The following is a 455,250-nucleotide window of genomic DNA, read 5'->3' on the forward strand; positions in this document are numbered from 1 at the left end:
CCACTACCCGCTGACGCCATCAGCGCATTGCCGTGATGCGTGCCGTCCAGCTCGCCCGCTTCGAAACAACAGGCTGTGCCGCGCGCCAGCAATGCCGCCAGGGGCACGCCACCGCCCAGGCCTTTGCCGAGGGTAATGATGTCGGCGCGTACGCCGTATTGCTGTTCGGCGAGCAGGCTGGCGCAGCGGCCGATGCCAGTTTGCACTTCGTCAAGAATCAGCAGGATCCCCAGCTCGCGGCACAGGCGTTCGACGCCTTTGAGGTAGTGTTCGGTGGCGGGAATGACACCCGCGGCGCTCTGGATTGGCTCCAGCATGATGGCGACGGTGTGCGCATCGACGGCGGCATGCAGCGCCGGCAGATCGTTGAACGGCACATGACTGAAGCCCGGCAATAGCGGTTCGAAACGGTTTTCGCGGGCAACGGCCGAAGCCGACATCGCTGCGAAACCATGGCCATGGCAGCCGTTACCCGCCGTGATGATGTGATAAGCGCCGCCGCGATGCAGTTGGCCCCACTTGCGCGCGAGTCTGATCGCGGCTTCACAAGCCTCCCCACCGCTATTGAGCAGATAGGCCTGATCGCTGCCGGTGTGATGACACAGGCGCTCAACCAGGTCGAGCTGCGCCCGGTTATGCAAGCCCATGCCAGGGTTGATCACGGTTTGCATCTGTTCAGCAATGGCGTCGCGCACCGCTTGTGGACTATGGCCTAGGCTGTTGGCACCGCCGCCCTGGCTGAAATCCAGGTAGGCACGGTCGTCGCTGTCCGACAGCCAGGCGCCGTGACCCTGGACGAACACCTCGCAGGGGCGCGCGACAGTAGGCATCAGGCAATGGCTGGAAAAATCACGATGCGGATCATGAAGCACCAGGTCGTCAAGGCTCGGCGCGGCGCGCCGGAACAGGTTCACAGTTCACCCCTGACAGCAAGCGGACCTTGGTCGGTACCGGGCGCAAGCCCGGTGCTGAGGTGTTTTGTCTTGCCTATGTAAACGCCATTACCAAAAACGTTATTCATTGCCCGATCCGGCCCTGTAAGCCCTGCGAATAGGCGCTAGACTAGGCGTCTCAAGGGCCCACGGCCATTTCGATTTTCCAGCTTTTTCGATAAGCAAATCTTATGGATTTCAAGCAACTGCGTTATTTCGTCGCGGTGTATGAAGAAGGCCATGTAGGCCGTGCCGCCGAGCGTCTGTCGATTTCCCAGCCGGCCTTGTCGCAGCAGGTTCGCCAACTGGAGCAGAACCTGGATGTGAGCCTGTTCGAGCGCAGCAGCAAACGCCTGCTCCCTACGCTGGCGGCACACACGTTGTACAACCATGCCTTGCCCCTGATCGACGGCATGCAGCAAGCGGTGGAGGCGTTGCGCAACTTTAAAGGCCAGGCGATGCGCACCTTGGCCATCGGCGTGCTGCAAACCGTGCACACCAGCCTGGTGCCGCAGATGCTCGAGCGGGTGCGCAAGGCCCAACCCCACCTGGTGGTGCAGATCTACGAATTGACCGGGCTGGAAATCGAACGCCGGCTGCTCAACGGCTCGCTGGACATCGGTATCAGCTACCTGCCACCGCGCCAGCCGGGCCTGCATGGCGTGTTGTTGTATGAAGATGAATTGAAGGTGGTCATCCCTGAGCACCATCCCTTGCGGGAATTCAAGAAGGTTTCACTGAAACAGGCAGCCGAGTTGCCGATGTTGCTACTGGGCGAGGAATTTCAGGTGCGCCAGATCTGGCAGGCCCAGTTGGCCAACCTGGGCCGGCGCCCGCAGGTGCAGGCGGAGCTCAATACCATGGTGGGGATTCTCGACAGCCTGCCCCACACCCAGTTGGCCACTGTGCTGCCGGGGCGTTCACAAGACGAACACAACAGCCAGTCGCTGCTGTGGAAACCCTTGAGCGAACCCAGGGTGCCGTTGAAAGTCGGATTGGTGTGCCGTGACGTGCAGCGCCAGCAAGCGACGCTGGCGTTGCTGCGCACGTTGCTGGAAGACGTGATGAATGCCCCGCAGGCAGGCGCCTGACTTTTTCGCAGGCAAAAGAAAACCCCGCCGAAGCGGGGCTTTGCAGACTGTTTCCCTGACATCCATTTCACTCCGCCATCCTGGCAGAATCCTACGTGTCCGTGTTGTTGCTTTGCGCTTCCTGCGCGACGTCCATGTGAAGTAGATTATCCGTGGATCCAATATGGCGATAGAGGACGATTAGCAGCACGTCATGTAAGAGAATGCTTACATGCGCGCTTCGCCCCCTAGAACAGCGCTTCATCCATCAGGAACAGCGATTCGCTACCGGCTTTTACCGACGCACTCAACGAGTGAATGCGTGGCAACAGGCGCGCAAAGTAAAAGCGCGCAGTGCCCAGCTTGCTGGCATAGAAATCCTCTTCGGCCTCTTTGCCCAGCGCGGCCTTGGCCATGCGCGCCCACATATAGGCATACGCCATGTAACCGAACGCATGCAGGTATTCCACCGAGGCTGCGCCGATTTCATTCGGGTTGGTCTTGGCACGGTCCAGCACCCAGGCGGTCAGTTCATCCAGTTTATCCACTGCCGCGCCGAGCGGACGGGTGAACTCGCCCAATGCCTCGCCCGCAGTGGCGATGAACTGGCGGATCTCATCGGCGAACAAGGTGTAGAACGCGCCACCGCTGCCGACAATCTTGCGCCCCATCAAATCCAGCGCCTGGATACCATTGGTGCCTTCGTAGATCTGGGTGATGCGCACATCACGCACCAACTGCTCCTGGCCCCACTCGCGAATGTAGCCGTGGCCACCAAACACTTGCTGGCCGAGCACGGTGGTTTCCAGGCCCAGGTCCGTGAGGAATGCCTTGGCGACCGGCGTCAGCAGCGCCACCAGGTTGTCGGCGCGCTCGCGGGCGGCGGCGTCTTCGCTGAACTTGGCGATGTCCAGTTGCGTCGCGACGTAGGTGGAGAATGCACGGCCGCCTTCGTTCGCCGCCTTCATGGTCAGCAGCATGCGGCGCACGTCCGGGTGCACGATGATCGGGTCGGCGGGTTTTTCCGGGGCCTTGGCGCCCAATGGAGAGCGGCTCTGCAGCCGGTCGCGGGCATATTCAATCGCGTTCTGGTAGGAGCGCTCGCCGGAAGCCAGACCCTGGATGCCCACCCCCAGGCGCTCGTAGTTCATCATGGTGAACATCGCCGCCAAGCCACGGTTAGGCTCACCGACCAGGTAACCCACCGCTTCGTCGAAGTTCATCACGCACGTCGCGGAGGCCTGGATGCCCATCTTGTGTTCGATCGAACCGCAGTTCACCGGGTTGCGTGCGCCGAGGCTGCCGTCGGCGTTCACCATGAACTTCGGCACCAGGAACAGCGAGATGCCTTTGGGGCCCGCCGGTGCATCCGGCAGTTTTGCCAGCACCAGGTGGATGATGTTTTCGGTCAGGTCGTGTTCGCCGCCGGTAATGAAAATCTTGGTGCCGCTGACTTTGTAGGAACCGTCCGCTTGCGGCTCGGCCTTGGTGCGAATCATGCCCAGGTCGGTGCCGGCATGGGCTTCGGTCAGGCACATGGAACCGGCCCACTCGCCGGAATACATCTTCGGCAGATAGGTGGCCTTGAGTTCCTCGCTGGCGTGGGTATTGATCGACACGCAAGCGCCCGAGGTCAACATCGGGTACAGGCCGAAAGCCAGGCTGGACGAGTTGATCATCTCTTCGACCTGTGCCGACACCGCCTTGGGCATGCCCATGCCGCCGTATACCGGGTCGCCACCCACACCGACCCAGCCGCCTTCGGCGTAAGTCGCGTAGGCCTGGGGGAAACCGTCCGGCGTGGTGACCGCACCGTCCGTCCAGTGGCAGCCTTGCTCATCGCCGCCACGGCTTAACGGCGCGATGGATTTGGCGGTGACCTTGCCGGCTTCTTCGAGGATCGCTTCAACGGTTTCGGCGTCAACCGTGTCGGCCAGGGCAGGCAATTGGGCCCACGTCGTGGCGACTTCAAAAACTTCGTTGAGGACGAAGCGCATATCACGCAACGGCGCTTTGTAATCAGCCATGGCAAACCTCGTGAGAAGGTGAAAAGTGATTCGATAGGATCGGTTTTACAGACTCCGAGTGTACCCGAACAACTTTTCAGACACATAGGGTCCGTTCGTGACTATTAAGTATTTATAAGTCACGCCGACCCCGTTCGGCCTATAGGGAAAACGCCTGCGCCGGTAAGCTCATCAGGCAGTCGCTGCCCGCCTCCACGGCGGCCCGGTGCATGGATGTGCGCGGCAACAGGCGCTTGAAATAAAAGTCGCAGGTCGCAGTTTTGCCCTGGGCAAACCCGGGGTCGTCATGCGCCTGCGCCGCGATCGCCATGCGCAACCACAGGTAGGCGAGGATGATGTAACCGCTGTACATCAGGTAATCCATGGCCGCCGCGCCTACTTCGTCAGGATTTCTCATCGCTGCCGTGCCGACCTTCAGGGTCAGCTCACCCCATTGCTGGTTCAACTGGTTGAGCTGTTCTACAGCGGCCTTGAGTTGCGCATGCTCGGCATTGGCGACGCAGAACTTATGCACAATTCTGGTAAAGCCGCGCAGCAACTTGCCCTGGCTGCCCAGCACCTTGCGCCCCAGCAGGTCGAGGGCCTGGATACCATTGGTGCCTTCATAGATCGGCGCAATCCGGGCATCCCGGGCCAATTGCTCCATGCCCCACTCGCGAATGTAGCCATGGCCGCCGAATACCTGCATACCGTGGTTGGTCACCTCCAGCCCGGTTTCGGTCATGAAGGCTTTGCAGATCGGCGTGAGGAAGGCCAACAGGTCCTCGGCCTCCTGGCGCTGGCCGGCGTCGTCACTCAGGTGCGCCGTGTCGAGCAGCTGGGCGGTGAAGTAGGTCAGCGCGCGATTACCTTCGTTGAAGGCTTTCATGGTCAACAGCATGCGGCGGACGTCGGCATGCACGATGATCGGGTCGGCGGCTTTCTCCGGGGCCTTGGCGCCGGTCAACGAGCGCATTTGCAGGCGGTCGTTGGCGTATTTGATCGCGCCCTGGAAGCTCGCCTCGCCATTGCACAAGCCCTGCATGCCGGTGCCCAGGCGCGCGTGGTTCATCATGGTGAACATGCAGTTGAGGCCTTTGTTCGCCTCACCAATCAGGAAGCCTTTGGCGCCGTCGAAGTTCAGCACGCAGGTGGCCGAGGCCTTGATGCCCATTTTGTGCTCGATGGAGCCGCAGTGCACCGCGTTGCGTTCGCCGGAATCGGCATGGAACTTGGGCACGATAAACAACGAGATGCCTTTGGTGCCCGCCGGTGCATCCGGCAGTTTGGCCAGCACCAGGTGGATGATGTTGGCGCTCATGTCGTGCTCGCCGGCCGAGATGAAGATCTTGCTGCCCGTGACCGCGTAACTGCCGTCGGCCGCAGGTACGGCGCGGGTCTTGATCAAGCCCAGGTCGGTGCCGCAGTGGGCTTCGGTCAGGCACATGGTGCCGGTCCATTCGCCGGCGGTGAGCTTGGTCAGGTAAGTGGCTTTCTGTTCGTCGGTGCCGTGGGCGTGGATCGCTGACATTGCGCCGTGGGTCAGGCCTGGGTACATGCCCCAGGACGTGTTGCTGGAGCCGATCATCTCGCTCAGCACCAGCCCCAGGGACTGCGGCAAGCCTTGGCCGCCGTAGGCCGGGTCGGCCGCCAAGCCGTGCCAGCCGCCTTCCGCGTACAGGGCGAAGGCTTCCTTGAAGCCCTTGGGCGTGGTCACCACACCCCGATCGAAATGGCAGCCCTCTTCATCGCCGCTGCGATTGAGCGGCGCGAGTACGTTCTCGCAGAACTTCGCGCCCTCTTCGAGAATGGCGTTGACCATGTCGGGGCTGGCGTCCGTCGCGCCCAGGGCCGCGTAGTGGCCGTGGAAGTCGAACACGTTGTCGATCAGAAAGCGCATGTCGCGCAGGGGAGCTTTGTACTCAGGCATGGCAATGTCTCCGGCGGCAGATAGCTCAACCTACTGCCGCCCAACGCCTCGGACAATCACTGTAGCGCTGCTGAATACAGCACCATTACTCAACCGGCAGCACGCTCCATACGCACCGCACCGCGACGGTTCTGCCCGGCCGCAATCACGCAGTTGCGCCCGGCGCCCTTGGCGGCATACAGCGCCTGGTCGGCGCACTTGAGCACTTCTTCAGGGCTGCGCTGCTCGGCCTGGCGCTCGGCCACGCCGATGCTGACGGTTACCGACACACTCAAGGCGCCGCTGCCGGCCCGACGCTGGCGGCCTTGATGGTCGTCAGGGGGGCGGTCCGGGTTGCGCAATTTGATCGCATAGTTGGCGATGATCTCGCGGATTTCCTCCAGGTGCGGCAGGCATTCATCCAGGGTCTTGCCGGCGAACACCACGGCAAACTCTTCCCCACCGTAACGATAGGCGCGCCCGCCACCGTTGACCTTGGACAGCTTGCTCGCCACCAGGCGCAACACCTGGTCACCCACGTCATGGCCATGGGTGTCGTTGAACCGCTTGAAGTGGTCGACGTCGCCCATCGCCAGCACGTAGTTGCGGCCCAGCCGCTGCATGCGCTCGTTAAGGGCGCGGCGCCCCGGCAAGCCGGTCAGCTCATCGCGAAACGCCATTTGATACGCCTCGTGCGCCACACCGGCAGCGATCATCAGCATGACCTGGCTGCACATGATGTTGAGGGTAAACGGCAGGATGAAGGTTTGCGGCAGCATCCAGAACATCCCCAGCAACCCCACCAGCTGCGCGGCGTGCAGCGGGCGCGGCTGATACCAGTACTGGGCGGCCAGGGTGAGAAAGCCGATCAGAAACATCGGGTATGACAGCTGGATCAGGCTCATCCAGGCGCCATGCAGCGCCGGCCAGCGAATCTCGGCCAACCAGTCCAGCACGCCCTGGGGATAACTTTGCTCCAGTGCCAGCGCCACGCTGCCGACGGCCAGCAACACCGCGCAGCGTGCGACGAAGTCGCGGAACAAGTGGGTCCTTTCCTGCCACAGCGCATACACGCTGAACAGCACAGGCAACAGCAGGCAGCACAGATGAAACACCACGGCGGCGTCTTCGCGCACGCGGCCATTGTCGCGGTAGAAGTCGGTCTGGGTGTCGAGCAGGAAATACGCGACGTACACCGTGATCATCAGGAACAGTTCACGCTGGCGCCGATACACCGCGCAGTACGCACCGCCGAGCAACAGCACCAAGGTTGGCAGCACGTTGAACAGCGAGGTGAAGAAGACGTTGAGGTCTTTGAGATACGCAGCCGAGAGCCCGGCCAGCAACAGCAGCAACGAGGGCAGGAAATGGCTGAGCCGTAGGGCAGACACGCGTGACAAGGGTAAAACTCCGACCCGCAAAAAGTGATGGCATAGTGCCTCTGCGGGACCAGTTAAACACAACTAGTCCGGCATGTATCACATTGCCATCACTGTGACGGCACGGTCCGGTAATCCCTTAATGCCAGGGTGCAATTTTTATAGTCGACAGTGAATGTGGGAGGGGGCTTGCCCCCGATAGCGGTGGGTCAGCTACAGAGAGGCTGACTGATACACCGCTATCGGGAGCAAGCCCCCTCCCACATTTAGAAAAAAACCGCCACCCCTTAGGGCGGCGGTTTTAGAAGATCCCGGTGCGGCTTAGTAAGCCAGGCCGAAGTCTTCTTCTTTCATGTCCATCAGGTTGCTCGCGCCCGACAGCATGGTTGCCACGTGGGTGCGGGTACGCGGCAGAATGCGCTGGAAGTAGAAGCGCGCGGTCTGCAGCTTGGCGGTGTAGAACGCCTCTTCGGTGGTGCCGGCAGCCAGTTTTTCAGCGGCCAGGCGGGCCATATCGGCCCAGAAGTAAGCCAGGCACGCGTAACCGGAGTACATCAGGTAGTCCACCGAGGCGGCACCGACTTCTTCACGGTCTTTCATCGCGGCCATGCCGACCTTCATGGTCAACTCGCCCCATTCTTTGTTCAGCGCCGCCAGCGGAGTCACGAACTCCTGGACCGCGTCGTTGCCTTCGTTGGCCTGGCAGAACTTGTGGACGATCTTGGTGAAGCCCTTCAGCGCTTCGCCTTGGGTCATCAGCACTTTACGACCGAGCAGGTCCAGCGCCTGAATGCCGGTGGTGCCTTCGTACAGCATCGAAATACGGCTGTCGCGAACGTTCTGCTCCATGCCCCACTCAGCGATGAACCCGTGGCCGCCGTAGATCTGTACGCCGTGGTTGGCGGACTCGAAACCGACTTCGGTCATGAACGCCTTGGCGATCGGGGTCATGAAGGCCAGCAGGCCATCGGCCTGTTTCTTGGCTTCGTCATCGGTGCCGTACTTGACGATGTCCACTTGCTTGGCGGTGAAGTACACCATCGCACGGTTGCCTTCGGCGAAGGCTTTCATGGTCAGCAGCATGCGGCGTACGTCGGGGTGCACGATGATCGGGTCGGCGGCTTTGTCCGGCGCTTTCGGACCGGTCAGGGAGCGCATCTGCAAGCGATCACGCGCATATTTGAGGCCGCCCTGAAAGCCGATTTCGGCGTGGGCCAGGCCTTGCAGCGCAGTCCCCAGACGCGCGGTGTTCATAAAGGTGAACATGCAGTTCAGGCCTTTGTTCGCCGGGCCGATCAGGTAACCGGTAGCCGCGTCGAAGTTCATCACGCAGGTGGCGTTGCCGTGGATACCCATCTTGTGCTCCAGAGAGCCACAGGTCACCGCGTTGCGCTCGCCCACCGAACCATCGGCGTTGGGCAGAAACTTGGGCACGATGAACAACGAGATACCTTTGGTGCCAGCCGGTGCATCCGGCAGGCGCGCCAATACGATGTGGACGATGTTGTCGGCCATGTCGTGTTCACCGGCCGAGATGAAGATCTTGGTGCCGGAGACTTTGTAGGAACCGTCAGCCTGGGGTTCGGCCTTGGTGCGCAGCATGCCCAGGTCGGTGCCGCAGTGCGGCTCGGTCAGGCACATGGTGCCGGTCCACTCGCCCGAAACCAGTTTGGTCAGGTATGCGTCTTGCTGCTCGGGCGTGCCATGCTCGGAAATGGTGTTCATCGCGCCATGGGACAGGCCTGGGTACATGCCCCACGACCAGTTGGCTTCGCCGACCATTTCACTCACCGCCAGGCCCAGGGACTCCGGCAGGCCTTGGCCGCCGTGTGCCACGTCGTGAGCCAGGCTCGGCCAGCCGCCTTCGACGAACTGTTTGTAGGCTTCTTTGAAACCTGCTGGGGTTTTAACGCCTGACTCGCTCCAGGTACACCCTTCGATGTCACCCACGCGGTTCAACGGTGCCAGCACTTGCTCACAGAACTTGGCGCCTTCTTCCAGAATGGCGTCGACCATGTCCGGGGTAGCGTCCTGGCAAGCCGGCAGGCTCTGATAGTGCGCTTCATAGCCGAGCAGTTCGTCACGCACGAAGCGAATATCACGCAAGGGGGCCTTGTAGTCAGGCATAGCGATAAACCTCTGCTGATGTATCTGGGATGAACAACCGCGTGCATGTGTGATGGCGGTCAAACAGGTGTTTGAAACATACGTTTACGACCTGGGGTTGTCAAGCGTCGGCCCGATGCCGTTTGTCTTGATGCGGGTCAATGGCAGGCACGGCGAAGCCTGTGGCGTGATGCCACAGATCAAGAAGTGTAGGAGTTTGTCGGGAGGGCACGGAATGTGGGAGGGGGCTTGCTCCCGATAGCAGTAGGTCAGCTATGAATAAGCTGACTGATAGACCGCTATCGGGAGCAAGCCCCCTCCCACATTGTGACGTGCATTCAGAGTGAATCAGGCGTAGGTATCGATCAACGTACCGAGCATTTCGTCCGAAGCCTTGGCAACTTTTGCCCCCAGCTCCACTTGAAACTTGCCCTGGGCCATTTCGACCATATTGCTCGCCGAATTGGATGCCTGGGCACGATCATTGGCCTGCAGACGGTCGCTTTGCGCGGCCGATGGCTGGGTGGTCGCGGCGCTGGCAATGTTGCCGGCGGCCTGATCGACACGGCTCTGCCCGGCCTGAATGGTGCTCAGGCCCGAATAAAACGCGCTGCTTCCAGAGATTTCCATGGCGCAAGCCTGCCTTTAGAGAATCGTGATAGCCAATTGAACCAGACATCCTGGCAAAAGGCCCGCTAAAAACACTAATGGCATATTGCCTTAGCGATAGCCAAAATCAGTCAAGCAGGTCCATTTCCAGGTAGGCGGCCACCGCGGCTGCCCCGGCGTGCTTGAGTTTGGGCACTCGCCCCAGGCAAGGCGCCGGCAAACGCTCGGCCAAGGTGGCGAGGTTCTCTTCCAGACGAGAGGTCTTCGGATCGATGATATTGGCCACCCAACCGGCCAGCGGCAGACCATCTCGTGCGATCGCTTCGGCCGTGAGCAACGCGTGGCTGATACACCCCAGCCGCACCCCCACCACCAGAATCACCGGCAGCTTGAGCGCAATGGCCAGATCCGACAGATTGGCCTGGTCGGCCAGGGGCACGCGCCAACCGCCCGCGCCTTCGATCAAGGTGAAGTCCGCCTGGTGCGCCAGGATCCGCTGCATCGGCTTGAGCAGCAACTGCACCGTGAGCGCGACACCTGCCTCACGGGCAGCCAGATGTGGTGCAATCGCCGGTTCGAACGCCACCGGGTTTACCTCGGCATACGTCAACGGCAACGAACATTCGGCGAGCAGCGCCACGGCATCGGCATTGCGCAACCCCTTGGGCGTTACCTGGCAGCCCGAGGCCACGGGCTTTCCCGCCGCCGTGCTGTTGCCGGCTTGGCGCGCGGCATGCAGCAGGCCGGCAGCGATGGTGGTCTTGCCCACATCGGTGTCGGTACCGGTGATGAAATAAGCGGCGCTCATAGCGGTTTCTCCAGTACGGCATACACCACCTGATAGGTGGCGGGCAGGCCCCGGCCCTGGCGGAACTGCTCGTAAGCCTGGATCAATGCCGCGATTCGCGCACGGCCGGTCAACCCTCCCGGGCGCCCTGGGTTGAGGTTATGCGCGCCCAAGGCTTTCAATTCGTGGGTCAGGCTGCGTACGTCCGGGTAATGCAGTACATGGGCCCGTTGCTCCAGGCTCGCCACCCGAAAACCACTGGTGGCGCACAGCTGGTGATACGCCTCGAAAGTGCGGAAGCGGTTGACGTGAACCAGGCCATCCGCCGCGCGCCAGCTTTCGCGCAGCTCATCCAGCGTGCCCACGCACAGGCTGGCGAAGGCCATCACGCCGCCCGGTTGCAGCACGCGAAACGCTTCACTGAGGACCGCATCGAAATTCGCACACCACTGCACCGCCAGGCTGGAGAAGATCAGCTCGAAGCTGTCCGCCTTCAGCGGCAGGCGTTCCGCATCCCCCGCGACGAAGTGCTGCGCGCCGCCCAAAGGCCGCGCATGGTTGAGCATGCCCTCGGCAATATCCAGCGCCGTGCCTTGGCTGGCCGGCAGGCGCTCAGCCAGTGCACGGCTGAAATAGCCCGTGCCGCAGCCCAGGTCGAGCCAGCGCTGGGGCGCAAGGCCCGTCGGCAGCCGAGCGAGCAGTGCGTGCCCGACCGCCCGCTGTAACTCGGCCACGCTGTCGTAACTGGCGGCGGCTCGGGAGAACGACGCGGCCACCTGGCGCTTGTCCGGCAAGGCGCCCGGCAGAGGAGGATGGGATAGATCAGTCATCAGCATACTCATGCAAAAAAGCCTGGATGGCCCCCGCCACACCGTGGGGGTCTTCCAGAAGAAAAGCGTGACCGGCGTGTTCAATCAGGCCGATTTCCACATCGGGCAGCAGCGCCAGCAGTTCACTGGCCGCTTCGGCCGGCACCAGCCCGTCCTGACCGGCAAACAAATGCAGCTGTGGCCCGCGAAAGGCCTGCAAAGCGGCGCGGGTGTCCAGTTGGGCGAGCAACTCCAGGCCGGGCATCAACACGCTGGGCGCAGTGTTCGGTGCCCCGCTGACCAGCAGCCTCGACAGCCCGCGTGGGTCGGCGGCGCCTTTGGCGCACAACAGGCCAAAGCGCTTGAGGGTGACCTGGGAATCCGCGTGGCAGCCGGCGAGGAACGCGTCGAATGTTTCAGCGGGCATGGCATGCGGCCAATCAGCGTGGGCGACAAAACACGGATTGCTCGCCAGGGTGAGCAAACCGCAGCAACGCTCGCCGCGTCGCGCCGCCAGCTCTGCAGCGAGCATGCCGCCGAGGGACCAGCCGCCGAGCCAGACATTGTCCGGCAGCGTGGCATCCAGTTCGTCGAGCCATTCGGCCAGTTCGCTGCCGTCCAGTGCCGGCAAGGGCTCGACCTGCACCTGCAGGTGTTCATTCAAGCCCTGCAACGCCGCAGCCAGCGGCTCCAGCGGCGACACCCCCAGGCCCCAGCCGGGCAGCAGTACCAGTCGGTCACGCATGTTCGGGCTCCGTGGCGTTCAACAATCGGAAACATGCCTCCAACGCGTTTAACAATAGCTGCACCTGCGCCGCGCTGTGGGCCGCCGTCAATGTCACGCGCAAACGAGCACTGCCGGCGGGCACAGTGGGCGGGCGGATCGCGGTCACCATCAGCCCGCGCTCGCGCAGCATCTGCGACAGGCGCAGGGCCCGCGCGCTGTCGCCAATCAGGATCGGTTGGATCGGGGTAAAACTGTCCATCAGCGCCAGGCCGATCTGTTCGGCGCCCTGGCGGAACTGGCGAATCAACGCGTTGAGGTGCTCGCGTCGCCAATGCTCGCTGCGCAGCAGCTCGAGGCTTTTAAGGGTGGCGCAGGCCAATGCCGGTGGCTGGCTGGTGGTGTAGATGTACGGGCGGGCGAATTGGATCAGGCTTTCGATCAGTTCTTCACTGCCCGCCACAAAGGCCCCGGCGGTGCCGAACGCTTTGCCGAGGGTACCGACCAGTACCGGCACGTCGTCCTGGCTCAGGCCGAAATGTTCGACGATGCCCGCGCCATTGGCCCCCAGCGGGCCAAAGCCGTGGGCGTCATCCACCATCAACCAGGCACCTTTGGCCTTGGCTTCACGGGCCAGCGCCGGCAGATCGGCCAGGTCGCCATCCATGCTGAATACGCCATCGGTCACTACCAGCGTGTTACCGCAGGCTTTCTCCAGGCGCTTGGCCAAGCTGGCGGCGTCGTTATGCAGGTAGCGGTTGAAACGGGCCCCCGACAACAAGCCGGCATCCAGCAATGAGGCATGGTTGAGACGGTCTTCCAGCACCGTATCGCCCTGCCCCACCAACGCCGTGACCGCGCCGAGGTTGGCCATGTAGCCGGTGGTAAACAGCAACGCACGCGGGCGCCCGGTCAGGTCGGCCAGTGCTTCTTCCAGCGCATGGTGCGGCGTGGCGTGGCCCACCACCAAGTGCGACGCACCACCGCCCACGCCCCAACGGGACGCACCGGCGCGCCAGGCCTCGATCACCTGCGGATGGTTGGCCAGGCCCAGGTAGTCGTTATTGCAGAAGGCGAGCAGCGGCTGGCCGTCCACCACCACTTCCGGGCCCTGAGGGCTCTGCAGCAAGGGGCGTTGACGGTAAAGGTGTTCGGCACGGCGGGCAGCGAGGCGCGCGGCGAGATCGAAAGACATGCAGGCCTCGATTCAGCAGGGTGTTCGCGGTTCAAAAGGTGGGAGGGGGCTTGCCCCCGATAGCGGTGGTTCAGTCATACATATACTGGCTGAACTGCCCTCATCGGGGGCAAGCCCCCTCCCACATTTGGGATGCATTTCAATCAGACAGCGGCGGCGTTGTAGAACTGTTCGCTGCTTTTCTGCTCCACCAAGGCCTGTTCGATCGCCGCCTGATGCACTTCATCGGCGTGCTCCTCGCGGGCTTCCGGCAAGATGCCCAGGCGCGAGAACAGTTGCATGTCCTTGTCCGCCTGCGGGTTGGCGGTGGTCAGCAGCTTGTCGCCATAGAAAATCGAGTTGGCGCCGGCAAAGAACGCCAGCGCCTGCATCTGCTCGTTCATCGCCTCACGCCCAGCCGACAGGCGCACATGGGATTGCGGCATCAGGATGCGCGCCACCGCCAGCATGCGGATGAAGTCGAACGGGTCGATGTCGTCGGCATTTTCCAGCGGCGTACCGGCCACCTTGACCAGCATGTTGATCGGCACCGACTCCGGATGCTCCGGCAGGTTGGCCAGTTGGATCAGCAGGTTGGCACGGTCGTCCAGGGATTCGCCCATGCCGAGGATGCCGCCCGAGCAGATCTTCATCCCCGACTCACGCACGTAGGCCAGGGTTTGCAGACGCTCACCGTAGGTGCGCGTGGTGATGATCGACCCGTAGAATTCCGGCGAGGTATCCAGGTTGTGGTTGTAGTAATCAAGGCCAGCCTGAGCCAGCGCGGCGGTCTGGTTCTGGTCGAGACGGCCGAGGGTCATGCAGGTTTCCAGGCCCATGGCCTTTACGCCTTTGACCATCTCCAGCACGTAGGGCATGTCTTTGGCCGATGGATGTTTCCATGCGGCGCCCATGCAGAAACGCGTCGAGCCGATGGCCTTGGCGCGGGCGGCCTCTTCGAGAACCTTTTGCACCTCCATCAGTTTTTCTTTTTCCAGGCCGGTGTTGTAGTGACCCGACTGCGGACAATATTTGCAATCTTCCGGGCACGCGCCGGTTTTGATCGACAGCAGGGTGGATACCTGCACGCGGTTGGCGTCGAAATGCGCGCGGTGCACGGTCTGCGCCTGGAACAACAGGTCATTGAACGGCTGCACGAACAGTGCTTTGACTTCGGCCAAAGACCAATCGTGACGCAGGGTGGCAGAGGTGCTGGCGCTCATGGGTGATTCCTTGATTATGCTTAGGCTAACGCTGCGGGCAGGCAATACCCACAGGTACGACACGGATGCTCGGCATATTTAAGGAAGATTCATGCACTGTCAACCAACCAACAAACACCAAGTTTACATCTGGTTAAAAAGCGTACAGACCTGTTTAATCTGCGATGACCGGGCTGATAGCGTCGATTGTGTGTGCAACGCCTGTGAAACCGAGCTGCCATGGCTGATGGAGCAGTGCGACGTGTGCGCCCTGCCCTTGCCGATGGACGGGTTGATTTGCGGCCAATGCCAGAAGCACCCACCCGCATATAAACAGGTGATCGCGCCCTGGACCTACAGTTTCCCGGTGGACAGCCTGATCAGCCGGTTCAAGCACCAGGCACGCTGGCCCTTGGGGCACTTGCTGGGGCGCCTGTTCGGAAGATTCCTGCACCACCGGTTCGAGAATGCCGAACTCAGCCGCCCCGATTGCCTGCTGCCGGTGCCGATGCCACCCAAACGTCTGCGCCAGCGCGGTTATAACCAGGCCGCGATGCTGGCGCGCTGGCTCAGCAGCGACCTGGACATCCCCTACGATGAACACCTGCTGTTACGTCCCCATGAAACCGTTGCGCAACAAGACCTCGACGCCAAGACGCGCAAGCGCAACCTGCGCAATGCCTTCGCCCTGGCACCCGGCGCCTGGGTGCAGGGACGTCACCTGGCGCTGGTTGACGATGTACTGACCACCGGCGCCACCGCCCATAGCCTGGCGCGGTTATTGATGCAGGCCGGTGCGCGCCAGGTCGATGTGTATTGCCTGGCCCGCACGCCAAAACCCGGCACGTGACTTGACTCCCGTGCCGCTGGGCGGCAACGTCCGCTCATTCCAGCCAAGCGTGTCCACATGCCTCTGACCTCCCCGCTCAGCCAGCACATCATCCGCCGCCCCCAGCGCATTGCACTGCTGGGGCATATCGCCGAGCAGGGCTCCATCACCCGCGCCGCCAAAAGTGCCGGGTTGAGCTACAAGGCCGCCTGGGACGCCATCGATGAGCTGAACAACCTGGCGCAAAAGCCCCTGGTGGAGCGCAGCGTCGGCGGCAAAGGCGGTGGCGGCGCCAGGCTGACCGCCGAAGGTGAACGCGTGCTGCGCCTCTATCAGCGCCTGCAAGTGCTGCAAGCCGAAGTGCTCGCTACGGACGAAGCAGCCCGCGACTTCAACCTGCTGGGGCGCCTGATGCTGCGCACCAGTGCGCGCAATCAACTGCACGGCCAGGTCAGCGCCATTGAGCGCCATGGGCGTAATGACCGGGTCCGCCTGCAATTGGCTGGCGGCCTGCACCTGGATGCACACATCACCCACGACAGCACGCAACGGCTGGAGCTTGAGGCCGGCGTCGAAGTGGTTGCCCTGATCAAGGCCGGGTGGTTGGAATTGCTGGCTATCGGGCATGCCGCAACACCTGGACACAATTGCATGAGCGGCGTGATCGAGGCGGTTCTCGACGCTGAAGACGGCCCCAGCGAAGTGCGCATCGGCCTGCCCAACGGTCAGGTGCTGTGTGCCCTGGCGCAGCCCGCCGCACTTACCGCACTCAATGCCGCGCAAGGCCAGCCGATCCAAGTGCAGTTCGCCCCCGGCAATGTATTGCTCGGCACCCCGGTGTAGCGGCACGCGCCATCAAACTGCAACAATTTCGTCACGCGCGCTCCTTAAGGTATCTGCAAAAACCGTAGGGAGCCTGACATGAACTTATTAGAAGAAAACCAAGCCACCGACCTCGAACAGATGGTCGGCCTCACCCGTCGCCGCTTCATCGGCGCCGGCGCCCTGTGCGGCGCTGCGATGTTCCTGGGCGGCAACCTGCTCAGCCGCAGTGCGCTGGCCGTGAACGCCGCCTCCGCCAGCCCGTTGCTGGGATTTGCCAGCATCGGCGCCGCTACCCGCGATACCCTCACCCTGCCGCCCGGCTACAGCGCCTCGGTGCTGATCAGTTGGGGCCAGCCCTTGAGCAAGCGCGCCCCAGCCTTCGACCCCAGCGGCAACGGCACCGCCGAGGCCCAGGAACAACAGTTCGGCGACAACAACGACGGCATGAGCCTGTTTCCCTTCCCCGGTGACGACCGCCGCGCACTGATGGCGATCAACAACGAATACACCAACTACCGCTACCTCTACGCCCATGGCGACGCGCCGCAATCGGCCGAAGACGTGCGCAAGGCGTTGGCCAGCGAAGGCGTTTCGGTGATCGAAATACAGCGCAAGGGCGATACCTGGCAGTTCGTCCAGGATTCACGCTACAACCGGCGCATCCACGGCAACACGCCGATCCGCCTGAGCGGGCCTGCCGCCGGCCACGACTGGTTGAAAACCCGCGCCGACAAAACCGGCAAGAAAGCCCTCGGCACCTTCCAGAACTGCGCCAACGGCAAGACGCCGTGGGGCACTTACCTGACCTGCGAAGAGAACTTCACCGACTGCTTCGGCAGCAGCGACCCACAGCAAACCTTCGACGCCGGGCAAAAACGCTATGGCGTGGTCGCCGCCAGCAAAGACATCCACTGGCACACCCACGACCCGCGCTTCGACATGGCCAAGAACCCCAACGAACTCAACCGCCATGGCTGGGTAGTGGAAATCGACCCGTTCGACCCGCAATCCACACCGGTCAAGCGCACCGCCCTGGGCCGCTTCAAGCACGAAAACGCCGCGCTGGCAGAAACCCGCGATGGTCGCGCCGTGGTGTACATGGGCGACGACGAGCGCGGCGAGTTCATCTACAAGTTCGTCAGCCGCGATCGGATCGACCATAACAACCCGAAAGCCAACAAGGATCTGCTCGATCACGGCACCTTGTACGTGGCGATCTTCGACGCGGGCGATGGCGATGCCGATCACCCCAAGGGCAAAGGCCAATGGGTCGAACTCACCCACGGCAAAAATGGCATCGATGCCAGCAGCGGCTTTGCCAGCCAGGCCGAAGTGCTGATTCATGCCCGCTTGGCTGCCAGCGTGGTGAAAGCCACGCGCATGGACCGCCCGGAATGGATCGTGGTCAGCCCCACCGACGGCCAGGTCTATTGCACACTCACCAACAACGCCAAGCGCGGCGAAGACGGCCAGCCGGTGGGCGGGCCCAACCCGCGAGAAAAGAACGTGTATGGCCAGATCCTGCGCTGGAAAGCCGACGCCGATAACCACGGTGCCACGGACTTCACCTGGGACCTGTTCGTGGTCGCCGGCAACCCCGGCGTGCACGCGGGCTCGCCGAAGGGCGGCTCGTCCAACATCAACCCGCAAAATATGTTCAACAGCCCGGACGGCCTGGGTTTCGACAAGGCCGGCCGCCTGTGGATCCTCACCGACGGCGACTACAGCAACGCAGGCGACTTCGCCGGCATGGGCAATAACCAGATGCTCTGTGCAGATCCTGCTACTGGAGAAATCCGCCGGTTCATGGTCGGGCCGGTGGCGTGTGAAGTGACCGGGATCAGCTTTTCGCCGGATCAGAAAACCCTGTTCGTGGGCATTCAGCATCCGGGTGAAACCGGGGGGTCGACCTGGCCGGAGCACCTGGCAAATGGCAAGCCGCGTTCGTCGGTGGTGGCGATTCGGCGTGATGATGGCGGGGTTGTCGGCGCCTGACAAACCGCTATCGGGGGCAAGCCCCCTCCCACATTTTGAACTGCGGATACATTCAAGTGTGGGAGGGGGCTTGCCCCCGATGGCGATAGCACAGCCCCCACCTATCTCAAGCCCGGTGCGTTACCATACCCGGCCGGACGCGGCGCCCTGCTGCGCGCAGGAGTTCGCATGGCCCACCCGTTTGAAACACTCACTCCCGACCTGGTGCTCGACGCCGTCGAAAGCATCGGCTTTCTCAGCGACGCCCGTGTATTGGCGCTCAACAGCTACGAAAACCGCGTGTATCAGGTGGGCATCGAAGACTCCGAACCCCTGATCGCCAAGTTCTACCGGCCCCAGCGCTGGACCAACGAAGCGATCCTGGAAGAGCACCGTTTCACCTTCGAACTGGCCGACTGCGAAGTACCGGTGGTCGCCCCGCTGATCCACAACGGCGAAAGCCTGTTCGAACACGCAGGTTTCCGCTTCACTCTGTTTCCACGCCGTGGCGGCCGGGCGCCGGAGCCGGGTAACCTCGATCAGCTCTATCGCCTCGGGCAATTGCTCGGGCGTTTGCATGCCGTGGGTTCCACCCGCCCGTTCGAACACCGCGAAGCGCTCGGCGTGAAGAACTTCGGTCACGATTCCCTGACCACGTTGCTCGAAGGCAACTTCATTCCCAAGAGCCTGTTACCGGCCTACGAGTCCGTGGCCCGCGACCTGCTCAAGCGTGTGGAAGAGGTCTACAAGGCCACCCCGCACAAGAACATCCGCATGCACGGTGACTGCCACCCCGGCAACATGATGTGCCGCGACGAAATGTTCCACATCGTCGACCTGGATGACTGCCGCATGGGCCCGGCGGTGCAGGACCTGTGGATGATGCTCGCGGGTGATCGCCAGGAATGCCTGGGCCAACTGTCGGAATTGATGGACGGTTACCAGGAGTTCCACGACTTCGACCCACGGGAACTGGCCCTGATCGAACCCTTGCGCGCCCTGCGCCTGATGCACTACAGCGCCTGGCTGGCGCGACGTTGGGAAGACCCGGCATTTCCCCACAGCTTCCCGTGGTTTGGCAGCGAGCGCTACTGGGGCGATCAGGTGCTGGCGTTGCGTGAGCAACTGTCGGCGCTCAATGAAGAACCCCTCAAACTTTTCTGACCGCTTTCGCTTTATGTGGGAGGGGGCTTGCCCCCGATGATGGTATACCTGTCAGCCTATCTTTAGCTGACACACTGCTATCGGGGGCAAGCCCCCTCCCACATAGAGCAAAGCAGATCCCATTGCCCGGCAAATATCCTTACAATCGCGCTTTGTTAGCTGCCTAAGCAAGGATTCTGCAATGCACGCCGCCAACCCTCGCAAGGGGTACATCCTGGGCCTGAGTGCCTATGTCATCTGGGGTCTGTTCCCGCTCTATTTCAAAGCCATTGCCAGTGTGCCCGCCGCCGAGATCATCGTGCATCGCGTGCTGTGGTCGGCGCTGTTCGGCGGTTTGCTGTTGATGGTATGGAAACACCCAGGCTGGTTTCGCGAGCTGCGCGACAACCCCAAACGCCTGGCGATCCTCGCCCTCAGTGGCTCGCTGATCGCCGCCAACTGGCTGACCTACGTGTGGTCGGTCAACACCGGGCGCATGCTTGAAGCAAGCCTGGGCTACTACATCAACCCGCTGGTGAATGTGCTGCTCGGCATGCTCCTGCTCGGCGAACGCCTGCGTCGCCTGCAATGGGTGGCGGTGGGTTTGGCGGCGGTCGGTGTGGCGCAACAGGTGTGGCAGGTCGGCAGCTTGCCATGGGTGTCATTGGTGTTGGCGCTGACGTTTGGCTTCTATGGCCTGATTCGCAAGCAGGCGCCGGTCAAAGCGCTGCCGGGGCTGGTGGTGGAAACCTGGATGCTGGTGCCGATTGCCATCGCGTGGTTGCTGTTCAACCCGACGGCGCACAGTGCACAACTGCCGTTCTGGAGCACCTCCGAGGCCTGGTGGCTGGTGGCGGCCGGGCCCGTCACGCTGGTCCCGCTGGTGTGTTTCAACGCCGCCGCACGGCATTTGCCCTACACCGCACTGGGCTTTCTACAGTACGTCGCGCCCACGCTGGTGCTGCTGGAAGCCGTGCTGCTGTTCGGCGAACATCTGGCGCCCAGTACGTTGATCGCCTTCGCCTTCATCTGGGCCGGCCTGGTTATCTACAGCCTGGATGCCTGGCTGACCATGCGCAAACGCTGATCAAATAACGTACAACCTCCTGCAAGCCACATTTTTCGTGGCTTGCAGCGATTCACCCCAAGGTTATCCACAACCTGATCCCCGCCATTTGTGCACAAGCCATTGAAACTGTTCGTTTTTTGCTCAGGTGGCGAAGAGCCCCGGGCGGCGTGGCCTGGCGTCGGGTCTCTACAGGTTATCCACAGGCCCATGCAAGATTTCCATGCATAACCTTGTGCGTGGTTATTCGTCGGCGCGCAGTTCCACCATCAGATCGTCCGCCAGGGTTTCCAGGGAGGCCTGCAATGTCTCCAGGGATAATGTCGAGGGCACCTGCAGCAAGGCCTCGGCGTTGAACAGCGGATCGCCACTCATCGGCGCCGGGCGCACATCGGTGCTCAAACGCTCCAGGTTGACACCCTGCTGGCTCAACAGCGCAGTGATCTCACGCACGATGCCCGAGCGGTCATTGCCCACCAGGGTCATCACAATCGGTTTTGAAGCCGACGCCTGCCCGGAACTGCCCTCACCCACCAGCACGCGAATGCCGTGTGTGGATAAATCCTCCAGCGCCCCCACCAATGCCTGACGGCTCTCTGCGGGAACGCTGACGCGCAGGATCCCGGCAAACTGCCCGGCCATGTGGGCCATGCGGCTTTCCAGCCAGTTGCCACCGTGGGCGGCAATGTTCTGCGCGATGCGCTCAACCAGGCCGGGTTTGTCGGCGGCGATAATTGTGAGTACAAGATGGTCCATGGCGAAGCCCTCTGGAAATCAATCTACAAGGTGGACCCGGGAGCCCTCGAAAACAAATCGTGTACCATTTTTATATTTATCTGGAACAATCCAATAGTTTTTTGAGAACATCCGGTTCTCCGCTGTGACCGTACGACCAAAGTGGGTCGCTAAACGACGTATTTAGTCTAATTTTCACAACCGCAAGTCATCATGTAGTATGCCCAACCGTGCACTACATAATGAAAATCTGAAAAAGCGCATAAGCTCCGCAGAGTGAGGCAAGCAATGACTGAACACGTTCAAGTCGGTGGCCTGCAGGTCGCCAAAGTCCTGTTCGACTTCGTGAACAACGAAGCCATTCCCGGTACCGGCATCACTGCCGACCAGTTCTGGGCCGGCGCCGACAAGGTCATCCACGACCTGGCCCCGAAGAACAAAGCCCTACTCGCCAAACGCGACGATTTCCAGGCGCGGATCGATACCTGGCACCAGACCCATGCCGGCCAGGCCCACGACCCGGTGGCCTACAAAGCCTTCCTGCAAGACATCGGATACCTGCTGCCAGAAGCCGCAGACTTCCAGGCCTCGACCCAAAACGTCGACGATGAAATCGCGCGCATGGCCGGCCCTCAGCTGGTGGTGCCGGTGATGAACGCCCGCTTCGCCCTCAACGCCTCGAATGCGCGCTGGGGTTCGCTGTATGACGCGCTGTATGGCACCGACGCTATCAGCGAAGCCAACGGCGCAGAAAAGGGCAAGGGCTATAACAAAGTGCGCGGCGACAAGGTCATTGCCTTCGCCCGTGCGTTCCTCGACGAAGCCGCGCCGCTCAGCGCGGGCAGCCACGCCGAGTCCACCGGCTACAAGATCGTCGACGGCAAGCTGATCGTCAGCCTCAAGGGCGGCAGCAACAGCGGCCTGCGAGACGACGCGCAGTTGATCGGTTTCCAGGGCCCTGCGGCCGAGCCGATTGCGATTCTGCTCAAGCACAACGGCCTGCACTTCGAGATCCAGATCGACGCCAGCACCCCGGTCGGCCAGACCGACGCCGCCGGCGTCAAAGACGTGCTCATGGAAGCCGCGCTGACCACCATCATGGACTGCGAAGATTCCGTCGCCGCCGTGGATGCCGACGACAAAGTGGTGATCTACCGCAACTGGCTCGGCCTGATGAAGGGCGACCTGGCCGAAGAAGTGGCCAAGGGCGGCAAGACCTTCACCCGCACCATGAACCCTGACCGCGTCTACACCGGCGTGGATGGCAGCGACGTGACCCTGCATGGCCGTTCGCTGCTGTTCGTGCGCAACGTTGGCCACTTGATGACCATCGACGCGATCCTCGATAAAGACGGCAACGAAGTGCCGGAAGGCATCCTCGACGGCCTGCTCACCAGCCTGGCGGCGATCCACAGCCTCAACGGCAACAGTACGCGCAAGAACAGCCGCACCGGTTCGGTGTACATCGTCAAACCGAAGATGCACGGCCCCGAAGAAGCGGCGTTCACCAATGAGTTGTTCGGCCGTATCGAAGACGTGCTGAACCTGCCGCGCAATACGCTCAAAGTCGGGATCATGGACGAGGAGCGGCGTACCACCGTCAACCTCAAGGCCTGCATCAAGGCGGCCAGCGAGCGCGTGGTATTTATCAACACCGGCTTCCTCGACCGCACCGGCGATGAAATCCACACCTCCATGGAAGCCGGCGCGATGGTGCGCAAGGCCGCCATGAAAGCGGAAAAATGGATTGGCGCCTACGAGAACTGGAACGTCGATATCGGTTTGAGCACCGGCCTGCAAGGGCGTGCGCAAATCGGCAAAGGCATGTGGGCGATGCCCGACCTGATGGCCGCGATGCTCGAACAGAAAATCGCACACCCACTGGCCGGCGCCAACACCGCGTGGGTGCCGTCGCCCACCGCGGCTGCGCTGCATGCGTTGCACTATCACAAAGTTGACGTGTTCGCGCGCCAGGCCGAACTGGCCAAGCGCGAGCGCGCATCAGTGGACGATATCCTGACCATTCCCCTGGCCAGCAACACCGATTGGTCTGACGAAGAAATCCGCAACGAACTGGACAACAATGCCCAGGGCATCCTCGGCTACGTGGTGCGCTGGATCGACCAGGGCGTCGGCTGCTCGAAAGTGCCGGACATCAACGATGTCGGCCTGATGGAAGACCGCGCCACCCTGCGTATCTCCAGCCAGCACATCGCCAACTGGTTGCGCCACGGCATCGTCAACGAAGCCCAGGTGATGGAAAGCCTCAAGCGCATGGCGCCGGTGGTGGACCGTCAGAATGCCGGGGATGCGTTGTACCGCCCGCTGGCGCCGGATTTCGACAGCAACATCGCGTTCCAGGCAGCGGTTGAGTTGGTGATTGAAGGGACTAAACAGCCAAACGGGTATACCGAGCCGGTGTTGCACCGCAGGCGTCGGGAGTTCAAGGCTAAAAACGGCCTGTAAATGAAAAAGCCCTGATCGCGAGATCGGGGCTTTTTATTTGCGGTTGCGGTGGCTGGACTGGCGCTATCGGGGGCAAGCCCCCTCCCACATTTGACTGTGTTCACAAATCAAAGTGTGGGAGGGGCGGTGCGACGATTCGACTTGCTCCCGATGAGGCCCGCACAGTCAATCAAGAATCAGGAAACCATCCCCAACTCCTGCTTCACCAACTTCGCCAACTTCGCGCTATCAATCGGCTTGAGCAAAAAATCCACCACGCTCAAGTGCATGGCGTCGATCACATCCGGCGCTTCGGCGTCGCCCGACATGATGATGATCGGCAACGCCGCGCGGGTCGACTCGCGCACTTTTCGGATCAATTCCAAACCGTTGCTCGGTGCCATGCGCAGGTCGGTGATCAGCAAACCGATGGAGCTGGTGGAATTCAACAATTCCCATGCTTCCTCACCACCGTCAGCCGTCATGCAGCGAATGCCGTTCAGCCCGAGGATTTCCGCCAGCAATTCACGCGCATCCTTGTCGTCGTCCACGATCAATACACGTTGGGGCGGTAAATCGGGCTCCAGCATCACGGCGCTCAGCGCCTCGCGCTCGGCATCACTCAAAATATCGTGGTCGGACATACAGTTCTCAGCAATTTTCATCAATCTCGCAGCACACTCGTCAGACATCTGCGGGAGGGCGAACAATGTGCACTTCGTCGGAAAGTTTGCCTAGTGGGTGTTCTACGGGTTTTGGACGATAGTCATGTAAGGTTTTTCCTTAGTTTTGCGTGGGTTTCACCAACCTAGACTTACGTCCAATGGGCACCCGCCGTGCGGCAGTCGACCATGCAGCACGATAACGACAAAAAAACTGCGGTCACTGTTATGAGTAAAGCTGATGCTTTCACGCAGGCGGGTAAAACCGCCGTGTTGCAGAACATCCATGGCACTTTGCAATTCCTGCAACGCTTCCCTCCATTCAATCAGATGGAGCAGGCGCACCTGGCGTTTCTGGTGGAACAGTGCCAACTGCGCTTCTATGGTCCCGGCGACAGCATCCTCAAACCGTCGGGCGGGCCGGTCGAGCATTTTTATATCGTCAAGCAGGGCCGCGTGGTCGGCGAGCGCCCGGACTCGGCGGACACGACATTCGAAATCACCACCGGCGAGTGCTTCCCCCTCGCCGCCTTGCTCGGCGAACGCGCCACCCGCACCGAGCACAAAGCCGCCGAAGACACCTTCTGCCTGCAACTGAACAAGATGGCGTTCATCAAGCTGTTCGCCCTGTCCAGCCCGTTTCGGGATTTCGCCTTGCGCGGTGTCAGCAGCCTGCTTGATCAGGTCAACCAGCAGGTGCAGCAGAAAGCCGTGGAAACCCTCGGCACCCAATACTCCTTGAACACTCGCCTGGGTGAACTGGCCATGCGCCACCCGGTCACCTGCAGCCCGGACACCGCGCTGCGCGAAGCGGTGAGGCTGATGCACGAGCAGCAGGTCGGCAGCATTGTGATTGTCGATGAGCACAAGGCGCCGCTGGGCATCTTTACCTTGCGTGACCTGCGCCAGGTAGTGGCCGACGGCACCGGTGATTTCAGTCAAGGTATCGCCGGCCATATGACCCAGGCGCCGTTTTTCCTGTCCCCGGACCACAGCGCGTTCGACGCGGCGATCGCCATGACCGAGCGGCATATCGCCCATGTATGCCTGGTGCAGGACCGGCGCCTGTGTGGCGTGGTATCGGAACGCGATCTGTTTTCCCTGCAGCGCGTCGACCTGGTGCACCTGGCGCGAACCATCCGCAACGCGTCCCGGGTGGAACAGCTGGTGGCGATCCGCGGCGAAATCGGCCAACTGGTCGAGCGCATGTTGGCCCACGGCGCTTCGTCGACCCAGATCACTCACATCATTACCTTGCTCAACGATCACACCGTGTGCCGCGTCATCGAGCTGACCCTGGCGGAAAAAGGCGACCCCGGCGTGCCCTTCAGTTGGTTGTGCTTTGGCAGCGAAGGCCGCCGCGAACAGACGCTGTACACCGACCAGGACAATGGCATCCTGTTCGAGGCCAAAGACGCCGTGGAGGCCGCCGACATTCGCGAGCGCCTGCTGCCCCTGGCGCAACAGATCAACCAGAGCCTGGCGCTGTGCGGCTTCAGCCTGTGCAAGGGCAATATCATGGCCGGCAACCCGGAGCTGTGCCTGTCGCGGGCCGAGTGGGCGCGGCGGTTTGGCGCCTTCATCCGCGAAGCGACGCCGGAGAATCTGCTGGGGTCGAGCATCTATTTCGACTTGCGGGTGGTGTGGGGCGACGAGCAGGGCTGCGAGCAACTGCGCCAGGGCATTCTGGATCAGGTGGCGGACAACCGACTGTTCCAGCGCATGCTGGCCGAGAATGCCTTACGCCAACGCCCACCCGTGGGGCGCTTTCGCGAGTTCGTGCTGACGCGCAAAAGCGGTGAAAAGGCCACCCTTGATCTCAAGGTGCAGGGCCTCACGCCGTTTGTGGACGGTGCGCGCCTGCTGGCCCTGGCCAACGGCGTGCGTGCCAACAACACCCTGGAGCGGCTGCGCCAGTTGGTTGCCAAAGGCGTGATCGAGCCGCTGGACGGCGCCGCGTATGAAGAGGCCTATCACTTCATCCAACAAACCCGCATGCAGCAGCACCAGGTGCAGACGCGGGAAAACCAGCCGTATTCCAACCGCGTCGATCCGGACAGCCTCAACCATCTGGACCGGCGCATCCTGCGCGAATCCCTGCGTCAGGCCCAGCGCCTGCAAAGCAGCCTGACCTTGCGCTATCAACTGTGAGCCTGTTCAGTTGGCTGCGCGCGAAAAAACCCAGGCTCGACGCGGCGCAGCAGCAGCGCCTGGCCGAGTTGCGCGGGCCCTCGGCGCTGGGGCATGGCACATTGCGCAGCCAGCGCTGGGTGGTGGTCGACCTGGAAACCAGCGGCCTGAACCTCAACCGTGACCAGGTGCTGTCCATCGGCGCCGTGGTGATCGAGGACGGTGCGGTGGACTTCTCGCAGATGTTCGAACGCACCCTGCAACGCACCGCCACCAAACTCAGCCCCAGCGTGTTGATCCACGGCCTCGGCCCCAGCGCCATCGCGGCCGGCAGCGACCCGGTGGACGCGCTGCTGGATTTCATGGCGTTCGTTGGCAACAGCCCGCTGCTGGCCTTCCATGCGCCGTTCGATCAACACATGCTGGGCCGGGCGCTGATGGACAGCTTGGGTTATCGCCTGACACACACGTTTCTCGATGTGGCCGATATCGCCCCGCTGTTATGCCCTGAAGCGAACATCCGTGAGGCGGGGCTGGATGACTGGATCAGCCATTTCAAATTGCACGTGGGCGAGCGCCATCACGCCAGCGCCGATGCACTGGCTACGGCGGAGCTGATGCTGATTCTGTTCAGCCGTGCGCGCCAGCAACACATCGACACGCCCCAGACGCTGCAAGAGCGTTTATCCCAGTGGAAGCGGCGTAAACAAGCTCCGTCTTTCTAGGGGACGCGGAGCGTCCAGGGCGGCATTCCCACGCCGTCGCTCTAGGGGACGCGGAGCGTCCGGAGCGGCATTCCCACGCAGAGCGTGGGAACGATCTCCCGACAGACGCCAATTGCGCCCATCCTACGCCTCTGACACAATCGCGAATAATTCTCGTTAGTTTAAACTTTATTCGGTGATGCCTTGTCGTCGGTCCAGCCCCCACACAGTGAGCTTGTTGGCGCGTTGTATCGCGACCATCGTGGCTGGCTGCTGGCCTGGCTGCGGCGCAACGTAGCCTGCCCGAGCCGCGCCGAAGATCTCAGCCAGGACACCTTCATGCGCCTGCTGGGCCGAGACGGGCTGCGCGCACCCCGCGAGCCACGCGCCTTTCTGGTAGCGATTGCCAAGGGCTTGCTGTTCGATTATTTCCGCCGCGCCGCCCTGGAACAGGCCTACCTCACCGAATTGATGCTGATCCCGGAAAGCGAACACCCTTCGCCCGAAGAACAGCACCTGATCCTTGAAGACCTCAAAGCCATTGACCGCCTGCTCGGCACACTGTCGAGCAAAGCCCGCGCCGCGTTCCTCTATAACCGCCTCGACGGCATGGCCCATGCAGAAATCGCCCAGCGCCTGGGTGTCTCGGTGCCGCGTGTGCGCCAGTACCTGGCCCAGGGCATTCGCCAGTGCTACATCGCGCTGTATGGCGAGCCGACGTGACGCTGATCAGCTCCAAGCCGGTGTCGGCCCGCGTGCTGGACGCCGCGATTGCCTGGCAACTGTCCCTCGGCGCAGGCGATGGCAGCGAGGTGGAACAGGAAGAATTCGCCAAATGGCTGGCCAGCGATGAAGAACACGCCCGCGCCTGGCGCCAGCTGGGCATGCTCGACCAGCGTTTCAGCGTAGCCCGCGGCCCTGCGCGGGCCGCATTGTTGCAGTCGCGCGAAAGCGTTCGCCAGCGTATGCGCAAGCTGGGCCGTGGCCTGGCGAGCATTGCGCTGGTAGTTGGGCTGGCGTTGTTTGCCGGTGAGCGGTACGTGCCGATCCACTATTGGCTGGCCGATCAACGCACCGCTACCGGCGAGCAGCGCACACTCACGCTGGCTGACGGCACCCGGATCACGCTCAATACCCACAGCGCAATTGACGTGCGTTTCGACGATAAGCACCGTTTGATTGTGTTGCAGGAAGGCGAAATTTTCGTCGCAACCGGCCACAACGATGCGCGCCCGTTCTCTGTCCAGACCCGCGACGGCAACCTGCGGGCGTTGGGGACGCGGTTTATCGTCAGGCGCGAAGATCACGCCACGCGCCTGAGCGTGCTGCAATCGGCCGTGGCCGCCCAGCCCCAGGCGCTGCATCAGGAGCAGGTGTTCAAGCAAGGCCAGCAAGTGCTGATGCGCAGCGATGGCCTTGGCCCCCTGCTTGCCGTCCCCCCGGCCACCGACGCCTGGACCCGCGGCATGCTGGTCGTCGACAACGCCCGCCTGGGCGATGTGGTGGCGGAACTCGGCCGGTATCGCACCGGCCATCTGGGCGTGGATGACAACGTGGCCGACCTGCGCATCACCGGCAGCTTCCCACTGCACGACACTACCCTGGCGCTCAATGCGCTGTTGCCCACACTGCCGGTGCAGATCGAGCAGCACACGCCGTGGTGGGTGACTATCAAGGGTAAGCCTTAGGGTTTGCAGCGCCTGGGCGAACGCTATCGGGAGCAAGCCCCCTCCCACACTTTGATTTGTGAATACATTCAAAATGTGGGAGGGGGCTTGCCCCCGATGAGGCCCTCAGGAACACCACCCAAAAAATATTTTCACCCCGCCCTATCACTTTCCGATTCTCGTCCGGCACCTAGGCAATTGAGAAATATTTCCATTCAGGAGCCGCCCATGTCCCGCACGCTAGACACTTTGTTGCGCCCCAGCCTGTTAGCCGTGGCGATTGCCCTCGGCGTCCCGCTGGTCAGCGCCCCGCTGATCGCCGCCGAACAGGCCACCAGCGTGCGCGCCTACAACCTGGCGCCCGCCCCACTGGCCTCCACCCTGAACCAGATCGCCAGCCAGGCCGGCCTCGCTCTCACCCTCAACCCGGCGCTCGCCGCCGGCAAGACCTCGGCCCCGGTCAAGGGCCAGTTCGATGCGCAGGGTGCGTTGCGTGAAGCGTTGCGGGGCACGGGGTTGCAGTTGCAGCAGAGCAGCGCCGGGACGTTTACGTTGGTGGCAATTGCAGATGGTGTCGTGGCGTTGCCGGAGACGAGCATTATTGGTCAGGGCAGTTATGAGAGCGCGTGGGGGCCGGTCGAAGGTTACCTGGCGAAACGCACCGCCGCCGGCACCAAGACCGACACAGCCCTGGTCGAGGCGCCGCGTTCCATCTCCGTGGCCACCCGCGAGCAAATGCAGGATCGCAACGTGCAGAACCTCGACGACGCCGTCAAATACATGCCCGGAATCGTCTCCGCCAGCTACGGCAGCGACACCCGTTATGACTGGATGCGCGTACGCGGTTTCGAACCCACCCAGTTCCTTGACGGCCTGCCGCTGCCCCGTGGCGTGTACGCCAACCCGAAAGCCGAAACCTGGAACCTGGATCGCCTCGCCCTGCTGCGCGGCCCGGCTTCGTCGGTCTATGGCCAGACCCCGCCGGGCGGCCTGTTGGACATGGTCAGCCGCCGTCCCAGCGCAGAATCGAGCCACGCTATCCAGGTGCAATACGGCAGTGACAACTACCGTCAGATCAATTTCGAAAGCACTGGCAAGATCGATGATGAAGGCCAGTTTCTCTACAGCCTTGGCGGCGTGGTGCGCGATGCCGGCACCCAGGTCGATCACATCGACAACAAGCGCTACAACATCGCGCCAAGCCTGACCTGGAATATCGACACCGATACCAAGCTGACTTTCCTGTCGCAGTTCACCCGTGACGATACGGGCACCACCAGCCAGTTCCTGCCGATCCAAGGCACCAAGATCAAATCGCCATTGGGCGACGTTTCCCACCACAAGAACCTCGGTGACCCCGATTACGATTTCTACGACCGCACCTACTACGCACTCGGCTACGCGTTCGAGCACCGCTTCAATGACACCTGGCAGTTCAAGCAAAACCTGCGCTACACCAAATCCGAGCTGGCGTTTCAGCAACTGACGGTGGGGTCGTACGCCTTCTCACCGGCCGACGCCAATGGCAACATCAGCCGCTCGTCGACCAACGTAGACGAAGACATCAGCCAGTTCGCCGTCGATAACAACTTCCAGGCTGACTTCTCAACCGGCGCTGTGAACCATACCGTTCTGCTCGGTCTGGACCATCAACGTACCGATACCTCGTACCTGGCAATTTTTGGCGACGGCGGTACCACGAACATCTTCAACCCGGTCTACGGCCAGCCGATCGTGCGCCCGGCGCGCTCCACTGCGTTCTACGATTACAACCAGAAAACCGTGCAGACCGGCCTTTACGTGCAGGACCAGATGGCCCTGGACAACTGGCGCCTGACCCTCGGCGGACGCGAAGACTGGGTACACCAGGGCACCACCTACTTCAACAAAAGCGACGCAACCAATACCGACCGCAGCAAAAACTTCAGTGGCAATGCAGCACTGAGCTATGTGTTTGACTCGGGTTTCGTGCCCTACCTCTCGTACGCCGAGTCATTCCAGCCCGCAAGCAACGCCAGCGTGGACCCCCTTCAGTCGTTTAAACCGACGGAAGGCAAACAGTGGGAGCTCGGGATCAAATACCAGCCACCGGGCTCCAACACCTTGCTCAGCGCTGCGGTCTACGACCTGACCCAGAAAAACGTGCAGGTCACCAGCTTCCAGTCCGGCGGCGCCTCGGTAACCGACCAGACCGGCGAGGTAAAGGTCAAGGGCCTGGAATTGGAAGCCATCTCTGACGTGACCGAAAACCTCAAGGTTATCGCGGCCTATACCCTGGCCAAGTCCGAAATACAGAAAGGCCAATACAAAGGCAACCGCCTGCAACTGATGCCAAACCAGCAAGCCTCCCTGTGGACCGACTACACCTGGCATACCGGGGCACTGGATGGCTTCGGTATTGGCTTTGGCGCCCGCTACACCGGCAATACCTATGGCGACCAGGCCAATACCTGGTCCGGCAAAGCCAACGCCTACACCGTATTCGACGGCGCCGTGCACTACGACCTCGGCCGCCTGGACAACAGCCTCAAGGGCGCGTCGGTAAAAGTGAACGCGACCAACCTGTTCAACAAGGATTACATTTCCACCTGTGACGGTTCCTACTGCTACTTCGGCGACCAACGCAGCGTCGTCGCCAGTGCCACCTACCAGTGGTAATCGGCTGAGTTAACAACCGGGCCGTCCCACAGGGGCGGCTTCGGTGTGTCTGAAGGCTAGAACATGAAAAGCAAAACCATCCGCCGCTGGTCCTTCATCCACACCTGGACCAGCCTGATCTGCACCGTATTCCTGCTGCTGCTCGCCCTAACCGGCTTGCCGCTGGTGTTTCACCACGAGATCGACCATCTGCTGGGCAACGAGCCGCAGCTCAAGCAGATGCCCGCCGAGACGCCGCAACTCAACCTGGAGCAGTTGGTGGCCAAGGCCCAGGCCCATCGACCCGGCGAGGCCATGCAGTACCTGGCGTGGGACGAGGACGACCAGAACGGTGTGATCGCGATCATGGCCGCCACGGCCGGCACCGAGCCGAATTTGTCCCACACCTTCATGCTGGATGCGCGTACCGGCGAAGCGGTGGAAATGCCCTCCGCCAATGGTGGGCTCACCCTGTTCCTGCTGCGCCTGCATGTGGACATGTTCGCCGGGCTGCCAGGCAAGCTGTTGCTGGCGTTCATGGGGGTTCTGTTCGTGCTGGCGATCGTGTCGGGCACGGTGCTGTACCTGCCGTTCATGCGCCGCTTGAAGTTCGCCACCGTGCGCCAAAACAAGTCCACTCGCCTGCGCTGGCTCGACCTGCACAACCTGATCGGCGTGGTCACCCTGACCTGGGCACTGGTGGTGGGCGTGACCGGTGTGATCAGCGCCTGCGCCGACCTGATCATCGCCGCCTGGCGCGAGGACGCCCTCAGCGCCATGATCGAACCCTATAAAAACGCCCCGCCGCTGACCCAGCGCGCACCGGCCAGCGAATTGCTGAGCATCGCCGCCAATGCCGCGCCCGGCATGCAAGCGGACTTCATCGCCTTCCCCGGCACGCGCTTTTCCAGCGAACATCACTACGCCGTGTTCATGAAGGGCAGCACCCACCTCACTTCCCATCTGCTCACCCCGGTATTGATCGACGCCCGCACCCTGGCCGTGACCGCCATCGCCGCTCGGCCCTGGTACATGGACGCCATGGGCATGTCCCAGCCGCTGCACTTCGGTGACTACGGCGGCATGCCGATGAAAATCCTCTGGGCGGTGCTGGATGTGCTGACAATCATCGTGCTGGTCAGCGGGATTTACTTATGGATCGTGCGGCGCAAGGCGGGTAAGGCATGAAGCCCCGGCAGTCGAGTTTCTGGAAAGTGTTTGGCATTCCGCTGGGGATTGGCCTGCTCAGCGCCGCCGGGTTGTTTGCGGCTTTGCTGGGGGACGGGGGGTGGGATGCGTTGAGTTGGGTCGGGTTGGGCGTTCCCGCTGGCATTGGTGCATGGGCGTTGTTCAAGCGGCGCGGCTGAGGGCGCTATCGGGGGCAAGCCCCTCCCACACTTGAATTGTGAACACTGTTAAATGTGGGAGGGGGCTTGCCCCCGATGAGGCCTTCAAAACACCAAAAATCCCCCTCGCCAGCCACGGCGCAAGCCTCTAGGCTAGCCACATCCCATTTCGAGGAATGCCCATGTCCGTCCCCAGCATGACCTTGTTCCACAACCCCGCGTCGCCGTTCGTGCGCAAAGTCCGCGTGTTGCTGATCGAGACCGGCCAGCAGGACCGTGTGGCCCTGCATGCCTGCATGCCCACCCCCGTCAACCCGGACGCGCACGTGGTGCAAGGCAACCCGGTCGGCAAGATCCCGGCCCTGCGCCTGGCCGACGGTTCGGTTCTGCATGACAGCCGGGTGATCCTCGATTACTTCGACCACCAGCACGTCGGCAACCCGCTGATCCCCCGCGACGGCTCGGCCCGCTGGCGCCGCCTGACCCTGGCCTCGATGGCCGACGGGATCATGGATGCCGCCGTGCTGGTGCGCTACGAGACTGCGATGCGCCCGGTGGAGAAACATTGGGACCAGTGGCTGGACGAGCAGCGCAACAAGATGCGACGCGTACTGGCCGAGCTGGAAGCCGAGGCGATTGCCGAACTGGCCAGCCATTTCGACATCGCCGCGATCAGCGTGGCCTGCGCCTTGGGCTACCTCGACTTCCGTCATCCCGACCTGCAATGGCGCGTGGATAATCCAAGGCTTGCCGCCTGGTACGCCGAGGTCAGCCAGCGGCCTTCGATGCAGCAGACCCAACCGCCCGCGTGATGTTCACACAGACCCAATGTGGGAGGGGGCTTGCCCCCGATTGCGGTGTGTCATTGCGCTCATTTTTCTCTGAACCACCGCTATCGGGGGCAAGCCCCCTCCCACATTGAGCGGCGGTGTGATTGAGGAAGTCGATCATCCTGGCCTTCATTTGCTGATCCTCGCGCAGCCCGATCATTGCACAGCCTCCAGATCGAACTGTAACGGCTCTGCCACCTTGCGCTTGCCCACACCATACCAATCCAGCCTGCGCGTCAGTACCATCACCGTGCCCAGCAGGCCGAACAGCAACAACGAGCCCATCAGCAACGCGTAATCCTCGGCACTTAGCAGCCCGTACAACAACCCATACAACGCCGCCAAGCCCACCGAAAAGCCCAGGCCGTGGATCACGCTGCGCAGCACATGGCACACGTAGAAGCCGATCAACAACACGCAGGCGCTGGCCGATATCAAGTACGCCAGGGTAAACCCCAGATGCTCGGACAGCGACAACAGCAGCAGGTAGAAGAACGCCAATGCAAAGCCCACCAAGGCGTACTGGATGGGGTGCACCGCCAGGTTCTTGAGCACTTCGAACAGGAAGAAGCCGGCAAAGGTCAGGGCGATGAACAGCAGCGCGTATTTGATCGCGCGCTCGCTCTTGAGGTACTGGTCCACCGGGTCGATGAAGTTCACGCCGAAGCTGCGGTTATTGAAGTCATCACAGCCCTGGCGGTCCAGGCAGGTTTGCAGGGCCTGCTCGAGGTTGGTTGCGAAGAACGAGGTTTGCCAGTGGGCGGTAAAGCCCTTGTCGGTGACTTCCCGCTGCGCCGGCAGGAAGTTGCCGATAAAGCTTGGGTGCGGCCAGTTGGAGGCAAGTGATACCTGGCTGGTCTTGCCCACCGGCACCACCTGCAGTTGTTCGGTGCCCTGCAGGCGCAGGTCAAAGGCGAAGTCCACGGCGGCGGGTTTCCTGCTGTCCTGGTCGGGCAGCAGCACATGCACGCCCTCTCCCAGCCAGTCCACCAGGGAGCCCGGCGCAAATTCCAGGCGCTGATCGCCCAGCTCCAGCGTCAGCGCATTTTCGATGCCGCGAATATCGCTAATGCCCATCGCCAGAAACGCCGGTTCAAAACGGTAGTCGGCGAAGTTTTCCGTGATGCCCAGTTGTGCAGGCAGTTGGAAACGCCCACTGATGCGGTTAGCGGCATGAAACAACCGCGCCTGGTAGATGCCCCGTGCGCGCAGCTCGGTCTGCACCTGGCCGTCGAGTTCAAAGCGCTCCGGCAGGAAATACAGACGGCCGCGCTCCTCGCGAGTTTCCTCGTAGCGTTTGTTGAGTTTTTCATTGAGCTTCCATTCGCGCACCGTCTTGCGATAAGGCACCACCATCACCGGGCCGGTGAGGCGCTGCGCGAAGCTGGAACTGCGGGCGATGTCCATCAATACGCCGTCGCGCAGTTGCTGGCGGTCGCTGATGATGCCGTTGATCATCAGCAACGGAATCAGCAACAGCAGGATCAGCAGCGCAATCGCGCCAAGTTTGAAAAGCAGGCTGCGGTTCATGGGGCTCTCCCTGTTTTGATGAGGGGAGTCTGGGCAGCCTGTGTGGGGGATTTATGTGGGCAGTGTGGAGATTGTGTGGAGATGCAGCACCACCTCCACGCCACCCGGTACGTTGCCGATCTGCAGCGCGCCGCCGTGCAGCTTCATCACTTCTTCGACAAAGTTGAGGCCCAGGCCGGTGCTTTTGCGCCCGCTGGCCGGACGCGGCAGGGAATAGAAACGCTCGCTCAGGCGCGGCAAGGCGTAATCCGGAATCGGCGCGGCCTGGTTGAACAGGCTTATCCGAACGTCGTTGTGCCGCACCTGCGCACTGAACCGCAATTCGCCGCCGGGCGGGGTGAAATCCAGGGCGTTATCCAGCAGATTGCCCAGGGCCTGGCGCAGCAGGAAGGGTTCGCCAAACACCCGCACATCGGCGCCGATACTTTGCTCGACCTGCAGGCCGGCGCTTTCGATCCGCGCACATTGCGCCTTGAGTACATCATCGACCAGGCCCGCCAGCGGGATACTCGATTGTTCTTCCAGCCCCTGGCGTTGCTCCACCTGTGCCAGGTTCAACAACCGCTCGATCAGCTGCTGCAGGCGCGCGCTTTCGCTGTCGATATTGCCGACAAAACGCTGCTGCTGTTCGCGGGTCATGTCGCCCTGCAGCAACTCCGCCGCGCCGCGAATGGCCGCCAGCGGGCTTTTCAGTTCGTGGGTCAGGGTGTGCACGTAATGTTCGACATAGGCTTTGCCCTCCAACTGCGTGCGCATGTGTTCGACAGCGGTGGACAACTGCTTGAGCTCGCCGCCACGGTAATGGGGCAACTCGGCGCGACGCCCTTCGCTGACGGCCTCGGCATAGGCGGTCAAGCGTTTCAGGGCAACGCTCAGCCACCAAGACAACAGTGCGCCCAGCAGCAGGCCCAGAATCACCAGCCCGGCGCCATACCACAGCAGGCGCCGCTCGGTGCGGTCGACGTAGGGCTGTAACGAGCTATTGGGCTTGGCCACGGTCACCACGCCGATAATCCGGCCGTCGTCACGAATCGGCGCGCCCACGTGCATCACCGACGAGGTTGGGTCATCCGCTTCGCTGCGGGTTGAGCGCGCGCCGTACTCACCGCGCAGGGTCAGGTACACGTCGTTCCACCTGGAATAGTCCTGGCCCACCGCCTCGCCCGTGGAGTCGAGTAATACCGTGCCCTTGGCGTCGGTGACATAGATGCGGTGGTTGACCTGGTTCTTCGGCAGGCCCCAGATGACCGCACCCGGCTGACGATTGCCGTAAGCCTTGAGCACCTGCGGCCAGTGGCTCTGGCCGAGGGTGCCGTTCTTCACATCGGTGCGCAGGATTTCGGCGAGCAGGTTAGCGGTGTCCACCAGGGTTTCTTCGGTGGACTGGCGTACGCCGGGGCGGATTTCCTTCATCACCGTGTTGAGCACAAAGTAACCGGTCAGGCCGATAAACAGCGCGTACACCAGGAAAATCCGCAGCCCCAGGCGCATCAGCTGTGGCTCGGGCTGTAGCTGTAACCCAGGCCGCGATGCGTCTGGATCGGTTCGGCATCGGCGGCCACGCTGCGCAGTTTGCTGCGCAGGCTTTTGATATGGCTGTCGATATTGCGCTCATAGCCGGCGTCGGCGGGTACGCCTACAGCGTCCAGCAGTTGCTCGCGGCTGAACACACGTTCGGGTTGTTCCAGCAGGCTTTGCAGCAGGCGGAATTCGTGACGCGTCAGGCTCAGCGGCTGGCTGCGATAGTGGATCTGCATGCGCTCCAGGTCGACCTGGAACACCGCAGGCGCCACAGTCGGGCCGACCCGCTTGAGAATCGCCCGCACCCTGGCCGCTACTTCACGCGGGCTGAAGGGTTTGACCACGTAATCGTCGGCGCCGATTTCCAGCCCCACCACCCGGTCGATCTCGCCATCGCGCGCGCTGAGGAACATCACCGGCACTTCGCTGAACCGGCGCAGTTGCTTGCAGGTTTCAAAACCGCTGATGTCGGGCAGGCCGATGTCGAGGATGATCAAGTCGGCCGGGGTTTGGCGCTGATGCTCCAGCGCCGCCTGGCCCAGGCTCAGCCAGGTGGTGCTAAAGCCCTCGCCTTGCAGGGCGAAAATCAGCGTGTCGGCAATCGCCGCTTCGTCTTCGACAATCAGGATATGCGGCATGTGGGTCCGTCAGCAGTCCGGTTTGTCGGCAGTGTAACGACGGGCCGGGTTTACTGCTGCACCGAATTCACGCAAGGCCTTGGCGCCGATCAGCAGCGGGTAATTGAAGCTGCTGCGATCGGTAAGGTTGACCTCGACGGTACGCTTGACGTCACCCAGGCACATCTCCAGGTCGATCACCGGGCGCTTGGCCACACTGGCTTCGTCCTTGTCGTCATCTTCGTCGGCGCGGCTCTTGATCTTGCTGATGCGCGAGACCTTGTGCTCGTAGACTTTGTTGTCGGCGTCCTTGCCGCCGAGGCGGAAGCGCACCCAATCGTCGCCATCACGGGTGAAGGTTTCGATATCGCGGGCCGACAGCGAGGCGGTCAACGCGCCGGTGTCCATCTTGGCCTTGAAGGTCTGGCCGATTTCCGGCAATTGAATGTATTCGTAGCGACCGTAGAGGGTCGGTTCGGCGGCCATCACAGGCATGGCGGTGATAACGGGAAAAACTAGGGCGAACGCGCCAAGGAGCAATTTCACGGCATGATTTCCTCGAAAGAAGTGGACGGATTCTAGACCGCACGCACGGCACTTAGTTGGATCACCGAGCATAACCGGCACGTTGTGAAACATTCGTACAGCCATTTGCGATTTGGCCTCTAGACTCACCTTGCTTATCATTGCCCGCCCACAGAATTTCAAGAGTTGCTTATGCGCCGCCTGCTCACCGGCTGTTTGGTCACACTGCTGCTGTTACTCAACACGCTGATTTTGATCGGCCCCTTGCTGGTGTTTGCCCTGCTCAAGCTGGTGGCACCGGGCCGCTCGCGTGACTACGCGTCATCGGCGGTAATGTGGATCGCCGAGACCTGGGCCGAGATCGACAAGCTGATCTTCGCGGTGTGCATTCCCACCCAGTGGGATATTCGCGGCGGTGAAGACCTGCGGGGCGACACCTCTTACCTGGTCATCAGCAACCACCAGTCCTGGGTGGATATTCCAGCCCTGATCCAGGCGCTGAACCGGCGTACGCCGTTCTTCAAATTCTTCCTGAAAAAAGAGCTGATCTGGGTGCCCTTCCTTGGCCTGGCTTGGTGGGCGTTGGATTATCCGTTCATGAAGCGCTACACCAAAGCGTACCTGGCCAAGCACCCGGAGCTGGCCGGGCAGGACCTGAAGATCACCAAAGAGGCCTGCGAGCTGTTCAAGCGCCAGCCGGTGACGGTGGTCAACTACCTGGAAGGCACGCGGTTCAGCGAGGCTAAACGCAAGCAGCAGGACTCGCCGTTTAACCGACTGCTCAAACCGAAGGCGGGCGGCGTGGCCTTCGTGTTGGCGGCGCTGGGCGAGCAGTTGGATGCCGTCCTCGACGTGACCGTGGTGTATCCACAGCCGAAGATTCCAGGGTTCTGGGATTTGATCAGCGGCGCGGTGCCGAAGGTGATCGTGGATATCCGCACCCGTGAATTGGACGCGGCGTTGTGGCAGGGGGACTACGAGAACGATCCGGCGTTTCGCCTGACCGTCCAGAACTGGGTCAACCAGCTCTGGCGGGAGAAGGATACGCGCATCGAGCAGCTGCGCGCGCAGCAGTCTTAGCTGCCGGTGCCCCAAGCCTGGGCCAGCTTGCCCAGCACCGAGCTATCGGCGCCCTGCCCGCCCAGGTATTGCAGGATCACCGGGGCAAACTGACCGATCATGCCGCTGTCCATGCCCAGGGCGCTGAACGCGGTGTTCAAGTCATTGGTGTTTTTCACGTTGCCCAGCAGGCCGTCCAGGCCGCTGGTCTTGCTGCCGCCGGCCTGGCCGAGCATCCCGCTCAAGGCACCCAGGCTGCCCAGGGCGTTGTTACCCGACAGTTTATCGAGGCCCGGCACGCTGTCGCCCAGCTGCGAAAAGTCATTGCTGCTCAGCTTGTTCTTCGCCAGGCCCAGCATCGCGCCCGTGCCGCCGACGGCTTGCTCCGGGGTGATATTGAGTTGAGAGGTCAGGGCTGTCAGCAGGTCGGCCGTCTCCGATGTTGGAGCAGCGGCAGCGGCCTTGTTGTTGCCACCTTGCATGCCGGAGATGGCGTTGGCCGCATCGCCGAGGCTGAAGCCTGCGGCAAACACCGGGCTGGCGGCCACGGTCAACAGGCAGGAAAGGGCAAAACCGCGTGAAATCTTCATCAAGACAACCTCAGGAAATAGGTGCAAAAGCAGGCGTTGGACTGGGTATCCCGTCGGTTGTTCCGGAACCCATCGGGGATAAGCGGGTCTAGGAACTGACTACAAAATTTGTCAGGAAGAGACTTATGACTGCGATCCAACCCCAAGTGATTGAGCACAAGCCTGCCTTCTGGAGCCGCCCGCGTCTGTTCATCGGCGCCTGCGCCGTAGTGGCTGCTGGCATCGGCGGCGCGCTCTACACCCAGGACAGCGTCAAATCCGCGGCGACGTTGGTGACGACGACCCAGCAGCCGGCCGCGCAAATCATGGCGCACAAGGATTATCTGGAAGTACAGCCGATTGCCGCCACGGCGCCTGCGCCCGACCAGAGCCTGGAGCTGTGGGCCATCCCCAAAGACGGCACGCCTGTGTCCCTGGGACTTTTGCCGGAAGATGGCAAAGGCATCATTGGCCTGAACCCGCGTCAGCAGGAAAGCATCAGCAAGCCGGTGGAGCTGATGGTGAGTTCCGAGACCAAGGGTGGCTCGCTGAGCAAGCAGCCAACCGGCCCGACCGTCTACCAGGGTGCGCTGGCCGCACGCTAAACACCCTAAATCCCTTGTGGGAAGGGGCTTGCTGGATGTGATCAGCTGGCGGCTTCAGCTGCAGATGCAAAAAGGGCGGCCCCGCAGGTCGCCCTTTTCTATTTTATCAATCGTCACTTTGGGGCTGGTGTACGGATCGGCCCCCTCGAAATAAGGCATGGCCTTGCCATTGCAAACAGTTATAGCGAACTGTCAATTCTGACAGTAGCGACGTCTGCCCGCCCGTTCCAAAATCAAGTCCCTTGTCTATGCAAAGGATTCCGACATGATGCTTAAATCCCTAGTAACGAGCGCAGCGCTTTTTTCGATATTCTGCGGCAGCGCCGTGGCACAAAACATGAAATGCCCCTCGGCGGAGGTTATCCGCCAACAGCCGGCACAGGCACCGGAGAGTGGTTACATCTATGAAGCGAATGGTCCCGACGGAAGCGTTTGGAAAGGCCATAACCCAGAGGGCCAGGAAGGCGACTTGAAAACATTCGTGTTTTCGGCAGCAGCCTATCGGGCTAAAAGCTCCGAGGGGAATACAGACGTCGTCTCTTGTGATTATGACGGTACCCCTCAAAACGCATTCGCTCGAATGACCCTGTATTCATTCAGAGACTGGAAGGGTGCCCAAGGAGCAAAATGGAAAGTCGATCAGCCCGCTCCCGACAGGGTTGAATCCTGCAGTTCAAATAAGCAAGCAGATTGCGAGTTTGAATACAGCACGCTGGACAGGTAGCGAATACCGGGTTTTAAACGAAAAAAAGGCGACCCGCAGGTCGCCTTTTTTGCGGTCACGCCGCGCTGAACATTTTATGCGGATCAATCACAAACTTCTTCGGCACACCCGCATCGAACTCGCCATAGCCACGTGGCGCGTCATCCAGGCTGATGACCTGCACGCCGACGATTTCAGCGATGTTGATACGGTCCCACATGATCGCCTGCATCAGCTGGCGGTTGTACTTCATCACCGGCGTTTGCCCGGTGTGGAAGCTGTGGGATTTGGCCCAACCCAGACCAAAGCGAATGCTCAGGCTGCCCATTTTTGCGGCGGCATCGACAGCGCCTGGGTCTTCGGTGACGTAAAGGCCAGGGATACCGATCTTGCCCGCCACGCGCACCACGCCCATCAGTGAGTTGAGCACCGTGGCCGGGGCTTCGGCCTTGACGCCGTCGTGGCCGTGGCCGCGTGCTTCAAAGCCTACGGCATCGACGGCGCAGTCCACTTCCGGCTCGCCGAGCAGCGCGGCAATCTGTTCGTGCAACGGCGTGTCGGTGGACAGGTCGGCGATTTCAAAGCCCTGGGCCTTGGCGTGGGCCAGGCGGATCGGGTTGACGTCGCCGATGATCACAACCGCAGCGCCCAGCAGACGTGCTGACGCGGCAGCGGCGAGGCCCACGGGGCCGGCACCGGCGATGTACACCGTGCTGCCAGGGCCAACGCCTGCCGTGACCGCGCCGTGATAGCCGGTCGGCAGGATGTCGGAGAGGCACGTCAGGTCGCGGATTTTCTCCATCGCCTTGTCGCGGTCCGGCAGTTTCAACAGGTTGAAGTCGGCGTAAGGCACCAGCGCGTATTCAGCCTGGCCACCGGTCCAGTCGCCCATGTCGACATAGCCGTAAGCACCGCCCGGGCGCGCCGGGTTGACACTCAAGCACACGCCGGTGTGCATTTCCTTGCAGGAGCGGCAACGACCGCACGCTACGTTGAAGGGCACCGACACCAGGTCACCGATCTTCAGGTTCTCGACGTCGCTGCCCTTCTCGATCACTTCGCCGGTGATTTCATGCCCCAGCACCAGGCCGGTCTGGGCGGTGGTGCGGCCGCGCACCATGTGTTGGTCGGAGCCGCAGATGTTGGTGGAGACCACGCGCAGGATGACGCCGTGCTCGATCTTCCTGCCACGGGGGTCCTGCATTTTGGGATAGTCGATTTTCTGTACTTCGACCTTGCCGTTGCCGAGATACACGACACCACGATTGCCAGACATGCTTTCACCTCGCTGTTGTTTTTATGGAACTGCGTTGCCCTGTCAGGTGGGCAGCGCGTTTAAGTGCTCGGGTTACAGATGCTGTTTTTGCGTTGTTTTTGAGGGCCTCATCGGGGGCAAGCCCCCTCCCACATTTGCTGGTATTCACAATTTAAAAATGTGGGAGGGGGCTTGCTCCCGATAGCGTCAGTCAGAGCACCACCGTCCGATTGGCGTTCAAAAACACCCGCCGCTCGATGTGATACCCCACCGCCCGCGCCAATGTCAGCCCTTCAATATCCCGCCCCTTGGCAATCAGGTCCTCGGGATAGTGGCTGTGATCCACCACCTCCACGCCCTGGGCGATGATCGGGCCTTCATCCAGATCGTTGTTGATGTAATGCGCCGTGGCGCCGACCAGTTTCACGCCCTTGTTGTACGCCTGGTGATAGGGCTTGGCGCCCTTGAAGCCCGGCAGCAACGAGTGGTGGATGTTGATCGCCTTGCCGTCCAGCTTGCGGCACAGTTCCGGCGACAGCACCTGCATGTAGCGCGCAAGAATCACCAACTCGGCGCCGGTGTCTTCCACCACTTGCCATACCTGGCGCTCCTGGGACGGCTTGTCGTTGGGGTCCAGCGGAAAATGGAAGTAGGGAATCTGGTGCCAGTCGGCCAAGGGTTTCAGATCGGGGTGGTTGGACACCACCGCGACCACGTCCATCGACAATTGGCCGATGCGCTGGCGATACAGTAGGTCATTCAGGCAGTGGTCCGCCTTGGAGACCATGATCACCACTTTGGGCCGGTAGTTGGGCGCCGTCAGCTCGAAGATCATGCCGAAGGCTTCGCCGCGCGTGGCCAGGCCGTCGCGAAAGGCTTGCTCGTCAAAACCGTCCGGCTGGCGAAATTCCACGCGGATGAAAAACCGGCCCGAGAGGCGGTCATCGAACGAGTGGTGCTCGGTGACGTAGCAGCCCTGCTCGAACAGGTAGCGGGTGACCGCGTCCACCGTGCCGAGCACGCTGGGGCAGTCGGCGGTTAAAATCCATGTATCGGGTGCGCGGCTCATTGTGCGTGACTCCTTGATCGTTCCCACGCTCTGCGTGGGCATGCCGCCATGGACGCTCTGCGTCCGCTCTTGGGACGCCGAGCGTCCCGGGATGCGTTCCCACGCGGAGCGTGGGAACGATCAGGCTTGAACGCTCAGGCCAAACTCGGCGGAGGCGTCCTGCAACCACAACCACCAGTAGTCCGAGAAGCTGCGACGGATCAGCAGTTCCCAGGTGTCTTCTGCGGTATGACGGATCACCAGTTGCGACTTGGCGAACACCGTGCCCACCGCCTTGCCCACCGGGAAGTTGTTGGGGTGCACGTCGTAGCTGGTGGACTTCATCAGCACATCGCGCACGTTCGGACCGCTGAGTTCAAGAATTTGCTGGCCGCCGCTGACGTTGACGATCTGGATATGCAGGTCGCCCAACGCCGCGCGCAGGTTTTGTTCGGCGGCGAACTCTTCGCCGCCTGGCACGATCAACAGCCACTCGTCCGGGCCGAGCCATTGCAGGCTGGTTTCACCGTTGACGATGACCTGCAGAGCGCCAGGCAGTTCGATGCCCAGGGCCTTGTGCACGCCGCTGGCGAACGCGGCGTCATGGCCGTCGCCGCGGATGGTCAGGTGGCCCAGAAGTTTCTTTTCACGCACGGTCACGCCGGCATTCTTGCGGCCCTTGCCGACCAGGCTGGCGAGGTCGGCATGATGCAGCGACGACTCGGCCTTGGCACCGGTGGTGGGGCGTTGTTGGTATACGTTGGCTGCTGTCATAAAGCACCTGTCTGAATTCTGTTGTGAGGCTGATGGCCTCATCGGGGGCAAGCCCCCTCCCACAATTTGGAATGCATTCCCTGTGGGAGGGGGGCTTGCCCCCGATGCAGGCGACTCGGTCTATCAGATGTTCTGCCGCTCACCTTTCGGATCAAAGAACACCGAAGACACAATCTCCGCCTCGATCACGCTGCCATCGGCCTGGGGCGAAAACACCCGTTCGCCGATGCGCTTCAAGCCGCCCTTCACCACGCCCATGGCAAACGAATAGCCCAGGGAGTTGTGCGCATAGCTTGAGGTGACGTGACCGACCATCTTCATCGGGATCGTCTGCTTCGGATCGAACACCAACTGTGCGCCTTCCGGCAGCCACACGCTCGGGTCGATCGGCTTGAGGCCTACCAATTGCTTGCGCTCTTCACGCACGCAGTCTTCGCGGTTCATGCCGCGCCAGCCGATCCACGAGAACGGTTTGGTACGGCCTACGCACCAGCCCATGTTCAGGTCGTCCGGGGTCATCGAGCCGTCGGTGTCTTGGCCGACGATGATGAAGCCCTTCTCGGCGCGCAGGACGTGCATGGTTTCGGTGCCGTACGGCGTCAGGTTGTACTTTTTGCCGGCCTCGACGATCTGTTCCAGCACGCCCATGGCGTAGTCGGCCTGCACGTTGACTTCGTACGACAGCTCGCCGGTAAACGAGATACGGAACACCCGCGCCGGTACGCCGCCCACCAGGCCTTCTTTCCAGGTCATGAACGGGAAGCCGTCCTTGTCCAGGTCGATGTCGGTGACTTCACTCAGCAGTTTGCGGCTATTAGGGCCAGACAGCGTCATGGTCGCCCAATGGTCGGTGACCGAGGTGAAGTACACCTTGAGGTCCGGCCATTCGGTCTGCTGGTAGATTTCCAGCCACTGCAGAACGCGCGCTGCGCCGCCAGTAGTGGTGGTCATCAGGAAGTGGTTGTCGGCCAGACAGGCGGTGACGCCGTCGTCGAAGACCATGCCATCTTCCTTGCACATCAGGCCGTAGCGCGCCTTGCCCACGTCGAGCTTGGTCCAGGCGTTGCTGTAGATACGGTTGAGGAACTCACGGGCATCCGGGCCCTGGATATCGATCTTGCCGAGGGTGGACGCATCCAGCAGGCCGACGCTGTCGCGCACGGCCAGGCATTCGCGTTTGACCGCAGCGTGCAGGTCTTCGCCGTTGCGCGGGAAATACCACGGGCGTTTCCACTGGCCGACGTCTTCAAATTCGGCGCCGTTCTTCACGTGCCAGGCTTGCAGCGCGGTGTAGCGCACCGGTTCGAAGATGTGCCCACAGTGACGACCCGCTATCGCACCGAATGTCACGGGTGTGTAGTTGGGACGGAACATGGTGGTGCCCATCTGCGGGATGGTCACGTTCAGCGAGCGCGCGGCAATGGCCAGGCCGTTGACGTTACCCAGCTTGCCCTGGTCGGTACCAAAGCCCAGTGCGGTGTAGCGTTTGACGTGCTCGACCGACTCGAAACCTTCGCGGGTAGCCAGTTCGATGGCGGCGGCGGTCACGTCGTTCTGCAGGTCGACAAATTGCTTCGGCGCCCGTGCGGTAACTTTTTCGTGCGGTACCTGGAACAGCGCCAGGGTCGGCTCTTCCAGACGGCTCAAGGCTTTCGGCAACACGCCTTCAACCGGGGCGAACCCGGCTTCGCTGGCCGCACGTACGCCGCCTTCGAATCCATCGGCCAGGGAATCGCCCAGGCCGTAGACGCCGTTGATACCGCCGACGCACACGCGTTTCTGCGGCGCTTCGCCCGGCACGAAACCGAGGATGTCTTCACGCCAGGTCGGCTTGCCGCCCAGGTGCGAGGCCAAGTGGACCACCGGGCTGTAGCCGCCGGAGCTGGCCACCAGGTCGCAGTCCAGCCACTCGCCGGGGCTGGTGACTTTATGTGCTTTCACATCGATTGCGGCCACTCGGGCAGCGCTCACGCGCTTGGTGCCACGCGCTTCGACTACGGCGCTGCCGGTGAGGATACGAATGCCTTTGGCGCGGGCTTCTTCAACCAGCGCGCCGCGTGGGTTGTGGCGTACATCGGCCACCGCGACCACTTGCAGGCCCGCATCGAGCCAGTCCAGTGCAACGCGGTAGGCGTGGTCGTTGTTGGTCGACAGCACCAGCTTTTTGCCCGGCGCCACGCCGTAGCGGCGCACGTAAGTAGAGACGGCCCCGGCCAGCATGTTACCCGGCACATCGTTGTTGCCATAAACCAGCGGACGCTCGCACGCACCGGTGGCCAGCACCACACGCTTGGCACGTACACGGTGGATACGCTGGCGCACCACGCCGATCGGCGCGCGGTCGCCAAGGTGGTCGGTAAGGCGCTCGTGAATGGTCAGGAAGTTATGGTCGTGGTAGCCGTTGACGGTGGCACGGGGCAGCAGCAGCACGTCCGGCAGGGCTTTGAGCTCAGCGATCACGCTGGCAACCCATTCGGTCGCCGGCTTGCCGTCGAGGCTTTCGCGCGAATCCAGCAGCGAACCACCGAACTCTTCCTGTTCATCGGCAAGGATCACCCGCGCACCGCTGCGCGCAGCCGCCAGTGCAGCGGCGAGGCCAGCCGGGCCCGCCCCGACCACCAGCACATCGCAGTGACGGTTGAAGTTGTCGTAGGTGTCCGGATCGTTCTCGGTCGGCGAACGGCCAAGACCGGCCGCCTTGCGGATGTACTTCTCGTAGGTCATCCAGAACGATTGCGGGTACATGAAGGTTTTGTAGTAGAAACCCGGCGGCATCAGCTTGCCGCCGACCTTGCCAAGGATGCCCATCATGTCGTTGTTGACGCTCGGCCAGCCGTTGGTGCTGGTGGCAACCAGGCCTTGGTACAGCGCTTGTTGCGTGGCGCGCACGTTGGGAATCTGGGTGGCTTCGGTGGCGCCGATCTGCAGCACCGCGTTCGGCTCTTCGGCGCCGGCGGCGAAGATGCCGCGAGGGCGCGAGTACTTGAAGCTGCGGCCGATGATGTCGACGCCGTTGGCCAGCAGTGCAGCGGCCAGGGTGTCGCCTTCAAAGCCCTTGTAGCTCTGCCCGTTGAAGGTAAAGGTCAGGACTTTGTTACGGTCGATCCGGCCACCGTTGGACAGGCGATTGATCTGGCTCATACCTTCTCTCCAGCGGCCTTGGCGGTGAATTGCGGCTTCTCGCCGATCTTGTAGGTTTCAAGAATTTCGTAAGTCAGGGTGTCGCGCGTTGCGTTGAAGTACTGGCGGCAACCGGCGGCGTGAATCCACAGTTCGTGGTGCAGGCCACGGGGGTTGTCGCGAAAGAACATGTAGTCGCCCCACTGCGCATCGGTGCAGGCATTCGGGTCCAGCGGGCGCGGGATGTGCGCTTGGCCGGACGCGTGGAATTCCTCTTCGGAGCGCAGTTCGCCACAGTGAGGACAGAAGATATGCAACATAGGAAATTTCTCCTGTTAGTGGGCGACGGCCGCAGCGCCGTGTTCGTCGATCAGCGCACCGTTGTGGAAACGGTCGATGGAGAATGGCGCGGCCAACGGGTGCATTTCACCCTTGGCCAGGCTCGCGGCAAACACGTTGCCTGAGCCCGGCGTGGCCTTGAAGCCACCGGTACCCCACCCGCAGTTGAAGAACATGTTCGGCACCGGGGTCTTGGAGATGATCGGGCAGGCGTCCGGCGTGGTGTCGACGATGCCGCCCCACTGGCGGTTCATGCGCACCCGGGACAATACCGGGAACATCTCGACGATGGCCTGGATGGTGTGTTCGATCACCGGGTACGAGCCACGCTGGCCGTAGCCGTTGTAGCCGTCGATACCGGCGCCGATCACCAGGTCGCCCTTGTCGGACTGGCTGATGTAGCCGTGCACGGCGTTGGACATGATCACGCTGTCGATAATCGGCTTGATCGGCTCCGACACCAACGCTTGCAGCGGGTGGGATTCGATCGGCAAACGGAACCCGGCGAGTGACGCCATGTGCCCGGAGTTACCGGCCGTGACCACACCGACGCGCTTGGCGCCGATAAAACCCTTGTTGGTTTCCACGCCGATGCACACGCCGTTTTCCTTGCGAAAGCCGATCACTTCGGTCTGCTGGATCAAGTCCACGCCCAACGCGTCAGCGGCACGGGCAAAGCCCCAGGCCACGGCATCGTGACGGGCCACGCCGCCGCGACGTTGCACGGTGGCGCCGAGGACCGGGTAGCGGGTGTTCTTGGAGCAGTCGAGGTAAGGAATCTCGTCGGCAACCTGCTTGGCGTCGAGCAGCTCGCCATCCACGCCGTTGAGGCGGTTGGCGCTGACGCGACGCTCGGAATCGCGGATGTCCTGCAGGGTGTGGCACAGGTTGTACACCCCGCGCTGGGAGAACATCACGTTGTAGTTCAGGTCCTGGGACAAACCCTCCCAGAGTTTCATCGCGTGTTCATACAGGTGCGCCGACTCATCCCACAGGTAGTTGGAACGCACGATGGTAGTGTTGCGCGCCGTGTTGCCGCCGCCCAGCCAGCCTTTCTCGACCACGGCCACGTTGGTGATGCCGTGCTCTTTGGCCAGGTAGTAAGCGGTCGCCAGACCATGCCCGCCGCCGCCGACGATGACCACGTCGTAGACCTTCTTGGGGGTCGGCGTGCGCCACATCTTCTGCCAGTTTTCGTGATGGCTGAGGGAGTGCTTGAAGAGGCCGAAGCCTGAGTAGCGTTGCATAGTCATTACTCCAAAACCGCGCTCAGCGATAAACCGGGAAATCAGCGCACAGGGCAGACACGTGCTTGGCCACGTTGGCCTCGACATCGGCGTCGCCGAGGTTGTCGAGGATGTCGCAGATCCAGCCGGCCAGTTCGATGCACTGCGGCACTTTGAAGCCACGGGTGGTCACCGCCGGGGTGCCGATGCGCAGGCCCGAGGTCACGAACGGCGACTGCGGGTCATTCGGCACAGCGTTCTTGTTGACGGTGATGTGGGCGCGGCCGAGGGCCGCGTCCGCGTCTTTGCCGGTGAGGCCCTGACGGATCAGGCTGACCAGGAACAAGTGATTGTCGGTGCCACCGGAGACCACATCGTAGCCGCGCTTGATGAACACTTCGGCCATGGCCTGGGCATTGTCGATCACCTGTTGCTGATACGCCTTGAAGCCGGGCTCTGCCGCTTCCTTGAAGCACACCGCCTTGCCGGCGATCACATGCATCAGCGGGCCGCCCTGGGCGCCAGGGAAGACGGCCGCGTTGAGTTTCTTTTCGATGGCTTCGTTGGCCTTGGCCAGGATCAGGCCACCGCGTGGACCGCGCAGGGTCTTGTGGGTGGTGGTGGTGACCACGTCCGCGTAGGGCAGCGGGTTCGGGTACAGACCGGCGGCCACCAGCCCGGCGACGTGGGCCATGTCGACGAACAGCAGCGCACCTACCTTGTCGGCGATCGCACGGAAGCGGGGGAAATCCAGGGTCTTGGAGTAGGCAGAGAAACCGGCCACGACCATTTTCGGCTGGTGCTCCACGGCCAGGCGCTCGACTTCGTCGTAGTCGATCAGGCCGGTATCGGTGTTGATGCCGTACTGCACCGCGTTGTACAGCTTGCCCGAGGACGACACTTTGGCGCCGTGGGTCAGGTGGCCGCCGTGGGCCAGGCTCATGCCGAGGATAGTGTCGCCGGCATTGATCAGCGCTAGGTACACCGCACTGTTGGCGGACGAGCCGGAGTGCGGCTGCACGTTAGCGTAATCGGCGCCGAACAGCTGCTTGGCGCGCTCGATGGCCAGGGCCTCGACCTTGTCCACATGCTCGCAGCCACCGTAGTAGCGCTTGCCCGGATAGCCTTCGGCGTATTTGTTGGTGAGGCCGCTGCCTTGAGCTTCCATCACGCGCTTGCTGGTGTAGTTCTCCGACGCGATCAGCTCGATATGATCTTCCTGACGCTGCTCCTCGGCATTCATCGCCGCCAGCAGTGCGTCGTCATATCCCTGGATCTGGTCTTGTTTGCTGAACATCGCGTCTCTCCCAGCCTTTCGTATTGTTGAGGCCCGTGCAGGGCCCTTTGATGCGATGGTAGGGCTGGCGCGTGCAGGTCAAATGCCTGCGCACGCCACGCAAAGGTGCGTTTACGACATTGCTCAAACAACACAGAAATAAATGTGGGAGGGGGCTTGCTCCCGATAGCGGTGGGTCAGCTTGCATAGGCTGTGGCTGACACTCCGCCATCGGGAGCAAGCCCCCTCCCACATGGGTTAGGCGTTGACCGTGCGAAGGAGTAGCAGCAGCAGGAAATGCAGGGGATAGAGCGCGTACGCCCAGCGACGCATGGCTGGCGGGGAGGCGCTTTTGGCATGTCGCAACAAGACCAATCCGGCCAATGGCGCGATCAGGCACGCGGCCAACCCGGTCAGCGCAACGATCGAGCCGCTGTTGAGCAAAATCTGCCATTGGTTGGCGGCCACGCAGACCAAACCCGGCAACACGCTGAAATACCATGGCCGACTGAATACCAGCAGCATCGCCAGTGGCAGCAATACACCAAAAAAACCGAACATCAGTTGCGTGGAAAATACAGCGCCTATTGCGAGCGCCAGCAGCGCCAAGCCTCGATCAACAAGGGCTTTGTGCTGCCATCCCCTGGCAACCAGCACGCCCAGCGCCAGGGTCGGCAGCACATTCAACGTATCGGCATCCTCGATAAACAGCCGATAAGGCACTTCGCTGATCACACTGAACACCAGCAACCAGCCCAGGTAGCGCCACTGGCCGTTCATCGGCGCATTGCGCGCGCGATGCAGGTTCGCCGCGATCGCCAGGCAAAACCACGGGAACGCCAGGCGCCCCGGCACGTACAGCCCATCCAGGCTCAACCCCACATAGCGCAGGTGGTCCAGCACCATGCTCAGCAGCGCGAGCCACTTGAGCAGATCCAAAGCGCCATCGCGGATACGTCCGACAGGAATCGTTTCAGTACCGTGCATAATTCCCCAACGACTTTGCATTTACAGTGCGTGCGCCCCCCTCCCAATCTTGGTTAAAGTGCGCACCAACATCGACCACAGGAATGGGCCATGACCGACAAGAGCCAACAATTCGCCAGCGACAACTATTCCGGCATCTGCCCGGAAGCCTGGGCCGCCATGGAACAAGCCAACCAGGGCCATCAACGCGCCTACGGTGATGATGAGTGGACCCACCGCGCCGCCGACGGTTTCCGCAATCTGTTCGAAACCGACTGCGAAGTGTTCTTCGCCTTCAACGGTACCGCCGCCAACTCCCTGGCGCTGTCTTCGCTGTGCCAGAGCTACCATAGCGTGATTTGCTCGGAAACCGCCCACGTCGAGACCGACGAATGCGGCGCGCCGGAGTTTTTCTCTAACGGTTCCAAGCTGCTCACCGCCCGCACCGAAAACGGCAAGCTGACCCCGGAATCGATCCGCGAAATCGCCCTCAAGCGCCAGGACATCCACTACCCGAAACCGCGCGTCGTCACGCTGACCCAGGCCACCGAGGTCGGCAGCGTCTACACCCCGGAAGAAATCCGCGCCATCAGCGCTACCGGCAAGGAACTGGGCCTGAACCTGCACATGGACGGCGCACGCTTCTCCAACGCCTGCGCCTTCCTCGGCTGCTCGCCGGCCGACCTGACCTGGAAGGCCGGTGTGGACGTGCTGTGCTTTGGCGGCACCAAGAACGGCATGGCGGTGGGTGAAGCCATCCTGTTCTTCAACCACAAGCTGGCCGAAGACTTCGACTACCGCTGCAAACAGGCCGGCCAACTGGCGTCGAAGATGCGCTTTTTGTCGGCACCGTGGGTGGGCCTGCTGGAAAACCACGCCTGGCTCAAGCATGCGCGCCACGCCAACCACTGCGCGCAACTGCTCAGCAGCCTGGTGGCGGATATTCCTGGCGTTGAGCTGATGTTCCCGGTGCAAGCCAACGGCGTGTTCCTGCAACTCTCGGAACCGGCCATCGCAGCGCTGACCGCCAAGGGCTGGCGTTTCTACACCTTTATCGGCAAAGGCGGCGCACGCTTCATGTGCGCGTGGGATACCGAGGAAGAGCGTGTAAGAGAATTGGCGGCGGATATCAGGGAAGTGATGAACGCTTGAAGTAGAAATCAGCCCAGCCCGTGCTGGCCGATTGCCGAGTCTGTTTTTTGATATTTCTGACAGCAGCGCAATATGATTTCGTTGTCTAGCCTCTTGGAACCCGGAAGGAAAACGCAGCGATACCTGCCACCTTTCGGGTCTATTACCTGCCGAATGATCGGCCGGAAATACCTATCCAATGGAGAGCTTAATCATGGAATATCAAAACAACATCAATACCCTGCAAAGCAACGGCACCGACAGCACCACTGTCATCGACTGGGACGAGTTCAGGAAGCACGCCAAAGTCGGCGATACCATCCGCGAGCCATCCAGAACGCTCAGGATTTATGACAAAGTCTACGAAATGACAGCCTCAGGCCAACACTTCGTCATCCACATCTACGCCCAGTAACCCTCCCCACTGATCGTTCCCACGCTCTGCGTGGGAATGCCTCCTCCCCTGGACGCTCCGCGTCCCACCCCAACTCAAGGATGAGCACGTGGGTAGAAGCCACTACGTCATCACCGAGCCCGAAAAGCCGCACTTTCTAACCTGTACGGTCATGGAGTGGCTGCCACTCTTCACCTGCAGTTACTTGGTGGACCATCTTTTAGATTGCTGGCGATATCAACAAAGTAACCATGCGTTAAACCTGTTTGGCTACGTTGTGCTGGAAAACCACCTGCACTTCGTTGCCCAAGCGCCCGACTTGGGAAAATGCGTCAGCCAATTCAAATCCTTCACTGCCCGCACCATCATCGACGACCTGCAGAGCAAAGGTGCGGAACGCGTGTTACAGCGCCTGCGTTTCAGCAAACGTGCGCACAAGGCAGATCGTGTTTATCAACTCTGGCAGGAAGGCTCCCATGCAGAACTGGTCTACAGCGAGGCCGTCATGCGTCAGAAGCTTGATTACATCCATCACAACCCCGTGAAACGAGGCTATGTGGACCGCGCAGAACACTGGCGGTACTCCAGCGCTCGCAACTATGCAGGGATGGAAGGGCTGATCAGCATCCAGCCTTGGTTCTAAAGAGAGGCGGGACGCGGAGCGTCCCAGGAGGCGTTACCACGCGGAGCGTGGGAACGATCAGCGACATAAGATCGTTCCTACGCTCCGCGTGGGAATGCAGCCCGTGACGCTCCGCGTCACCAGCGTTCGGGTCAGAACTCGATGCGCACATCGCCCTTCGGCACACTGCAGCATGACAGGATGTAACCCTCGGCTTCGTCCTCTTCGGTAATCCCGCCGTTGTGCTCCATCTCCACCTCGCCGCCCAGCTTCATCACCTTGCATGTGCCGCAGATGCCCATGCCGCATGCTTTCGGGATCAACAGGCCAAGCTTGGCCGCCGCCGCATGCACGGTTTCGCCCGGCGCCACGCGGATGCTCTTGCCGGACGCTATGAATTCCACCTGGTGCAGGTCCGCCAGGTCGACTTCAGGGGCATCAGCGGCTTGTTCGGCCTGCTCCACCGCGTCGGCCCGCGCTTCCGGCGGCGTCGCGCCGAAGGATTCTTCGTGATAGCGCATCATGTCGAAACCGGCGGCTTCCAGCAGGCGTTTTACCGCGCTCATGTACGGCGTGGGGCCGCAGCAGAACACTTCGCGTTCGAGGAAGTCCGGCACCATCAGTTCCAGCATCTTGTGGTTCAGATAGCCGCGGTACCCGGCCCAGGGTTCTCCAAGTCCATGCTTTTCGCAGATCAGGTGCAGGCTGAAGTTGTCGATCCGCGACGCCATGTGCTCCAGCTCGCGGTGGTAGATGATGTCTTTGGGTGAACGGGCGCTGTGCACGAAGACCATGTCGACATTGGCGTTGGTGTCGTAAAACCAGCGTGCCATGGACATCACCGGGGTGATACCGACGCCGCCGCTCAGGTACAACACTTTCGGATTGGTGTAGTCGATAGCGTTGAACAGCCCCACCGGCCCGTGCACCGCCAGCTCCTGACCTTCATGCAGCGTGTCGTGCAGCCAGTTGGAAACCTTGCCGCCCGGTACGCGCTTGATGGTCACCGAAAAGCTGTAGGGCACCGAGGGCGAACTGGAAATGGTGTAGGAGCGCATGATCGGCTGGCCTTCGATTTCCAGCTCCAGGGTGACGAACTGCCCGGGCTTGAAAAAGAACAGGATCGGTTGATCGGCCATAAAGCAGAAGGTACGCACGTCCCAGGTTTCCTGGATGACTTTGACGCAACGGACGATGTGCCGACCATTGGCCCAGGTCTGGGTGGTTACCGGATTCAGGAAGCTGTTGGACATACTGTTCTCCACCGCCGAGGCTCGGCCTTATGGTGGCGATTCTGCGTAACGCGAGAATCCGCCATTTACCTATCTGCGACATTCACATACTTACCGCGACCAGCCCCCAACGACAGGGGGTTGCGCGTCGGGATCAGATTGGGCCATGTCGCCCATGGATAAGGTTCGACGCAACGCCGGGCCCACACTCGCTCCCAACGAAAGACACTTTCTTTACGCCTTGCACAGCACCAACCGTAGCCACTATTCGCCGGCCACACAGAATGGCCATGAGGACATACACGATGGACGTCACCGCAACCTTAAGCTTGGGCGATCCGCTGGAACCCGCACGCAAGGCCACCGCGCAGATGCTGCAAGAGCGCGAGCGCACCTTTTCGCTGCCACAGCCGTTTTACTCTGATGAGCGACTGTTCGATATCGACATGCAGGAGATCTTCCAGAAAGAGTGGTTGATTGCCGGCATGACCTGCGAAATCCCCACCAAGGGCAACTACCTGACCCTGCAAGTGGGCAAGAACCCGATCATCGTGATCCGTGGCGCCGACGGTGTGGTGCACGCCTTCCACAACGTATGCCGCCACCGTGGCTCGCGCTTGTGCACCAGCGAAAAGGGCAAGGTCGCCAAGCTCGTTTGCCATTACCACCAGTGGACCTACGAGCTGGACGGTCGTCTGTTGTTCGCCGGCACGGAGATGGGCGCTGACTTCGACATGAAGCAGTACGGCCTCAAACCGGTGAACGTGAAGACCGCCGGCGGCTACATTTTCATCAGCCTGGCGGAAAACCCACCGGCCATCGATGACTTCCTGTCGACCCTGAACCATTACATGGAACCGTACGACATGGAGAACACCAAGGTGGCGATCCAGACCACCTTGTTTGAAAAAGCCAACTGGAAGCTGGTGCTGGAAAACAACCGCGAGTGCTACCACTGCAACGCGTCGCACCCGGAACTGCTGAAAACCTTGCTGGAATGGGACGACGTCACCGACCCGCGCGCCGATCAGGCGTTCAAGGACCACGTGGCTGCTTCCGCCGCCGCCTGGGATGCCGAGAAGATTCCTTATGCCCACGCCAGTTTTGGCCTGCGCAACCGTATCGTGCGCATGCCACTGCTCAAGGGCACCGTGTCGATGACCCTGGACGGCAAACAGGGCTGCGCAAAACTGATGGGCCGAATCAAGAACCCCGACCTGGGCTCGATGCGCATCCTGCACCTGCCCCACTCGTGGAATCACTGCATGGGCGATCACATCATCGTGTTCACCGTGTGGCCGATCAGTGCCCAGGAAACCATGGTCACCACCAAGTGGATCGTGCACAAGGACGCGGTGGAAGGCGTGGACTACGACGTGGAGCGCATGCGCCAAGTGTGGGACGCCACCAACGACCAGGACCGTCGCCTGGCCGAAGAGAACCAGCGCGGGATCAACTCCACCGCTTACCAGCCAGGCCCGTACTCCAAGACCTATGAGTTCGGCGTGGTGAACTTTGTCGATTGGTACAGCGAACGCATGCTGAACAACCTTGGTGCCGCGCCCGCGCCCTACCTCAAAGGCGTGGCCGCCCACGAATAACTGATACGCCGTGGATCAAAATGTGGGAGGGGGCTTGCTCCCGATAGCGGAGTATCAGCCAATGCATGTGCAAGCTGATCCATCCCTATCGGGAGCAAGCCCCCTCCCACACCTGTACCAGGCGCTGAACAATATTTGATCAACTCTCGCGCGGACCGCTAAAAGCCTGCCCTACAGCCTTCGCCCAACAACTTATCCACAAAGACACCCACAGCAATTGTGGGCAACTGTCTTTTTCTCTGGAAATAAATCAAGAAAATCCGTGACTTATTCAAAGCACAGGATTTTATCCTGTATTGATCATTTTTTGATCTAAAGCCTGTAAGCCACGGTACTCAAGGGCTACAGAGGAACGCGAACACCTTATCCACAGAAGCACCAACAGACTTTGGGGGCAACTTTGCTCACGCTGTGGAAAACCGCGTCAAACCTGCATATATCGAGGTGTTCAGCACTTTCAGGACTGTAAAAACAACCTTTGATCAGATTTTGAGCAGATTGAGGACAGCCTTTGTTTATAAGGCCTGTAACCGACAGCGAACATCTTATCCACAGGCGGATCAACAGCCATTGTGGGTAAACCGCAGGTCCAAATGTGGGAGGGGGCTTGCTCCCGATAGCGGTGGGTCAGTTACAGCTATATCAACTGATACTCCGCCATCGGGAGCAAGCCCCCTCCCACAAGGGTTCAGCGCACGACGCCTTCTTCTATCAACAGCTTGAGAATGGCTTCAGCGCCCGCCTCCGGGCTGAGGCCCTTGAGCACTTGCCCACCGCCCCCGCTGGCCTTGGCCGTCGCTGCCTTCATCCGGTCGGCGCCACTCTTGGCCTTGATCACCTTGAGGCGCTTGGGTCGCGGCTTGGCCGGCTGCAGCAGCGCGTCTGTGAATAACTGATCCTGTTCGATCTCGACTTCGTGGGCGGCAAGCTCGCCACGTTGCGCCGGTCCATAGGCGCTTTGCCGAGGCTTGGGCGCGGCGTTATCCACAGTGGCGAGAAAAGGCAGGCGTACCTTCAAGCGCCGCCGCTGGCCACGGGGCAAGGCTTGCAGCACGTGGGCCACGCCGCTTTCGATGGACTCCACTTGGGCCAGGCCGACTATCAGCGGCCAACCCAGTTGTTCGGCCAACAGAAACGGCAGCATGCCCGAACCCTCGCCGGTTTCCGCCTGGCTGCCGGTAAGCACCACCTGGGCGCCAGCGTCGCGTAGATAGTCACTCAACACCGGCAACGCATCGGCGCCCGCCGGCTGTTCCAGCACATGCAGTTGCGGCAGGCCCATGCCCAGGTAGCTGCGCAAGGTCGGCTCGCTGATATCGCCGGCGTGCAGTACCTGCAACTTATCCCCAGCCATCTGCAGCCCCAGCTCGACCGCACGCGCATCTTGTTCGGCACGGCGCGGGCGCCCGGAAGTGGGGTGGGCGCCGACGGATACCAGGCTGATTACATTGGTTGTCATGGTCATATCCCTAGGCTGCATCGCGCTTGGCGCCGTTGCGGTGGGCCTCGACCGCAGCGATCAAGGCTTGCAGAATCGCGGCGCTTTCGCCGATCACCGACAGGTCGGCACGCTTGATCATGTCGCAACCCGGGTCGAGGTTGATCGCCACCACCTTGTCGCAGGCACCGATGCCTTGCAGGTGCTGGATCGCCCCGGAAATGCCCACGGCCACGTACACCCGCGCCGTGACCCAGGTGCCGCTGGCGCCGACCTGGCGATCACGCGCCATATAGCCATCGTCCACCGCCACCCGCGACGCGCCCTCGGTGGCGCCCAGGGCGGCGGCGGTCTGGTGGAACAGCGCCCAGTCCTTCACGCCGTTGCCGCCAGAAAAAATGAATTCCGCTTCGGCCATGGGAATCGCCGCCGGGTCCACCGCCACTGCGCCGAGGTCTTCGATACGTGGCAGGCTGCGCGCCAGGGTTGTGGATAACTCCACGGGCAAGACTTCATGGCGCGTGTCGCTGACCGGATCGGCACATTCGGCGGCCGCGAGGATCAGGCGCGGCAATGGCCGGGCCAGATCTTCCTGGCCCGCACCGGCGCGGCCGATGCACGCCTCACCTTTGATCTGCCACACCCGCGTGGCCGGGCGCTCCTTGAGGCTGGCGGCAAAACGCCGACCCAGCTCGCCGCCGCCGCTGCGGCTGTCCGGCAGCAACCAGTGACGCGGGTTGAACTGGTTATCCACAGCCCGCAGGCCCTGGACGCGCTGCTCCGGTGAATAACCGTCGAACTCGTGACCGTCCAGCACCAGCAGGCGGTCCACGCCCGCTGTAGCAAACGCGCTCTCCTTGTGTTCACCAAACACCACCGCCAGTACCGCGCCGTCACTGCCGGCCAGTTGCCGGGCCAGGCCGAGCAAATCGCGGTCGTGGCTGCTCAGGCGGCCACCGACCATATCCGGCACCACGTTGATGTAGAACGTCGGCATTGGCACCTGGTGCAGCGGCAACAGCACCTCGACCGCCGCCGTACGCCTGGCCGCACCGCCCTGCTGGGCGCCGCTGCGGTCGATACGCTTGATCCCGTTGGGGCCGATAAAACCAACACCATGCACGTTCTTGCGGATCACACCGTTGGGCCCCATCCAGCTCTGTTGCACGGGCTGCATCGCCGCGTGCAAAGGATGAAGACGGTTACGGGCGATCCATTCGGCACGGGGATCGCGGCGGATAATGTCGCTCATCAATGCACCTCCGCAGGTTCACGCTTGTTGGGCGCCTTGGCCGGTGCCGCATCTTCAAGCAAGGCGTCGGCCACCAATTCGGCAATGTCTTTGATCAACGGGCGCGGTTCGACCACGCCTTCAAGCATCGCCGTGCACTGCGGGCAACCCACAGCTACCAGTTCGGCGCCGGTCTCGCGGATGTCGTCCATGCGCATATCGGGGATGCGTTGCTTGCCGGGGATGTCGGTGATCGGCGCGCCGCCACCGCCGCCGCAGCAGCGTGAACGAAAGCCCGAGCGTTGCATCTCCTTGACCTCGATACCCAGGGCCCGCAGCACTTGGCGCGGCGCCTCGTATTCGCCGTTGTAGCGGCCCAGATAGCAAGGGTCGTGATAGGTCACGCTGGTGCCTTTGTGCTGGCCCAGGTTCAACGCGCCCTCGCCGATCAGCTCGGCCATGAAGGTGCTGTGGTGCTGCACGAGGTAGTTGCCGTTGAAGGCGCCGTATTCGTTTTTCAGCACATGAAAACTGTGCGGATCGCAGGTGACGATGCGCTTGAAGCTGTACTTGGCCAGGGTCTGGATATTGCGCGAAGCCAGCAACTGAAAGGTCGCTTCATCGCCCAGGCGCCGCGCCACGTCGCCGCTGTCGCGCTCTTCCAGGCCAAGCACGGCGAAGTCGACCCTGGCCGCCTTGAGCACTTTGACGAACGCGCGCAGGGTGCGCTGGTTGCGCATGTCGAAGGCGCCGTCGCCGACCCAGAACAGCACCTCGCAGCTGCCTTTCTCGCTGAGCAGCGGCAGGTTCAAATCCGCCGCCCAGTTCAGCCGGCCGCCGGGTGCGAAGCCGCCGGGGTTGTCGGTGGCGATCAGGTTTTCCAGGACTTCGGCGCCTTTGTTCGGCGTTGCGCCCTTTTCCAGGGTGAGGTAGCGGCGCATGTCGACGATGGCGTCCACGTGCTCGATCATCATCGGGCACTCTTCCACGCAGGCGCGACAGGTGGTGCATGACCACAGTGTCTCGGCGTCCACCAGGCCGTTGACGATCGGCTGGTGCGGGTTGCCGCCGTGCTCGCCGATTGGTTTGCCCCCGCCGTTAATTGATGGATAGGGGCTGCCGGCGAACTTGGCATCGGTGCCACCGGCCAGGCCGACCACCATGTCCTGGATCAGCTTTTTCGGGTTCAGCGGCTGGCCGGCGGCGAACGCCGGGCAGGCGGCTTCGCACTTGCCGCACTGCACGCAGGCGTCGAAACCGAGCAGTTGGTTCCAGGTGAAGTCCTTGGGTTTTTCCACGCCCAACGGCGCGGTTTTGTCGCTGAGGTCCAGCGGTTTCAAACCGGTGGAACGCCCACCCCCAAAGCGCTCGGCGCGGCGGTGCCAGGCCAGGTGCAAGGCACCGGCGAAGGCGTGCTTCATCGGGCCGCCCCAGGTCATGCCGAAGAACATTTCAGACACGCCCCACAACACGCCCACGCTCAACAACGCGGCCAGCAGCCAGCCGCCGAAGTCGGCGGGCAAGATGCCGGCCACCGGCAGGGTCACGAGGAAAAAGCTGACCGAGAACGCCATCAGGCTTTTCGGCAAGCGCATCCACGGGCCCTTCGACAGGCGCGCGGGCGGATTGCGGCGGCGCAGGTACATGAAGATGGCGCCGACAAACATCAAGGTCGAGGCCAAAAGCAGCGCATAGCCGAGGATACGGTTATGCAGGCCGAAACCGTGCACTAGCACCGCCAGCAGCGCCGACAGCACAAAGCCCAGCGCGGTGGCGACGTGGGTATTGGCGATGTATTTGTCGCGGGCGACCACGTGGTGCAGGTCGACCATGTAGCGCTTGGGCATGGCCAGCAGGCCGCCGAGCAGGTCGACCTTGGAGGCGCGGCCACGGCGCCACATGTTCACCCGGCGCAGGGCGCCGAGGACGGCGAGCCCCAAAGCGGCAAACAGAAGAATTGGCAGCAAGGTGTTCAACATGGTGAAGCTCCCACAGACCACACAGGTCTACTGTGAAACTGGCCTTGAAATGTGGGAGGGGGCTTGCTCCCGATGGCGGAGTGTCAGTTGATATAGCTGTAGCTGACCCACCGCTATCGGGAGCAAGCCCCCTCCCACATTTGGACCGAGTCCACTTTGGCTCGGTGTCGGCTTAGAAATCCTTGCACAAGCGCAGGGCGTCATAGATCGCGGCATGGGTATTGCGCTGGGCCACACAGTCACCGATGCGGAACAACAAGTACCCTTCACCCGGTTCGCTCAGGCACGGCTGCGGCTTGATCGCGAACAGGGCTTCGACGTCTATCTGGCCCTTGTTGCGTGAACCTTCCTTGAGCCCGTAATAAATTGCCTCGTCCGGGCGCACGCCGTTCTCCACCACCACCTGGTCGACCACCCGCTCCTCCTTGGCCCCGGTGTATTCGTTCTCCAGCACCGCCACCAGCTTGTCGCCTTCGCGGTAGACCTTTTCCAGCATCATGTCGCCGGTCATGATCACTTCCTTGGGGTACATGCTGCGGTAGTAAGTCGGGAACGACGTACCGCCGATGGCCACGCCCGGCTTGATATCGTCGGTGACGATCTCGACCTGGCAGCCTTTGTCCGCAAGGAAATCCGCCACCGACATGCCGGTGAATTCGCAGATGGTGTCGTACACCAGCACGTTCTTGCCCGGTGCGACTTTGCCGTCGAGCACGTCCCAACTGCTCACCACCAGGCCTTCGGCCGCGCCCCAGTGTTCGTTCTGCTCGATAAACGGATGCCCGCCGACCGCCAGCACCACCACGTCCGGGCGCAGGTCGAGGATAGTTTCGGCATCCGCCGCCACGCCCAGGCGCAGATCGACTTTCAAACGTGCCAACTCCAACTGGAACCAGCGGGTGATACCGGCAATCTGGTCGCGCTGCGGCGCTTTCGATGCGGTGGTGATCTGCCCGCCGATAAATTCTTTCTTTTCGAACAGGGTCACCTCGTGGCCGCGTTCGGCGGCGACGCGTGCAGCCTCCATACCGGCCGGCCCCGCACCCACCACGACCACTTTGCGTTTGGGCCCGGTGGACTTCTCGATAATGTGCGGCACGCCCATGTATTCACGGGAGGTCGCGGCGTTCTGGATGCACAGCACATCCAGGCCCTGGTACTGGCGGTCGATGCAATAGTTGGCGCCGACGCACTGTTTGATCTGGTCGATCTGGCCCATCTTGATCTTGGCGATCAGGTGCGGGTCGGCAATATGCGCGCGGGTCATGCCGACCATGTCCACATAGCCGCCTTCCAGAATGCGCGTGGCCTGGTTCGGGTCCTTGATGTTCTGCGCGTGCAGCACAGGGACTTTCACCACTTCCTTGATACCGGCCGCCAGGTGCAGGAACGGCTCCGGCGGGTAACTCATGTTCGGGATCACGTTGGCCAGGGTGTTGTGCGTATCGCACCCTGAGCCCACCACGCCGATGAAGTCGAGCATGCCGGTGTCGTCGTAATACTTGGCGATCTGCTTCATGTCCTCGTGGGACAGGCCGTCCGGGTGGAACTCGTCACCGCACAGGCGCATGCCTACACAGAAATCGTCACCGACTTCGGCGCGCACGGCCTTTAACACTTCCAGGCCGAACTTCATGCGGCCTTCGAAGGTGCCACCCCATTCGTCGGTGCGCTTGTTGACCCGCGGGCTCCAGAACTGATCGATCATGTGCTGGTGCACGGCGGACAATTCCACCCCGTCCAGGCCACCGGCCTTGGCACGCTTGGCGGCGCTGGCATAGTTGCCGATCACGCGCCAGATCTCTTCCGGCTCGATGGTCTTGCAGGTGGCACGGTGCACCGGCTCACGCACACCGGACGGCGACATCAGGGTCGGCCAGTTGAAGCCGTCCCAACGCGAGCGACGGCCCATGTGGGTAATCTGGATCATGATCTTGGCGCCATGCTTGTGCATGGCGTCGGCCAGGTTCTGGAAGTGCGGGATGATGCGGTCGGTGGACAGGTTCACCGAACTCCACCATTCCTGGGGGCTGTCGATGGCCACCACCGAGGAGCCGCCGCAGATCGCCAGGCCGATACCGCCCTTGGCCTTCTCTTCGTAGTACTTCACGTAACGGTCGGTGGTCATGCCGCCGTCGGTGGCATACACCTCGGCGTGGGCGGTACTGAGCACGCGGTTGCGGATGGTCAGTTTGCCGATCTGGATCGGTTGGAACATTGCTTCGAAAGCCATGGCACGGTCCTCGGCTTACAACGGCTTGACGGTGAACAAACCATCATCGTGGCCCTCTTCGGAGCCTCCGTAGACTTGTTCGGCCACAGTGCGCAGGGTGCTGCCACGCGCTTGAAGGATCTGGTCCATCGCGCCGGCAAACCAGCCGGTGAACATGTAGTCGACTTTGCGCCCGACCTTGCCGTACACGTAGACGAAGGCCGAATGTTCCAACTTGACGCTGGCGGTGCCTTTATCCAGGTCGATGTCCTGAATCTTGAACAGGCCCCAGCCGCGTTGCGACAGGCGCTTCATGTAGTGCTCGAACACCGCGACGCCTTCCAGGCCGTGGCACTCGGCTTCTTTTTCACACCAGTGCCAGGCGGACTTGTAGCCGGCCTTGTAGAGGATCTCGGCGTAGGCGTCGGCACCCAGCACTTCTTCGATGCCCATGTGGTTGTTGACAAAGAAATGGCGCGGCACGTACAGCATCGGCAGGGCGTCGGAGGTCCAGACACCGGTTTCGCTGTCGACTTCGATTGGCAATTGCGGGGCGATCTTGGCCATGGAAACTTAACTCCAGAAAAATTCGTAGTGGTGTTGCCGGTGGGTGTCTGGCTTATTCGCCCCAGACGTCTTTCAAGACATTGACCCAGTTCTCGCCCATGATCTTGCGCACCACGCGTTCAGGATGGCCGCGCTTGAGCAGGGTCTCGGTGAGGTTGGGAAACTCGCCCACGGTGCGGATGCCCAGCGGGTTGATGATCTTGCCGAAGCTGGTCAGGCGGCGGGCGTAGCCTTTGTCATGGGTCAGCATTTCAAAGAAATCCTGGCCATGGCCCTGGGTGAAGTCGGTGCCGATGCCGATGGCGTCTTCGCCGACGATGTTCATGGTGTATTCGATGGCTTCGGCGTAATCGTCGATGGTCGAATCGATGCCCTTGACCAGGAACGGCGCGAACATGGTCACGCCGACAAACCCGCCGTGGTCGGCGATGAACTTGAGTTCTTCATCGGATTTGTTGCGCGGGTGCTCCTTGAGGCCTGAGGGCAGGCAGTGGGAATAGCACACCGGCTTTTTCGATTCGAGTATGACTTCTTCGCTGGTCTTGGAACCGACGTGGGACAGGTCGCACATGATGCCGACACGGTTCATCTCGGCGACGATCTCGCGGCCGAACCCCGACAGGCCGCCGTCACGCTCGTAGCAGCCGGTGCCCACCAGATTCTGGGTGTTGTAGCACATCTGCACCACACCGACGCCGAGCTGCTTGAAGATCTCGACATAGCCGAGCTGGTCTTCAAACGCGTGGGCATTCTGAAAGCCGAAGATGATGCCGGTCTTGCCCTGCTCCTTGGCGCGACGGATATCGGCGGTGGTTTTCACCGGGATCACCAGGTCGCTGTTTTCGCGGATCAGGGTCTGGCTGGCGACGATGTTATTGATCGTGGCCTGGAAGCCTTCCCACACCGACACCGTGCAGTTGGCGGCCGTCAGGCCACCTTTGCGCATGTCTTCGAACAGGTCGCGGTTCCACTTGGCAATAATCAGACCGTCGATAACGATGCTGTCGGCGTGCAACTCGGCTGGGCTCATCAGGCGTCCCCTTATTGGCGATTCATGCGCCGAATCGTCTGCCGGCGCTTTGGGGCCAGCATATGCCCAGGGGCCGACGGAGCCGGGTGCAAAAACGACAGGGGAATTGCCGAAAGCGTCAATCCGCGACAAAGCCTGTGTAGACATGCCTGACTGGCGGCTGTTCTTTGTCTTACGCTTGAGCCAGAATTCCGCATCACCTGATATGAGACGGCGCAATGAAATCGATTTTCCTGGCTTTGGCACTCATCGCAACCGGCGTCCACGCCGCCGAAGACACCGACAGCACGCCGTGCGACGGCATCGAGAACGACCAGCAAACCCTGGAATGCGCCACCTACAACAAAACCACCGCCGAGCAATTGTTGAAAGACAACTATCAGGGCCTGCTGGAGCGCATGGGTTCCACCTACGGCAGCGACAAGACCAAGCTCGCCGACATTACCGCTCGTCTGAAGGATGCCCAGCAGAAGTGGGAAAAACTACGTGATGCCGATTGCGCGGTGGACACCTTCCCGGCGGCGACCGGGACCAAGGCGTATGCGATTGCGCTGAATGATTGCCTGGCGCGGATGAGTGACGAGCGGTCGGAGTTTTTGGAGTCGATTGGGCAGGAATAAGCGACAATCCTGCGACTTTCCTTCTGAACCAGGGCTTTTCATGACTCTCTGCGGTATCGAAATCAAAGGCAGCGAAGCCATCATCGCCGTCGCTTCCCTGGACAACCAGGCGCTGACCCACGTCGCCCTGGCCACCAAGAAAATCGCCCTTGAAGATGACGACGAAGCCGCCAACGTTAAAGCCTTCGCCGCCCAGGTGAAGGCGTTCGTGCAGGCAAACGCCATCACCCGGATCGCGATCAAGAAGCGCAGCAAGAAAGGCGAATTCGCCGGTGGCCCGACCACGTTCAAGATTGAAGGGGTGTTTCAGTTGCTGGAGGGGGTTGAAGTGACGCTGCTGTCGCCGCAGACCATCAATGCGCAGAACAAGAAGCACACCTTTGAACTGCCGGCGACGCTGAACAAGTATCAGCATGAGGCTTACAAGGCGGCGTGTTCGGCCCTGCTGAAGAAATAAGTCACACCAAAAATCTACTGTGGGAGGGGGCTTGCTCCCGATGAGGGTGTGTCAGTTAGTACTTCTGTGACTGATACACCGCTATCGGGAGCAAGCCCCCTCCCACATTTGATCCGCAGTGCCGGCCGCTTTTATACCTAATTATAGAAACGACTATAAATTATAGTCGCGCCTATAATTGACTAAAAAACGATCAAACCACCTCCCGTCGCCGATCCTCCCTCGGACACTTGGCAAACCTCGCCCGATAACTGCGGGTGAAATACGAAGGCGACTCGAACCCGCACGCAATGCTCACTTCCAGCACGCTCATATCGCTCTGGCGCAGCAGTTGTCGGGCTTTTTCCAGGCGCAGGCGCAGGTAGAAGTTACTCGGTGTGTCGTTCAGATGCAGGCGAAACAGCCGTTCCAGTTGGCGCCGGGTAACCTTGATCGCGTCGGCCAGGGCCAGGGTACTAAGGGGCGGCTCGGTGTGTTGCTCCATTTCGCCGATCACCTGCACCAGTTTTTTGTTGTTGATGCCGTAGCGGGTGGCGATCTGCATGCGCTGGTGGTCTTTGCGCGGGCGGATGCGGCCCAGCACGAACTGTTCGGACACCTGAATCGCCAGGTCCGGGCCGTGGGCCTGGGCGATGAGGTCGAGCATCAGGTCGATGGACGCGGTGCCGCCGGCACAGGTGATGCGACGGCGGTCGATCTCGAACAGTTCCTGGGTGACGCTCAGGTGCGGATACGATTCCTTGAACGCATCGATGGCTTCCCAGTGCAAGGTCAGGCGGTGGCCGTCGAGCAGGCCGGCTTCGGCCAGCACGCAGGCGCCGGTGTCGATGGCGCCGAGGGTCACGCCGTCGTGGTCGAGACGGCGCAGCCAGTGTTCCAGCGCCGGCGTGGCGAACTGCAGCGGTTCGAAGCCGGCCACCACCAACAGCGTCGCACCCTTTTTCAGCGGTTCCAACGCAGCGTCGGCATTGACCGACATGCCATTGCTCGCCAATACCGCACCGCCATCGGCGCTCAAGACATGCCAGCGGTACAGCTCGCCACGGAAGCGATTCGCCACCCGCAACGGTTCCAGCGCGGAAATAAACCCAATCGCCGAGAACCCCGGCATCAGCAAAAAATAAAAATCCTGGGACATGATGGCGCTCTCGTAGGACGACCAGCGTGGCACTGTGATACTCCCGTTCAAGGGCGGATTCAAGCGCGCAGGTCGCTGCAGTGCAAGAGCCGGTCGCCGCTGTGCGTTTCGGCGCTGCTCAAGGTACGTAACTTGGCTGCACGGCGCACAAAGACGCCGGACCCCACAATAACGACCTGCCGAGGGCTCCACCATGAACCGACTGATCAGCCGCAGCGTGCTTGCACTCAGCGTCAGCGCTATTTTGAGCACCCCCGTCATGGCAGCGGATGCCGCTTCCTGCCAGAACGTGCGCCTGGGCGTGGTGAACTGGACCGACGTGATCGCCACCAGCGCCATGACCCAAGTGCTGCTCGACGGCCTCGGCTACAAGACCAAACAAACCAGCGCGTCCCAGCAGATCATCTTTGCCGGCATTCGCGACCAGCGCCTGGATCTGTTCCTGGGCTACTGGAACCCGTTGATGACCCAGACCATCACGCCGTTCGTCGACGCCAAGCAAGTCAAAGTGCTCGACAAACCGAGCCTGGAAGACGCCCGCGCCACCCTCGCCGTGCCGACTTACCTGGCGGACAAGGGCTTGAAAACCTTCGCCGACATCGCCCGCTTCGAAAAAGAGTTGGGCGGCAAGATCTACGGCATCGAGCCGGGTTCGGGCGCCAATACCCAGATCAAGGCCATGATCGCCAAGAACCAGTTCGGCCTGGGCAAGTTCCAACTGGTTGAATCCAGCGAAGCGGCCATGCTCTCTGCAGTCGACCGTGCGGTACGGCGCAAGGAGCCCGTAGTGTTCTTCGGCTGGGCGCCGCACCCGATGAACGTCAACGTGGCGATGACTTACCTCACCGGCAGCGATGACGCCCTGGGCCCGAATGAAGGCAGGGCAACCGTGTGGACCGTCACCTCACCGACCTATGCAGAGCAGTGCCCCAACGTACACAAGCTGTTGACCAACCTGACCTTCACCGCCGCCGATGAGAGCCGGATGATGCAGCCCTTGCTGGATCACAAGGACCCCATCGAGTCGGCCAAGCAGTGGCTCAAGGATCACCCGCAAGACCAGGCGCGCTGGCTGGAAGGTGTGACCACCTTCGATGGCAAGCCGGCTGCGGCCAACCTCCAACTGACCGTTAAATAACCTTTTCCAGACACCGCTTCGCAGCCCCGACCGGCTGCGAACGGCACCCCCACGCCTGTAAGGAACCGCCTCATGAACCACGACGTCATCATCACCTGCGCACTCACCGGTGCTGGCGACACGACCGCCAGAAGCCCGCACGTGCCGGTCACCCCCAAACAAATCGCGGCCGCCGCCGTGGAAGCCGCCAAGGCCGGCGCGACCGTGGTGCACTGCCATGTGCGTGACCCGCACACCGGCAAGTTCAGCCGCGACGTGGCGCTGTATCGCGAAGTGATGGAGCGCATCCGCGAGGCCGACATCGACATCATCGTCAACCTCACTGCCGGCATGGGTGGCGACCTGGAGATCGGCAGTGACGAGCACCCCATGGAGTTTGGTCCCAACACCGACCTGGTCGGCCCACTGACGCGCCTGGCCCATGTCGAGCAATTGCTGCCGGAAATCTGCACCCTCGATTGCGGCACCCTGAACTTCGGCGATGGCGACACCATTTACGTGTCCACTCCGGCGCAATTGCGCGCCGGCGCCAAGCGCATCCAGGCGCTGGGCGTTAAAGCCGAGCTGGAGATTTTCGACACCGGCCACCTGTGGTTCGCCAAGCAGATGATCAAGGAAGGCCTGCTCGACAACCCGCTGTTTCAACTGTGCCTGGGCATCCCGTGGGGCGCGCCGGCCGACACCACCACCATGAAAGCCATGGTCGACAACTTGCCCGCCGACGCCGTGTGGGCCGGCTTCGGCATCGGCCGCATGCAGATGCCGATGGCGGCGCAGGCGGTGCTGCTGGGCGGCAATGTGCGGGTCGGCCTGGAAGACAACCTGTGGCTGGACAAAGGCGTGCTTGCCACCAATGGGCAGTTGGTGGAGCGCGCCGGTGAAATCCTCAGCCGCCTGGGCGCGCGAGTCATGACCCCGGCGGAAGGCCGCATCAAGATGGGCCTGGCCAAACGCGGCTAGTCCTGCGAAACCAAATCGAAAATGTGGGAGGGGGCTTGCTCCCGATAGCGGTGGATCAGCCTAAAGATGCATGACTGAAACACCGTCATCGGGAGCAAGCCCCCTCCCACAAGGGATCACCGAACGCTTTAGGAATGTGCCAATGAGCTTTATCACCGAAATCAAAACCTTCGCCGCCCTCGGCAGCGGTGTTATCGGCAGCGGCTGGGTGTCCCGCGCCCTCGCCCACGGCCTGGACGTCGTAGCCTGGGACCCGGCGCCCGGCGCCGAAGCGGCCCTGCGCAAACGTGTCGCCAACGCCTGGGGCGCCCTGGAGCAACAAGGCCTGGCGCCGGGAGCATCCCAGGCGCGCCTGCGCTTTGTCGCCACCATTGAGGAATGCGTAAGGGACGCCGACTTCATCCAGGAAAGCGCCCCGGAACGCCTGGAGCTGAAACTGGATTTGCACAGCAAGATCAGCGCCGCAGCCAAGCCGAATGCGTTGATCGGCTCGAGCACGTCCGGGCTATTGCCAAGTGAATTTTATGAGGGTTCGACCCACCCGGAGCGTTGCGTGGTTGGCCACCCGTTCAACCCGGTTTACCTGCTGCCGTTGGTGGAAGTGGTCGGCGGCAAGCACACCGCGCCGGAGGCGATCCAGGCCGCGATCAAGGTCTATGAATCCCTCGGCATGCGCCCACTGCATGTGCGCAAGGAAGTGCCGGGGTTTATTGCTGACCGCCTGCTGGAAGCGCTGTGGCGCGAGGCGCTGCATCTGGTCAACGATGGCGTGGCGACCACCGGCGAAATCGACGACGCGATTCGCTTTGGCGCCGGGCTGCGCTGGTCGTTCATGGGCACCTTCCTCACCTACACCCTGGCCGGTGGCGATGCGGGCATGCGCCACTTCATGGCGCAGTTCGGCCCGGCGTTGCAGTTGCCGTGGACCTATTTGCCGGCGCCGGAACTCACCGACAAGTTGATCGACGATGTGGTCGATGGCACCCGCGACCAGTTAGGCAAACACAGCATTGCGGCGCTGGAGCGCTATCGTGATGATTGCCTGCTGGCGGTATTGGAGGCAGTCAAAGTGACTAAAGCCAAACACGGCATGAGCTTCGCCGAATAACCCACATTCTTGACCGAGTCTGGATCCATGCCCGCATTGAAAACCTACACCACTCAAATCCTGCCTGAATGGGTCGACTACAACGGCCACCTGCGCGATGCGTTCTACCTGCTGATCTTCAGCTACGCCACCGACGCACTGATGGACATGCTGGGCCTGGACAGTGACCACCGCGAAGCCAGCGGCCACTCGCTGTTCACTCTGGAGTTGCATCTGAACTACCTGCACGAAGTGAAGCTGGGTGCCAAGGTGGAGGTGCGCACCCAACTGATCGCTCACGACGCCAAGCGCCTGCATCTCTATCACAGCCTGCACCCGGTGGGGGATGACAAGGAACTGGCCGGCAACGAACAGATGCTGCTGCATGTCGACCTGGCAGGGCCGCATGCCACGCCGTTCACCGAGGCCACGCTGGAACGTCTGGCTGCCATCGGCGCCGCACAGGCCGAGCTACCAACGCCCGCCCTGCTTGGCCGTGTCATTGGCTTGCCGGCAAAAAAAGCCCCGAGCCAGCCGTGACTGGATCGGGGCAGAGTGCCTTGTGTGAGCCGTGCATCCAGAGGGTGACCAAACCATCAAGCTGCGTGCCTGGGACCAGTGTGCCGGTAAGTGCACCTGGCGCATGGCCCGAAAACGACACCCTCATAGCCATCTGAGGCATTCACGCATTCTGCCCTTGCCGACCGCCTGGGCGGCTACCAGAATCGAGGTCGAACCCCGCTCCCCTCACCAGGATAAACGTCATGATGCATGCGGATTTGATTGACCAGGATGACCTGCTGGGCCAACTGCGCTCGTTGGGTTTCGAAGTGTCCAGCGGTGCCACTGCCGAGCAGGCTTGCGAGTGCGCGGTACGCGGTTTGAGCGAGGCACGGGCCAAGGCGCTCAAGGGCATGGTTGAGCAGATGTACAGCGGCAGCGCAACGATTCTGCCGGCGGTGCGTCAGGCGATCGATAAGCAGTTGTTGCCAGCCTTGATGCAGTTCAAGCAGAACCGCGGCGCCTGACAGAGTGCTATCGGGGGCAAGCCCCCTCCCACATTTTGATTTGTGAACACAGTCAAAGGTGGGAGGGGGCTTGCCCCCGATGCAGTCAACCCGGTCTAGAGCCTTACACTGGCGAAAGTCGACTCATTCCTGGCCTGGCTCAACGCCGACATCGGCCCCGACAACGGTGACAATACCAGCGCCTGCGGAATCGGCAGCATCGCCACCTGCTGGGTGGTGTTGGAGCCTACACGCTCATCGCGCGGCGGAATGCCGAAGTATTCGCGGTAGCACTTGGAGAAGTGCGGGGTGGACACAAACCCGCACACCGACGCCACTTCGATGATCGACATCGGCGTTTGCTTGAGCAACTGCCGCGCACGGATCAGGCGCAACTTGAGGTAGTAGCGCGACGGCGAACAGTGCAGGTATTTCTGGAACAACCGCTCCAGCTGGCGACGCGACACGGCGACGTAGACCGCCAGTTCATCCAGGTCGATGGGCTCTTCCAGGTTGGCTTCCATCAGCGCCACGATTTCCTGCAGCTTCGGCTGGTTGGTGCCGAGCATGTGCTTGAGCGGCACACGCTGGTGATCCTGTTCGTTGCGGATGCGTTCGTACACGAACATCTCGGAGATGGCGGCCGATAGCTCACGGCCGTGGTCGCGGCTGATCAGGTGCAGCATCATGTCCAACGGCGCGGTGCCGCCGGAGCTGGTGAAGCGGTTGCGATCGAGGGTGAACAGGCGTGTGCTCATGGCGACGCGGGGAAACGCTTCCTGCATCGACGCCAGGCATTCCCAGTGCACGCTGCAATCGAAACCGTCGAGCAGGCCCGCGCAGGCCAGGGCCCAGCTGCCGGTGCAGACCGCACCGAGACGACGGGATTGACGCGCCTGGCTTTGCAGCCACGACACGTGTTCGCGGGTGACGGTGCGCTGGATGCCCACGCCACCGCACACGATCACCGTGTCCAGGGCCGGGGCCTTGTGCATGGCGGCATCGGGGGTGATCTGCAGGCCGTCGCTGGCCCATACTTGGTTGCCGTCGACACTCAGGGTGGTCCAGCGATACAACTCGCGGCCGGACAGCTGGTTGGCCATGCGCAGCGGTTCCACGGCCGACGCCAGGGAAATCAGCGTGAAATTGTCCAGCAGCAAAAAGCCGATGGATTGGGGCGCACGGTTCTGGGGTTGGGCCCCTGAGTTGAACGACGTCATCGCAGTATCTCCTCACACAAAGCGGGTGATGGCCTCAGGCGAGGCTCTTGTTATTGCGCTCATCTCCTGAGAGGGAGAGAGGCTTTGAATTGATAGAGCAAATGCCATGCCTGAAATTGAATGGCCATTCAACAAATCCTGAAAACGACCTGTTGATGCGTCTATATAAGCCCGCCGATTAAACGCGGGATATGACGCACGAGGCCGAAGGCCAGAGGGCCGTGAGCAGATCGGTAGCACTTGTGGGAAGGCGCTTTGCGGGCGTAGGAGAAGTCTGTCACCCAACGCACGGGAGACGGGTGGTCGAGGGAGAAATCGTTCGCGAGCTACTTATCTATTTGCGACGCGCTAAAAGGTGGCGCTTTAGGCTCGGGTGTTCACTTTATGAGCAGTGCTGGTTGTACTGGCGCTATCGGGGCATAGGTATCTACACAACTTTGTAGCAGCCAACAGTAACCACGATGCGAAGCGAGCCGCTCTTGATCTTGCTCTTGATCTTAAGCGCCCCGTTAAACCACGCTGGCCGGAATTCGACAGTGATTTGGGGGGTAAACCGGCAGGGATGCCGGTTTAGCCGCCCCGCGCCATGGATGGCGCGTGGCGGCGGCCCCCCAAATCGCTGTCGGATTACGGGCACACCGAGCCTAAGCGAGGTGCCGAGTGGTGGGGCAAGAGCGTTTTGCTTACTTTTGCGCTTTTCAAAAGTGAGACGCCGTAAGGGCGGAACCCATAGCAGCCGTTACCGCAGCAACGGATATGTACTCGCCCTGATCCAGCATCCTGGTCGGCTGTCAGGCCGCCATCGGGAGCAAGCCCCCTCCCACATTTGGATCGCGCGGCATCAGTCAGATAGCTATAGGCCGCCAGGTCGCCACGGGAGCAAGCTCCCTCGCCAAAGGTTCAGGGCTACGCCAAAGTTGTGTAGATATCTATGGCTATCGGGGGCAAGCCCCTCCCAACATTGAAATGTATTCACAGGTCAAAATGTGGGAGGGAGCAACCCCTTCCCACATTGGTCTTGCCTGTTACTCGTGATATTGCGCCGACAGCTCGTGCACCGCGCGCAGGAACGCGCCGGCATGTTCCGGGTTCACTTCCGGGGTGATGCCATGACCCAGGTTGAACACATGCCCGGTGCCTTTGCCGTAGCTGGCGAGGATGCGCCCGACTTCGGTGCGGATCGCTTCCGGCTTGGCGTACAGCACGGTCGGGTCCATGTTGCCCTGCAGCGCAACCTGGTTACCAACGCGGCGGCGGGCTTCGCCAATATCGCAGGTCCAGTCCAGGCCGAGGGCATCGGCACCGGCGTCGGCGATGCTTTCCAGCCACAGGCCACCGCCCTTGGTGAACAGGATCACCGGCACTTTGCGGCCTTCGTGTTCGCGGATCAGGCCGCTGACGATCTTGCGCATGTAGGCCAGGGAGAATTCCTGGTACGCCGCCGCCGACAGGTTGCCGCCCCAGGTATCGAAAATCTGCACCGCTTGCGCGCCGGCCATGATCTGGCCATTGAGGTACGAGGTGACCGACTGCGCCAGCTTGTCCAGCAACAGGTGCATGGCGTGCGGGTTGTCGTAGAGCATGGCCTTGGTCTTGCGGAAGTCTTTGGACGAGCCGCCTTCGACCATATAAGTGGCCAGGGTCCATGGGCTGCCGGAGAAACCGATCAGTGGCACGCGGCCGTTGAGCTCGCGGCGGATGGTGCTGACGGCATCCATCACGTAGCCGAGGTCTTTGTGCGGATCAGGGATCGGCAAGGCTTCGATATCAGCCAGGGTACTGACGACTTTCCTGAAACGCGGGCCTTCGCCGGTCTCGAAGTACAGGCCTTGGCCCATGGCGTCCGGGATAGTGAGGATATCGGAGAAGAGGATGGCCGCATCCAGCTGCGGGTAGCGGTCCAGCGGCTGCATCGTGACTTCGCAGGCGAACGTAGGGTTCATGCACAGGCTCATGAAGTCGCCGGCATTGGCGCGACTGGCGCGGTATTCCGGCAGGTAGCGACCGGCTTGACGCATCATCCACACGGGCGTGACGTCTACGGGTTGCTTGAGCAGGGCACGAAGGAAACGGTCGTTCTTGAGGGCAGTCATGTCGGCATCCGCAAAAAAAGTGCGGGCATTTTCTCAGAGCGCGACGCAAAAGGCACGGAATGCGCCGTGCCTTTTGTCTATCGGGTCAATTTGTCGCGGTAGCTTGAACACAGCACAAAACAAATGTGGGAGGGGGCTTGCTCCCGATAGCGGTGTGTCAGCCAGTGAATCTGGTGACTGATACTCCGCAATCGGGAGCAAGCCCCCTCCCACATTTTGATCCCATTTCAAGCGGGGATCGGGGTCAGACTTGCAGGTAGTCCAGGATCCCTTCCGCGGCATTGCGCCCTTCGAAGATCGCGGTTACCACCAGGTCCGAGCCGCGCACCATGTCGCCACCGGCGAAGATTTTCGGGTTACTGGTCTGGTGCTTGTACTGGCCTTGCTCCGGGGCCACAACACGGCCCTGGCTGTCGGTCTGAATTTCGAACTGCTCGAACCACGGCGCCGGGCTTGGGCGGAAACCGAAGGCAATGACCACGGCGTCGGCCGGGATGATTTCTTCGGAACCCGGGATCGGCTCGGGGCTGCGACGGCCTCGGGCGTCCGGTTCGCCGAGACGGGTCTCGACCACCTTCACGCCTTCGACGCGGTCTTCACCGACAATCGCGATCGGCTGGCGGTTGTAGAGGAATTTCACCCCTTCTTCCTTGGCGTTCTTCACCTCTTTGCGCGAACCGGGCATGTTGGCTTCGTCACGGCGATACGCACAGGTCACCGACTTGGCGCCCTGGCGGATCGAGGTGCGGTTGCAGTCCATCGCGGTGTCACCACCGCCGAGTACCACGACCTTCTTGCCTTTCATGTCGACGAAATCTTCCGGCGACTTTTCAAAGCCCAGGTTGCGGTTGACGTTGGCGATCAGGAAGTCGAGCGCGTCATACACGCCCGGCAGGTCCTCACCGGCAAAGCCGCCCTTCATGTAGGTGTAGGTGCCCATGCCCATGAATACCGCATCGTATTCGGCGAGCAGTTGCTCCATGGTGATGTCTTTGCCGATCTCGGTGTTCAGGCGGAACTCGATGCCCATACCAGTGAAGACTTCGCGACGATTGCTCAGCACGGTCTTTTCCAGCTTGAACTCGGGGATGCCGAAGGTCAGCAGGCCGCCGATTTCCGGGTTCTTGTCGAACACCACCGGAGTCACGCCACCACGCACCAGCACGTCGGCACAGCCCAGGCCGGCAGGGCCGGCGCCGATAATCGCGACGCGCTTGCCGGTCGGCTTGACCTTGGACATGTCCGGGCGCCAGCCCATGGCGAACGCGGTGTCGGTGATGTATTTCTCTACCGAACCGATGGTCACCGCGCCGAAGCCGTCGTTGAGGGTGCAGGCACCCTCGCACAGACGGTCCTGCGGGCACACCCGGCCGCAGACTTCCGGCAGGGTGTTGGTCTGGTGCGACAGCTCGGCGGCGGCGAGGATGTTGCCCTCGGCCACCAGCTTGAGCCAGTTGGGAATGAAGTTGTGCACCGGGCACTTCCATTCGCAATACGGGTTACCGCACCCCAGGCAGCGGTGGGCCTGGTCGGCCGAGTGCTGGGGTTTGAAGGGTTCGTAGATTTCCACGAACTCTTTCTTGCGTTGACGCAACAGTTTCTTCTTCGGATCTTTGCGCCCGACATCGATGAACTGGAAGTCGTTATTCAGACGTTCAGCCATGTTAAAACCTCATCAAACTGTTCAGGCGCATATCACTGCGGGTTGGCACGGATGCTGGAAAGCAACGATTTCAGGTTGGCAGCCTTGGGCTTGACCAGCCAGAAACGACGCAGGTAATCATCGAGGTTCTCGGCGAGGTTACGCCCCCATTCGCTGCCGGTTTCCTCGACGTACTCGTCCAGCACGTGCTGCAGGTGGTTGCGGTAGGACTCCATGGCTTCGCCGCTGATCCGCTGGATCTCGACCAACTCGTGGTTGACCTTGTCGACGAAGGTGTTGTCCTGGTCGAGCACGTAGGCGAAACCGCCGGTCATGCCCGAACCGAAGTTGTAACCGGTCTTGCCCAATACCGCGACAAAGCCCCCGGTCATGTACTCGCAGCAGTGATCGCCGGTGCCTTCCACCACGGTGTGGGCACCGGAGTTACGCACGGCGAAACGCTCACCGGCGGTACCGGCGGCGAACAGCTTGCCACCGGTGGCGCCGTACAAGCAGGTGTTGCCGATGATGGCGCTGTCCTGCGACTTGTAGACGCTGCCGAGCGGCGGAACGATCACCAGCTTGCCGCCGGTCATGCCCTTGCCCACGTAGTCGTTGGCGTCGCCTTCCAGGTACATATGTAGGCCGCCTGCGTTCCACACGCCGAAGCTCTGACCCGCAGTGCCCTTGAAACGGAAGGTGATCGGCGCTTTCGCCATGCCCTGGTTGCCGTGCTTGCGCGCGATTTCGCCGGAAACACGAGCGCCGATGGAACGGTCGCAGTTGCAGATATCCAGGGCGAACTCGCCACCGCTGGCATCGTTGATCGACGAACCGGCCAGGTCGACCATCTTCTCGGCCAGCAGGCCCTTATCGAACGGTGGGTTGCGGTCCACCTGACAGAATTGTGGCTTGTCTGCCGGGATGTGATCGCTGCCCAGCAGCGGCGTCAGGTCCAGGTGCTGTTGCTTGGCGGTCTGGCCTTCGAGGATATCCAGCAGATCGGTACGACCGATCAGCTCTTCCAGCGAGCGCACGCCCAGCTTGGCCAGCCACTCACGGGTCTCTTCGGCGACGTAGGTGAAGAAATTCACCACCATGTCGACGGTGCCGATGTAGTGATCCTTGCGCAGCTTCTCGTTCTGCGTCGCAACGCCGGTGGCGCAGTTGTTCAGGTGGCAGATGCGCAGGTATTTGCAGCCCAGGGCGATCATTGGCGCGGTGCCGAAGCCGAAGCTCTCGGCGCCGAGGATCGCGGCCTTGATCACGTCGAGGCCGGTTTTCAGGCCACCGTCGGTCTGTACCCGGACTTTGCCGCGCAGGTCGTTGCCGCGCAGGGTCTGGTGGGTTTCGGCCAGGCCCAGTTCCCATGGCGCACCGGCGTATTTGATCGAGGTCAGCGGCGAAGCACCGGTGCCGCCGTCGTAGCCGGAGATGGTGATCAGGTCGGCATAGGCCTTGGCCACGCCGGCGGCGATGGTGCCCACGCCCGCTTCTGCTACCAGTTTCACCGAGACCAGCGCCTGCGGATTGACTTGCTTGAGGTCAAAAATCAGCTGCGACAAATCTTCAATCGAATAGATGTCGTGGTGCGGCGGCGGCGAAATCAGGGTCACGCCGGGTACCGCATAGCGCAACTTGGCGATCAGGCCGTTGACCTTGCCACCGGGCAGTTGGCCGCCTTCACCGGGCTTGGCGCCCTGCGCGACTTTGATCTGCAGCACTTCGGCGTTGACCAGGTATTCCGGGGTCACCCCGAAACGGCCAGTAGCGACTTGCTTGATCTTCGAACTCTTGATGGTGCCGTAACGCGCCGGGTCTTCACCGCCTTCGCCGGAGTTGGAACGCGCACCCAGGCGGTTCATGGCTTCGGCCAGGGCTTCGTGAGCCTCGGGCGACAAGGCGCCCAGGGAAATACCGGCGGAGTCGAAGCGCTTGAGGATCGATTCCAGCGGTTCGATTTCGCTGATGGCCAGCGGCGTGTCCAGGGTCTTGACCTTGAACAGGTCGCGGATCATCGACACCGGGCGGTTATCCACCAGGCTCGTGTACAGCTTGAACTTGGCGTAGTCGCCCTGCTGCACTGCGGCTTGCAGGGTGCTGACCACGTCCGGGTTATAAGCATGGTATTCGCCACCGTGCACGAACTTGAGCAGGCCGCCCTGCTGGATCGGCTTGCGTGCGCTCCAGGCTTCGGCCGCCAGGGCTTTCTGCTCGGCTTCGATGTCGACGAAACGCGCACCCTTGATGCGGCTCGGCACGCCACGGAAGCTCAGCTCGCAGACTTCTTCGGACAGGCCGATGGCTTCGAACAGTTGCGCGCCACGGTAGGAGGTGACGGTGGAGATGCCCATCTTCGACAGGATCTTCAGCAGGCCTTTGGTGATGCCCTTGCGGTAGTTCTTGAATACTTCGTAGAGGTCGCCCAGCACCTCACCGGTACGAATCAGATCGCCGAGCACTTCGTACGCAAGGAACGGATACACAGCCGAGGCGCCGAAACCGATCAACACGGCGAAGTGATGCGGGTCACGGGCAGTGGCGGTTTCCACAAGGATGTTGGAGTCGCAGCGCAGGCCCTTTTCAGTCAGGCGGTGGTGCACCGCGCCCGTTGCCAGGGCGGCATGGATCGGCAGCTTGCCTGGAGCGATATGACGGTCGGTCAGCACGATCTGGGTACGACCGGCGCGCACGGCTTCTTCGGCCTGGTCGGCGACGTTGCGCACAGCGGCTTCAAGGCCGAGGCTCTCGTCGTAGTTCAGGTCAATGATCTGGCGGTCGAAGCCCGGACGCTCCAGGGTCATCAAGGAGCGCCACTTGGCCGGGGAAACGACCGGCGAGCTGAGGATCACGCGGGACGCGTGCTCCGGCGATTCCTGAAAAATGTTGCGCTCGGCACCCAGACACACTTCCAGGGACATCACGATCGCTTCGCGCAGCGGATCGATCGGTGGGTTGGTCACCTGGGCGAATTGCTGGCGGAAGTAGTCGTACGGCGTGCGCACACGCTGGGACAGCACGGCCATCGGCGTGTCGTCGCCCATGGAGCCGACCGCCTCGTAGCCTTGCTCGCCGAGCGGGCGCAGCACCTGGTCGCGCTCTTCGAACGTGACCTGGTACATCTTCATGTATTGCTTGAGCTGGTCGACGTCGTAGAAAGCCGAACCGTGGTCGTTGTCTTCCATGGTCGCCTGGATGCGCAGGGCGTTCTTGCGCAGCCATTGCTTGTACGGGTGACGGGACTTCAAACGGTTGTCGATGGCGTCGGTATCGAGGATCTGCCCGGTTTCGGTGTCCACGGCGAGGATCTGGCCAGGGCCTACGCGACCTTTGGCGATCACATCTTCAGGCTTGTAGTCCCACACGCCGATTTCCGACGCCAGGGTGATAAAGCCGTTGGTGGTGGTGACCCAACGCGCCGGGCGCAGGCCGTTGCGGTCGAGCAGGCACACCGCGTAGCGACCATCGGTCATGACCACGCCGGCCGGGCCGTCCCACGGTTCCATGTGCATCGAGTTGTACTCATAGAACGCCCGCAGGTCGGGGTCCATGGTCTCGACGTTCTGCCACGCTGGCGGAATGATCATGCGCACGCCCCGGAACAGGTCGATGCCGCCGGTGACCATCAGTTCGAGCATGTTGTCCATGCTGGAGGAGTCGGAACCCACGCGGTTGACCAGCGGGCCGAGCTCTTCCAGGTCCATCAAATCGTTGGCGAACTTGGTGCGACGGGCTACGGCCCAGTTGCGGTTGCCGGTGATGGTATTGATCTCGCCGTTGTGGGCGAGGAAGCGGAATGGCTGGGCCAGCGGCCATTTCGGCAGGGTGTTGGTGGAGAAGCGCTGGTGGAACACGCAGATTGCGGTTTGCAGGCGCTCATCGCTCAGGTCCGGATAGAAGGCGGTGAGGTCCGCCGGCATCATCAGGCCTTTATAAATGATGGTCTTGTGGGAAAAGCTGCAGATGTAGTGGTCGGTATCGGCGGCGTTGGCCACCGACGAACGACGGCGGGACGTGAACAGCTTGATCGCCATGTCCTGGTCGCTCAGGCCGTCGCCTGCGATGAACACTTGTTCGATCTGCGGCAGGCGCTCCAGGGCCAGGCGGCCGAGTACGCTGGTGTCGATCGGCACTTTGCGCCAGCCGACGAGTTGCAGGCCGGCAGCAACGATCTCGCGGTTCATGTTCTCGCGAGCGGCTTCGGCTTTAACCGGGTCCTGGTTGAAGAACACCATGCCCACGGCGTACTGCTTGGGCAATTCAACGGCGAAGTGCTCTTTGGCGACCGCGCGCAGGAACTGGTCGGGCTTTTGAATCAGCAAGCCGCAACCGTCACCGGTCTTGCCGTCGGCGTTGATCCCACCGCGGTGGGTCATGCAGGTCAGGGCCTCGATGGCCGTTTGCAAAAGGGTATGACTGGGCTCGCCCTGCATGTGGGCTATCAGGCCGAAACCGCAGTTATCCTTGAATTCATCGGGTTGGTACAGACCTGCTTTCATAGACACTTTCTCACCAGGCTGCCTCTTATATCGAGGCAAATTTCTTTTCAATTCAACCGGTTACCTTCCACGCCGAACGTACGCCGGCTTAGCGGGGGCAAAAGGGAGGTCATTGTACACACCGTCACAGACGCTCACAAATTTAGCGACGAAATGTCGCAAATCTATGTCGCATTTATGAAAGGTTTAAAGCGATATGCTGTGCTAGTCAAAACTTTTTTAATTCTGACCGCTACGACTCAAAAGCTACCGTGACGCAGACACCACAAAGCGCGCGGCCTTCAGGGCTGCACGCTGTTGTAGTTTTTTGAGGTGCCGGGAGGGCGGCCTGGGTAAGGCCGCCGGATCTTCAGCGAGTTGTTGCCAGTTCTTGTTGAACGCTGGCAACAGTGCGAGGCCAAGGTTTACCAGCCTGAACCTTCGCTGGCAAGGCCTTGATGGCGGAATCGGCTGCGGCGCGGCTTGGGAAGCTGCCGTAGGTGATCACATAGAGCGGCTTGCCGTTGAGCACTTTCTTGAAATAACGGTACTGGCCGCCCTGCTCTTTAACGAACGCCTGGGCGTTGGCCTCGGAGCTGGTGCCGAGTATCTGCACCACGAAGTTGCCGGTGGGCTGGCTGCTGTACCAGCTGCTGCCGGCAGCGCCGGCCTTGGCAACGGTGGCCGCCGGTTTTTCCGCAGGCTTGGCCGCTGGAGCAGGCGTTGGCACGGACTTGGTCACCGGCGCAGGCGCAGGCTTGGCTGTGGCAACCGTCGGCGCCGGGGTCGGCTTGGCAGCTGGCGCAACCGGTGCAACGGGAGTCGCTGGCGTACCGGCAGGCACGCCCGCAGGTGGCGCGGTGGTGGTCACGGTCGGCGGCGTGGCGCTGGAGCCTTCCACCGGCACGCCGTCGTCGCCTTCGGAGATGCCCCCGGCTTCTTCGGCCAGCGGACCGCGCATCACAGGTTGGCCGACCATCGGCAGGTTGGTCGGCTGGCCGGAATTGGCGAATTCGACGTTCGGCGTGGGCTTGCCCAGTGGCAACTGCGCCTGTTCGGTTGGCGCGCCAGCGGTTGCCGGTGCCTTGCTGCGGCCTGGAATCAACCAGGCGGCGGCAACAGCGACCACGACAACGGCAGAAATAGCCAATACGTGCTTCTTAGGCATAGTGAACCCCATCTTTGGACGCTTGACCGCAGAGCGGCTGGCAATCATGGCTTCGATCATTGCATCGCGGGCAACCTGATTGATGTTGCCAGGCCAGCCATCGGAGCTTTCGTGAATATCAGAGATCTGCGCAGCGGAGAAAAGTTCGATACCCGCCCCCGCGCCCTCGAGGCGCTGAGCCAGGTATTCGCGGGTCTCTTCTTCTTCGTACGGCTGCAATTCGATGACATGGAACAGCTCTTGTTCACCGCTGATCTGCTCCAGATCGGCGATCAGCGACGACTCGCCAAACAGGAACACATGGGGACGCCCTTCCGGGGTACCCGCCGCCAGCGCCAACAAGGCTTCCAGGGCAGATTCGTCGAGCTGCTCGGCGTCATCCACCAGCAGATAGACTTCCTGGCCGGTCAGGCCCAGTTGCACCACCTGTTTGAGAATCGCGTTCGGCTCAGGGTTGGCCACGTCCAACGCCTGCGCCACCTGGCGCAACACGCCGGCCGCATCACCGGCACCACGGGCCGAGACGACGACGCTCTGCACCGATTGCTTGTTGGTACTGGCAACCAGCGCCTGGCGCAGCAAGGTCTTGCCGCTGCCCAACGGCCCCGTCACCACCAGCAGCAACTGGCTGTAGCGCGCGAGATGGTGCAATTGCCCCAGTACCGGCTTGCGCTGGGCAGGGAAGAATTTGAAACCAGGCACCCGAGGCGCGAAAGGGTCGTGGCTAAGGTGGTAGTGGCCGAGGAACGCCTCGTCGGCATGCAAACTAGTCATCGGGATCTTATTAACCTTTAAGCTGGGCCAGGGCGCGGTAATCCGCTCCCAGCGTGGCCTGTAAAATCTCTTTCGGATAATCGTCGGTCACCACCGCTTCGCCCATGTGGCGCAACAGCACCAGTCGCAGTCGACCGTCGATCACTTTCTTGTCTATCGCCATGTGTTCCAGAAAATCCGCCTCGGTCATTTCAGACGGCGGAATCACCGGTAAACCGGCGCGTTGGAACAGACGGATACCGCGATCACGCTCCTGGACGCTGATCCAGCCCAGGCGCTGCGACATCTCCAATGCCATCACGGTGCCAGCCGCTACGGCTTCCCCATGCAGCCACACACCATAGCCCATGTGGGTTTCGATCGCATGGCCGAAGGTGTGGCCCAGGTTCAGGGTAGCCCGCACACCGGACTCCCGTTCGTCGGCATTCACCACCAACGCCTTGGCAGCACAGGAGCGGGAAATCGCTTCGGTGAGTGCCACCTGGTCGAGGGCGCGCAAGGCGTCCATGTGTTCTTCCAGCCAGGTCAGGAAGGGCTCGTCGCAGATCAGCCCGTACTTGATGACTTCCGCCAGGCCCGCCGACAGCTCGCGGGGTGGCAGGGTGTTGAGGGTTGCGGTGTCAATCAGCACGGCCTGCGGCTGATAGAACGCGCCGACCATGTTCTTGCCCAGCGGGTGGTTGATACCGGTCTTGCCGCCCACCGACGAATCGACCTGGGACAGCAGTGTGGTCGGCACCTGGATGAAGTCCACGCCACGCTGGTAGCAGGCGGCCGCGAAGCCGGCCATGTCACCGATCACACCGCCGCCCAGGGCGACCACGGTGGTACGGCGGTCATGCCGTGCGCTCAGCAGGCCATCGAAAATCAGTTGCAGGGTTTCCCAGTTTTTGTGGGCTTCGCCGTCGGGCAGGATCACCGAGATCACCGAGTACGCCGCCAGGCTGCGGCTCAGACGCTCAAGATACAGCGGCGCCACCGTTTCGTTGGAGATGATCGCCACTTGCCGACCGGCAATATGCGGTGCGAGCAGCTCGGGCTGGTCCAGCAGGCCTTCGCCAATATGGATCGGGTAGCTGCGCTCGCCTAGATCGACCTTAAGTGTCTGCATGTGTCCCCGCGTTGAAGATATTTTGACGACCGGTAACGCCTGGATCAGACGCTGCCTGATGGCTCTACGCCACACCCCGCGAGGTCATGGCGCGCCGCCGAGAATAGCGCATTTGCGGCCAGGCTTTAACGGGGTGGTAGCCGTTGCAGGCGCTCAAGAATGTCGACCACCACCATTCGCGGCGGCCGTTCATCGGTTTCCACCACCAGATCGGCGATTTCCCGATACAGCGGATCGCGCAGCGCCAGCAGGTCTCGCAAGGTTTTTTCCGGGTTGGCCGTGCGCAGCAACGGGCGATTGCGATCACGGGCGGTGCGGCCCACCTGCTGCTCCACCGAGGCATGCAGGTACACCACGCGACCACCGGCGTGCAGGGCGCGGCGATTTTCATCGCGCATCACCGCGCCACCGCCGGTGGCCAATACCACGCCATCGCAGCCGCACAGTTCGGCAATCATTGCCTGCTCGCGGTCGCGAAAGCCCAGCTCGCCTTCCTTATCGAAGATCCATGGGATATTGGCACCCGTGCGCAATTCAATTTCCTTATCGGAATCTTTGAATGGCAGGCGCAGCTCTTTGGCCAGCAAACGGCCGATGGTGCTTTTTCCAGCCCCCATCGGCCCTACAAGAATCAAATTTCGCACAGAATCAACGACTCACAGCAATCGCCTGGTTATTCATGATACGCGGAGTCAGGAATACCAGCAGCTCGGATTTTTTCTCCGCCCGCACATCGCGCCGGAAAAGGCGGCCAAGATACGGCACATCGCCTAAAAATGGCACTTTATCTACCACTTTGCTTTGGGTATTGGAGAAAACCCCGCCGATGACAATGGTCTCGCCATCCTTGACCAGGACCTTGGCATTGACCTCGTTTTTCTTGATCGGCGGAACGTCGTTGAGTTTGTTCAGATAGTCGGGCTCGTCCTTGGTGACCTTGACCACCATGATCACATGATCGTCGGGGGTGATTTGCGGCGTGACCTCCAACGACAGCGAGGCTTCCTTGAACGACACCGAGGTTGCGCCCTGGGACGTGGACTCCTGGTAGGGGATCTCGGTGCCCTTGAGGATGCGCGCGGTTTCCTTGTCCGAGGTAACCACCTTGGGCTGTGAGACGATTTCGCCGTTGCCGGACTTTTCCATGGCGGTCAGCTCAAGGTCCAGCAGCAGGTTGTCGGTGATAAAGGCCAGTCCCAGGCCCGAGGTGCCGGTCAGCGAACCCAGGTCGACGAAGGGTGAGCTGGGCGGGTTCTCTGGTGGCTGCGCGCCGTCCGCCTGGGGCTTGGGGATACCGCCGGCGCTCCAATTGCCGCGATTGAGCCGCCCACCCCAGCGTGCGCCCAGGCCTTTGTCGTAATCGACATTGGCCTCGACGATGCGCGCCTCGATCATCACCTGGCGCACCGGCACGTCCAACTGCGCCACGATCCGCCGCAGTTCTTCCAGCCGCTCTCCAGTCTGGTAGGCGATGATATTGTTGGTGCGGTCGTCGACCGCCACCGAGCCGCGCTCGTCGGTGGCGCCTTCAAAGCCGGTCACTGACTGGAACAGCTTGGCCAGGTCCGCTGCCTTGGCATAATTGACCTGCAGCAACTCCCGGCGTAACGGTGCCAGCTCAGCCATCTGCTTGCGCGCCTCCAACGTCAGCAGTTCGCGAGCGGCCAATTCGTCGGCAGGCGCCACCAGCAATACGCCGGCCTTCACCCGTTTGTCCAACCCCTTGGCTTGCAGCACCAGATCCAGCGCCTGGTCCCAAGGCACCTCCTTGAGCCGCAGGGTGATCGAACCTTGCACCTCGTCACCGGCCACCAGGTTAAGGCCTGCGACATCGGCGATTTGCTGCAGCGCTGCGCGCAAATCGATGTTCTGGAAATTAAGGTTCAGCTTGTCGCCGGTGTAGCCGACCGAAGATGCGCTTTCGGGCGGCGGCAATTGGATCAGGTCGAGGCGATTGGGTACAGCAGCAGCCTTCGGCGCTGTGAACGCTATCCATAGCGCCACACCGAAGCACGAGAAAATCCTTTTCATGGTTTGATTCCGTTATGAGTTGACGTTCAGTACCAGGGTTCGCGGGCGCTCCAGCCAGAGGCCCTGTTCATCGGGAAAGCGCTCGACCAGTTCGACATGGCTGTCCTGGATGGACATGACCTGGCCATGATCGGGCCCGAGGTAGTCACCGACCGCCAGCCGATGCACTGTCGGTCCGGCACGCAATAGCGCGTAGGTCTGTCCACCGCCCGACAGCGTACCGACCATGGCGAACTGCTCGATTGCGATGCCCTCCAGCGGCCCGCGAGGCCGAGTGAGGTCTGGAGCAAGGGCCACTCGCCCAGGCGTGTGCTCCGCTTGCAAGGCAGGCCGTTGGAACGGGTCGCGCAGGGATGATGAGTCATAAACAAAGCGCGGAGCCGGGACGACCGCCTGGGCGCTGCCGCCTGGGGACGCACTTCGATAGGCCTTGGCCAGCAGGTCAAGCCGTAACAATGCCCCTTCAGGCCGCACCGCCACGTCATGCACCGTGACGATGCGCTGCAACCCGCCCAGGGCGCTGACGAACGCGGCCAAGTCGTGATAGGCCCCCGTAGCGGCAATCTTCAAGGGCTGCTCGACATGGAACGGCAGCGACGCCTCATCCAGCACCGCGGCGCCCTCGATCCAGACGCCTTTGGCAACCGCCAGCCGGGCGATGTCTTCCAGCAAGCCCGGCACTGCGGACTCACCGGACAACTGCCCTTGAAGGCCCGCGACAGTCTCTTCCATCGCCCTGACTTGTTCGGTGTACGCCTCAAGCTCGGCGGCCAAGCCGGTTTTTTCTTCAAGCTGCGCTTGCAGCGCCTGCTCCCGCGCCTCGAGGCCGTGCAGCCGCTCCCGCGAAGCCCCCAGGTAAACCCCCTCTCCAAGCAACAGCACCAGGCCGGCCAGCGCACAGCCAAGCAGGGCCTTTCCAGGCCAGGGCCATTTTGCAGCGTTGTAGGAGAGTGCGGAAAAGTCGAGCCTGGGCAGGCTCATGGTTGCGCCTCGATGGTTTCCCCCTGACGCACCATCAGCTGAAACTCGTGATCGCCGCGCTCGCCCTCTGCCCGCACCCGTTCGAGCCGGGCGGAGTGGCCACCCTGTGACGCCTCCAACCGACGCATCAACTGGGCGATATCCTGATTGCTGTCGGCACTGCCACGGATGCTGATCGTATCGCCACTCGCGACCACTTCATGCAGATGAACGCCATCGGGCATCGCGCGAGCCAACTGATCGAACAGCCGAGCACCGGAAGAGCGCGCATCGTGCAGGTCCTGCACGACCTTCATGCGCTGTGCCAATTGCTGGCTTCGCTCCTGCAGGTCGTCGATGGTCTTGATGCGTGAGTCCTGTACGGCGACATCCCCGCTCAGGCGCACATTGCGGGTAACCTGCCGGTCGATCGCCTGGTCGATCACCTGGTCAGCCAGCCACACCGCCGCGAGCGCCAGGCAGGCAAATACCAGCAACAGTGCCAGGAAATATTTGCGGCGCCGCTCCGCCAGTGCTCGGCGCCAGGGCAAAAGATTGATTCGTGTCATCCAGCGAAACTCCTCAGGGCTAACCCGCAAGCCACTCCCATCCCCTGGGCATCGACGGCCCATTGTGCGCCATCGACTCGATGACCCGGCGTGAAGCTGGCAAAATCCTGACGGCAAGCGCGCTCCAATGCAAACGCTTCGACATCCACTACCTGTGTCACCAGCCCGGCCAGGGCCAGCGCCGCCTCGCGGGCCTCGACCTGCTCACGCAGGCACGCCACCAGCAACACCTCGACCCGCCCCGCTTCCTGGGGCGACGGCCCGCGCACCTGAAAATCGATGGCGACCTCGTCCAGAGGATAAGGAATGTATTGGTCGGCCTCCATCTGTATCTGCCAGGCCATCTCTTCGTCGCCCAGGCCCGTATCCATTTCGATCACTCGGGTAATGACCGAAGGGCCCGCCACCGCGACGGCCGCGTGCCTGGTGCCACTGTGCAAGCGAGGTAATGCCTGGTGCAGCGCCCGCCCTACGCCATCGAGGTCAAGCAATGTGCCATCGACCACCGCATGTGCCGGCAATACCTGCGTGACATATCCCTGAATGCTGAAACCCTGCGCCGAACGGCCCAGCTCGACCAGCTTGATACCCTGGTCATTGATGTCAACGCCGAGGACGACGTCGGGTTTTCGCCTGAAAAATCCCTTTCCCATAAAACTCCCTAAAGCTTTGCCTGTCTTACCGCCTGATTGCCGCCGGGCAGCGTGCATTCGGTCGACTTGTTTGAGCCGCGCGAATGACGCCCGAAGGCGAAAATGCTTTAATGCCCAGCGTTTTTTCCCGCTTTTTATCTGCTGCCCGGGTCGATACATCGTTTGCCATGCATGCCCCGACGCATAACTCTTTCATTTCTCTGGAAATCCAAAAGCCTTGATTCGTCTGCTGAAGTTTTTCGGGTACTCCATTGTCGCGATCGTCTGCGGGCTGCTGCTCGTACTCAGCGGGGCCTACCTCTACCTTAGTCCGGGTTTGCCGTCCGTAGAGGCTCTCAGAAGTATCCAGTTGCAGATTCCTTTGCGGGTCTACAGCAGCGATGAAAAACTGATCGCGGAGTTCGGCGAAATGCGCCGCACCCCGATCCGTTTCGCCGACATTCCACCCAATTTCATCAGCGCGTTGCTGTCGGCTGAAGACGATAATTTCGCCAACCACTACGGCGTCGATCCCAGCAGCCTGGTACGCGCAGCCACGCAGTTGGTAAAAAGCGGACACATTCAATCCGGCGGCAGCACCATCACCATGCAGGTGGCGAAGAACTTCTTCCTCACCAGCGAGCGCAGTTTTTCGCGCAAGGCCACCGAGATCCTGCTGGCGCTGCAGATTGAACGTCAGCTGACCAAGGATGAAATTCTCGAGCTGTACGTCAACAAGATTTACCTGGGCAACCGCGCCTACGGCATCGAGGCGGCTTCCCAGGTGTACTACGGCAAGTCGATTCGTGATGCCAGCCTGGCGCAGATGGCGATGATTGCCGGCCTGCCCAAGGCGCCGTCGCGCTTCAACCCCTTGGCCAACCCGGCGCGCAGCAAGGAGCGGCGCGATTGGATCCTGGGGCGCATGTACAAGCTGGGCAAGATCGACCAGGCGGCTTACGAAAGCGCCGTGGCCGAACCGTTGAACGCCAGCTATCACGTGCCGACGCCGGAAGTGAATGCGCCGTATATCGCCGAAATGGCGCGTGCCGAGATGGTCGGCAGGTATGGCAGCGAGGCCTACACCGAAGGTTTCCGTGTTACTACCACCGTTCCAAGCAACTTGCAGGAAATTGCCAACCATTCGCTGCACGAAGGCCTGATCACCTATGACCAGCGCCACGGCTATCGCGGCCCTGAATCGCGCCTGCCGGGCAAGACCCTGAGCGCCTGGACCACCGAGCTGGGCAAACAGCGCTCGATCAGTGGCCTGGAGCCGGCCATCGTCACCCAGGTGAAGAAAGACGGCGTACAAGTGCTGACCCGCACCGGCGAAGCGCATGTAGCGTGGGACAGCATGAAATGGGCGCGCCCATTCCTGAATACCAACAGCATGGGCCCGATGCCCAAGCAGCCGTCCGATGTGGCGCAGGTGGGCGATTTGATCCGCGTGCAGCGCCAGGCGGATGACAGCCTGAAATTCAGCCAAGTCCCGGTCGCCCAGGGCGCCCTGGTGTCCCTCGACCCGCAAAACGGTGCGATCCGCGCCCTGGTCGGTGGCTTCGCCTTCGAGCAGAGCAACTACAACCGCGCCACCCAGGCCAAGCGCCAGCCGGGCTCGAGCTTCAAGCCATTCGTCTATAGTGCCGCGCTGGATAACGGCTATACCGCCGCCAGCCTGGTCAACGACGCGCCGATCGTGTTTGTCGATGAGTACCTGGACAAAGTCTGGCGCCCGAAGAACGACACCAACACCTTCCTCGGCCCGATCCGCATTCGCGAGGCGTTGTACAAGTCGCGCAACCTGGTGTCGATCCGCCTGCTGCAGGCAATGGGCGTGGGCAAGACCATCGACTACATGACTCGCTTTGGCTTTGCCAAGTCTGACCTGCCGCCAAACCTGTCCCTGGCCCTGGGTACCGCCACTCTCACGCCGATGGAAATCGCCACCGGCTGGAGCACCTTTGCCAACGGCGGTTACAAAATCTCGCCGTACCTGATCGACAAGATCGAAAGCCGCAATGGCGACATCCTGTTCACTGCCAACCCGCCACGGGTGCCCGGCGATGTAGTCAATGGCGTGGCGGCGACCGATGGTCTTGCCGCACCTAGCAACGGCGGCATCACCATCGAGCCGACCCCAGGCACGACGCCTGCCGCAAACACCCCCGCGCCGGCCGAGCCGCAAGCACCGGCAGTGGCTGAGCGCATCGTGGACGGCCGCACCACCTATATCCTCAACAGCATCCTGCAAGACGTGATCAAGAAGGGTACCGGCCGGCGCGCATTGGCCCTCGGCCGCGCGGACATCGCCGGCAAGACCGGTACCACCAACGAATCCAAGGATGCCTGGTTCTCCGGCTACAACGGCGACTATGTGACCACCGTGTGGACCGGTTACGACCAGCCGGAAAGCCTGGGCCGTCGCGAATTCGGCGGTACCGTCGCGCTGCCGATCTGGATGAGTTACATGGGCGCGGCACTGAAGGACAAGCCACTGCACACCCAGCCGGAACCGGAAGGCATCCTCAGCCTGCGCATCGACCCGGTAAGCGGCCGCGCAGCCTCGCCGAGCACGCCGAACGCCTACTTCGAACTGTTCAAGAGCGAAGACACGCCGCCGTCGGTCAACGAGCTGGGCAACGGGGTTGCACCGGGCAGCCCGCTGCCAGCGGATGAAGGTGCGCCGATCGATCTGTTCTGACCCAGTCGGTAGCCTTACAGAGAACCAATGTGGGAGGGGGCTTGCCCCCGATAGCGGTATATCAGTCACCAGATTCATTGGCTGACAGTATGCAATCGGGGGCAAGCCCCCTCCCACATTTGGGCCTTCGCCAACCTTGAGATAATTGCCACCCAACAAAAAGCCCCGACTCGCGAGAGCCGGGGCTTTTTGTGGGTGCGCTACAACGGCTTAGCCGTTGAACACATCATCCACGCTTTTGAGCGGGTAGTTCTTCGGATACGGCAGGGTTGCCACACCGGTCTCGATGGCAGCCTTGGCCACGGCATCGGAGATCAGGGTGATCAGGCGCTTATCCATTGGTTTGGGAATGATGTACTCACGCCCGAATTCCAGCTTGGCGCCACCGTAAGCGTCGCATACATCCTGCGGCACCGGCAGCTTGGCCAGTTCACGCAGGGCGTTGGCGGCCGCTACTTTCATCTCTTCGTTGATGCGCTTGGCGCGAACGTCCAGGGCACCACGGAAGATGAACGGGAAGCCCAGCACGTTGTTGACCTGGTTCGGGTAGTCCGAACGGCCGGTGGCCATGATCACGTCGCTGCGGGTCGCGTGCGCCAGTTCCGGGGAGATTTCCGGATCCGGGTTGGAGCAGGCGAACACGATCGGGTTCGGCGCCATCGACTTCAGGCCTTCGGCGCTCAGCAGGTTCGGGCCGGACAGGCCGACGAACACGTCGGCACCGTCGAGGGCATCCGCCAGGGTGCGCTTGGAGGATGGGTGGGCGAACATCGCCTTGTACTGGTTCAGGTCGGTACGCTCGGACTGGATCACGCCCTTGCTGTCGACCATGTAGATGTTTTCCAGCTTGGCGCCCATGCTGATGATCAGCTTCATGCAGGAAATGGCCGCAGCACCGGCGCCCAGGCAGACGATTTTCGCCTCGCTCAGGGTTTTGCCGGCGATTTCCAGGGCGTTGATCATGCCGGCCGCAGTAACGATCGCGGTGCCGTGCTGGTCATCGTGGAATACCGGGATGTCGCACTGTTCGATCAGGGCCTTTTCGATCTCGAAGCACTCAGGTGCCTTGATGTCTTCCAGGTTGATGCCACCGAAGGTGATGGAAATGCGCTTGACGGTGTCGATGAAGGCCTGCGGGCTTTCGGAGTCGACTTCGATGTCGAAAACGTCGATGCCGGCAAAGCGCTTGAACAGCACGCCCTTACCTTCCATGACCGGCTTGGAAGCCAGTGGGCCGAGGTTACCCAGACCCAGGATCGCGGTGCCATCAGAAATCACTGCAACCAGGTTGCCCTTGCCGGTGTACTTGTACGCCAGCTCGGGGTCGCGGGCGATTTCACGTACGGGCTCGGCAACGCCAGGGCTGTAGGCCAGCGACAGGTCGCGGGCGGTGGCAGTGGCTTTGGTGAGCTCTACACTCAGCTTTCCTGGACGAGGATTGGCATGATATTCGAGAGCGGCAGTTTTCAAATCAGACATATCGGCATTCCGCTTTTACTGTTGGTCGACGGACCGCCGAGGATACGCGTGTCGTAAAGCCCCCACAAGACTGGTCGGTCACAGGTGTCAAGGCCCTGCAACGGCGTACTTTAGTCTAAAGCCACGGGATACAAGGGCTTGACTGTTCACAATCGAATTAAAAAATGTCTACAATTTTTTATCATTGCGCCAATTTGAGCATGCCGGGATCGGTGATCGGCAGCAGCCAGCGCGCCTGGCCGTTTTTGCGCCCACCCCGCCGGGAGCGATCCTGCACCCAGCCACGCGCCTCGATTGTCTTGCCTGGCAGACCATCGAGCATGGCAGTGTCGAATTGATGGGCCAGATCGGGCGCAACGCGTAATACCAGTGAACCCTGCAATTCGATCCAGATTCCGCCGCGATTGCGTTCGATCTTGCTGACACGGCCACTGACCAGAGCGAAGCCGGACTGCTTGAGCCGGGCCACCCCTTGCACCGGCGATTGCCGCCACAGGCCCAGCCCTGCCTGGCGCGCCGTGTGCTCAGCGGCCTGCTGACAGGCAACGAGGTCGACGTTGGGCGCGACACCCACCTGAAAACCCAGGCCCTCGGCCAGTAATTGGGCTTCCAGGTTTTTGCCGTCGGCGCCGTAAAGGTGCGCCAGGGTTCGCCCATAGCGATCCTTGGCCTCGCGACCCGACACCAGCCCGACGCGCCCTCCACTGGCGCTCACCAAGGCTTGCAAGCGCTGGCGGGCGGCGATGGCAAAGGGCTCGTCAGCGCGGCCCTTCTTGCCGGTTTCCGGGGCGTTGAGGCCGATCAGGCGCACGCTGCGGCCATCCTTCAGGCGCACGGTATCGCCATCCACCACGCGCTGTACTTCTACACGCGCCACGGAGGCCGGCGCCGGGCAAAACACCTGGGCCTGGGCCGCACCGAACCAAATTCCAGGCACAAAAAAGGCGCCCACAAGGGACGCCTTTTTCAACAGCTGGCAAAAGCCCATAAGGCTTTTGAGCCTTACTCTGCTGGAGTAGCAGCAGCAGGCTTCTTGCCGAAAGCACCAAAGCGATCTGCGAAGCGCTGTACACGGCCGCCGGTGTCCAGAGTTTTCTGCTTACCGGTGTAGAACGGGTGGCACTCGTTGCATACGTCAGTACCCAGTGGCTTGCACAGGTTCGAACGAGTCTCGAACTTGTTGCCGCAGCTGCAGGTGACTTCGATGGTTTCGTACGCTGGATGGATATCGGCTTTCATGGCACTTCCTCGGGCTAGCGTGCCGCCACTCGACACTATTGTCGAATACCGCACGTAATTAGGCCGCGAATTCTAACAGACCTTTTCAATCGCGCAAGCGGCGGTGACGGCCGAGCACGCCCTTTCATCAGAAAATCCCGGCGCCTGCGCAAGTCTATCCTTCCTGCAGCAGAGACGGGACACCTCCACCGTCGGTCTGCTAGGCTCCCGCCCCTGCGCCACCGCCTGCCTTTATAGATGAGACTTCTCGCGTGCCCGACGCCATTTTGCGCCTAGCCCTGCCCTCGCCCCTGCGCCGCCTGTTCGATTACCAGGCCCCGGCCGGTGTGCCGCGTGCGCAGCTGGAGCCAGGCATGCGCGTGCGCGTGCCGTTCGGGCGCCGGGAAATGATCGGCATCCTGGTGGAAGTCACCGACCACAGCGAAGTGCCCGCCGAAAAACTCAAGCCGGCCATCGCCATCCTCGACACCACACCGCCGCTGCCGCCCGCGCTGTTCAAGTTGTGCCTGTGGACCGCGCAGTATTACCAGCACAGCCTGGGCGATACCTTGAGCTGGGCGCTGCCGGTGCTGCTGCGCCAGGGCGAATTGGCCGAAGCGCGCCAGGAGCGGTTCTGGTCGATGACGCCCGGCGCCCGCCTGGATGACCCGCGTATCGCCCGCGCCCCGCGCCAGCGTGAAGCCCTGGCCACCCTGGCCCAGCACCCGCATGGCGTCGCCCATCAGCTCTTGAGCAAGCTGATGCTGAGCAAAGACAGCCTCGACCTGTTGCTCGCCAAAGGCCTGGTGCAGGTGGAAATCCGCAAGCATGCCCCCGACCCGCGCCACGAACATTGGCTGGCGCAACCGGAACTGCCGCTGAACCCCGAACAGCGCGCCGCCTATGAAGCGATCCGCGCCGGGTTCGACAGCTTCCACGCGTTCCTGCTGGCCGGCGTTACCGGCAGCGGCAAGACCGAAGTCTATTTGCAGTTGATCCGCGAAACCCTGCAAGCCGGCAAACAGGCGCTGGTGCTGATCCCCGAGATCAACCTCGGCCCGCAAACCCTGGCGCGTTTCGAACAGCGTTTCAACGCCCGCATCGCGCTGGTGCACTCGGCGGTCAACGACCGTGAGCGCCTGGAGTCGTGGCTGGCGGCGCGGGACGGCGAAGCCGACATCATCATCGGCACCCGCTCGGCGCTGTTTACCCCGATGAAAAATCCGGGGCTGATCATCATCGACGAAGAACACGACGGCTCCTATAAACAGCAGGAAGGCCTGCGTTACCACGCCCGCGACCTGGCGCTGGTACGCGCACGCCAGGAAGACATCCCGATTGTGCTCGGCTCGGCCACGCCTTCCCTGGAAAGCCTGCATAACGCCTACACCGGCCGGTATGGCCTGCTACGCCTGAATGAGCGCGCAGGTGGCGCCAAACAGCCGCGTTTCCTGCGCCTGGATGTAAAAAGCCGTCCGCTGGACAGCGGTATTTCCGGCCCGATGCAGCAAGCCATCGGCCAGACCCTCGCCGCCGGCCAGCAAGTGTTGGTGTTCCTCAATCGCCGTGGCTTTGCGCCGACGCTGTTGTGCCATGACTGTGGCTGGATGTCCGAATGCGAACGCTGCGATGCGCGCATGACCGTGCACCAGCGCTACGGCGAACTGCGCTGCCATCACTGCGGCCATGTCGAGCCCGTGCCGCGCCACTGCCCGCAATGCGGCAAGGTCGACCTGCGCCCGGTCGGCGCGGGCACCGAACGCGCCGAAGAGCGCCTGGGCATTCTGTTCCCGGATTACCCGGTGCTGCGGGTGGACCGCGACAGCACCTCGCGCAAAGACGCGATGAACCAATTGTTCGCCACCATCCAGAAAGGCCAGCCGTGCATTCTGGTTGGCACGCAAATGCTCGCCAAAGGGCATCACTTCCCACGGGTGACCCTGGTGTCGATCCTGGATGCCGACGGTGGTTTATTCTCCGGCGACTTCCGCGCCAGCGAGCGCATGGCGCAGTTGATCGTGCAGGTCGCCGGCCGCGCCGGGCGCGCCGAAGAGCCGGGCCGGGTGATTATCCAGACACACCTGGCCGACCACCCGCTGCTGATCCAACTGACCGAGCAAGGTTACTTTGCCTTCGCCGAGCAGGCATTGAGCGAACGCCGCGCCGCCGGGCTGCCGCCGTTTTCGCACCTGGCATTGCTGCGCGCCGAGGCGCATAAACCGGGCCAGGCCGAAGCCTTTCTCGACGAAGCCTGCAGCGCCGCCGAACGTTTGCTCGCCGAACTGGGTCTGAGCGGCATCGAACTGCTCGGCCCGGTGCCCGCGCCCATGGAACGCCGCGCCGGCCGCTACCGGGCCCAGCTACTCTTGCAGGCAACGTCCCGCGCACCGCTGCATCGGCTATTAAGCAGCTGGTTGCTTGCCCTGGAGCAAATGCCCAGTGGCCGGCAAGTGCGATGGTCGCTGGATGTAGACCCGGTTGACCTGTACTGACCGGCCCCTGTAGGAGCGAGCTTGCTCGCGAAAAACGTTAACGATAACGCGGTATCCTGATTTCACGCGGCGCCCTCGGGTTTTTCGCGAGCAAGCTCGCTCCTACAGGGGGCACAACGCCCTTAAACAGCTCCACAGGTCTGGAACGGTTGGCAAGCCCGCCCTCGCCACGGATAATGCCCAGTTTTTCCACCTGCGCATCGCGCGCCGCCGCTTGCGGTCGAAAGAGAACACCATGAAAGACACCATTCGCCAGCTGATCCAGCAAGCCCTCACCCAACTCGTCAACGAAGGTGTGTTGCCTGAAGGCCTGTCGCCGGCGATCCAAGTGGAGAACACTCGCGACAAGACCCACGGCGACTTCGCCAGCAACATCGCGATGATGCTGTCCAAGCCCGCAGGCATGAAACCCCGCGACCTGGCGGAAAAAATCATCGCGGCGCTGCCGTCCGACGCCAGTGTCACCAAGGCCGAAATCGCCGGCCCAGGCTTTATCAACTTCTTCCAGAACACCCAGGCCCTGGCGTCGCGCCTGGATGCCGCCCTGGCCGATGCCCACATCGGCGCACGCAAAGCCGGCGACAGCCAGCGCGTGGTCATCGACCTGTCGGCACCGAACCTGGCCAAGGAAATGCACGTTGGCCACCTGCGCTCGACCATCATTGGCGACGGCGTGGCGCGGGTACTGGAGTTTCTCGGCGACACCGTGATCCGCCAGAATCACGTGGGCGACTGGGGCACCCAGTTCGGCATGCTGATGGCGTACCTGCAGGAAAACCCGATCACCAGCAACGAACTGGCCGACCTGGAAAACTTCTACCGCGCCGCCAAGAAGCGCTTCGACGAATCCGCCGAGTTCGCCGACCGCGCGCGCAGCCTGGTGGTCAAGCTGCAAGCGGGCGACAAGGAATGCCTGGAACTGTGGGGTCGCTTCCGCGATATCTCGCTGTCCCACTGCCAGCAAATCTACGAACTGCTCAACGTCAAGCTGACCATGGCCGATGTGATGGGCGAAAGCGCTTATAACGATGACCTGATCAACGTAGTCAACGACCTCAAGGCCGCAGGCCTGCTGGTCGAGAGCAACGGCGCGCAGTGCGTGTTCCTTGAAGAATTCAAGACCGCCGACGGCGAACCGCTGCCGGTGATCATCGTCAAGGCCGATGGCGGCTATCTCTACGCCACCACCGACCTGGCCGCCGTGCGCTACCGCAGCGGCGTGCTCAAGGCCGACCGCGCGCTGTATTTCGTCGACCAGCGCCAGGCCCTGCATTTCCAGCAGGTGTTCGAAGTGGCGCGCCGCGCCGGCTTCGTCACCCACCCGATGCACATGGAACACATGGGCTTCGGCACTATGAACGGTGCCGATGGCCGCCCGTTCAAGACCCGTGACGGCGGCACCGTGAAGCTGATCGACCTGCTGACCGAAGCCCAGGAACGCGCCTACAGCCTGGTGAAGGAAAAGAACCCTGAGCTGGCCGAGGCCGACCTGCGCAACATCGCCCGCGTGGTAGGCATTGGCGCGGTGAAATACGCCGACCTGTCCAAGCATCGCACCAGCGACTACAGCTTCAACTTCGACCTGATGCTCAACTTCGAAGGCAATACCGCACCGTACCTGCTGTACGCCTACACCCGCGTGGCCGGTGTGTTCCGCAAACTGGGCAAGGACTTCAGCGAAGTCGAAGGCCAGATCGTGCTGGACGCGCCCCAGGAGCAGGAACTGGCCGCCAAGCTCGCGCAGTTCGGCGAAGTGCTCAACAGCGTCGGCGAGAAAGGCACCCCGCATATCCTCTGCACCTACCTGTACGAAGTGGCCGGCCTGTTCTCCAGCTTCTACGAGAACTGCCCGATCCTCAGCGCCGACGATGAAGCCCAGAAGCACAGTCGCCTGCGCCTCGCCGCACTGGCTGGACGGACCCTCAAGCAAGGCCTGGAGCTGTTGGGCCTGGAAACTCTGGAGCGCATGTAAGTTGGCCGCCAAGAAAAAACCTGCACCCAAGCGCGGCGCCAGCCGCTACCAGGCCCCGGCCAAACAGCCGATTCCGGGCTGGCTGTGGATGGCCATCGGCCTCACGGTCGGCGCATTCGTGGTATTTCTGATGAAGCTGGAGCCCGGCCAGGGCGATGACGTCAAGCGCGTCAAACAGGAGCAGCAGAAAGCCACGAAGATCGCCGAGGCCAACAAGACCGCACCGAGCCCGACGGCGCCGGTGAAGCCCAAGTACGACTTCTACACACTGCTGCCGGAATCGGAAGTGATCGTGCCGCCCGACGCCGTGCCGGAGAAAACCCTGCCGACACCGCAAGTGCCGACCACGCCGGTGACGCCTGCGGAAGCGGCGAAAATCGACACCGCGCGCGCCCAGGCGGCATTGGCAGGTATTACCCCGCCGCCGGCACCTCCAGTGGCAGAGACCAAGGCGGCGCCGGTGACCAAGTTCTTCCTGCAGGCGGGCTCGTTCCCGAAACAGGCGGATGCCGATCGTGTGCGGGCGCAGATCATTCTGTTGGGTCAGGCAGTGACGGTGGAATCCGGCACGGTGAAGGACGCGACCTGGTATCGCGTGCTGGTAGGCCCGTTCAGCAACCGCGAGCAGTTGACCGTGGCGCAGAAACAATTGGCCGGCGCAGGGTTTAGCAACCTGTTGTTACAACAGCGCCAGAGCCGCTGACTCTAGCTCAACACGGGTCAAAATGTGGGAGGGGGCTTGCTCCCGATGGCGGTGTATCAGTCACCAGATTCATTAGCTGAAATACCGCTATCGGGAGCAAGCCCCCTCCCACATTAGATTTTCATCGTTCCCAAGAGCATGCCTGTCCTGTAACTGCCACTCGTCCGCGCTGCCGTCCTACGGTTGAAATCCCCTCCACCACCCCCATATCAGTTTCCATCAGGGCATTTTCGCCCCGCTGCGTGGAGACTCTCCCCTTGACCACCATCGTTTCAGTACGTCGCCACGGCAAAGTCGTCATGGGCGGCGACGGCCAGGTTTCCCTGGGTAATACCGTGATGAAAGGCAACGCCAAGAAAGTGCGTCGCCTGTACCACGGCCAGGTGCTCGCCGGGTTCGCAGGCGCGACCGCCGACGCCTTCACCCTGTTCGAGCGTTTCGAAGGCCAGCTTGAAAAGCATCAGGGCCACCTGGTGCGCGCCGCCGTCGAACTCGCAAAAGAATGGCGCACCGATCGCTCCCTCAGCCGTCTCGAAGCCATGCTGGCGGTCGCCAACAAAGACGCGTCCTTGATCATCACCGGCAACGGCGATGTGGTTGAACCTGAACACGGCCTGATCGCCATGGGTTCGGGCGGCGGCTATGCACAAGCCGCGGCCAGCGCGCTGTTGAAGAAAACCGATCTGTCGGCGCGTGAAATCGTCGAGACCGCGCTGGGTATCGCCGGCGATATCTGCGTGTTCACCAACCACAACCAGACCATTGAGGAGCAGGACCTCGCCGAGTAAGCCGTAGGCTTATTCCCGCTTGAGGCCGCCAAACACTATGTCCATGACTCCCCGCGAAATCGTCCATGAACTCAATCGCCATATCATCGGCCAGGACGATGCCAAGCGCGCCGTTGCCATTGCGCTGCGTAATCGCTGGCGCCGGATGCAACTGCCCGAAGAATTGCGCGTTGAAGTAACGCCAAAGAACATCCTGATGATCGGCCCGACCGGTGTTGGTAAAACCGAGATCGCCCGGCGTCTGGCCAAGTTGGCCAATGCACCGTTCATCAAGGTCGAAGCCACCAAGTTCACCGAAGTCGGTTATGTGGGCCGCGACGTCGAATCGATCATTCGCGACCTGGCCGACGCCGCCTTGAAAATGCTGCGCGAGCAGGAAGTGACCAAGGTCAGCCACCGCGCCGAGGACGCCGCCGAAGAACGCATCCTTGATGCCTTGCTGCCACCGGCGCGCATGGGCTTCAACGAAGACGCCGCGCCGTCGTCGGACTCCAACACCCGTCAGCTGTTTCGCAAGCGCCTGCGTGAAGGCCAGCTGGACGACAAGGAAATTGAGATTGAAGTGGCCGAGGTGTCCGGCGTCGATATTTCCGCGCCACCTGGCATGGAAGAAATGACCAGCCAGTTGCAGAACCTGTTCGCCAATATGGGCAAGGGCAAGAAGAAAAGCCGCAAGCTCAAGGTGAAGGAAGCGCTGAAACTGGTGCGCGACGAAGAAGCCGGGCGCCTGGTGAATGAGGAAGAACTCAAGGCCAAGGCCCTGGAAGCGGTCGAGCAACACGGCATTGTGTTTATCGATGAGATCGACAAAGTCGCCAAGCGCGGCAACTCCGGTGGTGTCGATGTGTCTCGCGAAGGCGTACAGCGCGACCTGTTGCCGCTGATCGAAGGCTGCACGGTGAACACCAAGCTGGGCATGGTCAAGACCGACCACATCCTGTTTATCGCTTCCGGTGCGTTCCACCTGAGCAAGCCAAGCGACCTGGTGCCGGAGCTGCAAGGTCGCTTGCCGATCCGCGTAGAACTCAAGGCGCTCACTCCGGGCGACTTCGAGCGCATCCTCAGCGAGCCGCATGCGTCGTTGACCGAGCAGTATCGTGAGCTGCTGAAAACCGAGGGCCTGGGGATCGAATTCCAGGCAGACGGTATCAAGCGCCTGGCGGAGATCGCCTGGCAGGTCAACGAGAAGACCGAGAATATCGGTGCGCGGCGTCTGCACACGCTGCTTGAGCGCCTGCTTGAAGAAGTGTCGTTCAGCGCTGGCGACATGGCTGGTTTGCAGAATGGCGTGGCGATCAAGATCGACGCGGATTACGTCAACAGCCACCTGGGCGAATTGGCGCAGAACGAAGACTTGTCGCGGTATATCCTGTAAGCCTCACACAGAACTGCTTTGCTTCAAATGTGGGAGGGGGCTTGCCCCCGATGGCGGTGTATCAGTATCAGATAAGCTGACTGACAGACTGCTATCGGGGGCAAGCCCCCTCCCACATTTTGAGCCGGTTCCTTCAGGGTTATCTCCAATGTCGAAATTTCCTACTGCTGTAAACCTGCACAAAACCTCCAACACCCTCGGCCTCACCTACGGCCCCGACGAGGTTTACCAACTGCCCGCCGAATTCCTGCGCGTGCACTCACCCTCCGCCGAGGTCCAGGGCCACGGCAAACCCATCCTGCAATTCGGCAAGCTCAACGTTAAGTTGATCAAGCTGGAACCGGCCGGCCAGTACGCACTGAAATTGACCTTCGACGACGGCCATGACAGCGGGCTGTTCACCTGGGACTACCTGTATCAACTGGCCGTGCGTCAGGACGCGCTGTGGGCGGATTACCTGGCCGAACTGAAAGCTGCCGGAAAAACCCGCGACCCGAGTCAGTCGGTCGTGCGCCTGATGCTCTAGCCCAGGCTTCTTGCTCTTTAGAGGGCATTTTCTAATTTCATCTGCTTGAATGCCCTGTCTGGTGGCCAACGATTGGCCCGCTTGCGAAAAAAATTAAACTCGGGTAACCAATGGAACTGGCAAGTTCCCTGCATTTGACGATGCGGTATCAACGGTCACCCGAGTCGCAGTACCAGGCTGGTGTCGTGTATCGAAATGGGTGCGCAGCAATCGCCGGTACTCGTCTTTCGGACAATGGAGCGTCGTAGATGAGTAACAAGAATAACGATGACTTGAAACGCCAGGCCTCGGAGAACACCCTGGGGTTGAACCCGATCATCGCGTTACGCAAAAAGGATCTATTGGCCTCGGCGAAGATGGTGCTGACCCAAGCCATCAAGCAACCGTTACACAGCGTCAAACACGTCGCCCATTTTGGGGTGGAGCTCAAGAACGTGATGTTCGGCAAATCGGCGCTGGTGCCGGAAAGCGACGACCGCCGCTTCCACGACCCGGCCTGGAGCCAGAACCCGCTCTACAAGCGCTACCTGCAGACTTACCTGGCGTGGCGCAAGGAACTGCACGAATGGATCGGCGACAGCAATCTGTCGGAACAGGACATCAGCCGTGGCCACTTCGTGATCAACCTGATGACCGAAGCCATGGCCCCCACCAACAGCGCAGCCAACCCGGCGGCGGTCAAACGCTTCTTTGAAACCGGTGGCAAAAGCCTGCTCGACGGCCTGTCCCACCTGGCAAAGGACATGGTGCACAACGGCGGCATGCCGAGCCAGGTCAACATGGGCGCCTTCGAAGTGGGCAAGACCCTCGGCATCACCGACGGCGCCGTGGTGTTTCGCAATGATGTGCTGGAACTGATCCAGTACAAGCCGATCACCGAGCAGGTGCACGAGCGCCCGCTGCTGGTGGTGCCGCCGCAGATCAACAAATTCTATGTATTCGACCTGAGCCCGGAAAAGAGCCTGGCGCGTTTCTGCCTGCGCAATGGGCAGCAGACCTTTATCGTCAGTTGGCGCAACCCGACCAAGGCCCAGCGCGAGTGGGGCCTGTCGACCTATATCGAGGCGCTCAAGGAAGCGGTGGATGTGATCAGGGCGATTACCGGCAGCAAGGACGTGAACATGCTGGGCGCCTGCTCCGGCGGCATCACCTGCACCGCGCTGCTGGGCCACTACGCGGCGCTGGGCGAGAAGAAGGTCAACGCCCTGACCCTGCTGGTGAGTGTGCTGGACACCACGCTGGACACCCAGGTGGCGCTGTTCGTCGATGAACAGACGCTGGAAGCGGCGAAGCGCCATTCCTATCAGGCCGGCGTGCTTGAAGGCCGCGACATGGCCAAGGTATTCGCGTGGATGCGGCCCAACGACTTGATCTGGAACTACTGGGTCAACAATTACCTGCTCGGCAACGAGCCGCCGGTGTTCGACATTCTGTTCTGGAACAATGACACCACGCGCCTGCCGGCCGCCTTCCATGGCGACCTGATCGAGCTGTTCAAGAACAACCCGCTGGTGCGCGCCAACGCCCTGGAAGTGTGCGGTACGCCCATCGACCTCAAGCAAGTCACAGCCGATATCTATTCCTTGGCCGGCACCAATGACCACATCACGCCCTGGCAGTCCTGCTACAAGTCGGCGCAATTGTTTGGCGGCAAAGTGGAGTTCGTGCTGTCCAGCAGCGGGCATATCCAGAGCATCCTCAACCCGCCGGGCAACCCCAAGTCGCGCTACCAGACCAGCGAGGGGTTGGCGGGCACTGCGCTGGAGTGGCAGGAAAACGCGACCAAGCATACGGATTCGTGGTGGCTGCACTGGCAGGTGTGGCAGGCGGAACGGGCGGGTAAGTTGAAAAAAGCTCCTACAAGCCTGGGTAACAAGACGTACGCAGCGGCGGAAGCTGCACCAGGCACTTATGTGCACGAACGCTAAATTGAAATGCGGTCAATGTGGGAGGGGGCTTGCCCCCGATTGCGGTGTAACAGACACACCGCGCCGCCTGCATCGGGGGCAAGCCCCCTCCCACACTGACTGCATTCGGGCTGTAGAACTTCACAGGGCTTGAGCATGCCGCAACCGTTCATCTTCCGCACTATCGACCTGGATGGCCAAGCCATCCGCACGGCGGTACGACCGGGCAAGCCGCACTTGACGCCGCTGCTGATCTTCAACGGCATCGGCGCCAATCTGGAGTTGGTGTTTCCGTTCGTGCAGGCCCTGGACCCGGACCTGGAGGTGATCGCCTTCGACGTGCCGGGCGTGGGCGGTTCCTCCACGCCCAACCGGCCCTATCGCTTCCCCGGCCTGGCCAAGCTGACGGCGCGCATGCTCGATTACCTGGACTATGGCCAGGTGAACGCGGTGGGCGTGTCGTGGGGCGGGGCGCTGGCGCAGCAGTTCGCCTATGACTACCCGGAACGGTGCAAAAAACTGATCCTGGCGGCCACGGCGGCGGGCGCGGTGATGGTGCCGGGCAAGCCGAAAGTGTTGTGGCTGATGGCCAGCCCCAGGCGTTATATCCAGCCGTCCCATGTGGTGCGTATTGCGCCGATGATTTATGGCGGCTCGTTTCGCCGCGACGCCAAGCTGGCCGCCGAACATGCCAGCAAAGTGCGCTCGGCCGGCAAGCTGGGCTACTACTGGCAACTGTTCGCGGGGCTGGGCTGGACCAGCATTCACTGGCTGCACAAGATCCGCCAGCCCACCCTGGTACTGGCCGGGGACGACGACCCGCTGATCCCGCTGATCAACATGCGCCTGCTCGCCTGGCGCATCCCCAATGCGCAGTTGCACATCATCGATGACGGCCATTTATTCCTGATCACCCGGGCGGAAGCCGTGGCGCCGATCATCATGAAGTTTCTCGAGGAGGAGCGCCTGCGCGCCGTGATACATCCGCGCCCGGCGGTGTGAAGGATCGCACCACCGCGCAACTTGCCAGGAACCGACTATGGTTCTGAATTGGCGTGCCTCTTGATGGCTTGACGAAGGAGTGTTGGCTCATGCGAGAAAGACCCGTGACGAACCCGGCGCCTACCCCCGCTGCGTTCATCAACGCGCAAAATGCGATCACCGGTTTGCGCGGCCAGGATCTGCTGTCGACCCTGCGCACCGTCGCGGCACATGGCCTGCGCAACCCGCTGCACACCGCACGCCACGCCCTGGCCCTGGGCGGCCAACTGGGCAGGGTGTTGCTCGGTGAAACGGTGCATGAACCCAACCCCAACGACAACCGCTTCAGCGACCCCACCTGGAAGCTCAATCCCCTGTACCGGCGCAGCCTGCAGGCCTACTTGAGCTGGCAAAAACAGACGCGCAACTGGATCGATGACAGCGCCCTCAGCGCGGATGACCGCGTTCGCGCACAGTTCGCCTTCACCCTGCTCAACGATGCCGTCTCCCCGTCCAACACCCTGCTCAACCCGCTGGCGATCAAGGAGCTGCTCAATTCCGGCGGCAACAGTGTGGTGCGCGGCGTGAGCCACTTGTTCGAAGACCTGCTGCACAACAACGGCCTGCCGCGCCAGGTCAGCAAGCACGCCTTCGAAGTGGGCAAGACCGTTGCCACCACCCCGGGCTCAGTGGTGTTTCGCAACGAACTGCTGGAGCTGATCCAGTACAAGCCCATGAGCGAAAAACAATATGCCAAGCCCTTGCTGGTGGTGCCGCCGCAAATCAACAAGTACTACATCTTCGACCTCAGCCCGGCCAACAGCTTCGTGCAATACGCCCTGAAAAACGGCCTGCAGACCTTCATGGTCAGTTGGCGCAACCCGGATGTGCGCCATCGCGAGTGGGGCCTGTCCACTTACGTTGCCGCGCTGGAGGAAGCGCTCAACGTCTGCCGCGCGATCACCGGCGCGCGCGAGGTCAACCTGATGGGTGCCTGCGCGGGTGGCCTGACCATTGCGGCGCTGCAAGGCCACCTGCAAGCCAAGCGCCAGCTGCGGCGCGTCGCCAGCGCCAGTTACCTGGTGAGTTTGCTGGACAGTCAGATCGACAGCCCGGCCGTGTTGTTCGCCGATGAGCAAACCCTTGAAGCCGCCAAGCGTCGCTCCTACCAGAAAGGCGTGCTGGACGGCCGCGACATGGCCAAGGTGTTCGCCTGGATGCGCCCCAATGACCTGATCTGGAACTATTGGGTCAACAACTACCTGCTGGGCAAGGAACCGCCGGCCTTCGACATCCTGTACTGGAACAACGACAACACGCGCCTGCCCGCCGCGTTGCATGGCGACCTGCTGGATTTCTTCAAGCACAACCCGCTGAGCCATCCCGGGGGCCTGGAGGTGTGCGGTACCCCCGTCGACCTGCGCAAGGTCACGGTAGACAGCTTCAGCGTGGCCGGCATCAACGATCACATCACGCCATGGGACGCCGTGTATCGCTCCACTCAACTGCTGGGCGGTGAGCGGCGTTTCGTGCTGTCCAACAGCGGGCATATCCAGAGCATCCTCAACCCGCCCGGCAACCCCAAGGCCAATTACGTCGAGAACCCCAAGCTGAGCAGCGACCCGCGCGCCTGGTACTACGACGCCCATCACGTCGAAGGCAGCTGGTGGCCGCAGTGGCTGGCGTGGGTCCAGCAACGTTCGGGCGTGCAACGCGAAACCCTCACTGCCCTGGGCAACCAGAATTACCCACCGATGGAAGCGGCGCCAGGCACCTACGTGCGCGTGCGCTGAGCTCAACGATCCCACTTAAGAAGGCTGGATGAAGACCCGCGACCGTATACTTGAGTGTGCCCTGCTGCTGTTCAATCGCAAGGGCGAGCCGAACGTGTCGACCATGGAAGTGGCCAACGAAATGGGGATCAGCCCCGGCAATCTCTATTACCACTTCCACGGCAAAGAGCCTCTGGTGCTCGGGCTGTTCGAGCGCTTTCAGGCTGAGCTGGCGCCCTTGCTCGATCCGCCCGCCGACGCGCAACTGGAGGCTGAGGATTACTGGCTGTTCCTGCACCTGATCGTGGAGCGCATGGCCCACTACCGGTTCCTGTTCCAGGACCTGTCGAACCTGGCCGGGCGCTTGCCGAAGCTGGCGAAAGGCATTCGTAGCCTGCTCACGGCGCTCAAGCGCACCCTGGCCTCTTTGCTGGCACGGTTGAAGGCGGCGGGGCAACTGGTCAGCGATACACAGGCGCTCGGCCAATTGGTGGAACAGATCACCATGACGCTGCTGTTTTCCCTGGACTACCAACGGATTCTCGACCGCAAGGGTGAAGTGCAGGTGGTGATTTACCAGGTGATGATGCTGGTAGCGCCGCACTTGCTCGCGCCGGCACGGCAGGCGGCCGAGAGATTTGCGCTGAAATACCTGGATGACCCTGATTGAAAATACGCAGCCATAAAAAATACCCGACCTCTGCAGGCCGGGCATTTTTTGTGTCCTGGAAAACTCAGGACTGACTGGATGGCGTCGGCGTCGACGTAGCAGTCGGGGCCACAGCAGCAGGGGTCGGTGCGGACACTGAGTTGGCTGTGGAAGCGGTTGCCGCAGCAGGCTTGGCGGCCGCTGGTTTTTTCGCTACCGCTGGCTTCTTAGCAACGGGTTTTGCCGCAGGCTTGGCAGCGGCAGATTTGGCTGCGGGTTTTGCAGTTGCAGGCTTAGCGGCGGGTTTCGCGACGGCCTTGGCTGCGGGTTTAGCGGCAGCTTTGGCGGCTACGGGTTTTGCGGCTGGCTTGGCGGCCGGCTTGGCAGCGGCAGTTTTCGCCGCAGGCTTGGCGGCAGGTTTTGCAGCCGCTTTGGCTGGAGCCTTCACCGCAGGTTTGGCGGCAGCTTTAACCAAGGGCTTGGCAGCGGCTTTCGCAGCGGGTTTGGCCGCAGCGGTCTTAGCGGCAGGCTTGGTCACAGGGTTTGCAGCAGCCGCCTTCACGGGAGCCGCTTTCGCGCCGGTGAGTTTTTCGATTTGCTTGGTCAGGGTGTCGACCTTGCTGTGCAGCGTTTTCAGTTCAGCTTTGCTCGGCACGCCCAGTCGCGAAATAGCACTGTTGAGACGCTTGTCGAAGGTTTCTTCCAACTTGCTCCAGGTGTCGGAAATGCTCGACTTGGCAGAGCCTGCGCTGGCCTTGGCCGCATCAACTTTTTTGCCAACGGTGCTCTTGGTCAACTTCTCGGCTTTTTCACCGTCCTTGACCAGCGTCTCGAAGTATTTGCCACCATCACTGCTAACCTTCGAGTACACGCCTAAACCAGCAAGCCAGATCTTTCGGGAATATTTTTCAACTTCCCCGACCCACGAGCTGCTTTCTTTCTGAGTAGTTTTTTTAACAGCCATCCCGATGTCTCCTTAGTGTTTACGCGCGACACGTTCGAGCAATGCCGTCAGCTCTTCGAGCTTAGCAGAGAGTGTCTCCACGTCATGTTTAGACGCAATGCCGATTCGATTCAAGGCACTTGCAACACGTGTGTCAAAAGCTTTTTCAACTTTATCCAGTTGCACTTCAACCCGGCGGCTGATGCTGGAGACGTTACTCGTTACTTGGTCAATCTGACTGTTGGCGGCATCAAGTTGTTCAACCACAACTTTTTTGCTTTTACTTTCAACATGTTGACCGCTCTTAACGAGCTCTTTGAAGTATTCGCCACCCTCGCTGCCGACCTTGGCGTAGGCACCAAGACCCGCCAGCCAGATCTTGCGGGCATAGCCTTTGACCTGACTCAGGGCAGTGGTCTGACTGTCGATTTTTTTCTTCAAAATAACTTTGGCCATGGTGCACCTCACGCAAAATTGGGTGGAGGAACCGCCCGCAGGAGTTGAGGGCTTGGGCACAAAGTAAGGTGAAAAATTAGAATCGGCACCCTAAGCGTCATCACATCAGGCCAATGCCTTATCCACGGCTTTTTCGATTTCGGATTTGAGGGTACCGCTCATGGCCGACATCAACAGGCCCAGTTCCACCTCGATACGCAATGAATCATCGGCGACCAGAACGGTGCCTTTAACGCCTGACCGCTTGAGGTTCAAGGTATCGCCAGACCATGACGACTCCAGGCCATATTTATCCTTGAGTTTCTGCGCCAGCAGGTCGGCCTTGGCCCGGGCGCCTTCTTTACCCAGGGAATGCTCACGCTCAATGGTTATACGGGCCATTGCAATGACTCCTCTCTATAAGTGCCTGGAAACCTTCGATGCGGCAAAAGGTCTCGATAAGCACCTATCTTACCTTCAGCCTTGCCAAGACAAAGCAGGCCCCGGGGATTATCATGTCCCGCATTCTCTTTTGGTGACAGCGATATGACTGATCAGCGCAAAGGCAGCGATGCCGAACCCACCACTCACTTCGGCTTCAAGAACGTCCCGGAAAGCCAGAAAGCGGAAAAAGTCGCTGAGGTGTTCCACTCCGTAGCCGCCAAGTACGACTTGATGAACGACGTGCTCTCCGGCGGCATGCACCGCCTGTGGAAGCGTTTCACCATCGAACTGTCGGGCGTACGCACCGGCAATCGCGTGCTGGACATCGCCGGCGGTACGGGTGACCTGGCGGCCAAGTTTTCCAAGCTTGTGGGGCCGACCGGCCAGGTGGTATTGGCCGATATCAACGGCTCGATGCTCAAGGTTGGGCGTGACCGCCTGCTCGACAAGGGCGTGGCCGGCAATATCGAGTTCGTCCAGGCCGACGCCGAAAAGCTGCCGTTTCCCGACAACCACTTCGACTGCGTGACCATCGCCTTCGGCCTGCGCAACGTCACCCACAAGGAAGACGCGATCCGCTCGATGCTGCGCGTGCTCAAGCCGGGTGGCCGCCTGTTGGTGCTGGAGTTCTCCAAGCCGACCAACGCGCTGATGTCCAAGGTGTACGACACCTACTCGTTCGCCTTCATGCCGTTGATGGGCAAGCTGATCACCAATGACGCCGAGAGCTACCGCTACCTGGCCGAATCGATCCGCATGCACCCCGACCAGGAAACCCTGAAGTCGATGATGGTGGAGGCCGGTTTCGACCGCGTGACCTACCACAACATGACCTCGGGCATCGTCGCCCTGCACCGCGGCATCAAGCCCTGATGTTGCTCGCAGGCCTTCTGGCAAGCGTCGAACACGGCCTCAACCGTGTCTTGCGCCTGGACAGCACCGCCCTGGCGCGGCTTGCGCACCTGACCGGCAAAGTTATCGCCGTCGATTGCCGCAGCCCCGCCGTGCAGCTGTTTATCCTGCCCAGCGATGAAGGCCTGCTGCTCGCAACGCAATGGGCGGCCGAGGCCGACTGCACTCTGCGTGCGCCAGCCTCCAGCCTGTTGCACCTGGCGCTGAGCCGCAACAAGACCGCTATCCTGCACAGCCCCGAAGTGGCGCTGGAAGGTGACAGCGCGGTGCTGATGGACCTGGCCGCCGTGCTGCAAGACCTGGAGCTGGACTGGGAATACGAACTGTCACGCTGGATCGGCCCCGTCGCCACCCAGTTGATCAGCGGTCACCTGCGCAGCCGTTCGCGCTGGTACCAGCAAGGCTTCGCCAGCCTCAACCAGAACCTCGCCGAATACCTGAGCGAAGAATCGCGCACCCTGGTCGGGCAACGGGAAGCGCAAGCGCGCTTTCGTGAGCTCGACAAGGCCAAAATCGACCTGGAACGCCTCGAGGCCCGCTTCGAGCGCCTGAGCCGTTCCCTTGATCCAAGCGATAACGCATGAAGCTGCTCGCCGTCCGCCGTTTGTTTCGTATCCAGCGCGTCGTAATCCGCTACCGCCTCGATGACCTGCTGTTCGCCCTGCCCCTGCCATGGTTCCTGCTGGCGGTGCGCTATGTGCTGCCGTGGCGCTGGTTGCCGCGTAAAAAGCTGGAGCTGAGCCGAGGCGCATGCCTGCGCCTGGCATTGCAGGACCTGGGGCCGATCTTCATCAAGTTCGGGCAGATCCTATCGACGCGCCGCGACCTGTTGCCCGAAGACATCGCCGATGAACTGATGCTGCTGCAAGACCGCGTGCCGCCGTTCGATTCGCAGGTGTCGATGAAGCTGATCGAAGAGCAGCTGGGCAAGAAGATCACCGAGGTGTTCAGCCGCTTCGATGTCGAGCCGTTGGCATCAGCCTCGGTCGCGCAGGTGCATGCCGCGCAGCTCAAGAGCGGCGAAGAAGTGGTGGTGAAGGTGATCCGCCCGGGCCTCAAGCCGATCATCGGCCAGGACCTGGCGTGGCTGTTCATTCTCGCCCGCGCCGCCGAGCGTTTTTCTGCCGATGCGCGCCTGCTGCATCCGGTGGACGTGGTGGCCGACTACGAAAAAACCATCTACGACGAACTCGACCTGCTGCGCGAAGCCGCCAACGCCAGCCAGCTGCGCCGCAATTTCGAAGGTTCGCAACTGCTGTACGTGCCGCAAGTGTATTGGGACTGGTGCCGCCCCAAAGTGCTGGTGATGGAGCGCATCTACGGCGTGCAGGTCACCGACCTCGCAACCCTGGCCGACCAGCGTACCGACATGAAGATGCTGGCCGAACGCGGCGTGGAGATTTTCTTCACCCAGGTGTTCCGCGACAGTTTCTTCCACGCCGACATGCACCCCGGCAATATCTTCGTCAGCACCGTCAACCCGTGGAGCCCGCAATACATTGCGATCGACTGCGGCATCGTCGGCAGTCTCACGCCGGAAGACCAGGACTACCTGGCGCGCAACCTGTTCGCCTTTTTCAAGCGTGACTACCGCCGCGTGGCGCAGTTGCACATCGACTCGGGCTGGGTGCCGGCGGAAACCAAGCTCAACGAATTCGAAGCGGCGATCCGTACCGTGTGCGAGCCGATCTTTGAAAAACCGTTAAAAGATATTTCCTTCGGTCAGGTGCTGATGCGTCTGTTCCAGACCGCGCGGCGCTTCAATATGGAAGTGCAGCCGCAGTTGGTGCTGCTGCAGAAAACCTTGCTCAACATCGAAGGGCTGGGCCGCCAGCTGTACCCGGACCTCGACCTGTGGAACACCGCGCAGCCGTTCCTGGAACGCTGGATGCGTGAGCGGATGAGCCCGAAAACCATGCTGGGCAACCTGCACAGCCAGATGGAACAGCTGCCGCACCTGGCCAACATGACCCGCGATTTGCTGGAGCGCATGTCCCAGCCGCACGCCAAGGATCCCGAGCCGCCGTGGCGCAAGCGCAAGGACGACTGGTTCCTGCGCCTGCTCGGTGCCGCGCATCTGGTGGGTGGGGTCATGCTGGCGATTGGCGGCCCGTTGAATCAACTGGGCCAGTGGCCGGCCGGCATCATGGTGGCCGTGGGCGTTTATCTGATCGTGCGTCGATAACCCATCCGGTTATACACTGTCGCAAATTGCCGGAGCCGAACATGAAAGACTGGCTGGACGAGATCAAGTGGGACAGTGACGGCCTGGTGCCGGCCATTGCCCAGGACTACAAGACCGGGCGCGTGCTGATGATGGCCTGGATGAACCGCGAGGCCCTGAGCCTCACCGCCGCTGAGCAGCGCGCCATCTACTGGTCACGTTCGCGTGGCAAACTGTGGCGCAAGGGCGAAGAGTCCGGGCATGTGCAAACACTGCATGAGTTGCGCCTGGACTGCGATGCCGACGTGGTGATCCTCAAGGTCGAACAGGTCGGCGGCATCGCCTGCCACACCGGCCGTCACAGTTGCTTCTATCGCGTGTTCGAGAACGGCGAATGGAAGGTGGTGGAACCGGTACTCAAAGACCCGCACGCTATCTATTCGGCAGGACATTGAACATGAGCGATACCCTGAACCGTGTGGCCCAGGTGCTGGAAGAGCGCAAAGGCGCGGATGCCGACAGCTCCTACGTCGCCAGCCTGTATCACAAGGGTCTGAACAAGATCCTGGAAAAGCTCGGCGAAGAATCCGTCGAGACGATTATTGCCGCCAAGGATGCGCAGATCAGCGGCGATTGCAGCGATGTCATCTATGAGACCGCCGACTTGTGGTTCCATAGCCTGGTCATGCTCGCCCAGCTGGGGCAGCATCCACAGGCCGTGCTGGATGAACTGGACCGTCGCTTCGGCCTGTCCGGGCACGCCGAGAAGGCCTCGCGCCCGTCCGCCTGAATAACTTTTATCGAGGATTTGCAGCATGGGTATTTTCGACTGGAAACACTGGATCGTCATTCTGGTGGTAGTGGTCTTGGTGTTCGGCACCAAGAAGCTGAAAAACCTCGGCACCGACGTGGGTGAGTCGATCAAGGGCTTTCGCAAGGCCATGAACGATGACGAAAAACCTGCCGACCCGGTGGTGAACCCGGTTCCGCCGGCCCAGCCTGTACACCCTCAGGCCGCCCAGCCGATCACCGAGCGTCGTACCTTCGACGTGCAGGCTGAAAAAGTCGAAGAGCCGACCCGCAAAGACTCGTGAGCACTGACTAATGTTTGGTATCAGCTTCTCTGAACTGCTGCTCGTCGGCCTCGTCGCCCTGCTGGTATTGGGGCCGGAGCGCCTGCCCGGTGCGGCACGCACGGCCGGCCTGTGGATCGGGCGCCTGAAACGCAGTTTCAACGCGATCAAACAGGAAGTTGAACGGGAAATCGGTGCCGACGAGATCCGCCGGCAGCTGCACAACGAACATATCCTGTCGTTGGAGCAGGAAACGCGCAAGATTCTGTCGCCGGTGCAGGAACCCGCCAAACCCGCGGAACCTGTGGTTGAAAACAGCATCGCGCCAGCAGCCGTTGCCGCCCCCACCCCAACCGCCCCGACAGAGCCTGCGCCGACGCCCGTTGCGTCGCCCGCGCCCCATGACCCTACATTGCCGCCGCGAGCCCCATGAGCGCTGATAAACCGGAAAACGACCAGCACATGCCGCTGGTCTCGCACCTCACCGAGCTGCGTACCCGCCTGCTGCGTTGCGTAGCGGCCATCTTCATCATCTTTGCCGGGCTGTTCGCCTTTACCCAGCAGATCTATACCTTCGTCTCCACGCCACTGCGCCAGTATTTGCCGGCGGGCGCGACGATGATCGCCACCGACGTATCGTCGCCGTTCCTGACGCCGTTGAAGCTGACCATGATGGTCTCGCTGTTCCTGGCGATCCCAGTGATCCTGCATCAGATCTGGGGCTTCATCGCGCCGGGGCTGTACAAGCATGAGAAACGCATCGCCGTGCCGTTGCTGGTGTCGAGCATCCTGCTGTTCTACACCGGCATGGCGTTCGCCTACTTCCTGGTGTTTCCGCTGATCTTCAAATTCTTCGCCGCCGCCACCCCGGCCGGCGTGGAGATGATGACCGACATCACCAGCTACCTCGACTTCGTGATGACGCTGTTCTTCGCCTTTGGCGTGGCCTTCGAAATCCCGGTGGCGGTGGTGTTGCTGGTGTGGATCGGCGTGGTCAACGTGGCGTACCTGAAGAAGATCCGCCCGTACGTGATCATCGGCTGCTTCGTGGTCGGCATGATCCTCACCCCGCCGGACATCTTCTCCCAGACCTTGCTGGCCGTACCGATGTGGATGCTGTTCGAAGTTGGCATCCTATTCAGCGGCTTGATCAGCAAGCGTGGCGAACACCCGGATGATCAGGCTGCCGACGACGACCAGCCGCCAGCGACCCAGCCGTGAACCTGCTGCTACTCGAAGAGGCCGATTTTATTGCGGCCGACCGGGTGATCCTGCGTGATCGGCGCTTGGTGCATATGCAGCAAGTGCATCGCGCCGAAGTGGGTGACAACCTGCGAGTGGGGCGTATTGGCGGGGCGATGGGCAATGCGCAGTTGCTGCGCCTGCAAGACAGCGAGGCCGAGCTGCAGGTCAGCTTCGACCAGCCGCCGCCGAGCAAACTGCCGCTGACCCTGCTGCTGGCGCTGCCACGCCCGAAGATGCTGCGCCGGGTGCTGCAAACCGTTGCGGCCATGGGCGTGCCGAAGGTGGTGCTGGTCAACAGTTATCGGGTGGAAAAAAGCTTTTGGCAAACGCCGTTCCTCGAACCGCAGGCGGTCCGCGAGCAACTGATCCTGGGCCTGGAACAGGCGCGGGACACGGTACTGCCCGAGATCATTATCGAGAAACGCTTCAAGCCGTTCGTTGAAGACCGCCTGCCGGCCATGGCCGAGGGCACGCTTGGCCTGATCGGCCACCCCGGCGACTACCCGCCCTGCCCCCGAGGCCTGGAGGAACCGGTGACCTTGGCGATTGGGCCGGAAGGTGGCTGGATACCCTATGAAGTCGAGCTGCTGACCAAGGCCGGCCTGCAACCGGTGCAGCTTGGCGCACGTATCCTGCGGGTGGAAACCGCCGTGACTGCCCTGCTTGCCCGGTTGTTCTAACCCAATAACCTATGCACAGCGCAGTCAAGCCAGCGCCCACAAGGTATGTGCGCTAACCGTCAGATCGAGACAAAGAAGAAACTCGCGATCAATGCCATCCCCACGGCCCACACCAGCGAACGCAACAGCGCCCAGTCCGCCAGGTAGCAAATGATGTACAGCAGGCGGCTGGTGATGAACAGCACCGCCAGCACGTTGATGGTCACCAGCTCGGCCGTGCCGGCCAGGTGAGCGATGATCACCGCCGCCGCAAAGGCCGGGGTGACTTCAAAGCTGTTGAGTTGCGCATTGTGGGCACGCTTGGCAACGCCTTCGACCGTGTCCAGGAACGCACGCGGGTCGTGGTTATGCCGCGGCCCGAACTTGCCGCCGCTGAACTTGGCCACACCGGTACACAGGTACGGCAGAAAGATTGCAATCAACACACACCAGAAAGCCACTGTCATCAGTCATTCCCTTTTTTGGTTTTATCAAGGCAGTCAGAGCGTCATCACTCACAGGCCGATCGGCGCCGACGTTCAAGCTATGAGCCATGATCGGCCGAAAGGTTCTTTCCTGTAAGGGCACCTGTTTATACTAAACAACGTCCCGACGCACGCTGTGCACCTACATTTCCCCGTCCCAAGGACCCCGGATGCTTGAACTTGTCGCCGCCTTCATTTGCCTCACCACCCTGCTCACCTATGTGAACTTTCGTTTTATCGGCCTGCCGCCCACCATCGGCGTAATGGTCACTGCGCTGCTGTTTTCGCTGATCCTGCAAGGCCTCAGTTTCATCGGCTACCCCGGCCTGGAAGAGCGCATCCAGCAATTGATCGGCCAGATCGACTTCGGCGACTTGCTGATGAACTGGATGCTCTCGTTCCTGCTGTTCGCCGGCGCGTTGCACGTCAACTTGAGCGACCTGCGCAGCTACCGCTGGCCCATCGGCCTGTTGGCGACCTTTGGCGTATTGATCGCTACCCTGGTGATCGGCAGCCTGGCGTACTACATCTTCGCCCTGTTCGGCTGGCACGTGAGTTTCCTGTATTGCCTGCTGTTCGGCGCGCTGATCTCGCCGACCGACCCGATTGCGGTACTGGGCGTGCTGCGTACCGCCAACGCCTCGAAACCGCTGAAAACCACGATCGTCGGCGAATCGCTGTTCAACGACGGCACCGCAGTGGTGGTGTTCACCGTCCTGCTGGGCATCGCGCAGCTCGGTGAAACACCGACCGTAGGCGCCACGGCCATGCTGTTCGCCCATGAGGCGATTGGCGGTGTGGTGTTCGGTGGGCTGATCGGTTACCTCGTGTACCTGATGATCAAGAGCATCGAGCAGCACCAGATTGAAGTCATGCTGACCCTGGCGCTGGTGATCGGCGGCTCGGCGATGGCCACTGAACTGCACGTCTCGGCACCGATTGCGATGGTGGTGGCCGGGCTGATCATCGGCAACCTGGGCCGCAAGCTGGCGATGAACGACATGACTCGGCGCTATCTGGATGGTTTCTGGGAGTTGCTCGACGACATGCTAAACGCCCTGCTGTTTGCACTGATCGGCATGGAACTGCTGCTGTTGCCGTTCAACTGGCTGCACGTATTGGCGGCCAGTTTGCTCGCTGTGGCGATTCTGCTGTCACGCCTGCTGACCGTGGCCCCGGCGATCCTCCTGCTGCGGCGCTGGCGCACGGTACCGCGCGGCACCATCCGCATCCTGACCTGGGGCGGTTTGCGCGGCGGCGTCTCGGTAGCACTGGCCCTGGCATTGCCGCTGGGCCCGGAACGCGACTTGTTGCTGAGCATCACCTATATCGTGGTGCTGTCGTCCATCCTGCTCCAGGGCTTGAGCATCGGCAAACTGGTCAAGCACGTGACCCAGGGCGAAGCCGAGGCCACGTCCACGCATCACTGATTTTTTTCGACCTGCTGCGGATGCCTCGGGTCCGCAGCCTTCTTGCCCGGCAAGCTGCCCTCACTGCGGATCTGCGCATGGCTGATCAGCGCAAAGATGAAGCTGCCACCGATGATATTGCCGGCCAGGGTCGGGCCGGCAAATATCAGCCAGAAGTCATGCCAGGACAGTTCGCCGGCAAACACCAGGTAGGACACTTCCGCCGAACCCACTACGATGTGGGTAAAGTCCCCCAGCGCCATGAGGTAGGTGATCACAATAATGATGAACATCTTGGCGCTTTCCATCGACGGGATCATCCACACCATGGTGGCGATCATCCAGCCGGAGACGATGCCCTTGGCGAACATCTGGCCGCTGTCATTCTCCATGACCTTGCGCCCGATTTCGAGGAAGGCCAGGTCGGTCTTTGCATCGAAGATCGGCAGGTGCAACATCACATAAGCCACCAGCAAGGTCCCGCACAGGTTGCCCACCAGCACCACCGTCCAGAGCCGCAACAGGCGCCCGGCATTGGACAGGGTCGGTTTGCTCATCACCGGCAACACGGCCGTGAGGGTGTTTTCGGTAAACAGTTGCTGGCGCGCGAGGATCACCGCCAGGAACCCCGCGCAATAACCAAAGCTGGCGATGACCTTGAACGCTTCGCCGTCCGGCAAGCGCGAGTTGAGCAAGCCCATAGCCATCAGCGACAGCCCCATGGTCAACCCGGCAGCCAAGGCAGACCACCACAACGCCGCGACGTTGCGCTCCAGCTCCTGGTCGCCCTGAGTACGGATGATTTCATGCAGCACCGCCGCGCGGGGCGGCTGGTTCTTGTCTACGTCCTGCTGCTCTTCGTGGGACAGGTTGGGGGTTTTGCCTGCTTCGTCGGTGGCCATGATGATCCGGAGTCCAAGGGGGGCGTGTAGCTACGACACGCCGCCACCGTGGCTGTTCAGTGGCCAGGCAACTAAAGCGCAATCCTCCAGGCCTTGACCCAACTCCATCGGATTCTTGAAGACAGTATTTACACCGCCACGCTGTTACTCGGAAAGACCGTCGTCCTTGAACTGATCCTTCACGTATTTGATTTCGGTGCGGCCGTGAGGCGCTGGCAGGCCGTCTTCGCCGAGGTTGACGAAGACCATTTTCTCGACGGTCAGGATGCTTTTTCGCGTGATTTTGTTACGCACTTCACAGGTCAGGGTGATGGAGGTGCGGCCGAACTCGGTTGCGGTGATGCCCAGTTCGATGATGTCGCCCTGGCGGGAGGCGCTGACGAAGTTGATTTCGGAGATGTACTTGGTCACCACGCGCTGGTTACCCAATTGCACGATCGCATAGATCGCCGCTTCTTCGTCGATCCAGCGCAGCAAGCTGCCGCCGAACAGGGTGCCGTTGGGGTTGAGGTCTTCGGGTTTTACCCATTTGCGGGTGTGGAAGTTCATGGTCACTCCAAAGCGTGTTGCCCAATGATGGCCAATATCATGGCAGAGCCCGGGTCCAAGCTCTATGAGCCATTGCCTATCAACCCCATGAGCGATCTTCATGCCGCCGACAGAAAGGCTTGGGAAGTGCCGCATACACAGCTATAATCGCCCCCGTTTCAAAACGGTCATCTTCCGTAGGTACCGTTCTCCCGCCACCTGTCCGAGGGGCGCTGCAGCAGGCTTGGCCTGTCAGGCTCGGATGGGGCGTTGTCTGGCCTGGTTCACCTGGCTTGATACTAAACGCACAACGGCGCCCATTCGCACACTACGAATGGAGGCTCTTCATGAGCGCTGTAATTACGCCTGCAGAATTCAACGACTACAAAGTCGCCGACATGTCCCTCGCCGCCTGGGGCCGTCGCGAAACTTTTATCGCCGAATCCGAAATGCCAGCCTTGATGGGCCTGCGTCGCAAGTACGCCGCTGAGCAGCCGCTCAAGGGTGCGAAGATCCTCGGCTGCATCCACATGACCATCCAGACTGCCGTGCTGATTGAAACCCTGGTTGCCCTGGGTGCCGAAGTGCGTTGGTCGTCCTGCAATATTTTCTCGACTCAAGACCAGGCCGCTGCCGCTATCGCCGCCGCCGGTATTCCGGTGTTCGCCTGGAAAGGCGAAACCGAAGCCGAGTACGAGTGGTGCCTGGAGCAAACCATCCTCAAGGATGGCGCGCCGTGGGATGCCAACATGATCCTCGACGACGGCGGTGACCTGACCGAGCTGCTGCACAAGAAATACCCGCAGATCCTCGACCGCGTCCACGGCGTGACCGAAGAAACCACCACCGGCGTACACCGCCTGCTGGACATGCTGGCCAAGGGCGAGCTGAAAATCCCGGCCATCAACGTCAACGACTCGGTGACCAAGAGCAAGAACGACAACAAGTACGGCTGCCGTCATAGCCTGAACGACGCCATCAAGCGCGGCACTGACCACCTGCTGTCGGGCAAGCAAGCCCTGGTGATCGGTTACGGCGACGTGGGCAAGGGTTCGTCCCAGTCCCTGCGTCAGGAAGGCATGATCGTCAAGGTCTCCGAAGTCGACCCGATCTGCGCCATGCAAGCCTGCATGGACGGTTTCGAAGTGGTTTCGCCGTTCATCGACGGCATCAACGACGGCACCGAAGCGAGCATCGACAAGGCGCTGCTGGGCAAGATCGACCTGATCGTGACCACCACTGGTAACGTGAATGTCTGCGACGCGAACATGCTCAAGGCGCTGAAGAAACGCGCAGTGGTCTGCAACATCGGCCACTTCGATAACGAGATCGACACCGCTTTCATGCGCAAGAACTGGGCATGGGAAGAAGTGAAGCCACAGGTGCACAAGGTTCACCGTACCGGCTCGGGCGATTTCGACCCGCAGAACGACGATTACCTGATCCTGCTGGCCGAAGGCCGTCTGGTGAACCTGGGTAACGCGACCGGCCACCCAAGCCGCATCATGGACGGCTCGTTCGCCAACCAGGTACTGGCGCAGATCTTCCTGTTCCAACAGAAGTACGCCGACCTGTCGCCTGCCCAGAAAGCCGAGCGCCTGACCGTGGAAGTACTGCCGAAGAAACTCGACGAAGAAGTGGCCCTGGAAATGGTCCGCGGCTTCGGCGGCGTAGTGACCCAACTGACCAAGACCCAGGCCGACTACATCGGCGTGACCGTTGAAGGTCCGTTCAAGCCGCACGCTTACCGCTACTGATATGCCTGCTGCCCACTCTCCCTGTGGGGGAGCGGGCTTTAATGCGGGAGGGGGCTTGCTCCCGATGGCGGTGGGTCAGTCGATATATTTACTCACTGACACTCCGCTATCGGGGGCAAGCCCCCTCCCACATTGACGGTGTACATCTCCGGTTTTATGAGTTTCCAAGGGTATGACCATGTCCCAAGAGCGTCGCTACAGCTTCGAGTTCTTCCCGACCAAGACCGATGCTGGGCATGAAAAACTGATGGCCACTGCCAAACAGTTGGCCAGCTACCAGCCCGACTTCTTTTCCTGCACCTACGGCGCCGGCGGTTCGACCCGTGACCGCACGATCAACACCGTGCTGCAGCTCGAAAGTGAAGTCAAAGTTCCTGCCGCTCCGCATTTGTCGTGCGTGGGCGATAGCAAAGCCGACCTGCGCGGCCTGCTGACCCAATACAAAGCCGCCGGCATCAAGCGCATCGTCGCCCTGCGTGGCGACCTGCCCTCCGGCATGGGCATGGCCAGCGGTGAGCTGCGCTACGCCAATGACCTGGTGAGTTTCATCCGCGAAGAAAGCGGCGATCACTTCCACATCGAAGTGGCCGCCTATCCGGAGATGCACCCCCAGGCGCGCAATTTCGAAGACGATCTTAAGAACTTCGTACGCAAGGCCAACGCCGGCGCCAATAGCGCGATCACCCAGTACTTCTTCAACGCCGACAGCTACTTCTACTTCGTCGAGCGTGTACGCGCCATGGGTGTGAACATCCCGATCGTGCCGGGCATCATGCCGATCACCAACTACAGCAAGCTGGCGCGCTTCTCCGACGCCTGCGGTGCCGAAATCCCACGCTGGGTGCGCAAGCAGCTGGAAGCCTATGGCGACGACGTCAAAAGCATCCAGGCGTTCGGCGAGCAGGTCATCACCGAGATGTGTGAGCAGTTGTTGCAAGGTGGTGCGCCAGGGTTGCACTTCTATACCCTGAACCAGGCTGAACCCAGCCTTGCCATCTGGAACAACCTCAAGCTGCCACGCTAAGGCTTGCCCGGTTGTGCCAAGGCCCTCGTTCACGAGGGCCTTTGTCGCTTCACATTTGTCGTTTTAAGTGCTCAGGAACCCCGCAGTCCATGAATACAGTGTCTTCCTCTTCCCGTCCGCAGCTGGTCTACCTCGTCTTCGGCGCCGAAACCTACCACCAGGAAGCGGTATTCAGCATCGCCAGCGCATTGGCTTTCCTGCAGGACACCCCTGACGCGGCCGTGGATATCCAGGTCTTCAGCGACAACCCCGAACCCTATCGCCTGCTGCCGGTGCGTGTACGCCCGCTGGACGAGGCGACTCGCAAGCGCTGGAGTGAACCCCACGGTTATCACTTTCGCACCAAGCACGTTGTGCTGCGCCAGGTGTTGCAAGAGTCGCCGGTAGCGCTGCTGATCGACACCGACACGTTTTTCCACCGTTCCCCCCTGACGCTGTTCGAGCGTGTGCAGCCGGGCACCTTGCTGTGCAACGCCTTCTACACCAAGTACGGCGACAACCACGAAAGCATCCTCTACACTGCCCTGCGCCAGCGCCTGTTGGAGATGGGCGTGGCCGACGATGACATGATGACCCTCAACTCCGGCGTGATGGGCCTGACCCAGCAGGACGCGCACATCCTCGACCGTTCGATCGAGTTGATGGACGAACTGTTTCCCCATGCCCAGGGTGCCTACACACTGGAAGAGTTCTGCCTGTCCATCGCCGCCTACCGCACCGTCAACGTGCGCGAGTGCCCGGACCTGATCCACCATTACTGGAGCCGCAAGCAGCTGTTCCGGGCCAAGGTCAAGGCCTGGATCGCCAAGCACGCCGCCGCGCCCACCAGTGCGCTGGCCCTGGCCGACACGCGCCAGGTGTCCGCCCACTTGCCGCGCCCGCCGCGTTTGCAGCGCACGCTGTACAAACTGATTACCCTGTTGCTGCCCAAGCACCAGCAGCAGTTCATCCGTGAAATCCTCTACGGTTGCTATGAACACGAAAACGAATTCGACCAGGCCTGCGGCCCCGTTTGGTGGGACAAGGCCCGCCAGAACCAGGAAGAACGCCAGCAACGCCCGATTGACGCGCACCAGCTCGAACGCTGGTTCGCCAACCCGGTGGTGCGCCTGATCCTCGGCGAGCGGCGTGCCGCGATCCACGCTCACCTGATGGACGCGCCAGTAAACTGAGACCCGGCGCCAACGCGCGTGCCAGAGCTTCTCTTTATCTCGGTAGCGTCGTAACCTCAGGGAATGCCCGTCATTTTCAAGTTGTTGATCGCTACGCTTTTCACTTGCCTGAGCCTGGCCGCTTATGGCGAGAAACTGCGCATTGTCACCGAACCATGGGCGCCCTACGTCTACGACGACAACGGCAGCATGCGGGGCCTGGACTACGAAACCACGGTGATCGTGTTCCAGCGCCTCGGCGTGGATGTGCAATGGCAGTTCCTGCCATGGAAACGTTGCCTGGCGATGCTTGACCAAGGCCACGCCGACGGCGCGCTGGATATTTTCCACAGCCACGAGCGCGACGCCTTGCTGCTCTACCCCAGCGAACCCTTGTCGACGGTCGAATTCGTGCTGTTCTACGCCAATGAGCGTCCGCACCCCGCCGAAACCCTCGACGATCTGCGCGGCCTGAGCGTGGGGATCTCTCCCGGTTACCTGTATGGCGAAGCCTTCGGCGCGTCCGCCACCTTTGCCCGTGAACCCGCCCCCAGCCATGAGGCCAACTTCGGCAAGCTGATGCTGGGGCGCATCGATATGGTGGTCACTGACCGGCGCGTGGGGCAGCACGTGATCAAGCAATTGGGCCTGGAAGACAAAGTCAGCCAGGCGCCGCTGGTGGTCAGCCGCCAGCAGCAGTTTCTTGCCGTGCGCCGTGGCGCGGGCATGGATTTGCTGGTCCAGCGCTTTGCCGCGGAGCTCAGGCGCTTTAAGCAAGAGCCGGCCTACGCCGCCTTGAGCGCCAAATATGGCGGTATCCAGGCGCAAACGGCGCCCATCAGCGCGTCCGAATACACCGTTGAGCAGCAGGAAAGCAGCGCGCAGTGATTGCTCTGTTATACTCCGGCCTTTCCGCCAGGCTTACGCCCGGCCGCTGAGGTCTTGAAAAAGGCACCCAACCCCGCTACAGCGCAGCTTTGCAGCCCGCGCGAGCCGGTGGAGTGCCCGCCAGACGCAGCAGGACCGGACGGGATTACGCTCCCCTAAGCGCCATTCACGCCCGGCAAGATTATCCCTCTGGGCCAAGCCCTAACTAAAACAGGATTACTCATGTCCTTTGCTTCCCTCGGTCTCTCCGAGGCTTTAGTCCGCGCCATCGAGGCAGCGGGCTATACCGAGCCTACTCCGGTGCAACAGCGGGCCATTCCCGCCGTGTTGCAAGGTCGCGACCTGATGGTTGCGGCGCAGACAGGTACCGGTAAAACCGGTGGTTTCGCCCTCCCGATTCTGGAGCGGTTGTTCCCCAACGGTCACCCGGACAAATCCCAGCGTCACGGCCCGCGCCAACCGCGCGTACTGGTCCTGACCCCTACCCGCGAACTCGCCGCCCAGGTGCACGACAGCTTCAAGCTGTATGCCCGCGACCTGAAGTTCGTCAGCGCCTGCATCTTCGGCGGCGTCGGCATGAACCCCCAGGTTCAGGCCATGTCCCGTGGTGTTGACGTGCTGGTGGCCTGCCCGGGTCGCTTGCTCGACCTGTGCGGCCAAGGCAGCGTCGACTTGTCCCACGTGGAAATCCTCGTGCTGGACGAAGCCGACCGCATGCTCGACATGGGCTTTGTCCATGACGTGAAGAAGGTCCTCGCCCGCCTGCCGGCCAAACGTCAGAACCTGCTGTTCTCGGCAACGTTCTCCCAGGACATCACCGCCCTGGCCGGCAAGCTGTTGCACAACCCGGAACGCATCGAAGTCACGCCGCCCAACACCACGGTCGAGCGTATCGAGCAACGCGTGTTCCGCCTGGCCGCCAGCCACAAGCGTTCGCTGCTCGCGCACCTGATTACCCACGGTGCCTGGGAACAGGTGCTGGTATTTACCCGCACCAAGCACGGCGCCAACCGCCTGGCCGAGTACCTGGACAAACACGGCCTCACCGCCGTCGCCATCCACGGTAACAAGAGCCAGAATGCGCGCACCAAAGCCCTGGCCGACTTCAAGGCCGGCAGTGTGCGCATCCTGGTCGCCACCGATATCGCCGCGCGCGGCCTGGATATCGACCAGTTGCCCCATGTGGTCAACTTCGAGCTGCCGAACGTCGACGAAGACTACGTGCACCGTATCGGCCGTACCGGCCGTGCCGGTCGTTCGGGCGAGGCCATTTCCCTGGTCGCACCGGACGAAGAAAAACTGCTGAAAAGCATCGAGCGCATGACCAAGCAGAAAATCGCCGACGGCGACCTGATGGGCTTCGATTCCAGCGCCGTGGAGGCCGAAAAGCCTGAAGCGCGCGAGCGTCCGGACGTGCGCAACCCACGCAACCCACGCGGTCCGAAGGGCGATGGCCCGAACGGCGGCGGTGGTGGCGGTGGCCGTCGCGACAAGGGCAAGGACAAGGGCAAGGAAAAAACTGCGACCAGCAGCCGTGGCGAACGCCCGGCCCGCGAGCAGAAGCCCCGTGAAGGCACCCCGGCCCGCGAACAGCGCCAGCCGAGCCAGCCGCCACGCGCCGCATCCGACCGTGCCCCGGACGAATTCCTCGACGACGATGTGGATAACTTCGGTAACCGCGTTGACTACGTGCCACAAGCCAAGCCGGCCCAAGGCCGCGGCCGTCGCCCAGGTGCCCCGGCACAAGGCGCAGGCGCAGCCGCTCCACGTGGCGGCCAGCCACAGGGCGCGCGCCAGAACGGCCCGCGCAACAGCAGCGGCGGCACCACCGGCACCCCGCCGGCCAAACGCAGCGGCCCGCGCAACGGCGCACCGCGTGATGGCCAGGCGCGCCGCGAGGATTCGCGCAGCAACAACCGCCGCCCGGCCCGTGACGACCAGCCGCTGTCCGAGCCAGCCGTGCAAAACCCGCGCGGTGGCCCGGCGCCGAAGATTATCCACAAGGAGTCGAAAGCGGATCGCTTCCCGACACCCGAGCAGTTGGATCAACTGCCTGGCCGTCCTCGTGGGGAAAAACCAGCGCTGCTGACCCGCAACCGCTGAGTTCCAAGGCGCCATAAAAAATGCCCCGCATCTTGGATGCGGGGCATTTTTTTGACTCGACCAGATCAAATGTGGGAGGGGGCTTGCTCCCGATAGCAATGGATCAGCCAGCACTGCTGGGGCTGACCCACCGCTATCGGGAGCAAGCCCCCTCCCACAAAGGCCCGCATTGTCAGGCGGACATTACTTCTGCTTCACACCTTCCAGCGAAATATCCAGGTCGACGGTCTGCGAAGTCGGGCCTGGGCCTTTCACGCCGAAGTCGTTCAGGTCGATCGTGGTCTTGGCGTTGAAGCCAGCACGCTCGCCGCCCCATGGATCCTTGCCCTCACCGTTGAAGGTGGCCTTGAAGGTCACAGGCTTGGTCACACCGTGGAACGTCAGGTCGCCGGTCACGTCAGCGGTTTTGTCGCCGGTGGATTTAACCGCGGTGGACACGAACTTGGCGTCGGCAAACTTGGCCACGTCGAGGAAGTCTTTGCTGGCGATGTGCTTGTCACGTTCAGCGTGGTTGGACCACAGGCTGGCGGTTTTCACGTCGACTGCGATTTTGCTGGCTTCCGGCTTGGCGGCATCCCAGCTGAAAGTACCATCCCAGTCCTTGAAGGTACCGTGGATGTAGCTGTAGCCCAGGTGGCTGATTTTCCAGTCGATGAAGGCGTGCTGGCCTTCCTTGTCGATCTTGTAGTCAGCAGCCATCACCTGACCTGCGGACAGCAGGGCGGTACCGATAGCCAGAGCGGCGAGAGTCTTTTTCAACATGTTTTCTATTCCTTGTGAGTCGAGGTTGAACATCAGGCTTTGCGCCCCAGCATTCGCTTAAGGGTCACATCACGATCGATAAAGTGGTGTTTCAGCGCAGCCACGCCATGCAAGCCGGCGAAGACCACCAACACCCAGGCGAGATACAGATGCACCACGCCAGCGGTGTCTGCCTGGTCCGGTAGCCCGGAAACCACGGCAGGAATCTCAAACAGGCCAAACACCGGAATACCGACACCGTCTGCGGTGGAAATCAGGTAACCGGCAGTCATCACGGCAAACAGCCCCACATACAGGAACGCGTGACCAAACGCGGCGCCGATGCGGGTCAGCCGGCTGTAGCTGGCCAGCGGCGCGGGCGGCGGGCTGACCAGGCGCCAGACGATACGTACCAGCATGATGGCGAACAGCGTGATGCCAATGCTCTTGTGCAGGTCCGGCGCGTCTTTGCGCCAGGCACTGTAGTAGTCGAGACCGACCATCCACAGGCCCAGGGCGAACAATCCAAATACCACCAAGGCCACGCCCCAGTGCAAAACCATGCTGACCCAGCCATAGCGGGCCGATGAATTGCGTAACTGCATGAACTTAATCCCGTAAGAACTGTGCCCAAGACTAGCGCTTTACCTATCGAATTAAAGCGAAAAATTTCGCTTTGAAATATCGAGAAATGCGATCTGAAGGCTATGCATCATAAATTAACAAGGGATTAAGACTATTCCCAAGAAACGTGACAGACCGTCCTGCATTTACCGCGAATTTCCCCACAATGGCTTGTGACCCACGCCACCATTGCATAGGCTTGCGCGATTGTTTCGCCCGCGCAGGTTGCGGGACCGCTTCGAGGAGATCACCGATGGGCTTGAACAACCAGTGGATGCAACGCGACCTCGCGGTGCTGTGGCATCCCTGCACCCAGATGAAAGACCACCAGCAACTGCCACTGGTCCCGATCAAGCGCGGTGAAGGCGTATGGCTGGAAGACTTCGAAGGCAAGCGCTACCTCGATGCCGTCAGCTCTTGGTGGGTCAACGTGTTCGGCCACGCCAACCCGCGCATCAACCAGCGCATCAAGGATCAGGTCGACCAGTTGGAACACGTGATCCTCGCCGGCTTCAGCCATCAGCCGGTGATCGAGCTGTCCGAGCGCCTGGTGGCGATGACCCCCGAAGGCCTGACGCGCTGCTTCTACGCCGATAACGGCTCATCGTGTATCGAAGTCGCGTTGAAGATGAGCTTTCATTATTGGCTCAACCGTGGCCTGCCGAACAAGAAGCGCTTCGTCACCCTGACCAACAGCTACCACGGTGAAACCATCGCGGCGATGTCGGTGGGCGACGTGCCGCTGTTTACCGAAACCTACAAGGCATTGTTGCTCGACACCCTCAAAGTGCCGAGCCCGGACTGCTACCTGCGCCCCGAGGGCGTGAGCTGGGAAGAGCATTCGCGCACGATGTTCCAGGCCATGGAACAGACCCTGGCCGAGCACCACGACAGCGTCGCCGCCGTGATCGTCGAACCGCTGATCCAGGGCGCCGGTGGCATGCGCATGTATCACCCGGTGTACCTCAAGCTGCTGCGCGAAGCCTGTGACCGTTATGGAGTGCACCTGATCCACGACGAAATCGCCGTGGGCTTTGGCCGCACCGGCAGCATGTTCGCCTGTGAACAGGCCGGCATCCGCCCGGACTTCCTGTGCCTGTCCAAGGCCCTGACCGGCGGTTACCTGCCGCTGGCCGCCGTGGTCACCACCGATGATGTATACGACGCCTTTTACGACGACTACCCGACCCTGCGCGCCTTCCTGCATTCCCACAGCTACACCGGCAACCCGCTGGCCTGCGCGGCGGCCCTGGCCACCCTGGATATTTTCGAAGAAGACAACGTCATCGAAAACAACAAGGCCTTGGCCCAGCGCATGGCCACGGCCACGGCGCATCTGGTCGACCATCCGCATGTGTCTGAAGTGCGCCAGACCGGCATGGTCCTGGCCATCGAGATGGTGCAGGACAAAGCTACCAAGACCGCCTACCCCTGGCAGGAACGCCGTGGCCTGAAGGTGTTCGAGCACGCCCTGGAACGCGGCGCGCTGTTGCGACCGTTGGGCAGCGTGGTGTACTTCCTGCCGCCGTATGTGATTACCCCGGAGCAGATCGATTTCCTTGCCGAGGTTGCGAGTGAAGGCATCGATATCGCCACCAACAGCAAGGTCAGCGTTGCCGTGCCGAAGGACTTCCATCCGGGCTTTCGCGACCCAGGTTAACCATGATCGTTCCCACGCTCCGCGTGGGAATGCAGCCCTGGACGCTCCGCGTCCGCTCTGCACACCCTTTTCCAGAGAACACATATGAGACTCTCCCGCTTTTTCACCGACACCCCGCTGAGCCTCGGCGATCACGAGTTGCCCGAGGCGCAGGCGCATTACATCAGCCGCGTGCTGCGCATGAGCGAGGGCGACGCCGTGCAACTGTTCGACGGCTCCGGCCAGGAGTTTCTCGGCAGCTTGCTGGAAGTCGGTAAAAAACGCGTCAGCGTGCAACTGACGGAAAGCTTCAAAGGTCAGGCCGAATCGCCGCTGCATATCCACCTCGGCCAAGGTCTGTCCAGGGGCGAACGCATGGACTGGGCGATCCAGAAAGCCACCGAACTGGGCGTCAACGCCATCACCCCGATTTTCAGCGAGCGCTGCGAAGTGCGCCTGAAAGACGAACGCGCCGACAAGCGCCTGCTGCACTGGCGCCAGGTGGCGATCAGCGCGTGCGAGCAATGCGGGCGCTCGACGGTGCCGGTGATTCACCCGCCGCTGTTACTGGCGGACTGGCTCAAGCAAGCCGAGGCAGACCTGAAGCTGGTACTGCACCCGGTGGCCGAGCCGATGGTCAGCCACGCCAAGCCTGCGAGCCTGGCCTTCCTGATCGGGCCTGAAGGCGGACTGACCGACAACGAAGTCGACACCGCCCAAGCCGCCGGCTTCCACGCCGCCCGCCTCGGCCCTCGGGTGTTGCGCACCGAGACTGCACCGGTGGTCGCCTTGGCCGTCGCCCAACAACTCTGGGGCGACTTCTAACCCCCTTTGCAAACCCAATCAAAACTGTGGGAGGGGGCTTGCTCCCGATAGCGGCCGATCAGCCAGCACCTGTATCGACTGACACACCGCTATCGGGGGCAAGCCCTAATTCCAGTCAGTTAAGCGTACACCACCGTCTGTAGGAGCGAGCTTGCTCGCGAAAAACGTCAACGATAACGCGTGCTGCCTGAATAAACGCGGTGCCTGTGAGTTTTTCGCGAGCAAGCTCGCTCCTACAAAAAGCCTTAACTGACTGGCATTAGGGCAAGCCCCCTCCCACATTTGGATGGGTTGCTACCGCCTACTCCACTGGGTCGCTGGTAGGGTTGGCAATGATCGCCTTCAACTCACGGGTCATCGGAAACTCCAGATTCAACCCCTTGGGCGGAATCGGTTGTTCAAACCAGCGCTGGTAAATCCCGTTGATCTCCCCCGAGCGGTACAGATCGCCCAGCGTCTCATTGACCACCGCAAGAAACTGCGGATCATCCTTGCGCACCATGCAGCTGTAGATTTCCCGTGACTGCTCCTCGCCGACCACCACCCAGTTGTGCGGGTCCCTGGCCTTGGCGCGTTCACCGTAGAGCAACGCATCATCCATGTAGAACGCTGCCGCACGGCCGGTCTCGAGCATCTTGAACGCCTCGCCGTGGTCCTTGGCGCTGATGACAAACATATTGGCCTTGTGTTCGGCGTTGTAGCTTTTGAGGAATCGTTCGTTGGTGGTACCGGCGGTGGTGACCACGTTCTTGCCGTCAAGGTCGGCAAAGCCCTTGATGCCGCTGTCCTTCGCCGTCAGCAATTGCCCCTTCACGTAAATAAACCCGTAGGAAAATGCCACCTGCTTCTGCCGGTCGGCCGTCACCCCGGTAGAGCCGCATTCCAGGTCGACGGTACCGTTCTGCACCAGCGCAATCCGGGTCTGTGAGGTCACCAGGGTGTACTTGACGTTGAGGTTGGCCACCCCGGTTTTCTGCTGGATACGCTCGACGACCTTGCTTGCCAGGTCCACTGAATAGCCCATGGGTTTGCCACTGCTATCCCCTACATAGGAAAACGGCACCGACGCATCGCGGTATCCCAGGGTGATGGACCTGGCATTGGCGATCTTGCCCAGGGTGCCCTCCAGCGGCGCTTGGGCCCCATGGGCCTGTGCGCCGAACAGAAGGCCCAGGGTACAGCCGGTCAACAGGATCTTTTTCATTGTTATTCTCCGTTGGTTTGCGGGTGGTCGAGATTCAAGCGGCGCGGGGCGTCAGGCCCTGCATATCGATGGAAGGGCTGCGCTGACCGATCAACTCGGCCAGCAGTTGGCCGCTGCCGCACGCCAGCGTGAAGCCAAGGGCGCCGTGGCCCAGGTTCAGCCACAGGTTGCGGTAGCGGCTTGCGCCAATCAGCGGCACCCCGGTGGGCGTGGCCGGGCGCATACCGGCCCATTCAACCGCGTGGGCGTAGTCGCCGGCATTGGGAAATGTCTCCAGGGCCTGGCGTTTCATCAAAGCCAGGCGCTTGGGGTCAAGACCCGCGTCGAAGCCGACAATGTCCACCATGGCCGCGACCCGCAGTTGCTCACCGATGCGCGCGTAGACGATCTTGCGATCGTAGTCGGTGATGCTCACATTCGGCGCCCGGTGCTGCGCGCCAATCGGCACGCTCAGGCTATAGCCCTTGAGCGGATACAGCGGCAGCGACAACCCCGGCAAGCCCAGTTCAGCGCTGCGATGCCCTGCCGCCAGCACCAGTTGCTCGACCGGCATCACCTCATCACCCAATTGGAGGGCGTGCACCACTGCGTCGGTATGACGAATCCGGGTAACCCTGCGCCCCAACAAAAATGTGCAACGCCCCGATGCTTCCAGCCGCGCCGCCAATTGCTGGCAAAAGGCATGACAATCCGCTACTTCCTCGTTGGGCGTGTAGATCCCGCCGACAAAACCATCACCGGCCAACGCCGGCTCCAGGCGCGTGCAATCGCTAGCGGACAACACCTGCTGTTGCAGGACATTGGTCACTTTACTGCGGGCATGTTCAAAGGTATTGGCGTTGCGAAACGTCACCAGCTTGCCATTGCGTCGCCAATCGAAGTCGTCCAGGCGGTCTTCCTCGCGCCATTGCTGCAAGGTGTCCTGGCTCAGGGATGCCAGGCGCAGCAAGTGAGCGGCATTGCGCTTGTTCACCGAACCACGACAGGCGCCGATAAAGGCAGCCATCCAGCGCCATTGCTGGGGATCGAGACGCGGGCGCAGCTTCAACGGCGAGTCACCGCGCAGTAACCAGCCAATCGCTTGCAGCGGCACCCCGGCGTCGGCCAGCGGCGCAACATAGCGATAGGACAACTGCCCGCCATTGGCGTAACTGGTTTCGCTGCCCAGGCTGTCACGCGCTTCGATCAGCGTCACTCTATGGCCGGCACGCACCAACGCAAAAGCGCTCGCCAGGCCGATAACCCCACCACCGATGATGCAAACCTGCCTGGCCATTCCAGCCCCCTGCCGTTGATTAAGAGCGCCCAGCGTAGAGCCAGGTGACAGGCCACCGACAATGAATAAAGATGGCTCACCTATAAACAAAGGTTATGGGACTCGCCATGCGCTTGCGTCATATCGAAATCTTCCAGGCCATCCGCCAGACCGGCTCCATCAGTGCCGCCGCGCAGCTGCTGCACGTCTCGCAACCGGCGGTGACCAAAGTGTTGCAGCACGCCGAACTGCAGCTGGGCTTTGCGTTGTTCCTGCGCGTACGCGGCAAATTGCAGCCCACACCCGAAGCCCTGGCACTGGAGAGCGAAGTCGAAAAAGTCAGCGCAAGCCTGCAAGGCGTGCGGCGTCTGGCCAAGAGCTTGCGTCGCGAACCGGGGCAAAGCATCCGCATCGGTGCTATCCCGGCGTTGGCGCTGTCGCTGCTGCCGCCGTCGATCCTGGAATGGAAACGTGATTACCCGGACATCGCCTGTGAGCTGTCCAGCGACCATAGCCGCGAGCTGGTGCAGAAGCTGTTGATGCGCGAGATCGACCTGGCGTTGACGCTCACGTTCTCCGGCCATCCGGGGCTCACCACCCAGGTGCTGGCCAACGGCGTGCTGGTGGCGCTGGCGTCAAAAGGCTACTGGTCGGACGCTGAACGGCACAAGCCCTTGCCGTTGGCCGAACTGGCCGGCGCGCCCCTGATCGGCTTGTCCAGCGCTGACCCGCTGGCGGCGAAGCTGGGCAGCTACCTGGAAAATGTCGACCCGCCGCCACGGGTGACGATCTCGGTGCAAACCTATTCCCTGGCCCGCGCGATGGTCGAATCCGGCGCCGGTCTGACCGTGATCGATCCGTTCACCGCGCTGGGTGCTTCAACGGCCACCACCCACATCCGCACGCTCACCCCACCGCTGCCGATTACCCTCTATGCATTGACCCGCGCCAACGAGCCCCCGCCGCATATGCTGGCCAGGCTGCTGGAGATTGTCGGCAGTCGCGCCTGTGAGCTGCTGGAACGTCTCTAGTAACGCCGAGATCAATGTGGGAGGGGGCTTGCTCCCGATGACGGCGGGTCAGTCCATACAAGTGCTGACTGATCTACCGCTATCGGGAGCAAGCCCCCTCCCACATTCAAAGCACGTAGCGCATGATCGCCACAAAATGCAGCAGGCTGCCGCCGATCACGAACAAATGCCAGATGCCATGGGAATGGCGCAGGCGATCCTCCAAAGCAAAAAAGATAATGCCGACGGTGTACAACACCCCACCCGCCGCCAGCCAGGTAAACCCTGCCGTACCCAGTGCGGCGAGCAACGGCTTGACCGCCACCAGCACGATCCAGCCCATCACCGCATAGATCACGATCGACAGGATGCGCTTCTCCGAGCGTGGCTTGATCTCCTGCAGGATGCCGATCACCGCCAGCCCCCACACAATCCCGAACAGCGTCCAGCCCCACGGCCCGCGCAGCGTCACCAGGCAAAACGGGGTGTAGCTGCCGGCGATCAACAGGTAGATCGAAAAGTGATCGACCTTCTGCATGATCTCTTTTCGCCGCCCGCGCACGCTGTGGTACACGGTGGAGGCGCTGTACAGCACCATCAGCGTAAAGCCATAAATCGCCACACTGACGATTTTCCAGGGGCTGCCGTCCAGGCTCGCCACCACCAACATCCACACAACGCCAATACACGCCGCGACCGCACCGAGCAAATGGCTCCAGGCGTTGAATCGTTCCCCGTGGTACATCTGCAACCGACCTCCCGTGACCAATAAGGGTTTGCTGGCAAGCCTCCAGCCTTCGCCATAAGAGTGCAAGCGCCTTATGACGTTCCGAGGACGCCGAGCGCATTTGCGGGCACAATCGGGAGCATTCGAACAAGAGACACGGCCATGTTGATCGACGAAGAATTCACCCTCAAAAAGCTGGAAATCTTCCTGGCATTCATGCGCACCGGGAACCTGGCCCGCGCCGCCGCCGAGCTGCAAACCAGCAACGTCAGCGTGCACCGCGCCATTCATTCGCTGGAAAACGCCCTGCGCTGCCCGTTGTTCAAGCACGAAGGGCGCAATCTCACGCCGCTGGAAAGCGCCTACGTACTTGAAGAACGCGCCCAGAAACTGGTGGCCGATGTGGTCGACAGCGTGCGCCTGACCCGCGAGGCCGCCGGCTTCTCCGCCGAACGCTTCAAGTTGGGCTCGCTGTATTCATTGACGGTCAAGACCGTGCCGCAACTGATCATGGGCCTGAAAATCAGGCGCAGCGAACTGAATATCGACCTGATCCTGGGCTCCAATTTCGACCTGCTCTACAAGCTCAAGAACATGGAAGTGGACGCGATCCTCATCGCTCTCGACGACCATGCGAACGACCCGGACTGCGCGCAGATTGCGCTGTTCAGCGACGACATCTTCCTCGCCACTCCGGCCGACTCGCCCTTCGACCGCGAACAGCAGATCGACCTGGCCGACGTGCGCGACGCAACCTTCATCACCCTCACCCAAGGCTTTGCCACGCACCAGGACGGCAACCGCGTGTTCAAGCAGGCCGGGTTCGAGCCGAAGGTGGCGATGCAGGTCAACGACATCTTCACGCTGCTGAGCATGGTCAGCTCGGGCGTGGGTTATGCGCTGCTGCCGGGCCGGATTGCAGCGGTGTATGAGAACCGCGTGAAGCTGATACCGCTGCAGCCCAGGTATCGGCTGCAGCAGCATATCGGCGTGGTGTTCTTGAAGGCCAAGGAGCGCGACCCGAACTTGCTGGCGCTGTTGGCGGAGTGTCGGATGTATGCCAATCGCCAGGTTTGAGACTGCTATCGGGGGCAAGCCCCCTCCCACATTTTGACCGCATTCCCAGGTTGGAACTCGGTCAAGTGTGGGAGGGGGCTTGCTCCCGATGAGGCCAGGCCAGACACCCAAAATCCCCTAGGTCAGCCCACCAACCCCCTCATCGCCAGAAACAACAACGACGGCCCCAGCAAACAGCCGAGCGCCGTATAGAACGCGGCCGTCAAACAACCATACGGCACCAGCTTCGGATCGGTCGCTGCCAAACCACCTGCCACACCGCTGGACGTGCCCATCAAGCCCCCGAAGATCACCGCACTGCGCGGGTTGTTCAGCCCGATCAACGGCGCCACGAATGGCGTCATGACCATCACCAGAATGGCCTTGATCAACCCCGCGGCAATCGACAGCGCCATCACTTCGGAACTGGCACCAATCGCTGCACCGGTCACGGGGCCGACGATATAGGTCACGGCTCCCGCACCGATGGTGGTAAGGCTGATTGCATCGGTATACCCGAACGCCATAGCCACCCCCACGCCGGCAATGAACGACGAACCCACACCGACAAACAGCGCCAGCACGCCAACATAACCGGCGCGCTTGAGCTCATCGACACTCACCCCAAAGGCCGTGGCGACAATGGCGAAGTCGCGCAGCATGGCGCCGCCCAACAGGCCGATGCCTGACAACAATGGAATATCCACCACCCCCTTGGAGCCACCGGTGAAGGCGCCCCCAACATACGACAGCAACAAGCCCAGCAGGATGGCGATGGCCGAGCCGTGCAGGCGGCCTTTTGTGAAGGTATTGGACATCCAATAGGACACCCACATGGTCAGGCCGATCAGCGCAAAACCGCTGATCAGGCCGTAGCCGGTGATCACTTTCATCAGGGATTCGTACATGGCGGTCACCCGGCTTCTTTGGTGGGAACAACCGCGCTCGACTCAGGGTTGCCGATACGCGTGAGCACCGGCACCAGAGCAAATCCGAGCACCACGGCAACGGTCCCGGCCAATATCGCCATGGGCCCGCCACTGATAGCGCCATACACGTTCTGCTGGGCCGCCATCGCCACCACAATCGGGATATAGATCGCGGCCCAGAAGCTCACGCCCTGCTCCGACTTGCCGGTAAACAAACCGCGCTTGCCGAGGTAACTGCCCAGGCCGATCAGCAGCAACATGGCGATACCCACCCCGCCGACGTTGGCGGGAATACCCATCCATTTGCCCAGCAGTTCACCGACAAACAGGCCGGCCAACGTGCACAGCGCCAGAAACGCCACACCGTAGATAATCATCATTGTTGTCCTCAAAGTGCTCGATCGAAATTGTTGTTGTTGTGCTTCGAAAGCCTTGGGTAATGCTTTATCGGTGGCGGCGCTCCTCCTCTTCCAGCAGGGCCTGCAAGGTGTCCAGGCGCGCGCCTTCGCAGGCGATCACCGTGCCTTGTTCGAACACGCGGCGTGACAGGCCGGTGAGCACGGCGCCGGGGGGCAATTCGATTTGCAGGCGCACACCGCGCTCATAGGCGCTTTGTACGGTGCCGCGCCAATCGACGACGCGGCACATGTTGAAGGCCAGGTCGTCGCAAAGCTGTTCAGGGTTGTGGATCGGCCGCGCGCGGGTGCTGCTCAGGTAGGTGATGCGCGGCGTCTTGAGCGCAACGAAGGCCTGGGCAAGGACCTTGGCGGGCGCGTCCAGCAACGCACAGTGGGACGGTACGCTGACGGCCAGCCGCCGGGCGATGCCGTTGCCTTTGATGCGCGCCGCCACCTGCTTCATCGCCTCGTCGCTGCCGGCGATGACCGTCTGGTTATCGGCGTTGATATTGGCCAGGTACACCGGGGTCTCGGGACTGTGGATCTCGGCAAGGATTTTTTCGACGGTGGATAACTCGGAGCCTATTAGCGCGGTCATGCCGTAGCCCTGTGGATAAGCCTGCTGCATCAACTCACCGCGCAGGCTGACCAGCCTGACGGCGTCGGCGAAATCCAGCGCGCCGGCGATGACAGCTGCGGGATAGGCGCCGATGGACAGACCCGCGACGTAATCCGGGGTGCGCTCCAACAGACGGGCGTGGGCAGTGCCGGCGATCAACAGGCACAATTGCACGGCGCGGGTACTGGCCAGGGCTTGCGCCGAATCGAGCAGGCGCACGTTTTCGCCCAGCACATCGCTGGCTTCTTCCAGCACCGCTTCGGGCAGCGACTGGAGCATGCCCGGCCGTTGGGCACCCTGCCCCGGAAACACCAGCAGACTGCTCATGCCACGGCCTGCCAGGGGTCGAGCACCAGGTGTGCACCGCCGGCGGTTTTCAGCAGCACGCGGGGTGAACCGCTGGCCCATTCGCGCAAGGCGACGGCGCCGAACGGGGTTTGCAGTTGCAGGTCGACGGCGCACTCCGCCCTATCCAGCATCGCCAGGAGGTCTTCAGCCTCACCTCGGGCCAAAGGCTCGGGCGTGCGCAGAAGCAAATCCAGGTCACTCTGGGCATGCAGCGCTTCAATCCCGCTGGCCAACTCGAAACCCGCGCTGCCTGTGACGCCCCATGTCTCCTGCGCCAGCACCGGCCGCAGTTGGTCGAGCGCACGCAACGCCGGTAAATCCCTCGGCGAAATCACCCCGCGCAATGCTTCCGGGATCACCCGCCGCTGCACCGCCGCCAGCGGCATCCTCCCGGCAAAACGGTGCTCGCGCAAACGCCCGCGCACGCCGACCGCCACATAACCCGGTTCGGCGATGGCACGGCGCACCACCACCGGGTGGCCGGCACCGAGCGTCTCCCGCACCCAGGCCGGTGCATCGGCGGGCACATGTGCCGGGGTCATGCCCCAGAGCAAGTCGTGGGCGTTCACCATTGTTCCCGCAACAGTTGGCGAACGTGGCTGGAGGCTGCGCGATTAGTCGCGCCGAGGCGTCCGCTCAAATCGGTGCTGCCGACATCCTTGATCGCATTCATCAGGCAATCGCTGACTCGCGCCACATCATCCGCCGTCGGCTGTTCAATCTGGCTGACGGCCAAGGTCTCCCAGAGCAGGCCGAGGCTGGCATAGCTGTCGATGTCGTAGGCCATGGGCGGCACGCTGGCGGCCAGGGCTTCCAGCTCTTCGACGCTGCGCAGAGTTACCCGCGCCGCCGAAGCCTTGCCCATGGCGTGCACCATCACACCGGGGTCGCGCAGGGCGATCAGGCGATTGGCCTGGTAGCCATGGGCCAGAAACGCACCGGACATGGCCTTGCCCACCAGCAGCGCAATCACCGGGTGCCCGGCCAGCCGGGCGCGGGCATAGCTGTCAGCAGCAGCGGCCAGGGCCTGATGGATGCCGAGCGCTTCTTCGCGACGGCCGTAGGCTTGGCTGGGCACATCGACGATGGCGATGATCGGACGTTTGTCGCCCCGGGCGACGGCCTCATCGACGGCCTTGGCCAGGCCCCAGCCTTCGAGCAGGCCGACTTCGCCATTGCGCGCCCGAGGGAAGCGGTTTTGCGCGTCAGTGACCACGGCGACAAAGCGCACTTTTTGCCCACCGAGGACCGCGTCGGCAACCCTCAGCGAGGCTGGCAAATCCGCTACAGGCGCAGCGCCGGCGCTCAATGCGTTGAACCACTGCAAGCCTCTCATGAGCGTTCTCCTTGATACAGCTCGCGCACCGTCGCCGGGTCGATTTGCGGTGCGGCGTCCAATTCGGCCAAGCGTGTGAGGTAATAATCAGCCTGGCGACTGCGTTGTAGCGCGGGCAAGCCTTGCTGCAACAACGCACTGACCGTCTGCTGGATCTGCGCCACATCGTCGGCCACGTAACGGTCGGCCAGGCCGCTGTTGAAACGCTGTTCGCCGCCGGTGAGGCTCCAGATAAAGGGCCGGTCGCGCGAGTCGTATTCTTCCAGCCCGGCTTCCTGCTCGATCACCTGCGGGCCATTGAGGCCCAAGCGCGCTTCACGGGTGACGACGAGGTAGCTGCACAGCCCGGCCGCGATGGACATGCCACCGAAACACCCCACGCTGCCCGCCACCACGCCGATCACCGGCTGGTACTGGCGCAGGTCGACAATCGCCGCGTGTATGTCGGCAATCGCGGCCAGCCCCAGATTCGCTTCCTGCAGCCGCACACCACCGGTTTCCAGCAGCAGCACGGCGCGGGTCGGGATGCCGTTGCGGTTGTCTTCAGCCGCCAGTTCCAGGGCGCCGGCGATTTTCGCGCCGCCGACTTCACCGAGGCTGCCACCCTGGAAGTTGCCTTCAATCGCTGCAATCACCACAGGAAAACCGCCGATGCTGCCCTTGGCGATCACCACGCCGTCATCGGCCTGGGGCACCACACCTTGGCGGCTGAGCCAGGGCGACATGACCCGCTGGAAGGGGTCGATCAGTTCGCGAAAGGTGCCGGCATCCAACAAGGCCTTGGCCCGCTGCCGCGCCCCCAATTCGACAAAGCTGTGTTTGGCGAGCAAGTCAGTCATGGCCGATCTCCTCGAAGCCTTGCTCCAGGCGCAAGCGCACCACGCCGGGGGTGGCGCCGAAATCGTGGATATCAATGTTCAGGGCCGGTGGTGTCTGCTCCTGGAAGATGCGTTCGAACAGGTGCTGCCAGCGTTGTTCGGCGCCATTCACCGAGGTCTGTACCTGGATGGTCAACGTGCCGGCGGTGCCCGGTTCCAGCAGCACTTCAAGGTCGCCGGAGCCGACGCACCCCACCAGCGCGCGACCTTTTGCTGGCTGCCCGGCGGGGAATTCAAAGGATAAGGTTTCCATCACAACGCTCCGTCGAGGCGGTCGATAAACAGGCAGGCGGCCAACAGGTCGGCAGCGCCGCCGGGAGAGGCATTCAGGGCCAGCAGTTGTTGGTCCAGCGCGTGCAGTTGGCGACGACCGGCGAGGCTGGCGCTGCCGCCGGCGTCGAGCACGGCCTGGGCGCCGCGCTGCATGGCCTGCAGGCCTTCCAGGCCGGCGCGGTAGAGCACGCAGGTGTCGGCCAGGTCGGTCATGATCGCGAGCAAGGCATCGAGGCGCGCGTTCTGTTCGCCGGTACCTTGCTGACGGCTTTTGTGCAGTTGCGGCAGGCCACGTTGTACCACCGACGGGAAGCCAAGCTGCGCTTCTTCACGGGCACCGCGCGCACCATAACGTTGGGCAACCTGTGCGCCGTGGCTCAAGGATTGCGGGGCGTAGCGGTCGTTGAGCAGGGCCAATCTGGCGGCGTTCAGCGGGATGGCGCGGGGCTCCAGCGCTGCCGCCGCAGTCAGCAGGCCGAGGGCCCAGATCGCGCCGCGATGGGTGTTCACGCCATGGGTGGTCGCGAGCATCGCCTGCTCACCGTCACGACCGATTCGCCCGAGGGCTTCACGCAGGGGCAAACCGACTTCACCGAACTCAAGCGCAGCCTCGGCCATTGCCTTGAACGTCGGCCACAGCGACAGCGCCGACGCGTGCATCAGCCCCAGGTGCAAATCACGGTGGGCGCCGTTGCCGCGACGGTCCACCAGGGCCGGTTTGGGCGACAGGTCGGCTTCATCGATCAGCGCATCGACAGCCATATCCGCCAGGCGATCGGCCAGGCTCACTTCATGCAGTTTGAGCGCGCGCATTTACCAGCTCCTGAATTTGGAGGGCGGGTTGTACAAGCCACCGGACCAGTCCACCAGGTCGGCCACGCTCTTGGCGGCCAACAGCTCACGGGTGGCGTCGGTGCGGCGGATACCCAAATCTTCGGGCAAGGCAATCAGGCCTTCGCGGCGCATGCGCGCGGTGTCCTTGGGGTTATGGCGCAGGCCGATGGCGGTCACCCCGGCGACGGCGGCGATCATCGCCTGGCGTTCTTCCAGAGACCGGGCCTTGTAGAGGTAGGCGATGCCTTCTTCGGTGAGCAGATGGGTAACGTCGTCGCCGTAGATCATGATCGGCGCCAGGGGCATGCCGCTTTTGCGTGCCACTTCCACCGCGTCGAGAGTCTCGACGAAGGTGGGCTTGCCGCCTTCCTGGAAGGTCTCGACCATTTGCACCACGAGCTTTTTGCCGCGCTCGAGCAGTGCGACCGGCGCATCGTCGTGGCGCATATCCAGCCAGGCCGGCGTGCCATGGCGGCGGCCGCGTGGGTCGTGGCCCATGTTCGGCGCGCCGCCAAAGCCAGCGAGGCGGCCACGGGTCACGGTGCTGGAATGGCCATCGCCGTCGACTTGCAGGGTGGCGCCGATAAACAGGTCCACCGCGTATTGGCCGGCCAATTGGCAGAACATGCGGTTGGAGCGCATCGAACCGTCGCGGCCGGTGAAGAACACATCCGGGCGCGCGGCAATGTAGTTTTCCATGCCCAGTTCGGTGCCGAAGCAATGCACGCTTTGCACCCAGCCGCTTTCAATCGCGGGGATCAGCGTAGGGTGCGGGTTGAGGGTCCAGTTGCGGCAGATCTTGCCTTTGAGGCCGAGGGATTCGCCGTAGGTGGGCAGGATCAATTCAATGGCGGCGGTATTGAAACCGATGCCATGGTTGAGCGACTGCACATTGTGTTTTTCGTAGATGCCACGGATCGCCATCATCGCCATCAGCACATGCACCGGCTTGATGTGACGCGGGTCGCGGGTGAACAGCGGCTCGATATAGAACGGCTTGTCGGCCACCACCACAAAATCGACCCAGCTTGCCGGGATGTCGACGCGGGGCAAGTCAGTGACGTCGTCCACCAACTGGTTGACCTGCACGATAACGATGCCATCGCTGAACGCGGCCGGCTCGATCAACGCCGGCGTGTCTTCGGTGCTGGCGCCGGTGTAGATGTTGCCGGCACGGTCGGCCATGAAACCGGCGGAGAGCACCACGTTGGGGATCAGGTCCACCACCAGCCGTGCGTAGAGTTCGATGTAGGTATGGATCGCGCCGATTTCCAGCAGGCCGTCTTCGAGCAACTGGCTGATGCGCAGGGATTGGGTGCCGGCGAAGGAAAAGTCGAGCTTGCGCGCGATGCCCTTTTCAAACAGATCCAAGTGCTCGGAGCGCCCGACGCTGGGCATGATCATGTGCAAATCGTGGAGCTTGGCCGGGTCAGCCTTGGCGAGGGAGCGCGAGAGGAAATCCGCCTGTTTCTGGTTGTTGCCCTCCAGCACCACGCGATCGCCGGGCAGGATCAACGCCTCAAGCGCCTCGACGATCCGGTCACTGGGCAACACTGCCCCGTCTGCGTAGTGCTTGACCCGCCCGAGCCGCCGCTGCTTCTCGTCGCGCCGCCGCGTCCAGCGCGAGTCGGGGTTTATTGTGGTTGTCATGGTCGCTCCACGGGGTTTGCTGTCGTGGGGCTGTACCTTAGGAGTGATTCAGGGGGGCATCAATCAAGCTCAGCAGCAGACCGTTACGCCTGGAGTAACGAAGACCAGAATGTGGGAGGGGGCAAGCCCTAATGCCAGTCAGTTAAGCGAAAGTGGTTCCACTGTAGGAGCGAGCTTGCTCGCGAAAAACGCCCAGGCAACGCGTTCATTCTGAATAAACGCGGAGGCCCTGAGTTCTTCGCGAGCAAGCTCGCTCCTACAAAAAGCCTTAACTGACTGGCATTAGGGCAAGCCCCCTCCCACATTTGTGCAGTGGTGCCTGAACGAACCCTGTTATATCCACTCATGGCCGGCCAACAAACCTTCCACTTTATTCAGCAGTGACGTCGCGCTATCAATCAATTGGCCTAGCAGGGCATCATCCTCATCCATATACCCTTCATATTCCGCCAGGTTTCGACGCTCATGACACAGAGCCATCAACCTTACCGCCACCTTGTTCACGTCAGTGGTGTGAACCAGACACTGAAAGACCAGATAGCGTTTGTCAGAGCGATAACCTTGCAGGCGCAAGGCCGTGAGTGCGAGAGCATGGGCGGCGTTATAAGCCAGGTCGAAACGACTGGCGAACGACAACTGGGCATTACCAGCGTCCTTTAGCCGATCCCTGGCCGAACGCATCAACCCATCACACTCCTTGCGATCCGGTGGCTCAGCCTTCAAGCCACCGCTACGTTGCAGATTCTCCAGGTTTGCCTTGCTGTCCATCCGTGGATTCCAGGGGGTTGGCCCCAATCAGATTGATCTTGTCCTGCTGCACGACCCGCTGCACAAAACTGTTCCCGCCATTCCATTTGCCGATCCAGTCTTCAGGGGTGTAAAGCGTCGGGTTGATGGTGCGGCCCAGGTGCTCTTCCAGCGGTATGAGCTGCTCCATGACTTCACTGTAGTTGAGGCTTTCGCCAATCAGCATCAGATCTATGTCACTAGATGAGTGCGCCTCGCCCTTGGCGATGGAGCCGTAGATAAAGGCCCAGGTTATGTGCTCGGCGAACGGTGCCAGTGCATTGCGCAATGGCTCATCCAGGCTCAGCGTCTTGCGCACAATGGCAAGCAGCTCCGCGTAAATAGGGCATTGAGGGTTGGCTTGATAGTGGGTCTGATTGCCTTGGCGCGTCATGCTCAAGATGCCCGCCAGCTGCAAACGCTCCAGCTCGCGAGTAAGACTGCCTTTGCCCACTTGTGCCCAGCGCGCGATTTCATTGGTGAAGAAACTTTGGTCGGGCTTACCGAAAAGCAGGCCCAGCACTTTTTGCTGGGTGACAGTGAAGAGCGCGGTGCTGAGCGGTAAGGTGTGCATAGCGGCCATCAATAAGTCCCAAAAAGGGAACGATAGGTCCCTTTTTGGGAACGATCAAGTTCTAAGCCGATGGGAAGGGAGAAATCTGTTCCAGTGCCTGGTCCACTAACAACTGCCCCAGCTCGGCCATTTGCTGGATCCCGAGCATGATGGCGCGCTGGGAAGTGTCCAGGTCGAAGGCCAGGTTGCAGGTGAGTGCGTTGAGGGAGGACAGGGTTTCGCTGGCGTTGACCAGCAGGGTTTCGGTGTCTTGGTGAGGGGTTACGGTGAAGAGGGGTGGATTGGGGGTAGGTTTGACCATGATTTACAACTCCGATATGGGGTGAAAACTGCCCTCTTTCGCTTGCACGCGAATAAGGTGGCAGCTGTGCGCAGGTGTGCAAGACCGGGCATATCGGACCCCGGCAGACCCCGAAGGATCTCCCGCGCACAGCCGCCATAACAAGTACAGCAGGCATGAAAAACGCCCGCTGAATGGCTATGGGCGTTGGTGCGCCGACATGTAACCGGACTTGCACGTCCGTGTCACCGTTTTTTGCGATGACGGGACGAAGACTAGGCGCGCGGGCCTCTCATCACAAGTTCATGCACGGCCCAAAATCTTGCAGGAAAAATCCTAAGACCACACCCACTGTCATCCTTCCGATAGGCAGCAAAGAATGCTCCGACAGGCTTTTCAGGTTGTTGCTCGGAACTCGCCTCTCTAGCCTTTTCCATCCGAATCGTGCCACGGGCAGAGCTCATGAATCCGACCGTTAAACCCGATGCAAGGCCGTTGCAAAGTGTGATGTATCACATCACAATCGCGCCATGATCATCAGCTGGAAACATAAAGGCCTTAGGGCCTTCTATGAAACCGGTTCAACCCGAGGCATCAATGCAAATCATGCAAAGCGCTTGCGCCGTGTTCTGCTCATTCTGGACAAAGCCGAGCACCCAGATGCACTGGACCTACCCGGCTGGCGCTTCCATCGTTTGAAAGGTGATCTGATCGACTACTGGTCCGTCAGCATAAGTGGTAACTGGCGCATCATTTTCCGGATGTTCGACGACCAGGTCGAACTGGTGGATTATCTTGACTACCACTGAGTAGAGGTATCGATATGGGTATGCACAACCCACCTCACCCAGGTGAAATATTGCTTGAAGATGTGATCCCGGCCCTGGGCATTACCATCACCGAAATGGCACGGCGGCTTGGCTTCGCCCGCGAAACCTTTTCAAGGATCCTGCATGGTCATGCGCCTGTCAGCCCCGACCTTGCCGTGAGGTTGGAGCGCGCTGGGGTAAGCAGCGCTCGGCTATGGCTGTCGATGCAAAGCGCCTACGACTTGTGGCAGGCCGAGCATCGTGAGCAGCCAGTGATCGAGCGGTTTGCGCGGATTGATTGAAGTCTGGAGACGAGCACGATCAGTGTGGGAGGGGGCTTGCTCCCGATAGCGGTGGTTCAGTAACGGTTGCTGAGACTGGCATACCGCCATCGGGGGCAAGCCCCCTCTCACATTGGATCTGCATAGGGCTCAGGCCAGTCCGGACTCGGCCAGCAACGCTTCAAGCCCCATCAAGTCCGGCACCTTCGCCACATGTTCGCCCACCTGCACCGCCGCCAGTTCCAGCGGGCACAGCGGGACGTCCACGTAACTCAGTTCACTGTCGAGCTTGTACGAGCGCGGGATTCCCTGGATCACCAGCGCAATGAACTTCAAGGTCGGCCGCCCACCCAGTGCATTCAACACGACGATGCGAGAACGCTCGCCGGTCATGCTGGCTTCGCCGCACACGGCTTCGAAGCTGATCAAGGGGATTTGCCGATCGCGCCAGGTCACCTGTCGCAGGTACCACGGCGGTGCATCGCTGGCCGGTTCGCCGCGCTGGAAGTCGATCAGTTCGGCTACCGCAACGTTGGGCACTATCAGGTGACGGTCAGCCAGCGGCAGCAACAGCCCGGTGAGTTGGCTTGCGCGGTGGTCAAGCATGGGACTTGCTCCAATACGCGATGCTTTCCAGCAGCACCGACTCCTGGTACGGCTTGCCGAGGTAGTCGTTGACGCCGATGGCCATGGCGCGGTCGCGGTGTTTCTGGCCGGTGCGCGAGGTGATCATGATGATCGGCAGGCGCATCAGGCGTGGATCGTTGCGCACCTGGATCGCCACTTCAAAGCCGTCCATGCGCGGCATTTCGATGTCGAGCAGCATCAGGTCCGGGGTGTGTTCCTCAAGCACGGCGAGGGCGTCAACGCCGTCCTTGGCGGTCAGCACATTCATGCCGTTGCGCTCCAGCAGGCGGCTGGTGACTTTGCGCACGGTGACCGAGTCGTCCACCACCAGCACCAACAGCGGGCGCTTTTTCAGCGGGTCGTTAAGGATCAGCGGCGCATCCACAGACTGCGCCGGCAACGCCGGTTGCCGCGCGCGGATATGCGCCAGCAGGTCGATGATCAACACCACGCGGCCATCGCCCAGGATCGTCGCCCCGGACAAGCCCTGAACGCCCGCAAACTGCGGCCCCAGGCCCTTGACCACAATCTCGCGGGTCCCTGCCATGGCATCCACATGCACCGCCACGTGTCGCTCATTGCACTGCATCAGCAACACCGGCACCGGCTGGTACTGGCCGAGCAGTTTGGGGCGGCTGACGGTGTGCAGCAGGTCGCCAAGGTAAAACAGTTCGTAGACTTGGCCGGCATAGGCATAGCGCGGCGGATCTTGCTGGTAGTGCCCGGCCAGTTCATGGGGCGGCACGCGCACCAGGCCGTCGATGGTATTGAGCGGAATCGCATACTGATCGTCAGCGCACTGCACCATCAGCGCACGGTTGACCGACACGGTAAACGGCAGGCGAATCCTGAAGTGCACACCCACGCCCGGGATCGAGTCGATCACCATCGAACCGCCAAGCTGGCGCACTTCTTCGTGCACCACGTCCATGCCCACACCGCGTCCGGAAATCTGGGTGATTTTTTCCGCCGTGGAAAACCCCGGTTGCAGGATGAACTGCAGCACGTCGCGGTCGCTGATCTCTTGATTGGGGTCGAGCAGGCCGCGTTTGATCGCCTTGCGGCGCACGGCTTCGAGGGGCACACCGGCGCCGTCGTCGCGCATGTCGAAGACGATGTCGCCGCCTTCGTGGGTCAGGTCCAGGGTGATGCGCCCCTTCTCCGGCTTGCCGGCCTGCAGGCGCACCTCACGGGACTCCAGGCCATGGTCGACGGCGTTGCGCAGCATGTGTTCCAGCGGCGCCGCCATGCGCTCCAGCACGTTACGGTCCATTTCGCCCTCGGCATTGCCGACCACGAACTCGACGTCCTTGCCCAGCTCGCCGGCGACCTGGCGCACGATGCGCTTGAGGCGCGGCAGCATGCGCTCGAACGGCACCATGCGCGTGCGCATCAGGCCTTCCTGCAACTGGGTGTTGATCCGCGCCTGTTGCTGCAGCAGGTCATGGGCGTCCTGGTTGCGGCGCTCGAGGGTTTCCTTGAGGTCGAGCAAATCCGAGGCCGATTCGGACAACGCGCGGGACAATTGCTGCAATTGCGAATGGCGATCCATTTCCAGCGGGTCGAATTCTTCGTAGCCCAACCGTTCGGCCTCGGCCTGCTGGCGACTGAAAAGCCGGCTCTGGGTTTCGGTGTCGAGGCGGCGCAGTTGGTCGCGCATGCGCTCGATGGTGGTTTCCACTTCCGTGAGCGCAGTGCGCGCATCGTTGACCTGCTGCTCGATACGGCCGCGGAAGATCGATGTTTCGCCGGCCAGGTTGACCAAGTCGTCGAGCAGTTCGGCGGAGATCTTCACCATGTCGGCGGCCGGATCGACCGCCGCTTCCGTCTTACCCACCGGCAATGCCACCGGCGCTACCGGCTCATCGCTGGGGTGCACCAGGCTTTTGATGCGCTCGATCAGCTTGTCCACCGAGCCCACAGGCAAGCCGTCCGCCACCGCATCGATCATCTGCGCCAGCCGGTCGTGGCAACCTTGCAGCAGCGCGAACAGCTCGGGCGACGGCGCGAGCAGCCCTGCGGACAGCCCCTCGTAGAGAAACTCCAGCTCGTGGGCCAGGTCGCCAATCGGGCCGATCTCGACCATGCGTGCGCCACCCTTGAGGGTGTGCAGGTCACGCAGCAGGGTTTCCACTTCCTGGCGGTTGCCGGGTTCGGCTTGCCAGCGCAGCAACGCGCTGCCGGAGCTGTCGAGAATATCGGCAGCTTCCTCGAGGAAAATATCCAACAGTTCGGGGTCGGTACCCGAGGTTTCCGGTGAGGCAACCGGGGCCGCCGGAAGGCTGCTGTGGCGCAATTCGCGCAACCGGGCGACCAGCTCGGTGCCGTCGCTCAGGGGCTGGTGCTGGTGCAGTTCATCCAACTGCAAGGCCAGGCGTTCGTGGCTGGCCATCAGCAGCTGGGACAGCTCGGTGGAATAGCTGTAGCGGCGGTCGACCAGACCCTCGTAGACACATTCCAGCTCCTGGGCCAGGTCGCCCACTGGGTCGATTTCGGCCATGCGCGCGCCACCCTTGAGGGTGTGCAGGTCCCGCTGCAACGAGGACAACGGCGCCAGGCCGTCGGGCTCCAGCAACCAGCGTTTGAGCGATTGCCCGGCGCTGTCGAGGATGTCCACGGCCTCTTCAAGGAAGATGTCGACGATCTCATCGTCCATCGCCGTGTGCCGGTTCAGCGCTTCGGTCGCGGCACCCAGCTCGGCGACACTCAGGCCACGGCTGCCGTCACGTTTGATCAGGCCGGTGGCGGAGGGATCAAGGGCGTCATCCAGCAACGCGCGCAGGGCCTGTACCCGTGCCGGCGCCGGGCTGATTTCCTGCCCCGCCGCCAGTTGGTCGAGCATATTGATCAGCGCTTCATGGGCCTGCTCGGCCTCCTGGAAGAACCGCTCGCTGACCGCCAGGCTGCTTTCTTCCACCGCGCCATACAGGTCGAGCAAGGCTTCGCACAATTGATCGATAGGGTGCAGGTCGGCGATGTGCGCGCCCTCGCCCAGGGTGGTCAGTTCGTCCAGCAGCGCAGTCAGCTCCTGACGCTCGCCGGGGTGTTGCTGCCAGCGGCGCAGCAGGCTTTCGGCGTCGAGCAGGATGTCCATGCCCTGGGCCAGGAAGTTGCTGATCAGTTGCGGGTCGCACTTGACGCGCAGGCCGGTGCCGGGGGTGCTGAGCAGCTTTTCAAGCTGTTGGTCCAACAGGCCTTGGGTGCGCGTGATCAAGTCTGCGGCGCCCTTGATCGGCGCCAGGGGATCGCCGTTCAGATCACGCAATCCCTTTTGCAACAGGCCCTCGGCTTCCAGCAACAACTCGATTTCGTCCAGGTCCAGCGGCACACGGTGCGCCTTGTATTCGCGGGTCAGGTGGTCGAGCGGACGTACCAGTTCGGCAATCGGCAACACACCGGCCATGTAGGCGCTGCCCTTGAGGGTATGCAGGGCGCGTTGCAATTCATCACTGACCTGCAGCGGCAGGTGTTCGGCGGCCTGTTGCAGGAACTGGTCGAGGCTGTCCAGATGGCTCTGGGCTTCGTTGCGGAAGATCTCCAGCAACATCGGATCGTGGGGCTCGGCAACCGGTACCTGGGCGCCGCTGGCCAACCCGTGGGCGCGGGCAGCGAGGGCGTCGACCTCATCGCGCTGGCGCTGGTCGTCGGTGGCGAAGTCGGCAATCAACTCCGGCAGCAGCGCCACCGCGTCATCCAGCACCTGCTGCACTTCAGGGCCCATGGCGACGTTGCGCTCAAGCACGCGGTTGAGCAGGTTTTCCACGGCCCAGGCCAGTTCCGCCATCACCAGCGCGCGGACCATACGGCCGCTGCCTTTCAGGGTGTGGAAGGCACGGCGCATTTCGCCCTGGGCGGTTTTTTCCGTGCTGTCGGGCAGGTAACGGTGCAGCACGCCGAGGACTTCATCGGCTTCCTCGAGGAAGACTTCGCGCAACTCATCGTCAATCGGCGCTTCATCGGCTGGGGGCGGCTGCAAGCTCCCCGGGCGCTGCAGGGCCGGAGGGTTGAGGCGCGAGGTGGGACTGGCCAGCGCATCGAATTGGGATTGGCTTGGCGCGCTGTCGCCGGACAGGGCGCCGTCGGGCGCAGCCAGTGCCTGGCGCCAGGGTTTTTCCACCGGCAGGTAGCCCAGCGCGCTCAGGCCATGGGTAGCCAGTTCCAGCACTTTTTCCCCAGCGGCGTCGGGGTCCTGGAGCATGCGTTCCAGGTAGTACTCCAGGCTGCTGATCACCTCGGCGAAATGCGCCAACGGCGCTTGGCCGGGCGCGGTATCGTTGACCATCAACTGCTCATCGACGTAATCGGTACAGCCGCGCATCAAGCTTGCCGCGCGAGGCAGTGGAATCATCGCCAGGGCGCCGCGCACCTGGCTCAGCAGCTCCGGCAGGGATTCCAGACGTTGGCGGTCCCAATCGGCCTCGATGCAGTCGATCACCAATTCCTTGGCCTGGCGCAGGCACTGGCAGGATTCGCGGATCACCAATTGGTGGATCTGGGTCAGGTCGGTGGTCGGCAGGCGGCTCTCTTCGCGGCTCTCCGGCTCCACCGTGCCGACCATTCCGGCCAACGTGGCTTCGACATAGAGCAACGCCCCGGCAACATCCATCAGTACGGCGTCACTGGGTTCGCGCTGGCCCTGCACCAGGCTCAAGACCACGGCGAGTTGGTCGATGATCACTTTGCGCGGCTGGCCGAAACCGAGGACCGCCAAGGTGTCAGCGATCTGCCGCAGCGGCGCCAGCAGCGGGTCAAGGTCCTGGGTGTGCTGGCGGTCGCTGCGCACGAACAGATCGAGGCGTTCCTTGACCCGCACCAGCTCTTCGCACAATGCGCCGAGCACCGAGCCCATGGCGTTGTGGTCCGGCCCGGCCAGGCGCGCCCGCTCGGCATCGACCACGGCACTGTCGGGCAGGGCCTCGTCCAGGCCGTAGCGCTCCTTCAGGCTTTGCATGCGCGGCGTCGGCCGGGTGACTTTGGCGACGTAGAACAGCAGGCTCTTGAGCAACTCATCCGGCGCCGGCTGGTTGATCCCGACAATGCCCTGGGCCAGCAGGCGCTTGAGTTGCTTGCCGCTGGCCTTGAGCAGGCTGCGCAGTGCCGGGCTATTGGCGATCACCCCGGTGAGCATGCCTTCGACCAACGCCGAGGTGACCTGCCACAACGGCAACAGCGGCGCGCCCTGGCACAGCGCTTCCAGACGGGCGAACACCCGCGCCATGTCTTCCAGGTTGCTCGGGCCGTGGTCCTCGCGCAGCAACCCGGCCAGGGCTTGTTGCAGCAGTGCGTGCCATTGGCGCAGCTGTGCGTGAATGTCCGGCGGTGTGCGTTGAGCCAGCGCCTCGTCGGGCAGCAGCGCGATCGTCAGCAGCTGCGGGCTGAACAGGCTGGTCTCCGACAGCAGGCCTTCACCGCGGGCGCTGCGCAAATCGTTGAGCAGCGGCAACACCACCAGCGGCAGGTCGCGACGGGCGCTGTGCACGCGGTCCAGGTACAGCGGCAATTGGCCGAGGGCCTGTTGCAGCAGGCGGATGCTTTCGTCGCGCTGACTGACCTGCCCGGCCTGCAGCGCGAGTGCCAGGGCTTCGATCTCTTCAGCCAGCAGGGCCGCGCCGTAGAACTCGACCATTTGCAGCGCGCCGTGCACCTGGTGGATACCGGCCAGGCACGCATCAATCCCGTCGCCGGTTTCAACATAAGCGTCCAGCGCCGAACGGGCCTGTTTCAGGGTTTCGGCAATGTCGCCCTTGACCCATTCGAGGGCCACGTAGTCGTGCCGATCAACCATAACTGCTCCGCTTAGAATTCATGAGTTGCTGGTGTTCTTGAAACCAATGGAGATCAACTGTGGGAGGGGGCTTGCTCCCGATAGCGGTGGTTCAGCTGATGGATCAAGTGACTGATGCACCGCCATCGGGAGCAAGCCCCCTCCCACATTTGGATCGCATTTCAGTCATCTGCCTGCTTGGCTGCCGGCAAGGTAAAACCTGACACCGACCTGCGCAACTGACTGGCCATCTTCGCCAGGTTACCAATACTTTCGGCGGTCGCCGTGGAACCGGACGACGTCTGCGTGGTGATCTGCTGGATCACATTCATGGTCAGGGAAATCTGCCCCGCCGACGAGGTCTGCTGCTGCGCCGCGTTCGAGATGCTCTGGATCAGCGCCGCCAGGGTTTTCGAGACGCCTTCGATCTCTTCCAGCGCCACCCCGGCGTCCTGGGCCAGCCGCGCGCCGCGCACCACTTCGGTGGTGGTCTGCTCCATGGAAATCACGGCTTCATTGGTGTCGGCCTGGATCGCCCGCACCAGGGTTTCGATCTGCCGGGTGGCGGCCGATGAGCGCTCGGCCAGCCGTTGCACTTCATCGGCCACCACCGCAAAACCGCGCCCGGCATCCCCGGCCATGCTCGCCTGGATCGCGGCGTTCAGGGCGAGGATGTTGGTCTGGTCGGCGATGTCGTCGATCAGGCTGACGATGTCGCCGATCTCCTGGGACGATTCCCCCAGGCGCTTGATGCGCTTGGCGGTGTCCTGGATCTGTTCGCGGATGTTGTCCATGCCGTGGATGGTGTTGTGCACCACCTCGTTGCCCTTGTTGGCGATCTCTACCGAACGCTCCGCCACCGCTGAGGACTCGGCGGCGTTGGCCGACACCTGGTCGATGGACTGGGCCATCTGGTTGATCGCGGTGGAGGCTTCGGCGATCTGTTGGGCCTGATGCTCCGAGGCCTGGGCCAGGTGCATAGCGGTGGCCTGGGTCTCCTGCACCGCGCCGGCGACTTGCCCGGCGGTGAGGTTGATGGTCGCCACCAGGTCGCGCAGCTGATCCACCGAATAGTTGATCGAATCGGCAATGGTGCCGGTGAAGTCTTCGGTGACCGAGGCCGTGACGGTCAGGTCGCCGTCGGCCAGGTCTTCGATTTCGTCCAGCAGACGCATGATCGCGTTCTGATTGCGCTCATTTTTCTCGGCGGTTTCATGCAGTTGGCGGTTGGTCTCGCGCACCATCACCAGGCCGATCAGGATGATCGACGCCAGCGCCAGCAGCCCCAGCGCATAGCCGCCGAGGGTATCCAGACTGCGCCCGCCGGCCAGGTTTTCAAAACCGGTGGCCAGGTGCGAGGCTTCATCGAGCAGGGTTTGCGACAGGTTGAAAATATTGCCCGCCGAAGCGCGTACCTGAAACAGCTGCGGCGAGGTTTCGAGAATTTCATCGACGGAACCCGAGACGAATTCGAACAGTTCGGCAATTTCCCCCAACCGGGCGCGGGCATCAGGGTCTTCGACCTGGGTGATGCGCAGGCCGGGGTTGCCGTTGAGCATGCCATTGAGCACCACGCCAAAACGGTTGGCGTCGCGACCGAAGGCATCGGCGGCCTGCACCGCGGTTTCGTCGCCGGCGAGCACGGTGTTGACCGCGCCCAGGATGCGCTCCGCCAGCAATGACTGGCGCTGGGCCAATGCCACCTGGCTCGCAGGGGCGCCGCGCTGGAGCAATATGTCGACGACTTTTTCCGACTCTATCTGCAACTGCGGCACGGTCTCGGCGAGGGTGGCGGCCACCTGGTGCAATGACAGCACGGTCTGTTCGCTGGCGAGAATGGCGTCGGTATTTTTCAGCAGGGCTTCCCAGTCGGTCTGCACCGCACGCATTTCAGCGCGTACGGCGCTGGGTGCGGCCGGCAGGCCGGTTTGCGGGTCGCCTTTTTTCAAGTAGCCCCAGCGCTGGGCAAAGTCGTTGCGCGCCTCGCCCAGCAGTTTGAACGCGGCCGCCTTGCCGGCGGCGGCTTCGGTGGCGTTCTTGGCGATGCGCTGGGACAGCACCCGCAGCTCACCCGCGTGGCCGATGTACTGTTTGTCGTAGGTGGACTGGGTGTTGAGGTACGCGAAGTTGGCGAACAACAGCATGATGAACACGATCAGGGCGATAAACAGCACGATGATCTGCGAGCGGCTGCGCGAGGCGGCCTGGGGTTTGGGCGGGATGACGGTGCTCATGCGGCAACATCCATGAAGCCTGGAGCCTGGACCAGGGCGAAGGGGCTGAAGACCTGCCACTGCGGGTCGCCATCGAATTGGCCCTGGATAAACGGCGCGCTGGCGGCGGTACTTGCCTGCCAGGCGTCCAGTGCGAAATGCTGCATGCCCACCACCTCGTCCACCAGCAACCCGACAAACAGATCGTTGAATTCCACCACCAGCACCCGTCGTTGCTTGCGCGCCTTGGACAGTGCCTGGCCGAGGAACCCGCCCAGGTCCATCACCGGCAGCAAGCGCCCGCGCAGGTTGGCCACGCCCTTGACCCAGGGCTTGACGCCAGGCATCAGGGTGCAGCGCGGCTCATGCAGTACCTCGGCGACTTCGCCCATGGGCGCCACAAACCATTGCTGCCCCAGGCGAAAGCCAATCCCGCTCCAGCGTTGCAGGCGGGTTTCCTGGGACGGCAGGTCGGCGGCCAGCAGGCGGCAGCGGCGGTCGATGTCCAGCAGCAGCTCAAAGGCGGTTTGCGACTCGGTCATGATGGCGTGCCGTCAGCCGGCCAGCACCTTGTTCAGCGTGGCGATCAGGGTTTCTTCATCGACCGGCTTGGTCAGGTAGTCCTTGGCGCCCTGGCGAGTGCCCCACACCTTGTCGGTTTCCTGGTCTTTAGTGGTGATAATGATCACCGGGATGTGCTCGGTTTCTTTGTCTTTGGTCAGTTGGCGCGTGGCCTGGAACCCATTGAGGCCCGGCATCACGATGTCCATCAATACCGCGTCAGGTTTTTCCTGGCGGGCAAGCGCCACACCATCGCCGCCATTGGCGGCCTTGAGAACCTCGTGACCATGCTTTTCCAGCATGCCGGTCAGTTTGTACATTTCGGTCGGCGAATCGTCGACGATCAGAACACGTGCCATGGTTTTCCCCACTACATTGGTCGCGCCGGCCCCTTTGAGGCGGCGTCAGTGTGCTTGTTCTACTGCGGCGAAGGCAGGCACATAGGCCTTGATCGCACCCAGCAGTTCTTCCTTGCTGAAAGGCTTGGTCAAAAACTGATCGACACCCACGATACGCCCCTTCGCCTTGTCGAACAGGCCGTCCTTGGAGGACAACATGATCACCGGGATCGACTTGAACGCCGGGTTGTTTTTCACCAGCGCGCAGGTCTGGTAGCCATCCAGGCGCGGCATCATGATGTCGACAAAGATAATGTGCGGGTGATGGTCCACGATTCGGGCCAGGGCATCGAAACCGTCGATGGCCGTGATGACCTCGCACCCCATGTTCTTCAACAGCGTCTCGGCGGTGCGGCGGATCGTTTTCGAATCGTCGATCACCATCACTCTCAAGGCGTTGGAATGCTGTTCCATAGTTGCTCTACCATCGCCACAGCGAATCGGTTTTCGGTGTGTACTGCCTGATCTCTCACAGAATGAGCGCCACAAGCCTTAGAATTCAAGGGCTGCTGCGCCGTGGCAGTCTTTTTAGCACAGTCTCCGGGCGCAATCTATCGAGGCGCCCGCCTGGTGGTTTTTCCTTGACCCACAACAGCCGCAGCGCCACTCTGACGCCACTTTTATGCGCCCTAATTTGCTAGAGGAAATCCCCCATGAGCGTTCGCGTCGGCATTGTCATGGACCCTATCGCCAGCATTTCCTATAAAAAGGACAGCTCGCTGGCCATGCTCCTGGCCGCCCAGGCCCGCGGCTGGAGCCTGTTCTATATGGAACAGCGCGACCTTTACCAGGGCGACGGCGAGGCCCGTGCGCGGATGCGCCCGTTGCAGGTATTCGCCAACCCCGAGAAGTGGTTCGAACTGCAGGATGAAGTCGACAGCCCCCTGAGCGACCTGGACGTGATCCTGATGCGCAAGGACCCGCCGTTCGACATGGAATTTGTTTATTCCACCTACCTGCTGGAGCAGGCCGAACGCGCCGGCGTGTTGATCGTCAACAAGCCGCAAAGCCTGCGCGACTGCAATGAAAAACTGTTCGCCACGCTGTTTCCGCAGTGCACGCCGCCTACCGTGGTCAGCCGCCGCGCCGACGTGCTGCGTGAGTTCGCCGCCAAGCACGGTGATGTGATCCTCAAGCCGCTGGACGGCATGGGCGGCACATCGATCTTCCGTCACCGCGCGGGCGACCCGAATCTCTCGGTGATCCTGGAAACCCTGACGGCGCTGGGCACCCAGCAGATCATGGGCCAGGCCTACCTGCCAGCGATCAAGGACGGCGACAAACGCATCCTGATGATCGACGGCGAGCCGGTGGATTATTGCCTGGCGCGTATCCCTGCGGCCGGCGAGACCCGTGGTAACCTGGCGGCCGGTGGCCGAGGTGAAGCGCGGCCGCTGTCGGACAAGGATCGCTGGATCGCCGCTCAAGTCGGCCCGACCCTTCGCGAAAAAGGTCTGCTGTTCGTAGGACTTGACGTAATTGGCGAAAACCTCACCGAGATCAACGTCACCAGCCCGACCTGTATTCGCGAGATTGATAACGCATTTGGCACGAACATCGGCGAAATGCTGATGGCGGCCATTGAGCGCAAGCTACAAGCCAAGTGACATAGAACAGCCGGACATAAACCAACATTGCGTTATCATGCGCCACCTGTGAAACGCGCGATGTTGGTTTTCTTGTCATGACGCTCCCGTCCGAACTGCCCCCCGAACTCTCCCACAGCGGCGTGCGCCCGGCTGATCGGCTCGGATTTACCCTGTTCCTGGCAGCGCTGATTCACCTCGCACTGATCCTCGGCCTGGGCTTCACCATGGTCGAGCCCAAGCAAATCACCAAAACCCTGGAAATCACGCTGGCCACCTTCAAGAGCGATAAAAAGCCCGAAAAGGCCGATTTTCTCGCCCAGGAGAACCAGCAAGGCAGCGGCACGCTCGACAAGAAAGCCGTGCCCAAGACCACCGAAGTGGCGCCGTTCCAGGACAACAAGGTCAACAAAGTCACCCCGCCGCCGGCTCCCAAGCCTGAAGTCAAACAGGCCACTCCCAAGGCTGCCGTGACCACGGTCGCGCCCAAACCGCAAAAAGCCCCGACCCAGCGCGAAAAGACCAAGACCGAGCCCAAACCCGAGCCCGTCAAGCCTGCGCCAACGTTCGACAGTTCGACGCTGTCCGACGAGATTTCCAGCCTGGAAGCCGAACTGGCTCACGAACAGCAGCTCTACGCCAAGCGCCCGCGCATCTACCGCCTGAACGCCGCCTCGACCATGCGCGACAAAGGCGCCTGGTATAAGGACGAATGGCGCAAGAAAGTCGAGCGCATCGGCAACCTCAACTATCCGGAGGAGGCGCGCCGCCAGCAGATCTACGGCAATTTGCGCTTGCTGGTGTCGATCAACCGCGATGGTTCGCTGTATGAAGTGCAGGTACTGGAGTCGTCCGGCCAGCCCTTGCTGGACCAGGCCGCCCAGCGCATCGTGCGCCTGGCCGCGCCCTTCGCGCCTTTTACAGGCGACTTGAACGATGTGGACCGCCTGGAAATCATCCGCACCTGGAAATTCGCCAAGGGTGACCGCCTTTCCAGCAACTGATCGCCTCGCCTCCCACACTTGTCAGTTCGCCCCTCCAACGCCACACTAGTGGACATGAAAAATGTCAGCCCGACCTACCTCAAGCACCACTTCCTGATCGCCATGCCCCATATGGCCGACCCGAACTTTGCGCAGACCTTGACCTACATCGTCGAGCACACGGCCAATGGTGCCATGGGGCTGGTGGTGAACCGCCCGCAGGAGCTGAACCTGGCCGATATCCTCGAGCAGCTGCGCCCGGAAATCGATCCGCCAGCCAGCTGCCAGAACGTGCCGATCTACATCGGCGGGCCGGTGCAGACCGATCGCGGCTTCGTGTTGCACCCCAGCGGGCCGACGTTCCAGGCCACGGTGGACCTTGAGGGCGTCTCGCTGTCCACGTCCCAGGATGTGTTGTTCGCGATTGCCGACGGCGTCGGCCCCGAGCAAAGTGTGATCACCCTGGGATACGCCGGCTGGGAAGCCGGGCAATTGGAGGCCGAACTGGCCAGCAATGCCTGGCTGACTTGCCCGTTCGACGCCGACATCCTCTTCAACACCGCCAGCGAACTGCGCCTGGAAGCCGCCGCCGCCAAGCTGCGGGTCAACCTCAGCCTGTTGACCAGCCAGGCGGGGCACGCCTGATGGCTTTGCGTCTGATCCTGGGGTTTGACTACGGCACCAAACAGATCGGCGTGGCAGTGGGCCAGGTGATTACCGGCCAGGCCCGCGAGCTGTGCACATTGAAGGCCCAGAACGGCGTGCCGGACTGGAACCAGGTTGAAGCGCTGATCAAGGAATGGAAGCCCGATGCCGTCGTGGTCGGCCTGCCCCTGAACATGGACGGCACGCCCAGCGAGATGTGCCTGCGCGCCGAAAAGTTCGCGCGCCGCCTCAATGGCCGCTACAACCTGCCCTTCTATACCCACGACGAGCGCCTGACTACCTTTGAAGCCAAGGGTGAGCGCCGTGACCGTGGCGGGCAGAAGGGCAGTTACCGCGACAACCCGGTGGACGCCATCGCCGCCGCCCTGCTGCTGCAGGGTTGGCTGGATGAAAACACCGCTTTATTTGAATCCTGACTGACGCGGCTTGCTGCTATGCCGCTTTTGTAGGAGCGAGGGGGACGCCTAGTCCTTGCTCGCGAAGAACTCACAGGCACCGCGTACATCCAGGCTTCACGCGTTATCGTTGACGTTTCTCGCGAGCAAGGACTAGGCGTCCCCCTCGCTCCTACACACTTAATGAGGAGCCACCATGAGCCTGCCCAATCCCGCCGAACTGATCAGCCAGATGGCGATACGCCTCAAGGCGCACCTTGAACACCGCGCCATCAGCGAACCGCGCTTTATCGGCATCCGCACCGGTGGTGTGTGGGTGGCCCAGGCATTGCTGGAAGAGTTGGGCAGCGATTCGCCCCTGGGCACGCTGGATGTGTCTTTCTACCGTGACGATTTCAGCCAGAACGGCCTGCATCCGCAAGTGCGCCCCTCGCAGCTGCCGTTCGAGATCGAAGGCCAGCACCTGGTGCTGATCGACGACGTATTGATGAGCGGCCGTACCATACGCGCGGCCATGAATGAGCTGTTCGACTACGGCCGCCCGGCCAGTATCACTCTGGTGTGCCTGCTGGACCTGGAGGCTGGGGAATTGCCGATCAGCCCGGATGTGGTCGGTGCGACGCTGTCTTTGCAAGCCCACCAGCGGGTAAAATTGTCCGGTCCAACGCCGCTCGAACTCGAACTGCAAGACCTTGCCCTTTAACCCGCCTTGTAAAAGAGTCCCCGCGATGACGCCTCTAGATGCCAAGCGCCCGCTGCAGCTCAATGCTCAGGGCCAGTTGCAACATTTCTTGTCCCTCGATGGTTTGCCCCGCGAACTGCTCACCGAAATCCTCGACACCGCTGACTCGTTCCTCGAAGTCGGTGGCCGGGCGGTGAAGAAAGTCCCGCTGCTGCGCGGCAAGACCATCTGCAACGTGTTCTTCGAGAACTCCACACGCACCCGCACCACCTTTGAGCTGGCCGCCCAGCGGCTGTCGGCCGACGTGATCACGCTGAACGTATCCACCTCGTCGGCCAGCAAAGGCGAAACCCTGCTCGACACCTTGCGCAACCTGGAGGCCATGGCCGCCGACATGTTCGTGGTACGCCACGGCGACTCCGGCGCGGCGCATTTCATCGCTGAACATGTCTGCCCGAATGTGGCGATCATCAATGGCGGCGATGGCCGCCACGCCCACCCGACCCAGGGTATGCTCGACATGCTCACCATCCGTCGGCACAAAGGCAGCTTTGAAAACCTCTCGGTGGCCATCGTCGGCGACATCCTGCACTCGCGGGTCGCGCGCTCGAACATGCTGGCCCTGAAGACCCTGGGCTGCCCGGACATTCGTGTGATCGCCCCGAAAACCTTGCTGCCTGTTGGGGTCGAACAGTACGGCGTGAAGGTCTACACCGACATGGCCGAAGGCCTCAAGGATGTCGACGTGGTGATCATGCTGCGCCTGCAACGCGAACGCATGGCCGGTGGCCTGCTGCCGAGCGAGGGCGAGTTCTACCGCCTGTTCGGCCTGACCACCGCACGCCTGGCCGGTGCCAAGCCGGATGCCATCGTGATGCACCCCGGCCCGATCAACCGAGGGGTGGAAATCGAGTCGGCGGTGGCCGATGGCCCGCAGTCGGTGATTCTCAACCAGGTGACCTACGGCATCGCCATCCGCATGGCCGTGCTGTCCATGGCCATGAGCGGGCAAACCGCGCAACGTCAATTCGAGCAGGAGAGCGCCCAGTGAAGCTCAGCATCCTCGGCGCCCGCGTCATCGATCCGGCCAGTGGTCTGGATCGCGTTACCGACCTTCATCTGGACGCCGGCAAGATCGTCGCCATTGGCGCAGCTCCCGCAGGCTTCCTTGCCGTCGAGAGCATCGACGCCAAAGGCCTGGTGGCCGCGCCAGGGCTGGTGGACCTTAACGTCGCCCTGCGCGAGCCGGGCTACAGCCGCAAAGGCAACATCACCAGCGAAACCCGCGCGGCCGCCGCCGGTGGCGTGACCAGCCTGTGCTGCCCGCCGAACACCAAGCCGATCCTGGACACCTCGGCGGTCACCGAGTTGATCCTCGACCGTGCTCGTGAAGCGGGTAATTGCAAAGTGTTCCCTGTCGGCGCCTTGAGCAAAGGCCTGGAAGGCGAACAACTGGCTGAGCTGATCGCCTTGCGCGACGCCGGTTGCGTGGCGTTCAGCAACGGCCTGGAAAGCTTTCGCAGCAGCCGCACCTTGTGCCGCGCCCTGGAATACGCGGCCACCTTCGACCTGACGGTGATCTTTCATTCCCAGGACCGCGACCTGGCCGAAGGCGGCCTGGCCCATGAAGGCGCGGTGGCCAGCTTCCTCGGCTTGCCGGGCATCCCGGAAACCGCAGAAACCGTGGCCCTGGCCCGTGATTTGTTGCTGGTGGAACAAAGCGGCGTACGCGCGCACTTCAGCCAACTGACCAGCGCCCGCGGCGTCGCCCTGATCGCCCAGGCCCAGGCGCGCGGTTTGCCGGTGACGGCGGACGTGGCGCTGTATCAGCTGATCCTGACCGACGAAGCGCTGATCGACTTCTCCAGCCTCTATCACGTGCAGCCGCCGCTGCGCACCCTGGCCGACCGTGAAGGTTTGCGCGCGGCAGTAAAGTCGGGCGTGGTTTCGGCGATTTCCAGCCACCACCAGCCTCACGAGCGCGATGCCAAGCTGGCGCCGTTTGGCGCCACCGAGCCGGGTATCAGCAGCGTCGAACTGCTGCTGCCGCTGGCGATGACCTTGGTGGAGGATGGCTTGCTGGACCTGCCTACGTTGCTGGCACGTCTGAGCACCGGCCCGGCCCAGGCCTTGCGCCTGCCGGCGGGCCAGCTGGCGGTGGGTGCGGCGGCGGACCTGGTGCTGTTTGACCCGGCCAGCTCCACGGTTGCCGGGGAGCACTGGCTGTCCAAGGGTGAAAATTGCCCGTTCATTGGTCACAGCCTGCCGGCAACGGTGCGGTACACCTTGATGGATGGGCGGATCAGCTACCAGGCCTGAAACAGGCACGGTAAAAAATGTGGGAGGGGGCTTGCTCCCGATTGCAGTGGGTCAGCTACAGATAAGCTGACTGATCCACCGCGATCGGGAGCAAGCCCCCTCCCACATTTTGATCTTCACCAGACTTGAAGATCAGCGCCCAGCATTACGCTCGGCATTGCGGATCGAAATCTGACTGTTCAACGTCCAGAAGTCATACAGCACCCCCACCAGGAACAAACCACCGGTCAGCAGGTAGATCAGGCCGGTGATCCATTTGCCCTGGTACATCCGGTGCAGACCGAACACGCCCAGGAATGCCAACAGAATCCAGGCCACGTTGTACTCGATGGGCCCGGCGGTAAAACGCAGGTCGGCTTCACGGTCCATGGCCGGGATCAGGAACAGGTCGATCAGCCAGCCGATGCCCAGCAGGCCTAAGGTGAAAAACCAGATCGTGCCGGTGACCGGTTTGCCGTAATAGAAGCGGTGGGCTCCGGTAAAACCGAAAATCCATAGCAGGTAACCGATCACCTTGCTGTGGGTGTCTTGCTGCGAAGTAACCTGTTGATAGGTGTTCATGAACTACCTCTTTTCACTCAATAGATAAATTTGTTCATTTTTTTTGTGACTTTTTTACGAGCGCCCGACGTACGGCAAATGGTATCTTCCTGCCCTCAAAGCCTTATACCGCCTGACTTGTGTCGGACAATTGCGACGAATCGTCGCGTTTTTGCTGAATTTGACCCCAAGGTTCAGTCGACAAACGGCCTGAGAACGACACCAAAACCTGTTATAAAGTTGCGCGCAAACCCATAAGAGCCACGCCTAATGCGACCATTTTTCAAGACATGGCTAACCATTTGCCTATTAATGCCACTGGCCGCCCACGCCACCAATCGTGAGCAACGTCTTCCAAACGTTAACGGTTTTACCCCTAAAGTTCATAGCACGCCCAGCACCGCCAAATCGGTAAAGCCGACTGTCAGCCGCCCGACTCAACTGAGCAAGGCCCACGGTAAAACGCTTTCCACCCAGCTGGCCGTGAATACCAAGCAAAGCAGCGATGTTCTCAGCCGTGCCGTCAACGTGCTCGGTACTCCTTATCGTTGGGGCGGCAGCAGCCCAAGTAAAGGGTTCGACTGCAGCGGCCTGGTGAAATATGCGTTCAACGATGTCAAGGCCGTGGATTTGCCGCGTACGTCCAACGCCATGGCCGCCGGCCACGGGTTGAAAGTCGATCGCAAAGACCTGAAGCCGGGCGACTTGCTGTTCTTCAAGCTCAAGAGCCGCCAGGTTAACCACGTTGCTATCTATCTGGGCAACGACCGCTTCATCCACGCGCCGCGTCGTGGCAAGTCGGTGAGCATCGACACGCTGAAAAAGCCGTTCTGGGACAAGAACTATGTGATCGCCAAGCGGGTGCTGCCCAAAGAGCAGAACAACACCCTGCGGATCGTGCAGCGCTGATTCCAGGCTGAAATGCAGTCAATGTGGGAGGGGGCTTGCTCCCGATAGCAGAGTGTCATTCAACAGATTTGTTGGCTGATCAACCGCTATCGGGGGCAAGCCCCCTCCCACATTTGGTTTCATTGTTTGCTGAATCTCATATGTCTGCCGGCACCCTTGCCTGTTCCCGTGCGTCGTCCCGACTGATCACGCCCTGCGCGACCAACGCCTTCAAACTCATATCCAGCGTCTTCATCCCCACTGCCCCACCGGTCTGAATCGCCGACACCATCTGCGCCACCTTGTCTTCGCGGATCAGATTACGAATGGCCGGCGTGCTCAGCATGATCTCGTGAGCCGCTGCCCGTCCGCCGCCGACCTTCTTCACCAGCACCTGGGAGACCACCGCCTGCAGCGACTCCGACAACATCGAGCGGACCATGGCCTTTTCCACGGCCGGGAACACGTCCACCAGCCGGTCTACCGTCTTTGCCGCCGAAGTGGTGTGCAAGGTGCCAAATACCAGATGGCCGGTCTCAGCGGCCGTCAGCGCCAGGCGGATGGTTTCCAGGTCACGTAGCTCGCCCACCAGGATCACATCCGGGTCTTCGCGTAGCGCCGAGCGCAGGGCCACCGAAAAGCTGTGGGTATCGCGATGCACCTGGCGCTGGTTGATCAACGCCATTTTTGGCCTGTGGATAAATTCAATGGGGTCTTCCAGCGTGAGGATGTGCTGGCGCCGATGCCGATTCAGGTAATCAATCATCGCCGCCAACGTGGTGGACTTGCCCGACCCGGTGGGCCCGGTCACCAGCACCAGGCCACGGGGTAACAGCGCGATACGCTGGAACACCTCGCCCAAGCCAAGGCTTTCCAGGCTCTGGATGTCGGTGGGGATCGTGCGAAACACGGCGCCAACGCCACGCGCCTGCTGGAACACATTCGCGCGAAAGCGCGCCACGCCGGGCAGCTCGAACGCAAAATCCGTTTCAAGAGATGTTTCGAAATCCTTTTGTTGGTATTGGTTGAGCAAAGGGCTCAGTAAATCCGCAACCTGCGGCCCGGCCAGTATCGGGCTGTCCAGCGGCCAGACCTCGCCATCGATGCGCAACATTGGCGCCAGGCCGGCCGACAAATGCAGGTCGGAGGCGCCTCGGCGCACGCTGGCCGTCAGTAATTCAGTGATATCCATAGGGCTTTCCATTTCCAGTAGAATGCCGCGGACTCCATATCCACGGGCGCAACTTGAATGTCGACGATAGCAGACAACATCGGCCTGGTTAGCCAGCGCATCCGCGCCGCCGCCGACGCCGTGCAGCGTGACGCAAGCAGCATCCACCTGCTGGCCGTGAGCAAGACCAAACCGGCGCAAGCCGTGCGCGAAGCCTTTGCCGCCGGGATGCATGACTTTGGTGAAAACTATCTGCAGGAAGCCCTGGGCAAACAGGCCGAATTAACCGACTTGCCCTTGAGTTGGCACTTCATCGGCCCCATTCAATCGAACAAGACTCGCGCGATCGCCGAGAACTTCGCTTGGGTGCATTCCGTGGACCGCCTGAAAATCGCACAACGTCTGTCCGAACAACGCCCTGCCGACCTGCCTGCGCTGAATATCTGCATCCAGGTCAACGTCAGTGGCGAAGCCAGCAAGTCCGGCTGTACGCCCGCCGACCTGCCGGCCCTGGCCAACGCCATCAGCGCCCTGCCGCGCCTGAAGCTGCGGGGCCTGATGGCGATCCCCGAGCCGACTGACGATCGCGCGGCGCAGGATGAGGCGTTCGCCACGGTGCGCGAGCTGCAAGCCAGCCTGAACCTGCCACTCGACTCACTTTCCATGGGCATGAGCCACGACCTCGAGTCGGCCATCGCTCAAGGCGCCACCTGGGTGCGGATCGGTACCGCGCTGTTTGGCGCCCGCGACTACGGCCAGCCGTGAAATGGCTGACGTTCATCTAGCTAAGGACCTGTCATGAAAGACATGCGTATTGCCTTTATCGGCGCCGGTAACATGGCAGCCAGCCTGATCGGCGGCCTGCGGGCCAAGGGTCTGGACGCTGCGCAGATTCGCGCCAGCGATCCAGGCGCCGAAACCCGCGCCCGCGTCAGCGCCGAACACGGCATTGAAACCTTTGCCGACAACGCCGAGGCCATCCAGGGCGTCGACGTCATTGTGCTGGCGGTCAAGCCCCAGGCCATGAAGGCCGTGTGCGAAAGCCTGCGCCCGAGCCTGCAGGCGCATCAGCTGGTGGTGTCCATCGCTGCCGGCATCACCTGCGCCAGCATGAACACCTGGCTTGGCGCCCAGCCGATCGTACGGTGCATGCCGAATACGCCGTCCTTGTTGCGCCAGGGCGTGAGCGGTTTGTACGCCACCGCCGACGTCAGCGCCGCACAGCGTGACCAGGCCGAGCAACTGTTATCCGCCGTGGGCATCGCCCTGTGGCTGGAGCAGGAGCAGCAACTGGACGCGGTCACCGCCGTTTCCGGCAGCGGCCCGGCGTACTTCTTCCTGTTGATCGAAGCCATGACCGCCGCCGGCGTCAAACTGGGCCTGCCTGCCGACGTTGCCGAGCAACTGGCCGAGCAAACCGCCCTGGGCGCTGCGAAGATGGCGGTGACCAGCGATGTGGATGCGGCCGAGCTGCGCCGTCGCGTCACGTCCCCGGGCGGCACCACCCATGCCGCCATCGAATCATTCCAGGCCGGCGGCTTTGAAGCCCTGGTGGAAAAAGCACTGGGTGCTGCGGCACACCGCTCCGCCGAAATGGCTGAGCAACTGGGCAAATAGTCGTCACTTACCAAGGTAAACAAACATGCTCGGAATCAATGACGCTGCCATCTTCATCATCCAGACCCTAGGCAGCCTGTACCTGCTGATCGTGCTGATGCGCTTTATCCTGCAACTGGTGCGGGCGAACTTCTACAACCCGTTGTGCCAGTTCGTGGTCAAGGCCACCCAACCGCTGCTCAAGCCGCTGCGCCGAGTGATCCCGAGCCTGTTCGGGCTGGACATGTCGTCGCTGGTACTGGCACTGCTGCTGCAGATCCTGCTGTTCGTGGTGATCCTGATGCTCAATGGCTACCAGGCCTTTACGGTGCTGCTGTTGCCATGGGCGCTGATCGGCATTTTCTCGCTGTTTTTGAAGATCATCTTCTGGTCGATGATCATCAGCGTGATCCTCTCGTGGGTCGCCCCCGGCAGCCGCAGCCCAGGCGCCGAGCTGGTCTACCAGATCACCGAACCGGTGCTGGCGCCGTTCCGTCGCCTGATCCCCAACCTGGGCGGTCTGGATATTTCGCCGATCTTCGCGTTTATCGCGATCCAGCTGATTCAAAGCTGGGTGATTCCACGCCTGGCGTTCTATGCGTTCATGCCTAAAGAACTGTTCGGCCTGATCTGACAATTCGCTGGAAAATGTGGGAGGGGGCTTGCCCCCTCCCACATTTTGTATCTGTGTACCGGCGCAGGCCTTTGCTTGCCGCTGGGTCCAGTGGTCTTTAGACTTACGCCTCATTTAAACGAGAGCAGGGTCGATGCCAACTGCCTTCCCCCCCGATTCCGTTGGACTGGTCGTGCCCCAAGTGGCGCACTTCAGCGAACCGTTGGCCCTGGCCTGCGGCCGTTCGCTGCCCGCCTACGACTTGATCTACGAAACCTACGGCCAACTCAACGCCACGGCGAACAACGCCGTGCTGATATGCCACGCCCTGTCCGGCCACCATCATGCTGCGGGCTTCCACAGCGTCGACGAGCGCAAGCCCGGCTGGTGGGACAGCTGCATCGGCCCCGGCAAGCCCATCGATACCAACAAGTTCTTCGTGGTCAGCCTGAACAACCTCGGCGGCTGCAACGGTTCCACCGGCCCCAGCAGCCTCAACCCGGAGACTGGCAAGCCCTTCGGCGCCGACTTCCCGGTACTCACCGTGGAAGACTGGGTGCACAGCCAGGCGCGCCTCGCCGACCGGCTGGGCATCGACCAATGGGCGGCCGTGATCGGTGGCAGCCTGGGCGGCATGCAAGCCCTGCAATGGACCATCACCTACCCGGACCGCGTGCGCCACTGCCTCGCGATCGCCTCGGCGCCCAAGTTGTCGGCGCAGAACATTGCCTTCAACGAAGTGGCGCGCCAGGCCATCCTCACCGACCCGGAGTTCCACGGTGGTTCGTTCCAGGAAGCGGGGGTGATCCCCAAGCGTGGCCTGATGCTGGCGCGGATGGTCGGGCACATCACCTACCTGTCCGATGATTCCATGGGCGAGAAATTCGGCCGTGGCCTCAAGAGCGAGAAGCTCAACTACGACTTCCACAGCGTCGAGTTCCAGGTGGAAAGCTACCTGCGTTATCAGGGCGAGGAGTTCTCCGGGCGTTTCGACGCCAACACCTACCTGCTGATGACCAAGGCCCTGGACTACTTCGACCCGGCCGCGAACTTCAATGACGACCTGGCGAAGACCTTCGAACAGGCCACGGCCAAGTTCTGCGTAATGTCGTTCACCACCGACTGGCGCTTCTCGCCGGCGCGCTCCCGCGAGCTGGTGGACGCCCTGATGGCTGCACGCAAAGACGTCTGCTACCTGGAGATCGATGCACCGCAAGGCCACGACGCCTTCCTGATTCCGATTCCCCGTTATCTGCAGGCGTTCAGTAACTACATGAACCGTATTGCACTGTGAGAACGCCATGAGAGCCGACCTGGAAATCATCCAAGACTGGATCCCCGCCGGCAGCCGCGTGCTCGACCTGGGCTGCGGTGATGGCGAGCTGCTGAGCTGGCTGCGCGACAACAAGCAAGTCACCGGCTATGGCCTGGAAAACGACCCGGACAATATCGCCCAGTGCGTGGCCAAGGGCATCAACGTGATCGAGCAGGACCTGGACAAGGGCCTGGGCAACTTTGCCAGCGACAGCTTCGACATCGTGGTGATGACCCAGGCCCTGCAAGCGGTGCACTACCCGGACCGTATCCTCGACGAAATGCTGCGCGTCGGCCGCCAGTGCATCATCACCTTCCCCAACTTCGGGCACTGGCGCTGCCGCTGGTACCTGGCCACCAAGGGCCGCATGCCGGTGTCGGACTTCCTGCCGTACACCTGGTACAACACGCCGAACATCCACTTCTGCACCTTCGAAGACTTCGAAGCCCTGTGTGGCGAGCGTGAGGCCAAGGTGATCAACCGCCTTGCCGTCGATCAACAACATCGCCACGGCTGGGCGAGTAAGCTATGGCCCAACCTGTTGGGCGAAATCGGTATCTACCGGGTCAGCAGCCCTGGCCTGACCGACCACAAGATTGCCGTCTAATCATTATCAAGAGGGACGCTCATGAGTCGTTTGGCTGTTTTTCTCCTGACCGCCTGCCTGGGCGCCAGCGCCATGGCTGCGGACGCTATCGACGCTAACCGCAAGAAAGACTTCGGCGATATCACCGTTCATTACAACACCTTCACTTCAAGCTTTCTGTCGCCGGAGACCGCCCAGAAGGTAGGCGTGGTGCGCAGCAAGGACAAGGGCTTGATCAATGTGACCGTGATCAAGGGCGTAACCCCCGTCGCGGCCCAAGTGACCGGCACCATCAAGGATTTGGGCGGCAAGAGCGAAATCCTGACGTTCAAGCAGATCGAAGAGAAAGGCGGCGTCAGCTACCTCGCGCCCTACTCCGTGACCCAGCGCGAATACAAGACGTTTACCATCAATGTCGAAACCGGCGGCAAGGCCCATGGTTTCCAATTCAACCAAGAACTGTTTCCGGCCGAATGATGAACCTTACTCAACTCGTACTGGCCAGCCATAACGCCGGCAAACTCAAAGAATTGCAGGCCATGCTCGGTGACGCGGTGAAGCTGCGCTCGATCGGTGAGTTCAGCCAGGTCGAGCCGGAAGAAACCGGGCTGTCGTTCGTCGAGAACGCGATCCTCAAGGCACGCAACGCCGCACGCCTCTCGGGCCTGCCGGCCTTGGCGGACGATTCGGGCCTGGCGGTGGACTACCTCGGTGGCGCACCGGGCATCTATTCGGCGCGTTATGCCGACGGCAAAGGCGATGCGGCCAACAACGCCAAGCTGCTGGACGCGCTCAAGGATGTGCCGGACGCGGAGCGCGGTGCGCAGTTCGTCTGTGTGCTGGCATTGGTGCGCCACGCCGATGACCCCTTGCCGATCCTCTGCGAAGGCTTGTGGCACGGGCGCATCCTGCATGCAGCCAGCGGTGAGCATGGCTTTGGCTACGATCCGCTGTTCTGGGTGCCGGAGCGCAATGTCTCCAGCGCCGAACTGAGCCCGGCCGACAAGAACCAGATCAGCCACCGCGCCCGCGCAATGGATTTGCTGCGCCAACGCCTGAGCCTGAAATGACCCACCACACCCAGGCGCTGCCACTGATCCACGGCGGCGCGCAAACACCCCGGTCGGCGTTGCCTGTGCTGCCGCCCCTGGCGCTGTACATCCACATCCCGTGGTGCGTGCGCAAGTGCCCCTATTGCGACTTCAACTCCCATACCGCAAGCACCGTGCTGCCGGAAGAGGCGTATGTGGACGCCTTGCTGGCGGATCTGGACCAGGACCTGCACGCCGTCCATGGCCGGGAACTGAGCTCGATCTTCTTTGGCGGCGGCACCCCGAGCCTGTTCAGCGCCGCAGCGTTGGGGCGCCTGCTCGAAGGAGTGCAAGCGCGCATCGCATTTACCGACGACATCGAAATCACCCTGGAAGCCAATCCCGGCACCTTCGAACAAGAGAAGTTCGTGGCGTACCGCAAGCTGGGGATCAATCGTCTGTCCATCGGCATCCAGAGCTTCCAGCAGGCCAAGCTCGAAGCCCTGGGCCGCATCCACAACGGCGATGAAGCCATTCGCGCCGCAGGTATGGCGCGCCAGGCCGGGTTCGATAACTTCAACCTGGACCTGATGCACGGTTTGCCTGATCAGTCCCTGGACGACGCCCTGGCCGATCTGCGCCAAGCCATCGCACTGAAGCCGACGCATTTGTCCTGGTACCAGCTGACCCTGGAACCCAACACCGTGTTCTGGAACCAGCCCCCTGCGCTGCCGGAAGACGACACCCTGTGGGACATCCAGGAAGCCGGCCAGGCGCTGCTCGCCGAGCACGGTTACACACAATATGAAGTCTCGGCCTATGCCCAACCCGGTCGACCGGCGCGGCATAACCTCAATTACTGGAGCTTTGGCGACTTCATCGGCATCGGCGCGGGCGCCCACGGCAAGCTTAGCCATCCGGACGGGCGCATCGTGCGCACCTGGAAAACCCGCGCACCGAAGGACTACCTCAACCCGGCCAAAAGCTTCCAGGCGGGGGCGAAAGAACTGACCAATGAAGAGCTGCCGTTCGAGTTCCTGATGAACGCCCTGCGCCTCACCGAAGGCGTAGACGCCAGGCTTTACACCGAGCGCACCGGCCTTGACCTGGCGAGCCTCGCTGAAGGCCGCCGCGAGGCAGAACAAAGTGGCTTAATGCAGGTCGAACCGTCACGCCTGGCGGCGACCGACCGCGGGCAACTCTTTCTCAATGACCTGTTGCAGACGTTTTTGAGCTGATCGCTCTTAAGGAAATCGAATGGATTTGGTACTCGACCTGCTAGCCACCGTATCCCGCTGGAGCCGTAGCAACCTGTCGGAAATCTCCCTGGCGCTGGTCGGCTGTTTACTGGTGCTGTTCGGCGCAGACATAAAGGGCTGGGTCGAAGCCCGCCTGGGCAGCATCGCCGGCGCATTGCGCGTCCCCCTGATGGCGTTGGTGTGCATGATCGGCAGCGGCGCGGCGCTGATCTACGCCACGCCGTGGATCGTGCGCGGGCTGAGCCAGTTCAATAACTACAGCCTCGCGCCGGTGCTGGTGGTGGTACTGGTGTTGATTGGGGTGGTGGCAGACCGCCGCTGACTTCAAGCCAAACACAAAACAAATGTGGGAGGGGGCTTGCTCCCGATGGCAGGGTGCCAGACAACACATGTTTGGCTGACCCACCGCTATCGGGAGCAAGCCCCCTCCCACATTTTTACTGCATTTCAACGTTGCAGGCGGGTTACGCCAGCTTCTCGAACTTCAAATCCCACACCCCATGCCCCAACTTCTCGCCACGGCGTTCGAACTTGGTGACCGGGCGCTCTGCCGGGCGCGGTACGCATTTGCCGTCTTCGGCCAGGTTGCGGTAGCCGGGGGCGACGTTCATCACGTCCAGCATGTATTCGGCATAGGGCTCCCAGTCGGTGGCCATGTGCAGGATGCCCCCCACTTTCAGCTTGCTGCGCACCAGTTCCGCGAAGGAAGCCTGGACGATGCGACGCTTGTGGTGACGGGCCTTGTGCCATGGGTCGGGGAAGAACAGCATCAGCCGGTCGAGGCTGTTGTCGGCAATGCAGCGGTTGAGCACTTCAATCGCGTCGCAGTCGTAGACCCGCAGATTGGTCAGGCCCTGGGTCAGCACGCCGTTCAACAGCGCACCGACACCTGGGCGGTGCACTTCTACACCGATGAAATCCTGGTCCGGCGCGGCCGCCGCCATTTCCAGCAGGGAATGGCCCATGCCGAAGCCGATTTCCAGGGAACGCGGCGCCGAGCGACCGAACACCTGGTCGAAGTCCACCGGCGCATCGGCCAGGGGCAACACGAACAGCGACGTGCCTTGCTGCAGGCCTTTTTGCTGGCCTTCGGTCATGCGCCCGGCGCGCATCACGAAGCTCTTGATGCGGCGGTGCTTGGACTCGTCGCCTGCTTCCACGGGGTTCGGCGTTTCGTTTGATTCAGTCATCAATAGCTCTTACTTGATCAGGCCATCCAGCGGCGAAGAGGCGCTGGCATAGAGTTTTTTCGGCATGCGCCCGGCGAGGTAGGCCAGGCGGCCCGCGACGATTGCGTGTTGCATGGCTTCGGCCATCATGATCGGTTGCTGGGCATGGGCAATGGCCGAGTTCATCAGCACCGCGTCGCAGCCCAGCTCCATGGCGATGGTAGCGTCGGAGGCAGTGCCCACGCCCGCATCCACCAGCACCGGGATCCTGGCTTCTTCAAGGATGATCTGCAGGTTGTAAGGGTTGCAGATCCCCAGGCCGGAGCCGATCAGGCCAGCCAGTGGCATCACCGCGATGCAGCCGATTTCCGCCAGCTGGCGGGCGATGATCGGGTCATCGCTGGTGTAGACCATCACGTCAAAGCCTTCCTTGACCAGGGTTTCGGCGGCCTTGAGGGTTTCGATCACGTTGGGGAACAGGGTTTTCTGGTCGGCCAGCACTTCCAGCTTCACCAGGTTGTGGCCGTCGAGCAGCTCACGGGCCAGGCGGCAGGTGCGCACGGCTTCGATGGCGTCATAGCAGCCGGCGGTGTTCGGCAGGAAGGTGTAGCGGTCCGGCGACAGCACTTCGAGCAGGTTCGGCTCGCCCTCGATCTGGCCGAGGTTGGTGCGACGTACGGCGAAGGTAACGATTTCGGCGCCCGAGGCTTCGATGGCCAGACGGGTTTCTTCCATGTCGCGGTACTTGCCGGTGCCGACCAGCAGACGGGACTGGTAGGTACGACCGGCCAGGACGAAGGGCTTGTCGCTACGAACGATGCTCATGGGAAATCCTCGTAATGGGGTGAGGTTCTGCAGAATGCGTTACGGCCGGGGCGACTAGCCGCCGCCGATGGCGTGCACCACTTCGACACGGTCACCTTCGCTGAGCGTGGTGCCTTCGTGCTGGCTGCGCGGGACGATATCCAGGTTGAGTTCCACTGCGACACGGCGCCCGGTGAGGTCCAGGCGGGTCAGCAGGGCCGCGACGGTTTCACCGTCGGGCAGTTCAAGGGGTTCGCCGTTCAACTGAATGCGCATGCCACGGGCCGCCATCGTTTTTAGGGGCCGGCATTCTAACGCGATTGGGCGCTGAAGGTCAGCTTCAAGCGTCAAGCGGTCAGTTGCAGGCGCCAGGCGAGCAAGCCGAGGAAAAACCAGCCGAGCAGGAATGCCAGCCCGCCGAACGGCGTGATGATCCCGAGTTTGCTGATGCCGGTCAGGGTCAACAGATACAGGCTGCCGGAGAACAGCAAGATGCCGACCACAAATGAGATGCCCGCCCAGGTGACCAGCCGGCCAGGAATATGCGCGGCCAGCAGCGCCACGCCAAACAACGCCAGGGTGTGCACCAGTTGATACGTCACGCCGGTGTGGAAGATCGCCAGGTAGTCGGCGCTCAGGCGGTTTTTCAGGCCATGGGCGGCGAACGCGCCGAGGGCGACGCCGGTAAAGCCAAAAAAGGCGGCCAGCATCAGAAAGCTACGCAGCATGAGGAACTCCAGTCAGACTCATCGGGCAGGGTCTGTATAATGGCCCGCTCAACGGGTTCGGCCAAGCCATCTCTATGCTGCGTGTCCTCTTCAATCGCTTTCTCAACGTCGTGAAATGGTTCGCCATCGGCAGTGTGCTGCTGGTGCTGCTGTTTCGCGTCATACCACCGCCGTTCACTGCGCTGATGGTGGAGCGCAAGGTCGAATCCTGGATCGACGGCGAACCTATCGACCTGCAGCGCAGCTGGGTGGCGTGGGACGAGATTTCCGACGACCTCAAAGTGGCGGTGATGGCCGGTGAAGACCAGCGTTTCCCACAGCACTGGGGCTTCGACTTTGGCGCGATCCAGGCGGCAATCGTGCATAACGAGCGCGGCGGCACGATTCGCGGCGCCAGCACCTTGAGCCAGCAGGTGTCGAAAAACCTGTTCCTGTGGGCTGGCCGCAGTTATCTGCGCAAGGGCCTGGAAGCCTGGTTTACCGGGTTGATCGAGGTGCTGTGGCCCAAGCAGCGCATCCTTGAGGTGTACCTCAACAGCGTGGAGTGGGACGAGGGTGTGTTCGGTGCAGAAGCAGCAGCGCGGCATCATTTCGGAGTGAGCGCCAAAGGGCTGTCGCGTCAGCAGGCCAGCTACCTGGCGGCGGTGTTGCCGAACCCACGGGTGTGGAGTGCCAGCCATCCGACCGCCTATGTGGCGCGGCGCGCGGCGTGGATTCGCCAGCAGATGAGTCAGTTGGGTGGCGAGGGCTATTTGGTCGAACTCAATAACTCCCGAAAAGCCCCCTGGTCCGACTGACACACCCAAAACAACTGTGGGAGGGGGCTTTCTCCCGATAGCGGTGGATCAGTCACTCATATGTCGACTGACACTCTGCTATCGGGAGCAAGCCCCCTCCCACATTTTGCCCCAGCATTGCCAGCTGGATCAGGCGGCGATCGACAGTTTCAGCTTGTTCATCGCGCTTTTCTCAAGCTGCCGAATCCGCTCGGCCGACACGTTGTACTTCTGCGCCAGGTCGTGCAGCGTGGCTTTTTCTTCCGCCAGCCAGCGCTGGTAAAGAATGTCACGGCTGCGGTCGTCCAGCACTTCCAGCGCTTCGTGCAGGTTGTGATTGGAGTTGTCGCTCCAGTCTGCATCTTCCAGTTGACGCGCCGGGTCGTACCGGTGGTCTTCCAGGTAGTTGGCCGGCGATTGGAAGGCGCTGTCATCGTCTGCTTCGGCAGCCGGGTCGAAGGCCATATCATGGCCGGTCAGGCGACTTTCCATCTCGCGCACTTCACGGGGCTCCACGCCGAGGCTTTCGGCCACGCGGTGGACTTCCTCGTTGTTCAGCCACGCCAGGCGTTTCTTCTGGCTGCGCAGGTTGAAGAACAGCTTGCGCTGGGCCTTGGTGGTCGCGACTTTCACGATGCGCCAGTTGCGCAGGATGAACTCGTGGATTTCCGCCTTGATCCAGTGCACGGCGAACGACACCAGGCGCACACCCATTTCCGGGTTGAAACGCTTCACCGCCTTCATCAGGCCGACGTTGCCTTCCTGGATCAGGTCAGCCTGGGCCAGGCCGTAGCCGCTATAGCTACGGGCGATATGTACGACAAAACGCAGGTGGGCGAGCACCATCTGCCGAGCCGCCCCCAAATCCTGCTCATAGTAGAGACTCTCGGCCAGTTCACGCTCCTGCTCGGGCGTCAGCAAGGGAATGCTGTTTACCGTGTGCACATAGGCTTCCAGGTTCGCACCCGGGACCAAGGCATAAGCAGGTTGCAAAGAAGTGGTCATACGAAAAAACCTCCGACTCACATAACTCGTGCAGTTCAGCACTGCGAAAATTGACCGGGGAACCGTAGGACAAGTTCCCTAAACTGCTGACAAGGTCAATACAAACGAAACTACATTACCCTGACATTAACTACTTCGGTGCCAGCTCACGTAAGTGCCGTGCCACCGCAATCCACGCACCGATATACCCCAACAATACCGCGCCAAGCAAGAGACTCAGACCATCGGCTACCGGCACCCCTGCCAGGGCAAAATCGCTGCCGTACAAGCCGGCAAGCCCGATAACTGCATCGTTCAGCCAGTCCAGACCAAAAGCCAGCACGCCCCAGGACAAAATCCCGGCACCAAAGCCATAAAGCGCGCCCATGTACAGAAAAGGACGACGCACATAGCTGTCCGTGCCGCCGACCAGTTTAATCACTTCTATCTCGGTGCGGCGGTTTTCAATATGAAGACGAATGGTATTACCTATCACCAAAAGTAATGCAGACACCAACAGCACCGTCAAACCGAACACGAAGCGGTCGCCCAGCTTGAGGATCGCGGCCAGGCGCTCTACCCAGACTAGATCAAGTTGCGCCTGTTGCACCTTGGGCATCTCTGCGAGTTTTTGTCGCAGGGCTTCCAGGGCCGGCTTGTCCACTTCATTGGGCGTCACCAGCACCACGCCTGGCAGTGGGTTCTGCGGCAGCTCTTTAAGCGCCTCGCCCAGGCCGGATTGTTGCTGGAACTCTTCCAGCGCCTGATCGCGGCTGATGTATTCGGCATCCGCCACGCCTGGCAGGTTCTTGATCTCGTCGCGCAGGCCCTCGCCGTCCTTGGTGCTGGCGTCGAGGTTCAGGTACAGGGAAATCTGCGCCGCGCGCTGCCAGGAACCGCCCAGGCGCTCCACATTATTGAGCAGCAACGACAAGCCCATCGGCAGGCTCAGGGCCACGGCCATCACCAGGCAGGTGAAAAAGCTGCCGATCGGCTGCTTGCCCAGGCGACGCAGGCTGTCGAGCAGGCTGGCGCGGTGGCTTTCAATCCAGGCACGCAACAAGGTGCCAAAGTCCGGGCCGTCGTCTTCGTCGTGTTTTTTCTTTTTCGGTTGCAGGTCGGCCGGTTTCGGCGCCACGCGTTCGGATACTTTAGGGCTGCGTGTTGCACTCATACGCCAGCCTCCCCGTCGCCGATCAGACGGCCACGTTGCAGGGTCAGCATGCGATGACGCATGCGCGCAATCAGCGCCAGGTCGTGGCTGGCGATCAACACACTGGTGCCCAGCCGGTTGATGTCTTCGAACACCCCCATGATCTCGGCCGCCAGGCGCGGGTCGAGGTTACCGGTGGGTTCATCCGCCAGCAGCAAGGCCGGGCGATGAACGATGGCGCGCGCGATACCGACGCGCTGCTGCTGGCCGGTGGACAGGTCGCCGGGGTAGAGGTCGGTCTTGTCCGACAAGGCCACGCGCTCCAGGGCTGAATCGACCCGCTTGACGATCTCGGCCTTGGACAGCCCGAGAATCTGCAGGGGCAAGGCAATGTTGTTGAACACGGTGCGATCAAACAGCAACTGGTGGTTCTGGAACACCACGCCGATCTGACGGCGCAGGAACGGGATCTGCGCATTGCTGATGGTGGCCAGGTCCTGTCCCGCCAGCAGCAGCTTGCCGGTGGTCGGGCGCTCCATGGCCAGCAGCAGGCGCAACAAGGTGCTCTTACCGGCGCCGGAATGCCCGGTCACGAACAAAAACTCGCCCCGCCGTACTCGAAAGCTCAGCTCATGCAAGCCCACATGCCCGTTGGCGTAGCGTTTACCGACCTGTTCGAATCGAATCATGAGCGCTCCCGCTCGGCAAACAGTGCCTGTACAAAGGGTTCGGCTTCAAAAGTGCGCAGGTCGTCGATGCCTTCACCGACGCCGATATAACGAATCGGCAACCCGAACTGCTTGGCCAGGGCGAAAATCACACCACCCTTGGCCGTGCCGTCGAGCTTAGTCAATGCCAGGCCGGTCAGTTGCACCGTCTGGTTGAATTGCTTGGCCTGACTGATGGCGTTCTGCCCGGTACCGGCGTCCAGCACCAGCAGCACCTCATGCGGGGCGTCGGCGTCGAGCTTGCCGATCACGCGGCGGACTTTCTTCAGCTCTTCCATCAAATTGTCTTTGGTGTGCAGGCGGCCGGCGGTGTCGGCGATCAACACATCGATGTTCCGGGCCTTGGCTGCCTGCACGGCATCGAAAATCACCGACGCGGAGTCGGCACCGGTGTGCTGGGCGATCACCGGGATCTTGTTGCGCTCGCCCCACACCTGCAGTTGCTCAACGGCAGCGGCACGGAAGGTGTCGCCGGCGGCGAGCATGACTTTCTTGCCTTCGGACTGCAGTTTTTTCGCCAGCTTGCCAATGGTGGTGGTCTTGCCGGCGCCGTTGACGCCTACCACCAGGATCACGAACGGCTTCTTCGGGGTGATCACCAGCGGCGCTTCAACGGGTTTAAGCATGGCGGCCAGCTCGGCCTGCAAGGATTTGTACAACGCGTCGGCGTCGGTCAGCTGCTTGCGGGCGACCTTCTGGGTCAGGCTCTGGATGATCACGGCGGTGGCTTCGACGCCTACGTCTGCAGTGAGCAGGCGGGTCTCGATGTCTTCCAGCAGCTCGTCATCGATGGTCTTCTTGCCAAGGAACAGGCTGGCCATGCCCTCGCCGATACTGGCGCTGGTTTTGCTCAGACCTTGCTTGAGACGGGTAAAAAAGCCGGTTTTGCTGGTTTCGGCGGCCGGCTCTTCGATGACGGCAGGCGCGGGGGCCTCGACGGCGGGTGGCGTCTGCACGACTGTCGCTACGGGTTCAACCACCGTAGGAATAGGCGGCGTTACGTGCTCAACCTGCACATCTTCAACCAGCGCCACCGGCTCTTCAGCCACCGGCAGTGGCGGCCACGGCTTGTGCTCTGGCTCTGGCTCTGGCTCTGGCTCTGGCTCTGGCTCTGGCTCTGGCTCGACCGCAGGCTGCAGCACCGGCTCGGCCATCGGCAACACCGTCGGCGCCGGTGTTTCGGCTACCGGTTCGGCTTCTACTATAGGCTCAGGGATAGGTTCAGGTTGAACCTGTGGCTGTTCGACGACGGTTTCCTGCGGCTTTTTGCGCAGCCATCCGAACAGGCCTTTCTTCTCGCCAGCCGCAGCTGGGGTCTTCTTGTCGTCGTTGGAACCAAACATGGAGACGGCTATCTCAAGGTAGCGACGCGCCAGCAGGCGCTTCGGTAAATAAAATTCGATGCGTAACAGACTGTTTTTTAGCCAGCTCGTTCATGCGCAACATTTTGAAGGCCAAAATAGAGCCTCAACAAGACAGCCGCAGTGGCCGCCCCTAAGTCGGATCGGTATCCTAGCACCTCCTCGCCCGCCGACGCTAAGACCAAGCGGGCAGTCCAACAGGTTAAAAAACGAATGAATGCTCTAGCCCGCCGCGCCGCAGGCCTGCTGCTCAGCACAGTTTGTCTGCCCCTTTCAGCTTTGGCTGCCGACCCACAACCCACCCACGAATTCACCCTCGACAACGGCCTCAAGGTGGTCGTGCGCGAAGATCATCGCGCGCCGGTGGTGGTTTCCCAGGTCTGGTACAAGGTCGGCTCGAGCTACGAAACCCCGGGCCAGACCGGTTTGTCCCATGCCTTGGAACATATGATGTTCAAAGGCAGCGCCAAGGTCGGCCCCGGCGAAGCCTCGCTGATCCTGCGCGACCTGGGCGCTGAAGAAAACGCCTTCACCAGTGACGACTACACCGCTTATTACCAGGTGCTGGCCCGCGACCGCCTGGGCGTGGCCTTCGAACTGGAAGCCGACCGCATGGCCAGCCTGCGCCTGCCGGCCGATGAGTTCAGCCGCGAAATCGAGGTGATCAAGGAAGAACGCCGCCTGCGCACCGACGACAACCCGATGTCCAAGGCCTATGAACGCTTCAAGGCCATGGCCTTCCCGGCCAGCGGCTATCACACGCCCACCATCGGCTGGATGGCTGACCTTGAGCGCATGAAGGTCGAGGAACTGCGCCACTGGTACCAGGCCTGGTACGTGCCGAACAACGCGACTCTGGTAGTGGTCGGCGACGTCACGCCGGACGAGGTGAAAAACCTGGCCCAGCGCTACTTCGGCCCGATCCCCAAGCGTGACGTCCCGCCAGCCAAGGTCCCGATGGAGCTGGCCGAGCCCGGCGAGCGCCTGCTGACCCTGCATGTGCAAACCCAGCTGCCCAGCGTATTCCTCGGTTTCAACGTGCCGAGCCTGGCCACTGCCGAGGACAAGCGCTCGGTACACGCCCTGCGCCTGATCTCGGCCCTGCTCGACGGCGGTTACAGCGCGCGTATCTCCGAGCAGTTGGAGCGGGGTGAAGAACTGGTCTCCGCCGCGTCCACCGATTATGACGCCTTCACCCGCGGCGACACGCTGTTCATGCTGACCGCCACGCCCAACCAGCAGAAGAAAAAGACCGTTGCCCAAGCCGAAGCCGGCCTGTGGCGCCTGCTGGAAGAACTCAAAGCCAAGCCGCCAACCGTCGAAGAGCTGGAGCGCATCCGCGCCCAGGTGATTGCGGGCGTGGTCTACCAGCGCGACTCTATCACCGCCCAGGCCACGGCGATCGGCTCGCTGGAGACCGTCGGCCTGTCCTGGAAGCTGATGGACACTGAGCTTGCCGACCTGCAAAGCGTCACCCCGGAAGATATCCAAAAAGCTGCACGCACCTATTTCACCCGCGAACGTCTGAGCGTCGCCCATGTTTTGCCTGAGGAGACCGCTCATGAGTGACCGCAAGAGCAACCGCCTGATTCTGCCCGGCCTGATCGCCGTCACCTTGATCGCGGCCGGTGCCGTGTACCTGTTGCGCCCGAGCGAGTCGGTCGCCAGCCAGGCCCTGGACAAGGCCCAAACGGCCAACACACTGCAATCGCTGGCTGAACTGGACGGCAAGGCGCCGACCAACCGCAAGCTCGACGTGCAAACCTGGAACACCGCCGAAGGCGCCAAGGTGCTGTTCGTCGAAGCCCATGAACTGCCGATGTTCGACGTGCGTATCCTGTTCGCCGCCGGCAGCAGCCAGGACGGCGATGTGCCGGGCCTGGCCGTGATGACCAACGCCATGCTCAACGAAGGCGTGCCAGGCAAGGACGTCAGCCAGATCGCCAGCGGCTTTGAAGGCCTGGGGGCCGACTTTGGCAATGGCGCCTATCGCGATATGGCCCTGGTGTCCCTGCGCAGCTTGAGCGACAGCGACAAACGCGATGCCGCACTCGCGCTGTTCGATGACGTGATCGGCAAGCCGACCTTCCCGGCCGACTCACTGGCACGCATCAAGAATCAGATCCTGGCCGGCTTCGAATACCAGAAACAGAATCCCGCCAAGCTGGCCAGCATCGAGCTGTTCAAGCGCCTGTACGGCGACCATCCGTATGCCCACCCAAGCGAAGGCACGCCTGAAAGCGTGCCGGCGATTACCGTGCAACAGCTGCAGGCATTCCACGCCAAGGCTTATGCGGCAGGCAATGCAGTGATCGCGGTGGTGGGCGACCTGACCCGCGCCGAAGCCGAAGCCATGACCGCCAAGGTCTCTGCCGCGTTGCCCAAGGGCCCGGCCCTGGCGAAGATTGCCCAGCCCACCGAGCCAAAGGCCGGCCTGAGCCGCATCGAGTTTCCCTCCAAGCAGACCCACCTGCTGTTTGCCCAGTTGGGCATCGATCGCGCCGACCCGGACTACGCTGCACTGTCCCTGGGCAACCAGATTCTGGGCGGCGGTGGTTTCGGCACGCGGTTGATGAGCGAAGTGCGTGAAAAACGCGGCCTCACCTACGGCGTGTACTCCGGCTTCTCGCCGATGCAAGTGCGCGGCCCGTTCATGATCAACCTGCAGACCCGCGCCGAAATGAGCGGCGGCACGTTGCGCCTGGTCGAAGACGTCGTGGCCGACTACCTCAAGACCGGCCCCACCCAGAAGGAGCTGGATGATGCCAAGCGCGAACTGGCCGGCAGCTTCCCGCTGTCTACCGCGAGCAACGCCGATATCGTCGGGCAGCTCGGCGCCATGGGTTTCTATAACCTGCCGCTGAGCTATCTGGAAGATTTCATGAAACAATCCCAGGCCCTGACCGTGGAGCAGGTCAAGGCTGCAATGAACAAACACTTGAGCGCCGACAAGATGGTCATCGTGACCGCCGGCCCGACGATTGCGCAAAAGCCACTACCGCCCCCCACTGATAAACCTGCCGAGCAGCCGCTCGGGGTTCCGGAGCATTAATGGCCAGTTCATCTCGCCCGAAAAAACCTGTCCACAACGTACATAACGGTGTGGGCCAACTGCGCATCATTGGCGGTGAATGGGGCAGCCGCAAGCTGAGCTTCCCCGATGTCGTGGGCCTGCGCCCGACGCCGGATCGCGTGCGCGAAACCTTGTTCAACTGGCTTGCGCCCTACATCGGCGGCGCCAAGGTGCTCGACCCGTTTGCGGGCAGTGGCGCGCTGTTCCTGGAGGCGCTGTCCCGTGGCGCCTCCCAGGCCCAGGCGCTGGATGCGAGCAATGTGGCGGTGTCCAGCCTCAAGGAACACTTGGGCACGTTGCGCTGCACCAACGGCCAGGTTCAGACCGCCGATGCCTTGCGCTACCTGGAAACCCAGGCGGCCAGCGAATACGACGTGGTGTTCCTCGATCCACCGTTCAACCAGAACCTGCTGCCGACCGTGTGTGCATTGCTGGAAGAACGCCAATGGTTGGCGCCGGATGCGTGGGTCTACACTGAAAGCGAGACAGCGCCGTCAACGCTCGGCCTGCCGGGGAGCTGGCGCTTGCACCGTGAGCAGAAGTCCGGGCGGGTTTATTACGCGTTGTGGCACCGCACCCTGTAGGAGCGAGCTTGTCAGGCAGCGAGTATTTCATGACGGCATCTGTGGACCGCTTCACCCCCGCCTTCGGCCTCGGCAACCCCCATCTGCAAACGCTGTGGGGGCCGCTATGGCGTCCCACCACGCATATCGAGCGTCAGCGTGAACGCCTGTGGCTGGAAGACGGCGACTTTCTGGACCTCGACTGGCACGGCCCCCATGACGCGCACGCGCCTCTGGTACTGGTGCTGCACGGGCTGACCGGCTCGTCCAATTCGCCCTACGTGGCCGGCCTGCAAAAGGCGCTCGCCGCCCAAGGCTGGGCCAGCGCAGCCTTGAACTGGCGCGGTTGCTCAGGCGAGCCGAATTTGTTGGCCCGCAGCTACCATTCCGGTGCCAGCGAAGATCTGGCGGCAGCGATCGCCCATCTGCGTGCCAAGCGGCCGTTGGCGCCGTTATATGCGGTGGGTTATTCCTTGGGCGGCAACGTATTGCTCAAGCACCTGGGGGAAACCGCCGACGCCTCCGGGCTGCAAGGCGCGGCGGCGGTCTCGGTGCCGTTTCGCCTGGATCAATGCGCGGACCGCATAGGGATTGGCCTCTCGCGGGTGTATCAGAAGCACTTTATGCGCGAGATGCTGGCTTATGTCCGCGTCAAGCAACGCCAGTTTTTGCAGGACGGCCGACAAGACGGGCTCAACGCCCTGGAGGCGTTGGGTCCGTTGGAGAAAATGCGCACGTTCTGGGATTTCGATGGCCGGGTCACCGCGCCGCTGCACGGTTTCCTCAGCGCCGAGGATTACTACCGCCGCGCCTCGAGTCGATATTACCTGGGCGCTATCCGTACGCCGACGTTGATTATCCAGGCGGCGGATGACCCGTTTGTGTTTGCCCACAGTTTGCCCGAAGCTAGTGAGCTATCAGACTGTACCGAGTTCGAGCTCACGGCCAAGGGCGGGCATGTGGGGTTTGTAGAGGGTTCGCTGAAACGCCCCGGCTACTACTTGGAACGCCGCATCCCCCAGTGGCTACTGACACAACACGGATAAAAATGTGGGAGGGGGCTTGCTCCCGATTGCGGATAATCAGTCGATACATTATTGACTGAGCCACCGCAATCGGGAGCAAGCCCCCTCCCACATTTGGATTGGATTTGCACACCAGATTACTTAGTCGCCTGTGGCCACTTCCCGCTCGGGATCTGTAATCCACTCACTCCACGACCCCGCATATAACTTGCCCAACGGATACCCCGCCAAGCTCAACGCAAACAGGTTATGGCACGCCGTCACACCCGAACCGCAATACGCCACCAGCTCATCCGGCGACCGGCCCTGCAACTGCGCAGCAAAACGCTGTTTGAGCTGCTCAGCCGGCAAAAAGCGCCCATCACTACCCAGGTTTTCATTGAAGGCCGCGCATTGCGCGCCTGGAATATGCCCGGCGATGGGGTCGATGGGCTCCATATCGCCACGAAAACGCGCCTGGGCGCGAGCGTCGATCAACGTCATGCCCGGTTCGCCCAAGCGTTTCCGTAACTGCTCGGCATCGAGCACCAATCGATTATCCGGCGTACCGGCAAACGTGCCTGGTTCGACCACCGGCGCATCCAGGCTCAATGGGAAGCCCGCCGCGTGCCACGCCTTCAGGCCGCCATCCAGGATAAACACACCCTCGCGCTTGCCGAGCCAGGCCAGCAACCACCATGCCCGAGCCGCAAAGGCCCCTGGGCCGTCGTCATACAGCACCACGTCGGTATCAGCGCTGATGCCCCATGCCTGCAATTGCTGAATGAAGGCGTGCGCCGCGGGCAGCGGGTGACGGCCGGTCACGCCCTTGATCACCGGGCCGCTGAGATGGCGCTCCAGGTCGGCATATTGCGCCCCTTCGATATGCCCTTCGGCATAGCTGCACAGGCCGTAATCCGGGTCTTCCAGGGCAAAACGGCAATCGAGGATCACCAGCCCGGCCGACGTTTGGCGCTCGGCTAATGCCTGGGGGCTGATCAGTTGGGCAAGCGGCATGACTGACTCCTGTGCATACAAAGGGGAAAGGTCTTACTTCACTTCTTCCAATGCCTGGTTCAATGGCACGTAAAACTCTTTGAACAACGCATCCACCGCCGTTTTTGCCTGAGGCGTGACAAACCCCGCCTCCAGCACCAGCACCTGATAGACCCCACGTTTTATCGCTTCGGCGCTCAAATGGGTGGAATTTTCATTGGTGGTGCACAGGAAACGCACCCACGAGGTGAGGATGATCCAGGCATTGAGGGTCAGGGCCTCGGTTTGCACCGGGTCCATCGTGAGGATGCCGGCGTCGACAAAGCCCTGGTAGATCGCCCCGCCCTGGATCAGGCAGCGCTGGGAGAACCGTCGATAGCCAGTGGCCAGCTCGGGGTCGCTTTCCAATAAATGTTCGAGGTCGCGGTGCAGGAAGCGGTAGCGCCACATGCCGGCCAGTACCGCCTGCAGGTAAAAGCGCTTGTCTTCCACCACCATCGCCCGCCCCTGAGGCGGGCGTAGGAAACTGTCCACCAACGCTTCGTATTCACGGAACAGCACGGCGATAATCGCCTGCTTATTGGGGAAGTGGTAGTACAGGTTGCCCGGGGAAATTTCCATATGGGCAGCGATATGGTTGGTGCTGACACTGCGCTCGCCCTGCTGGTTAAAAAGCTCCAGGCTGGTTTGCACAATTCGCTCGCTGGTCTTTACTCGTGGTGCCATAGGGCTCAGCTTCCAAACACAGGATGAGGCATCTTACGGCCTATCCGGGTCAGGATAAATCTGGTTGTTACTGCAATGTTATTTGACAATTTAGAGTAATGACTCTAAAAATCCAGGCAGACCTATAACAACCGGGACCGCGCCATGTCTGCCAACGTTGCCTACCTGCAGCAATCCCAGGCGCTGGATCAACTCCAGATCCTGTTCGACGCCCAACGTCGCGCTTATGCCGCCAACCCGATGCCGCCGGCCGCGCAACGCCAGCAATGGCTCAAGGCCCTGCGCGATGTGCTCAGCGATGTGCTCAGCGATGAACGCCAGGCGCTGATCAATGCGATCAGCCAGGACTTCAGCCATCGCAGCGCGGACGAAACCCTGTTCGCCGAGCTGATGCCCAGCCTGCACGGCATTCACTACGCGAGTAAACACCTCAAAGGCTGGATGAAACCTTCCCGACGTGCTGTAGGCATTGCCTTTCAGCCCGCGTCGGCCAAAGTCATTTACCAACCGCTGGGTGTGGTGGGCGTCATCGTGCCGTGGAACTACCCGCTGTACCTGGCTATCGGTCCGCTGGTCGGAGCCTTGGCCGCCGGCAACCGGGTAATGCTCAAGCTCAGCGAATCCACGCCGGCCACCGGCGAACTGCTCAAGGCATTGCTGGCAAAAATCTTCCCCGAGGACCTGGTGTGCGTGGTGCTCGGCGAAGCTGACGTCGGCGTGGCGTTTTCCAGGTTGCGTTTCGATCATTTGCTGTTCACCGGCGCCACCAGCATCGGCCGGCATGTGATGCGGGCCGCCGCCGAACACCTCACCCCTGTCACCCTGGAGTTGGGCGGCAAATCGCCGGCCATTGTGTCCGCCGACGTACCGCTCAAGGACGCCGCCGAACGTATCGCCTTCGGCAAGGCCTTGAACGCCGGGCAAACCTGCGTGGCGCCCGACTATGTGCTGGTGCCGGAGGAACGTGTGGACGGTTTTGTCGAGGCCTACTCCAACGCGATTCGCGGGTTTTATCCGACCCTGGCCGACAACCCGGACTACACCGCCATCATCAACGAGCGGCAACTGGCCAGGCTCAATGCCTACGCCAAGGATGCCACCGACAAGGGCGCCACCCTGATTCCGCTTTACGACCAGGGCCAGGCACGCCGTATGGCCCATAGCCTGTTGCTGAATGTGAACGACGACATGACGGTCATGCAGGACGAGATCTTTGGTCCGCTATTACCGATCGTGCCCTATCGCGGCATCGACCAGGCCTTTGCCTACATCAACCAACGCCCTCGCCCGCTGGCCCTGTATTACTTCGGCTACAACAAACGCGAACAGGACCGTGTGCTCCACGAGACCCACTCCGGCGGCGTGTGCCTGAACGACACCCTGCTGCACGTGGCCCAGGACGACATGCCATTCGGCGGCATCGGCCCCTCTGGCATGGGCCACTACCACGGACACGAAGGTTTCCTGACGTTCAGCAAGGCCAAGGGCGTGCTGGTCAAACAGCGTTTGAACGCGGCGAAGCTGATCTACCCGCCCTACGGGAAGACCATCCAGAAGTTGATCCAGAAGCTGTTTATCCGCTGATAACCGCCACCCCCCGGGACAATAAAAACAATGAACCCCAGCCTGACTGAAACACCTGCGCTGTCGCGGCGCGGCGTCTTGAAAATCGGCCTGTGCGCCAGCGCGTTCCTGGCCACCGCCGGGCTGGGGGCGAGCCTCAGCGGCTGCTCGAGCAGCACGCCGGCCAGCGGCTTTGCGCTGTTACGGACCAGTGACCTGCCATTTTTGCGCGCGGTCATCCCGGTACTGCTGGAAGGCGCAGCCAGCGCCCAGGCCGTCAGCGCCGGGATTGAAGACACCCTGAAAAAGCTCGACTACAGCCTGCAGCACCTGTCACCCGAGATGTTCAAGCTCACCCAGCAGCTGTTCGATGTGCTCGGCATGGGCATTACCCGAGGCCCGCTGACGGGTATCTGGGGTAGCTGGGAAAATGCCAGCGCGGAGCAGATCCGCAACTTCCTGCACCGTTGGGAAAACAGCTACCTGAACCTGCTGCGCATGGGCCAGGGCTCGCTGCTCAAGCTGGTGACCATGGCCTGGTACTTCCGGCCTGAGTCCTGGGCCCATTGCGGCTATCCCGGCCCGCCGAAAATCTGATTTGCATCCCCAACAATAAAAACCAGAGACGAACCTGATGCCCGTACCCGATCTATTCCGCGACGGCATGGCCCGCGGCTGGAAAACCCACAACGGCGCCGCCCTCGACAGCGACCTGACCCTGGAAGCCGACGTAGCCATCATCGGCAGCGGCGCCGGTGGCGGCACCACCGCCGAAATCCTCAGCGCCGCTGGCTACAAGGTGCTGTTGATCGAAGAAGGCCCACTCAAGACCAGCAGCGATTTCAAGCTGCTGGAAGACGAAGCCTATGCCAGCCTGTACCAGGAAGGGATCGGCCGCATGAGCAAGGACGGTGCGATTACCATCCTGCAGGGCCGGGCGGTGGGCGGCACGACGCTGATCAACTGGACCTCCAGCTTCCGCACACCGGATGCCACCCTCGCCCATTGGGCCAGCGACTACGCGGTGAAGGGCCATGGCAGCGCCGAGATGGCGCCATGGTTCGAGACCATGGAGCAGCGCCTGGGCATCGCGCCATGGGCCTTGCCGCCCAATGCCAACAACGACGTGATCCGCAAAGGCTGCGAAAAGCTCGGCTACAGCTGGCACGTGATCCCGCGCAATGTGCGCGGTTGCTTCAACCTGGGTTATTGCGGCATGGGCTGCCCGGTCAATGCCAAGCAATCGATGCTGGTGACCACCATCCCCGCCACGCTGGAGAAAGGCGGCGAGCTGCTCTACCTGGCTCGCGCCGAGCGCCTCAAATACAGCGGCGACATGATCAGCAGCCTGGAATGCGTGGCCATGGATGAGCGCTGCGTGGCGCCCACCGGGCGCAAGATCACCGTAAAGGCCAAACACTACGTACTCGCGGGCGGCGGCATCAACAGCCCGGCATTGCTGATGCGCTCGGGCGCGCCCGACCCGCATTCACGCCTGGGCAAACGCACCTTCCTGCACCTGGTGAATTTCTCCGCCGGGTTGTTCGACGAGGTGATCAACCCCTTCTACGGTGCGCCGCAGTCGATCTATTCCGACCACTTCCAGTGGCAGGACGGCACCACCGGTAAAATGTCCTACAAACTAGAAGCTCCGCCCCTGCATCCAGGGCTGGCCACCACCCTGTTCGGCGGCTACGGCGCGCAGAACGCCCTGGACATGAGCCAATTGCCCCACACCCACGCCATGCTCGCGCTATTGCGCGACGGTTTTCACCCCGACAGCCCTGGCGGCGCAGTGGAATTACGCGGTGACGGTAAGCCGGTGCTCGACTACCAAGTCTCGCCCTATGCCTGGGACGGCCTGCGCCGGGCCTTCCACAGCATGGCCGAGATTCAGTTCGCGGCGGGCGCCAAATCGGTCAAGCCCCTGCATCACGACGCCCGGTACGTGAATAACCTGGCAGACGCACGTAGTTTGATCGACGGTTTGAGCCTCGAGCTGCATCGCACCACCCTGGGCAGCGCCCATGTGATGGGCGGTTGCGCCATGGGCGAAGACCCGACAAACGCAGTCGCCGATAGCCTCGGTCGCCATCACCAACTGCGCAACCTGTCGATTCACGACGGCTCTCTGTTCCCCACCAGCATTGGGGCAAATCCCCAATTGTCGGTGTATGGATTGACTGCCCAACTGGCGTCGGCTTTGTCCGAACGTCTGAAAACAGCGTGAAAAATCGCAGGATCCACCGCATCTATCTACATAAGTCGACTTGGCCGACCGGGATGGCTGCGATACCATCCGGTTCCCCAACGGACTCCGCCAGGACGACGCGATGAACCGAGTGTTGTACCCAGGTACCTTCGACCCGATTACCAAAGGCCATGGCGATCTGGTCGAACGCGCCTCTCGCCTGTTCGACCATGTGATCATCGCGGTTGCCGCCAGCCCCAAGAAAAACCCGCTGTTCCCGCTGGAACAACGCGTGGAGCTGGCCCGTGAGGTCACCAAGCACCTGCCTAACGTAGAAGTGGTGGGTTTTGCGACGCTGCTGGCGCATTTTGCCAAGGAGCAGAACGCCAATGTATTCCTGCGTGGCCTGCGCGCGGTGTCGGATTTCGAATATGAATTCCAGCTGGCCAACATGAACCGCCAACTGGCGCCGGACGTGGAAAGCCTGTTTCTGACGCCGTCGGAACGTTACTCGTTCATTTCCTCGACGTTGGTGCGCGAAATCGCTGCTTTGGGCGGAGATATCACCAAGTTCGTGCATCCGGCCGTTGCGGACGCGCTGACGCTGCGCTTCAAGAAGTAACACCGCTCAATCGGCGCCCGCTCGCGCTGCGGGCGCCAATGCGGCACAATTGCGCGCATTAGTTTTCAGATGCCTTGGCTGACGGCCCTGGCAGGAGTTTTCATGTCCCTGATCATCACCGACGATTGCATCAATTGCGACGTCTGCGAACCCGAGTGCCCGAACGCTGCAATTTCCCAGGGCGAAGAGATCTACGTGATCGACCCCAACCTGTGCACCCAGTGCGTCGGCCACTACGACGAGCCCCAGTGCCAGCAGGTGTGCCCGGTGGATTGCATTCCATTGGATGAAGCCCATCCGGAGACGGAAGAGCAGTTGATGGAGAAGTACCGGAAGATTACCGGTAAGGCCTGAGGCTATTCAGCGCCTGTAAGGGCCTCATCGGGAGCAAGCCCCCTCCCACATTTGAAATGCGTTCACATGTGGGAGGGGGCTTGCCCCCGATGGCGATATCAGCCATCACACACCCATCAGCTCTGGCACTTGGGACAAAACACACTCGCCCGCTGCCCCAGCACCACATTGCGCAACTCGGTCCCACAGACCTTGCACGCCGCGCCGCCCCGGCCATACACGAACAACTCCTGCTGGAAATACCCCGGCTGCCCATCGCCGCCGATAAAGTCGCGCAACGTGGTACCGCCACGTTCGATGGCAGCCGCCAGCACGCGCTTGATCTCGATCGCCAGCTTCAGATAACGCCCCCGCGATATACCGCCCGCCGCGCGACGCGGATCGATTCCCGCCGCAAACAGCGCTTCCGTCGCATAGATATTGCCCACGCCCACCACCACCGCGTTATCCATGATGAACGGCTTCACCGCCATCGACCGCCCACGGGACAGCTGGAACAAGCGCTCGCCATCAAACAGCGCGGTCAACGGCTCCGGCCCCAGGCGGATCAGCAGCTCGTGGTTGTGCGGGTCCTGGCTCCAGAGCATCGCGCCAAAGCGCCGGGGGTCGGTGTAGCGCAGGGCCAGGCCGGATTCCAATTCGATATCCACATGCTCATGCTTGGCCGCAGGCATGCCGACTTCAACCAGGCGCAGGTTGCCCGACATGCCCAGGTGACTGATCAAGGTGCCCACTTCGGCATTGATCAACAGGTACTTGGCGCGCCGCTCCACCAGCACGATGCGCTGCCCGGACAGGCGCACATCGAGGTCTTCCGGAATCGGCCAGCGCAGGCGGCGCTCACGCACCACCACCCGGCTGACGCGCTGGCCCTCCAGGTGAGGGGCAATCCCACGCCGGGTGGTTTCGACTTCTGGTAACTCAGGCATGTGTACCTCGGGAAGAAAGGCTCAGTGCGCGCCCAGCTCGCGGATCGACAACTTCAGGCTTTCGAAGTCGTAGTCCGACAGGCCCACGTAATCCAGCACCAGGTGGCCGATCGCCTCCCATTCACGATCGACGGTCTGGTTGCCCAGCACGCGATAGGACGAACAAATGTGCTCGGCCATTTTCAGGATCGCCAGCAGATTTTTAAGGGCAGGGTTGCGCGACGACTCATCGCTGAAAATCGCCAGGGCGTTGTGGTGATTGGCGATGGCGTCGGTCACATGCTCCGGCAGGCGCCAGGATTTGGCGGTGTAGTAGCCCACCACGGCATGGTTGGTATTGAACGCGTTGTTCTCGGTGTCGACCACGCGGCAATCCGGGCCGGCATTGGCGTAGCCCTGCTCCAATACCGTCATGTAGTTGGGGAACCGCTTGAGCATCAGCGGTACGCCGCAATCGTGGAACAGGCCCAGGGCATAGGCTTCGTCAACCGCTTGAGCGCCGGTGCGCTTGGCCAGGGTCAGGCAGGTCATGGCCACGTCCTGAGCCGTGTCCCAGAAGCGGTTGAGCGTGACGATGGTGTCATCGCTCATCTCGCCTTTGATCGACAACGCATTGATCAGGTTGATCACCGAGCGGCTGCCCAGCAGGTTCACCGCGCGCTGGTTCGAGGCGATCTTGTTGCTCAGGCCGTAATACGGCGAGTTGACGATTTTCAGCAACGCGCCGGACAGGCCCGGGTCCTGGGCGATCAACCGGGCGATCACTTCCAGGTCCGGGTCGGGCATGTACTGTTCCATCTGCAAATCCACCATGATTTGCGGCTGGGGCGGCACGCTGATGCCTTGCAGCACCTGCTGAATCTGTTCGGCGGAAAGCTCTTGGGACATAAGTACACACTCTGGGCTAGGCAGGGATTCTAACCCTTATGCAGACGTGGCCGACACCCAAATGCCCGATTGAAACCGGACTAAATGTGGGAGGGGGCTTGCTCCCGATAGCAGTGGATCAGTCAGCTCATCTGTTTCTGACATACCGCTATCGGGAGCAAGCCCCCTCCCACATGTCCGGCGGCGCGGCCAATAACTACACAACACGGTATACTCCCGCTCTTTTTTCCGGAGCGACGTCATGTCCCTGCCAAGCCTGCGTCTCAAAGCCAACGCCGATCGTCGTTTGCGCAACGGCCACCTGTGGGTCTACAGCAACGAAATCGACGTGGCCGCCACCCCACTCCACGGCTTCCAGGCAGGTGACCAGGCTATCCTGGAAGCGGCCGGCGGCAAGACCCTGGGCATCGTGGCCATGAGCCCGAACAACCTGATCTGCGCCCGCCTGCTGTCGCGCGACATCAAGTTGCCGCTGGACAAGTCGCTGCTGGTGCACCGCATCAACGTCGCCCTGTCGCTGCGTGATCGCCTGTTCGACAAGCCGTTCTATCGCCTGGTCTACGGTGATTCCGACCTGCTGCCAGGTTTGGTGGTCGACCGTTTTGGCGACATCCTCGTCGTGCAGATCGCCTCGGCGACCATGGAAGCCCATAAAGAAGACGTGATCGCCGCGCTGACCCAAGTGCTCAAGCCGAGCGGCATCCTGTTCAAGAACGACTCCGCCGCGCGCGACGCCGAAGGCCTCAACCGCTACGTCGAAACCGTGTTCGGCCTGGTGCCGGAGTGGGTGGCGCTGGAAGAAAACGGCGTGAAATTCGAAGCCCCGGTGATTCAGGGCCAGAAAACCGGCTGGTTCTACGACCACCGCATGAACCGCGCACGCCTGGCGCCGTATGCCAAGGGCAAGCGCGTACTCGACCTGTACAGCTACATCGGCGGCTGGGGCGTGCAAGCCGCGGCTTTCGGCGCCAGTGAAGTGTTCTGCGTCGACGCCTCCGCTTTCGCCCTCGATGGCGTCGAGCGCAATGCCGCGCTGAACGGCGTCGCCGAGAAAATGACCTGCATCGAAGGCGACGTGTTCGAAGCGCTCAAGGAACTCAAAGCTAGCGAAGAACGCTTCGACGTGATCGTCGCCGACCCGCCGGCCTTCATCAAACGCAAGAAAGACATGAAAAACGGCGAAGGCGCCTACCGCCGCCTGAACGAGCAAGCCATGCGCCTGCTCAGCAAGGACGGCATCCTGGTCAGCGCCTCGTGCTCCATGCACCTGCCCGAAGACGACCTGCAAAACATCCTGCTGACCAGCGCCCGCCACCTGGACCGCAATATCCAGATGCTCGAACGCGGCGGCCAGGGCCCGGACCACCCGGTGCACCCGGCGATCGTCGAGACGCGCTATATCAAGAGCATTACCTGCCGGTTGTTGCCGAACAGCTAACACCGGAACCTCCCCTGTAGGAGCGAGGGCTAGCCGCCCGCTCCTACAGGAAAGGCGTACACCACTATGGGACGCCGCCCACAGTAGTTTTGATTGAATTCCACTTTCCGCAGACTAGTATCGTTTTCTGGTTTTACTCCGGAAAATAAAAACAATGTCTGGACCCACCCTCTCCCGCTCTATCCTCATCACCTGCATTTCCCTGATCAGCTTCTTCCCGATCAATATCTTGCTGCCCTCTTTCCCCGCACTGGCAACCCGGTTCGACACGCCCAGCGCAGACATCGCGCTGTCGATCAGTCTGTTCACGCTGGTGTTTTCGATCTCGCAACTGGTCGCCGGCCCGCTGTCGGATAAATGGGGGCGTAAGGAAGTACTGCTCAGCTGCATCACGCTGTCGATCTTCGGGGCAATAGGCTGCGCAATGGCCTCGGATTACCTGACGTTCCTGCTGTTTCGCACGGTGCAGGCCATGGGCTGCGGCTTCTTCGTACTGGGTCACGCGCTGGTGGAGGACCTGTTCGACGAACAGGACCGCGCCCGGGTACGCCTCTATTACATGACCCTGAGCGGCTCGTTTGTTGCCCTGTCGCCACTGATCGGCTCCTGGCTGCAAACCACCTTCGACTGGCAAGGGAGCTTTTATGGGTTTGCACTCATGGCCTTGGGCATGTTGATCCATGCGTTTTGCGTCCTGCCTTCCAAGGCTGCCGGCCAGCATCGCGCGACCGTCTCGATCCTAGGCACGCTCAAAGCCGTCGCCACCAATCGCGACTTCCTGCGCTATTGGTGGATCGCCGCCCTGGTGTTTGCCTGCTACTTCGCCTTGATCAGCGTGACACCGCTGATTTTCATGGACGCGCTAAAGCTGTCCGAATATCAATATGCGTTGGTGCTGATGGTGTACGGCGTGGCCTACCTGCTCGGCGGCGTTGCTGCCTCGTACCTGCAAAAACGTATGGCGCTGTCCCGGCAAATCAACATCGGCCTCGGATTGCTGCTCGTCGCGGGTATTCTGCTGACGCTGATCGTCATCTTTGAAGCCATTACCACGACAACCCTGCTCATCCCGATGCTGATCAGCGCACTGGCAGTCACCCTGGTTCGCCCCGCTGCCATTTCGGCGGCGATGTTGTTGTTTTCCAGCAGCGCGGGGACCGCGGCGTCGGCGGGCAATAGCATTATGTTCCTCACCGCCGCCATCAGCAGCGCAGCACTTGCGCAAACCGGCAGTCATTTGCTGATCACGATTGCCCTGAGCTTTATCATTTTCAGTCTGTGGGGTTGGCTGACCAATGCGCGGATCAGGCACTGACGCTTTCCCCTGTAGGAGCGAGCTTGCTCGCGAAAAACTCATACACGACGCGGGCTACCTGATAGCGCTGCGGTATCGTTGACGTTCTTCGCGAGCAAGCTCGCTCCTACAAGTGAAGGTGCGTCATATCCAGATGGCATCCCATAGCGGGTATTGACCAATGTGCTCGACCAAACCAGCACGCAAAGGATTCGCGACGATATAGCGGGCCATTGCTTTCAAGTCCTCCTCGCGACGCAGTGCCCGATCGAAATAGCCTTTTTGCCAAAGCGTCCCGTAAGAACCCCTCGCACTGTTGATCGCGCGGGCACTTCGCGACTTGGTGATTCGCATCAGTCTGGGCAAGTCGCCATTGTGCAATTCCACCAGCCAGTGAAAGTGGTCAGGCATGACCACCCAGGCCAGCGAAGTCGCCTCACCGTCTTCCTGAGCCTTCCTGAATTCGCTGACGAGCAGACGACCAATGCGCCAGTCCCGAAAAATTGATTGTCGTTGGTAGGTAACAGCCGTGATCAGGTACACGCGGCCCGATTCTGAATAGCGTCCGGTGCGTAGCCGATGGGCATTTTGTTGCGTGGACATTCCGTCGTCCTCTTCTGTGATTGGAAGAGAAACGGTAGAGGGCGCAGTGTTTACTGGCCTTTAAACAGTAGTTCTGAATATTTCTCGCGCCTGTAGGAGCGAGGCGGGCGGCTAGCCCTTGCTCGCGAAAAACCAACAGGCGACACGGACTACCTGATAGCGCTGCGTTATCGTTTACGTTTTTCGCGAGCAAGCTCGCGCCTACAGGAAGACGGTGTAGAATCGGCCCTATTCATCGCCAGTCATCCCCCGGCGGGTTTATGAGCTCGAGGCCTCAGCTAGCGGCGATCCCGCGACGCGAGTGGCAACTTCCGGACACACGGCCATTTTCTGAGTGTTCCAGACGTCTATAGAAGCTCACTCCCTTTAGTACCTGATTAGCCGCCCGGAGTGCTCCATGCCAGATTACCGCTCGAAAACATCCACCCACGGCCGCAACATGGCCGGCGCGCGCGCACTGTGGCGTGCCACGGGGATGAAAGATGACGACTTCAAGAAGCCGATCATCGCGATTGCCAACTCGTTCACCCAGTTCGTCCCCGGCCACGTCCACCTCAAGGACCTGGGCCAATTGGTCGCCCGCGAGATCGAACGCGCCGGCGGCGTGGCAAAGGAATTCAATACCATCGCCGTGGACGACGGCATCGCCATGGGCCATGACGGCATGCTGTACTCGCTGCCGAGCCGCGAGATCATCGCCGACTCCGTGGAGTACATGGTCAACGCCCACTGCGCCGACGCCATCGTGTGCATTTCCAACTGCGACAAGATCACCCCCGGTATGCTGATGGCCGCCCTGCGCCTGAACATCCCGGTGATCTTCGTCTCCGGCGGCCCGATGGAAGCCGGCAAGACCAAGCTTGCCTCCCACGGCCTCGACCTGGTCGACGCCATGGTCATCGCCGCCGATTCCAGCGCGTCTGACGAGAAGGTCGCGGAATACGAGCGCAGCGCCTGCCCGACCTGCGGTTCATGCTCCGGCATGTTCACCGCCAACTCGATGAACTGCCTGGTGGAAGCCCTGGGCCTGGCCTTGCCGGGCAACGGCTCGACGCTGGCCACCCACAGCGACCGCGAGCAACTGTTCCTGCAGGCCGGCCGCACCATCGTCGAGCTGTGCAAGCGCTACTACACCGAGAACGATGAGTCGGTACTGCCGCGCAATATCGCCAACTTCAAGGCGTTCGAAAACGCCATGACCCTGGACATCGCCATGGGCGGTTCCACCAACACCATCCTGCACTTGCTGGCTGCCGCCCAGGAAGCCGAGATCGATTTCGACCTGCGCGACATCGACCGCCTGTCCCGCCATGTGCCGCAACTGTGCAAGGTCGCGCCGAACATCCAGAAATACCATATGGAAGACGTGCACCGCGCCGGCGGGATCTTCTCGATCCTGGGCTCCCTGGCCCGCGGTGGCCTGCTGCACACCGACCTGCCGACTGTGCACAGCACGTCCCTCGCCGAAGGCATCGCCAAGTGGGACATCACCCAGACTGACGACGAAGCCGTGCACACCTTCTTCAAGGCAGGCCCTGCAGGCATTCCGACCCAGACCGCGTTCAGCCAGTCGACCCGTTGGGACACCCTGGACGACGATCGCGAAAACGGCTGCATCCGCAGTGTCGAGCACGCCTACTCCCAGGAAGGCGGCCTGGCCGTGCTGTACGGCAACATCGCCCTCGACGGTTGCGTGGTGAAAACCGCCGGTGTGGACGAGTCCATTCATGTCTTCGAAGGCCGCGCCAAGATCTACGAAAGCCAGGACAGTTCGGTGCGCGGCATCCTGGCGGACGAAGTCAAAGAAGGCGACATCGTGATCATCCGCTACGAAGGCCCCAAAGGCGGCCCGGGTATGCAGGAAATGCTTTACCCAACGTCGTACCTCAAGTCCAAAGGCCTGGGCAAAGCCTGCGCCCTGCTCACCGACGGCCGCTTCTCCGGCGGCACGTCGGGCCTGTCCATCGGCCACGCTTCGCCGGAAGCCGCTGCCGGTGGCGCGATCGGCCTGGTGCAGGATGGTGACAAAGTGCTGATCGATATTCCGAACCGCTCGATCAACCTGTTGATCAGCGATGAAGAACTGGCGGCACGCCGGGTTGAGCAGGACAAGAAAGGCTGGAAGCCGGTGGAGAAGCGTCCGCGAAAAGTCACGACCGCGTTGAAAGCTTATGCCCTGTTGGCGACCAGTGCCGATAAAGGCGCGGTACGTAACAAGGCGATGCTAGAAGGCCTGTAACCGTCTCCCATGAAAATGCCCCGCACTTGGCGGGGCATTTTTTTGCCTGGAGATAAACCCCAAGACCGATGAAGATCAAATGTGGGAGGGGGCTTGCTCCCGATAGCAGAGTGTCAGGCAATATATGAGCTGCCTGACCCACCGCTATCGGGAGCAAGCCCCCTCCCACATTTTTTTGACCGCGTTCAGCCTGTTACTGGATGTCCTCCGGCTTGACGATCACCCAATTCTTGTCCGCCGTCACCGGCAACCCTTCCTTGGCCTGCGCCGCCGCGTGCTTGGCCATCATGCCGTTGAGCTGAGTCATGTATTTGTCTTTGCGGTTGATCCACAAATGGATGCCACCCTTGGCCACGTCCACATCGTGGAACAGCATGTAACCGTCGCTGGTCGGGGTGTCGCCGCCGACGATCACCGGTTTTTTCCACTCGTCGATGTACGTGAGGATCGCCGCGTGTTTGCCGGCCATCCAGGTCGCCGGGGTCCACAGGTACGGCGTGAGTTCCAGGCCAAGGTTGGCCTTCTCGTCGTATTTGCCGGCGGCGATCTGTTTGCGCGCGGTGGTCAGTTCGCCCGTGCTGCGGTCTTTGAGCAGGGTGGTCACGCCGATGACGTTTTCGGGTTTGACGTTGTAGCCGTACTTCGGATCGGCGGCGACCATGCGCACCAGTTCCTCCGAGGCGGCAGTCATCACATACACGTCGATGCCGTTTTCCATCAGCTTGTTGTACAGTTCGGCCTGGCCGGTGAAGACTTTCGGTGGCTGCACTTCGGATTTCTTCACCGCGTCGCCTTCAAAATAGGTGACGGGCACAGGCTTGCCGGAGGCCATCAACTCGTCGACCTGGACCTTGAGTTCCTTGAGGGTGAAGCCGGAAAACACCTGGGCCACCCACGGGTAGCACACCATGTCGTCCACTTCGCAGAGGCGATAGTAGTAGCTGAACAGGCTTTCCTTGTGGTCGGCGGTGTCTTTGAACGGCATCAGCTTGAGCGAAGGGTCGAGGCTGTCGCGGGTGATCAGGCCCTTGTTCTCCATGTACGGCAGCAAGGATTCTTCAAGGTCGTAGCGGTAGCTGGTGTTGTCCATGTCGAACACCGCGAAATTGCCCTTGTTGGCGTTGGCGGCAATCATCTCGTTCAATTGTTTGGCGGCAGGCGCCGGCCAGTGTTTCAACTCGGTGGCGGCCAGCGCCTGGCTGGCGAGCCCAAGGCAGAGAGCGGCGGCAAGCAATTTCGGCGCGAGCTTCATAAGCGTTCCTTCCTGAGTGAAAGACATCGACGCTAACAAATCTGTGTGACAGTCCTCGCGTTGAGCACGACGGCCTGCGTCCTGATTCCGCCAAGGGCATACGCGGCAGCGTCAAACGCTTATTCCAAAAACGACAGTTACCATTCCATATCGGTATTAAATCAATATATTTCAAGCTGTTAGGCTCTCCGGTTCGCAATCGCAGGCTCACGCGATTGGCTGCCTTCTCAACGGAGCTTCAATGAATCTTCCCCTGATTCTCAACTTACTGGTGTTCGTGGCCCTGTTGCTGGGCCTGGCACAAACCGGCCGTACTCAATGGAGCCTTGCCAAGAAGGTGCTGTTCGCCCTGGTGCTTGGCGTGGTATTCGGTGTGGTGTTGCACGCCATCTATGGCGCCGGCCACCCGGTGCTCAAGGCTTCCATCGGCTGGTTCGACCTGGTCGGCAACGGCTATGTGCAACTGCTGCAAATGATCGTGATTCCGCTGGTGTTCGCGTCGATCCTCAGTGCCGTGGCGCGTCTGCACAACGCCTCGTCCCTGGGCAAGATCAGCTTCCTGACCATCGGCACCCTGCTGTTCACCACCGCGATTGCCGCGCTGATCGGTATCGGCCTGACCAACCTGTTCGGCCTTACCGCCGAAGGCCTGGTCGCCGGCACCCAGGAAATGGCGCGCCTGCAAGTGATCCAGAACGATTACGCGGGTAAGGTCGCCGACCTGAATATCCCGCAATTGCTGCTGTCGTTCGTGCCGGCCAACCCGTTCGCCGACCTGGCCCGGGCCAAGCCGACGTCGATCATCAGCGTGGTGATTTTCGCCGCATTCCTGGGGGTTGCCGCGCTGCAACTGATCAAGGATGACGTGGAAAAAGGCCAGAAAGTGCTCAACGCCATCGACACCCTGCAAGCCTGGGTGATGCGCCTGGTGCGCCTGGTCATGAAGCTGACTCCGTACGGCGTACTGGCGCTGATGACCAAGGTGGTCGCCAGCTCCAACCTGCAGGACATCATCAAGCTCGGCAGTTTCGTCGTGGTGTCGTACCTGGCCCTGGGCCTGATGTTCGTGGTGCACGGCCTGTTGCTGTCGCTGGCCGGCGTCAACCCACTGCGCTTCTTCCGCAAGGTGTGGCCTGTGCTGACGTTTGCCTTCACCAGCCGCTCCAGCGCGGCCTCGATCCCCTTGAGCATCGAAGCGCAGACCCGTCGCCTGGGCATCCCACAGTCAATCGCCGGTTTCGCCGCTTCGTTTGGCGCGACCATCGGCCAGAACGGCTGTGCCGGGCTCTATCCTGCGATGTTGGCGGTGATGGTGGCGCCAACGGTCGGCATCAACCCGCTGGATCCACTGTGGATCGCGACCCTGGTAGCCATCGTCACCCTGAGTTCGGCCGGTGTGGCGGGCGTGGGCGGCGGTGCGACCTTCGCGGCACTGATCGTGCTGCCGGCCATGGGCTTGCCGGTGTCACTGGTGGCGCTGCTGATTTCCGTGGAGCCGCTGATCGATATGGGCCGCACGGCGCTGAACGTAAATGGCTCGATGACGGCGGGGGCGATTACCAGCCAGCTCATGGGGCAGACGGATAAAGCGTTGCTGGATGCCGATGAGCATGCGGAGTTGGCGCAGGTCTGATAGGACGCTATCGGGGGCAAGCCCCCTCCCACAGTTGACCGAGTTCCAACAGAAGAATGCGGTCCAATGTGGGAGGGGGCTTGCCCCCGATGCTTTTAGGCTTTTTCCCAAACTTCGAAGTTGTAAGCCGGTTTATCACCCTCGGCTGGGTTCTCCAGATTCGACACCAACTTCCACTGGCTCTGATCAAACTCCGGAAACCACGCATCCCCTTGCGGGCTCAACGCCACCCGCGTCAAGTACAGGCGATCGGCATGTTCCAGCCCCTGCGCATACAGCTGCGCACCGCCGATCAGCATCAGCTCATCCACGCCCTGCTCCAGTGCCCACGCCTCGGCGCGTTCAACCGCAGCTTCCAGTGACGCAAATACTTGCGCACCTTCAAGCACCAGATCGGTCTGACGGCTGACCACAATGTTCAGCCGCCCCGGCAACGGTCGGCCCAGGGAATCCCAGGTCTTGCGCCCCATGATGATCGGCTTGCCCAGGGTGGTGGCCTTGAAATATTTGAAATCCCCCGGCAAATGCCAGGGCATGCTGTTGTCGACGCCGATCACGCGGTTTTCACCGAGGGCCGCGATCAGGCTTAGAGGGAAAGTTTTTTTCATGGCGACGAGAATACCAGAGCTGCGAGTCAGCGGTTATGCTCCAACCTCACGAACACAACAGGATGGCGCGTGACTGCACTGAACCCGCTGCACACACTCTGGCTGACCGAAACCGTGCGCCTGCGCGAAGAACACGCCGGCCCCCTGGAAGACCTCGAAGCCAACCGCCTGGCCCGCGCGGCCGGTGGCGACCTGCCAACGCGTATCGCGCAGCGTGCGCTGCACCTGGCCGAACGCGATGGCCTGACCGGCGCGCTCAGTCGCTGGCTGCAAGGCGCGCGCCTGGCCGGGGTACTGCTGGCGATCGTCGCAGTTATCAGCGGCGCCGGCCTGGCGTATGCCGCGCTGGGCAACGGCATGGCCCCGGTGAACGTGTTCTGGGCCCTGGGCAGCCTGCTCGGCCTGAACCTGATCCTGCTGCTCAGTTGGGCCCTGGGCCTGGTGTTTGCCGGCGAACACAGCGCCAGCCTCGGTCGCCTGTGGCTGTGGCTCAGCGAAAAACTTGCGCGCGACGCCAAGGCCGCGCAGCTGGCCCCGGCACTGCTGCTGTTGCTGCAGCGCCAGAAACTCAACCGCTGGGCGGTCGGTGTGCTGGTCAACAGCCTGTGGTTGCTGGCGCTGCTCAGCGCCCTGCTGGTTTTGCTGATGCTGCTCGCCACCCGGCGTTACGGCTTTGTGTGGGAAACCACCATCCTGGGGGCGGATACCTTCATCGCCGTCACCCAGGCCCTCGGCACCCTGCCCGCCCTGCTCGGCTTCAACGTACCGACGGTCGAGATGATCCGCGCCAGCGGCGACTCCGCGCTGAATATCGAAAGCGCCCGCCAGGCCTGGGCCGCCTGGTTGGTGGGGGTGTTGCTGGTCTACGGCCTGCTGCCCCGGCTGGTCCTCGCACTGCTGTGCCTGTGGCGCTGGAAACGTGGGCGCGCGGCCTTGGGCCTGGACCTCACCCAGCCCGGCTACGCCCAACTGCGCGAGCGCCTGATGCCGAGCAGCGAGCGGCTGGGGGTCAACGATGCGGCGCCGGAACACCTGCACCAGGTGGCCGGCGGCGTCAGTGAACTGCACAGCGACGGCGCGCTGCTGGTCGCCATCGAACTCGACGACCAGCGCCCCTGGCCGCCCAAACTGCCCGGCACGGTCAAGAACGCCGGCATCCTCGACAGCCGTGAATCGCGCAACAGACTGCTGGAGCAGCTCACACGTTTCCCGCCCGCGCGCCTGGCCATCGCCTGCGATCCGCGTCGCTCGCCCGACCGTGGCAGCCTGGCGCTGATCGCCGAACTGGCGCGCAGTGCCGCGGCCACACGGGTGTGGCTGCTGCAAGCGCCGCCCGGCCAGGCGCTGGATGCCGAGCGCCTGGGCGACTGGCACAGCGCGCTGCAACAGCTTGAGCTGCCCTTCGCCGACTGCGCACCGTTGAACTGGCTGGAGAGCGGTCATGACTAAACCCCTGAAGCTCGCCGTAGTCGGCCATACCAATGTGGGCAAGACCTCACTGCTGCGCACCCTGACCCGCGATGTCGGCTTTGGCGAAGTCTCCCATCGCCCCAGCACCACGCGACATGTCGAAGGTGCGCGCTTGTCGGTGGACGGCGAAGCCTTGCTGGAGCTGTACGACACACCCGGCCTGGAAGATGCCATCGCCTTGCTCGATTACCTGGAACGCCTCGACCGCCCCGGCGAACGCCTCGATGGCCCGGCCCGCCTGACGCGGTTTCTGGAAGGCAGCGAGGCGCGCCAACGCTTCGAACAGGAAGCCAAAGTGCTGCGCCAACTGCTGGCCTCGGATGGCGGCCTGTACGTGATCGACGCCCGCGAGCCGGTACTGGCCAAGTACCGCGACGAGCTGCAGGTGCTGGCCAGCTGCGGCAAACCCTTGCTGCCGGTGCTCAATTTCGTCAGCAGCAGCGAGCACCGCGAACCGCAGTGGCGCGAAGCCCTGGCTCGCCTGGGCCTGCATGCGCTGGTGCGCTTCGACAGCGTGGCGCCGCCGGAAGACGGCGAACGGCGGTTGTATGAAAGCCTGGCCCTGCTGCTGGAAAACGCACGGCCGCAGTTGGAGCGGTTGATCCTCGACCAGCAAGCCCAACGCCAGGCCCGCCAGCAAAGCGCCGCACGCTTGATCGCCGAGTTGTTGATCGACTGTGCAGCGTGCCGGCGTAGCGTAGTGACCGCAGATGAACCACAGGCGATCAGCGAACTGCGCAAGGCCGTGCGCCAGCGCGAACAAAAGTGCGTGGACGCCCTGCTCAAGCTGTTCGGCTTCCGCCCGCAGGACGCCGCCGCCAGCGACTTGCCGCTGCTGGACGGGCGCTGGGGCGACGATCTGTTTAACCCCGAAACCCTCAAGCAACTCGGCGTGCGCGTGGGCGGCGGGATCGCTGCAGGCGCGGCAGCCGGCGCGGGCGTGGACCTGTTGGTCGGCGGCTTGACCCTCGGCGCCGCCGCCATCGCCGGTGCGATTGCCGGTGGCGCGCTGCAGACCGCGCGCAGTTATGGCGGCCGCCTGCTCGGCAAAATCAAAGGCCAGCGCGAGCTGACCGTCGACGACAGCGTGCTGCGCCTGCTCGCCCTGCGCCAACGCCAGTTGCTCAAGGCCTTGAACCTGCGCGGTCATGCGGCGATGCACGGCATCAAGGTCGATACCCCCCAGGATAAAACCTGGCGCGAAGGCAAGCTGCCGGACGCCTTGAACAAAGCGCGCGCCTATCCGCAATGGTCATCGCTCAACCCCCACTCCAGGTTGAGCCAGGCCGAGCGTCAGGAGCAAATCGAGGCGCTGGCTCAGCGGTTGGACGAAGCCTGATCCGCCATTAGCACGCCGGCCCCCACAGTGCCGTGATATTTCTCTCGGCCATCGCCGGCCCCACACTCATGCCCACACCGGTATGCATCAGCGCAATGCTGATGCCGGCAGCCGCCTGCACAAACGAAAACGGCGCGGGCCCACGCGAGCCATATACACCCTGCCAACGCTCCAGCACCTGGAGTGTGCAGCCCAGGGTCTGCTCGGCCAGCTCGATCAGCCAGTCATCGACCTGCTCGGCGTTGAACGGCGATGCATCGCTGCCGTAATCATGGGAATCGCCGATGATCAGGTCGCCATGGGGCGTAGGGCTGATCAGCAGGTGAATGCCGTGCTCGTGCAGGTGCGGTGCTTCGCGCAGGATCTGCGCCTGCACCGGCGCAGCTTGCGGCAAGTCGGCGAACGCGCCGTAATGCACGCAACTGGGGCCGGTCAACACGGCGTGTTGCAGGTTCAGCTCAAGCGCCGGCCGTGCACGTAGCATTTGCAGGCGGCACACCTGTGGATTGAGCGGGGCAATCGATTCGGCCAGCAGGGTCTGGTAGTCGTGCCCGGAACACACAATGATCTGCTCGCCGCGAAAACACCCCGCCGTGCTGTGCAACTGGCCCGGCTCGACGTCGCGCACCAGGGTCGAAAAGTGAAACTCCACGTTCAGTTCCTGGGCCAGGTAATTGATCAGCGCCGGGATCGCTTCGCGCGAATATAGTTGCTGATCGTCCTTGCCATGCAGCGCGGCGCGGTGATGGCGGAACTGGCCGCCGTACAGGTCGTTCAACGCCGCGCCTTGCAGCAACGCCACGTTGTAGCCGTGCTCGCGGGCACGCCCGGCGCAGAAGGCTTCGAGCAGGTGCTCTTCGGCTTCGGTCCGGGCGAACAGGTAGGAGCCATTGCGCTTGAGCTGAAAGCCGGCGACCTGCGCCCAGTGTGCCCAGATATCGCGGCTTTGCCGCGCCAGGTCGAGCATCGGCCCCGGCGGTTGGCCGGTGACCAGCGCCTGGCCGAAGTTGCGCACCGAGGCGCCCAGCGGGGTGGCGCTGCGTTCGAAAACCTTGACCTTAAGCCCGCGCCTGGCAGCGGCGTAGGCGTGAGAGAGGCCGAGGATGCCGGCGCCGACGATCAGCAGATCGCTGTGGTGTGTCATTTAGTGATGTCCTGTCTTTGAGACCGCTATCGGGAGCAAGCCCCCTCCCACAGGTTGATCGGTGAACACAGTCAAATGTGGGAGGGGGCTTGCTCCCGATGAGGCCATCAGCCCAAACGAAAAGCCTACTGCCCCGCCACCTTCTCCGACTTGCCGTCATAACGCTTGCGCCACTCAGCCAGGATGCTGTCGCGGTTCTTCGAGGCCCAGGCAAAGTCGTTCTTGATCAACCGCTGCTCGTAATCGGCGGGCAATTCGGTCTGTGGCTTGGCAATCCCTGGCTGGGCCAGCACCGCGAAGTTGTCCTTGTACAGCTCCATCGCCGCCGGGCTGGCGGAGAAGTCCGCGAGTTTCCTGGCCGCATCGGCGTGGGCCGTGCCCTTGATCACCGCCGTCGCCTCGATTTCCCAGCCCAGGCCTTCCTTCGGCAGGATGATGTCCAGCGGCGCCCCCTGGCGCTTGAGTTGCACAGCCGGGTATTCGAACGAAATACCAATCGGAAACTCCCCGGACGCCGCCAGCTTGCACGGCTTGGAGCCGGAGTGAACGTACTGGCCGATGTTCTGGTGCAGCTCGTCCATGTACTGCCAGCCCTGCTGCTCACCAAAGGTTTGCAACCAGGCGCTCACGTCCAGAAAGCCGGTACCGGAGGACGCCGGGTTGGGCATCACGATCTTGCCCTTGTACTCAGGCTTGGTCAGGTCCTGCCAACTCACCGGTTTGCTCAGGCCCTGTTTCTCGGCTTCGACGGTATTGAAGCAAATGGTCGCCGCCCACACATCCATACCGACCCAGGCCGGTGGGTTGGCGGCGTCGCGGTAGTTTTTGCCGATCTTGTCCAGGTCCTTCGGCGCGTAACGATCAAGCATGCCTTGTTGATCGAGGATCGCCAGGCTGGAGGCGGCCAGGCCCCACACCACGTCGGCCTGCGGGCGGTCCTTTTCAGCCAACAGCTTGGCGGTGATGATGCCGGTGGAGTCGCGCACCCACTTGATCTGGATATCCGGGTTGGCCTGCTCGAAGGCCTTTTTGTAGGTCTTCAACTGCTCGGCTTCAAGGGCCGTGTACACGGTCAACTCGGTGTTGGCGAAGGCATTCAGGCTGAATGCGGTGAGTACGGCAGCGACCAGCGCCAGTGGCTTGAACATCGAATACCTCCTTTGAAGGATCATTGCCCGGGCGCGGTCTGGCGCCAGGCTTGGGAGCGGCGCAAGGCGCCACGTGAGGCCCACGCCAGCAGCAGCGAGACGCTGCCTGAGGTGAACAGGATCAGGGTCGACATGGCCGCCGCGCCGCCCACATTGCCGGCGTCGTCCATGTTCAAGACGGCGACGGCGGCGAGGATGGTGTCGGGGCTGTAGAGAAAGATCGCAGCGGAGACGGTGGTCATCGCCGACACGAACAGGTAACGCAGAATATCCAGCAGCGCCGGCAGGCAGATCGGCACCGTCACTTTCAAGTAATGGCGGTAGAGCGGCGCCTTGAGGGACAACGCGGCGGCTTCGAATTCCACGTCCAGCTGGCGCAGCGCGGTGGTGGCGGTCATCTGCGCAGTGGTCAGATAGTGAGCAATGGTGCACACCACCAGCAGCACCATGCTGCCGTAGAACACATGCAACGGGTTGCCGCTGAGGTTGAAAAAGAACACGTAGCCCAGGCCCAGCACCAGGCCCGGTACGGCCATCGGCACAAAGCTGAGCAGGCGCAGGGCCAGGTTCAGGCCCTGTTGGCCCTTGGTTTTTTCCATCAGGTAGGCGCCAGTGAAGATCAGCGCACTGCCGATCAACGCCGTGCACAGCGCCATGGTCAGGCTGTTGCGATAGGCCAGCCAGCCGCCGCCGGCAGTGTCTTCGAACTGGTAGTGGTTCAAGGACAGCGACAGGTTGTAGGGCCAGAACTTGACCAGCGAGGAATACACCGCCATGCCGAACACCAGCAGCAGCGCCGCGCAGATCAGCAGCACGATAGCCAGGTAGCAGCCGTCCCTGGAACGCGACGGCAGTGGTTGAAATACCTGGGCACGCCCGCTCATGGCGTCGCCGTGACGGCGCCGCAACCACGCATCCACACCAAAGCTGAACAGCGCCGGCAACAGCAGCACCATGCCGATCAACGCACCGCGGCCGAACTGCTGCTGGCCGACCACCGCCTTGTAGGCTTCCAGCGCCAGCACCTGGTAGTCCCCGCCCACCACCACGGGCACGCCGAAGTCGGTGATGGTCAGGGTGAACACCAGGCAGAACGCCGCGAATACGGCCTGGCGCGTGGCCGGCCAGGTAATGCTGCGAAACGCTCGGGCCGGGCTCGCGCCCATGCTTGAGGCCGCGTCGAACAAGCGCGCATCCGCCAGCGACAAGGCCGACAGCAGAATCATCAGGGCGTGTGGGAAGGTGTAAATCACCTCACCCAGCACAATGCCCCAGAAGCCGTAGATGTTGTCCGAGAGCAACCCGCGCAGCAGCCCCTGGTTGCCGAACAGATACACCAGTGCAATGCCCGGCAACATCGATGGCGCCATCAAGGGCAGCAGCGACACGCCGCGCCAGATCACCTTGCCGGGGATCAAGGTGCGCTGCAGCGCGTAGGCAAACAGATAGGCCAGCGGTACGACGATGGCCGCGACGCTCAGGGAAACTTTCAGGCTATTGCCCAGCAACCAGTGGAAGTTGGCGCTGGTCAGCAGCTCGCGTGCAGCGATCAACCCGCCGCCCTGCCCGGCTTCGCTGCTGAAGCCACGCCAGAAAATCGCCAGCAGCGGCAGCAACACCGCCACGACCAACAGGCCCAGCCACACTAATTTGCCGCCGACCACAAACAGGCGGTCGCCCGCTTCAGCTCGAGAAATTTCGCGCGGCAGTGTCATCGCCGTCTCCATGGCCATCTCAGGCAAACACCTGCAAGCTGCGCGGCGGCAGGGCCACCAGAATGTCCTGGGCCCCCAGGCGCGGCATGGCTTCCGGCGCCAGCTCGGCCAGCAGCGGGTGGCCCGGCAACTGCTCCAGCTCAAAACTCATACGGCAACGATTGCCCAGGAACGTAATTTCGCGGACTTTGGCCCGGAAAAGGTTTTCCTCATGCACCGGCGGGTTCACGCTGATCGCTTCCGGGCGGCAGAACAGCCGGCCGGACTTGGCGATGCCGGCGTCATCGGCCAGTCGCACATTCATCCCACCGACCTGGGCATGGCTGGCGCTGTTGCGGCTGAACGGCAGCCAGTTGCCCTGGCCGACGAACTCCGCCACGAACGGCGTGGCCGGGCGGTCATAGATTTCCTGCGGCGTGGCGTACTGCTCGACCTTGCCGTTGTGCATGACCGCGATGCGGTCGGCCATCAACATGGCTTCGTCCTGGTTGTGGGTGACCATCAGCGTGGTGATGCCCAGGCGGCGCTGGAGTTGGCGCAGCTCGGTACACAGATGCTCGCGCACCCGCGCGTCGAGGGCCGACATGGGTTCATCCAACAGCAATAACGACGGCGCCGGCGCCAGGGCCCGCGCCAGCGCGACACGTTGCTGCTGGCCCCCGGACAACTGGCCGGGAAATTTCTTTTCGCTGCCGAGCAGGCCGACCAATTCGAGCATTTGCCCGACACGCTTGCGCACCTCATCACGGCAGCAGCCGGCGAGGCCGTAGCCGATGTTCGCTTCAACGGTCAGGTTGGGAAACAGCGCGTAGGACTGGAACAAAATGCCGTAGTCCCGCGCCTGGGGCGGCAGCCGGGAAACATCGCGGTCACCCAGGTGAAGCTCGCCGCTGTCCTGGCGCTCAAGCCCGGCGATGCAGCGCAGCAACGTGGTTTTGCCGCAGCCGGACGGGCCCAGCAGGCACACCAGCTCGCCAGCGGCGACGTCCAGGGACACGTTGTCCAACGCGGTAAAGGCGCCGAAGCGTTTCTGGATACCACGCACCTTCATCGGCGCGCCGGGTTGGGTCAGGGCTGTGTTCATGGTGGCACCTCATCGAACGGATGAGGGCCATGCTAGGGAGGGAATGCGTCGTTGGTGTGGCAGGGAGGCTAAAGGGGGTGATAGTGGTATTGGTGGATTTGTGTAGGATTCTTAGAAATGTGGTGCCGGGTCTACCGCCATCGGGGGCAAGCCCCCTCCCACATTTTGACTGTATTCACAAATCCCCTGTGGGAGGGGGCTTGCCCCCGATTGGCCCCCAAGGCCGCCACTAACCTCTAGATTGGCGACATCTCCTGCGCCAACCCGAGAAACGCCGCCGGCAGGCGTGCGGCTTTTCTTTCCTTGAGGCAATACAAATACTCGGCAATCTGCGGCGCATTCTCAAGGGTCAGCACACGCAGTTGCGGATCATGCGGCACTTCCTGGCGCGCAATGATGCTGATGCCGATATTGCGCAGCACTGCCTCGCGGATTGATTCACGGCTGCCGATCTGCAACAGCGGCCCATAACTCACGCCGGCGCCCTGCAGCATGTCTTCCGTCAGCCGGCGGGTGGTGGAGCCCACTTCACGCATCAACAGCGTATGCCCGGCCAACGCGGTCAATGGCACATGGTCCAGCTTGGCCAGCGGATGGTTGCGATGCACCGCCACCACCAGCGGATCGGTGCCCAGCACGCGGCGCACCAGACGCGGGTCTTCCACCAACTGCGACGAGGCGGCGACGTCGACGCGGTAGTCGTCCAGCGCTTCGAGCACCTGCTGGGAATTGCCGATTTCCACCGACACCTCCACCTGCGGCAGGCGTTCGCGAAAGGCTTTGACCAGGTCCAGGATGTAGTACGGCGCGGTGGCGGCAATCCGTAAGGCGCCCTGGACCTGGCCGTTATTGCGCAGGAAAAACTCGATGTCCGCTTCCTGCTGCAACAGCACCTTGACCATCGGTAACAGCCGCGCGCCTTCATCGCTGACGGTCAGGCGGCGGCCGCCACGGTAGAACAGTTCAACGCCGTAGTGGCTTTCCAGGTTGCGGATCTGGGTAGTGACCGTAGGTTGGCTCAGGCCGAGCTTTTTCGCCGCCTGGGTAATGCTGCCCAGGCGGGCGACCATGAAAAACGCCTTCAGCTCAGCACTCAGCACACCACCCTCTCATCGTCTATTTGCGCAACAGGCGCAGGCCATTGAACACCACCAGCAGGCTGACGCCCATGTCGGCGAACACCGCCATCCACATCGTCGCCATGCCCAGGAAGGTGACCGCCAGGAAGATGGCCTTGATCACCAGCGCCAGGGCGATGTTCTGCTTGAGGATACTCGACGTTTGCCGGGAGAGCCGAATGAATGCAGGGATCTTGCGCAGATCATCGTCCATCAGCGCGACATCGGCGGTCTCGATGGCGGTGTCGGTGCCCGCGGCGGCCATGGCAAAGCCGATTTCAGCGCGTGCCAGGGCCGGGGCGTCGTTGATGCCGTCGCCGACCATGCCGACGCGGTGGCCCTGGCCGTAGAGCGCTTCAATGGCGTGCAGCTTATCGGTGGGCAGCAGGTCGCCCTGGGCCTGGTCGATACCGACCTGGGCGGCAATCGCCTGGGCGGTGTGGGTGTTATCGCCGGTGAGCATCAGGGTCTTGACGCCCAGTTCGTGCAGTTGCCGGATGGCTTCGCGGCTGCTGTCCTTGACCGTGTCGGCTACGGCGAACAGGGCCAGCGGACCCGACTTGTCGAGCAGCAGCACCACGGACTTGCCTTGTTTTTCCAGGGCGAAGAGTTTCTCTTCCAGGGCCGGCGAGCACAGCCCGAGGTCTTCCACCAGACGGTGGTTGCCCAGGTGGTAGGTTTCGCCGTTTATGTCTCCGCGCACGCCACGACCGGGCAATGCCGCGAAGTTATCCACAACGTAAGACACCAGGTTTTTATCCACCGCCGCGTTGGCGATCGCCAGGGACACCGGGTGGTCGGAACGGCCGGCCAAACTCGCGGCCAGCGCCGGCGCGCTGTCCTGCACCGTGGCGAACAGCGGCAAGTAGTCGGTTTGCACCGGCTTGCCGTGGGTGATGGTGCCGGTCTTGTCCAGGGCGAGGTAGTTGAGCTTGTAACCGCCCTCCAGGTACACGCCGCCCTTAATCAGAATGCCTTTGCGCGCCGCCGCCGCAAGGCCGCTGACAATGGTCACCGGGGTGGAAATCACCAAGGCGCACGGGCACGCGACCACCAGCAACACCAGGGCGCGGTAGATCCAGTCGAACCAGACGCCCGCCATAAACAGCGGCGGTATGACCGCCACGCCCAGGGCAAACAGGAACACGGCGGGTGTATAGACCTTGGAGAAGCGGTCGACAAAACGCTGGGTCGGCGCCCGGGCGCCCTGGGCCTGTTCCACCGCGTGGATGATCCGCGCCAATGTGGAATTGTTGGCCGCTGCGGTCACCTTGTATTCCAGGGAACCGGCCTGGTTGATCGTACCGGCGAAGACTTTATCGCCCACGGTTTTTTCGATTGGCAGGCTTTCACCGGTGATCGGCGCCTGGTCGATAGTGGACTGACCGGCAGTCACCTCACCGTCCAGGCCGATGCGTTCGCCGGGCTTTACCCGCACGATGGCGCCAGGATCGATACTTTTAACCTCCTGTTCCAGCCATGAACCATCAGTCTGACGCACCGTGGCCTGCTCCGGGGTCATTTGCATCAGACCGCTGATGGCGTTGCGCGCACGGTCCAGGGACTTGGCCTCGATCAACTCGGCCACGGTGAACAGGAACATCACCATCGCCGCTTCCGGCCATTGGCCAATCAGCACGGCGCCGGTCACGGCGATACTCATCAGCGCGTTGATGTTCAGGTTCAGGTTTTTCAGGGCAATCCAGCCCTTTTTGTAGGTGGTGAGGCCACCGCTGAGGATCGACACCAGCGCCACCAGGGCGACCACCCAGGTCGGCGCCACACCAGTGAAATGCAGGACTTCCGCGCCCAATGCCCCCACGCCCGAGACTGCCAGCGGCCACCAGTGCTTCTTGGCGGGCGGCGCGGCGGCGGGGGTGCCTTCTTCGATCGGGTCGGCCTGCATGCCGATGGATTTGATGGCGTCGATGATCGGCGCAGTGCTCGGCAAGTCATGGGTGACGCCGAGGATGCGGTTGATCAGGTTGAATTCCAGCTGCTGCACACCGGCGAGCTTGCCCAGTTTGTTCTGGATCAGCGTTTGTTCGGTGGGGCAGTCCATCGCTTCGATGCGAAAGGTGCTCAGGCGCGAGCCGGCGGTGGGGGCGTCGCTCAGCTGTACTTTTGCAGGCGCCGGGGTGCCGGAGCAGCACCCGCCGCCGTGGTCATGCACCGGCTTGAGCGTTTGCTCGCCGTGATCATGATCGTGATCGTGCTTATGCGGGGTGTGGAGGGAATCGCTCATGCTGTCGCGTCCGTAGAAGTGCCTGTTGCCAAGTAAAGACCCTGTAGCCACTATAGGGTCAAGCACCCATTTGGAGATTGCTGCGATGAAGATCGGCGAACTGGCCAAACTGACCGACTGCCCGGTGGAGACCATCCGTTATTACGAGAAGGAAAGCCTGCTGCCACCGCCGGCGCGCACGGAGGGCAACTACCGGGTGTACACCCAGGCGCACACCGAGCGGCTGATCTTTATCCGCAACTGCCGCAGCCTCGACATGACCCTGGAAGAAATCCGCAGCCTGCTCAGCCTGCGTGACAGCCCACAGGATCAATGCGAAAGCGTGAATGCGTTGATCGACGAACATATCCACCATGTGAAAGCGCGGATCGATGGGCTGCTGGCGTTGCAGGAGCAATTGCTGGACCTGCGCCAGCGCTGTGGCGGCGGGGCGCAGTGCGGGATCTTGCAGCGCTTGGAGGTCAGCGGGAGCGTGCAGGCCAGCGAGGCCGAGCCGTCACATGTGGGCAGAAGCCACGGGCATTAGACTTAAGTGAACGCGGACCAAATGTGGGAGGGGGCTTGCCCCCGATTACGGTGTGTCAGCCATAGAAATGCTGGCTGATCCACCGCTATCGGGGGCAAGCCCCCTCCCACATTTAGATCAGGGCAGACTTTAGATCGCCACGTCAGCCTTGATGCTCGGGTCGGCGTCGTAGCCGACGATTTCAAAGTCTTCGAACTTGTAGTCGTAGATCGACGCCGGTTTACGCTTGATCACCAGTTCCGGCAGCTTTTTCGGCGTGCGCGCGAGCTGGGTCTGGATCTGCTCCATGTGGTTGCTGTACGCATGGGTGTCGCCGGTGGTGACGATGATCTCGTGGGGGATCAGGTCGCACTGCTGGGCCAGCATGTGGGTCAACAACGCCAGGGCGGCCGTGTTATAGGGCAGGCCGAGAAATACATCGGAGCTGCGGATGTATAACTGCATCGACAGATGGCCGTCATGCACAAAGGCCTGGTACAGCAGGTGGCACGGTGGCAAGGCCTGCTTGCCGTTGCGCGCGTTTTCCTGGGGGCTTTTGGTTTCGTCCGGCAGGTATTCGACGTTCCAGCCGTGGAACAGGATGCGACGGCTGTTGGGGTTGGTCTTCAACGTCTCGACCATGTAGTCGATCTGGTTGATCTTGCCGCCGTCCTTGGTCGGCCAGGCAGTCCACTGCTCGCCGTAGACCGGGCCCAGGTCGCCGTCTTCGGTGGCCCATTCATCCCAGATACGCACGCCGTTTTCGTTGAGCCACTTGATGTTGGTGTTGCCGCTCAACATCCAGATCAGTTCGTTGGCGATGCTTTTGAAATGCAGCTTCTTGGTGGTCAGCAGCGGGAAGCCGTCGGCCAGGTTATGCCGATACTGACGGGCGAACACGGCCTTGGTGCCGGTGCCGGTACGATCGCCCTTGGTCAGGCCGTTGGTCACGACGTCGTGCAGGAGTTCGAGGTATTGCTTCATGTGGGTACCCGTAGCGTTGAAGCCGAGGCGCGCACGCCTCGGCGTTCGAATTTAAAGCGCGGTGCTCTTGATGCCTTGTGGGCGGTTGTAAGCCCACCACAGCAGGCCCAGGCCGACCAGGATCATCGGGATGCTGAGCACCTGCCCCATGGTCAGCCAGCCCCACGCCAGGTAGCCCAATTGCGCATCCGGTACGCGCACGAACTCGACGATGAAGCGGAAGATCCCGTAGAACAGCGCGAACATCCCCGACACGGCCATGGTTGGGCGTGGCTTGCGCGAGAAGATGTACAGGATGAGGAACAATGCCACACCTTCCAGAGCGAACTGGTACAGCTGCGACGGATGGCGCGGCAGTTGCGCCGGGTCGCTGAACGGCGGGAACACCATGGCCCACGGCACATCGGTCGGCTTGCCCCACAGCTCGGCGTTGATGAAGTTACCGATACGCCCAGCGCCCAGGCCAATCGGCACCAGCGGCGCGACGAAGTCCATCAGCTGGAAAAACGACTTGCCGTTGCGCCGGCCAAACCACCAGGCGGCGATCATCACGCCGATAAACCCGCCGTGGAACGCCATGCCGCCCTTCCACACCTCAAAGATCAGCGTCGGGTTGGCGATGTAGGCCGACAGATCGTAGAACAGCACATACCCGAGTCGCCCACCGACAATGACCCCCATCGACAACCAGAACACCATGTCGGAGAGTTTCTCCTTGGTCCAGGTCGGGTCGAAACGGTTCAGGCGCCGGGACGCCAGCAGCCAGGCACCGCCGATGCCGATCAGGTACATCAACCCATACCAATGGATTTTCAGCGGACCGATGGCCAGGGCCACCGGGTCGATCTGCGGGTAAGGCAGCATTGCGACTCCTCGTTAAAACATTTAGTCATGACGCACCGGACCATGCCGATGCGCGATTAAGCCTGCGTTACAGCTGCGAGATCAAATTAAGAAGTTCACATACACACCAAACAGCCCGGCATGTTAACGGATGGAAGGTGCGCGGCCCAACTTCGTTACGATGGAACGCCTGCGGTTCTGTGGGTAGAGTGAGGAAAAAACACACAAGGGATCGCCCGATGTGCCTGATTGTTTTTGCCTGGCGGCCGGGCCATGCCCAACCGCTGATCGTCGCGGCCAACCGTGATGAATTCTACGCCCGGCCCAGCCTGCCGCTGGCTCAATGGCCGGATGCACCACAGGTCTACGCCGGCCGCGATCAGGAAGCGGGCGGCACTTGGCTGGGGGTGAACGCCGACGGGCGTTTTGCTGCGCTCACCAATATCCGCGACCCGCACCAGCCGCCGTCACGCAAGTCCCGTGGTGAGCTGGTGGCGCGCTTTCTCAGTGGTTCGCTGCCGATTGACGATTATTTGGCGGAAGTTAACGGTCGTTCGATTGAATATGCCGGGTTTAATCTATTAGTGGGCACGCGGGATGAGCTTTGGCACTACAACGCCAACGAGACCGAGCCGACGCGGTTGGAGGCGGGCGTGTACGGTTTATCCAATGCCGGTTTGGATACGCCCTGGCCGAAGCTGCTCAAGGCCAAGGCGGCACTCGTTGAAATCCTCGACGATCCGCAGCCGGACGCGTTGCTGGGAATTTTGAGCGACCCGCAGACCGCACCGTTTGCTGAACTGCCGGATACCGGCGTCGGCTTGGCGACGGAGAGTTTGCTGTCGAGTGTGTTTATTGCCAGCCCCAGCTACGGGACACGGGCGAGCACGGCGTTGATCGTGAATGCCGACGGCACGCGGCGGATGGTGGAGCGCAGTTTCGGGCCGCAGGGTGGGCGACTCGGCGAGGTCGAGCTCAATCTTTAAATGTGGGAGGGGGCTTGCCCCCGATTGCAGTATGTCAGTCAGAATATCTGGTACTGATACACCGCTATCGGGAGCAAGCCCCCTCCCACATTTTGATTGGCGCCAGGCGTCAGAGGGTTTTTGCAGAAGCCGGGTTGATCATCCGCGTCAACCCCAGGTTCTTCAGCGCCAATTGCAGCGAGCTGTGGATAACTTGCGGGTTGTCGATGGTCATCAGCTCGGCCAGCAAATCCTTGGCCATGCTCAATTCAACCTGGCGCAGCATCCACTTCACTTTGGGCAAGTTGGTGGCGTTCATCGACAGGCTGTCAAAGCCCATCGCCATCAACAGCACCGCCGCTGCCGGGTCGCCGGCCATTTCACCGCAGATACTCACCGGTTTGCCTTCGGCATGGGCGTCGCGCACTACGTGCTGCAGCGCTTGCAGCACGGCCGGGTGCAGGTAGTCGTACAGGTCGGCTACCCGTGGGTTGTTGCGGTCCACGGCGAGCAGGTATTGGGTCAGGTCGTTGGAGCCTACCGACAGGAAGTCCACCTGCCGCGCCAGTTCCTTGGCCTGGTACACCGCTGCCGGGATTTCGATCATCACGCCAATCGGCGGCATCGGCACGTCGGCGCCTTCGTCGCGCACTTCGCCCCAGGCCCGGTGGATCAGGTGCAGGGCTTCTTCCAGCTCGTGGGTGCCGGAGATCATCGGCAGCAGGATGCGCAAGTTATTCAGGCCTTCGCTGGCCTTGAGCATGGCGCGGGTCTGCACCAGGAAAATTTCAGGGTGGTCGAGGGTGACGCGAATCCCGCGCCAGCCGAGGAAGGGGTTGTCTTCCTTGATCGGGAAATACGACAGTGACTTGTCGCCGCCGATATCCAGGCTGCGCATGGTCACCGGCAACGGGTGGAAGGCCTGCAGTTGCTCGCGATAAATCGCCAGCTGCTCCTTCTCACTTGGGAAACGCTGGTTGATCATGAACGGCACTTCGGTGCGGTACAGCCCCACCCCTTCAGCGCCGCGCTGTTGCGCCCGCGCCACATCGGCCAGCAGGCCGGTGTTCACCAGCAGCGGCACGCGATGGCCGTCGAGGGTCACGCACGGCAATTCGCGCAACGAGTCGAGGCCCAGCGCCAGTTGTTTCTCTTCCTCGACCACTTCGGCGTATTGCTTGCGCAGCAATTCGCTGGGGTTGGTAAAGACTTCGCCGCGATGGCCATCGACGATCATGTCGATGCCATCCACCTTGGAATACGGCAGGTCCACCAGGCCCATCACCGTCGGAATGCCCATGGCGCGAGCCAGGATCGCAACGTGGGAGTTACCCGAGCCCAATACCGAAACCAGGCCGACCAATTTGCCCTCAGGCACTTCGCCGAGCATGGTGGCGGTCAGCTCTTCGCTGATCAGGATGGTGTTGTCGGGGTAGACCAGATTGGTGGTGCGGTCTTCCTGCAGGTAGGCCAGCAGACGGCGACCGAGGTCGCGCACATCCGAGGCACGCTCGCGCAGGTAGGCGTCGTCCATCAATTCGAAACGGTTGACGTGATCGGTGACCACCTGGCGCAGCGCGCCCTGGGCCCACTGGCCGGTCTTGATCACGGTCTTGACTTCATTACCCAAGGACGCGTCGTCGAGCATCATCTGGTACACGTCGAACAGCGCACGCTCTTCCGGGCGCAACTGGGTGGCCAGCTTGGTCGACAGGTTGCGCATGTCGGCGCGCACGCCTTCCAGGGCGGTCTTGAACAGTTTGATTTCAGCGTCGATGTCGTGAACGGTCTTGTCCGGCACCACATCGAGGTCGGCCGGTGGCAGCATGACCACCGCCGTACCGACGGCGGCCCCCGGCGAACCCGGCACGCCGACGAACTTGGCCTCCTGGATGCCCTTGCCCTGGCGACCCAGGCCGCGAATCGAGCCCGTAGCTTCGGCGTGGGCGATAACCCCGGCCAGCTGCGCGCTCATGGTCACCAGGAAGGCTTCTTCACCTTCGTCGAACTGGCGGCGTTCTTTCTGTTGGATGACCAGCACGCCGACGACGCGGCGGTGGTGAATGATCGGCGCGCCGAGAAACGAGGCGTAGCGCTCTTCGCCGGTTTCGGCAAAGTAGCGATAACGCGGGTGATCGGCCGCGTTTTCAAGGTTCAGGGGTTCTTCACGCGTCCCCACCAGGCCCACCAGACCTTCATTGGGCGCCATGCTGACTTTGCCGATGGAGCGCTTGTTCAAGCCCTCGGTGGCCATCAGCACAAAACGATTGGTCTCGGGGTCCAGCAGGTAAACCGAGCAGACCTGGCTGCCCATGGCTTCCTTGACGCGCAACACAATAATCCCCAACGCCGCCTTGAGATCCTTGGCGGAGTTAACTTCCTGGACGATCTTGCGCAGCGTATTGAGCATGGCTCGGGGTCGAACTCCGTCGTCAGTCGCGCGCTAAAAGGCGCGGGGCAAGCTCTTTGAGAGCGCGACGATAAACCTCGCGCTTGAATGTCACCACCTGGCCCAGCGGATACCAATAACTGACCCAGCGCCAGCCATCGAACTCCGGTTTACCGGTCAAATCCATCCGCACCCGCTGCTCATTGGAGATCAGGCGCAGGAGAAACCATTTCTGCTTCTGGCCGATACACAGCGGTTGGCTGTGGGTACGCACCAGGCGTTGCGGCAAACGATAGCGCAACCAGCCCCGGGTGCAGGCCAGAATCTGCACATCTTCGCGCTCAAGGCCGACTTCTTCGTTCAACTCACGGTACAAGGCGTCTTCAGGGGTTTCGTCGGGGTTGATCCCACCTTGAGGAAACTGCCAGGCATCTTGGTTGATTCGGCGAGCCCATAGCACCTGTCCGGCATCATTCGTAAGAATAATCCCGACATTAGGACGGAAACCATCGGGGTCGATCACGGCAACAACCTCGCAAACGCATGTCGCCGCATTGTTCCACAAAGGTTCATCCAGCGGCAACGAGGCTTCTTACCTTATGTGCACTCTTGTGAAAAGACCGTATTCTGGACGCCTTTTTACAGACTTTTCAGCGAGTAACCGCAATGCGCCTGGCTTTATTCGACTTGGACAACACGCTCCTGGGCGGTGACAGCGATCACGCCTGGGGTGATTACCTGTGTGAACGCAGGATTCTCGACCCGGTAGCTTACAAGGCGCGTAACGACGCGTTCTATCAGGACTACCTGGCCGGCAAGCTGGACAACGCCGCTTACCTGAACTTCTGCCTGGAAATCCTCGGCCGCACCGAGATGGCTCAGTTGGACGAATGGCACAACGACTACATGCGCGACTGCATCGAGCCGATCATGCTGCCCAAGGCCGTGGAACTGCTGGCCAAGCACCGCGCCGCCGGCGACATGCTGGTGATCATCACCGCCACCAACCGTTTCGTCACCGCGCCGATTGCCGCACGGCTGGGGGTTGAAACCCTGATTGCCACCGAATGCGAGATGGAAAATGGCCGCTACACCGGGCGCAGCACCGATGTGCCATGCTTTCGTGAAGGCAAGGTGACGCGCTTGAACCGTTGGCTGGAAGAGACCGGGTATACCCTGGAAGACAGCTACTTCTATAGCGACTCGATGAATGATTTGCCGCTGCTGGAGCAGGTGACTCATCCGGTGGCGGTGGATCCAGACCCCAATCTTCGTGCTGAGGCTGAACGGCGCGGCTGGCCGGTGATTACGCTGCGCAGCTGACCCCCCACCCCTGTAGGAGCGAGCTTGCTCGCGAAAAACCTGAGAGCGCCGCGTGCATCCAGGATACCCGCGTCATCGTTGACGTTCTTCGCGAGCAAGCTCGCTCCTACACGGGTTTGGCCCCCATCAGCCCGGCAATCGCCACAAACCCCACCAAACTGACCGCCGCCAGCACCAAGGTGAAATTCAGGCTACCGCCCTCGCCTTTACGCAGCCGATTGAGCCGCGCCACCAGCCAGAACCAGGCCAGCGCTGCCACGGTATACAGAATGCTGGAACCCAGGATCCAGGTTTGCCCCAGCGGCCAGCCGACCAGGTGCACCATCCACCAGCCGGTGAACGGCATGCTCACCAAACAAATGCCCATCAGCAGCCAGACGAACGCCCACGGGCGTTGCACGATCATCGCCGGCCCGGCGCTGCGCTTGCGCCAGGCCAGTACTGCCAGACCCAGGCCGCTGAGCAGCAGCAACACGGTGGCGGCGATGTGAATAACCTTGAGGGTGGTCAGCGTTTCCATAGTCTCGATTCCTTGAAGGCCGCTCAGTCAGCGTAGTCGCTCAACCGAGGAACAACTGGTAGGCCGGGTTTTCGCTTTCATCCCAATACGGGTAGCCGATCTCGGCGAGGGCGGCCGGGACCAGGTGGCGCTCGTCCGCCGGTACTTGCAGGCCGGCGACCACCCGGCCGTCAGCCGCACCGTGGTTGCGGTAGTGGAACATCGAGATATTCCAGCGCCCGCCCAGTTTGTTAAGAAAGTTGAACAACGCCCCCGGCCGTTCCGGAAATTCAAAACGAAACACCAGCTCGTCACTGACCTTGGCCGCATGCCCGCCGACCATATGGCGGATGTGCAATTTGGCCAATTCGTTTTCGGTCAGGTCCAGCACCGGGAAACCCTGGTCGGTGAGGCTGGCGATCAATGCGCTGCGCGGGTCGTTTTCCGGGTGGGTCTGCACGCCGACGAAGATGTGCGCCTCGCTGCCGGTGTGATAGCGGTAGTTGAATTCGGTGATCTGGCGCTTGCCCACTGCCTCGCAGAATGCCTTGAAGCTGCCCGGTTTCTCGGGAATGGTCACGGCGATGATGGCTTCGCGGCCTTCACCCAGTTCGGCGCGTTCGGCCACATGGCGCAAGCGGTCAAAGTTGACGTTGGCGCCGGAGTCGATGGCAACAAAGGTCTGGCCGCTGACGCCACGGGTCTCGACATACTTCTTGATCCCGGCCACGCCCAATGCGCCTGCCGGCTCGGTGATCGAGCGCGTGTCGTCGTAGATATCCTTGATTGCCGCACAGATTTCATCGGTGCTGACGGTGATCACTTCATCCACATAGTCTTTGCAGATGTCGAAGGTGTGCTGGCCGATCTGCGCCACCGCCACGCCATCGGCGAAGATACCCACGGTCGGCAGCACCACGCGCTCACCCGCCGCCATCGCCGCTTGCAGGCAGTTGGAGTCGTCCGGCTCGACGCCGATGATCTTGATGTCCGGGCGCAGGTATTTCACATACGCCGCAATCCCGGCGATCAGCCCGCCGCCGCCCACCGGCACGAAGATCGCGTCCAACGGCCCTGGATGCTGGCGCAGGATCTCCATCGCCACGGTGCCCTGCCCGGCAATGGTGTGCGGATCATCATAAGGGTGAATGTAGACGTAGCCTTTTTCATCGACCAGCTTCAGCGAATAGGCCAGGGCTTCCGGGAAAGAATCACCGTGCAGCACCACCTTGCCGCCGCGCGAGCGCACGCCTTCGACCTTGATTTCCGGGGTGGTCTTGGGCATCACGATCGTTGCCTTGACCCCCAGCACCTTGGCCGCCAGGGCCAGGCCCTGGGCATGGTTGCCCGCCGAGGCGGTGACTACGCCGCGTGCGCGCTCCTCTGCGCTGAGCTGGCACAGCTTGTTGTAGGCGCCGCGAATCTTGAACGAGAACACCGGCTGCAAGTCTTCGCGCTTGAGCCAAATCTGGTTGCCCAGCCGCTCGGAAAGCTGGCGGGCAGTCTGCAGGGGTGTTTCTACGGCAACGTCGTAAACGCGCGAGGTGAGGATCTTTTTGACGTAGTGTTCAAGCATCGGCAGGCATCTACTTCAGGGGTTGGGCAGGGCCAGGGAGTCTAACCCGGCTTTTGGCCGGGAGACCACACGAATCCCAAGGTTTGTTGGGGTATACTCGCCGCCCTCGATCACTCCCCCGCCCGTTCCGGAGCCCGCATGACCCAGGATCAACTCAAACAGGCAGTGGCCCAGGCCGCTGTCGATTTAATCCTTCCCAAACTCGACGACAAGAGCATCGTCGGCGTCGGCACCGGCTCCACTGCCAACTGCTTTATCGATGCGCTGGCCCATCATAAAGGTGCGTTCGATGGCGCAGTGGCCAGCTCCGAAGCGACCGCCGCGCGCCTTAAAGGCCATGGCATTCCGGTGTACGAGCTCAACACCGTGAGCGACCTGGAGTTCTACATCGACGGCGCGGACGAAAGCGACGAGCACCTGAACCTGATCAAAGGCGGCGGCGCAGCCCTGACCCGCGAGAAGATCGTCGCGGCCGTGGCCAAGACCTTCATCTGCATTGCCGACGCCAGCAAGCTGGTGCCGGTGCTCGGTGCATTCCCGCTGCCGGTGGAAGTCATCCCGATGGCCCGCAGCCACGTGGCCCGTGAGCTGGTGAAACTGGGCGGCGACCCGGTGTACCGTGAAGGCGTGTTGACTGATAACGGCAACATCATCCTCGATGTGTTCAACATGCAGATCACTAATCCGGTGGAGTTGGAGACGCAGATCAACGCCATCGTTGGCGTGGTCACCAACGGCCTGTTCGCCGCACGCCCGGCGGATGTGCTGCTGTTGGGTACCCCGGAAGGCGTGAAAACCCTCAAAGCTTAATAACACCGCAGTGCCAATGTGGGAGGGGGCTTGCCCCCGATGACAGTGTGTCAGTCAGAATATCTGGTACTGATACACCGCTATCGGGAGCAAGCCCCCTCCCACATTTGATAGCGATCCGCTCTGGTTTTCTGTAACACAAACGCTACTTTTCGCAGCACTCCTCTCCAAAACCGTGCGCTCTGTCACGGCCCGTCTGGTATCCAATCCGTTACAAATTACAACCAAGCGACCCACGCGTTTAACAATGCGCCAATTCGCCGCCGCCCATGGAATGAGGCGCGCATTGTGCAAAGCGTCTGCGCTTGAACCTCTCATCACCTCAAGGAAGACCCTGTGATAAAGCCCCTAGCCTTCGCTCTCAGCGTCGCCGGCACCCTGCTGTCGACGCACCTTCAGGCCTATGATTATGGCCAGCACGCCACCACCACCCTGGAAAAACTGATCAACGACTACCCCGGGCGTTATCGCGACACGGCCAATTTCGCCGGGGCGGCCGATTGGATGCAGAGCCAGATGGGCACGGCCTACAGCATCAGTCGCCAGGACTTCACCTGGAACAACGGCAGTCGCGCCTCGCAAAACGTGGTGGCCTACGCCGCCGGCACTAAACCGCAGTACGTGGTGATCGGCGCGCACTTCGATACCTACTTCGGTCGCCCTGCCCTGCAAGGCCTGGACGACAACGGCTCCGGCGCCAGCGTGCTCACCGAGGTGGCGAAGAACCTGGGCGGGCTGCAACTGGAAAATGGCTTGCAGGTGGTCGGCTTCGGCGCGGAAGAAGAAGGCTTGCGCGGGTCCAAGGCCTTCGTTGAGTCCCTGAGCGCAAGCCAACGCGCCAACATGCTCGCGATGATCAACCTCGACAGCCTGATCACCGGCGACATGATGTATGCCCACGCCGGCCAGAACAGCGCGGCCAACCCCAGCCTGGCGGCGTTGCGCGAACACACCTTCCAGATCGCCAGGGAACTGAATATCCCCCTGTTCACCAACCCCGGCCTGGACCCGCAATACCCCAAGGGCACCGGCTGCTGCAGCGATGGCGAACCGTTCGAACCGCTGAATATCCCGATCCTGTATGTCGAGGCGACCAATTGGGAACTGGGCGACCTGGATGGCTACACCCAGACCGACAATCCGAAAATCCCCGGCGGCTCGACCTGGCACGACCCGAACGAAGACAATAAGGCCGTGCTCACCGATGCCTTCGGCCAAGCGCGCATCGACCAGCGCCTGCGCGATTATTCGCGCCTGCTCAGCCGCCTGGTGCTGGAACTGACCAATGCCGACTTGATGGCCTCAACCGCCTCGGGCGGCGCTGTCGCACGCAATATGCAGGACAACCTGCAGCGTCAACATCAGGCCGCCGTGCGCTTGCACGACCGCCGCTGGCTGACCTTGCAGTCGGCCAGTCGTGAAGTGGGCAGCTTCGATGGCGAGATCGGCGTGGACGGCGAATACAACCCGGACAGCGGTTTCGACCGCGCACCCAACCCAGAGGCCCGGCAGTTGGGCGTGCATGCGCTGGGCGACTACCAACTGAGCTCAGCCCTGAACATCGGCGCCAGCCTGAGCTACCGCAACGGCCGCGACACGCTGGAGCACCGCGGCAAACTCGATAGCGACACCTGGCAGGCCGCCGTCTACGCCCTGCTCAACGACGGCGGGCCGAGCTGGCTGGCCGGTGACCTGAGCGCCGGCCATACGCGCTTCGATTCCAAACGCAACCTGCTGATCCAGGCCAGCGGCGGGCCGGTGCTGCTCAACCAGCACCTGACCGGCAAGACCGACGCGCTGTCCCTCGGCGCACGGGTGCTGGGCGGCTACGACTTCGATTTCGGCGCCCTCCAGAGCGGGCCCTTTGCCGGGCTCGATTACAGCCACTACCGCATCGATCAGTTCCACGAGAAGCAGGACCTGCGCACCGCGCTGGACTACGAAGAACAGTCGTTCGACTCCCTGGAAGCCAGCCTGGGCTGGCGCGTGCGCGGTGCTGTCGCTCTGCCTTACGGCTTGAGCCTGATGCCTTACGGCGACATCGCGTGGGTCAAGGAATTGGCCGATGGGCGTCTCGACGACCTGCAACTGACCGCCCACGCCGATGGCCAGGCCCGCACCGCCAAACTGGGGTCAGTCGATAAACGTTTTGGCCGTGCGCAACTCGGCAGCCAATTGGCAATCACCCCGCAATTGGGGGTGTACGCCGAAGTGAACAGTCGGCTCGGCCATGCCGAGGGCAGCCAGACCGGCTACTCGCTGGGTGTGCAGTGGATGTTCTGATCAGGGCTTCTTGAACACGTAAAACAGGTTCGGCTCACTGACGAGGTACAGCGTGCCCTCGTCATCCATGGCGATCCCTTCGGCCTGCGGCACACGTTTTTTCAGGCCATGGCGCCCGTTGAGCAATGACAGACTGCTTAACGGGCGACCATCGATATCCAGTTCCAGCACCAGGAACGACTCATCGGAAAGCGCCAGTAAATGGCCGCTGCGCTCGTCGTATTGCAGGCTCGACAGGTCGCGCACAAACAGCCCGGCATCACGCTTGGGGTTGTTGATCACATGCACCGAGTAGGTTTTTTCCGCTTTGAAATGGGGAAAGCCGTGGACCTCATAGATCACCATCGGGTCGCGTTCCTTGGCGACAAACAGGCGCTTGCCCACCGAGTCATAGGCCAGGCCTTCGAAACCCTTGTTGCTGCCGATGTGCACGCCAAGGGTCATCTGCTCCGCATCGGCGGCATCGAGAAATTGCGTGTCATCGTCCACATGCACTTTGATCAGGCGCTGTTGGCGCTCGTCACTGATCACGTAAATATTGTCGCTGATGAACTCCACCGCCTCGGCATCGCCAAACCCCACCAGGGGAATACGCCGCAGGATCTTGCCTTGCAGGGACAGCTCGACCAATTCGGCGTTTTTATTGGTGACGGTAAACAGGCTTTTGCGCACCGGGTCGTAGGTGAGGGCCGACACATCGTCGTCGAGCCCTTCGATCACCTGGCCTTCCAGGGAGACGCGGTAATCGGCCAGACCGATGCCACGCTCATCCGCAGGCTGGTGCCACACCTGCCAGTTGAACCAGGCACGCTCGAACAGACGGAATTGCTGCGCAACGATCGCGGCGGCGACCAGCGCAATCAACAGCAGGATTAAAAGAGCAGGTTTGGGGCGGGCGAATCGACGCATCGTGGCGGGCTCAGAGAAAAACTGGCGAATAGATATCAAGATCGCCTGAATTTAAACTTAAACGCAACGGGCTGTCTGGTGAATGCCGCTTTTTAGGACGTGTCCGACGTAAGACGTAGGTTATTTCTGTTTTTCAAACCGATAGAACAAGTTTGGCTCGCTGACGATATACAGCGTACCGCTCTCGTCCATGGTTACGCCTTCGGCACGCGGGATGGTGTCCTTGAGGCCGTTGAAGCCGCCCAGCAGGGTCATGAAGCTGACTTGCTCGCCGGTTTCATCCAGCTCCAGCAGCAGGTGGGAGTCGGCGGACAGCACCAGCAGGTGCCCGGTACGCGGGTCGACGGCCAGGGCGGACAGGTTGCGCACATCCAGTTCGGTACTCGCCCGTTTCTGCTTGTCGCCTGTCAGGCTCTGGCTGCCGTCGCTCTTCCAGGTAAACAGTGCCGGTGGGCGCTCTTCGCCCAGCACCAACTGCTGGTTGCGCGGGTCCCAGGTGATTGCTTCAAAGGCTTTATTCTGGTCCTTGGACGGGCCCAGGTCATAACTGGGGAAATCGGCCTTGTTCAACGCCGTGGTGCCGGCGTCAACCTTGACGATGGTCAGGCTGTGCTCGCGCTCATCGACCACGGCCATCAAGCCATTCTCCATCACCGTCAGGCCTTCCGGATTGTTCCAGCCGTTGAGGGGCATCTTGCGCAGCACGTCGCCTTGCAGGCTCAGCTCCACCAGGAACGGGTTCTTCCCCATCACGGAGAACAGGGTTTTGGTGCTTGGGTTGTAGGACAGGTCCGAGGCCTCGTCCTTCTCCATGCCGGGCAGCAACTTGGCGTCGATGACCGCGTGATAGTCCGGCAGCCACACGCTTTCCCGGCGTTCGGCCGGGCTTTCAAAACCCTCCAGCACCCACAACACACCGCGATCATCCCAGTGCATGGCCCAGGCGATGCCATACAGGATCGCACCGGCCAGAAACACCCAGGAATACCAGCGCATGGTCGAGCGAGAGCGAAGCGTAGGTTTCGAGGTGGGCAGAGGCACGGCCATTGAGGGCTTTTTCCGGAAGTCAGCTGTAGGGAATAGAGCAAGAAGCTGGAATTATGCGGATGGCGTGTGAAAAAAATGCAAAACCCATGTGGGAGGGGGCTTGCTCCCGATAGCGGAGTGTCAGGTACAGGTTAACTGGCTGACACACTGCAATCGGGAGCAAGCCCCCTCCCACATTTTTTTTCAGCGCACGACGCTCTCGAAGCGGTTGACGCCCGACAGCTCCAGCACCAACTTGTCACCCACATTCAGCGGCCCTACGCCAGCCGGGGTGCCGGTCAGGATTACATCGCCCGCCTGCAGGGAGAAGCAGCCGGCCATGTGCTGGATCATCGGCACGATCGGGTTGAGCATCTGCGCGCTGTTGCCGTTCTGGCGGACTTCGCCGTTGATGGTCAGGCGAATGCCGATATCGGTAACGTCCGCGAACGTGCTGCCGACCACAAAAGGCGCAATCACCGCCGCGCCGTCGAACGACTTGGCGATCTCCCACGGCAGGCCCTTGGCCTTCAACTCAGCCTGTTTGTCGCGCAGGGTCAGGTCCAGGGCCGGGGCGAAGCCGGAGATGGCGTCCAGCACTTCTTCGCGGCTTGGGTTGTTCGACAACGGCTTGCCGATCAACACGGCGATTTCCGCTTCGTAATGCACCGAACCGCGCTCGGTAGGAATAGTGAAACCGCCTTCCAGCGGCACCACGCAACTGCCCGGCTTGATGAACAGCAACGGCTCGGTCGGCACCGGGTTGTCCAGTTCCTTGGCGTGTTCGGCGTAGTTACGTCCGATACACACCACTTTGCCTACCGGAAAGTGGATGCTGGTGCCGTCGATATACTTGTGCTGATAGCTCATGGAGCGACTCCTTAAAAAGCATCCTTAAACAGCGAAGATCTTGCCTGGGTTCATGATCCCGTTCGGGTCGAACACCGCTTTCACGGCCTTCATGTATTCGATTTCAACCGGTGAGCGGCTGTAAGTCAGGTAATCGCGCTTGGTCATGCCCACGCCGTGTTCGGCGGAGATCGAGCCGTTGTATTTGGCGACGGTCTCGAACACCCATTTGTTCACGGTGGCGCACTTGGCAAAGAACTCGTCCTTGCTCAGGGTTTCCGGCTTGAGGATGTTCAGGTGCAGGTTACCGTCGCCAATGTGGCCGAACCAGACGATTTCGAAATCCGGGTAGTGCTCGCCGACGATAGCGTCAATTTCTTTCAGGAAAGCCGGCACTTTGGAAACGGTGACCGAAATATCGTTTTTGTACGGCGTCCAGTGGGAAATCGTCTCGGAGATATATTCGCGCAGCTTCCACAGATTATGCAGCTGGGTCTCGCTCTGGCTCATCACGCCGTCCAGCACCCAGCCTTGCTCGACGCAATGTTCAAAGGTCTCCAGGGCGTGATTGGCGACTTCCTCGGTGGTGGCTTCGAATTCCAACAGCGCGTAGAACGGGCAATCGGTTTCGAACGGCGCAGGCACGTCGCCACGCCCGAGGACTTTGGCCAGGGCCTTGTCGGAGAAAAATTCGAAAGCGGTCAGGTCCAGCTTGCTCTGGAAGGCGTGCAGCACCGGCATGATCGAGTCGAAGTCGGTAGTGCCGAGCACCATGGCGGTCAGGTTTTTCGGCGCACGGTCCAGGCGCATGGTGGCTTCCACCACAAAACCCAGGGTCCCTTCGGCGCCGATGAACAGCTGGCGCATGTCGTAGCCGGTGGCGTTCTTGATCAAGTCACGGTTCAGTTCCAGCACATCGCCTTTGCCGGTGACGACTTTCATCCCGGCCACCCAGTTACGGGTCATGCCGTAGCGAATCACCTTGATCCCACCGGCATTGGTGCCGATATTGCCGCCAATCTGGCTGGAACCGGACGATGCGAAATCCACCGGGTAGTACAAGCCATTTTCTTCGGCGACGTTCTGCAATTGCTTGGTGACCACACCCGGCTGGCACACCGCGGTGCGGTCGGTAAGGTTCACGTCGAGAATCTGGTTCATATAGTCGAATGACACCACCACTTCGCCATTGGCCGCCACCGCCGCCGCCGACAGGCCAGTGCGCCCACCGGATGGCACCAACGCCACCTTGTGAGTATTGGCCCAACGGACGATGGCCTGCACCTGCTCGGTGGTCTTGGGAAAGACGATGGCGCACGGCGCGGGCGCGAAGTGTTTGGTCCAATCCTTGCCGTAAGCCTCCAGGGAGTCGGCGTCGGTCAGCACTTTGCCGGGCTCAACCAGGGTCTTCAGCTCATCAATCAGGGCAGGATGGGTCATCGACAGAACTCTCGAACAATTCATGGTCATCCTGAGAACGCTTCACGTCGCAGGAATAGGTGTTTAGCGGGGCGCGTATGCTAGCATACCGCCCCCGCAGGACAGAGCCCAAGGGCGTTTCTGCGGTGACGGCTTTCCTGCCGTCCGGGTCAGCTTGCGCTGCTCGATTCCCTGCCATTTTTCTCCGGGATACAGGTTTACGCAGATGAGCAAGACTTCTCTCGATAAGAGCAAGATCAAGTTCCTTCTTCTGGAAGGCGTCCACCCATCGGCTGTCGACGTTCTGAAAGCCGCCGGGTACACCAGCATTGAGTACATCACCAGTTCTCTGCCGGAAGCCCAGCTCAAGGAAAAGATCGCCGACGCGCACTTTATCGGCATTCGCTCCCGTACTCAGTTGACCGAAGAGATCTTCGACCACGCCAAGAAACTCGTGGCGGTCGGCTGCTTCTGCATCGGCACCAACCAGGTCGACCTCAACGCAGCGCGCGAACGCGGCATCGCGGTGTTCAACGCACCCTACTCCAACACCCGTTCCGTGGCGGAGCTGGTGCTGGCCGAGGCCATCCTGCTGCTGCGCGGTATCCCCGAGAAGAACGCTTCCTGCCACCGTGGCGGCTGGATCAAGAGCGCCGCCAATTCCTTCGAAATCCGCGGCAAGAAGCTGGGTATCGTCGGTTACGGTTCGATCGGCACTCAACTGTCGGTATTGGCAGAAGGCTTGGGGATGCAGGTGTTCTTCTATGACACCCTGACCAAGCTGCCCTTGGGCAACGCCACCCAGGTGTCGAGCCTGACCGAGCTGCTGGGCATGTCCGACATCGTCACCCTGCACGTTCCGGAAACTGCCGAAACCCAGTGGATGATCGGCGAGAAGGAAATCCGCGCTATCAAGAAAGGCGGGATCCTGATCAACGCCGCGCGCGGTACAGTGGTCGAGCTGGACGCCCTGGCCGAGGCGATCAAGGACAAGCACCTGATCGGCGCCGCCATCGACGTGTTCCCGGTAGAGCCACGCTCCAACGACGACATTTTCGAAAGCCCGTTGCGCGGCCTGGACAACGTGATCCTGACCCCGCACATCGGCGGCTCTACCGCTGAAGCCCAAGCCAACATCGGCCTGGAAGTCTCGGAAAAACTGGTCAAGTACAGCGACAACGGTACCTCGGTATCGTCCGTGAACTTCCCGGAAGTGGCCCTGCCGGCTCACCCTGGCAAGCACCGCCTGCTGCACATCCACCAGAACATTCCGGGTGTGATGATGGAGATCAACAAGGTCTTTGCGGAAAACGGCATCAACATCTCAGGTCAGTTCCTGCAGACCAACGAGAAGGTCGGCTACGTGGTGATCGACGTCGACGCCGAGTACTCGGACCTGGCGCAAGAGAAGCTGCAGCACATCAACGGCACTATTCGTAGCCGTGTGTTGTTCTAACGCTTTAAACGCCGCAAAAAAATGGGAGGCCCACAGGGGCCTCCCATTTTTTTTTGCCTGAACAGCGCTTACTTGACGTTAACCGTGATGACTTTCGAGGCGACCGTCGGGTTGAACTGCATGTGCAGTTTGTCGCCGGCCACCAGTTGCAAGGTGTGCTTGCCGGGCGTCAGGGTCAGTTCGGTTTCAGTCTGGGCCTTGCCGTAATGGATCACGGTGTCGGTGGCCGGAATCGGCAGTTTCGCATCGGGCAATTCTTTCTGGTCGATCAGCAGGTGGTGGTGACCGGTGCCGGCCGCCTGGTCGGTGGCCGGCGCCAGTTGCAGGCCTTCCATGCCGAATTTCACGGTGAAAGTCTTATCGACGGTGGCGCCGTCTTTGGGCGAGACGATGAATACTTTCGCGCCTTCAGGCGGCGCGCTGCGCGGGATGCCGTCGGCGGCAGTGGCCAACATCGAAGCACCCAGCATCAAAGAGGCCAGGGTTGCACGGGACAAAAGGGCTTTCATTCGCTTCTCCAGTTTTTCGTGAAATCTGTAGGGTTATGACAACTTCGCGACAAATTGCTGTCCAAGGCACTCGACACCATAGCAAAGCGATGCTGAACGGCGTCTCGCCCGTACGAATTCTTTAGGAGTGACCATGCGCTTTTCGCCTGGCCTGTTACTGCTGCTTCCCCTTCTAAGCGCCCCGGCTCACGCCGAGCTGATCGATGATGTCAACGATCGCGGTGAGCTGCGCATCGCCCTTGAAGCCAACACCCCGCCTTACAATTTCAAGGAGGGCGAGAAGCTCACCGGCTTTGAGGTCGAGCTGGGTGAACTGCTGGCAAAGGAGATGGATGTGCGTTCCTCGTTTATCACCACCGATGATGCCGACCTGCTGCCTGGCGTGGCGACCGGCAAATATGACGTGGCGCTTAACCATATCGCTATGACTGCCGAGCTTGAGGATCAGTTCGATTTCAGCGCGGCGTATCACCAGAAGCCTGAGCTGGTGATCCCGTTCCAGAAGGGCAACCCGGCGTTCAAGACCAGCCTGGACAGTGCGTTGAAGCGGGTGAAGGATGATGGCCGACTGAAGGCGTTGGAGCAGAAGTGGTTTGAGGGCAATGCACCGCAGTGACCCAATGTGGGAGGGGGCTTGCCCCCTCCCACATTTGCTCCCGGCATGGCTTTAAAGATGAGCTAGCAGCCAGCCAGATTCTTCCGCCAGATTAAAACGGCTCGTTACCGCGCCGACGGAACCAGCCGGTCAGGGACAGGCGTTCACGCGTGGCAGGCAGGACCTCGTGGGGCACTTCGCCGGAGAGGAACACCACCAGGCTGCCGCCGGTGGGCACCACGTCGTGTTCGATGCCGCCCTTGAGGTACATGCGCAACTGCCCGCCGTGTTCGGGCAGCCAGGCGTCGTTCAAATAGATCACGGCCGAGACCATGCGCCGGTCATCGTCGCGAAAACGATCCACATGCTTGAGGTAGAACGCCCCGGGCGGGTACATCGCGAAGTGGCTTTCGAAGTCTTCCAGGCCAAGGAACAGGCCACGGTTCATGGCCAGGCGCAGGCTGTCCATTATCGCCATGTAGGTATCGCAAACGGCGGCATCGCCCTCTTCCAGCCATTGGATGTGGTCGCCGCGAATCCCCTCGCGAATTTCCTGGGCGGGCCCGCGCCCCACCGCCGCCGGCGCCAGCTCACCTTCAGCCGCACGTTTACGGCACTCAGCCGCCAGCTCCAGGGTCAGAGCCTGGGGCAGGAAGGCATTCTGCTGCGACCAGCCTTGTTCGGCCAGGTCGTCGACAATGCGTTGCAGCAGGGGGTGATCAAGGGGCATTTGCATGGCGCGCATAGTATCCATACGCCTGTGAATCCGACAGCGCCGTCGAGCGCTCGAATACACTTTAGTCAGGTGACTGATAGGACTTCTCGACAAATCCTACGCCCGACACGGACAATAGTGGCCGACTGACAGGAGTCCTTATGCGTCGTTTGTTTCTTTCCTTGCTGATGTTCTGCGTTTTGCCCGCCTGGGCAGACGGCCATGACCAGTTGTACAAGGTTGCCGGCTGGGCCGAACAACGTGCGCATTTCAATGACGCCCTTAACGCCGCCCAACAGCGCTACCGCAACAGCCTGCCGCCGGCGGTGTACCAGGCGCTGGTGGACAACAGCAACAAACGCTTCGCGGCTCAGGCCATGGATCAGCGTGCCGAGGCCCAGTTGCGCAAGCACCTGGCGGACCCGAAACCGGCCCTGGCTTTTTTCCAGTCGCCCCTGGGCCGCAAGATTGTCGCCGCCGAATTGCTGGCCACGCGTCGCGACCAATTGGCGAAAAACGCCCAGGGCCTGCCGAAAATCCAAGCCGACGCCACCCGCAGCCTGATCATCGGCCACCTGGCCCAGGCCCTGCCCGCGCGTGAAGCGGGCGCCGAAGTCAGCCTGGCGATTGCCGGCGTGGCGGCGGACAGCTTGAGCCAGATGATCCCCGGCCTGTTGGGCGGTGGTCAGGCTCAGGGCATGTTGAACGGGCAGCGTGAGCGGCTGATGCAGCAGATCGATAAGGATCTGAATAACACGCTGCTGTACGTCTATCGGGATTTGTCTGACCCGGAATTGGAAGAATTCGCTACGTTTGCCGAATCGCCGGAAGGCAAGGCGTATTACCAGGCAGCGCTGGCCGCCATCCGCGCAGGCCTTGCGGTCGGCCAAAGCACCTCCAGCCTTACGCAGTAGAAAAAAATGTGGGAGGGGGCTTGCTCCCGATTGCGGGGGGTCAGCTACACATAAGTTGACTGGCACACCGCAATCGGGAGCAAGCCCCCTCCCACATTTGGATTGTGTTACTTCAGTTGGTCTGTCAAATACCGGAAGTACTCTTCGCGAATTTCTGGAATTTCATTGGCCAGGTGATGCCTGCCGCGCTTGAGCATCAGCACTTGCGGCTGGTCGAACTTGCTGCGCAGTACCTGCAAATTGTGCTGCCAATCCACCGTCATATCCTCTTCACCCTGCACGATCACCGGCCGCCGTGGGCTGCGCGGTGCGGCTTCGATGCGTTTGATCCAGCGCGCCAGGGCGCCTACCCAGGCGGTCGGCAGTTGGCGCGGCTGCAACGGGTCGGCTTCGAGAAAGGGCTTGAAGGCCGGGTCGTTGGAGTTATCGCTGAACCGTCGCGCGATGCCTTTGACGAACGGGCGCAGCAGGTAATAGCTGGCTTGCGACCAGCCCCATGCACGCGGACGTACCAGCGGCGACAGCAGAAAGGTCTTGCCCTGGGCCGGGCTTTCGGCGCCGTGGTTGAGCAGGTGATCCACCACGATGGCGCCGCCGGTGCTTTGCCCGAACAGGTGCCAGGGTTGCGGCAATTGCAGCGCCTGGGCCTCGGCGAACAACGCCTGCACTACGTCCTGGTACACCGCAAACTCATCGATACTGGCACGCACGCCGCTGGACAAACCATGGCCCGGCAGGTCGCAGGCGATCACCACGAAGCCCTGGTCCAGCGCCCATTCCACTACGTGGCGGTACAGCCCCATATGGTCGTAAAAGCCGTGGAACATAAACATTGTCGCCACCGGCGCAGGCGGCCACCATACCTGCGCCACCACCTCGAACCCGCCCACCTCCAAGCGCCCCAGACGGCTCACGGCCGGCACCTTGCGTGCGCCCAAGTCGAGTCCATAGAAACGTTGATAGACCCGCGCCTCGGCTGACAAAGGCTGCGCATCCACCAAGGGCCGCAAGCTTTCGCGCAGATGATCAGGGTCAAAGTTAACGGGCATAAAGGCTTCCAGACTGACGGTGAAGATGAATATCGAGCTGCGATATTCATCTGTCAGGACAAGCATGGCAAGCTACGCGACCCGCGAGGATACCTCTGAATGCGACAGCCCTACCGCACTGCCTTGTTCGCCAGCCTGGTGCTGATTATCTGCGCCGCCGTGCTGTGGGCCGCGTATGACTGGTTCCAGGGCCGTTACCTGCGCGCCTTCAGCGAACACACGGCGGTGTTCTCCGGCGATGCGCTGCAACTGCCCGCCGCACTGCGCGGGCCTGGGCCGATTCGCCTGGTGCACTTCTGGGACCCGGCCTGCCCGTGCAATGTCGGTAACCAGCAACACCTGAGTGAGCTGATCGAGCAATACGCGCCGCAAGGTGTCGAGTTCTATGCCCTGCAAAAGGCCGGCAGCCACGGCGCCCTGCCGGACAGCCTGCGCCTGATGAAAACCCTCGACGCCCTGCCCGGCGCCGATCAGGTGCCGGCCAGCCCGGCCGTGGGCATCTGGGACCGTACAGGCAAGCTGGCGTATTTCGGGCCGTACAGCGAAGGGCTGACGTGCAATTCCGGCAACAGTTTTATCGAGCCGATCCTCAAGGCCCTCGAAGCCGGGCGCGAAGTGAATGCCACGCACACCCTGGCGGTGGGCTGCTATTGTTCGTGGCCTAAGGAACCGTAGTCGGTCCATTCAGGGTTAAGGAAAGTCGATGAAGCGTGTCTTGCAGGCTCTCGTGGTGCTGGTTGTGCTGGTCGCCCTCGGCGCCGGCTGGTACGTCTACAGCAAGCAACCCACCCGCCAGGGCACGGTCACGCTGGCGCACTTGCAAGGCTCGGTCACGGTGCGCTACGACGACCGTGGCGTGCCGCATATCCGCGCCGGCAACGAGGCCGACCTGTACCGCGCCCTGGGCTATGTGCATGCCCAGGACCGGCTGTTCCAGATGGAAATCATGCGCCGCCTGGCCCGTGGCGAGCTGGCCGAGGTGCTCGGGCCCAATCTGCTGGAGACCGATAAGCTGTTTCGCAGCCTGCGGATTCGCGAGCGCGCCTCAAGCTACGTCGAGCACATGAACACCGACTCGGCCGCCTGGAAGGCCCTGCAAGCCTACTTGGACGGGATCAACCAATATCAGGCCAGCCACGCCAGCCCGATGGAGTTCGACGTGCTGGGCATCCCCAAGCGCCCGTTCACCGCCGAGGACTCCATCAGTGTCGCCGGGTATATGGCCTACAGCTTTGCTGCGGCCTTTCGTACCGAACCGGTGCTGACTTACGTACGCGACCAACTGGGCAGCGACTACCTCAAGGTCTTCGACCTCGATTGGCAAGCCAAAGGCGCCCTTAACCTGGCGGCCGGCGACTGGAAGACCCTCGGCGCCCTCGCCAGCCTGAGCGAGCAGGCCCTGGCTGACAACGGTTTGCCGCAATTTGAAGGCAGCAACGCCTGGGCCATCAGCGGCAGTCGCACCCAGAGTGGCAAACCATTGCTGGCGGGCGACCCCCATATCCGCTTCTCGGTGCCGTCGGTGTGGTACGAGGCGCAGCTGTCGGCGCCCGGCTTTGAGTTGTATGGCTACCACAACGCGCTGGTGCCGGTGGCCTTCCTCGGGCACAACCTGGACTTCGGCTGGAGCCTGACCATGTTCCAGAACGACGACCTCGACCTGATCGCCGAAAAGGTCAACCCGGCCAACCCTAACCAGGTCTGGTATCACGGCCAGTGGGTCGACATGAGCAGCAGCGAACAGCAGATCCAGGTCAAGGGCCAGGCCCCGGTCACGCTGACCCTGCGTCGCTCGCCCCACGGCCCGATCGTCAATGACGTGCTCGGTGAAAACGCCGGCACCACACCGATCGCCATGTGGTGGGCGTTCCTCGACAGCGAAAACCCGATCCTCGAGGGTTTCTACCAGCTCAACCGTGCCGACTCCCTGGCCAAGGCACGGGCGGCGGCGGCCAACGTCTCGGCGCCTGGGCTGAATATCGTGTGGGCCAATGCCAAGGGCGATATCGGCTGGTGGGCGGCGGCGCAGTTGCCGATACGCCCAGCCGGCGTCAACCCGGCGTTCATCCTCGACGGCAGTACCGCCCAGGCCGACAAGCTGGGCTTCTACCCTTTCAGCGCCAACCCCCAGGAAGAAAACCCGGCGCGCGGCGATGTGGTCTCCGCCAATGCCCAGCCGGCGTCGCCCACCGGCATGGAGATTCCCGGTTATTACAACCTGGCCGACCGTGGTCAGCAGCTGAATGCGCAGTTGAGCGACAACAGCGTGAAGTGGGACGTCAACAACAGCCAGGCCCTGCAACTGGGCACCACCACTACCTTTGGTCCGCGCCTGCTGGCGCCGCTGTTGCCGGTGCTGCGTGAGGTGGTCACAGACCCGGCGCAGGTAAAGCTGGTGGAGCAACTGGCAAGCTGGAAAGGCGACTACCCGCTGGATTCCACCAGCGCCACCCTGTTCAACCAATTGCTGTTCAACCTCGTTGACGCCACCTTCCACCCGAAACTGGGCGACGCTATGTTCAGGACCCTGCTCGGCACCCGCGTGATCGACGCCGCCCTGCCACGCCTGGCCGCCACGCCGGATTCGCCCTGGTGGAACGGCACGCGAGCCGGCACCGTCAAGCTGGCCTGGGACAACAGCCTGGCGCACCTGAAAGCCACCTTCGGCGATGACCCGTCTCAGTGGCAGTGGGGCAAGGCGCACACCCTGACCCACGGCCACCCGCTGGGCATGCAGAAGCCGCTGGACAGGCTATTCAACGTGGGCCCCTTCGCGGCGCCGGGCAGTCACGAAGTGCCGAACAACCAGACCGCCATGATCGGTCCGGCGCCCTGGCCGGTGACTTACGGCCCCTCGACCCGCCGCCTGATCGACTTCGCCGACGCGGCCCACGCCTTGACCATCAACCCAGTGGGGCAAAGCGGTGTGCCCTTTGATGCTCACTACAGCGACCAGGCGCAAACCTATATCGAAGGCGGCTACGAGCAGACGCATTTCAATGAAGAGGAAATCACGGCCAATACCCGTGGCACCTTGAAATTGTTGCCTGCCAGATAGCTATGTTCCACTCGATTAAAATGTGGGAGGGGGCTTGCCCCCGATTGCGGTGGGTCAGCGACACATGAGTTGACTGACACACTGCTATCGGGGGCAAGCCCCCTCCCACATTAGTTATCGCTACACGGGCGCCGCGAAATTGAGCCTGAACTGCTGCGGCGTCACGCCCAGCCGACGGTTGAACACACTGCGCATGTGCTGCGCATCGCGAAAACCGCATTGGTAGGCCACCGTCTTGAGCGGCGCGTGCGTGCTTTCGAGCATGACCCGCGCCGCATCCACCCGCGCCCTCTCGACAAATTCCGCCGGCGTAACCCGCGCTTCACGGGCGAACACCCGGGAGAAATTGCGCGCACTCATATTCGCCGCCCTGGCCAGGTCGGCTATGCCCAGGTCCCCGGTCAGGTTCGCCAGCACGTACAACTGCACCAACGCCACCGCCGAGGTGGTTTCGGCATGGGGCGTGAGGAACGGGCTGAACTGTGACTGGCCGCCCGAGCGCTGGGTGAACACCACCAGGCGCTTGGCCACGCTCAATGCGACTTCCGGGCCATGGTCCTGGGCCAGCAGGTACAGCGACAGATCGATCCCCGCCGTGACCCCGGCCGAGGTGTAGAGGTTGCCGTCCTGCACATACAGGCGGTCGGCTTCGACCTGGGCCGAGGGGCACAACCGGGCCAGGTCGGCAGCGTCTCCCCAATGGGTGGTGACGGTTTTACCGTCCAGCAGACCGGCGCGGGCCAGCATGAAGGCGCCATTGCAGATCGAACCAAAGCGTCGCGCCCGCGCGGCGGCAGCGCGCAGCCAGTCATCGAACGTCGGGCCAAAATCCTCGAACGGCAACTGCGGGCCACCGGCGACCAGCAACAGGTCATAAGCCTGCAGGGCCTCGCTGTAATGCCGGTGGGCCTGCAATGACAACCCGTTGGAACAGGCCATGCTGCCGCGTGCAAAGCCGATCACGTCCAACTGATAGTGGTCTTCAGCCGCGAGGAAGCGGTTGGCCTCGCAGAACACGTCCATAGGCCCGGTCACGTCCAGTGACTGGACGCCTGGGAAGATCAGGATGGCGACGGTTTTGCCCATGCTCACAGACACCTTTTCTTAGCTGAATAAAACACAGAACCCTGTGGGAGGGGGCTTGCTCCCGATGAGGCCGTGTCAGTCAGTACATGTCTGACTGACCCACCGCCATCGGGAGCAAGCCCCCTCCCACAGTTTGATTGTCGCAGGCCTTACCCTAGCCGATTTTGCCTTGGCACGATGTGTCGGCACATTGGCCGGGATCGCTCCCTCGCCGCCATAGCGCTCGCACGCAAGCACGACCAGACTGGATGCTTCCCAGAGGAGAGCCCCCATGAGCACCACCATCGCCGGTATCAAGATCCCCGACAGCGCCCTGGCCAGGGCCACCACTGAATACATCCGCGACATCGAGTCCGACCTGCTCTACCACCACTCCCGCCGGGTATTCCTGTTCGGCGCATTGAGCGGTGAGCGCATGCAGTTGGCGTACAACCCGGAGTTGCTGTACGTCGGCGCAATGTTCCACGACCTCGGCCTGGTGGAAGGCCATCGCAGCGCCGATGAACGCTTCGAAGTGGACGGCGCCAACGCGGCGGCCGCTTTCCTCAAGCCTTATGGGCTCAGTGATGACGATATCGAACAGGTATGGCTGTCCATTGCCCTGCACACCACGCCGGGTGTGCCGCAGCATCTGCGCCCGACCGTGGCGCTGGTGACGGCAGGGGTGGAGATGGACGTGCTGGGCCTGGACTACGCCGCGTTCAGCAACGTGCAGCGCGAAGCGGTGGTGCATGCGCATCCACGCGGTGAGGGATTCAAGGAATGCATCATCTGCGCGTTCGCCGATGGCTTGCGTCATCGCCCGCAGACCACGTTTGGCAACGTGAAGACCGACGTGCTGGTGGATCAGGAGCCGGGGTTCAAGCCGATGAATTTTGTTGAGGTGATTCGCACCTCACCCTGGACTTGATCGTTCCCACGCTCTGCGTGGGAATGCAGGCCAGGACGCTCCGCGTCAGCTTCTAAAAGCGTGACGCAGAGCGTCACAGGAGGCGCTCCCACGCGGAGCGTGGGAACGATCATGGCGGTGTATCAGTATCAGGTGTGCTGACTGACACTCAGCAATCGGGGGCAAGCCCCCTCCCACATTTGGACCTCACCAGGCTTCAGACCGGTGCGGGCGCCCGGCGCGCGTCCGGCTGTTTCCAGCCATCCGCCGCCGCTTCTTCAATCGCTTGCTGGATAGCTTTCTTGCGATGTTCCTCGGCCCGACGGCTGAAGAACCACACCAGAAAGGTCACCAGCGACACCGCCAGCAGAATCAGGCTGGCCACCGCGTTGATCTCAGGTTTGACCCCAAGGCGCACGGCCGAGAACACTTCCATCGGCAAGGTGGTCGAACCCGGGCCCGAGACGAAGCTGGCCAATACCAGGTCATCCAGCGACAGCGCGAACGACATCATGCCGCCCGCCGCCAGCGATGGCGCGATCATCGGGATGGTGATCAGGAAGAACACCTTCCACGGCCGTGCGCCCAGGTCCATCGCCGCTTCTTCGATCGACAGGTCCAGTTCACGCAAGCGTGCCGACACCACCACCGCCACATATGCCGCGCAGAAGGTGGTGTGGGCGATCCAGATGGTGACAATGCCACGCTCCTGGGGCCAGCCGATCATCTGCGCCATGGCCACGAACAGCAGCAACAGCGACAGGCCGGTGATCACTTCCGGCATCACCAGCGGCGCCGTGACCAGGCCGCCGAACAGCGTGCGTCCCTTGAACTGGCTGATGCGCGTCAGCACGAACGCCGCCAGCGTACCCAGCGCCACCGCCGCCACCGCCGTGTAGCAGGCGATTTCCAGGGAACGCGCCACCGAGCCCATCAACTGGGTGTTGTCCAGCAGGCCCACGTACCACTTGATCGACCAACCGCCCCACACCGTCACCAGCTTGGATTCGTTGAACGAGTAGATCACCAGGATCAGCATCGGCAGGTAGATGAACAGCAACCCCACGATCAGCATGAAGCTGGAGAAACGAAAGCGCTTCATATCTTGCCCTCCAGCTCTTTGGCCTGGCTGCGGTTGAACAGGATGATCGGCACGATCAGGATCGCCAGCATCACCACGGCCAATGCAGAGGCCACCGGCCAGTCACGGTTGTTGAAGAATTCTTGCCACAGCACTTTACCGATCATCAGGGTTTCCGGGCCGCCGAGCAGTTCAGGAATCACGAACTCACCCACCACCGGGATAAACACCAGCATGCAGCCGGCGATGATGCCGTTCTTGGACAGCGGCACGGTGATTTTCCAGAAGCTGTTGAAGGTGCTCGAACCCAGGTCCGATGCCGCTTCCAGCAGGCTCTGGTCGTGTTTGACCAGATTGGCGTACAGCGGCAGGATCATGAACGGCAGGTACGAATAGACCACGCCGATATACACCGCGATATTGGTGTTGAGGATCTGCAGCGGTTCGTTGATCAGCCCCATGGACATCAGGAAGCCGTTGAGCAAGCCGTTGTTGCTGAGAATGCCCATCCACGCATAGACGCGGATCAGGATCGCGGTCCAGGTCGGCATCATGATCAACAGCACCAGCACCGTTTGCATTTCCTTGCGCGCGGTGGCGATGGCGTAGGCCATCGGGTAGCCGATCAGCAGGCACAGCAGCGTGCTGAAAAAGGCCATCTTCAGCGAGCCCAGGTACGCGGCGATGTAGAGCTCATCGCCCGCCAGCAAGCTGTAGTTGGCCAGGTTCAGCACCACTTGCAGCTTTTGCTCAACGTAGGTGTAGATCTCGGTGTAGGGCGGAATCGCCACATCGGCTTCGGCAAAGCTGATTTTCAGCACAATGAAAAACGGCAGTGCGAAAAACAGGAACAGCCAGAGGAAGGGAATCCCGATGACCACCTGCTTGCCACTGGGCACGATGCGATCCAAGCGCCGCTTGAATTTCTTCATGTTCATGAGCGAAGTACCACGCCGCTGTCGTCTTCCCACCAGACGTACACCTGGTCGCCCCAGGTTGGGCGCTGGCCACGGCGTTCGGCGTTGGCGACGAAGGACTGCACCAGCTTGCCGCTCGGCAGCTCCACATAGAACACCGAGTGGCCGCCCAGGTAGGCAATGTCGTGGACTTTGCCGCTGGACCAGTTGTGCTCGCAGGTCGGCATCTGGGTTGTGACCAGCAGTTTTTCCGGGCGGATGGCGTACGTCACCGACTTGTCTTCCACTGCGGTGGCGATGCCGTAGCCCACGTAGATATCGCGGTCCAGGTCCGGGCACTTGAGTACGGCGTGGCCTTCGGCATCGTCCACCACTTGGGTGTCGAAGATATTGACGTTGCCGATGAACTCGCACACCAGGCGGCTGGTGGGCGTTTCGTAGATGTCGATCGGGCTGCCGATCTGGGCGATCCAGCCCAGGTGCATGATCGCGATGCGCTCGGCCATGGTCATGGCCTCTTCCTGATCGTGGGTCACCATCACACAGGTCACGCCGACGCGTTCGATGATCTCGACCAGCTCCAGTTGCATCTGCGAGCGCAGCTTCTTGTCGAGGGCGCCCATCGGCTCATCGAGCAGCAGCAGTTTCGGGCGCTTGGCCAGGGAACGGGCCAGGGCCACACGCTGGCGTTGGCCGCCGGACAACTGGTGCGGCTTGCGCTTGGCGTACTGGCTCATCTGCACCAGCTTGAGCATCTCGGCCACGCGAGCGTCGACTTCAGCCTTGGGGATCTTGTCCTGTTGCAGGCCGAAGGCGATGTTCTGTGCCACGGTCATGTGCGGAAACAAGGCGTAGGACTGGAACATCATGTTGATCGGCCGCTCGTAGGGCGGCATGTCGGTGATGTCCACACCGTCGAGGTAGATGCGGCCTTCGGTCGGGCGCTCGAAGCCTGCGAGCATGCGCAGCAAGGTGGACTTGCCCGAACCCGAACCGCCGAGCAAGGCGAAGATCTCGCCTTTCTTGATTTCCAGGGACACATCGTCCACCGCAATCGTCTCGTCGAACTTCTTCGTGACCCGGTCGATTTTGACCAACACCTTTTTCGGTGTCTGGTCGCCCTCGAGGGCTTTCTTATAGGCGCCGGAGGCAACTGCCATTTACGAAACTCCCAAAAAAAGAGTACAGCTCGCCCGGTGCAGGCGAACCTTGAATAGTTTGAGCCTTACTTGCCCGTCTTGACCTTGGTCCAGCTACGGGTCATTAAACGCTGCACGTTCGGGGGTAGCTCGAAGTTGACGAATGTCCGGTCGAGAACCGCCTGCGGTGGGTAAACCGCTGCGTCGGTGCGTATCGATTGCTCCATCAGTTTGTCCGCCCCGGGGTTAGGGTTGGCATAACCGACGTAATCACTGACCTGAGCGATCACTTCAGGTTGCAGCAAATAGTTGATGAAGGCGTGAGCCTCTTTGACATTGGCAGCGTCCTTGGGGATCGCCAGCACGTCAAACCACAGGTTGCCGCCTTCTTTGGGAATCGCGTAGGCGATGTTCACGCCTTTGCCTGCCTCGCTTGCGCGGGCCTTGGCCTGGAACACATCACCGGAGAAACCGGCCGCCACGCAGATATTGCCGTTGGCCAGGTCCGAGATGTATTTGGAGGAATGGAAGTAGGTTACGTAGGGCCGTACTTTCAGCAGTTTTTCCTCGGCCTTCTTGTAGTCCGCCGGGTTGGTACTGTTAGGGTCCAGGCCCATGTAGTTGAGCACGGCCGGCAGCATTTCATCGGCCGAGTCCATGAACGAAACGCCGCAGGTGGCGAGTTTCTTCATGTTTTCCGGTTCGAACAGCATGGCCCAGGAGTCGATCTTGTCGACGCCCAGCACCTGCTTCACTTTGTCGACGTTGTAACCGATGCCGTTGGTGCCCCACAGGTACGGCACGGCGTAGGCATTGCCCGGATCATTTTTCTCAAGACGCTTGAGCAATGCCGGGTCGAGGTTGGCGTAGTTCGTCAGCAACGACTTGTCGAGCTTCTGGAACGCCCCGGCCTTGATCTGCTTGCCCAAAAAGTGGTTGGACGGCACCACCACGTCGTAACCGGTACGCCCGGCGAGCAGCTTGCCTTCCAGGGTTTCGTTGGAATCGAACACGTCATAGACGGGCTTGATGCCGGTGGCCTTTTCGAAGTTGGCCAATGTGTCGGGGCCGATGTAGTCCGACCAGTTATAAACATGCACGGTCGGTGCGGCCTGCACGCTGACAGCCAGCGTGATACCTGCACCCACCAGCAAGGCTTTGCGAAATAAAGAAATTGGCAAGTGGAGGTCCTCTTAAATAGTTGGCCCTAGAGTTGTTGCCCGGCAACAAAACCGGCGCGCAACTTACCCTCGATAAACCGATCCGGCAAAACTTTCTTTCATTTAACTGTAGGAGCGAGCTTGCTCGCGAAGGTCGCCAACGATCATGCGGGGCATCAGGCACCCCGCAGCGCTCTTGAAATTTTCGCGAGCAAGCTCGCTCCTACAGGTTTTATGCCTTTATTTACCGGATTTGATCTTGGTCCAGCTGCGCGTCATTTCACGCTGGGTCGCAGCCGGCAAGTCCGCAATCGCGTAGAGCTTGGCCTGCACTTCTGCCGACGGGTAGATGCCCGGGTCGCTGGTGATGTCTTTGTCGACCAGCGCCGTGGCCTTCTCGTTGCCGTTCGGGAAGCGCACGCTGTTGGTGATCGACGCCATGACTTCCGGCTTGAGCAGGTAGTTCATGAATGCGTAGGCGGCCTCGACGTTTTCAGCATCTTTCGGGATGGCGACCATGTCGAAGAAACTGCCGGCGCCTTCTTTCGGAATGTCGTAGGCCACTTTGACTTTGCCACCGGCTTCAGCCGCACGGGACTTGGCCTGCTGGATGTCACCCGAGTAACCCACGGCCACGCAGATGTTGCCGTTGGCCAGGTCCGAGATGTACTTGGACGAGTGGAAGTAGCCAATCGACGGGCGGATTTTCAGGAACAGGTCTTCGGCTTGCTTGAGGTCGGCCTTCTTCTGGGTGTCGGTCGGCAGGCCCAGGTAATGCAGCGCGATCGGCAGCATTTCGGTCGGCGAGTCGAGGAAGCTCACGCCGCAGCTTTTCAGCTTGGCGATGTTTTCCGGCTTCATCAGCACATCCCACGACTCGATCTTGTCCACGCCCAGCGCGGCCTTGACCTTCTCCGGGTTGTAGCCGATACCAATCGAGCCCCACATGTACGGGAAGGCGTGCTTGTTGTCCGGGTCGCTGACCGACACGGCCTTAAGCAGGGATTTGTTCAGGTTGCTGTAGTTGGGCAGCTTGGACGTGTCCAGCTCCTGGTAGACACCGGCCTTGATCTGCTTGGCGAGGAAGTTGTTCGACGGTACGACGATGTCGTACCCGGACTTGCCTGCGAGCAACTTGGCTTCCAGGGTCTCGTTGCTGTCGAACACGTCGTACACCACCTTGATGCCGGACTCTTTTTCAAAGTTGGCGACGGTGTCCGGTGCAATGTAGTCGGACCAGTTGTAGACGTGCAGCACTTTATTGTCCGCCTGGGCCGCGCTCGCCATTGCGCCCATCAGGGACAAGGCGAGGAGGGTCTTGCCAGCGTTCTTCAAACCTAATGCCTTCATTGGGTGATGCTCCGATTTTTTCTTTTTGGGGCCGCAAGTTGTAGGTGTTTCGGGCCCAGCCAAAGGGCAACAAAACAGGACGACAGTCTGGCAAGTTCGGGGGCCCGCTTTCAACAGGCCCCCACATTTATCTACACAGTCGCAGCACCCGAAAGCCGCTGCGCACTGAGCCTAGCACTTAGCCCTGCAATGCCGCCAAAGTCAGGTCCAGGCACTGGCGGGCCTTGGTCACCAGTTCGTCGATTTCGGCCTGGCTGATCACCAGCGGCGGCGAAATGATCATGGTGTCGCCCACGGCGCGCATGATCAGGCCATTTTCGAAGCAGAACGTGCGGCAGATCATGCCCGCGCCCTTCCCTTCGTAACGCTTGCGCGTGGCCTTGTCCTGCACCAGCTCGATCGCTCCGAGCATGCCCACGCCGCGCACTTCACCCACCAGTGGATGGTCCGCCAGCTCCCTCAGACGTTTCTGCAAATACGGTGCCGTTTCGTCATGTACACGGTTAACGATTTTTTCATCGCGCAGGATGCGGATGTTTTCCAGGGCCACCGCCGCCGCCACCGGGTGCCCGGAGTAGGTGAAACCGTGGTTGAAATCGCCGCCTTCGTTGAGCACGGCCACCACATCGTCGTGCACGATCAGGCCGCCCATGGGCACGTAGCCCGAGGTCAGGCCTTTGGCGATGGTCATCATGTGGGGCTTGAGGTCGTAGAAATCGCTGCCGAACCACTCGCCGGTACGGCCGAAACCGCAGATCACTTCGTCGGCGACAAACAGGATGTCGTACTTGGCGAGGATTTCCTTGATGCGCGGCCAGTAGCTGTCGGGCGGCACGATCACGCCACCAGCGCCCTGGATCGGCTCGGCAATAAAGGCACCGACCGTGTCCACGCCCAGCTCCAGGATCTTCTCTTCCAACTGGTTGGCGGCCCAGATCCCGAATTCGTCAGGGCTCATGTCGCCGCCTTCGCCAAACCAGTACGGTTGGGCGATGTGGGTGATGCCTGGGATCGGCAAGTCGCCCTGTTCATGCATGTAAGTCATGCCGCCCAGGCTGGCGCCGGCCACCGTGGAGCCGTGGTAGCCATTCTTGCGGCTGATGATGGTTTTCTTGTTGGGCTGGCCTTTAATCGCCCAGTAGTGGCGGACCATGCGCAACATGGTGTCGTTGCCTTCGGAGCCGGAACCGGTGAAGAACACGTGGTTCATGCCCGCGGGTGCGACGTCGGAAATGACTTTGGCCAGCTCAAGTACCGGCGGGTGAGCGGTCTGGAAGAACAGGTTGTAGTACGGCAGTTCTTTCATCTGCCGGGCGGCGGCGTCTGCCAGTTCATCACGACCGTAGCCGATCGCCACGCACCACAGGCCGGCCATGCCGTCGAGGATCTTGTTGCCTTCGCTGTCCCACAGGTAAACGCCGTGGGCTTTGGTGATGATCCTTGGGCCTTTCTCTTTCAATTGCTTGAAGTCGCTGAACGGCGCCAGGTGGTGATCATTGCTCAAGGCTTGCCATTCACGGGTTTGCGGGTTGTTGCTGGACATACCGATCTCCTAGACATTTCAGGTGGGGGCGCGCTGTTCCAGCAGCGCGCCCGGCGCATCAGACGGCAAAGAGCAGGAATTCCCGCTCCCACGAACTGATCACGCGCTTGAAGTTTTCATGCTCGGCCCGCTTGACCGCGACGTAGCCGGTGATGAACTTCTGACCCAGGTATTTCTCGATGGTCTTGCTGTTTTCCATGCGTTCCAGCGCGTCTTCGATGGTCAACGGCAGGCGCAGGTTGCGTCGCTCGTAGCCACGCCCCACCACGGGTGCGCTCGGGTTATGGCCTTCGACCATGCCGATGTAGCCACACAGCAAGCTGGCGGCAATCGCCAGGTACGGGTTGGCATCGGCGCCCGGCAAACGGTTTTCCACGCGGCGGTTCTGCGGGCCGGCATCCGGTACGCGCAGGCCCACGGTGCGGTTTTCTTCGCCCCACTCCACGTTCACCGGCGCCGAGGTGTCGGGCAGGAAGCGGCGGAACGAGTTCACGTTGGGGGCGAATAAAGGCAGCAATTCGGGGATGAATTTCTGCAGGCCGCCAATGTGATTGAGGAACAGTTGGCTCATGGTCCCGTCTTCATTGGAGAAGACGTTCTTGCCGGTGGCGATCTCGATAATGCTCTGGTGCAAGTGCATCGCGCTGCCGGGCTCGCCGGTCATCGGCTTGGCCATGAAGGTGGCGGCCACGTTGTGCTTGAGCGCCGCTTCACGCATGGTGCGCTTGAACACCAGGATCTGGTCGGCCAGGGACAGCGCATCGCCGTGACGGAAGTTGATTTCCATCTGCGCGGTGCCGTCTTCGTGGATCAGCGTGTCGAGGTCCAGTTCCTGCAGCTCGCACCAGTCGTAGACGTCTTCGAACAATGGGTCGAATTCGTTGGCGGCTTCTATAGAGAAGGACTGGCGGCCCGTCTCCGGGCGACCGGAGCGGCCGATTGGCGGTTGCAGCGGGAAGTCCGGGTCTTCGCAGCGCTTGGTCAGGTAGAACTCCATCTCCGGCGCCACGATGGGCTGCCAGCCGCGGTCGGCGTAGAGCTTGAGGACCTTCTTGAGCACGTTGCGCGGCGACAGCTCGATCGGGTTGCCTTGCTTGTCGTAGGTGTCGTGGATCACCTGGGCGGTCGGCTCGATGGCCCACGGCACCAGGAACACCGCGTTCTGGTCGGGGCGGCAGATCATGTCGATGTCGGCCGGGTCGAGCAATTCGTAATAGATGTCGTCTTCGACATAGTCGCCGGTCACGGTCTGCAGCAGAACGCTCTCGGGCAGGCGCATGCCTTTTTCGGCGATGAACTTGTTGGTCGGCGAGATCTTGCCCCGGGTGATACCGGTGAGGTCGCCAATCATGCATTCGACTTCTGTGATCTTGTGGTCTTTCAACCAATCGGTGAGCTGGTCGAGGTTGTTACTCATAAATGCCTCTGGGCTGGGTTTCCTGGCATCCATTAAAAGGCCAGGCGTTGGTTGACGCAGCATCCGCGTCGTTTTGTTCACTCAGGGTAGGAGCTTACCTGCCATTTGCTGCAGCGTTGCATTCCTCACGCCAAACTTGTGCAGAATCATGAGCAGCACTCTGCATTGGCGCTGCCTAGGGGCACCGTCGAGACAAACGAAGGGAAAAAGAGAGGGTTGGCCCAAGCGTCAAGAATATTGGCCGGTGCGCAGGGATACACGCTGCAGGAATAAACGGAACACACAGCCTGGCTGAAGCAGGCCAAGACGCCAGTTGGCGGCAGGCGAGACATGAAGCACCCCGGTATTATTGCTGTTATGGGTTTGAATCGAGCTTAGCCTTGTTCATTTTTTTACACAACACCCCCGTAAAAAATACAACACGGCCCGCTCAAGCCTGCAGGTCCCAAGACCCTCAAACCCAAAAAACCGCCCCAAAAAGCCCCAAAAAAGGCGCCCTGGCGCTTTTTCAGGGCAAAAAAGGCCTCGCTTGACTTCGGCATGCCGTTCGGGTTGACTGAAACCAGAAAAGATCAATGATTGATATTTTTAACAACAAAGGTGTTGCATCATGTCGGTACCCCCGCGTGCCGTTCAGCTTAACGAAGCGAACGCGTTCCTTAAGGATCATCCTGAGGTTCTGTACGTAGACCTTCTAATTGCGGATATGAATGGTGTGGTGCGCGGTAAGCGCATCGAACGCACCAGCCTCCACAAGGTTTACGAGAAGGGCATTAACCTGCCTGCCTCTTTATTTGCCCTGGATATCAACGGCTCTACGGTGGAAAGCACCGGCCTGGGCCTGGACATCGGTGATGCTGACCGAATCTGTTATCCAATCCCCGACACCCTGTGCAATGAGCCCTGGCAAAAGCGCCCGACCGCGCAACTGCTGATGACCATGCACGAACTGGAAGGTGAACCCTTCTTCGCCGATCCGCGCGAAGTGCTGCGCCAAGTCGTGAGCAAGTTCGACGACATGGGCCTGACCATCTGCGCCGCCTTCGAGCTTGAGTTCTACCTGATCGACCAGGAGAACGTGAACGGCCGGCCACAACCGCCTCGCTCGCCGATTTCCGGCAAACGCCCGCACTCGACACAGGTCTACCTGATCGACGACCTCGACGAATACGTCGACTGCCTCCAGGACATTCTGGAAGGTGCCAAAGAGCAAGGCATCCCGGCCGACGCCATCGTCAAGGAAAGCGCCCCGGCGCAGTTCGAAGTGAACCTGCACCACGTCGCCGACCCGATCAAGGCATGCGACTACGCGGTACTGCTCAAGCGCCTGATCAAGAACATCGCCTACGACCATGAGATGGACACCACCTTCATGGCCAAGCCTTACCCAGGCCAGGCAGGCAACGGTTTGCACGTACACATCTCCATTCTGGACAAGGACGGCAAGAACATCTTTGCCAGCGAGGATCCCGAGCAGAACGCCGCATTGCGTCACGCGATCGGCGGTGTGCTCGAGACCCTGCCCGCCCAAATGGCGTTCCTGTGCCCCAACGTCAACTCCTACCGTCGTTTCGGCGCACAGTTCTACGTGCCGAACTCGCCGTGCTGGGGCCTGGACAACCGCACCGTGGCGATTCGCGTACCGACCGGCACTGCCGATTCCGTGCGTATCGAACACCGCGTGGCGGGCGCCGACGCCAACCCTTACCTGCTGATGGCTTCGGTCCTGGCGGGTGTGCACCACGGTCTGACCAACAAGATCGAACCGGGCGCCCCCGTGGAAGGCAACAGCTACGAGCAGAACGAACAAAGCCTGCCGAACAACCTGCGCGATGCCCTGCGCGAGTTGGATGACAGCGAGGTGATGGCCAAGTACATCGATCCTAAATACATCGATATCTTCGTCGCCTGTAAGGAAAGTGAGCTGGAAGAGTTCGAACACTCCATCTCCGACCTTGAGTACAACTGGTATCTGCATACCGTTTAAGCGGTTGCTGGATAAAAAAACGCCGCAGGCCTTATGGCCTGCGGCTTTTTTATGGGGTTCTTCCGGTAGACCGAGTTGGCCGCATCGGGAGCAAGCCCCCTCCCACAGTTGATCTGTGAATACATTCAAAATGTGGGAGGGGGCTTGCTCCCGATGGCGCTCTGGCAGACAACACACCTTCCTGCTCATACAATGCGCTTTGCCTTGTAGGAGACTTCCATGCCCCCCGCCCCGCCGCCCTTCGCAAACCCCGCGCCCGCAGCCAGGCCCGGATCGACGCGATCCTGGACGCCGCCCGCGCCTTGCTGGCGGCCGAAGGCGTGGCCGGCTTGTCGATCTACAGCGTGGCCGAACGGGCGCAGATCCCGCCCTCGTCGGTGTACCACTTTTTCGCCGGCGTGCCGGCGTTGCTGGAGGCATTGACGGCGGATGTGCACGCAGCCTTCCGCGCGGCCATCCAGGCGCCCATCGAACATGACTCGCTCCAGACCTGGCGCGACCTGTCCTGCATCGTCGAACAGCGCATGCTCACCGTCTACAGCAACGATGCCGCCGCCCGCCAGTTGATCCTGGCCCAGCATGGCTTGACCGAAGTCACCCAGGCGGATCGTCAGCATGACCTGGAATTGGGCGATCTGATGCTCGACGTGTTCAATCGCCATTTCGAAGTGCCGACGCTACCCGACGATGTGGATGTGTTCGCCCTGGCATTGGAGCTCAGTGACCGCGTGTATGCGCGTTCGGTGCATCAGCATGGGCAGATTACGCCGCGCATGGCGGAGGAAGGGATGCGGGTGTTTGATGCGTACGTGGGGCTTTATTTGCCGGTGTATTTGCCTAAGCGGTGAGTCTTGTGTTGGCAGGGCCGGCCTCATGATGATCGTTCCCACGCTCTGCGTGGGAATGCATCCCGTGACGCTCTGCGTCACTTTTATGCAGCGGGGACGCGGAGCGTCCCAGGCGGCATTCCCACGCAGAGCGTGGGAACGATCAAACAGTCACAGTTTGGCGATCGACACCTCGGTCGATTTTACGAAGGCAATCACTTCACTGCCAATCACCAACTCCAGCTCCTTGACCGAGCGAGTGGTGATCACCGAGGTGACGATGCCGGACGCCGTCTGCACATCGATTTCCGACAACACGTCGCCCACCACGATTTCCTTGATGGTGCCTTTGAACTGGTTACGCACGTTGATGGCTTTGATAGTCATGACTTTTTCCTCTGCGAGTTATTGAGCCCAACGCAATTGCGTCGGCAGCGGTGAAACAGGTTCGGGTTCCGGCGGTGAGCCGGGCAGCGACAGCACGCGGTTGAGCACTTCGGCTTCCAGCGCAGCCAGGCGATGTGAACCTCGGGCGCGGGGACGGGGCAGGTCCACCATCAGGTCCAGGCCGATTTCGCCGTCTTCGATCAGAATGACCCGGTCGGCAATCGCCACGGCTTCACTCACGTCATGGGTGACCAGCAGCACGGTAAAGCCGTGTTTGCGCCACAGGTTTTCGATCAGTTGCTGCATCTCGATACGTGTCAGGGCATCCAGCGCGCCCAGCGGTTCGTCAAGCAGCAACAGACGCGGCTGGTGAATCAGGGCCCGCGCCAATGCGACGCGCTGCTTCTGGCCACCGGACAAGGCCGCCGGCCACTCCTCGGCGCGCTCGGCCAGGCCTACCGCCTCCAGCGCTTGCAACGCCTTGGGGCGCCAGTTGCCCGTAAGGCCCAGGCCGACGTTGTCGATGATCTTTTTCCACGGCAGCAAGCGCGCTTCCTGGAACATCAGCCGCGTGTCTTCGATTGCCTCATGCAGCGGCGCAGAACCCGCCAGCAGCTCGCCGCCACTGGCCTTGTCCAGCCCCGCCAGCAGGCGCAACAAGGTACTTTTGCCGCAGCCGCTGCGGCCGACCACCGCCACGAATTGGCCGGCCGGGATATGCAGGTCGATGTCCTTGAGCACTTCACGCGCGCCAAAGGATTTGCGCAATTTGCGCACCGCCAGGGGGATGCCCTTGAGCAGGCGCGGGGGTTGTTGAGCCGTCATGCCGCACCTCCCTTATTCACTTGATAGGCCGGATGCCAGCGCAGCCACACCCGTTCCAGGCCTCGCGCTGCCAGGTCGGCCAGCTTGCCGAGGATCGCGTACATCACGATGGCCAGCACCACTACGTCGGTCTGCAGGAACTCGCGGGCGTTCATCGCCAGGTAACCGATGCCGGAACTGGCCGAGATGGTTTCCGCCACGATCAGCGTCAACCACATAAAGCCCAGGGCAAAGCGCACGCCCACCAGGATCGACGGCAACGCGCCCGGCAGGATCACTTGCCAGAACAGGCTGAAGCCGGACAAGCCGTAGCTGCGCGACATTTCCACCAGCGCCGGATCGACGTTGCGGATGCCGTGGTAAGTGTTCAGGTAGATCGGGAACAACGTGCCCAGGGCCACCAGGAAAATCTTCGCGGTCTCGTCAATCCCGAACCACAGGATCACCAAGGGAATCAGCGCCAGGTGCGGCACGTTGCGGATCATCTGCACCGAGCTGTCCAGCAGGCGCTCGCCCCACTTCGACAGGCCGGTGATAAAGCCCAGGGCCAGGCCGATGCTGCCACCGATCACAAAGCCCAGGCCCGCGCGCCAGCCGCTGATCGCCAGGTGCGTCCAGATTTCGCCGCTGCGGACCAGGTTGATGCCAGCCTCGATGACCGCACTGGGCGCCGGCAGAATGCGCGTCGACAGCCAACCCGCCGTCACCGACAACTGCCACACCGCCAGCAATAGAATCGGCAGCACCCAGGGCGCTACGCGGTGGCTGATTTTTTCCAGGTTCATGGCGCCCCCTCAGCTCTGCGATGCAGCTTTGGGAAGGATGTCGTTGGCCACCATCTCGCCGAACGGGCTGACGTAGCCGGCACTTTTCGGTAGTTCGGGACGTTCGATATCCAAGTGCGGGAACAGCAGTTCCGCGACCCGATACGACTCTTCCAGGTGGGGATAACCGGAGAAGATAAAGGTGTCGATGCCCAGGTCTGCGTATTCCTTGACCCGTGCCGCAACCGTTGGGCCATCGCCCACCAGCGCAGTGCCCGCACCGCCGCGCACCAGGCCGACCCCGGCCCACAGGTTGGGGCTGACCTCCAGGTTGTCGCGACTGCCGCCATGCAAGGCCGCCATGCGCTGCTGGCCCACCGAATCGAAGCGCGCCAGGGACGCCTGGGCGCGGGCGATGGTTTCGTCGTCCAAGTGGGAGATCAGTTTATCGGCGGCTTTCCAGGCCTCCTCGTTGGTTTCACGCACGATCACATGCAAGCGAATACCGAAGCGCAGGGTGCGCCCAAGCTTGGCGGCCTTGGCCCGTACCTGTTCGATCTTTTCCGCTACCGCAGCCGGGGGTTCGCCCCAAGTCAGCACCATTTCCACCTGTTCGGCGGCCAGGTCCTGGGCCGCTTCGGACGAACCGCCGAAATAGAGCGGCGGGCGTGGCTGCTGGATCGGCGGGTAGAGCAACTTGGCGCCTTTGACGCTGATGTGCTCGCCGTCGTAATCCACGGTCTCGCCTTCCAGCACGCGACGCCAGATGCGCGTGAATTCCACCGACGCCTGGTAGCGCTCCTCGTGACTGAGGAACAAGCCGTCGCCGGCCAGTTCTTCCGGGTCACCGCCGGTCACCAGGTTGAACAGCGCACGGCCACCGGACAGGCGGTCCAGGGTCGCCGCCTGGCGCGCGGCCACCGTCGGGGAAATGATCCCGGGGCGCAGCGCAACCAGAAACTTCAAACGCTGGGTCACCGGAATCAGCGAGGCAGCCACCAGCCACGAGTCTTCGCAGGAGCGCCCGGTGGGGATCAACACCCCACCGAAGCCCAGGCGGTCAGCGGCCTGGGCGACTTGTTGCAGGTAACCGTGATCGACGGCGCGAGCGCCTTCGGCGGTGCCAAGGTAATGACCGTCGCCGTGGGTAGGCAGGAACCAGAAAATATTGAGGCTCATGGAGTTGTCTCCTGAAGAAGTCGGATTACGGCGCTTTGGCAACCGAGGCGGGTGGGGTCCAGATCACGTCCTTGATGCTCAAGGGCTTGGGAATCAATTTGAGCTGGTAGAAGCTGTCGGCGATTTTCTGCTGGGCCGCGACCACTTCGGGCGTCAGGAACAGCGCGCCGTAGCCCTGGCGTTTCACGGAGGTCAGGGTGATATCAGCGGGCAGGCCGAGCAGCGGCGCGACCTGGTCCGTCACTTCCTGCGGGTTGGCCTTGGACCATTCGCCCACGGCGCGCACTTCTTCCACCAGCGCCTTGATCACTTCTGGGTGCTGTTCGGCGTAGGGCTTGGTCGCCAGGTAAAACTGGTGGTTGTCGGCGATGCCGGTGCCGTCGCGCAGGGTGCGCGCTTGCAGTTGTTTCTCGGCGGCGGCCTGGTACGGGTCCCAGATCACCCAGGCGTCCACACTGCCGCGTTCGAAGGCGGCGCGGGCATCGGCGGGCGGCAGGAACACGGTTTTCACGTCGGTGTAGGCAAGGCCGGCGTCTTCCAGCGCACGAACCAGCAGGTAGTGCACGTTGGAGCCTTTGTTCAGCACGATCTTCTTGCCCTTGAGCTCGGCCACCGTTTTGATCGTCGAATCCTTGGGTACCAGGATCGCTTCACTGGTCGGCGCGGGCGGCTCGTAGGCCACGTAAAGCAGATCCGCACCGGCGGCCTGGGCGAACACGGGTGGGGTTTCGCCGGTAACGCCAAAGTCGATGGAGCCGACGTTCAGGCCCTCGAGTAATTGCGGGCCACCGGGGAATTCGGTCCATTGCACCTGTACGCCCTGGGCAGCCAGGCGTTTTTCCAGGGTGCCCTTGGCCTTGAGCAGCACCAGCGTGCCGTATTTCTGGTAACCGATGCGCAGGGTTTCTGCGGCGTGGGCTTGAACGATGGCGCCGAAGGACACAGCCGCAGCAAACAGTGCGACCAGACCGCGACGCAAAATGACAGTGCGCATGGCGCTCTCCAAATGTGCGATTAGGGTATTGGCGGCACCTGCTTGGCCGTTGGCGGCTGAGTAAGGTGAGTGTTTCCAGATGTCGGGTAAGGCTTAAATGCTCCAGCGAGCACTCAACAAGCGTTCATTCAGTACATGCGGGTCGAGCGGTTTCGGGCGGCGGGCCATGGCGCTGTAAAACTGCTCCAGGGCTTCGTGCAAGCGCTGTTCAAGCACGGGCACCAATTGCGCCTGGGCACTGCCCTCGCCGTAGGCGATCTGGCTGTCTTCGGCAAAGATCCCATGGAGCAATTCCTGCGCTTTGAGCGCCGACAGCACGGGCTTGAGGGCGTAATCCACCGCCAGCATGTGCGCGATGCTGCCGCCGGTGGCCATCGGCAAGACCACCTTGTGGGCCAGGGCGCGCTCGGGCAGCAGGTCGAATACGGTCTTCAAGGCACCGGAGAACGAGGCCTTGTACACCGGCGTGGCGATCACCAGACCATCGGCATTCGCCACTTGCTGCAAAAGGTCGATGACCTTGGGGCTGTCGAACCGTGCATGCAGCAGGTCTTCGGCCGGAAAGTCGCGGATCTGGTAACTCACCACCTCCACGCCCTGGTCCTGCAGCCATTGACGGGTTTTCTCCAGCAAGACCCCGGAGCGGGAACGCTGACTGGGACTGCCTCCAAGTGTTACGACCAGCATGCAAGTATTCCTTGAGCAAGTGTCAGCGGTTCGCTGTGTGGCGATGGCGCCAAGATGGAACAGACCTTAGCAGTAGATTTATATATCTTTAAATCTTATTTATTCATTTGTTTATTCCATAAAAACATATGAGATAAACAGATCGCCAGGCAAAAAAAAAGGCCGTCGAAACGGCCTGAAAAACCCCTGCTTGTGTGAGCTGTAAAATGTGGGAGGGGGCTTGCTCCCGATAGCGGTCTTTCAGTAACAAGTGCATTGACTGACCCACCGCTATCGGGAGCAAGCCCCCTCCCACATGGGTCCTGTTCTCCAGGGTTGAGCTGTGTTAACGATTGGGTTGCGGGGTAAGCCGCAGGTACGGCTTCACTGCCCTATAGCCCTTGGGAAAGCGTTTCTTGATCTCTTCCTCGTCCTTGAGCGACGGCACGATCACCACCTCATCACCGTCCTGCCAGTTGGCCGGAGTGGCGACCTTATGGTTGTCGGTCAGCTGCAGTGAGTCGATCACCCGCAGGATTTCGTGGAAGTTACGGCCGGTGCTGGCCGGGTAGGTAATGGTCAGGCGGATTTTCTTGTTCGGGTCGATCACGAACAGGGAGCGCACGGTGAGGGTGTCACTGGCGTTGGGGTGGATCAGGTCGTAGAGGTCCGAGACTTTGCGGTCGGCATCGGCCAAGATCGGGAAATTGACGACGGTGTTCTGGGTTTCGTTGATGTCTTCGATCCACTTGTGGTGCGAGTCCACCGGGTCAACCGACAAGGCGATGGCCTTGACGCCGCGCTGGGCGAATTCATCCTTGAGTTTGGCGGTGAAGCCCAGTTCGGTGGTGCACACCGGGGTAAAGTCCGCCGGGTGGGAGAACAGCACACCCCAGCTATCGCCCAGCCATTCGTGGAAACGAATCTTGCCGGCGCTGGAATCCTGTTCGAAGTCGGGGGCGATATCGCCCAGTCTTAGGCTCATGGTGGGGCTCCTGATGAGTGCTTATGGAGCCCACTGTGCAGGGTTTGGGAAGATTTTAAAAAGAATAAATATCGATTTATCTAGACGATAAAAGAATATAAAAATCTGTTCATTGGACTTGGGAGCGGACGAGGATCAACATCGTTTTCAAGGTTCGAGAAGGCCTTGAGACGCTGTACCAAGAGGGATTTCAGGAAGGGCTTGCGGGGGTTGAGCCCGGCTTGAAAGCAACACACCTTGCCCGGCATTGCGCCGGGCAAGGCTTTAAGCAGTTACTTGAACGCGTAGGTGTAGCTGACGATTACACGGTTTTCGTCCTGATCGCGCGCGGCAGCAACATCGTTGCGCCACATAGCGTTTTTCCAGGCAACGCCGACGTTCTTGAACACGCCTTCTGGAACAACGTACGCAACCGTAATGTCACGTTCCCACTCGGACTGGCCGGTGAACTCGGCACGGCTACCGTTGACGGTATCGATGTCGGTGCCTTTGAGGTACACGACACCGGCGGTCAGGCCAGGCACGCCAACCTTGGCGAAGTCGTAGGAGTAGCGAGCTTGCCAGGTACGTTCGCCAGCACGGGCGAACTTGGCGATCTGCATGTCAGTGGTCAGGTAAGCCGACGAGCCGTCACCCTGGTTCAACCAAGGGAAGTCGCTGCTGCCGTTGCTGACCTGGTAACCACCACCGAAGGTATGACCGGCAACGGTGTACAGGAACAGGCCGCTGTACAGGTTGTTATCGACCTTGCCACGACCGGAGTTCACGCCGCTGTAGTTGCCCGAGGAGAAGTAAGCCGACTCGTGGCCGTTCTTGCCGTCATCCGAGCTGTTGAAATAACGCAGGTCAGACTTCAGTACGCCAGGACCGATGGCCCAGTTATGGGTCAGGCCCAGGAAGTGCTGCTTGTAGAAGTCTTCCAGATTGCCGTAGTAGTACTGGGCAGTCAGGTCCTTGGTGATCTTGTAGTCACCACCGGCGTAGTAGAATTTGTTGCTGTCGCGCCAGCTTGCACCACGGGAGTTGGCACCGGCGATCGACAGGTTGTCGACGTTGCTGGAGTTACGGCCCTTGGCTTTTTCGATCTGGCCGGCAACCAGCGTCAGGTCTTTGTAGACATCGTTACTGGTGATCTGGCCACCCTGGAAGGTCTGCGGCAGCAGACGACCGTCGTTGGTCACGATGACCGGCAGTTTTGGCTGCAGCGTACCGAGCTTCAGTTCAGTCTGGGAGATCTTGGCTTTGGCGGTCAGGCCCAGGCTCGAGTAGTTATCAACGGCTTCGCCATTGGACTTGCTCGGGAACACGGTGCCACCGTAGGAGCTCGCCGTGGCGCCGTTGGTGCCGCCGCCGGAGTCCAGGCGAACACCCAGCAGGCCGATAGCGTCGAGACCGAAGCCTACGGTGCCTTGGGTGTAACCGGAGATGAAGCGCAGGTCGAAGCCCTGGCCCCATTCTTCCTGCTTGTTTTGCACACCGGCACGCTTGTTGGCTGCAGTGCCAGCGGCCGAGTCGCGGTTGTCGGTGTTGATGTAGAAGTTACGCAGACCCAGCGTTACTTTACTGTCTTCGATGAAACCGGCAGCGCCTGCTTGCTGGGCGATGGCGCCCAACGCTACAGCCACAGCCAAGGTGGACTTCTTCATGTACCGCTCCTCTCATTTCTAATTTTTGTATTTCTTTGGTCTCGGGTCTGACGCCCTCGATCCACAGATGCGCGATTAGCGCCAGATAGTGACTGCCAAGTCAATCGTAACCTTGTATGTCTACTACCTTCGTCTAATCGCAGTTGATTTGGTCCCTGCAGGGTAATGAGTTTTTCATACACCCAAAAAGAATTGTTTCATTCTTTTTCATACCATTCAGGAATAAGCGCATTCACCCACCGGGCTGGTCAGGCTAGACCGACCATCCCATAAGCTAATTCCTAAAGGGTATTTATCAGCGCTTTTTTAGATCGCTTAGTGTTGACGTTCTGCTGCATACGTCACCCACGATCAAAAAGGCGACGCCATCATGGCCAAAGGCACATCCTCCCGTCAATTTGTTACAGTTTTTGTATCGGGATTAGTTTCTTTTGATGTCAATGCGGCTGTCGGCTAGCGACGACCTTTTTATCGTATCGGCACAGATGAAGGCTTCTGAAGCCTTGGCAAAGTTTTTGAAGGCGCAGGGCTCAAATGTGGGTGTTTTGGTGGATTGGGTTTACAAAGGCTTCTCGAAAATTTTCGAGTTGCGTTGATAGTTGTACAGCGACGCCCGCGCCGACGGCAGGCGGTCCACGCTGCTTGGTACAAAGCCGCGTTCACGGAACCAGTGGGCGGTGCGGGTGGTAAGGACAAACAAGGTCTTCAGGCCCTGGGCACGGGCACGGGTCTCGATGCGCTCGAGCAATACATCGCCGCGTGCGCCATGGCGGTATTCCGGGTTCACCGCCAGGCATGCCAGCTCACCCGCATCCGAATCGGCGATCTGATACAACGCCGCGCAGGCGATGATCATGCCTTCACGCTCGACCACGCTGAACTGCTCGATCTCACGCTCGAGCACTTCCCGGGAACGACGCACCAGAATGCCCTGCTCTTCCAGCGGGCTGATCAGGTCGAGCAAACCGCCGACGTCTTCAATCGCCGCTTCGCGCACCAGTTCGAATTGCTCCTGGGCAACCAGCGTACCGCCGCCGTCGCGGGTGAACAGTTCGGTAAGCAAGGCGCCGTCTTCGACATAGCTGACAATATGGCTACGCCCTACCCCGCCACGGCAGGCTTCGGCGGCGGCATCGAGCAGCTCGGCCTGATAGTTGCTGCCCAGGCGCTGCAGATGCGCCGGCACTTGCTGCGGACGCAACTCGCGCACCAGTCGGCCGTTTTCATCGATCAGGCCCAGGTCGGCACCAAACAGCAGCAACTTGTCGGCGCCCAGGTCGATGGCGGCACGGGTGGCCACGTCTTCGCAGGCCAGGTTGAAAATCTCACCGGTGGGCGAATAACCCAACGGCGACAGCAGCACGATGGAGCGCTCGTCCAGCAGCCGGTTGATGCCCTTGCGGTCGACCCGGCGCACTTCGCCGGTGTGGTGATAGTCCACGCCTTCGAGCACACCGATTGGCCGCGCGGTCACCAGGTTGCCGCTGGCCACCCGCAGGCGCGAGCCCTGCATGGGCGATGACGCCATGTCCATGGACAAGCGCGCTTCGATGGCAATACGCAACTGCCCCACCGCGTCGATCACACACTCGAGCGTCGCCGCATCGGTAATGCGCAAACCTTCGTGATAAGCCGGGGTAAGACCGCGCGCTTCAAGGCGGGCTTCAATTTGCGGACGCGAGCCGTGCACCAGCACCAGTCGCACACCCAGGCTGTGCAGCAGCACCAGGTCGTGGACGATATTGCCGAAGTTCGGATGTTCCACCCCATCGCCAGGCAGCATGACCACAAAGGTGCAGTCGCGGTGGGCATTGATGTAGGGCGAAGCGTGACGAAGCCAATTAACGTAGTCGGGCATAACACCTGGGCCTGTAATAAAAAGCAGCCAAAAAAGGATCAATCGTGAAAGCGCACAGCGGGCTGATGGTTATCGTCGGAACAGGCTTGGCGACACGCTCACTCTCCTTTCTATGTACGAACAGGCAGGGGTTAATTTATGCAGGTTTCAGGCAGTAGTGTTCGATCAGTTCCCGCAATAGACGCACTGTAGGCGTCAAGCGTGACATTTCGAGGTATTCACCCGGCTGGTGCGCACAGGCGATATCGCCAGGGCCGAGCACCAGGGTTTCGCAACCAAGGCGCTGAAGATAAGGCGCTTCGGTGCCGAACGCCACTGCTTCGGCACGGTGGCCGGTCAAACGTTCCGCCACCCTCACCAACTCGGCGTCTTCCGGCTGCTCGAAGGGCGGTACTTCCGGGAACAGCGGCGCGTAATCGATCTTGACCTTATGCCGCTCGGCCAGGGGCTCGAGTTTTTGCCGGATGGCGGCGCGCAGCACCGCAGGGTCCATGCCCGGCAGGGGACGCAGGTCGAACTCCAGGGAGCATTGGCCACAGATGCGGTTGGGGTTGTCGCCGCCATGGATGCAGCCGAAGTTCAGGGTCGGCTGTGGCACGCTGAACTGCGGGTTGCGGTATTCGCGCTGCCAGGCAAGGCGCAGGCCGCGCAGTTCGCCGATGGCGTCGTGCATGGCTTCAAGGGCGCTGTGACCAAGGCTTGGGTCCGATGAATGGCCGCTGCGGCCAAGAATGTCGATGCGCTCCATCATCACGCCTTTGTGCAGGCGGATCGGCTTGAGACCGGTCGGTTCGCCGATCACCGCCGCCCGGCCCAACGGCCGCCCCGCCTCGGCCAGTGCGCGGGCACCGGACATGGAGCTTTCTTCATCGCAGGTGGCGAGGATCAGCAGCGGTTGCTTGAACGGTTGGTCCAGCAGCGGCAGCACCGCTTCAATCGCCAGCGCAAAAAAACCCTTCATGTCGCAACTGCCCAGTCCTACCCAGCGGCCGTCGACTTCCGTCAGCTTGAGCGGGTCGGTTTCCCACAGTGCCGCGTCGTAGGGCACCGTGTCGCTATGGCCAGCCAGCACCAGGCCACCGGGGCCACTGCCGAAACTTGCCAACAGGTTGAACTTGCCAGGGCTGACCTGCTGGATGTCGATGGAGAAGCCCAGGTCGCCCAGCCAGGTGGCGAGCAGGTCGATCACCGGGCGATTGCTCTGGTCGAGGGACGCCTGCGTGCAACTGACCGACGGCGCGGCAATCAACGCGGCGAACTGCTCTTTCATGGACGGTAACGGCATGCGCGGTCTCCAACTTCCCGGATGAACCCCACTATAGAGCCATCTGCACGACACAATAAACCGTTGCGGCACGTTGCCGGGCTCAGTCCTGTACACTGCACGACCTTGGCAGCCACACTTTTCCCCGGCTGCGCTCCCGATCCTGGATTTTCCGGCCATGCAGAAAGAAACCGAAATCAAGCTCCGTGTCAGCCGCGAAACACTCGCCGCGCTGCGTGAGCACCCGCTACTGAAAAAACGCAACAAAAGTGGCTGGGAACGCCGTGAGTTGATGAATCAGTACTTCGACACCCCCGAGCGCGACCTGGCCCAGGCCAAGGTGGCCCTGCGCTTGCGCAAGGACGGTGACGACATCATCCAGACCCTCAAGACCCGTGGCCAGAGCGTCGCCGGCTTGTCGGAACGTAACGAATACAACTGGGACCTGCCCAAAGCCAAGCTCGATGTGAAGAAGCTCGACGGCGAATGCTGGCCCGAGCAACTGGCCGAGCTGGACAAAAAGACCCTCAAGCCGATCTTCACCACCGACTTCGTGCGCGAGCGCGCTGAAATCGCCTGGGGTCGCGGCAAGGCCAAGGTGGTGATCGAAGCCGCCCTGGACCTGGGCCACGTGGTGGTCGGCAAGCAGAAGGAGGAAATCTGCGAGCTGGAACTGGAACTGCGCGAAGGCGAACCGGCCGCCCTGCTGGAACTGGCCGCCGAACTGGCCGCTACCCTGGCGCTGATGCCCTGTGACATCAGCAAGGCCGAGCGTGGCTATCGCCTGTACGACGCCAGCAGCTATTCCTTGAGCCTGCCGGCACCGCAGATCCACGCCGAAATGCCGTTGGACGATGCCTTCGCCGCAATCATGTGGCACTTGCTGGGCAGCAGCCAGCGCCTGGCCGAGCAATATCGCTTCAATGGCCACTGGCGCTTGCTGCAGGACTGGGTCGAGACCCTCGGTGAATTGCGCGCGCTGATCGGCAGCCTCGGCCAGGCCGCGCCGCGTCAATCCACCAGCGAATTGCGCAGTGTCCTAGATGCGTTGCTGGAAGACTGGCGCCCGCTGGTCCAGGCCGGTGACGACGATGAAGACATCCGCAAAGCCGCGCCGGAGCAGTTCGTTGAAGAGCTGCAGGACGTGCGCTGGGGCCTGTTCTCCCTGAACACCTCGCGCTGGCTGCTGGCCCGCACCTGGACCGCCGAGCGTAACGTGCGCGGCAACCGCCAGGGCGCTGCGCAAATCACCAACTGGCTACCGCGCCTGCTGGCCGACGACGCCGTTGCCCTGCAACTGCCGCGCTACCAGCAACAGCCGGAAGACCTGGCCGAGCAACTGCCGCGTATCGAGCGCATCCAGGCCTGGCTGCACCATGCCCGTCAGGTGGTGGATATTCCGGAACTGGACCGTTTGTACGGCGAGCTGAACAAGCTGGCGCACCTGGCTAACCAGCCGATCACTGATGAGTCGCTCGACGCGCGGATGCACCAGGCGATTGCGGTTTATCAGAATCGTGCCTGGAAGATGCTTCTGCGCCTGTGATATCGCCATCGGGGGCAAGTCGAATCGTCGCACCGCCCCTCCCACCATTGACCGAGTTCCTACTTTGGAATGCAGTCACATGTGGGAGGGGGCTTGCCCCCGATAGGGCCGGACCTGCTAGCGCAATACTGGCAGGCTGGTTGTGGATTTTATTTCCGACAACGCCACAATCGAATTAACCTCCTGAATCCCCGGCACCATCGACAACTTGTCGAAGAAAAACCGCTCGTACGCCTCGATGTCCGACGCAACAATGCGCAACAGAAAATCCACCGCGCCCATCAGCACATAACACTCCAGCACTTCCGGAAAGCCACGAATCGCCTCGGTAAACTCGGTGAAGTTGGACCGACCGTGGGCGTTGAGTTTGACCTCGGCGAAAATCTGCGTGTTGAGGCCGATTTTCTTGCGGTCCAGCAAGGTGACCTGGCCACGGATCACGCCATCCTCCTTGAGCCGCTGAATACGCCGCCAGCATGGTGACTGCGAGAGGCCGACCTGCTCGGCGATCTGTGCGCTGGAGAGCGAAGCGTCCTCTTGGAGCAGGGCCAGGATACGACGGTCATAAGCGTCCAGTTCGCTTTGCATAGAAATACCTTATAAGTTGATTAGGTTGAATTGATTGATTCGATTATCTGCCAATCTGTTCGATTTTAGATAAGAAATCTCAGCCGCTGCGTGTAAAAATTTCTTCAGCCGAATTTGGAGAATCAGCATGCACGCCGTCGAAGCCGCTCACTCTGTTACCCGCGCCGATGCATGGGCCGTCGATAGCCTTCACTGCGAGGCGCATTATCGAATCGTCGCGGAGGCGGAGCCGGACGTGCTGTGTCGAGTGCTGAATTACTTCGCGCTGCAATTTCTCACGCCCAATCAGGTGAGCGTGAACAGGCAAGACGACCTGCTGCGCATCGATATCGTGATAGGCGGCCTGAGCTGGCACCGCGCCCAGGTGATCGGTGAAAAGATTCGAAACCTGATCAGCGTGTGTTCCCTGGAGCTGCGCCCGGCTGACTGCGCGCGGCTTCAAGCCGTGGCCGCAACGTCGCGGTAAAAACCTGCAATACACGCACAAGGAGGATTTTCAGAAGCTGGCTAGCCTGGGATTACACCCGACGCCCACCAGGAAACCCTCATGTCCACCGCCCTGCCAGATCGCCCCCTGGAACTGCATCCGTTGCTGCCTGCATTGCTCGAGCAGGAGCTGATCACGGCAGAGACGGCGCAACGGTTGTTGTCCGCGCCCACCAGCGCCCAGCATCCCCTGGAGCGTATCGCCGCAGAAGGGCCGTGCCTGGAAACGTTAACCCAATGGCTGGCCCGGCAGGTCGAGCAACCTTATCTGCGCATCGACCCGCTGAAGATCGACGTCGCGACGGTGGTGCCGCTGATGTCCCACGCCTTCGCCCAACGTCATGCCATCCTCGCAGTCGCCGTAGATGCGCGCAGCGTTACCGTCGCCAGCGCTCAACCCCATGTCAGTGGCTGGGAGGCCGGGCTTTCCCAAGTACTCAAACGCACGATCAAGCGCGTGGTAGCCAACCCCCAGGCGATCCAGCGCTGCATCAACGAGTTCTATCGGTTGGCCAAATCGGTCAGTGGGGCCGATCAAAAAATGGCAGCGCCCGGCAATGCCGACCTGCTCAACCTCGGCGCCAGCGATAAGGAGCCGCACGCCGATGACGCGCATATCGTCAATATCGTCGACTGGCTGCTGCAGTACGCCTTTGGTCAGCGGGCGAGCGATATTCATATAGAGCCCTGCCGCGAACAGGGTCGTGTGCGCTTTCGCATCGATGGCCTGTTGCATGACGTCTACCAATTTCCGCCGCAGGTCACCACCGCTGTCGTCAGCCGCCTGAAAAGCCTTGGCCGTATGAACGTGGCAGAGAAGCGCAAACCCCAGGATGGGCGCATCAAGATGAAAACCCCGGCGGGGGCTGAAGTGGAACTGCGCCTTTCAACCTTGCCCACCGCTTTTGGCGAGAAGCTGGTCATGCGCATTTTTGATCCCCAGGTGCTGCTCAAGGATTTCGACCAGTTGGGCTTGTCTGCCGAAGATCAACAGCGCTGGCAGGCCATGACCCGACAGGCCCACGGCATCATCCTGGTCACCGGCCCGACCGGCTCGGGCAAGACCAGCACGCTTTACGCCACCCTCAAGCAACTGGCGAGCCGGGAGGTCAACCTGTGCACGGTGGAGGACCCCATCGAAATGGTCGAACCGGCGTTCAATCAGATGCAGGTCCAGCACAACATCGACCTGACCTTCGCCAGCGGTATCCGCGCGCTACTGCGCCAGGACCCGGACATCATCATGATCGGCGAGATTCGCGACCGGGAAACCGCCGAAATGGCGATCCAGGCCGCGCTGACCGGGCACCTGGTGCTGTCGACCCTGCATACCAACGATGCGCCGAGCGCGATCAGCCGCTTGCAGGAACTGGGGATCGCTCATTATTTGATCAAGGCAACGCTGATAGGCGTCATGGCGCAACGCTTGGTGCGTGTGCTGTGCTCCCATTGCAAACGCGCCGTGGCCGACGCCTACGAAGCCGCCGGCTGCGTGGAATGCCGCGACAGTGGTTATCGGGGCAGAGCCGGGCTCTATGAAATCATGACGGTGGACGAAACCCTCAAGGCGCTGATCACCCCTGGCGCGGACGTGCAGGCCTTGCGCCGTGCGGCTCTCGGGCAAGGCATGCACAGCCTGCGCATGGCCGGCCTGCAAAAGGTGAAGGCCGGGCTGACGACGATGGCGGAAGTCCTGAGGGTGACCCCTGGGGATTCAGAAACAAATCCTTTGTTTGTTGGGCATTGAAACCGTCCTTATCCGTGACGAGACCGTTACACTCGACCGAACGTCATGTTACCGACATCATCAGATAGGGAATCGCTATGCAGATCGGCACCGTACTGCTTCTTTTCGTGGGGTTGGCCATTGCCATCCTGTTCATGGGTTTCAAAGTGGTGCCCCAGGGCTACCAGTGGACAGTCGAACGTTTCGGCCGCTATACCAACACCCTCAAGCCTGGCCTCAACATCATCATCCCGGTCATGGACCGCATCGGCCGCAAGATCAACGTGATGGAAAGCGTGCTGGATATTCCCCCCCAGGAAGTGATTACCGCCGACAACGCCACCGTGCAGATCGACGCCGTGTGCTTCTTCCAAGTGGTGAACACGGCCCAGGCCGCGTATGAGGTGAACAACCTCGAGCATGCCATCCGCAATTTGCTGCAAACCAATATCCGTACGGTGCTTGGCTCCATGGAGCTGGATGCGATGCTGAGCCAGCGCGACGGTATCAATGAAAAACTGCTGCGCACCGTCGACGAAGCCACGGCGCCGTGGGGCATCAAGATCACCCGTATCGAAATCAAGGACATCAGCCCGCCAGCCGACCTGATGGCGGCCATGTCCGGCCAGATGAAAGCCGAGCGGATCAAGCGTGCGCAGATCCTCGAAGCCGAAGGCCTGCGAGCCTCGGCGATCCTCACCGCCGAGGGCAAGAAACAGGCGCAGATCCTCGAGGCCGAGGGTAGCCGCCAGGCCGCCTTCCTTGAATCCGAAGCGCGTGAGCGTCAGGCCGAGGCTGAAGCCCGGGCGACCCAGGTGGTATCGGAAGCGATCGCATCCGGTAACGTACAGGCGGTGAACTACTTCGTCGCGCAGAAATATATCGATGCCCTGGGCAAGCTGGCGTCGGCCAACAACAGCAAGGTAATCCTGATGCCGCTGGAAGCCAGCCAGGTGATCGGTGCCGTGGGCGGTATCGGCGAGATTGTCAGAGCGACTTTCGACAACAAGAAAGGCTGAGGTCGCCATCATGTGGGAATTCCTGCTGCACCTTTCGTTCTGGGACTGGCTGGCGCTGGGCACCGTGTTGTTGATTCTCGAGGTGTTCGGCGCGGGAGGCTACCTATTGTGGATGGGTATCGCCGCAGCCGCCGTGGGAGTGATCAAGTTTATCGTCCCGCCCCTGGGACTTGAGTGGCAACTGCTGCTGTTCGCCCTGTTGTCGATATTGACGGCCGTGTACTGGTGGAAACGCCAACGCAGCGGCGCCAAGGCCAGCGATCAACCCGGCTTGAATGAGCGCGGTTCAGAGTTGGTCGGGCGCACCTTCGTGGTGCATCAGGCGATCGTGGATGGCAGGGGCAAGGTTAAAGTCGGCGATGGCGTATGGATGGTCACCGGTGCCGATGCGCCCGTAGGCGCTCAAGTGCGCGTGGTTGGCCAGGACGGGGTGGTTTTAAAGGTTGAAACTGTTTAGTCAGTGATGGAACTGGATCAGGTTAACTACAATCAAAATGTACAGATAACCCACCGGAGTCACCCATCATGCGTCTTAAATATGCTGTCGCAACCCTCGCTGTGCTCTCCCTCCCTGTCGGCTCAGCCATGGCCGATAGCTTCTGGCGTAATGTCATCTCGTCGGGCGCGACCACCGGCTCGACCTACCTGACCTTCAAGGACCACAAGCTGGTAGTCGCCGCCCAGGACGACGCCGGCAGCTTCGTCGCCAGCAACGGCGGCATTCGCGGCCCGTACCTGGAAGCGGCCATGCAGAAGGTCCGTGCTGATAACCCTGGCCTGCAAGCCACGGATATGGAACTGGCCAACGCCATCCTCGCGAAGAACGCTGTAACCGAGTAATACCTGCACGTTAAAAAATGCCGCTTTTTCAAGCGGCATTTTTTTGCCTGGAGCGTGACGAATCATTCACGGGCGACAGGCTATATTCAGTCGAGCCGTGCAACCATGCAGGGCTGACACGTCCATTACTCATCGCCTACCTGAAACGGATGCCCTCTTCGTCATGAGCCAACAGCCCTTCCTGCCGTTTTCCAAACCTACCATTGATGAAGCCACGATCTCGGCGGTCGGCGATGTGCTGCGCTCGGGCTGGATCACCAGCGGGCCGAAGGTGCAGGCGTTCGAAGCGCAGCTGTCGGAGTATTTCGGCGGCCGGCCGGTACGCACTTTCAACTCCGGCACCTGCACCATGGAGATTGCCCTGCGCATCGCCGGTATCGGGCCTGGGGATGAAGTCATTACCACACCGATTTCCTGGGTTGCCACGGCCAACGTTATTCTGGAGGTGGGCGCCACTCCGGTATTCGCCGATATCGACCCGGTGACCCGCAACATCGACCTGGCCCAGGTTGAAGCCGCGATAACCCCGCGCACCAAGGCGATCATCCCGGTCTATCTGGCCGGCTTGCCCCTGGACACGCCGATGCTTTATGCGCTGGCCAACAAGTACAACCTGCGCATCATCGAGGACGCCGCCCAGGCCCTGGGTTCCAGTTGGGACGGGCAACGCATCGGCGCTACCGGCGACTTTGTGTCGTTCAGTTTCCAGGCAAACAAGAACATCACCTCATCCGAAGGCGGCTGCCTGGTGCTCAACAACGCCGAAGAGGCCCGTCTGGCCGAGAAATACCGCCTGCAAGGCGTGACCCGCAGCGGTTTCGATGGCCTGGATGTGGACGTGTTGGGTGGCAAATTCAACATGACCGATATCGCCGCCGCCATTGGCCTGGGGCAGTTTGCGCATATCGAGAAGATCACCGCCCACCGCCAGAACCTGGCTCGGCACTACTTCGAATGCTTCGGCAGTGATTTTGAACAAGTGTACGGCGCGCAACTGCCGCCGGCCGACTTCGAAAACAGCAACTGGCACCTGTTTCAGCTGGTATTGCCGGAGCGTCAGGACGGTTTGCCTGCCCGCGCCACTTTTATGGAGCGGATGCAGGCCCACGGCGTCGGCATCGGTTATCACTACCCGCCGATCCACCTGCTGAGCCTGTATCGGGCACAAGGATTCAAGGAAGGTATGTTCCCGGTGGCGGAGCGTGTTGGGCGTTTGATCGTGTCGTTGCCGATGTTTACAGCGATGACAGAGGCGGATGTGGAGCGGGCTGTGGCGGCGGTCAAAGCGGTATTGAAAGCAGACTGATCACATAATGTGGGAGGGGGCAAACCCCCTCCCACATTGGTTTTGCGTTTACTCGCCGATGGCGGCTTTGTAGCCGGCGGCGTCGAGCAATTTATCCAGGTCAGCTGGGTTGCTTGGCTTGAGCTTGAAGATCCAGGCGCCGTACGGGTCAGAGTTCAGCAGCTCAGGACTACCGCTCAACTCTTCGTTGACCGCAATCACCTCGCCAGCAACCGGCGAGTAGATATCCGAAGCAGCCTTCACCGACTCAACCACACCCGCCTGGCCTTGCGCTTCAAAAGTGGCACCAACCTCAGCCAGTTCAACAAACACCACATCACCCAAGGCTTCCTGAGCATGGTCGGAGATCCCGACGGTCACGGTGCCGTCGGCTTCCAGACGGGCCCACTCATGACTTTCGGCAAAACGCAGGTCGGCAGGGATATCGCTCATAGTCTGTGTCCTCAAGAAGAAATGTCAGCGGCCATAGGCCTGCCGGAAAATAGTTAGATCAGGGTTTTGCCATGGCGTACAAAGGTCGGCTTGACCACTCGCACCGGGTACCACTTGCCGCGGATTTCCACTTCGGCCCGGTCGGCAGTCGCCGTCGGTACGCGCGCCAGGGCAATGGATTTGCTCAGCGTAGGTGAGAAACTACCACTGGTGATCTCCCCTTCGCCAACATTGGCGATACGAACCACCTGATGAGCGCGCAGAACCCCACGTTCTTCCAGGACCAGTCCCACTAATTTGAATTGCACCCCGGCAGCCTTTTCCGCCTCCAGCGCGGCGCGGCCGATGAAATTTCGCCCAGCGGGCTCCCAGGCGATGCTCCAAGCCATGTTGGCGGCCAGGGGTGATACCTGCTGGTGGATATCCTGGCCATACAGGTTCATGCCGGCTTCCAGGCGCAGGGTATCGCGGGCACCGAGGCCGATGGGGGAAATACCGGCGCCCACCAGATCGTTGAAAAAACCCGGCGCCTGGTCGGCAGGCAGGACAATTTCCAGGCCGTCTTCGCCGGTGTAACCGGTGCGGGCAATAAACCAGTCGCCGTCGGCCTGGCCTTCGAACGGCTTGAGCTGATGGATCAGGGTGCCACGGGACTGGGTCACCAATTCGGCGATCTTGTGCCGCGCATGGGGACCTTGAATGGCGAGCATGGCCAGCTCGGAGCGCTCCTGGAGTTGCACTTGATAGCTGCCCAGTTGCGCCTGCATCCAGGCCATGTCCTGGTCACGGGTGGCGGCGTTGACCACCAGCCGGTAACCGGTTTCGGTACGGTAGACGATCATGTCGTCCACTACCCCGCCCTGCTCGTTGAGCATGGCGCTGTACAACGCGCGGCCGCAGCCGTGCAATCGATCGACATCATTGGCCAGCAAGTGCTGGAGCCATTCCTTGGCCTGAAGGCCGCTGACATCGATCACGGTCATATGAGATACATCGAACACCCCGCAGTCGCGCCGCACCTGATGGTGCTCCTCAACCTGCGAGCCGTAATGCAAAGGCATATCCCAACCGCCAAAATCGACCATTTTCGCGCCGAGGGCGAGATGCAGGTCATACAGAGGCGTACGCTGTCCCATGGGTGTCTCCTTCCGGGCTTGGCGAAGGTGCGCAGAGTTGCCGCCAGTGCCGAGCGCCTTGGATTACAAGGCCTGCAGACACATGCGCCAACCCGCCTCGAAAGACGCGGCACACCGAATGCCGCGCATTGTAGCCGCAAGCTGTAGGACTGGCACCTAACCGATTTGTCGTGCGGAGCGTCGGATCAGCCCGACGACCGGCAACAACCCAACCAGTACCAGGGTCAGCGCCGGCAACGAGGCCCGCGCCCATTCCCCTTCACTGGTCATTTCAAAGATCCGCACCGCCAGGGTGTCCCAGCCAAACGGGCGCATCAGCAAGGTGGCGGGCATTTCCTTGAGCACATCGACGAACACCAGCAGCGCCGCGCTCAGGGTGCCGGGCAGCAACAGTGGCAGATACACCTTGCAAAACAGTTGTGGTCCGCTTACCCCCAGACTTCGTGCGGCCTCGGGCAACGACGGACGGATACGCGCCAGGCTGTTTTCCAGCGGCCCGTAGGCCACCGCCAGGAACCGCACCAGATACGCGAGCACCAGCGCCGAGAGGCTGCCCAGCAGCAACGGTTTGCCCGCACCGCCCAGCCAGCCCGACAGCGGCACCACCAGTTCGCGGTCCAGGTAGCTGAAGGCGAGCATGATCGACACCGCCAGCACCGAGCCGGGCAAGGCATAACCGACATTGGCCAGGCTGATGCCGGAGCGAATCGCCCGAGTCGGCGCAAGGCGGTTGGCGAACGCCAGTATCAGCGCCACGCCGACGGTGATCAGCGCCGCAATCGCGCCCAGATACAGGGTATGCAGGATCAGGCCGGTGTAGCGCTCATCCAGGTCGAACCGGCCACGCTGCCAGAACCACACCACCAGTTGCAGCACCGGGATCACAAACGCGCAGGCGAACACCAAGCCACACCAGCCACTGGCCGCTGCCGCCTTGAACCCACGCAGGTGATACAACGCCTTGCCTCGCGGGCGCTCGTTGCTGGGTCGGCTTGCTCCACGGGCGCGCCGTTCGCCATACAGCACCAGCATCACCACCAGCAGCAACAGACTGGCCAGTTGGGCAGCGCTGGACAGGCTGAAAAAGCCATACCAGGTTTTATAGATGGCGGTGGTGAACGTGTCGAAATTGAACACCGAGACCGCACCGAAATCCGCCAGGGTTTCCATCAAGGCCAGGGCGACCCCCGCCCCAATCGCCGGACGCGCCATGGGCAGCGCCACGCGCCAGAACGCCTGCCAGGGCGACTGGCCCAGCACCCGCGCCGCTTCCATCAAGCCCTTGCCCTGAGCCAGGAATGCAGAGCGCGCCAGCAGGTAGACATAGGGGTAGAACACCAGCACCAATACGATGATCACGCCGCTGGTGGAGCGCACACGCGGCAGGCGCAGCCCGGCGCCGAACACGTCGCGCAGCAGGGTTTGCACGGGGCCCGCAAAATCCAGCAGTCCCACGAACACGAAGGCCAACACGTAGGCCGGAATTGCAAAGGGCAGCATCAGTGCCCAGTCCAACCAGCGGCGGCCGGGGAATTCGCAGAGGCTGGTCAGCCAGGCCAGGCTTACGCCCAGTAACGTCACGCCAAGGCCGACGCCGAGCACCAGGGTCAAGGTGTTACCCAGTAAACGTGGCATCTGGGTGTCCCAGAGGTGGGACCAGATCTGGTAGTCGACGCTTTGCCAGGACAGCAACAGCACGCTCAGCGGCAGCAGCACCAGGGCGGCGACGCTGAAGACCGGCAGGTACCAGCGGCGTTGGGCGGGATGGGCCAAGAGCAAATTCCCTGGGAATGGACTATCTGAAAGCAGACATAAAACAGTGTGGGAGGGGGCTTGCCCCCGATGGCGGTGAATCAGCCACTGATGATTAGACTGACACTCCGCAATCGGGGGCAAGCCCCCTCCCACATTTTGATCTGCGGCGATTTACAAGATCAGTTCCAGCCGGCGCGATCCATCAAGCGGATAGCCTCGGCCTGGCGCTTGCCCGCCACTTCCACCGGCAAGGTGTCGGCCACGAATTTGCCCCAGCTCGCCACCTCCGCCGACGGCGCTACCGCTGGGTTGGCGGGGAACTCCTGGTTCACATCGGCGAAAATCTGCTGCGCCTCGGGCGTGGTCATCCACTCCACCAAAGCCTTGGCCGCCTCTGGGTGTGGCGCGTGCTTGGTCAGGCCGATGCCCGACAGGTTCACATGCACGCCACGGTCGCCCTGGTTCGGCCAGAATAGCTTCACCGCCAGGTCCGGCTTCTGCTTGTGCAGGCGACCGTAGTAGTACGTGTTGACGATACCCACATCGCATTGCCCGGCATTGATCGCCTCCAGCACCGCAATATCGTCGGAGAACACGTCGGTGGACAGGTTATTCACCCAGCCTTTGACGATTTCTTCAGTCTTGCTCGCGCCATGGGTTTCGATCAGCGTGGCGGTCAGTGACTGGTTGTAGACCTTTTTCGCCGTGCGCAGGCACAGCCGGCCTTCCCACTGTTTGTCGGCCAGGGCTTCGTAGGTGGTCAGGTCGCCCGGTTTTACCCGGTCGGTGGAGTAGGCGATGGTCCGCGCGCGCAGGCTCAAGCCGGTCCAGGCGTGGGCCGAAGAACGGTATTGCAACGGAATGTTCTTGTCGATCACCTCGGAGGTGAACGGCTGCAGGATGCCCATCTGCTCGGCCTGCCAGAGGTTGCCGGCGTCGACGGTGAGCAGCAGGTCGGCGGTGGCGTTTTCGCCTTCGGCCTTGATGCGCTGCATCAGCGGCGCTTCCTTATCGGTGATGAATTTGACCTGTACACCGGTCTTGCGGGTGTAGGCGTCGAACACCGGCTTGATCAGTTCGTCGATGCGCGAGGAGTACACCACCACTTCGTCGGCGGCCTGCACGGCGGTGCTGCCGATCAGGGTGAGTGCCAGGGCAGTCAGGAGGCGCTTGGGTGCCAACATGGGTGCGGTCGCTCATTTGCAAAAAGAGCGCAAATGATAAGGACTCACATTTGGTACCGCTTGCTGGAGGCGTTACCAGATGTTGCACAGTCGAAAAGCGAAAGGAGTTCCCTGTAGGAGCGAGCTTGCTCGCGAAAAACCTCCAGGCAACGTGTTCATTCTGAATAAACGCGGGGCCCCTGAGTTTTTCGCGAGCAAGCTCGCTCCTACAAAAAGCCTTAACTGGCTGGCATTAGGGCTTGCCCCCTCCCACAGTCACAGTTTGGCGAGTTCCGGCAAATCCCCGCTCAAACCCAGCGCCTGGCGTACAAACAATGCCTTGGCTTCGGGCAACTGGTCGACCATTTTCAACCCGGCATTGCGCATCCAGCGCAACGGCAGTTGATCGGCCTGGAACAAGCGCTCGAAGCCCTCCATTGCCGCCATCAGCGCCAGGTTATGCGGCATGCGCCGCCGCTCGTAGCGGCTCAGCACCTTCACATCCGCCAGACGCTCGCCACGTTCGTTGGCCGCCAGCAGCACTTCGGCCAGCACCGCGGCATCGAGAAACCCCAGGTTCACGCCCTGCCCCGCCAACGGGTGGATGACGTGAGCCGCATCGCCAATCAATGCCAGGCCTTCGGCCACATAGCGTTTGGCGTGGCGCTGACGCAACGGCACGCAGACGCGCGGGTCGGCGCTGATCACGTTGCCCAGGCGCCCTTCAAAGGCGCGCTCCAATTCATCACAAAAGCGTTCATCATCCAGGGCCATCAGGCGCTCGGACTCCGCCGGCGTGGTCGACCACACAATCGAGCACCAATCCTCTTGCCCATCGCGCACCAGCGGCAAAAACGCCAGCGGGCCGGTATCGGTGAAGCGTTGCCACGCCGTGCGCCGGTGCGGCTGGCTGCTGCGCACGCTGGTCACGATGGCGTTATGCAGGTAATCCCATTCACGGGTGGGAGTGCCGGTCAGGCGGCGCACCGCCGAGTTGGCGCCATCGGCGGCGACCACCAGCGGCGCGCGCAGCTTGCGCCCATCGGCCAGGGTCAGCAGCCAGTCATCGCCGGAACGGCGCATCTGCTCCAGGCGCGCCGTGGCCAGCAGCCCCAGGTCGCAATCATGCAAGCGGTCCAGCAAGGCATCCTGGACCACACGGTTCTCGACGATATGCCCCAGCACCTCGGCATGTACGCTGGCTGCCGAAAAGTGGATCTGCCCGGTGCCGCTGCCGTCCCACACGTGCATCTCGCCATACGGGCTGGCGCGACGCTGGACGATGCCGTCCCACACGCCAAGGCGCTCCAGAATGCGCTGGCTGGCGGCGGATAACGCACTCACTCGCGGTTCAAACGCCGCCGCCGGCTCGAACGGCTTGACGCTCAGGGGGCTGCCGTCAAGCAGCAACACCTGCAGGCCACTGCCCTGCAACGCCAGCGCCAGGGCGCTTCCGACCATTCCGGCCCCGACAATCAGCACATCTGCGTGCATGTCCATGCTTTAAGCCTTGTCTCGTGTGCGGCACAGGCCGCCAATAAAGTGATGGGCCGGCTCAAACATCGGAGCGCACCCCCAGCCCCATGGCCTGGCGGGCGAACCAGCGTTTGGCCGGCGGCAACAGGTCCAGGCCAAGCAGGCCCATGTTGCGCCCCAGCGCTACCAACGGTTGCCCGCTGCCGAACAGGCGCGTGACTTGGTCGGAGAAACCCACGGTCAGTTGCTGGTCCAGGCGCTGGCGCTCGCGATAGCGTTGCAGTGTCGCCAGGTCACCCGGCACTGCCGGCCCGGCCAGCAAGGCTTCGGCCAGGGCGTTGGCATCGCGCAGGGACAGGTTGAAACCCTGCCCGGCGATCGGGTGCAGGCTGTGCGCGGCATTGCCGAGCACCACCAGGTGCGAGCGCACTTGTTCTTCCGCTTCCACCAGGCTCAGCGGATAAAGATGCCGCGCGCCCACTTGTTTCAGGGTGCCCAGGCGATAGCCGAACACGCCCTGCAATTCGCTCAGGAAACTGCGCTCATCCAGGTTAGCCAGGCGCTGGGCGTCCATGCCGATGCGGGTCCACACCAGCGCACAGCGGTTGTCCGGCAGCGGCAGCAAGGCCATTGGCCCCTCATCGGTGAAACGCTCGAACGCTTCGCCATTGTGGGCTTCGCTCGGGGTGATATTGGCGATTAGCGCGCTCTGGTTGTAGGGCCGGGTTTTCACGCCGATGCCAAGCTGCTCGCGCAGACCGGAGCGACCGCCATCGGCCAATACCGCAAGCTCGCATTCCAGTACGGTTTCGTCATTGAGGGTCAGGCGATAGCCATCGGGCAGCGGCTCCATCCGCGTCACTTCCGCCGGGCAGCGCCAGCTCACCACGTCCTTGTCCAGGCCTTGCCACAGGCATTGGCCGAGCCAGGCGTTTTCCACCACGTAACCGAGGGCCGGCACCCCCTCTTCCAGGGCTGACAGACGCGCGGTGGAGAAGCGTCCACGGTCGGACACATGAATCTGCTTGATCGGCTCGGCGCGACGGAAAATGTCCTGCCACACGCCCAGGCGCTGATAGATCTGCCGGGCACCAAAGGACAACGCCGAAGAACGCGCATCGTAGCTTGGCTGATAGCTGTCACCCGGCGCGAAGGGTTCGATCAGTGCGATTTTCCAGCCGCGCGCCTTGGCCCCGGCCTGCAACGCCAGGGCCAGGCTCGCGCCCACCAGGCCGCCGCCGATGATCGCCAGGTTGACCCGGCTCATCGGGCAGCCGCCATCAGTGCTTCGATCTCGGCCACCGTCTTGGGCACCGCGCCGGTCAGGATTTCACAGCCTTGCTTGGTCACTATCACGTCGTCCTCGATGCGTACGCCAATGCCACGCCACTTCTTCGCTACGTTCTGGTTGTCCGGTGAAATATAGATCCCCGGCTCCACGGTCAAGGCCATGCCGACTTCCAGCACGCGCCATTCACCGCCCACTTTGTACTCGCCCACGTCATGCACATCCATGCCCAGCCAGTGGCCGGCGCGGTGCATGTAAAAGGCGCGGTAGGCTTCGCTGGCGATCAACTCGTCAACGTCGCCTTGCAGCAACCCCAGCTTGACCAACCCGGCAGTGATGACCTGCACGGTCGCCTCATGCGCCTGGTTCCAATGCTTGTTCGGCGCGATCTGCTTGAAGGCGGCTTCCTGGGAAGCCAGCACAATTTCGTAGATCGCCTTCTGCTCGGGCGAAAACCTGCCATTGACCGGCCAGGTGCGGGTGATGTCACTGGCGTAGCAGTCGATCTCGCAACCGGCGTCGATCAGCACCAGGTCACCGTCCCTGAGCAGCGCGTCATTCTGCTGGTAATGCAGGATGCAGCTGTTGCGCCCGGACGCGACGATGGAGCCATAGGCCGGCATTTTCGCGCCGCCCTTGCGGAACTCGTAATCCAGCTCGGCTTCCAGGCTGAACTCATGCAGGCCGGCACGGCTGGCCTGCATCGCCCGCACATGGGCCGCGCAGGAAATCCGCGCCGCCTCGCGCATCACCTTCACTTCCGCCGCCGATTTATACAGGCGCATGTCGTGCAGCAGATGATCCAGGGCAACGAATTCGTTTGGCGGCTGGGCGCCCAGGTGCGCTTTGGAGCGGATCACGTTGATCCACTCCATTACATGCCGGTCGAATTCGGCATTGCTGCCCATGGCTGAATACACCCGGTCACGGCCTTCGATCAGGCCGGGCAGGATGTCGTCGATGTCGGTGATGGGAAACGCGTCGTCAGCCCCGTAATCACGGATCGCGCCTTCGGTGCCGGCGCGCAGGCCATCCCACAATTCGCGTTCGGCATTGCGCTCGCGGCAGAACAGCACGTACTCGCCATGCTGACGACCGGGCATCAGCACGATCACCGCTTGCGGTTCGGGAAAACCGCTCAGGTACTGGAAGTCGCTGTCCTGGCGGTAGACATGCTCCACATCACGATTGCGGATCGCCACGGCGGCGGCCGGCAGGATAGCGATGCTGTTGGGTTCCATCTGCGCCATGAGCGCCTTGCGGCGACGGGTGTATTCCGCTTTGGGGATATGGATCATGGGCAGATGGGCTTCCTTTTTAGTGCAGCGACGGCTTGGGCGAAGCAGGCTCAGCGGACTTCTTGGTCTCGGTGAACAGCAGCAACGGCGCGACGCGCAGGTATTCCATGACTTCCATGTAGTCGCCCTCGCCGTCCTCGGACTCTTCCAGGGCGTCTTGCACCTGGGAGATGGCGGCCAGGTCCTGCAGCACCTCCTTGGCGTCGGTGCTCAGCTCCAGGCCACCGGCGTTCACGCCGAAACCGTGGAGGAAACCCTGGCACCATTGGCCCAGCGCGGCGGCGCGTTCGGCCAGCGGCGCATCGTCGGTGGGCAGCAGCAGGACCACGGTGACGTCATCACCGGTCAGCTCGCCCTTGACCATCTCTTGCAGGCCGATCAGCGCATTGCGCACGTTTTCTTCGGGTTCTTTCTCCAGCAGCTCGGCCACATCGGCCAGCCAGTTGTCGGCATCGAAGCCGACACCGGTGCAGCTGCGGCCCAACAGCACACCGTGCAGTTCGGCAGGCGAGCAAGGATGGCCGCTGGTGCTCAGCAGTTTGGAAAAAGCGTCGTACGGGGAGTTCTGAATGGGCATGGTGAGCTAGGCGCCAGACGGCGCAATGTCTAGAATGGAGCGCTGTATCCTAGCACCGGCAGACGTACCAAGACTATCGAGGGCGTCAGATCGTTTATCCTGCAGTTGCCATTCATCAGACAAATCCAGTGGAACCCAATGGAAGACACCGACCTGCAAGCGCTGATGGCCAGACTCGAACTGCTAATTGATCGGGTCGAGCAACTTAAGAGTCAAAACGGACTCCTACTAGCTCAGGAAAAAACCTGGCGCGAGGAACGCGCTCACCTCATTGAAAAAAACGAAATCGCCCGGCGTAAGGTCGAATCGATGATTTCGCGCCTGAAGGCCCTGGAGCAAGACTCATGAGTTCAAGCAATAGCGTTACCGTGCAGATCCTCGACAAAGAATATTCGATCATCTGCCCCCAGGAAGAGCGCAGCAACCTGGTGAGCGCTGCCCGCTACCTGGACGGCAAGATGCGTGAAATCCGCAGCAGCGGCAAAGTGATCGGCGCCGACCGCATCGCCGTGATGGCCGCGCTGAACATTACCCACGACCTGCTGCATAAGCAGGAACGCCCTGACGTGCAGGCCAGCGGCTCGACCCGCGAGCAAGTGCGTGACCTGCTCGAACGCGTTGATCTGGTGCTTTCCACCGATTCAGACGCACCCAAGGGCTGATTGCCGAGTCTGTTTAAGGTATACTCGCCCCACTCCCTGGCGTGCTTGCCAGTCGGCGATGTCCCGGAGCCGATTCGCACTACCCTGGAAGTTGCACGTTGGGCTGGTGTGCATGTCCGCTAGACGGAAAGCCTTAAAGCCTACTGCTTCTTCCACCTTGAACTTTCGGGTTCAAGGGCTTAGTCGACAGCGGTTCTGTCGGGGAGCCTGAATTCCCAAACTCAATGCCAGTCCCAGGACTGGCATTGTTTTATGAGCCGAAAAGCCATGACCGAACCTGCGCCGCTTTCCCGTCCGCAACTTCGACGCATGTTGCGCAAAGCCCGCCGCGCCCTCACGCCCCGCGAGCAGCGCCAGGCCGCCTGCGGCCTGTATCGGCAACTGGCACAGCACCCGCTGTTTCGCCGGGCCAAACATATTTCCTTATATCTACCGACGGACGGCGAAATCGATCCGCGTTTGCTGCTGCGCGCTGCCCAACGCCAGGGCAAGGCCACCTACCTGCCTGTACTGAGTGCGTGGCCACGTACCAAGATGGTGTTCCAACGTGTGCGGCCTGGGGATAAGTTATTGCCCAACCGCTTTCGCATTCTGGAGCCACGGGCCAATGCCCGGCGCCAGCGCAAGGTATGGGCACTGGACCTGGTGCTGCTGCCGTTGGTGGGGTTCGATAACGAGGGTGGGCGATTGGGCATGGGGGGCGGATTCTATGACCGCAGCCTGGCCTACCTTGCCAGGCGAAAAACCTGGCGCAAGCCGACGCTGCTGGGGCTGGCCCATGAATGTCAGCAAGTCGATCGCCTGGCGCAGGCGAGCTGGGACGTGCCGCTGGCGGGCACGGTCACCGATAAGCAATGGTATGTCGCAGAAACGTCGCTGGAACCGCGACGCGGATAAAACCGTGTTAACGCTTGAATTGCTGTTGCACAGGCGAGAGCTCAACCGGCGCATCGGTCTTGTTCGACCACAGGCTCTGGGCATACCCGGTGGTCACGACGCCCAGACCAAACAAAATTACCAAAATCCATAGTAAATCCGGTTTACGTTGCATCGATTGCCCCCCTTCAGGCACCTCGTACACGATGACAACAACGTTCCAAAGTAGTCCGTTGCAGCTGCACCAAGCTTAAAAGCCGGCATTCTGCGGTAACGTGAACCAACACGCAAACCTTGACGCCAACCGACTGTCGGTTTGTCATGGCATTGCCCGACAACTTGCCCAATGCCTTTCTCAGGAGCCCCGAAATGGCCTACTGGCTGATGAAATCCGAGCCCGACGAGCTCTCCATCAACGACCTGGAAAAGCTCGGCGAAACGCGCTGGGACGGGGTTCGCAACTACCAGGCGCGCAATTTCCTGCGCGCCATGGCGGTGTGCGATGAGTTTTTCTTCTATCACTCCAGTTGCCCGGAGCCCGGCATTGCCGGTATCGGCAAAATTATCCAGGCCGCCTACCCCGACCCCACCGCGCTGGAACCGGACAGCCACTATTTCGACGCCAAGGCCAGCGCGGAGAAAAACCCGTGGAGCGCAATTGACGTCGCACATGTCCAGACGTTTTCGAACGTGCTGGCCCTGGGCTATCTGAAACAGCAGACCGCCCTTGCCGAACTGCCTCTGGTGCAAAAAGGTAGCCGGCTCTCGGTGATGCCGGTGACTGCCGAGCAATGGGCGGCGGTCATGGGTTTGCGCTGAGGCGTTACTGGATGATCAAGTTGTTGAACAACAGGTCTTCGACCACCGGCTTGCCGGTCTCATCGTTCATCACTTGCTGCGTTTGCTTCAACGCTTCCTGACGCAGCTTTTCCTTACCTTCAACGCTGCTCATGGCTTCGTTGGTCTGCTGGGTAAACAGCGCCACCAACTGGTTGCGAATCAACGCATCGTTGGCTTTGACCGCGGCGGCGGCTTCGGGCCCGGTCACGCGCAGGGCGATGTCAGCCTTGAACACCTTGAGTTTCGCCGTGCCATCCAGGCCGTAGTTACCCACGAACGGCGGGCTCAGGCTGATATAGCTGACCTTCGGCGCCTCGCCCTCTTTGGCTTCTTCGGCCTGAGCCGCCATCGGCAAGGTCAGGGCCAGCATCAACAGGATCCACGCTTTCACAGTTCATTCCTCGAATTCGGTTGCCGGGTAGCATAACGCTAGCAAGGCTGAGCACAAGCTTATGGGGGCTTATCAGGCGCGGGCATGCTCGTTGACCCACGGGCGTACCCTCCTACACTTATCGGCCACGACGCCAAAAGGAATAGTCCGATGAAAGCTGTGCTGTGCAAAGCCTTCGGCCCCGCCGAAAACCTGGTGCTGGAAGAGATCGCCAGCCCTGCGATCAAGCAGAACGAAATCCTGCTGGACGTGCACGCGGCCGGAGTGAATTTCCCGGACACCCTGATCATCGAAGGCAAGTATCAGTTCAAGCCGCCCTTCCCGTTTTCGCCGGGTGGCGAAGCGGCGGGCGTGGTGAGTGAGGTCGGGGAGAAGGTCAGCCACTTGAAAGTCGGTGATCGTGTGATGGCCCTGACCGGCTGGGGCAGCTTTGCCGAGCAGGTCGCGGTGCCGGGCTATAACGTGCTGCCGATCCCGCCGAGCATGGACTTCAACACCGCCGCCGCCTTCAGCATGACCTACGGCACCTCGATGCACGCGCTGAAACAGCGGGCAAACCTGCAACCCGGCGAAACCCTGTTGGTGCTCGGCGCTTCCGGTGGTGTGGGCCTGGCCGCCGTGGAAATCGGCAAGGCCATGGGCGCTCGGGTGATCGCCGCCGCCAGCAGCGCCGACAAGCTGGCGGTGGCCAAGGCGGCCGGCGCCGATGAGCTGATCAACTACAGCGAAGCCAGCCTTAAGGACGAGGTCAAGCGCCTGACCGGTGGCAACGGCGCCGATGTGATCTACGATCCCGTGGGTGGCGACCTGTTTGACCAGGCCATCCGCTCGATCGCCTGGAACGGCCGCTTGTTGGTGGTGGGCTTTGCCAGTGGGCGCATCCCGGAACTGCCGGTGAACCTGGCACTGCTCAAGGGCGCGGCGGTGGTGGGGGTGTTCTGGGGTTCGTTTGCCCAGCGTCAGCCCCAGGACAATGCGGCGAATTTTCAGCAGTTGTTCACCTGGTATGGCGAGGGCAAGTTGAAGCCGTTGGTGTCGCAGGTGTATCAGTTGGAACAGGCTGCCCAGGCTATTAACGACCTGGGGCAGCGCAAGGCGGTGGGCAAGGTGGTCGTCCAGACCCGCTGATAGCCAGTTGAAATGCGATCAATGTGGGAGGGGGCTTGCCCCCGATTGCAGTGGATCAGTTGACACATATGTTGACTGAACCACCGCTATCGGGGGCAAGCCCCCTCCCACATTTGGATCTCCAGCGCCTGCAGAATCCACTTACGACCACACCTTATCTATTCGCGACATGTTCATAAGAGAACATGCAATTGCTCCCATTTCCTGTGTTTGCAGATAAGAGGCGATGCTATTTTCGGTAACGAAACTGTAACATTCGCATCCGCAGTCAAAACAAGAAATCTGGAGCTCTTGAATGTTTGCTTTCTTTCGCCCTGCCGCACATCAGGCGCCCCTGCCTGAAGAAAAAATAGACACGACCTACCGACGGCTGCGCTGGCAGATCTTCGCCGGTATTTTCATCGGTTACGCCGGCTACTACCTGCTGCGCAAAAACTTCTCCCTGGCCATGCCCTACCTGATCGACGAGGGTTACACCCGTGGGGAACTGGGCCTGGCGATGTCGGCCATCGCGATTGCCTACGGCTTGTCCAAGTTCCTCATGGGCCTGGTGTCCGACCGCTCCAACCCGCGCTACTTCCTGCCCTTCGGCCTGCTGGTTTCAGCGGGGGTGATGTTCATTTTCGGTTTCGCGCCTTGGGCAACGTCCAGCGTGACCATGATGTTCATTTTGTTGTTCATCAACGGTTGGGCCCAGGGCATGGGCTGGCCGCCGAGTGGGCGGACCATGGTGCACTGGTGGTCGCAGAAGGAACGCGGCGGCGTGGTGTCGGTGTGGAACGTGGCGCACAACGTCGGCGGCGGCCTGATCGGCCCGCTGTTCCTCTTAGGCATGGCCTGGTTCAACGACTGGCATGCGGCATTCTACGTGCCGGCCACGGTGGCGCTGGCGGTGGCGGTGTTTGCCTTCATCACCATGCGTGACACCCCGCAATCGGTCGGCCTGCCGCCTATCGAAAAGTACAAGAACGACTACCCGGAAGGCTACGACGCCAGCCACGAAGACGAATTCAGCGCCAAGGAAATCTTCGTCAAGTACGTGCTGCGCAACAAAATGCTGTGGTACATCGCGTTCGCCAACGTGTTCGTCTACCTGCTGCGCTACGGCGTACTGGACTGGGCGCCGACCTACTTGAAAGAAGCCAAGCATTTCACGGTCGACAAGTCGTCGTGGGCGTATTTCTTCTACGAGTGGGCCGGTATCCCGGGCACGCTGCTGTGCGGCTGGATGTCGGACAAGATCTTCCGTGGCAATCGTGGCCTGACCGGCATCGTGTTCATGGCGCTGGTGACCGTGGCTACCCTGGTTTACTGGCTTAACCCGCCGGGCAATCCAACGGTCGACATGATCGCGCTGGTTTCCATCGGCTTCCTGATCTACGGCCCGGTGATGCTGATCGGCCTGCAGGCGCTGGAACTGGCACCGAAGAAAGCCGCCGGTACGGCTGCGGGTTTCACCGGCCTGTTCGGCTACCTGGGCGGTTCGGTGGCCGCGAGTGCGGCGATGGGCTACACCGTGGACCACTTCGGTTGGGACGGCGGTTTCGTGCTGTTGATCGGCGCGTGCGTCCTGGCGATTGCCTTCCTGATCCCAACGCTGTGGCACACCAACAGCGTCAGCTCGGCGCGTTAACCGCCTGAGCAATCCTTTGCACAACGCTTGAGCCGCGCCTCCAGGTTTTTATCTGGCATGGCGTGGCTACGCAGGGCGTTCACGGTCTGTTCGACATAATCGCGAGTGGTGCCGTAACGCCCGCAAGCGCTTTGCAGCACATGATTGAGCACGATATCGGGCAAGTTGCCGGCATAGCTGGGCAAGTGCCGCTCCAGCACAAACCCCAACGCCTGTACCTGGCTGCCATCTTCCAGCCGGCAACTGAGCCAGTGCGGTCGATAGGACGGGTAAGGCATTTCGCGTTGCCACAACGCATAGAGCGAAGCCTCCAGCTGATCTTCCGGCAAGCGGTAAGCAAACCCGCTGCACGAGCCGCCCCGATCCAGCCCGAACACCAGGCCCGGCAGCTCCGGCGTGCCCCGGTGTTCATGGGACCACAGGTACAAGCCCCGATGATAACCATGGACCCGCGCTCGCACCCGCTCGGTAGATGAACATTCCGGGCGCCAGATCAGCGAACCATATGCAAACAGCCAGACCGGCCCACCCTTGTGCCGAGCCATGGTGGCCTGCATCGAGCTCATCAATTGTTCGTGAGTGAGTTGCGGCCCCAAGTCGAGCCGCGGAGGGTAAGCCAACTGCAAAAGATCGGTTTCAATGGCGGTCATGGCGAAAAGCGATGCGCCTCCTATGTATTACCAGTTGTAAGCGACTTTACCGTAATAAAACGCGCCGCTGTAACCGTACGGCGAAAAAGTGCTGTACGCGTACGCTGGCAAGCGCTATGGCATGAGCGAGTACCTGGCGTACCTGAAGGTCACGGCCCGCTGGCGGCGGAATGGGTGCTGCTGGGCTTCAATGCGGCAATGGTGACGACGGGATTACGTTTCTGAGCGGGCAATTTCCAGTGTGGGCTTGCTCTGCTCAGGGCCGAGGGGCATAGGCAAACACGTCAGCGCGCATCTGGTGCGCATCCATACCGGCGTCGACCAACGCATCCAGCGTGCCGTAGATCATCGCCGGGGATCCACTGGCGTATACATGCACGGCCTTAAGGTCGGCAATGTCTTCGCACACGGCTTCATGCAGCAACCCGCAACGTCCTTCCCAGCCGCACAGGTCACTGACGACTTTGTGCAGGAACAGGTTGGGCAGTTGCCGCCACTGATCCCAGTGCTCGATCTCGTAGAAATCTTCCGGGCGACGCACGCCCCAGTACAGGTGCACCGGGTGATTGAAGCCCGAAGCCCGGCAATGCTCGATCAGGCTGTGCATCTGAGCCATGCCGGTACCGGCGGCGATCAGCACCAGCGGCCCGTCCGGCAGCTCCGCCAGGTGAGTGTCACCGAACGGCAGTTCGACGCGGGCCATCTGATTGCGCTGGAGCTGGTCCAACAGGTTGCGTGCGCTGTCTTCGCGGGCCAGTACGTGCAGTTCCAGCTCGCGTGCACAGTGAGGCGCCGACGCCAGGGAAAACGCCGACTTCTCACCGTTCTCACGTTCGATCATCAGGTATTGCCCGGCGTGGTAACGCACGGCCTTGCCCGCCGGGGCGCGCAGGCGCACGCGCCACACATCGCCGCCGACTTCCACGCATTCGCTCAATTGGCACGCCAACTTGCGCAACGGCAGTTCTCCCGGCGCCAGCACGCCATCCCACAAGACAATGCAATCTTCCAACGGCTCGGCGATGCAGGTGTAGAACTCACCATGGTCACGCACCTCACCCGCCTGCTGCACCCGGCCCTCCACCAGCAGCGCCGCGCAGACGTGGCAGACGCCGTTGCGACAGGCCTGCGGGCATTCGTAGCCCAGGCGGCGCGCGCCATCGAGAATTCGTTCGCCAGGGTCCAGTTCCAGGACCGCGCCGGAAGGTTGCAAGGTTACACGCATCAATCTATTCCCAATTCTTTCCAGATTGCATCGACGCGAGCAGTCACTGCGTCATCCTTGACGATCACCCGGCCCCACTCGCGGGTTGTTTCGCCCGGCCATTTGTGAGTGGCGTCCAGGCCCATTTTCGACCCAAGGCCTGAAACCGGCGAGGCAAAATCGAGGTAATCGATGGGCGTGTTGTCGATCATTACCGTGTCGCGCTTGGGGTCCATGCGCGTAGTAATGGCCCAGATCACGTCATTCCAGTCGCGAGCATTGATGTCGTCGTCAGTGACGATAACGAACTTGGTGTACATGAATTGTCGTAAAAACGACCACACGCCCAGCATTACCCGCTTGGCATGGCCCGGATACGACTTCTTCATGGTGACGATGGCCATGCGGTACGAGCAACCTTCCGGCGGCAGGTAGAAGTCGGTGATTTCCGGAAACTGCTTTTGCAGGATCGGCACGAACACTTCGTTCAGCGCCACGCCGAGAATGGCCGGCTCGTCTGGAGGCCGGCCGGTGTAGGTGCTGTGGTAGATCGGTTTGATCCGATGGGTGATGCGCTCGACGGTGAACACCGGAAAGCTGTCGACTTCGTTGTAATAACCCGTGTGGTCACCGTAAGGCCCTTCATCGGCCATCTCACCGGGGTGAATCACACCCTCGAGGATGATTTCGGCGGTGGCCGGCACTTGCAGGTCATTACCACGGCACTTCACCAATTCGGTGCGGTTGCCACGCAGCAGGCCGGCAAAGGCGTATTCGGACAGGCTGTCCGGCACTGGCGTCACGGCGCCCAGAATGGTGGCCGGGTCGGCGCCGAGGGCCACGGACACCGGGAACGGCTGGCCCGGATGCTTTTCACACCACTCGCGAAAGTCCAGGGCGCCGCCACGGTGGCTCAGCCAACGCATGATCACCTTATTGCGGCCGATCACTTGCTGGCGGTAGATGCCGAGGTTCTGGCGGTCCTTGTTCGGGCCCTTGGTGACGGTCAGGCCCCAGGTGATCAGCGGGCCGACATCGCCGGGCCAGCAGGTCTGCACCGGGAGCATGGCCAGGTCGACGTCATCGCCTTCGATGACCACTTCCTGGCACACCGCGTCCTTGACCACCTTGGGCGCCATGGCAATGATCTTGCGAAAGATCGGCAGCTTCGACCAGGCGTCCTTCAAGCCTTTGGGCGGCTCGGGCTCTTTGAGGAAGGCCAGCAGCTTGCCGATCTCGCGCAGCTCGCTGACCGCCTCGGCGCCCATGCCAAAGGCAACGCGTTCGGGGGTGCCGAACAGGTTGCCGAGCACCGGGATGTCAAAGCCGGTCGGGTTCTCGAACAGCAGCGCCGGGCCCTTGTTGCGCAAGGTGCGGTCGCAAATCTCAGTCATTTCCAGTACCGGTGAAATCGGCATCTGGATACGTTTCAACTCTCCGCGCTGCTCAAGTTGCTGCACGAAATCCCGAAGATCCTTGAATTTCATTAACCATGCCACCCGTAAAATAGGCGTACATCCTACCTGCTCTAGAGGCGGCTGGCAGCTTAATTGGCCGTCAACCCCCGTGATTGCAGCGATCTGAACAACGGCTCCAGGAAGGCCTCGATGTGCCGCGCGCCTACGTCGGAAAGGTGGTTATCGTCGGTGTACAGCGCGCGGCCATTGAGTTCCACCCGGCACAAGCCGTCGGTGCCGCACAGCAAGGGCGCGGGGTCCAGCACCCTGACACCGCTGTCGGCCGCCGCCAGCTCGTCAAACAGCTGGGTAATAAAGGCCTGGCGCTTCACATGCTCGGCCACGGCAAGCCCTTCACCGTCCACCGGTCGGTTCATCATTGCCAGGCGACTGAGGCGGTAAGGCACGATGATTTCCTGCAGCGGCACCTCCTTGACCAGCCAGACCTTATGCCCGGCAGCGCGCAGCGCCTGGATGCGCTCGCGCAGGCCCTGGGCAAAGCGCTGCTCGGCGACCGCACGCACATACTCACCAGTGCTGGGGTCCTTGAGCGCATGCTCTTTGTCGCCCGACATTTGCCCATAGACATACAGGCTCCAGCGCGCCGCCAGCACCACATCGCTGAATTTTTTCTCGGCCATCGCCTTCTCGACGCGACGGTTGAAATGCGCGCACCGGGCAATATTCTCCAGGCCATCCAACGGAATACAGCCCGCGAAGCTGGCTTCAACCAGGCTGATATCGTGGCGATCAGCGCCCTCTTTGAGTGCCGGAATCAGCGCGGTGGCATGACTGTCACCCCATACCAGCGCCGAGACGGACTGGGTTGGCGGACCGAAATGGCAGAACAACCGCTCGTCGGGCGTGTCTTTGTCAGCCATGCACGCCAGCAGGTCCGGGCTCCACTTTTTCGCCTGGGCGAAACGCAACGCCTGTTCGGACAACCGTGAAGGCACACCGTCGAATTCGCGTATCGCAAGGCCCGTAAAGCCCAGCCCCAGGATGCCGACCACGGCTGCCGCCAGAATTGCCTTGCGGGCGGCCAACAAGCGTTTTTCACGAAACGGCGTTTCCACGAAGCGCCAGGACAAGTAGCCCAGCAGCAACGAGAGCAGCATCAACCCGGCCAACTCCAGGGTGCTCAAGCCATCCACCGCAGCATAGTTGGCGTACACGAACACCGGCCAATGCCACAGGTACCAGGAATAGGAAATCAGCCCGATACCGACCATCAGCCGCGTACTCAACAGGCGCCCGACCCAGGTGTGTTGCTGCCCGTTGGCCCAGATCAGCCCGACGACACCCAGCACCGGCAATAGCGCGGTCGCGCCGGGGAAAGGGGTTTTCGCGTCGTAACCCAATACGGCGATCAGAATCATTGCCATGGAGGCCAGGCTGATCCCCTGCGCCAGGGCAGGCGAGGCGCGCCACTCATATTTGGGCAGCACCGCCAGCATCGCGCCGGCCAACAACTCCCAGGCCCGCAGGTGCAGCAGGAAAAACGCTTTTTGCGGCTCATGCTCAACCGCCCAGACGCTCATGCCAAAAGAGCCCAGCAACACCGCGAACAGCGCCAGGCGCCAGTGCTTCAGGCGGCTTGAAAGCAACGTGAGCAGCAGCGGGAAAACAATATAGAACTGCTCTTCTACCGCCAGCGACCAAGTATGCAGCAGAGGCTTGATGTCAGAGGACACATCGAAGTAGCCATGCTGGCGCGCGAACAGCAAATTTGAGGTAAAGGTCACCTGATAGTGCGCCGACCGCCCCAACTCCTCATAGTCCTTGGGCGCCAACAGGAACCAGCCCACCGCCAGTGTCGCTGCAATCATTACAAACAGCGCCGGCAGGATGCGCCGTGCGCGGCGGGCCCAGAAATCAATGAAACTGAAGCGTCCGGCCTGGCGCTCGCGCCAGATAATGGACGTGATCAGAAAACCGGAAATAACGAAGAAGACGTCAACGCCAACGAAACCGCCGGTAAGGCCAGGAACGCCGAAGTGAAACAACACGACGGCGAGGACAGCGATGGCACGCAGCCCATCGATGTCTCTGCGGTAAGCAAGAGTGGTCATAAGGATTGTGGTCAGTCTGTGACGAAAGGAGTGAGCGTAGTCGCGCGTACAATTTTTGTTACTTAACGGACACTTATGCCATAAAACCCGATGAATCTCGACGCAAAAAAATGGCGCCCCCATTGGGGCGCCATTTTTCGGACCTGAAACGCGGTTTTACTTGCGCTTCATCGACAGGAAGAACTCGTCGTTGGTCTTGGTGGTTTTCAGCTTGTCGATCAGGAACTCGATGGCGGCCACTTCGTCCATCGGGTGCAGCAGCTTGCGCAGGATCCACATGCGCTGCAGTTCGTCGTCGGCGGTCAGCAACTCTTCGCGGCGCGTGCCGGAGCGGTTGATGTTGATAGCCGGGAACACACGCTTTTCAGCGATACGACGGTCCAGGGGCAGTTCCATGTTGCCGGTACCCTTGAACTCTTCGTAGATCACTTCGTCCATCTTCGAGCCGGTTTCAACCAGCGCGGTGGCGATAATGGTCAGCGAGCCGCCTTCTTCGATGTTGCGCGCGGCGCCGAAGAAACGCTTTGGCTTCTCCAGGGCGTGGGCATCGACACCACCGGTCAGCACCTTGCCGGAGCTCGGGATCACGGTGTTGTAGGCACGGGCCAGACGGGTGATGGAGTCGAGCAGGATCACCACGTCTTTCTTGTGCTCGACCAGGCGCTTGGCCTTCTCGATCACCATTTCAGCCACCTGCACGTGGCGGGTCGGCGGCTCATCGAACGTCGAGGCAACCACTTCGCCACGCACGGTGCGCTGCATTTCGGTCACTTCTTCCGGACGCTCATCGATCAACAGTACGATCAGGTGAACTTCAGGATTGTTACGCGCAATGTTCGCTGCAATGTTTTGCAGCATGATCGTTTTACCGGCTTTCGGCGGCGCAACGATCAGGCCACGCTGGCCCTTGCCGATGGGGGCGCACAGGTCGATCACACGACCGGTCAAGTCTTCGGTGGAACCGTTGCCGGCTTCCATCTTCATGCGCACGGTCGGGAACAGCGGGGTCAGGTTCTCGAAGAGAATCTTGTTTTTCGCGTTCTCTGGACGATCGAAGTTGATCGTGTCGACCTTGAGCAGAGCGAAGTAACGCTCGCCTTCCTTCGGAGGGCGGATCTTGCCCACGATGGTGTCGCCGGTGCGCAAGTTGAAGCGACGGATCTGGCTCGGCGAGACGTAGATATCGTCTGGGCCGGCAAGATAGGAAGCGTCTGCGGAGCGGAGGAAGCCGAAGCCGTCCTGGAGAATCTCCAGCACGCCATCACCGGAGATTTCCTCGCCGCTTTTCGCGTGCTTCTTGAGCAGGGAGAAAATCACGTCCTGCTTGCGCGAACGGGCCATATTTTCTATGCCCATTTCTTCGGCCAGTTGGAGCAGGTCGGTAATCGGCTTTTGCTTGAGTTCAGTCAGATTCATATAGGAATGACGTAATCATTTATGGAGGGGGGAAATTAAGCTTTTGGCTTAATGAGGCCGCGCCGCAGAGAAGGCGACAGGATCGCGTACTAATCGAAAAGGAATGCGTCGGCGACGGCTTGCAGGGGGCAGTGGAGAAACCAGTGCGGGGCCGAATGTACCACCTGAATTTCGGAGCGTCTAGCCCTGTTTTACGAAAAAGCCCCGAGATTTTCGGGGCTTTTTTGGCGACGCTTAGATGTTGGCGTCGAGGAAGGCTTGCAGTTGGGACTTCGACAGCGCGCCTACTTTAGTGGCTTCGACGTTGCCGTTCTTGAACAGCATCAACGTCGGAATACCACGCACGCCGTGCTTGGCCGGGGTTTCCTGGTTCTCGTCGATGTTCAGCTTGGCAATGGTCAACTTGCCTTCATAAGTGGTTGCAATGTCGTCCAGGACCGGAGCGATCATTTTGCAAGGGCCGCACCATTCGGCCCAGTAGTCAACCAGCACCGGGCCGGCAGCCTTGAGTACTTCGGCCTCAAAGGTCGCGTCGGTGACGTGCTTGATAAGATCGTTGCTCATGGATGTCTCCGGAATGTAAGCAAAAAAAACGTTGCCCATCATAGCCGCCCTTCCCCCGTTCAGGAAGCCGCCTCTGATTGAGTCTTGCTATGGCGACGCATGACTTTGCATATCGCCGGTTCACGGTGCGACGGGTGTGACGAAGGCTATACCCGTGCGCAATGCGGCATTACGTACATGTTCCTGCATGGTTTTCTGCGCCGCCGCACTGGTGCGCCGGGCCAGGGCACGCAAAATCCTGCGATGCTCCTGCCAGGTTTCCATGGCGCGCTCTGGTCGGATGAACGGTAGTTTCTGGCTTTCCAGGAATACATCGGCGCTGGCGCTGAGAATGCTCACCATCGCCTGGTTGCCGCTGGCCAGCAGGATGCGCTGGTGAAACTTGAAGTCCAGCCGGGCGGCAGCTTCAAAGTCACCCGCTTTGAGCACCTTGCGCATCGCCTCGACATTGTCTTCCAGGCTGTCGAGCTCGTCAGTGGTCAATGTGACCGCCGCCAACCCTGCCGCGAACCCTTCCAGGGCGTAACGCAGCTGGAAGATCTCCAGCGGCGTGGCCTGCGCCGCAAACGGCCAGGCGAGTTCGGACGGTGGGTCCGGCGCCTGCACAAACACACCCTTGCCCGGCTGCACACTGACCACACCCAAGGCGCTCAAGGACGATAACGCCTCACGCAACGAGGCCCGGCTGACGCCCAACCGCACCGCCAGATCGCGTTGCGAGGGCAATGCATCGCCCGGCCCGAAGCCCTGCTCCTTGATCAGTTTGCGGATGGCCTGCAGAGCCGCTTCCGGTACGGCTTGGGCGATGGAATTCATAAAAACTCAAGGTTCCAGTCAACTGAGCGGCTAGTTGTAAAGCTATTCACGCCTGCCGGCAAGCCACGCCCCAAAGGGGCTCGCGGGGTTTTTACGGCGCTCGAAAAGGGTGCGAAAAGTTTAAGGACTGTTCAGACCAGTAAGACCATCCCACCTCAACGGATCCGTGCCTTACAGACAATTCCATGAGCGCTGGCATGGGCTGTGCACTGGGCAAACTCAGAAAATTCCTTCGCCCTTCTCGGAGAGTTGCCATGACCAAGCGCTACAGCGCCCTGCTCACTGCCCTGTTTGCCAGCCTGATGCTGAGCCAGGCACCCGCCCAGGCCAACGGTTTGGACGACATTGTTGCCCGAGGCACCCTCAAGGTCGCCGTGCCGCAGGACTTCCCGCCGTTCGGCTCGGTGGGCCCCGACATGAAACCCCGCGGCCTGGATATCGACACCGCCAAGCTGCTGGCCGACCAGCTCAAGGTCAAGCTGGAGCTGACTCCGGTCAATAGCACCAACCGCATCCCCTTCCTCACCACCGGCAAGGTCGACCTGGTGATCTCCAGCCTGGGCAAGAACCCCGAACGCGAAAAAGTCATCGATTTCTCCAAGGCCTACGCGCCTTTCTACCTCGCCGTGTTCGGCCCGCCTGACGCGGCGATCAGCACCACCGACGACCTCAAGGGCAAGACCATCAGCGTGACCCGTGGCGCCATCGAGGACATCGAGCTGACGGCTGTCGCGCCCAAAGAGGCGACCATCAAGCGCTTTGAAGACAATAATTCGACTATCGCCGCCTACCTGGCCGGCCAGGTCGACCTGATCGCCAGCGGCAACGTGGTGATGGTGGCGATCAGCGAGCGCAACCCGAAACGCGTACCGGCGCTGAAGGTGAAGCTCAAGGACTCCCCGGTGTACGTGGGTGTGAACAAGAACGAGCCGGCGTTGCTGGAGAAGGTCAACCAGATACTGGTCGCGGCGAAGGCTGATGGCAGCCTGGAAAAGAACGCTATGCAGTGGCTCAAAGAGCCGCTGCCGGCTGACCTGTGACGCGACGGAGCTGACTGATGGCGTATCAATTCGACTTTGTACCGGTGCTGGCCAACACCGACCTGTTGTTACGCGGCGCCCTGTTTACTCTTGAGCTGACGGCTATCGGCGCACTCCTGGGAGTGGCCCTGGGCACCGTCGGTGCAGTTGTGCGGGCGTGGAAGATTCAGCCGTTCGCCTGGTGCTTCGGCGTGTATGTCGAGTTGATCCGCAACACGCCCTTTCTGGTGCAGCTGTTTTTCATCTTCTTCGGCCTGCCGTCCCTGGGCTTGAAAATCACCGAGTGGCAAGCCGCCGTACTGGCGATGGTGATCAACCTGGGGGCCTATTCCACGGAGATCATCCGTGCCGGTATCCAGGCCATACCGCGCGGGCAACTGGAGGCTGCGGCGGCATTGGCCATGACGCGTTTCGAAGCGTTTCGCCATGTGGTGCTGCTGCCGGCACTGGGCAAGGTGTGGCCGGCCCTGAGCAGCCAGATCATCATCGTGATGCTTGGCTCGGCCGTCTGTTCGCAGATCGCTACCGAAGAGCTGAGCTTTGCCGCCAACTTCATTCAGTCACGCAATTTCCGCGCCTTTGAAACCTATGCCCTGACCACCCTGGTGTACCTGTGCATGGCGTTGATGATTCGCCAGTTGCTCAACTGGATCGGCCGCCGCTATGTGATGAGGAACAGCCGATGAGTGATTTTTCCTTCTGGGACATCGTGCGCAACCTGCTCACCGGCCTGCAATGGACGCTGTTGCTGTCGCTGGTGGCGTTCATAGGCGGCGGTATGATCGGCCTGCTGGTGATGGCGATGCGCATCAGTCACAAGGCATTCCCGCGCAATGTCGCCCGCACCTATATCGAACTGTTCCAAGGTACGCCGCTGCTGATGCAACTGTTCCTGGTGTTTTTCGGTGTGGCGTTGCTCGGGGTGGATATTTCGCCCTGGCTGGCGGCGGCCATCGCCCTGACCCTGTTTACCAGCGCCTACCTCGCCGAAATCTGGCGCGGCTGCGTTGACTCCATTGCCCACGGGCAATGGGAGGCATCGGCCAGCCTGGCGCTCAACCCCCTTGAACAACTGCGCTACGTGATCCTGCCCCAGGCCCTGCGCATTGCCGTGGCGCCGACCGTGGGGTTTTCGGTGCAGGTGGTCAAAGGCACCGCCGTGACTTCGATCATCGGCTTTACCGAGCTGACCAAGACCGGCGGCATGCTCGCCAATGCCACCTTCGAACCCTTCATGGTCTACGGCCTGGTGGCCCTCGGTTACTTCCTGCTCTGCTACCCCTTGTCCCTCAGTGCGCGCTACCTGGAAAGGAGACTGCATGCCTCTGCTTAGAATTTCCGCCCTGCATAAGTATTACGGCGATCATCACGTACTCAAGGGCATCGACCTCACCGTTGAAGAAGGCCAGGTGGTGGCGATCATCGGCCGCAGTGGCTCGGGCAAATCCACCTTGCTGCGGACCCTCAATGGCCTGGAGTCGATCAACGACGGCGTGATCGAAGTCGATGGCGAATACCTCGACGCCGCCCGCGCCGACCTGCGCAGCTTGCGGCAGAAGGTCGGGATGGTGTTCCAGCAGTTCAACCTGTTTCCACATTTGACCGTTGGCGAAAACGTCATGCTTGCGCCGCAAGTGGTGCAGAAGGTGTCCAAGGCCAAGGCCGCGCAGCTGGCCAAACAGATGCTGGAACGCGTTGGCCTGGGAGAGAAGTTCGATGCCTTCCCCGACCGGCTGTCTGGCGGCCAGCAACAACGCGTGGCGATTGCGCGCGCCCTGGCCATGTCACCCAAGGTGCTGCTGTGCGACGAAATCACCTCGGCACTCGACCCGGAACTGGTCAACGAAGTGCTGAGCGTGGTGCGCCAACTGGCTAGGGACGGCATGACGCTGATCATGGTGACCCACGAAATGCGCTTCGCCCGGGAAGTCGGTGACAAGCTGGTGTTCATGCACCAGGGCAAGGTGCATGAAGTGGGCGATCCCAAGGTCCTGTTTGCCAACCCGCAGACGCCTGAGCTCGCCAACTTCATCGGTTCTGTGGAGCAGCCGGGCTGACCAGTTCGAAACGACCCTGCCCCTCCAGCGACGTCTGGCTTCGCACTTGCAGCGCCTCGACGGGCAGGTCGGTGTCGATGTCGACCTGGGCGGTCAAGCGCTGACCTGTTACCGGCCTCCCTGCGACGCGTGCCGTCAGGACCTGGCCCGGTAATAACTGCCCAGCCGCACCGCCGCCGGGCGGCTCCCAGTCGACGGCACGCCCATCCACCTGTGCATGCTTGAGGCTAAGCCGCAACCGCCCCTGCCGGCCAAAACGGAACGCTTGCCCATCGGCGGCACCGATAAACCGCAACGCCATCACCGACGGCTCGACGCACAATACGTTGAGCTGCAGCGTGCGCGTGGCGAGCGTCACGGTGGTGCTTTCGACCAGCGCCTCCCGGCGAATGACCCCGTAGTCGATACGCGGTTGGCTCACGGACAATCGGCAGTTTTCGGCGTGCGCCCCCTGAGCCAGCAACACCGTACAAAACAGCGCACAGCCGAGGCATTTAAGCTTACCGACCATGGCACACCGCCGCTGTTGTATCGAAGAACTTGTCATGATCAGGCTGGCTCCCAGGGGAAATGTTCAGCAGGCAACTGGCCGAGTCCGGCAATGAAACCCTCAGGTCTTGCACCTCGTTCACGTCGTTCAGAAAGATCATGCCTTCGCCCACTACGCTGGTCAGAAAACGATCGCCCTTGCCGAACACCGCAGCTCCCTGAGGCAGTGGCCGGCCTTGATCATCGCTGGCGTTGACCAGCATGCGGCGCACCTTCACCACGTCGAATGCCACGGTGTTGACGGAGCCGCGGCCTGCGGCGAGCACACGGGTGCCGTTCTTTAGATCAACGCGTTTTGGCAAGGACTGGGTTTGCACCTCGATATGGCTGTTGGTGTAGGCAGGCAAGCCTGGAAGCACGGCCTGACCGGTGAAGTCGGTCCACACCGGGCCTTGCGGGGTGTCGATTTTTGCAGAGCCAATGTCGCCCACCGACGCAATACCAAACGTGTCCTGCACCGTGTAGGGCGAGAAGGTAATCCCACCTTCATGAGCGACCACGCCACCTTGCAACTGCCCGGTGTAACTGGTGCCCAACGGGTCGCGACTGGCACCCAGACCGACTCGGGTGTAACGCGGCGTGAGGTCTACCTGGCCGCGCATCGATTGCTCCTGCGCACTGAGGTCGCGCTCGACACCCACTTCATAGTTCACATACTCATTGACCCGTTCAGTGAGCGCCGTGCCGGTACGGGACTGCCCTCCACGGCGACTGACATAGCTGTTCACACGACGATCACCGCCCAGGGGCACGCTGACCTGCAGCCGCAAGGACAAATCATCATCGAGGACGGTGTCGCGCCGGTTTCGATCCCGAGTGGCGTCGCGGCGTGCCTGAGTGCTGCCCACCTGGGAGTCGGCAATCAACGCAACATCGGCATAGCGAAACGATTTGTTCCATGAGGCGAACAGGTGTTCGCTCGATTGCCCGTCGAATTGAGCGCTACGGGTATAGCCCAGGGAGAAGGCACCCAGGGTGGGGTCGACCCATGTCACGCCCGCCGTGTATTGATTCTTGAAGCGTGACGCCAGCACGTCGGCCGTGGTCGGGCGGCCGGCCTCGATCACCTCGCGATAGCCGCGGGTCTGGCTGGTTGCGCTGAGGTTGAGCTCGACATTGGCGAATACTGGGCTGCTCACGGACACGCTACTGCGTGAACCGGACACGGCATTACGGCTGTCGCGGGACAGGTTATGACGTGCGCCCACCGACACTCGCTGGAAAAACACGCTGCTCAGCGTGCCACCTGCCGACCAGTACTCGTCGGTACTCAACAAGCCGAAACCACCCGTTGAGTCGCGCCCCAGGCCCCACGTCCCGCTGCCCATGGCGACGACGGGCGACGGCCCCTCACCCTGCGTCTCTTCACGTAGTTTGCCGAGGGACAAGTAATAACCGGGTGCCGCCGGCGCGGCGCCGGCGAACGAAGCCGCCGGCACCACGAAGCTACGTCGGCCCCCGCGTACATCAATCACACTGACCTCAAGGTCGCTTGTGCCATTGAGCAGCGGCAAACCGGTCAGCCGGAAAGGCCCTTCGGGCACCAGCGTACTGTGGATCAACACGCCGGACTGACGCACCTCGATCCGCGACTGGCTCTGTGCCAGGCCTTCCACCACCGCGTTATTGCTGCCCGCCGGCACGCGCGACTGGCCGTCGGGGGAAAACTGCACACCCGACAGCTGGATGCCGCCAAACAGCGGGTTGTTGCTGGACAGCTGGCCCGCCTGGAAAGTCGAGCGCAACGCGGCGATATCCCGCTGCGCATAGGCATACAGGTGCTCGCTGTGCGTCACGCCGTTATCGGAGACGTAGATTTGACGACTGCGAAGAATCCAATCACCCAGGTTGAAACCCGCTTCGGTGTAAGCCGACACGAACCGGTTGTTCCCACTGCGCGAATGGCTGTCGAAACCCTGCACATCATAGTTGAACAAGCCCGCCGCACCGCCCCGGGCGAACTCCCCGGCCTCCCACTGCGGTTCGCGCAGTGATGAGGTGGGCACCACCAACGCCACTTCATCGTTGCCAGGGCGCAGCCGCACCATGGTCGTGGGAAACTCCCCCAGAAAGTCATGGCATGCCTGGTCGGCAGTGGCGCCTTTGCGGACGATGGCAGTGGGTTTGACCAAGCCGGCTTTGTCCAGCAATGCCGGGGTAAAGCACAATAGCCCATCGGCATCGAACTGGGCGTCCACCAAGCCGAGCGGGTTGCCGTTGACTTTCAACCCCACCACCTGGGTGCCCTCGCGAAAGCGCGCCGCCGTGCGGAAGTAGTCCGAGACTTTCGGGTCAATGCCGTATGTGGTCAGTGCCGCCAAGTCAAAGCCCTCGCCCAGTTCCAAGGCAGGGGTAACGCCAGGCAAGCTCCACAGTGTTGCCATCCCCATGAGCAACGTGGGTCGGCGGGTCCATAAAAAAGCTCCGGTTCGGTGACTCGACAGGTTTGTCATGGGTCGATCAACCCCCGTCGGTATTGATCGGGGCCCGGTAGTTTTCTACCGAAAAGCCGTAGATCGTGGCCGGTTGAATCTCTATATCAGTCAGTTCCTCCAAGGAGCCCTCAACCTTCACCGCCAGCGCTTCGCCCGGCAAAATGTAGGTGCGCGGCAGCGTAGCCAGGGCTCCCTGTGGCAATAACCGAACCTGCGGAGCCATGCGCACCACATAAGCGCTATCGTTGTGGACCGTCAAACGTTGCCCTGTACGTCGCCACTTCAGCAGCTCCCAGGGCGTGTGATGAACCGGCAGGCCTTGGGGATGCAGGATCAGCGGCAAATTCTGCCGCAAGGTGATACCAATGGTCGCACCGCCCGCAGCACGCGCCTGGGGAATGCCCTCGAAAGACACGCGTTTGAGCCGCTGAGTCTTCAACGGGGCCTTCAACGTGCTGATGAAACGCACCAGTTGCGTTTCGCCCCCTTCCACCCGCGCAATAGGCGGCGTCACGATCAAGAGCGGTTCCACATCTTCCGGTATGTTTTCTATTACCGAATGCAGCAGCGCTGGAGCCGCGTCGGTATTCTTGATGTTTATCGTCGCTTCACCCTGCTCTTCGTTCAATACAATGACCGTGGTTTCCGGCAACATACCATCAGCCACCGCAACACCGATAAAGCACAAGAGCAACAGTGCATATAATAAACGCGTACTCTTTCTTACGGGACGACTAAGCACTCTGTGTTCCCCACAACCTTGAAGTTGACTATTGAGCGACGGACGCGCTTATAAAACAGTCGACCAGAAACACATGTTTCTTGATCGACTGTTGTTATGTCGCTTAGATGTAACTCAATTCAAGTGTTGCGCGCCCATCAAGGGTAACGTCACGACTCAGGTCCAGGTCCTGGCCTTTATTGATCACCGCGCGCACAGCAATCGTCCCGGTCAACTGGTTGATAGAGGCAGGTGTGGCGGCCGTGCTGCTGCGCCAGGAATATTGGCTAGGCGCTTGTGCGACTTTGCCATCACTGTTCTGCCAGGCGCCGGCGCTGATTCGCATGATCGGAAACAGTGTTGCGGTCGGCGAGCGCAGGTCCCTGAGGGTAACGGCAAAGCCACCCGTTCTCCGGCCGGCCACAGTCCCCAACCCAAAGTTGTTCGCCTCGGTGTAACCACCCCGAGCGCAGTGAGGATGCCCGTTACCTTGCTGCCGGCCTGCAGGTCGACAAATTTGAGCCCGAACTTGGCAGGCGTATTGCCACAGCTGACGGTGATAGGCGTGGTTTTCTCGGTGAGCGCGTTAAACGCCGTCTGGGACAGTTGGCCCGAAGGAATATCGCCGTAGTTGATAATGCCACCGCCGCTCATACTGAGGTTACAGGCGGCGGGCTTGATGACCCCCCTGACGATCAGTTCTGCGCTGGTGGCAGCATGTGCGCCAATGTTTGCCGCCAGGCAAACGAGACCCAGGGTCAATCCAACAATTTTTTTCATATTCGACCTGTCACTTGAAAGTTAACAGGTGCTCTCTACGTTCGTCTTGGCGGTTCCATCGCCAAACGGTTTATCTTCCTGGATGTCTACAACGACACATAAATAACACCAAGGCAAAATTGCCGGGTAACAGTGTGTCGCCTTGGTGCTTCATTAAAGAATCAGATAACGCCTGGGTTAGTGTGAGAACTGTAAAACCTGCTGGTCATTTAAACCCAATTTAAAAGTAGGCTAAAACAAAATACCCGATGACATAATCAAACGCGTCCTGTAGGGAAAATCAAAACGCGGCTTTACTACGAGGCGAAGTTAAAACTCCTACAAAATTAATTCACTACTCCCCCGCTTGTCATTCGATGACATCCCACATATCTCACAAATTACCCCCACAGACAGCCGCAGAAAAATTACCGAAGCACAACGCGTTGGCTCCAGCGGTCGATCGTGGCACGATGGCAAGGTTATCGACCGAGACCCCAAACCATGCCGCAATCCCAAGCCAAGAACCTGTCCCTGATCGCTGCCATCGACCTGGGCTCCAACAGCTTTCACATGGTCGTGGCCAAGGCCCAGAACGGTGAAATCCGCATCCTTGAGCGGCTCGGCGAGAAAGTGCAACTGGCTGCCGGGATCAACGACGAACGCCAGCTAAATGAAGAGTCCATGCAGCGCGGCCTCGACTGCCTCAAGCGCTTTGCGCAACTGATCAACGGCATGCCGCCTGGCGCTGTACGAATAGTGGGCACCAACGCCTTGCGTGAAGCCCGTAACCGCAACGAATTCATCCATCGCGCCGAGGAAATCCTCGGGCATCCGGTAGAGGTTATTTCCGGTCGCGAGGAAGCACGCCTGATTTACCTCGGGGTCTCCCATACGCTTGCCGACACCCCGGGCAAACGCCTGGTGGCGGACATTGGCGGTGGCAGCACCGAATTCATCATCGGCCAGCGTTTCGAACCCCTGCTGCGCGAAAGCCTGCAGATGGGCTGCGTCAGCTACACGCAGCGTTATTTCAAGGACGGCAAGATCACCCCGGCGCGCTATGCCCAGGCTTACACGGCAGCGCGGCTGGAAATCATGAGCATCGAACACGCCCTGCACCGCCTGAGCTGGGATGAAGCCATCGGCTCTTCCGGCACCATCCGTGCCATCGGCCTGGCGCTCAAGGCCGGCGGCCATGGCACCGGCGAGGTGAATGCCGAAGGCCTGGCGTGGCTCAAGCGCAAGCTGTTCAAGCTGGGGGATGCCGAGAAGATCGACTTCGACGGCATCAAGCCTGACCGCCGCGCCATCTTCCCCGCCGGCCTGGCGATTCTTGAAGCCATTTTCGACGCCCTCGAACTGCAACGCATGGACCACTGTGACGGCGCCCTGCGCGAAGGTGTGCTCTATGACCTGCTCGGTCGCCATCACCATGAAGATGTGCGTGAGCGCACCCTCAGCTCGTTGATGGAGCGTTACCACGTAGACGTGGAGCAAGCGGCGCGCGTAGAGCGCAAAGCCCTGCACGCCTTCGACCAGGTGGCCGATGACTGGGACCTGAAAAACGGCGTATGGCGTGAACTGCTGGGCTGGGCCGCCAAAGTGCACGAGGTGGGCCTGGACATCGCCCATTACCATTACCACAAGCACGGCGCCTACCTGATCGAACACTCGGACCTGGCCGGGTTCTCACGGGAAGACCAACAGATGCTCGCGCTGTTGGTGCGCGGCCACCGCCGCAATATTCCCAGGGACAAATTTGCCGAGTTCGGCAAAGACGGCATCAAGCTGATTCGCCTGTGCGCGCTGTTGCGCTTTGCCATCCTGTTCCACCACATCCGTGGCACCCAGGAAATGCCCCAGGTGAAGCTGCGCGCCGACGGCGACAGCCTGGAAGTGATGTTCCCCAAAGGCTGGCTGGATGAAAACCAGCTGACCCAGGCGGACTTCGCCCAGGAAGCGGAGTGGCTGACGCGAGTGGGGTTCAGCCTGAACCTGCATTGAAGAACACCGCAAAACAAATGTGGGAGAGGCTTGCTCCCGATGCGGTGTGTCAGTCACTTGATACTTTGACTGAGACACCGCCATCGGGGGCAAGCCCCCTCCCACATTGGATCGCAGCGAACCTTGCTTAATTCACCGTCAGGATCGGGCTGCCCAGCTTCTCCAGCAACGTGGCCTGCGCACTGCGCGGGTTCTGGTTGCCTGTCGGTGTGTTGCGCACATACCGCCCATCCGACTGCAGGCTCCAGCTGTGGGTGTTGTCGGTCAGGTAGCTTTCCAGCTCCTTCTTGACCCGCATGACCAGCTTCTTGCCCTCCACCGGGAAGCAGGTCTCCACGCGCTTGTCGAGGTTGCGCTCCATCCAGTCGGCGCTGGAGAGGAACATCTGCTCTTCGCCACCGTTGAGGAAATAGAACACCCGCGTGTGCTCCAGGAAGCGGCCGATGATCGAGCGCACATGGATGTTATGCGAGACGCCGACAATGCCCGGGCGCAGGCAGCACATGCCACGGACCACCAGGTCGATGCGCACGCCCGACTGGCTGGCCTTGTACAGCGCGCGGATGATCTTCGGATCGGTCAGCGAGTTGAATTTGGCGATGATGTGCGCCGGCTTGCCTTCGAGGGCGAACTGGGTCTCGCGGGCAATCATGTCGAGCATGCCCTTCTTCAGGGTGAACGGCGCGTGCAGCAGCTTCTTCATGCGCAAGGTCTTGCCCATGCCGATGAGCTGGCTGAACAACTTGCCGACGTCTTCGCACAGGGCGTCGTCGGACGTCAGCAGGCTGTAGTCGGTATAGAGCTTCGCGTTGCCGGCGTGGTAGTTGCCGGTGCCCAAATGGGCGTAACGCACGATTTCACCGGCTTCGCGGCGCAGGATCAACATCATCTTGGCGTGGGTCTTGAAGCCGACCACGCCATAGATCACTACCGCACCGGCTGCCTGCAGGCGGCTGGCCAGTTGCAGATTGGATTCCTCATCGAAGCGCGCTCGCAGCTCAATGACCGCCGTGACTTCCTTGCCGTTACGCGCAGCGTCGACCAGGGCATCGACGATTTCCGAGTTGGCGCCGGAGCGATACAGCGTCTGGCGCACAGCCAGGACGTGCGGGTCCTTGGCGGCCTGGCGCAACAGGTCGACCACCGGGGTGAACGACTCGAAGGGGTGCAACAGCAGAATGTCCTGCTTGCTCACCACACTGAAGATGTTCTCGCTGTTTTGCAGCAGTTTCGGGATTTGCGGTGTAAACGGCTTGTATTGCAGCTCCGGGTGGCTGTCCAGGCCGGTGATGCTGAACAGGCGCGTCAGGTTTACCGGGCCATTGACCTGGTACAACTCGGATTCGGCCAGGTTGAACTGCTTGAGCAGGTAATCCGACAAGTGTTTCGGGCAGGTATCCGCCACTTCCAGGCGCACCGCATCGCCGTAGCGCCGCGAAAACAGCTCACCGCGCAGGGCACGGGCCAAGTCTTCGACGTCTTCGGAGTCCAGCGCCAGGTCGGCGTTACGGGTCAGGCGGAACTGGTAGCAGCCCTTGACCTTCATGCCCTGGAACAGGTCATCGGCGTGCGCATGGATCATCGACGACAGGAATACATAATTATCGCCAGCGCCCCCTACTTCTTCGGGTACCTTGATGATTCGTGGCAACAGGCGCGGCGCCGGGATGATCGCAAGGCCCGAGTCGCGGCCGAAGGCGTCGATGCCTTCGAGCTCGACGATGAAGTTCAGGCTCTTGTTCACCAGCAACGGGAACGGGTGCGTGGGGTCGAGGCCGATCGGGGTGATGATCGGTGAAATCTCGTCACGAAAGTAACGGCGCACCCAGGTCTTGATCTTGGTGGTCCAGTGACGGCGACGGATGAAGCGGACCTGATGTTTTTCCAGTTCCGGCAGCAGGATGTCGTTGAGGATCGCATATTGGCGGTCCACATGGCCGTGCACCAGCTCACTGATGCGCGCCAGGGCCTGGTGCGGTTGCAGGCCGTCGGCACCGGCTTGCTCACGGGCGAAGGTGATCTGCTTCTTGAGGCCGGCGACGCGGATCTCGAAGAACTCGTCCAAGTTGCTCGAGAAGATCAACAGGAACTTGAGCCGCTCCAGCAACGGATAGGACTCATCCAGCGCCTGTTCCAGCACGCGAATGTTGAATTGCAGTTGGGACAGCTCGCGGTGGATGTACAGGCTGCTGTCATCCAGGTTGGTAACCACGGCCACTGGCGCCGGCGCCGGCGCTTCGGCGGCCACCACAGGCGGGGCAGGCTCAAGCTCCGGCGGGGTCTCGGTGACTTGTTCAACCACCGGATGAGCGTCTTTTACGGCAACTTCTGTAAGTCCTTCGGTATTCATCGAGTGTTCCTGTGAGGGCTATGGTTGCTCTCTAAGCAATTGGGCAGCGCCGGGATTCCCAGCTCCACCCAATGAGCGGCTTCTTCGAGCAGCAGGTCAATGCTCAAGCGCTCCACCCCCGGCATCGAGGCCACCGCTTCCCGGCGATTTTCACCGTCCAGCACGAATACCGGCAGGATCAGATCATTCGTCGTCAGTACATTTTCACGTACCAGACGGCGAGAAAAATCATCACGGCGGTTGCGACGCAGACGTGTAGCGGGAAATAGCCGGTTGGCGGGGATAAAGCTCACGACAGACTCCTGAGCCCGCGTTTACGGGCGGGCGGTGCAGTTATAAGCGGCCATTATGACGAATGAATGACAGTTGTGCTTATCGATGCGACCTGAAGTCGCATTCGGCATTTGCGTAGGAATTGTTCACTTCGTGACACATCTCGATACTTTCATGAATCTTCGTGAAGGCGTAGGCTGCGCGTTCATTTCGCCAGCACCCTAGACCATGCTTCAACAATTTCTGCATGACTTCGGCTACTTTGCCCTCTTCCTCGGCACGTTCTTCGAAGGCGAGACCATCCTCGTGCTCGCAGGCTTCCTGGCGTTCCGTGGATACATGGATATCAACCTGGTGGTGGTCGTTGCCTTTTTCGGCAGCTACGCCGGCGACCAGCTGTGGTACTACATGGGGCGCAAGCACGGCCGCAAATTGCTCGCGCGCAAACCGCGCTGGCAATTGATGGGCGACAAGGCGCTGGAACATATCCGCAAGCATCCGGATATCTGGGTGCTGAGCTTTCGCTTCGTCTACGGTTTGCGCACGGTGATGCCAGTGGCGATTGGCCTGTCCGGCTACCCACCTCTGCGGTATTTGATCCTCAACGGTATCGGTGCGGCGATATGGGCGGCTGCGCTAGGGGCTGCGGCCTATCATTTCGGCGCGGTACTCGAAGGCATGCTCGGCAGTGTCAAGAAATACGAGCTGTGGGTGCTGGGCGCCTTGCTGGTGCTGGGCTTGGGCCTGTGGCTGCGACGCCGCGTCAAGAATGCCCGCATCGCCCGCGAAGCGTGTGCCGAAGCCAAGGCCCGGCTCGCTGCCGAACCTGCCCCGGTCGAACCCCCTAAGACGCCAGGCGAGTAACCCGGCTTCTGCAGCAGTAGAGGCCGATCACGCTGAGCAGGCTGTAGCTCAGCAGCGCCAGCCAGCCCAGAGTGCTGGCCGGCCACAGCCCGACCCACGGGGCCAGCCATACCAACGGCAGATTCAGCCCCAGGCGCACCCCTTCTGCCTTCAGCGCCCACGGGCGATTTTCCAGTGCGACCCCCAGCGTGAACAGCCCCAGGGCCATGGCGCCCCAGCCCAGCACCAGCACCGCCGTGGGCAGGCCTTCTGCGAAATTCATCAAATAACTGCCAAACCCCACATAGACCGCAAACTGCAGGGCAACGTAGATCTGCTGGCGCGTATCCAGCGGCACCTCGAATTTGCGGAACTGGGCCAGGTCCGGCTTGGTCATCGGGTACCTGGCTTTCACGTCTGCGGGGCGCCAGCCGGTGCGCATGAACCAGATGCGCAGCTTGTCCCAGCGGTTCTCAGTACGACGGGCATCGCTCCACAACTGCGCATAAAACTGCAGGTTCGCCCACAGCGGATTCCAACTGGCCAGGGGCGTGGTAACGCCGAAAATCACCGGTTCGTTGTCGTCTTCTTCCTGGAACGTGCCGAACAAGCGGTCCCAAAAAATGAACACCCCGCCATAGTTGCGATCCATGTAGAGGGCGTTCTGCGCGTGGTGGGCACGATGATTGGACGGTGTAACGAAGAACACCTCGAACCAGCCGAGCTTGGGCACGTGACGTGTATGCACCCAGAATTGATACAGCAGGTTGAGCGAAGCCACACTGACGAACACCACCAACGGCACACCGAGCACGGCCAGGGGCAGGTAGAAGATCCAGCTCAACAAAAAGCCGGTACTGGTCTGACGCAACGCGGTGGTGAGGTTGTAGTCCTCGCTCTGGTGGTGCACTGAGTGCGCAGCCCACAGGATATTGCGCTCATGGCCCAGGCGATGCAGCCAGTAGTAGCAGAAGTCGTAGAACACAAAGGCGGCCACCCAGGTCCACACGCTCTGGGCCGACCATTCGATCAGCGCCAGGTGCTTGAGGGCGAATGCATAGGTGAGCAAACCCACGCCCTTGGTCAGTAACCCAGTGGTGGTAGACAGCACGCCGGTGCTGAGGCTGTTGATAGCGTCGGCTACTCGATAGTTGCGCGCACCGCACCAGCGGTCAGCCAGCAGCTCCACCACGATCAAGGCAATGAAAAACGGTACCGCGTAAGGCACGAAGTCCATGGGCTAGTCCGGTCTATTTTTGTTACATCAGATTAGTGCAGTCCCATGAGATCCCATTGGCAACAGGTTACAAATTAGTAGACATTTAACGCCATGAATCAGGAGAAATGCCCATGAGCAAAAAGATTGCAGTGATCCTTTCCGGCTGTGGCGTGTACGACGGTGCAGAAATCCATGAAAGCGTGATCACCCTGCTGCGCCTGGACCAGCGCGGCGCTCAGGTTGAGTGCTTTGCGCCAGATATTGCGCAACTGCATGTGATCAACCACCTTACCGGCGAAGAAATGCCCGAATCGCGCAATGTGTTGGTGGAGTCAGCGCGCATCGCCCGAGGCGCGGTGAAAGATATCCGTGAGGCCAACGTGGCTGACTTCGATGCGCTGATCGTGCCGGGCGGGTTTGGCGCAGCGAAGAACCTGTCGAATTTCGCAGTGGAAGGCGCCGGCTGCAGCGTCAATCCTCAGGTGCTGGAGCTGGCGGAAGCCTTTGCCGAAGCGGGCAAGCCGGTGGGGCTGATCTGCATTTCCCCGGCCCTGGCCGCAAAAATCTACGGCCCGGGCGTGATCTGCACCATCGGCAACGATACCGACACCGCAGCGGCCTTGGACAAAATGGGCGCCACCCACCAGGAATGCACGGTGGAAGATATTGTCGAGGACAAGGCGCGCAAGTTGGTGAGTACACCGGCGTATATGCTGGGCAAAAATATCAGCGAGGTGGCGTCGGGCATCAACAAGCTCGTGGACCGGGTGCTTGAACTGACCCACGAAGACGACTAACGCCCTCTTTCTGTAGGAGCGAGCTTGCTCGCGAAGAACCTGAGAGCGCCGCGTTCATCCAGAGTGCCCGCGTTATCGTTGCCGTTCTTCGCGAGCAAGCTCGCTCCTACACAGGCTTCATCAAGCGGGTGAGCAGGCGGTCCAGCGCGTTGGCGAACGCCTGTTTGTCCTTCTCGCTGTGCGGCGGTGGCCCGCCGCCCATCTGGCCTTGCTCGCGCAAGTCGGTGAACAGGTTACGCACTGCCAGGCGCTCACTCATGTTCGCCGGGCTGAACTCTTTGCCGCGCGGGTCGAGGGCCGTGACACCCTTCTTGACCAGGCGGTCCGCCAAGGGCACATCGCTGCAGATCACCAGTTCGCCCGGCATGGCGTGCTCCACCAGGTAGTCATCGGCCGCGTCAGGGCCGCTCGGCACCACGATCAGCTTCACACAGGCAAAGCTGGGTTTGATCTGGCTCTGGCCGGCCACCAGCACCACGTCAAACTGGCGCTTGAGGGCGAACTTCACCACCTGATCCTTGGCCGCCCGCGGGCAGGCGTCCGCATCGATCCACACCCGCATGACTATGCCGCCACCCGCTTCTCGGCCAGGCGACTGCGGCCATACAGCACCACAATCGCCAGGATCGCCACGGCCTGCGCACTCAACGAATACGCATCGGCGTGGATGCCCAGCCAGTCGAAGTCAAAGAACGCCACCGGCCGCGTGCCGAAGACGCCCGCTTCCTGCAATGCTTTGACGCCATGCCCGGCGAACACCACCGAAAGTGCGCACAGCAGCGCGGCGTTGATACCGAAGAACAGCGCCAACGGCAGCTTCGCCGAACCGCGCAGGATCATCCAGGCCAGGCCCACCAGCAGCACCAATGCGGTGGCGCCACCCGCCAGCACCGCGTTGTGCCCGGCCGGGCCGGCTTGCAGCCACAGGGTTTCGTAGAACAGGATCACTTCGAACAGCTCGCGGTACACCGAGAAGAAGGCCAGCAGCGCAAAGCCGAAACGCCCACCACCGCCCACCAGGCTGCTCTTGATGTAGTCCTGCCACGCCGCCGCGTGGCGCCGGTCGTGCATCCATACGCCCAGCCACAGCACCATCACGCTGGCGAACAGCGCCGTGCAGCCTTCCAGTAATTCACGCTGGGCGCCGCTGACATCAATCACATACGCCGCCAGCGCCCAGGTCGCCAAGCCGGCCAACAGCGCCAGGCCCCAGCCGACGTTGACGCTGCGCACCGCCGATTGCTGGCCGGTGTTACGCAGGAAGGCCAGGATCGCGGCCAGCACCAGGATCGCTTCCAGGCCTTCGCGCAGCAGGATCAGCAAACCGGAGATGTAGCTCAACGACCAGCTCAAGCCATCGCCGCCGAGCAAGCCGGCGGACTCGCTGAGCTTGCCCTTGGCTGCATCCAGGCGCTGTTGCACCTGTTCGATCGGCAGCCCGTCCTGCAAGGACTGGCGGTAGGCCATCAGCGCCTTCTCGGTGTCTTTGCGCACGTTGGCGTCGACGTTATCCAGCGAGCTTTCCACCAGCTCGAAGCCTTCCAGGTAAGCGGCTACCGACAAGTCATAGGCTTGTTCGTGGTCGCCGTTACGGAACGCGGCCAGGCTTTTGTCCAGGGTGGCGGCGGTGTAGTCGAGCAACTGTGCCGGGCCACGCTTGACCTGCGGCGGCTGTGCGCGTTGGGCGCGGAAGGTCGCTGCCACTGCCGGGCCGTCGGCGGCCAGTACTTCGTTGGGCGTCTGGCGTGCCAGGTCGGCCAGGTTGAAGGTGTGTTCGCTGTTGACCGCAGCCGGGACAGCCGTGAAACCTGCGATGTAGGTGGCGAGGTCCCAGCGCTGGCGGTCATCCAACTGGTCGGCAAAGGACGGCATGTCAGTGCCTTCGACACCCAGGCCCAGGGTGTTGTAGATCGCGTAGAGGCTCAGGCGATCCAGGCGCGTGGCATCGCGCAGGTTAGCGGGCGACGGGGTCATGCCCATGCCTGCCGGGCCATCGCCAGCGCCGGCCGTGCCGTGACACACCGAACAATGCTGGGCATACAGCGGCGCACCGCGCGTAGGGTCGGGAGTGATCGCCGGCGCCTGGCTGACTTCATACGCCACCGCCAGCCTGGCGCCTAACTGACGGGCCTGGTGGGCGACAGTTGCGCCGTCTGCATGGGCGCTAACTGCCGCGAGCAACTCATCGACGCCCTTGATCAACTCGACGCGTTCGGGTTTTTCCGGCAGTTGCGCAACCAGGCCCTGCAACACGCCCAAGAACTCCACCTGTTCGCGAAATTCCGATTCGTCCACCACCTTGCCCGCCTCCACCGTGGGCGGATAGTCAGCGCCAATGTAGTCAAGCAGATGCAGCGCCTGGGGTGCGCCTTCGGCCGTCGCGGCCAACAGATTGAAGCTGCACGACATCAACGCCGGCAGCACCAGCCAGGCGAGAAAACGGAAGGGGGCAGTCATGAATGAATCTCAAGTGGAAATACGAAGTAACACTATTGTTCAGCTTTAACGGATTTGACTCAAGGTGTTATTTGGCATTGCCACAAAACCAATGTGGGAGGGGGCTTGTTCCCGATAGCGGTGGTTCAGCTAGCGATGAGCTGACTGATACCCCGCCATCGGGAGCAAGCCCCCACATTTTGATCCGGTTTCGTCAATTACGCCGTGGCGCGATGCAGGCTGGCGAGGAAACCGGCGGCGCCGACGAACAACCCGGCGAATGTGCGGTTCACGCGCTTCTGCTGCTTGGGCGAGCGCAACAGGCGCAGGACTTTCGAGGCTAACCCCGTATAACCGGCCATCACGATCATATCGACGCTGATCATCGTCGCACCAATGATCAGGTACTGGACCGCCAACGGCACCTGTGGATTCACGAACTGCGGCAATACCGCGAGCATGAACACCAACGCCTTGGGGTTGCTGGCGTTGACCAGAAAGCCACGGAACATCATCGCCATCGGCTTGCCGATCGGGCGCACCGCGGCGTCATCGGTCATGTCCATGGGCAAGGCGCGCCATTGCTTGATGGCCAGGTACACCAGATACGCCACGCCAAACCATTTGATCGCATAGAACGCGGTCGAGGACGTCGCCAGGATCGCACCCAAGCCGCCCGCCACCACGGCAATCTGCATCGCCAGGCCCAACTGCAGGCCAATGGCGTTCCAGTAACCGCGTACGAAACCGTATTGCAGGCCGCTGGACATCGAGGCGATGGCGCCCGCGCCGGGGGAAAGGGAGATGATCCAACTGGCCAGGAAAAAGGCCAGCCACGTGTCGAGTGCCATTGCACACCTCAGGAAGGAGTTTGCGGTTGTGCCTTAAGCTAACGCTGCCGGCCAAAGGCTGGCTATCAATTTTTGCAGGAGGTGATGCTAGCGGTCGCCAGGAAACACATGGGTACCGGGCCAACGCCGCACCGAGCGCTGGAAGAACAGGCTGTTGGGCACTTGTACCATCGCGCTGTCCGTACCGGCCTCTGCCACCTCGACCAGCGTGGTATAGAGCAGATTGATCGCCACGACGCGCCCTTTCACACCGGGTTTGTCGACGGTGTCCACCAACTCGACGATGTCGCCGAGGCGAAACGGCCCCACGGTGAAGATCAAGATCGCGCACAGCAAGTTGGACAGCACCGACCACATGGCGAAGAACGCCACCGCCGCCACCGCCACAAACCCTGACAGTGCCGTCCACAGCACCGTGGCGGATACGCCCAGGCGGCCCAACACGAAGATCAGCGCGCTGCCCATGATCAGCCAGCGCAGGCCACCGCGCAGCGGCATCAACAACTGTGGCGGGAACGGATAGCGTTCACCCAGGCGGGTCAGGCCTTTGGCGACAAAACGCTGGGCAAGATAACCCGCCAGCAGGATCAGCAGGATTTGCACGCCGATCCACACAGGCTCGATCCATTGCGCCGGCAAAGGTAGTTGCAACGCCTCCATCAGGACAGCGCCTCCAGCTCCGCTTGCAGGGTTTCAAGCACTTCGAGGGCTTCCATCCAGGATTCCTCCAGCTGCCCTTCACGCACCTTGAGCCGGGCCTGTTCGGCCAGCAGGTCGCGCAGTTCATCCTTGCGCGCAGCCTCGTACACAGCGCTGTCGCCCAGGCTGGTTTCGATCTTGGCCAGGCGCTCGTGCACCTTGCCCAACTCGACCTCCAGCTTGTCGGCTTCGCGCTTGTGTGGCGCCAACTGCTGACGCAGTGCGGCGGCGGCCTGGCGCTGGGCTTTCTTGTCGGTCTTGTCCGGGTTGACCGGTGTGTTGCTGGCCGGCGCATTGCGCAGACGGTAGTCGGTCAGCCAGCGCGCATAGTCGTCCAGGTCGCCGTCGAACTCTTCGACCTTGCCGTCAGCCACCAGCAGGAAATTATCGGTGGTGCTCTTGAGCAGGTGGCGATCGTGAGACACCACCAGTACCGCGCCACTGAATTCCTGCAGGGCCATGGTCAGCGCCAGGCGCATTTCCAGGTCCAGGTGGTTGGTCGGCTCATCGAGCAGCAGCAGGTTCGGGCGGTCCCAGGCGATCAGGGCCAGGGCCAGGCGTGCCTTTTCGCCACCGGAAAAATTCAGCACCGGCTCATCGATACGCGCGCCACGGAAGTCGAAACCCCCGAGGAAATCACGCAGGGTCTGTTCGCGCTCGGTGGGCGCCAGGCGCTGCAGGTGCAACAGCGGGCTCGCCTTGGAATCCAGCGAGTCCAGTTGATGCTGGGCGAAGTAGCCCACCACGGTGTTCTCGCCACGGGTCAGGCGGCCGGCCAAGGGCTCCAGTTCGCCCGACAGGTTCTTGATCAGCGTCGACTTGCCCGCACCGTTAGGCCCCAGCAAACCGATACGCGCGCCAGGCGTGAGCTGCAGCTTGACCTTCTCGAGGATGGTCTTGTCGCCATAACCCAGGCGCGCATCCGACAGATCGAGCAAGGGGCTGGAGATTTTCACCGACTCACGGAACACGAAGTCGAACGGCGAATCGACATGGGCCGCCGACAGCTCTTCCATGCGCTCCAGCGCCTTGATCCGGCTCTGGGCCTGCCGCGCCTTGGTGGCCTGGGCCTTGAACCGGGCGATATAGCTTTCCATGTGCGCGCGCTGCGCCTGCTGCTTCTCGAAAGCCTGCTGCTGCTGGGCCAGGCGTTCGGCACGGGCGCGCTCGAAGGCGGTGTAGCCGCCCCGATAGAGCGTGATTTTCTTCTGTTCGACATGGGCGATATTGTCGACCACGGCGTCGAGGAAATCCCGGTCGTGGGAAATCAGCAACAGGGTGCCCTGATAGTTCTTGAGGAAGTCTTCCAGCCACAGGATCGCATCAAGGTCCAAGTGGTTGGTCGGCTCGTCGAGCAGCAACAGGTCCGAAGGACACATCAGCGCCTGGGCCAGGTTCAGGCGCATGCGCCAGCCGCCGGAGAAGTCGGCGACCGGGCGATCCATCTGTTCGTTGGTAAACCCAAGGCCTGCGAGCATCTTGCGGGCGCGGGCATCGGCGGTGTAGCCGTCGGCGCTGTCCAGCTCAGAATGCAGGCGGGCTTGGGCGGCGCCGTCCTGGGCTTGTTCTGCGGCGGCGAGGTCGTGTTGCACCTGGCGCAGGCGCAGGTCGCCATCGAGCACGTAGTCGATCGCGATGCGGTCCAGGGTGTCGATCTCCTGGCGCATATGTGCGATGCGCCAGTCGGCCGGCAGCAGGCAGTCCCCGGAATCCGGGGTCAGCTCACCCAGCAACAGGGCGAACAACGTGGATTTGCCGGCGCCATTGGCACCGATCAGGCCGGCTTTGTGACCGGCGTGCAGGGTCAGCTCGGCATCTTCAAGAAGACGCTGCGGGCCACGCTGTAATGTTAGGCTTTGAAGTCGGATCATAATGGCGGCGGAGTCTACCAGCTTCGTTGGCCGCTGGCTTGGGTGTGAATATGTGCGCTGACCTGTGGAGCTTTGCCCTCTCGACTTACGCCCGCCCCGGCGTTGAGGCTGCTTGCCTGCGGTTGCAGGCGCAAGGCGCGGATGTGTGCCTGTTGCTGTGTGGTGCGTGGCTGGAGCAACGGGGTGTGGCGCGGTTGCCCGAACGCGTGGTGGCGCTGCAGCAGCTTGCGCGGCCATGGCGCACGCGTGTCGTCGAACCATTGCGCGAAGTCCGCGTGCAATGGCGGGCGCTGGCACAGCAGGATGCGCAGTTGGCTGAATTACGGCGTCAGGTCAAAGCATTGGAACTGGAGGCCGAGCGAGCATTACTGACACGCCTGGAAGCGCTGGCGAAGACATGGCCGACCAACGAGGGGAAAGGGCAATACGAATGGCTTGAAGACCTGGCAAGCGAAGCCGCCGACCTTGACCACAACGCGCTGCAGCAGCTGCGCGTTGGGGTCACCCGCACTTAGGAAGCGCTGGTTGGGGTGGTGCTTGGCGCTACCGGTGCAGAGCTGCTGCTGGCCGATGCGGTTGGAGCGGAGGACGTTGCCGGGGTAGCGGCAGGTGCTGCAGGAGTTGCTGGCTTTGCAGGGGCTGGCTTTGCCGCAGCTGGCTTGGCAGCGGTGGTTTTAGCAGCTGGCTTGGCGGCTGGTTTTGTAGCAGCGGTTTTAGCAGCTGGCTTGGCGGCTGGTTTCGCAGCAGCGGTTTTGGCAGCTGGCTTGGCGGCTGGTTTGGCAGCAGCAGTTTTGGCAGCTGGCTTGGCGGCTGGTTTCGCAGCAGCAGTTTTGGCAGCTGGCTTGGCGGCTGGTTTCGCAGCAACGGTTTTAGCGGCTGGCTTGGCGGCTGGTTTCGCAACAGCAGTTTTAACAGCGGGCTTGGCGGCTGGTTTCGCAGCAGCGGTTTTGGCAGCTGGCTTGGCGGCTGGTTTCGCAGCAGCAGTTTTGGCAGCTGGCTTGACGGCTGGTTTGGCAGCAGCAGTTTTGGCAACTGGCTTAGCGGCTGGTTTGGCAGCAGCAGTTTTAGCAGCTGGCTTGGCGGCTGGTTTGGCAGCAGCAGTTTTGGCAACTGGCTTGGCGGCTGGTTTGGCAGCAGTGGTTTTAGTCGCTGGCTTGGCGGCAATTTTAGCCGGCGCCTTCGCTGCAACAGCTTTGCTCGCTGGCTTTTTGGCTGCGCTGGCGGTGACGGCTTTTGCCGGCGTACGCGCGCCAAGGGCCTTGGTGACGGCTTCTTTCACACGACCAATGCCTCGGGCCAGTTTCAGGCTTTCCTGAGCGTCTTTTTTGAGCTGGGAAATGTAGGTGCGGGTTTCGGTTTGACGGTCCTTGAGGGCGTCCAGCAGGTCCTCAAGTTCGTTAACAGCGTCTTTGGCCTTGGCTTGTGCCTTGGCTTTGCCGGCAGTGGCGGCGTCTTGCAATTTGGTGCGGGATTTGTGCAGCTTTTCTTGCGCTTTGCCGCGTTGTTTTTCCAGTTTGGCGAGCAGTTTTTCTGCATCGGCCAAGGCCTGGGAACAAGCGCTTTCCAGATGTTCGAGCAAGCTGCCCGACAATTGTTGGAGTAAGTGCAACGGGGTATTTACAGGCTTCTGTTTGGCCGACATGGTTTACCTCCTGGCTGACGTGGGTGCGGCTCATACTAGCCCTCTGCTCTTACCGCCGCTAGGCCATGTTGACAGTATCGTTTGCGTTGCGTTGCAACGTACGAAAATTCTTATCGATATAACAGAAAACCACCCCACTGCTCAGCCACTCACGCTGGCATAATCCGTCGCACTTTCGGCGGAGAACACCCATGTCGCGTTACCTTTTCCTAGTACTTGGCCTGGCGATTTTCAGCGCCGATGCGAGCGAGCAATCGCCGCCAAAAACCGCTACTCAAGACCAGCACGACCTCGCCTACAGCCTGGGCGCCAGCCTCGGTGAGCGTCTGCGCCAGGAGGTGCCCGACTTGCAGATCCAAGCCCTCGTCGACGGTCTTAAACAAGCCTATCAAGGCAAACCATTGGCACTGGATGACACCCGCATCGAACAAATTCTTGCTCAGCATGAGGCACAGAACGCCACTGACGCCCAAGTGCCGCAGAGCGAAAAAGCACTCGCTGCCGAACAGCAGTTTTTATCGAAGGAAAAAGCTGCAAAGGGCGTGCGCGAATTGGCGGACGACATCCTGGTCACCGAGTTGACGCCGGGTACCGGCAACAAGCCGTTGGCAACTGATGAAGTGCAGGTGAAATACGTGGGTCGACTGCCCGATGGAAGCGTGTTCGATCAGAGCGCACTACCCCAATGGTTTCGCCTGGACAGCGTGATCAGTGGCTGGAGCAGTGCATTGCAACAGATGCCGGTAGGCGCGAAATGGCGCCTGGTTATTCCCTCGGCCCAAGCCTATGGCGCGGACGGCGCAGGCGAATTGATCCCACCCTACACCCCCCTGGTCTTCGAAATCGAATTGCTCGGGACTCGCCACTAGCCCATAAAAAACGGTGCGACATGCGCACCGTTTTTAATTGCATCTCAACGCTTCATGCCGGTGTAGCCGGCTCTTCTTTGTGAGCGTTGTGCAGCACTTCAATCAGGCAATCTTCCAGTTCGAAGCGCTCATGCAACAGGGCGCCCAACTCTTTGAATTTTTCAGCAACACACTTCCCCGCATCGCACAGGTCAGTGAACGCCAGCAGCTTTTCAGTGATGACATCGATGCGCGGGTAAAGGGTCTCTGCCAACTCCAGGCCACGCTGGTCGTCGAACGCTTCCGCCTCTTTGGTGAGTTGCTCGTAGACGCCGAAATGACCTGCAGACACATAGTCCACCAGCACTGCGCAGAAATCTTGCAGCGGCTCGCGATTCTCGGCCAGCGCCTCGGGCTTGGCACCTAGCGCATCAAAGGCCCGAACCAGTTCGTGGCGTGCCTTCAACCAGCTGTCGATCAGCTTGTGCACCCCACCCCAGCGTTCCTGAGCATTCTGACAACTTTCCAGCATGATGATCTCTCTTCCCTATGGGGACGCTGCTGCCGTGTGCCCGTGCAACACTTCAAGGTTAAAGCGGCAGCCGGACAAGGCCACGTCTGACAAGCGGTTTCGATAACGCGTGCGGGCCAGATTATGCCCGCATCACTATGGCTTCAAGGTACGCAGGAGAGAAAGTTCATACAAGCGTTTAATCCCGTCCTACGACATGAACCGTATTTTCCTCGCTTTACGCTAGATAACGCCGACTGAGCAACAAGCGAGAAAGCGGCGTGGCACCCAGAATCAGCATCGCCACGAAAAACAACAGACTCCACTCCGGCAGGCTGAGGTCAAATAGCGTCCAATTGATTTCGACGCAATCGACAGTGCCCTTGAAGACTGACCGAGCAGCCTGCCAAAACGACAGGTTTTCAATCATGTAATCAAGGGTTGGCCAGCACTTCGGCATTTGGTCCGACGCAGTGTTCTGCAGCAGCACCTGGCGCCCGGCGGTGACGGCGCCAAACAACGCACACCCCATGCTCGCCAGCCCATACACATACACGCCGGAGCGGCCAGGGTTATGAAGGGCCGCGATCAGGTTGATCAGTACAAAGGCAGCGAGCAACAACCGTTGCACCTGGCACAAAAAGCATGGCTGCAACAGTGCGCCATATTCCAGATAGAAAGACACGCCCAACGTCAGCGCACCGGCCATGAACGCCAGGAAAAACAAGGAGCGTAAGGGGGCCAAAGACATTGTTTATCCGCACCGCAAGAGATAGGTCGCTACGGTAGAGGAAAGGCCCGACCCCTTTCAATACGCCTTGGAGCAGACAATTCCGCTAAAACACAGGGAGATCCCGCCAGCACACTGAGGAAATCGCCCTTCAAGACGTAAGAATTGGTTACGAGCCCACTTAAGCCGAATGTTTACATAGGGTTATGGGATTGGCTTCTGGATCCGTCTGAGCCAACCCATTGCTCCTTTCCTACTTCAAGCTCGGGCGGGGGCTGGCAACGGAGAGGCCAGCAGACGATTGTCGAGTAACCCCAAGCCTTCCTGGAACAGCTGGTTGCTGCGTTCGGTATCACCCAATTGGGCCAGCAGGCGGGCCAATTCGGCACAGGCTTCGGGATTGCGCTGAACCTGCAGGCTGCTTTCCAGATAATCACGTGCCTTACCCCACAGGCTGTTCTGCAGGCACAGACGGCCCAGCGTCAGCAATAGACTGGCATCGCCCGGATGATCCTTCAGCCAGCCTTCGGCAAACTTCAACTGACGGGCCGGATCGCTGCCGCGCAGCAGGCCGTAGAGCCGAATAAGATGGCTGTCGTAACTGCGCTTGAGCGCACCGCGCAGTGCTTCCTCGGCCTTGGCGTCCGCGCCCAGTCGACGCAGTTGGTCAGCATACGCCAACACCAGTTGCGGCTCCTGGCGCTGGGCTGAAGTCAGTTGCTCCCAAGCGCGGTCAAGGGAGCGCAAGCCGGCCTCGCCCGGCTCCTCACGGTGCGCGGCCAGGCTGAGATTTTCTCCCCAGGCCCGGCGCTCCAGTTCGGCCAGTTCAGTGGCCGGCAGCACCTTGTCCTTACGCAGTTCAGGCAACAGGCGAATCACCGCCGACCAATCACCGCGCTGCTGGTGCAGCCGCTGCAGCTGTCGCAGGACCTGGGCATTGTGAGGATGGCGCTCATGCATCGCCTGCAGGGTGACCAGGGCACCGTCAGTATCACCACGGTCCATCTGCAATTGCGCATGGCTCAAGGCAACGGCCAGTTCCGCCTGGGGCTGGCGAGCCAGCGCACGCTCCAGCAAACCATCCGACTCTGCATAACGTCCCAGCTCATTGGCCGCACGCGCCGCACCAAGGTAGTACAGCAGCGGTTGGCGCTCCGCTTCCGCAGCGCGGTGCAGGTGGCGTTCGGCACTGGCCCAGCGGCCTTCGGCCAGGTCCATCTGGCCTTGCTCGATTGCAATCTGCACACGGCGGCTGCGATTGCGCCGCGACCAGGGGTTGACCACGCCACCCGAGGCAGTAACCAGGCTCAGCAGGACGCGAATCAGATAGATCGCCAGGCCTATGGCAAACACCGCCACCAAGGTGGCCCACAGGCTCGATTCGTAATGCAGCACATGAGGATAGGTAATCAGCACGTAGCCGGTGTGTTTCGAAATACCCACGGCCAACGCCAGGGCGATCGCAATTGCCAACACCAGGATCACATAGAAACGCTTCATCGGTTCTACTCCTGGGTCGCAGGCTTGGCAGCCGAAGCCTTGGCTTCGTCGGCAGACAGATGACGACGCTCAAGGTACGCCTGCACAGCCGCGAGGCTCGCGGCCAGGTCAGGCGTCACCACCGACACGGCCTTGGGCTCGAGCTCGGCGATACGCGCCAGCATCGCCTTGCTCTGCGGGTTGTCCTGGTTGAAGTTATCCTGCAGTACGCTGCGCGCTTCACCCAGCGAGCGGCTATACACCGCCGATTCGCCGTTGAGTGCTGCCCACTGCGCTTGCTCCAGCGCCAGGCTCAGGGCCAGGCGCACCTGATTCAACCCTTGGCCCGCCAGCAGCGGACGAATGTTGTCATCGGGATTGAAGTCGATACGGAAATAACGGGATACCTGCTCCCACCATTGGCTCAACTGATTGCCCGTATCGCTGGTCGGGCGACCCTGGGAAGCGGGCTCCGTGAGTTGATATTCCGGGGCGATCGCCGCCAGTTGCACCACCTGGTCGCGCAACGCGGCCAACTGCAGGTACAACCCGGTGCGGTCCGGCTGTTCGGTGCTGCGCAGCGCCGCCAGGCTCTTGGCCAGTTGCTCGCGCGCGGCGAACGCGCCGGTGTCGCTCTGCTCACGCAGAATCTCGTCGGCACCCTGGACCAGCGACTGAGCGCTGTTGATGTCCTGCAAGGCCGACAGACGCAAGCTGGCCAGACGAATCAGATGCTCGGCCTCGGCCAGGCGCCAATCCTTGCGGCTGGCACCCAGTACGGTTTCCAGGCGCTGGTTCAGGCGTTGCTGGTCACCCTGCAACTGGGCGACCAGGCGTCGGCGCTCTTCCAGCTCATCGGCGCCGGGCAATTGCGCCAGGCGGGCGGCCAACTGTTGCTGGCTCTGCTTGAGGCTCTGGGATTGGTCATCCAGGGTCTGTACCTGACTCAGTTGCTGCTGGCTGCTGGCTTGCAGGGCACGGACCTGCCAGATTCCCCAGCCGCCGGCGGCAACGCCCGCAGCGCCAAGCAGCAAAGCGACGACTGCCAGGCCATTGCCACGGCGTGGCGCGGCGACCGGCGTTCCGACCGGCGCATCGAGCGCGGGCTGAGCTTCATCTTTAGGCAAGGCTGTTTCGCTCACGTATCCGTCCTTTGCGTATCAGAGAGTGGGAACGGGATGACTCCCTAACGCCACTAACAAAGCCGCAGCACTCGCGCCGCGACAATCCACAACTTTTTCTGCGCCAGCGGCCCGCGCCATCTCGTAGACGCGCGGGCTGGGCACGAACAACGGCAGCTGCGCCACCTCAGGCCAATCGGAGCCGGCCAAGGCCTGCAAGTGTAAAAAACCTTGCCCACTGCTGACCACCACGCCGTTCAAGCGTTCCAACTGGATGCGCTGCGTCAGTGCGCCTGGGTCGTAGGCCGGAAGCAAACGGCGATACAATTCCAGATAGTCGACACTAACACCTCGCTCGCGTAAACGCTCCGCGAGCAGCTCCCGACCGCCCTCGCCGCGCAGGATCAACACCCTGGCACCAGGGAGTGCGATAGCCTCGCGCAACGCCGGCAATTGAAGCAAGGCCTCGCTGTCGTCACCCGTTGGCGGATAGTGCACGTCCAGACCCTGCTCGGCCAGTATCTGTGCAGTTGCGGCACCGACACTGAACCACGGCAGTCGCGGCCAGGGCGCGCTCAATTGTTGCAGGGCAAGACGCGCCGCCGGCTTGCTCACCACGATCACTGCGCAGTAACGCTGCAGCGTCCCGAAGACTGCCCGTTGTTCAGGCGTGACCGGCAAGGCTTCGATCTCCAGCAAGGGTAACTTGCTGCTGAAAACACCCGCATCGGCCAATGTCGCCGCCAAGGCTGCCGATTCCTCGGCAGGCCGTGTGAGCAGCAATCGCCACTGGGTCACTGCGGGCCGGCCTCGCCGTAGACTTTTTGCAGAATGGCGCCAGCGCCCTTGCTCAGCAATTCCTCGGCGACCTGGATGCCCAGGGCCGTGGCATCACGTTGTGGGCCGCGCACTTGCGCAGTCAGCAGCGTGCCGCCATCCGGGTCTCCGACCAGGCCACGCAACCACAGGTTCTCACCTTCGAGCACGGCATAGCAGGCGATCGGTACCTGGCAGCCACCGTTGAGGTGCTTGTTCAAGGCACGCTCGGCTGTGACGCGAACCTCGGTGTCCGCATGATCCAGCGGTTTGAGCAGGGCATGAATTTCGCTGTCGGCGGTGCGACATTCAACGCCGACTGCACCCTGCCCTCCAGCGGGCAAGCTGTCCTCGACGCTGATTGCGTTGGTGATACGGTCTTCGAAGCCCAGGCGGATCAGCCCGGCAGCGGCAAGGATGATCGCGTCATACTCACCTGCATCCAACTTGGCCAGGCGCGTGTTGACGTTGCCGCGCAGAAAGCGGATCTGCAGGTCGGGGCGACGGGTCAGCAACTGGGCCTGGCGACGCAGGCTGGAGGTGCCCACGATGCTGCCCAGGGGCAAGTCATCCAGGGAGGCATAGGTGTTGGAAACAAAGGCGTCGCGGGGGTCTTCGCGCTCACAGATGCAAAAAAGGCCCAGGCCTTCAGGGAAGTCCATGGGCACGTCTTTCATCGAATGCACGGCGATGTCGGCTTCGTTCTCCAGCAGCGCGGTTTCCAGCTCCTTGACGAACAAGCCCTTGCCGCCAATTTTCGACAGTGGCGAGTCCAGCAATTTATCGCCGCGACTGACCATGGGTACCAGGGTCACCCTGAGGCCAGGGTGGGCCTGCTCAAGGCGTGCTTTGACGTATTCGGCCTGCCATAAGGCCAGGGCACTTTTACGGGTGGCGATGCGGATTTCGCGAGAAGACATGGATCAATCCGTACTGAATAGATACGGCAGATAATAACAGCTCAGGCAAATACGCTTTGATTTGAATCAGCAAGTGCGGGGCCTCCCTGGCCGCGTCGCACCGGGATAAGGACTGCGCAGCTCGCCAGGGCCTCTGGGTTAAAGCTGCTGCATCATCTTGCGCACGCCGGCGACATGGCGCCGACTGACGATCAAGGCATCGCCATTGAGCCCCTTGAGGAACAGCTGAAAGTGCCCCAGGGGCGTGCGTTGCAAGCGTTCGATACGCTCACGGGCCACCAGCGCATTGCGATGGATACGCACGAAGCGGTCGCCGAATTCATCTTCCAGGGCTTTGAGCGGCTCATCGAGCAACACTTCGCCGGCTTCGTGGCGCAAGGTCACGTATTTATGGTCGGCGATAAAATAAATCACCTGACCGAGGGGAATCAGCTCGATGCCCTTGCGGGTGCGTGCACTGATATGGCTGCGGGGGCCGTTACCACTCTGGGCGGCAGGCTGAGTCAGGGCTGCGAGCTGAACACGGCTGGGGCGCTCGGCTTTCTTCAGGGCCTTGAGCAATGCTTCGCCAGTCACCGGCTTGACGAGAAAACTGACACCGCTGTCTTCCAGCGTCTGTGCAGAAAACTCTTCCTCGGCCGCGCATAACACCACGGCAGGGGGCGACTCGCGTTCGCTCAGGCGGGCGGCAACTTGCAGACCATCGAGGCCCGGCATACGGATATCGAGCAACACCACATCCGGCTTGAGGCTGTCGATCAACGTCAACGCCTCCTCGCCGCTGGTGGCGCTCGGCTCAAGGACTGTATAACCCTCGAGTTCACTGACCAGACGGCTCAGTCGCTCGCGGGCTTGGGGTTCGTCATCAACGATCAGGACATTCATATAGCGCTGGATTCCTGCGTGAGTCTCGCACAAGGATAGCGTAGACAGGTGCGGTGACTTGCGTCACAGCGATCCACGCTAAGACTAGCGCGAGCGGCAAAAAGTGCCCTGGGAGCGGCACCCAAATTTACCCGGACCTGTTCAATAGCGCCCAAGACCCGCTGCATTCGCGCAGCGTCGTAGGGTTTGCTGATACACAATCCGAATACCCCCCTTTTTTAATGGATAGTCTGGGCTCTGACCGCATGACCCGACTTTGGTGCATTCACACACTCTCAGTCCAACTGTAGACGCTCGCTGAGACGATATTGCTCAATCGTCAAATATCGTTTCAATAAGAACCTGCTCCCAGTCTCGTCCCGGACGCGGTCGGCGGCAAGGCACTTAGCCATCCTTTGCACAAATAAAATTGCCGTCCGCCCACAGCACCGCGTCTGCGGACAACCCTGTTATTATCGGCGGCACACCTCCACGCCTCTTTTAAGCAGATCACGAGCGAATCCATGAGCACCGACAAGACCAACCAGTCCTGGGGCGGCCGCTTCAGTGAACCCGTCGACGCCTTCGTCGCGCGCTTCACCGCCTCCGTCACCTTCGACCAGCGCCTGTACCGCCACGACATCATGGGCTCCATCGCCCATGCCACGATGCTGGCCAAGGTCGGCGTACTGACCGATGCCGAACGCGACAGCATCATCGATGGCCTGACCACCATCCGTGGCGAGATCGAAGCCGGTACGTTCGACTGGCGCGTCGACCTGGAAGACGTGCACATGAACATCGAGGCTCGCCTCACCGATCGCATCGGTGTGACCGGCAAAAAGCTGCACACCGGTCGCAGCCGTAACGACCAGGTGGCCACCGATATCCGCCTGTGGCTGCGCGATGAAATCGATTTGATCCTGGCTGAAATCACCCGCTTGCAGAAAGGTTTGCTGGAACAGGCCGAGCGTGAATCGGACACCATCATGCCCGGCTTCACTCACCTTCAGACCGCTCAGCCCGTGACCTTCGGCCACCACCTGCTGGCCTGGTTCGAAATGCTCAGCCGCGATTACGAGCGCCTGGTGGATTGCCGCAAGCGCACCAACCGCATGCCGTTGGGCAGCGCCGCGCTGGCGGGCACCACCTACCCGATCGACCGTGAATACACTGCGCAGCTGCTGGGTTTCGACGCCGTCGGCGGCAACTCCCTGGACGGTGTGTCGGACCGTGATTTCGCCATCGAATTCTGCGCCGCCGCGAGCATTGCGATGATGCACCTGTCGCGCTTCTCCGAAGAGCTGGTGCTGTGGACCAGCGCGCAATTCCAGTTCATCGACCTGCCGGACCGTTTCTGCACCGGCAGTTCGATCATGCCGCAAAAGAAAAACCCCGACGTGCCCGAGCTGGTGCGTGGCAAGAGCGGCCGCGTATTCGGCGCACTGATGGGCCTGCTGACCCTGATGAAAGGCCAGCCGCTGGCTTACAACAAGGACAACCAGGAAGACAAGGAGCCGCTGTTCGACGCCGCCGACACCCTGCGCGACTCACTGCGTGCGTTTGCCGACATGATCCCGGCGATCAAGCCCAAGCACGCCATCATGCGCGAAGCAGCCTTGCGGGGTTTCTCCACCGCGACCGACCTGGCCGACTACCTGGTGCGGCGTGGCCTGCCGTTCCGTGACTGCCATGAAATCGTGGGCCATGCCGTGAAATACGGCGTGGACACCGGCAAGGACCTGGCTGAAATGAGCCTGGAAGAATTGCGCCAGTTCAGCGACCAGATCGAGCAGGACGTGTTCGCCGTGCTGACCCTGGAAGGCTCGGTGAATGCCCGTAATCACGTAGGCGGCACCGCGCCGGCGCAGGTGAAGGCAGCAGTGGTACGCGGCCAGGCCCTGCTCGCCAGCCGCTGAATAAAATGTGGGAGGGGGCTTGTCCCCTCCCACACTTGATCACTTTTTAGCCGCAATCATCGCCATAAACCCAGGCATCGCTGCCTGCCGGTCCGCCTCGACCTTTTGCGCATTGGGCATCGCATTCAAACGCTCCAGCAGCGCCTTCGCCTTCGGCATTTCAGCCAGCAAGTCCAGCCCAAACAGTTTCTCGCCCACACCAACGGCCAGATTCAAGCTGTACATGAAATACAGATCGGCAATGGTGAAGCGCTCCCCCGCAACATAAGGCGCGAACTTGCCGTGCCGGCCTAAACTTCCTACTCCAAGCAACAATTCAGCTCGGGCTTTCTCCTTGATCGCCTCCGGCACCTGCATGCCAAAGAACGCCTCGGCGAAGCACGCCCGTGCGGGCAATTCAATGTACAACTCGATCTCCCTGCACAACGCCAGCACCTGGGCGCGCTGGAACGGCTCGGCCGGCAGCAGCGCGGGCCCTTCCTGAGTCTGCTCGATGTACTCGAGGATCACGCTGGTTTCATTGATGAAGCCTTGCTTGACGCCGAGCACCGGCACTTTGCCTCGTGGGCTTACCGCCAGGGCTTCAGGCGTTTGTCCTGCATAAAAAGGCACCTCTTCGAAAGGCAAGCCTTTCTCCATCAGCGCCAGCTTGACCATGTTGTAGTAGTTGCTGACCGAAAAACCGTAGAGCTTGAGCATTGCGAACGCCTCCAGGCCGGGTGTGGGGTTGGCTGCAAGCGTTATAGACGCTGAGGCGCGGCCTGACCAGCAGCATCACCCGCCTGAATGGAGTTAGACTGGCGCCCTTTCCTTGAGGAGCCTGCCATGAGCGAGCCGACCGATATCGACAATGACGAAGAAGAATTTACCGAAAACACGCTGATCGAAGCGATTGAAAACCAGATCGAAAGCGACAACCCGCCTGCGGCCAAGGCCACGTTCAACAAACTGACGCTGGTCGGTTATGAGCGCGAAGATATTCTGAATCTCATGGCCCATGTGCTGGCCTTCGAGATCGATGCGATGCTGGACGAAGACCGCGCTTTTGATACCCAGTGGTATGAAACAGCGCTGCGAGCATTGCCTGAGTTGCCGCCGGAAAAACAATAAGCCTCGGCCGCGCAGCAACACGCTGGACAGTTCGGCAAAGTGCGTTCACCTTATGGCCTGCTAGCCTCTAATAAATTTTAGAAAGTCTGGAGTCCTTATGTCGTATACCCCTGAGTTGGTTGCCGAACTGGAAATCCTTGTACTCTTCCCCCTGGACAGCACCAAGGAAGGTCTGAAAGTCCATCAGACCGCCGCCCCCACTGCCATCGCCGCTGCCAAGCGTCTCCATGCGAAAGGGCTTATCGACCAACCGGATGGAGGCTACCTGACCAGCCTTGGCCGGGACGCCGCCGAGCAAGCGCAGACCTTGCTGACTATCTTGACCACCGCCTCCACCAAAGAAGCCGCCTGACACCTGATCCCGCCCATGGAGTCCGCCCCTCTGCGGATTCCACGGGCGTTGCTGTGCAAGGTGCAAAATTCTGGCGCCAACCGCCATTTCCCTCTAAACCTCCTACGCTACTGCCTGTAAACTCCTACACGGCCGCCCACGTCGGGCCCTGCGAGCCACCGAATTCGACATGACCCGCACCCATGAAATCCGCCCCGACCTGGACGAAGGCATCGACCGTAAGGTGCTGGCCCAATTGCGCGCGCGTTTCATGGTTCTCAATGAAGGCCGCATGGCCCGGGCCGTCGAAGGGTTGACCCCGCGCCAACAAAGCGTGCTGACGTTGTTGCCGCTGTTTTTCCACGTTAATCACCCTTTGCTGCCGGGCTATGTCTCCAGCGGCACGCCGGCCGGGCTGTCGAATTTCGAACCCGATGCCCAGGCCCTGGCCGAAGCCCAGCGCCTGACCCGTTCGTTCTCCTACAAGCCGCGCCATGGCAACCCGCCCCGCCCGATCCACGGCCTGTTCCTGATGGGCAGCCTGGGCACGTTGGCCCAGGCGGATCAGAGCGATATGGACGTGTGGGTGTGCCACGCTCCGGACCTGAATGAAAACGAGTTGGCCGAGCTGCGCAAGAAGTGCCAACTGCTGGAAGCCTGGGCCCAGACCATGGGCGCCGAGGCGCATTTCTTTCTGATCGAACCGACGCGCTTTGTGCTCGGTGAACGGGACACCCAACTGAGTTCCGACGATTGCGGCACCACCCAACACTATTTGCTGCTGGACGAGTTCTACCGCACCGCCATCTGGCTGGCCGGGCGCACGCCGATCTGGTGGCTGGTCCCGGTGTATGAAGAAAGCCGCTACGCCGAATTCACCCACACGCTGATCTCCAAACGCTTCATTCGCGCCGACGAAACCCTCGATCTCGGCCATCTGGCGCGCATTCCTCCGGGGGAATTCATCGGCGCCGGGCTGTGGCAACTGTTCAAGGGCATCGAGTCGCCCTATAAATCGGTGCTCAAGCTGCTGCTGACCGAGGTCTACGCCAGCGAACACCCCAAGGTGCACTGCCTGAGCCTGCGCTTCAAGCGCGCGGTGTTTGCCAATCAGCTGGACCTGGACGAGCTGGACCCGTACATCGTGGTCTACCGCCGCATCGAGGAATACCTCAAGGCCCGCAATGAACCCGAGCGCCTGGAACTGGTGCGGCGCAGCCTGTACCTGAAGGTCAACCGCAAGCTCAGCGCCGGCCAGCGCACCGCCAGTTGGCAACGACTGCTGCTCGAACGCCTGGCCGATGAGTGGGGTTGGGACCAGCGCCAACTGGCCCTGCTGGACAGCCGCAGCCAATGGAAGGTGCGTCAGGTCGCTTCCGAGCGCCGTGCCCTGGTCAACGAGCTGAACTACAGCTACCGCTTCCTCACCCAGTTCGCCCGTACGGAACAGACCGTCAGCCTGATCAACAAGCGCGACCTCAATGTGCTGGGCCGGCGCTTGTACGCAGCCTTTGAACGCAAGGCCGGCAAGGTCGAGTTCATTAACCCCGGGATTGCCCCGGACCTGGCCGAAGACACCCTGACCCTGGTGCACTCCCCCAACCGCAAGGAGCCGGGCCAGCACCATTGGGGCCTGTATAACGGCAACCTCACGGCCCTGGAATGGGAGCACTTCGCGCCGATCAAACGCAGCCGCGACCTGCTGGAAATGCTCACCTGGTGCCATCGCAACGGTGTGATCGACAGCAGCACGCGCCTGGCGCTGCACCCCGGCGCCAGCGACATGACCGAGTTCGAACTGTTCAACCTGCTGGGCAGCCTGCAACAGACCATCGCCCTGCCCCTGGCCAGCGTCGATGAAGCGCGCCTGTTGCGTTCGGCGGTACCGGAAGAAGTGCTGTTGCTGGTCAACGTCGGCGTCGACCCACTCAAGCATCACCGCGACCTGAACATTCTGATGACCACCGAGCGCACCGACTCCCTGAGTTATGCCGGCGTGCGTGAAAATCTGGTACTGACCCTGGACCAGGTCACGCTCAATAGCTGGAACGAGGTGATGGTCAGCCGCTACGACGGGCCCCATGCGCTGCTCGACTGCCTGCGCGACTACCTCAACCAACTGCCGCCGGCTCATTTGCCGCGGTTGCGGGTGCGCTGTTTCTGTCACAACCGAGCGCAGTTCATTGCCCAGCGCGTCGAAGAAATATTCGACACCGCACAGCATCTGCTGCTCGGCCAAAGCAACCACCGCTACCTGCTCCAGGTGCAGCAGCACTATCACGTCATGGAACTGATTCCCGGCCAGGCCACCCACGTGTCACTGCCGACCCAGGACGCCTTGGTCGCCTACCTCAGCGAAGAGCTGGCCAGCTACAGCCCATTGCACCTGGACGCCATGGCACTGGAAGACCACGACCTGGCGCTGCTGCTGCCCATGGGCCAGGCCGATTGCATACAAGTGTTCTACCGGGTCAATGAAGGCTTCGCCGAACTGTATGTGCTCGACGAATTCAACGCGCTCTGGCAGCAGCGCTTGCCGTTTCATGATGAACAGAGCCTGTTGGCACCGCTGCAGCGGTTTCTGCTGTCGATCATCTATCGCCGCGAAGCGCTTTCACCGCTGGACACCCAACAGCCGCTGGGCGAAGTACAAACGCTGTATTACCAACTTTTGCCATCGGGCAGCGCCCGCGCACGCGTTGTCGAACCAAGGCCGGCGCCGCAACACCCTGCCAACAAGCCGTTTTATGACGTGCAGGCGATTATCGGCAAGGCGGCGCCCGGCCAGGTGGGTGTCACGCTGTACTGCAATCAGCGGGAATTTTCCGAAATGGAGTTTGGCGACCAGCTGTTTGCGGTGGTCGCCCGGGAGATCATCGGGCAACGCCGCGAACCCGAGCGTTACCGTTGCTACATCACCGACCTGGACCTGTCGGGCCTGCTCGGCGACGTGCAAAGCCCGAGCAATCTGTACCTGCGCTACAAGGCCGAGCTGGAGCTCGCGCTCAATGAAGCGCTGAGCCAGATTTAAAGCGGGAAGGCGCCGCCGTCTTTGGGCTGGCCTTCGACACTCAGCAATTCAAGCTTGAGGGTCTTGCCGCCCGGTGCAGGCCAGTCGATATGCTGGCCCACTTGCAGGCCGAGCAAAGCACTGCCGACCGGCGCCAGGATCGAGATCTTGCCTTCATCGGCATTTGCGTCCTTGGGATAAACAAGGGTCAGGTGATAGTCCTTGCCACTGCCTTGTTCACGGCAATGCACGCTGGAGTTCATGGTCACGACAGTTGCAGGCACTTCATCGTGACCAACCACGTCTTCGGCGCGGTCGAGTTCGGCCTGCAACGCTTCGACGCCGGGAAACTCGTCGCCCAAGCGGTCGATCAGTTGCTCCAGACGCTGCACGTCAAGACGGGTGAGAATGATGGACGGTGCGGTGGTCATGATTCAGGCAGACTCCTTTTTTCTGCACAAAAAAGCAAAACCCCGCCAGGAAAAGGCGGGGTTCTCACGGGCCTCGATGAGTTGAGGCGTACCCGGACACTACCACAGCGTCACAAATAAACAAGATAGCGTCAGGCGTGGGCCCGGCGTTGCTCGGCCTGCGCGCAGATCACTCGACGCCGGGCATCGTCGGCGGAGCGCCATTCACGGATGTCTTCGACATGCCGGAAGCAGCCGAGGCAGACTTTTTGCTCATCCAGGCGACACAAACTGATACAAGGCGACGGCACCGCCGGGCTGACGTTGCTGAACAGCGGCTTGGGCGGGCGTACGGGAGCAGGCTGGGTCACTGTCAGATCTCGTCGAAGTCCAGCTCGGCGCCGGTATATTCCTCGACCAGCCGCGTGAGCATCTCGCCCAACAACTCTTCACTTTTGTCGCACTGCCATTTGCCGCTGTCTTCGTCGTAGTCGAAGTGAACGCCACCGGAGCGCGCCGCCAGCCACAACTGACGCAGCGGTTCCTGGCGACTGAAAATCAGTTGCTGGCCGCTCTCGAATTTGACGGTCAGCACACCGGCCGAGTTTTCCAGATCCACATCCAGGTCGCTGTCGTCGAAAATATCTTCCAGCTTCTCCTGGGTGGCATCCACCAGGTCGTGAAAACGGGCTTCGGTCAAACTCATTGTGGCAACCTCAAAAGTGTCTGGTTCTGCTCAAGCGCCGCACGATACGGACGCGCCCCGCCGATTGCAAAGGATACCGATTTCAACGCGATTGACGGCGTGAAATATCCTCAAACAGCGTAGTCCGCTTCCCGACCCTCTCAGCAAACCCCCGCCGGACGGGTATTCCGGCGCATAGGCAAGCTGGCGGGTGGTCGGTATACTCGGGCGCAATTAATGCATATTCAAGGATTTCGCCATGAAGCGCCTGATCTCTTCCCTTGCTGCGCTCGTCGCGGTCGCTTGCCTCGTTAGTGCCTGTGGTCAAAAAGGCCCGCTGTACCTGCCCGACGACAGCAAAGACCCGAACGAACAGGCGCAGTCGTCGCAAAAGCCATCGAAAGCGCACAAGCACGACACTTACTAAGGGACCCTCATGGACGCTTTTAACTACCGGGACGGCGAGCTGTTCGCGGAAGGCGTGGCGCTGTCTGCGATTGCCGAGCGCTTTGGCACCCCGACGTATGTGTATTCCCGTGCACATATCGAAGCGCAATACCGCTCGTTCACCGACCCGCTGGAAGGCGCGCCGCACCTGGTGTGCTACGCGGTGAAAGCCAACTCCAACCTGGGTGTACTCAATGTCCTGGCGCGTCTGGGCGCTGGTTTTGACATTGTCTCCCGTGGCGAACTCGAACGTGTATTGGCCGCCGGTGGCCAGGCCGACAAGATCGTGTTTTCCGGCGTCGGCAAGAGCCGCGAAGACATGCGCCGCGCCCTGGAAGTAGGTGTGCACTGCTTCAACATCGAGTCCACCGACGAGCTGGAGCGCCTGCAGGTCGTGGCCGCCGAAATGGGCGTTCGCGCGCCGATCTCCCTGCGCGTCAACCCGGACGTCGATGCGGGCACCCACCCGTACATTTCTACCGGCCTCAAGGAGAACAAGTTCGGCATCGCCATTGCCGACGCCGAAGACGTGTACATCCGCGCCGCCCAATTGCCGAACCTGGACGTGTTGGGTGTCGACTGCCATATCGGCTCGCAACTGACCACCCTGCCGCCGTTCCTGGATGCGCTCGACCGCCTGCTGGCACTGATCGACCGCCTCGGCGACTGCGGCATCTACCTGCACCACATCGATCTGGGTGGCGGTGTGGGCGTGCGTTATCGCGATGAAGAGCCGCCGTTGATCGCCGACTACATCAAGGCCGTGCGCGAGCGTATCGAAGGCCGCGACCTGACGCTGATGTTCGAGCCGGGCCGCTACATCGTCGCCAATGCCGGTTTGCTGCTGACCCAGGTCGAGTACCTCAAGCACACTGAGCACAAGGACTTCGCCATCGTCGACGCGGCGATGAACGACCTGATCCGCCCGGCGCTGTACCAGGCCTGGATGAATGTCACCGCCGTTGCCCCTCGCGACAGCGAAACGCGCGCGTACGACATCGTCGGCCCGATCTGTGAGACCGGCGACTTCCTGGCCAAGGATCGTCAGCTGGCCCTGGAGGAAGGCGACCTGCTGGCCGTGCATTCGGCCGGTGCCTATGGGTTTGTCATGAGTTCCAACTACAACACGCGCGGGCGAGCCGCCGAGGTGCTGGTGGACGGTGATCAAGCGTTCGAAGTGCGTCGCCGCGAGACGGTAGCCGAGTTGTATGCTGGCGAAAGCCTGCTGCCGGAGTAAGCCATGCTGCTGCGTTTTACCAAGATGCACGGGCTGGGCAATGACTTCATGGTTCTCGACCTGGTCAGCCAGCACGCACACATCCTGCCCAAGCACGCCAAACAATGGGGCGACCGGCACACCGGTGTCGGCTTCGACCAATTATTGCTGGTGGAAGCGCCGACCAACCCGGAGGTGGATTTCCGTTATCGGATCTTCAACTCCGATGGCTCTGAAGTGGAACAGTGCGGCAACGGTGCGCGCTGCTTTGCGCGCTTCGTGCTGGACAAGCGCCTGACCGCCAAGCGCCAGATCCGCGTCGAGACCAAAGGCGGCGTGATCGAACTGGATATCCGCAGTGACGGCCAGATCAGCGTCAACATGGGCGCGCCACGCCTGGTGCCGGCGGACATTCCGTTCCAGGCGCCCGAGCAGGCCCTCAGTTATGCGCTGGAGGTGGACGGCAACAGCGTGGATATCGCCGCCGTGTCCATGGGCAATCCCCATGCGGTGCTGCGGGTCAATGACATCAACAATGCGCCCGTGCATGAACTGGGGCCGAAGATCGAACATCACCCGCGCTTTCCGGCGCGGGTCAATGTGGGCTTCCTGCAGGTGATCGACCGTTCTCGCGCGCAATTGCGTGTGTGGGAGCGCGGCGCCGGCGAAACCCAGGCCTGCGGCACCGGTGCCTGCGCCGCTGCCGTGGCCGCGATCAGCCAGGGGTGGATGGATTCACCGCTGCTGATCGACCTGCCGGGTGGGCGCTTGTCCATCGAATGGGCAGGCCCTGGCCACCCGGTGATGATGACCGGGCCGGCCTCGCGTGTATACGAAGGACAGGTCCGTCTATGAGTGAGTCAAGCCAATGACCGATAAGCCTCAAGTACCCGCACACATAACCCCAAGTGAAAGCCTGGAGGCCGCTGCAGTCGCGGCGTACCTTGAGGCTCATCCGGACTTTTTCGTCGAGCACGAGCAATTGCTTCCGGCCTTGCGCATCCCCCACCAACGCGGCGATACCGTGTCGTTGGTGGAGCGGCAAATGCAGATCCTGCGCGAGCGCAATATCGAAATGCGCCACCGGCTTTCGCATCTGATGGATGTGGCCCGCGACAACGATCGCCTGTTCGACAAGACTCGTCGCCTGATCCTGACCCTGATGGACGCCGCCAGCCTGGAAGAAACGGTGATGGCCGTGGAAGACAGCCTGCGCCAGGACTTCCAGGTGCCGTTTGTCAGCCTGATCCTGTTCAGCGACAACCCGATGCCGGTGGGTCGCTGGGTCAGCGGTGGCGAAGCGCAAACCGCCATCGGCGGCCTGCTTTCCGAAGGCAAGACCATCAGCGGCACCCTGCGCGAGCATGAATTGGACTTCCTCTTTGGTGCCGAACAGCGCCAACAGATCGGCTCCACCGCCGTGGTTGCCCTCAGCCACCAAGGCCTGCATGGCGTACTGGCCATCGCCAGCCGCGATCCCGCGCATTACAAAAGCTCGGTGGGCACCCTGTTTTTGACCTACATCGCCGAAGTGCTGGGCCGCGTCTTGCCGCGCTTCACCACTGCCCTGCGCGCGGTGCGCTAGCCATGGAACGGCAACTGGACGCTTACTGCGCTCACCTGCGCAACGAGCGCCAGGTGTCGCCTCATACCCTGGAAGCCTACCGGCGGGACTTGAACAAGGTCCTGGCCTATTGCGAAAAGCAGCAGATTGCCAGCTGGAAAGCCCTGGATATCCAGAGCCTGCGCAGCCTGGTCGCACGGCTGCACCAGCAAGGCCAGTCCTCGCGTAGCCTGTCGCGCCTGCTGTCGGCGGTGCGCGGCCTCTATCACTACCTGAACCGCGAAGGCCTGTGTGACCACGACCCGGCCAATGGCCTGTCGCCGCCCAAAGGCGAGCGCCGCCTGCCCAAGACCCTGGACACCGACCGCGCTCTGCAACTGCTCGATGGCGCGGTCGAGGATGACTTCCTGGCGCACCGCGACCAGGCGATCCTCGAGTTGTTCTACTCCTCGGGCCTGCGCCTGTCCGAGCTGACCGGCCTGAACCTCGATCAACTGGACCTGGCGGATGGGTTGGTGCAGGTGCTGGGTAAAGGCAGCAAGACGCGTGTGCTGCCCGTCGGCAGGAAAGCCCGTGAAGCCCTGCAACTGTGGTTGCCGTTGCGCGCGCTGGCCAATCCGCAGGACGACGCGGTATTTATCAGCCAACAAGGCCGACGCCTGGGGCCACGGGCCATTCAGTTGCGCGTAAAAGCCGCCGGCGAGCGCGAACTGGGGCAGAACCTGCACCCGCATATGCTCAGGCACTCCTTTGCCAGCCATATGCTGGAGTCGTCCCAGGACCTGCGCGCAGTACAGGAGCTGCTCGGCCACTCCGACATCAAGACCACGCAGATCTACACCCACCTCGACTTCCAGCACCTGGCAACGGTGTACGACAGCGCCCATCCACGGGCCAAACGCATCAAGGGCGGCGACTCATGAGCATCAAGCTGATCACCTTCGACCTGGACGACACGCTCTGGGACAACGTACCCGTCATCATCAGCGCCGAAGCGTCAATGCGCGAATGGTTGGCGCTCAACGCATCCAAGGTCGGCGACTTGCCCCTGGAGCATTTCGCCAGCCTGCGCCAACAGGTGCTGCAACGTCACCCTGAACTCAAACACCGCATCAGTATCCTGCGCCATCGGGTGTTGATGCATGCGTTTGAGGAGGCTGGTTATCCACAGCCTGAAGCCACGGAAATGGCCGACGTGTGTTTTGAAGCGTTCATTCATGCGCGGCATCAACTCACCGTCTTCCCCGAAGCCGAGCCGATGCTCAAAGCCCTGCGCCAGCACTTCCTGCTAGGCGTGATCACCAATGGCAATGCCGACGTACAACGCGTAGGCCTGGCGGACTACTTTCACTTTGCCTTGCGTGCCGAGGATATCGGCATCGCCAAGCCGGATGCGCGGTTGTTTCAGGAGGCATTACAGCGCGGCGGCGTGAAGGCCGAAGCGGCGGTGCATGTTGGCGATCATCCGGGCGATGACATTGCCGGGGCGCAGCAGGCGGGCCTGCGAGCAGTGTGGTTCAACCCGGCGGGCAAGGCGTGGGAAGGGGATAAACTCCCGGATGCGCAAATTCGCAGCCTGACGCAATTGCCGGAGTTACTTCGCCGCTGGCAGTAACACCGATGGCCAAATGTGGGAGGGGGCTTGCCCCCGATTACGGTAGATCAGCCAGCCTATTTGGTGATTGATACACCGCTATCGGGGGCAAGCCCCCTCCCACATCTGGATCACCACAACGCTCGAATAAATCAGCAGGCATGAAAAAACCCGCAGCGACGGCGGGTTCTTTCTTACAAGCAGGTAGCTGACCTCAGATAGGACGGCTGCCGTATTTGTTATCCGGCTTCTTCGGTGGATCAGCCACCACGTTGGGCTCGACCTCGACCACTTTGCCGCCTTTGGCGAGGAATTCTTCCATCGCACGGGCCAGGGCATCGCGCTCTTTGTTCTTGGCTTCAACACTGGGCAGTTCATCTACCGAAACAGCAGCCTTGGCCTTGCCTTTGGCTTTGGGCGCGACATCATCGCCAGCACTGTCATCAAGGTCTTCAGCAACGTCATCAGCCGCCGCTTCAAGACTTTCCTCAGTGTCGTCTTCGTCACCTACTTCGAGGTCGTCGTTTTCCAGATCATCGTCGCTCATGTTCTACCTCATGACTTGCGAAAAGCAGATTAGTTATAGCCCAGCTTCACCCTCTGTCGAGGTCGCCGGAAAAAAATCAACATCCACTGGATCACCAGTGGCTTATGCCCCTTCACCGTGCAAGGTGGCGAGGACTTTACGAGCACCGCCATGATCACGGTGCTCGCCCAGATAAACACCTTGCCAAGTCCCCATCGCCAAGCGGCCAGCCTTCACCGGCAAACTCAGCTGGCAGCCCAGGAGACTGGCCTTGAAGTGCGCCGGCAGATCATCCGGACCTTCGTCGTTGTGTTCGAACCCTGCATGGCCTTGCGGCACCAGCAAGTTGAAGAAACGCTCGAAGTCACGGCGAACCGCCGGATCGGCATTCTCGTTGACCGTCAACGAGGCCGAGGTGTGCTGCAGCCACAGATGCAACAGGCCCACGCGACACGCCTTCAATTCAGGCAAGCCGGCAAGCAACTCGTCGGTCACCAGGTGAAAGCCCCGGGGCTTGGCCCTAAGGGTAATCAGGGTCTGTTGCCACATACAGTTCTCCGCCCATCGGCGCGCATTCTAGCGCGCTCTGGAAAAAAACAAAGTGCCGAATACGCCTACATGCCTGTAAGACATTCGCACCCTTAAAAGTGCCGTGTGGATCCCATCACAAAGTTGACGAAAAACCCATGCCACTTATAGGCAGAGACAAACGCCAGACAAAAAAATGCCCGGCAAGCCGGGCAACTTTTTTTCGCGTACTTACAGGTTGTAGCCACGCTCGTTATGTTGCGCCAGGTCGAGACCGACCGCCTCTTCCTCTTCGGTGACGCGCAGGCCCATGACCATGTCCAGCACCTTGAGGATGACGTAGGTGACGATCGCCGTGTAGATCACGGTGAAGCCGACGCCTTTGCACTGGATCCACACCTGGGCGGCGATGTCAGTGGTAGCGGCGTTGAAGCCACCCATCGACGGAGCCGCGAACACGCCGGTCAGGATCGCGCCGAGGATACCGCCGATACCGTGCACGCCGAAGGCGTCCAGGGAGTCGTCGTAGCCCAGCTTGCGCTTGAGGGTAGTGGCGCAGAAGAAACACACCACGCCCGCCGCCAGGCCAATGACCAGGGCGCCCATCGGGCCCACGGTGCCAGCCGCCGGAGTGATCGCAACCAGGCCGGCCACCACGCCCGAGGCGATGCCCAGTGCGCTCGGCTTGCCGTGGGTGATCCACTCGGCGAACATCCAGCCCAGCGCCGCAGCAGCGGTAGCAATCTGGGTAACCAGCATCGCCATGCCGGCCGTGCCGTTGGCTGCGGCAGCGGAACCGGCGTTAAAGCCGAACCAGCCGATCCACAGCATGGCCGCGCCGATCAGGGTGTAACCCAGGTTGTGCGGGGCCATCGGGGTGGTCGGGAAGCCTTTACGTTTACCGAGCACCAGGCACGCCACCAGGCCAGCCACACCGGCGTTGATGTGCACCACGGTGCCACCGGCGAAGTCCAGCACGCCCCAGTCCCACATCAGGCCGCCGTTGCCGCTCCAGACCATGTGCGCAATCGGCGCATAGACCAGCGTGAACCAGATGCCCATGAAAATCAGCATCGCGGAGAACTTCATGCGCTCGGCGAAGGCACCGACGATCAGCGCCGGAGTGATGATGGCGAACGTCATCTGGAAGGTGATGAACACCGCTTCCGGGAACAGCGCCGCAGGCCCGGTGATGCTGGCTGGAGTGACCCCCGCCAGGAACGCCTTGCTCATGCCGCCGAAGAAGGAGTTGAAGTTGACGACGCCCTGCTCCATGCCGGTGGTATCGAACGCAATGCTGTAACCGTAGACGACCCACAGGATGCTGATCAGGCCGGTGATGGCAAAACATTGCATCATCACCGACAGAATATTCTTGGAGCGGACCATGCCGCCGTAGAACAGCGCCAGGCCAGGAATGGTCATGAACAGCACCAGTGCGGTGGCGGTCAGCATCCAGGCAGTGTCGCCGGAGTTGAGGACTGGAGCCGCCACTTCGTCTGCCGCCATTGCAAGGCTTGGCATTACGATGGACAACAGGGCTCCGAGCCCTGCGAATGTACGCAGAGTCATAGTGTTTTTCTCCTGGGGCGTTGGGGTTTGGCGGCTTAGATTGCGTCGGTATCGGTTTCGCCGGTACGGATGCGGATAGCCTGTTCCAGATTGACCACGAAGATCTTGCCGTCACCGATCTTGCCGGTGTTGGCGGCCTTGGTTATCGCCTCGATAACCCGGTCAAGATCCTTGTCGTCAATGGCGACATCAATCTTCACCTTCGGCAGGAAATCGACCACATATTCCGCGCCGCGATACAGCTCGGTATGACCCTTCTGCCGACCGAAGCCCTTGACCTCAGTAACGGTAATGCCCTGCACGCCGATCTCGGACAGTGACTCGCGTACGTCGTCCAACTTGAACGGCTTGATGATGGCAGTGACTAGCTTCATGAAAACTCTCTCCCGAATTGGTGGACTTGCCCCAGGAAAACAAACCCGTCTCAAGTCTAAGCGCAGTGCCTGGCTTTGTAACGCATCGTCGCCTCGGCATTTACCGTAGCGACGCCAGCGAACCACTGGTGACGAAACCTGTACCCCTGATCCGTCGGCGCACTGCATTCGTCACAGCGACTGCATCAGTGCATGGGTCATGATCGTCTAAGCAGAAACCTTGCCAGCTCCGTAAAACTCACTGAAATCAGTCCATTGCCCACTCATGCCCACCTGCGGGGCGTTCCGGCGGTGGCGATGCGCATCAAAACAGTGCGCAGGCGCCCATCCCGGTGCGCGAAAAGCGTGCGCGTCAGGGCTGTGAAAAGACTATAGACGCTGCGTGATACACTGCCGGCCAACAGTTTTCCGGAATATTTCCCATGCTCGCGCCCAAAGACTTCCTCGACGCCCTGAGCGGCCACGCCTCTCGCCTGTTCAGCGGCGACACTCCGCTGCCCCGCAATGAAATCGAAAGCCAGTTCAAGGCATTGCTGCAAAGTGGCTTCAGCAAGCTCGATCTGGTGAGCCGTGAAGAGTTCGACAGCCAGATGGTGGTGCTCGCCCGCACGCGTGCGCGCCTGGAAAGCCTGGAGGCAAAAGTAGCGGAACTGGAAGCGCGGCTGACGCCACCCTCCGCCGAGTGAACGCAATCAGTGTGGGAAGGGCTTGCCCCCTCCCACATTAGCCCCGCGCTGTCGCCTGGATACGTTCTGTAAAACCTCCCCTGCTTTGCTTTCCCCACCCTCGTCTACCCTTGAATAACCCGCAGGAAGCGGCCCCATTCAAGGATCGAGCATGTCCCTCGCCATCGTCCACAGTCGCGCCCAGATCGGCGTTGAAGCCCCCGTCGTCACGGTTGAAGTGCATATGGCTAATGGCTTGCCATCACTGACGCTGGTGGGCTTGCCGGAGACGGCGGTAAAGGAAAGCAAGGACCGTGTACGCAGCGCCATTCTCAATTCGGCCCTGCAATATCCGCCGCGTCGCATCACCCTCAACCTCGCGCCCGCCGACCTGCCCAAGGACGGCGGGCGTTTTGATTTGGCGATTGCCCTGGGGATCCTGGCAGCCAGTATGCAGGTGCCGGCGTTGATGCTCGATGACGTTGAGTGCCTGGGCGAGTTGGCGCTGTCCGGCGAGGTACGCGCGGTGAAAGGCGTGTTGCCGGCCGCATTGGCGGCGCGCAAGGCCGGGCGCACCTTGATAGTGCCCAGGGCGAACGCTGAGGAAGCGTGCCTGGCATCGGGATTGAAGGTGATTGCGGTGGACCACTTGCTGCAAGTGGTGGCGCACCTGAACGGGCATGTACCGATCGAGCCCTACCAGTCCGACGGTTTGCTGTATTTGAACAAACCTTACCCGGACCTCAGTGAGGTACAGGGCCAGTTGGCTGCCAAGCGTGCCTTGCTGATCGCGGCTGCGGGGGCGCACAACCTGTTATTCAGCGGGCCGCCCGGCACTGGCAAGACCTTGCTCGCCAGCCGCCTGCCGGGGTTGCTGCCACCACTGAGTGAGCACGAAGCGCTGGAAGTCGCGGCGATTCAATCGGTGGTCAGCCTGGCGCCGTTGAGCCATTGGCCGCAACGGCCGTTTCGCCAGCCGCACCACTCGGCGTCGGGCCCCGCGCTGGTCGGCGGCGGATCGAAGCCGCAACCGGGGGAAATCACCCTGGCCCACCACGGCGTATTGTTCCTCGACGAGTTGCCGGAGTTCGATCGCAAAGTCCTGGAGGTGCTGCGAGAGCCACTAGAGTCGGGGCATATCGTGATTTCCCGTGCCCGCGACCGGGTAAGCTTCCCGGCACGCTTCCAACTGGTTGCGGCGATGAACCCCTGTCCTTGCGGCTATCTGGGCGAACCCAGCGGCCGCTGTCGCTGTACGCCGGAGCAGATTCAGCGGTATCGCAACAAGCTATCGGGACCATTGCTGGATCGGATTGATCTGCACGTTACCGTAGCCCGGGAAACCACCACCCTTAACCCTTGCGAACAAGCGGGTGAGGATACGGCCAACGCCTCCGTCCGGGTTGCCCAGGCCCGAGAGTGTCAGCACCAGCGTCAGGGCTGCGCTAATGCCTTTCTCGACCTTGCGGGATTGCGCCAGCATTGTGCGCTATCGAAAATCGATGAGGCCTGGCTGGAAACCGCCTGCGAACGGCTAACCTTATCCCTGCGTGCGGCCCATCGGCTGCTGAAAGTCGCGCGTACGCTGGCGGACCTGGAACAGGCCGGCGCGATCCGCCGCGAGCATCTGGCCGAGGCACTGCAATATCGCGCAGCGAGCCCCTCTATATAGAACGTCACGTCTTTATGTAGACTCAGCTACCGCACCAGACGTTTGTCAGATTGACGGCGACATCAAATTGACATTAAGGTCGCCATCTAAATCAGGGAGCGGTTACAGGCATCACGCCTGTCATTGTGCGCGAATGAGCATATGGAGTCTGGATGCGCGGGGCATTGTTACGTAGCGGTAAAAGTGGGTCGTTCACTTCCCTTGGCGAAACCGGTCAACCGGTGTATCGCGCGGCGCTGCAGTTGCGCGAAGCCATTCGTCGTAAAGACCCGGAACTGGTCAAGCATCTGGCCGTCCCGCAGAGCGACGAACTCGGCAATCAGATCGACTGGTACAGCGATATCGACGGCGACGTCATTCCCTGGAGCAGCGCGACTGAAGAAGAGCGTGCGCCCGCACGCGAACAGCTCGAAAGGCTGAAAACCTCTCTCCAGGGACTCAGCCAGCGTTTTATCGGCCCGGAAGGCGACGCCCACACCGGCGATAAAGCGGTATTTGGCAAATTGCTCAAGCGCGTTATCCACTTCCCTGACGAAAATTTCGTGTATCTGGTACAAGGCAAGCCCGTGCTGACCTTTTGGGGGTTCGAGCATGCAAATGCCGACGCCAATCGCGACCCACTGATGTGCCTTTACCCTACGCCCGCGGCGCCGCTGGTTTTCCAACTGCCACCTGACGAGCCGGTAGACGCAGCACCGTTGGCGCCAGTCATCGCACGTCCGTGGTGGCGCCGCTGGTGGTGGCTCCTGCTGTTGCCTTTGTTGCTGCTCCTGTTATTGCTGCTGCTCAGCCTGCGCGGATGCCTCCCCGGCGTGACGCTGCCCGTCGCGGGCATCACCTCGACTGAGCCTGAAACAACAGAAATCAGGGGCCAGGTGCCCGTTGTCACTGACGTCAACAGTACCGGTGCCGCAACGGTGGGCAGCGGCAGCGGTGTGCCCGTCGAAGGTGGCGCCATAGAGGGGCCGTCAGCCGCTGACGAGCAGGCCACCCAGCAGCCACAGGCCGAAGCACCAACGCCCCCCGCCCAAGCCCCGGAAGCTGCAGCCGTCGAGCCTCAGACGCCTCCCACAACGCCTGGATCGCCTGCCACTTCCCAGCCTTCTACTGCCGGACTTAGCATTCCGCCGGCAGCACCCGACGGCACGGCCGACTTCCTCAATGGCCAGTATCGCGCCGGTGCCGGCATCCAGGACCGCAAGACCGGCAAGCCACTGCGCCTGGAATACAAGTTCAACAACGGCAAAGGCGAAGTCACCGTGCACCGCGCCAACGGCGTCAACTGCACCGGCCCGGTCTCGGCGGCGATGAAAGGCGGCAGCCTGTCGATCGACAGCCAGGGCCAGGCAGTCTGCGGCGACGGTAGTAACTACGACATGCCAAAGGTTGATTGTCGGCCGGGCGCGACCAGTATCGCGGACTGCACCGGCGGTTATGGAACTGAAAAATTCCCAATGTCCATGCGCCAGATGGGCGAATAAGACTGGAAGATCTACCAATGCTGCCTGAAGTCACGCAATTCGAAGACACCGTCACGCTCGTCAGTGACACCGGCATCCAGTTCATGGATTTCGCTCTGCGCCTGGATCCCCGCAAGGAGCCGGCCGGCGAGTTCGCCCCTATGAACCTTGGCATCTGCCGTCTGCTGTACAACGAAGAGAAAGATTTCTACTTCTACGAACCGGCGCCCGGAAAGATCGAAAAAGCCAAGCCGGTGTTCAGCCTTGACATGAAAAGCAGCCTTGAGCTGCTGGATGGCATCTGGCTGCCAATCCCGTTCCTGCGATTCATGCCGCCCTATCGCTTCGATAATGGCCCGGTCAACTGGTCACGCATGCGTCTGGTCAAGCTGCCCACCCCGGACATTGACGGCAACACGCACCGCCTGACCCTAGCGTTCGACAGTCGCATCATGCACAAGCGCAGCGGCACCGCCTACCTGGCGCCGAACGAAGAAGACGTCAGCTCCGGCGTGGCCTTCAAACTGGCGGTCAACCCGGCCGAGGTGCAGGAGTTCCTCGCCTTGCCATGGGTCAACGAATGGCTGCAGGAGCTGTTCAACGAAGGCAACCCTCAACGCACCCGTGACGAATTGGAAGCCGATGTACGTGCCCACCATCACCTGGCCCACTACCTCAACGTACTGAGCCTGCTGGCGAAACCTTCCGCATCGCAGCAAAGCGCCCTCAAGGCCAAGGTCGAGATCCCGGAAATCAAAGTGATCGCTAATGACCCCAATGACCTGGTAAAGCCGATCCTGGTGGACTTGGTGCTGGACGTCGGCAACTCGCGCACCTGCGGCATCCTGATCGAAAACCATGGCCAGGCCGGTTCCGGGCTTAAGCAAAACTATGTACTCGAACTGCGCGACCTAATCACCCCGGAACACACCTACAACGAGCCCTTCGAGAGCCGTGTCGAATTTGCCCAGGCGTATTTCGGCAAAGACCACTGTTCGGTCAAGAGTGGCCGTCACGATGCGTTCCAATGGGCGACTATCGCCAGGGTCGGCAGTGAAGCCGGGCGCCTTGCCAGCCGTCGTCGCGGCACCGAAGGGTCGACCGGGCTGTCGAGCCCCAAGCGGTACCTGTGGGATGAAAACCCGTATGGTCACGGCTGGCGCTTCAACGCGGCTTACGTCAAGACCGACAACGAGCCTTATGCCACCGCTGCGCCGTTTTCCCACCTGATCAACGAAACCGGCGAAGCGCTCTACAGCCTCGACGAAGATGATCGTTTGCCGGTGTTCATGCCGCGCTACTCGCGCAGCTCGTTGATGACGTTCATGCTCGCAGAAGTCATCGCGCAAGCCCTTTCGCAGATCAACAGCCCCGCCCAACGCTCGCGTCAGGGCCACACTCGCAAACCGCGCCAGCTCAACAGCATCACCTTGACCGTGCCGCCAGGCATGCCCCAGGCCGAGCGCAGCATTCTCAATGAGCGACTGTTGCAAGCCATTGGCCTTGTGTGGAAGAGCCTGGGTTGGCACGACAGCGAAGAAAGCCCCCACGAAGACGGTGGGACCCAACCCACCACGCCGATCCCGAGCATCCGCGTGGAATGGGATGAAGCGTCCTGCGGCCAGCTGGTTTACCTGTACACCGAGGTCAACGAAAATTTTGCCGGGCATCCGGAAGAGTTCTTCGCCACCCTCGCACGCCCGGACAAGCAAGACCGTGAGCGCATCACCCTGGCGACCATCGACATCGGTGGCGGTACCACCGACCTTGTGATCACTGATTACCGCCTGGATCGAGCGGGAAACACCAGTACCGGCAGCAACGTGCATATCGTGCCGGAGCAGCGTTTCCGTGACGGTTTCAAGGTGGCCGGCGACGATATCGTGCTGGACGTGATCCAGGACTTCATCCTGCCCAGCTTTGAAAAGGCCTTGCAGAGTGCCGGGGTCAAATCCGCCGACTCGCTGATGTCGAGGCTGTGCGGTGCCGAAAATATCGACGCCAAGGACGTGATCCTGCGCCAACAGCTGAACCTGCAGGTCTTCACCCCATTGGCGCTCGCGCTGCTCAAGGAATACGAGCACTACGATCCGCAGACCCAGGTTGAGCTCAACACCCGCACCTACCGCGAGCTGCTGGGTGGCAATGCCATCAGCCACACCGTGCTCGAATACGTCCACAGCGCCGTGCGCCGTGATATCGGCACCCAGAACGGGTTTGACCTGTACGCGACGCCTATCAGCTTCGACCTGCAAAAGCTCCATGCGGCGTTTCTCAACGATCAGATCAACATCACCAAGATCCTTGGGGCGCTGTGTGAAGTGGTCGCGCACTACCCCTGTGACGTGTTGTTGCTGACCGGGCGGCCATCGCGCCTGCCGGGTATCCAGGCATTCATTCGCAAGGTACTGCCGCTGCCACCGGGACGCATCCTGGCGCTGCAGGATTACCGCACGGGCGGTTGGTATCCGTTCCACAAGAACGGCCGTATCGACGACCCGAAAAGCACCGCGTCGGTTGGGGCGATGCTCTGCCTGCTGTGCGCCAATCACAGCGTGCCGAACTTCTACTTCCGCGCCTCCGCGCTCAAGCCGTATTCGACGGTCAAGCACATCGGCGTCATCGACAAGAACAATGTGATTAAAGATGCCGACGTGCTGTATCGCAACATCGAAACCGAACCCGAAAACTACAAGATCAAGCTGCCCGTGATCGGCGTCGGTGACGATGCCGACACGCCGCAACTGGAAATGCGCGGCGACCTGCGCCTGGGCTTTCGCCAACTGACGGCAGACCGTTGGGCCGCCTCGCCGCTGTACACCCTAAGCTTTACCAATGCCGGGCGGGAAAAGTTCTCCCGCGCGGTCGGCGAAGACGGCGCGGCGCCGCTGCTCAAGGTGCGGTTCGAGGTCAAGGCGGGCGACAAGCACACGCGCAAGCAGGGGCTGGTCAGTGACAGACTGGTGGTGCAAGGCATCGAATCCAATAGCAGCAATGTCAGCTTCAACCCGCGCAGCGACCTTGAGCTGGAGCTCAATACCATGCTCGATGTGGGCCTTAGCGAGACCAAATACTGGCTCGACAGTGGAAGTGTGAAACGCAAATGAATGACCTGACCCCCGAGCAAACTCAGCTTTCTGCCAGTTGGGCCGCTGTTTATGAAGGTGCCGGTCAGGCACTGGAATGGATCAGCCAGACCCGCGTCAACGCGCCGCGCCTGGACAGCGAGGCGGATAATCTCAACGTGCGCCTGCACCGTGCGCGCAACCTGGCCCACAGCCTGGGCCGGGTTGCGACCACACCGATGACCATCGGTTTTTTCGGCCTGTCGCAGGCTGGCAAATCGTACCTGATCTCGGCACTCGCGGCCGGCCAGAATGGCAAGCTGGAAACGCAGTTGGGCGAGCGTCGCCTGGACTTTATCAAGCACATCAACCCGGTCGGCGGAGGTAAGGAAGCCACCGGCCTGGTAACGCGCTTCAGCCGCAGGGCCAAGCCGGGCGAAGACCCGCAGTTTCCGATCGAGCTCAAACTGTTTCGTGAGATCGAGCTGGCGAAAATACTCGCCAACTCCTGGTTCAAGGACTTCGATCTTGAACGGATCAACTATCAGATCGATGAGGAGCGCATTCAACGTGCTCTCCAACCGTTCGAAGGGCGTGAGAACACACTGGTGCAGAAAGGCGTCAGCGCCGATGACATCGTCTCGCTCTGGGATTACATGCGCGAGACCGCACCCAACTCGGTGAAAAAGCTTGAGCACGCGTACTGGCCCAAAGTGCTGCAACTGGCGCCACGCCTGAATTTTCAGGAGCGCGCCGAGCTGCTGTCGATCCTCTGGGGCGAACAGCGCGAGCTGACCCGGGCTTACCAGCAACTGGCCGGCGCACTGCATAAGATTGGCTTGGCGCAAACCGTATTCGCGCCACTCGACGCACTGATCAGTTTCAACGGTGAGGCGTATCACCAACGCGACAACATCATGAACGTCGATATCCTCGAACGTTTCGGCACGCCCCAGGATTTGCCGATCACTGTGCGGCCGCAGTTCGACGGGCGCCTGCAAGGTAGCCAGAGCATTCCCGTCGCGCAACTGGCGGCACTCACCGCCGAAATGACCTTTGTGCTGGTCGAAGCGCCGGTGGACGAACTGGTCAACCAGGTCGACCTGCTGGACTTCCCCGGCTATCGCGGGCGCAAAAACCTGCTGGACATAGCCGACTCCAGCGACCCGCAATCGAGCACCAAGGATAACTCCGTGGCGCAGTTGATTTTGCGAGGCAAGGTCGCCTACCTGTTCGAGCGCTACACCGATACCCAGGAAATGAATGCCTTGGTGGTGTGCACCAGTTCCACCAAGCAAAGTGACGTAAACGATGTGGGCCCGGTGCTCACCCGCTGGATCGACAAGACCCAGGGCCCTACGCCGGCCGCGCGGGGCAAGCGAGAAGCCGGGCTGATTTGGGCCCTGACCATGCTCGACCTGCGCGTGGCCAACGGCCTCAATCAGGAGCGAGACCAAGACGACGAAGGTTGGAACGGTATGGTCAAGCTGACCATGCTCGAACGCTTCGGCAGCCTGCCGTGGATGACCGACTGGGCAGGCACGCCCTTCCAGAACACATTCCTTGTGCGCAAGCCGCGAATGAATGCCGGCTTCGTCCAGCAGGACAAAAACGGCCCCGAAATCGGCATCAACCCCGACAGCCAGGCGCGCATCGCCAGCCTGGGCGAAAGCTTCGCCAATAATGCGCTGGTGAAGCGGCACATCAAGAACCCGGGCAAAGCCTGGGCTGAAATGCTGCGCCTGGACGACGGCGGCATCGGCTATTTCGCCAGCAGTTTCAACGGCGTAGCCAATATCGAGTTCAAGCTTGCGCGCATTCGCGAGCAACTTGAAGAATGCATCGAGAGCCTGACCATTCACGGCTTGAGCACGTGGTACCACGCCGACGGCGACGGTGCCGCAGCGGCCAAGAAAATCCAGGCGCAAACTCTGCTGACCGGACTGGGCAGGCGTGCCACGGTGCTGGGCGAGCTTATCCACCAGCTCGATATGCCCGGCGAGCACATTCGCGACCTGTACCTCAGCGGAGTGTACGAGGAGGCCGACGCTGCGAAAGCGGATGAAAGCCAGCCAGCCAGCGTGGCGCCTGCCACCAGCCTGTACAGCGACAGTGCCGGGTTCGACTTCGACTTCAGCGACAGCTTCAATGACGACGCGCCAACCGCCAGCGGCGCGCCAAGCGCTTCGCCGGTGCAGGAGCAGCAAAGCAACGAGCACCGTTTCGCCAAGGCGGCCTTCAAGGCCTGGATCGCACATTTGCGCGAGCTGACCACACGCCAGAACCTGATGAGCTTGCTCGGTCTTGAACGTTCGCTGATCGAAGCGATGGTTGACGAGCTGATTACCGCCGGGTATCGCCACGATCTACCAGGCCAGCTCAGCCGCGCCGTACTCAAGCGGGCGCAAAGTGGTGCGCGTCGCGACCAACTGGTGGAGCGCCAAGTGCTTGAGGTGCAACTGGTGCTGCGCGACTTCGTGTCGTGGTTCGGCTACCTACAAAAGCTGACCAGCGAACGCCCGAACAGCCGCGCAGGGGCCAAGGCGCCGTTATTTTCGTTCTACGCCGATGTCGCACCGGGCCAACTGCCGCAACTGCCGCCGCAACCGGCGAATCAGGCGCAGCGGTTTCTCGGCGACTGGCTCTCGGGCCTGGCTTACATCACCGTGGAAAACGCCGGCCATGGCGCCGGGCGCGAAATCACCATTGAACAGAATGAACGGCTGGGCCACGTGCTCACTGCCTTCACAGCGAGATAAGCAATGCCCATTCGTGTAGATCTGCTTGCGTTAGAACCCAATGTGCCGGGTCAGGCGCGGTTGGCGGTAAAAAAGTGGAACGGTGCCCAGGAGCAGCTGGAGTTTTCCATCCAGCGCAACCAGGACCATTTCTATCTGCAGGACCGTCAGCAGTGGAGCAACAATCCCTTCTGGTTCAAGGTCAGTCAATTCAACGCCGTGGATGATGCGCTGGAAACCCTGGTGGGCGCGGATGTGGTGAACCCGCTCCTGGAAGGAGGCGGCAACTCCAACTTCCAGATCGAGCTGCGCGAACAGGGCCTGGGCCACAGTGACCGAGGCATCGTGCGCCCTGGCCTGGGTCTGCTTTCGTCGACTGCCGGTGGTCAAACCCGCTCCACTTACGATGCGACCATGCTGAACGTTCCCGAGGTCGAACCCGAAATTTCCGCGTTGCCGGAGCTGGTGCTGCAATTGCCGCCAGACGAACCCGTGCCCGCCCCCCTGGTGGCCGAACGCGGACCTGAGCCTGTGCCTGTTACGCCGCCCAAGCGCAGCAACAAAGTTTTGATCGGCGTAATCATCGCGGTGCTGATTGTGCTGCTGGCGGCCGTGGCTGCCTGGCTGTGGCTGCGTGACTCAACGCCTGTACCCGCCCCTGCGGTGCAAGCCCCGGCACCGGTCGCCCAGGCTCTGCCCTGCGATGCCGCCAGCATGGACAGCCAGCCGGAATTGGCGTTCGTGCAAGCCTGCGTCAAGGCCGCTCCGGCCAGCGCACAGCTGCTCGAGATCATTGAAGCCGCCAAGTCCAACAAGCACTGCGGCGTTGCCCAACGTTTGTATGCCAACCGCGCCCAGGGTGGCGACATGTTGATCGCCAAGGCATACGCCCGCGAATATGACCCCAAGTACCTCAAGGCCAGCGAATGCTTCCCTAAACCGGACAATGCCACCGCCGCGTACTGGTACGAAACCATCCTGAGTCACGAGGCGGATAACACCGAAGCCAAGCAGCGCTTGGAGGAGTTGCAACCGTGAGCCATCCTATTTCGCTCAAGCGCTGGACACTGGGTACCGTGGCCTTGCTGGCACTGAGCATGGGTTCGCTGGCCAGTGCCGACGACAAGCCGTTGATCCAGGAGGGTAAAAAGACCCTCTTCCAACGTGTGCTGACCACCCCCGGCTGTAAGCTCAGCCCTGCGGCCGGCGACGCGCCGGGTGCGACACAACCGACCTTCAGCCGCTTCTACGTGTATGAGCGCGCGCAGGCCGCCAATGCCGAATGGTTGAAAGTCGGCCCTGACAGCTATGGCAAAACCATCGGCTGGTTGCCGGCGGCGTGCACCACCGACTGGAAAATGCAGCTGACGCTGGCGTTCACCAACCCGGCGAACCGTGACCGCCTGCTGTTTTTCAAAGAGCGCGCCACGGTCGAAGGCATCCTGGATGCGCCAGACCCGGTCAGCAAAGTCGCACCGCTGCGTGCGGCACTCAAACAAGGCAAACCAGCATCTGGCGTGCTGGCTGAAGAACCGGCCTACTTTGTCGATTTGCAGAAGCAGTTCTATTTGCTGCCGGTGCTCAGTGGCGAAGAGGTTATGACTGAAGGCGGTTTTCGCACGCGCCTGCTGAACGTCGCCTCGGTCAGCAAGGCCGATGAGGCCAGCACCGGGAATACCGCCGGTACAGGCAGTACCGACCCGGCGGCCGAAGCAGCCAACGCCAGCAGCCAGTTGAAGGAATTCAGCGCGGCGGTGGTGTTTGTCATCGACTCGACTATTTCCATGGACCCGTACATCGACCGCACACGTGAGGCGATTCGCAAGGTCTATCAACAGATCGAAGCGCAAAACCTCGGCAAGCAGGTGAAGTTCGGGTTGGTCGCGTTCCGCTCCAGCACCAAGGCAGTGCCTGGTCTGGACTATGTCAGCAAAATGTACGCTGACCCGAATCAAGTCAAAGACAGTGCCGACTTCCTGACCAAAGTAGCGGACCTGAAGCAGGCCAAGGTCTCCAGCAGCAGCTTCGATGAAGACGCGTTTGCCGGAGTGATGCACAGCATCGACAAGATCGACTGGACCCAGTTCGGCGCCCGCTATGTGGTGCTGATCACTGACGCTGGGGCCATCGAAGGTGACAGCAAGCTTTCACAGACCGGACTCAGCGCATCGCAGGTGCGTCTGGAAGCGGCCAACCCCGGTGTAGCGATTTACACGTTGCATCTGAAAACCCCGGCGGGCATCAAGGACCACAGCAAGGCCGAGGCGCAGTACCAGAATCTGTCGATCTATCCTGGCACCAACACCTCGCTGTACTACCCGGTCAACGCCGGTGACCTGCAAGAGTTCGGGCGCAAGGTCGATTCCCTGGCTGCCGCCATCACCTCGCAGGTCAAGGCCGCCTACATGGGCGATGACGCCATCGGCAGTGCGCTTAACGCCAAGGCAGAACCGGGCGAGAAGAAAATGCTCGAAGACGCCGCACTTATCGGTCATGCGATGCAATTGGCGTACCTGGGCGAGAAGACCAACAGCAAGGCACCACCGGTGTTCCATGCCTGGATCACTGACCGCGACTTGATCAAGCAAAACATTCCGACCACCGATGTACGGGTATTGCTGACCAAGTCCCAGCTCAGCGACTTGAGCGCAGTTATGAAGCAGATTCTGGACGCTGCCAACGAAGGCCTGATTTCGCCTACCGAGATGTTTGACCGCTTGCGCTCGGTGGCCGCGACCATGGGCGCCGACCCTAACCAGCTCAAGCAGAACAGTAACGCCAAGCTGGCGGACATGGGCGTACTGGGTGAGTACCTCGAAGGCCTGCCCTACCAGAGTGAAGTGTTGAGCCTTGATGAAGAAACCTGGAAGAGCTGGGACGGCCTGGCACAGGAAAAATTCATACGAACGCTGAACACCAAGCTGCGCCATTACCAACGCTACAACGCGGATGTCGACCGCTGGGTCGGCCTCGCTGAAAACAGCGACGACCGGGACTACGTGTACCCGGTGCCATTGGAAATGATGCCCTGAGTCCATGCCCATTCTTGATATCGAAAACCTGCTGGTGCGCCGCGGCCATGGTGCGCATGCGCACCAGGTCCGCCTGCCGAGTTTGCAGGTAGGCGCAGGGGAAATCCTCGCCATCACCGGCGAGAGCGGCTGCGGCAAGAGCACCTTGCTTGAAGCGCTCGGCCTGTTGCTGGCGCCGGTGGAACTCGAGCGTTTTGTGCTGAGCCCGAGGGCTGCGGGCGAACAGATGCTGGATATCGGCCGACTGCTTGCGGACAACGATCAACCGGCGCTGGCCGCTGTGCGATCGCGCCACTTGGGGTTTATCTTGCAGAGCGGCGGCTTGCTGCCATTTCTCAGCGTGCGCGACAACATCCACCTGCCGCGCCGGATGCTCGGCATGCCCGCGCACAGCGCGCACATCGACCACGCGGTCGAGGTGTTGCGCCTGGGTGCGTTGCTCGACAAACGTCCCCAGGCATTGTCGATCGGCGAGCGGCAACGGGTCGCCTGCGTACGCGCCATCGCCCATGAGCCTCAACTGTTGCTCGCCGACGAGCCCACTGCTGCGCTCGACCCGCACAGTGCACGGCGTTTGTTTGAATTACTGCTGAGCCTGGTGGCAAACCTGGGCTTGAGCGCGCTGGTGGTATCCCATGATTGGGCACTGCTGAAGGATTTTGGCTTGCCACGCCTCGGCGCGGTGAGCCGTCAGGGAGAGACACGGTTTGAACCGATGGATTGACCGCCTGCAACTGCTCGGCAAGCTCGCGCTGGAAGACCTCTGGCACGACCGTAAGGTGTCGCTGTGCATTGCCGCCTCACTGGTGGCGGTGATTGCGCCGTTGCTGCTGTTGTTCGGCCTCAAGCATGGCGTGGTCAGCCAGTTGCAGGACGAACTCCTGCGGGACCCGCGCAACCTCGAAATCAAAATGCTCAGCAGCGGTAACTACGACAACGCCTGGCTTAGTGCCTTGCGCCAGCGTCCGCAAACCGGCTTTGCGATTGGCCAGACCCGCACTCTGAACACCCAGGCCGACCTGTTTGTTGGCATGCAGCGGTTTGTGGAGGGCGCCGAGATCCTGTCCACCGAAGCTGGCGACCCACAACTGGGCCTGGGCACGCTGACACCTGCCGGCCAGCAAGTCATTCTCACCGAGCGCGCCGCCCAGCGCCTCCAAGTAAAAGTCGGCGATACCGTGCGCCTGCGTGCCGAGCGCCGCCTTGACGGGCGCAACGAGCGCGGAGAACTGAACCTGACGGTGCTGGCGATTCTTGATGGCGCACGCTTCGGGCGGGCCGCAGGTTTTGTGGCGCCACCGCTACTGCTGAGCCTGGAACATTTTCGCGACGGTTATCAAGTCAGCGCGTTCGGCCTGGACACGGGCAAACCCCTGGGCGATCTGCAACCCCTGTACGCACGTGCCCGCGTGTATGCCCGCGACATCGACCAAGTCGCACCGCTTGAGCGTTGGTTGAACGAACAACGGATCGAAACGTCGAGCCGGCTGGCCGATATCGACAACGTCAAGGCGATCAACCATGTACTGGGACTGATTTTCAGCGTCATCGCCCTGGCGGCGTTGATTGGCTGCGTGGCCTCGATGGTTGGCGCGTTCCTGGCCAACATCGATCGCAAGCGCAAAAGCCTCGCGGTGTTGCGTCTGCTGGGGTTCAACCGGCCGGCGGTGGCGGGCTTCGTCGTCCTGCAAGCCTTGTTGCTCAGTGTGGCCGGCTATCTTGGCGGGTTGTTGTTCTATCTGGTCGGCAGCCAGCTGTTCGACCACTTGCTGGGCAGCAGCCAGGCGACCGGCACGTTTGTCTGCCACATCACTATTGGGCATGGCCTCGCGGCCTTGCTGTTGACCTTTTTGGTCGCAAGCCTGGTGGCCGTTATCGGCGCCGTGCGCGCGATCAGTATTGAACCTGCGGAGAGTCTACGTGAGCTATAAACGTTTTGCCTGGCTATTGCCCCTGAGCGTGAGCCTGGGCTGCGCGCTCGAAGTGTCAGCTGCGGGCTGGGACGAGAAATATTACAACCCGATGCCCACAGACAACGATGTGGTGCTGCCGATGCCGTGCGACGGCTCGATGGTATTTCGCAAAGTGTTCATTCCCCTGGCGGGGCCGCTGGACGACTACCCGATCAGCATCGGTCAGGACGGCGCGGAGTACGGCTACGTCGAGCAGACACGCCCGGCGTTCATTGCCGGCAGTTTCACCGCGACCAAGGGCGACAAATCGCGCTACTACCTGCTGGCCAAGTACGAAATGAGCGAGCTGCAATACGCCGCGCTCACTGAGGCGACCTGCCCTACCGCGTCGACCAGAATGCGCATGCCGCAGGTCTCGGTCAGTTGGGTGCAGGCCGTCGAGGCGGCCGATAAATACAACCTGTGGCTGCGCAAAAACGCTGCCGACTCGTTGCCCAAGGAAGACGGTGCGCTGGGCTTTCTGCGCCTGCCCACCGAGACCGAATGGGAGTTCGCGGCGCGCGGTGGGCTGGAAGTCGGCACCGCCGAATTTCGCGACAGTCACTACCCGATGCCCGAGGGGCTGAACGCTTATGAGTGGTTTGCCGGGGCACAGTCGTCCAACGGCAAGCTGCAGCTCAGTGGCCTGCAAAAGCCAAATCCGCTGGGCCTGCACGACATGCTGGGCAACGCCGATGAGATGATGTTCGAACCGTTTCGCCTGAACAAACTTGACCGCCAACACGGCCAGGCCGGCGGCTACGTGGTGCGCGGCGGTAACTACCTGACAGCACAGGCCGACCTGCGCACCGCCCAGCGCAAGGAAGTACCGTATTACAACGCCGAGGGCCAAGTGAAAAACAAAACCACCGGGCTGCGCCTGGCACTGGTGTCTCCAACCCTGACCTCCCGCGAACGCGTTGCCAGCATCGAAAGCAGTTGGAAGAAACTCGGCTCCGGCAGCACAGCAAACGCTTCAGCGGCGCCGGGCACTGCACAGGCGCTGGGCACGCTAGCTTCGGGCGTCGAAGACAAAGCCCTCAAGGAAAAACTCCAGGCCTTGGAAAACCAGCTGCGCGCCAGCAACCAGCAGCAGGAAGAAACTCGCGACCAAGCGATTCGCGCCAGCCTCAACCTTGGCGCCTTCCTGTGTACCAAGATGCTCGATGACGGGCAGTACGTAGACTTTCTGCAAAAAAATTACGCGCTCAATTGTGAAGCCGCCGACAAGGATTCCAGCTGCGACATGCGCAAAGGCAAGCTCGACGAGCAAAAAGACCGCCTGCATAAACTCAGCCGCTACTACGCCAGTAGCCTGGTCGAGTCAGGCACCTTGTACGGCCTGCCGCTGCTTGAGGCGCAAGTGCCGGTGATGGAAGAAATCATCTCGCGCAACAAGCAACTGCAAGACCTGAAACCTTACTTACGTACTCACTGGGCCAATCAGAAAACCTTCCTGCAAAAACAGAAGATCGATACCGAAGCCTGGCTGAAAAGCTGCAAATCCGTCACTCAATAACAAATGGCCAACCCCGCCATCAGGAGCAACACCATGTCACGCAGCCTCTGGACTCGTTTCAACCTGCAGATCGCCGTCATCCTCACGGGCAGCCTGTTGCTGGGCGGTTGTGCGAGCACCGGCAGTTCGATGCTCGATAGCGGCAAGACCGACCCACGCCTCACCCAGGGCAATGACGCGCAGTTCTTCAGCAAGTCCGGTTATCAGGCCTGTGCCGTTGGCGCAGGCGTCGGCATCCTCACCTGCGCACTGTCCAACAGCAGCAACAAGGCGGTGTGCGCAGTAGCAGCCGGTATCACCGCGTGCGGTGTGGCCATGGGCGCCAACTATTACCTGGATCAGCGCCGCAGCGAATATGCCGACACCGGCCAGCGTCTGGCCAAGATGAACAGCGAAGTGCAGCAGGACACCCAGAACGTCGTCGCCCGCACAGCGACCGCCCAGCAAGTGATCAACGATGACCGGGTGCGCATCGCCCAGATCAAACAGGCCATGGCGAGCAAGAAGCTCAACACCGAAAAGGCCAAGACCGACCTGGCCGAGATCGACAATAACATCGCGATCATGCGCAAAGACCTGACCAATATGCGCAACAAAGCCACCGAGTACGCCAAGGTTGCCCAGCAGGAGCGCAAGGACGGTGCCGGCGTTGAGATCAAGCAAGTCGACGCAAGCATTGCGAAAATGAACCAGAAAGTCGCCACGCTGCAAAAAGAAGTCGACGGTTTGTACAACCAGCGCTCCGCAATCACCCTGGGCTGAGAACTTCATCATGAGCACTTTCAAACACCTACTCGGGCTGGCGGCCATTCTGGCACTGGCAGGCTGCGCCACGCCGCCCGGTAGCTGCGATGCAGGCAACCGCGACAGCAGCATGCTGACCAAGATGAACTGCGATTACTCGGGCGGCTACAGCGATCAGGTCAAGCAAAGAGAAGCCGCCCTGACCGCCTCGCGTGAAGAAAATGCGATGTTCCACAAGGTCTACGAAAATATCGCGGCGCAGCAGGCGAACAGCCGCCGCGACCGCGCGACCCAAGAGCAGGCCCAGGCGCAGTTGAACCAGTCGCTGGCGCAACTGCTCGGCACCCTGAAAAAGCGCCGCGCCAACCAGGGCGACGTGCAGAAGCAGGTGGCCAGCCTCGAGCAGCAATTGAAGGCCAACCAAGCGCAGGCCTCCGGCGGTTCAGCCACGCCCCAGCAACTGGCGGCCAAGCAGGAACAGTTGAAAACCTTGCAGAAAAAGGTCAATCAACTGCAGTTCAGCCTCGGTTACGAAGAGTAGCGTCAGGCCTTCGCCACTTCGCGGGTATCTCACGGGATGCCCGCTTCATTTTTTCGGGAGTTGCCTTTGCAACGGGTCATCAGAGACGCACAAGCCGTCCAGGACGGAACAAGCGCACTGCAAAGTAAAGTTGCGCTGATCCAAAAGCATCTTCCGCCAGTGGCTGCGAGTCTGTTTGCAATCCCGCGCACGGGCGCCGACGGCGTACTGGAGTGGTGGACGGAACTCGGCGGCCAACCGACGTCTTATGCCGATCTGGACAAGGACCGCCAGCGACGGTTGCTGCAAACCTACCAGCAGCGTCAGGACGTGATCAGCCAGCTCGCCGACGAGTTGAAAAAGCGCGATCAGCAAGGCGCTGCTCAGCAGCTGGAATCGCTGATCGGCGAACCTGCGCTGACTGACCTCTACAGCCTCAACGGCGAGCCTTTGGTGATTCGCTGGGACACGCCACGCCCGCTGAAACCGCTACCGCCGCCGCTGGTTGCCCCGGCTGCGGTCGCCCCGATCGCCGCAGCCGTCGCCACCAACAGAGGCTGGCGCCTGGCTGCGCTGCTGCTCGGCTTACTGTTGTTATTGCTGCTATTGCTGTGGGCCTGGTGGTACTGGCGCGCGGTGCCGGTGCCCGAGCCTGTAGCCCAGGCGCCCGTCGTCAACTCTGCGCCAGTGTCCACGCCTGAGCCCGAGCCTGAACCCGTCGCGCGCCCTGAGCCGGAGCCTGTCCCCGAGCCCGTCGTGGTCCCGGAGCCAGAACCTGCGCCAACGCCCGCGCCCGCGCCCGTGGCCGTGGCCGTGGCCGTGGCCGTGGCCGAGCCTGCGCCACCGCCCTCGCTGGACAACTACGCCTGCCGCAAAGACGCGACAAAAGTGGAGACGCCACAGTTCGTGGTGGTACTCGACACCTCCGGCTCCATGATGCTCAACATCAATGCGGCGAAGGCCGATGAAGACTGGTTCTTCGGCGACCCCGCCAATCGTTACCGCAACCCAAACCGTACCGAGCAGATCTTCCAACCGCCCAACCGCATGGACGTGGCCGCCGACTCGCTCAATGCCACGATCAAGGCGCTCGACCCCAAAATCGATATCCGCCTGATTACCTTCGCCGGTTGTAACAGCACGCCGGACCATGGCGTGTTTCGTTTTGATCAGCGTCCGCGTCTGATGACCGGTATTCGCGGGTTGGTCGGCAACGATGGCACGCCCCTGGCCGCCAGCCTGGAAAAAGCTGCCGGCACCGTGGACGGACGCAACCGTGATGCGATGATCGTGATGTTCATCGATGGTGAAGACGGCTGCGACCAGGACGCCTGCGCGGTTTCACGCCGAATCGCCCAGCAGCAACCGCGACTGCGGGTCAACGTGGTGAACATCGGCGCTGGCGGCGCCTCGCGTTGCATCGCCGAAAACACCGGGGGGCGCACGTACGCCAGCAACAATGCGACCGAGTTGGCCAAGGCCATGAAACTGGCGACCAGGGAAGTGTCCAACAGCGCCAACTGCAAGTAACTGCTTGCAGTCAGCTCAGCGGAAGCGATCCACTTCATGCCGCAGGCCCGCCGCCAGGGTCTCCAGTTCCTTGGCGGTGATCGCCAGGTTCGACACCACTTCACGCTGCTCGCTGTTAGCCAGGGCAATGCTCTGCAGGTTGCTGCTGAGCAAGGTCGCGGTGCTGCTCTGCTCCTGGGTGGCGGTAGTGATGGCGGCGAACTGCTGGCCGGCCGAGCGGCTCTGCTCGTCGATGCGCGCCAGGGCCGAAGCCACGTCGGCGTTGCGCGACAGGCCTTCCTGCATCAGTACATTGCCGTGTTCCATGGTGCTGATGGCATTCCCGGTTTCCTGCTGGATGCTCTGGATCATGCCGGAAATTTCATCAGTGGCCTGGCGGGTACGCGAGGCCAGGTTGCGCACTTCGTCGGCGACCACGGCAAAGCCACGGCCTTGCTCGCCCGCGCGGGCAGCTTCGATAGCAGCATTCAGCGCCAGCAAATTGGTCTGTTCCGCGATCGAGGTAATCACGCCAACGATGCCGCCGATTTCCTGGGAACGCTGGCCCAAGGTGTTGATCACCGTCGCGGTGCTGTTCAGGGCGGTGGCGATATGTTCCAGGGACGACGACGCCTCTTGCATCGAGGCACGCCCGATGCGGGTCTGCTGGGCATTTTCCTGGGCCAGGCGCTCGGTGCTGCCCATGTTGTCGGCGATATTCAGCGAGGTGGCGCTGAACTCTTCCACCGCGCCCGCCATACTGGTGATCTCGCCGGACTGCTGTTCCATGCCTTCATAGGCACCGCCAGACAAACCGGACAACGCCTGGGCACGGCTGTTGACCTCTTCAGCCGCCTTACGGATGTGCGAAACCATGGTCGACAGCGCTTCGCCCATCTGGTTGAAGCTGCGCGCCAGCTGGCCGATTTCATCATGGCTGGAGACGTTCAGACGCGCGCTCAGGTCGCCCGCACCGAGCGCTTCGGCTTGGCGCACCAGGTCACTCAGGGGCGCGAGCTTGCTGCGCAACAGCCACACGGTGGCCCCCACCGCCAACAGCATGGCCAGCACGCTGCCGATCACCAGGCGCAGGCCGACGTCCCAGGTCACTGCACGAATCTCAGCCTTGGGCATGCTCGCCACCACCGCCCAGGGGCCGCCCTCGAACGGCACCGAAACGCTGTAGAAATCTTCGTTCTTGTCGCTCCAGAAGCGCCCTTCACCCGGCTTCTTCGCCAGGTCGAGCATCACCGGAATGGCTTGATCCAAGGCTTGTACACCGGCCGGCGGCACCAGCCAGTGCTTCTGTTCATCCAGCAGCGAGAGGGAGCCGGTCTGGCCGATACGGAAGCGCTTGAGGTTGTCGAACTGGGCTTTCTGCTCGTCGGTGTAGTCGAAACCGATGAACAGCACCGCAATGACTTTTCCGCTGGCGTCACGCACCGGGCTGTACTGGGTCATGTACGAGCGATCGAACAACACGGCCCGACCGATGTAGGTCTGCCCGCTGAACACACGCTGGTAGGCCGGCCCCTGGCGGTCCAGCACGGTGCCGATGGCGCGGTTGCCATCCTGCTTGGTCAGGGACGTGCTGATGCGGACAAAGTCATCGCCGCTGCGCACGAATACCGTGGCCACGCCGCCGGACATGTCCTTGAATTCATCCACTTCGCTGAAGTTGTTGTTCAGCAACTGGCTGCCCAGGTAGAGGCTTGGGGTTTGCACACCGGCCACGGCGACTGGCTCGTCTGCACGCACGCTCAAGCCGGCGCCGAAGCGCTTTTCAAACAGCCCGCTCAAACGCTGGGTGCTCTCGCGCAAGGTGCTGTGGAAGGTATTGAGTTGGTCGGCGAGCAGGCGCGCCTCGCTGGCCAGGTGTTCCTCGCGGGTGGCGAGGTTGGCGGTGTCGAGGGAGCGTAGAGCGAAAACGGTACTGCCGCTGATAACGACAGCAAGAATCACGGCCAATGCGAGGCCTAACTGGGAGGCGATCCGAGCGCGAGGTTGAGACATGACAGCTCCTGAGCCGAGGCCAGGATCATCCTGATCTCTTAGCGCTGCTCGGCGAATTATCTGGTGGGAAACGTAAGTGCACGATAGTTCCAACACCCCCTACTTCGGCGGAGTTTTACAATACTTGAGCGATTCACAGGGGTATCGCGCAAACGATTGCCGTACACATGCCAAACCCTTCATTCAAAGCGGGCCACTTCGGGCAAAACCATCGCATGCACCTCGCCTTGGAGAAACTCCGCCAAACGCCGCAGGCGCTCACCACCGGGACGGGTTTTGGGCCACACCAGGTAATAGCTTTCCCCGCTGGCGACGGCCGTTGGCCAAGGCAGGCTCAGGCGTTTCTGGGCGACGTCCTCGGCCACCATCAGCAAGTCCCCCATGGACACCCCATAACCCCGCGCGGCGGCGATCATGCCCAACTCCAGCGTATCGAACACCTGCCCACCCTTGAGCGAAACCCGGGACGCCAACCCCATGCGTTCCAACCAGTAGCGCCAGTCGCGGCGGTCCGGTGTCGGATGCAGCAGTTCAGCCGTTGCCAGCCGCGTCACGTCCCAGGGGCCGTCATCCAACAGATTGGGCGCGCCCACCGGAATCAGCATTTCGGCAAACAGGTAACTGGCTTCCCAGTCTGCGGGAAAGTGCCCGTTACTGAGCAATACCGCGCAATCGAACGGCTCCTGGTTGAAGTCCACTTCATCGATGCTCATCCACGCACTGGTGAGCTGCACCTCATTGCCCGGCTGCAAGGCCCGAAAGCGACTCAACCGCGCCAGCAGCCAGCGCATGGTCAAGGTGGACGGCGCTTTCATACGCAAGATGTCATCTTCGGCATTCAGGGTATGGCAGGCGCGCTCCAGGGCGGCGAAACCTTCGCGCACGCCGGGCAGCAACAAGCGCGCCGCCTCCGTGAGCTGCAGGGTGCGGCCGCTGCGCAGGAAAAGCCGGCAGGCGAAATGCTCTTCGAGCGTACGAATATGCCGGCTGACCGCACTTTGGGTAATCGACAGCTCCTCTGCCGCGCGGGTAAAGGAGTGGTGACGGGACGCGGCCTCGAAAGCCCGCAGGGCGTAAAGCGGAGGAAGACGACGGGACATTCTGAAAGCTCCGACAGCGCAATCCGCAAACCCTACCAGAATAGGTCAGGTATGAGTTTTAATCATGCAAACGATCGCTTTTATCCTTTTGTGCAATGCGCCCAAAGCGCCGAGAATCAGCCCTCTCCACCTCCCTGACCTGTCGAGCGTGATGATCATGCAGCATCCGGTACGTACCGAACTCTGGGCCATTCTGCGGCTGTCGGGGCCGTTGATTGCCTCACAGTTGGCGCACATGCTGATGGTGCTGACCGATACCCTGATGATGGCCCGCTTGAGCCCCGAAGCCCTGGCCGGCGGTGGCCTGGGCGCGGCGAGCTATTCGTTCGTGGCGATTTTCTGCATCGGTGTGATTGCCGCGGTGGGCACCCTGGTGGCGATCCGTCACGGCGCGGGCGACATCGACGGCGCCACCCGGCTGACCCAGTCCGGGCTGTGGCTGGCGTGGTTGATGGCCCTGGCGGCGGCGCTGCTGCTGTGGAACCTGAAGCCAGTGCTGCTGCTGTTCGGCCAGACCGAAACCAATGTGCAGGCCGCCGGGCAGTTCCTGACCCTCCTGCCATTCGCCCTGCCCGGCTATCTGAGCTTCATGGCGTTGCGCGGTTTCACCAGCGCTATCGGCAAAGCCACGCCAGTGGTGGTGATCAGCCTGTGCGGCACGGTGGTCAATTACCTGCTCAACCATGCGCTGATCGAAGGCATGTTCGGCCTGCCGAAGCTCGGGCTGATGGGCATTGGCCTGGTAACGGCCATCGTCGCCAATGGCATGGCGTTGGCGCTGATGTGGTACATCCGCAGCAACCGAACCTACGCCGCCTACCCCCTGACTACCGGCCTGCTGCGCCTCAATACCCACTATCTGCGCGAGCTGTGGCGCCTGGGCCTGCCGATCGGCGGTACCTATGCAGTGGAAGTCGGGCTGTTCGCGTTTGCGGCGCTGTGCATGGGCACCATGGGCAGTACGCAGTTGGCGGCGCACCAGATTGCCCTGCAGATTGTCTCGGTGGCGTTCATGGTCCCGGCGGGGATGTCCTACGCGGTGACCATGCGTATCGGCCAGCACTATGGCGCCGGGCGGTTGTTGAGCGCGCGCCTGGCCGGACGGGTCGGCATAGGGTTCGGCGCCATGGTGATGCTGGGGTTTGCCGTGGTGTTCTGGCTGTTTTCCGACCCGCTGATCGGGCTGTTCCTCGACCATGACGACCCGGCCTTTCACGAGGTGATCGTGCTCGCCGTCAGCCTGCTGGCCGTCGCGGCCTGGTTCGAGCTGTTCGACGGTGTGCAGACCATTGCCATGGGCTGCATCCGTGGCCTCAAGGATGCCAAGACCACGTTCCTGGTGGGGCTCGGTTGCTACTGGCTGATCGGCGCGCCATCGGCCTGGTTGATGGCGTTCACCCTGGGCTGGGGGCCGACCGGCGTGTGGTGGGGCCTGGCGCTGGGCCTTGCCTGCGCGGCGGTGAGCCTGACGTGGGCGTTTGAGGCGAAGATGAAACGGATGATTCGACAGGAGCCGGAAATACAAACTGGTTTCCAGGCCGCACAGACGCACTAAGGGCCTACTCGATTAGAAATGTGGGAGGGGGGCTTGCCCCCGATAGCAGTGGGTCAGCCAACACATTTGTTGACTGATACACCGCTATCGGGAGCAAGCCCCCTCCCACATTTTTAGATTGTGGTTTATTCAACCCAACAACGCCTGCTGGCCCTTGCCAAACGTCAGGTACTCCACCAGCTCGGCCAATGGCAACGGTTTACTGATCAAGTAGCCCTGGGCTTGATCGCAACCAAACAGCCTCAAAAGCGCAAGCTGCTCAGCGGTCTCCACGCCTTCGGCCACCACTTCCAGATTGAGGTTGTGGGCCAGGTTGATCATGGCGTGCACCAGTTTGCGATTCTCTTCGCGCTCTTCCATGCCGCCGACGAAGCTCTTGTCGATCTTCAACAAGGCAATCGGCAGGCTGTTGAGGTGCACGAACGATGAGAAACCGGTGCCGAAGTCATCCAGGGAAAACCGCACGCCAAGGCGGCCGAGGGCGTCCATGGTCTGTTTGACCAGGTCGCTGCGACGCATCACGGCGGTTTCGGTCAACTCGAACTCCAGCCATTGCGCTTCCACGCCACGCTCGGCAATCAGCCGACTGAGTGTCGAGAGCAGTTGGCTGTCCTGAAACTGGCGAAACGACAGGTTGACCGCCATGTGCAACGCCGGCAGGCCGCGTTCGCGCAGGTCCTGCATGTCGCGCAGGGCGCGGGAAATCACCCAATACCCCAACGGCACAATCAGGCCGCTCTGCTCGGCCAGGGGCACGAACTCGCTCGGTGGCAACAGGCCACGCTCGCCGTGGCGCCAACGCACCAAGGCTTCCAGGCCCACAATATGCCCATCGTCCAGGTCCAGGCGCGGCTGGTAGTGCAGCTCCAGCTCATCGCGGCGCAGCGCACGGCGCAATTCGCTTTCCAGGTCGGCCAGGCTGCGCGCGTTGCGGTTGATGCGTTCGTTGAAAATATGAAAGGTACAGCCCTGGGTGCTTTTGGCCTGCTGCATGGCGATATGGGCGTGCCACATCAACGGGTCGGCCCCGGCGCGGGCGCGGGCATGCGCCACACCCAGGCTGCAGCCGATCAGCAGGCTTTCACCGTCCACCCAGTAAGGCTCGGCCATGACTTCGGTGATGCGCTCGGCCATCCACTCGGCGCGCTGGGGCGCACGGCGGGTGTCGATCAGCAGCGCGAACTCATCGCTGCCCAGGCGCGCCAATTGGTCACCGGCTTCAAGCTGGCTCTTGAGCCGCGATACCACCTGCAGGATCAAGCGGTCGCCGGCCTGATGACCGAGGGCATCGTTGGCGTGACGGAAATTGTCCAAGTCCAGGTGACCGAGGGCCAGGCCGCGACCTTCGTTATCCGCCAACCGCGCCGCCAGCAAGGTCTGGAAACCCTGGCGGTTGGCGATACCGGTGAGCGGGTCCTGTTCGGCCAGGCGCTGCAACGTGTTCTCCAGTACGCCACGCTCGCGCACATGGCGCAGGCAGCGGCGCAAGGTATCGGCGTCAAGCGCGCAATGGACCAGCCAATCGCTGACACCGAGCGGCGCAACCAATGGTTCCTGTTCCAGCAACAATACACACGGCAAGCTGCACCGGCCCGGGCCGGGTTGCAGAGGGGGCGTGGTCAAGAGCACCGCACCGTGGTCGTCGTCGAACAGACGACTCACCGAGTCCCAGTTGGGCGCGCTGATCAGCACAGCCCCGTCGCCCATCGGCGCCAGGCACTCGCGCAACAACGCTGCCCACTCAGGCTCATCGGCCAGCAGCAGCAAACGCAAGGGTTCGACAGGCGTAGACAAGCTAGCTCCCTAGACTCTGCAAGAATTCGTTGGCGGTGGCATTATGACGTGCGGTCTGACAATGACCAATGCCTGACAAATGATAGGTGCTATCAAACACGCAGACTGTGAAAAATAGTCGCAATACCCCGCACATCCTGCGGCAAAGTAGCAAAACCGGCAAATTTAGATCGAGTGGTACGTCACACCGTCGATCCAGGGCAGCAGAAACTTGCCAGCCTGTTAAAATGCCCGCCCTTTTGAACGACGACTCCCCGAACTCTGTATGTCCCGACTCAATCCCCGGCAGCAAGAAGCCGTGAACTACGTCGGCGGCCCTCTATTGGTGCTCGCCGGTGCTGGCTCCGGCAAGACCAGCGTGATCACCCGCAAGATCGCGCACCTGATCCAGAACTGCGGCATCCGCGCCCAGTACATCGTCGCCATGACCTTTACCAACAAGGCGGCGCGGGAAATGAAAGAGCGCGTCGGCACCCTGCTCAAGGGTGGCGAAGGCCGTGGCCTCACCGTGTGTACCTTCCACAACCTCGGGCTGAACATCATCCGCAAGGAACATGCGCGACTGGGCTACAAGCCGGGCTTTTCGATCTTCGACGAGGCCGACGTCAAAGCCCTGATGACCGACATCATGCAGAAGGAATACGCGGGCGACGACGGCGTCGACGAGATCAAGAACATGATCGGCGCCTGGAAAAACGACCTGGTCCTGCCCGCCGAAGCCCTGGAAGCCGCACGCAACCCCAAGGAACAGACCGCCGCCATCGTCTACACCCACTATCAGCGCACGCTCAAGGCGTTCAATGCGGTGGACTTCGACGACCTGATCCTGCTGCCGGTCAAACTGTTCCAGGAACACAAGGACATCCTGGAAAAGTGGCAGAACAAGGTGCGCTACCTGCTGGTGGACGAATACCAGGACACCAACGCCAGCCAATACCTGCTGGTGAAACTGCTGATCGGTACACGCAACCAGTTCACCGTGGTGGGCGACGACGACCAGTCGATCTACGCCTGGCGCGGTGCGCGCCCGGAAAACCTGATGCTGCTCAAGGACGACTACCCGTCCCTGAAAGTGGTGATGCTGGAGCAGAACTACCGCTCCACCAGCCGTATCCTGCGCTGCGCCAACGTGCTGATCTCGAACAACCCCCACGAGTTTGAAAAACAACTGTGGAGCGAGATGGGCCATGGCGACGAGATTCGCGTGATCCGCTGCCGCAACGAAGACGCCGAAGCCGAGCGCGTGGCCGTGGAAATCCTCAGCCTGCACCTGCGCACCGACCGGCCTTACAGCGACTTTGCGATCCTGTATCGCGGTAACTACCAGGCCAAGCTGATCGAGCTGAAACTGCAGCACCACCAGGTGCCGTATCGCCTGTCGGGCGGCAACAGCTTTTTCGGGCGCCAGGAAGTGAAAGACCTGATGGCCTACTTCCGCCTGATCGTGAACCCGGACGACGACAATGCCTTCCTGCGCGTGATCAACGTGCCGCGGCGGGAAATCGGTTCGACGACCCTGGAAAAGCTTGGCAACTACGCCACTGAACGTAAGATCTCGATGTACGCCGCCACCGACGAAATCGGCCTGGGCGAACACTTGGACACGCGCTTCACCGACCGCCTGTCGCGCTTCAAGCGCTTCATGGACAAGGTACGCGAGCAGTGCGCCGGTGAAGACCCGATCAGCGCCCTGCGCAGCATGGTCATGGACATCGACTACGAAAACTGGCTGCGCACCAACAGTTCCAGCGACAAGGCCGCGGACTACCGCATGGGCAACGTCTGGTTCCTGATCGAAGCCCTGAAGAACACCCTGGAAAAAGACGAAGACGGTGAAATGACCGTTGAGGACGCCATCGGCAAGCTGGTGCTGCGCGACATGCTCGAGCGTCAGCAGGAAGAGGAAGACGGCGCCGAAGGTGTGCAGATGATGACGTTGCACGCGTCCAAGGGACTGGAGTTTCCCTACGTGTTCATCATGGGCATGGAAGAGGAAATCCTCCCGCATCGCTCCAGCATCGAAGCCGACACCATCGAGGAAGAACGGCGCCTGGCCTACGTGGGCATTACCCGTGCGCGTCAGACGCTGGCCTTCACCTTCGCTGCCAAGCGTAAGCAATACGGTGAAATCATCGATTGTGCCCCCAGCCGCTTCCTTGACGAGCTGCCGCCGGATGACCTGGCCTGGGAAGGCAACGACGACACCCCGACCGAGGTGAAGGCCGTTCGCGGCAACAGCGCCTTGGCTGATATACGCGCGATGTTAAAGCGCTAGAATCGACTACTTTTTAATCTACTTTCGGCGCCTGTTGCGCTAACAGAGGAAGCTTTCCGTGGAAGCACTGCACAAGAAAATTCGCGAAGAAGGCATCGTGCTTTCCGACCAGGTACTCAAGGTTGATGCCTTTCTGAACCACCAGATCGATCCGGCGCTGATGAAACTGATCGGCGACGAATTCGCCGCGCTGTTCAAGGACTCGGGCATCACCAAGATCGTCACCATCGAAGCCTCAGGCATCGCTCCGGCGATCATGACCGGCCTGAACCTCGGCGTGCCGGTGATCTTCGCACGCAAGCAGCAGTCCCTGACACTGACCGAAAACCTGCTGTCAGCGACGGTGTATTCCTTCACCAAGAAAACCGAAAGCACCGTGGCAATTTCCCCACGCCACCTGACCAGCAGCGACCGCGTGCTGGTCATCGATGACTTCCTGGCCAATGGCAAGGCCTCCCAGGCGCTGATTTCGATCATCAAGCAAGCGGGCGCGACCGTCGCCGGCCTGGGCATCGTGATCGAGAAGTCTTTTCAGGGTGGCCGTGCGGAGCTCGATGCCCAGGGTTATCGGGTTGAATCGCTGGCGCGAGTGAAGTCGCTGGCGGGTGGGGTTGTGACCTTCATCGAGTAATTTGCTACACAGCAAACGCCAGGGTGGACACCGATCAAAATGTGGGAGGGGGCTTGCCCCCGATAGCGGTGTATCAGTCACCAAATGTGTTGGCGGAACCACTGTCATCGGGGGCAAGCCCCCTCCCACATTGCTCTCTATTGCCTGTCAGTGCGCGGTGGCCTGTAGGCCGGCGAGTAACAGGCGCTGGTACAGATCCTCTTTCAACCCCTGCGGCTGATCCAGACCCATCCGCTTCAAATGTTCGGGAAACGCTTCCGGCTCCGGTGCATCCAGCGCCGCCTTGCCCAGTTCCAGCATCTCCGTGAGCTTGAATTTGCTCTTGAGCCAATTCAGAGCACGCAACAGGTCCCGCTCCTCATCCGTGAAATCACTGCCCAACGGGTATTCCGGGAACAGCCGTCGATGCTTGGCCTGAATCGCCTGGAGCCGCTGCGGTGTGTTGTCGGCAAAACGCGGGGCCAGCTTGAAATCCTTGGGTAATTTACCGGCCTTTTGCGCCTGCTCAATCAGGTCGTCCTGGAAGCGCGAGTCAGTGATATTGAGCAACGCCTCAATTACCTGGGCATCCGTCTGACCGCGCAAATCGGCAATCCCGTACTCGGTGATGACGATATCCCGCAGGTGCCGGGGAATGGTGCAATGGCCGTACTCCCAGACGATATTCGAACTGACCTCCCCCGCCGACTCGCGCCAGCTGCGCAGGATCAGGACCGAGCGCGCGCCTTCCAGCGCATGGCCCTGGGCAACGAAGTTGTACTGCCCGCCCACGCCGCTGAGCACGCGGCCATCTTCCAATTGGTCGGCCACGCCGGCGCCGAGCAGGGTGACCATGATCGCGCTGTTGATAAACCGTGCGTCCTGGCGCTGTAAACGCTTGAGCTCTTCCTGGCCGTACAGCTCGTTGATATAGCTGATGCGGGTCATGTTGAATGCCAGCCGCCTGGCGTGGCTCATCTCCTGCAAGCGCTGGTAGAAACTGCGCGGGCCGAGGAAGAAACCGCCATGGATCGAGATGCCATCGGGCTGCGCCGCATCGTCGAGCAGCCCAGCGTTGGCCTGCTCCTGGGTTGCCACATCCGGGTACACCTTGCGCCGGATGATTCCGGCATCGGCCAGCACCAGCAAGCCGTTGACGAACATTTCGCTGCAACCATAAAGGCCACGAGCGAATGGCTCAACGCCGCCCTCACGGCTGATCAAGGGCGCCCATTGATACACATCCAGATCGGTCAGCAGCAATCGATAGGCTTCATTATCGGCCTGGCGCGCCAGCAATGCGGCGGTCAGCGCGTCGCCCATGGAGCCGATACCGATCTGCAAGGTGCCGCCATCACGCACCAGCGTGCTGGCATGCAGGCCGATAAAGTGGTCCTGGAAGCCCACCGGCATGTTTGGCGTGGAGAACAGCGTAGTGCTGTCTTTCTCATCGAGCAGGTAGTCGAAGGCGTCCATGCCCAACTCGGCATCGCCGGGCATGTAGGGCAAGTCGCTATGGACCTGGCCGACGATCAGGATGGTCTCACCCGCCGCGCGCCGCTTGGCGATCATCGGCAGCAGGTCGAGGGTGATATCCGGGTTGCAGCTCAGGCTCAGGCGGTCGGGGTGCTCGGCGCTGCTGGCAACCAGTTGCGCCACCAGGTTCAGGCCAGCGGCGTTGATGTCCCGCGCAGCATGGCTGTAGTTGCTGCTGACGTAGTCCTGCTGCGCCGCAGCGCTGTGGAGCAGGCTGCCGGGCTGCATGAAGAACTGCTGCACACGAATATTCTTCGGCAGGCTGTCTGCGTGCAGGTCAGCGAGGAAATCCAGCTCGGGGTAATCGCCGAATACTCGCTCGATAAAAGGTTCGAGAAAGCGCTTCTGCAACCCGTCCCCCAGGGCGGGACGACCCAGGCTCAGCGCGGTGTAGATCGTCAGCGCGCGCTCGGGCAGCTTGGCGATACGCCGGTAGAGCGCATTGGCGAAGAGGTTGGGTTTGCCTAAACCCAGGGGCATGCCCATGTGGATATGCGTCGGCAAGCGCGCCAGTACGTCGTCAACTGCTTGCTCGATTGAACACAACTGCACCATCCGACTGCTCCCGAACATTCCATGAATTGGGGTTGGACCGAGCTTGCCGGGTCTTTGCTGCAATGAACAGCCACGAAACGCAAATCGCGGGCACAAAAAAGCCGCCCGTGAGCGTAATGCTGTTCACTTAAGCGGAGCAGCCTTACGGTCCACTGGGTACCGGGTTTTGGAAATCTTCACCGTCCTTGGCCTTCCCGGCCTTGGGCGGTGATCCAGAAACATTCCTCCTACTCCTCCCCTCAGCTCGCTTAGCCTCCTTCCTGTTGCCGATACCGGATTAGCGGCTGCCATCACTATCAACTGCACCGCTATGTACTGGCAGGCAGGCTTGAACCGTATATCCGAAGGTGCGCGGCCGAACGCTACAGCGGCTTGGCTGGCCTCTCGACGAATAATGTTATAAGCCAGCAAAAGCCCCCAGACCTCCTGATAAATCAGCTCGACTTTCTTACTGCGCAGCGTTACCGCGTTCTGTTGCATCGAGCTTTTGATATCCCTGAAGCCCAGCTCAATCTCCCATCGCTCCAGGTACAGCTCAGCCACAGCTGCGGTGTCGTAGTCCTCGACAGGCAAAGAGGTAAGCAGCGATCGGACTTTCCCATGGCTTTCATAGCTAACTTCACGCACTTCCCAACTCAGGGGCAACTCAGGATTTCGTTTACGTGCCTGAGGAGAAACCTTCATCCGGACGAGACGGTCGTGCTCGCCGTAGCGCTCTACTTCCTCCATGACCAAATTCTTGCGAGCAGGTGTCAGCCAGTGTCGGTTCGCGCCGCCGCCCACCACGCTTAGCAGTAGATCCGCGCCCCAGAAGCCTTTGTCGAACAAGGTGATCGAATTGTCCGGAATTTGCCCCAGAAACGTTTCGGCCAACCGCATTTCACTGCCCCGATAAGGGCTGAGCTGCGCATCGAGGATGACATGCGAACGGACATTCATCAGCGCAACGAGCCGCAGCATCGGAAACGGGGTCTGACGGTCGGTGCCGGTGTTACCGGAGCCAAAATGTTCTCTGAGCTCAGGTGAGTCAGCAGTTCGCAGTAGTGCACCGTCCACCGCGAAGACCTGTAGACCGCTCCAGTCATCTCCCTCGTAGCGCTCGTTGCCCCAATGTTTACCGGTCTGACGGAACAGCGATTCAACGGGGTCAGCGCCCAGCCTTTTGCGAGCTTCAGTTACCCCGCTTCGGGCCAGCAACTGATCAGAAGCCAAGCCTTGCGCGCAGATATTCAAACGCCTGGCGACCTCATGAACAGGCTCATCGCGGAACAGAGCCATGCCCAAAACTAGCCAAAGAACTTGATCGCTCGGCAAACGGCGCCGTCGTATCGTAGCTTGCGCCGAGAGGTTCAGCGCACTCGCTACCCACTCGATAGGGATGTTCTGAGTGAAGGTGCTCAGGTCAGAAAAATTGAAGAGATCGCCGAGGTCGAGCAACTGCTGCTGAATGGGCATAAAAAAATCCGATGCCAGGGGTCTGACATCGGATTCTCTAGAAAGCCCGGCTTGGACTCAAATGCTTAAGTGAACAGCATTACGCCCGTGAGCGGCCTTTTTGGCGAAGATAGGCGGGTTAGAGCCCGGACATCTTCTTGATCGCACCCTTCAGATCGTCATCCGAGCAGTCAGCGCAGGTGCCTTTGGGCGGCATGGCATTGATGCCGGTGATCGCCTTGGCGAGGATGCCGTCAAGGCCGCCCTGGTGATCGGCGCGCTCTTTCCAGGCGGCGGTGTCGCCAACTTTCGGCGCTCCCAACAAGCCGGTGCCGTGGCAAGCGTTGCAGTGCTTGGCGATGATCTCGTCCGGGGTTCTCGCCCCACCGCCGCCCGCCGCGACCGCGACTTCCATGCCCTTGCATTCCTGGCCCTGGACACACACTTGGCCCACAGGCTCCAGGCGCTTGGCGATGTCATCGTTGGTCGCAGCTTGAGCGCTGACAGCCCATAGGGCCAGTACGGTTGCTGGTGCAGCCAGCATTTTCATAATTAGGTTCACGCGTTCACCCTCAATGGTGGCTATTCACGCCTGCGGCCACGGTTTCACAGGCGGCGAAAGTATAGCGGTTAGCCCGCCCGGCCGAAACAACCCTATTAAATAAAGGGAGATTCGACCTCACGGTGTACAGCTGCGGGAACCTCTGCAACGCTGGCAGGGCGCCTCTATTTTAAAAGTTCGCGGGTGTGGCTGCGCTGATTAGCCGCGCCGGCACGTCGAACGGATTACGAAAACGATGGGGCTTGGTGCTTTCAAAGTAGTAGCTATCGCCTGCTTCGAGCACAAAAGTTTCAAGGCCGACCACCAGTTCCAAGCGCCCTTCCACCAGAATCCCGGTTTCTTCGCCTTCGTGGGTGAGCATTTCTTCGCCCGTGTCGGCGCCTGGCGGGTAGATTTCGTTGAGAAACGCGATGGCCCGGCTCGGGTGCGCTCGGCCTACCAGCTTCATGGTGACGGCACCGTCAGAGATGTCGATCAGCTCATTGGCTTTATAGACGATCTGCGTCGGTATTTCCTGGAGGATCTCTTCGGAAAAGAACTCGACCATGGACATGGGAATGCCGCCAAGGACCTTGCGCAGGGAACTGATCGAGGGGCTGACGCTGTTTTTCTCGATCATCGAAATGGTGCTGTTGGTGACGCCCGCACGCTTGGCAAGCTCGCGCTGGGAAAGACCTTTGAGTTTACGGATGGATTGCAGTCGTTCGCCGACGTCCAATGCAGGAGCCTCCTAGGATTCAGGCTTTGTTGTAATTGAGCGTTATCATGGCGACAGCGTTCAGTATTTACAACACTTGGGCCTAAATCCCGGACAGCTGTATTCGTGCCGGGCGATCAAGCGCCGCAATAGAGCCTTGGCACCCGGCGCAGGTTGCAGAATATCTGGTAAGGGATGGTATCGGCAGCGGTCGCGACTTCGCTGGCGAGGATGTGCTTGCCCCACAATTCCACCGTGGAACCCAGGCCCGCCTGGGGCACATCCGTCAGGTCGACGCAGAGCATGTCCATGGACACCCGACCCAGCAACTGGCTGCGCTGGCCGGCGACCAGCACCGGCGTGCCCGTAGGCGCGTGGCGCGGGTAGCCATCGGCATAGCCCATGGCAACCACGCCGATACGCATCGGCTTGGGCGTGACGAACCTGGCGCCGTAGCCTACCGGCTCACCGGCGGGCAGTTCGCGCACGCAAATGATCTTGGACTCCAGGGTCATCACCGGTTGCAAACGGGCAGCGATGGCCTGGTCGTCACCAAAGGGCGTGGCGCCGTAGAGCATGATGCCTGGGCGCACCCAGTCGCTGGGCACACTCGGCCACCCCAGGACGGACGGTGAATTGCGCAGGCTCACCTCCGCCGCCAGCCCTTGGCGGGCCGCGTCGAATACCGCCACTTGTTCGTTGCTGCTCACGCAATCGAGCTCATCGGCGCGGGCGAAGTGGCTCATCAACACGATCTTCGCGACGTTGCCGCTGGCGAGCAGACGCTTATACGCCTCCTGGAAATCCTTGGGATGCAGGCCGACACGGTGCATGCCCGAGTCCAGCTTGAGCCAGAGGGTCAACGGTTGGCTCAGCGAAGCCTGCTCGATAGCCTCGAGTTGCCATAGCGAATGCACCACGCACCACAGGTTTTGCTCGACGATCAGCGGCAGCTCGTCGGCTTCGAAAAAACCTTCCAGCAGCAGCACCGGCGCACGTATGCCGGCGGCGCGTAGTTCCAGGGCTTCTTCGATGCACGCCACCGCGAACCCGTCAGCCTCGGCCTCCAGCGCCTGGGCCACGGGCACCGCGCCATGCCCGTAGGCATCCGCCTTGATCACGGCGAGGGCTTTGGCCCCGCTGACTTCGCGGGCCAGTTGGTAGTTGTGGCGCAGGGCTTGAAGGTCGATCAGGGCACGGGCAGGACGCATGGCGGCAGGCTTCTAGGCGGCAGAGTAAAAAAACCGGTGCCGACCAACAACGTCGGCGCCGGGAGAGGGATTCAGGTTAAGGCAGCGCAGCCACGACGGACAGCTCTACCAGAATGTTCGGCTCACACAGTTTGGCTTCAACCGTAGCGCGAGCGGGCGCGGCGCCTTTGGGCAGCCACGTGTCCCACACCGCGTTCATACCGGCGAAGTCGGCATCGATGTCCTTCAAATAGATAGTCACCGACAGCAACCGGGTCTTGTCGGTGCCGGCCAGGTCCAGCAGACGCTCGATGTTGGCCAGGGTTTCACGGGTCTGCTGCTCGATGCCGGCATTCATGTCGTCGCCGACCTGGCCTGCCAGGTACACGGTGCCGCTGTGAACAACGATCTGGCTCATGCGCTCATTGGTGAGCTGGCGCTGGATTGACATGTCGTGCGGACTCCTGGTGGTTGCCGTAACGGGAAATAGCGAGGCCTTCGGCGCTGATCTGCGGGGTTTTCTTCGCCATCAGGTCAGCCAGCAAACGACCGGAGCCGCATGCCATGGTCCAGCCGAGGGTGCCGTGGCCGGTATTCAGGAACAGGTTCTTGAATGGGGTGCCGCCAACAATCGGTGTGCCATCGGGTGTGGTCGGGCGCAGGCCGGTCCAGAAACTGGCTTGGGCCAAATCGCCGCCCTGAGGATAAAGGTCGTTGACGATCATCTCCAGGGTTTCACGCCGGCGCGGGTTGAGCGACAGGTCAAAACCGGCTATCTCAGCCATGCCGCCGACGCGAATGCGGTTGTCGAAACGGGTGATCGCGACTTTGTAGGTTTCGTCGAGGATCGTCGAGGTAGGCGCCATTGCCGGGTTGGTGATCGGCACGGTCAGCGAATAGCCCTTGAGAGGATACACGGGCGCCTTGATCCCCAGCGGCTTGAGCAGCTTGGGCGAATAACTGCCGAGGGCCAGCACGTATCGGTCGGCGGTTTCCAACTTGCCGTCGATCCACACGCCATTGATGCGGTCGCCTGCATGATCGAGGCGCTGGATGTCCTGTTCGAAACGAAACTCAACGCCCAACTGCTCGCACATCTGCGCCAGGCGCGTGGTGAACATCTGGCAGTCGCCGGTCTGGTCGTTGGGCAGGCGCAGGGCGCCGGCGAGAATATCGGTGACGCTGGCCAAGGCTGGCTCGACCCGGGCGATGCCGGCACGGTCAAGCAACTCGAAGGGCACGCCGGACTCCTGCAACACGGCGATGTCCTTGGCCGCACCATCGAGCTGGGCCTGGGTGCGGAATACTTGGGTCGTCCCCAGGCTGCGCCCTTCGTAGGCAATCCCGGTTTCAGCGCGCAATTCGTCAAGGCAATCGCGGCTGTACTCAGAGAGGCGGACCATGCGCTCCTTGTTCACCGCATACCGGCTGGCGGTGCAGTTGCGCAGCATCTGTGCCATCCACAGGTATTGGTCGATATCGGCGGTGGCCTTGATTGCCAGCGGCGCATGGCGCTGCAGCAGCCACTTGATCGCCTTGAGCGGCACGCCCGGCGCGGCCCATGGCGACGCGTAGCCTGGGGATACCTGGCCGGCGTTGGCGAAACTGGTTTCCATGGCGGCAGCGGGTTGGCGGTCGACCACGACGACTTCAAAGCCGGCCCGCGCCAAATAATAGGCACTGGTCACCCCAATGACGCCGCTACCCAAGACCAGAACGCGCATTTTTATTTCCTCACCACGGGCTGAGCCGCTGACGTGTGTTATTCGAGCAATGATGGACGCAGTGTAAAAAACAATCGCCAGTGCATTTCACTATATAAATGCCTATATTTGGCGACAATTCTCGGCACAAACCGTTTTAACAGAGGCGTATCCCCTATGCGTACCAACACCCAGACCAAACGGGAGCTGGACAAGATCGACCGCAATATCCTGCGCATCCTGCAAACCGATGGGCGCATTTCGTTCACGGAACTGGGCGAGAAGGTTGGGCTGTCGACGACGCCGTGCACCGAGCGGGTACGCCGGCTGGAGCGCGAGGGGATCATCATGGGCTACAACGCGCGGCTCAATCCGCAGCATTTGAAGGGGAGTTTGCTGGTATTTGTCGAAATCAGCCTGGATTACAAGTCTGGCGATACGTTCGAAGAGTTCCGACGCGCCGTGCTCAAACTGCCCCATGTGCTGGAGTGTCACCTGGTGTCCGGGGACTTCGACTACCTGGTGAAAGCGCGGATTTCCGAAATGGCTTCGTACCGCAAATTACTCGGCGATATCCTGCTCAAGTTGCCCCATGTGCGCGAATCCAAGAGCTATATCGTGATGGAAGAAGTGAAAGAAAGCCTGAACCTGCCGATTCCGGATTAACCTGACATAACTCAATCAATGTGGGAGGGGGCTTGCTCCCGATAGCGGTGGTTCAGCCAGCCTGTGTGTGCCTGGTGTACCGCAATCGGGGGCAAGCCCCCTCCCACATGGTTAGACCAGTACTTGCCGGGTGCTCGCCATGTACTCATGGATCTGCTTTTCCACCCGTGGATGAATCAGCTCCACCGGTCGCCGACCGTTGGGGCATGGCAGGGTCTTGGTGGTGCCAAACAGCCTGCAGATCAACGGGCGCTCGTCGTAAACCGTGCAGCCGTTCGGCCCCAGGTGCACGCAGTTCAGCTCATCCATTGCAGCGTCCTGCTCGGCGGCTGTCTTGCGTGGCAGGCGCGACATTTCCTCGGGCGACGTGGTGACCGGCCCACAGCAGTCGTGGCAGCCAGGGACACACTCGAACGAAGGAATCTGTCGGCGCAAGGCGCTGACTTTCTGACTGTTGCAACTCATCGACACCCACACCCCACCGCGAACAGGCCTGGATTCTGCCGTAAAACCGCCCGCGCAGACAGCTCTGTCGGACCGTTGTATCCTGCGTCAAATTTTCCAAACAGGGAGGCCCCCATGACCGCCAGCGCCCGGCACACCGCGTCCTACTACGCCGCCAGCAGCGTGCCGCACCCCGATTACCCGGCGTTGACGGGCGAGGTGCGCGCCGATGTCTGCGTGATTGGCGGGGGGTATTCCGGGCTCAATACCGCCCTGGAACTGGCCGAGCGCGGCTTCAGCGTGGTGCTGCTGGAAGCGCGCAAGATCGGCTGGGGCGCCAGCGGGCGCAACGGCGGGCAACTGATTCGCGGCGTCGGCCATGGCCTTGACCAGTTCGCCAATGTGATCGGCACCGACGGCGTGCGCCAGATGAAACTGATGGGCCTGGAAGCGGTGGAGATCGTGCGCGAGCGTGTCGAACGCTTCCAGATCCCCTGCGACCTGACCTGGGGCTACTGCGACCTGGCCAACAAACCCCGCGACCTGCTGGGCCTCGCCGAAGACGCCGAAGAGCTGCGCAGCCTGGGTTATCGCCATCCAGTGCGCCTGCTGCAAGCCAGCGAAATGGCCAGCGTGATCGGCTCCGACCGCTATGTGGGCGGAATGATCGACATGGGCTCTGGGCATTTGCATCCACTGAACCTCGCCTTGGGTGAAGCCGGCGCGGCGCAGCAGCTGGGCGTGCAGTTATTCGAGCAGTCGCAAGTGACGCGCATCGACTACGGCTCGCAGGTCAAGGTGCACACCGCCCAGGGCCAGGTACAGGCCAACACTCTGGTGCTGGCCTGTAACGCCTACCTCAACGACCTCAACCCACACTTGAGCGGCAAAATATTGCCCGCAGGCAGCTACATCATCGCCACCGAGCCCTTGAGTGAAGCGCAAGCCGCCCGCCTGTTGCCGCAGAACATGGCGGTGTGTGACCAGCGGGTAACGGTGGATTATTTCCGCCTGTCCGCCGACCGCCGCCTGTTGTTCGGCGGCGCCTGCCACTATTCCGGGCGCGACCCGAAAGACATAGGCGCCTACATGCGGCCAAAGATGCTGCAGGTATTCCCGGAATTGGCCGATGTGAAGATCGACTACCAATGGGGCGGCATGATCGGCATCGGCGCCAACCGGTTGCCGCAGATCGGACGCCTGGCGGATCAACCCAATGTGTATTACGCCCAGGCCTATGCCGGCCATGGCCTCAACGCTACGCACCTGGCGGGCAGGTTGCTGGCCGAAGCCATCAGCGGCCAGCAGCAAGGGCGCTTCGACCTGTTCGCCCAGGTGCCGCACATGACTTTCCCTGGCGGCAAATACTTGCGCTCGCCGCTGCTGGCCCTGGGGATGCTCTGGCACCGCCTCAAGGAACTGGCCTGATCAATCGCGCCAGAACGGTTTCAAGCCTTCATGGCGCGCCTGTTCTGCCGTCAGGCCCACGTCGCGCAACTGCTCGCGGGTCAGCGTCAGCAACGCCTGGCGGGTATGACGGCGGCGCCAGAACAGGCTCCAGCGATTGTCGGCAGGCATAGACAACGTCCGCTCCTGCGCTGCTTCCAGTTCCTGGCCATGTAATGCCAGCCGTACATCGCTCATGCCGTTCATGTTCCCGTCCCTCGTTAGCTTGCTGCCTTGAGTGACTAGAATGAGCGCACGGGCAAAACCAATACAGATTCAACCTACCTTTATTAAATCCATACAGATGCTGCTATGAACGGCTGAATCCTGTATTTTCCGTCTATCTGTATTGGTCTGCTGGGAGTGGCCGCCGTGACCCTGTACGTCAACCTCGCTGAATTGCTGGGCACCCGCATCGAACAAGGCTTCTACCGCCCCGGCGACCGACTGCCCTCCGTGCGGGCCTTGAGCGTGGAGCATGGGGTCAGCCTGAGCACCGTGCAGCAAGCCTATCGATTGCTGGAGGACAATGGCCTGGCGATGCCCAAGCCCAAGTCCGGCTATTTTGTACCGGTGGGCCGTGAACTGCCGGCGCTGCCCGAGGTGGGTCGCCCTGCCCAGCGGCCGGTGGAAATTTCCCAGTGGGACCAAGTGCTGGAGCTAATCCGTGCCGTGCCGCGCAAGGACGTCATACAGTTGGGCCGTGGCATGCCGGATGTATTGTCGCCGACCATCAAGCCATTGCTTCGCAGCCTGGCCCGCGTCAGTCGTCGCCAGGATCTGCCGGGGCTGTATTACGACAACATCCTGGGCTGTATGGAATTGCGCGAGCAGATTGCGCGACTGTCATTGGATTCCGGTTGCCAACTGACTGCCGAAGACATCGTCATCACCACGGGCTGCCACGAGGCCCTTTCCACCAGCATCCGCGCCATTTGTGCGCCCGGCGATATCGTTGCGGTGGATTCACCGAGTTTTCACGGCGCCATGCAGACCCTCAAGGGCCTGGGCATGAAAGCCTTGGAAATCCCCACCGACCCGATCACCGGCATCAGCCTTGAAGCCCTGGAACTGGCGCTGGAACAGTGGCCGATCAAAATCATCCAGCTCACCCCCAACTGCAACAACCCCTTGGGCTACATCATGCCGGAGGCGCGCAAGCGCGCACTGCTGACCCTGGCCCAGCGCTTTGACGTGGCGATCATCGAAGACGATGTGTATGGCGAACTGGCCTACAGCTACCCGCGCCCGCGCACGATCAAATCCTTCGACGAGGACGGCCGGGTGCTGCTGTGCAGCTCGTTTTCCAAAACCCTGGCGCCTGGGCTGCGCATTGGCTGGGTCGCGCCGGGGCGTTACCTGGAACGGGTGCTGCACATGAAATACATCAGCACGGGCTCTACCGCCACGCAGCCGCAGATTGCGATAGCCGAATTTCTCAAAGGCGGGCATTTTGAGCCTCATCTGCGCAGGATGCGCACGCAGTACCAGCGCAATCGCGACCTGATGCTCGACTGGGTCAGCCGCTACTTCCCCGTCGGCACGCGCGCCAGCCGGCCTCAGGGTAGTTTCATGCTGTGGATAGAATTGCCGGAGGGCTTCGATACCCTGAAGCTCAACCGCGTGCTGATGGAACAGGGCGTACAGGTGGCGGTAGGCAGCATTTTTTCGGCATCCGGCAAGTACCGTAATTGCCTGCGCATGAACTACGCTGCCAAACCGACCCCACAGATTGAAGAGGCCGTGCGCAAGGTCGGCGCCGCTGCGCGCACCCTGCTGGCCGAATCGGCGGACTGACCTTTTCCGAGCAATTGCCGTCATATGCCGACAACCGCCCTGACCTGGATGGCGCTTCCTTGATGACTCAACGGCTTTTATCGCTTTTCCTGTTGGGAGCGCTGGCACTGGGTGGCTGCGCGACGGCCCCCACACCGCGGGTGCCCAGTGATGCCCTGCCCGCGGCACAGTCTTCCTTCGGCCGCTCGATCCAGGCCCAGGCGGCGCCGTATCAGGGCCGTTCGGGCTTTCGTTTGCTGCCCAACAGCAGCGAAGCCTTCATGGCCCGCGCCGAGTTGATCCGCAACGCCCAGACCAGCCTCGACCTGCAGTACTACATCGTGCACGACGGCATCAGCACGCGCATGCTGGTGGATGAACTGCTCAAGGCTGCCGACCGCGGCGTGCGTGTGCGCATCCTGCTGGACGACACCACCAGCGATGGGCTCGACCAGATCATCGCGACCCTTGCCGCCCATCCCAGGATCGAAATTCGCCTGTTTAACCCGCTGCATCTGGGCCGCAGCACGGGCGTGACGCGCGCCATGGGGCGCCTGTTCAACCTGTCGCTGCAACACCGGCGCATGCATAACAAACTCTGGCTGGCAGACAACAGCGTCGCGATCGTGGGCGGGCGCAACCTGGGGGATGAATATTTCGACGCCGAACCCAACCTGAATTTCACCGATATCGACATGCTCAGCGTCGGGCCGGTGGCTGAGCAACTGGGCCACAGTTTCGATCAGTACTGGAACAGCGCGCTGAGCAAACCTATCGATGAGTTTGTCGCAACCATGCCGTCCAAGGTCGACCTGGCTGTTGCGCGCGGACGCCTGGAGGCGTCACTGGCCCAATCGCGCCAACAGAACCACGCCTTGTATAACCGCCTGCGCACCTACCAGACCCAGCCGCGCATGGACATCTGGCGTCGCGAGTTGATCTGGGCCTGGAACCAGGCGCTGTGGGATGCGCCGAGCAAGGTGCTGGCCAAGGCCGACCCGGACCCGCAATTGCTGCTCACCACGCAACTGGCGCCGCAGTTGGCAGGCGTCAGCCGTGAGCTGATCATGATTTCGGCGTACTTCGTTCCGGGCCCGCCTGGGCTGGTGTACCTGACCGGCCGCGCCGACGCCGGCGTGTCGGTGAGCCTGCTGACCAATTCCCTCGAAGCCACTGATGTACCGGCCGTGCACGGCGGCTACGCACCCTATCGCAAGGCGCTGCTGGAGCATGGCGTGAAACTCTATGAGCTGCGTCGACAACCGGGCGACCCCAGCGCAAGCAGCGGTCCGCACCTGTTTCGACGAGGCAGCTTGCGCGGTTCCGACTCAAGCCTGCACAGCAAGGCGATGATTTTCGATCGGGAAAAGTCGTTTATCGGCTCGTTCAATTTCGACCCACGCTCAGTGCTATGGAACACCGAAGTCGGCGTGCTGGTGGACAGCCCGGAGCTGGCGGAGCATGTGCGTAACCTGGCGCTGCAAGGTATGGCGCCGGCGTTGAGCTACGAGGCGAAGCTGCGGGACGGGCAGATCGTGTGGGTGACCGAAGATAACGGCCAGCTGCACACCCTGACCCACGAGCCGGGCAGTTGGTGGCGCCGGTTCAATGCCTGGTTCGCCACCAGCGTCGGCCTGGAGCGCATGCTCTAAAACGTGTGGGAGGGGGCTTGCTCCCGATTGCGGTGTGTCAGTCACCAGATGCAGCGACTGACACTAAGCTATCGGGAGCAAGCCCCCTCCCACATTTGTTAGAGCTTGATCCAAGTCGCCTTCAGCTCGGTGTATTTGTCGAACGCATGCAGCGATTTATCGCGACCGTTACCCGACTGCTTGAAGCCACCGAACGGTGCGGTCATGTCGCCGCCATCGTATTGGTTGACCCACACGCTGCCCGCACGCAGGGCCTTGGCGGTCAGGTGGGCCTTGGAGATATCCGCCGTCCACACCGCTGCGGCCAGGCCATATTGGGTGTCGTTGGCGATGGCGATGGCTTCTTCGGCGCTGTCGAACGTGATCACCGACAGGACCGGGCCGAAGATCTCTTCCTGGGCAATCTTCATGGCGTTGGTCACGCCGTCGAAAATGGTCGGCTCGACGTAAGTGCCACCGGTTTCTTCCAGGGTGCGCTTGCCACCGGCGACCAGCTTGGCGCCATCGGCATGCCCCGATTCGATGTACGACAGCACGTTGTTCATCTGCTGGGTGTCCACCAGCGCGCCCACGTTGGTGGCAGGGTCCAGTGGGTTACCTGGCTTCCAGCCCTTGAGCGCCTCGATCACCAGCGGCAGGAAAGTGTCCTTGATCGAACGTTCCACCAGCAGGCGCGAACCGGCGGTGCAGACTTCGCCCTGGTTGAAGGCGATGGCACTGGCGGCGGACTCGGCGGCGGTTTGCAGGTTCGGCGCATCGGCAAACACAATGTTGGGGCTCTTGCCGCCGGCTTCCAGCCACACGCGCTTCATGTTCGATTCGCCGGAACGGATCAACAGCTGCTTGGCGATTTTGGTGGAACCGGTAAACACCAGGGTATCCACGTCCATATGCACCGCCAGCGCGTTACCCACGGTGTGGCCGTAACCTGGCAGCACGTTGAACACGCCTTTTGGAATGCCGGCTTCAACGGCCAGGGCAGCGATGCGGATGGCGGTCAGCGGAGACTTTTCGGACGGCTTGAGGATGACCGAGTTACCGGTCGACAGCGCCGGGCCGAGTTTCCAGCAGGCCATCATCAGCGGGAAGTTCCACGGCACGATCGCACCGACCACGCCCACGGGCTCTCGGGTCACCAGACCCAGTTGGTCATGGGGAGTGGCCGCCACTTCATCGTAGATCTTGTCGATGGCCTCGCCGCTCCAGCTCAGCGCCTGCGCCGCACCGGGTACGTCAATGTTCAGGGAGTCGCTGATCGGCTTGCCCATGTCCAGGGTTTCAAGCAGGGCCAGCTCTTCGGCATTGGCCTTGAGCAGCGCGGCGAAACGGATCATGACGGACTTGCGCTTGGCCGGGGCCAGGCGCGACCAGACACCGGAATTGAAGGTGGCGCGGGCATTTTCCACGGCGCGCTGGGCGTCGGCGGCGTCACAGCTGGCTACGGTGGCGAGCAGACGGCCATCGACCGGGCTGATGCACTCGAAGGTATCACCGGACGCGGCGGCGGTGTATTCGCCATTGATGTAGGCGCGGCCTTCGATCTTCAGGTCCTTGGCGCGTTGTTCCCAGTCGGCACGGGTCAGGGTGGTCATGCAAGTGTCCTCCTCTTATTTGGATACAAGGGCCTGGGAGATTTGATCCCGGCGCCTCCACGAAATCTTGCCTGGCCAGCCTGCTGTTCGGCTCAAGGCACTTGCCACCCTAAACCAGCGACTGGGGATGTTTCAATATATTTGACATAACGGCGGCAAACGCCCTTGCGATGTTCATTTTAATAAACATAGACTTTGAGCTTTCCAACCGCAGGCCTGACGGGATAAGCCCATGAGCATCCAGGATATCGTTGATTTCAGCCAAGCCAACACCGCCCCCGAACGCTATCGCCCTGCCCCCGAAAAAATCCTCAAGGGCGATCCCGAACAGACGATCTACAACCACTACAACAGCCCATGTGGACAAATGAACGCGGGTGTCTGGGAGGGGGAAATCGGGCAGTGGAAGGTCAATTACACCGAACATGAATACTGCGAGATCGTGCAGGGGGTGTCTGTGCTGCGCGATGCCGAGGGAAATGCCAAAACCTTGCGCGCCGGCGACCGCTTCGTGATCCCGGCCGGCTTCAGCGGCACCTGGGAAGTACTGCAAGCGTGCCGCAAGATCTATGTGGTGTTCGAACAGAAAGCCTGATCAGTGAACAGCGGGACGCGGAGCGCCCGGGGCGGCGTTACCACGCTGAGCGTGGGAACGATCATCACAGGCAAAAAAAAGCCCGTATCGTGAGATACGGGCTTTTTTTCACAAGGAAGGAAATCAATTACTTGATTTTGCCTTCTTTGTAGATCACGTGCTTGCGAACGCGCGGGTCGAACATTTTCTTTTCGAGCTTGTCCGGGGTAGTACGCTTGTTCTTGTCGGTAGTGTAGAAGTGACCAGTACCGGCGCTAGAGATCATTCGAATCAATTCACGCATGATAGAGCTCCTTAGATCTTGCCGGCGGCGCGGATTTCGGCCAGCACGACAGTGATGCCACGCTTGTCGATGATACGCATGCCTTTGGCAGATACACGCAGGCGAACAAAACGTTTCTCTTCTTCAACCCAGAAGCGGTGATGCTGCAGGTTCGGCAGGAAACGACGACGGGTTTTGTTATTTGCGTGGGAAATGTTATTCCCAGTCACCGGACCCTTACCGGTAACTTGACAGACTCTCGACATGCCTCAGCCCTCTAAAACCACATGCCCAACCCGGCATGGGTTGGCCGCTTAATCTCTCAGTCATTTGGCGCCAGGCGCCGCGTTTCTTTAGGGTCTTACCGGCTACACCTACAAGCGAAGGAACCGGGCCCCTAGAAAAGAGCGCTGCTTTATACCAGAAAGACCCAGATGCAACAACAGCGAGTGTGTTTTTACCTGGGTAAATCTCGGCTATTGGCGCCTGAACCGTTGCCAGGAGGGGCCGCTACAACAGCCGACCGCTCGTCGCACAGAATGATTTTCAGCGCCCGCAAGTACTCGGACCTGCAAGGTGAAACGCGCTGAGGCGCCATCAAAACAGCATTTGAGCCAAAAGCACAGGCAAAAATAGGCTAGTCATTTAACCAACAGGCCACTACGGTAGGCCTTTTCCAGACTGCACTTGCAGATGGGCCTTCGATTTGCACAGGAAACCCAATATGCGCCTCGCTGCCCTACCGCTATTGCTAGCCCCCCTCTTGATCGCGCCGACGATGGCCGTTGCCGCCACCAATCTGAGCGTTTGCACCGAGGCCAGCCCCGAAGGATTCGATGTGGTGCAGTACAACTCATTGACCACCACCAACGCCTCGGCGGACGTGCTGATGAACCGTCTGGTGGACTACGACGCAACCGGCGCAAAACTGGTGCCGAGCCTGGCGGACAGTTGGGACGTCTCGCCAGACGGCCTGACGTACACCTTCAAGCTGCACCCGAACGTGAAATTCCATCGCACCGAGTATTTCACCCCGAGCCGTACCCTGACCGCCGAAGATGTGCGCTTCAGCTTCGAACGCATGCTCGACCCAGCCAACCCGTGGCACAAGATCGCCCAGAGCGGCTTTCCTCACGCGCAATCCCTGCAATTGCCCACGCTGATCAAGAAGATCGACGCCCTCGACCCGCTGACCGTGCGCTTCACCCTCGATCACGCCGATTCCACGTTTCTTGCCGCATTGAGCATGGGCTTTGCCTCGATCTACCCGGCCGAATATGCCGACAAACTGCTCAAGGCCGGCACCCCGGAAAAACTCAACAGCCAGCCCATTGGCACCGGGCCCTTCGTTTTTGTGCGATTCCAGAAGGATGCGGTGGTGCGCTACAAGGCCAACCCGGACTACTTCGCCGGCAAACCGACGGTGGACAACCTGATCTTCGCGATCACGCCGGATGCCAATGTGCGCCTGCAGAAACTGCGTCGCGATGAATGCCAGATCGCCCTGTCGCCCAAACCCCTGGATGTGGGCGAGGCCGAAAAAGACCCAGCCCTGAAGGTGGAAAAAACCGCAGCCTTCATGACCGCGTTCGTCGCCATCAACAGCCAGCATCCGCCGCTGGACAAGCCCGAAGTACGCCAGGCGATCAACCTGGCCTTCGACAAAGGCAGCTACCTCAAGGCCGTATTCGAAGGCACCGCCGAAGCGGCCAACGGTGTTTACCCACCCAATACCTGGAGCTACGCCAAAGAGCTGTCGGGTTATCCACAGGACCTGGCCAAAGCCAAGGCACTGCTCAACCGCGCCGGCCTCAAGGATGGCTTCAAGACCACTATCTGGACCCGCCCGACCGGCAGCCTGTTGAACCCCAACCCAAATCTTGGCGCTCAACTGTTGCAGGCCGACCTGGCCAAGGTCGGCATCCAGGCCGACATCCGTGTGATCGAATGGGGCGAGTTGATTCGCCGCGCCAAAGCCGGCGAGCATGACCTGCTCTTCATGGGCTGGGCCGGTGACAATGGCGACCCGGATAACTTCCTCACCCCGCAATTTTCCTGCGCGGCAGTCAAGTCCGGCACCAACTTCGCCCGCTACTGCGACCCTGCGCTGGACAAGCTGATCAGCGCCGGCAAGACCACCAGCGAACAAGGCGTGCGCAGCAAGCTCTACCAGCAGGCCCAGGCACAGATCCAGCAGCAGGCGCTGTGGTTGCCCTTGGCGCACCCCATGGCGTTTGCCCTGACACGCAAAAATGTCGACGGCTACCAGGTGAGCCCGTTTGGTCGCCAGGATTATTCCAAAGTCAGCGTCAAGCCTTAAGCTGCAAGCTGCAAGCCCACTTGTGGCTTGCAGCTTCAAACTTGCAGCTGCGCATCTACATCCATCCATATTCCGCCATCGACAATGGATCACCATCACCCACGATGATGTGATCCAGCACCCGCACGTCCACCATTTCCAAGGCTTTCTGGAGAACTTTGGTCAACTTTCGATCAGCGGCGCTTGGATCCGCGCTTCCCGAAGGATGGTTGTGGCACAGGATCAATGCCGCCGCGTTGTACGCCAGCGCGCGCTTGACCACTTGCCGGGGATAGACCACAGCGGTATCGATAGTGCCGTGGGACAGCGCTTCGAAACCCAGCACCCGATGCTTGGAGTCGAGAAACAGGCAGCCAAACACCTCGTGAGTCTCATGGCGCAGCAGCGCCTTGAGGTATTCGCGCACGGCCAGCGGGCTCTCCAGCACCGAATCGTTGCGCAGGCGCTCGGCCATATGGCGCCGGGACATTTCCAGCACCGCCTGCAACTGGGCAAACTTCGCCGGCCCCAGGCCCAACTGCTGACTGAACAGCGCCTGGCTGGCTTCCAGCAGCGGGCGCAGGCCGCCGAATTGCGCCAATAAATGGCGCGCCAGGTCCACCGCACTCCTGCCGGACACTCCGGTGCGCAGGAAGATCGCCAGCAATTCGGCATCGGACAGACTGGCCGCGCCCCACTCCAAAAGCTTCTCTCGCGGCCGCTCGGCAGCAGGCCAATCGCGAATACTCATCCCACCTCATCTCCATGATGTACGCCGCATGCGCCGCTGTTGCCAGACGGACGCTGTGTTATCGTAGGCCCTCTTTTTTGCATGCGATTTCACCTGGGGAGGGGTCATCGCAGGCGTCACTGAACTGGCTTCACTGAACTGGAAAGGCAAACCAATGCAGCGTCTGTATCGGAAACGCATCGTTCTCGGCGTCGGCGGCGGCATTGCCGCCTACAAGAGCGCAGAGCTGGTTCGCAGGCTCCTGGACCAAGGCGCCGAAGTGCGCGTGGTCATGACCCGTGGTGGCAGTGAGTTCATCACCCCGCTGACCATGCAGGCCTTGTCCGGCCACCCGGTTCACCTGGACCTGCTGGACCCGGCGGCCGAAGCCGCCATGGGCCATATCGAACTGGCCAAATGGGCCGACCTGGTCCTGATCGCCCCGGCCACCGCCGACCTGATCGCGCGCCTGGCCCAGGGCATTGCCGATGACCTGCTGACCACCCTGGTACTGGCCACCGACGCCACCGTCGCCATCGCCCCGGCGATGAACCAGGCCATGTGGCGCGACCCGGCCACCCAGGCCAACACCCAGCTTTTGCAAAGCCGTGGCCTCAAGGTCTTCGGCCCGGCGTCCGGCAGCCAGGCCTGCGGCGACGTCGGCATGGGCCGCATGCTCGAAGCCACCGACCTGGCGCTGTGCGCTGCCGAGTGCTTCCAGCACCTGGCCCTGACCGGCAAACACGTACTGATCACCGCTGGCCCGACCCAGGAAAACATCGACCCGGTGCGCTACATCACCAACCATAGCTCAGGAAAAATGGGCTTTGCCCTGGCTGAAGCCGCGGTTGAGGCAGGCGCACGTGTCACCCTGATCACCGGCCCGGTACATTTGCCGACGCCTGATCGGGTGACGCGAATCGACGTAGTCAGCGCCCGGGACATGCTGGCGGCCTGTGAGGCTGCCATTCCGTGCGACCTGTTCATCGCCTCGGCAGCGGTTGCAGACTACCGACCGGAAGTCGTTGCGCCGCAAAAGCTCAAGAAAGACCCTACAAGCGGTGATGGCCTACTCCTGCAAATGGTGCGCAACCCGGACATCCTGGCCACCATCGCCACCCGTCCGGATCGTCCGTTCAGCGTCGGTTTCGCCGCCGAGACCGAACATTTGCTGGACTACGCCGCACGCAAATTGAAAGACAAAAACCTTGATCTGATCGTTGCCAATGATGTCGCCAACCCGAGCATCGGCTTCAACAGCGAGGAAAATGCCATCAGCGTGATCGACCGCGAGTTGCACGCCACCGTTTTCGCCCAGACCAGCAAGGGCAAGATTGCCCGCCAACTGATCTCTTTTATCGCCCAACGGCTGAACCAGGTTTAATGTCCATGCACGCTTTGCAAGCCAAGATCCTCGACCCCCGCATCGGTAGCGAATTTCCACTGCCGGCCTACGCTACCCCAGGCTCCGCTGGCCTGGACCTGCGCGCCATGCTCAAGCAAGACACTGTGCTCGAGCCGGGCCAGACCCTTCTGATCCCCACCGGCCTGTCGATCTACGTCGGCGACCCGGGCCTGGCAGCCCTGATCCTGCCGCGCTCCGGCCTGGGCCACAAACACGGCATCGTGCTGGGCAATCTGGTGGGCCTGATCGACTCCGACTACCAGGGCGAGTTGATGGTGTCGTGCTGGAACCGCGGCCAGACCGCGTTCAACATTGCTGTCGGCGAGCGTATTGCCCAACTGGTGCTGGTGCCGGTGGTACAGGCACATTTCGAACTGGTGCAGGAATTCGACGAAACCCAGCGTGGCGCCGGCGGTTTCGGGCATTCCGGCAGCCACTGACTAAGCTGAACCTGGCCGGATGCGATTGTCCGGCCAGACGCCACCGTCCGGCTTTTCAGGATGACGAATGCGCACACGGCATCAGCGATTTTTCTATAATAAAATCAAAGAATTACGTACAAACAAGCACACCACCGAAGCGCCGATGGCACTTTTACACCACGAACTCTCTGCCGAAAACGCCGTCATACCCTTCAGTTTGAGCCTGCCGGCCAGCCACACCAGGCCAGCCTTGCCCCCTTTCAGATGGAGTTCTTCCCGCGATGAGTACCGCAGCCCGTGTAGCCCCGACTTTTCCCGACAGCATCTTTCGTGCCTATGACATTCGCGGCGTGGTGCCCAAAACCCTGACCGCCGAAACCGCCTACTGGATCGGCCGCGCCATCGGCGCGCAGAGCCTGGCCCAGGGCGAACCGAATGTTTCGGTGGGCCGTGACGGCCGCCTGTCCGGCCCGGAGCTGGTGGAGCAACTGATCCAGGGCCTGGCAGACAGCGGTTGCCATGTCAGCGACGTCGGGCTGGTGCCCACGCCTGCGCTGTACTACGCCGCCAACGTGCTGGCCGGTAAATCCGGCGTCATGCTTACCGGCAGCCACAACCCGTCGGACTACAACGGTTTCAAGATCGTCATCGCCGGCGACACCCTCGCCAACGAACAGATCCAGGCCCTGCACACGCGCCTGAAAACCAACGACCTGACCAGCGGCACCGGCAGCATCACCAAGGTCGATATCCTGCAGCGCTACTCCGACGAAATCACCCGCGACGTCAAGCTCGACCGCCGCCTGAAAGTGGTGGTGGACTGCGGCAACGGCGCGGCTGGCGTGATCGCACCGCAATTGCTCGAAGCCCTGAACTGTGAAGTGATCCCGCTGTTCTGCGACGTCGACGGCAACTTCCCCAACCATCACCCGGACCCAGGCAAGCCTGAAAACCTGGTGGACCTGATCGCCAAGGTCAAGGAAGTGGGCGCCGACGTGGGCCTGGCCTTCGACGGCGACGGCGACCGTGTAGGGGTGGTGACCGAAACCGGCGAGATCGTGTACCCGGACCGCCTGTTGATGCTGTTTGCCCGTGACGTGGTGGCGCGCAATGCCAACGCCGAAATCATCTTCGACGTTAAGTGCACCCGCCGCCTCACGCCGCTGATCAAGGAATACGGCGGTCGCCCGCTGATGTGGAAGACCGGACATTCGTTGATCAAAAAGAAAATGAAGGAAACCGGCGCCTTGCTGGCCGGCGAAATGAGCGGTCACGTGTTCTTCAAGGAGCGCTGGTTCGGTTTCGACGACGGCATTTACAGCGCTGCGCGCCTGCTGGAGATCCTCAGCAAGGAAAAATCCACGGCGCAAGAGCTGTTTCAGACTTTCCCCAACGATATTTCTACGCCAGAGATCAATATCCATGTGACCGAGGAGAGCAAATTCAGCATCATTGACGCACTGCACGATGCGCAATGGGGTGAAGGCGCCAACCTGACCACCATTGATGGTGTGCGAGTCGATTACGCCAAAGGCTGGGGCCTGGTTCGCGCGTCCAACACCACACCGGTGCTGGTGCTGCGCTTCGAGGCGGATACCGAGGCTGAGTTGCAGCGCATCAAGGACGTCTTCCACGTCCAGTTGAAACGTGTTGCCCCTGATCTCCAATTACCGTTCTGATTTTTTACCGGAGCCCTGAATGACCCTCGAACGCGAAGCCGCTGCCAACACCGCCAAGGTCCTGTCCGAAGCGTTGCCTTACATTCGACGCTACGTCGGCAAGACGCTGGTGATCAAGTACGGCGGCAATGCCATGGAAAGCGACGAGCTGAAAACCGGCTTTGCCCGCGACATCGTGATGATGAAAGCCGTGGGGATCAACCCGGTTGTCGTCCACGGTGGCGGGCCGCAAATCGGCGATCTGCTCAAGCGCTTGTCGATCGAGAGTCACTTCATCGATGGCATGCGCGTCACTGACGCGCAGACCATGGACGTGGTGGAGATGGTGCTCGGTGGCCAGGTCAACAAAGACATCGTCAACCTGATCAACCGCCACGGCGGCAGCGCCATCGGCCTGACCGGCAAGGATGCGGAACTGATCCGCGCGAAAAAACTGACCGTGACCCGTCAGACGCCGGAGATGACCCAGCCGGAAATCATCGACATCGGCCAGGTGGGCGAAGTGATCGGCATCAACACCGATCTGCTCAACCTGCTGGTCAAGGGTGACTTCATCCCGGTGATCGCGCCCATCGGCGTTGGCGTCAACGGTGAGTCCTACAACATCAACGCCGACTTGGTGGCCGGCAAAGTGGCTGAGGCGCTGAAGGCTGAAAAGCTGATGCTGCTGACCAACATTGCCGGCCTGATGGACAAGCAAGGCAAGGTGTTGACCGGCCTGACTACGCAACAAGTCGACGAACTGATCGCCGACGGCACCATCTACGGCGGCATGCTGCCGAAGATCCGTTGCGCGCTGGAAGCTGTACAGGGCGGCGTTGGCAGCTCGCTGATCCTCGACGGCCGGGTGCCGAATGCAATCCTGCTGGAAATCTTCACCGATACCGGTGTGGGCACGTTGATCAGCAATCGCAAGCGTTCTTAAAGACTAAAAAGCCCCACCCTCCTGTAGGAGCGAGCTTGCTCGCGAAGAACGTTAACGAGGACGTTTATTCTGGATAAACGCGGCGCCTTCAAGTTTTTCGCGAGCAAGCTCGCTCCTACAGGAGGGTAGGGCATTTTATTGTGCAGCGATTATCAGACGCCAAACTGCTCGCGATACGCTCGCACCGCCGGCAAGTGCTGCTTAAGCTGCGGATCATCTTCCAGGAACTGCAACACCTGGTTCAACGACACGATACTCACCACCGGAATGCCGAAATCACGCTCCACTTCCTGGATCGCCGACAACTCGCCGTTGCCACGCTCCTGGCGGTTCAGTGCGATCAGCACACCCGCCGCCTTGGCGCCGTCCTGGGAAGCGATGATCTGCATCACTTCACGGATAGCCGTACCGGCCGTGATCACGTCATCGATGATCAATACATCGCCGGTCAGCGGCGCACCCACCAGGCTGCCGCCTTCGCCGTGGGCCTTGGCTTCCTTGCGGTTGAAGCACCACGGCAGGTCCTGCCCATGATGTTCCGCCAGCGCCACCGCAGTAGCCGCAGCCAGGGGAATGCCCTTGTAGGCCGGGCCAAACAGTACGTCGAAGGAAATACCGCTTTCAACAATGGCCGCCGCGTAGAAACGCCCCAGTTGAGCCAGGGCCGAACCCGAGTTGAACAGGCCAGCATTGAAGAAATACGGACTGGTGCGCCCGGACTTGAGGGTGAACTCACCGAAGCGCAAAACCCCGCGATCGATGGCAAAACGAATGAAATCGCGTTGATACGCCTGCATGAAAAAAGCCTCAGATACCACGGATTTAGCTAATTAGGTAGACGGCGTGTATCATACACGCACGCGATTTTTGGGGCCATTTATGCGGATCATCAGTGTGAACGTTAATGGTATTCAGGCTGCAGTCGAGCGTGGTTTGCTCAGTTGGCTGCAAGCACAGAATGCCGACGTCATCTGCCTGCAGGACACCCGCGCCTCCGCCTTTGAACTGGACGACCCAGCCTTCCAACTGGATGGCTACTTCCTTTATGCCTGCGATGCCGAAGTGCCCACCCAAGGTGGCGTGGCTTTGTACTCGCGGTTGCAACCCAAGGCGGTCATCAGCGGCCTCGGCTTCGAGACAGCCGACCGCTACGGGCGCTACCTGCAAGCCGATTTCGACAAGGTCAGCATCGCGACCTTGCTGCTTCCTTCGGGGCAGAACGGCGATGAAGACTTGAATCAGAAATTCAAGCTAATGGACGACTTCGCCCGTTATCTGGATAAACAGCGACGCAAACGTCGCGAGTACATTTATTGTGGCTCGCTGTACGTGGCGCAACAGAAGCTGGATATCAAGAACTGGCGCGACAGCCAGCAATCCCCTGGCTTCCTGGCGCCGGAACGGGCCTGGATGGACGAGATTGTCGGCAACATGGGCTATGTCGACGCCCTGCGCGAAGTCAGCCGCGAAGGCGACCAGTACAGCTGGTGGCCGGATAACGAACAGGCCGAAATGCTCAACCTGGGTTGGCGTTTCGACTACCAGCTGCTGACCCCAGGTCTGCGCCGGTTCGTACGCAGTGCCCGCTTGCCGCGCCAGCCGCGCTTCTCGCAGCACGCACCACTGATCGTGGACTACGACTGGACCTTGACCATCTGAGGTGTTTTTCCAGGCATAAAAAAACCGACAGCGATGTCGGTTTTTTTGTGGATGGCTATTATTTGACCAGACGCCAGGTCAGAGGATAGCGATAGGCGATCCCCTTGTTGGCCTTGATACTGCCGATGATGGTCAGCACCACCGTGGCAATCCCCAGGGCAATCATCAGGAAGAAACCAATCACTGCGAAGGCCAGCACGATGCAAGCGATCCAGGCGATGGCGACGGTGATCTGGAAATTCAGGGCTTCCTTGCCCTGATCATCAATAAACGCATCCTGTTCCTTCTTCATCTGCCACAGGATCAGTGGCCCCACAACGCTGCCGAAGGGGAACACGAACCCCAGAAACGCCGCGAGATGGCACAACATCGCGCCCTGCCGCACTTCGTAGGAAGGCGCAGGCACCGGCATTTGGCTGTTGTCATTCATGGCGTTTCTCCTTGAGACCGGCTCAGTCAGCCAGTGCGGCTTTCTGCAGTTCGAAAATTTCGTTCATGCCTTTCTGCGCCAGGGCCAGCATGGCGTTCAGTTCAGCTGGCTGGAATGGTGCGCCTTCGGCGGTGCCCTGCACTTCGATGAAACCACCGGTGCTGGTCATGACCACGTTCAGGTCGGTCTCGGCGGCCGAGTCTTCCAGGTAGTCCAGGTCCAACACCGGCTCGCCCTGGTACATGCCCACCGAGACGGCGGCGATCATTTGCTTGAGCGGGTCGCCGCCTTTGAGGCCGCCACGCTTCTTGATCACTTTCAGTGCGTCAACCAGGGCCACCATGGCGCCGGTGATCGAGGCGGTGCGGGTGCCGCCATCGGCCTGGATCACGTCGCAATCGACGTACAGGGTCACGTCGCCCAGCTTGGTCATGTCCAAGGCCGCGCGCAGGGAGCGGCCGATCAGGCGCTGGATTTCCAGGGTACGCCCGCCCTGCTTGCCACGGCTGGCCTCACGCTGGTTACGTTCGCCGGTGGCGCGCGGCAGCATGCCGTATTCAGCGGTCAACCAACCCTGGCCCTGGCCTTTGAGGAAGCGCGGCACGCCGTTCTCGACGCTGACGGTGCAGATGACCTTGGTATCGCCAAACTCGACCAGTACGGATCCCTCGGCGTGTTTGGTGTAGTTGCGGGTGATGCGGATCGAGCGGAGCTGATCGGCAGCGCGACCACTTGGACGTTTCATAGGGAATACCTGTACTGAGGACGAAAAACTGCCGAGCATTATAGAGCCGCCAGTCGATTCGGGGCACTTCTTAAAATCCGGTTACGAATGCGCATGTTTGGGCGCCTCCTGCGCACTGCGCTACAATCCTGCGCCTCTCGACTGCAGGAGCGACTTTGCTCGCGAAAAACATTAACGATACCGGGGGTTTCCTGATTCAGCGCGGCGCCCTTGCGTTCTTCGCGAGCAAGCTCGCTCCTACAGGTCGGCCTGGCCAATCTCTATTATCCAACGCGAGGTACCTCCATGGTGCACAGCATGACCGCCTTCGCCCGCGTCGAAAAAGCCGGCGTACAAGGCACCCTGAGCTGGGAACTGCGCTCGGTCAACAGCCGCTACCTGGAGCCGCATCTGCGCCTGCCGGAATCGTTCCGCGACCTCGAGGGCGCCGTGCGTGAAGCGCTGCGCCAGGGCATTTCCCGCGGCAAGCTGGAATGCACCCTGCGCTTTACCGAAGAAACCACCGGCAAACCCTTGCAGGTCGACCGCGACCGCGCCGCGCAATTGGTGGCTGCCGCTGAAACCATCGCCAGCCTGATCAAGCAGCCGGCCGCGCTGAACCCCCTGGAAGTGCTGGCCTGGCCCGGCGTGCTGGTGGCCGACGCCACCGACCCGCAAGCCCTCAACGCCGAGGCCCTGGCCCTGTTCAACCTGGGCCTCGAGGAACTCAAGGCCGGCCGCGAGCGTGAAGGCGCCGAGCTGGCGCGGTTGATCAGCGAGCGCTTGAGCTCAATCGAAGAAGACGTCGTCACCCTGCGTGAGCTGGTGCCGCAGATGCTCGCCACCCAGCGCCAGAAGGTCCTGGACCGCTTCGCCGACATGAAGGCCGACCTCGACCCGGTGCGCCTGGAGCAGGAAATGGTCCTGCTGGCACAAAAGAGTGATGTCGCCGAAGAGCTCGATCGCCTGAGCACCCACATCCTCGAAGTGCGCCGCGTGCTCAAGTCCGGTGGTGCCGCCGGTCGGCGCCTGGACTTCCTGATGCAGGAACTCAACCGCGAAGCCAATACACTGGGCTCCAAAGCGTTCGATCCGCGCAGCACCACGGCTGCGGTCAACCTCAAAGTGTTGATCGAGCAAATGCGCGAACAAGTACAGAATATTGAGTAAGGCACCCTCCATGACCCACAGCACCGGCACCCTTTACATCATTTCCGCCCCTTCGGGCGCGGGCAAGAGCAGCCTGGTCAAGGCCCTGACCGACGCTGACGAGCAGATCCGCATCTCGGTTTCCCACACCACGCGTGCCATGCGCCCGGGTGAAGTGAACGGCGTGCACTATCACTTCGTCGAGCGTACCGAGTTCGTCAAGATGATCGAGCACGGTGACTTCCTGGAGCGCGCCGAAGTGTTCGGCAACCTCTATGGCACTTCGCAAAGCCATCTGCAGCAGACGCTGGATGAAGGCCACGACCTGATTCTGGAAATCGACTGGCAGGGCGCCGAACAAGTGCGCCAGCTGATGCCCAAGGCGCGTTCGATCTTCATCCTGCCGCCCTCGCTTGAAGCCCTGCACCAGCGCCTGACCAACCGCGGCCAGGACAGCAACGAGATCATCGAGGGCCGCATGCGAGAAGCCGTCAGCGAAATGAGCCACTACGTCGACTACGACTACCTGATCATCAACGACGATTTTGCCCACGCGCTGGATGATTTAAAGGCGATTTTCCGCGCCAACCAGCTGCAGCAAAAGCGTCAACAACAGCGTTTCGGCAAATTACTCGCCGAACTGCTCGGCTGATTGGCCCTTCCCAAAACCGCTGCAAGGGCTTTACATTGGCACTTGCAGCGGTTTTGCGAGGGTCAGCGAAAAATCAGCGCTTCCCTAAACGCTGGTGATTTTTTAAACTGCTCAGTCCGCTCGCCCAACCGGGCAGCGCGCATCTTGCATTCGCTCCGAGGAATACCATGGCCCGCGTAACCGTTGAAGACTGCCTAGAACACGTGGATAACCGCTTTGAGCTGGTCATGCTCTCTACCAAGCGTGCCCGTCAACTGGCCACTGGCGGCAAAGAGCCCCTGGTCCAGTGGGAAAACGACAAGCCTACCGTTGTAGCCCTGCGTGAAATCGCAGAAGGCCTGATGAGCTATGAGTTCATCGCCAACGCTGAAATCGTTGAAGACGAACCGCTGTTCGCAGCGTTCGAGGACGAGTCCAACGAGGCCGTCTAAGCCTATGCCAGGTCGACGTAGCACGGCGCGGGGTCACAGCCTTCGGCAGGAGTTCACACTTTGCCGAGCATAGACGCCCTCGCCGATCGCTTATCGGCCTACCTCGGCCCCGATCAGGTCAACCTGGTCCGCCGAGCGTATTTCTACGCCGAACAAGCTCACGATGGCCAACGCCGTCGTAGTGGCGAAGCGTATGTCACCCATCCTCTTGCGGTGGCAAATATTCTGGCCGACATGCACATGGACCATCAGAGCTTGATGGCCGCGATGCTGCATGACGTGATCGAAGACACCGGCATCGCCAAGGAAGCGCTCAGCGCGCAATTTGGCGAAACCGTGGCCGAGCTGGTCGACGGGGTCAGCAAACTGACCCAGATGAACTTCGAGACCAAGGCCGAAGCCCAGGCGGAAAACTTCCAGAAGATGGCCATGGCCATGGCCCGCGATATCCGCGTGATCCTGGTCAAGCTGGCCGACCGGCTGCACAACATGCGCACGCTGGAAGTGCTCTCCGGCGAAAAACGCCGGCGAATCGCCAAGGAAACCCTGGAAATCTACGCGCCCATCGCCAACCGGCTGGGCATGCATGCCATTCGTATCGAGTTCGAAGACCTCGGTTTCAAGGCCATGCACCCGATGCGCTCAGCGCGCATCTACCAGGCGGTCAAGCGCGCCCGGGGCAACCGCAAGGAAATCGTCAACAAGATCGAAGAGTCCCTGAGCCATTGCCTGGCGATCGACGAGATCGAAGGCGAAGTCAGCGGACGGCAGAAACACATCTACGGCATCTACAAGAAGATGCGCGGCAAGCGTCGGGCCTTCAACGAGATCATGGACGTGTATGCGTTCCGGATCATCGTCGACAAGGTCGACACCTGCTACCGCGTGCTGGGCGCTGTACATAATTTGTACAAACCTCTGCCGGGGCGCTTCAAGGATTACATCGCGATTCCCAAGGCCAACGGCTATCAGTCGCTGCATACCACGTTGTTCGGTATGCACGGCGTGCCGATCGAGATCCAGATCCGCACCCGCGAAATGGAAGAGATGGCCAACAACGGCATCGCCGCCCATTGGCTGTACAAATCCAGCGGCGATGAGCAGCCCAAAGGCACCCATGCCCGTGCCCGCCAGTGGGTCAAGGGCGTGCTGGAGATGCAGCAACGTGCCGGCAACTCCCTGGAATTCATCGAAAGCGTGAAGATCGACCTGTTCCCGGACGAGGTCTACGTGTTCACGCCCAAAGGCCGGATCATGGAGCTGCCCAAAGGCTCCACGGCGGTCGACTTTGCCTATGCCGTGCACACCGACGTGGGCAACAGCTGCATCGCCTGTCGGATCAATCGTCGTCTCGCGCCGCTGTCCGAACCGCTGCAAAGCGGCTCCACGGTGGAGATCGTCAGTGCACCGGGCGCGCGACCAAATCCGGCCTGGCTCAACTTCGTCGTGACCGGCAAGGCGCGTACGCACATCCGCCACGCCTTGAAACTGCAGCGGCGTTCCGAATCCATCAGCCTGGGCGAACGCCTGCTGAACAAGGTGCTCAACGGTTTTGACAGCGCCTTGGACAAGGTCCCGCAGGAGCGCGTGCAAGCGATGCTTCACGAGTATCGCCAGGAAACCATCGAAGACCTGCTCGAAGACATCGGCCTGGGCAACCGCATGGCCTACGTGGTTGCGCGCCGCCTGCTCGGCGAAGGCGAACAGCTGCCGAGCCCCGAAGGCCCGCTGGCGATTCGCGGCACCGAGGGCCTGGTGCTCAGCTATGCCAAATGCTGCACACCGATCCCGGGCGACCCGATTGTCGGCCACCTGTCGGCGGGCAAAGGCATGGTGGTACACCTGGACAACTGCCGCAATATCAGCGAAATCCGGCACAACCCGGAAAAATGCATCCAGCTTTCGTGGGCCAAGGATGTCACCGGCGAATTCAATGTCGAGCTGCGCGTGGAGCTGGAGCACCAGCGTGGCCTGATCGCGCTGCTGGCCAGCAGCGTCAACGCGGCCGACGGCAATATCGAGAAAATCAGTATGGACGAACGCGATGGGCGCATCAGCGTGGTCCAGCTGGTGGTCAGCGTGCACGACCGCGTGCACCTGGCCCGCGTGATCAAGAAACTGCGTGCCTTGACCGGGGTGATTCGCATCACCCGCATGCGTGCGTAGTTCTTCAAACAAGCCATCGCCTATTACAAGGAGTCATTCATGACCAAGACAGTAATCACCAGCGACAAAGCCCCGGCCGCCATCGGTACGTATTCCCAGGCGATCAAGGCGGGCAACACCGTCTACATGTCCGGCCAGATCCCACTGGACCCAAAGACCATGGAACTGGTGGAAGGCTTTGAAGCACAGACCGTACAGGTCTTCGAAAACCTCAAGTCCGTGGCTGAAGCGGCTGGCGGTTCGTTCAAGGACATCGTCAAGCTGAACATCTTCCTCACCGACCTGAGCCACTTCGCCAAGGTCAACGAGATCATGGGCAAGTACTTCGAACAGCCGTACCCAGCCCGCGCCGCCATCGGCGTCGCTGCCCTGCCAAAGGGCGCGCAGGTTGAAATGGACGCGATTCTGGTCATCGAGTAAAAGCACCCGGCGCAGCCTCAACCGCTGCGCCGACTTTGTTTCAGAAGGATTTAGTCATGCGCAAAGCGCTTATTGCCTCTTCGTTGCTCGCCCTGCTACTCGGCGGCTGTGCCAGCAACCCTGCCAATCTGGATGTGAGCGGTACCTGGATCAACCAGGCCGCCATCGATGCGGCAGCCAAGGGCGGCCCTTTGCGTGAAGCCTTGCAGACCTTTGGCCCGAACCTCGAATGGGAGGTCAACACCAAGGCCCTGCAGGCACGCTACTACAACGGTTTTGAAGTGGCGGAAGGCAAGTTGCTGGCGCAAAAGCCCGGCGCCTGGAGCGTGGACTTCTACGGAAGCTCTGCCACCGAGCTCAAGCGCAGAGGCAAAAAGCTGCTGCAGGTCGCCAACGACAACGAGCCTGAGCAACTGTTCACGCGCTCCCAGGACCCGGCTCCGGAGGGCGCACCACTGGGCGCCAACTTCGAGCGGGCGCTTTATGCGGCGTACCTGGGCGGAGACTGGAAGATCACCGACGGTGTCGGTAATGGCGCCACGGTACAGTTCCAGGCCAACGGCAAAGTCGCCGGCCTGCCTGGCGCTGATCAGTATTCGCTGTGCCTGGCCGGGGATTGCGCGTCCATGAGCGGCGGCTACGACAGCCTCTGGCTGCAGGAGAATGGCGTGGGCAACCCGTGGATCTTTGCGCGCAAAGGCAAGCAGCTGGAAATCTTCCAGGCGATCAACACCGCGCAAGCCGATGAAGTGCCTTCCTTCACGCCTGGCCAGCGCCAGTGGTTGCTTGAAAAGCAATAACCGCTGCGACACAGATCCAAATGTGGGAGGGGGCTTGCCCCCGATAGCGTTTCTTCAGTCAACCTCTCTTTGGCTGACACACCGTTATCGGGGGCAAGCCCCCTCCCACATTTTGTCCGTCGTTCAACCTTTCAAAATGGCTGCATAGCCTTCGCGATAAGTCGGATAGGTCGGCTTCCAGCCCAGCGCCTTGATGCGCGCATTGCTGCACTGCTTGCTGCCCGCACGCCGCACACTGGCGTCCTCGGACCACTCCGTCACGCCCAGATACTCGCGCAACCAACCCACCACCTCGGCCAATGGCGCCGGCGCATCGTCGACCCCGATATACACCTTGTCCAGCGAACCGCCCTGCTCCACATGCCGCAATAAAAACGCCAACAAGCCCGCAGCGTCATCGGCGTGAATCCGGTTGCCATATAAAGGCGGGTCGACCGCTACGCGATAACCCTGCCGAACCTGTGTCAGCAGCCACTCGCGGCCCGGGCCATAAATGCCGGTCAGCCGCACGACGCTCGCGGGGATGCCACTATTGAGTGCCACTTGCTCGGCTTCGAGCATGACTTGGCCGGAATAACCCTTCGCCTGAGTTTCAGAGGTTTCGTCGACCCACTCGCCATTCTGCTGCCCATATACGCTGCTGCTGGACACAAACAGCAAATGCCTGGGCGTCTGGCCGTAATCGCCCAGCCACTCCAGCACATGCTGCAACCCTTGCACGTAGGCAGCACGGTAACCGGCCTCATCGTGGTCGGTGGCCGCAGCGCAGTACACCAGGTAATCCACCCCGCCGATCGGCCAGGTATCGGGACAGGCTTTATCGAACAGATCACCGGCGATGCCGATCACGCCGACGGGAAGGCGCGAAATATCGCGGCGCAGGCCATGCACCTCCCATCCTGCGGCCAGCAATTGGCTAGCCAGCCGGCTACCCACGTCGCCGCAACCGGCAATCACAACAGAAGGCGCAGACATCATAAAACTCCATTCTCAAAGGCGCAGATTAGCCGTGCGAGAGGATCAACGGCCAGTAAAAAGCGAAATAAAGTAACAGTGCCACTTTAGTTAACAAGAATTACTTGCAATAATAACCGCCCATTTGTCCTCGACCCAAAAGGGTCTGGCAGGACGATCACCCATTATTTTCTCTCAGGTCCGGCCAGCATGACACGTCATACAAACCCCGCTTCGCCAACCAAGTCTCACAGCCCATCCCGCGCCTGGCGTGCGATTGCTGCGATGCTGTTCAGCGTACTGCTGGCGCCGACCGCCGCCTTCGCTGATGCCACCGCACCTGCCGCGCCAGCCGCTGCCGAGCAGAATGCCGCCACCCCGGCTGCGCCTGCCGCCGCGCCAACCGCTCCGGCCCAGGCTGCAGCCCCTGCCGACGAAACGGGCGTAGTGCTGGAAGAAGACAACACCCTGGGCATGGCACATGACCTGTCCCCATGGGGCATGTACCAGAACGCCGACGTGGTGGTGAAAGCCGTGATGATCGGCCTGGCTATCGCCTCCATCATTACCTGGACCATCTGGATCGCCAAAGGCTTCGAGCTGCTGGGCGCCAAGCGTCGTCTGCGCACTGAAATCGTCCACTTGAAAAAGGCCGCCACCCTCAAGGAAGCGAGTGAAACCGCCACCAAGAAGGGCACCCTGGCCAACCTGCTGGTGCATGACGCCCTGGAAGAAATGCGCCTGTCGGCCAACACCCGCGAAAAAGAAGGCATCAAGGAACGTGTAGCTTTCCGCCTGGAGCGCCTGGTTGCGGCCTGTGGTCGTAACATGAGCAGCGGCACCGGCGTGCTGGCGACCATCGGTTCCACCGCCCCCTTCGTCGGCCTGTTCGGTACCGTGTGGGGCATCATGAACAGCTTCATCGGCATCGCCAAAACCCAGACCACCAACCTCGCCGTGGTTGCTCCCGGCATCGCCGAAGCCTTGCTGGCTACGGCCCTGGGCCTGGTTGCCGCGATCCCAGCGGTGGTGATCTACAACGTCTTCGCCCGTTCGATCGCCGGCTACAAGGCCCAGGTATCGGACGCGTCGGCAGAAGTCCTGCTGCTGGTCAGCCGCGACCTCGATCACCTGCCTAACGAGCGCAGCTCGCAACCGCACATGGTGAAAGTGGGGTAATCAGCCATGGGCCTGCATTTGAATCAAGGCGACGACGAGCTCGTCGAGAATCACGAAATCAACGTCACGCCGTTTATCGACGTGATGCTGGTGCTGCTGATCATCTTCATGGTGGCGGCACCGTTGGCTACCGTGGACATCAAGGTTGACCTTCCCGCGTCCAGCGCCAAGCCGGCGCCACGCCCGGAGAAGCCGATTTTCCTCAGCGTGAAGGCCGACCAGCGCCTGTTCCTGGGCGAAGAAGAAGTCAAGGCTGAAACCCTGGGGCCGGTGCTCGATGCCAAGACCCAAGGCAAGAAAGACACGACGATCTTCTTCCAGGCCGACAAGGGCGTGGACTACGGCGACCTGATGAGCGTGATGGACGCCTTGCGGGCAGCCGGCTACCTCAAGGTAGGCCTGGTCGGACTTGAGACGGCAGCCAAGAAATGATCACGACGCGCCACAAACTGACGCGTTATGGCAGCAGCCTCGCAGTCGTGCTGGGCGTGCACGCCGTCGCGATCATCATCGCGCTTAAATGGTCCGCGCCGCAGGCGATCCCGTTGCCTCCGGCCGCGATGGTCATCGACCTGGCGCCCCTGCCGGCGCCACCGCCGCCGCCGGCACCGCCCAAGGTCGTTGCGCCACCGCCACCACCGGTCGAAGAGCTGCCGCTGCCGAAGTTGGCAGAGGCGCCCAAGCCGACAATCCAGGTGCCTAAGCCGGTCAAGCCCAAACCCAAGCCACAACCGCCCAAGCCGGTGGAGAAAAAGCCCGAGCCGCCCAAGGAGAAACCTTCCGAGGAGCCACCGAGCGACACGCCGCCGAGCAACGCGCCTGCGCAGAAATCCGCCCAGCCCGCTCCGGGCCCGTCGGCGCAACAGCTTGCCGCCCAGGCCTCCTGGCAAAGCACCTTGCTGGCGCACCTGCAGAAGTACAAGAAGTACCCGCCGGGCGCCCAGCAACGTGGCAAGGAAGGCATGAACCGCTTGCGCTTCGTGGTCGACGGCGAAGGCAATGTGCTGTCCTACGAGTTGGAGGGCCGCTCCGGCAACGCCGACCTGGATCGCGCCACCCTGGAGATGATCCGCAAGGCTCAACCCCTGCCCAAACCACCGGCCGACCTGTTGAAAAACGGCAGTGTGGAGCTCGTCGCACCGTTCGTTTACAACATCGATAAACGTCGCCGCTAGCAGGGCAATGTGGAAGGGGCTGGCTCCCTTCCACATTCAGCGGCAGCGAATCAGCAAAATTACCGACAGTCCTCGCTCAATCCCCAGCAAAGTTCTGATAACGTGCGTCTATCGATTGCAGCCGGTATGCTTGGCCCGCAACCTCATGGACGCCCGCTATGACTCTTACAGAATTACGCTACATCGTGACCCTCGCCCAAGAACAGCACTTCGGCCACGCGGCCGAGCGTTGCCACGTCAGCCAGCCGACGCTGTCGGTGGGCGTGAAAAAGCTCGAAGACGAACTCGGTGTGCTGATTTTCGAGCGCAGCAAGAGCGCCGTGCGCCTCACCCCGGTGGGCGAAGGCATCGTTGCCCAGGCCCAGAAGGTGTTGGAACAAGCGCAAAGCATTCGCGAGCTGGCCCAGGCCGGCAAGAACCAGCTGACCGCACCGCTCAAGGTCGGCGCCATCTACACCGTCGGCCCGTACCTGTTCCCCCATCTGATCCCGCAACTGCACCGCGTCGCGCCGCAGATGCCGCTGTATATCGAAGAAAACTTCACCCACGTGCTGCGCGACAAACTGCGCAACGGCGAGCTGGACGCGATCATCATCGCCTTGCCGTTCAACGAGGCGGACGTGCTGACCCTGCCGCTCTACGACGAGCCGTTCTACGTACTGATGCCCGCCTCGCACCCATGGACCCAGAAGGAAACCATCGACGCCGGCCTGCTCAATGACAAGAGCCTGCTGCTGCTCGGCGAAGGCCACTGCTTCCGCGACCAGGTGCTGGAAGCCTGCCCGACCCTGACCAAAGGCAACGACGGCGCCAAGCACACCACGGTGGAATCCAGCTCCCTGGAAACCATTCGCCACATGGTCGCGTCCGGCCTGGGTATTTCGATCCTGCCGTTGTCGGCGGTAGACAGCCATCACTACGCCCCCGGCGTAATCGAAGTGCGCCCACTTACGCCGCCAGTGCCCTTCCGTACCGTGGCAATCGCCTGGCGCGCCAGCTTTCCGCGGCCAAAAGCGATTGAGATCCTCGCGGACTCGATCCGCCTATGCTCGGTGGCCAAGCCGCCTGCTGCGAGCTAAGTAACCGTATGACTGAGCTGTCGCAGGTGCCGGTGACGGCACTCAAGGGTGTCGGTGAGGCCATGGCCGAGAAACTCGCCAAGGTCGGCCTGGAGAACCTCCAGGACGTGCTGTTCCACCTGCCGCTGCGCTATCAGGATCGCACCCGCGTCGTGCCCATCGGCCACTTGCGTCCCGGCCAGGACGCGGTGATCGAAGGCACCGTCAGCGGCGCCGACGTGGTAATGGGCAAGCGCCGCAGCCTGGTGGTGCGCCTGCAGGACGGCACCGGCGGCCTGAGCCTGCGCTTCTACCATTTCAGCAATGCGCAGAAAGAAGGCCTCAAGCGCGGTACCCGCGTGCGTTGCTACGGCGAAGCGCGTCCGGGGGCCTCGGGCCTGGAGATCTACCACCCGGAGTACCGCGCCATTACCGGCGACGAACCGCCGCCGGTGGACACCACTCTCACGCCGATCTACCCGCTGACCGAAGGCCTTACCCAGCAACGCCTGCGCCAGTTGTGCATGCAAACCCTGACGATGCTCGGCCCGCAAAGCCTGCCCGACTGGCTGCCGCTGGAGCTGGCCCGCGACTATCAACTGGCGCCTCTGGCGGATGCGATTCGCTACCTGCATCACCCGCCGGCCGACGCCGATGTGGACGAACTCGCCCTCGGCCATCACTGGGCCCAGCATCGCCTGGCCTTCGAAGAACTGCTGACCCATCAACTGTCCCAGCAGCGCCTGCGCGAAAGCATGCGTTCGCTGCGCGCACCGGCGATGCCCAAAGCCACGCGCCTGCCCGCGCAATACCTGGCCAACCTGGGCTTCGCACCGACCGGCGCGCAGCAACGCGTCGGCAATGAAATCGCCTACGACCTCAGCCAGCAGGAGCCGATGCTGCGCCTGATCCAGGGCGATGTGGGCGCGGGCAAGACCGTGGTCGCCGCCCTCGCCGCCTTGCAGGCCCTGGAGGCCGGTTACCAGGTCGCGTTGATGGCGCCCACGGAAATTCTCGCTGAGCAGCACTTCATCACCTTCAAACGCTGGCTCGAGCCGCTGGGGCTGGAAGTCGCATGGCTGGCCGGCAAGCTCAAGGGCAAGACGCGCGCAGCGGCGCTGGAGCAGATTGCCGGCGGCGCACCGATGGTGGTGGGCACCCATGCGCTGTTCCAGGATGAAGTGCAGTTCAAGAACCTGGCCCTGGTGATCATCGACGAACAGCACCGCTTCGGCGTGCAACAGCGCCTGGCCCTGCGCCAGAAAGGCGTGGGTGGGCGCATGAACCCGCACCAGTTGATCATGACCGCCACGCCAATCCCGCGCACCCTGGCGATGAGTGCCTACGCCGACCTCGACACCTCGATCCTCGACGAACTGCCCCCCGGCCGTACGCCGGTCAACACCGTGCTGGTCACCGACACGCGACGCGTCGAAGTGATCGAGCGCGTGCGCGGCGCCTGCGCCGAAGGCCGCCAGGCGTACTGGGTGTGTACGCTGATCGAAGAGTCCGAGGAGCTGACCTGCCAGGCCGCCGAAACCACCTATGAAGACCTCACCAGCGCCCTGGGCGAGCTCAAGGTCGGGCTGATCCACGGCCGTATGAAACCTGCCGAAAAAGCCGCAGTGATGGCCGAGTTCAAGGCCGGTAACCTGCAATTGCTCGTGGCCACTACCGTGATCGAAGTCGGCGTGGACGTGCCCAACGCCAGCCTGATGATCATCGAGAACCCCGAACGCCTGGGCCTGGCCCAACTGCACCAATTGCGCGGCCGTGTCGGCCGAGGCAGCGCCGCCAGCCATTGCGTGCTGCTGTATCACCCGCCGCTGTCGCAGATCGGCCGCCAACGCCTGGGCATCATGCGTGAAACCAACGACGGCTTTGTCATCGCCGAAAAAGACCTCGAGCTGCGCGGCCCGGGAGAAATGCTCGGTACCCGCCAAACCGGTTTGCTGCAATTCAAGGTCGCCGACCTGATGCGCGACGCCGACCTGTTGCCCGCAGTGCGCGATGCGGCGCAGGCGCTGCTGGAGCGCTGGCCTGAGCATGTCAGCCCGCTGCTCAACCGCTGGCTGCGGCACGGGCAGCAATACGGCCAAGTGTGACAGCCGGCTCACTTATCCGACCTACACCTCTACCAAGCTGGTTATACTCCAATGAATGAAAAAAATTGGATCAGGCCATGTCAGAAGTTGCCCTCGCTACCGACCCACTGACCGCCCCGCCGGTCATTCGGGCGCTGCTCGCAAAGCTCGCCATCCCCTACACGGAAGTCGCCGAACAGACGGGCCTGAACCCTGCGCGAAAGGTCCAGGCGGTACTGCTCGAAGATGCCGTCGGCGCGCTCATGGTGCTGTTCCCCCAGAGCCAGTTGCTCGACCTCAACCGCCTTACCGAGCTCACCGGTCGGCGCCTCACCGCTGTGGCGCCGGAGCGCGTCGAGCGCATGCTGGGCAAGCATGAGCTGAACCTGCTGCCGGGCCTGCCGCCGCTCACCAGTTCGCCGTGCCTGTATGAAGGCAGCCTGCTCAACGAGCCGAGTCTATTGGTGCATTCGGGTGAAGCCGGGTTGCTGCTGGAAATCGCCAGCGAGCACTTCAAGACCATGCTGACCAAGGCCAGTGCGGCTCAGTTCGGCGAGCCCCTGAGCAACATTCGCCCCAACCTCGACCGTCCCAATGATGACCGTGAGGAAATCACCCAGGCGATGCAGGCATTCACTGCCCGCCGTATTCAGCAACGCCTGGAAGCGACCATCGAGATTCCGCCGCTGGCCGACACCGCGCAGAAGATCATCAAACTGCGCGTCGACCCCAACGCCACCATCGACGACATCACCGGCGTGGTGGAAACCGACCCGGCCCTGGCCGCCCAGGTGGTGAGCTGGGCGGCGTCGCCCTACTACGCTTCGCCGGGCAAGATCCGCTCGGTGGAAGACGCCATCGTGCGCGTGCTGGGCTTCGATCTGGTGATCAACCTGGCGCTGGGCCTGGCCCTGGGTAAAACCCTGAGCCTGCCCAAGGACCGACCGCACCCTTCCACGCCGTACTGGCACCAGTCGATCTACACCGCCGCCGTGATCGAAGGCCTGACCCGCGCCATGCCCCGCGCCCAGCGCCCGGAAGCCGGCCTGACCTACCTGGCAGGGTTGCTGCACAACTTTGGTTACCTGCTGCTGGCCCATGTGTTCCCGCCGCACTTTTCGCTGATCTGCCGCCACCTGGAGGTCAACCCGCACCTGTGCCACAGCTACGTGGAACAACACCTGCTGGGCATCAGCCGCGAGCAGATCGGCGCCTGGCTGATGCGTTACTGGGACATGCCGGACGAACTGTCCACCGCCCTGCGCTTCCAGCATGACCCGAGCTATGACGGGCAGTACGCCGAATACCCGAACCTGGTGTGCCTGGCCGTGCGCCTGTTGCGCAGCCGGGGGATCGGTTCCGGGCCGGATGAAACCATTCCGGATGCACTGCTGGAGCGTCTGGGCTTGAGCCGGGAAAAGGCTGAAGACGTAGTCGGCAAGGTGCTGGATGCCGAAGTGTTGTTGCGCGAATTGGCGTCGCAGTTCAGCCAGCACTGAATCTGTCGACAGTCACACTGCTATCGGGGGCAAGCCCCCTCCCACATTCGACCGCATTCCACAGCTGGAACTCGGTTAAGTGTGGGAGGGGGCTTGCCCCCGATGAATCCCTCTCGGCTTAACTGAACGCTTACTTCTTTTTCTTCGGCTTGGCTGGCGCAAAGCCAAACAACTGTCCGTTCTGCTAGAAACAGAAACGTCTTACAAGGCGTTGAGGTTGCCGCTAGGACACTCAATCTCTAGTCTCAGTGCACCGTTGCACAATCAGCGGTCGGGCGTCGCGGCCCGTATTTCTTCAGACGCAAAAGCGTCATCGTGTCCTTTCAGTTGGCGCTTTTTTGTCGTCTACTGTGCGGCGCTATGGCGGCTGTGCGCGGGATACCTTCGGGTATGCCGATGTTCTGGAGAGTCGGTCCGCGAACCTGCGTACAGCTGCCACCCCATCGCGTCGCGGCGATCAATGGCAGCTCCTTTAATATCTCCGGAGTTTCACCATGATCAAACCCACCCCAAATCCCCCATTCGATCCAGCATCTAGCGTGCTATTCACCGTGAAAGACGGCATCCCCACGCAAGACCTACTGGTCAACCTCAGCGAAACACTGGCCTCGGCCAATGCGCTGAGTTGCGACCTGGCCTTTGACCTTGAAGGGCCGAAACGAGAGGAACTGCTGGGCGTTACGCAGTTAATCGAACTGGCACAGTTGCTGGCTGATCGAGTACTCAGTGTCTCGGGGCAAGTAAACCCATGAGATGTCGGGCAGTACGCCGAACACCCGAACCTGGTGTGCCTGGCCGTGCGCCTGTTGCGCAGCCGAGGAATCGGTTCCGGGCCGGATGAAACCATTCCGGATGCACTGCTCGAGCGTCTGGGCTTGAGCCGGGAAAAGGCTGAAGACGTAGTCGGCAAGGTACTGGATGCCGAGGTGTTGTTGCGCGAATTGGCGTCGCAGTTCAGCCAGCACTGAACCTGATCATTCCCACGCTCCGCGTCACCACTTAAGAGCGGACGCGGAGCGTCCAAAGCGGCATTCCCACGCAGAGCGTGGGAACGATCACTGAACGCCTACTTCTTTTTCTTCGGCTTCAAATACTTGGTCAACCCCTGGAACCAGATCACCAGCGCCGGGTTGCCCTTGATCTGGATCGACTTGTCCTGAATCCCCGTCATGAACGCCAGTTGCTTGTTCTTCGCCTGCATCGTGGCGAAGCCGTAGGCGGCGTCTTTGAAGGCAATCGCAAACGCCGGCTCAGGGTGTACACCCGAGCGGCTGGTGATGCGCTGGTCTTTGACGATGAAGTGGCGGGCAACCTTGCCGTCGAGGGTCTGCAACTGGAAGGCCAGGTCTTTGTCACCTAGCTGCTGCTGGAAGGCGGGGTTGGTGCGGCTGGCTTTGCCCATCATCAGGCCCAGCACCCACAGGAGAAGACGAAATTTCATGCACACGGCCTCGGTGTAATTATTGAGTGGCCGCAGCAGTGTAACGATTTGCAAACAGAACGCCACCGATCTCGCGCTTTAGCGGGAGATAGACTTGCGTTTGACGCTTATAGCAGCATATCGCCCAAGCTGGAAGGCAGGCTAAGATCAACGCGCGACCATAGAGTGATACAATTTGACTCATCCTTTAACGCCATTAATGTGCTTTTCCATTTGTTTGCAAACGTATCGGGGTTTAGAGTTTCCGCCGATTAGACATGGAGGTCGAAAATTGCGCACCTGCCGCTTTACATGGAGTTCCAACGCTGATGAATTTGACGAATGTTTTCGCGCCTCAGAATCGCCGCCTTATCAAGCTGATCGCTGGTGCCGACGAGGAGCAGGCACTCCTGCTGGAGCACTTCAGCGGAAGTGAAGGTCTCTCCACGCTGTTCAGCTTCGAACTGTCATTGATCAGTCAGGACGCCAGCCTTGAGCTCAAATCCTTGATTGGCCAACCCGCGCACCTGGAAATCGAACTGGCTGACGGCGGCGTGCGATATATCCATGGCTATATCACGCAATTTGGCCTGCAGGGCAGCGACGGCGGCCTGGCGCGCTATAGCGCGACATTGAGCCCCTGGCTGTGGATGCTGACGCGGCGTTTTGATTCGCGGATCTTTCAAGAACAAACCATAGAGACAGTAATTCGCACGGTCTTCGCTCACTACAGCGGGCTGGCCACGTTTGAGTTTCGCCTGCATAAACCTCTCAAATCCCACAGCTACATCACCCAATACCGGGAAAGCGACCTGAATTTCGTGTTGCGCCTGCTGGAGCAGGACGGGCTGTTCTTCTATTTCGATCACAGTAAAGACGGGCACAGCCTGATCATTACCGACCAATCCCAGTCCTTGGTCGCGTTGGCCGAGCAACCGCAGATCCGTTACCACAGCGCCTTTGTCACCGAGACCAGCGACTCAATCACCCAATGGGGCAGCCACCGGGTGTTGCAATCCGGCAAGATGACCATCCAGACCTTCGACTACAAACAGCCGAGAAACCCGTTGCCCATCCATATGGACAGCCTCAACCAGCAAGGCGATACCCAGCCTTACGAGGTCTACGATTTTTTGGGTGCCTACAGCCATGGCCTGCCCGAGCCAGGCGAATCGCTGGTCCGCCAGCGCTTGGAGGCCATCGAGGTTCAGGGCAAGACCTTTACCGGTAGCAGCAACTGCCGGGCCATGCGCCCTGGATACACCTTTGAACTGACCCAGCATTTTGATCATGACACAGGCGCTGCGGACGATCGCCAGTTCCTGCTGTTGTCGGTCGAACATCAAGGCCGTAACAATTACCTCTCGGATGAGCCGGCCGGTTACGACAATCAGTTTGTCTGCATCCGCCACAAAATCCCTTACCGCCACCCTCTCACGATACCCCGTCCCACCATCGGCGGGCCGCTCAGCGCCATCGTGGTAGGGCCCGAGGGCGAAGAAGTCTTCACCGATGAACTGGCGCGTATCCAAGTCAGGTTCCACTGGCAGCGCGGCAACGACCTGCCCCAGGGCACCACGTGGGTGCGCGTGGCGATGCCCAGCGCCGGCAGTGGTTGGGGTCACCAGTTTTTGCCGCGGATCGGGCAGGAAGTGCTGGTGACCTTCCTCGCTGGCGATATCGACCGCCCCGTGGTGACTTCGGTGCTGTACAACGCCGACCAAAAGCCACCACGCTTCAGCAAGGCATCAGGCCTGCCAGGCAATCGCACGCTGTCGGGAATCCAGACCCAGGAACACAAGGGCCGTGGGTTTAACGAGCTGTTGTTCGACGACACCCCAGGCGCCTTGCGTGCCCGGGTCGCCACTACCCATAACGCCACCGCGCTCAATCTAGGGAAACTCACCGAGCCGCGTACAGACGGCCAAGCCCAGGCGCGTGGTGACGGTGCAGAATTGCGCACCGATGCCGCGATAGCACTACGCGCCGCCCAAGGCATGTTGCTGACCACCTATGCGCGTCAGAACGCAACGGGATCACAACTGGACCGCGAAGAACTGCTCAAGCTGCTGGCCGAGTGTGGCGAACTGTTTAAAACCCTCGGGCAAACCGCTGCGGCACGAGGCGGCGCAGCGGTGGACAGCCAGGGCATCGACGCCTTGCGCCAATCCCTGAGCCAGTGGCCAGCCCCCGACGGCAACAGCACCGGCGAGCCCCTCTTGGCCGTCGCGGCTGAAGCGGGCATTACCAGCGCCACACCGCGCTCACAAATCCATTACGCCGGGGCGAACCACGACACCACCGCCCAGGATAATGTGCAGTTGACCAGCGGTGCCGCCATGCGCCTGCAAGCCGGCAAGGGGATTAGCGCCTTCGCCCAGGATGAAGGCATTAGCGCCATTGCCAACCGCGGCAAAGTGCTGGTCCAGGCCCAGGAAGACGACATCACGCTCAATGCGCAGAAAAGTCTGCACCTTTCGGCTGCCGAGGGAGAGGTGGTTGTCACTGCGCCGACCATTCGCTTGGTCGCCGATGATGGCAGCTACATCAAGATCGGCGGCGGTGTTGAGATCGGCAGCCAAGGCAAGGTTATTGTGCATGCCAGCGATCATGATTGGGTCGGCCCCAAAACCGACAGCGCTAAAGTCCCGGCATTCACCCGCGACCCGGCCGCCCAGCGCCTGGCGTTCCACTACCCAGGGCACGCCGACGACAGCGCCCGAATGGCGGTCGACCACGCCTACCAGATCAAACTCGAGGACGGCAGCACCGTGCAAGGCCTCACCGACGCCAGCGGCCTGACCGAACGCGTCGAGCGCGAGGCGATGCACCAGGCGCAAGTCGCCGCGCTACGTACCAACGGCCCCAAAGGAGGCAGCCAATGAGTGGCGATCTATACGCCGTGGCAGAAAGCGTGACCCGGCTGATACCCAACTTCAGCACCGAACGCAAAATGGAAGTGCCTGCCGACCTGCCGGGTGTGGTGATTTTCCTGCATGGCGTGAATGACCCAGGGGCGTCTTATGAGTCGGTGGAGACGGGGTTGTGTCAGGGGCTGAATGAGCGGTTGGATCGGCCGGATTTGAAGGCAGGGCTCTATGGAGCTAAATATAAAAAAGCTAAAGATACACCTCCAGAAACGTGTACGGATAAAGAAGAGCAGATACTCGATGATCCAGACACCTACCTCTATCAGCGAGACGCGGACGATCCCAAAACCCGCAGCCTGATGATCCCATTTTACTGGGGCTACCGGGCCGAGCCTGGCGAGGTAAAGCGGGATAAAAATAACGATCCCACCAAACTGCGTGATCAATACCAGGACGTGTTTAACAACCGGCTGGACAGGCACTTTTCCAAGGGTGGCGGTTTCTTCGCCAACGCCACTAATAACTTGCTAGAGATGTACAGCCAGGGCTTTGACAAGTTTGTCCGGCATGCAGCGCAAACCCAGCTACCGAACACTCAGTACATGGGGAAAGCCCCGCATCGACGTTATTTCGTATTGGCGGCAGCTCGATTGGCCATGCTGATCAGCGAGATTCGTCGTGTATCGCCCGACGAAACCATCACCATCATGGGCCACAGCCAAGGCACCTTGATTACCCTGCTGGCTCAAGCCCTGTTGATTGATAAAGGCCAACGCTGTGCCGACACCGTCATCATGGTGGATTCACCTTACAGCGTACTGTCCAACGTCACCCCTAAAGGCCATGACACCCTCGCCACACTGATCGGTATCGTCTCAGCTATCACCGGAACGCCCCACGCGCAGCCGCCGCTGTCCGCCCTGCGAGAGGCGAAAACCTACGGCGGTCGCACTGGCCCTAAATGGTCACCGACACAGGGCACCCGCAAAAACAAAGTCGGCAACCTGACGGTTTTTCCTGAGCGAGACAATCGCGGCAAGGTGTACCTGTACTTTTGTCCGGACGACACCACTGTGGCCCTCGACGCCGTGCACGGTATCGGTACCTATGGCGTACCGGACGTTGTGCCGAATGACGGTCGGCCCGCCATGATGGCCTTGCAGTTTTTGCGTTTTTATCAGCGGATGTGGACCAAACGTCAACGCGACGGTGAACCAGTCATGGTAGGGAAAACACCCCAACCGGAGTTCATCCGCGCATCAGGCGAACACCGTTACCCCGGGAAGGACTGGCTCACTGGGGTAGCCTCGCAGGCAGCCATTGCAGAAGGCCAGGAACGCCTGATCAATGGCGAAGCGCTAAACCCTCCGCATGCACCGCAGATGTTTGGTGGAGAGGCAATATCCGGAACCCCGGACACGGCTGGCCTGGACAAACCGGACGACGTCGGTATCGAGTCCGCGCTGGGTAACCCCAGCGCAAGGTTCAAATGGTTAAAGGTGCGTGAAAGTTTGACGGCGCTCGATTTGGAGCAGGAAACCAGCCGATGGAACGAGGGAAAGGAAGCTGGCGATCATGCGCGTATGCGTCAAACCAAAATGCCTAACGCACGCATGGATGGATCGGTTTACGTACTCTTAAGGGAGGAGACCGCGAACGAAATTCGTGCCCGACTGGCCGTTGAACCTGAACTGGACTCCAACAGTTATCACTCGGCGGTACTGCGCAGCCCTGAAAACCAGCGCTGGGTGACGGCGATGGACATTGCGGTTGGCCAGGCTCACTGCCTCGACGACCCGGCGATGCGCGAGGTGTTGGTGGCGATTGCGGATTGGAGGCTCGATGAAGCGCAATTTACGATAATCTCGGAATTACCGGGCTGGTCGCGACTGAGTGAAGATGCTCGGATATTGATAAAGGCCAGCTTTCGGTATTACCAAGATGGAATTTTTCCTTCTGCCGACATGGTATCGCTAACGCCCCCCTCTCTTGTTGTCAGCTCCAATAAAAAAGGAGCTGGCCAATGAAGGATAACCAGCAGCCACCTAGAACTTTGCCCAAATTAAAGCCTTACCTCTGGATAGCCTGCGTGCTGCTCGTACTTTGGCTTGGTTTTATCTGGGTTGTTCAAATCAAAGCACAGGAAACCAACATGGTACTTCGTGATATGAGACCCGTAATGGCCTGGGGCATTGCCGCCATTGTCGGCCCGTTGTTATTGATCTTCAGCATTCACTGGTGGGGCAATGCCATAGCCGGTGAAAAAGCGGAAATAGCGACGTATCAAAACAAGATGAAAGCTAGAGATGCCGAACAGCGGGCCACACAAGTGCGCACCTATGCGTTGGAAATACGAGGGGTAGGAATTACCGTAGATGATTGGCACCAATCATCGATATGGCGTGAAATCAAAACAAATAACAACAACTTCTCCTCGATATATTCGCAAGATCCCAAGGAGTTAGATACCTCATTGAGCTCTCGAGAAATCACTCGCGATGTTAATATCCGTGTAGCGTTCAAACATTCAGCAAGCGAATCGGTGGCTTACTGGCCCATTCCGGTATTTGCTCTAGGCCCGCCCGACCCTTACGCAAAAGGCTACAAAGCTGCGGGCCTCATCAATTCAGGGCGTAATGCTGCCACCTTGGGCGTCTCGCTGTTTCTATGGCAAGACGATGAAAGCACTGCCCATGCGCAAGGTATGATCGAGCGATTGTTTCAGTTTTTTGACGATAATCCCAAAGTGCCACAAGCTTTGATCGCTAGCCGAGATGGTGACGTAACTCGCGATGTTTATCGCAAGCCAGGCACACCTCGACTGCAAAGTGCCCAAGTCGTACCCACAATCTACGAAAGCATGACCGGGCTGCTGGTCACTCGCTCAGATCGAGTGGACCGATATATTCGTCCATTCACCACTCATGAGCCTGAAGATAATCAGAATAAAAGCACTGATATGGGCAAGCTCTGGGACTTTTACTGGAAGCAATCACCTAAATTCATAGACGTGTACGAGGACGCAGAGCGAGCCAAGGGTGCTAAAGACCCCTTAGCCCCAGGCACCATGTCCACCGCCTACTGGCAATCCCAACTCCCCGCCCTCTGGAAAACCATCAGCAACCGTGGCCCTGGCTATTTCGAGCCCTCCCCCTGGCTGCCAATTCGCTGGGCCGACCATCAGCTCAAGGAATTCGACACAGCACCAGTGCTCGGCTACCTGCACCGCCCAATCAAGGTCCCCATGCAGGACGAAAACGGCAAACGCCTGAAACCTGCGTTGCAAGCCAAGGCCCTGCAGGCTGGCTGGCTCAAAGCCCTCGACACCCTGCCTGATGGGCAAAAGCCGGTGCGCGTGTTCTACGACACCACCGACAACCTTGAAGCAGAAATCGCCCTGACCAACGCCTTGCACAGCCTCAATACCGACGGTCATGGCCTGGAAGTGGGCAACGTTGACGAGGGCTATGACATCGGTCGCCGTCTGGGCAATACCGGGGTCAGTGGTGCACTGGTGGAAATCAACCTGGCCACCATCGCCAGCTACCTCGACGGCGGCGCCAGTGCCGTGGTCTACGCCGGCAACGACGGCAGCCTGACCGTTCAAATGATCAGCCCACCGAGTGATGAGCAAAAAGCGAAGAACCAACAGTATCGGGGCGCCGATCCCTTCAAGTTCGGCTCCCCCACTGGCCGAGGCCCCAAAACATGAACCATCCCATCTGCCTGGGCGACCCCACCAGCAGCGGTGGCAGCGTGGTGTCGTGCCAATTGGCCGGCACTCACACGCTGAACGGCAAAACCCCGGTAGTGAAAGGCGACAAGGCCTCCTGCCCGTTGCATGCGGGCGTATTTGCCTTTATTGAGGGGCATCCCTACCGACGCATGAACGGAATACCTGTCGTACTGCAAGGGCATCGATTGGCATGCGGGTGTCATGGCGTAGCGAGCCATGCGCTGAATGTGAACGTGATCTAGCTGCTTTTTATATTGTTGGACCGATTGATGTCATCGCCGATGCTAGCTCTTTGCCGCCACGATGGGGATCACGAGCAGCCGCGAACATCAAGTTAGAGAGAGAGTGAGCATAGACAATAAGCGAAATAAAAGTACCGGACAGCGTCTTTTACTGACCGCAGCTGGAATAGGCGTATGGCTTCCACTCTTCGTATCAGCAAGGTTTTAGAACGACCGGCGTGGTTGCAAGCCCCTCTGTATGAAAGCCCTCGCTACTATTTCTTGGCTCAGCTAATAGACGCTGACACCGCAACATGAAGCCCTAGACACGAACGGATTTTCGGCAGCGGCATCGGCTATATCTTTGCTGATAACCGAGTAAAAAGATGAAAGAAGGTGATGTGCAAGGCTATTTCACCGTGCAATTTACGTGAGTTAACAAGACATGAAACCATTGGTAGCCGTAGGACGCTCCTATAGTTGTACTAATGCGCCATCAAAAAAAACAATGAGCAAAGCTAGTTTACCGAAAATTTTGATCATATTGTGCTCCGACTCGGCCTTCCGCTCATGGACCTGACCCTGGCTCATCGCCGTCGCGCTCACCGACCTACAAGGCAATGCCCAGACCTTGGGTAACAAATGTAGACTGACATAAGGATGACTTTATGCGAATCGATACGACATCGGACTCACCGAGCTGGACAAAAGTCTTTGAAATCACCGACGAGTTAAATGGCTTGAGCGAGACGCTTGAAAAAAAGTATCCCACGCTCGACTGGGAGCTGGCGGTCTGTATGCGATGCCTGCCGAAGGCCCTAGAACGTAAGACGTTTTGTCGTTACTACGCCAAGGACAAAATGTTCGGTCTCGATATCGCCATGAATGAGGAAGATTTCATTCCGCATAAAAAAAATATGGACGCTCAACGCAAATTAATCGGTGCGGCGTTTATTACTTTTTTTATTGAGAGCATTAAAAAATACGAAAAAAAGCTGCCTAATCTTAATTCGGTTTCAGCGGCGCTGATCGCGGACGTACAGAAATGGTGTGTAGAAAAAGGGTGGACTGCCTGAATGAACGATTTGCCAAGATCGCCTGAATATTGACTGCATAAAAGATGGGCAGCTTTTTAAGACCTCCTAGCCGAGTTTTCTTCCAACGTGTTGCCCCACACCCGATAGGTCGCCTGCCACGTTGTGTCCGTCAGCCTCGGTGAGCAGCTCCGGCAACCCATTCAGGTCGTTGTGGTAGTGACGAATTTTCTGCAGCGGCCCGCTTCCGTCGACTCGGGTCAGGGGCTCGTAACCTTCATCCTGATAAAGGCTCGTCTAACTGTGGTTATGCTCTGCAACACCGCAGCGCGATAAAGGGGACGGATTTAGTCGATGTCTATGCACTAATCAATAAGAGCCGCACCGCCTCACGAGGTAACGCTCACTATAAAATTACCACGCTGCGGCCAAGCCGCTGGGCATCAAACCGAGCAGGTTGAATCCCGTACTTAGAGAAGAGATCTCTGCATGAAAACACTTACAGCCCCCAAGCCAGGCGATCTGTTTTATATCCCGGCCGTCAATGCTTCAGATGAACCAGGGTTTGTGATCGCTCGTTTTATTGAGCTCATTCCTCCGGCGCTTGGGCATTTAATCGAGGTTTTTGCGAAATTCCATACACAAATACCCGAGTCGATTAACGACATAGACACTTCAAAACGCCTATTCCGCCCAATTTTTTGCAGCATGCGTTTTTCAGGCATTCCTCGTTGGAAGATTCTTTTCAGCGATCCAAACTACCAAAAAGCGATCTCCAGATATGACGAGATTCAGTTTGCGTTTGATTCTGAAATTTGGACAGGGGGGGTCAGCAAGCCCGCGAGCGAACGGCAGTTAGCCAACATTGAGCCTTCCATTTGCTGGCGTATGGACCACCTCATTTTCAGGGTGATTGCCCATCTTCGAGGTGCGCTGGCAGAGAATGAGCCGATGGATTATGAGCGCTTGCCCCCCGACTTGCGGGTAGACAGCACCGCTGCATCGGAACGAGTAAACAAAGCTGTCATCAGCGCGCAGGCCTTATTCAAGGCCCACTAAAAATGGGCACCCAACCCAGTCGCATGCCCATTCTTCTTACCCTCCCGCCTCCCTTCGAGAACGGCACCGCTTGATGGGTATCCGCTGGGGGAGACGCGGTTTACCTGGGATGGTCTGCCGTTGTTGCAGGAGCATAAGCACAGTCAGACGAGTCCTTATATTTATCAGGACGAAGGCTACGAGCCCTTGACCCGCGTCAACGGAAGCGGGCCGCTGCAGAAAATTCGCTACTACCACACTATCTGAATGGGCTACCGGAGCAGCTCACCGAGGCCGACGGTCACAACGTCTGGCAGGCGACGTATCGGGTGTGGGGCAATACGCGGGAAGAGGTTCGCGAGCCTCATAACATTGAAGAGCAGAATGTGCGGTTTCAGGGACAGTCCTGGACCGGGAGACAGGGTTGCATTTCAATACGCTTCGGTTCTACGATCTGGAGATAGGCAGAATCAGGACTTCAGACCCGATTAGTTTGCTTTGTGGCATTAATCTGTACCAATACGCACCAAACCCAATTACGTGGGTCGATCCATGGAGCCTATTTAACTGGAACTATAAAAATATGCCTGGAATCGATGGATCGAGAAGCACCATATTATTCCTCAGCCGCTGGCTGATCATCCGGCTCTGAAGAAGGCCGGACCCGACACACACAAAACTTCCAATATCATTTAGTTGCCTGCTGAAAAGGGCGAGCATGATTATCGCACCATTCACAAAGGCTCCATCCGGGTTACAACAAAGCTGTTCGTGCACAACTCGATGAAACATCCAATGCAGGCAAGGCTGGAAAATGGAAAAAAGCCCAGTACGCACAGGCTTTGAAGCAGGTTGTCAGCTCTCAAAGGTCAGGGTTACGCAACGTACGTACCCGGCTGAATAAAAACTCAACTCAGGCAGGTCGCTGCGGAAAATAACATGTACCTATTAGACATAAGTGAAAATCACTCGGAAATTTACTGGTTCAAATACGATCAGAAGATCTCACCAGACCACCTATTATTTATCAGTGGAGAAAAGCAATCATCCATTGCTACTACACCAACTTTTAGAAACAAAAAAAAGGTCAGTAAATCTCGCTTACAGTCTTTCGATCTTCTTCAAAGTGACACACTTGAGTTCGTAAGCGAGGCAATGACCAACGTAATGCGTGAGTTCCAAGAAGATGTTCAGCTTTTTCCGGCTGATGTTTACCTCAAAGAGGTAAAATTAGATGACTATCATGTTTTCAATGTAATTCAAACACTACCTTGTATTGATTTGGATAACTCTCAGTATGGCCCTATGTTCAGTTTTATGCCCGATGGTCCCCTGACATTCACAACTATTCAAAGTCTGCCGCCTACTGCTTTAGGCAATCACCATATCGTCAGAGCTAAGGAAAGTTCCCAACGCGTCTTCGTTTCTGAGCAGTTCAAGCAGAAGTGCGAAGCTTCCCAGCTTAAGGGCCTAAAATTCGTAGACTGTTCCAAAGGTATTCAAGTGTGAGTCGGTCGACCGAGAAAGCTCATACATAAGAGCATGATTCTTAAGGAAAAATTGGCACCCAACCCAGCCGGTGTGCCTTTTTCATACCAACCCGTTCCCTTCAGGTGGTTCTGCCTTTTACGGGTTGACACTATCTTGAGCGACTTGCCCGGCTGAGCGCTACGATGTTGCTTGCCTTGATCTTAAAAGGCCCGCCGGTTTGCAGCTTTTTTGCCGGTGCAGGCGCTGTGGTGCCGTTGCAGGAAAGTGCCTCATGTCCCAGGCCATACACAACTCGCTGGTCAAAACCGGCATCATCACACAACAACAAGTTAGAATGGCGAGGCGGTCCGCCGCTTCATTTGCAAAAAGAAAGGTTGTTTCTAAAGGATCACGGGCTATGGGCATCAATCAAATCATTCTCTCAGAGCAAGACCATAATTTCGGGCAAATAGGCGGAGGAGCGTGGCTTACAGACCTCAACTTGTGGCCGAAAGACCCGCAAACCGGTCAATTGATGCTGCCGGTGATGATGATGACCTCGACGTTCCTGAGCGTCCCATTCATTCCAGACGGAATGGCGCTGACGGTATTCGTCTGCATTGAGCGAAATGACGAAACCTACACACGGTCATCAGTACGCAAGTTGACCGTCCATCAACAAAGCGAAATGGAAAAACTTCAACTTGGCCATAGCTGCGTTCTGCTTCACACGCTGGCGACCTATGAACTCAAGCCGGCTACGTTGATCGACCCGATTCCGCGGACGTATATTGCCCAGCAGTCGCTGACTCCCGAACAAATGGAGGAAGAATTGGAGGATTTGGACTGTGGTGTGGGTATCAGCAAGGTTCTAGGACGACCGGCGTGGTTGCAAGACCCTCTGTATGAAAGCCCTCGCTACTATTTCTTGGCTCAGCTAATCGACGCTGACATCGCAAAAATAAGCCCTAGACACGAAGGAATTTTCGGCGGGGGCATCGGCTATATCTTTGCTGATAATCGAGCAAAAAAGATGAAAGAAGGAGATGTGGGAGGCTATTTCGTCGTGCAAGTTACTTGAGTTAACAAGACATGAAACTATTGGTAGCCTTAGGACGCTTCCTGTAGTCGTACTAATTGCGCTATCAAAAAAACACTGAGCAACGCTCGTTTACCGAAAATCTTGATCATATAGTGCTCCGATTCAGCCTTCAGCTCACGGAGCTGACCCTGGCTCATCAGCCGTCACCTTCACCGACCTGCAAGGCAACGGTCATCCCTAGGGTTCAGTTACGATCCGCTCGGCCAGTTGATTGCCGAACAGAGCTCGGCAGGCAACCTGCAATACCACTACGACGAGTTCGGCAGCCTGATCCAGACCAAACTGCCGAACAGCCGCTGGCTCAATCGCCTGCACTACGACGCCACCGGTCGCATCATCGCCAGCCAGGACAGCCTGCATGGCCAGCGCGAAACCTTCGCCTTCGAAGCCGCCGCCAACCTGCTCGACGGCCCGCAGACCGGCGCCGGGTTGGTGGTGCATAACAAGCTGCTGACCTATCAGTACAGGCGTTATCGGTACGACGCGTTTGGGCGGATGATCGAGAAGCGCAGTGCCAAGCGCGGCGTGCAGTGGTTTGCGTATGACGCTGAAAGCCGATTGGTCGAAGTGCGTAATGACGATGGCAGCGTGGCCAGGAGGACTTATGACCCGCTGGGCCGACGCATCGAGAAGACCGAGCACGGCAATGATGGATATCCGCTGGGGGAAACACGGTTTACCTGGGATGGCTTGCGGCTGTTGCAGGAGCATAAGCACAGTCAGACAAGTCTTATATTTATCAGGGCGAAGGCTACGAGCCCCTGAAGCCTACATCAATAAAGAGATCTGGCGCTCCAAGGACCCCGTACACTTCGCCGAGTCCAACAGGCAGCTTCATTACGCGATGAAGAACGGCCCCGCATTGAAAGCAGCAGTCGAAGCGAAACATCCGGGTATCTCGAAATGGGTTGAGCCGAAGAAAAACGGAAAATTCAGAACAACAGCAATGAAGGGGTCGACCTGGCACCACCATCCTGTGGTAGGCGGTAATCTTCAGTTGGTAAGTCATGAAGACCACAAAAACCGTCATGGCGATTACCACCCTAAAAGCCGCAGTGGGAAACGAGTGGGTGGTCGGAACTTGGGGTGGCGGGTCAGCGTGCAGAAAATAAGGAGTTATTGATGAAGAAGATGCAAGGCATCACCAACCTGTTCAGCACTATCAACTCTGCTACCGATAACGACTGGATTTATACCAACCAGGACATCTGGGAAAATGAACCAGAAAAGGCGGTCTTCTACCTTATTTCCGAGAATGAAATTGATGATCTGGAAGAAGACGAGAAAACTGTCGAAAACTCCGCTGGCGAACTGATCCCCAAGGCCCTGGAAAAAGAAAACGTCGAAACCTGGATAGACGTGCAAACGCTACAAGCCATATTCGACGTTATTCAAAAGAAAGTTAACGCACCGAATGACGCTATGTTAATTCGGGCGATTAATCATTATCGGGAATACGACGATTTTATGGAAATCTGATCCCTGACCCAATAAAAATGGGCACCCAACCCAGTTGGCGTGCCCATTCTTCTTACCCTCCCGCCTCCCTTCGAGAACGGCACCGTTTCTTACGGGTTGACGCTGTCTTTAAGCGACTTGCCCGGCTTGAACGCTACGGTGTTGCTGGCCTTGATCTTCACAGGCTCACCGGTTTGCGGGTTTTTGCCGGTGCGGGCGCCGCGATGGCGTTGCAGGAAAGTGCCGAAGCCGACCAGGGTGACGCTGTCCTTGCGGTGCAGGGCGCCGGTGATTTCTTCGAGAACGGCGTTGAGTACGCGGTTGGCCTGTTCTTTGGTGAGATCGGCTTTTTCAGCGATGGCGGCGCGAGTTCTGGTTTACGCATGAAAGGATGGGGACAGGTCTGTTTAAATTAACAGCACTCAGATGAGTTAAATAAATCCATTCCCTTCGACAACTAGAATACCGAGCATGGCAGCGATGGGTATCCGCTGGGGGAAACGCAGTTTACCTGGAATGGTTTGCGCTTGCTGCAGGAGCATAAGCACAATCAGACGAGTTTTTATATTTATCAGGACGAAGGCTACGAGCCCTTGGCCCGCGTCGACGGAAGCGGCCACTGCAGAAAATTCGCTACGACCACAACGATCTGAATGGGCTGCCAGAGCAGCTTATCGGGGTCGACGGACACAACGTCTGGCAGGCGACCTATCGGGTATAGGGCAACCACAAAGCTACAGTAAGGCTCTACATTGGTATCCAGAAGGGGAGAATCCATATGGACTCAACTAAAAATGCGCGTTGTCAGGTCTGCAATGAGACTTTTGAGTTGGATGCGCAGCAGCAGAAATTTGTCGCTCCACTCGTTGCGAAAGGCCAGAATTTCATAATGATTGAGTGTCCTCCCTGCGGTTCCTCTACCCAGTTCGTCAAAGCAGCCGAGTCTGCAGACGGTTCGGTACAACCCGCGAATTATCGATGCCCTATTTCTCAATGCGCCGGATGGGTAGACCTTGTTGAGGAACCACCTAGATCGTTCTGGGGCTGCGGAGCATGCGGTAGCATTTGGTATGAGGAGAAAAATCTACAAAAGGAAATTACAGGCATTGTTGCTCTATACCGCTATAGAGCCAGCAGTTACAAACAACTGGACGGTAGGTGGGTTTCTGGTGATCTAAGTTCAGAACCAGAAAGTTATGAAGAACTCGTCGAGAAGGAGCTAGCCGACGATCATGATCAGCTGGTAAGGGGGTAAAGGAGCAACGCCGACACACTTAGAATGAACCGTCTTCACCCCACGACAAAAGGTCCCCGTTCCAATCGGCTTGCCATAAATCGCAACAGCCTGAATCTCGAAGTGCTGCGCACCCAGGGCCAGCTCAGCACCCGCAGCGAATACGACCGCAGCGGCCGCCTGCGCTCACGCCAACGGCGCCGCCAACCTGCTCGACGGCCCGCAGGCAGGCGCCGGGTTGGTGGTGCATAACAAGCTGCTGACCTATCAGGACAAGCGTTACCGCTACGACGCGTTTGGGCGGATGGTCGAAAAGCGCAGTGCCGCGCGTGGCGTGCAATACTTCGCCTATGACGCCGAGCATCGCTTAATCGAAATTCGCAGCCAGAACGATGGACGCGAAACGGTCGTGAAAATGGCCTATGACCCACTCGGTCGACGCATCGCTAAAACCGAACATGACAGCAACGATTACCCGTTGGGCGAAGCCCGCTTTGACTGGGAGGGCTTGCGCCTGTTGCAGGAGCACCGGCATAGCCAGACCAGCCTCTATATTTATGAGGAAGGCGGCTATGCACCCGCTGGCCCAGGTGGATGGCGCGGGCGAGCATCAAAGCGTGCGCTATTACCACAACGACCTGAATGGATTGCCTGAGCAACTGACCGAAGCGGACGGGAAAACAGTCTGGCAGGCGCGGTATCAGGTGTGGGGGAATACCGGCCGAAGAAGTGCGCGAAACGTACTTTATCGAAGAGCAGAATTTGCGGTTTCAGGGCCAGTATCTGGATCGAGAGATCCGGGCTGCACTACAACACGTTTCGGTTTTATGATCCAGATGTGGGACGGTTTATGACGCCGGATCCGATTGGGTTATTAGGCGGCATAAACCTATATCAATATTCACCGAATCCCATTAAGTGGATGGATCCACTGGGGTGGGCACCGGCAAAACCGGGTGACATTATTGATTATGAAAAAAGCGCTCCGGGCTTCGAAAAGCATCATGGGATACTCAACGCTTGGTCCAAGCACAATATAAAGGATTACGTATCTCGAAACGGCCAGAAGCCGACCGTAGTGATGACGGTAGATCAACACAACGCGACCAAAGACGTCGCTAAAGACTGGGTTGAGAAAAAAACCGGGAAGCGCGGTTTTAAAGGTTTCGATTGGAAGAAGGTATCGAAATTCGAAATACTCCGACTGTCCAACAAAATGTTTGCGGCCGCCGAAGGCAAAGGCTTCCCAAAGGCCTCACGCCGTTTGTACAACAAGGCAATGAAAAATTACCTGCGTAAAGGATGGGGAAGATGAGTCTGATAAATATCGTTGATTTAATAGAAAAGTCTGACTGCCGGAAGGCTCCCTCCACGGGGCTGCCAAGCCAACCTGTTCCCGATGACTTAGCTGATTTTATCAGCATTACAGCAGCGTAGTTTTCTATCCACAGGCACGTTACAGCTTCATAATTCAGCCACCACCGCTTGAACGTTCCGACCTTGTCGTAATGAACGAGGTTCTGGAAGATCCGGACTCAGCAAACTGGTACGTGCTGGTTAAATGCGAAGATCAGGTGATTTCAATAGACCTGACGCCAGGTCCCCATTTTGGTTATTGCTACGACTCGTTCTGGGACAATTATCCGACAGCCGACGCAAGCACACTGATCGCAAAATCTTTCACCAAACTGGTCGAGAGAATCATTAAGTTCGGTGGTAAAAACCTGTTCTGGATACCAGGCCATACTTGAGTCCAAGCAATACCTGCTTTATGACCAACTTGATCCTGATCCAATGCCGGGAACGAGTAAACAAGGCCGTCATCAGCGCACAGGCCTTATTCAACGCCCACTAAAAATGGGCACTCAACCCAGTCGGCGTGCCCATTCTTCTTACCCTCCCCGCCTCCCTTCGAGAACGGCACCGCTTATGGGTATCCGCTGGGGAGACGCGGTTTACCTGGGATGGTCTGCCGATGTTGCAGGAGCATAAGCACAGTCAGACGAGTCTTTATTTATCAGGACGAAGGCTACGAGTCCCTGGCCCGCGTCGACGCCGGATATAGGGCGTTTTACAACTCCGGATCCGCTTGGGTTAGCAGGAGGGATCAATCTCTATCAATATGGGCCGAACCCGATTGCCTGGGTCGACCCGTGGGGCTGGAAATGCTGGAGCACTGCAAGGAAGGGAGTATGGAAAGCCGCAGCTGCCAAGGCTCTGCCAGGCCAGTACTCAGCTAGAAACCTGGCGCGAATGGCCCGAGGCAAAGCACCCCGGATGAGGGTATAGGTTCGTTATCGTAATACTGTAAGAAGCCGCCTACTAGGACGTGTTGGCACCGCCAAGGAAATCACTGTGTCGATGGAGCTGAATCATCAATACATTCCCCAACGCGCGGGATCAAAAAGTGGCTCAGGAGGACTGGAACTTGACCAAGGCGACGCCTTGGGGACATGAGTCAATGGACAAGTATCGCCATACCGGCTGGGATTTGGTGAGAATCGTGAAAACCATAGGGCAATGGTAGAGAAGCCTTGCCGGAGTAGACATGAGTGAGTTGACTGATTTTCACGTTTTCTGGGGCGCGGCCATGACTGTCGCTGAAAAGAAATCCGCCTCGATGGAAGATGACGGTGCAGAGGATTTTGCTCGCACGCTTTACGAAGAATATGTAACGCAAGGTGCACCAAAAAATAAAAAAAAGTGGCTAACGGAGCGACTGGATAACGAATACCTTTGCTTGAAGGAAAAACCTGTATGGATAGGGGAACCTGCCTGGCTATACCATCAGGGTCAACCTATGGTCTTTTTGCATCAATTCTTAGTTTCACCTACAGCGCAGCACATCAAGGAAAAGATATCCCTCGGTGAGACGGTTTATGTATTTGGCGCAAAACACCTGGTTCAAAGGCCAACAGGAGACATATGGACCGACATCTATCGAATGGCTGTTCAAACTTATGAAGGGCACACCACGGTGGAAATTCTGAAATAACCTGAAGGTTTCAAACAATAAAAATGGGCACCCAACCCAGTTGGCGTGCCCATTCTTCTTAACCTCCCGCCTCCCTTCGAGAACGGCACCGTTTCTTACGGGTTGACGCTGTCTTTGAGCGACTTGCCCGGCCTGAACGCTACGGTTTTGCTGGCCTTGATCTTCACAGGCTCGCCGGTTTGCGGTTTTTTGCCGGTGCCGGCGCCGCGATGGAGTTGCAGGAAAGGGCCGAAGCCGACCAGGGTGACGCCGTCCTTGCGGTGCAGGGCGCCGGTGATTTCTTCGAGAACGACGTTGAGTACACGGTTGGCCTGTTCTCTGGTGAGATCGGCTTTTTCAGCGATGGCGGCGCGAGTTCTGGTTTACGCATGAAAGGATGGGGACAGGTCTGTTTAGTTAAATAAATCCGTTCCCTTCGACAACTAGAATACCGAGCATGGCAGCGATGGGTATCCGCTGGGGGAAACGCAGTTTACCTGGGATGGTTTGCGCTTGCTGCAGGAGCATAAGCACAATCAGACGAGTTATTATATTTATCAGGACGAAGGCTATGAGCCCCTGGCCCGCGTCGACGGAAGCGGCCACTGCAGAAAATTCGCTACGACCACAACGATCTGAATGGGCTGCCAGAGCAGCTTATCGGGGTCGACGGACACAACGTCTGGCAGGCGACGTATCGGGTGTAGGGCAATACGCTGGAAGAGGTGCGCGAGCCTTATTACATTGAAGAGCAGAATCTGCGGTTTCAAGGACAGTACCTGGATCGAGAGTCAGGACTGCATTTCAATACATTCAGGTTTTATGATCCGGATGTGGGGCGGTTTACAACGCCGGATCCGATTAGATTGGCGGGGGAATCAATCTATATGCGTATGCAGCCAATCCGTACGGCTGGATCGATCCGCTGGGCTGGAGTTGTACGTCATCCATAACCAACATATTGGACGCCTGAAAAAACAGGGCTATCAAGACCATCACATATTGAGCGATAAGCACGCCAGTACGAAGAACCACCCGCGGCTTAAATTGACTGGGTTTGACTTACAAAGTCGGCAAAACAAAATATCCCCAACAAACCACATGCCTTGACTGATGGAAGTCGTTCGATACATCAAGGCCGCCACGCAGCTAGGGTCAACCAAAACCTTGGAAGCAAAATGGACCAAGTGCATAAGATTGGCAGACGTGAAAACTGGAATCAGGCCCAATATCGCAAAGCGCTAGATAAATCGTATCCGATGAGCGTAAATTACTCCGCTCCGGCGAGAGGCAATTGAATAAAAATGCGCGTCCGGGCGCGCCTTACAATTAGGAACTTCGAAATGATTTTAAGCTGGAAAGCGCCTATTTATCACAACGAAAAATTGCTGGGTTCATACGACGCCGAGAGCGGCTCCTATGAGACGGCAGGGTCGAATTTTGATTATTTGTCGCTACTATCGGGAAAAACTTTCCCTGTCGACATGGATAGTCCCAAAATATTTTTCCTATGCTCAAAGAAAAAACTAACGACTTACGACTGCTTATGGTTGTTGGGTGACATACCCTTGGTGAGCCAGCGGTTAGCGCATTTCCTCGCACAGAAAGCCGACGCTCATATTCAGTTATTGAAACCCATAAGCATTACTGCCAACGGAGAAGAAGTGACTGAGGATTATTACATCGTCAATGCTGCTCAAACGATAAGCGCTGTTGATCAGAGTAATTCGGTAGCGGAACTCTCCGACAGTGGCTCGATACTCTATTTTAATGAAATCTGGTTTCATGATACTGCCTCAGGAATGGGAGAGATTGCACGCGAGCGGGACTCTGGGGATCTTTTGATTTCTCGGGAGCTGGCTGACGCCATGATAGAAAACAAGTTCAAAGGCGACAAAGGCCTAGGCTTCTACATCGCTAACCGATCCTTCACACCTTATAAAGATCAGGCATGATGGAGCGCTCCAGGCAGCCTACACCCCACATCGACCATCAGGTATTCGGCGACTTCTAGCGCGACCGCCTCCACTGCGAAGCGCTGCGCACCCAGGGCCAGCTCAGCACCCGCAGCGGCCACCTGGGCCTTGCCAGCCAGCCCTAACAAGGACTAAAAACGCTCAACGTGGAACTTGGCGGCGGCAAAACTTTTCCACTGGCAAAATAGGAAACTTTTATGAAGGACTTTTTGCTTTCATTACTCAATGAATATAAAGAAAAATATGCTGAGCTCATATCGCACGTAGAAAATACACATGCCAAGAAGCAATGGGGCACGGGCATTATGCCCTCATATAGTCCAGCGCCCTACGTCTGTGAACTTCAAGGATGCAGCCCTGGCCGTTTGCTTAAAAAAAATGCAAAACCAGCCAATAATAAACAACGCTACTTTGTAGACGGCCATGAAAAAATAATAGGCGAAATACAATACGCCAAATATGTGAATTTTAAAAATCAATGGATTGTATACAGAAGATTTTTTCTAAACGCGCCAGACAGCATTATAGAATTAAATTTCGGTAGCGCTTTAGAAGAAAACACAGACGCCAAACTAGACTCAGTGGCCATAAATACACTCGAAAGCGGCCACACCACAGCGCGTTATAATTTGCTCAACACTGGCGAATACTTCGAAACGTTTTATAAATACGACGCTGACAAAATTATTTCAATTACTGAAAATATATGGCGAGAAACTTTTACTACCAGGACTTACGAAATACAGCACCCGGAAGGCGCACTCGCCATCTACGAAGTTCTGCCAGACAACAGCAAAGTATCTATATATCCAGAGGATTGATTCCTTCTGGGGGAGAGCGTGACTCTTTACCAGAAAAATGGGCACCCAACCCAGTTGGCGTGCCCATTCTTCTTAACCTCCCGCCTCCCTTCGAGAACGGCACCGCTTTTTACGGGTTGACGCTGTCTTTGAGCGACTTGCCCGGCTTGAACGCTACGGTGTTGCTGGCCTTGATCTTCACAGGCTCACCGGTTTGCAGGTTTTTGCCGGTGCGGGCGCCGCTATGGCGTTGCAGGAAAGTGCCGAAGCCGACCAGGGTAACGCTGTCCTTGCGGTGCAGGGCGCCGGTGATTTCTTCGAGAACGACGTTGAGTAGGCGGTTGGCCTGTTCTTTGGTGAGATCGGCTTTTTCAGCGATGGCGGCGCGAGTTCTGGTTTACGCATGAAAGGATGGGGACAGGTCTGTTTAAATTAACAGCACTCAGATGAATTAAATAAATCCGTTCCCTTCGACAACTAGAAAACCGAGCATGGCAGCGATGGGTATCCGCTGGGGGAAACGCAGTTTACCTGGGATGGTTTGCGCTTGCTGCAGGAGCATAAGCACAATCAGACGAGTTATTATATTTATCAGGACGAAGGCTATGAGCCCCTGGCCCGCGTCGACGGAAGCGGCCACTGCAGAAAATTCGCTACGACCACAACGATCTGAATGGGCTGCCAGAGCAGCTTATCGTGGTCGACGGACACAACGTCTGGCAGGCGACGTATCGGGTGTAGGGCAATACGCTGGAAGAGGTGCGCGAGCCTTATTACATTGAAGAGCAGAATCTGCGGTTTCAGGGACAGTACCTGGACCGGGAGACGGGGCTGCATTTCAATACGTTCAGGTTTTATGATCCGGATGTGGGGCGGTTTACGACGCCGGATCCGATTGGGTTGGATGGAGAGCTCAATCTCTACCAATACGCACCAAATCCGATTGCATGGATAGACCCATGGGGGTGGAAAACCTGCGGCGCTGCAAACGGAAACTCCAAACAAAATAACAAGATGAACCACGTCTATGTCATTCGTAATAAAACGACAGGCCAAGTATACAAGTACGGTATCAGCGGTGGGAAAATATCAAAAAGCGGGAAGTCTTATCGAGCCCAGTCTCAAGTACGCTGGCTCAACAGGAGAGGCCCTGATAAGTACGAGTCCGCCATAATCAGAAAAAATGTCACAAGGTCCAAGGCTCTTAAAGTAGAACAAGGTAGAGTCAATGGCTACTCAGTGGCCGCGCAAAGAGCCGGTCAAACTCCTTCGTTTCCAAAAGTCGGGATTAACCCTGTGGGCAACTCACTGCCGAACGCGACGAGATAGAAATTCTAATGAGCAAATATCTGACAACACTGGAAATCATGCCCTCCACGGAACGTTTACAAGCTCACCGCGTTCGGGAGGCTGCTGTACTTTATATTTATCTGCTTACCACCAAGTGCAAGCTGCCTACTGGTGGAGTTGCCAAAGTGATTCTTCAGCAAGCGCCAGTGGAAGCAGAGCAAACACTCACAAATATTTGCACCTACTCTCATCCGTTCAAGCACTTACAGAGCCTCCCTGCTGACGCGACAGACGCCGCTATCCGTCAGTCCTTAATCGACGATATCAATGAAACGCTCATTTCACTAGCGACCCTCAAGGGTTGGGATACCGATCCAATACATAAACTTCATGCAGAGATCGTCAAACGTGACTATCAGTTTTCAGGCACGTCAGGGCGTCCACTGAAAAACCCGTCTAAAACGCTCACCGCGTCGGCAGCCTGGAGCACGGATCGATACATCAATATCGGCGTGCAGGTCCAAGGCTTCAAAAGCATCCCCCACGAGTTTTTCACTGCTACACGCATCGGCATCTCCCTTGGCCTTTTCGAATCGCTTTTAGGCGCTGTTGAATGGGTAAACGACCAAACTATCCGTCTTTACCAAACAAACAAGCGCGACTATTGGGAAATTGATACAAGCTCTCGAGAGGTGATATTCCACTATCCCAGAGCTGAGTCCGGTGACGCCCATGGTCAATTTGATTTGGCAAAGATGTACGTTGATGGGTGGATAGTCGAACAAGATTTTGAAAAGGCCCGAGAGTGGCTGGAGCGCGCCGCAGCTCAAGGCTTCTCCCGGGCAATCAAGCTTTTGCAGCGTATGAATGACGGCGACGAGAACATTGCCGATCCTGTGATGAACAGCAAAAAATAGGTAAGGGGGGAGCAGCACTACATAAATCCGATCCTTACCTCCCGGTTATCTGTGGGTTGTCACTTATGCCCTGGGCTTCGCCTACAACACCCTCGGCCAACTGCTGGCCGAACAAAGCTCAGCCAGCAATCGCAACACCACTGCGATGAACTCGGCAACCTGACCCAGACTCAACCGCCCGACGGCCCGCAGGCAGGCGCCGGGTTGGTGGTGCATAACAAGCTGCTGACCTATCAGGACAAGCGTTACCGCTATGACGCGTTTGGGCGGATGATTGAAAAACGCAGTGCCAAGCGCGGCGTGCAGCGCTTTGCATATGACGCTGAAAGCCGATTGGTCGAAGTACGTAATGACGATGGCAGCATCGTCAGGATGACGTATGACCCGCTGGGGCGGAGGGTTGAGAAAACCGAGCATGGCAGCGATGGGTAACCGCTGGGGGAGACGCGGTTTACCTGGGATGGTTTGCGGTTGCTGCAGGAGCATAAGCACAGTCAGACGAGTCTTTATATTTATCAGGACGAAGGCTACGAGCCTCTGGCTCGCGTCGACGGCAGCGGGCCGCTGCAGAAAATTCGCTATTACCACAACGGCCTGAACGGCCTGCCAGAGCAGCTCACCGAGGCCGACGTACACAACGTCTGGCAGGCGACCTATCGGGTGTGGGGCAATACGCTGGAGGAAGTGCGCGAGCCTTATTACATTGAAGAGCAGAATCTGCGGTTTCAGGGACAGTACCTGGACCGGGAGACGGGACTACATTTCAGTACGTTCCGGTTTTATGATCCGGATGTGGGGCGGTTTACGACGCCGGATCCGATTGGATTAATGGGAGGATTGAACCTCTATCAGTACGCACCAAATCCGCTGACTTGGATTGACCCACGGGGATGGGCTTGCAAAAGTGCAGTCAGCGGTAATAAAGGCCGAACCAAGGCGATTCATGACCTGAAGCGGAATGGGCTCAAGGTCGTCTCCGAAGAAGTCACCATGAAGGTAAATGGGAAACGAATCCGGGCTGACTTCGTAGCTAAAGACCGCCACGGAAAACTGCATGTATTTGAAGTAAAGCATGGCACCGGGAAGTTGACCCCCAACCAAACCGACTCCAAGGTATTCGACATGACTAAGCCGGCCAACACCACGCAGCACTTGGGAGGAGGCACGATCAAGCCCTCCGCCGGTACGAAGGGATCGTTCACGGTTGATACCAAAGGAAAACCGGGCGTACCGCTGAGTGGAAAAGGCACACCGCACCAAGCTACCTTCAATCTTCTAATCTATAAGTGAATACCATGAGCCTAGAAGTTCGTAAAAATGTCGAAGTGGAGTTACTGGCAACACTAAAGCAAATAACGTCTCCTCACTTGAACCTGAAGGCAGGCAAAAACAAACTTGGCCTGCATTTAGCAAAGGAAAAGCTTGGAGAGATTTACGTCCAACATCTGACCAAAGCAGATGGCTACTATGCGGGGATGGAAATTTATGCATGTGAGGCATTCAGCTTCTGTAAAACCCAGTCCCCTCCCTATCAAAGCCGTCTGCTGAACACATCATTTTTGTCGAAGAGTTCCTTGTCCGAAGAAACAAAGCAGTTCGGCGACGAGTTGGGAGGCATCATTAGCTCCCCGTCGCCTCAGGACATAAGTGCAACAGTCAAAAAAATAAGTGAGCGGTTGGAAGTCCTTTTTTTATCAAAGGCGCAGAACTGCATTCTTGGCACACCTGCATTAATTGATGATGTACTGAGCGAAACTGACAACTACGCATTCCCATTTCTAACGATTCTATTTGCTGCGCACAAAAACAATCTGAGCTTAGATTCGGACCTACTCAAAAAAGCTTTCGCAACTAAATCCATTTTTGGGAACAAGCAGTTCGATCTGGCGTTAGCGAGTAAATTTTTAAGTTCGGACGGTAAATAGTCGCAGCGGAAAAGGGGGACGGGTTTATTTAATCAAAGCGACATCCTTACAGTTAAATAAATCCGTCCCCTTTATCGCCTGACAACCTGATCGGCAAGCTCGATCAACAACCCACCGCGCAACACCGCCAACTGCTGCACTACGACGCCACCGGCCGCATCATCGCCAGCCAGGACAGCCTCCATGGCCAGCGCGAAACCTTCGCCTACGACGCCGCCGCCAACCTGCTCGACGGCCCGCAGGCAGGCGCCGGGTTGGTGGTGCATAACAAGCTGCTGACCTATCAGGACAAGCGTTACCGCTATGACGCGTTTGGGCGGATGATCGAAAAACGCAGTGCCAAGCGCGGCGTGCAGCGCTTTGCGTATGACGCTGAAAGCCGATTGGTTGAAGTGCGTAATGACGATGGCAGCGTCGTCAGGATGACGTATGACCCGCTGGGGCGCAGGGTTGAGAAAACCGAGCATGGCAGCGATGGGTATCCGCTGGGGGAGACGCGGTTTACCTGGGATGGTTTGCGGTTGCTGCAGGAGCATAAGCACAGTCAGACGAGTCTGTATGTTTACCAGGACGAAGGCTACGAGCCCCTGGCCCGCGTCGACGGAAGCGGGCCGCTGCAGAAAATTCGCTATTACCACAACGACCTGAACGGCCTGCCGGAGCAGCTCACCGAGGCCGACGGACACAACGTCTGGCAGGCGACCTATCGGGTGTGGGGCAATACGCTGGAGGAAGTGCGCGAGCCTTATTACATTGAAGAGCAGAATCTGCGGTTTCAGGGACAGTACCTGGACCGGGAGACGGGGCTGCATTTTAATACGTTCAGGTTTTATGATCCGGATGTGGGGCGGTTTACGACGCCGGATCCGATTGGGCTAAGGGGGGGAATTAACCTCTATGCATATGCAAAAAACCCAATCGAGTGGGTAGATCCTCTTGGGCTGACTTGCACCAAGGCCTTTAACAAAAGACAAACTATTTCTAAAAGATGGGTAAGCAAGCTTTCCGGTAAAACGCCTGATCAAGTTGAAGCGGCGCTGCTGAAAAAAGGCTTTACCAAAAGCGTCACAAACTTGAATACCAATAAGATCCAACACACTCAATTTACTAGGATTACGAAGTCTGGACAGAACAAAGATGTTCTGGATTACCATCCGGGTGGCGGCGTCCACCAAGCCAGCTACTGGAAGGTTTACCGAAATGGGGAGGTCCAAGGACGTATTGCTCCCAAAGAATTTGTAAAATACGAAAAAATTGTCGACAGTCCCGTGTATGTAGACGGCGCATTGATGAACGCACCGAAATAGAGGTAGCTATGGAATTGACCCACGTAATAGTGCCAAAAACTTCTATCGGTGGAGTGACCATCGGAGAAAATATTAGTGAGGTACAAGCACGTTTATCAGACAGATATAAAACCGAAAATGGCGCTCACTCTTTCACGATAGAAAACGGTTTAATCACGGCTTATCACGGTGCTGACGGCGTTATTTCTGCCCTCTCGTGCAATGCGGATTTCAAGGGTGATTTTGAGAATAAGCTATGGCCAGGAATGACGGTAGCCGATGTCCTACAGCACTCCAGGGAGCAAGTGGCTTGGTCAGGATTTGTACAAATAGATCAGATCAGCGGTGTAGGCCTCGCGTTGCCTGAAGAATACGATGATTTTGATACCTTGACCGATCATCTCGATCTCGACTTTGTATTCAACGAGCTCTGGGTCTACGTCTTTTAAAATTCTGCTCAACTGATAGTCACTAAAAATGGGCACCCAACCCAGTTGGCGTGCCCATTCTTCTTGCCCTCCCCGCCTCCCTTCGAGAACGGTGCCGCCTATTACGGGTTTACGCTGTCTTTGAGCGACTTGCCCGGCTTGAACGCTACGGTGTTGCTGGCCTTGATCTTCACAGGCTCACCGGTTTGCGGGTTTTTGCCGGTGCGGGCGCCGCGATGGCGTTGCAGGAAAGTGCCGAAGCCGACCAGGGTGACGCTGTCCTTGCGGTGCAGGGCGCCGGTGATTTCTTCGAGAACGGCGTTGAGTACGCGGTTGGCCTGTTCTTTGGTGAGATCGGCTTTTTCAGCGATGGCGGCTGCGAGATCTGGTTTACGCATATATGAAGCCTCTTTGACGGTTTTTTGTTGTTATGTCCGTGCTGCTCTCTGGTGGAGCAGCGCCAAGGCGCCGCAGGCTCTACTCTGCGGCAGACGGGAGTGAGGATGGCATGCCCTCGCACGCTCCGCCAGTCTCGCCGCGACCTTTCTATGGGTAAGAAGGGGCTGATTCCGACAGAACGACCAGCATTTACGCCAGCAGCGGCGGAAGTTCCTTGTTCAATGCCAGTTTTTCCATAACGGCGGTACCGGTCAGCGCATAGCCCAGCAGGCGACCGCTGGCGTCGCGGCACAGGGCCTTGATGTCGGCGCCCTCGCCTTCAACACTCCACACGCCTTCGCTGCCGCGTGGAGGCGGTGAGACCACCAGCGGGCAGACCGGGGTTTTCACGGTGATCGGCATCGGCCCGTAGCTGACGGCCGTGGCGTTGCCTGCCAGGGTCTGGGCCAAGGCGCGGGCGCAACTCATCAAGGGCATGACGTACAGCAGATTCAAGCCATCGACTTCGGCGCAGTCGCCCAAGGCGTAGATATTGGCGTGAGAGGTCTTGAGGTGACGGTCCACCATGATGCCCCGGTTGACTTGCAGGCCGGCCGCCGCCGCCAGGTCTATGCGCGGGCGCAGGCCGATGGCGGACACCACCAGGTCGCACTGGATCACTTCACCGTCGGACAAATGGGCTTCGAGGCCGTCAGCGCTGCGCAGCAGGCGGTTGAGCACGGGCCCCAGGTGGAAACGCGCACCAAGCCCTTCCAGCCCGGCTTGCACCGCAGCCGCCGCCGCCGGATGCAGCAGGGTCGGCATAACCTGTTCGCACGGCGCGACCAGATCGACTTCATAGCCGCCAAGGATCAGGTCGTTGGCAAATTCACAGCCGATCAGGCCGGCGCCGAGCAGCAGCACGCGGCGTTTGCCGGCAGCGGCGGCGCGAAAGCGGGCGTAGTCTTCGAGATCATTGATCGGGAAAACCAGCTCGGCGCCGTCACCCTCCACGGGTACGCGGACAGTCTCTGCGCCCCACGCCAGGATCAGGTCACGATAGGCCACCGATTCCTCGCCGATCCACAGGCGCTTGTGGCCTGGGTCAATGCCGCTGATACGGGTGTGGGTACGCACCTCAGCCTTGAGTTGCTCGGCCATGGCGCCAGGTTCAGCCATGCTCAGGCCATCGGCTTCCTTGTTCTTGCCAAACCCGGTGGAAAGCATAGGCTTGGAGTAGGAGCGCCCGTCATCTGCGGTGATCAGCAGCAATGGGGTGTCGCCGTCGAGCTTGCGAAACTCCCGAGCTACGTTGTAACCGGCCAATCCTGTGCCGATGATCACGACAGGTGCGTTCATTCCTTTCTCCTTGTAGTACGGTTCGTAAACTTCGAATTAGCCGATTTCGATCATTTCGAAATCCATCTTGCCCACGCCGCAGTCCGGGCACAGCCAATCTTCCGGGACGTCCTGCCACAGGGTGCCCGGCGCGATTCCGTCATCCGGCCAACCATCCGCTTCGTTGTAAATCAGGCCACAGACGATACATTGCCACTTCTTCATTACTTGCTTCCTCAGGGTCCAGGCATCTTGGCCGACGGTCGATAAACCTGCGCTGCCGCTCGGCTCAGGGCGTTTTGTACTGATCGCGGCCGGCAGATGCAAGCACGATCAGCGCAAACGGCCGGTTCGGCGCGGCAAAAGTTCAGGTCGTCATGGTAAGCTCGCCGCCTCTTTTGCTGCCAATATTGACTCGCCGTGCCGCACTCAATCGCCCCTTCCGATGCTTGCCGATGGCTGCCCCAGAGCCTGCTGAGCCCAATGCCTGCGCCCCTGACCCTCGATTGGCTGTTCGATGAAGGCTCGCTGACGCGGCGGCTGACGGGGCTGTCCGAGAACGGCTTCAGCGTGACGCCGCTGCTCGAGGGCTGGCAAACGTTGCGCGACGATGAATGCGCGGCGCTGGACCTGCCCCCGGCGACTATCGGCTGGGTACGCGAGGTGTATTTGCGCGGGCATGGCCAACCTTGGGTATTTGCCCGCAGTGTCGCGTCGCGCGACGCGTTGCAGGGCGACGGCTTGCATATGGATGAGTTGGGCAGCCGGTCGCTGGGCGAGTTGTTGTTCTGCGACCGCGCCTTTACCCGCCAGCCGATCGAGGTGTGCCATTACCCAAGGCCATGGCTACCCACGGCGGAACAGGCCAACGGGCTGTGGGCACGCCGCTCGCGCTTCGATCGCGGCTCGCTGAGCGTGCTGGTGGCGGAAGTTTTCCTGCCCAGTTTCTGGCAGGTGCTGCATGACCATCCGGAGAACCGCTGATGTACCAACGTGCACTCAAATCCTTGAATCGCCTGAACCCCAGGGCCTGGGATTTCATTCAGCTGACGCGCATGGACAAGCCTATCGGCATCTACCTGCTGCTGTGGCCGACGCTATGGGCGCTGTGGATCGCCGGCAAGGGCTCGCCGTCGCTGCTCAATATCCTGATTTTCGTGCTGGGCGTGGTGCTGACCCGTGCCGGTGGCTGTGTGATCAATGACTGGGCCGACCGCAAGGTCGACGGCCATGTGAAACGCACCGAGCAACGTCCGCTGGTCAGCGGCAGGATCAGTTCGAAAGAGGCGTTGGTGTTTTTTGCGCTGTTGATGGGCGTCAGCTTCCTGCTGGTGCTGCTGACCAACGCCAGCACCATCCTGCTGTCCCTCGGTGGGCTGGCGCTGGCGGCGAGCTATCCGTTCATGAAGCGCTACACCTATTACCCGCAGGTGGTATTGGGCGCGGCGTTTTCATGGGGCATGCCGATGGCGTTCACGGCCGAGACCGGCCACCTGCCAGCCGAGGCGTGGCTGCTGTACATCGCCAACCTATTGTGGACGGTGGGTTACGACACCTATTACGCGATGACCGACCGCGACGACGACGTGAAGATCGGGGTGAAATCCACCGCGATTCTGTTTGGTGATGCTGACCGTGTGATCATTCTCACCCTGCAGGGCCTGGCGCTGGTGTGCCTGTTGCTCGCGGGGGCTCGGTTCGAGCTGGGCGGCTGGTTCCACCTCGGGCTGCTGGCGGCGGCGGGCTGTTTTGCCTGGGAATTCTGGTACACCCGGGACAGGGATCGCATGAAGTGCTTCAAGGCCTTCTTGCACAACCATTGGGCGGGGTTGGCGATTTTCGTGGGGATTGTGGCTGACTACGGGTTGCGATGAGAGGATTGCGGTGACTGTTCTGACGCTATCGGGGGCAAGCCCCCTCCCACATTTGAAAGCGTTTACAAATCAATTGTGGGAGGGGGCTTGCCCCCGATGATTTCAGCAACGCCGCGCAATCAAGGCTTGATGATGTGCCAAACCCCACCCTTGCCATCACCGGTCTTGTCCCCGGCCTTCTTGTCATCCTTGTAGGTGTAGACCGGCTTGCCTTTGTAGGCCCATTGGCTGGTCTGGTCGTCGCGGGTGATGACTGTCCAGTCGCCAGCCTTGGTATCGGTAGATTCCGCCTTCAGTGGCGGCCAGTTGGTCGCGCACTGGTCCTTGCACACTGATTTGCCATCGGCATCCTTGTCGAAGGTGTAGAGGGTCAAGCCCTTGTGATCGACCAACATCCCATCTTTCGTCATCGCAGGTTCTGCGGCGAATGCCACGCCCGGCAGCGTCAATGCGGCCGCTACCAGCAGGGCTTTCCAGGAAATCGTGCTGTAAGTCATCGGAACCTTCCTTTTGTGGTTGTCAGGATTCGGACCCAAAGGGTAGTCCAGAGTGCCGTGAATTGCCCAAGCGACTAAATTACTGTCACACGACTGCAATAATTCCGTTATCTAATGCGGCGCAAGACAGTTAAATGACAAGAGGATTTTGAGCATGGTTGGCAGGAGCATTCTGATTGTTGACGACGAAGCGCCCATTCGCGAGATGATCGCCGTTGCGTTGGAAATGGCCGGCTACGACTGCCTGGAGGCGGAGAACTCCCAGCAGGCCCATGCCATTATCGTCGACCGCAAGCCGGACCTGATCCTGCTCGACTGGATGCTCCCCGGCACCTCCGGCATCGAACTGGCCCGGCGCCTCAAGCGTGACGAGCTGACCGGGGATATCCCGATTATCATGCTCACCGCCAAGGGTGAAGAGGACAACAAGATCCAGGGCCTGGAAGTCGGCGCCGATGACTACATCACCAAGCCTTTTTCCCCTCGAGAGCTGGTCGCGCGCCTCAAAGCCGTACTGCGCCGGGCCGGCCCGACCGATGGCGAAGCGCCGATCGAAGTCGACGGCCTGATCCTGGACCCGATCAGCCACCGGGTAACCATCGACGGCAAGCCGGCCGAAATGGGCCCGACCGAATACCGCCTGCTGCAGTTTTTCATGACCCACCAGGAGCGCGCCTACACCCGCGGCCAACTGCTGGACCAGGTGTGGGGCGGCAATGTGTACGTGGAGGAGCGCACGGTCGACGTGCATATCCGCCGCCTGCGCAAAGCCTTGGGCGATGCCTATGAGAATCTGGTACAAACCGTGCGCGGCACGGGCTACCGGTTTTCCACCAAGGGCTGAGCCGGCCGTCTCCTGACTTAACAGCTGACAAGGACGCATGTTCAAGTGAACCAAAATTGGCATGGCACCCTGATTCGCCACATGCTTCTGCTGATCACCGGTTGCCTGCTGGTCGGGCTGATCAGTGGTTATTACGGCTGGAGCCTGGCCATCGGCATCGCCCTGTACCTGGGCTGGACCCTCAAACAACTGCTGCGCCTGCATGAATGGCTGCGCCAGCACAAACCCGACGAAGCACCGCCCGATGGTTACGGCCTGTGGGGCGAGGTGTTCGACAGCATCTACCACCTGCAACGCCGCGACCAACGGGTGCGCGGGCGCCTGCAAGCGGTGATCGACCGGGTACAGGAATCCACTGCCGCGCTCAAGGACGCGGTGATCATGCTCGACAGCGACGGCAACCTGGAATGGTGGAACCGCGCCGCCGAGACCCTGCTGGGCCTCAAGACGCCCCAGGACAGCGGCCAGCCGGTGACCAACCTGGTGCGCCATCCGCGCTTCAAGGAATACTTCGAGCAGGACAACTATGAAGAAGCCCTGGAAATCCCCTCGCCCACCAACGACCGCGTGCGTATCCAGCTGTACCTGACGCGCTACGGCAACAACGAGCACTTGATGCTGGTGCGCGACGTGACCCGCATCCATCAGTTGGAACAGATGCGCAAAGACTTCGTCGCCAACGTTTCCCACGAACTGCGCACACCGTTGACGGTGATCTGCGGCTATCTGGAGACGCTGCTCGACAATGTCGAGGCGATCAACCCGCGCTGGAGCCGTGCCCTGCAGCAAATGCAGCAGCAAGGCTCACGCATGCAAACCCTGCTCAACGACCTGTTGCTGCTGGCCAAGCTTGAAGCCACTGATTATCCGTCGGACAACCACCCGGTGGCCGTGCAGAGCCTGCTGTACACCATCAAGAATGACGCCAAGGCCCTGTCCGGCGAGCGCGGCCAGCACATTACCCTGGAAGCCGACCCGCTGGTGTTGCTCAAGGGCAGCGAAGGCGAGCTGCGCAGCGCGTTCTCCAACCTGGTGTTCAACGCGGTGAAATACACCCAGGACAACGGCAATATCCGCATCCGCTGGTGGGCTGACGCACACGGCGCGCACCTGAGCGTGCAGGATTCCGGCATCGGCATCGACGCCAAGCACCTGCCGCGCTTGACCGAACGCTTCTACCGCGTCGATTCCAGCCGCAACTCCAACACCGGCGGCACCGGGCTGGGCCTGGCGATCGTCAAGCACGTGCTGCTGCGACATCGCGCCCGCCTGGAAATCAGCAGCGTGCTGGGGCACGGCAGCACGTTTACCTGCCACTTTCCCCCCGCGCAGGTGACCCGCTCGCAGGTGATCGGCACCGACGAATAACCCGCAGACGCTACAAGACTAATGTGGGAGGGGGCTTGCCCCCGATAGCGGTGTATCAGTATCAGGTGTGCTGACTGACACCCTGCTATCGGGGGCAAGCCCCCTCCCACATTTGGACTTGCAGTGTCTTGAAGGGCGCATTCCAGGCCCCGCCCGGCAGCAGGCACTAGGCAAGCGCCCCGTCAGCCGCTACATTGGCCGACTTGCGCCTGCTTTTCAGGCCTGCTCCCCCCTTATTGAACATACGGAACCTGCAAAACCCCATCATGGACCCTTCCCCTGGTATCACCCTCGCTACACTTTTCGCCGATTTCGGCATGATTCTATTTGCACTGGTCCTGGTACTGCTCAACGGTTTCTTCGTTGCGGCGGAATTTGCCATGGTCAAACTGCGCTCGACGCGAGTCGAGGCCATCGCCCACACCAACGGCTGGCGCGGGCAGATCCTGCGCACCGTGCACAGCCAGCTCGACGCTTACCTGTCGGCCTGCCAGCTGGGCATCACCCTCGCCTCCCTGGGCCTGGGCTGGGTCGGTGAGCCGGCCTTCGCCCATATCCTCGAGCCGTTGCTGGGCGCCGCAGGCGTTGAGTCGCCGGAAGTGATCAAGGGCGTGTCGTTCTTTGCCGCCTTCTTCGTGATTTCCTACCTGCACATCGTGGTCGGTGAGCTGGCTCCCAAATCCTGGGCCATTCGCAAGCCCGAATTGCTGTCGCTGTGGACCGCCGTGCCGCTCTACCTGTTCTACTGGGCGATGTACCCGGCGATCTACCTGCTCAACGCCAGCGCCAATGCTATCTTGCGCATCGCAGGTCAAGGCGAGCCCGGCCCGCATCACGAACACCATTACAGCCGCGAAGAACTCAAGCTGATCCTGCACTCCAGCCGTGGCCAGGACCCCAGCGACCAAGGCATGCGTGTACTCGCTTCCGCCGTGGAAATGGGCGAACTGGAAGTGGTGGACTGGGCCAACTCCCGGGAAGACCTGGTCACCCTGGACTTCAACGCGCCCCTCAAGGAAATCCTCGCGCTGTTCCGCCGCCATAAATTCAGCCGTTACCCAGTGTATGACGCGGTGCGCAATGAGTTTGTGGGCCTGTTGCACATCAAGGACCTGCTGCTGGAACTGGCGGCCCTGGACCATATCCCCGAGTCGTTCAACCTGGCCGAACTGACCCGCCCGCTGGAGCGCGTATCGCGCCACATGCCGTTGTCGCAGTTGCTGGAGCAGTTCCGCAAAGGCGGCGCGCACTTCGCCCTGGTGGAAGAAGCCGATGGCAAGATCATTGGCTACCTGACCATGGAAGACGTGCTGGAAGTGCTGGTGGGCGATATCCAGGACGAACACCGCAAGGCCGAGCGCGGCATCCTCGCCTACCAGCCGGGCAAGCTGCTGGTGCGTGGCGACACCCCACTGTTCAAGGTAGAGCGCCTGCTCGGCGTCGACCTGGACCACATCGAAGCCGAAACCCTGGCGGGCCTGATCTACGACACCTTGAAACGGGTACCGGAAGAGGAAGAAGTGCTGGAAGTTGAAGGCTTGCGGATCATCATCAAGAAGATGAAAGGGCCAAAGATCGTGCTGGCCAAGGTGCTAATGCTGGATTGACTACCCATTGTGGGAGGGGGCTTGCTCCCGATAGCAGTGTGTCAGCCACCAGAGACAGTGACTGATACCGCGCTATCGGGAGCAAGCCCCCTCCCACATTGGTTACTGGCCATCCTTTGGATCACGCGCCCGGCACGAAATGCTTCTGCGCGGTGCCCCGCGCGATCAGGCGGGAGATGTAGTCCAGCTTCTGCGCATCCTGGTCGATAAACCGGAAGGTCAGCTGCAGCCAGTCGCTGTCGGGCTTGGGCTCGTAGGCAACGATCGCGTGCAGGTAGCCGTTGAGGCGGGCCACTTCAGCGTTTTCACCTTGCTCAAGGTCGAGCACGGCGCTTTCCAGCACCTGGGGCAGGACCTCACCGCGACGCACCACCAACAACGCTTCCTTGATGCTGAGCGCCTTGATCACGCACTGCTGGGTGCCGCTGGACAGGCGCAATTGGCCTTGACCACGACCGCCGGCAGGCGAAGGGGCCGGGGCGGCGGTGACAGGCGCGCTGTTGAGCAGACCTCTGCTCGGGGCTGCGGCCGCTGGTGCCGGCTTGACGGCATCAGGCTTGCCACCGGTCAGCGCGCTCAGGGAGTCGTTGCCGAAGGCCGAGTTCATCTTGGTTGGCGCGCTGGCGATCAACGCGTCGAGGCGGCCGATCTTGTGCAGCGCCTGCTTGACCTTGTTCAGCAATTGTTCGTTGGTGAACGGCTTGCTGACGTAACCGGAAACCCCGGCCTGGATCGCCTGCACCACGTTTTCCTTGTCGCCACGGCTGGTCACCATCACGAACGGCATGGCCTTCAGATGGGCTTGCTCGCGGCACCAGGTCAACAGCTCAAGCCCGGACATCTCGGGCATTTCCCAGTCGCACAGCACCAGGTCGAAGGACTCGCGCATCAGAATGGATTGCGCCTTCTTGCCGTTCACCGCATCTTCGATCTGGATCCCGGGGAAGTAATTGCGCAGGCACTTCTTCACCAGGTCGCGAATAAACGAGGCGTCATCCACCACCAACACACTGACTTTGCTCATCGACCCTTCATCCTATAAAACCTTGCTGGCAGTACGCCTGACTGATGGCAGTTTGCCAAAACTCTGCAGTCACGTTAGGACTTATTTGGCCCTATCCGCAATAAATTCCGCTCGCCGCAAACGAAAACGCCCGGCCAATGGCCGGGCGTTAATTTCTCGGGCAACCTTACTTATCGTCAGATTCGCCCGGAACATTAGGGATAAGATCAGCATTGCCTTCAACTTCGGCTTTCATGCGCTTGAGGCCCATGTGCCGAACGTCGGTGCCGCGCACCAGGTAAATCACCAATTCCGAGATATTGCGCGCATGGTCGCCGATGCGCTCCAGGGAGCGCAGCACCCAGATGATGCTCAAGACACGCGAGATAGAGCGCGGGTCTTCCATCATGTAGGTCGCCAGTTCACGCAGGGCGGTCTTGTATTCGCGATCGATGACCTTGTCGTACTGGGCCACCGACAGCGCCAGGTCCGCATCGAAGCGCGCAAACGCGTCGAGGGCATCGCGCACCATGTTGCGCACCTGGTCGCCGATATGGCGCACTTCCACGTAACCACGCGGCGCTTCGCCTTCTTCGCACAGCTGGATGGCGCGGCGGGCGATCTTGGTGGCTTCGTCGCCGATACGCTCGAGGTCGATCACCGACTTGGAGATGCTGATGATCAAGCGCAGGTCCGAGGCCGCCGGTTGGCGCCGCGCCAGGATGCGCAGGCACTCCTCGTCGATGTTGCGTTCCATCTGGTTGATCTGGTCATCGATCTCACGCACTTGCTGGGCCAGGCCCGAGTCGGCCTCGATCAGCGCGGTGACCGCATCGTTGACTTGCTTCTCCACCAGGCCGCCCATTGCCAGGAGGTGGCTGCGCACTTCCTCAAGCTCGGCGTTGAACTGCGCGGAGATGTGGTGGGTAAGGCCTTCTTTGCTAATCATGTTGGCGTCCTTGGAGCGTCCGGTAAGGTGCGGAGAACCGCAGCGTCAGTGCAATCAGAACCACAGCTTCCTAGCCATAACGACCGGTGATGTAGTCTTCGGTCTGCTTCTTCGCCGGATTGGTGAACAGGGTATCGGTGTCGCCGAACTCCACCAGCTTGCCCATGTACATGAACGCGGTGTAGTCGGAAACCCGCGCCGCCTGCTGCATGTTGTGGGTCACGATGACGATGGTGAACTTGGACTTGAGCTCGTAGATCAGCTCTTCGACTTTGAGCGTCGAGATCGGGTCGAGCGCTGAGCACGGTTCGTCGAGCAACAGCACTTCAGGCTCCACGGCGATGGTGCGCGCAATCACCAGACGCTGCTGCTGGCCGCCGGAGAGGCCCAGGGCCGACTCGTGCAGACGGTCCTTGACCTCATCCCACAGCGCGGCACCCTTGAGCGCCCATTCCACGGCTTCATCGAGGATGCGCTTTTTGTTGATGCCCTGGATGCGCAGGCCATAGACCACGTTTTCATAGATGGTCTTGGGAAACGGGTTGGGCTTCTGGAACACCATGCCCACCCGGCGGCGCAACTCGGCCACATCTTCGCCCTTGCGGTAGATGTTGGTGCCATAGAGGTTGATCGCGCCTTCCACACGGCAACCGTCCACCAGGTCGTTCATGCGGTTGAAGGTGCGCAGCAGCGTGGACTTGCCGCAGCCCGACGGGCCGATGAAAGCGGTCACGCGCTGCTTGGGGATGTTCATGCTGACGTCGAACAGCGCCTGCTTTTCACCGTAGTAGAGGCTCAGGCCGGGCACTTCGATGGCCACGGTTTCCTGGGCCAGGCTCAGGCTCTGCTTGTCGCGACCCAGGGCAGACATGTTGATGCCGTGGGAATGGGTTTCATGTTGCATGGGATGCTCCCTGTGCTGTTGTGTGGGAGGGGGCTTGCCCCCGATGGCAGTGTGTCAGTCAGCACATCTGTTTCTGATCCGCCGCTATCGGGGGCAAGCCCCCTCCCACATTTATTCTGCGTTTACTTACAAATCAGCTGTCCAGCGCCTTGTACTTCTCGCGCAGGTGGTTACGTATCCACACCGCCGACAGGTTGAGCGTGGCGATCACCAGCACCAGCAGCAACGCGGTGGCGTACACCAGCGGCCGCGCCGCCTCGACGTTGGGGCTCTGGAAGCCGACGTCATAGATATGGAAGCCCAGGTGCATGATCTTCTGGTCAAGGTGCAGGTACGGGTAGTTACCGTCCAACGGCAGCGACGGGGCCAGCTTCACCACGCCGACCAGCATCAGCGGCGCCACTTCACCGGCGGCACGGGCCACGGCGAGGATCATGCCGGTCATCATCGCCGGGCTGGCCATTGGCAGCACGATCTTCCACAGCGTTTCCGCCTTGGTCGCGCCGAGTGCCAGGGACCCTTCACGCACGGTGCGAGGTATGCGCGCCAGGCCTTCTTCAGTCGCCACGATCACCACCGGCACCGCCAGCAGCGCCAGGGTCAGCGAGGCCCAGAGCAGGCCCGGCGTGCCGAAGGTCGGCGCCGGCAAGGCTTCGGCGAAGAACAGCCGATCCACCGAGCCACCCAGTACATACACGAAGAAGCCCAGGCCGAACACGCCGTAAACGATGGCCGGCACGCCCGCCAGGTTGTTGACCGCGATGCGGATGATCCGCGTCAGGGCGTTCTGCTTGGCGTACTCACGCAGGTACACCGCCGCCAGCACGCCGAACGGCGTCACGATCATCGCCATGATCAGGGTCATCATCACGGTGCCGAAGATCGCCGGGAAGATCCCGCCTTCGGTGTTAGCTTCCCGTGGGTCGTCGCTCAAGAACTCCCAAACCTTGCTGAAGTAGAAGCCGATCTTGGTCATCGTGCCCATGGCGTTCGGCTGGTAGGCGTGCACCACCTTGCCGATGCCGATTTCGATTTCCTTGCCGTTGCCGTCACGGGCCGTCAGCGCGTCGCGGTTGAACTGCGCGTGCAGGTCGGCCAGGCGCGCTTCGATGTCCTGATAGCGGGCATTCAGTTCGGCGCGGTCGGCGTCCATGTCGGCTTGGGCGGCGGCGTCGAGCTTGCCTTCCAGTTCCAGCTTGCGGCCATGCAGGCGGACGCGCTCCAGCCCGGCGTTGATCGCGCCGATATCGGTTTTTTCCAGACTCTTGAGCTGGACGGCCAGCTTGTTGACCCGATCTACGCGGGCTTGCAGCTCCGGCCATGCGGCCTCACCCTCGGCGACGACCTTGCCGTCCTGCTTGACGTTGACCAGGGTACCGTAGAAGTTACCCCACTCACGTCGCTCGATGGTCATCAACTGCACCGGTTTGGTCTGGTCCTTCAACCATTCGCCGACGATCCAGGTGAAATCATTGCCGTTCAAGTCGCGGTTGCCGACCTTGATCAGCTCGCGGGTCATGAACTCCGGGCCCTCGTCGGGCACCGGCAGGCCAGCGCTTTTCAGGCGCTCGCGGGGCACTTCTTCCTTCTGCACCACTTCGCCGATGACGATATGGTTTTCCTGGCCGGGCACGTTGTAGGTGGCCTGGATCAGGTCAGCCGGCCAGAAGTGGCCCAACCCGCGCACCGCAATCACGGCCAGCAAACCCAGGGTCATGATGACCGCGATGGACACCGCGCCACCGCTGATCCAGACGCCCGGGGCGCCGCTCTTGAACCATCCATTCAGGGAGTTCTGTTTCACAGACTTCTACCTTTCTTAAAGCGACGAGTATTTCTTGCGCAGACGCTGACGAATCAGCTCGGCGAGGGTGTTCATGATGAAAGTGAACAGCAGCAGTACCAGCGCCGAGAGGAACAGCACGCGGTAGTGACTGCCGCCCACTTCCGACTCGGGCATTTCCACCGCGACGTTGGCCGCCAGCGTGCGCAGGCCTTCGAACAGGTTCATCTCCATCACCGGCGTGTTACCGGTGGCCATCAGCACGATCATGGTCTCGCCGACCGCGCGGCCCATGCCGATCATCAGGGCAGAGAAGATGCCCGGGCTGGCGGTGAGGATGACCACGCGGGTCATGGTCTGCCATGGCGTGGCGCCCAGGGCCAGGGAGCCCAGGGTCAGGCCGCGCGGCACACTGAACACGGCGTCTTCGGCGATGGAGTAGATGTTCGGGATCACCGCAAAACCCATAGCCAAACCGACCACCAGGGCGTTGCGCTGGTCATAGGTAATGCCCAGATCGTGGGAGATCCACATGCGCATGTCGCCACCGAAGAACCAGGTTTCCAGGTACGGGCTCATGTACAGCGAGAGCCAGCCCACGAACAGGATCACCGGGATCAGGATCGCGCTTTCCCAGCCGTCGGGAACGCGCAGGCGGATCGATTCAGGCAAGCGGCTGAAGACAAAGCCGGCCGCCAGGATGCCAATCGGCAACAGCATCAGCAGGCTGAAAATCCCCGGCAAGTGCCCTTCCACATAAGGCGCCAGGAACAGGCCGGCGAAGAAGCCGAGGATTACCGTCGGCATCGCTTCCATCAACTCGATCACCGGCTTGACCTTGCGGCGCAGGGTCGGGGCCATGAAGTAAGCCGTGTAGATGGCGGCGGCAACGGCCAGCGGCGCGGCGAGCAACATCGCGTAGAACGCGGCTTTCAGCGTACCGAAGGTCAGTGGCGCCAGGCTCATCTTGGGTTCGAAGTCGGTGTTGGCAGCGGTCGATTGCCAGACGTACTTAGGCTCGTCGTAGTTCTCGTACCAGACCTTGCTCCACAGCGCGCTCCAGGACACTTCCGGGTGCGGATTGTCGAGCAGCAGCGGTTGCAGCTTGCCACCGGCCTCGACGATCACGCGGTTGGCCCGTGGTGACAGGCCGAACACGCCCTGGCCGTCGACCACCGGGTCGACCAGCAAGGTGCGGTGCGCGGTGCTGTGGAACACGCCGAACTGGCCCGAAGCGTCGAGGGCGGTGAAGCCTTTGCGACGTTCCTCAGCCGTGATTTCCACGATGGGCGCAGTGCCCATCTGGAAGGTCCGGATTTGCTTCAGGCGTTGTTCGCCATCCGGGTCGCGGGCCATGAACCACTGGGCCAGGCCACCTTTGGAGTTACCGACGATCAGCGAGATGCCGCCCACCAGTTGGGTGCTGGCGGTGACTTCGGCATTGCCGTCTTCAAGCAGTTTGTAGCGACCGTTGAGGCTCTTGTCGCGCAGGCTGAACACATCGGCCAGGGCGCGACCGTTGATCACATACAACCATTGCTGGCGCGGGTCGATGAAGATCGCCTTCACCGGCTCGGTCATTTGCGGCAGTTCGACACGCTTCTGCTCGCTGGTGACTTCACCGGTCATCATGTTTTCTTCGCGGCTCAGGGTCAGCACGTTCAAGTGCGAACCGGCCGAGCCGGCCACCACCAGGGAGGTATCGGTGGCGTTGAGCGCGACGTGCTCCAACGGGCGGCCGGCCTCATCCAACACGATCGGCGTTTCACCGTAGGGGTATTCGATCGCAGGGCTGATGGTTTTCTTGCCGTCCGGGTAGGACACCTTGTAGGTGTGGCGGAACACCATGGACTGACCGTTGGACAGACCCAGGATCACCAGCGGGCTGCCCGGCTGGTCTTCACCGATGGACACCACCTGGGTACCGGCCGGCAGTGGCAGGTCGACGCGCTTGAGTTCAGCGCCGGTGTCGACGTCAAAGAACAGCGCCTGGCCCTTGTCGGAAACGCGCATGGCGACCTGGTTCTGTTCTTCAAGCGAGATCAGCAAGGGCTTGCCGGCGTCCTGCATCCAGGCGGGCGTCAGCGCGTCTTCCTTGGTCAGCGAGGCGCCCTGGAACAGCGGCGCAACGACATAGGCGAGGAAGAAGAAAATCAGGGTAATGGCAGCCAGCACAGCGAGACCGCCGACCAGTACATACCAACGGGTGAAACGATCCTTAAGCGCGCGAATGCGGCGCTTGCGTTGCAGCTCAGGCGTATTGAAATCAATGCGCTTGGGGGGAGAAGTCGTCGTCATGGTGGAATTGGCCAGATCATTCATGCGCACACCCTAGCGATCCTGTATGACAGAAAGATGACAATGCAGTGACGCAAGAAATCCGCCGCGTAGCAGGGCTGGCAGCGGACACAAAAATTAGGAGTTTCTGTAGGAGCGAGCTTGCTCGCGAAGATCGTCAACGATAACGCGCCGTTTCTGAATAAACGCGGCGCCCTGTCGCCTTTCGCGAGCAAGCTCGCTCCTACAGAAGGCCGGTTTTACCCAGCCCAGCTACTTAGTTGCCTTCTTTCAGACCCAGGTCAGCCAGGGCCTTGGCGGCCACTTTGGCTGGCAGTGGGATGTAGCCATCCTTGACCACCACTTCCTGGCCCTGCTTGGACAGCACCAGTTTCACGAACTCAGCTTCCAGCGGAGCCAGCGGCTTGTTCGGAGCTTTGTTGACGTACACATAGAGGAAACGCGACAGCGGATACTTGCCGTTGAGGGCGTTTTCTTCAGTGTCTTCGATAAAGTCAGTGCTGCCTTTCTTGGCCAACGCCACGGTCTTCACGCTGGCGGTCTTGTAGCCGATGCCCGAGTAACCGACGCCGTTCAGCGAGGAGCTGATCGACTGCACGACCGAAGCCGAACCCGGTTGTTCGTTCACGTTAGGCTTGTAGTCGCCTTTGCACAGGGCTTCTTCCTTGAAGTAGCCGTAAGTGCCGGATACCGAGTTGCGACCGAACAACTGCACCGGCTTGTTGGCCAGGTCGCCGGTCACGCCCAGGTCACCCCAGGTTTTCACGTCGGCTTTGGCGCCGCACAGACGCGTCGAGGAGAAGATCGCGTCGACCTGTTCCATGGTCAGGTGCTGGATCGGGTTGTCCTTGTGCACGAAGACCGCCAGGGCGTCCACGGCAACCGGGATAGCGGTTGGCTTGTAGCCGTACTTCTGCTCGAAGGCCGCCAGTTCCGTGTCCTTCATCTTGCGGCTCATCGGGCCCAGGTTGGAGGTGCCTTCAGTCAGCGCAGGTGGCGCAGTGGCGGAGCCGGCAGCTTGAATCTGAATGTTGACGTTCGGGTATTCCTTTTTGTAACCCTCGGCCCACAGGGTCATCAGGTTGGCCAGGGTATCGGAACCGACGCTGGACAAGTTGCCCGACACACCAGTGGTCTTCACGTAAGCCGGGATGGCCGGGTCAACACCAGCAGCCACCGCGTTGGCAGTTGCAACGCCAGCAGCGACGAACGTCATTGCCGCCATCAAACGCTTCAGTTTCATGCCTTACTCCTAGCAGATAGGGATAGTTGGATCGGGGCCAAGTATCGGTAGGCCGTGTGAACACTCTATGTCTGGAATGTGACAATTAGATGAAAGGCCAGTATTGGCAGCGAGGGCTTATTAGGAGGGGAAGGCTTGAAACGCGGGGGTGAGACGCGGAAATACGAAAATTAATCATTGGTTAAGCACATTCGTCGTGGCGAGGGAGCTTGCTCCCGCTGGACTGCGCAGCAGGCCCATTTTTTCAGGGCCGCTGCGCGCCCCAGCGGGAGCAAGCTCCCTCGCCACGAAGGGATCTGTTTACCGACCGCGTTTCCACAGGTAACCGCCCACCACCATACCCATCACACACAGTACGGCGACATAGTAAGCAGGCCCCATCGGGCTCTCCTTCATCAACAGCGACACCGCCAGCGGCGTCAGCCCGCCGAACACGGCGTAGGCCACGTTGTAGGAAAACGACAAGCCGCTGAAGCGCACCACCGGTGGGAAAGCTTTCACCATCACGTAAGGCACCACGCCGATAGTGCCTACAAACAGGCCGGTCAAGGCGTACAGCGGGAACAGCCAATCCGGATGGGCCATCAGGCTGTGATAAAGCGTCCAGGACGTGGCCAGCAGTAAGGCGCAACCGCTGATCAGCACCCGGCCGGCGCCGAAGCGGTCTGCCAGTGCGCCGGCGGCGATGCAACCCAGGCTCAGGGTGACGATGGCCAGGCTGTTGGCCTGCAACGCCACCGTGGGGCTGAAGTGGTAGACGGTCTGCAGCACGGTCGGGGTCATCAGGATGACCACCACGACGCCGGCCGACAGCAGCCAGGTCAGCAGCATCGACAACACGATCGCGCCACGGTGATCGCGCAGTACCGCGCGCAACGGCAGCTCGGCGGCCAGGGTCTTGCGTTGCTGCATTTCGGCGAAGATCGGTGTTTCATGCAGCCAGCGGCGCAGGTACACCGACAGCAAACCGAACACGCCGCCGAGCAGGAACGGAATACGCCAGGCAAACTCTGAAACCTGCTCCGGGCTGTAGATCGAGTTGATCGCCGTGGCCACCAGCGAACCCAGCAATATACCGGCGGTGAGGCCGCTGGTCAGCGTGCCGCAGGCGTAGCCGATATGGCGTGGCGGCACGTGTTCGGAGACGAACACCCAGGCGCCCGGTACTTCACCGCCAATCGCCGCGCCCTGGATGATACGCATCAGCAGGAGCAGGAGCGGCGCCCACAAACCGATCTGCGCGTAGGTCGGCAGCAGGCCCATGATCAAGGTCGGCACGGCCATCATGAAGATGCTCAGGGTGAACATTTTCTTGCGGCCCAGCAGGTCGCCGAAGTGCGCCATGATAATCCCGCCCAGGGGGCGAGCCAGGTAGCCGGCGGCGAAGATGCCGAACGTCTGCATCATGCGCAGCCATTCGGGCATGTCGACGGGGAAGAACAGTTTTCCGACCACCGTGGCGAAAAACACGAAAATGATGAAGTCGTAGAACTCCAGCGCCCCGCCCAAGGCAGACAGCGACAGGGTTTTGTAGTCGTTGCGGGTCAGCGGGCGCGAAGGTTGCGCGCTGCTTGCGGGCACGGAGGACATGGCAAGGCTTCTCTTATAGTAGTCATCGTAAAGGACTGCGCGCCTGTGACTTGCGGCGGGTTTGGCAAGATAGCAAATCGCTTGAAAAAGCACAGCGCCATGAGAACAGTTGCGCGCAAAAGCCCCAATACAGCGTCTATTTACCGACCAAATGAGCCTCAGGTGGTCGTCGTCGCGCCAGCGTCTCGATATACTCGCCCGTGCAAGCGCAGGAACCCCAGCCTTGAGGGGCTGCTGTGCCAAAACGTTGTTGGGCGCCATCCAGCCGATTTGGCAGAGTTTCCCTTTAGTTCGCCTTACGAGAAACGCATCGAGCGGTGTATGTTGGTGCTGAAACGTTTTTCCAGAAGACGGCTATCCACTTGAAATACCCATGAAGCGTCACGGGTCAGAGGCACCCTCGGCATGATCGAACTCGAACAAGAAGATCCTATCCCGCAAGGCGATCTCGCCTTGCAAATCACCGCGCTTCCGCGTGAAACCAATGGTTTTGGCGATATTTTCGGTGGCTGGCTGGTCGCGCAGATGGACCTGGCCGGCACTGCCATGGCCAGCAAGGTCGCGGGCGGGCGCGTGGCGACCGTGGCGATTGATCGCATGGCCTTCCTGGTACCGGTCGCGGTGGGCGCGCAGTTGTCCTTTTATACCCAGGCCCTGGAAATCGGCCGCAGCTCGATCCAGATGATGGTCGAAGTGTGGAGCGACGACCCGCTGTCCAGCGAATGGCGCAAGGTCACCGAGGCGGTATTCGTGTTCGTCGCCATCGATGGCAGTGGCCGCACGCGCTCGGTTCCGTCGCGCGCGCGTTAAACCTCACCGGGTTTTGACGGTCAATTGCCCCATTGCCTGCCACTGAGAGTGCTTTGTTATGCCGACGCCCCACGTTGAAACCGTGAAAATCGACGAGCTGGACTGCTGGCGCATCCGCCACAACGGCGCCGAATTGATGGTGGCCCAACAGGGTGCGCATCTCTTCAGCTACCAGCGCGACGGCGAGCAGCCGCTGATCTGGCCGAATCCTGAAGCGGTATTCAAAAAAGGCAAAGGCATCCGCACCGGTGTACCGGTTTGCTGGCCGTGGTTTGGCGTATTCGACCGCAACCCGCAGAGTGTTAAGGCCATGCGCCAGAGCGATCAGCCGGCCGGTGCTCACGGTTTTGTGCGTACGGCGCTGTGGGAATTAGCCGCGACCGAGTTGCAAGGCCAAGCGCTGCGGGTAGACGTTGTGCTGCCGGTACCCGCCGGCGGCTTTCCGGGTTGGCCCCATCAGGTCGACTTGAAGCTGAGCCTGGTGCTGGACGACCAGTTGCATATCCACCTGACCAGCCATAACCGTGGCACTGACACGGTGACGCTCAGCCAGGCGCTGCACACCTACTTCGCCGTCAGCGATGTGCGCAATGTGCAGGTCGAAGGCCTGGACGGGTCGACATACATCGACACCGCCGATGGCTGGGCCGAGAAACAGCAATCCGGCCTGCTGCACTTCACCGCCGAGACCGATCGCATCTATCTGGATACGCCGGCTCAACTGAGTATTGTCGATAAAGACTGGGGACGCCGCGTGCAACTCACCAGCCAGGGTTCGAAGTCGACGGTGGTCTGGAACCCCTGGACCGAACGCGCCAAGGCCTTCGATGACATGGCCGACGACGGCTGGCAGGGCATGCTGTGCATCGAGACGGCGAATGTGCTGGAAGATGTGGTGGCTTTGGCACCCGGTGAAAGCCACACCCTCGGCGTGAGCATCAACGCTATCGCCCTGTAGATGAAGAACAAAATGTGGGAGGGGCTTGCTCCCGATTGCGGTGGTTCAGTCAATTCATAGGTGACTGATACACCGCTATCGGGGGCAAGCCCCCTCCCACATTGATTTGTGGTGCGGTTTAGAGATCGGACTCCTTCACCACCCTCACCTTCCCTGCATCCAGTGCATACGCCGCATCCGCCAGATCGTTGTTCACCTTCTCTACCTTCAACGTGCCCGTGACCCACAGCGGCGTATAGATATCCTCCAGCTTCAAACCCTTGGGGTACCGCACCAGCACCAGTTGGTTAGGCGGCGGTGGCGGCACGTGGATGCAGGCGCCTGGGTAGGGCACCAGGAAAAACAGCGTGCTGCGGCCCTTGGCGTCGGTTTCCAACGGCACTGGATAGCCGCCTATACGGATGTTCTTGCCGTTCATGGCCGCCACGGTTTTGGTGGAATACATCACCGCCGGCAAGCCTTTGCTCTGCTTCAAGCCGCCTTTATCGGTAAAGGTGCCTTGGGCTTCGGGGGAGTTGTGATCAATCTCGGGCATGGCCTCGAGGGCTTTCTGATCCGACAGCGGCATCAGGTCCAGCCAGTCGGTTTCCGGCAGTTCGCCAGCGTGGGCCAGGCCTGGGCCCAGCAAGAGGAGAGTCAACAGAAGACGGCGCATGCGAAGGCTCGGCAAGTTCAGGTGGCGAGCATTCTAGCCCTCTGCGCCTGCGCAGCGCAGAGGACTTTGTCGGCTGGTTACTTCCTTTTGATCAGGCCGTAGATCACCAGCAGCACAATGGCACCGACCAGCGCGCCGATAAAGCCTGCGCCTTGACCGGCCTGGTAGATCCCCAGGGCCTGGCCGCCATAGGTCGCGGCCAGGGAGCCGGCGATACCCAGCAGGATGGTCATGATCCAGCCCATGCTGTCGTCGCCAGGCTTGAGGAAACGCGCCAGCAGGCCGACGATCAAGCCGATAAAAATGGTTCCGATAATACCCATGGCATTTCCCTCTGATTGGTATGAGACATGCCAAAGCCTAGTCAGACTTTGGCATCCTGCAATCAGAGGGACGCCGAGGCTTAATGGTTCCCGTGGCGGCGCGGCTTATTGTTCGGCGATCAAGGCTTCGACCTTGAGGATCTGCGCCTGAAGGGTCGCGCGGTCCTTGCAGCGCAGGTTGGCGTGACCCACCTTGCGCCCGGCCTTGAAGGCCTTGCCGTAGTGATGCACATGGCAATCGTCGATCGCCATTACCCGCTCAACCGGCGGTACCACGCCGATGAAGTTGAGCATGGCGCTCTCGCCCACCTTGGCCGTGGAGCCCAACGGCAAGCCCGCCACCGCCCGCAGGTGGTTTTCGAACTGGCTGCACTCGGCGCCTTCGGTGGTCCAGTGCCCGGAGTTGTGCACGCGCGGCGCGATTTCGTTGGCCTTGAGACCACCATCGACTTCAAAGAATTCGAACGCCATCACGCCGACGTAATCCAGCTGCTTGAGCACGCGGCTGGAGTAGTCTTCGGCCAGCGCCTGCAGCGGGTGATCAGTGCTGGCCACGGAGAGCTTGAGAATGCCGTTGACGTGGGTGTTGTGCACCAACGGGTAGAAACGGGTTTCGCCATCACGGGCGCGCACGGCGATCAGCGAGACTTCGCCGGTGAACGGCACAAAGCCTTCCAGCAGGCAGGCGACGCTGCCCAGCTCGGCGAAGGTGCCGGCCACATCGGCAGCGGTGCGCAGCACTTTCTGGCCCTTACCGTCGTAGCCCAGGGTGCGGGTTTTCAGCACGGCCGGCAGGCCGATACTGGCGACGGCGGCGTCCAGGTCCGCCTGGGACTGGATATCGGCGAAGGCCGGCGTCGGGATGCCCAGGTCCTTGAACATGCTCTTTTCGAACCAGCGGTCGCGCGCGATGCGCAGGGCTTCGGCGCTCGGGTACACCGGTACGAACTGCGACAGGAAGGCCACGGTTTCGGCCGGGACGCTTTCGAACTCGAAGGTCACCAGGTCGACTTCGTCGGCCAACTGGCGCAGGTGGTCCGGGTCGCTGTAGTCCGCGCGCAGGTGTTCACCCAAGGCGGCCGCGCAAGCGTCCGGCGCCGGGTCCAGGAAAGCGAAATTCATCCCCAGCGGGGTTCCCGCCAGAGCGAGCATGCGGCCCAGTTGGCCACCACCGATTACACCGATTTTCATCGTCAACAACCTCAGGCGATACGTGGGTCTGGATTGTCCAGCACGCTGTCTGTCTGCTCAGCACGGAATTTTTTCAGCACCGCATGAAACTGCGGATGCTTGGCGCCCAGGATGCTGGCGGACAGCAACGCGGCGTTGATCGCGCCGGCCTTGCCGATCGCCAGGGTCGCCACCGGGATGCCGGCGGGCATCTGCACGATGGACAACAGCGAATCCACGCCCGAGAGCATCGACGACTGCACCGGCACGCCCAGCACGGGCAGGTGAGTCTTGGCTGCACACATGCCTGGCAAGTGCGCCGCACCGCCGGCACCGGCGATGATCACCTCGATGCCACGGGATTCTGCTTCATCGGCATACTGGAACAGCAGGTCCGGGGTGCGGTGGGCGGAGACCACCTTCACTTCATACGGAATGCCGAGTTTTTCCAGCATATCGGCGGTGTGGCTAAGGGTGGACCAATCGGACTTGGAGCCCATGATCACGCCAACCAATGCACTCATCGTCGTGCCTCTTCTCTCTGGGCGCCCGCAGGCGCGTCAAAAAACAACAAGCCACGCGGGAAATCCGGCGTGGCTTGGTGTACGAATTAAGGCCGGTTGGACCGGCCGAAGGCCGCGCAGTATACCGTAATAATCCAGATAAACAGCCCCTTGGACGACCATCTGCCCAGCGGTGCAAAGTGGCGGTTTTATTGACTTAAGAGTCAGCGAATACACCCTGAAACCTGTGGGAGGGGGCTTGCTCCCGATAGCGGTGGTTCAGCGACCTATCAGTACCAGACACACCGCTATCGGGAGCAAGCCCCCTCCCACATTTGAGCTATGTTCGGCTCAGGTATTCTGTGCAGCGCCACCTTCCAACTTGCGCCACAACAGCCGCACATTCGCCTTGCGCACCAGCGCACAGCGGTACAGCCGAATCTCCAGCGGCACGTGCCACTGCGATCCGCCACACACCACCAATTCGCCCCGGGCCAGTTCCGCCCGCACGCTCAATTGCGGCACCCAGGCGATACCCAATCCTTCCAGCGCCATGCTTTTGAGGCTGTCGGCCATGGCCGTCTCGTAGATCGTCGTGAAACGCAGGGCGCGCTGGCGCAGCAGTAAATTCACCGAACGGCCCAGGAACGCGCCGGCGCTGTAGGCCAGCAACGGCACGCTGCCCTCGCCTTCGAGGTCGAACAATGGCTTTCCATCCGCATCGGCGGCGCACACCGGGAGCATTTCGGTGTTGCCCAGGTGCAGCGACGGGAAGATCTCCGCGTCCATCTGCATCGCCGCATCCGGGTCATAGAACGCCAGCATCAGGTCGCAACCGCCTTCGCGCAGCGCATGCACGGCATCGCCAACGTTGGTCGCCACCAGCCGCGTGGCGATGTTCAGGCCTTCATTGCGCAACTGCGCGATCCAGCGTGGGAAAAAGCCCAGCGCCAGGGAGTGCGCGGCGGCCACTTGCATGACTTCGCCCTGCCCGCCTTCCAGGTGATGCAAATGGCGCAGCACTTCACCGAGCTGCTCGACCACCGTGCGTGCGGTGACCAGGAACAACTGGCCCGCCGCCGTCAGCTCCACCGGCGTGCGCGAGCGGTTGACCAGGGTCAGGCCCAACGCGGCCTCCAGGCTGCGAATGCGTCGGCTGAACGCCGGCTGGGTGACAAAGCGCCGCTCCGCCGCCTGGGAAAAACTGCGGGTGGCCGCCAAAGCGCTGAAGTCTTCCAGCCATTTGCTTTCAAGGTTCATCACTGCCTCCACGGGAATGCACCATTTTGGCACACACGCCCGTCATGGTAACCGGGTCACATCCACATTATGCCGTTTGTGCATAGGCCAGTGTTTAACAGCATTGGCCCAAAAACTTCTACAAGCCTAGCATTCGCAGCGTTCCGGCCAGTTCCGGGTCCATATCGAGATGATTTCCGTCATGTCCTCCGCTGCATCATTCCGCACAGAAAAAGACCTGCTTGGCGTACTCGAAGTACCCGCTCAAGCGTATTACGGCATCCAGACCCTGCGAGCGGTGAATAACTTCCGCCTCTCGGGCGTTCCGATTTCGCATTACCCGAAATTGGTGGTCGGCCTGGCAATGGTCAAGCAAGCGGCCGCTGACGCCAACCGCGAACTGGGCCAACTCAGCGAAGCCAAGCACGCGGCTATCAGCGAAGCCTGTGCCCGCCTGATCCGCGGCGATTTCCACGAAGAGTTCGTGGTGGACATGATTCAAGGCGGCGCCGGCACTTCAACCAACATGAATGCCAACGAAGTCATCGCCAACATCGCGCTGGAGGCCATGGGCCACCAGAGAGGCGAGTATCAGTACCTGCACCCCAACAACGACGTGAACATGGCGCAGTCGACCAACGACGCCTACCCGACCGCGATCCGCCTGGGTCTGCTGCTGGGCCATGACGCGCTGCTGGCCAGTCTCGACAGCCTGATCCAGGCGTTCGCCGCCAAAGGCGTCGAGTTCGGGCATGTGTTGAAAATGGGCCGTACCCAATTGCAAGACGCCGTGCCGATGACCCTCGGCCAGGAATTCCGCGCCTTCGCCACCACCCTCGGTGAAGACCTGGCCCGCCTGAAAACCCTGGCGCCGGAGCTGTTGACCGAAGTGAACCTGGGCGGCACCGCCATCGGTACCGGCATCAATGCCGACCCGCGCTACCAGGCCCTGGCCGTGCAACGCCTGGCCCTGATCAGCGGCCAGCCGCTGGTACCGGCTGCTGACTTGATCGAAGCCACCTCCGACATGGGCGCCTTCGTGCTGTTCTCGGGCATGCTCAAGCGTACCGCCGTGAAGCTATCGAAGATCTGCAACGACCTGCGCCTGCTGTCCAGCGGCCCACGTACCGGGATCAACGAGATCAACCTGCCGGCACGCCAGCCAGGCAGCTCGATCATGCCCGGCAAGGTCAACCCGGTGATCCCGGAAGCGGTGAACCAGGTGGCATTCCAAGTCATCGGCAACGACCTGGCGCTGACCATGGCAGCCGAAGGCGGCCAACTGCAGTTGAACGTGATGGAGCCGCTGATCGCGTTCAAGATCTTCGACTCGATCCGCCTGCTGCAACGCGCCATGGACATGCTGCGCGAGCATTGCATCGTCGGCATCACCGCCAATGAAGCACGCTGCCGCGAACTGGTGGAACACTCCATCGGCCTGGTCACCGCGCTGAACCCTTACATCGGCTACGAAAACGCCACCCGCATCGCGCGCATCGCCCTTGAAAGCGGCCGCGGCGTGCTGGAACTGGTGCGCGAAGAAGGCTTGCTCGACGACGCCATGCTCGACGACATCCTGCGCCCCGAAAACATGATCGCTCCACGCTTGGTCCCGTTGAAGGCCTAAGTGTTTGTTGCACCGCTCACCAGGTTGAGGGACTAGACACCTCTCACCTTTTGAGGGCCTGAAGGCTCGTTCTTCAGGCCCTTTTTTTTGCTCTGAGGTTGTGAAATGACGCCCATAAAAAATCCAATATCGCACCGCAAACCCACCTCTCCTGTAACGGCTTGGCTGAAACCTTTAATCGGCCCAGGCAGACGGATCACATTCGCCTAGGTATAGTGCCGCCCCTCTTCGCGTCTGCGGCCGTCGGTAACGAGGCCCGGGTACAACGCGAAACCGCATGAATAACAACACCCGCAAAAGGATTGGGGTCGAACGTCGTGCACTGCCTGGTGCCATACGATGTGTCGGACCGTCCTGCGTTTGCCATTAGAAAAATCAGCGAGGAACACTCCATGCTCGAAGTCATCAACGACTTCCTCTCAGGGAAAGTACTGATCGTGCTCATTGTCGGGCTCGGCGGTTATTTCACGATTCGCTCGCGTTTCGTGCAGTTGCGTCACTTTTTCCACATGTTCTCGGTGTTTAAAGACAGCCTGAAGAGCAGCTCCGGCCAACTCAGCTCGTTCCAGGCGCTGATGCTCAGCCTGGCCGGCCGCGTGGGTGCCGGTAACATCGCTGGTGTCGGCATTGCCGTAACCCTGGGTGGCCCGGGTGCCGTGTTCTGGATGTGGGTCACCGCGCTCGTGGGCATGTCTTCGAGCTTCATCGAGTGCTCCCTGGGCCAGTTGTACAAGCGCACCGACGCCGAAGGCACCTACCGTGGCGGGCCGGCTTATTACATCCAGCACGGCCTGCACAAACGCTGGCTGGGAATGGTGATGGCGTTCCTGTTGCTGGTGACCTTCGGTTTCGCCTTCAACGGCCTGCAAGCCCATGCCGTGACCCACTCGCTGAATAACGCCTTCGGCCTCGACACCACCTACACCGGCCTCGCGCTGGCGGTGCTGCTGGGCCTGGTGTTCATCGGCGGGATCAAGCGTATCGCCTCGATCGCCGACCTGCTGGTGCCGGTCAAGACTCTGGTCTACATCGCCGTGACCCTGTACGTGATCGTGCTGCAATTCGACCACGTGCCGGCCATGCTCGCGACGATCGTCAAGAGCGCGTTCGGCCTCGACCAGGCCTTCGGTGGCCTGGTGGGCAGCGCGATCATCATGGGCGTCAAACGCGGCGTGTTCGCCAACGAAGCCGGCCTGGGCAGCGCGCCTAACGTGGCAGCCGTGGCGTCGGTGGAACACCCGATCGCCCAGGGTGTGGTGCAAGCGTTCAGCGTGTTCCTCGACACCTTTGTGATCTGCACCTGCACCGCTTTGTTGATCCTGCTGTCCGGCTTCTACACCCCAGGCTTCGAAGGCGACGGCATTGCCCTGACCCAGAACTCCCTGGCGGCAGTGGTGGGAGACTGGGGCCGCATGTTCATCTCGGTGGCCCTGGCGTTATTCGTGTTCACCTCGATCATGTACAACTACTACCTGGGCGAGAGCAACCTGCGCTTTTTGGTCGGCAACAACCGCAAGGTGCTGATGGGCTACCGCGCATTGGTGCTGGTGCTGATTTTCTGGGGTTCCATCGAG

At 60.9% G+C, this 455,250-nt stretch carries 414 protein-coding genes, 1 other RNA gene, 21 pseudogenes and 1 riboswitch (2 of these 437 cut by a window edge); of the genes and pseudogenes, 217 read left to right on the top strand and 219 right to left on the bottom strand.

The window, feature by feature from the left end; translation table 11 throughout:
- Window positions 1-914, bottom strand: partial view of an aspartate aminotransferase family protein gene (locus C4J92_RS24275; protein WP_124405457.1) — the 5' portion only. It extends 349 nt beyond the left edge of the window; only the first 914 of its 1,263 coding nucleotides appear in the window; its start codon is at window positions 912-914; its stop codon lies beyond the left edge, outside the window.
- Between the two features lie 209 nt (window positions 915-1,123).
- Between C4J92_RS24275 and C4J92_RS24280 the strand changes: the two genes are divergently transcribed.
- Window positions 1,124-2,023, top strand: coding sequence for a LysR family transcriptional regulator (locus C4J92_RS24280; RefSeq protein ID WP_124405458.1), 900 nt, complete (start codon window positions 1,124-1,126; stop codon window positions 2,021-2,023).
- A gap of 227 nt (window positions 2,024-2,250) precedes the next feature.
- Here C4J92_RS24280 and C4J92_RS24285 read toward each other — a convergent pair whose 3' ends face one another.
- The 10 genes from C4J92_RS24285 to bioB all read right to left on the bottom strand — a co-directional run bounded on the left by C4J92_RS24285 (window position 2,251) and on the right by bioB (window position 14,728).
- Window positions 2,251-4,029 carry an acyl-CoA dehydrogenase C-terminal domain-containing protein gene (locus C4J92_RS24285; RefSeq protein WP_124405459.1) on the bottom strand — a complete coding sequence of 593 codons (1,779 nt, stop codon included), beginning with the start codon at window positions 4,027-4,029 and terminating at the stop codon, window positions 2,251-2,253.
- Between the two features lie 139 nt (window positions 4,030-4,168).
- A complete protein-coding gene (locus tag C4J92_RS24290) occupies window positions 4,169-5,938 on the bottom strand; it encodes an acyl-CoA dehydrogenase C-terminal domain-containing protein (RefSeq protein ID WP_124405460.1) in 1,770 nt (589 codons plus the stop codon).
- A gap of 89 nt (window positions 5,939-6,027) precedes the next feature.
- Window positions 6,028-7,317, bottom strand: coding sequence for a diguanylate cyclase (locus C4J92_RS24295; protein ID WP_124405461.1), 1,290 nt, complete (start codon window positions 7,315-7,317; stop codon window positions 6,028-6,030).
- Between the two features lie 300 nt (window positions 7,318-7,617).
- Entirely contained in the window at window positions 7,618-9,423 is a 1,806-nt protein-coding gene (locus tag C4J92_RS24300) for a phenylacyl-CoA dehydrogenase (RefSeq protein ID WP_124405462.1), read from the bottom strand.
- Window positions 9,424-9,750: 327 nt separating this feature from the next.
- On the bottom strand, window positions 9,751-10,032 hold the full coding sequence (locus tag C4J92_RS24305; protein ID WP_124364675.1) for a pyrroloquinoline quinone biosynthesis protein PqqE: 282 nt from the start codon (window positions 10,030-10,032) through the stop codon (window positions 9,751-9,753).
- A 106-nt stretch (window positions 10,033-10,138) separates the two neighbouring features.
- Entirely contained in the window at window positions 10,139-10,819 is a 681-nt protein-coding gene (bioD, locus tag C4J92_RS24310) for a dethiobiotin synthase (RefSeq protein WP_124405463.1), read from the bottom strand.
- Entirely contained in the window at window positions 10,816-11,628 is an 813-nt protein-coding gene (bioC, locus tag C4J92_RS24315) for a malonyl-ACP O-methyltransferase BioC (protein ID WP_124405464.1), read from the bottom strand. Before bioC ends, bioD begins: the two co-directional genes overlap by 4 nt.
- Window positions 11,621-12,352 carry an alpha/beta fold hydrolase gene (locus tag C4J92_RS24320; protein WP_124405465.1) on the bottom strand — a complete coding sequence of 244 codons (732 nt, stop codon included), beginning with the start codon at window positions 12,350-12,352 and terminating at the stop codon, window positions 11,621-11,623. Before C4J92_RS24320 ends, bioC begins: the two co-directional genes overlap by 8 nt.
- Complete coding sequence (gene bioF / locus C4J92_RS24325) at window positions 12,345-13,526, bottom strand: 8-amino-7-oxononanoate synthase (protein ID WP_124405466.1); 1,182 nt, start codon at window positions 13,524-13,526, stop codon at window positions 12,345-12,347. The genes C4J92_RS24320 and bioF overlap by 8 nt, the downstream gene beginning before the upstream one ends.
- 143 nt (window positions 13,527-13,669) lie before the next feature.
- Entirely contained in the window at window positions 13,670-14,728 is a 1,059-nt protein-coding gene (bioB, locus tag C4J92_RS24330) for a biotin synthase BioB (protein ID WP_124405467.1), read from the bottom strand.
- A 91-nt stretch (window positions 14,729-14,819) separates the two neighbouring features.
- Between bioB and C4J92_RS24335 the strand changes: the two genes are divergently transcribed.
- The 5 genes from C4J92_RS24335 (at window position 14,820) to rarD (ending at window position 20,565) form a co-directional block, all read left to right on the top strand.
- Window positions 14,820-15,557 carry a ComF family protein gene (locus tag C4J92_RS24335; protein WP_124405468.1) on the top strand — a complete coding sequence of 246 codons (738 nt, stop codon included), beginning with the start codon at window positions 14,820-14,822 and terminating at the stop codon, window positions 15,555-15,557.
- Between the two features lie 57 nt (window positions 15,558-15,614).
- A complete protein-coding gene (locus tag C4J92_RS24340; RefSeq protein WP_124405469.1) occupies window positions 15,615-16,379 on the top strand; it encodes a TOBE domain-containing protein in 765 nt (254 codons plus the stop codon).
- A gap of 78 nt (window positions 16,380-16,457) precedes the next feature.
- Window positions 16,458-18,356, top strand: a complete 1,899-nt coding sequence (locus tag C4J92_RS24345; RefSeq protein WP_124405470.1) for a PhoX family phosphatase — start codon at window positions 16,458-16,460, stop codon at window positions 18,354-18,356.
- Window positions 18,357-18,524: 168 nt separating this feature from the next.
- Window positions 18,525-19,499, top strand: coding sequence for a serine/threonine protein kinase (locus tag C4J92_RS24350; protein ID WP_124405471.1), 975 nt, complete (start codon window positions 18,525-18,527; stop codon window positions 19,497-19,499).
- Window positions 19,500-19,680: 181 nt separating this feature from the next.
- Entirely contained in the window at window positions 19,681-20,565 is an 885-nt protein-coding gene (gene rarD, locus C4J92_RS24355; RefSeq protein WP_124372074.1) for an EamA family transporter RarD, read from the top strand.
- 222 nt (window positions 20,566-20,787) lie between these two features.
- Here rarD and C4J92_RS24360 read toward each other — a convergent pair whose 3' ends face one another.
- Window positions 20,788-21,300 (bottom strand): glycine cleavage system protein R, encoded by a 513-nt coding sequence (locus tag C4J92_RS24360; protein WP_124368593.1) that lies wholly within the window; start codon window positions 21,298-21,300, stop codon window positions 20,788-20,790.
- Window positions 21,301-21,567: 267 nt separating this feature from the next.
- On the opposite strand from C4J92_RS24360, the gene C4J92_RS24365 reads away from it, so the two are divergent.
- Entirely contained in the window at window positions 21,568-23,745 is a 2,178-nt protein-coding gene (locus C4J92_RS24365; RefSeq protein WP_124405472.1) for a malate synthase G, read from the top strand.
- A 176-nt stretch (window positions 23,746-23,921) separates the two neighbouring features.
- Here the strand turns inward: C4J92_RS24365 and C4J92_RS24370 are convergent, their stop codons facing one another.
- Window positions 23,922-24,368: a response regulator gene (locus tag C4J92_RS24370; RefSeq protein ID WP_124405473.1), complete on the bottom strand. Its 447-nt coding sequence runs from the start codon at window positions 24,366-24,368 to the stop codon at window positions 23,922-23,924.
- A gap of 246 nt (window positions 24,369-24,614) precedes the next feature.
- Here C4J92_RS24370 and C4J92_RS24375 point away from each other — a divergent pair, with 246 nt between their 5' ends.
- From C4J92_RS24375 to C4J92_RS24410, 8 genes are all read left to right on the top strand, one after another.
- Window positions 24,615-26,537 carry a putative nucleotidyltransferase substrate binding domain-containing protein gene (locus C4J92_RS24375; RefSeq protein WP_124405474.1) on the top strand — a complete coding sequence of 641 codons (1,923 nt, stop codon included), beginning with the start codon at window positions 24,615-24,617 and terminating at the stop codon, window positions 26,535-26,537.
- A complete protein-coding gene (locus C4J92_RS24380; RefSeq protein WP_124405475.1) occupies window positions 26,534-27,241 on the top strand; it encodes a PolC-type DNA polymerase III in 708 nt (235 codons plus the stop codon). Before C4J92_RS24375 ends, C4J92_RS24380 begins: the two co-directional genes overlap by 4 nt.
- A gap of 183 nt (window positions 27,242-27,424) precedes the next feature.
- On the top strand, window positions 27,425-27,943 hold the full coding sequence (locus C4J92_RS24385) for an RNA polymerase sigma factor (protein WP_124364692.1): 519 nt from the start codon (window positions 27,425-27,427) through the stop codon (window positions 27,941-27,943).
- Window positions 27,940-28,908, top strand: a complete 969-nt coding sequence (locus tag C4J92_RS24390; RefSeq protein ID WP_124405476.1) for a FecR domain-containing protein — start codon at window positions 27,940-27,942, stop codon at window positions 28,906-28,908. Before C4J92_RS24385 ends, C4J92_RS24390 begins: the two co-directional genes overlap by 4 nt.
- 207 nt (window positions 28,909-29,115) lie before the next feature.
- Window positions 29,116-31,545, top strand: coding sequence for a TonB-dependent siderophore receptor (locus C4J92_RS24395; protein ID WP_124405477.1), 2,430 nt, complete (start codon window positions 29,116-29,118; stop codon window positions 31,543-31,545).
- A gap of 63 nt (window positions 31,546-31,608) precedes the next feature.
- The gene (locus tag C4J92_RS24400; RefSeq protein WP_124405478.1) at window positions 31,609-32,712 is read left to right on the top strand and encodes a PepSY domain-containing protein; all 1,104 of its coding nucleotides are present in this window, start codon (window positions 31,609-31,611) and stop codon (window positions 32,710-32,712) included.
- A complete protein-coding gene (locus tag C4J92_RS24405) occupies window positions 32,709-32,891 on the top strand; it encodes a hypothetical protein (RefSeq protein ID WP_124405479.1) in 183 nt (60 codons plus the stop codon). The genes C4J92_RS24400 and C4J92_RS24405 overlap by 4 nt, the downstream gene beginning before the upstream one ends.
- 161 nt (window positions 32,892-33,052) lie before the next feature.
- Window positions 33,053-33,682, top strand: a complete 630-nt coding sequence (locus C4J92_RS24410; RefSeq protein WP_124405480.1) for a glutathione S-transferase N-terminal domain-containing protein — start codon at window positions 33,053-33,055, stop codon at window positions 33,680-33,682.
- Window positions 33,683-33,856: 174 nt separating this feature from the next.
- Here C4J92_RS24410 and creD read toward each other — a convergent pair whose 3' ends face one another.
- The 4 genes from creD to C4J92_RS24430 are packed head-to-tail and all read right to left on the bottom strand — an operon-like array spanning window position 33,857 to window position 37,914.
- The gene (gene creD, locus C4J92_RS24415) at window positions 33,857-35,230 is read right to left on the bottom strand and encodes a cell envelope integrity protein CreD (protein WP_124405481.1); all 1,374 of its coding nucleotides are present in this window, start codon (window positions 35,228-35,230) and stop codon (window positions 33,857-33,859) included.
- Window positions 35,231-35,281: 51 nt separating this feature from the next.
- On the bottom strand, window positions 35,282-36,721 hold the full coding sequence (creC, locus tag C4J92_RS24420; protein WP_124405482.1) for a two-component system sensor histidine kinase CreC: 1,440 nt from the start codon (window positions 36,719-36,721) through the stop codon (window positions 35,282-35,284).
- Window positions 36,721-37,389: a two-component system response regulator CreB gene (gene creB / locus C4J92_RS24425; RefSeq protein ID WP_124405483.1), complete on the bottom strand. Its 669-nt coding sequence runs from the start codon at window positions 37,387-37,389 to the stop codon at window positions 36,721-36,723. The genes creC and creB overlap by 1 nt, the downstream gene beginning before the upstream one ends.
- 9 nt (window positions 37,390-37,398) lie before the next feature.
- The gene (locus tag C4J92_RS24430) at window positions 37,399-37,914 is read right to left on the bottom strand and encodes an ATP-dependent zinc protease (RefSeq protein WP_372237481.1); all 516 of its coding nucleotides are present in this window, start codon (window positions 37,912-37,914) and stop codon (window positions 37,399-37,401) included.
- Between the two features lie 171 nt (window positions 37,915-38,085).
- Here C4J92_RS24430 and C4J92_RS24435 point away from each other — a divergent pair, with 171 nt between their 5' ends.
- Window positions 38,086-38,973 carry an acyltransferase gene (locus C4J92_RS24435; protein WP_124405484.1) on the top strand — a complete coding sequence of 296 codons (888 nt, stop codon included), beginning with the start codon at window positions 38,086-38,088 and terminating at the stop codon, window positions 38,971-38,973.
- Here C4J92_RS24435 and C4J92_RS24440 read toward each other — a convergent pair.
- Window positions 38,970-39,542 carry a DUF2780 domain-containing protein gene (locus tag C4J92_RS24440; RefSeq protein WP_124364702.1) on the bottom strand — a complete coding sequence of 191 codons (573 nt, stop codon included), beginning with the start codon at window positions 39,540-39,542 and terminating at the stop codon, window positions 38,970-38,972. The two genes, C4J92_RS24435 and C4J92_RS24440, sit on opposite strands and share 4 nt — an antisense overlap.
- Window positions 39,543-39,667: 125 nt before the next feature.
- Between C4J92_RS24440 and C4J92_RS24445 the strand changes: the two genes are divergently transcribed.
- Window positions 39,668-40,126, top strand: a complete 459-nt coding sequence (locus C4J92_RS24445; protein ID WP_124372088.1) for an anti-sigma factor domain-containing protein — start codon at window positions 39,668-39,670, stop codon at window positions 40,124-40,126.
- 265 nt (window positions 40,127-40,391) lie between these two features.
- Entirely contained in the window at window positions 40,392-40,850 is a 459-nt protein-coding gene (locus tag C4J92_RS24450) for a DUF3757 domain-containing protein (RefSeq protein ID WP_124405485.1), read from the top strand.
- A gap of 55 nt (window positions 40,851-40,905) precedes the next feature.
- On the opposite strand, the gene fdhA is transcribed toward C4J92_RS24450, so the two are convergent.
- The 8 genes from fdhA to C4J92_RS24495 all read right to left on the bottom strand — a co-directional run bounded on the left by fdhA (window position 40,906) and on the right by C4J92_RS24495 (window position 50,854).
- On the bottom strand, window positions 40,906-42,105 hold the full coding sequence (gene fdhA, locus C4J92_RS24455) for a formaldehyde dehydrogenase, glutathione-independent (RefSeq protein WP_057723611.1): 1,200 nt from the start codon (window positions 42,103-42,105) through the stop codon (window positions 40,906-40,908).
- Between the two features lie 190 nt (window positions 42,106-42,295).
- The gene (gene purU, locus C4J92_RS24460) at window positions 42,296-43,153 is read right to left on the bottom strand and encodes a formyltetrahydrofolate deformylase (RefSeq protein WP_124364704.1); all 858 of its coding nucleotides are present in this window, start codon (window positions 43,151-43,153) and stop codon (window positions 42,296-42,298) included.
- A 120-nt stretch (window positions 43,154-43,273) separates the two neighbouring features.
- A complete protein-coding gene (locus tag C4J92_RS24470) occupies window positions 43,274-43,906 on the bottom strand; it encodes a sarcosine oxidase subunit gamma (protein WP_124372091.1) in 633 nt (210 codons plus the stop codon).
- 123 nt (window positions 43,907-44,029) lie between these two features.
- Complete coding sequence (locus C4J92_RS24475) at window positions 44,030-47,047, bottom strand: sarcosine oxidase subunit alpha (protein WP_124405487.1); 3,018 nt, start codon at window positions 47,045-47,047, stop codon at window positions 44,030-44,032.
- Window positions 47,044-47,346, bottom strand: coding sequence for a sarcosine oxidase subunit delta (locus C4J92_RS24480; protein WP_124372093.1), 303 nt, complete (start codon window positions 47,344-47,346; stop codon window positions 47,044-47,046). Before C4J92_RS24480 ends, C4J92_RS24475 begins: the two co-directional genes overlap by 4 nt.
- 15 nt (window positions 47,347-47,361) lie before the next feature.
- The gene (locus C4J92_RS24485) at window positions 47,362-48,612 is read right to left on the bottom strand and encodes a sarcosine oxidase subunit beta (protein WP_057723607.1); all 1,251 of its coding nucleotides are present in this window, start codon (window positions 48,610-48,612) and stop codon (window positions 47,362-47,364) included.
- A gap of 22 nt (window positions 48,613-48,634) precedes the next feature.
- On the bottom strand, window positions 48,635-49,888 hold the full coding sequence (glyA, locus tag C4J92_RS24490) for a serine hydroxymethyltransferase (RefSeq protein WP_124368610.1): 1,254 nt from the start codon (window positions 49,886-49,888) through the stop codon (window positions 48,635-48,637).
- A gap of 237 nt (window positions 49,889-50,125) precedes the next feature.
- On the bottom strand, window positions 50,126-50,854 hold the full coding sequence (locus tag C4J92_RS24495) for a TraX family protein (RefSeq protein ID WP_124405488.1): 729 nt from the start codon (window positions 50,852-50,854) through the stop codon (window positions 50,126-50,128).
- A gap of 90 nt (window positions 50,855-50,944) precedes the next feature.
- Between C4J92_RS24495 and C4J92_RS24500 the strand changes: the two genes are divergently transcribed.
- The 3 genes from C4J92_RS24500 to C4J92_RS24510 all read left to right on the top strand — a co-directional run bounded on the left by C4J92_RS24500 (window position 50,945) and on the right by C4J92_RS24510 (window position 53,001).
- The gene (locus tag C4J92_RS24500) at window positions 50,945-51,985 is read left to right on the top strand and encodes a low specificity L-threonine aldolase (RefSeq protein WP_124405489.1); all 1,041 of its coding nucleotides are present in this window, start codon (window positions 50,945-50,947) and stop codon (window positions 51,983-51,985) included.
- Between the two features lie 193 nt (window positions 51,986-52,178).
- Window positions 52,179-52,379: a hypothetical protein gene (locus C4J92_RS24505; RefSeq protein ID WP_124368612.1), complete on the top strand. Its 201-nt coding sequence runs from the start codon at window positions 52,179-52,181 to the stop codon at window positions 52,377-52,379.
- 88 nt (window positions 52,380-52,467) lie between these two features.
- Complete coding sequence (locus C4J92_RS24510) at window positions 52,468-53,001, top strand: transposase (RefSeq protein ID WP_124405490.1); 534 nt, start codon at window positions 52,468-52,470, stop codon at window positions 52,999-53,001.
- Between the two features lie 131 nt (window positions 53,002-53,132).
- On the opposite strand, the gene gbcB is transcribed toward C4J92_RS24510, so the two are convergent.
- Window positions 53,133-54,233, bottom strand: coding sequence for a glycine-betaine demethylase subunit GbcB (gbcB, locus tag C4J92_RS24515; RefSeq protein ID WP_124372097.1), 1,101 nt, complete (start codon window positions 54,231-54,233; stop codon window positions 53,133-53,135).
- Between the two features lie 284 nt (window positions 54,234-54,517).
- Between gbcB and gbcA the strand changes: the two genes are divergently transcribed.
- Entirely contained in the window at window positions 54,518-55,813 is a 1,296-nt protein-coding gene (gene gbcA / locus C4J92_RS24520) for a glycine-betaine demethylase subunit GbcA (protein ID WP_124368614.1), read from the top strand.
- A gap of 688 nt (window positions 55,814-56,501) precedes the next feature.
- On the opposite strand, the gene C4J92_RS24525 is transcribed toward gbcA, so the two are convergent.
- The 6 genes from C4J92_RS24525 to C4J92_RS24550 all read right to left on the bottom strand — a co-directional run bounded on the left by C4J92_RS24525 (window position 56,502) and on the right by C4J92_RS24550 (window position 64,270).
- Complete coding sequence (locus C4J92_RS24525) at window positions 56,502-57,272, bottom strand: electron transfer flavoprotein subunit beta (protein ID WP_124405491.1); 771 nt, start codon at window positions 57,270-57,272, stop codon at window positions 56,502-56,504.
- A 10-nt stretch (window positions 57,273-57,282) separates the two neighbouring features.
- Complete coding sequence (locus C4J92_RS24530) at window positions 57,283-58,503, bottom strand: electron transfer flavoprotein subunit alpha/FixB family protein (RefSeq protein WP_124405492.1); 1,221 nt, start codon at window positions 58,501-58,503, stop codon at window positions 57,283-57,285.
- The gene (gene dgcB, locus C4J92_RS24535; RefSeq protein WP_124405493.1) at window positions 58,503-60,461 is read right to left on the bottom strand and encodes a dimethylglycine demethylation protein DgcB; all 1,959 of its coding nucleotides are present in this window, start codon (window positions 60,459-60,461) and stop codon (window positions 58,503-58,505) included. Before dgcB ends, C4J92_RS24530 begins: the two co-directional genes overlap by 1 nt.
- 172 nt (window positions 60,462-60,633) lie before the next feature.
- Complete coding sequence (dgcA, locus tag C4J92_RS24540; RefSeq protein ID WP_124364718.1) at window positions 60,634-62,694, bottom strand: dimethylglycine demethylation protein DgcA; 2,061 nt, start codon at window positions 62,692-62,694, stop codon at window positions 60,634-60,636.
- A 15-nt stretch (window positions 62,695-62,709) separates the two neighbouring features.
- On the bottom strand, window positions 62,710-63,240 hold the full coding sequence (locus C4J92_RS24545; RefSeq protein WP_124368619.1) for a DUF5943 domain-containing protein: 531 nt from the start codon (window positions 63,238-63,240) through the stop codon (window positions 62,710-62,712).
- A gap of 52 nt (window positions 63,241-63,292) precedes the next feature.
- Window positions 63,293-64,270 (bottom strand): dipeptidase, encoded by a 978-nt coding sequence (locus tag C4J92_RS24550; RefSeq protein WP_124405494.1) that lies wholly within the window; start codon window positions 64,268-64,270, stop codon window positions 63,293-63,295.
- A gap of 218 nt (window positions 64,271-64,488) precedes the next feature.
- Between C4J92_RS24550 and C4J92_RS24555 the strand changes: the two genes are divergently transcribed.
- Both C4J92_RS24555 and C4J92_RS24560 read left to right on the top strand, forming a co-directional pair.
- Window positions 64,489-64,890, top strand: coding sequence for a lysozyme inhibitor LprI family protein (locus tag C4J92_RS24555; RefSeq protein WP_124364720.1), 402 nt, complete (start codon window positions 64,489-64,491; stop codon window positions 64,888-64,890).
- A gap of 40 nt (window positions 64,891-64,930) precedes the next feature.
- Window positions 64,931-65,347 carry a DUF3010 family protein gene (locus C4J92_RS24560; protein WP_124405495.1) on the top strand — a complete coding sequence of 139 codons (417 nt, stop codon included), beginning with the start codon at window positions 64,931-64,933 and terminating at the stop codon, window positions 65,345-65,347.
- A 193-nt stretch (window positions 65,348-65,540) separates the two neighbouring features.
- Here C4J92_RS24560 and C4J92_RS24565 read toward each other — a convergent pair whose 3' ends face one another.
- Entirely contained in the window at window positions 65,541-66,485 is a 945-nt protein-coding gene (locus C4J92_RS24565; protein WP_124405857.1) for a GlxA family transcriptional regulator, read from the bottom strand.
- Between the two features lie 193 nt (window positions 66,486-66,678).
- Between C4J92_RS24565 and C4J92_RS24570 the strand changes: the two genes are divergently transcribed.
- The 5 genes from C4J92_RS24570 to C4J92_RS24590 all read left to right on the top strand — a co-directional run bounded on the left by C4J92_RS24570 (window position 66,679) and on the right by C4J92_RS24590 (window position 70,698).
- A complete protein-coding gene (locus C4J92_RS24570; protein ID WP_124405496.1) occupies window positions 66,679-67,623 on the top strand; it encodes a choline ABC transporter substrate-binding protein in 945 nt (314 codons plus the stop codon).
- Between the two features lie 72 nt (window positions 67,624-67,695).
- Window positions 67,696-68,583: a 3-keto-5-aminohexanoate cleavage protein gene (locus C4J92_RS24575; protein ID WP_124405497.1), complete on the top strand. Its 888-nt coding sequence runs from the start codon at window positions 67,696-67,698 to the stop codon at window positions 68,581-68,583.
- A 142-nt stretch (window positions 68,584-68,725) separates the two neighbouring features.
- On the top strand, window positions 68,726-69,691 hold the full coding sequence (locus C4J92_RS24580; protein ID WP_124364725.1) for an L-carnitine dehydrogenase: 966 nt from the start codon (window positions 68,726-68,728) through the stop codon (window positions 69,689-69,691).
- Window positions 69,692-69,718: 27 nt separating this feature from the next.
- The gene (locus C4J92_RS24585; protein ID WP_124405498.1) at window positions 69,719-70,210 is read left to right on the top strand and encodes a thioesterase family protein; all 492 of its coding nucleotides are present in this window, start codon (window positions 69,719-69,721) and stop codon (window positions 70,208-70,210) included.
- 224 nt (window positions 70,211-70,434) lie between these two features.
- Window positions 70,435-70,698: a hypothetical protein gene (locus tag C4J92_RS24590; protein ID WP_124405499.1), complete on the top strand. Its 264-nt coding sequence runs from the start codon at window positions 70,435-70,437 to the stop codon at window positions 70,696-70,698.
- 95 nt (window positions 70,699-70,793) lie between these two features.
- Here the strand turns inward: C4J92_RS24590 and C4J92_RS24595 are convergent, their stop codons facing one another.
- The 11 genes and pseudogenes from C4J92_RS24595 to pilM all read right to left on the bottom strand — a co-directional run bounded on the left by C4J92_RS24595 (window position 70,794) and on the right by pilM (window position 87,376).
- The gene (locus tag C4J92_RS24595; RefSeq protein WP_124364728.1) at window positions 70,794-71,897 is read right to left on the bottom strand and encodes a GlxA family transcriptional regulator; all 1,104 of its coding nucleotides are present in this window, start codon (window positions 71,895-71,897) and stop codon (window positions 70,794-70,796) included.
- 1,025 nt (window positions 71,898-72,922) lie between these two features.
- Window positions 72,923-73,990: a uroporphyrinogen decarboxylase gene (gene hemE / locus C4J92_RS24600; protein WP_124368627.1), complete on the bottom strand. Its 1,068-nt coding sequence runs from the start codon at window positions 73,988-73,990 to the stop codon at window positions 72,923-72,925.
- Between the two features lie 244 nt (window positions 73,991-74,234).
- The gene (locus C4J92_RS24605) at window positions 74,235-75,653 is read right to left on the bottom strand and encodes an FAD-dependent oxidoreductase (RefSeq protein WP_003171228.1); all 1,419 of its coding nucleotides are present in this window, start codon (window positions 75,651-75,653) and stop codon (window positions 74,235-74,237) included.
- A 32-nt stretch (window positions 75,654-75,685) separates the two neighbouring features.
- On the bottom strand, window positions 75,686-80,131 hold the full coding sequence (gltB, locus tag C4J92_RS24610) for a glutamate synthase large subunit (RefSeq protein WP_124405500.1): 4,446 nt from the start codon (window positions 80,129-80,131) through the stop codon (window positions 75,686-75,688).
- A 349-nt stretch (window positions 80,132-80,480) separates the two neighbouring features.
- Window positions 80,481-82,052, bottom strand: a complete 1,572-nt coding sequence (locus tag C4J92_RS24620; RefSeq protein WP_124405501.1) for an SPOR domain-containing protein — start codon at window positions 82,050-82,052, stop codon at window positions 80,481-80,483.
- A 10-nt stretch (window positions 82,053-82,062) separates the two neighbouring features.
- Window positions 82,063-83,163, bottom strand: coding sequence for a 3-dehydroquinate synthase (gene aroB, locus C4J92_RS24625; protein ID WP_124368632.1), 1,101 nt, complete (start codon window positions 83,161-83,163; stop codon window positions 82,063-82,065).
- A 125-nt stretch (window positions 83,164-83,288) separates the two neighbouring features.
- On the bottom strand, window positions 83,289-83,807 hold the full coding sequence (gene aroK, locus C4J92_RS24630) for a shikimate kinase AroK (RefSeq protein WP_124372112.1): 519 nt from the start codon (window positions 83,805-83,807) through the stop codon (window positions 83,289-83,291).
- Between the two features lie 4 nt (window positions 83,808-83,811).
- Window positions 83,812-85,065, bottom strand: a pseudogene (locus C4J92_RS24635) (type IV pilus secretin PilQ); the annotation flags it as partial.
- A 141-nt stretch (window positions 85,066-85,206) separates the two neighbouring features.
- Window positions 85,207-86,175, bottom strand: coding sequence for a pilus assembly protein PilP (locus C4J92_RS24640; protein ID WP_124405502.1), 969 nt, complete (start codon window positions 86,173-86,175; stop codon window positions 85,207-85,209).
- The gene (locus C4J92_RS24645; RefSeq protein ID WP_124405503.1) at window positions 86,172-86,723 is read right to left on the bottom strand and encodes a PilN domain-containing protein; all 552 of its coding nucleotides are present in this window, start codon (window positions 86,721-86,723) and stop codon (window positions 86,172-86,174) included. Before C4J92_RS24645 ends, C4J92_RS24640 begins: the two co-directional genes overlap by 4 nt.
- Complete coding sequence (gene pilM / locus C4J92_RS24650) at window positions 86,720-87,376, bottom strand: type IV pilus assembly protein PilM (RefSeq protein WP_164487550.1); 657 nt, start codon at window positions 87,374-87,376, stop codon at window positions 86,720-86,722. Before pilM ends, C4J92_RS24645 begins: the two co-directional genes overlap by 4 nt.
- 220 nt (window positions 87,377-87,596) lie before the next feature.
- Between pilM and C4J92_RS24655 the strand changes: the two genes are divergently transcribed.
- Window positions 87,597-90,059, top strand: coding sequence for a penicillin-binding protein 1A (locus C4J92_RS24655; protein ID WP_372238401.1), 2,463 nt, complete (start codon window positions 87,597-87,599; stop codon window positions 90,057-90,059).
- Between the two features lie 210 nt (window positions 90,060-90,269).
- Here C4J92_RS24655 and C4J92_RS24660 read toward each other — a convergent pair whose 3' ends face one another.
- From C4J92_RS24660 to rpmE, 3 genes are all read right to left on the bottom strand, one after another.
- On the bottom strand, window positions 90,270-91,538 hold the full coding sequence (locus C4J92_RS24660; protein WP_124364741.1) for a malic enzyme-like NAD(P)-binding protein: 1,269 nt from the start codon (window positions 91,536-91,538) through the stop codon (window positions 90,270-90,272).
- A 181-nt stretch (window positions 91,539-91,719) separates the two neighbouring features.
- A complete protein-coding gene (locus tag C4J92_RS24665) occupies window positions 91,720-92,526 on the bottom strand; it encodes a thermonuclease family protein (protein ID WP_124405506.1) in 807 nt (268 codons plus the stop codon).
- Window positions 92,527-92,540: 14 nt separating this feature from the next.
- Entirely contained in the window at window positions 92,541-92,777 is a 237-nt protein-coding gene (gene rpmE, locus C4J92_RS24670; RefSeq protein WP_003237330.1) for a 50S ribosomal protein L31, read from the bottom strand.
- 251 nt (window positions 92,778-93,028) lie between these two features.
- On the opposite strand from rpmE, the gene C4J92_RS24675 reads away from it, so the two are divergent.
- The 10 genes from C4J92_RS24675 (at window position 93,029) to C4J92_RS24720 (ending at window position 105,942) form a co-directional block, all read left to right on the top strand.
- Window positions 93,029-95,248, top strand: coding sequence for a primosomal protein N' (locus tag C4J92_RS24675; protein ID WP_124405507.1), 2,220 nt, complete (start codon window positions 93,029-93,031; stop codon window positions 95,246-95,248).
- A gap of 235 nt (window positions 95,249-95,483) precedes the next feature.
- The gene (gene argS / locus C4J92_RS24680) at window positions 95,484-97,220 is read left to right on the top strand and encodes an arginine--tRNA ligase (protein WP_124405508.1); all 1,737 of its coding nucleotides are present in this window, start codon (window positions 95,484-95,486) and stop codon (window positions 97,218-97,220) included.
- A 1-nt stretch (window position 97,221) separates the two neighbouring features.
- The gene (locus C4J92_RS24685; RefSeq protein ID WP_124368642.1) at window positions 97,222-97,923 is read left to right on the top strand and encodes an SPOR domain-containing protein; all 702 of its coding nucleotides are present in this window, start codon (window positions 97,222-97,224) and stop codon (window positions 97,921-97,923) included.
- Window positions 97,924-98,180: 257 nt separating this feature from the next.
- The gene (gene hslV, locus C4J92_RS24690; protein ID WP_003171209.1) at window positions 98,181-98,711 is read left to right on the top strand and encodes an ATP-dependent protease subunit HslV; all 531 of its coding nucleotides are present in this window, start codon (window positions 98,181-98,183) and stop codon (window positions 98,709-98,711) included.
- Window positions 98,712-98,748: 37 nt separating this feature from the next.
- Window positions 98,749-100,086 carry an ATP-dependent protease ATPase subunit HslU gene (gene hslU, locus C4J92_RS24695; RefSeq protein ID WP_124364746.1) on the top strand — a complete coding sequence of 446 codons (1,338 nt, stop codon included), beginning with the start codon at window positions 98,749-98,751 and terminating at the stop codon, window positions 100,084-100,086.
- A 148-nt stretch (window positions 100,087-100,234) separates the two neighbouring features.
- On the top strand, window positions 100,235-100,612 hold the full coding sequence (locus C4J92_RS24700) for a gamma-butyrobetaine hydroxylase-like domain-containing protein (protein WP_124364747.1): 378 nt from the start codon (window positions 100,235-100,237) through the stop codon (window positions 100,610-100,612).
- A gap of 248 nt (window positions 100,613-100,860) precedes the next feature.
- Window positions 100,861-102,540: a class II poly(R)-hydroxyalkanoic acid synthase gene (gene phaC / locus C4J92_RS24705; protein WP_124405509.1), complete on the top strand. Its 1,680-nt coding sequence runs from the start codon at window positions 100,861-100,863 to the stop codon at window positions 102,538-102,540.
- Window positions 102,541-102,675: 135 nt separating this feature from the next.
- Window positions 102,676-103,521: a poly(3-hydroxyalkanoate) depolymerase gene (phaZ, locus tag C4J92_RS24710; RefSeq protein WP_124368646.1), complete on the top strand. Its 846-nt coding sequence runs from the start codon at window positions 102,676-102,678 to the stop codon at window positions 103,519-103,521.
- 89 nt (window positions 103,522-103,610) lie between these two features.
- Window positions 103,611-105,293, top strand: a complete 1,683-nt coding sequence (gene phaC, locus C4J92_RS24715; protein ID WP_124405510.1) for a class II poly(R)-hydroxyalkanoic acid synthase — start codon at window positions 103,611-103,613, stop codon at window positions 105,291-105,293.
- 28 nt (window positions 105,294-105,321) lie between these two features.
- Window positions 105,322-105,942 (top strand): TetR/AcrR family transcriptional regulator, encoded by a 621-nt coding sequence (locus tag C4J92_RS24720; RefSeq protein WP_124405511.1) that lies wholly within the window; start codon window positions 105,322-105,324, stop codon window positions 105,940-105,942.
- A 64-nt stretch (window positions 105,943-106,006) separates the two neighbouring features.
- Here the strand turns inward: C4J92_RS24720 and C4J92_RS24725 are convergent, their stop codons facing one another.
- From C4J92_RS24725 to C4J92_RS24735, 3 genes are all read right to left on the bottom strand, one after another.
- The gene (locus tag C4J92_RS24725; RefSeq protein ID WP_124405512.1) at window positions 106,007-106,885 is read right to left on the bottom strand and encodes a phasin family protein; all 879 of its coding nucleotides are present in this window, start codon (window positions 106,883-106,885) and stop codon (window positions 106,007-106,009) included.
- A 12-nt stretch (window positions 106,886-106,897) separates the two neighbouring features.
- Complete coding sequence (locus C4J92_RS24730; RefSeq protein ID WP_124405513.1) at window positions 106,898-107,320, bottom strand: phasin family protein; 423 nt, start codon at window positions 107,318-107,320, stop codon at window positions 106,898-106,900.
- A gap of 105 nt (window positions 107,321-107,425) precedes the next feature.
- The gene (locus tag C4J92_RS24735) at window positions 107,426-107,701 is read right to left on the bottom strand and encodes a polyhydroxyalkanoic acid system family protein (protein WP_124405514.1); all 276 of its coding nucleotides are present in this window, start codon (window positions 107,699-107,701) and stop codon (window positions 107,426-107,428) included.
- Between the two features lie 144 nt (window positions 107,702-107,845).
- Here C4J92_RS24735 and ubiE point away from each other — a divergent pair, with 144 nt between their 5' ends.
- Genes ubiE through C4J92_RS24780 form a run of 9 tightly spaced genes read left to right on the top strand, consistent with a single transcriptional unit; the run spans window position 107,846 to window position 113,817 of the window.
- The gene (gene ubiE / locus C4J92_RS24740; protein ID WP_003171186.1) at window positions 107,846-108,616 is read left to right on the top strand and encodes a bifunctional demethylmenaquinone methyltransferase/2-methoxy-6-polyprenyl-1,4-benzoquinol methylase UbiE; all 771 of its coding nucleotides are present in this window, start codon (window positions 107,846-107,848) and stop codon (window positions 108,614-108,616) included.
- Window positions 108,616-109,239 (top strand): SCP2 domain-containing protein, encoded by a 624-nt coding sequence (locus tag C4J92_RS24745; protein WP_124372128.1) that lies wholly within the window; start codon window positions 108,616-108,618, stop codon window positions 109,237-109,239. Before ubiE ends, C4J92_RS24745 begins: the two co-directional genes overlap by 1 nt.
- Window positions 109,236-110,840, top strand: a complete 1,605-nt coding sequence (gene ubiB / locus C4J92_RS24750) for a ubiquinone biosynthesis regulatory protein kinase UbiB (RefSeq protein ID WP_124364756.1) — start codon at window positions 109,236-109,238, stop codon at window positions 110,838-110,840. The genes C4J92_RS24745 and ubiB overlap by 4 nt, the downstream gene beginning before the upstream one ends.
- Window positions 110,841-110,881: 41 nt before the next feature.
- The gene (gene hisI / locus C4J92_RS24755; RefSeq protein ID WP_124405515.1) at window positions 110,882-111,274 is read left to right on the top strand and encodes a phosphoribosyl-AMP cyclohydrolase; all 393 of its coding nucleotides are present in this window, start codon (window positions 110,882-110,884) and stop codon (window positions 111,272-111,274) included.
- A gap of 2 nt (window positions 111,275-111,276) precedes the next feature.
- Window positions 111,277-111,609, top strand: coding sequence for a phosphoribosyl-ATP diphosphatase (locus C4J92_RS24760; protein WP_124364757.1), 333 nt, complete (start codon window positions 111,277-111,279; stop codon window positions 111,607-111,609).
- Between the two features lie 25 nt (window positions 111,610-111,634).
- Window positions 111,635-111,913, top strand: coding sequence for a twin-arginine translocase TatA/TatE family subunit (locus C4J92_RS24765; protein ID WP_124364758.1), 279 nt, complete (start codon window positions 111,635-111,637; stop codon window positions 111,911-111,913).
- 10 nt (window positions 111,914-111,923) lie between these two features.
- Window positions 111,924-112,325, top strand: coding sequence for a Sec-independent protein translocase protein TatB (gene tatB, locus C4J92_RS24770; protein WP_124405516.1), 402 nt, complete (start codon window positions 111,924-111,926; stop codon window positions 112,323-112,325).
- Window positions 112,322-113,113 (top strand): twin-arginine translocase subunit TatC, encoded by a 792-nt coding sequence (gene tatC, locus C4J92_RS24775; protein ID WP_124405517.1) that lies wholly within the window; start codon window positions 112,322-112,324, stop codon window positions 113,111-113,113. The genes tatB and tatC overlap by 4 nt, the downstream gene beginning before the upstream one ends.
- A complete protein-coding gene (locus C4J92_RS24780; RefSeq protein WP_124364761.1) occupies window positions 113,110-113,817 on the top strand; it encodes a 16S rRNA (uracil(1498)-N(3))-methyltransferase in 708 nt (235 codons plus the stop codon). The genes tatC and C4J92_RS24780 overlap by 4 nt, the downstream gene beginning before the upstream one ends.
- A gap of 59 nt (window positions 113,818-113,876) precedes the next feature.
- Here the strand turns inward: C4J92_RS24780 and C4J92_RS24785 are convergent, their stop codons facing one another.
- Window positions 113,877-114,263, bottom strand: a complete 387-nt coding sequence (locus tag C4J92_RS24785) for an MAPEG family protein (protein WP_124364762.1) — start codon at window positions 114,261-114,263, stop codon at window positions 113,877-113,879.
- A 188-nt stretch (window positions 114,264-114,451) separates the two neighbouring features.
- Between C4J92_RS24785 and C4J92_RS24790 the strand changes: the two genes are divergently transcribed.
- Window positions 114,452-115,711: a sodium:proton antiporter gene (locus tag C4J92_RS24790; RefSeq protein ID WP_124405518.1), complete on the top strand. Its 1,260-nt coding sequence runs from the start codon at window positions 114,452-114,454 to the stop codon at window positions 115,709-115,711.
- Here C4J92_RS24790 and C4J92_RS24795 read toward each other — a convergent pair.
- Both C4J92_RS24795 and C4J92_RS24800 read right to left on the bottom strand, forming a co-directional pair.
- Entirely contained in the window at window positions 115,705-116,592 is an 888-nt protein-coding gene (locus C4J92_RS24795) for a formate/nitrite transporter family protein (protein ID WP_124405519.1), read from the bottom strand. The genes C4J92_RS24790 and C4J92_RS24795 overlap by 7 nt on opposite strands.
- A gap of 144 nt (window positions 116,593-116,736) precedes the next feature.
- Window positions 116,737-117,141 (bottom strand): acyl-CoA thioesterase, encoded by a 405-nt coding sequence (locus C4J92_RS24800; protein WP_043046224.1) that lies wholly within the window; start codon window positions 117,139-117,141, stop codon window positions 116,737-116,739.
- 198 nt (window positions 117,142-117,339) lie between these two features.
- A riboswitch (S-adenosyl-L-homocysteine riboswitch) is annotated at window positions 117,340-117,446 on the top strand.
- A gap of 21 nt (window positions 117,447-117,467) precedes the next feature.
- Here C4J92_RS24800 and ahcY point away from each other — a divergent pair.
- From ahcY to C4J92_RS24825, 5 genes are all read left to right on the top strand, one after another.
- Window positions 117,468-118,877 carry an adenosylhomocysteinase gene (ahcY, locus tag C4J92_RS24805; protein ID WP_124364768.1) on the top strand — a complete coding sequence of 470 codons (1,410 nt, stop codon included), beginning with the start codon at window positions 117,468-117,470 and terminating at the stop codon, window positions 118,875-118,877.
- A 178-nt stretch (window positions 118,878-119,055) separates the two neighbouring features.
- Window positions 119,056-119,901, top strand: coding sequence for a methylenetetrahydrofolate reductase [NAD(P)H] (gene metF / locus C4J92_RS24810; RefSeq protein WP_124405520.1), 846 nt, complete (start codon window positions 119,056-119,058; stop codon window positions 119,899-119,901).
- A gap of 89 nt (window positions 119,902-119,990) precedes the next feature.
- A complete protein-coding gene (locus C4J92_RS24815) occupies window positions 119,991-121,073 on the top strand; it encodes a hypothetical protein (RefSeq protein WP_124364770.1) in 1,083 nt (360 codons plus the stop codon).
- A 63-nt stretch (window positions 121,074-121,136) separates the two neighbouring features.
- The gene (locus tag C4J92_RS24820) at window positions 121,137-121,940 is read left to right on the top strand and encodes an ABC transporter substrate-binding protein (RefSeq protein ID WP_124372136.1); all 804 of its coding nucleotides are present in this window, start codon (window positions 121,137-121,139) and stop codon (window positions 121,938-121,940) included.
- 222 nt (window positions 121,941-122,162) lie between these two features.
- Window positions 122,163-124,043 carry a DEAD/DEAH box helicase gene (locus tag C4J92_RS24825; RefSeq protein WP_124372137.1) on the top strand — a complete coding sequence of 627 codons (1,881 nt, stop codon included), beginning with the start codon at window positions 122,163-122,165 and terminating at the stop codon, window positions 124,041-124,043.
- A gap of 183 nt (window positions 124,044-124,226) precedes the next feature.
- On the opposite strand, the gene C4J92_RS24830 is transcribed toward C4J92_RS24825, so the two are convergent.
- Both C4J92_RS24830 and C4J92_RS24835 read right to left on the bottom strand, forming a co-directional pair.
- Window positions 124,227-124,805, bottom strand: a complete 579-nt coding sequence (locus tag C4J92_RS24830; RefSeq protein ID WP_124405521.1) for a YceI family protein — start codon at window positions 124,803-124,805, stop codon at window positions 124,227-124,229.
- A gap of 32 nt (window positions 124,806-124,837) precedes the next feature.
- Window positions 124,838-125,389: a cytochrome b gene (locus C4J92_RS24835; protein ID WP_124405522.1), complete on the bottom strand. Its 552-nt coding sequence runs from the start codon at window positions 125,387-125,389 to the stop codon at window positions 124,838-124,840.
- 272 nt (window positions 125,390-125,661) lie between these two features.
- Between C4J92_RS24835 and C4J92_RS24840 the strand changes: the two genes are divergently transcribed.
- Together C4J92_RS24840 and C4J92_RS24845 are read left to right on the top strand one after the other, a co-directional pair.
- A complete protein-coding gene (locus C4J92_RS24840; protein WP_124364775.1) occupies window positions 125,662-127,068 on the top strand; it encodes an adenosylmethionine--8-amino-7-oxononanoate transaminase in 1,407 nt (468 codons plus the stop codon).
- Window positions 127,069-127,152: 84 nt separating this feature from the next.
- Complete coding sequence (locus tag C4J92_RS24845; RefSeq protein WP_124405523.1) at window positions 127,153-127,872, top strand: 16S rRNA (uracil(1498)-N(3))-methyltransferase; 720 nt, start codon at window positions 127,153-127,155, stop codon at window positions 127,870-127,872.
- Between the two features lie 301 nt (window positions 127,873-128,173).
- On the opposite strand, the gene C4J92_RS24850 is transcribed toward C4J92_RS24845, so the two are convergent.
- A complete protein-coding gene (locus tag C4J92_RS24850; RefSeq protein WP_124405524.1) occupies window positions 128,174-129,076 on the bottom strand; it encodes a transporter substrate-binding domain-containing protein in 903 nt (300 codons plus the stop codon).
- A gap of 34 nt (window positions 129,077-129,110) precedes the next feature.
- A complete protein-coding gene (locus C4J92_RS24855; RefSeq protein WP_124405525.1) occupies window positions 129,111-130,352 on the bottom strand; it encodes a D-amino acid dehydrogenase in 1,242 nt (413 codons plus the stop codon).
- Between the two features lie 107 nt (window positions 130,353-130,459).
- On the opposite strand from C4J92_RS24855, the gene C4J92_RS24860 reads away from it, so the two are divergent.
- Window positions 130,460-131,362 (top strand): LysR family transcriptional regulator, encoded by a 903-nt coding sequence (locus C4J92_RS24860; protein ID WP_124405526.1) that lies wholly within the window; start codon window positions 130,460-130,462, stop codon window positions 131,360-131,362.
- Between the two features lie 106 nt (window positions 131,363-131,468).
- On the opposite strand, the gene C4J92_RS24865 is transcribed toward C4J92_RS24860, so the two are convergent.
- Window positions 131,469-132,086: a hemolysin III family protein gene (locus C4J92_RS24865; protein WP_124405527.1), complete on the bottom strand. Its 618-nt coding sequence runs from the start codon at window positions 132,084-132,086 to the stop codon at window positions 131,469-131,471.
- Between the two features lie 144 nt (window positions 132,087-132,230).
- On the opposite strand from C4J92_RS24865, the gene C4J92_RS24870 reads away from it, so the two are divergent.
- Window positions 132,231-133,145 (top strand): LysR substrate-binding domain-containing protein, encoded by a 915-nt coding sequence (locus C4J92_RS24870; RefSeq protein WP_124368669.1) that lies wholly within the window; start codon window positions 132,231-132,233, stop codon window positions 133,143-133,145.
- Window positions 133,146-133,267: 122 nt separating this feature from the next.
- Here C4J92_RS24870 and madM read toward each other — a convergent pair whose 3' ends face one another.
- From madM to C4J92_RS24930, 12 genes are all read right to left on the bottom strand, one after another.
- On the bottom strand, window positions 133,268-134,032 hold the full coding sequence (gene madM / locus C4J92_RS24875; RefSeq protein ID WP_124405528.1) for a malonate transporter subunit MadM: 765 nt from the start codon (window positions 134,030-134,032) through the stop codon (window positions 133,268-133,270).
- Between the two features lie 5 nt (window positions 134,033-134,037).
- Complete coding sequence (gene madL, locus C4J92_RS24880) at window positions 134,038-134,430, bottom strand: malonate transporter subunit MadL (protein ID WP_124405529.1); 393 nt, start codon at window positions 134,428-134,430, stop codon at window positions 134,038-134,040.
- A 67-nt stretch (window positions 134,431-134,497) separates the two neighbouring features.
- Entirely contained in the window at window positions 134,498-135,397 is a 900-nt protein-coding gene (gene mdcH, locus C4J92_RS24885; RefSeq protein ID WP_124405530.1) for a malonate decarboxylase subunit epsilon, read from the bottom strand.
- A complete protein-coding gene (locus C4J92_RS24890; protein ID WP_124405531.1) occupies window positions 135,394-135,990 on the bottom strand; it encodes a malonate decarboxylase holo-ACP synthase in 597 nt (198 codons plus the stop codon). The genes mdcH and C4J92_RS24890 overlap by 4 nt, the downstream gene beginning before the upstream one ends.
- Entirely contained in the window at window positions 135,984-136,754 is a 771-nt protein-coding gene (gene mdcE, locus C4J92_RS24895; RefSeq protein ID WP_124405532.1) for a biotin-independent malonate decarboxylase subunit gamma, read from the bottom strand. Before mdcE ends, C4J92_RS24890 begins: the two co-directional genes overlap by 7 nt.
- On the bottom strand, window positions 136,751-137,593 hold the full coding sequence (locus C4J92_RS24900) for a biotin-independent malonate decarboxylase subunit beta (RefSeq protein ID WP_124405533.1): 843 nt from the start codon (window positions 137,591-137,593) through the stop codon (window positions 136,751-136,753). The genes mdcE and C4J92_RS24900 overlap by 4 nt, the downstream gene beginning before the upstream one ends.
- Entirely contained in the window at window positions 137,586-137,885 is a 300-nt protein-coding gene (locus tag C4J92_RS24905; protein ID WP_124372152.1) for a malonate decarboxylase subunit delta, read from the bottom strand. Before C4J92_RS24905 ends, C4J92_RS24900 begins: the two co-directional genes overlap by 8 nt.
- Window positions 137,885-138,718, bottom strand: coding sequence for a triphosphoribosyl-dephospho-CoA synthase (locus C4J92_RS24910; RefSeq protein ID WP_124405534.1), 834 nt, complete (start codon window positions 138,716-138,718; stop codon window positions 137,885-137,887). The genes C4J92_RS24905 and C4J92_RS24910 overlap by 1 nt, the downstream gene beginning before the upstream one ends.
- Entirely contained in the window at window positions 138,719-140,389 is a 1,671-nt protein-coding gene (gene mdcA, locus C4J92_RS24915; protein WP_124405535.1) for a malonate decarboxylase subunit alpha, read from the bottom strand.
- Window positions 140,390-140,722: 333 nt separating this feature from the next.
- Window positions 140,723-141,157 carry a hypothetical protein gene (locus C4J92_RS24920; protein ID WP_124405536.1) on the bottom strand — a complete coding sequence of 145 codons (435 nt, stop codon included), beginning with the start codon at window positions 141,155-141,157 and terminating at the stop codon, window positions 140,723-140,725.
- A complete protein-coding gene (locus C4J92_RS24925) occupies window positions 141,120-141,749 on the bottom strand; it encodes a nucleotidyltransferase domain-containing protein (protein ID WP_124405537.1) in 630 nt (209 codons plus the stop codon). The genes C4J92_RS24920 and C4J92_RS24925 overlap by 38 nt, the downstream gene beginning before the upstream one ends.
- Before the next feature lie 61 nt (window positions 141,750-141,810).
- On the bottom strand, window positions 141,811-142,050 hold the full coding sequence (locus C4J92_RS24930; protein WP_124405538.1) for a DUF6124 family protein: 240 nt from the start codon (window positions 142,048-142,050) through the stop codon (window positions 141,811-141,813).
- Window positions 142,051-142,559: 509 nt separating this feature from the next.
- On the opposite strand from C4J92_RS24930, the gene C4J92_RS24935 reads away from it, so the two are divergent.
- The gene (locus C4J92_RS24935; protein ID WP_124405539.1) at window positions 142,560-142,838 is read left to right on the top strand and encodes a type II toxin-antitoxin system RelE/ParE family toxin; all 279 of its coding nucleotides are present in this window, start codon (window positions 142,560-142,562) and stop codon (window positions 142,836-142,838) included.
- A 14-nt stretch (window positions 142,839-142,852) separates the two neighbouring features.
- Window positions 142,853-143,140 (top strand): HigA family addiction module antitoxin, encoded by a 288-nt coding sequence (locus tag C4J92_RS24940; RefSeq protein ID WP_124368680.1) that lies wholly within the window; start codon window positions 142,853-142,855, stop codon window positions 143,138-143,140.
- Window positions 143,141-143,269: 129 nt separating this feature from the next.
- Here C4J92_RS24940 and C4J92_RS24945 read toward each other — a convergent pair whose 3' ends face one another.
- The 6 genes from C4J92_RS24945 to pilG form a co-directional block, all read right to left on the bottom strand.
- On the bottom strand, window positions 143,270-143,725 hold the full coding sequence (locus tag C4J92_RS24945; RefSeq protein ID WP_124364792.1) for a chemotaxis protein CheW: 456 nt from the start codon (window positions 143,723-143,725) through the stop codon (window positions 143,270-143,272).
- Entirely contained in the window at window positions 143,718-149,531 is a 5,814-nt protein-coding gene (locus C4J92_RS24950; protein ID WP_124405540.1) for an Hpt domain-containing protein, read from the bottom strand. The genes C4J92_RS24945 and C4J92_RS24950 overlap by 8 nt, the downstream gene beginning before the upstream one ends.
- Before the next feature lie 161 nt (window positions 149,532-149,692).
- Complete coding sequence (locus tag C4J92_RS24955; RefSeq protein WP_124405541.1) at window positions 149,693-151,744, bottom strand: methyl-accepting chemotaxis protein; 2,052 nt, start codon at window positions 151,742-151,744, stop codon at window positions 149,693-149,695.
- Complete coding sequence (locus tag C4J92_RS24960) at window positions 151,741-152,265, bottom strand: chemotaxis protein CheW (protein WP_124405542.1); 525 nt, start codon at window positions 152,263-152,265, stop codon at window positions 151,741-151,743. Before C4J92_RS24960 ends, C4J92_RS24955 begins: the two co-directional genes overlap by 4 nt.
- Window positions 152,266-152,277: 12 nt before the next feature.
- Entirely contained in the window at window positions 152,278-152,643 is a 366-nt protein-coding gene (gene pilH / locus C4J92_RS24965) for a twitching motility response regulator PilH (protein ID WP_034116227.1), read from the bottom strand.
- A gap of 45 nt (window positions 152,644-152,688) precedes the next feature.
- Entirely contained in the window at window positions 152,689-153,096 is a 408-nt protein-coding gene (pilG, locus tag C4J92_RS24970; RefSeq protein ID WP_124364796.1) for a twitching motility response regulator PilG, read from the bottom strand.
- A 239-nt stretch (window positions 153,097-153,335) separates the two neighbouring features.
- Between pilG and gshB the strand changes: the two genes are divergently transcribed.
- The 7 genes from gshB (at window position 153,336) to C4J92_RS25005 (ending at window position 159,313) form a co-directional block, all read left to right on the top strand.
- Window positions 153,336-154,289 carry a glutathione synthase gene (gene gshB, locus C4J92_RS24975; protein ID WP_124368684.1) on the top strand — a complete coding sequence of 318 codons (954 nt, stop codon included), beginning with the start codon at window positions 153,336-153,338 and terminating at the stop codon, window positions 154,287-154,289.
- A 77-nt stretch (window positions 154,290-154,366) separates the two neighbouring features.
- Complete coding sequence (locus C4J92_RS24980; RefSeq protein WP_124405543.1) at window positions 154,367-155,272, top strand: energy transducer TonB; 906 nt, start codon at window positions 154,367-154,369, stop codon at window positions 155,270-155,272.
- A gap of 54 nt (window positions 155,273-155,326) precedes the next feature.
- Window positions 155,327-155,896: a YqgE/AlgH family protein gene (locus C4J92_RS24985; RefSeq protein WP_124405544.1), complete on the top strand. Its 570-nt coding sequence runs from the start codon at window positions 155,327-155,329 to the stop codon at window positions 155,894-155,896.
- A complete protein-coding gene (gene ruvX / locus C4J92_RS24990) occupies window positions 155,896-156,333 on the top strand; it encodes a Holliday junction resolvase RuvX (protein ID WP_003213744.1) in 438 nt (145 codons plus the stop codon). The genes C4J92_RS24985 and ruvX overlap by 1 nt, the downstream gene beginning before the upstream one ends.
- Before the next feature lie 175 nt (window positions 156,334-156,508).
- Window positions 156,509-157,015 (top strand): bifunctional pyr operon transcriptional regulator/uracil phosphoribosyltransferase PyrR, encoded by a 507-nt coding sequence (gene pyrR / locus C4J92_RS24995; RefSeq protein ID WP_124405545.1) that lies wholly within the window; start codon window positions 156,509-156,511, stop codon window positions 157,013-157,015.
- Between the two features lie 25 nt (window positions 157,016-157,040).
- Window positions 157,041-158,045 (top strand): aspartate carbamoyltransferase catalytic subunit, encoded by a 1,005-nt coding sequence (locus C4J92_RS25000; RefSeq protein WP_124405546.1) that lies wholly within the window; start codon window positions 157,041-157,043, stop codon window positions 158,043-158,045.
- Entirely contained in the window at window positions 158,042-159,313 is a 1,272-nt protein-coding gene (locus C4J92_RS25005; RefSeq protein WP_124405547.1) for a dihydroorotase, read from the top strand. The genes C4J92_RS25000 and C4J92_RS25005 overlap by 4 nt, the downstream gene beginning before the upstream one ends.
- 132 nt (window positions 159,314-159,445) lie before the next feature.
- On the opposite strand, the gene C4J92_RS25010 is transcribed toward C4J92_RS25005, so the two are convergent.
- On the bottom strand, window positions 159,446-159,874 hold the full coding sequence (locus tag C4J92_RS25010) for a TM2 domain-containing protein (RefSeq protein WP_124405548.1): 429 nt from the start codon (window positions 159,872-159,874) through the stop codon (window positions 159,446-159,448).
- 249 nt (window positions 159,875-160,123) lie between these two features.
- Here C4J92_RS25010 and C4J92_RS25015 point away from each other — a divergent pair, with 249 nt between their 5' ends.
- Window positions 160,124-160,762 (top strand): C40 family peptidase, encoded by a 639-nt coding sequence (locus tag C4J92_RS25015; protein WP_124364803.1) that lies wholly within the window; start codon window positions 160,124-160,126, stop codon window positions 160,760-160,762.
- Window positions 160,763-160,898: 136 nt separating this feature from the next.
- Here the strand turns inward: C4J92_RS25015 and C4J92_RS25020 are convergent, their stop codons facing one another.
- On the bottom strand, window positions 160,899-161,933 hold the full coding sequence (locus C4J92_RS25020; RefSeq protein ID WP_124405549.1) for a type IV pilus twitching motility protein PilT: 1,035 nt from the start codon (window positions 161,931-161,933) through the stop codon (window positions 160,899-160,901).
- Between the two features lie 57 nt (window positions 161,934-161,990).
- On the opposite strand from C4J92_RS25020, the gene C4J92_RS25025 reads away from it, so the two are divergent.
- The 9 genes from C4J92_RS25025 to C4J92_RS25065 all read left to right on the top strand — a co-directional run bounded on the left by C4J92_RS25025 (window position 161,991) and on the right by C4J92_RS25065 (window position 168,634).
- Window positions 161,991-162,677 carry a YggS family pyridoxal phosphate-dependent enzyme gene (locus C4J92_RS25025; RefSeq protein ID WP_124405550.1) on the top strand — a complete coding sequence of 229 codons (687 nt, stop codon included), beginning with the start codon at window positions 161,991-161,993 and terminating at the stop codon, window positions 162,675-162,677.
- 33 nt (window positions 162,678-162,710) lie between these two features.
- Window positions 162,711-163,529, top strand: coding sequence for a pyrroline-5-carboxylate reductase (gene proC / locus C4J92_RS25030; RefSeq protein ID WP_124372168.1), 819 nt, complete (start codon window positions 162,711-162,713; stop codon window positions 163,527-163,529).
- 25 nt (window positions 163,530-163,554) lie between these two features.
- On the top strand, window positions 163,555-164,142 hold the full coding sequence (locus tag C4J92_RS25035) for a YggT family protein (protein WP_124364807.1): 588 nt from the start codon (window positions 163,555-163,557) through the stop codon (window positions 164,140-164,142).
- 133 nt (window positions 164,143-164,275) lie between these two features.
- Window positions 164,276-165,415 carry a homoserine O-acetyltransferase gene (locus tag C4J92_RS25040; protein ID WP_124405551.1) on the top strand — a complete coding sequence of 380 codons (1,140 nt, stop codon included), beginning with the start codon at window positions 164,276-164,278 and terminating at the stop codon, window positions 165,413-165,415.
- A 7-nt stretch (window positions 165,416-165,422) separates the two neighbouring features.
- Entirely contained in the window at window positions 165,423-166,043 is a 621-nt protein-coding gene (gene metW / locus C4J92_RS25045; RefSeq protein ID WP_124364809.1) for a methionine biosynthesis protein MetW, read from the top strand.
- Between the two features lie 21 nt (window positions 166,044-166,064).
- Window positions 166,065-166,499 carry a DUF4426 domain-containing protein gene (locus C4J92_RS25050; protein WP_124405552.1) on the top strand — a complete coding sequence of 145 codons (435 nt, stop codon included), beginning with the start codon at window positions 166,065-166,067 and terminating at the stop codon, window positions 166,497-166,499.
- On the top strand, window positions 166,496-167,092 hold the full coding sequence (rdgB, locus tag C4J92_RS25055) for an RdgB/HAM1 family non-canonical purine NTP pyrophosphatase (protein ID WP_124405553.1): 597 nt from the start codon (window positions 166,496-166,498) through the stop codon (window positions 167,090-167,092). The genes C4J92_RS25050 and rdgB overlap by 4 nt, the downstream gene beginning before the upstream one ends.
- Complete coding sequence (gene hemW / locus C4J92_RS25060) at window positions 167,089-168,291, top strand: radical SAM family heme chaperone HemW (RefSeq protein ID WP_124405554.1); 1,203 nt, start codon at window positions 167,089-167,091, stop codon at window positions 168,289-168,291. Before rdgB ends, hemW begins: the two co-directional genes overlap by 4 nt.
- Window positions 168,292-168,310: 19 nt before the next feature.
- Entirely contained in the window at window positions 168,311-168,634 is a 324-nt protein-coding gene (locus tag C4J92_RS25065) for a DUF3392 domain-containing protein (RefSeq protein WP_016972961.1), read from the top strand.
- 142 nt (window positions 168,635-168,776) lie between these two features.
- Here the strand turns inward: C4J92_RS25065 and trmB are convergent, their stop codons facing one another.
- The 4 genes from trmB to C4J92_RS25085 form a co-directional block, all read right to left on the bottom strand.
- Entirely contained in the window at window positions 168,777-169,502 is a 726-nt protein-coding gene (gene trmB / locus C4J92_RS25070) for a tRNA (guanosine(46)-N7)-methyltransferase TrmB (protein WP_124405555.1), read from the bottom strand.
- Between the two features lie 9 nt (window positions 169,503-169,511).
- Entirely contained in the window at window positions 169,512-170,306 is a 795-nt protein-coding gene (locus C4J92_RS25075) for a thiazole synthase (protein ID WP_124405556.1), read from the bottom strand.
- 54 nt (window positions 170,307-170,360) lie between these two features.
- Window positions 170,361-170,561, bottom strand: a complete 201-nt coding sequence (thiS, locus tag C4J92_RS25080) for a sulfur carrier protein ThiS (RefSeq protein WP_124405557.1) — start codon at window positions 170,559-170,561, stop codon at window positions 170,361-170,363.
- Window positions 170,562-170,632: 71 nt separating this feature from the next.
- A complete protein-coding gene (locus tag C4J92_RS25085) occupies window positions 170,633-171,013 on the bottom strand; it encodes a DUF423 domain-containing protein (protein WP_124372177.1) in 381 nt (126 codons plus the stop codon).
- A 74-nt stretch (window positions 171,014-171,087) separates the two neighbouring features.
- Between C4J92_RS25085 and mtgA the strand changes: the two genes are divergently transcribed.
- Window positions 171,088-171,810 carry a monofunctional biosynthetic peptidoglycan transglycosylase gene (mtgA, locus tag C4J92_RS25090; protein ID WP_124405558.1) on the top strand — a complete coding sequence of 241 codons (723 nt, stop codon included), beginning with the start codon at window positions 171,088-171,090 and terminating at the stop codon, window positions 171,808-171,810.
- A gap of 129 nt (window positions 171,811-171,939) precedes the next feature.
- Here the strand turns inward: mtgA and rpoH are convergent, their stop codons facing one another.
- From rpoH to ftsY, 4 genes are all read right to left on the bottom strand, one after another.
- Window positions 171,940-172,794: an RNA polymerase sigma factor RpoH gene (gene rpoH / locus C4J92_RS25095; RefSeq protein WP_003176698.1), complete on the bottom strand. Its 855-nt coding sequence runs from the start codon at window positions 172,792-172,794 to the stop codon at window positions 171,940-171,942.
- Between the two features lie 130 nt (window positions 172,795-172,924).
- On the bottom strand, window positions 172,925-173,947 hold the full coding sequence (ftsX, locus tag C4J92_RS25100; protein WP_124405559.1) for a permease-like cell division protein FtsX: 1,023 nt from the start codon (window positions 173,945-173,947) through the stop codon (window positions 172,925-172,927).
- On the bottom strand, window positions 173,944-174,615 hold the full coding sequence (gene ftsE / locus C4J92_RS25105; protein ID WP_003213784.1) for a cell division ATP-binding protein FtsE: 672 nt from the start codon (window positions 174,613-174,615) through the stop codon (window positions 173,944-173,946). The genes ftsX and ftsE overlap by 4 nt, the downstream gene beginning before the upstream one ends.
- Window positions 174,612-175,997, bottom strand: a complete 1,386-nt coding sequence (gene ftsY / locus C4J92_RS25110; RefSeq protein ID WP_124405560.1) for a signal recognition particle-docking protein FtsY — start codon at window positions 175,995-175,997, stop codon at window positions 174,612-174,614. The genes ftsE and ftsY overlap by 4 nt, the downstream gene beginning before the upstream one ends.
- Before the next feature lie 231 nt (window positions 175,998-176,228).
- Here ftsY and C4J92_RS25115 point away from each other — a divergent pair, with 231 nt between their 5' ends.
- The 4 genes from C4J92_RS25115 to C4J92_RS25130 are packed head-to-tail and all read left to right on the top strand — an operon-like array spanning window position 176,229 to window position 180,697.
- Window positions 176,229-177,584, top strand: a complete 1,356-nt coding sequence (locus C4J92_RS25115; RefSeq protein ID WP_124405561.1) for a pitrilysin family protein — start codon at window positions 176,229-176,231, stop codon at window positions 177,582-177,584.
- On the top strand, window positions 177,577-179,067 hold the full coding sequence (locus C4J92_RS25120; protein ID WP_124405562.1) for a pitrilysin family protein: 1,491 nt from the start codon (window positions 177,577-177,579) through the stop codon (window positions 179,065-179,067). The genes C4J92_RS25115 and C4J92_RS25120 overlap by 8 nt, the downstream gene beginning before the upstream one ends.
- Window positions 179,067-179,672, top strand: a complete 606-nt coding sequence (gene rsmD, locus C4J92_RS25125) for a 16S rRNA (guanine(966)-N(2))-methyltransferase RsmD (protein ID WP_124364821.1) — start codon at window positions 179,067-179,069, stop codon at window positions 179,670-179,672. Before C4J92_RS25120 ends, rsmD begins: the two co-directional genes overlap by 1 nt.
- A gap of 29 nt (window positions 179,673-179,701) precedes the next feature.
- Window positions 179,702-180,697 carry a hydrolase gene (locus C4J92_RS25130; RefSeq protein WP_124405563.1) on the top strand — a complete coding sequence of 332 codons (996 nt, stop codon included), beginning with the start codon at window positions 179,702-179,704 and terminating at the stop codon, window positions 180,695-180,697.
- 120 nt (window positions 180,698-180,817) lie between these two features.
- On the opposite strand, the gene C4J92_RS25135 is transcribed toward C4J92_RS25130, so the two are convergent.
- Window positions 180,818-181,672, bottom strand: coding sequence for a sulfurtransferase (locus C4J92_RS25135; RefSeq protein WP_124405564.1), 855 nt, complete (start codon window positions 181,670-181,672; stop codon window positions 180,818-180,820).
- 33 nt (window positions 181,673-181,705) lie between these two features.
- Window positions 181,706-182,377, bottom strand: a complete 672-nt coding sequence (locus tag C4J92_RS25140; protein WP_124364824.1) for a TetR/AcrR family transcriptional regulator — start codon at window positions 182,375-182,377, stop codon at window positions 181,706-181,708.
- Between the two features lie 129 nt (window positions 182,378-182,506).
- On the opposite strand from C4J92_RS25140, the pseudogene C4J92_RS25145 reads away from it, so the two are divergent.
- The 5 genes and pseudogenes from C4J92_RS25145 to C4J92_RS25165 form a co-directional block, all read left to right on the top strand.
- Window positions 182,507-183,961, top strand: a pseudogene (locus C4J92_RS25145) (coniferyl aldehyde dehydrogenase); the annotation flags it as partial.
- Window positions 183,962-183,991: 30 nt separating this feature from the next.
- Window positions 183,992-184,537 (top strand): twin-arginine translocation pathway signal protein, encoded by a 546-nt coding sequence (locus tag C4J92_RS25150; protein ID WP_124405566.1) that lies wholly within the window; start codon window positions 183,992-183,994, stop codon window positions 184,535-184,537.
- Between the two features lie 37 nt (window positions 184,538-184,574).
- Window positions 184,575-186,170 (top strand): GMC family oxidoreductase, encoded by a 1,596-nt coding sequence (locus C4J92_RS25155; protein WP_124405567.1) that lies wholly within the window; start codon window positions 184,575-184,577, stop codon window positions 186,168-186,170.
- Window positions 186,171-186,273: 103 nt separating this feature from the next.
- Window positions 186,274-186,753 (top strand): pantetheine-phosphate adenylyltransferase, encoded by a 480-nt coding sequence (gene coaD, locus C4J92_RS25160; protein WP_049711086.1) that lies wholly within the window; start codon window positions 186,274-186,276, stop codon window positions 186,751-186,753.
- Window positions 186,754-186,855: 102 nt separating this feature from the next.
- The gene (locus tag C4J92_RS25165; RefSeq protein WP_003195146.1) at window positions 186,856-187,107 is read left to right on the top strand and encodes a YfhL family 4Fe-4S dicluster ferredoxin; all 252 of its coding nucleotides are present in this window, start codon (window positions 186,856-186,858) and stop codon (window positions 187,105-187,107) included.
- Window positions 187,108-187,223: 116 nt separating this feature from the next.
- On the opposite strand, the gene mutM is transcribed toward C4J92_RS25165, so the two are convergent.
- A complete protein-coding gene (mutM, locus tag C4J92_RS25170) occupies window positions 187,224-188,036 on the bottom strand; it encodes a bifunctional DNA-formamidopyrimidine glycosylase/DNA-(apurinic or apyrimidinic site) lyase (protein ID WP_124364828.1) in 813 nt (270 codons plus the stop codon).
- A gap of 21 nt (window positions 188,037-188,057) precedes the next feature.
- A complete protein-coding gene (locus C4J92_RS25175; RefSeq protein ID WP_177413205.1) occupies window positions 188,058-188,870 on the bottom strand; it encodes an HDOD domain-containing protein in 813 nt (270 codons plus the stop codon).
- A 295-nt stretch (window positions 188,871-189,165) separates the two neighbouring features.
- On the opposite strand from C4J92_RS25175, the gene C4J92_RS25180 reads away from it, so the two are divergent.
- A complete protein-coding gene (locus C4J92_RS25180) occupies window positions 189,166-190,362 on the top strand; it encodes a class I SAM-dependent rRNA methyltransferase (protein WP_053127951.1) in 1,197 nt (398 codons plus the stop codon).
- A gap of 154 nt (window positions 190,363-190,516) precedes the next feature.
- Entirely contained in the window at window positions 190,517-191,677 is a 1,161-nt protein-coding gene (locus tag C4J92_RS25185; RefSeq protein WP_124405569.1) for an MFS transporter, read from the top strand.
- A gap of 123 nt (window positions 191,678-191,800) precedes the next feature.
- Here the strand turns inward: C4J92_RS25185 and C4J92_RS25190 are convergent, their stop codons facing one another.
- Entirely contained in the window at window positions 191,801-192,259 is a 459-nt protein-coding gene (locus C4J92_RS25190; protein ID WP_124405570.1) for a transposase, read from the bottom strand.
- A gap of 397 nt (window positions 192,260-192,656) precedes the next feature.
- Here C4J92_RS25190 and ilvD point away from each other — a divergent pair, with 397 nt between their 5' ends.
- Complete coding sequence (gene ilvD / locus C4J92_RS25195) at window positions 192,657-194,498, top strand: dihydroxy-acid dehydratase (protein WP_124405571.1); 1,842 nt, start codon at window positions 192,657-192,659, stop codon at window positions 194,496-194,498.
- A 193-nt stretch (window positions 194,499-194,691) separates the two neighbouring features.
- Here ilvD and C4J92_RS25200 read toward each other — a convergent pair whose 3' ends face one another.
- Complete coding sequence (locus tag C4J92_RS25200) at window positions 194,692-195,750, bottom strand: haloacid dehalogenase-like hydrolase (protein WP_124405572.1); 1,059 nt, start codon at window positions 195,748-195,750, stop codon at window positions 194,692-194,694.
- A gap of 241 nt (window positions 195,751-195,991) precedes the next feature.
- Between C4J92_RS25200 and C4J92_RS25205 the strand changes: the two genes are divergently transcribed.
- Window positions 195,992-197,383: an L-cystine transporter gene (locus C4J92_RS25205; RefSeq protein ID WP_124405573.1), complete on the top strand. Its 1,392-nt coding sequence runs from the start codon at window positions 195,992-195,994 to the stop codon at window positions 197,381-197,383.
- A gap of 95 nt (window positions 197,384-197,478) precedes the next feature.
- Here C4J92_RS25205 and C4J92_RS25210 read toward each other — a convergent pair whose 3' ends face one another.
- Window positions 197,479-197,991, bottom strand: coding sequence for a dihydrofolate reductase (locus C4J92_RS25210; protein WP_124405574.1), 513 nt, complete (start codon window positions 197,989-197,991; stop codon window positions 197,479-197,481).
- A 69-nt stretch (window positions 197,992-198,060) separates the two neighbouring features.
- Between C4J92_RS25210 and C4J92_RS25215 the strand changes: the two genes are divergently transcribed.
- Window positions 198,061-199,440 carry a DUF2868 domain-containing protein gene (locus C4J92_RS25215; RefSeq protein ID WP_124405575.1) on the top strand — a complete coding sequence of 460 codons (1,380 nt, stop codon included), beginning with the start codon at window positions 198,061-198,063 and terminating at the stop codon, window positions 199,438-199,440.
- Window positions 199,433-200,800, top strand: coding sequence for a DUF3482 domain-containing protein (locus C4J92_RS25220; RefSeq protein ID WP_124405576.1), 1,368 nt, complete (start codon window positions 199,433-199,435; stop codon window positions 200,798-200,800). Before C4J92_RS25215 ends, C4J92_RS25220 begins: the two co-directional genes overlap by 8 nt.
- 7 nt (window positions 200,801-200,807) lie before the next feature.
- Here C4J92_RS25220 and C4J92_RS25225 read toward each other — a convergent pair whose 3' ends face one another.
- From C4J92_RS25225 to C4J92_RS25250, 6 genes are all read right to left on the bottom strand, one after another.
- Window positions 200,808-201,944, bottom strand: coding sequence for a TIGR03364 family FAD-dependent oxidoreductase (locus C4J92_RS25225; RefSeq protein WP_124405577.1), 1,137 nt, complete (start codon window positions 201,942-201,944; stop codon window positions 200,808-200,810).
- 125 nt (window positions 201,945-202,069) lie between these two features.
- Window positions 202,070-203,092: a putative 2-aminoethylphosphonate ABC transporter substrate-binding protein gene (locus C4J92_RS25230; protein ID WP_124405578.1), complete on the bottom strand. Its 1,023-nt coding sequence runs from the start codon at window positions 203,090-203,092 to the stop codon at window positions 202,070-202,072.
- A 20-nt stretch (window positions 203,093-203,112) separates the two neighbouring features.
- On the bottom strand, window positions 203,113-204,819 hold the full coding sequence (locus C4J92_RS25235) for a putative 2-aminoethylphosphonate ABC transporter permease subunit (protein ID WP_177413207.1): 1,707 nt from the start codon (window positions 204,817-204,819) through the stop codon (window positions 203,113-203,115).
- 7 nt (window positions 204,820-204,826) lie between these two features.
- A complete protein-coding gene (locus C4J92_RS25240; protein WP_124405580.1) occupies window positions 204,827-205,891 on the bottom strand; it encodes a putative 2-aminoethylphosphonate ABC transporter ATP-binding protein in 1,065 nt (354 codons plus the stop codon).
- 236 nt (window positions 205,892-206,127) lie between these two features.
- The gene (locus C4J92_RS25245) at window positions 206,128-206,991 is read right to left on the bottom strand and encodes a LysR family transcriptional regulator (protein ID WP_124405581.1); all 864 of its coding nucleotides are present in this window, start codon (window positions 206,989-206,991) and stop codon (window positions 206,128-206,130) included.
- A 16-nt stretch (window positions 206,992-207,007) separates the two neighbouring features.
- Entirely contained in the window at window positions 207,008-209,254 is a 2,247-nt protein-coding gene (locus tag C4J92_RS25250; RefSeq protein ID WP_124405582.1) for a heavy metal translocating P-type ATPase, read from the bottom strand.
- Between the two features lie 85 nt (window positions 209,255-209,339).
- On the opposite strand from C4J92_RS25250, the gene cadR reads away from it, so the two are divergent.
- Entirely contained in the window at window positions 209,340-209,780 is a 441-nt protein-coding gene (cadR, locus tag C4J92_RS25255; RefSeq protein ID WP_124368727.1) for a Cd(II)/Pb(II)-responsive transcriptional regulator, read from the top strand.
- Window positions 209,781-209,909: 129 nt separating this feature from the next.
- On the opposite strand, the gene C4J92_RS25260 is transcribed toward cadR, so the two are convergent.
- Window positions 209,910-210,743, bottom strand: a complete 834-nt coding sequence (locus tag C4J92_RS25260) for a thymidylate synthase (RefSeq protein WP_124364845.1) — start codon at window positions 210,741-210,743, stop codon at window positions 209,910-209,912.
- A 51-nt stretch (window positions 210,744-210,794) separates the two neighbouring features.
- Entirely contained in the window at window positions 210,795-211,607 is an 813-nt protein-coding gene (gene lgt / locus C4J92_RS25265; protein WP_122542012.1) for a prolipoprotein diacylglyceryl transferase, read from the bottom strand.
- Between the two features lie 218 nt (window positions 211,608-211,825).
- Between lgt and C4J92_RS25270 the strand changes: the two genes are divergently transcribed.
- A complete protein-coding gene (locus C4J92_RS25270; RefSeq protein ID WP_124405583.1) occupies window positions 211,826-212,572 on the top strand; it encodes an NRDE family protein in 747 nt (248 codons plus the stop codon).
- Window positions 212,573-212,681: 109 nt separating this feature from the next.
- Here C4J92_RS25270 and ptsP read toward each other — a convergent pair whose 3' ends face one another.
- Together ptsP and C4J92_RS25280 are read right to left on the bottom strand one after the other, a co-directional pair.
- Window positions 212,682-214,961 (bottom strand): phosphoenolpyruvate--protein phosphotransferase, encoded by a 2,280-nt coding sequence (gene ptsP / locus C4J92_RS25275; RefSeq protein ID WP_124364847.1) that lies wholly within the window; start codon window positions 214,959-214,961, stop codon window positions 212,682-212,684.
- A gap of 22 nt (window positions 214,962-214,983) precedes the next feature.
- Window positions 214,984-215,463, bottom strand: a complete 480-nt coding sequence (locus C4J92_RS25280; protein ID WP_003176750.1) for an RNA pyrophosphohydrolase — start codon at window positions 215,461-215,463, stop codon at window positions 214,984-214,986.
- A 143-nt stretch (window positions 215,464-215,606) separates the two neighbouring features.
- Between C4J92_RS25280 and C4J92_RS25285 the strand changes: the two genes are divergently transcribed.
- A complete protein-coding gene (locus C4J92_RS25285) occupies window positions 215,607-216,263 on the top strand; it encodes an HAD family phosphatase (protein ID WP_124405584.1) in 657 nt (218 codons plus the stop codon).
- 11 nt (window positions 216,264-216,274) lie between these two features.
- Here the strand turns inward: C4J92_RS25285 and C4J92_RS27295 are convergent.
- From C4J92_RS27295 to ilvA, 3 genes and pseudogenes are all read right to left on the bottom strand, one after another.
- Window positions 216,275-216,361: pseudogene (locus C4J92_RS27295) on the bottom strand (outer membrane lipoprotein carrier protein LolA); the annotation flags it as partial.
- Between the two features lie 8 nt (window positions 216,362-216,369).
- Window positions 216,370-216,783: a DUF2269 family protein gene (locus C4J92_RS25295; protein WP_124405586.1), complete on the bottom strand. Its 414-nt coding sequence runs from the start codon at window positions 216,781-216,783 to the stop codon at window positions 216,370-216,372.
- 40 nt (window positions 216,784-216,823) lie between these two features.
- Entirely contained in the window at window positions 216,824-218,338 is a 1,515-nt protein-coding gene (gene ilvA, locus C4J92_RS25300) for a threonine ammonia-lyase, biosynthetic (RefSeq protein WP_124405587.1), read from the bottom strand.
- 138 nt (window positions 218,339-218,476) lie between these two features.
- On the opposite strand from ilvA, the gene rpiA reads away from it, so the two are divergent.
- Together rpiA and C4J92_RS25310 are read left to right on the top strand one after the other, a co-directional pair.
- Entirely contained in the window at window positions 218,477-219,148 is a 672-nt protein-coding gene (gene rpiA / locus C4J92_RS25305; protein WP_124405588.1) for a ribose-5-phosphate isomerase RpiA, read from the top strand.
- A 336-nt stretch (window positions 219,149-219,484) separates the two neighbouring features.
- Window positions 219,485-221,431: an autotransporter domain-containing protein gene (locus C4J92_RS25310; protein WP_124405589.1), complete on the top strand. Its 1,947-nt coding sequence runs from the start codon at window positions 219,485-219,487 to the stop codon at window positions 221,429-221,431.
- Here C4J92_RS25310 and C4J92_RS25315 read toward each other — a convergent pair whose 3' ends face one another.
- The 4 genes from C4J92_RS25315 to C4J92_RS25330 form a co-directional block, all read right to left on the bottom strand.
- Window positions 221,432-222,340: an SdiA-regulated domain-containing protein gene (locus tag C4J92_RS25315; protein ID WP_124364855.1), complete on the bottom strand. Its 909-nt coding sequence runs from the start codon at window positions 222,338-222,340 to the stop codon at window positions 221,432-221,434. It abuts the gene before it with no gap.
- 120 nt (window positions 222,341-222,460) lie between these two features.
- Entirely contained in the window at window positions 222,461-223,387 is a 927-nt protein-coding gene (locus tag C4J92_RS25320) for an SdiA-regulated domain-containing protein (RefSeq protein WP_124405590.1), read from the bottom strand.
- A 183-nt stretch (window positions 223,388-223,570) separates the two neighbouring features.
- A complete protein-coding gene (locus C4J92_RS25325; RefSeq protein WP_124405591.1) occupies window positions 223,571-224,236 on the bottom strand; it encodes a fumarylacetoacetate hydrolase family protein in 666 nt (221 codons plus the stop codon).
- A gap of 24 nt (window positions 224,237-224,260) precedes the next feature.
- Window positions 224,261-225,655: an FAD-binding oxidoreductase gene (locus tag C4J92_RS25330; RefSeq protein WP_124372207.1), complete on the bottom strand. Its 1,395-nt coding sequence runs from the start codon at window positions 225,653-225,655 to the stop codon at window positions 224,261-224,263.
- 205 nt (window positions 225,656-225,860) lie between these two features.
- Here C4J92_RS25330 and serA point away from each other — a divergent pair, with 205 nt between their 5' ends.
- Window positions 225,861-227,090, top strand: a complete 1,230-nt coding sequence (serA, locus tag C4J92_RS25340; RefSeq protein WP_034116292.1) for a phosphoglycerate dehydrogenase — start codon at window positions 225,861-225,863, stop codon at window positions 227,088-227,090.
- Between the two features lie 68 nt (window positions 227,091-227,158).
- Here the strand turns inward: serA and C4J92_RS25345 are convergent, their stop codons facing one another.
- A complete protein-coding gene (locus C4J92_RS25345) occupies window positions 227,159-227,599 on the bottom strand; it encodes a DUF4399 domain-containing protein (RefSeq protein WP_124405592.1) in 441 nt (146 codons plus the stop codon).
- A 133-nt stretch (window positions 227,600-227,732) separates the two neighbouring features.
- On the opposite strand from C4J92_RS25345, the gene C4J92_RS25350 reads away from it, so the two are divergent.
- On the top strand, window positions 227,733-228,215 hold the full coding sequence (locus C4J92_RS25350) for a transporter substrate-binding domain-containing protein (RefSeq protein WP_124405593.1): 483 nt from the start codon (window positions 227,733-227,735) through the stop codon (window positions 228,213-228,215).
- A 91-nt stretch (window positions 228,216-228,306) separates the two neighbouring features.
- Here C4J92_RS25350 and C4J92_RS25355 read toward each other — a convergent pair whose 3' ends face one another.
- Window positions 228,307-228,939 (bottom strand): 2OG-Fe(II) oxygenase, encoded by a 633-nt coding sequence (locus C4J92_RS25355; RefSeq protein WP_124405858.1) that lies wholly within the window; start codon window positions 228,937-228,939, stop codon window positions 228,307-228,309.
- A 131-nt stretch (window positions 228,940-229,070) separates the two neighbouring features.
- Between C4J92_RS25355 and C4J92_RS25360 the strand changes: the two genes are divergently transcribed.
- Window positions 229,071-229,823 carry a DUF2059 domain-containing protein gene (locus C4J92_RS25360; protein ID WP_124405594.1) on the top strand — a complete coding sequence of 251 codons (753 nt, stop codon included), beginning with the start codon at window positions 229,071-229,073 and terminating at the stop codon, window positions 229,821-229,823.
- Between the two features lie 107 nt (window positions 229,824-229,930).
- Here C4J92_RS25360 and C4J92_RS25365 read toward each other — a convergent pair whose 3' ends face one another.
- Window positions 229,931-230,872, bottom strand: a complete 942-nt coding sequence (locus tag C4J92_RS25365; protein WP_124405859.1) for an alpha/beta hydrolase — start codon at window positions 230,870-230,872, stop codon at window positions 229,931-229,933.
- A gap of 99 nt (window positions 230,873-230,971) precedes the next feature.
- Here C4J92_RS25365 and C4J92_RS25370 point away from each other — a divergent pair, with 99 nt between their 5' ends.
- Window positions 230,972-231,547, top strand: a complete 576-nt coding sequence (locus C4J92_RS25370; RefSeq protein ID WP_124405595.1) for a DUF6436 domain-containing protein — start codon at window positions 230,972-230,974, stop codon at window positions 231,545-231,547.
- A 28-nt stretch (window positions 231,548-231,575) separates the two neighbouring features.
- On the top strand, window positions 231,576-233,930 hold the full coding sequence (locus C4J92_RS25375) for a penicillin acylase family protein (RefSeq protein ID WP_124405596.1): 2,355 nt from the start codon (window positions 231,576-231,578) through the stop codon (window positions 233,928-233,930).
- A gap of 120 nt (window positions 233,931-234,050) precedes the next feature.
- On the opposite strand, the gene C4J92_RS25380 is transcribed toward C4J92_RS25375, so the two are convergent.
- A complete protein-coding gene (locus tag C4J92_RS25380; protein ID WP_124405597.1) occupies window positions 234,051-235,016 on the bottom strand; it encodes a GlxA family transcriptional regulator in 966 nt (321 codons plus the stop codon).
- A gap of 271 nt (window positions 235,017-235,287) precedes the next feature.
- On the opposite strand from C4J92_RS25380, the gene C4J92_RS25385 reads away from it, so the two are divergent.
- Window positions 235,288-235,926, top strand: coding sequence for an HD domain-containing protein (locus C4J92_RS25385; protein ID WP_124405598.1), 639 nt, complete (start codon window positions 235,288-235,290; stop codon window positions 235,924-235,926).
- 196 nt (window positions 235,927-236,122) lie between these two features.
- Here the strand turns inward: C4J92_RS25385 and C4J92_RS25390 are convergent, their stop codons facing one another.
- The 7 genes from C4J92_RS25390 to C4J92_RS25420 all read right to left on the bottom strand — a co-directional run bounded on the left by C4J92_RS25390 (window position 236,123) and on the right by C4J92_RS25420 (window position 244,512).
- Window positions 236,123-237,007, bottom strand: a complete 885-nt coding sequence (locus tag C4J92_RS25390; protein WP_124405599.1) for an ABC transporter permease subunit — start codon at window positions 237,005-237,007, stop codon at window positions 236,123-236,125.
- Entirely contained in the window at window positions 237,004-237,924 is a 921-nt protein-coding gene (locus C4J92_RS25395; RefSeq protein ID WP_057014223.1) for an ABC transporter permease subunit, read from the bottom strand. The genes C4J92_RS25390 and C4J92_RS25395 overlap by 4 nt, the downstream gene beginning before the upstream one ends.
- A complete protein-coding gene (locus C4J92_RS25400; RefSeq protein ID WP_065893882.1) occupies window positions 237,921-239,063 on the bottom strand; it encodes an ABC transporter ATP-binding protein in 1,143 nt (380 codons plus the stop codon). The genes C4J92_RS25395 and C4J92_RS25400 overlap by 4 nt, the downstream gene beginning before the upstream one ends.
- A gap of 65 nt (window positions 239,064-239,128) precedes the next feature.
- Window positions 239,129-240,223, bottom strand: a complete 1,095-nt coding sequence (locus tag C4J92_RS25405) for a polyamine ABC transporter substrate-binding protein (protein WP_124405600.1) — start codon at window positions 240,221-240,223, stop codon at window positions 239,129-239,131.
- 219 nt (window positions 240,224-240,442) lie between these two features.
- Window positions 240,443-241,537 (bottom strand): polyamine ABC transporter substrate-binding protein, encoded by a 1,095-nt coding sequence (locus C4J92_RS25410; protein ID WP_124405860.1) that lies wholly within the window; start codon window positions 241,535-241,537, stop codon window positions 240,443-240,445.
- Between the two features lie 193 nt (window positions 241,538-241,730).
- On the bottom strand, window positions 241,731-243,095 hold the full coding sequence (locus C4J92_RS25415) for an aspartate aminotransferase family protein (protein ID WP_124405601.1): 1,365 nt from the start codon (window positions 243,093-243,095) through the stop codon (window positions 241,731-241,733).
- Between the two features lie 58 nt (window positions 243,096-243,153).
- On the bottom strand, window positions 243,154-244,512 hold the full coding sequence (locus C4J92_RS25420) for a glutamine synthetase family protein (RefSeq protein WP_124364870.1): 1,359 nt from the start codon (window positions 244,510-244,512) through the stop codon (window positions 243,154-243,156).
- 610 nt (window positions 244,513-245,122) lie between these two features.
- Between C4J92_RS25420 and C4J92_RS25425 the strand changes: the two genes are divergently transcribed.
- Window positions 245,123-246,499 carry a glutamine synthetase family protein gene (locus C4J92_RS25425; RefSeq protein ID WP_124364871.1) on the top strand — a complete coding sequence of 459 codons (1,377 nt, stop codon included), beginning with the start codon at window positions 245,123-245,125 and terminating at the stop codon, window positions 246,497-246,499.
- A 272-nt stretch (window positions 246,500-246,771) separates the two neighbouring features.
- Window positions 246,772-247,347 carry a TetR/AcrR family transcriptional regulator gene (locus tag C4J92_RS25430; RefSeq protein ID WP_124405602.1) on the top strand — a complete coding sequence of 192 codons (576 nt, stop codon included), beginning with the start codon at window positions 246,772-246,774 and terminating at the stop codon, window positions 247,345-247,347.
- Window positions 247,348-247,497: 150 nt separating this feature from the next.
- Here the strand turns inward: C4J92_RS25430 and C4J92_RS25435 are convergent, their stop codons facing one another.
- From C4J92_RS25435 to argE, 10 genes are all read right to left on the bottom strand, one after another.
- Entirely contained in the window at window positions 247,498-247,713 is a 216-nt protein-coding gene (locus C4J92_RS25435; RefSeq protein ID WP_003176783.1) for a molybdopterin-binding protein, read from the bottom strand.
- A gap of 18 nt (window positions 247,714-247,731) precedes the next feature.
- Window positions 247,732-248,538: an aliphatic sulfonates ABC transporter ATP-binding protein gene (ssuB, locus tag C4J92_RS25440; RefSeq protein ID WP_124368748.1), complete on the bottom strand. Its 807-nt coding sequence runs from the start codon at window positions 248,536-248,538 to the stop codon at window positions 247,732-247,734.
- Window positions 248,535-249,323, bottom strand: a complete 789-nt coding sequence (gene ssuC, locus C4J92_RS25445; protein WP_124372216.1) for an aliphatic sulfonate ABC transporter permease SsuC — start codon at window positions 249,321-249,323, stop codon at window positions 248,535-248,537. Before ssuC ends, ssuB begins: the two co-directional genes overlap by 4 nt.
- Before the next feature lie 9 nt (window positions 249,324-249,332).
- On the bottom strand, window positions 249,333-250,481 hold the full coding sequence (gene ssuD, locus C4J92_RS25450) for an FMNH2-dependent alkanesulfonate monooxygenase (RefSeq protein WP_124364875.1): 1,149 nt from the start codon (window positions 250,479-250,481) through the stop codon (window positions 249,333-249,335).
- A 25-nt stretch (window positions 250,482-250,506) separates the two neighbouring features.
- Window positions 250,507-251,475: a sulfonate ABC transporter substrate-binding protein gene (locus C4J92_RS25455; protein WP_124364876.1), complete on the bottom strand. Its 969-nt coding sequence runs from the start codon at window positions 251,473-251,475 to the stop codon at window positions 250,507-250,509.
- A 93-nt stretch (window positions 251,476-251,568) separates the two neighbouring features.
- A complete protein-coding gene (gene ssuE, locus C4J92_RS25460; RefSeq protein ID WP_124405603.1) occupies window positions 251,569-252,162 on the bottom strand; it encodes an NADPH-dependent FMN reductase in 594 nt (197 codons plus the stop codon).
- Window positions 252,163-252,487: 325 nt separating this feature from the next.
- On the bottom strand, window positions 252,488-253,126 hold the full coding sequence (locus C4J92_RS25465; RefSeq protein WP_015886425.1) for a peroxiredoxin: 639 nt from the start codon (window positions 253,124-253,126) through the stop codon (window positions 252,488-252,490).
- 272 nt (window positions 253,127-253,398) lie between these two features.
- The gene (locus tag C4J92_RS25470; protein WP_124372217.1) at window positions 253,399-254,772 is read right to left on the bottom strand and encodes an OprD family porin; all 1,374 of its coding nucleotides are present in this window, start codon (window positions 254,770-254,772) and stop codon (window positions 253,399-253,401) included.
- Between the two features lie 559 nt (window positions 254,773-255,331).
- Window positions 255,332-256,630 (bottom strand): amino-acid N-acetyltransferase, encoded by a 1,299-nt coding sequence (gene argA / locus C4J92_RS25475; protein ID WP_124364878.1) that lies wholly within the window; start codon window positions 256,628-256,630, stop codon window positions 255,332-255,334.
- Between the two features lie 136 nt (window positions 256,631-256,766).
- Window positions 256,767-257,915, bottom strand: coding sequence for an acetylornithine deacetylase (gene argE / locus C4J92_RS25480; RefSeq protein WP_124405604.1), 1,149 nt, complete (start codon window positions 257,913-257,915; stop codon window positions 256,767-256,769).
- Window positions 257,916-258,072: 157 nt separating this feature from the next.
- Between argE and C4J92_RS25485 the strand changes: the two genes are divergently transcribed.
- Entirely contained in the window at window positions 258,073-259,440 is a 1,368-nt protein-coding gene (locus C4J92_RS25485; RefSeq protein WP_124364880.1) for an inorganic triphosphatase, read from the top strand.
- A 117-nt stretch (window positions 259,441-259,557) separates the two neighbouring features.
- Here C4J92_RS25485 and C4J92_RS25490 read toward each other — a convergent pair whose 3' ends face one another.
- Complete coding sequence (locus tag C4J92_RS25490; RefSeq protein WP_124364881.1) at window positions 259,558-260,028, bottom strand: Lrp/AsnC family transcriptional regulator; 471 nt, start codon at window positions 260,026-260,028, stop codon at window positions 259,558-259,560.
- A 127-nt stretch (window positions 260,029-260,155) separates the two neighbouring features.
- On the opposite strand from C4J92_RS25490, the gene C4J92_RS25495 reads away from it, so the two are divergent.
- From C4J92_RS25495 to C4J92_RS25520, 6 genes are all read left to right on the top strand, one after another.
- Window positions 260,156-260,494: a hypothetical protein gene (locus C4J92_RS25495; protein WP_124405605.1), complete on the top strand. Its 339-nt coding sequence runs from the start codon at window positions 260,156-260,158 to the stop codon at window positions 260,492-260,494.
- Window positions 260,495-260,575: 81 nt separating this feature from the next.
- The gene (locus C4J92_RS25500; RefSeq protein WP_124405606.1) at window positions 260,576-262,261 is read left to right on the top strand and encodes a GspE/PulE family protein; all 1,686 of its coding nucleotides are present in this window, start codon (window positions 260,576-260,578) and stop codon (window positions 262,259-262,261) included.
- A 77-nt stretch (window positions 262,262-262,338) separates the two neighbouring features.
- Window positions 262,339-263,259 carry an SPFH domain-containing protein gene (locus C4J92_RS25505; RefSeq protein WP_057723399.1) on the top strand — a complete coding sequence of 307 codons (921 nt, stop codon included), beginning with the start codon at window positions 262,339-262,341 and terminating at the stop codon, window positions 263,257-263,259.
- Window positions 263,260-263,269: 10 nt separating this feature from the next.
- Entirely contained in the window at window positions 263,270-263,716 is a 447-nt protein-coding gene (locus C4J92_RS25510; protein WP_124364885.1) for an NfeD family protein, read from the top strand.
- Window positions 263,717-263,784: 68 nt separating this feature from the next.
- Window positions 263,785-264,099 carry a DUF2388 domain-containing protein gene (locus tag C4J92_RS25515; protein WP_124364886.1) on the top strand — a complete coding sequence of 105 codons (315 nt, stop codon included), beginning with the start codon at window positions 263,785-263,787 and terminating at the stop codon, window positions 264,097-264,099.
- A gap of 163 nt (window positions 264,100-264,262) precedes the next feature.
- Window positions 264,263-265,405, top strand: a complete 1,143-nt coding sequence (locus C4J92_RS25520; protein WP_124405607.1) for a DegT/DnrJ/EryC1/StrS aminotransferase family protein — start codon at window positions 264,263-264,265, stop codon at window positions 265,403-265,405.
- 48 nt (window positions 265,406-265,453) lie between these two features.
- Here the strand turns inward: C4J92_RS25520 and gcvH are convergent, their stop codons facing one another.
- The 8 genes from gcvH to C4J92_RS25560 all read right to left on the bottom strand — a co-directional run bounded on the left by gcvH (window position 265,454) and on the right by C4J92_RS25560 (window position 274,530).
- The gene (gene gcvH / locus C4J92_RS25525; protein ID WP_124405608.1) at window positions 265,454-265,837 is read right to left on the bottom strand and encodes a glycine cleavage system protein GcvH; all 384 of its coding nucleotides are present in this window, start codon (window positions 265,835-265,837) and stop codon (window positions 265,454-265,456) included.
- Between the two features lie 53 nt (window positions 265,838-265,890).
- Window positions 265,891-266,973: a glycine cleavage system aminomethyltransferase GcvT gene (gcvT, locus tag C4J92_RS25530; RefSeq protein ID WP_124405609.1), complete on the bottom strand. Its 1,083-nt coding sequence runs from the start codon at window positions 266,971-266,973 to the stop codon at window positions 265,891-265,893.
- A gap of 156 nt (window positions 266,974-267,129) precedes the next feature.
- Window positions 267,130-268,746: an iron ABC transporter permease gene (locus tag C4J92_RS25535; RefSeq protein ID WP_124405610.1), complete on the bottom strand. Its 1,617-nt coding sequence runs from the start codon at window positions 268,744-268,746 to the stop codon at window positions 267,130-267,132.
- A 161-nt stretch (window positions 268,747-268,907) separates the two neighbouring features.
- On the bottom strand, window positions 268,908-269,912 hold the full coding sequence (locus tag C4J92_RS25540) for an extracellular solute-binding protein (protein WP_124405611.1): 1,005 nt from the start codon (window positions 269,910-269,912) through the stop codon (window positions 268,908-268,910).
- 255 nt (window positions 269,913-270,167) lie between these two features.
- On the bottom strand, window positions 270,168-271,385 hold the full coding sequence (locus C4J92_RS25545) for a 2-octaprenyl-3-methyl-6-methoxy-1,4-benzoquinol hydroxylase (RefSeq protein WP_164487576.1): 1,218 nt from the start codon (window positions 271,383-271,385) through the stop codon (window positions 270,168-270,170).
- Between the two features lie 61 nt (window positions 271,386-271,446).
- The gene (gene ubiH / locus C4J92_RS25550) at window positions 271,447-272,634 is read right to left on the bottom strand and encodes a 2-octaprenyl-6-methoxyphenyl hydroxylase (protein WP_124405613.1); all 1,188 of its coding nucleotides are present in this window, start codon (window positions 272,632-272,634) and stop codon (window positions 271,447-271,449) included.
- Window positions 272,631-273,953 carry a Xaa-Pro aminopeptidase gene (gene pepP / locus C4J92_RS25555; protein ID WP_124405614.1) on the bottom strand — a complete coding sequence of 441 codons (1,323 nt, stop codon included), beginning with the start codon at window positions 273,951-273,953 and terminating at the stop codon, window positions 272,631-272,633. Before pepP ends, ubiH begins: the two co-directional genes overlap by 4 nt.
- Window positions 273,954-273,972: 19 nt before the next feature.
- Window positions 273,973-274,530, bottom strand: coding sequence for a YecA family protein (locus C4J92_RS25560; protein ID WP_124372232.1), 558 nt, complete (start codon window positions 274,528-274,530; stop codon window positions 273,973-273,975).
- 138 nt (window positions 274,531-274,668) lie between these two features.
- Here C4J92_RS25560 and C4J92_RS25565 point away from each other — a divergent pair, with 138 nt between their 5' ends.
- The 4 genes from C4J92_RS25565 (at window position 274,669) to C4J92_RS25580 (ending at window position 276,089) form a co-directional block, all read left to right on the top strand.
- On the top strand, window positions 274,669-274,878 hold the full coding sequence (locus C4J92_RS25565) for a TIGR02449 family protein (protein ID WP_003177365.1): 210 nt from the start codon (window positions 274,669-274,671) through the stop codon (window positions 274,876-274,878).
- Entirely contained in the window at window positions 274,875-275,192 is a 318-nt protein-coding gene (locus tag C4J92_RS25570; RefSeq protein WP_005792389.1) for a cell division protein ZapA, read from the top strand. Before C4J92_RS25565 ends, C4J92_RS25570 begins: the two co-directional genes overlap by 4 nt.
- Before the next feature lie 30 nt (window positions 275,193-275,222).
- A non-coding RNA gene (gene ssrS / locus C4J92_RS25575) (6S RNA) lies at window positions 275,223-275,401 on the top strand.
- 58 nt (window positions 275,402-275,459) lie between these two features.
- Window positions 275,460-276,089, top strand: coding sequence for a 5-formyltetrahydrofolate cyclo-ligase (locus tag C4J92_RS25580; protein WP_124405861.1), 630 nt, complete (start codon window positions 275,460-275,462; stop codon window positions 276,087-276,089).
- Between the two features lie 7 nt (window positions 276,090-276,096).
- Here the strand turns inward: C4J92_RS25580 and C4J92_RS27045 are convergent, their stop codons facing one another.
- Window positions 276,097-276,243 carry a hypothetical protein gene (locus C4J92_RS27045; protein ID WP_015886446.1) on the bottom strand — a complete coding sequence of 49 codons (147 nt, stop codon included), beginning with the start codon at window positions 276,241-276,243 and terminating at the stop codon, window positions 276,097-276,099.
- A 194-nt stretch (window positions 276,244-276,437) separates the two neighbouring features.
- On the opposite strand from C4J92_RS27045, the gene C4J92_RS25585 reads away from it, so the two are divergent.
- Window positions 276,438-276,887 carry an EVE domain-containing protein gene (locus tag C4J92_RS25585; RefSeq protein ID WP_124405615.1) on the top strand — a complete coding sequence of 150 codons (450 nt, stop codon included), beginning with the start codon at window positions 276,438-276,440 and terminating at the stop codon, window positions 276,885-276,887.
- A 4-nt stretch (window positions 276,888-276,891) separates the two neighbouring features.
- Here C4J92_RS25585 and C4J92_RS25590 read toward each other — a convergent pair whose 3' ends face one another.
- On the bottom strand, window positions 276,892-277,299 hold the full coding sequence (locus C4J92_RS25590) for a flagellar basal body-associated protein FliL (protein WP_124405616.1): 408 nt from the start codon (window positions 277,297-277,299) through the stop codon (window positions 276,892-276,894).
- 150 nt (window positions 277,300-277,449) lie between these two features.
- Between C4J92_RS25590 and C4J92_RS25595 the strand changes: the two genes are divergently transcribed.
- Window positions 277,450-278,427 carry an NADPH:quinone oxidoreductase family protein gene (locus C4J92_RS25595; RefSeq protein WP_124405617.1) on the top strand — a complete coding sequence of 326 codons (978 nt, stop codon included), beginning with the start codon at window positions 277,450-277,452 and terminating at the stop codon, window positions 278,425-278,427.
- Window positions 278,428-278,722: 295 nt separating this feature from the next.
- Entirely contained in the window at window positions 278,723-280,060 is a 1,338-nt protein-coding gene (gene glpT / locus C4J92_RS25600; RefSeq protein ID WP_124405618.1) for a glycerol-3-phosphate transporter, read from the top strand.
- On the opposite strand, the gene C4J92_RS25605 is transcribed toward glpT, so the two are convergent.
- Entirely contained in the window at window positions 280,057-280,710 is a 654-nt protein-coding gene (locus C4J92_RS25605; RefSeq protein ID WP_124364902.1) for a gamma-glutamylcyclotransferase, read from the bottom strand. The genes glpT and C4J92_RS25605 overlap by 4 nt on opposite strands.
- Window positions 280,711-280,863: 153 nt before the next feature.
- Between C4J92_RS25605 and C4J92_RS27585 the strand changes: the two are divergent.
- A pseudogene (locus C4J92_RS27585) lies at window positions 280,864-280,935 on the top strand (sn-glycerol-3-phosphate transporter); the annotation flags it as partial.
- Between the two features lie 31 nt (window positions 280,936-280,966).
- Here the strand turns inward: C4J92_RS27585 and C4J92_RS25615 are convergent.
- The 6 genes from C4J92_RS25615 to C4J92_RS25640 form a co-directional block, all read right to left on the bottom strand.
- The gene (locus tag C4J92_RS25615; protein WP_124405619.1) at window positions 280,967-281,935 is read right to left on the bottom strand and encodes a CDP-6-deoxy-delta-3,4-glucoseen reductase; all 969 of its coding nucleotides are present in this window, start codon (window positions 281,933-281,935) and stop codon (window positions 280,967-280,969) included.
- Window positions 281,935-283,401, bottom strand: coding sequence for a 4-hydroxy-3-polyprenylbenzoate decarboxylase (gene ubiD, locus C4J92_RS25620; protein ID WP_124368770.1), 1,467 nt, complete (start codon window positions 283,399-283,401; stop codon window positions 281,935-281,937). Before ubiD ends, C4J92_RS25615 begins: the two co-directional genes overlap by 1 nt.
- 59 nt (window positions 283,402-283,460) lie before the next feature.
- Window positions 283,461-285,443 carry an acyltransferase family protein gene (locus tag C4J92_RS25625; protein ID WP_124405620.1) on the bottom strand — a complete coding sequence of 661 codons (1,983 nt, stop codon included), beginning with the start codon at window positions 285,441-285,443 and terminating at the stop codon, window positions 283,461-283,463.
- A 156-nt stretch (window positions 285,444-285,599) separates the two neighbouring features.
- Window positions 285,600-286,859 carry a transcription termination factor Rho gene (gene rho / locus C4J92_RS25630; RefSeq protein WP_003176825.1) on the bottom strand — a complete coding sequence of 420 codons (1,260 nt, stop codon included), beginning with the start codon at window positions 286,857-286,859 and terminating at the stop codon, window positions 285,600-285,602.
- Window positions 286,860-287,093: 234 nt separating this feature from the next.
- Window positions 287,094-287,423 carry a thioredoxin TrxA gene (gene trxA / locus C4J92_RS25635; RefSeq protein ID WP_124368772.1) on the bottom strand — a complete coding sequence of 110 codons (330 nt, stop codon included), beginning with the start codon at window positions 287,421-287,423 and terminating at the stop codon, window positions 287,094-287,096.
- Between the two features lie 120 nt (window positions 287,424-287,543).
- The gene (locus tag C4J92_RS25640) at window positions 287,544-288,239 is read right to left on the bottom strand and encodes a FadR/GntR family transcriptional regulator (protein WP_124364910.1); all 696 of its coding nucleotides are present in this window, start codon (window positions 288,237-288,239) and stop codon (window positions 287,544-287,546) included.
- 254 nt (window positions 288,240-288,493) lie between these two features.
- Between C4J92_RS25640 and C4J92_RS25645 the strand changes: the two genes are divergently transcribed.
- Genes C4J92_RS25645 through C4J92_RS25660 form a run of 4 tightly spaced genes read left to right on the top strand, consistent with a single transcriptional unit; the run spans window position 288,494 to window position 291,336 of the window.
- Window positions 288,494-289,279, top strand: a complete 786-nt coding sequence (locus tag C4J92_RS25645; RefSeq protein ID WP_064454657.1) for a transporter substrate-binding domain-containing protein — start codon at window positions 288,494-288,496, stop codon at window positions 289,277-289,279.
- Between the two features lie 17 nt (window positions 289,280-289,296).
- Window positions 289,297-289,965 (top strand): amino acid ABC transporter permease, encoded by a 669-nt coding sequence (locus tag C4J92_RS25650; protein ID WP_124364912.1) that lies wholly within the window; start codon window positions 289,297-289,299, stop codon window positions 289,963-289,965.
- Complete coding sequence (locus C4J92_RS25655) at window positions 289,962-290,612, top strand: amino acid ABC transporter permease (protein ID WP_124405621.1); 651 nt, start codon at window positions 289,962-289,964, stop codon at window positions 290,610-290,612. Before C4J92_RS25650 ends, C4J92_RS25655 begins: the two co-directional genes overlap by 4 nt.
- Complete coding sequence (locus tag C4J92_RS25660) at window positions 290,599-291,336, top strand: amino acid ABC transporter ATP-binding protein (protein ID WP_124405622.1); 738 nt, start codon at window positions 290,599-290,601, stop codon at window positions 291,334-291,336. Before C4J92_RS25655 ends, C4J92_RS25660 begins: the two co-directional genes overlap by 14 nt.
- Here the strand turns inward: C4J92_RS25660 and C4J92_RS25665 are convergent.
- The 4 genes and pseudogenes from C4J92_RS25665 to C4J92_RS25680 form a co-directional block, all read right to left on the bottom strand.
- Window positions 291,308-291,847: a hypothetical protein gene (locus tag C4J92_RS25665; protein ID WP_124405623.1), complete on the bottom strand. Its 540-nt coding sequence runs from the start codon at window positions 291,845-291,847 to the stop codon at window positions 291,308-291,310. The two genes, C4J92_RS25660 and C4J92_RS25665, sit on opposite strands and share 29 nt — an antisense overlap.
- Entirely contained in the window at window positions 291,837-294,338 is a 2,502-nt protein-coding gene (locus C4J92_RS25670; protein ID WP_124405624.1) for a fimbria/pilus outer membrane usher protein, read from the bottom strand. The genes C4J92_RS25665 and C4J92_RS25670 overlap by 11 nt, the downstream gene beginning before the upstream one ends.
- Window positions 294,339-294,345: 7 nt before the next feature.
- Complete coding sequence (locus C4J92_RS25675) at window positions 294,346-295,062, bottom strand: fimbria/pilus chaperone family protein (protein WP_256657434.1); 717 nt, start codon at window positions 295,060-295,062, stop codon at window positions 294,346-294,348.
- A gap of 103 nt (window positions 295,063-295,165) precedes the next feature.
- Window positions 295,166-295,821, bottom strand: a pseudogene (locus C4J92_RS25680) (DUF1120 domain-containing protein).
- A gap of 483 nt (window positions 295,822-296,304) precedes the next feature.
- On the opposite strand from C4J92_RS25680, the gene ppx reads away from it, so the two are divergent.
- Window positions 296,305-297,807, top strand: a complete 1,503-nt coding sequence (gene ppx / locus C4J92_RS25685; RefSeq protein WP_124405625.1) for an exopolyphosphatase — start codon at window positions 296,305-296,307, stop codon at window positions 297,805-297,807.
- Window positions 297,808-297,934: 127 nt separating this feature from the next.
- On the opposite strand, the gene ppk1 is transcribed toward ppx, so the two are convergent.
- A complete protein-coding gene (ppk1, locus tag C4J92_RS25690) occupies window positions 297,935-300,157 on the bottom strand; it encodes a polyphosphate kinase 1 (protein WP_124405626.1) in 2,223 nt (740 codons plus the stop codon).
- A 44-nt stretch (window positions 300,158-300,201) separates the two neighbouring features.
- A pseudogene (locus C4J92_RS25695) lies at window positions 300,202-300,450 on the bottom strand (porphobilinogen synthase); the annotation flags it as partial.
- Window positions 300,451-300,658: 208 nt separating this feature from the next.
- Here C4J92_RS25695 and C4J92_RS25700 point away from each other — a divergent pair.
- Entirely contained in the window at window positions 300,659-301,294 is a 636-nt protein-coding gene (locus tag C4J92_RS25700) for a DedA family protein (protein WP_124364920.1), read from the top strand.
- On the opposite strand, the gene C4J92_RS25705 is transcribed toward C4J92_RS25700, so the two are convergent.
- Window positions 301,275-302,510, bottom strand: a complete 1,236-nt coding sequence (locus tag C4J92_RS25705; RefSeq protein ID WP_124405627.1) for a sterol desaturase family protein — start codon at window positions 302,508-302,510, stop codon at window positions 301,275-301,277. The genes C4J92_RS25700 and C4J92_RS25705 overlap by 20 nt on opposite strands.
- Before the next feature lie 113 nt (window positions 302,511-302,623).
- Here C4J92_RS25705 and elbB point away from each other — a divergent pair, with 113 nt between their 5' ends.
- On the top strand, window positions 302,624-303,289 hold the full coding sequence (gene elbB / locus C4J92_RS25710) for an isoprenoid biosynthesis glyoxalase ElbB (protein WP_124364922.1): 666 nt from the start codon (window positions 302,624-302,626) through the stop codon (window positions 303,287-303,289).
- 106 nt (window positions 303,290-303,395) lie between these two features.
- On the opposite strand, the gene C4J92_RS25715 is transcribed toward elbB, so the two are convergent.
- The 5 genes from C4J92_RS25715 to C4J92_RS25735 all read right to left on the bottom strand — a co-directional run bounded on the left by C4J92_RS25715 (window position 303,396) and on the right by C4J92_RS25735 (window position 309,146).
- Complete coding sequence (locus tag C4J92_RS25715; RefSeq protein WP_124364923.1) at window positions 303,396-303,851, bottom strand: YaiI/YqxD family protein; 456 nt, start codon at window positions 303,849-303,851, stop codon at window positions 303,396-303,398.
- 2 nt (window positions 303,852-303,853) lie between these two features.
- Complete coding sequence (locus C4J92_RS25720; RefSeq protein ID WP_124405628.1) at window positions 303,854-305,746, bottom strand: FTR1 family protein; 1,893 nt, start codon at window positions 305,744-305,746, stop codon at window positions 303,854-303,856.
- Window positions 305,747-305,943: 197 nt separating this feature from the next.
- Complete coding sequence (locus C4J92_RS25725; RefSeq protein ID WP_124405629.1) at window positions 305,944-306,576, bottom strand: LysE family transporter; 633 nt, start codon at window positions 306,574-306,576, stop codon at window positions 305,944-305,946.
- 87 nt (window positions 306,577-306,663) lie between these two features.
- Window positions 306,664-307,236 (bottom strand): mechanosensitive ion channel family protein, encoded by a 573-nt coding sequence (locus C4J92_RS25730; protein ID WP_015886482.1) that lies wholly within the window; start codon window positions 307,234-307,236, stop codon window positions 306,664-306,666.
- Window positions 307,236-309,146 carry an ATP-binding cassette domain-containing protein gene (locus tag C4J92_RS25735; protein WP_124368784.1) on the bottom strand — a complete coding sequence of 637 codons (1,911 nt, stop codon included), beginning with the start codon at window positions 309,144-309,146 and terminating at the stop codon, window positions 307,236-307,238. Before C4J92_RS25735 ends, C4J92_RS25730 begins: the two co-directional genes overlap by 1 nt.
- Before the next feature lie 50 nt (window positions 309,147-309,196).
- Between C4J92_RS25735 and C4J92_RS25740 the strand changes: the two genes are divergently transcribed.
- Window positions 309,197-309,661 carry a TIGR02444 family protein gene (locus C4J92_RS25740; protein ID WP_177412760.1) on the top strand — a complete coding sequence of 155 codons (465 nt, stop codon included), beginning with the start codon at window positions 309,197-309,199 and terminating at the stop codon, window positions 309,659-309,661.
- Here the strand turns inward: C4J92_RS25740 and C4J92_RS25745 are convergent.
- On the bottom strand, window positions 309,658-310,788 hold the full coding sequence (locus tag C4J92_RS25745) for an AlgP family protein (RefSeq protein WP_124405630.1): 1,131 nt from the start codon (window positions 310,786-310,788) through the stop codon (window positions 309,658-309,660). The genes C4J92_RS25740 and C4J92_RS25745 overlap by 4 nt on opposite strands.
- A 191-nt stretch (window positions 310,789-310,979) precedes the next feature.
- Between C4J92_RS25745 and C4J92_RS25750 the strand changes: the two genes are divergently transcribed.
- Window positions 310,980-311,657, top strand: a complete 678-nt coding sequence (locus C4J92_RS25750; protein ID WP_124405631.1) for an FKBP-type peptidyl-prolyl cis-trans isomerase — start codon at window positions 310,980-310,982, stop codon at window positions 311,655-311,657.
- 52 nt (window positions 311,658-311,709) lie between these two features.
- Here C4J92_RS25750 and rsd read toward each other — a convergent pair whose 3' ends face one another.
- The 7 genes from rsd to C4J92_RS25780 all read right to left on the bottom strand — a co-directional run bounded on the left by rsd (window position 311,710) and on the right by C4J92_RS25780 (window position 318,098).
- Window positions 311,710-312,168, bottom strand: a complete 459-nt coding sequence (gene rsd / locus C4J92_RS25755; protein ID WP_124372254.1) for a sigma D regulator — start codon at window positions 312,166-312,168, stop codon at window positions 311,710-311,712.
- 217 nt (window positions 312,169-312,385) lie between these two features.
- Window positions 312,386-312,898, bottom strand: coding sequence for a disulfide bond formation protein B (locus C4J92_RS25760; protein WP_124364932.1), 513 nt, complete (start codon window positions 312,896-312,898; stop codon window positions 312,386-312,388).
- 237 nt (window positions 312,899-313,135) lie between these two features.
- Window positions 313,136-314,377 (bottom strand): heme biosynthesis protein HemY, encoded by a 1,242-nt coding sequence (locus C4J92_RS25765; RefSeq protein ID WP_124405632.1) that lies wholly within the window; start codon window positions 314,375-314,377, stop codon window positions 313,136-313,138.
- A gap of 5 nt (window positions 314,378-314,382) precedes the next feature.
- The gene (locus tag C4J92_RS27310) at window positions 314,383-315,498 is read right to left on the bottom strand and encodes a uroporphyrinogen-III C-methyltransferase (protein ID WP_256657435.1); all 1,116 of its coding nucleotides are present in this window, start codon (window positions 315,496-315,498) and stop codon (window positions 314,383-314,385) included.
- Window positions 315,499-315,516: 18 nt separating this feature from the next.
- Complete coding sequence (locus tag C4J92_RS27315) at window positions 315,517-316,275, bottom strand: uroporphyrinogen-III synthase (RefSeq protein ID WP_256657436.1); 759 nt, start codon at window positions 316,273-316,275, stop codon at window positions 315,517-315,519.
- Complete coding sequence (hemC, locus tag C4J92_RS25775) at window positions 316,272-317,213, bottom strand: hydroxymethylbilane synthase (RefSeq protein WP_124405633.1); 942 nt, start codon at window positions 317,211-317,213, stop codon at window positions 316,272-316,274. Before hemC ends, C4J92_RS27315 begins: the two co-directional genes overlap by 4 nt.
- A gap of 138 nt (window positions 317,214-317,351) precedes the next feature.
- Entirely contained in the window at window positions 317,352-318,098 is a 747-nt protein-coding gene (locus C4J92_RS25780) for a LytTR family DNA-binding domain-containing protein (protein ID WP_124405634.1), read from the bottom strand.
- 503 nt (window positions 318,099-318,601) lie between these two features.
- Here C4J92_RS25780 and argH point away from each other — a divergent pair.
- Window positions 318,602-319,996, top strand: coding sequence for an argininosuccinate lyase (argH, locus tag C4J92_RS25785; RefSeq protein WP_124364936.1), 1,395 nt, complete (start codon window positions 318,602-318,604; stop codon window positions 319,994-319,996).
- Between the two features lie 39 nt (window positions 319,997-320,035).
- On the opposite strand, the gene C4J92_RS25790 is transcribed toward argH, so the two are convergent.
- Entirely contained in the window at window positions 320,036-320,695 is a 660-nt protein-coding gene (locus C4J92_RS25790) for a glutathione S-transferase family protein (protein WP_124405635.1), read from the bottom strand.
- A 126-nt stretch (window positions 320,696-320,821) separates the two neighbouring features.
- Between C4J92_RS25790 and C4J92_RS25795 the strand changes: the two genes are divergently transcribed.
- From C4J92_RS25795 to C4J92_RS25805, 3 genes are all read left to right on the top strand, one after another.
- Entirely contained in the window at window positions 320,822-321,106 is a 285-nt protein-coding gene (locus C4J92_RS25795) for a hypothetical protein (protein ID WP_124405636.1), read from the top strand.
- A gap of 97 nt (window positions 321,107-321,203) precedes the next feature.
- The gene (locus C4J92_RS25800) at window positions 321,204-321,458 is read left to right on the top strand and encodes a TIGR02647 family protein (RefSeq protein WP_003195403.1); all 255 of its coding nucleotides are present in this window, start codon (window positions 321,204-321,206) and stop codon (window positions 321,456-321,458) included.
- Between the two features lie 169 nt (window positions 321,459-321,627).
- On the top strand, window positions 321,628-324,468 hold the full coding sequence (locus tag C4J92_RS25805) for a class I adenylate cyclase (RefSeq protein ID WP_124405637.1): 2,841 nt from the start codon (window positions 321,628-321,630) through the stop codon (window positions 324,466-324,468).
- Here C4J92_RS25805 and rnk read toward each other — a convergent pair.
- The 3 genes from rnk to cyaY form a co-directional block, all read right to left on the bottom strand.
- Entirely contained in the window at window positions 324,465-324,878 is a 414-nt protein-coding gene (gene rnk / locus C4J92_RS25810) for a nucleoside diphosphate kinase regulator (RefSeq protein WP_124364940.1), read from the bottom strand. The two genes, C4J92_RS25805 and rnk, sit on opposite strands and share 4 nt — an antisense overlap.
- Window positions 324,879-325,009: 131 nt before the next feature.
- Entirely contained in the window at window positions 325,010-325,228 is a 219-nt protein-coding gene (locus C4J92_RS25815) for a DUF1289 domain-containing protein (RefSeq protein WP_003176868.1), read from the bottom strand.
- Window positions 325,229-325,230: 2 nt separating this feature from the next.
- Window positions 325,231-325,563 (bottom strand): iron donor protein CyaY, encoded by a 333-nt coding sequence (cyaY, locus tag C4J92_RS25820; protein WP_124364942.1) that lies wholly within the window; start codon window positions 325,561-325,563, stop codon window positions 325,231-325,233.
- 238 nt (window positions 325,564-325,801) lie between these two features.
- Between cyaY and C4J92_RS25825 the strand changes: the two genes are divergently transcribed.
- Genes C4J92_RS25825 through C4J92_RS25850 form a run of 6 tightly spaced genes read left to right on the top strand, consistent with a single transcriptional unit; the run spans window position 325,802 to window position 330,384 of the window.
- Window positions 325,802-325,969, top strand: coding sequence for a lipoprotein (locus C4J92_RS25825; protein WP_003195417.1), 168 nt, complete (start codon window positions 325,802-325,804; stop codon window positions 325,967-325,969).
- 9 nt (window positions 325,970-325,978) lie between these two features.
- Complete coding sequence (lysA, locus tag C4J92_RS25830) at window positions 325,979-327,226, top strand: diaminopimelate decarboxylase (RefSeq protein WP_124405638.1); 1,248 nt, start codon at window positions 325,979-325,981, stop codon at window positions 327,224-327,226.
- Window positions 327,227-327,229: 3 nt separating this feature from the next.
- On the top strand, window positions 327,230-328,060 hold the full coding sequence (dapF, locus tag C4J92_RS25835) for a diaminopimelate epimerase (RefSeq protein WP_124364944.1): 831 nt from the start codon (window positions 327,230-327,232) through the stop codon (window positions 328,058-328,060).
- Between the two features lie 13 nt (window positions 328,061-328,073).
- Entirely contained in the window at window positions 328,074-328,790 is a 717-nt protein-coding gene (locus C4J92_RS25840; protein WP_124405639.1) for a DUF484 family protein, read from the top strand.
- 2 nt (window positions 328,791-328,792) lie between these two features.
- Window positions 328,793-329,692 (top strand): tyrosine recombinase XerC, encoded by a 900-nt coding sequence (gene xerC / locus C4J92_RS25845; RefSeq protein ID WP_124405640.1) that lies wholly within the window; start codon window positions 328,793-328,795, stop codon window positions 329,690-329,692.
- Window positions 329,689-330,384: an HAD family hydrolase gene (locus C4J92_RS25850; protein ID WP_124364947.1), complete on the top strand. Its 696-nt coding sequence runs from the start codon at window positions 329,689-329,691 to the stop codon at window positions 330,382-330,384. The genes xerC and C4J92_RS25850 overlap by 4 nt, the downstream gene beginning before the upstream one ends.
- 193 nt (window positions 330,385-330,577) lie before the next feature.
- Here the strand turns inward: C4J92_RS25850 and sutA are convergent, their stop codons facing one another.
- The 4 genes from sutA to glnK all read right to left on the bottom strand — a co-directional run bounded on the left by sutA (window position 330,578) and on the right by glnK (window position 333,363).
- Entirely contained in the window at window positions 330,578-330,910 is a 333-nt protein-coding gene (gene sutA / locus C4J92_RS25855; RefSeq protein ID WP_124364948.1) for a transcriptional regulator SutA, read from the bottom strand.
- A 102-nt stretch (window positions 330,911-331,012) separates the two neighbouring features.
- Window positions 331,013-331,438, bottom strand: a complete 426-nt coding sequence (locus C4J92_RS25860) for a secondary thiamine-phosphate synthase enzyme YjbQ (protein WP_124368800.1) — start codon at window positions 331,436-331,438, stop codon at window positions 331,013-331,015.
- A gap of 210 nt (window positions 331,439-331,648) precedes the next feature.
- A complete protein-coding gene (locus C4J92_RS25865) occupies window positions 331,649-332,989 on the bottom strand; it encodes an ammonium transporter (protein WP_124405641.1) in 1,341 nt (446 codons plus the stop codon).
- Window positions 332,990-333,024: 35 nt separating this feature from the next.
- Window positions 333,025-333,363 (bottom strand): P-II family nitrogen regulator, encoded by a 339-nt coding sequence (gene glnK / locus C4J92_RS25870; RefSeq protein WP_002555808.1) that lies wholly within the window; start codon window positions 333,361-333,363, stop codon window positions 333,025-333,027.
- Between the two features lie 422 nt (window positions 333,364-333,785).
- On the opposite strand from glnK, the gene C4J92_RS25875 reads away from it, so the two are divergent.
- The 13 genes from C4J92_RS25875 (at window position 333,786) to C4J92_RS25935 (ending at window position 352,260) form a co-directional block, all read left to right on the top strand.
- Complete coding sequence (locus C4J92_RS25875) at window positions 333,786-334,049, top strand: accessory factor UbiK family protein (protein WP_003195432.1); 264 nt, start codon at window positions 333,786-333,788, stop codon at window positions 334,047-334,049.
- Window positions 334,050-334,200: 151 nt separating this feature from the next.
- Window positions 334,201-335,700 (top strand): YifB family Mg chelatase-like AAA ATPase, encoded by a 1,500-nt coding sequence (locus tag C4J92_RS25880; protein WP_124405642.1) that lies wholly within the window; start codon window positions 334,201-334,203, stop codon window positions 335,698-335,700.
- 152 nt (window positions 335,701-335,852) lie between these two features.
- Complete coding sequence (locus C4J92_RS25885; RefSeq protein WP_124405643.1) at window positions 335,853-337,181, top strand: SrfA family protein; 1,329 nt, start codon at window positions 335,853-335,855, stop codon at window positions 337,179-337,181.
- A gap of 17 nt (window positions 337,182-337,198) precedes the next feature.
- Window positions 337,199-340,267 carry a virulence factor SrfB gene (locus C4J92_RS25890; protein WP_124405644.1) on the top strand — a complete coding sequence of 1,023 codons (3,069 nt, stop codon included), beginning with the start codon at window positions 337,199-337,201 and terminating at the stop codon, window positions 340,265-340,267.
- Window positions 340,264-342,984 (top strand): putative virulence factor, encoded by a 2,721-nt coding sequence (locus tag C4J92_RS25895; RefSeq protein ID WP_124405645.1) that lies wholly within the window; start codon window positions 340,264-340,266, stop codon window positions 342,982-342,984. The genes C4J92_RS25890 and C4J92_RS25895 overlap by 4 nt, the downstream gene beginning before the upstream one ends.
- Window positions 342,985-342,987: 3 nt before the next feature.
- Entirely contained in the window at window positions 342,988-344,001 is a 1,014-nt protein-coding gene (locus tag C4J92_RS25900) for a hypothetical protein (RefSeq protein WP_124405646.1), read from the top strand.
- A 59-nt stretch (window positions 344,002-344,060) separates the two neighbouring features.
- Window positions 344,061-345,995 carry a vWA domain-containing protein gene (locus C4J92_RS25905; protein WP_256657511.1) on the top strand — a complete coding sequence of 645 codons (1,935 nt, stop codon included), beginning with the start codon at window positions 344,061-344,063 and terminating at the stop codon, window positions 345,993-345,995.
- 10 nt (window positions 345,996-346,005) lie between these two features.
- Entirely contained in the window at window positions 346,006-346,719 is a 714-nt protein-coding gene (locus C4J92_RS25910; RefSeq protein ID WP_124405865.1) for an ABC transporter ATP-binding protein, read from the top strand.
- Complete coding sequence (locus C4J92_RS25915) at window positions 346,703-347,926, top strand: ABC transporter permease (protein ID WP_124405647.1); 1,224 nt, start codon at window positions 346,703-346,705, stop codon at window positions 347,924-347,926. The genes C4J92_RS25910 and C4J92_RS25915 overlap by 17 nt, the downstream gene beginning before the upstream one ends.
- Window positions 347,916-349,466: an SUMF1/EgtB/PvdO family nonheme iron enzyme gene (locus tag C4J92_RS25920; protein WP_164487551.1), complete on the top strand. Its 1,551-nt coding sequence runs from the start codon at window positions 347,916-347,918 to the stop codon at window positions 349,464-349,466. The genes C4J92_RS25915 and C4J92_RS25920 overlap by 11 nt, the downstream gene beginning before the upstream one ends.
- 33 nt (window positions 349,467-349,499) lie before the next feature.
- Window positions 349,500-350,228, top strand: a complete 729-nt coding sequence (locus tag C4J92_RS25925; protein ID WP_124405648.1) for a hypothetical protein — start codon at window positions 349,500-349,502, stop codon at window positions 350,226-350,228.
- Between the two features lie 10 nt (window positions 350,229-350,238).
- Complete coding sequence (locus C4J92_RS25930) at window positions 350,239-350,751, top strand: hypothetical protein (protein WP_124405649.1); 513 nt, start codon at window positions 350,239-350,241, stop codon at window positions 350,749-350,751.
- A gap of 159 nt (window positions 350,752-350,910) precedes the next feature.
- Entirely contained in the window at window positions 350,911-352,260 is a 1,350-nt protein-coding gene (locus C4J92_RS25935; protein WP_305955730.1) for a VWA domain-containing protein, read from the top strand.
- Window positions 352,261-352,275: 15 nt separating this feature from the next.
- Here C4J92_RS25935 and C4J92_RS25940 read toward each other — a convergent pair whose 3' ends face one another.
- Together C4J92_RS25940 and C4J92_RS25945 are read right to left on the bottom strand one after the other, a co-directional pair.
- Window positions 352,276-354,252 (bottom strand): methyl-accepting chemotaxis protein, encoded by a 1,977-nt coding sequence (locus C4J92_RS25940; protein ID WP_124405651.1) that lies wholly within the window; start codon window positions 354,250-354,252, stop codon window positions 352,276-352,278.
- A 179-nt stretch (window positions 354,253-354,431) separates the two neighbouring features.
- Window positions 354,432-355,352, bottom strand: a complete 921-nt coding sequence (locus C4J92_RS25945; RefSeq protein WP_124405652.1) for a LysR substrate-binding domain-containing protein — start codon at window positions 355,350-355,352, stop codon at window positions 354,432-354,434.
- A gap of 151 nt (window positions 355,353-355,503) precedes the next feature.
- Between C4J92_RS25945 and C4J92_RS25950 the strand changes: the two genes are divergently transcribed.
- On the top strand, window positions 355,504-356,907 hold the full coding sequence (locus C4J92_RS25950) for a NorM family multidrug efflux MATE transporter (RefSeq protein ID WP_124405866.1): 1,404 nt from the start codon (window positions 355,504-355,506) through the stop codon (window positions 356,905-356,907).
- 129 nt (window positions 356,908-357,036) lie between these two features.
- Here the strand turns inward: C4J92_RS25950 and C4J92_RS25955 are convergent, their stop codons facing one another.
- Window positions 357,037-358,701, bottom strand: a complete 1,665-nt coding sequence (locus C4J92_RS25955) for a bifunctional diguanylate cyclase/phosphodiesterase (protein WP_124405653.1) — start codon at window positions 358,699-358,701, stop codon at window positions 357,037-357,039.
- Window positions 358,702-358,966: 265 nt separating this feature from the next.
- Here C4J92_RS25955 and rep point away from each other — a divergent pair, with 265 nt between their 5' ends.
- Both rep and C4J92_RS25965 read left to right on the top strand, forming a co-directional pair.
- Entirely contained in the window at window positions 358,967-360,976 is a 2,010-nt protein-coding gene (gene rep, locus C4J92_RS25960; protein WP_124364957.1) for a DNA helicase Rep, read from the top strand.
- A 58-nt stretch (window positions 360,977-361,034) separates the two neighbouring features.
- Entirely contained in the window at window positions 361,035-361,607 is a 573-nt protein-coding gene (locus C4J92_RS25965; RefSeq protein WP_003195447.1) for a xanthine phosphoribosyltransferase, read from the top strand.
- Between the two features lie 147 nt (window positions 361,608-361,754).
- Here C4J92_RS25965 and C4J92_RS25970 read toward each other — a convergent pair whose 3' ends face one another.
- The 7 genes from C4J92_RS25970 to dadA all read right to left on the bottom strand — a co-directional run bounded on the left by C4J92_RS25970 (window position 361,755) and on the right by dadA (window position 369,284).
- The gene (locus C4J92_RS25970; protein WP_124405654.1) at window positions 361,755-363,677 is read right to left on the bottom strand and encodes an acetyl-CoA hydrolase/transferase C-terminal domain-containing protein; all 1,923 of its coding nucleotides are present in this window, start codon (window positions 363,675-363,677) and stop codon (window positions 361,755-361,757) included.
- 123 nt (window positions 363,678-363,800) lie between these two features.
- Entirely contained in the window at window positions 363,801-365,132 is a 1,332-nt protein-coding gene (locus C4J92_RS25975) for an IS4 family transposase (protein WP_372238359.1), read from the bottom strand.
- Window positions 365,133-365,250: 118 nt separating this feature from the next.
- Complete coding sequence (locus C4J92_RS25980; protein ID WP_124365220.1) at window positions 365,251-365,661, bottom strand: cytochrome c5 family protein; 411 nt, start codon at window positions 365,659-365,661, stop codon at window positions 365,251-365,253.
- Between the two features lie 181 nt (window positions 365,662-365,842).
- Window positions 365,843-366,391: a cupin domain-containing protein gene (locus C4J92_RS25985; RefSeq protein ID WP_003176893.1), complete on the bottom strand. Its 549-nt coding sequence runs from the start codon at window positions 366,389-366,391 to the stop codon at window positions 365,843-365,845.
- Between the two features lie 116 nt (window positions 366,392-366,507).
- Window positions 366,508-367,581 (bottom strand): alanine racemase, encoded by a 1,074-nt coding sequence (gene alr, locus C4J92_RS25990; RefSeq protein WP_124405655.1) that lies wholly within the window; start codon window positions 367,579-367,581, stop codon window positions 366,508-366,510.
- 76 nt (window positions 367,582-367,657) lie between these two features.
- On the bottom strand, window positions 367,658-368,011 hold the full coding sequence (locus C4J92_RS25995) for a RidA family protein (protein ID WP_124364960.1): 354 nt from the start codon (window positions 368,009-368,011) through the stop codon (window positions 367,658-367,660).
- Window positions 367,983-369,284 (bottom strand): D-amino acid dehydrogenase, encoded by a 1,302-nt coding sequence (gene dadA / locus C4J92_RS26000; RefSeq protein ID WP_124368810.1) that lies wholly within the window; start codon window positions 369,282-369,284, stop codon window positions 367,983-367,985. The genes C4J92_RS25995 and dadA overlap by 29 nt, the downstream gene beginning before the upstream one ends.
- Window positions 369,285-369,440: 156 nt before the next feature.
- Between dadA and C4J92_RS26005 the strand changes: the two genes are divergently transcribed.
- Window positions 369,441-369,929 carry an Lrp/AsnC ligand binding domain-containing protein gene (locus tag C4J92_RS26005; RefSeq protein WP_003176896.1) on the top strand — a complete coding sequence of 163 codons (489 nt, stop codon included), beginning with the start codon at window positions 369,441-369,443 and terminating at the stop codon, window positions 369,927-369,929.
- 111 nt (window positions 369,930-370,040) lie between these two features.
- Here C4J92_RS26005 and C4J92_RS26010 read toward each other — a convergent pair whose 3' ends face one another.
- Window positions 370,041-370,394, bottom strand: a complete 354-nt coding sequence (locus C4J92_RS26010) for a YkgJ family cysteine cluster protein (protein ID WP_124405656.1) — start codon at window positions 370,392-370,394, stop codon at window positions 370,041-370,043.
- Window positions 370,395-370,508: 114 nt separating this feature from the next.
- On the opposite strand from C4J92_RS26010, the gene C4J92_RS26015 reads away from it, so the two are divergent.
- The gene (locus C4J92_RS26015) at window positions 370,509-371,801 is read left to right on the top strand and encodes an FAD-binding oxidoreductase (protein ID WP_124405657.1); all 1,293 of its coding nucleotides are present in this window, start codon (window positions 370,509-370,511) and stop codon (window positions 371,799-371,801) included.
- On the opposite strand, the gene C4J92_RS26020 is transcribed toward C4J92_RS26015, so the two are convergent.
- Window positions 371,802-372,026, bottom strand: a complete 225-nt coding sequence (locus tag C4J92_RS26020) for a DUF1127 domain-containing protein (protein WP_124405658.1) — start codon at window positions 372,024-372,026, stop codon at window positions 371,802-371,804.
- Window positions 372,027-372,191: 165 nt separating this feature from the next.
- Between C4J92_RS26020 and C4J92_RS26025 the strand changes: the two genes are divergently transcribed.
- Together C4J92_RS26025 and C4J92_RS26030 are read left to right on the top strand one after the other, a co-directional pair.
- The gene (locus C4J92_RS26025) at window positions 372,192-373,616 is read left to right on the top strand and encodes a PLP-dependent aminotransferase family protein (RefSeq protein ID WP_124405659.1); all 1,425 of its coding nucleotides are present in this window, start codon (window positions 372,192-372,194) and stop codon (window positions 373,614-373,616) included.
- A gap of 62 nt (window positions 373,617-373,678) precedes the next feature.
- The gene (locus tag C4J92_RS26030; protein WP_124405660.1) at window positions 373,679-375,247 is read left to right on the top strand and encodes a phospholipase D family protein; all 1,569 of its coding nucleotides are present in this window, start codon (window positions 373,679-373,681) and stop codon (window positions 375,245-375,247) included.
- 98 nt (window positions 375,248-375,345) lie between these two features.
- Here C4J92_RS26030 and C4J92_RS26040 read toward each other — a convergent pair whose 3' ends face one another.
- Window positions 375,346-376,839, bottom strand: coding sequence for an aldehyde dehydrogenase (locus C4J92_RS26040; protein WP_124364967.1), 1,494 nt, complete (start codon window positions 376,837-376,839; stop codon window positions 375,346-375,348).
- A 232-nt stretch (window positions 376,840-377,071) separates the two neighbouring features.
- Between C4J92_RS26040 and C4J92_RS26045 the strand changes: the two genes are divergently transcribed.
- Window positions 377,072-377,434, top strand: a complete 363-nt coding sequence (locus tag C4J92_RS26045; RefSeq protein WP_124405661.1) for a cupin domain-containing protein — start codon at window positions 377,072-377,074, stop codon at window positions 377,432-377,434.
- A gap of 127 nt (window positions 377,435-377,561) precedes the next feature.
- On the opposite strand, the gene rpmG is transcribed toward C4J92_RS26045, so the two are convergent.
- Together rpmG and rpmB are read right to left on the bottom strand one after the other, a co-directional pair.
- Window positions 377,562-377,717 carry a 50S ribosomal protein L33 gene (rpmG, locus tag C4J92_RS26050; protein ID WP_003176906.1) on the bottom strand — a complete coding sequence of 52 codons (156 nt, stop codon included), beginning with the start codon at window positions 377,715-377,717 and terminating at the stop codon, window positions 377,562-377,564.
- 11 nt (window positions 377,718-377,728) lie between these two features.
- On the bottom strand, window positions 377,729-377,962 hold the full coding sequence (gene rpmB / locus C4J92_RS26055) for a 50S ribosomal protein L28 (RefSeq protein WP_003176907.1): 234 nt from the start codon (window positions 377,960-377,962) through the stop codon (window positions 377,729-377,731).
- A 458-nt stretch (window positions 377,963-378,420) separates the two neighbouring features.
- Here rpmB and C4J92_RS26060 point away from each other — a divergent pair, with 458 nt between their 5' ends.
- Entirely contained in the window at window positions 378,421-380,016 is a 1,596-nt protein-coding gene (locus C4J92_RS26060; RefSeq protein ID WP_124405662.1) for an ABC transporter substrate-binding protein, read from the top strand.
- A gap of 55 nt (window positions 380,017-380,071) precedes the next feature.
- Here C4J92_RS26060 and radC read toward each other — a convergent pair whose 3' ends face one another.
- Complete coding sequence (radC, locus tag C4J92_RS26065) at window positions 380,072-380,746, bottom strand: DNA repair protein RadC (protein WP_124405663.1); 675 nt, start codon at window positions 380,744-380,746, stop codon at window positions 380,072-380,074.
- A gap of 154 nt (window positions 380,747-380,900) precedes the next feature.
- Here radC and coaBC point away from each other — a divergent pair, with 154 nt between their 5' ends.
- From coaBC to argB, 4 genes and pseudogenes are all read left to right on the top strand, one after another.
- Window positions 380,901-382,109, top strand: a complete 1,209-nt coding sequence (gene coaBC / locus C4J92_RS26070; RefSeq protein WP_048723622.1) for a bifunctional phosphopantothenoylcysteine decarboxylase/phosphopantothenate--cysteine ligase CoaBC — start codon at window positions 380,901-380,903, stop codon at window positions 382,107-382,109.
- A gap of 5 nt (window positions 382,110-382,114) precedes the next feature.
- Window positions 382,115-382,570, top strand: a complete 456-nt coding sequence (dut, locus tag C4J92_RS26075) for a dUTP diphosphatase (protein WP_124368818.1) — start codon at window positions 382,115-382,117, stop codon at window positions 382,568-382,570.
- A gap of 257 nt (window positions 382,571-382,827) precedes the next feature.
- Window positions 382,828-384,231: pseudogene (locus C4J92_RS26085) on the top strand (phosphomannomutase/phosphoglucomutase); the annotation flags it as partial.
- A 19-nt stretch (window positions 384,232-384,250) separates the two neighbouring features.
- Complete coding sequence (gene argB / locus C4J92_RS26090; RefSeq protein ID WP_124372285.1) at window positions 384,251-385,156, top strand: acetylglutamate kinase; 906 nt, start codon at window positions 384,251-384,253, stop codon at window positions 385,154-385,156.
- 152 nt (window positions 385,157-385,308) lie between these two features.
- On the opposite strand, the gene pyrE is transcribed toward argB, so the two are convergent.
- The gene (gene pyrE / locus C4J92_RS26095; RefSeq protein ID WP_003195489.1) at window positions 385,309-385,953 is read right to left on the bottom strand and encodes an orotate phosphoribosyltransferase; all 645 of its coding nucleotides are present in this window, start codon (window positions 385,951-385,953) and stop codon (window positions 385,309-385,311) included.
- An 82-nt stretch (window positions 385,954-386,035) separates the two neighbouring features.
- Here pyrE and C4J92_RS26100 point away from each other — a divergent pair, with 82 nt between their 5' ends.
- Entirely contained in the window at window positions 386,036-386,815 is a 780-nt protein-coding gene (locus C4J92_RS26100; protein ID WP_003195493.1) for an exodeoxyribonuclease III, read from the top strand.
- 58 nt (window positions 386,816-386,873) lie between these two features.
- On the opposite strand, the gene C4J92_RS26105 is transcribed toward C4J92_RS26100, so the two are convergent.
- Window positions 386,874-387,245, bottom strand: coding sequence for a DUF4870 domain-containing protein (locus C4J92_RS26105; RefSeq protein WP_124405664.1), 372 nt, complete (start codon window positions 387,243-387,245; stop codon window positions 386,874-386,876).
- Window positions 387,246-387,267: 22 nt separating this feature from the next.
- Entirely contained in the window at window positions 387,268-387,990 is a 723-nt protein-coding gene (gene rph, locus C4J92_RS26110; RefSeq protein ID WP_124405665.1) for a ribonuclease PH, read from the bottom strand.
- 285 nt (window positions 387,991-388,275) lie between these two features.
- Here rph and C4J92_RS26115 point away from each other — a divergent pair, with 285 nt between their 5' ends.
- From C4J92_RS26115 to C4J92_RS26140, 6 genes are all read left to right on the top strand, one after another.
- Window positions 388,276-389,139 (top strand): YicC/YloC family endoribonuclease, encoded by an 864-nt coding sequence (locus C4J92_RS26115; protein ID WP_124405666.1) that lies wholly within the window; start codon window positions 388,276-388,278, stop codon window positions 389,137-389,139.
- 10 nt (window positions 389,140-389,149) lie between these two features.
- Entirely contained in the window at window positions 389,150-389,770 is a 621-nt protein-coding gene (gene gmk, locus C4J92_RS26120; protein WP_124405667.1) for a guanylate kinase, read from the top strand.
- 167 nt (window positions 389,771-389,937) lie between these two features.
- A complete protein-coding gene (rpoZ, locus tag C4J92_RS26125) occupies window positions 389,938-390,201 on the top strand; it encodes a DNA-directed RNA polymerase subunit omega (RefSeq protein WP_003176920.1) in 264 nt (87 codons plus the stop codon).
- Between the two features lie 60 nt (window positions 390,202-390,261).
- Window positions 390,262-392,367, top strand: coding sequence for a bifunctional GTP diphosphokinase/guanosine-3',5'-bis pyrophosphate 3'-pyrophosphohydrolase (gene spoT, locus C4J92_RS26130; protein ID WP_124364979.1), 2,106 nt, complete (start codon window positions 390,262-390,264; stop codon window positions 392,365-392,367).
- 39 nt (window positions 392,368-392,406) lie between these two features.
- Window positions 392,407-392,787 (top strand): RidA family protein, encoded by a 381-nt coding sequence (locus C4J92_RS26135; protein ID WP_003176922.1) that lies wholly within the window; start codon window positions 392,407-392,409, stop codon window positions 392,785-392,787.
- Between the two features lie 56 nt (window positions 392,788-392,843).
- Window positions 392,844-393,587, top strand: coding sequence for a hypothetical protein (locus C4J92_RS26140; protein ID WP_124364981.1), 744 nt, complete (start codon window positions 392,844-392,846; stop codon window positions 393,585-393,587).
- A gap of 123 nt (window positions 393,588-393,710) precedes the next feature.
- Here C4J92_RS26140 and C4J92_RS26145 read toward each other — a convergent pair whose 3' ends face one another.
- Entirely contained in the window at window positions 393,711-394,562 is an 852-nt protein-coding gene (locus C4J92_RS26145; RefSeq protein WP_124405668.1) for an SDR family oxidoreductase, read from the bottom strand.
- A gap of 189 nt (window positions 394,563-394,751) precedes the next feature.
- Here C4J92_RS26145 and exbB point away from each other — a divergent pair, with 189 nt between their 5' ends.
- From exbB to C4J92_RS26185, 8 genes and pseudogenes are all read left to right on the top strand, one after another.
- The gene (exbB, locus tag C4J92_RS26150) at window positions 394,752-395,720 is read left to right on the top strand and encodes a tonB-system energizer ExbB (RefSeq protein ID WP_124405669.1); all 969 of its coding nucleotides are present in this window, start codon (window positions 394,752-394,754) and stop codon (window positions 395,718-395,720) included.
- A 6-nt stretch (window positions 395,721-395,726) separates the two neighbouring features.
- Entirely contained in the window at window positions 395,727-396,152 is a 426-nt protein-coding gene (gene exbD, locus C4J92_RS26155) for a TonB system transport protein ExbD (protein WP_003195519.1), read from the top strand.
- Window positions 396,149-396,895 (top strand): energy transducer TonB, encoded by a 747-nt coding sequence (locus tag C4J92_RS26160; protein WP_124364984.1) that lies wholly within the window; start codon window positions 396,149-396,151, stop codon window positions 396,893-396,895. Before exbD ends, C4J92_RS26160 begins: the two co-directional genes overlap by 4 nt.
- A gap of 158 nt (window positions 396,896-397,053) precedes the next feature.
- Window positions 397,054-397,974: a hydrogen peroxide-inducible genes activator gene (locus C4J92_RS26165; protein WP_124364985.1), complete on the top strand. Its 921-nt coding sequence runs from the start codon at window positions 397,054-397,056 to the stop codon at window positions 397,972-397,974.
- A gap of 8 nt (window positions 397,975-397,982) precedes the next feature.
- Window positions 397,983-400,058 carry an ATP-dependent DNA helicase RecG gene (gene recG / locus C4J92_RS26170; protein ID WP_124368828.1) on the top strand — a complete coding sequence of 692 codons (2,076 nt, stop codon included), beginning with the start codon at window positions 397,983-397,985 and terminating at the stop codon, window positions 400,056-400,058.
- Window positions 400,059-400,135: 77 nt separating this feature from the next.
- Window positions 400,136-401,536, top strand: a complete 1,401-nt coding sequence (locus C4J92_RS26175) for an aminoacyl-tRNA deacylase and HDOD domain-containing protein (protein ID WP_124405670.1) — start codon at window positions 400,136-400,138, stop codon at window positions 401,534-401,536.
- A gap of 494 nt (window positions 401,537-402,030) precedes the next feature.
- Window positions 402,031-402,288, top strand: coding sequence for a DUF6124 family protein (locus C4J92_RS26180; RefSeq protein ID WP_124405671.1), 258 nt, complete (start codon window positions 402,031-402,033; stop codon window positions 402,286-402,288).
- Between the two features lie 6 nt (window positions 402,289-402,294).
- Window positions 402,295-402,504: pseudogene (locus C4J92_RS26185) on the top strand (histidine kinase); the annotation flags it as partial.
- A gap of 98 nt (window positions 402,505-402,602) precedes the next feature.
- Here the strand turns inward: C4J92_RS26185 and C4J92_RS26190 are convergent.
- Window positions 402,603-402,977: a hypothetical protein gene (locus C4J92_RS26190; protein ID WP_032803751.1), complete on the bottom strand. Its 375-nt coding sequence runs from the start codon at window positions 402,975-402,977 to the stop codon at window positions 402,603-402,605.
- A 308-nt stretch (window positions 402,978-403,285) separates the two neighbouring features.
- Between C4J92_RS26190 and C4J92_RS26195 the strand changes: the two genes are divergently transcribed.
- From C4J92_RS26195 to C4J92_RS26215, 5 genes are all read left to right on the top strand, one after another.
- A complete protein-coding gene (locus C4J92_RS26195; protein WP_164487552.1) occupies window positions 403,286-405,841 on the top strand; it encodes a type VI secretion system Vgr family protein in 2,556 nt (851 codons plus the stop codon).
- Window positions 405,838-407,853: a DUF3274 domain-containing protein gene (locus C4J92_RS26200; protein ID WP_124405673.1), complete on the top strand. Its 2,016-nt coding sequence runs from the start codon at window positions 405,838-405,840 to the stop codon at window positions 407,851-407,853. Before C4J92_RS26195 ends, C4J92_RS26200 begins: the two co-directional genes overlap by 4 nt.
- Entirely contained in the window at window positions 407,850-409,538 is a 1,689-nt protein-coding gene (locus C4J92_RS26205) for a DUF2875 family protein (RefSeq protein ID WP_164487553.1), read from the top strand. The genes C4J92_RS26200 and C4J92_RS26205 overlap by 4 nt, the downstream gene beginning before the upstream one ends.
- Window positions 409,535-409,804: a PAAR domain-containing protein gene (locus C4J92_RS26210; protein ID WP_124405674.1), complete on the top strand. Its 270-nt coding sequence runs from the start codon at window positions 409,535-409,537 to the stop codon at window positions 409,802-409,804. Before C4J92_RS26205 ends, C4J92_RS26210 begins: the two co-directional genes overlap by 4 nt.
- Window positions 409,805-410,451: 647 nt before the next feature.
- Window positions 410,452-410,859, top strand: coding sequence for a hypothetical protein (locus C4J92_RS26215; protein WP_124405675.1), 408 nt, complete (start codon window positions 410,452-410,454; stop codon window positions 410,857-410,859).
- Window positions 410,860-410,936: 77 nt separating this feature from the next.
- Here C4J92_RS26215 and C4J92_RS27590 read toward each other — a convergent pair.
- Window positions 410,937-411,108, bottom strand: a pseudogene (locus C4J92_RS27590) (RHS domain-containing protein); the annotation flags it as partial.
- A 198-nt stretch (window positions 411,109-411,306) separates the two neighbouring features.
- Here C4J92_RS27590 and C4J92_RS26225 point away from each other — a divergent pair.
- From C4J92_RS26225 to C4J92_RS26260, 6 genes and pseudogenes are all read left to right on the top strand, one after another.
- Entirely contained in the window at window positions 411,307-411,876 is a 570-nt protein-coding gene (locus C4J92_RS26225; RefSeq protein ID WP_124405676.1) for an Imm26 family immunity protein, read from the top strand.
- Between the two features lie 72 nt (window positions 411,877-411,948).
- Window positions 411,949-412,417 (top strand): annotated as a pseudogene (locus C4J92_RS26230) (RHS repeat-associated core domain-containing protein); the annotation flags it as partial.
- 377 nt (window positions 412,418-412,794) lie between these two features.
- A complete protein-coding gene (locus C4J92_RS26240; RefSeq protein ID WP_124405677.1) occupies window positions 412,795-413,364 on the top strand; it encodes an imm11 family protein in 570 nt (189 codons plus the stop codon).
- Window positions 413,365-413,617: 253 nt separating this feature from the next.
- Window positions 413,618-414,406: a hypothetical protein gene (locus C4J92_RS26245; protein ID WP_177413191.1), complete on the top strand. Its 789-nt coding sequence runs from the start codon at window positions 413,618-413,620 to the stop codon at window positions 414,404-414,406.
- A gap of 157 nt (window positions 414,407-414,563) precedes the next feature.
- Window positions 414,564-415,191: pseudogene (locus C4J92_RS26250) on the top strand (RHS repeat domain-containing protein); the annotation flags it as partial.
- Between the two features lie 358 nt (window positions 415,192-415,549).
- Window positions 415,550-415,906: a hypothetical protein gene (locus C4J92_RS26260; RefSeq protein WP_124405678.1), complete on the top strand. Its 357-nt coding sequence runs from the start codon at window positions 415,550-415,552 to the stop codon at window positions 415,904-415,906.
- 89 nt (window positions 415,907-415,995) lie between these two features.
- On the opposite strand, the pseudogene C4J92_RS26265 reads toward C4J92_RS26260, so the two are convergent.
- Window positions 415,996-416,270 (bottom strand): annotated as a pseudogene (locus C4J92_RS26265) (HU family DNA-binding protein).
- 79 nt (window positions 416,271-416,349) lie between these two features.
- Between C4J92_RS26265 and C4J92_RS26270 the strand changes: the two are divergent.
- From C4J92_RS26270 to C4J92_RS26300, 6 genes and pseudogenes are all read left to right on the top strand, one after another.
- Window positions 416,350-416,603 (top strand): annotated as a pseudogene (locus C4J92_RS26270) (hypothetical protein); the annotation flags it as partial.
- 60 nt (window positions 416,604-416,663) lie between these two features.
- Window positions 416,664-417,140: a hypothetical protein gene (locus C4J92_RS26275; protein WP_124405679.1), complete on the top strand. Its 477-nt coding sequence runs from the start codon at window positions 416,664-416,666 to the stop codon at window positions 417,138-417,140.
- Window positions 417,141-417,221: 81 nt separating this feature from the next.
- Window positions 417,222-418,434 (top strand): annotated as a pseudogene (locus C4J92_RS27320) (RHS repeat-associated core domain-containing protein); the annotation flags it as partial.
- A gap of 193 nt (window positions 418,435-418,627) precedes the next feature.
- The gene (locus tag C4J92_RS26290) at window positions 418,628-418,870 is read left to right on the top strand and encodes a hypothetical protein (protein ID WP_124405680.1); all 243 of its coding nucleotides are present in this window, start codon (window positions 418,628-418,630) and stop codon (window positions 418,868-418,870) included.
- Between the two features lie 191 nt (window positions 418,871-419,061).
- A pseudogene (locus C4J92_RS27595) lies at window positions 419,062-419,294 on the top strand (RHS repeat-associated core domain-containing protein); the annotation flags it as partial.
- A gap of 373 nt (window positions 419,295-419,667) precedes the next feature.
- Complete coding sequence (locus C4J92_RS26300; RefSeq protein WP_124405681.1) at window positions 419,668-420,114, top strand: hypothetical protein; 447 nt, start codon at window positions 419,668-419,670, stop codon at window positions 420,112-420,114.
- Between the two features lie 95 nt (window positions 420,115-420,209).
- Here the strand turns inward: C4J92_RS26300 and C4J92_RS26305 are convergent.
- Window positions 420,210-420,484, bottom strand: a pseudogene (locus C4J92_RS26305) (HU family DNA-binding protein).
- A gap of 59 nt (window positions 420,485-420,543) precedes the next feature.
- Between C4J92_RS26305 and C4J92_RS27070 the strand changes: the two are divergent.
- From C4J92_RS27070 to C4J92_RS26330, 3 genes and pseudogenes are all read left to right on the top strand, one after another.
- Window positions 420,544-421,033, top strand: a pseudogene (locus tag C4J92_RS27070) (RHS repeat-associated core domain-containing protein); the annotation flags it as partial.
- Between the two features lie 403 nt (window positions 421,034-421,436).
- Complete coding sequence (locus tag C4J92_RS26325) at window positions 421,437-422,048, top strand: imm11 family protein (protein WP_124405682.1); 612 nt, start codon at window positions 421,437-421,439, stop codon at window positions 422,046-422,048.
- Between the two features lie 218 nt (window positions 422,049-422,266).
- Window positions 422,267-422,890 carry a hypothetical protein gene (locus tag C4J92_RS26330; protein ID WP_124405683.1) on the top strand — a complete coding sequence of 208 codons (624 nt, stop codon included), beginning with the start codon at window positions 422,267-422,269 and terminating at the stop codon, window positions 422,888-422,890.
- Between the two features lie 109 nt (window positions 422,891-422,999).
- On the opposite strand, the pseudogene C4J92_RS26335 reads toward C4J92_RS26330, so the two are convergent.
- Window positions 423,000-423,274 (bottom strand): annotated as a pseudogene (locus C4J92_RS26335) (HU family DNA-binding protein).
- Window positions 423,275-423,350: 76 nt separating this feature from the next.
- Here C4J92_RS26335 and C4J92_RS26340 point away from each other — a divergent pair.
- From C4J92_RS26340 to C4J92_RS26370, 6 genes and pseudogenes are all read left to right on the top strand, one after another.
- Window positions 423,351-424,198, top strand: a pseudogene (locus C4J92_RS26340) (RHS repeat-associated core domain-containing protein); the annotation flags it as partial.
- An 8-nt stretch (window positions 424,199-424,206) separates the two neighbouring features.
- Window positions 424,207-425,076, top strand: a complete 870-nt coding sequence (locus C4J92_RS26345; protein ID WP_124405684.1) for a tetratricopeptide repeat protein — start codon at window positions 424,207-424,209, stop codon at window positions 425,074-425,076.
- A gap of 105 nt (window positions 425,077-425,181) precedes the next feature.
- Window positions 425,182-426,366: pseudogene (locus C4J92_RS26355) on the top strand (RHS repeat domain-containing protein); the annotation flags it as partial.
- 5 nt (window positions 426,367-426,371) lie between these two features.
- Entirely contained in the window at window positions 426,372-427,001 is a 630-nt protein-coding gene (locus C4J92_RS26360; RefSeq protein WP_124405687.1) for a hypothetical protein, read from the top strand.
- Between the two features lie 80 nt (window positions 427,002-427,081).
- Window positions 427,082-428,308: pseudogene (locus tag C4J92_RS26365) on the top strand (RHS repeat domain-containing protein); the annotation flags it as partial.
- Window positions 428,309-428,316: 8 nt separating this feature from the next.
- Window positions 428,317-428,736, top strand: a complete 420-nt coding sequence (locus tag C4J92_RS26370; RefSeq protein WP_124405688.1) for a hypothetical protein — start codon at window positions 428,317-428,319, stop codon at window positions 428,734-428,736.
- Between the two features lie 101 nt (window positions 428,737-428,837).
- Here C4J92_RS26370 and C4J92_RS26375 read toward each other — a convergent pair whose 3' ends face one another.
- From C4J92_RS26375 to C4J92_RS26385, 3 genes are all read right to left on the bottom strand, one after another.
- Entirely contained in the window at window positions 428,838-429,113 is a 276-nt protein-coding gene (locus C4J92_RS26375; protein ID WP_003195589.1) for an HU family DNA-binding protein, read from the bottom strand.
- Between the two features lie 190 nt (window positions 429,114-429,303).
- Entirely contained in the window at window positions 429,304-430,452 is a 1,149-nt protein-coding gene (locus C4J92_RS26380) for an NAD(P)/FAD-dependent oxidoreductase (RefSeq protein WP_124405689.1), read from the bottom strand.
- A 36-nt stretch (window positions 430,453-430,488) separates the two neighbouring features.
- Window positions 430,489-430,656: a rubredoxin gene (locus tag C4J92_RS26385; RefSeq protein ID WP_002555879.1), complete on the bottom strand. Its 168-nt coding sequence runs from the start codon at window positions 430,654-430,656 to the stop codon at window positions 430,489-430,491.
- 195 nt (window positions 430,657-430,851) lie between these two features.
- On the opposite strand from C4J92_RS26385, the gene C4J92_RS26390 reads away from it, so the two are divergent.
- Together C4J92_RS26390 and ubiA are read left to right on the top strand one after the other, a co-directional pair.
- Window positions 430,852-431,415 (top strand): chorismate lyase, encoded by a 564-nt coding sequence (locus C4J92_RS26390; protein ID WP_124405690.1) that lies wholly within the window; start codon window positions 430,852-430,854, stop codon window positions 431,413-431,415.
- Window positions 431,415-432,305 (top strand): 4-hydroxybenzoate octaprenyltransferase, encoded by an 891-nt coding sequence (gene ubiA, locus C4J92_RS26395; RefSeq protein WP_124405691.1) that lies wholly within the window; start codon window positions 431,415-431,417, stop codon window positions 432,303-432,305. Before C4J92_RS26390 ends, ubiA begins: the two co-directional genes overlap by 1 nt.
- Before the next feature lie 119 nt (window positions 432,306-432,424).
- On the opposite strand, the gene C4J92_RS26400 is transcribed toward ubiA, so the two are convergent.
- Window positions 432,425-432,802, bottom strand: coding sequence for a hypothetical protein (locus C4J92_RS26400; protein ID WP_124372309.1), 378 nt, complete (start codon window positions 432,800-432,802; stop codon window positions 432,425-432,427).
- A 154-nt stretch (window positions 432,803-432,956) separates the two neighbouring features.
- Between C4J92_RS26400 and phoB the strand changes: the two genes are divergently transcribed.
- The 3 genes from phoB (at window position 432,957) to C4J92_RS26415 (ending at window position 436,621) form a co-directional block, all read left to right on the top strand.
- Window positions 432,957-433,646 (top strand): phosphate regulon transcriptional regulator PhoB, encoded by a 690-nt coding sequence (gene phoB, locus C4J92_RS26405; RefSeq protein ID WP_003195617.1) that lies wholly within the window; start codon window positions 432,957-432,959, stop codon window positions 433,644-433,646.
- A gap of 81 nt (window positions 433,647-433,727) precedes the next feature.
- A complete protein-coding gene (gene phoR / locus C4J92_RS26410; protein ID WP_256657513.1) occupies window positions 433,728-435,014 on the top strand; it encodes a phosphate regulon sensor histidine kinase PhoR in 1,287 nt (428 codons plus the stop codon).
- Between the two features lie 266 nt (window positions 435,015-435,280).
- Entirely contained in the window at window positions 435,281-436,621 is a 1,341-nt protein-coding gene (locus tag C4J92_RS26415) for a hemolysin family protein (RefSeq protein ID WP_124365015.1), read from the top strand.
- Window positions 436,622-436,742: 121 nt separating this feature from the next.
- Here C4J92_RS26415 and C4J92_RS26420 read toward each other — a convergent pair whose 3' ends face one another.
- The 7 genes from C4J92_RS26420 to C4J92_RS26460 form a co-directional block, all read right to left on the bottom strand.
- On the bottom strand, window positions 436,743-437,645 hold the full coding sequence (locus tag C4J92_RS26420) for a response regulator (protein WP_124372310.1): 903 nt from the start codon (window positions 437,643-437,645) through the stop codon (window positions 436,743-436,745).
- A 166-nt stretch (window positions 437,646-437,811) separates the two neighbouring features.
- The gene (gene phoU, locus C4J92_RS26425) at window positions 437,812-438,573 is read right to left on the bottom strand and encodes a phosphate signaling complex protein PhoU (protein WP_065953276.1); all 762 of its coding nucleotides are present in this window, start codon (window positions 438,571-438,573) and stop codon (window positions 437,812-437,814) included.
- A gap of 70 nt (window positions 438,574-438,643) precedes the next feature.
- Window positions 438,644-439,477 (bottom strand): phosphate ABC transporter ATP-binding protein PstB, encoded by an 834-nt coding sequence (pstB, locus tag C4J92_RS26430; RefSeq protein WP_048723523.1) that lies wholly within the window; start codon window positions 439,475-439,477, stop codon window positions 438,644-438,646.
- A gap of 133 nt (window positions 439,478-439,610) precedes the next feature.
- Window positions 439,611-441,281: a phosphate ABC transporter permease PstA gene (gene pstA / locus C4J92_RS26435; RefSeq protein WP_124405692.1), complete on the bottom strand. Its 1,671-nt coding sequence runs from the start codon at window positions 441,279-441,281 to the stop codon at window positions 439,611-439,613.
- A gap of 15 nt (window positions 441,282-441,296) precedes the next feature.
- Window positions 441,297-443,330, bottom strand: a complete 2,034-nt coding sequence (locus C4J92_RS26440) for an ABC transporter permease subunit (RefSeq protein WP_177413208.1) — start codon at window positions 443,328-443,330, stop codon at window positions 441,297-441,299.
- Window positions 443,331-443,814: 484 nt separating this feature from the next.
- Window positions 443,815-444,801 carry a phosphate ABC transporter substrate-binding protein PstS gene (locus C4J92_RS26450; RefSeq protein WP_124365019.1) on the bottom strand — a complete coding sequence of 329 codons (987 nt, stop codon included), beginning with the start codon at window positions 444,799-444,801 and terminating at the stop codon, window positions 443,815-443,817.
- Between the two features lie 300 nt (window positions 444,802-445,101).
- Window positions 445,102-446,391, bottom strand: coding sequence for an MFS transporter (locus C4J92_RS26460; RefSeq protein ID WP_124365020.1), 1,290 nt, complete (start codon window positions 446,389-446,391; stop codon window positions 445,102-445,104).
- Between the two features lie 405 nt (window positions 446,392-446,796).
- Between C4J92_RS26460 and C4J92_RS26465 the strand changes: the two genes are divergently transcribed.
- Together C4J92_RS26465 and C4J92_RS26470 are read left to right on the top strand one after the other, a co-directional pair.
- Window positions 446,797-447,201 carry an acyl-CoA thioesterase gene (locus C4J92_RS26465; protein WP_003176975.1) on the top strand — a complete coding sequence of 135 codons (405 nt, stop codon included), beginning with the start codon at window positions 446,797-446,799 and terminating at the stop codon, window positions 447,199-447,201.
- A gap of 58 nt (window positions 447,202-447,259) precedes the next feature.
- Window positions 447,260-448,159 (top strand): D-hexose-6-phosphate mutarotase, encoded by a 900-nt coding sequence (locus C4J92_RS26470; protein WP_124405694.1) that lies wholly within the window; start codon window positions 447,260-447,262, stop codon window positions 448,157-448,159.
- 118 nt (window positions 448,160-448,277) lie between these two features.
- Here C4J92_RS26470 and C4J92_RS26475 read toward each other — a convergent pair whose 3' ends face one another.
- From C4J92_RS26475 to C4J92_RS26495, 5 genes are all read right to left on the bottom strand, one after another.
- Window positions 448,278-448,814, bottom strand: coding sequence for a DUF3299 domain-containing protein (locus C4J92_RS26475; protein ID WP_124405695.1), 537 nt, complete (start codon window positions 448,812-448,814; stop codon window positions 448,278-448,280).
- Window positions 448,815-448,891: 77 nt separating this feature from the next.
- Window positions 448,892-449,137 (bottom strand): GlsB/YeaQ/YmgE family stress response membrane protein, encoded by a 246-nt coding sequence (locus C4J92_RS26480; RefSeq protein ID WP_057006311.1) that lies wholly within the window; start codon window positions 449,135-449,137, stop codon window positions 448,892-448,894.
- A gap of 105 nt (window positions 449,138-449,242) precedes the next feature.
- Window positions 449,243-450,328, bottom strand: a complete 1,086-nt coding sequence (locus C4J92_RS26485; protein WP_124368859.1) for a 5-(carboxyamino)imidazole ribonucleotide synthase — start codon at window positions 450,326-450,328, stop codon at window positions 449,243-449,245.
- An 11-nt stretch (window positions 450,329-450,339) separates the two neighbouring features.
- The gene (gene purE / locus C4J92_RS26490) at window positions 450,340-450,831 is read right to left on the bottom strand and encodes a 5-(carboxyamino)imidazole ribonucleotide mutase (protein ID WP_003195648.1); all 492 of its coding nucleotides are present in this window, start codon (window positions 450,829-450,831) and stop codon (window positions 450,340-450,342) included.
- Window positions 450,832-451,161: 330 nt separating this feature from the next.
- On the bottom strand, window positions 451,162-452,070 hold the full coding sequence (locus tag C4J92_RS26495) for a LysR substrate-binding domain-containing protein (RefSeq protein ID WP_057726084.1): 909 nt from the start codon (window positions 452,068-452,070) through the stop codon (window positions 451,162-451,164).
- A gap of 181 nt (window positions 452,071-452,251) precedes the next feature.
- On the opposite strand from C4J92_RS26495, the gene aspA reads away from it, so the two are divergent.
- Both aspA and C4J92_RS26505 read left to right on the top strand, forming a co-directional pair.
- Window positions 452,252-453,676, top strand: a complete 1,425-nt coding sequence (gene aspA, locus C4J92_RS26500) for an aspartate ammonia-lyase (RefSeq protein ID WP_124405696.1) — start codon at window positions 452,252-452,254, stop codon at window positions 453,674-453,676.
- Window positions 453,677-454,068: 392 nt separating this feature from the next.
- On the top strand, window positions 454,069-455,250 hold the 5' portion of the coding sequence (locus C4J92_RS26505; RefSeq protein WP_124405697.1) for a sodium:alanine symporter family protein. Its footprint extends 264 nt past the window's final position; the window shows 1,182 of its 1,446 coding nt (coding positions 1-1,182); it begins with the start codon at window positions 454,069-454,071; its stop codon lies off the right edge, out of view.

Source organism: Pseudomonas sp. R3-18-08, from assembly GCF_003852065.1.
GTDB lineage: Bacteria > Pseudomonadota > Gammaproteobacteria > Pseudomonadales > Pseudomonadaceae > Aquipseudomonas.

What these genes read in the sequence shown, in the direction of transcription:
- C4J92_RS24280 (WP_124405458.1), top strand. Translation starts at nt 1,124, where the DNA reads ATGGATTTCAAGCAACTGCGTTATTTCGTCGCGGTGTATGAAGAAGGC.
- C4J92_RS24285 (WP_124405459.1), bottom strand. Translation starts at nt 4,029, where the DNA reads ATGGCTGATTACAAAGCGCCGTTGCGTGATATGCGCTTCGTCCTCAAC.
- C4J92_RS24290 (WP_124405460.1), bottom strand. Translation starts at nt 5,938, where the DNA reads ATGCCTGAGTACAAAGCTCCCCTGCGCGACATGCGCTTTCTGATCGAC.
- C4J92_RS24300 (WP_124405462.1), bottom strand. Translation starts at nt 9,423, where the DNA reads ATGCCTGACTACAAGGCCCCCTTGCGTGATATTCGCTTCGTGCGTGAC.
- C4J92_RS24305 (WP_124364675.1), bottom strand. Translation starts at nt 10,032, where the DNA reads ATGGAAATCTCTGGAAGCAGCGCGTTTTATTCGGGCCTGAGCACCATT.
- bioD (WP_124405463.1), bottom strand. Translation starts at nt 10,819, where the DNA reads ATGAGCGCCGCTTATTTCATCACCGGTACCGACACCGATGTGGGCAAG.
- bioC (WP_124405464.1), bottom strand. Translation starts at nt 11,628, where the DNA reads ATGACTGATCTATCCCATCCTCCTCTGCCGGGCGCCTTGCCGGACAAG.
- C4J92_RS24320 (WP_124405465.1), bottom strand. Translation starts at nt 12,352, where the DNA reads ATGCGTGACCGACTGGTACTGCTGCCCGGCTGGGGCCTGGGGGTGTCG.
- bioF (WP_124405466.1), bottom strand. Translation starts at nt 13,526, where the DNA reads ATGTCTTTCGATCTCGCCGCGCGCCTCGCTGCCCGCCGTGCCGAACAC.
- bioB (WP_124405467.1), bottom strand. Translation starts at nt 14,728, where the DNA reads ATGAGCGCCAGCACCTCTGCCACCCTGCGTCACGATTGGTCTTTGGCC.
- C4J92_RS24335 (WP_124405468.1), top strand. Translation starts at nt 14,820, where the DNA reads ATGCACTGTCAACCAACCAACAAACACCAAGTTTACATCTGGTTAAAA.
- C4J92_RS24340 (WP_124405469.1), top strand. Translation starts at nt 15,615, where the DNA reads ATGCCTCTGACCTCCCCGCTCAGCCAGCACATCATCCGCCGCCCCCAG.
- C4J92_RS24345 (WP_124405470.1), top strand. Translation starts at nt 16,458, where the DNA reads ATGAACTTATTAGAAGAAAACCAAGCCACCGACCTCGAACAGATGGTC.
- C4J92_RS24350 (WP_124405471.1), top strand. Translation starts at nt 18,525, where the DNA reads ATGGCCCACCCGTTTGAAACACTCACTCCCGACCTGGTGCTCGACGCC.
- rarD (WP_124372074.1), top strand. Translation starts at nt 19,681, where the DNA reads ATGCACGCCGCCAACCCTCGCAAGGGGTACATCCTGGGCCTGAGTGCC.
- C4J92_RS24360 (WP_124368593.1), bottom strand. Translation starts at nt 21,300, where the DNA reads ATGGACCATCTTGTACTCACAATTATCGCCGCCGACAAACCCGGCCTG.
- C4J92_RS24365 (WP_124405472.1), top strand. Translation starts at nt 21,568, where the DNA reads ATGACTGAACACGTTCAAGTCGGTGGCCTGCAGGTCGCCAAAGTCCTG.
- C4J92_RS24370 (WP_124405473.1), bottom strand. Translation starts at nt 24,368, where the DNA reads ATGTCCGACCACGATATTTTGAGTGATGCCGAGCGCGAGGCGCTGAGC.
- C4J92_RS24375 (WP_124405474.1), top strand. Translation starts at nt 24,615, where the DNA reads ATGAGTAAAGCTGATGCTTTCACGCAGGCGGGTAAAACCGCCGTGTTG.
- C4J92_RS24395 (WP_124405477.1), top strand. Translation starts at nt 29,116, where the DNA reads ATGTCCCGCACGCTAGACACTTTGTTGCGCCCCAGCCTGTTAGCCGTG.
- C4J92_RS24400 (WP_124405478.1), top strand. Translation starts at nt 31,609, where the DNA reads ATGAAAAGCAAAACCATCCGCCGCTGGTCCTTCATCCACACCTGGACC.
- C4J92_RS24405 (WP_124405479.1), top strand. Translation starts at nt 32,709, where the DNA reads ATGAAGCCCCGGCAGTCGAGTTTCTGGAAAGTGTTTGGCATTCCGCTG.
- C4J92_RS24410 (WP_124405480.1), top strand. Translation starts at nt 33,053, where the DNA reads ATGTCCGTCCCCAGCATGACCTTGTTCCACAACCCCGCGTCGCCGTTC.
- creD (WP_124405481.1), bottom strand. Translation starts at nt 35,230, where the DNA reads ATGAACCGCAGCCTGCTTTTCAAACTTGGCGCGATTGCGCTGCTGATC.
- creC (WP_124405482.1), bottom strand. Translation starts at nt 36,721, where the DNA reads ATGCGCCTGGGGCTGCGGATTTTCCTGGTGTACGCGCTGTTTATCGGC.
- creB (WP_124405483.1), bottom strand. Translation starts at nt 37,389, where the DNA reads ATGCCGCATATCCTGATTGTCGAAGACGAAGCGGCGATTGCCGACACG.
- C4J92_RS24435 (WP_124405484.1), top strand. Translation starts at nt 38,086, where the DNA reads ATGCGCCGCCTGCTCACCGGCTGTTTGGTCACACTGCTGCTGTTACTC.
- C4J92_RS24440 (WP_124364702.1), bottom strand. Translation starts at nt 39,542, where the DNA reads ATGAAGATTTCACGCGGTTTTGCCCTTTCCTGCCTGTTGACCGTGGCC.
- C4J92_RS24445 (WP_124372088.1), top strand. Translation starts at nt 39,668, where the DNA reads ATGACTGCGATCCAACCCCAAGTGATTGAGCACAAGCCTGCCTTCTGG.
- C4J92_RS24450 (WP_124405485.1), top strand. Translation starts at nt 40,392, where the DNA reads ATGATGCTTAAATCCCTAGTAACGAGCGCAGCGCTTTTTTCGATATTC.
- fdhA (WP_057723611.1), bottom strand. Translation starts at nt 42,105, where the DNA reads ATGTCTGGCAATCGTGGTGTCGTGTATCTCGGCAACGGCAAGGTCGAA.
- purU (WP_124364704.1), bottom strand. Translation starts at nt 43,153, where the DNA reads ATGAGCCGCGCACCCGATACATGGATTTTAACCGCCGACTGCCCCAGC.
- C4J92_RS24470 (WP_124372091.1), bottom strand. Translation starts at nt 43,906, where the DNA reads ATGACAGCAGCCAACGTATACCAACAACGCCCCACCACCGGTGCCAAG.
- C4J92_RS24475 (WP_124405487.1), bottom strand. Translation starts at nt 47,047, where the DNA reads ATGAGCCAGATCAATCGCCTGTCCAACGGTGGCCGGATCGACCGTAAC.
- C4J92_RS24480 (WP_124372093.1), bottom strand. Translation starts at nt 47,346, where the DNA reads ATGTTGCATATCTTCTGTCCTCACTGTGGCGAACTGCGCTCCGAAGAG.
- C4J92_RS24485 (WP_057723607.1), bottom strand. Translation starts at nt 48,612, where the DNA reads ATGCAACGCTACTCAGGCTTCGGCCTCTTCAAGCACTCCCTCAGCCAT.
- glyA (WP_124368610.1), bottom strand. Translation starts at nt 49,888, where the DNA reads ATGTTCAGCAAACAAGACCAGATCCAGGGATATGACGACGCACTGCTG.
- C4J92_RS24495 (WP_124405488.1), bottom strand. Translation starts at nt 50,854, where the DNA reads ATGCACGGTACTGAAACGATTCCTGTCGGACGTATCCGCGATGGCGCT.
- C4J92_RS24500 (WP_124405489.1), top strand. Translation starts at nt 50,945, where the DNA reads ATGACCGACAAGAGCCAACAATTCGCCAGCGACAACTATTCCGGCATC.
- C4J92_RS24505 (WP_124368612.1), top strand. Translation starts at nt 52,179, where the DNA reads ATGGAATATCAAAACAACATCAATACCCTGCAAAGCAACGGCACCGAC.
- gbcB (WP_124372097.1), bottom strand. Translation starts at nt 54,233, where the DNA reads ATGTCCAACAGCTTCCTGAATCCGGTAACCACCCAGACCTGGGCCAAT.
- gbcA (WP_124368614.1), top strand. Translation starts at nt 54,518, where the DNA reads ATGGACGTCACCGCAACCTTAAGCTTGGGCGATCCGCTGGAACCCGCA.
- C4J92_RS24525 (WP_124405491.1), bottom strand. Translation starts at nt 57,272, where the DNA reads ATGACAACCAATGTAATCAGCCTGGTATCCGTCGGCGCCCACCCCACT.
- C4J92_RS24530 (WP_124405492.1), bottom strand. Translation starts at nt 58,503, where the DNA reads ATGAGCGACATTATCCGCCGCGATCCCCGTGCCGAATGGATCGCCCGT.
- dgcB (WP_124405493.1), bottom strand. Translation starts at nt 60,461, where the DNA reads ATGTTGAACACCTTGCTGCCAATTCTTCTGTTTGCCGCTTTGGGGCTC.
- dgcA (WP_124364718.1), bottom strand. Translation starts at nt 62,694, where the DNA reads ATGGCTTTCGAAGCAATGTTCCAACCGATCCAGATCGGCAAACTGACC.
- C4J92_RS24545 (WP_124368619.1), bottom strand. Translation starts at nt 63,240, where the DNA reads ATGGCCAAGATCGCCCCGCAATTGCCAATCGAAGTCGACAGCGAAACC.
- C4J92_RS24550 (WP_124405494.1), bottom strand. Translation starts at nt 64,270, where the DNA reads ATGAGCCCAGCCGAGTTGCACGCCGACAGCATCGTTATCGACGGTCTG.
- C4J92_RS24555 (WP_124364720.1), top strand. Translation starts at nt 64,489, where the DNA reads ATGAAATCGATTTTCCTGGCTTTGGCACTCATCGCAACCGGCGTCCAC.
- C4J92_RS24560 (WP_124405495.1), top strand. Translation starts at nt 64,931, where the DNA reads ATGACTCTCTGCGGTATCGAAATCAAAGGCAGCGAAGCCATCATCGCC.
- C4J92_RS24565 (WP_124405857.1), bottom strand. Translation starts at nt 66,485, where the DNA reads ATGTCCCAGGATTTTTATTTTTTGCTGATGCCGGGGTTCTCGGCGATT.
- C4J92_RS24570 (WP_124405496.1), top strand. Translation starts at nt 66,679, where the DNA reads ATGAACCGACTGATCAGCCGCAGCGTGCTTGCACTCAGCGTCAGCGCT.
- C4J92_RS24575 (WP_124405497.1), top strand. Translation starts at nt 67,696, where the DNA reads ATGAACCACGACGTCATCATCACCTGCGCACTCACCGGTGCTGGCGAC.
- C4J92_RS24580 (WP_124364725.1), top strand. Translation starts at nt 68,726, where the DNA reads ATGAGCTTTATCACCGAAATCAAAACCTTCGCCGCCCTCGGCAGCGGT.
- C4J92_RS24585 (WP_124405498.1), top strand. Translation starts at nt 69,719, where the DNA reads ATGCCCGCATTGAAAACCTACACCACTCAAATCCTGCCTGAATGGGTC.
- C4J92_RS24590 (WP_124405499.1), top strand. Translation starts at nt 70,435, where the DNA reads ATGATGCATGCGGATTTGATTGACCAGGATGACCTGCTGGGCCAACTG.
- C4J92_RS24595 (WP_124364728.1), bottom strand. Translation starts at nt 71,897, where the DNA reads ATGACGTCGTTCAACTCAGGGGCCCAACCCCAGAACCGTGCGCCCCAA.
- hemE (WP_124368627.1), bottom strand. Translation starts at nt 73,990, where the DNA reads ATGACTGCCCTCAAGAACGACCGTTTCCTTCGTGCCCTGCTCAAGCAA.
- C4J92_RS24605 (WP_003171228.1), bottom strand. Translation starts at nt 75,653, where the DNA reads ATGGCTGAACGTCTGAATAACGACTTCCAGTTCATCGATGTCGGGCGC.
- gltB (WP_124405500.1), bottom strand. Translation starts at nt 80,131, where the DNA reads ATGAAAGCAGGTCTGTACCAACCCGATGAATTCAAGGATAACTGCGGT.
- C4J92_RS24620 (WP_124405501.1), bottom strand. Translation starts at nt 82,052, where the DNA reads ATGACTAGTTTGCATGCCGACGAGGCGTTCCTCGGCCACTACCACCTT.
- aroB (WP_124368632.1), bottom strand. Translation starts at nt 83,163, where the DNA reads ATGCAGACACTTAAGGTCGATCTAGGCGAGCGCAGCTACCCGATCCAT.
- C4J92_RS24640 (WP_124405502.1), bottom strand. Translation starts at nt 86,175, where the DNA reads ATGAGCCTGCCCAGGCTCGACTTTTCCGCACTCTCCTACAACGCTGCA.
- C4J92_RS24645 (WP_124405503.1), bottom strand. Translation starts at nt 86,723, where the DNA reads ATGACACGAATCAATCTTTTGCCCTGGCGCCGAGCACTGGCGGAGCGG.
- pilM (WP_164487550.1), bottom strand. Translation starts at nt 87,376, where the DNA reads ATGGGAAAGGGATTTTTCAGGCGAAAACCCGACGTCGTCCTCGGCGTT.
- C4J92_RS24660 (WP_124364741.1), bottom strand. Translation starts at nt 91,538, where the DNA reads ATGTCTGATTTGAAAACTGCCGCTCTCGAATATCATGCCAATCCTCGT.
- C4J92_RS24665 (WP_124405506.1), bottom strand. Translation starts at nt 92,526, where the DNA reads ATGGGCTTTTGCCAGCTGTTGAAAAAGGCGTCCCTTGTGGGCGCCTTT.
- rpmE (WP_003237330.1), bottom strand. Translation starts at nt 92,777, where the DNA reads ATGAAAGCCGATATCCATCCAGCGTACGAAACCATCGAAGTCACCTGC.
- argS (WP_124405508.1), top strand. Translation starts at nt 95,484, where the DNA reads ATGAAAGACACCATTCGCCAGCTGATCCAGCAAGCCCTCACCCAACTC.
- hslU (WP_124364746.1), top strand. Translation starts at nt 98,749, where the DNA reads ATGTCCATGACTCCCCGCGAAATCGTCCATGAACTCAATCGCCATATC.
- C4J92_RS24700 (WP_124364747.1), top strand. Translation starts at nt 100,235, where the DNA reads ATGTCGAAATTTCCTACTGCTGTAAACCTGCACAAAACCTCCAACACC.
- phaC (WP_124405509.1), top strand. Translation starts at nt 100,861, where the DNA reads ATGAGTAACAAGAATAACGATGACTTGAAACGCCAGGCCTCGGAGAAC.
- phaZ (WP_124368646.1), top strand. Translation starts at nt 102,676, where the DNA reads ATGCCGCAACCGTTCATCTTCCGCACTATCGACCTGGATGGCCAAGCC.
- phaC (WP_124405510.1), top strand. Translation starts at nt 103,611, where the DNA reads ATGCGAGAAAGACCCGTGACGAACCCGGCGCCTACCCCCGCTGCGTTC.
- C4J92_RS24720 (WP_124405511.1), top strand. Translation starts at nt 105,322, where the DNA reads ATGAAGACCCGCGACCGTATACTTGAGTGTGCCCTGCTGCTGTTCAAT.
- C4J92_RS24725 (WP_124405512.1), bottom strand. Translation starts at nt 106,885, where the DNA reads ATGGCTGTTAAAAAAACTACTCAGAAAGAAAGCAGCTCGTGGGTCGGG.
- C4J92_RS24730 (WP_124405513.1), bottom strand. Translation starts at nt 107,320, where the DNA reads ATGGCCAAAGTTATTTTGAAGAAAAAAATCGACAGTCAGACCACTGCC.
- C4J92_RS24735 (WP_124405514.1), bottom strand. Translation starts at nt 107,701, where the DNA reads ATGGCCCGTATAACCATTGAGCGTGAGCATTCCCTGGGTAAAGAAGGC.
- ubiE (WP_003171186.1), top strand. Translation starts at nt 107,846, where the DNA reads ATGACTGATCAGCGCAAAGGCAGCGATGCCGAACCCACCACTCACTTC.
- C4J92_RS24745 (WP_124372128.1), top strand. Translation starts at nt 108,616, where the DNA reads ATGTTGCTCGCAGGCCTTCTGGCAAGCGTCGAACACGGCCTCAACCGT.
- ubiB (WP_124364756.1), top strand. Translation starts at nt 109,236, where the DNA reads ATGAAGCTGCTCGCCGTCCGCCGTTTGTTTCGTATCCAGCGCGTCGTA.
- hisI (WP_124405515.1), top strand. Translation starts at nt 110,882, where the DNA reads ATGAAAGACTGGCTGGACGAGATCAAGTGGGACAGTGACGGCCTGGTG.
- C4J92_RS24760 (WP_124364757.1), top strand. Translation starts at nt 111,277, where the DNA reads ATGAGCGATACCCTGAACCGTGTGGCCCAGGTGCTGGAAGAGCGCAAA.
- C4J92_RS24765 (WP_124364758.1), top strand. Translation starts at nt 111,635, where the DNA reads ATGGGTATTTTCGACTGGAAACACTGGATCGTCATTCTGGTGGTAGTG.
- tatB (WP_124405516.1), top strand. Translation starts at nt 111,924, where the DNA reads ATGTTTGGTATCAGCTTCTCTGAACTGCTGCTCGTCGGCCTCGTCGCC.
- tatC (WP_124405517.1), top strand. Translation starts at nt 112,322, where the DNA reads ATGAGCGCTGATAAACCGGAAAACGACCAGCACATGCCGCTGGTCTCG.
- C4J92_RS24785 (WP_124364762.1), bottom strand. Translation starts at nt 114,263, where the DNA reads ATGACAGTGGCTTTCTGGTGTGTGTTGATTGCAATCTTTCTGCCGTAC.
- C4J92_RS24790 (WP_124405518.1), top strand. Translation starts at nt 114,452, where the DNA reads ATGCTTGAACTTGTCGCCGCCTTCATTTGCCTCACCACCCTGCTCACC.
- C4J92_RS24795 (WP_124405519.1), bottom strand. Translation starts at nt 116,592, where the DNA reads ATGGCCACCGACGAAGCAGGCAAAACCCCCAACCTGTCCCACGAAGAG.
- C4J92_RS24800 (WP_043046224.1), bottom strand. Translation starts at nt 117,141, where the DNA reads ATGAACTTCCACACCCGCAAATGGGTAAAACCCGAAGACCTCAACCCC.
- ahcY (WP_124364768.1), top strand. Translation starts at nt 117,468, where the DNA reads ATGAGCGCTGTAATTACGCCTGCAGAATTCAACGACTACAAAGTCGCC.
- metF (WP_124405520.1), top strand. Translation starts at nt 119,056, where the DNA reads ATGTCCCAAGAGCGTCGCTACAGCTTCGAGTTCTTCCCGACCAAGACC.
- C4J92_RS24815 (WP_124364770.1), top strand. Translation starts at nt 119,991, where the DNA reads ATGAATACAGTGTCTTCCTCTTCCCGTCCGCAGCTGGTCTACCTCGTC.
- C4J92_RS24820 (WP_124372136.1), top strand. Translation starts at nt 121,137, where the DNA reads ATGCCCGTCATTTTCAAGTTGTTGATCGCTACGCTTTTCACTTGCCTG.
- C4J92_RS24825 (WP_124372137.1), top strand. Translation starts at nt 122,163, where the DNA reads ATGTCCTTTGCTTCCCTCGGTCTCTCCGAGGCTTTAGTCCGCGCCATC.
- C4J92_RS24830 (WP_124405521.1), bottom strand. Translation starts at nt 124,805, where the DNA reads ATGTTGAAAAAGACTCTCGCCGCTCTGGCTATCGGTACCGCCCTGCTG.
- C4J92_RS24835 (WP_124405522.1), bottom strand. Translation starts at nt 125,389, where the DNA reads ATGCAGTTACGCAATTCATCGGCCCGCTATGGCTGGGTCAGCATGGTT.
- C4J92_RS24840 (WP_124364775.1), top strand. Translation starts at nt 125,662, where the DNA reads ATGGGCTTGAACAACCAGTGGATGCAACGCGACCTCGCGGTGCTGTGG.
- C4J92_RS24845 (WP_124405523.1), top strand. Translation starts at nt 127,153, where the DNA reads ATGAGACTCTCCCGCTTTTTCACCGACACCCCGCTGAGCCTCGGCGAT.
- C4J92_RS24850 (WP_124405524.1), bottom strand. Translation starts at nt 129,076, where the DNA reads ATGAAAAAGATCCTGTTGACCGGCTGTACCCTGGGCCTTCTGTTCGGC.
- C4J92_RS24855 (WP_124405525.1), bottom strand. Translation starts at nt 130,352, where the DNA reads ATGGCCAGGCAGGTTTGCATCATCGGTGGTGGGGTTATCGGCCTGGCG.
- C4J92_RS24860 (WP_124405526.1), top strand. Translation starts at nt 130,460, where the DNA reads ATGCGCTTGCGTCATATCGAAATCTTCCAGGCCATCCGCCAGACCGGC.
- C4J92_RS24865 (WP_124405527.1), bottom strand. Translation starts at nt 132,086, where the DNA reads ATGTACCACGGGGAACGATTCAACGCCTGGAGCCATTTGCTCGGTGCG.
- C4J92_RS24870 (WP_124368669.1), top strand. Translation starts at nt 132,231, where the DNA reads ATGTTGATCGACGAAGAATTCACCCTCAAAAAGCTGGAAATCTTCCTG.
- madM (WP_124405528.1), bottom strand. Translation starts at nt 134,032, where the DNA reads ATGTACGAATCCCTGATGAAAGTGATCACCGGCTACGGCCTGATCAGC.
- madL (WP_124405529.1), bottom strand. Translation starts at nt 134,430, where the DNA reads ATGATTATCTACGGTGTGGCGTTTCTGGCGCTGTGCACGTTGGCCGGC.
- mdcH (WP_124405530.1), bottom strand. Translation starts at nt 135,397, where the DNA reads ATGAGCAGTCTGCTGGTGTTTCCGGGGCAGGGTGCCCAACGGCCGGGC.
- C4J92_RS24890 (WP_124405531.1), bottom strand. Translation starts at nt 135,990, where the DNA reads ATGGTGAACGCCCACGACTTGCTCTGGGGCATGACCCCGGCACATGTG.
- mdcE (WP_124405532.1), bottom strand. Translation starts at nt 136,754, where the DNA reads ATGAGAGGCTTGCAGTGGTTCAACGCATTGAGCGCCGGCGCTGCGCCT.
- C4J92_RS24900 (WP_124405533.1), bottom strand. Translation starts at nt 137,593, where the DNA reads ATGACTGACTTGCTCGCCAAACACAGCTTTGTCGAATTGGGGGCGCGG.
- C4J92_RS24905 (WP_124372152.1), bottom strand. Translation starts at nt 137,885, where the DNA reads ATGGAAACCTTATCCTTTGAATTCCCCGCCGGGCAGCCAGCAAAAGGT.
- C4J92_RS24910 (WP_124405534.1), bottom strand. Translation starts at nt 138,718, where the DNA reads ATGCGCGCGCTCAAACTGCATGAAGTGAGCCTGGCCGATCGCCTGGCG.
- mdcA (WP_124405535.1), bottom strand. Translation starts at nt 140,389, where the DNA reads ATGACAACCACAATAAACCCCGACTCGCGCTGGACGCGGCGGCGCGAC.
- C4J92_RS24920 (WP_124405536.1), bottom strand. Translation starts at nt 141,157, where the DNA reads ATGGACAGCAAGGCAAACCTGGAGAATCTGCAACGTAGCGGTGGCTTG.
- C4J92_RS24925 (WP_124405537.1), bottom strand. Translation starts at nt 141,749, where the DNA reads ATGCACACCTTACCGCTCAGCACCGCGCTCTTCACTGTCACCCAGCAA.
- C4J92_RS24930 (WP_124405538.1), bottom strand. Translation starts at nt 142,050, where the DNA reads ATGGTCAAACCTACCCCCAATCCACCCCTCTTCACCGTAACCCCTCAC.
- C4J92_RS24935 (WP_124405539.1), top strand. Translation starts at nt 142,560, where the DNA reads ATGATCATCAGCTGGAAACATAAAGGCCTTAGGGCCTTCTATGAAACC.
- C4J92_RS24940 (WP_124368680.1), top strand. Translation starts at nt 142,853, where the DNA reads ATGGGTATGCACAACCCACCTCACCCAGGTGAAATATTGCTTGAAGAT.
- C4J92_RS24945 (WP_124364792.1), bottom strand. Translation starts at nt 143,725, where the DNA reads ATGCTTGACCACCGCGCAAGCCAACTCACCGGGCTGTTGCTGCCGCTG.
- C4J92_RS24950 (WP_124405540.1), bottom strand. Translation starts at nt 149,531, where the DNA reads ATGGTTGATCGGCACGACTACGTGGCCCTCGAATGGGTCAAGGGCGAC.
- C4J92_RS24955 (WP_124405541.1), bottom strand. Translation starts at nt 151,744, where the DNA reads ATGAGCACCGTCATCCCGCCCAAACCCCAGGCCGCCTCGCGCAGCCGC.
- C4J92_RS24960 (WP_124405542.1), bottom strand. Translation starts at nt 152,265, where the DNA reads ATGACCGAGTCGCAAACCGCCTTTGAGCTGCTGCTGGACATCGACCGC.
- pilH (WP_034116227.1), bottom strand. Translation starts at nt 152,643, where the DNA reads ATGGCACGTGTTCTGATCGTCGACGATTCGCCGACCGAAATGTACAAA.
- pilG (WP_124364796.1), bottom strand. Translation starts at nt 153,096, where the DNA reads ATGGAACAGCATTCCAACGCCTTGAGAGTGATGGTGATCGACGATTCG.
- gshB (WP_124368684.1), top strand. Translation starts at nt 153,336, where the DNA reads ATGAGCGTTCGCGTCGGCATTGTCATGGACCCTATCGCCAGCATTTCC.
- C4J92_RS24980 (WP_124405543.1), top strand. Translation starts at nt 154,367, where the DNA reads ATGACGCTCCCGTCCGAACTGCCCCCCGAACTCTCCCACAGCGGCGTG.
- C4J92_RS24985 (WP_124405544.1), top strand. Translation starts at nt 155,327, where the DNA reads ATGAAAAATGTCAGCCCGACCTACCTCAAGCACCACTTCCTGATCGCC.
- ruvX (WP_003213744.1), top strand. Translation starts at nt 155,896, where the DNA reads ATGGCTTTGCGTCTGATCCTGGGGTTTGACTACGGCACCAAACAGATC.
- pyrR (WP_124405545.1), top strand. Translation starts at nt 156,509, where the DNA reads ATGAGCCTGCCCAATCCCGCCGAACTGATCAGCCAGATGGCGATACGC.
- C4J92_RS25000 (WP_124405546.1), top strand. Translation starts at nt 157,041, where the DNA reads ATGACGCCTCTAGATGCCAAGCGCCCGCTGCAGCTCAATGCTCAGGGC.
- C4J92_RS25010 (WP_124405548.1), bottom strand. Translation starts at nt 159,874, where the DNA reads ATGAACACCTATCAACAGGTTACTTCGCAGCAAGACACCCACAGCAAG.
- C4J92_RS25015 (WP_124364803.1), top strand. Translation starts at nt 160,124, where the DNA reads ATGCGACCATTTTTCAAGACATGGCTAACCATTTGCCTATTAATGCCA.
- C4J92_RS25020 (WP_124405549.1), bottom strand. Translation starts at nt 161,933, where the DNA reads ATGGATATCACTGAATTACTGACGGCCAGCGTGCGCCGAGGCGCCTCC.
- C4J92_RS25025 (WP_124405550.1), top strand. Translation starts at nt 161,991, where the DNA reads ATGTCGACGATAGCAGACAACATCGGCCTGGTTAGCCAGCGCATCCGC.
- proC (WP_124372168.1), top strand. Translation starts at nt 162,711, where the DNA reads ATGAAAGACATGCGTATTGCCTTTATCGGCGCCGGTAACATGGCAGCC.
- C4J92_RS25035 (WP_124364807.1), top strand. Translation starts at nt 163,555, where the DNA reads ATGCTCGGAATCAATGACGCTGCCATCTTCATCATCCAGACCCTAGGC.
- C4J92_RS25040 (WP_124405551.1), top strand. Translation starts at nt 164,276, where the DNA reads ATGCCAACTGCCTTCCCCCCCGATTCCGTTGGACTGGTCGTGCCCCAA.
- metW (WP_124364809.1), top strand. Translation starts at nt 165,423, where the DNA reads ATGAGAGCCGACCTGGAAATCATCCAAGACTGGATCCCCGCCGGCAGC.
- C4J92_RS25050 (WP_124405552.1), top strand. Translation starts at nt 166,065, where the DNA reads ATGAGTCGTTTGGCTGTTTTTCTCCTGACCGCCTGCCTGGGCGCCAGC.
- rdgB (WP_124405553.1), top strand. Translation starts at nt 166,496, where the DNA reads ATGATGAACCTTACTCAACTCGTACTGGCCAGCCATAACGCCGGCAAA.
- hemW (WP_124405554.1), top strand. Translation starts at nt 167,089, where the DNA reads ATGACCCACCACACCCAGGCGCTGCCACTGATCCACGGCGGCGCGCAA.
- C4J92_RS25065 (WP_016972961.1), top strand. Translation starts at nt 168,311, where the DNA reads ATGGATTTGGTACTCGACCTGCTAGCCACCGTATCCCGCTGGAGCCGT.
- trmB (WP_124405555.1), bottom strand. Translation starts at nt 169,502, where the DNA reads ATGACTGAATCAAACGAAACGCCGAACCCCGTGGAAGCAGGCGACGAG.
- C4J92_RS25075 (WP_124405556.1), bottom strand. Translation starts at nt 170,306, where the DNA reads ATGAGCATCGTTCGTAGCGACAAGCCCTTCGTCCTGGCCGGTCGTACC.
- thiS (WP_124405557.1), bottom strand. Translation starts at nt 170,561, where the DNA reads ATGCGCATTCAGTTGAACGGCGAACCCCTTGAACTGCCCGACGGTGAA.
- C4J92_RS25085 (WP_124372177.1), bottom strand. Translation starts at nt 171,013, where the DNA reads ATGCTGCGTAGCTTTCTGATGCTGGCCGCCTTTTTTGGCTTTACCGGC.
- mtgA (WP_124405558.1), top strand. Translation starts at nt 171,088, where the DNA reads ATGCTGCGTGTCCTCTTCAATCGCTTTCTCAACGTCGTGAAATGGTTC.
- rpoH (WP_003176698.1), bottom strand. Translation starts at nt 172,794, where the DNA reads ATGACCACTTCTTTGCAACCTGCTTATGCCTTGGTCCCGGGTGCGAAC.
- ftsX (WP_124405559.1), bottom strand. Translation starts at nt 173,947, where the DNA reads ATGAGTGCAACACGCAGCCCTAAAGTATCCGAACGCGTGGCGCCGAAA.
- ftsE (WP_003213784.1), bottom strand. Translation starts at nt 174,615, where the DNA reads ATGATTCGATTCGAACAGGTCGGTAAACGCTACGCCAACGGGCATGTG.
- ftsY (WP_124405560.1), bottom strand. Translation starts at nt 175,997, where the DNA reads ATGTTTGGTTCCAACGACGACAAGAAGACCCCAGCTGCGGCTGGCGAG.
- C4J92_RS25115 (WP_124405561.1), top strand. Translation starts at nt 176,229, where the DNA reads ATGAATGCTCTAGCCCGCCGCGCCGCAGGCCTGCTGCTCAGCACAGTT.
- C4J92_RS25120 (WP_124405562.1), top strand. Translation starts at nt 177,577, where the DNA reads ATGAGTGACCGCAAGAGCAACCGCCTGATTCTGCCCGGCCTGATCGCC.
- rsmD (WP_124364821.1), top strand. Translation starts at nt 179,067, where the DNA reads ATGGCCAGTTCATCTCGCCCGAAAAAACCTGTCCACAACGTACATAAC.
- C4J92_RS25130 (WP_124405563.1), top strand. Translation starts at nt 179,702, where the DNA reads ATGACGGCATCTGTGGACCGCTTCACCCCCGCCTTCGGCCTCGGCAAC.
- C4J92_RS25135 (WP_124405564.1), bottom strand. Translation starts at nt 181,672, where the DNA reads ATGCCGCTTGCCCAACTGATCAGCCCCCAGGCATTAGCCGAGCGCCAA.
- C4J92_RS25140 (WP_124364824.1), bottom strand. Translation starts at nt 182,377, where the DNA reads ATGGCACCACGAGTAAAGACCAGCGAGCGAATTGTGCAAACCAGCCTG.
- C4J92_RS25150 (WP_124405566.1), top strand. Translation starts at nt 183,992, where the DNA reads ATGAACCCCAGCCTGACTGAAACACCTGCGCTGTCGCGGCGCGGCGTC.
- C4J92_RS25155 (WP_124405567.1), top strand. Translation starts at nt 184,575, where the DNA reads ATGCCCGTACCCGATCTATTCCGCGACGGCATGGCCCGCGGCTGGAAA.
- coaD (WP_049711086.1), top strand. Translation starts at nt 186,274, where the DNA reads ATGAACCGAGTGTTGTACCCAGGTACCTTCGACCCGATTACCAAAGGC.
- C4J92_RS25165 (WP_003195146.1), top strand. Translation starts at nt 186,856, where the DNA reads ATGTCCCTGATCATCACCGACGATTGCATCAATTGCGACGTCTGCGAA.
- mutM (WP_124364828.1), bottom strand. Translation starts at nt 188,036, where the DNA reads ATGCCTGAGTTACCAGAAGTCGAAACCACCCGGCGTGGGATTGCCCCT.
- C4J92_RS25180 (WP_053127951.1), top strand. Translation starts at nt 189,166, where the DNA reads ATGTCCCTGCCAAGCCTGCGTCTCAAAGCCAACGCCGATCGTCGTTTG.
- C4J92_RS25185 (WP_124405569.1), top strand. Translation starts at nt 190,517, where the DNA reads ATGTCTGGACCCACCCTCTCCCGCTCTATCCTCATCACCTGCATTTCC.
- C4J92_RS25190 (WP_124405570.1), bottom strand. Translation starts at nt 192,259, where the DNA reads ATGTCCACGCAACAAAATGCCCATCGGCTACGCACCGGACGCTATTCA.
- ilvD (WP_124405571.1), top strand. Translation starts at nt 192,657, where the DNA reads ATGCCAGATTACCGCTCGAAAACATCCACCCACGGCCGCAACATGGCC.
- C4J92_RS25200 (WP_124405572.1), bottom strand. Translation starts at nt 195,750, where the DNA reads ATGAAGCTCGCGCCGAAATTGCTTGCCGCCGCTCTCTGCCTTGGGCTC.
- C4J92_RS25205 (WP_124405573.1), top strand. Translation starts at nt 195,992, where the DNA reads ATGAATCTTCCCCTGATTCTCAACTTACTGGTGTTCGTGGCCCTGTTG.
- C4J92_RS25210 (WP_124405574.1), bottom strand. Translation starts at nt 197,991, where the DNA reads ATGAAAAAAACTTTCCCTCTAAGCCTGATCGCGGCCCTCGGTGAAAAC.
- C4J92_RS25220 (WP_124405576.1), top strand. Translation starts at nt 199,433, where the DNA reads ATGACTAAACCCCTGAAGCTCGCCGTAGTCGGCCATACCAATGTGGGC.
- C4J92_RS25225 (WP_124405577.1), bottom strand. Translation starts at nt 201,944, where the DNA reads ATGACACACCACAGCGATCTGCTGATCGTCGGCGCCGGCATCCTCGGC.
- C4J92_RS25230 (WP_124405578.1), bottom strand. Translation starts at nt 203,092, where the DNA reads ATGTTCAAGCCACTGGCGCTGGTCGCTGCCGTACTCACCGCATTCAGC.
- C4J92_RS25235 (WP_177413207.1), bottom strand. Translation starts at nt 204,819, where the DNA reads ATGGAGACGGCGATGACACTGCCGCGCGAAATTTCTCGAGCTGAAGCG.
- C4J92_RS25240 (WP_124405580.1), bottom strand. Translation starts at nt 205,891, where the DNA reads ATGAACACAGCCCTGACCCAACCCGGCGCGCCGATGAAGGTGCGTGGT.
- C4J92_RS25250 (WP_124405582.1), bottom strand. Translation starts at nt 209,254, where the DNA reads ATGAGCGATTCCCTCCACACCCCGCATAAGCACGATCACGATCATGAT.
- cadR (WP_124368727.1), top strand. Translation starts at nt 209,340, where the DNA reads ATGAAGATCGGCGAACTGGCCAAACTGACCGACTGCCCGGTGGAGACC.
- C4J92_RS25260 (WP_124364845.1), bottom strand. Translation starts at nt 210,743, where the DNA reads ATGAAGCAATACCTCGAACTCCTGCACGACGTCGTGACCAACGGCCTG.
- lgt (WP_122542012.1), bottom strand. Translation starts at nt 211,607, where the DNA reads ATGCTGCCTTACCCGCAGATCGACCCGGTGGCCCTGGCCATCGGTCCG.
- C4J92_RS25270 (WP_124405583.1), top strand. Translation starts at nt 211,826, where the DNA reads ATGTGCCTGATTGTTTTTGCCTGGCGGCCGGGCCATGCCCAACCGCTG.
- ptsP (WP_124364847.1), bottom strand. Translation starts at nt 214,961, where the DNA reads ATGCTCAATACGCTGCGCAAGATCGTCCAGGAAGTTAACTCCGCCAAG.
- C4J92_RS25285 (WP_124405584.1), top strand. Translation starts at nt 215,607, where the DNA reads ATGCGCCTGGCTTTATTCGACTTGGACAACACGCTCCTGGGCGGTGAC.
- C4J92_RS25295 (WP_124405586.1), bottom strand. Translation starts at nt 216,783, where the DNA reads ATGGAAACGCTGACCACCCTCAAGGTTATTCACATCGCCGCCACCGTG.
- ilvA (WP_124405587.1), bottom strand. Translation starts at nt 218,338, where the DNA reads ATGCTTGAACACTACGTCAAAAAGATCCTCACCTCGCGCGTTTACGAC.
- rpiA (WP_124405588.1), top strand. Translation starts at nt 218,477, where the DNA reads ATGACCCAGGATCAACTCAAACAGGCAGTGGCCCAGGCCGCTGTCGAT.
- C4J92_RS25315 (WP_124364855.1), bottom strand. Translation starts at nt 222,340, where the DNA reads ATGCGTCGATTCGCCCGCCCCAAACCTGCTCTTTTAATCCTGCTGTTG.
- C4J92_RS25320 (WP_124405590.1), bottom strand. Translation starts at nt 223,387, where the DNA reads ATGGCCGTGCCTCTGCCCACCTCGAAACCTACGCTTCGCTCTCGCTCG.
- C4J92_RS25325 (WP_124405591.1), bottom strand. Translation starts at nt 224,236, where the DNA reads ATGAGCTATCAGCACAAGTATATCGACGGCACCAGCATCCACTTTCCG.
- C4J92_RS25330 (WP_124372207.1), bottom strand. Translation starts at nt 225,655, where the DNA reads ATGACCCATCCTGCCCTGATTGATGAGCTGAAGACCCTGGTTGAGCCC.
- serA (WP_034116292.1), top strand. Translation starts at nt 225,861, where the DNA reads ATGAGCAAGACTTCTCTCGATAAGAGCAAGATCAAGTTCCTTCTTCTG.
- C4J92_RS25345 (WP_124405592.1), bottom strand. Translation starts at nt 227,599, where the DNA reads ATGAAAGCCCTTTTGTCCCGTGCAACCCTGGCCTCTTTGATGCTGGGT.
- C4J92_RS25350 (WP_124405593.1), top strand. Translation starts at nt 227,733, where the DNA reads ATGCGCTTTTCGCCTGGCCTGTTACTGCTGCTTCCCCTTCTAAGCGCC.
- C4J92_RS25355 (WP_124405858.1), bottom strand. Translation starts at nt 228,939, where the DNA reads ATGCGCGCCATGCAAATGCCCCTTGATCACCCCCTGCTGCAACGCATT.
- C4J92_RS25360 (WP_124405594.1), top strand. Translation starts at nt 229,071, where the DNA reads ATGCGTCGTTTGTTTCTTTCCTTGCTGATGTTCTGCGTTTTGCCCGCC.
- C4J92_RS25365 (WP_124405859.1), bottom strand. Translation starts at nt 230,872, where the DNA reads ATGCCCGTTAACTTTGACCCTGATCATCTGCGCGAAAGCTTGCGGCCC.
- C4J92_RS25370 (WP_124405595.1), top strand. Translation starts at nt 230,972, where the DNA reads ATGCGACAGCCCTACCGCACTGCCTTGTTCGCCAGCCTGGTGCTGATT.
- C4J92_RS25375 (WP_124405596.1), top strand. Translation starts at nt 231,576, where the DNA reads ATGAAGCGTGTCTTGCAGGCTCTCGTGGTGCTGGTTGTGCTGGTCGCC.
- C4J92_RS25380 (WP_124405597.1), bottom strand. Translation starts at nt 235,016, where the DNA reads ATGGGCAAAACCGTCGCCATCCTGATCTTCCCAGGCGTCCAGTCACTG.
- C4J92_RS25385 (WP_124405598.1), top strand. Translation starts at nt 235,288, where the DNA reads ATGAGCACCACCATCGCCGGTATCAAGATCCCCGACAGCGCCCTGGCC.
- C4J92_RS25390 (WP_124405599.1), bottom strand. Translation starts at nt 237,007, where the DNA reads ATGAAGCGCTTTCGTTTCTCCAGCTTCATGCTGATCGTGGGGTTGCTG.
- C4J92_RS25395 (WP_057014223.1), bottom strand. Translation starts at nt 237,924, where the DNA reads ATGAACATGAAGAAATTCAAGCGGCGCTTGGATCGCATCGTGCCCAGT.
- C4J92_RS25400 (WP_065893882.1), bottom strand. Translation starts at nt 239,063, where the DNA reads ATGGCAGTTGCCTCCGGCGCCTATAAGAAAGCCCTCGAGGGCGACCAG.
- C4J92_RS25415 (WP_124405601.1), bottom strand. Translation starts at nt 243,095, where the DNA reads ATGTCCAGCAACAACCCGCAAACCCGTGAATGGCAAGCCTTGAGCAAT.
- C4J92_RS25420 (WP_124364870.1), bottom strand. Translation starts at nt 244,512, where the DNA reads ATGAGTAACAACCTCGACCAGCTCACCGATTGGTTGAAAGACCACAAG.
- C4J92_RS25425 (WP_124364871.1), top strand. Translation starts at nt 245,123, where the DNA reads ATGTCGGTACCCCCGCGTGCCGTTCAGCTTAACGAAGCGAACGCGTTC.
- C4J92_RS25435 (WP_003176783.1), bottom strand. Translation starts at nt 247,713, where the DNA reads ATGACTATCAAAGCCATCAACGTGCGTAACCAGTTCAAAGGCACCATC.
- ssuB (WP_124368748.1), bottom strand. Translation starts at nt 248,538, where the DNA reads ATGACGGCTCAACAACCCCCGCGCCTGCTCAAGGGCATCCCCCTGGCG.
- ssuC (WP_124372216.1), bottom strand. Translation starts at nt 249,323, where the DNA reads ATGAACCTGGAAAAAATCAGCCACCGCGTAGCGCCCTGGGTGCTGCCG.
- ssuD (WP_124364875.1), bottom strand. Translation starts at nt 250,481, where the DNA reads ATGAGCCTCAATATTTTCTGGTTCCTGCCTACCCACGGCGACGGTCAT.
- C4J92_RS25455 (WP_124364876.1), bottom strand. Translation starts at nt 251,475, where the DNA reads ATGCGCACTGTCATTTTGCGTCGCGGTCTGGTCGCACTGTTTGCTGCG.
- ssuE (WP_124405603.1), bottom strand. Translation starts at nt 252,162, where the DNA reads ATGCTGGTCGTAACACTTGGAGGCAGTCCCAGTCAGCGTTCCCGCTCC.
- C4J92_RS25465 (WP_015886425.1), bottom strand. Translation starts at nt 253,126, where the DNA reads ATGAGCCTAAGACTGGGCGATATCGCCCCCGACTTCGAACAGGATTCC.
- C4J92_RS25470 (WP_124372217.1), bottom strand. Translation starts at nt 254,772, where the DNA reads ATGAAGAAGTCCACCTTGGCTGTGGCTGTAGCGTTGGGCGCCATCGCC.
- argA (WP_124364878.1), bottom strand. Translation starts at nt 256,630, where the DNA reads ATGCCCGACTACGTTAATTGGCTTCGTCACGCTTCGCCCTACATCAAT.
- argE (WP_124405604.1), bottom strand. Translation starts at nt 257,915, where the DNA reads ATGCCGTTACCGTCCATGAAAGAGCAGTTCGCCGCGTTGATTGCCGCG.
- C4J92_RS25485 (WP_124364880.1), top strand. Translation starts at nt 258,073, where the DNA reads ATGCAGAAAGAAACCGAAATCAAGCTCCGTGTCAGCCGCGAAACACTC.
- C4J92_RS25490 (WP_124364881.1), bottom strand. Translation starts at nt 260,028, where the DNA reads ATGCAAAGCGAACTGGACGCTTATGACCGTCGTATCCTGGCCCTGCTC.
- C4J92_RS25495 (WP_124405605.1), top strand. Translation starts at nt 260,156, where the DNA reads ATGCACGCCGTCGAAGCCGCTCACTCTGTTACCCGCGCCGATGCATGG.
- C4J92_RS25500 (WP_124405606.1), top strand. Translation starts at nt 260,576, where the DNA reads ATGTCCACCGCCCTGCCAGATCGCCCCCTGGAACTGCATCCGTTGCTG.
- C4J92_RS25505 (WP_057723399.1), top strand. Translation starts at nt 262,339, where the DNA reads ATGCAGATCGGCACCGTACTGCTTCTTTTCGTGGGGTTGGCCATTGCC.
- C4J92_RS25510 (WP_124364885.1), top strand. Translation starts at nt 263,270, where the DNA reads ATGTGGGAATTCCTGCTGCACCTTTCGTTCTGGGACTGGCTGGCGCTG.
- C4J92_RS25515 (WP_124364886.1), top strand. Translation starts at nt 263,785, where the DNA reads ATGCGTCTTAAATATGCTGTCGCAACCCTCGCTGTGCTCTCCCTCCCT.
- C4J92_RS25520 (WP_124405607.1), top strand. Translation starts at nt 264,263, where the DNA reads ATGAGCCAACAGCCCTTCCTGCCGTTTTCCAAACCTACCATTGATGAA.
- gcvH (WP_124405608.1), bottom strand. Translation starts at nt 265,837, where the DNA reads ATGAGCGATATCCCTGCCGACCTGCGTTTTGCCGAAAGTCATGAGTGG.
- gcvT (WP_124405609.1), bottom strand. Translation starts at nt 266,973, where the DNA reads ATGGGACAGCGTACGCCTCTGTATGACCTGCATCTCGCCCTCGGCGCG.
- C4J92_RS25540 (WP_124405611.1), bottom strand. Translation starts at nt 269,912, where the DNA reads ATGTTGGCACCCAAGCGCCTCCTGACTGCCCTGGCACTCACCCTGATC.
- C4J92_RS25545 (WP_164487576.1), bottom strand. Translation starts at nt 271,385, where the DNA reads ATGCACGCAGATGTGCTGATTGTCGGGGCCGGAATGGTCGGAAGCGCC.
- ubiH (WP_124405613.1), bottom strand. Translation starts at nt 272,634, where the DNA reads ATGAGCCGGGTCAACCTGGCGATCATCGGCGGCGGCCTGGTGGGCGCG.
- pepP (WP_124405614.1), bottom strand. Translation starts at nt 273,953, where the DNA reads ATGATCCATATCCCCAAAGCGGAATACACCCGTCGCCGCAAGGCGCTC.
- C4J92_RS25560 (WP_124372232.1), bottom strand. Translation starts at nt 274,530, where the DNA reads ATGCCCATTCAGAACTCCCCGTACGACGCTTTTTCCAAACTGCTGAGC.
- C4J92_RS25565 (WP_003177365.1), top strand. Translation starts at nt 274,669, where the DNA reads ATGGAAGACACCGACCTGCAAGCGCTGATGGCCAGACTCGAACTGCTA.
- C4J92_RS25570 (WP_005792389.1), top strand. Translation starts at nt 274,875, where the DNA reads ATGAGTTCAAGCAATAGCGTTACCGTGCAGATCCTCGACAAAGAATAT.
- C4J92_RS25580 (WP_124405861.1), top strand. Translation starts at nt 275,460, where the DNA reads ATGACCGAACCTGCGCCGCTTTCCCGTCCGCAACTTCGACGCATGTTG.
- C4J92_RS27045 (WP_015886446.1), bottom strand. Translation starts at nt 276,243, where the DNA reads ATGCAACGTAAACCGGATTTACTATGGATTTTGGTAATTTTGTTTGGT.
- C4J92_RS25585 (WP_124405615.1), top strand. Translation starts at nt 276,438, where the DNA reads ATGGCCTACTGGCTGATGAAATCCGAGCCCGACGAGCTCTCCATCAAC.
- C4J92_RS25595 (WP_124405617.1), top strand. Translation starts at nt 277,450, where the DNA reads ATGAAAGCTGTGCTGTGCAAAGCCTTCGGCCCCGCCGAAAACCTGGTG.
- glpT (WP_124405618.1), top strand. Translation starts at nt 278,723, where the DNA reads ATGTTTGCTTTCTTTCGCCCTGCCGCACATCAGGCGCCCCTGCCTGAA.
- C4J92_RS25605 (WP_124364902.1), bottom strand. Translation starts at nt 280,710, where the DNA reads ATGACCGCCATTGAAACCGATCTTTTGCAGTTGGCTTACCCTCCGCGG.
- C4J92_RS25615 (WP_124405619.1), bottom strand. Translation starts at nt 281,935, where the DNA reads ATGCGTGTAACCTTGCAACCTTCCGGCGCGGTCCTGGAACTGGACCCT.
- ubiD (WP_124368770.1), bottom strand. Translation starts at nt 283,401, where the DNA reads ATGAAATTCAAGGATCTTCGGGATTTCGTGCAGCAACTTGAGCAGCGC.
- C4J92_RS25625 (WP_124405620.1), bottom strand. Translation starts at nt 285,443, where the DNA reads ATGACCACTCTTGCTTACCGCAGAGACATCGATGGGCTGCGTGCCATC.
- rho (WP_003176825.1), bottom strand. Translation starts at nt 286,859, where the DNA reads ATGAATCTGACTGAACTCAAGCAAAAGCCGATTACCGACCTGCTCCAA.
- trxA (WP_124368772.1), bottom strand. Translation starts at nt 287,423, where the DNA reads ATGAGCAACGATCTTATCAAGCACGTCACCGACGCGACCTTTGAGGCC.
- C4J92_RS25640 (WP_124364910.1), bottom strand. Translation starts at nt 288,239, where the DNA reads ATGAATTCCATCGCCCAAGCCGTACCGGAAGCGGCTCTGCAGGCCATC.
- C4J92_RS25645 (WP_064454657.1), top strand. Translation starts at nt 288,494, where the DNA reads ATGACCAAGCGCTACAGCGCCCTGCTCACTGCCCTGTTTGCCAGCCTG.
- C4J92_RS25650 (WP_124364912.1), top strand. Translation starts at nt 289,297, where the DNA reads ATGGCGTATCAATTCGACTTTGTACCGGTGCTGGCCAACACCGACCTG.
- C4J92_RS25655 (WP_124405621.1), top strand. Translation starts at nt 289,962, where the DNA reads ATGAGTGATTTTTCCTTCTGGGACATCGTGCGCAACCTGCTCACCGGC.
- C4J92_RS25660 (WP_124405622.1), top strand. Translation starts at nt 290,599, where the DNA reads ATGCCTCTGCTTAGAATTTCCGCCCTGCATAAGTATTACGGCGATCAT.
- C4J92_RS25665 (WP_124405623.1), bottom strand. Translation starts at nt 291,847, where the DNA reads ATGGTCGGTAAGCTTAAATGCCTCGGCTGTGCGCTGTTTTGTACGGTG.
- C4J92_RS25670 (WP_124405624.1), bottom strand. Translation starts at nt 294,338, where the DNA reads ATGACAAACCTGTCGAGTCACCGAACCGGAGCTTTTTTATGGACCCGC.
- ppx (WP_124405625.1), top strand. Translation starts at nt 296,305, where the DNA reads ATGCCGCAATCCCAAGCCAAGAACCTGTCCCTGATCGCTGCCATCGAC.
- ppk1 (WP_124405626.1), bottom strand. Translation starts at nt 300,157, where the DNA reads ATGAATACCGAAGGACTTACAGAAGTTGCCGTAAAAGACGCTCATCCG.
- C4J92_RS25700 (WP_124364920.1), top strand. Translation starts at nt 300,659, where the DNA reads ATGCTTCAACAATTTCTGCATGACTTCGGCTACTTTGCCCTCTTCCTC.
- C4J92_RS25705 (WP_124405627.1), bottom strand. Translation starts at nt 302,510, where the DNA reads ATGGACTTCGTGCCTTACGCGGTACCGTTTTTCATTGCCTTGATCGTG.
- elbB (WP_124364922.1), top strand. Translation starts at nt 302,624, where the DNA reads ATGAGCAAAAAGATTGCAGTGATCCTTTCCGGCTGTGGCGTGTACGAC.
- C4J92_RS25715 (WP_124364923.1), bottom strand. Translation starts at nt 303,851, where the DNA reads ATGCGGGTGTGGATCGATGCGGACGCCTGCCCGCGGGCGGCCAAGGAT.
- C4J92_RS25720 (WP_124405628.1), bottom strand. Translation starts at nt 305,746, where the DNA reads ATGACTGCCCCCTTCCGTTTTCTCGCCTGGCTGGTGCTGCCGGCGTTG.
- C4J92_RS25725 (WP_124405629.1), bottom strand. Translation starts at nt 306,576, where the DNA reads ATGGCACTCGACACGTGGCTGGCCTTTTTCCTGGCCAGTTGGATCATC.
- C4J92_RS25730 (WP_015886482.1), bottom strand. Translation starts at nt 307,236, where the DNA reads ATGGAGGCGTTGCAACTACCTTTGCCGGCGCAATGGATCGAGCCTGTG.
- C4J92_RS25735 (WP_124368784.1), bottom strand. Translation starts at nt 309,146, where the DNA reads ATGATCCGACTTCAAAGCCTAACATTACAGCGTGGCCCGCAGCGTCTT.
- C4J92_RS25740 (WP_177412760.1), top strand. Translation starts at nt 309,197, where the DNA reads ATGTGCGCTGACCTGTGGAGCTTTGCCCTCTCGACTTACGCCCGCCCC.
- C4J92_RS25745 (WP_124405630.1), bottom strand. Translation starts at nt 310,788, where the DNA reads ATGTCGGCCAAACAGAAGCCTGTAAATACCCCGTTGCACTTACTCCAA.
- C4J92_RS25750 (WP_124405631.1), top strand. Translation starts at nt 310,980, where the DNA reads ATGTCGCGTTACCTTTTCCTAGTACTTGGCCTGGCGATTTTCAGCGCC.
- rsd (WP_124372254.1), bottom strand. Translation starts at nt 312,168, where the DNA reads ATGCTGGAAAGTTGTCAGAATGCTCAGGAACGCTGGGGTGGGGTGCAC.
- C4J92_RS25760 (WP_124364932.1), bottom strand. Translation starts at nt 312,898, where the DNA reads ATGTCTTTGGCCCCCTTACGCTCCTTGTTTTTCCTGGCGTTCATGGCC.
- C4J92_RS25765 (WP_124405632.1), bottom strand. Translation starts at nt 314,377, where the DNA reads ATGAAGCGTTTCTATGTGATCCTGGTGTTGGCAATTGCGATCGCCCTG.
- hemC (WP_124405633.1), bottom strand. Translation starts at nt 317,213, where the DNA reads ATGTCTTCTCGCGAAATCCGCATCGCCACCCGTAAAAGTGCCCTGGCC.
- C4J92_RS25780 (WP_124405634.1), bottom strand. Translation starts at nt 318,098, where the DNA reads ATGAATGTCCTGATCGTTGATGACGAACCCCAAGCCCGCGAGCGACTG.
- argH (WP_124364936.1), top strand. Translation starts at nt 318,602, where the DNA reads ATGAGCACCGACAAGACCAACCAGTCCTGGGGCGGCCGCTTCAGTGAA.
- C4J92_RS25790 (WP_124405635.1), bottom strand. Translation starts at nt 320,695, where the DNA reads ATGCTCAAGCTCTACGGTTTTTCGGTCAGCAACTACTACAACATGGTC.
- C4J92_RS25795 (WP_124405636.1), top strand. Translation starts at nt 320,822, where the DNA reads ATGAGCGAGCCGACCGATATCGACAATGACGAAGAAGAATTTACCGAA.
- C4J92_RS25800 (WP_003195403.1), top strand. Translation starts at nt 321,204, where the DNA reads ATGTCGTATACCCCTGAGTTGGTTGCCGAACTGGAAATCCTTGTACTC.
- C4J92_RS25805 (WP_124405637.1), top strand. Translation starts at nt 321,628, where the DNA reads ATGACCCGCACCCATGAAATCCGCCCCGACCTGGACGAAGGCATCGAC.
- rnk (WP_124364940.1), bottom strand. Translation starts at nt 324,878, where the DNA reads ATGACCACCGCACCGTCCATCATTCTCACCCGTCTTGACGTGCAGCGT.
- cyaY (WP_124364942.1), bottom strand. Translation starts at nt 325,563, where the DNA reads ATGAGTTTGACCGAAGCCCGTTTTCACGACCTGGTGGATGCCACCCAG.
- C4J92_RS25825 (WP_003195417.1), top strand. Translation starts at nt 325,802, where the DNA reads ATGAAGCGCCTGATCTCTTCCCTTGCTGCGCTCGTCGCGGTCGCTTGC.
- lysA (WP_124405638.1), top strand. Translation starts at nt 325,979, where the DNA reads ATGGACGCTTTTAACTACCGGGACGGCGAGCTGTTCGCGGAAGGCGTG.
- dapF (WP_124364944.1), top strand. Translation starts at nt 327,230, where the DNA reads ATGCTGCTGCGTTTTACCAAGATGCACGGGCTGGGCAATGACTTCATG.
- C4J92_RS25840 (WP_124405639.1), top strand. Translation starts at nt 328,074, where the DNA reads ATGACCGATAAGCCTCAAGTACCCGCACACATAACCCCAAGTGAAAGC.
- xerC (WP_124405640.1), top strand. Translation starts at nt 328,793, where the DNA reads ATGGAACGGCAACTGGACGCTTACTGCGCTCACCTGCGCAACGAGCGC.
- C4J92_RS25850 (WP_124364947.1), top strand. Translation starts at nt 329,689, where the DNA reads ATGAGCATCAAGCTGATCACCTTCGACCTGGACGACACGCTCTGGGAC.
- sutA (WP_124364948.1), bottom strand. Translation starts at nt 330,910, where the DNA reads ATGAGCGACGATGATCTGGAAAACGACGACCTCGAAGTAGGTGACGAA.
- C4J92_RS25860 (WP_124368800.1), bottom strand. Translation starts at nt 331,438, where the DNA reads ATGTGGCAACAGACCCTGATTACCCTTAGGGCCAAGCCCCGGGGCTTT.
- C4J92_RS25865 (WP_124405641.1), bottom strand. Translation starts at nt 332,989, where the DNA reads ATGACTCTGCGTACATTCGCAGGGCTCGGAGCCCTGTTGTCCATCGTA.
- glnK (WP_002555808.1), bottom strand. Translation starts at nt 333,363, where the DNA reads ATGAAGCTAGTCACTGCCATCATCAAGCCGTTCAAGTTGGACGACGTA.
- C4J92_RS25875 (WP_003195432.1), top strand. Translation starts at nt 333,786, where the DNA reads ATGCTCGCGCCCAAAGACTTCCTCGACGCCCTGAGCGGCCACGCCTCT.
- C4J92_RS25880 (WP_124405642.1), top strand. Translation starts at nt 334,201, where the DNA reads ATGTCCCTCGCCATCGTCCACAGTCGCGCCCAGATCGGCGTTGAAGCC.
- C4J92_RS25885 (WP_124405643.1), top strand. Translation starts at nt 335,853, where the DNA reads ATGCGCGGGGCATTGTTACGTAGCGGTAAAAGTGGGTCGTTCACTTCC.
- C4J92_RS25890 (WP_124405644.1), top strand. Translation starts at nt 337,199, where the DNA reads ATGCTGCCTGAAGTCACGCAATTCGAAGACACCGTCACGCTCGTCAGT.
- C4J92_RS25895 (WP_124405645.1), top strand. Translation starts at nt 340,264, where the DNA reads ATGAATGACCTGACCCCCGAGCAAACTCAGCTTTCTGCCAGTTGGGCC.
- C4J92_RS25900 (WP_124405646.1), top strand. Translation starts at nt 342,988, where the DNA reads ATGCCCATTCGTGTAGATCTGCTTGCGTTAGAACCCAATGTGCCGGGT.
- C4J92_RS25905 (WP_256657511.1), top strand. Translation starts at nt 344,061, where the DNA reads ATGGGTTCGCTGGCCAGTGCCGACGACAAGCCGTTGATCCAGGAGGGT.
- C4J92_RS25925 (WP_124405648.1), top strand. Translation starts at nt 349,500, where the DNA reads ATGTCACGCAGCCTCTGGACTCGTTTCAACCTGCAGATCGCCGTCATC.
- C4J92_RS25930 (WP_124405649.1), top strand. Translation starts at nt 350,239, where the DNA reads ATGAGCACTTTCAAACACCTACTCGGGCTGGCGGCCATTCTGGCACTG.
- C4J92_RS25940 (WP_124405651.1), bottom strand. Translation starts at nt 354,252, where the DNA reads ATGTCTCAACCTCGCGCTCGGATCGCCTCCCAGTTAGGCCTCGCATTG.
- C4J92_RS25945 (WP_124405652.1), bottom strand. Translation starts at nt 355,352, where the DNA reads ATGTCCCGTCGTCTTCCTCCGCTTTACGCCCTGCGGGCTTTCGAGGCC.
- C4J92_RS25950 (WP_124405866.1), top strand. Translation starts at nt 355,504, where the DNA reads ATGATCATGCAGCATCCGGTACGTACCGAACTCTGGGCCATTCTGCGG.
- rep (WP_124364957.1), top strand. Translation starts at nt 358,967, where the DNA reads ATGTCCCGACTCAATCCCCGGCAGCAAGAAGCCGTGAACTACGTCGGC.
- C4J92_RS25970 (WP_124405654.1), bottom strand. Translation starts at nt 363,677, where the DNA reads ATGGTGCAGTTGTGTTCAATCGAGCAAGCAGTTGACGACGTACTGGCG.
- C4J92_RS25975 (WP_372238359.1), bottom strand. Translation starts at nt 365,132, where the DNA reads ATGCCCATTCAGCAGCAGTTGCTCGACCTCGGCGATCTCTTCAATTTT.
- C4J92_RS25980 (WP_124365220.1), bottom strand. Translation starts at nt 365,661, where the DNA reads ATGAAAATGCTGGCTGCACCAGCAACCGTACTGGCCCTATGGGCTGTC.
- alr (WP_124405655.1), bottom strand. Translation starts at nt 367,581, where the DNA reads ATGCGTCCTGCCCGTGCCCTGATCGACCTTCAAGCCCTGCGCCACAAC.
- C4J92_RS25995 (WP_124364960.1), bottom strand. Translation starts at nt 368,011, where the DNA reads ATGTCAATCCAGCGCCAGCTCACCAATGAGCGCATGAGCCAGATCGTT.
- dadA (WP_124368810.1), bottom strand. Translation starts at nt 369,284, where the DNA reads ATGCGCGTTCTGGTCTTGGGTAGCGGCGTCATTGGGGTGACCAGTGCC.
- C4J92_RS26005 (WP_003176896.1), top strand. Translation starts at nt 369,441, where the DNA reads ATGCGTACCAACACCCAGACCAAACGGGAGCTGGACAAGATCGACCGC.
- C4J92_RS26010 (WP_124405656.1), bottom strand. Translation starts at nt 370,394, where the DNA reads ATGAGTTGCAACAGTCAGAAAGTCAGCGCCTTGCGCCGACAGATTCCT.
- C4J92_RS26015 (WP_124405657.1), top strand. Translation starts at nt 370,509, where the DNA reads ATGACCGCCAGCGCCCGGCACACCGCGTCCTACTACGCCGCCAGCAGC.
- C4J92_RS26020 (WP_124405658.1), bottom strand. Translation starts at nt 372,026, where the DNA reads ATGAACGGCATGAGCGATGTACGGCTGGCATTACATGGCCAGGAACTG.
- C4J92_RS26030 (WP_124405660.1), top strand. Translation starts at nt 373,679, where the DNA reads ATGACTCAACGGCTTTTATCGCTTTTCCTGTTGGGAGCGCTGGCACTG.
- C4J92_RS26040 (WP_124364967.1), bottom strand. Translation starts at nt 376,839, where the DNA reads ATGACCACCCTGACCCGTGCCGACTGGGAACAACGCGCCAAGGACCTG.
- C4J92_RS26045 (WP_124405661.1), top strand. Translation starts at nt 377,072, where the DNA reads ATGAGCATCCAGGATATCGTTGATTTCAGCCAAGCCAACACCGCCCCC.
- rpmG (WP_003176906.1), bottom strand. Translation starts at nt 377,717, where the DNA reads ATGCGTGAATTGATTCGAATGATCTCTAGCGCCGGTACTGGTCACTTC.
- rpmB (WP_003176907.1), bottom strand. Translation starts at nt 377,962, where the DNA reads ATGTCGAGAGTCTGTCAAGTTACCGGTAAGGGTCCGGTGACTGGGAAT.
- C4J92_RS26060 (WP_124405662.1), top strand. Translation starts at nt 378,421, where the DNA reads ATGCGCCTCGCTGCCCTACCGCTATTGCTAGCCCCCCTCTTGATCGCG.
- radC (WP_124405663.1), bottom strand. Translation starts at nt 380,746, where the DNA reads ATGAGTATTCGCGATTGGCCTGCTGCCGAGCGGCCGCGAGAGAAGCTT.
- coaBC (WP_048723622.1), top strand. Translation starts at nt 380,901, where the DNA reads ATGCAGCGTCTGTATCGGAAACGCATCGTTCTCGGCGTCGGCGGCGGC.
- dut (WP_124368818.1), top strand. Translation starts at nt 382,115, where the DNA reads ATGCACGCTTTGCAAGCCAAGATCCTCGACCCCCGCATCGGTAGCGAA.
- argB (WP_124372285.1), top strand. Translation starts at nt 384,251, where the DNA reads ATGACCCTCGAACGCGAAGCCGCTGCCAACACCGCCAAGGTCCTGTCC.
- pyrE (WP_003195489.1), bottom strand. Translation starts at nt 385,953, where the DNA reads ATGCAGGCGTATCAACGCGATTTCATTCGTTTTGCCATCGATCGCGGG.
- C4J92_RS26100 (WP_003195493.1), top strand. Translation starts at nt 386,036, where the DNA reads ATGCGGATCATCAGTGTGAACGTTAATGGTATTCAGGCTGCAGTCGAG.
- C4J92_RS26105 (WP_124405664.1), bottom strand. Translation starts at nt 387,245, where the DNA reads ATGAATGACAACAGCCAAATGCCGGTGCCTGCGCCTTCCTACGAAGTG.
- rph (WP_124405665.1), bottom strand. Translation starts at nt 387,990, where the DNA reads ATGAAACGTCCAAGTGGTCGCGCTGCCGATCAGCTCCGCTCGATCCGC.
- C4J92_RS26115 (WP_124405666.1), top strand. Translation starts at nt 388,276, where the DNA reads ATGGTGCACAGCATGACCGCCTTCGCCCGCGTCGAAAAAGCCGGCGTA.
- gmk (WP_124405667.1), top strand. Translation starts at nt 389,150, where the DNA reads ATGACCCACAGCACCGGCACCCTTTACATCATTTCCGCCCCTTCGGGC.
- rpoZ (WP_003176920.1), top strand. Translation starts at nt 389,938, where the DNA reads ATGGCCCGCGTAACCGTTGAAGACTGCCTAGAACACGTGGATAACCGC.
- C4J92_RS26135 (WP_003176922.1), top strand. Translation starts at nt 392,407, where the DNA reads ATGACCAAGACAGTAATCACCAGCGACAAAGCCCCGGCCGCCATCGGT.
- C4J92_RS26140 (WP_124364981.1), top strand. Translation starts at nt 392,844, where the DNA reads ATGCGCAAAGCGCTTATTGCCTCTTCGTTGCTCGCCCTGCTACTCGGC.
- C4J92_RS26145 (WP_124405668.1), bottom strand. Translation starts at nt 394,562, where the DNA reads ATGTCTGCGCCTTCTGTTGTGATTGCCGGTTGCGGCGACGTGGGTAGC.
- exbB (WP_124405669.1), top strand. Translation starts at nt 394,752, where the DNA reads ATGACACGTCATACAAACCCCGCTTCGCCAACCAAGTCTCACAGCCCA.
- exbD (WP_003195519.1), top strand. Translation starts at nt 395,727, where the DNA reads ATGGGCCTGCATTTGAATCAAGGCGACGACGAGCTCGTCGAGAATCAC.
- C4J92_RS26160 (WP_124364984.1), top strand. Translation starts at nt 396,149, where the DNA reads ATGATCACGACGCGCCACAAACTGACGCGTTATGGCAGCAGCCTCGCA.
- C4J92_RS26165 (WP_124364985.1), top strand. Translation starts at nt 397,054, where the DNA reads ATGACTCTTACAGAATTACGCTACATCGTGACCCTCGCCCAAGAACAG.
- recG (WP_124368828.1), top strand. Translation starts at nt 397,983, where the DNA reads ATGACTGAGCTGTCGCAGGTGCCGGTGACGGCACTCAAGGGTGTCGGT.
- C4J92_RS26175 (WP_124405670.1), top strand. Translation starts at nt 400,136, where the DNA reads ATGTCAGAAGTTGCCCTCGCTACCGACCCACTGACCGCCCCGCCGGTC.
- C4J92_RS26180 (WP_124405671.1), top strand. Translation starts at nt 402,031, where the DNA reads ATGATCAAACCCACCCCAAATCCCCCATTCGATCCAGCATCTAGCGTG.
- C4J92_RS26190 (WP_032803751.1), bottom strand. Translation starts at nt 402,977, where the DNA reads ATGAAATTTCGTCTTCTCCTGTGGGTGCTGGGCCTGATGATGGGCAAA.
- C4J92_RS26195 (WP_164487552.1), top strand. Translation starts at nt 403,286, where the DNA reads ATGAATTTGACGAATGTTTTCGCGCCTCAGAATCGCCGCCTTATCAAG.
- C4J92_RS26200 (WP_124405673.1), top strand. Translation starts at nt 405,838, where the DNA reads ATGAGTGGCGATCTATACGCCGTGGCAGAAAGCGTGACCCGGCTGATA.
- C4J92_RS26205 (WP_164487553.1), top strand. Translation starts at nt 407,850, where the DNA reads ATGAAGGATAACCAGCAGCCACCTAGAACTTTGCCCAAATTAAAGCCT.
- C4J92_RS26210 (WP_124405674.1), top strand. Translation starts at nt 409,535, where the DNA reads ATGAACCATCCCATCTGCCTGGGCGACCCCACCAGCAGCGGTGGCAGC.
- C4J92_RS26215 (WP_124405675.1), top strand. Translation starts at nt 410,452, where the DNA reads ATGCGAATCGATACGACATCGGACTCACCGAGCTGGACAAAAGTCTTT.
- C4J92_RS26225 (WP_124405676.1), top strand. Translation starts at nt 411,307, where the DNA reads ATGAAAACACTTACAGCCCCCAAGCCAGGCGATCTGTTTTATATCCCG.
- C4J92_RS26240 (WP_124405677.1), top strand. Translation starts at nt 412,795, where the DNA reads ATGTACCTATTAGACATAAGTGAAAATCACTCGGAAATTTACTGGTTC.
- C4J92_RS26245 (WP_177413191.1), top strand. Translation starts at nt 413,618, where the DNA reads ATGTCCCAGGCCATACACAACTCGCTGGTCAAAACCGGCATCATCACA.
- C4J92_RS26260 (WP_124405678.1), top strand. Translation starts at nt 415,550, where the DNA reads ATGAAGAAGATGCAAGGCATCACCAACCTGTTCAGCACTATCAACTCT.
- C4J92_RS26275 (WP_124405679.1), top strand. Translation starts at nt 416,664, where the DNA reads ATGGACTCAACTAAAAATGCGCGTTGTCAGGTCTGCAATGAGACTTTT.
- C4J92_RS26290 (WP_124405680.1), top strand. Translation starts at nt 418,628, where the DNA reads ATGAACGAGGTTCTGGAAGATCCGGACTCAGCAAACTGGTACGTGCTG.
- C4J92_RS26300 (WP_124405681.1), top strand. Translation starts at nt 419,668, where the DNA reads ATGAGTGAGTTGACTGATTTTCACGTTTTCTGGGGCGCGGCCATGACT.
- C4J92_RS26325 (WP_124405682.1), top strand. Translation starts at nt 421,437, where the DNA reads ATGATTTTAAGCTGGAAAGCGCCTATTTATCACAACGAAAAATTGCTG.
- C4J92_RS26330 (WP_124405683.1), top strand. Translation starts at nt 422,267, where the DNA reads ATGAAGGACTTTTTGCTTTCATTACTCAATGAATATAAAGAAAAATAT.
- C4J92_RS26345 (WP_124405684.1), top strand. Translation starts at nt 424,207, where the DNA reads ATGAGCAAATATCTGACAACACTGGAAATCATGCCCTCCACGGAACGT.
- C4J92_RS26360 (WP_124405687.1), top strand. Translation starts at nt 426,372, where the DNA reads ATGAGCCTAGAAGTTCGTAAAAATGTCGAAGTGGAGTTACTGGCAACA.
- C4J92_RS26370 (WP_124405688.1), top strand. Translation starts at nt 428,317, where the DNA reads ATGGAATTGACCCACGTAATAGTGCCAAAAACTTCTATCGGTGGAGTG.
- C4J92_RS26375 (WP_003195589.1), bottom strand. Translation starts at nt 429,113, where the DNA reads ATGCGTAAACCAGATCTCGCAGCCGCCATCGCTGAAAAAGCCGATCTC.
- C4J92_RS26380 (WP_124405689.1), bottom strand. Translation starts at nt 430,452, where the DNA reads ATGAACGCACCTGTCGTGATCATCGGCACAGGATTGGCCGGTTACAAC.
- C4J92_RS26385 (WP_002555879.1), bottom strand. Translation starts at nt 430,656, where the DNA reads ATGAAGAAGTGGCAATGTATCGTCTGTGGCCTGATTTACAACGAAGCG.
- ubiA (WP_124405691.1), top strand. Translation starts at nt 431,415, where the DNA reads ATGTACCAACGTGCACTCAAATCCTTGAATCGCCTGAACCCCAGGGCC.
- C4J92_RS26400 (WP_124372309.1), bottom strand. Translation starts at nt 432,802, where the DNA reads ATGACTTACAGCACGATTTCCTGGAAAGCCCTGCTGGTAGCGGCCGCA.
- phoB (WP_003195617.1), top strand. Translation starts at nt 432,957, where the DNA reads ATGGTTGGCAGGAGCATTCTGATTGTTGACGACGAAGCGCCCATTCGC.
- phoR (WP_256657513.1), top strand. Translation starts at nt 433,728, where the DNA reads ATGCTTCTGCTGATCACCGGTTGCCTGCTGGTCGGGCTGATCAGTGGT.
- C4J92_RS26415 (WP_124365015.1), top strand. Translation starts at nt 435,281, where the DNA reads ATGGACCCTTCCCCTGGTATCACCCTCGCTACACTTTTCGCCGATTTC.
- C4J92_RS26420 (WP_124372310.1), bottom strand. Translation starts at nt 437,645, where the DNA reads ATGAGCAAAGTCAGTGTGTTGGTGGTGGATGACGCCTCGTTTATTCGC.
- phoU (WP_065953276.1), bottom strand. Translation starts at nt 438,573, where the DNA reads ATGATTAGCAAAGAAGGCCTTACCCACCACATCTCCGCGCAGTTCAAC.
- pstB (WP_048723523.1), bottom strand. Translation starts at nt 439,477, where the DNA reads ATGCAACATGAAACCCATTCCCACGGCATCAACATGTCTGCCCTGGGT.
- C4J92_RS26440 (WP_177413208.1), bottom strand. Translation starts at nt 443,330, where the DNA reads ATGCAGGACGCCGGCAAGCCCTTGCTGATCTCGCTTGAAGAACAGAAC.
- C4J92_RS26450 (WP_124365019.1), bottom strand. Translation starts at nt 444,801, where the DNA reads ATGAAACTGAAGCGTTTGATGGCGGCAATGACGTTCGTCGCTGCTGGC.
- C4J92_RS26460 (WP_124365020.1), bottom strand. Translation starts at nt 446,391, where the DNA reads ATGTCCTCCGTGCCCGCAAGCAGCGCGCAACCTTCGCGCCCGCTGACC.
- C4J92_RS26465 (WP_003176975.1), top strand. Translation starts at nt 446,797, where the DNA reads ATGATCGAACTCGAACAAGAAGATCCTATCCCGCAAGGCGATCTCGCC.
- C4J92_RS26470 (WP_124405694.1), top strand. Translation starts at nt 447,260, where the DNA reads ATGCCGACGCCCCACGTTGAAACCGTGAAAATCGACGAGCTGGACTGC.
- C4J92_RS26475 (WP_124405695.1), bottom strand. Translation starts at nt 448,814, where the DNA reads ATGCGCCGTCTTCTGTTGACTCTCCTCTTGCTGGGCCCAGGCCTGGCC.
- C4J92_RS26480 (WP_057006311.1), bottom strand. Translation starts at nt 449,137, where the DNA reads ATGGGTATTATCGGAACCATTTTTATCGGCTTGATCGTCGGCCTGCTG.
- C4J92_RS26485 (WP_124368859.1), bottom strand. Translation starts at nt 450,328, where the DNA reads ATGAAAATCGGTGTAATCGGTGGTGGCCAACTGGGCCGCATGCTCGCT.
- purE (WP_003195648.1), bottom strand. Translation starts at nt 450,831, where the DNA reads ATGAGTGCATTGGTTGGCGTGATCATGGGCTCCAAGTCCGATTGGTCC.
- C4J92_RS26495 (WP_057726084.1), bottom strand. Translation starts at nt 452,070, where the DNA reads ATGAACCTTGAAAGCAAATGGCTGGAAGACTTCAGCGCTTTGGCGGCC.
- aspA (WP_124405696.1), top strand. Translation starts at nt 452,252, where the DNA reads ATGTCCTCCGCTGCATCATTCCGCACAGAAAAAGACCTGCTTGGCGTA.